This window comes from Mucilaginibacter segetis, from assembly GCF_016522075.1.
In the GTDB taxonomy this organism is placed as follows: domain Bacteria; phylum Bacteroidota; class Bacteroidia; order Sphingobacteriales; family Sphingobacteriaceae; genus Mucilaginibacter; species Mucilaginibacter segetis.
The window spans coordinates 1669541-2088205 of the sequence record NZ_JAEHFW010000001.1; the positions used below are offsets into that span (position 1 = coordinate 1669541).

At 41.8% G+C, this 418665-nt stretch carries 410 protein-coding genes, 1 tRNA gene, 1 other RNA gene and 2 riboswitches (1 of these 414 running past the window's edge); of the genes, 223 read left to right on the plus strand and 189 right to left on the minus strand.

The genetic code is table 11. From position 1 onward, the window contains the following. The 11 genes from I5M19_RS07625 to I5M19_RS07675 all read left to right on the plus strand — a co-directional run. On the plus strand, nt 1-106 hold the 3' portion of the coding sequence (locus I5M19_RS07625; RefSeq protein WP_200065606.1) for an ABC transporter ATP-binding protein. The gene continues 572 nt to the left of window position 1, outside the view; the window shows 106 of its 678 coding nt (coding positions 573-678); the start codon falls outside the window, past its left edge; its stop codon occupies nt 104-106. A 111-nt stretch (nt 107-217) separates the two neighbouring features. Then, complete coding sequence (locus I5M19_RS07630; RefSeq protein WP_200065607.1) at nt 218-2611, plus strand: ABC transporter permease; 2394 nt, start codon at nt 218-220, stop codon at nt 2609-2611. Between the two features lie 35 nt (nt 2612-2646). Further along, nucleotides 2647-5079, plus strand: coding sequence for an ABC transporter permease (locus I5M19_RS07635; RefSeq protein WP_200065608.1), 2433 nt, complete (start codon nt 2647-2649; stop codon nt 5077-5079). A 37-nt stretch (nt 5080-5116) separates the two neighbouring features. Next, complete coding sequence (locus I5M19_RS07640) at nt 5117-7474, plus strand: ABC transporter permease (protein ID WP_200065609.1); 2358 nt, start codon at nt 5117-5119, stop codon at nt 7472-7474. 51 nt (nt 7475-7525) lie between these two features. Then, complete coding sequence (locus I5M19_RS07645) at nt 7526-9877, plus strand: ABC transporter permease (RefSeq protein ID WP_200065610.1); 2352 nt, start codon at nt 7526-7528, stop codon at nt 9875-9877. A gap of 54 nt (nt 9878-9931) precedes the next feature. Further along, complete coding sequence (locus I5M19_RS07650; RefSeq protein WP_200065611.1) at nt 9932-12325, plus strand: ABC transporter permease; 2394 nt, start codon at nt 9932-9934, stop codon at nt 12323-12325. A 142-nt stretch (nt 12326-12467) separates the two neighbouring features. Beyond that, the gene (locus tag I5M19_RS07655) at nt 12468-14945 is read left to right on the plus strand and encodes an ABC transporter permease (protein WP_200065612.1); all 2478 of its coding nucleotides are present in this window, start codon (nt 12468-12470) and stop codon (nt 14943-14945) included. Between the two features lie 90 nt (nt 14946-15035). Further along, nucleotides 15036-16058, plus strand: a complete 1023-nt coding sequence (locus tag I5M19_RS07660) for a DUF4097 family beta strand repeat-containing protein (protein ID WP_200065613.1) — start codon at nt 15036-15038, stop codon at nt 16056-16058. A gap of 20 nt (nt 16059-16078) precedes the next feature. Continuing rightward, nucleotides 16079-18448: an ABC transporter permease gene (locus tag I5M19_RS07665; protein ID WP_200065614.1), complete on the plus strand. Its 2370-nt coding sequence runs from the start codon at nt 16079-16081 to the stop codon at nt 18446-18448. 156 nt (nt 18449-18604) lie between these two features. After that, entirely contained in the window at nt 18605-21214 is a 2610-nt protein-coding gene (gene mutS / locus I5M19_RS07670) for a DNA mismatch repair protein MutS (protein ID WP_214653034.1), read from the plus strand. Between the two features lie 62 nt (nt 21215-21276). Then, nucleotides 21277-21897 (plus strand): C40 family peptidase, encoded by a 621-nt coding sequence (locus I5M19_RS07675; RefSeq protein WP_200065615.1) that lies wholly within the window; start codon nt 21277-21279, stop codon nt 21895-21897. Here the strand turns inward: I5M19_RS07675 and I5M19_RS07680 are convergent. The 3 genes from I5M19_RS07680 to I5M19_RS07690 all read right to left on the minus strand — a co-directional run bounded on the left by I5M19_RS07680 (nt 21894) and on the right by I5M19_RS07690 (nt 26681). Further along, entirely contained in the window at nt 21894-22637 is a 744-nt protein-coding gene (locus I5M19_RS07680; RefSeq protein ID WP_200065616.1) for a TMEM175 family protein, read from the minus strand. The two genes, I5M19_RS07675 and I5M19_RS07680, sit on opposite strands and share 4 nt — an antisense overlap. 154 nt (nt 22638-22791) lie before the next feature. After that, complete coding sequence (locus tag I5M19_RS07685) at nt 22792-24702, minus strand: DUF3857 domain-containing protein (RefSeq protein ID WP_200065617.1); 1911 nt, start codon at nt 24700-24702, stop codon at nt 22792-22794. Next, nucleotides 24699-26681 (minus strand): DUF3857 domain-containing protein, encoded by a 1983-nt coding sequence (locus I5M19_RS07690; RefSeq protein ID WP_200065618.1) that lies wholly within the window; start codon nt 26679-26681, stop codon nt 24699-24701. Before I5M19_RS07690 ends, I5M19_RS07685 begins: the two co-directional genes overlap by 4 nt. 119 nt (nt 26682-26800) lie before the next feature. On the opposite strand from I5M19_RS07690, the gene I5M19_RS07695 reads away from it, so the two are divergent. Then, on the plus strand, nt 26801-27808 hold the full coding sequence (locus I5M19_RS07695) for a 3'-5' exonuclease (protein WP_200065619.1): 1008 nt from the start codon (nt 26801-26803) through the stop codon (nt 27806-27808). 39 nt (nt 27809-27847) lie between these two features. Here I5M19_RS07695 and queG read toward each other — a convergent pair whose 3' ends face one another. Then, nucleotides 27848-28774, minus strand: a complete 927-nt coding sequence (gene queG, locus I5M19_RS07700; RefSeq protein WP_200065620.1) for a tRNA epoxyqueuosine(34) reductase QueG — start codon at nt 28772-28774, stop codon at nt 27848-27850. 82 nt (nt 28775-28856) lie between these two features. On the opposite strand from queG, the gene I5M19_RS07705 reads away from it, so the two are divergent. Next, complete coding sequence (locus I5M19_RS07705) at nt 28857-29084, plus strand: hypothetical protein (protein ID WP_200065621.1); 228 nt, start codon at nt 28857-28859, stop codon at nt 29082-29084. A 4-nt stretch (nt 29085-29088) separates the two neighbouring features. Here the strand turns inward: I5M19_RS07705 and I5M19_RS07710 are convergent, their stop codons facing one another. The 12 genes from I5M19_RS07710 to I5M19_RS07765 all read right to left on the minus strand — a co-directional run bounded on the left by I5M19_RS07710 (nt 29089) and on the right by I5M19_RS07765 (nt 41391). Continuing rightward, complete coding sequence (locus tag I5M19_RS07710) at nt 29089-29478, minus strand: nuclear transport factor 2-like protein (protein WP_200065622.1); 390 nt, start codon at nt 29476-29478, stop codon at nt 29089-29091. A 175-nt stretch (nt 29479-29653) separates the two neighbouring features. Further along, nucleotides 29654-30523: a polysaccharide deacetylase family protein gene (locus tag I5M19_RS07715; RefSeq protein ID WP_200065623.1), complete on the minus strand. Its 870-nt coding sequence runs from the start codon at nt 30521-30523 to the stop codon at nt 29654-29656. 89 nt (nt 30524-30612) lie between these two features. Then, nucleotides 30613-31701, minus strand: coding sequence for a Gfo/Idh/MocA family protein (locus I5M19_RS07720; protein WP_200065624.1), 1089 nt, complete (start codon nt 31699-31701; stop codon nt 30613-30615). Between the two features lie 7 nt (nt 31702-31708). Beyond that, a complete protein-coding gene (locus tag I5M19_RS07725; protein WP_200065625.1) occupies nt 31709-33988 on the minus strand; it encodes a GH92 family glycosyl hydrolase in 2280 nt (759 codons plus the stop codon). A gap of 34 nt (nt 33989-34022) precedes the next feature. Then, on the minus strand, nt 34023-35045 hold the full coding sequence (gene ruvB / locus I5M19_RS07730; protein ID WP_200065626.1) for a Holliday junction branch migration DNA helicase RuvB: 1023 nt from the start codon (nt 35043-35045) through the stop codon (nt 34023-34025). A 91-nt stretch (nt 35046-35136) separates the two neighbouring features. Further along, nucleotides 35137-35868 carry a polyprenol monophosphomannose synthase gene (locus tag I5M19_RS07735; RefSeq protein WP_200065627.1) on the minus strand — a complete coding sequence of 244 codons (732 nt, stop codon included), beginning with the start codon at nt 35866-35868 and terminating at the stop codon, nt 35137-35139. A 118-nt stretch (nt 35869-35986) separates the two neighbouring features. Then, entirely contained in the window at nt 35987-37477 is a 1491-nt protein-coding gene (locus I5M19_RS07740; protein WP_200065628.1) for a POT family MFS transporter, read from the minus strand. A 115-nt stretch (nt 37478-37592) separates the two neighbouring features. Beyond that, nucleotides 37593-38513, minus strand: a complete 921-nt coding sequence (locus I5M19_RS07745) for a hypothetical protein (protein ID WP_200065629.1) — start codon at nt 38511-38513, stop codon at nt 37593-37595. 49 nt (nt 38514-38562) lie between these two features. Further along, nucleotides 38563-39741, minus strand: coding sequence for an acetyl-CoA C-acyltransferase (locus I5M19_RS07750; protein WP_200065630.1), 1179 nt, complete (start codon nt 39739-39741; stop codon nt 38563-38565). Between the two features lie 79 nt (nt 39742-39820). Then, nucleotides 39821-39988 (minus strand): Arc family DNA binding domain-containing protein, encoded by a 168-nt coding sequence (locus I5M19_RS07755; protein WP_200065631.1) that lies wholly within the window; start codon nt 39986-39988, stop codon nt 39821-39823. Nucleotides 39989-40000: 12 nt separating this feature from the next. Continuing rightward, complete coding sequence (locus I5M19_RS07760; protein WP_200065632.1) at nt 40001-40534, minus strand: hypothetical protein; 534 nt, start codon at nt 40532-40534, stop codon at nt 40001-40003. After that, nucleotides 40534-41391: an SPFH domain-containing protein gene (locus I5M19_RS07765; RefSeq protein WP_200065633.1), complete on the minus strand. Its 858-nt coding sequence runs from the start codon at nt 41389-41391 to the stop codon at nt 40534-40536. Before I5M19_RS07765 ends, I5M19_RS07760 begins: the two co-directional genes overlap by 1 nt. Nucleotides 41392-41505: 114 nt before the next feature. Between I5M19_RS07765 and I5M19_RS07770 the strand changes: the two genes are divergently transcribed. From I5M19_RS07770 to I5M19_RS07850, 17 genes are all read left to right on the plus strand, one after another. Next, nucleotides 41506-43572 (plus strand): HD family phosphohydrolase, encoded by a 2067-nt coding sequence (locus I5M19_RS07770; protein WP_200065634.1) that lies wholly within the window; start codon nt 41506-41508, stop codon nt 43570-43572. Between the two features lie 71 nt (nt 43573-43643). Further along, nucleotides 43644-43730 (plus strand) — tRNA-Ser (locus I5M19_RS07775). 251 nt (nt 43731-43981) lie between these two features. Continuing rightward, nucleotides 43982-45238 carry a site-specific integrase gene (locus I5M19_RS07780; protein WP_200065635.1) on the plus strand — a complete coding sequence of 419 codons (1257 nt, stop codon included), beginning with the start codon at nt 43982-43984 and terminating at the stop codon, nt 45236-45238. A 127-nt stretch (nt 45239-45365) separates the two neighbouring features. Then, nucleotides 45366-45629, plus strand: coding sequence for a helix-turn-helix domain-containing protein (locus tag I5M19_RS07785; protein ID WP_200065636.1), 264 nt, complete (start codon nt 45366-45368; stop codon nt 45627-45629). Beyond that, nucleotides 45626-45946, plus strand: coding sequence for a hypothetical protein (locus tag I5M19_RS07790; RefSeq protein ID WP_200065637.1), 321 nt, complete (start codon nt 45626-45628; stop codon nt 45944-45946). Before I5M19_RS07785 ends, I5M19_RS07790 begins: the two co-directional genes overlap by 4 nt. Nucleotides 45947-46114: 168 nt before the next feature. Further along, on the plus strand, nt 46115-46390 hold the full coding sequence (locus I5M19_RS07795; protein ID WP_200065638.1) for a helix-turn-helix domain-containing protein: 276 nt from the start codon (nt 46115-46117) through the stop codon (nt 46388-46390). Between the two features lie 3 nt (nt 46391-46393). Further along, complete coding sequence (locus tag I5M19_RS07800) at nt 46394-46681, plus strand: helix-turn-helix domain-containing protein (RefSeq protein ID WP_200065639.1); 288 nt, start codon at nt 46394-46396, stop codon at nt 46679-46681. Next, nucleotides 46671-46976 carry a hypothetical protein gene (locus I5M19_RS07805; protein WP_200065640.1) on the plus strand — a complete coding sequence of 102 codons (306 nt, stop codon included), beginning with the start codon at nt 46671-46673 and terminating at the stop codon, nt 46974-46976. Before I5M19_RS07800 ends, I5M19_RS07805 begins: the two co-directional genes overlap by 11 nt. A 24-nt stretch (nt 46977-47000) precedes the next feature. Next, complete coding sequence (locus tag I5M19_RS07810) at nt 47001-47603, plus strand: ParA family protein (protein WP_200065641.1); 603 nt, start codon at nt 47001-47003, stop codon at nt 47601-47603. A 22-nt stretch (nt 47604-47625) separates the two neighbouring features. Beyond that, nucleotides 47626-47883 (plus strand): hypothetical protein, encoded by a 258-nt coding sequence (locus I5M19_RS07815; RefSeq protein WP_200065642.1) that lies wholly within the window; start codon nt 47626-47628, stop codon nt 47881-47883. Nucleotides 47884-48022: 139 nt separating this feature from the next. Then, complete coding sequence (locus tag I5M19_RS07820; RefSeq protein WP_200065643.1) at nt 48023-48424, plus strand: plasmid mobilization protein; 402 nt, start codon at nt 48023-48025, stop codon at nt 48422-48424. Next, a complete protein-coding gene (locus tag I5M19_RS07825; protein ID WP_200065644.1) occupies nt 48391-49575 on the plus strand; it encodes a relaxase/mobilization nuclease domain-containing protein in 1185 nt (394 codons plus the stop codon). Before I5M19_RS07820 ends, I5M19_RS07825 begins: the two co-directional genes overlap by 34 nt. A 2-nt stretch (nt 49576-49577) precedes the next feature. Then, nucleotides 49578-51476 (plus strand): conjugal transfer protein MobC, encoded by a 1899-nt coding sequence (gene mobC, locus I5M19_RS07830; RefSeq protein WP_200065645.1) that lies wholly within the window; start codon nt 49578-49580, stop codon nt 51474-51476. 68 nt (nt 51477-51544) lie between these two features. Then, complete coding sequence (locus I5M19_RS07835) at nt 51545-51997, plus strand: MarR family winged helix-turn-helix transcriptional regulator (RefSeq protein WP_200065646.1); 453 nt, start codon at nt 51545-51547, stop codon at nt 51995-51997. Next, nucleotides 51981-53762 (plus strand): S41 family peptidase, encoded by a 1782-nt coding sequence (locus I5M19_RS07840; RefSeq protein WP_200065647.1) that lies wholly within the window; start codon nt 51981-51983, stop codon nt 53760-53762. The genes I5M19_RS07835 and I5M19_RS07840 overlap by 17 nt, the downstream gene beginning before the upstream one ends. A 10-nt stretch (nt 53763-53772) precedes the next feature. Next, nucleotides 53773-55092: a serine hydrolase domain-containing protein gene (locus I5M19_RS07845; protein ID WP_200065648.1), complete on the plus strand. Its 1320-nt coding sequence runs from the start codon at nt 53773-53775 to the stop codon at nt 55090-55092. A gap of 114 nt (nt 55093-55206) precedes the next feature. Further along, nucleotides 55207-55716, plus strand: a complete 510-nt coding sequence (locus I5M19_RS07850) for a hypothetical protein (protein WP_200065649.1) — start codon at nt 55207-55209, stop codon at nt 55714-55716. A gap of 8 nt (nt 55717-55724) precedes the next feature. Here I5M19_RS07850 and I5M19_RS07855 read toward each other — a convergent pair whose 3' ends face one another. From I5M19_RS07855 to I5M19_RS07870, 4 genes are read right to left on the minus strand one after another with little or no spacing between them, the layout of a single operon-like run. Then, complete coding sequence (locus I5M19_RS07855) at nt 55725-56426, minus strand: LytR/AlgR family response regulator transcription factor (protein WP_200065650.1); 702 nt, start codon at nt 56424-56426, stop codon at nt 55725-55727. Further along, on the minus strand, nt 56423-57532 hold the full coding sequence (locus I5M19_RS07860) for a sensor histidine kinase (protein ID WP_200065651.1): 1110 nt from the start codon (nt 57530-57532) through the stop codon (nt 56423-56425). The genes I5M19_RS07855 and I5M19_RS07860 overlap by 4 nt, the downstream gene beginning before the upstream one ends. After that, complete coding sequence (locus I5M19_RS07865) at nt 57489-58271, minus strand: CPBP family intramembrane glutamic endopeptidase (protein WP_200065652.1); 783 nt, start codon at nt 58269-58271, stop codon at nt 57489-57491. Before I5M19_RS07865 ends, I5M19_RS07860 begins: the two co-directional genes overlap by 44 nt. Next, nucleotides 58268-59053, minus strand: a complete 786-nt coding sequence (locus I5M19_RS07870; protein WP_200065653.1) for a CPBP family intramembrane glutamic endopeptidase — start codon at nt 59051-59053, stop codon at nt 58268-58270. The genes I5M19_RS07865 and I5M19_RS07870 overlap by 4 nt, the downstream gene beginning before the upstream one ends. Before the next feature lie 208 nt (nt 59054-59261). Between I5M19_RS07870 and I5M19_RS07875 the strand changes: the two genes are divergently transcribed. From I5M19_RS07875 to I5M19_RS07925, 11 genes are all read left to right on the plus strand, one after another. Continuing rightward, nucleotides 59262-59975 (plus strand): ABC transporter ATP-binding protein, encoded by a 714-nt coding sequence (locus tag I5M19_RS07875; RefSeq protein WP_200065654.1) that lies wholly within the window; start codon nt 59262-59264, stop codon nt 59973-59975. Continuing rightward, nucleotides 59972-60754, plus strand: coding sequence for a hypothetical protein (locus I5M19_RS07880; RefSeq protein WP_200065655.1), 783 nt, complete (start codon nt 59972-59974; stop codon nt 60752-60754). The genes I5M19_RS07875 and I5M19_RS07880 overlap by 4 nt, the downstream gene beginning before the upstream one ends. Then, complete coding sequence (locus tag I5M19_RS07885; RefSeq protein ID WP_200065656.1) at nt 60751-61440, plus strand: GIN domain-containing protein; 690 nt, start codon at nt 60751-60753, stop codon at nt 61438-61440. Before I5M19_RS07880 ends, I5M19_RS07885 begins: the two co-directional genes overlap by 4 nt. A gap of 124 nt (nt 61441-61564) precedes the next feature. Continuing rightward, nucleotides 61565-62098, plus strand: coding sequence for a CPBP family intramembrane glutamic endopeptidase (locus I5M19_RS07890; protein ID WP_200065657.1), 534 nt, complete (start codon nt 61565-61567; stop codon nt 62096-62098). Between the two features lie 72 nt (nt 62099-62170). Then, nucleotides 62171-62416: a hypothetical protein gene (locus I5M19_RS07895; RefSeq protein WP_200065658.1), complete on the plus strand. Its 246-nt coding sequence runs from the start codon at nt 62171-62173 to the stop codon at nt 62414-62416. Then, a complete protein-coding gene (locus I5M19_RS07900) occupies nt 62404-62991 on the plus strand; it encodes an alpha-ketoglutarate-dependent dioxygenase AlkB family protein (protein WP_200065659.1) in 588 nt (195 codons plus the stop codon). Before I5M19_RS07895 ends, I5M19_RS07900 begins: the two co-directional genes overlap by 13 nt. Before the next feature lie 17 nt (nt 62992-63008). Continuing rightward, a complete protein-coding gene (locus I5M19_RS07905; RefSeq protein ID WP_200065660.1) occupies nt 63009-63326 on the plus strand; it encodes an RNA recognition motif domain-containing protein in 318 nt (105 codons plus the stop codon). A 37-nt stretch (nt 63327-63363) separates the two neighbouring features. Further along, entirely contained in the window at nt 63364-63690 is a 327-nt protein-coding gene (locus I5M19_RS07910; protein WP_200065661.1) for a DUF6660 family protein, read from the plus strand. 63 nt (nt 63691-63753) lie between these two features. Continuing rightward, complete coding sequence (locus tag I5M19_RS07915; protein WP_200065662.1) at nt 63754-68148, plus strand: CusA/CzcA family heavy metal efflux RND transporter; 4395 nt, start codon at nt 63754-63756, stop codon at nt 68146-68148. A 5-nt stretch (nt 68149-68153) separates the two neighbouring features. Further along, nucleotides 68154-69371 carry an efflux RND transporter periplasmic adaptor subunit gene (locus tag I5M19_RS07920; protein ID WP_200065663.1) on the plus strand — a complete coding sequence of 406 codons (1218 nt, stop codon included), beginning with the start codon at nt 68154-68156 and terminating at the stop codon, nt 69369-69371. 116 nt (nt 69372-69487) lie between these two features. Beyond that, the gene (locus tag I5M19_RS07925) at nt 69488-71464 is read left to right on the plus strand and encodes a heavy metal translocating P-type ATPase (protein WP_200065664.1); all 1977 of its coding nucleotides are present in this window, start codon (nt 69488-69490) and stop codon (nt 71462-71464) included. Nucleotides 71465-71487: 23 nt separating this feature from the next. Here I5M19_RS07925 and I5M19_RS07930 read toward each other — a convergent pair whose 3' ends face one another. From I5M19_RS07930 to I5M19_RS07975, 10 genes are all read right to left on the minus strand, one after another. Next, on the minus strand, nt 71488-71949 hold the full coding sequence (locus tag I5M19_RS07930; protein ID WP_200065665.1) for a DUF305 domain-containing protein: 462 nt from the start codon (nt 71947-71949) through the stop codon (nt 71488-71490). Between the two features lie 31 nt (nt 71950-71980). After that, nucleotides 71981-74485: a heavy metal translocating P-type ATPase gene (locus I5M19_RS07935; RefSeq protein WP_317193221.1), complete on the minus strand. Its 2505-nt coding sequence runs from the start codon at nt 74483-74485 to the stop codon at nt 71981-71983. A 51-nt stretch (nt 74486-74536) separates the two neighbouring features. Beyond that, nucleotides 74537-75754 carry an efflux RND transporter periplasmic adaptor subunit gene (locus tag I5M19_RS07940; RefSeq protein ID WP_200065666.1) on the minus strand — a complete coding sequence of 406 codons (1218 nt, stop codon included), beginning with the start codon at nt 75752-75754 and terminating at the stop codon, nt 74537-74539. Beyond that, nucleotides 75747-76994: an efflux RND transporter periplasmic adaptor subunit gene (locus I5M19_RS07945; protein WP_200065667.1), complete on the minus strand. Its 1248-nt coding sequence runs from the start codon at nt 76992-76994 to the stop codon at nt 75747-75749. Before I5M19_RS07945 ends, I5M19_RS07940 begins: the two co-directional genes overlap by 8 nt. After that, nucleotides 76969-78201, minus strand: a complete 1233-nt coding sequence (locus I5M19_RS07950) for a TolC family protein (RefSeq protein ID WP_200065668.1) — start codon at nt 78199-78201, stop codon at nt 76969-76971. Before I5M19_RS07950 ends, I5M19_RS07945 begins: the two co-directional genes overlap by 26 nt. A gap of 4 nt (nt 78202-78205) precedes the next feature. After that, nucleotides 78206-81358, minus strand: coding sequence for an efflux RND transporter permease subunit (locus tag I5M19_RS07955; RefSeq protein WP_200065669.1), 3153 nt, complete (start codon nt 81356-81358; stop codon nt 78206-78208). Further along, complete coding sequence (locus tag I5M19_RS07960; protein ID WP_200065670.1) at nt 81355-81564, minus strand: heavy metal-binding domain-containing protein; 210 nt, start codon at nt 81562-81564, stop codon at nt 81355-81357. The genes I5M19_RS07955 and I5M19_RS07960 overlap by 4 nt, the downstream gene beginning before the upstream one ends. 116 nt (nt 81565-81680) lie before the next feature. Next, nucleotides 81681-82085 (minus strand): HYC_CC_PP family protein, encoded by a 405-nt coding sequence (locus I5M19_RS07965; RefSeq protein ID WP_200065671.1) that lies wholly within the window; start codon nt 82083-82085, stop codon nt 81681-81683. Nucleotides 82086-82187: 102 nt separating this feature from the next. Continuing rightward, nucleotides 82188-83381, minus strand: a complete 1194-nt coding sequence (locus I5M19_RS18800; RefSeq protein WP_200065672.1) for a GAF domain-containing sensor histidine kinase — start codon at nt 83379-83381, stop codon at nt 82188-82190. A gap of 58 nt (nt 83382-83439) precedes the next feature. Beyond that, entirely contained in the window at nt 83440-83799 is a 360-nt protein-coding gene (locus I5M19_RS07975; protein ID WP_200065673.1) for a response regulator, read from the minus strand. A 73-nt stretch (nt 83800-83872) separates the two neighbouring features. Between I5M19_RS07975 and I5M19_RS07980 the strand changes: the two genes are divergently transcribed. The 3 genes from I5M19_RS07980 to I5M19_RS07990 are packed head-to-tail and all read left to right on the plus strand — an operon-like array spanning nt 83873 to nt 85138. Then, complete coding sequence (locus tag I5M19_RS07980) at nt 83873-84046, plus strand: hypothetical protein (RefSeq protein ID WP_200065674.1); 174 nt, start codon at nt 83873-83875, stop codon at nt 84044-84046. A 7-nt stretch (nt 84047-84053) separates the two neighbouring features. After that, nucleotides 84054-84983, plus strand: coding sequence for an NADP-dependent oxidoreductase (locus I5M19_RS07985; protein ID WP_200065675.1), 930 nt, complete (start codon nt 84054-84056; stop codon nt 84981-84983). 5 nt (nt 84984-84988) lie between these two features. After that, entirely contained in the window at nt 84989-85138 is a 150-nt protein-coding gene (locus tag I5M19_RS07990; protein WP_200065676.1) for an AP2/ERF family transcription factor, read from the plus strand. A 20-nt stretch (nt 85139-85158) separates the two neighbouring features. Here the strand turns inward: I5M19_RS07990 and I5M19_RS07995 are convergent, their stop codons facing one another. Both I5M19_RS07995 and I5M19_RS08000 read right to left on the minus strand, forming a co-directional pair. Further along, the gene (locus I5M19_RS07995; protein WP_200065677.1) at nt 85159-85383 is read right to left on the minus strand and encodes a KTSC domain-containing protein; all 225 of its coding nucleotides are present in this window, start codon (nt 85381-85383) and stop codon (nt 85159-85161) included. Nucleotide 85384: 1 nt separating this feature from the next. Continuing rightward, nucleotides 85385-85579, minus strand: coding sequence for a DUF2188 domain-containing protein (locus I5M19_RS08000; protein WP_200065678.1), 195 nt, complete (start codon nt 85577-85579; stop codon nt 85385-85387). A gap of 51 nt (nt 85580-85630) precedes the next feature. Between I5M19_RS08000 and I5M19_RS08005 the strand changes: the two genes are divergently transcribed. Continuing rightward, nucleotides 85631-86017, plus strand: coding sequence for a TraR/DksA family transcriptional regulator (locus tag I5M19_RS08005; RefSeq protein ID WP_200065679.1), 387 nt, complete (start codon nt 85631-85633; stop codon nt 86015-86017). Between the two features lie 7 nt (nt 86018-86024). On the opposite strand, the gene I5M19_RS08010 is transcribed toward I5M19_RS08005, so the two are convergent. The 8 genes from I5M19_RS08010 to I5M19_RS08045 form a co-directional block, all read right to left on the minus strand. Then, nucleotides 86025-86675: a flavodoxin family protein gene (locus I5M19_RS08010; protein WP_200065680.1), complete on the minus strand. Its 651-nt coding sequence runs from the start codon at nt 86673-86675 to the stop codon at nt 86025-86027. A 45-nt stretch (nt 86676-86720) separates the two neighbouring features. Beyond that, nucleotides 86721-87170 (minus strand): ferritin-like domain-containing protein, encoded by a 450-nt coding sequence (locus I5M19_RS08015; protein WP_200065681.1) that lies wholly within the window; start codon nt 87168-87170, stop codon nt 86721-86723. Between the two features lie 24 nt (nt 87171-87194). Next, nucleotides 87195-87737 (minus strand): YciE/YciF ferroxidase family protein, encoded by a 543-nt coding sequence (locus tag I5M19_RS08020; RefSeq protein WP_200065682.1) that lies wholly within the window; start codon nt 87735-87737, stop codon nt 87195-87197. Between the two features lie 253 nt (nt 87738-87990). Further along, nucleotides 87991-88710 carry a DUF72 domain-containing protein gene (locus I5M19_RS08025; RefSeq protein WP_200065683.1) on the minus strand — a complete coding sequence of 240 codons (720 nt, stop codon included), beginning with the start codon at nt 88708-88710 and terminating at the stop codon, nt 87991-87993. Continuing rightward, a complete protein-coding gene (locus I5M19_RS08030; protein WP_200065684.1) occupies nt 88700-88975 on the minus strand; it encodes a DUF3175 domain-containing protein in 276 nt (91 codons plus the stop codon). Before I5M19_RS08030 ends, I5M19_RS08025 begins: the two co-directional genes overlap by 11 nt. Nucleotides 88976-88984: 9 nt before the next feature. After that, nucleotides 88985-89860: an SDR family oxidoreductase gene (locus tag I5M19_RS08035; RefSeq protein WP_200065685.1), complete on the minus strand. Its 876-nt coding sequence runs from the start codon at nt 89858-89860 to the stop codon at nt 88985-88987. Nucleotide 89861: 1 nt separating this feature from the next. Beyond that, a complete protein-coding gene (locus I5M19_RS08040; protein ID WP_200065686.1) occupies nt 89862-90038 on the minus strand; it encodes a DUF6496 domain-containing protein in 177 nt (58 codons plus the stop codon). A 19-nt stretch (nt 90039-90057) separates the two neighbouring features. Continuing rightward, nucleotides 90058-90912: an SDR family oxidoreductase gene (locus I5M19_RS08045; RefSeq protein ID WP_200065687.1), complete on the minus strand. Its 855-nt coding sequence runs from the start codon at nt 90910-90912 to the stop codon at nt 90058-90060. 24 nt (nt 90913-90936) lie between these two features. Between I5M19_RS08045 and I5M19_RS08050 the strand changes: the two genes are divergently transcribed. From I5M19_RS08050 to I5M19_RS08060, 3 genes are read left to right on the plus strand one after another with little or no spacing between them, the layout of a single operon-like run. Further along, complete coding sequence (locus I5M19_RS08050; RefSeq protein ID WP_317193222.1) at nt 90937-92526, plus strand: FAD-dependent oxidoreductase; 1590 nt, start codon at nt 90937-90939, stop codon at nt 92524-92526. Further along, nucleotides 92516-92959 carry a hypothetical protein gene (locus tag I5M19_RS08055; RefSeq protein WP_200065688.1) on the plus strand — a complete coding sequence of 148 codons (444 nt, stop codon included), beginning with the start codon at nt 92516-92518 and terminating at the stop codon, nt 92957-92959. Before I5M19_RS08050 ends, I5M19_RS08055 begins: the two co-directional genes overlap by 11 nt. Beyond that, entirely contained in the window at nt 92956-94002 is a 1047-nt protein-coding gene (locus I5M19_RS08060) for a glycoside hydrolase family 130 protein (protein WP_200065689.1), read from the plus strand. Before I5M19_RS08055 ends, I5M19_RS08060 begins: the two co-directional genes overlap by 4 nt. Here the strand turns inward: I5M19_RS08060 and I5M19_RS08065 are convergent. Together I5M19_RS08065 and I5M19_RS08070 are read right to left on the minus strand one after the other, a co-directional pair. Further along, nucleotides 93985-94467 (minus strand): CinA family protein, encoded by a 483-nt coding sequence (locus I5M19_RS08065; protein WP_200065690.1) that lies wholly within the window; start codon nt 94465-94467, stop codon nt 93985-93987. The genes I5M19_RS08060 and I5M19_RS08065 overlap by 18 nt on opposite strands. A gap of 57 nt (nt 94468-94524) precedes the next feature. Continuing rightward, complete coding sequence (locus tag I5M19_RS08070) at nt 94525-95457, minus strand: manganese catalase family protein (protein ID WP_200065691.1); 933 nt, start codon at nt 95455-95457, stop codon at nt 94525-94527. Between the two features lie 163 nt (nt 95458-95620). Between I5M19_RS08070 and I5M19_RS08075 the strand changes: the two genes are divergently transcribed. Together I5M19_RS08075 and I5M19_RS08080 are read left to right on the plus strand one after the other, a co-directional pair. Next, the gene (locus tag I5M19_RS08075; protein ID WP_200065692.1) at nt 95621-97822 is read left to right on the plus strand and encodes a hypothetical protein; all 2202 of its coding nucleotides are present in this window, start codon (nt 95621-95623) and stop codon (nt 97820-97822) included. Beyond that, nucleotides 97819-98283: a low affinity iron permease family protein gene (locus tag I5M19_RS08080; protein ID WP_200065693.1), complete on the plus strand. Its 465-nt coding sequence runs from the start codon at nt 97819-97821 to the stop codon at nt 98281-98283. The genes I5M19_RS08075 and I5M19_RS08080 overlap by 4 nt, the downstream gene beginning before the upstream one ends. 97 nt (nt 98284-98380) lie before the next feature. On the opposite strand, the gene I5M19_RS08085 is transcribed toward I5M19_RS08080, so the two are convergent. After that, nucleotides 98381-100291 carry a tetratricopeptide repeat-containing sensor histidine kinase gene (locus I5M19_RS08085; RefSeq protein ID WP_200065694.1) on the minus strand — a complete coding sequence of 637 codons (1911 nt, stop codon included), beginning with the start codon at nt 100289-100291 and terminating at the stop codon, nt 98381-98383. A 183-nt stretch (nt 100292-100474) separates the two neighbouring features. Here I5M19_RS08085 and I5M19_RS08090 point away from each other — a divergent pair, with 183 nt between their 5' ends. Together I5M19_RS08090 and I5M19_RS08095 are read left to right on the plus strand one after the other, a co-directional pair. After that, a complete protein-coding gene (locus tag I5M19_RS08090) occupies nt 100475-100960 on the plus strand; it encodes a DUF421 domain-containing protein (protein ID WP_200065695.1) in 486 nt (161 codons plus the stop codon). Between the two features lie 179 nt (nt 100961-101139). Beyond that, entirely contained in the window at nt 101140-101376 is a 237-nt protein-coding gene (locus I5M19_RS08095; RefSeq protein ID WP_200065696.1) for a hypothetical protein, read from the plus strand. Nucleotides 101377-101409: 33 nt separating this feature from the next. Here I5M19_RS08095 and I5M19_RS08100 read toward each other — a convergent pair whose 3' ends face one another. Continuing rightward, entirely contained in the window at nt 101410-102432 is a 1023-nt protein-coding gene (locus I5M19_RS08100; RefSeq protein WP_200065697.1) for an LLM class flavin-dependent oxidoreductase, read from the minus strand. A 206-nt stretch (nt 102433-102638) separates the two neighbouring features. Here I5M19_RS08100 and I5M19_RS08105 point away from each other — a divergent pair, with 206 nt between their 5' ends. From I5M19_RS08105 to I5M19_RS08145, 9 genes are all read left to right on the plus strand, one after another. Further along, nucleotides 102639-103076 (plus strand): Hsp20/alpha crystallin family protein, encoded by a 438-nt coding sequence (locus tag I5M19_RS08105; RefSeq protein ID WP_200065698.1) that lies wholly within the window; start codon nt 102639-102641, stop codon nt 103074-103076. A gap of 44 nt (nt 103077-103120) precedes the next feature. Then, complete coding sequence (locus tag I5M19_RS08110) at nt 103121-103411, plus strand: hypothetical protein (protein ID WP_200065699.1); 291 nt, start codon at nt 103121-103123, stop codon at nt 103409-103411. A gap of 22 nt (nt 103412-103433) precedes the next feature. Next, nucleotides 103434-104162, plus strand: a complete 729-nt coding sequence (locus I5M19_RS08115) for a YoaK family protein (RefSeq protein WP_200065700.1) — start codon at nt 103434-103436, stop codon at nt 104160-104162. A 75-nt stretch (nt 104163-104237) separates the two neighbouring features. Continuing rightward, the gene (locus tag I5M19_RS08120; protein WP_200065701.1) at nt 104238-104567 is read left to right on the plus strand and encodes a hypothetical protein; all 330 of its coding nucleotides are present in this window, start codon (nt 104238-104240) and stop codon (nt 104565-104567) included. 55 nt (nt 104568-104622) lie between these two features. Beyond that, the gene (locus tag I5M19_RS18555; protein ID WP_214653035.1) at nt 104623-104856 is read left to right on the plus strand and encodes a hypothetical protein; all 234 of its coding nucleotides are present in this window, start codon (nt 104623-104625) and stop codon (nt 104854-104856) included. A gap of 43 nt (nt 104857-104899) precedes the next feature. After that, nucleotides 104900-105301: a DUF5655 domain-containing protein gene (locus I5M19_RS08130; protein ID WP_200065703.1), complete on the plus strand. Its 402-nt coding sequence runs from the start codon at nt 104900-104902 to the stop codon at nt 105299-105301. Nucleotides 105302-105316: 15 nt separating this feature from the next. Further along, a complete protein-coding gene (locus tag I5M19_RS08135) occupies nt 105317-105535 on the plus strand; it encodes a hypothetical protein (RefSeq protein WP_200065704.1) in 219 nt (72 codons plus the stop codon). Next, complete coding sequence (locus tag I5M19_RS08140) at nt 105532-106590, plus strand: S1/P1 nuclease (protein WP_200065705.1); 1059 nt, start codon at nt 105532-105534, stop codon at nt 106588-106590. Before I5M19_RS08135 ends, I5M19_RS08140 begins: the two co-directional genes overlap by 4 nt. Continuing rightward, the gene (locus I5M19_RS08145; RefSeq protein WP_200065706.1) at nt 106590-106817 is read left to right on the plus strand and encodes a hypothetical protein; all 228 of its coding nucleotides are present in this window, start codon (nt 106590-106592) and stop codon (nt 106815-106817) included. Before I5M19_RS08140 ends, I5M19_RS08145 begins: the two co-directional genes overlap by 1 nt. On the opposite strand, the gene I5M19_RS08150 is transcribed toward I5M19_RS08145, so the two are convergent. The 12 genes from I5M19_RS08150 to I5M19_RS08205 all read right to left on the minus strand — a co-directional run bounded on the left by I5M19_RS08150 (nt 106803) and on the right by I5M19_RS08205 (nt 114268). Then, nucleotides 106803-107561, minus strand: coding sequence for a DNA/RNA non-specific endonuclease (locus tag I5M19_RS08150; protein ID WP_200065707.1), 759 nt, complete (start codon nt 107559-107561; stop codon nt 106803-106805). The genes I5M19_RS08145 and I5M19_RS08150 overlap by 15 nt on opposite strands. Before the next feature lie 29 nt (nt 107562-107590). Beyond that, on the minus strand, nt 107591-108217 hold the full coding sequence (locus I5M19_RS08155; protein ID WP_200065708.1) for a hypothetical protein: 627 nt from the start codon (nt 108215-108217) through the stop codon (nt 107591-107593). Nucleotides 108218-108219: 2 nt separating this feature from the next. Next, the gene (locus I5M19_RS08160) at nt 108220-108438 is read right to left on the minus strand and encodes a hypothetical protein (protein ID WP_200065709.1); all 219 of its coding nucleotides are present in this window, start codon (nt 108436-108438) and stop codon (nt 108220-108222) included. Between the two features lie 196 nt (nt 108439-108634). Beyond that, a complete protein-coding gene (locus tag I5M19_RS08165; protein ID WP_200065710.1) occupies nt 108635-109384 on the minus strand; it encodes a hypothetical protein in 750 nt (249 codons plus the stop codon). A 39-nt stretch (nt 109385-109423) separates the two neighbouring features. Further along, a complete protein-coding gene (gene traM / locus I5M19_RS08170) occupies nt 109424-110401 on the minus strand; it encodes a conjugative transposon protein TraM (RefSeq protein WP_200065711.1) in 978 nt (325 codons plus the stop codon). 4 nt (nt 110402-110405) lie between these two features. Continuing rightward, nucleotides 110406-110549, minus strand: a complete 144-nt coding sequence (locus tag I5M19_RS08175) for a hypothetical protein (protein WP_200065712.1) — start codon at nt 110547-110549, stop codon at nt 110406-110408. Next, on the minus strand, nt 110546-111160 hold the full coding sequence (gene traK, locus I5M19_RS08180; protein WP_200065713.1) for a conjugative transposon protein TraK: 615 nt from the start codon (nt 111158-111160) through the stop codon (nt 110546-110548). Before traK ends, I5M19_RS08175 begins: the two co-directional genes overlap by 4 nt. Before the next feature lie 4 nt (nt 111161-111164). Then, nucleotides 111165-112139 (minus strand): conjugative transposon protein TraJ, encoded by a 975-nt coding sequence (gene traJ / locus I5M19_RS08185; RefSeq protein WP_200065714.1) that lies wholly within the window; start codon nt 112137-112139, stop codon nt 111165-111167. Then, complete coding sequence (locus tag I5M19_RS08190; protein WP_200065715.1) at nt 112123-112755, minus strand: TerB family tellurite resistance protein; 633 nt, start codon at nt 112753-112755, stop codon at nt 112123-112125. Before I5M19_RS08190 ends, traJ begins: the two co-directional genes overlap by 17 nt. Next, complete coding sequence (locus I5M19_RS08195; protein ID WP_200065716.1) at nt 112742-113347, minus strand: hypothetical protein; 606 nt, start codon at nt 113345-113347, stop codon at nt 112742-112744. The genes I5M19_RS08190 and I5M19_RS08195 overlap by 14 nt, the downstream gene beginning before the upstream one ends. After that, nucleotides 113334-113984 carry a conjugal transfer protein TraI gene (locus tag I5M19_RS08200; RefSeq protein ID WP_200065717.1) on the minus strand — a complete coding sequence of 217 codons (651 nt, stop codon included), beginning with the start codon at nt 113982-113984 and terminating at the stop codon, nt 113334-113336. The genes I5M19_RS08195 and I5M19_RS08200 overlap by 14 nt, the downstream gene beginning before the upstream one ends. Further along, nucleotides 113981-114268, minus strand: coding sequence for a hypothetical protein (locus I5M19_RS08205; protein WP_200065718.1), 288 nt, complete (start codon nt 114266-114268; stop codon nt 113981-113983). The genes I5M19_RS08200 and I5M19_RS08205 overlap by 4 nt, the downstream gene beginning before the upstream one ends. Before the next feature lie 89 nt (nt 114269-114357). Here I5M19_RS08205 and I5M19_RS08210 point away from each other — a divergent pair, with 89 nt between their 5' ends. From I5M19_RS08210 to I5M19_RS08220, 3 genes are all read left to right on the plus strand, one after another. Continuing rightward, nucleotides 114358-115341: a helix-turn-helix transcriptional regulator gene (locus tag I5M19_RS08210; RefSeq protein ID WP_200065719.1), complete on the plus strand. Its 984-nt coding sequence runs from the start codon at nt 114358-114360 to the stop codon at nt 115339-115341. A gap of 78 nt (nt 115342-115419) precedes the next feature. Next, nucleotides 115420-116490, plus strand: coding sequence for an alkene reductase (locus I5M19_RS08215; protein ID WP_200065720.1), 1071 nt, complete (start codon nt 115420-115422; stop codon nt 116488-116490). Nucleotides 116491-116502: 12 nt separating this feature from the next. Further along, the gene (locus I5M19_RS08220) at nt 116503-117444 is read left to right on the plus strand and encodes an NAD(P)-dependent alcohol dehydrogenase (RefSeq protein WP_200065721.1); all 942 of its coding nucleotides are present in this window, start codon (nt 116503-116505) and stop codon (nt 117442-117444) included. Here I5M19_RS08220 and I5M19_RS08225 read toward each other — a convergent pair. From I5M19_RS08225 to I5M19_RS08240, 4 genes are read right to left on the minus strand one after another with little or no spacing between them, the layout of a single operon-like run. After that, the gene (locus I5M19_RS08225) at nt 117437-119875 is read right to left on the minus strand and encodes a TraG family conjugative transposon ATPase (protein ID WP_200065722.1); all 2439 of its coding nucleotides are present in this window, start codon (nt 119873-119875) and stop codon (nt 117437-117439) included. The genes I5M19_RS08220 and I5M19_RS08225 overlap by 8 nt on opposite strands. Then, the gene (locus I5M19_RS08230) at nt 119862-120170 is read right to left on the minus strand and encodes a DUF4133 domain-containing protein (protein WP_200065723.1); all 309 of its coding nucleotides are present in this window, start codon (nt 120168-120170) and stop codon (nt 119862-119864) included. The genes I5M19_RS08225 and I5M19_RS08230 overlap by 14 nt, the downstream gene beginning before the upstream one ends. Then, nucleotides 120167-120460 carry a DUF4134 domain-containing protein gene (locus I5M19_RS08235; RefSeq protein WP_235985780.1) on the minus strand — a complete coding sequence of 98 codons (294 nt, stop codon included), beginning with the start codon at nt 120458-120460 and terminating at the stop codon, nt 120167-120169. Before I5M19_RS08235 ends, I5M19_RS08230 begins: the two co-directional genes overlap by 4 nt. Next, the gene (locus tag I5M19_RS08240; RefSeq protein ID WP_200065725.1) at nt 120457-120900 is read right to left on the minus strand and encodes a hypothetical protein; all 444 of its coding nucleotides are present in this window, start codon (nt 120898-120900) and stop codon (nt 120457-120459) included. Before I5M19_RS08240 ends, I5M19_RS08235 begins: the two co-directional genes overlap by 4 nt. Nucleotides 120901-121044: 144 nt before the next feature. Here I5M19_RS08240 and I5M19_RS08245 point away from each other — a divergent pair, with 144 nt between their 5' ends. Genes I5M19_RS08245 through I5M19_RS08255 form a run of 3 tightly spaced genes read left to right on the plus strand, consistent with a single transcriptional unit; the run spans nt 121045 to nt 122378 of the window. Beyond that, nucleotides 121045-121404 (plus strand): hypothetical protein, encoded by a 360-nt coding sequence (locus tag I5M19_RS08245; protein WP_200065726.1) that lies wholly within the window; start codon nt 121045-121047, stop codon nt 121402-121404. A gap of 54 nt (nt 121405-121458) precedes the next feature. Beyond that, the gene (gene parS, locus I5M19_RS08250; RefSeq protein ID WP_200065727.1) at nt 121459-121929 is read left to right on the plus strand and encodes a type II RES/Xre toxin-antitoxin system antitoxin; all 471 of its coding nucleotides are present in this window, start codon (nt 121459-121461) and stop codon (nt 121927-121929) included. Next, nucleotides 121926-122378, plus strand: coding sequence for an RES family NAD+ phosphorylase (locus I5M19_RS08255; protein ID WP_200065728.1), 453 nt, complete (start codon nt 121926-121928; stop codon nt 122376-122378). The genes parS and I5M19_RS08255 overlap by 4 nt, the downstream gene beginning before the upstream one ends. Nucleotides 122379-122404: 26 nt before the next feature. Here the strand turns inward: I5M19_RS08255 and I5M19_RS08260 are convergent, their stop codons facing one another. From I5M19_RS08260 to I5M19_RS08275, 4 genes are read right to left on the minus strand one after another with little or no spacing between them, the layout of a single operon-like run. Continuing rightward, on the minus strand, nt 122405-122809 hold the full coding sequence (locus I5M19_RS08260; RefSeq protein WP_200065729.1) for a hypothetical protein: 405 nt from the start codon (nt 122807-122809) through the stop codon (nt 122405-122407). A gap of 2 nt (nt 122810-122811) precedes the next feature. After that, nucleotides 122812-123252 (minus strand): hypothetical protein, encoded by a 441-nt coding sequence (locus tag I5M19_RS08265; protein WP_200065730.1) that lies wholly within the window; start codon nt 123250-123252, stop codon nt 122812-122814. A 2-nt stretch (nt 123253-123254) separates the two neighbouring features. Further along, complete coding sequence (locus I5M19_RS08270; protein WP_200065731.1) at nt 123255-123836, minus strand: helix-turn-helix domain-containing protein; 582 nt, start codon at nt 123834-123836, stop codon at nt 123255-123257. After that, the gene (locus tag I5M19_RS08275) at nt 123829-124329 is read right to left on the minus strand and encodes a hypothetical protein (RefSeq protein ID WP_200065732.1); all 501 of its coding nucleotides are present in this window, start codon (nt 124327-124329) and stop codon (nt 123829-123831) included. The genes I5M19_RS08270 and I5M19_RS08275 overlap by 8 nt, the downstream gene beginning before the upstream one ends. 157 nt (nt 124330-124486) lie before the next feature. Here I5M19_RS08275 and I5M19_RS08280 point away from each other — a divergent pair, with 157 nt between their 5' ends. Further along, nucleotides 124487-125059 (plus strand): RNA polymerase sigma-70 factor, encoded by a 573-nt coding sequence (locus tag I5M19_RS08280; RefSeq protein WP_200065733.1) that lies wholly within the window; start codon nt 124487-124489, stop codon nt 125057-125059. Here the strand turns inward: I5M19_RS08280 and I5M19_RS08285 are convergent. From I5M19_RS08285 to I5M19_RS08325, 9 genes are all read right to left on the minus strand, one after another. Further along, nucleotides 125056-126129: an FAD-dependent monooxygenase gene (locus I5M19_RS08285; protein WP_200065734.1), complete on the minus strand. Its 1074-nt coding sequence runs from the start codon at nt 126127-126129 to the stop codon at nt 125056-125058. The genes I5M19_RS08280 and I5M19_RS08285 overlap by 4 nt on opposite strands. 59 nt (nt 126130-126188) lie before the next feature. Beyond that, nucleotides 126189-126977, minus strand: a complete 789-nt coding sequence (locus I5M19_RS08290) for an AraC family transcriptional regulator (protein ID WP_200065735.1) — start codon at nt 126975-126977, stop codon at nt 126189-126191. A 133-nt stretch (nt 126978-127110) separates the two neighbouring features. Then, a complete protein-coding gene (locus I5M19_RS08295) occupies nt 127111-127509 on the minus strand; it encodes a DUF1398 domain-containing protein (protein WP_200065736.1) in 399 nt (132 codons plus the stop codon). 46 nt (nt 127510-127555) lie between these two features. Beyond that, nucleotides 127556-128320, minus strand: coding sequence for a helix-turn-helix domain-containing protein (locus I5M19_RS08300; protein ID WP_200065737.1), 765 nt, complete (start codon nt 128318-128320; stop codon nt 127556-127558). Nucleotides 128321-128335: 15 nt separating this feature from the next. After that, nucleotides 128336-129166 carry an NAD-dependent epimerase/dehydratase family protein gene (locus tag I5M19_RS08305; protein WP_200065738.1) on the minus strand — a complete coding sequence of 277 codons (831 nt, stop codon included), beginning with the start codon at nt 129164-129166 and terminating at the stop codon, nt 128336-128338. Between the two features lie 50 nt (nt 129167-129216). Next, nucleotides 129217-130068, minus strand: a complete 852-nt coding sequence (locus I5M19_RS08310) for a helix-turn-helix domain-containing protein (protein ID WP_200065739.1) — start codon at nt 130066-130068, stop codon at nt 129217-129219. 186 nt (nt 130069-130254) lie between these two features. Beyond that, nucleotides 130255-130845 (minus strand): hypothetical protein, encoded by a 591-nt coding sequence (locus tag I5M19_RS08315; RefSeq protein ID WP_200065740.1) that lies wholly within the window; start codon nt 130843-130845, stop codon nt 130255-130257. A 10-nt stretch (nt 130846-130855) separates the two neighbouring features. After that, on the minus strand, nt 130856-132448 hold the full coding sequence (locus I5M19_RS08320; protein WP_200065741.1) for a hypothetical protein: 1593 nt from the start codon (nt 132446-132448) through the stop codon (nt 130856-130858). A gap of 1 nt (nt 132449) precedes the next feature. Beyond that, nucleotides 132450-133988, minus strand: a complete 1539-nt coding sequence (locus I5M19_RS08325; RefSeq protein ID WP_200065742.1) for a hypothetical protein — start codon at nt 133986-133988, stop codon at nt 132450-132452. A gap of 4 nt (nt 133989-133992) precedes the next feature. Here I5M19_RS08325 and I5M19_RS08330 point away from each other — a divergent pair, with 4 nt between their 5' ends. The 27 genes from I5M19_RS08330 (at nt 133993) to I5M19_RS08455 (ending at nt 166539) form a co-directional block, all read left to right on the plus strand. Next, nucleotides 133993-135228 (plus strand): FecR family protein, encoded by a 1236-nt coding sequence (locus I5M19_RS08330; protein WP_200065743.1) that lies wholly within the window; start codon nt 133993-133995, stop codon nt 135226-135228. A gap of 246 nt (nt 135229-135474) precedes the next feature. After that, a complete protein-coding gene (locus I5M19_RS08335; RefSeq protein WP_200065744.1) occupies nt 135475-138762 on the plus strand; it encodes a TonB-dependent receptor in 3288 nt (1095 codons plus the stop codon). Nucleotides 138763-138876: 114 nt separating this feature from the next. Then, a complete protein-coding gene (locus tag I5M19_RS08340) occupies nt 138877-140262 on the plus strand; it encodes a RagB/SusD family nutrient uptake outer membrane protein (protein WP_200065745.1) in 1386 nt (461 codons plus the stop codon). A 32-nt stretch (nt 140263-140294) separates the two neighbouring features. Beyond that, complete coding sequence (locus tag I5M19_RS08345; RefSeq protein WP_200065746.1) at nt 140295-142937, plus strand: glycoside hydrolase family 2 protein; 2643 nt, start codon at nt 140295-140297, stop codon at nt 142935-142937. 30 nt (nt 142938-142967) lie between these two features. Further along, the gene (locus I5M19_RS08350) at nt 142968-145706 is read left to right on the plus strand and encodes an alpha/beta hydrolase family protein (protein ID WP_200065747.1); all 2739 of its coding nucleotides are present in this window, start codon (nt 142968-142970) and stop codon (nt 145704-145706) included. Nucleotides 145707-145716: 10 nt separating this feature from the next. Then, nucleotides 145717-146025: a hypothetical protein gene (locus tag I5M19_RS08355; protein ID WP_200065748.1), complete on the plus strand. Its 309-nt coding sequence runs from the start codon at nt 145717-145719 to the stop codon at nt 146023-146025. Further along, nucleotides 146018-148180, plus strand: a complete 2163-nt coding sequence (locus I5M19_RS08360) for a family 78 glycoside hydrolase catalytic domain (RefSeq protein ID WP_200065749.1) — start codon at nt 146018-146020, stop codon at nt 148178-148180. Before I5M19_RS08355 ends, I5M19_RS08360 begins: the two co-directional genes overlap by 8 nt. Then, nucleotides 148177-148680, plus strand: coding sequence for an Lrp/AsnC family transcriptional regulator (locus tag I5M19_RS08365; RefSeq protein WP_200065750.1), 504 nt, complete (start codon nt 148177-148179; stop codon nt 148678-148680). Before I5M19_RS08360 ends, I5M19_RS08365 begins: the two co-directional genes overlap by 4 nt. A gap of 73 nt (nt 148681-148753) precedes the next feature. Beyond that, entirely contained in the window at nt 148754-149941 is a 1188-nt protein-coding gene (kbl, locus tag I5M19_RS08370; RefSeq protein WP_200065751.1) for a glycine C-acetyltransferase, read from the plus strand. After that, nucleotides 149938-150834 carry an NAD-dependent epimerase/dehydratase family protein gene (locus I5M19_RS08375; protein ID WP_200065752.1) on the plus strand — a complete coding sequence of 299 codons (897 nt, stop codon included), beginning with the start codon at nt 149938-149940 and terminating at the stop codon, nt 150832-150834. The genes kbl and I5M19_RS08375 overlap by 4 nt, the downstream gene beginning before the upstream one ends. Nucleotides 150835-151109: 275 nt before the next feature. After that, complete coding sequence (locus I5M19_RS08380; protein WP_200065753.1) at nt 151110-151946, plus strand: RteC domain-containing protein; 837 nt, start codon at nt 151110-151112, stop codon at nt 151944-151946. 17 nt (nt 151947-151963) lie between these two features. Beyond that, complete coding sequence (locus I5M19_RS08385) at nt 151964-152383, plus strand: hypothetical protein (RefSeq protein WP_200065754.1); 420 nt, start codon at nt 151964-151966, stop codon at nt 152381-152383. Nucleotides 152384-152535: 152 nt separating this feature from the next. Continuing rightward, entirely contained in the window at nt 152536-152670 is a 135-nt protein-coding gene (locus tag I5M19_RS18720; protein ID WP_262895492.1) for a hypothetical protein, read from the plus strand. A gap of 901 nt (nt 152671-153571) precedes the next feature. Next, nucleotides 153572-154213: a hypothetical protein gene (locus I5M19_RS08390; RefSeq protein WP_200065755.1), complete on the plus strand. Its 642-nt coding sequence runs from the start codon at nt 153572-153574 to the stop codon at nt 154211-154213. A 5-nt stretch (nt 154214-154218) separates the two neighbouring features. Further along, nucleotides 154219-155733, plus strand: a complete 1515-nt coding sequence (locus tag I5M19_RS08395; protein ID WP_200065756.1) for a hypothetical protein — start codon at nt 154219-154221, stop codon at nt 155731-155733. A 30-nt stretch (nt 155734-155763) separates the two neighbouring features. Continuing rightward, nucleotides 155764-156471 (plus strand): dTMP kinase, encoded by a 708-nt coding sequence (gene tmk / locus I5M19_RS08400; protein ID WP_200065757.1) that lies wholly within the window; start codon nt 155764-155766, stop codon nt 156469-156471. After that, the gene (locus tag I5M19_RS08405) at nt 156458-157216 is read left to right on the plus strand and encodes a hypothetical protein (RefSeq protein ID WP_200065758.1); all 759 of its coding nucleotides are present in this window, start codon (nt 156458-156460) and stop codon (nt 157214-157216) included. Before tmk ends, I5M19_RS08405 begins: the two co-directional genes overlap by 14 nt. Then, nucleotides 157213-157671: a hypothetical protein gene (locus tag I5M19_RS08410; RefSeq protein ID WP_200065759.1), complete on the plus strand. Its 459-nt coding sequence runs from the start codon at nt 157213-157215 to the stop codon at nt 157669-157671. The genes I5M19_RS08405 and I5M19_RS08410 overlap by 4 nt, the downstream gene beginning before the upstream one ends. A gap of 12 nt (nt 157672-157683) precedes the next feature. After that, nucleotides 157684-158277 (plus strand): hypothetical protein, encoded by a 594-nt coding sequence (locus tag I5M19_RS08415; protein WP_200065760.1) that lies wholly within the window; start codon nt 157684-157686, stop codon nt 158275-158277. A gap of 142 nt (nt 158278-158419) precedes the next feature. After that, nucleotides 158420-160168: a DUF4209 domain-containing protein gene (locus I5M19_RS08420; protein ID WP_200065761.1), complete on the plus strand. Its 1749-nt coding sequence runs from the start codon at nt 158420-158422 to the stop codon at nt 160166-160168. An 18-nt stretch (nt 160169-160186) separates the two neighbouring features. After that, nucleotides 160187-161863 carry a hypothetical protein gene (locus I5M19_RS08425; RefSeq protein WP_200065762.1) on the plus strand — a complete coding sequence of 559 codons (1677 nt, stop codon included), beginning with the start codon at nt 160187-160189 and terminating at the stop codon, nt 161861-161863. Beyond that, entirely contained in the window at nt 161864-162289 is a 426-nt protein-coding gene (locus I5M19_RS08430) for a hypothetical protein (protein WP_200065763.1), read from the plus strand. It begins immediately after the preceding gene. A 91-nt stretch (nt 162290-162380) separates the two neighbouring features. Beyond that, nucleotides 162381-163463 (plus strand): helix-turn-helix domain-containing protein, encoded by a 1083-nt coding sequence (locus I5M19_RS08435; protein WP_200065764.1) that lies wholly within the window; start codon nt 162381-162383, stop codon nt 163461-163463. A gap of 5 nt (nt 163464-163468) precedes the next feature. Then, nucleotides 163469-163915 carry a hypothetical protein gene (locus I5M19_RS08440; protein WP_200065765.1) on the plus strand — a complete coding sequence of 149 codons (447 nt, stop codon included), beginning with the start codon at nt 163469-163471 and terminating at the stop codon, nt 163913-163915. 249 nt (nt 163916-164164) lie between these two features. Further along, a complete protein-coding gene (locus tag I5M19_RS08445) occupies nt 164165-165163 on the plus strand; it encodes a CBASS cGAMP synthase (RefSeq protein ID WP_200065766.1) in 999 nt (332 codons plus the stop codon). Continuing rightward, a complete protein-coding gene (locus I5M19_RS08450) occupies nt 165153-165581 on the plus strand; it encodes a hypothetical protein (RefSeq protein ID WP_200065767.1) in 429 nt (142 codons plus the stop codon). The genes I5M19_RS08445 and I5M19_RS08450 overlap by 11 nt, the downstream gene beginning before the upstream one ends. A 4-nt stretch (nt 165582-165585) precedes the next feature. Beyond that, nucleotides 165586-166539: an STING domain-containing protein gene (locus I5M19_RS08455; protein ID WP_200065768.1), complete on the plus strand. Its 954-nt coding sequence runs from the start codon at nt 165586-165588 to the stop codon at nt 166537-166539. Nucleotides 166540-166711: 172 nt separating this feature from the next. On the opposite strand, the gene I5M19_RS08460 is transcribed toward I5M19_RS08455, so the two are convergent. Both I5M19_RS08460 and I5M19_RS08465 read right to left on the minus strand, forming a co-directional pair. Further along, entirely contained in the window at nt 166712-168460 is a 1749-nt protein-coding gene (locus I5M19_RS08460) for a UvrD-helicase domain-containing protein (RefSeq protein WP_200065769.1), read from the minus strand. Next, nucleotides 168453-170588 (minus strand): ATP-dependent nuclease, encoded by a 2136-nt coding sequence (locus I5M19_RS08465; RefSeq protein WP_200065770.1) that lies wholly within the window; start codon nt 170586-170588, stop codon nt 168453-168455. Before I5M19_RS08465 ends, I5M19_RS08460 begins: the two co-directional genes overlap by 8 nt. A 179-nt stretch (nt 170589-170767) precedes the next feature. Here I5M19_RS08465 and I5M19_RS08470 point away from each other — a divergent pair, with 179 nt between their 5' ends. Together I5M19_RS08470 and I5M19_RS08475 are read left to right on the plus strand one after the other, a co-directional pair. Beyond that, on the plus strand, nt 170768-171304 hold the full coding sequence (locus I5M19_RS08470; protein WP_200065771.1) for a hypothetical protein: 537 nt from the start codon (nt 170768-170770) through the stop codon (nt 171302-171304). 23 nt (nt 171305-171327) lie between these two features. Next, a complete protein-coding gene (locus I5M19_RS08475) occupies nt 171328-172875 on the plus strand; it encodes an IS630 family transposase (protein ID WP_200065772.1) in 1548 nt (515 codons plus the stop codon). 15 nt (nt 172876-172890) lie between these two features. Here the strand turns inward: I5M19_RS08475 and I5M19_RS08480 are convergent, their stop codons facing one another. The 3 genes from I5M19_RS08480 to I5M19_RS08490 form a co-directional block, all read right to left on the minus strand. Beyond that, nucleotides 172891-176481, minus strand: coding sequence for a P-loop NTPase fold protein (locus tag I5M19_RS08480; protein ID WP_200065773.1), 3591 nt, complete (start codon nt 176479-176481; stop codon nt 172891-172893). Between the two features lie 136 nt (nt 176482-176617). Next, nucleotides 176618-177568 carry an HNH endonuclease gene (locus I5M19_RS08485; protein WP_200065774.1) on the minus strand — a complete coding sequence of 317 codons (951 nt, stop codon included), beginning with the start codon at nt 177566-177568 and terminating at the stop codon, nt 176618-176620. After that, entirely contained in the window at nt 177565-178608 is a 1044-nt protein-coding gene (locus tag I5M19_RS08490; protein ID WP_200065775.1) for an HNH endonuclease domain-containing protein, read from the minus strand. Before I5M19_RS08490 ends, I5M19_RS08485 begins: the two co-directional genes overlap by 4 nt. A gap of 91 nt (nt 178609-178699) precedes the next feature. Between I5M19_RS08490 and I5M19_RS08495 the strand changes: the two genes are divergently transcribed. Both I5M19_RS08495 and I5M19_RS08500 read left to right on the plus strand, forming a co-directional pair. Continuing rightward, the gene (locus I5M19_RS08495) at nt 178700-180175 is read left to right on the plus strand and encodes a hypothetical protein (protein WP_200065776.1); all 1476 of its coding nucleotides are present in this window, start codon (nt 178700-178702) and stop codon (nt 180173-180175) included. 74 nt (nt 180176-180249) lie between these two features. Next, entirely contained in the window at nt 180250-180927 is a 678-nt protein-coding gene (locus I5M19_RS08500; protein ID WP_200065777.1) for a hypothetical protein, read from the plus strand. A gap of 1 nt (nt 180928) precedes the next feature. Here the strand turns inward: I5M19_RS08500 and I5M19_RS08505 are convergent, their stop codons facing one another. From I5M19_RS08505 to I5M19_RS08525, 5 genes are all read right to left on the minus strand, one after another. Then, the gene (locus tag I5M19_RS08505) at nt 180929-182137 is read right to left on the minus strand and encodes a site-specific integrase (protein WP_200065778.1); all 1209 of its coding nucleotides are present in this window, start codon (nt 182135-182137) and stop codon (nt 180929-180931) included. A 35-nt stretch (nt 182138-182172) separates the two neighbouring features. Next, nucleotides 182173-182448 carry a helix-turn-helix domain-containing protein gene (locus I5M19_RS08510; protein ID WP_200065779.1) on the minus strand — a complete coding sequence of 92 codons (276 nt, stop codon included), beginning with the start codon at nt 182446-182448 and terminating at the stop codon, nt 182173-182175. A 62-nt stretch (nt 182449-182510) separates the two neighbouring features. Further along, nucleotides 182511-183242 carry an SDR family oxidoreductase gene (locus I5M19_RS08515; protein WP_200065780.1) on the minus strand — a complete coding sequence of 244 codons (732 nt, stop codon included), beginning with the start codon at nt 183240-183242 and terminating at the stop codon, nt 182511-182513. Further along, nucleotides 183239-184318, minus strand: coding sequence for a branched-chain amino acid aminotransferase (locus tag I5M19_RS08520; RefSeq protein WP_200065781.1), 1080 nt, complete (start codon nt 184316-184318; stop codon nt 183239-183241). The genes I5M19_RS08515 and I5M19_RS08520 overlap by 4 nt, the downstream gene beginning before the upstream one ends. A 4-nt stretch (nt 184319-184322) precedes the next feature. Then, the gene (locus I5M19_RS08525; protein ID WP_200065782.1) at nt 184323-185297 is read right to left on the minus strand and encodes a GNAT family N-acetyltransferase; all 975 of its coding nucleotides are present in this window, start codon (nt 185295-185297) and stop codon (nt 184323-184325) included. A 66-nt stretch (nt 185298-185363) separates the two neighbouring features. Here I5M19_RS08525 and I5M19_RS08530 point away from each other — a divergent pair, with 66 nt between their 5' ends. The 4 genes from I5M19_RS08530 to I5M19_RS08545 are packed head-to-tail and all read left to right on the plus strand — an operon-like array spanning nt 185364 to nt 188973. Further along, nucleotides 185364-186746: an aminotransferase-like domain-containing protein gene (locus I5M19_RS08530; RefSeq protein WP_200065783.1), complete on the plus strand. Its 1383-nt coding sequence runs from the start codon at nt 185364-185366 to the stop codon at nt 186744-186746. Between the two features lies 1 nt (nt 186747). After that, nucleotides 186748-187569, plus strand: coding sequence for an AraC family transcriptional regulator (locus I5M19_RS08535; RefSeq protein WP_200065784.1), 822 nt, complete (start codon nt 186748-186750; stop codon nt 187567-187569). Between the two features lie 47 nt (nt 187570-187616). Next, nucleotides 187617-188117, plus strand: a complete 501-nt coding sequence (locus tag I5M19_RS08540; RefSeq protein ID WP_200065785.1) for a YbhB/YbcL family Raf kinase inhibitor-like protein — start codon at nt 187617-187619, stop codon at nt 188115-188117. After that, complete coding sequence (locus I5M19_RS08545) at nt 188104-188973, plus strand: ketopantoate reductase family protein (RefSeq protein ID WP_200065786.1); 870 nt, start codon at nt 188104-188106, stop codon at nt 188971-188973. Before I5M19_RS08540 ends, I5M19_RS08545 begins: the two co-directional genes overlap by 14 nt. On the opposite strand, the gene I5M19_RS08550 is transcribed toward I5M19_RS08545, so the two are convergent. The 8 genes from I5M19_RS08550 to I5M19_RS08585 all read right to left on the minus strand — a co-directional run bounded on the left by I5M19_RS08550 (nt 188942) and on the right by I5M19_RS08585 (nt 195656). Continuing rightward, nucleotides 188942-191233 (minus strand): PAS domain S-box protein, encoded by a 2292-nt coding sequence (locus tag I5M19_RS08550; RefSeq protein ID WP_200065787.1) that lies wholly within the window; start codon nt 191231-191233, stop codon nt 188942-188944. The two genes, I5M19_RS08545 and I5M19_RS08550, sit on opposite strands and share 32 nt — an antisense overlap. 60 nt (nt 191234-191293) lie before the next feature. Then, nucleotides 191294-192184, minus strand: coding sequence for a helix-turn-helix domain-containing protein (locus tag I5M19_RS08555; RefSeq protein WP_200065788.1), 891 nt, complete (start codon nt 192182-192184; stop codon nt 191294-191296). Continuing rightward, a complete protein-coding gene (locus tag I5M19_RS08560) occupies nt 192174-193031 on the minus strand; it encodes an SDR family oxidoreductase (protein ID WP_200065789.1) in 858 nt (285 codons plus the stop codon). The genes I5M19_RS08555 and I5M19_RS08560 overlap by 11 nt, the downstream gene beginning before the upstream one ends. A 92-nt stretch (nt 193032-193123) precedes the next feature. Next, nucleotides 193124-193576: an SRPBCC family protein gene (locus I5M19_RS08565; RefSeq protein WP_200065790.1), complete on the minus strand. Its 453-nt coding sequence runs from the start codon at nt 193574-193576 to the stop codon at nt 193124-193126. Nucleotides 193577-193665: 89 nt separating this feature from the next. After that, nucleotides 193666-194196, minus strand: coding sequence for a peptide-methionine (S)-S-oxide reductase (locus I5M19_RS08570; RefSeq protein ID WP_235985781.1), 531 nt, complete (start codon nt 194194-194196; stop codon nt 193666-193668). Between the two features lie 20 nt (nt 194197-194216). Beyond that, nucleotides 194217-194789, minus strand: coding sequence for a CHC2 zinc finger domain-containing protein (locus I5M19_RS08575; protein ID WP_200065791.1), 573 nt, complete (start codon nt 194787-194789; stop codon nt 194217-194219). 1 nt (nt 194790) lies between these two features. Further along, nucleotides 194791-195408, minus strand: a complete 618-nt coding sequence (locus I5M19_RS08580; protein ID WP_200065792.1) for a UPF0758 domain-containing protein — start codon at nt 195406-195408, stop codon at nt 194791-194793. After that, nucleotides 195408-195656: a hypothetical protein gene (locus I5M19_RS08585; RefSeq protein WP_200065793.1), complete on the minus strand. Its 249-nt coding sequence runs from the start codon at nt 195654-195656 to the stop codon at nt 195408-195410. Before I5M19_RS08585 ends, I5M19_RS08580 begins: the two co-directional genes overlap by 1 nt. Nucleotides 195657-195747: 91 nt before the next feature. On the opposite strand from I5M19_RS08585, the gene I5M19_RS08590 reads away from it, so the two are divergent. Further along, on the plus strand, nt 195748-196131 hold the full coding sequence (locus I5M19_RS08590) for a DUF2116 family Zn-ribbon domain-containing protein (protein ID WP_200065794.1): 384 nt from the start codon (nt 195748-195750) through the stop codon (nt 196129-196131). Here I5M19_RS08590 and I5M19_RS08595 read toward each other — a convergent pair. From I5M19_RS08595 to I5M19_RS08605, 3 genes are all read right to left on the minus strand, one after another. Next, on the minus strand, nt 196121-197608 hold the full coding sequence (locus I5M19_RS08595) for a YifB family Mg chelatase-like AAA ATPase (protein ID WP_200065795.1): 1488 nt from the start codon (nt 197606-197608) through the stop codon (nt 196121-196123). The two genes, I5M19_RS08590 and I5M19_RS08595, sit on opposite strands and share 11 nt — an antisense overlap. After that, complete coding sequence (locus tag I5M19_RS08600; RefSeq protein WP_200065796.1) at nt 197605-197943, minus strand: single-stranded DNA-binding protein; 339 nt, start codon at nt 197941-197943, stop codon at nt 197605-197607. The genes I5M19_RS08595 and I5M19_RS08600 overlap by 4 nt, the downstream gene beginning before the upstream one ends. Nucleotides 197944-198026: 83 nt before the next feature. Further along, nucleotides 198027-198599 (minus strand): hypothetical protein, encoded by a 573-nt coding sequence (locus I5M19_RS08605; protein WP_200065797.1) that lies wholly within the window; start codon nt 198597-198599, stop codon nt 198027-198029. Between the two features lie 562 nt (nt 198600-199161). On the opposite strand from I5M19_RS08605, the gene I5M19_RS08610 reads away from it, so the two are divergent. The 11 genes from I5M19_RS08610 to I5M19_RS08660 all read left to right on the plus strand — a co-directional run bounded on the left by I5M19_RS08610 (nt 199162) and on the right by I5M19_RS08660 (nt 205035). Further along, a complete protein-coding gene (locus I5M19_RS08610; protein WP_200065798.1) occupies nt 199162-199530 on the plus strand; it encodes a single-stranded DNA-binding protein in 369 nt (122 codons plus the stop codon). Between the two features lie 87 nt (nt 199531-199617). Beyond that, nucleotides 199618-200691: a DUF932 domain-containing protein gene (locus I5M19_RS08615; RefSeq protein ID WP_200065799.1), complete on the plus strand. Its 1074-nt coding sequence runs from the start codon at nt 199618-199620 to the stop codon at nt 200689-200691. A 4-nt stretch (nt 200692-200695) separates the two neighbouring features. Continuing rightward, a complete protein-coding gene (locus tag I5M19_RS08620) occupies nt 200696-201070 on the plus strand; it encodes a hypothetical protein (RefSeq protein ID WP_200065800.1) in 375 nt (124 codons plus the stop codon). Nucleotides 201071-201072: 2 nt separating this feature from the next. Further along, nucleotides 201073-201339, plus strand: coding sequence for a hypothetical protein (locus I5M19_RS08625; RefSeq protein ID WP_200065801.1), 267 nt, complete (start codon nt 201073-201075; stop codon nt 201337-201339). Further along, a complete protein-coding gene (locus I5M19_RS08630) occupies nt 201329-201907 on the plus strand; it encodes a PRTRC system protein E (protein ID WP_200065802.1) in 579 nt (192 codons plus the stop codon). The genes I5M19_RS08625 and I5M19_RS08630 overlap by 11 nt, the downstream gene beginning before the upstream one ends. A gap of 9 nt (nt 201908-201916) precedes the next feature. After that, nucleotides 201917-202132: a PRTRC system protein C gene (locus I5M19_RS08635; RefSeq protein WP_200065803.1), complete on the plus strand. Its 216-nt coding sequence runs from the start codon at nt 201917-201919 to the stop codon at nt 202130-202132. Nucleotides 202133-202134: 2 nt separating this feature from the next. After that, nucleotides 202135-202311 carry a 3'-5' exonuclease family protein gene (locus tag I5M19_RS08640; RefSeq protein WP_200065804.1) on the plus strand — a complete coding sequence of 59 codons (177 nt, stop codon included), beginning with the start codon at nt 202135-202137 and terminating at the stop codon, nt 202309-202311. Between the two features lie 11 nt (nt 202312-202322). Continuing rightward, complete coding sequence (locus tag I5M19_RS08645; protein ID WP_200065805.1) at nt 202323-203309, plus strand: hypothetical protein; 987 nt, start codon at nt 202323-202325, stop codon at nt 203307-203309. Then, nucleotides 203284-204033 (plus strand): PRTRC system protein B, encoded by a 750-nt coding sequence (locus tag I5M19_RS08650; RefSeq protein WP_200065806.1) that lies wholly within the window; start codon nt 203284-203286, stop codon nt 204031-204033. The genes I5M19_RS08645 and I5M19_RS08650 overlap by 26 nt, the downstream gene beginning before the upstream one ends. Next, on the plus strand, nt 204030-204842 hold the full coding sequence (locus tag I5M19_RS08655) for a PRTRC system ThiF family protein (RefSeq protein ID WP_200065807.1): 813 nt from the start codon (nt 204030-204032) through the stop codon (nt 204840-204842). Before I5M19_RS08650 ends, I5M19_RS08655 begins: the two co-directional genes overlap by 4 nt. Before the next feature lie 10 nt (nt 204843-204852). Further along, the gene (locus I5M19_RS08660; RefSeq protein WP_200065808.1) at nt 204853-205035 is read left to right on the plus strand and encodes a hypothetical protein; all 183 of its coding nucleotides are present in this window, start codon (nt 204853-204855) and stop codon (nt 205033-205035) included. A gap of 381 nt (nt 205036-205416) precedes the next feature. Here I5M19_RS08660 and I5M19_RS08665 read toward each other — a convergent pair whose 3' ends face one another. Beyond that, complete coding sequence (locus I5M19_RS08665) at nt 205417-206145, minus strand: SGNH/GDSL hydrolase family protein (RefSeq protein ID WP_235985782.1); 729 nt, start codon at nt 206143-206145, stop codon at nt 205417-205419. A 162-nt stretch (nt 206146-206307) separates the two neighbouring features. Between I5M19_RS08665 and I5M19_RS08670 the strand changes: the two genes are divergently transcribed. The 4 genes from I5M19_RS08670 to I5M19_RS08685 all read left to right on the plus strand — a co-directional run bounded on the left by I5M19_RS08670 (nt 206308) and on the right by I5M19_RS08685 (nt 214378). After that, nucleotides 206308-207192: an aldo/keto reductase gene (locus tag I5M19_RS08670; protein WP_200065809.1), complete on the plus strand. Its 885-nt coding sequence runs from the start codon at nt 206308-206310 to the stop codon at nt 207190-207192. Between the two features lie 145 nt (nt 207193-207337). After that, nucleotides 207338-210061, plus strand: a complete 2724-nt coding sequence (locus tag I5M19_RS08675) for a TonB-dependent receptor (RefSeq protein WP_200065810.1) — start codon at nt 207338-207340, stop codon at nt 210059-210061. A 53-nt stretch (nt 210062-210114) separates the two neighbouring features. Beyond that, the gene (locus tag I5M19_RS08680; protein ID WP_200065811.1) at nt 210115-212829 is read left to right on the plus strand and encodes a SusC/RagA family TonB-linked outer membrane protein; all 2715 of its coding nucleotides are present in this window, start codon (nt 210115-210117) and stop codon (nt 212827-212829) included. 67 nt (nt 212830-212896) lie between these two features. Then, nucleotides 212897-214378 carry a rhomboid family intramembrane serine protease gene (locus I5M19_RS08685; RefSeq protein WP_200065812.1) on the plus strand — a complete coding sequence of 494 codons (1482 nt, stop codon included), beginning with the start codon at nt 212897-212899 and terminating at the stop codon, nt 214376-214378. Nucleotides 214379-214393: 15 nt separating this feature from the next. On the opposite strand, the gene I5M19_RS08690 is transcribed toward I5M19_RS08685, so the two are convergent. After that, a complete protein-coding gene (locus I5M19_RS08690; protein WP_200065813.1) occupies nt 214394-215869 on the minus strand; it encodes a TonB-dependent receptor in 1476 nt (491 codons plus the stop codon). A gap of 209 nt (nt 215870-216078) precedes the next feature. Between I5M19_RS08690 and mgrA the strand changes: the two genes are divergently transcribed. The 8 genes from mgrA to I5M19_RS08730 all read left to right on the plus strand — a co-directional run bounded on the left by mgrA (nt 216079) and on the right by I5M19_RS08730 (nt 226389). After that, complete coding sequence (gene mgrA, locus I5M19_RS08695) at nt 216079-217077, plus strand: L-glyceraldehyde 3-phosphate reductase (RefSeq protein WP_200065814.1); 999 nt, start codon at nt 216079-216081, stop codon at nt 217075-217077. A 4-nt stretch (nt 217078-217081) separates the two neighbouring features. Next, nucleotides 217082-217537, plus strand: a complete 456-nt coding sequence (locus I5M19_RS08700; protein ID WP_235985783.1) for a VOC family protein — start codon at nt 217082-217084, stop codon at nt 217535-217537. A gap of 3 nt (nt 217538-217540) precedes the next feature. Next, entirely contained in the window at nt 217541-218329 is a 789-nt protein-coding gene (locus tag I5M19_RS08705) for an NIPSNAP family protein (protein WP_200065815.1), read from the plus strand. A 233-nt stretch (nt 218330-218562) separates the two neighbouring features. Next, nucleotides 218563-219975 (plus strand): glycoside hydrolase family 125 protein, encoded by a 1413-nt coding sequence (locus tag I5M19_RS08710; protein WP_200065816.1) that lies wholly within the window; start codon nt 218563-218565, stop codon nt 219973-219975. 15 nt (nt 219976-219990) lie between these two features. Further along, entirely contained in the window at nt 219991-221064 is a 1074-nt protein-coding gene (locus tag I5M19_RS08715; protein WP_235985784.1) for a glycoside hydrolase family 76 protein, read from the plus strand. 11 nt (nt 221065-221075) lie between these two features. After that, the gene (locus tag I5M19_RS08720; protein ID WP_200065817.1) at nt 221076-223544 is read left to right on the plus strand and encodes a glutaminase family protein; all 2469 of its coding nucleotides are present in this window, start codon (nt 221076-221078) and stop codon (nt 223542-223544) included. Between the two features lie 29 nt (nt 223545-223573). After that, the gene (locus I5M19_RS08725) at nt 223574-224752 is read left to right on the plus strand and encodes an alginate lyase family protein (RefSeq protein ID WP_200065818.1); all 1179 of its coding nucleotides are present in this window, start codon (nt 223574-223576) and stop codon (nt 224750-224752) included. 92 nt (nt 224753-224844) lie between these two features. Then, on the plus strand, nt 224845-226389 hold the full coding sequence (locus I5M19_RS08730) for a SulP family inorganic anion transporter (RefSeq protein WP_200065819.1): 1545 nt from the start codon (nt 224845-224847) through the stop codon (nt 226387-226389). Nucleotide 226390: 1 nt separating this feature from the next. On the opposite strand, the gene I5M19_RS08735 is transcribed toward I5M19_RS08730, so the two are convergent. Further along, nucleotides 226391-227065: an NAD-dependent epimerase/dehydratase family protein gene (locus I5M19_RS08735; RefSeq protein WP_200065820.1), complete on the minus strand. Its 675-nt coding sequence runs from the start codon at nt 227063-227065 to the stop codon at nt 226391-226393. 169 nt (nt 227066-227234) lie between these two features. On the opposite strand from I5M19_RS08735, the gene I5M19_RS08740 reads away from it, so the two are divergent. Then, nucleotides 227235-229967, plus strand: coding sequence for a PAS domain S-box protein (locus tag I5M19_RS08740; RefSeq protein WP_200065821.1), 2733 nt, complete (start codon nt 227235-227237; stop codon nt 229965-229967). Nucleotides 229968-230085: 118 nt separating this feature from the next. Here I5M19_RS08740 and I5M19_RS08745 read toward each other — a convergent pair whose 3' ends face one another. After that, complete coding sequence (locus I5M19_RS08745) at nt 230086-231399, minus strand: amidohydrolase family protein (RefSeq protein ID WP_200065822.1); 1314 nt, start codon at nt 231397-231399, stop codon at nt 230086-230088. Nucleotides 231400-231416: 17 nt separating this feature from the next. Next, nucleotides 231417-234497, minus strand: coding sequence for an amidohydrolase family protein (locus tag I5M19_RS08750; RefSeq protein ID WP_200065823.1), 3081 nt, complete (start codon nt 234495-234497; stop codon nt 231417-231419). Nucleotides 234498-234671: 174 nt separating this feature from the next. Between I5M19_RS08750 and I5M19_RS08755 the strand changes: the two genes are divergently transcribed. Continuing rightward, nucleotides 234672-235190: a DinB family protein gene (locus I5M19_RS08755; RefSeq protein ID WP_200065824.1), complete on the plus strand. Its 519-nt coding sequence runs from the start codon at nt 234672-234674 to the stop codon at nt 235188-235190. Here the strand turns inward: I5M19_RS08755 and I5M19_RS08760 are convergent. Next, a complete protein-coding gene (locus I5M19_RS08760) occupies nt 235187-235810 on the minus strand; it encodes a class I SAM-dependent methyltransferase (RefSeq protein WP_200065825.1) in 624 nt (207 codons plus the stop codon). The two genes, I5M19_RS08755 and I5M19_RS08760, sit on opposite strands and share 4 nt — an antisense overlap. Nucleotides 235811-235926: 116 nt before the next feature. Here I5M19_RS08760 and I5M19_RS08765 point away from each other — a divergent pair, with 116 nt between their 5' ends. The 5 genes from I5M19_RS08765 (at nt 235927) to I5M19_RS08785 (ending at nt 239904) form a co-directional block, all read left to right on the plus strand. Continuing rightward, nucleotides 235927-236400 carry a DUF4920 domain-containing protein gene (locus I5M19_RS08765; RefSeq protein WP_200065826.1) on the plus strand — a complete coding sequence of 158 codons (474 nt, stop codon included), beginning with the start codon at nt 235927-235929 and terminating at the stop codon, nt 236398-236400. A gap of 128 nt (nt 236401-236528) precedes the next feature. Then, on the plus strand, nt 236529-237938 hold the full coding sequence (gene uxaC, locus I5M19_RS08770) for a glucuronate isomerase (protein ID WP_200065827.1): 1410 nt from the start codon (nt 236529-236531) through the stop codon (nt 237936-237938). Between the two features lie 2 nt (nt 237939-237940). Beyond that, the gene (locus I5M19_RS08775; protein ID WP_200065828.1) at nt 237941-238984 is read left to right on the plus strand and encodes a sugar kinase; all 1044 of its coding nucleotides are present in this window, start codon (nt 237941-237943) and stop codon (nt 238982-238984) included. Beyond that, nucleotides 238977-239636 (plus strand): bifunctional 4-hydroxy-2-oxoglutarate aldolase/2-dehydro-3-deoxy-phosphogluconate aldolase, encoded by a 660-nt coding sequence (locus I5M19_RS08780; RefSeq protein WP_200065829.1) that lies wholly within the window; start codon nt 238977-238979, stop codon nt 239634-239636. Before I5M19_RS08775 ends, I5M19_RS08780 begins: the two co-directional genes overlap by 8 nt. Nucleotides 239637-239667: 31 nt before the next feature. Beyond that, complete coding sequence (locus I5M19_RS08785) at nt 239668-239904, plus strand: VF530 family protein (RefSeq protein WP_200065830.1); 237 nt, start codon at nt 239668-239670, stop codon at nt 239902-239904. Here the strand turns inward: I5M19_RS08785 and I5M19_RS08790 are convergent. Next, nucleotides 239901-241259, minus strand: coding sequence for a DEAD/DEAH box helicase (locus I5M19_RS08790; protein WP_235985785.1), 1359 nt, complete (start codon nt 241257-241259; stop codon nt 239901-239903). The two genes, I5M19_RS08785 and I5M19_RS08790, sit on opposite strands and share 4 nt — an antisense overlap. A 27-nt stretch (nt 241260-241286) precedes the next feature. Between I5M19_RS08790 and I5M19_RS08795 the strand changes: the two genes are divergently transcribed. Then, nucleotides 241287-242447 (plus strand): glycoside hydrolase family 172 protein, encoded by a 1161-nt coding sequence (locus tag I5M19_RS08795; protein ID WP_200065831.1) that lies wholly within the window; start codon nt 241287-241289, stop codon nt 242445-242447. A gap of 18 nt (nt 242448-242465) precedes the next feature. On the opposite strand, the gene I5M19_RS08800 is transcribed toward I5M19_RS08795, so the two are convergent. The 3 genes from I5M19_RS08800 to I5M19_RS08810 are packed head-to-tail and all read right to left on the minus strand — an operon-like array spanning nt 242466 to nt 246400. After that, nucleotides 242466-243140, minus strand: coding sequence for an arylesterase (locus tag I5M19_RS08800; protein WP_200065832.1), 675 nt, complete (start codon nt 243138-243140; stop codon nt 242466-242468). Between the two features lie 10 nt (nt 243141-243150). Further along, nucleotides 243151-245733, minus strand: a complete 2583-nt coding sequence (locus I5M19_RS08805) for an ABC transporter permease (RefSeq protein ID WP_235985786.1) — start codon at nt 245731-245733, stop codon at nt 243151-243153. Next, on the minus strand, nt 245711-246400 hold the full coding sequence (locus I5M19_RS08810) for an ABC transporter ATP-binding protein (protein WP_200065833.1): 690 nt from the start codon (nt 246398-246400) through the stop codon (nt 245711-245713). The genes I5M19_RS08805 and I5M19_RS08810 overlap by 23 nt, the downstream gene beginning before the upstream one ends. A gap of 144 nt (nt 246401-246544) precedes the next feature. On the opposite strand from I5M19_RS08810, the gene I5M19_RS08815 reads away from it, so the two are divergent. From I5M19_RS08815 to I5M19_RS08825, 3 genes are all read left to right on the plus strand, one after another. Next, nucleotides 246545-247249: an NUDIX hydrolase gene (locus tag I5M19_RS08815; RefSeq protein ID WP_200065834.1), complete on the plus strand. Its 705-nt coding sequence runs from the start codon at nt 246545-246547 to the stop codon at nt 247247-247249. 103 nt (nt 247250-247352) lie between these two features. Beyond that, the gene (locus tag I5M19_RS08820) at nt 247353-250853 is read left to right on the plus strand and encodes a PKD domain-containing protein (protein WP_200065835.1); all 3501 of its coding nucleotides are present in this window, start codon (nt 247353-247355) and stop codon (nt 250851-250853) included. Beyond that, on the plus strand, nt 250850-251863 hold the full coding sequence (locus I5M19_RS08825) for a PorP/SprF family type IX secretion system membrane protein (RefSeq protein WP_200065836.1): 1014 nt from the start codon (nt 250850-250852) through the stop codon (nt 251861-251863). The genes I5M19_RS08820 and I5M19_RS08825 overlap by 4 nt, the downstream gene beginning before the upstream one ends. Before the next feature lie 29 nt (nt 251864-251892). Here I5M19_RS08825 and I5M19_RS08830 read toward each other — a convergent pair whose 3' ends face one another. Both I5M19_RS08830 and purB read right to left on the minus strand, forming a co-directional pair. Next, entirely contained in the window at nt 251893-252444 is a 552-nt protein-coding gene (locus I5M19_RS08830) for a NifU family protein (RefSeq protein WP_200065837.1), read from the minus strand. Nucleotides 252445-252567: 123 nt separating this feature from the next. Then, entirely contained in the window at nt 252568-253911 is a 1344-nt protein-coding gene (purB, locus tag I5M19_RS08835; protein WP_200065838.1) for an adenylosuccinate lyase, read from the minus strand. A gap of 103 nt (nt 253912-254014) precedes the next feature. Here purB and I5M19_RS08840 point away from each other — a divergent pair, with 103 nt between their 5' ends. From I5M19_RS08840 to I5M19_RS08855, 4 genes are all read left to right on the plus strand, one after another. Further along, nucleotides 254015-254632, plus strand: coding sequence for a TetR/AcrR family transcriptional regulator (locus tag I5M19_RS08840; RefSeq protein WP_200065839.1), 618 nt, complete (start codon nt 254015-254017; stop codon nt 254630-254632). A 98-nt stretch (nt 254633-254730) separates the two neighbouring features. After that, complete coding sequence (locus tag I5M19_RS08845; protein WP_200065840.1) at nt 254731-256074, plus strand: TolC family protein; 1344 nt, start codon at nt 254731-254733, stop codon at nt 256072-256074. Between the two features lie 28 nt (nt 256075-256102). Beyond that, the gene (locus I5M19_RS08850) at nt 256103-257203 is read left to right on the plus strand and encodes an efflux RND transporter periplasmic adaptor subunit (RefSeq protein ID WP_200065841.1); all 1101 of its coding nucleotides are present in this window, start codon (nt 256103-256105) and stop codon (nt 257201-257203) included. 25 nt (nt 257204-257228) lie between these two features. Continuing rightward, nucleotides 257229-260642 carry an efflux RND transporter permease subunit gene (locus I5M19_RS08855; protein WP_200065842.1) on the plus strand — a complete coding sequence of 1138 codons (3414 nt, stop codon included), beginning with the start codon at nt 257229-257231 and terminating at the stop codon, nt 260640-260642. A 52-nt stretch (nt 260643-260694) separates the two neighbouring features. Here I5M19_RS08855 and I5M19_RS08860 read toward each other — a convergent pair whose 3' ends face one another. Then, nucleotides 260695-261231, minus strand: coding sequence for a hypothetical protein (locus I5M19_RS08860; RefSeq protein WP_200065843.1), 537 nt, complete (start codon nt 261229-261231; stop codon nt 260695-260697). A 393-nt stretch (nt 261232-261624) separates the two neighbouring features. Between I5M19_RS08860 and I5M19_RS08865 the strand changes: the two genes are divergently transcribed. Beyond that, on the plus strand, nt 261625-262122 hold the full coding sequence (locus tag I5M19_RS08865) for a DUF4126 family protein (protein ID WP_200065844.1): 498 nt from the start codon (nt 261625-261627) through the stop codon (nt 262120-262122). A gap of 81 nt (nt 262123-262203) precedes the next feature. Then, nucleotides 262204-262818: a TetR/AcrR family transcriptional regulator gene (locus tag I5M19_RS08870; protein ID WP_200065845.1), complete on the plus strand. Its 615-nt coding sequence runs from the start codon at nt 262204-262206 to the stop codon at nt 262816-262818. Nucleotides 262819-262823: 5 nt separating this feature from the next. Here I5M19_RS08870 and I5M19_RS08875 read toward each other — a convergent pair whose 3' ends face one another. The 6 genes from I5M19_RS08875 to I5M19_RS08900 form a co-directional block, all read right to left on the minus strand. Continuing rightward, on the minus strand, nt 262824-263228 hold the full coding sequence (locus I5M19_RS08875; RefSeq protein WP_200065846.1) for an OsmC family protein: 405 nt from the start codon (nt 263226-263228) through the stop codon (nt 262824-262826). Nucleotides 263229-263251: 23 nt separating this feature from the next. After that, nucleotides 263252-263656, minus strand: a complete 405-nt coding sequence (locus I5M19_RS08880) for a hypothetical protein (RefSeq protein ID WP_200065847.1) — start codon at nt 263654-263656, stop codon at nt 263252-263254. 32 nt (nt 263657-263688) lie between these two features. Beyond that, a complete protein-coding gene (locus tag I5M19_RS08885) occupies nt 263689-264729 on the minus strand; it encodes a PorP/SprF family type IX secretion system membrane protein (RefSeq protein WP_262895493.1) in 1041 nt (346 codons plus the stop codon). Between the two features lie 4 nt (nt 264730-264733). After that, a complete protein-coding gene (locus I5M19_RS08890) occupies nt 264734-269908 on the minus strand; it encodes a PKD domain-containing protein (RefSeq protein WP_200065849.1) in 5175 nt (1724 codons plus the stop codon). A 170-nt stretch (nt 269909-270078) separates the two neighbouring features. Further along, entirely contained in the window at nt 270079-271317 is a 1239-nt protein-coding gene (locus tag I5M19_RS08895) for a nucleoside recognition domain-containing protein (RefSeq protein WP_200065850.1), read from the minus strand. Between the two features lie 129 nt (nt 271318-271446). After that, nucleotides 271447-271923, minus strand: a complete 477-nt coding sequence (locus I5M19_RS08900; RefSeq protein WP_200065851.1) for a CIA30 family protein — start codon at nt 271921-271923, stop codon at nt 271447-271449. 104 nt (nt 271924-272027) lie between these two features. On the opposite strand from I5M19_RS08900, the gene I5M19_RS08905 reads away from it, so the two are divergent. From I5M19_RS08905 to I5M19_RS08915, 3 genes are all read left to right on the plus strand, one after another. Next, nucleotides 272028-272456 (plus strand): OsmC family protein, encoded by a 429-nt coding sequence (locus I5M19_RS08905; protein ID WP_200065852.1) that lies wholly within the window; start codon nt 272028-272030, stop codon nt 272454-272456. A gap of 20 nt (nt 272457-272476) precedes the next feature. Continuing rightward, on the plus strand, nt 272477-273643 hold the full coding sequence (locus I5M19_RS08910; RefSeq protein WP_200065853.1) for a trans-sulfuration enzyme family protein: 1167 nt from the start codon (nt 272477-272479) through the stop codon (nt 273641-273643). A gap of 311 nt (nt 273644-273954) precedes the next feature. Beyond that, nucleotides 273955-275316 carry an OmpA family protein gene (locus I5M19_RS08915; RefSeq protein WP_200065854.1) on the plus strand — a complete coding sequence of 454 codons (1362 nt, stop codon included), beginning with the start codon at nt 273955-273957 and terminating at the stop codon, nt 275314-275316. Between the two features lie 68 nt (nt 275317-275384). Here I5M19_RS08915 and I5M19_RS08920 read toward each other — a convergent pair whose 3' ends face one another. Together I5M19_RS08920 and I5M19_RS08925 are read right to left on the minus strand one after the other, a co-directional pair. After that, on the minus strand, nt 275385-275768 hold the full coding sequence (locus I5M19_RS08920; protein ID WP_200065855.1) for an SRPBCC domain-containing protein: 384 nt from the start codon (nt 275766-275768) through the stop codon (nt 275385-275387). Between the two features lie 26 nt (nt 275769-275794). Further along, nucleotides 275795-276388, minus strand: a complete 594-nt coding sequence (locus tag I5M19_RS08925; RefSeq protein ID WP_200065856.1) for an acetate uptake transporter — start codon at nt 276386-276388, stop codon at nt 275795-275797. Nucleotides 276389-276489: 101 nt separating this feature from the next. Between I5M19_RS08925 and gpmA the strand changes: the two genes are divergently transcribed. Continuing rightward, complete coding sequence (gene gpmA, locus I5M19_RS08930) at nt 276490-277179, plus strand: 2,3-diphosphoglycerate-dependent phosphoglycerate mutase (RefSeq protein WP_200065857.1); 690 nt, start codon at nt 276490-276492, stop codon at nt 277177-277179. A gap of 4 nt (nt 277180-277183) precedes the next feature. Here gpmA and I5M19_RS08935 read toward each other — a convergent pair whose 3' ends face one another. After that, a complete protein-coding gene (locus tag I5M19_RS08935) occupies nt 277184-279991 on the minus strand; it encodes an alpha/beta hydrolase family protein (protein ID WP_200065858.1) in 2808 nt (935 codons plus the stop codon). Nucleotides 279992-280196: 205 nt separating this feature from the next. Here I5M19_RS08935 and I5M19_RS08940 point away from each other — a divergent pair, with 205 nt between their 5' ends. Together I5M19_RS08940 and I5M19_RS08945 are read left to right on the plus strand one after the other, a co-directional pair. Next, complete coding sequence (locus I5M19_RS08940) at nt 280197-281774, plus strand: PAS domain-containing sensor histidine kinase (protein WP_200065859.1); 1578 nt, start codon at nt 280197-280199, stop codon at nt 281772-281774. A gap of 62 nt (nt 281775-281836) precedes the next feature. Next, a complete protein-coding gene (locus I5M19_RS08945; RefSeq protein ID WP_200065860.1) occupies nt 281837-282754 on the plus strand; it encodes a cation diffusion facilitator family transporter in 918 nt (305 codons plus the stop codon). A 15-nt stretch (nt 282755-282769) separates the two neighbouring features. Here the strand turns inward: I5M19_RS08945 and I5M19_RS08950 are convergent, their stop codons facing one another. From I5M19_RS08950 to argB, 3 genes are all read right to left on the minus strand, one after another. Continuing rightward, nucleotides 282770-283300, minus strand: coding sequence for a 5' nucleotidase, NT5C type (locus I5M19_RS08950; protein ID WP_200065861.1), 531 nt, complete (start codon nt 283298-283300; stop codon nt 282770-282772). A gap of 99 nt (nt 283301-283399) precedes the next feature. Next, a complete protein-coding gene (gene proC / locus I5M19_RS08955; protein ID WP_200065862.1) occupies nt 283400-284215 on the minus strand; it encodes a pyrroline-5-carboxylate reductase in 816 nt (271 codons plus the stop codon). 3 nt (nt 284216-284218) lie between these two features. After that, nucleotides 284219-285010, minus strand: coding sequence for an acetylglutamate kinase (argB, locus tag I5M19_RS08960; protein WP_200065863.1), 792 nt, complete (start codon nt 285008-285010; stop codon nt 284219-284221). Nucleotides 285011-285175: 165 nt separating this feature from the next. Between argB and I5M19_RS08965 the strand changes: the two genes are divergently transcribed. Continuing rightward, complete coding sequence (locus tag I5M19_RS08965; RefSeq protein WP_200065864.1) at nt 285176-285544, plus strand: BlaI/MecI/CopY family transcriptional regulator; 369 nt, start codon at nt 285176-285178, stop codon at nt 285542-285544. Further along, complete coding sequence (locus I5M19_RS08970) at nt 285541-287730, plus strand: M56 family metallopeptidase (RefSeq protein ID WP_200065865.1); 2190 nt, start codon at nt 285541-285543, stop codon at nt 287728-287730. The genes I5M19_RS08965 and I5M19_RS08970 overlap by 4 nt, the downstream gene beginning before the upstream one ends. 47 nt (nt 287731-287777) lie before the next feature. Here I5M19_RS08970 and I5M19_RS08975 read toward each other — a convergent pair whose 3' ends face one another. Next, nucleotides 287778-288398, minus strand: a complete 621-nt coding sequence (locus I5M19_RS08975) for a 2'-5' RNA ligase family protein (protein ID WP_200065866.1) — start codon at nt 288396-288398, stop codon at nt 287778-287780. A gap of 71 nt (nt 288399-288469) precedes the next feature. Here I5M19_RS08975 and dinB point away from each other — a divergent pair, with 71 nt between their 5' ends. Next, on the plus strand, nt 288470-289654 hold the full coding sequence (gene dinB, locus I5M19_RS08980) for a DNA polymerase IV (protein ID WP_200065867.1): 1185 nt from the start codon (nt 288470-288472) through the stop codon (nt 289652-289654). A 9-nt stretch (nt 289655-289663) separates the two neighbouring features. Here the strand turns inward: dinB and I5M19_RS08985 are convergent, their stop codons facing one another. Genes I5M19_RS08985 through I5M19_RS09000 form a run of 4 tightly spaced genes read right to left on the minus strand, consistent with a single transcriptional unit; the run spans nt 289664 to nt 291851 of the window. Then, a complete protein-coding gene (locus tag I5M19_RS08985; RefSeq protein WP_200065868.1) occupies nt 289664-290191 on the minus strand; it encodes a GNAT family N-acetyltransferase in 528 nt (175 codons plus the stop codon). A gap of 13 nt (nt 290192-290204) precedes the next feature. Next, nucleotides 290205-290795: a hypothetical protein gene (locus tag I5M19_RS08990; protein WP_200065869.1), complete on the minus strand. Its 591-nt coding sequence runs from the start codon at nt 290793-290795 to the stop codon at nt 290205-290207. Continuing rightward, entirely contained in the window at nt 290782-291282 is a 501-nt protein-coding gene (locus I5M19_RS08995) for an RNA polymerase sigma factor (RefSeq protein WP_200065870.1), read from the minus strand. Before I5M19_RS08995 ends, I5M19_RS08990 begins: the two co-directional genes overlap by 14 nt. A gap of 41 nt (nt 291283-291323) precedes the next feature. Beyond that, nucleotides 291324-291851: a hypothetical protein gene (locus tag I5M19_RS09000; RefSeq protein WP_200065871.1), complete on the minus strand. Its 528-nt coding sequence runs from the start codon at nt 291849-291851 to the stop codon at nt 291324-291326. Nucleotides 291852-291912: 61 nt separating this feature from the next. Between I5M19_RS09000 and I5M19_RS09005 the strand changes: the two genes are divergently transcribed. The 4 genes from I5M19_RS09005 to rpmA all read left to right on the plus strand — a co-directional run bounded on the left by I5M19_RS09005 (nt 291913) and on the right by rpmA (nt 294735). Then, nucleotides 291913-293286 carry a dicarboxylate/amino acid:cation symporter gene (locus I5M19_RS09005; protein ID WP_200065872.1) on the plus strand — a complete coding sequence of 458 codons (1374 nt, stop codon included), beginning with the start codon at nt 291913-291915 and terminating at the stop codon, nt 293284-293286. Nucleotides 293287-293369: 83 nt separating this feature from the next. Beyond that, nucleotides 293370-293870 (plus strand): hypothetical protein, encoded by a 501-nt coding sequence (locus tag I5M19_RS09010; protein WP_200065873.1) that lies wholly within the window; start codon nt 293370-293372, stop codon nt 293868-293870. A gap of 74 nt (nt 293871-293944) precedes the next feature. Next, nucleotides 293945-294253: a 50S ribosomal protein L21 gene (rplU, locus tag I5M19_RS09015; protein ID WP_200065874.1), complete on the plus strand. Its 309-nt coding sequence runs from the start codon at nt 293945-293947 to the stop codon at nt 294251-294253. A gap of 44 nt (nt 294254-294297) precedes the next feature. After that, nucleotides 294298-294735, plus strand: coding sequence for a 50S ribosomal protein L27 (gene rpmA / locus I5M19_RS09020; protein ID WP_200065875.1), 438 nt, complete (start codon nt 294298-294300; stop codon nt 294733-294735). 84 nt (nt 294736-294819) lie between these two features. Here the strand turns inward: rpmA and I5M19_RS09025 are convergent, their stop codons facing one another. After that, complete coding sequence (locus tag I5M19_RS09025; RefSeq protein WP_200065876.1) at nt 294820-295635, minus strand: SRPBCC family protein; 816 nt, start codon at nt 295633-295635, stop codon at nt 294820-294822. A gap of 97 nt (nt 295636-295732) precedes the next feature. After that, nucleotides 295733-295935: riboswitch (cobalamin riboswitch) on the plus strand. A 142-nt stretch (nt 295936-296077) separates the two neighbouring features. Between I5M19_RS09025 and I5M19_RS09030 the strand changes: the two genes are divergently transcribed. The 5 genes from I5M19_RS09030 (at nt 296078) to I5M19_RS09050 (ending at nt 301399) form a co-directional block, all read left to right on the plus strand. Beyond that, nucleotides 296078-298021, plus strand: a complete 1944-nt coding sequence (locus tag I5M19_RS09030) for a TonB-dependent receptor plug domain-containing protein (RefSeq protein ID WP_200065877.1) — start codon at nt 296078-296080, stop codon at nt 298019-298021. A gap of 51 nt (nt 298022-298072) precedes the next feature. Then, on the plus strand, nt 298073-298645 hold the full coding sequence (locus I5M19_RS09035; RefSeq protein ID WP_200065878.1) for a DUF6580 family putative transport protein: 573 nt from the start codon (nt 298073-298075) through the stop codon (nt 298643-298645). Nucleotides 298646-298712: 67 nt separating this feature from the next. Next, nucleotides 298713-299399: an SIR2 family NAD-dependent protein deacylase gene (locus tag I5M19_RS09040; RefSeq protein ID WP_200065879.1), complete on the plus strand. Its 687-nt coding sequence runs from the start codon at nt 298713-298715 to the stop codon at nt 299397-299399. A gap of 20 nt (nt 299400-299419) precedes the next feature. After that, entirely contained in the window at nt 299420-300676 is a 1257-nt protein-coding gene (locus tag I5M19_RS09045) for a S41 family peptidase (RefSeq protein WP_200065880.1), read from the plus strand. Beyond that, the gene (locus I5M19_RS09050) at nt 300677-301399 is read left to right on the plus strand and encodes a Dph6-related ATP pyrophosphatase (protein WP_200065881.1); all 723 of its coding nucleotides are present in this window, start codon (nt 300677-300679) and stop codon (nt 301397-301399) included. A 206-nt stretch (nt 301400-301605) separates the two neighbouring features. Here I5M19_RS09050 and I5M19_RS09055 read toward each other — a convergent pair whose 3' ends face one another. Together I5M19_RS09055 and I5M19_RS09060 are read right to left on the minus strand one after the other, a co-directional pair. Beyond that, on the minus strand, nt 301606-301854 hold the full coding sequence (locus I5M19_RS09055; RefSeq protein ID WP_200065882.1) for a hypothetical protein: 249 nt from the start codon (nt 301852-301854) through the stop codon (nt 301606-301608). 7 nt (nt 301855-301861) lie between these two features. Then, a complete protein-coding gene (locus I5M19_RS09060) occupies nt 301862-302497 on the minus strand; it encodes a DUF3291 domain-containing protein (RefSeq protein WP_235985787.1) in 636 nt (211 codons plus the stop codon). Nucleotides 302498-302633: 136 nt separating this feature from the next. Here I5M19_RS09060 and I5M19_RS09065 point away from each other — a divergent pair, with 136 nt between their 5' ends. Genes I5M19_RS09065 through I5M19_RS09090 form a run of 6 tightly spaced genes read left to right on the plus strand, consistent with a single transcriptional unit; the run spans nt 302634 to nt 307146 of the window. Then, on the plus strand, nt 302634-303113 hold the full coding sequence (locus tag I5M19_RS09065; RefSeq protein WP_200065884.1) for a GAF domain-containing protein: 480 nt from the start codon (nt 302634-302636) through the stop codon (nt 303111-303113). Further along, nucleotides 303110-303772 (plus strand): alpha/beta hydrolase, encoded by a 663-nt coding sequence (locus I5M19_RS09070; RefSeq protein ID WP_200065885.1) that lies wholly within the window; start codon nt 303110-303112, stop codon nt 303770-303772. Before I5M19_RS09065 ends, I5M19_RS09070 begins: the two co-directional genes overlap by 4 nt. Next, nucleotides 303759-304361 (plus strand): DNA-3-methyladenine glycosylase, encoded by a 603-nt coding sequence (locus I5M19_RS09075; RefSeq protein ID WP_200065886.1) that lies wholly within the window; start codon nt 303759-303761, stop codon nt 304359-304361. Before I5M19_RS09070 ends, I5M19_RS09075 begins: the two co-directional genes overlap by 14 nt. A gap of 41 nt (nt 304362-304402) precedes the next feature. Beyond that, nucleotides 304403-304900, plus strand: coding sequence for a pyridoxamine 5'-phosphate oxidase family protein (locus tag I5M19_RS09080; RefSeq protein ID WP_200065887.1), 498 nt, complete (start codon nt 304403-304405; stop codon nt 304898-304900). A 43-nt stretch (nt 304901-304943) separates the two neighbouring features. Beyond that, nucleotides 304944-306233: a kynureninase gene (kynU, locus tag I5M19_RS09085; RefSeq protein WP_200065888.1), complete on the plus strand. Its 1290-nt coding sequence runs from the start codon at nt 304944-304946 to the stop codon at nt 306231-306233. A gap of 10 nt (nt 306234-306243) precedes the next feature. Continuing rightward, entirely contained in the window at nt 306244-307146 is a 903-nt protein-coding gene (locus I5M19_RS09090) for a histone deacetylase family protein (protein WP_200066131.1), read from the plus strand. Here the strand turns inward: I5M19_RS09090 and I5M19_RS09095 are convergent. The 4 genes from I5M19_RS09095 to I5M19_RS09110 are packed head-to-tail and all read right to left on the minus strand — an operon-like array spanning nt 307143 to nt 310137. Beyond that, on the minus strand, nt 307143-308510 hold the full coding sequence (locus I5M19_RS09095; RefSeq protein WP_200065889.1) for an MATE family efflux transporter: 1368 nt from the start codon (nt 308508-308510) through the stop codon (nt 307143-307145). The genes I5M19_RS09090 and I5M19_RS09095 overlap by 4 nt on opposite strands. Nucleotides 308511-308561: 51 nt before the next feature. Then, on the minus strand, nt 308562-309185 hold the full coding sequence (locus I5M19_RS09100; protein ID WP_200065890.1) for an AlbA family DNA-binding domain-containing protein: 624 nt from the start codon (nt 309183-309185) through the stop codon (nt 308562-308564). 11 nt (nt 309186-309196) lie between these two features. Beyond that, nucleotides 309197-309652, minus strand: coding sequence for a GNAT family N-acetyltransferase (locus I5M19_RS09105; protein WP_200065891.1), 456 nt, complete (start codon nt 309650-309652; stop codon nt 309197-309199). After that, nucleotides 309652-310137 carry a hotdog fold domain-containing protein gene (locus tag I5M19_RS09110; RefSeq protein WP_317193223.1) on the minus strand — a complete coding sequence of 162 codons (486 nt, stop codon included), beginning with the start codon at nt 310135-310137 and terminating at the stop codon, nt 309652-309654. The genes I5M19_RS09105 and I5M19_RS09110 overlap by 1 nt, the downstream gene beginning before the upstream one ends. 178 nt (nt 310138-310315) lie before the next feature. On the opposite strand from I5M19_RS09110, the gene I5M19_RS09115 reads away from it, so the two are divergent. Further along, the gene (locus I5M19_RS09115) at nt 310316-310525 is read left to right on the plus strand and encodes a hypothetical protein (protein ID WP_200065892.1); all 210 of its coding nucleotides are present in this window, start codon (nt 310316-310318) and stop codon (nt 310523-310525) included. Between the two features lie 50 nt (nt 310526-310575). Here I5M19_RS09115 and I5M19_RS09120 read toward each other — a convergent pair whose 3' ends face one another. The 13 genes from I5M19_RS09120 to mqnE form a co-directional block, all read right to left on the minus strand. Further along, nucleotides 310576-311370, minus strand: coding sequence for an SDR family NAD(P)-dependent oxidoreductase (locus I5M19_RS09120; protein ID WP_200065893.1), 795 nt, complete (start codon nt 311368-311370; stop codon nt 310576-310578). Between the two features lie 188 nt (nt 311371-311558). Continuing rightward, a complete protein-coding gene (locus tag I5M19_RS09125) occupies nt 311559-312812 on the minus strand; it encodes a tetratricopeptide repeat protein (RefSeq protein ID WP_200065894.1) in 1254 nt (417 codons plus the stop codon). Between the two features lie 108 nt (nt 312813-312920). Next, complete coding sequence (locus I5M19_RS09130) at nt 312921-314030, minus strand: tetratricopeptide repeat protein (protein ID WP_200065895.1); 1110 nt, start codon at nt 314028-314030, stop codon at nt 312921-312923. A 3-nt stretch (nt 314031-314033) separates the two neighbouring features. Beyond that, nucleotides 314034-316586, minus strand: coding sequence for a DNA gyrase subunit A (gyrA, locus tag I5M19_RS09135; RefSeq protein WP_200065896.1), 2553 nt, complete (start codon nt 316584-316586; stop codon nt 314034-314036). A gap of 161 nt (nt 316587-316747) precedes the next feature. Next, the gene (locus I5M19_RS09140; protein WP_200065897.1) at nt 316748-317149 is read right to left on the minus strand and encodes a hypothetical protein; all 402 of its coding nucleotides are present in this window, start codon (nt 317147-317149) and stop codon (nt 316748-316750) included. Continuing rightward, the gene (gene hemF, locus I5M19_RS09145; protein ID WP_200065898.1) at nt 317149-318063 is read right to left on the minus strand and encodes an oxygen-dependent coproporphyrinogen oxidase; all 915 of its coding nucleotides are present in this window, start codon (nt 318061-318063) and stop codon (nt 317149-317151) included. The genes I5M19_RS09140 and hemF overlap by 1 nt, the downstream gene beginning before the upstream one ends. Nucleotides 318064-318121: 58 nt before the next feature. Further along, the gene (locus I5M19_RS09150; protein WP_200065899.1) at nt 318122-319390 is read right to left on the minus strand and encodes an MFS transporter; all 1269 of its coding nucleotides are present in this window, start codon (nt 319388-319390) and stop codon (nt 318122-318124) included. A gap of 115 nt (nt 319391-319505) precedes the next feature. Continuing rightward, the gene (locus I5M19_RS09155; protein WP_200065900.1) at nt 319506-319703 is read right to left on the minus strand and encodes a cold-shock protein; all 198 of its coding nucleotides are present in this window, start codon (nt 319701-319703) and stop codon (nt 319506-319508) included. Between the two features lie 224 nt (nt 319704-319927). Continuing rightward, nucleotides 319928-320410 (minus strand): hypothetical protein, encoded by a 483-nt coding sequence (locus I5M19_RS09160; RefSeq protein WP_200065901.1) that lies wholly within the window; start codon nt 320408-320410, stop codon nt 319928-319930. A 264-nt stretch (nt 320411-320674) separates the two neighbouring features. Further along, a complete protein-coding gene (locus I5M19_RS09165) occupies nt 320675-321478 on the minus strand; it encodes an SDR family oxidoreductase (RefSeq protein WP_200065902.1) in 804 nt (267 codons plus the stop codon). A gap of 77 nt (nt 321479-321555) precedes the next feature. Beyond that, complete coding sequence (locus I5M19_RS09170; protein ID WP_200065903.1) at nt 321556-322299, minus strand: menaquinone biosynthetic enzyme MqnA/MqnD family protein; 744 nt, start codon at nt 322297-322299, stop codon at nt 321556-321558. Nucleotides 322300-322306: 7 nt separating this feature from the next. Beyond that, nucleotides 322307-322927: a histidine phosphatase family protein gene (locus I5M19_RS09175; RefSeq protein WP_200065904.1), complete on the minus strand. Its 621-nt coding sequence runs from the start codon at nt 322925-322927 to the stop codon at nt 322307-322309. Nucleotides 322928-322944: 17 nt separating this feature from the next. Beyond that, the gene (gene mqnE / locus I5M19_RS09180; RefSeq protein WP_200065905.1) at nt 322945-324138 is read right to left on the minus strand and encodes an aminofutalosine synthase MqnE; all 1194 of its coding nucleotides are present in this window, start codon (nt 324136-324138) and stop codon (nt 322945-322947) included. 185 nt (nt 324139-324323) lie between these two features. Here mqnE and I5M19_RS09185 point away from each other — a divergent pair, with 185 nt between their 5' ends. The 5 genes from I5M19_RS09185 to I5M19_RS09205 all read left to right on the plus strand — a co-directional run bounded on the left by I5M19_RS09185 (nt 324324) and on the right by I5M19_RS09205 (nt 330904). Further along, a complete protein-coding gene (locus I5M19_RS09185) occupies nt 324324-325439 on the plus strand; it encodes a trans-sulfuration enzyme family protein (RefSeq protein WP_200065906.1) in 1116 nt (371 codons plus the stop codon). 107 nt (nt 325440-325546) lie between these two features. Further along, a riboswitch (SAM riboswitch) is annotated at nt 325547-325658 on the plus strand. A 228-nt stretch (nt 325659-325886) separates the two neighbouring features. Beyond that, complete coding sequence (locus I5M19_RS09190; RefSeq protein WP_200065907.1) at nt 325887-327188, plus strand: O-acetylhomoserine aminocarboxypropyltransferase/cysteine synthase family protein; 1302 nt, start codon at nt 325887-325889, stop codon at nt 327186-327188. A 91-nt stretch (nt 327189-327279) separates the two neighbouring features. Beyond that, nucleotides 327280-328335, plus strand: coding sequence for a homoserine O-acetyltransferase family protein (locus I5M19_RS09195; RefSeq protein WP_200065908.1), 1056 nt, complete (start codon nt 327280-327282; stop codon nt 328333-328335). Continuing rightward, nucleotides 328335-329570, plus strand: a complete 1236-nt coding sequence (locus tag I5M19_RS09200) for a homoserine dehydrogenase (RefSeq protein ID WP_200065909.1) — start codon at nt 328335-328337, stop codon at nt 329568-329570. Before I5M19_RS09195 ends, I5M19_RS09200 begins: the two co-directional genes overlap by 1 nt. A 137-nt stretch (nt 329571-329707) precedes the next feature. After that, nucleotides 329708-330904: a glycosyltransferase family 87 protein gene (locus tag I5M19_RS09205; RefSeq protein WP_200065910.1), complete on the plus strand. Its 1197-nt coding sequence runs from the start codon at nt 329708-329710 to the stop codon at nt 330902-330904. Between the two features lie 63 nt (nt 330905-330967). Here I5M19_RS09205 and I5M19_RS09210 read toward each other — a convergent pair whose 3' ends face one another. From I5M19_RS09210 to I5M19_RS09220, 3 genes are read right to left on the minus strand one after another with little or no spacing between them, the layout of a single operon-like run. Next, a complete protein-coding gene (locus I5M19_RS09210) occupies nt 330968-332401 on the minus strand; it encodes a dihydrolipoamide acetyltransferase family protein (protein ID WP_200065911.1) in 1434 nt (477 codons plus the stop codon). Between the two features lie 43 nt (nt 332402-332444). Continuing rightward, nucleotides 332445-333692 carry a competence/damage-inducible protein A gene (locus I5M19_RS09215; protein WP_200065912.1) on the minus strand — a complete coding sequence of 416 codons (1248 nt, stop codon included), beginning with the start codon at nt 333690-333692 and terminating at the stop codon, nt 332445-332447. Next, a complete protein-coding gene (locus tag I5M19_RS09220; RefSeq protein ID WP_200065913.1) occupies nt 333692-336412 on the minus strand; it encodes a putative LPS assembly protein LptD in 2721 nt (906 codons plus the stop codon). Before I5M19_RS09220 ends, I5M19_RS09215 begins: the two co-directional genes overlap by 1 nt. 52 nt (nt 336413-336464) lie before the next feature. Here I5M19_RS09220 and I5M19_RS09225 point away from each other — a divergent pair, with 52 nt between their 5' ends. Further along, the gene (locus tag I5M19_RS09225; protein WP_200065914.1) at nt 336465-337397 is read left to right on the plus strand and encodes an N-acetylmuramoyl-L-alanine amidase family protein; all 933 of its coding nucleotides are present in this window, start codon (nt 336465-336467) and stop codon (nt 337395-337397) included. Nucleotides 337398-337410: 13 nt separating this feature from the next. Then, the gene (locus I5M19_RS09230; RefSeq protein ID WP_200065915.1) at nt 337411-338355 is read left to right on the plus strand and encodes an MlaD family protein; all 945 of its coding nucleotides are present in this window, start codon (nt 337411-337413) and stop codon (nt 338353-338355) included. Between the two features lie 10 nt (nt 338356-338365). Here the strand turns inward: I5M19_RS09230 and I5M19_RS09235 are convergent, their stop codons facing one another. From I5M19_RS09235 to I5M19_RS09250, 4 genes are all read right to left on the minus strand, one after another. Continuing rightward, nucleotides 338366-339280 (minus strand): ribonuclease Z, encoded by a 915-nt coding sequence (locus I5M19_RS09235; RefSeq protein ID WP_200065916.1) that lies wholly within the window; start codon nt 339278-339280, stop codon nt 338366-338368. Nucleotides 339281-339298: 18 nt separating this feature from the next. Next, nucleotides 339299-339676, minus strand: coding sequence for an STAS domain-containing protein (locus tag I5M19_RS09240; RefSeq protein ID WP_200065917.1), 378 nt, complete (start codon nt 339674-339676; stop codon nt 339299-339301). A gap of 53 nt (nt 339677-339729) precedes the next feature. After that, nucleotides 339730-340674, minus strand: a complete 945-nt coding sequence (locus I5M19_RS09245; protein WP_200065918.1) for a phosphoribosylaminoimidazolesuccinocarboxamide synthase — start codon at nt 340672-340674, stop codon at nt 339730-339732. Nucleotides 340675-340761: 87 nt separating this feature from the next. Next, complete coding sequence (locus I5M19_RS09250) at nt 340762-341721, minus strand: PhoH family protein (protein WP_200065919.1); 960 nt, start codon at nt 341719-341721, stop codon at nt 340762-340764. Nucleotides 341722-341822: 101 nt separating this feature from the next. Here I5M19_RS09250 and I5M19_RS09255 point away from each other — a divergent pair, with 101 nt between their 5' ends. From I5M19_RS09255 to I5M19_RS09265, 3 genes are read left to right on the plus strand one after another with little or no spacing between them, the layout of a single operon-like run. After that, a complete protein-coding gene (locus I5M19_RS09255; protein WP_200065920.1) occupies nt 341823-342599 on the plus strand; it encodes an SAM hydrolase/SAM-dependent halogenase family protein in 777 nt (258 codons plus the stop codon). 6 nt (nt 342600-342605) lie between these two features. Then, a complete protein-coding gene (locus I5M19_RS09260) occupies nt 342606-343124 on the plus strand; it encodes a hypothetical protein (protein ID WP_200065921.1) in 519 nt (172 codons plus the stop codon). Nucleotides 343125-343158: 34 nt separating this feature from the next. Further along, nucleotides 343159-344991 (plus strand): ABC transporter ATP-binding protein, encoded by a 1833-nt coding sequence (locus I5M19_RS09265; RefSeq protein ID WP_200065922.1) that lies wholly within the window; start codon nt 343159-343161, stop codon nt 344989-344991. Nucleotides 344992-345058: 67 nt separating this feature from the next. On the opposite strand, the gene I5M19_RS09270 is transcribed toward I5M19_RS09265, so the two are convergent. Next, on the minus strand, nt 345059-346516 hold the full coding sequence (locus I5M19_RS09270) for an NADP-dependent isocitrate dehydrogenase (protein ID WP_200065923.1): 1458 nt from the start codon (nt 346514-346516) through the stop codon (nt 345059-345061). 238 nt (nt 346517-346754) lie between these two features. On the opposite strand from I5M19_RS09270, the gene I5M19_RS09275 reads away from it, so the two are divergent. The 12 genes from I5M19_RS09275 to I5M19_RS09330 all read left to right on the plus strand — a co-directional run bounded on the left by I5M19_RS09275 (nt 346755) and on the right by I5M19_RS09330 (nt 356709). After that, nucleotides 346755-347894, plus strand: coding sequence for a 5-(carboxyamino)imidazole ribonucleotide synthase (locus tag I5M19_RS09275; protein ID WP_200065924.1), 1140 nt, complete (start codon nt 346755-346757; stop codon nt 347892-347894). A 41-nt stretch (nt 347895-347935) separates the two neighbouring features. Further along, entirely contained in the window at nt 347936-348427 is a 492-nt protein-coding gene (gene purE, locus I5M19_RS09280; protein WP_200065925.1) for a 5-(carboxyamino)imidazole ribonucleotide mutase, read from the plus strand. Between the two features lie 117 nt (nt 348428-348544). After that, nucleotides 348545-348643: signal recognition particle sRNA small type (gene ffs / locus I5M19_RS09285), an RNA gene on the plus strand. A gap of 146 nt (nt 348644-348789) precedes the next feature. Then, nucleotides 348790-349755: a YpdA family putative bacillithiol disulfide reductase gene (locus I5M19_RS09290; RefSeq protein WP_200065926.1), complete on the plus strand. Its 966-nt coding sequence runs from the start codon at nt 348790-348792 to the stop codon at nt 349753-349755. Between the two features lie 444 nt (nt 349756-350199). Further along, nucleotides 350200-350883 (plus strand): GNAT family N-acetyltransferase, encoded by a 684-nt coding sequence (locus tag I5M19_RS09295; RefSeq protein WP_200065927.1) that lies wholly within the window; start codon nt 350200-350202, stop codon nt 350881-350883. A gap of 2 nt (nt 350884-350885) precedes the next feature. Then, nucleotides 350886-352079, plus strand: a complete 1194-nt coding sequence (gene argG / locus I5M19_RS09300; protein ID WP_200065928.1) for an argininosuccinate synthase — start codon at nt 350886-350888, stop codon at nt 352077-352079. After that, the gene (locus tag I5M19_RS09305; RefSeq protein WP_200065929.1) at nt 352072-352422 is read left to right on the plus strand and encodes a cupin domain-containing protein; all 351 of its coding nucleotides are present in this window, start codon (nt 352072-352074) and stop codon (nt 352420-352422) included. Before argG ends, I5M19_RS09305 begins: the two co-directional genes overlap by 8 nt. Next, entirely contained in the window at nt 352403-352864 is a 462-nt protein-coding gene (locus I5M19_RS09310) for a GNAT family N-acetyltransferase (protein WP_200065930.1), read from the plus strand. The genes I5M19_RS09305 and I5M19_RS09310 overlap by 20 nt, the downstream gene beginning before the upstream one ends. Nucleotides 352865-352873: 9 nt before the next feature. Next, nucleotides 352874-353857, plus strand: coding sequence for an N-acetyl-gamma-glutamyl-phosphate reductase (gene argC / locus I5M19_RS09315; RefSeq protein ID WP_200065931.1), 984 nt, complete (start codon nt 352874-352876; stop codon nt 353855-353857). Between the two features lie 62 nt (nt 353858-353919). Next, entirely contained in the window at nt 353920-355050 is a 1131-nt protein-coding gene (locus I5M19_RS09320; protein ID WP_200065932.1) for an aspartate aminotransferase family protein, read from the plus strand. A 106-nt stretch (nt 355051-355156) separates the two neighbouring features. Continuing rightward, nucleotides 355157-356104, plus strand: a complete 948-nt coding sequence (locus I5M19_RS09325; RefSeq protein ID WP_200065933.1) for a Rossmann-fold NAD(P)-binding domain-containing protein — start codon at nt 355157-355159, stop codon at nt 356102-356104. Continuing rightward, the gene (locus I5M19_RS09330) at nt 356104-356709 is read left to right on the plus strand and encodes an FMN-binding negative transcriptional regulator (protein WP_200065934.1); all 606 of its coding nucleotides are present in this window, start codon (nt 356104-356106) and stop codon (nt 356707-356709) included. The genes I5M19_RS09325 and I5M19_RS09330 overlap by 1 nt, the downstream gene beginning before the upstream one ends. A gap of 9 nt (nt 356710-356718) precedes the next feature. On the opposite strand, the gene I5M19_RS09335 is transcribed toward I5M19_RS09330, so the two are convergent. Together I5M19_RS09335 and I5M19_RS09340 are read right to left on the minus strand one after the other, a co-directional pair. After that, nucleotides 356719-357960 (minus strand): cation:proton antiporter, encoded by a 1242-nt coding sequence (locus tag I5M19_RS09335; RefSeq protein WP_200065935.1) that lies wholly within the window; start codon nt 357958-357960, stop codon nt 356719-356721. Between the two features lie 46 nt (nt 357961-358006). After that, complete coding sequence (locus I5M19_RS09340; protein ID WP_200065936.1) at nt 358007-359305, minus strand: NAD(P)/FAD-dependent oxidoreductase; 1299 nt, start codon at nt 359303-359305, stop codon at nt 358007-358009. A 144-nt stretch (nt 359306-359449) separates the two neighbouring features. Between I5M19_RS09340 and I5M19_RS09345 the strand changes: the two genes are divergently transcribed. Continuing rightward, entirely contained in the window at nt 359450-360412 is a 963-nt protein-coding gene (locus I5M19_RS09345; protein WP_200065937.1) for an alpha/beta fold hydrolase, read from the plus strand. 12 nt (nt 360413-360424) lie between these two features. Here I5M19_RS09345 and I5M19_RS09350 read toward each other — a convergent pair whose 3' ends face one another. Then, nucleotides 360425-360985 carry a YqgE/AlgH family protein gene (locus I5M19_RS09350; protein WP_200065938.1) on the minus strand — a complete coding sequence of 187 codons (561 nt, stop codon included), beginning with the start codon at nt 360983-360985 and terminating at the stop codon, nt 360425-360427. Between the two features lie 110 nt (nt 360986-361095). Between I5M19_RS09350 and pdxH the strand changes: the two genes are divergently transcribed. The 3 genes from pdxH to I5M19_RS09365 all read left to right on the plus strand — a co-directional run bounded on the left by pdxH (nt 361096) and on the right by I5M19_RS09365 (nt 363467). Next, nucleotides 361096-361743: a pyridoxamine 5'-phosphate oxidase gene (gene pdxH / locus I5M19_RS09355; protein ID WP_200065939.1), complete on the plus strand. Its 648-nt coding sequence runs from the start codon at nt 361096-361098 to the stop codon at nt 361741-361743. Continuing rightward, complete coding sequence (locus tag I5M19_RS09360) at nt 361740-362240, plus strand: NADH-quinone oxidoreductase subunit C (protein WP_200065940.1); 501 nt, start codon at nt 361740-361742, stop codon at nt 362238-362240. Before pdxH ends, I5M19_RS09360 begins: the two co-directional genes overlap by 4 nt. 102 nt (nt 362241-362342) lie before the next feature. Further along, entirely contained in the window at nt 362343-363467 is a 1125-nt protein-coding gene (locus tag I5M19_RS09365) for an NADH-quinone oxidoreductase subunit D (protein ID WP_235985815.1), read from the plus strand. A gap of 81 nt (nt 363468-363548) precedes the next feature. On the opposite strand, the gene I5M19_RS09370 is transcribed toward I5M19_RS09365, so the two are convergent. Both I5M19_RS09370 and I5M19_RS09375 read right to left on the minus strand, forming a co-directional pair. Then, nucleotides 363549-364655: a S1 family peptidase gene (locus I5M19_RS09370; protein WP_200065941.1), complete on the minus strand. Its 1107-nt coding sequence runs from the start codon at nt 364653-364655 to the stop codon at nt 363549-363551. A 15-nt stretch (nt 364656-364670) separates the two neighbouring features. Then, nucleotides 364671-365240, minus strand: a complete 570-nt coding sequence (locus tag I5M19_RS09375; RefSeq protein ID WP_200065942.1) for an RNA polymerase sigma factor — start codon at nt 365238-365240, stop codon at nt 364671-364673. 355 nt (nt 365241-365595) lie between these two features. On the opposite strand from I5M19_RS09375, the gene I5M19_RS09380 reads away from it, so the two are divergent. Continuing rightward, nucleotides 365596-365802, plus strand: coding sequence for a hypothetical protein (locus I5M19_RS09380; protein ID WP_200065943.1), 207 nt, complete (start codon nt 365596-365598; stop codon nt 365800-365802). A 115-nt stretch (nt 365803-365917) separates the two neighbouring features. Continuing rightward, nucleotides 365918-366358 carry a hypothetical protein gene (locus I5M19_RS09385; RefSeq protein WP_200065944.1) on the plus strand — a complete coding sequence of 147 codons (441 nt, stop codon included), beginning with the start codon at nt 365918-365920 and terminating at the stop codon, nt 366356-366358. A gap of 78 nt (nt 366359-366436) precedes the next feature. On the opposite strand, the gene I5M19_RS09390 is transcribed toward I5M19_RS09385, so the two are convergent. After that, nucleotides 366437-366598 (minus strand): hypothetical protein, encoded by a 162-nt coding sequence (locus tag I5M19_RS09390; protein WP_200065945.1) that lies wholly within the window; start codon nt 366596-366598, stop codon nt 366437-366439. 447 nt (nt 366599-367045) lie between these two features. Between I5M19_RS09390 and I5M19_RS09395 the strand changes: the two genes are divergently transcribed. The 5 genes from I5M19_RS09395 to I5M19_RS09415 all read left to right on the plus strand — a co-directional run bounded on the left by I5M19_RS09395 (nt 367046) and on the right by I5M19_RS09415 (nt 371922). Then, the gene (locus I5M19_RS09395) at nt 367046-368542 is read left to right on the plus strand and encodes an ATP-binding cassette domain-containing protein (protein WP_200065946.1); all 1497 of its coding nucleotides are present in this window, start codon (nt 367046-367048) and stop codon (nt 368540-368542) included. Nucleotides 368543-368603: 61 nt separating this feature from the next. Beyond that, nucleotides 368604-369728 (plus strand): cyclic dehypoxanthinyl futalosine synthase, encoded by a 1125-nt coding sequence (gene mqnC / locus I5M19_RS09400; RefSeq protein WP_200065953.1) that lies wholly within the window; start codon nt 368604-368606, stop codon nt 369726-369728. Nucleotides 369729-369822: 94 nt separating this feature from the next. Then, nucleotides 369823-370383 (plus strand): SMC-Scp complex subunit ScpB, encoded by a 561-nt coding sequence (gene scpB, locus I5M19_RS09405; protein WP_200065956.1) that lies wholly within the window; start codon nt 369823-369825, stop codon nt 370381-370383. Nucleotides 370384-370523: 140 nt separating this feature from the next. Further along, nucleotides 370524-370730, plus strand: a complete 207-nt coding sequence (locus tag I5M19_RS09410) for a hypothetical protein (RefSeq protein ID WP_200065958.1) — start codon at nt 370524-370526, stop codon at nt 370728-370730. Between the two features lie 73 nt (nt 370731-370803). Further along, nucleotides 370804-371922, plus strand: coding sequence for a GNAT family N-acetyltransferase (locus I5M19_RS09415; RefSeq protein WP_200065960.1), 1119 nt, complete (start codon nt 370804-370806; stop codon nt 371920-371922). Between the two features lie 27 nt (nt 371923-371949). Here I5M19_RS09415 and I5M19_RS09420 read toward each other — a convergent pair whose 3' ends face one another. From I5M19_RS09420 to I5M19_RS09430, 3 genes are all read right to left on the minus strand, one after another. After that, entirely contained in the window at nt 371950-372291 is a 342-nt protein-coding gene (locus I5M19_RS09420; protein WP_200065962.1) for a helix-turn-helix domain-containing protein, read from the minus strand. An 82-nt stretch (nt 372292-372373) separates the two neighbouring features. Next, nucleotides 372374-373729 carry a UDP-N-acetylmuramate--L-alanine ligase gene (locus tag I5M19_RS09425; RefSeq protein ID WP_200065964.1) on the minus strand — a complete coding sequence of 452 codons (1356 nt, stop codon included), beginning with the start codon at nt 373727-373729 and terminating at the stop codon, nt 372374-372376. A gap of 77 nt (nt 373730-373806) precedes the next feature. Next, nucleotides 373807-374661 carry a universal stress protein gene (locus tag I5M19_RS09430; protein WP_200065966.1) on the minus strand — a complete coding sequence of 285 codons (855 nt, stop codon included), beginning with the start codon at nt 374659-374661 and terminating at the stop codon, nt 373807-373809. A gap of 173 nt (nt 374662-374834) precedes the next feature. Here I5M19_RS09430 and I5M19_RS09435 point away from each other — a divergent pair, with 173 nt between their 5' ends. After that, the gene (locus I5M19_RS09435) at nt 374835-375239 is read left to right on the plus strand and encodes an Rrf2 family transcriptional regulator (protein WP_200065967.1); all 405 of its coding nucleotides are present in this window, start codon (nt 374835-374837) and stop codon (nt 375237-375239) included. A 50-nt stretch (nt 375240-375289) separates the two neighbouring features. After that, nucleotides 375290-375928 (plus strand): NAD(P)-dependent oxidoreductase, encoded by a 639-nt coding sequence (locus I5M19_RS09440; protein WP_200065968.1) that lies wholly within the window; start codon nt 375290-375292, stop codon nt 375926-375928. Between the two features lie 45 nt (nt 375929-375973). On the opposite strand, the gene prmA is transcribed toward I5M19_RS09440, so the two are convergent. The 7 genes from prmA to mce all read right to left on the minus strand — a co-directional run bounded on the left by prmA (nt 375974) and on the right by mce (nt 381837). Continuing rightward, nucleotides 375974-376810 carry a 50S ribosomal protein L11 methyltransferase gene (prmA, locus tag I5M19_RS09445; protein WP_200065969.1) on the minus strand — a complete coding sequence of 279 codons (837 nt, stop codon included), beginning with the start codon at nt 376808-376810 and terminating at the stop codon, nt 375974-375976. Then, entirely contained in the window at nt 376807-377277 is a 471-nt protein-coding gene (locus tag I5M19_RS09450; RefSeq protein ID WP_200065970.1) for a hypothetical protein, read from the minus strand. Before I5M19_RS09450 ends, prmA begins: the two co-directional genes overlap by 4 nt. A gap of 20 nt (nt 377278-377297) precedes the next feature. Next, nucleotides 377298-378062, minus strand: a complete 765-nt coding sequence (gene tpiA, locus I5M19_RS09455) for a triose-phosphate isomerase (RefSeq protein ID WP_200065971.1) — start codon at nt 378060-378062, stop codon at nt 377298-377300. Nucleotides 378063-378129: 67 nt separating this feature from the next. Next, a complete protein-coding gene (locus I5M19_RS09460) occupies nt 378130-379311 on the minus strand; it encodes a putative sugar nucleotidyl transferase (RefSeq protein WP_200065972.1) in 1182 nt (393 codons plus the stop codon). A 65-nt stretch (nt 379312-379376) separates the two neighbouring features. After that, a complete protein-coding gene (locus tag I5M19_RS09465) occupies nt 379377-379625 on the minus strand; it encodes a type B 50S ribosomal protein L31 (protein ID WP_078348440.1) in 249 nt (82 codons plus the stop codon). Between the two features lie 162 nt (nt 379626-379787). After that, entirely contained in the window at nt 379788-381152 is a 1365-nt protein-coding gene (locus I5M19_RS09470; RefSeq protein WP_200065973.1) for a right-handed parallel beta-helix repeat-containing protein, read from the minus strand. A gap of 283 nt (nt 381153-381435) precedes the next feature. After that, entirely contained in the window at nt 381436-381837 is a 402-nt protein-coding gene (gene mce, locus I5M19_RS09475; RefSeq protein ID WP_200065976.1) for a methylmalonyl-CoA epimerase, read from the minus strand. A gap of 102 nt (nt 381838-381939) precedes the next feature. Between mce and I5M19_RS09480 the strand changes: the two genes are divergently transcribed. From I5M19_RS09480 to I5M19_RS09505, 6 genes are all read left to right on the plus strand, one after another. Further along, nucleotides 381940-383151 (plus strand): IscS subfamily cysteine desulfurase, encoded by a 1212-nt coding sequence (locus I5M19_RS09480; RefSeq protein ID WP_200065978.1) that lies wholly within the window; start codon nt 381940-381942, stop codon nt 383149-383151. 109 nt (nt 383152-383260) lie between these two features. Continuing rightward, the gene (gene iscU / locus I5M19_RS09485; protein WP_200065979.1) at nt 383261-383674 is read left to right on the plus strand and encodes a Fe-S cluster assembly scaffold IscU; all 414 of its coding nucleotides are present in this window, start codon (nt 383261-383263) and stop codon (nt 383672-383674) included. Nucleotides 383675-383796: 122 nt separating this feature from the next. Beyond that, nucleotides 383797-384123 carry a HesB/IscA family protein gene (locus I5M19_RS09490; RefSeq protein WP_200065981.1) on the plus strand — a complete coding sequence of 109 codons (327 nt, stop codon included), beginning with the start codon at nt 383797-383799 and terminating at the stop codon, nt 384121-384123. Nucleotides 384124-384217: 94 nt separating this feature from the next. Then, complete coding sequence (locus I5M19_RS09495; RefSeq protein WP_214653037.1) at nt 384218-384952, plus strand: DUF2625 domain-containing protein; 735 nt, start codon at nt 384218-384220, stop codon at nt 384950-384952. A gap of 82 nt (nt 384953-385034) precedes the next feature. Then, nucleotides 385035-385487 carry a flavodoxin family protein gene (locus I5M19_RS09500; protein ID WP_200065982.1) on the plus strand — a complete coding sequence of 151 codons (453 nt, stop codon included), beginning with the start codon at nt 385035-385037 and terminating at the stop codon, nt 385485-385487. A 303-nt stretch (nt 385488-385790) separates the two neighbouring features. Next, complete coding sequence (locus I5M19_RS09505) at nt 385791-387704, plus strand: AMP-dependent synthetase/ligase (protein ID WP_200065985.1); 1914 nt, start codon at nt 385791-385793, stop codon at nt 387702-387704. On the opposite strand, the gene I5M19_RS09510 is transcribed toward I5M19_RS09505, so the two are convergent. The 3 genes from I5M19_RS09510 to I5M19_RS09520 are packed head-to-tail and all read right to left on the minus strand — an operon-like array spanning nt 387701 to nt 390074. Next, entirely contained in the window at nt 387701-388714 is a 1014-nt protein-coding gene (locus I5M19_RS09510; RefSeq protein ID WP_200065986.1) for a Kelch repeat-containing protein, read from the minus strand. The genes I5M19_RS09505 and I5M19_RS09510 overlap by 4 nt on opposite strands. Before the next feature lie 35 nt (nt 388715-388749). Then, nucleotides 388750-389388 carry a chloramphenicol acetyltransferase gene (locus I5M19_RS09515; RefSeq protein WP_200065987.1) on the minus strand — a complete coding sequence of 213 codons (639 nt, stop codon included), beginning with the start codon at nt 389386-389388 and terminating at the stop codon, nt 388750-388752. A 2-nt stretch (nt 389389-389390) separates the two neighbouring features. Beyond that, on the minus strand, nt 389391-390074 hold the full coding sequence (locus I5M19_RS09520) for an HAD family hydrolase (protein WP_200065988.1): 684 nt from the start codon (nt 390072-390074) through the stop codon (nt 389391-389393). 116 nt (nt 390075-390190) lie between these two features. Here I5M19_RS09520 and lysS point away from each other — a divergent pair, with 116 nt between their 5' ends. Continuing rightward, a complete protein-coding gene (lysS, locus tag I5M19_RS09525) occupies nt 390191-391912 on the plus strand; it encodes a lysine--tRNA ligase (RefSeq protein WP_200065989.1) in 1722 nt (573 codons plus the stop codon). A gap of 186 nt (nt 391913-392098) precedes the next feature. Beyond that, a complete protein-coding gene (locus I5M19_RS09530) occupies nt 392099-392326 on the plus strand; it encodes a hypothetical protein (protein ID WP_200065990.1) in 228 nt (75 codons plus the stop codon). Between the two features lie 14 nt (nt 392327-392340). On the opposite strand, the gene I5M19_RS09535 is transcribed toward I5M19_RS09530, so the two are convergent. Then, complete coding sequence (locus I5M19_RS09535; protein WP_200065992.1) at nt 392341-392895, minus strand: tetratricopeptide repeat protein; 555 nt, start codon at nt 392893-392895, stop codon at nt 392341-392343. 72 nt (nt 392896-392967) lie between these two features. Here I5M19_RS09535 and ung point away from each other — a divergent pair, with 72 nt between their 5' ends. After that, entirely contained in the window at nt 392968-393645 is a 678-nt protein-coding gene (ung, locus tag I5M19_RS09540; protein WP_200065993.1) for a uracil-DNA glycosylase, read from the plus strand. A 54-nt stretch (nt 393646-393699) separates the two neighbouring features. Here the strand turns inward: ung and I5M19_RS09545 are convergent, their stop codons facing one another. Further along, the gene (locus I5M19_RS09545) at nt 393700-394170 is read right to left on the minus strand and encodes an Lrp/AsnC family transcriptional regulator (RefSeq protein ID WP_200065994.1); all 471 of its coding nucleotides are present in this window, start codon (nt 394168-394170) and stop codon (nt 393700-393702) included. Nucleotides 394171-394297: 127 nt separating this feature from the next. On the opposite strand from I5M19_RS09545, the gene I5M19_RS09550 reads away from it, so the two are divergent. Genes I5M19_RS09550 through smpB form a run of 3 tightly spaced genes read left to right on the plus strand, consistent with a single transcriptional unit; the run spans nt 394298 to nt 397308 of the window. Beyond that, nucleotides 394298-394957, plus strand: a complete 660-nt coding sequence (locus tag I5M19_RS09550; protein WP_200065995.1) for a metal-dependent transcriptional regulator — start codon at nt 394298-394300, stop codon at nt 394955-394957. Next, a complete protein-coding gene (locus I5M19_RS09555; RefSeq protein ID WP_200065999.1) occupies nt 394944-396827 on the plus strand; it encodes an Nramp family divalent metal transporter in 1884 nt (627 codons plus the stop codon). The genes I5M19_RS09550 and I5M19_RS09555 overlap by 14 nt, the downstream gene beginning before the upstream one ends. Before the next feature lie 31 nt (nt 396828-396858). Continuing rightward, nucleotides 396859-397308 (plus strand): SsrA-binding protein SmpB, encoded by a 450-nt coding sequence (smpB, locus tag I5M19_RS09560; protein ID WP_200066004.1) that lies wholly within the window; start codon nt 396859-396861, stop codon nt 397306-397308. Nucleotides 397309-397313: 5 nt separating this feature from the next. Here smpB and I5M19_RS09565 read toward each other — a convergent pair whose 3' ends face one another. The 3 genes from I5M19_RS09565 to I5M19_RS09575 all read right to left on the minus strand — a co-directional run bounded on the left by I5M19_RS09565 (nt 397314) and on the right by I5M19_RS09575 (nt 400984). After that, a complete protein-coding gene (locus I5M19_RS09565; protein ID WP_200066005.1) occupies nt 397314-397970 on the minus strand; it encodes a protein-L-isoaspartate(D-aspartate) O-methyltransferase in 657 nt (218 codons plus the stop codon). Between the two features lie 134 nt (nt 397971-398104). Next, nucleotides 398105-400594: a replication restart helicase PriA gene (gene priA, locus I5M19_RS09570; RefSeq protein ID WP_200066006.1), complete on the minus strand. Its 2490-nt coding sequence runs from the start codon at nt 400592-400594 to the stop codon at nt 398105-398107. Between the two features lie 3 nt (nt 400595-400597). Then, a complete protein-coding gene (locus I5M19_RS09575) occupies nt 400598-400984 on the minus strand; it encodes a DUF423 domain-containing protein (protein WP_200066008.1) in 387 nt (128 codons plus the stop codon). Nucleotides 400985-401069: 85 nt separating this feature from the next. On the opposite strand from I5M19_RS09575, the gene I5M19_RS09580 reads away from it, so the two are divergent. After that, on the plus strand, nt 401070-402680 hold the full coding sequence (locus tag I5M19_RS09580) for a hypothetical protein (RefSeq protein WP_200066010.1): 1611 nt from the start codon (nt 401070-401072) through the stop codon (nt 402678-402680). A 125-nt stretch (nt 402681-402805) separates the two neighbouring features. Continuing rightward, complete coding sequence (locus tag I5M19_RS09585; protein ID WP_200066011.1) at nt 402806-404239, plus strand: DUF5723 family protein; 1434 nt, start codon at nt 402806-402808, stop codon at nt 404237-404239. Here I5M19_RS09585 and tsaB read toward each other — a convergent pair. The 4 genes from tsaB to rpmH form a co-directional block, all read right to left on the minus strand. Further along, nucleotides 404236-404922, minus strand: coding sequence for a tRNA (adenosine(37)-N6)-threonylcarbamoyltransferase complex dimerization subunit type 1 TsaB (gene tsaB, locus I5M19_RS09590; protein ID WP_200066013.1), 687 nt, complete (start codon nt 404920-404922; stop codon nt 404236-404238). The genes I5M19_RS09585 and tsaB overlap by 4 nt on opposite strands. Before the next feature lie 21 nt (nt 404923-404943). Further along, the gene (gene yidD, locus I5M19_RS09595) at nt 404944-405186 is read right to left on the minus strand and encodes a membrane protein insertion efficiency factor YidD (protein WP_200066019.1); all 243 of its coding nucleotides are present in this window, start codon (nt 405184-405186) and stop codon (nt 404944-404946) included. After that, complete coding sequence (rnpA, locus tag I5M19_RS09600) at nt 405183-405566, minus strand: ribonuclease P protein component (RefSeq protein WP_200066021.1); 384 nt, start codon at nt 405564-405566, stop codon at nt 405183-405185. The genes yidD and rnpA overlap by 4 nt, the downstream gene beginning before the upstream one ends. 76 nt (nt 405567-405642) lie before the next feature. After that, nucleotides 405643-405801, minus strand: a complete 159-nt coding sequence (gene rpmH, locus I5M19_RS09605) for a 50S ribosomal protein L34 (protein WP_096351641.1) — start codon at nt 405799-405801, stop codon at nt 405643-405645. Between the two features lie 125 nt (nt 405802-405926). On the opposite strand from rpmH, the gene I5M19_RS09610 reads away from it, so the two are divergent. Next, nucleotides 405927-406808 (plus strand): ChaN family lipoprotein, encoded by an 882-nt coding sequence (locus I5M19_RS09610; RefSeq protein WP_235985789.1) that lies wholly within the window; start codon nt 405927-405929, stop codon nt 406806-406808. 43 nt (nt 406809-406851) lie between these two features. On the opposite strand, the gene mscL is transcribed toward I5M19_RS09610, so the two are convergent. Beyond that, nucleotides 406852-407259, minus strand: coding sequence for a large-conductance mechanosensitive channel protein MscL (mscL, locus tag I5M19_RS09615; protein WP_200066023.1), 408 nt, complete (start codon nt 407257-407259; stop codon nt 406852-406854). 159 nt (nt 407260-407418) lie between these two features. Here mscL and rpoN point away from each other — a divergent pair, with 159 nt between their 5' ends. Then, complete coding sequence (rpoN, locus tag I5M19_RS09620; protein WP_200066029.1) at nt 407419-408894, plus strand: RNA polymerase factor sigma-54; 1476 nt, start codon at nt 407419-407421, stop codon at nt 408892-408894. 17 nt (nt 408895-408911) lie between these two features. Here rpoN and I5M19_RS09625 read toward each other — a convergent pair whose 3' ends face one another. From I5M19_RS09625 to ppk1, 8 genes are all read right to left on the minus strand, one after another. Beyond that, on the minus strand, nt 408912-409703 hold the full coding sequence (locus tag I5M19_RS09625) for an inositol monophosphatase family protein (RefSeq protein WP_200066030.1): 792 nt from the start codon (nt 409701-409703) through the stop codon (nt 408912-408914). Further along, on the minus strand, nt 409669-410163 hold the full coding sequence (locus I5M19_RS09630; RefSeq protein WP_200066031.1) for a GtrA family protein: 495 nt from the start codon (nt 410161-410163) through the stop codon (nt 409669-409671). Before I5M19_RS09630 ends, I5M19_RS09625 begins: the two co-directional genes overlap by 35 nt. Continuing rightward, nucleotides 410156-411328, minus strand: coding sequence for a prolipoprotein diacylglyceryl transferase (locus tag I5M19_RS09635; protein WP_200066032.1), 1173 nt, complete (start codon nt 411326-411328; stop codon nt 410156-410158). Before I5M19_RS09635 ends, I5M19_RS09630 begins: the two co-directional genes overlap by 8 nt. Nucleotides 411329-411360: 32 nt before the next feature. Continuing rightward, nucleotides 411361-412680 (minus strand): tRNA (N(6)-L-threonylcarbamoyladenosine(37)-C(2))-methylthiotransferase MtaB, encoded by a 1320-nt coding sequence (mtaB, locus tag I5M19_RS09640; protein WP_200066037.1) that lies wholly within the window; start codon nt 412678-412680, stop codon nt 411361-411363. Nucleotides 412681-412770: 90 nt separating this feature from the next. After that, a complete protein-coding gene (locus tag I5M19_RS09645) occupies nt 412771-413538 on the minus strand; it encodes an SGNH/GDSL hydrolase family protein (protein ID WP_200066039.1) in 768 nt (255 codons plus the stop codon). A 12-nt stretch (nt 413539-413550) separates the two neighbouring features. Beyond that, on the minus strand, nt 413551-414114 hold the full coding sequence (locus I5M19_RS09650) for a UbiX family flavin prenyltransferase (RefSeq protein WP_200066041.1): 564 nt from the start codon (nt 414112-414114) through the stop codon (nt 413551-413553). A gap of 164 nt (nt 414115-414278) precedes the next feature. Further along, a complete protein-coding gene (locus I5M19_RS09655) occupies nt 414279-415166 on the minus strand; it encodes a Ppx/GppA phosphatase family protein (RefSeq protein WP_200066044.1) in 888 nt (295 codons plus the stop codon). Further along, the gene (gene ppk1 / locus I5M19_RS09660) at nt 415163-417220 is read right to left on the minus strand and encodes a polyphosphate kinase 1 (protein ID WP_200066049.1); all 2058 of its coding nucleotides are present in this window, start codon (nt 417218-417220) and stop codon (nt 415163-415165) included. The genes I5M19_RS09655 and ppk1 overlap by 4 nt, the downstream gene beginning before the upstream one ends. Before the next feature lie 167 nt (nt 417221-417387). On the opposite strand from ppk1, the gene I5M19_RS09665 reads away from it, so the two are divergent. From I5M19_RS09665 to I5M19_RS09675, 3 genes are all read left to right on the plus strand, one after another. After that, nucleotides 417388-417879: a YajQ family cyclic di-GMP-binding protein gene (locus I5M19_RS09665; protein ID WP_200066050.1), complete on the plus strand. Its 492-nt coding sequence runs from the start codon at nt 417388-417390 to the stop codon at nt 417877-417879. Nucleotides 417880-418043: 164 nt separating this feature from the next. After that, complete coding sequence (locus I5M19_RS09670) at nt 418044-418265, plus strand: bacteriocin-like protein (protein ID WP_200066051.1); 222 nt, start codon at nt 418044-418046, stop codon at nt 418263-418265. A gap of 109 nt (nt 418266-418374) precedes the next feature. Next, nucleotides 418375-418665, plus strand: a 291-nt coding sequence (locus tag I5M19_RS09675; RefSeq protein ID WP_200066052.1) for a hypothetical protein, incomplete at its 3' end; no start/stop codon positions are given.

Genomic DNA, 418665 nt, shown 5'->3' on the forward strand with positions numbered 1-418665 from the left:
AACGACCATTATAATGGTTACTCACTCCGAGCATGATGCCCGTTACAGTCATCGTATTATCCGTTTGCTGGATGGTCAAACGGTAATGGAAAATATAATGGTATAGTACTTTAGCTTTTTAGTGAATTAATATATAGTTAAGTGTGCCTCCGGCATCGCCCCGTCGCCTTAAAAAGCGATGGGGATGCTTGAGAATGCATTATAATCTGTAGGCATCATGGTGAAAAATTATTTTAAGGTTGCCATCCGCAGTTTGATGCGCAACAAAGTTTATACTTCCATAAATATTATTGGTTTAGCAGTTGGTATTGCTACCTGCGTTTTAATAGGCCTGTTTGTTAAAAACGAAGTAAGCTTTGATGATAATGTGCTTAACAGCAAACAAATCTACAGATTAAATGAATATGTTCATTATGATGGCACCGCACCATCTCTCTCTGCAGCAGTTGGCCCCCCTATAGCCCCCTTTTTACAAGCCAGTCATAATGAAATTAGTAATTATAGCCGTGTATTTCCGGCCGTTCCGTTTATATATCCTTCAATTACTTTAGAATATAATGGAAAAAAAATAAAAACAGATCAAATAGCTTGTACAGACACCTCATTTGCCGATTTCTTTAATGTGAAATTTATAAGCGGCAATAAAGCGAACTTTATTAAAACGCAAAATAGTATAACCCTTACTAAAAGTTTAGCTCATAAATTATTTGGTAACGAATCTGCACTCAACAAAACTATAGTATTGCATAAATCGGATACATCCGCAACTTATTTTGTTGTAGGCAGTATAATAGCTGATATGCCTCAAAATTCGCATATGCAAATTGAAGGTTTATTACCCATTCCTGATGAATTCTTAAAGGGCTATTTGGGCGATAATTATGGCATTTTACTTGGCCCCACTTATGTTAAAATTGCAGATAATAAAAACATTGCCGCACTGGAACAAAAACTAACCAAATCCATTCATATCAAAAACACAGGGATAGATATCCGCTTGCAGCCTTTAAGCCAAATACATGCCCAATCTGTTGATATTAACTATGATTATTATAATTATAATAAAATTGATGGTAAATACATTAATATATTTATCATTATTGCGTTAGCTGTATTTCTTATTGGTTGTGTGAATTTTATAAACCTAACCATTGCAATAGCCGGGTATCGTGGTAAAGAAATAGCTATTAAAAAAATTATAGGTGCAAAACGCACACAAATTGTTCTGCAAGTTTTGACCGAAACGTTAGTTTCAGTTTTAATGGCGCTTTTTATAGCCGTAGGCTTAATAGCAGCCTTTTTGCCGGCTTTAAATAAACTTGTAAACCGTGAGCTTACGATGAATACACTTTATCAGCATAATAACCTTTTATTATTTGCTGCCATATTAGTGTTCACTACTTTATTAGCCGGCGCCTATCCAGCAATACTCATTTCATCGGCTAAGATCAATAAAGCGTTAAAATCAAAAGTGCTGTTTGGCAGTTCAAAAAGCTCTTTGCGTAATGTTCTGGTAACCGGACAGTTAGTTATAGCTGTAGTTTTTATGATAAGCCTTATTGTTATTACTCAGCAATTGAAATATCTGCAACAAAAAGACCTGGGTTTTGCTTACACCCAAATCATAAAAATCCCCCTGGATACTAAAGCAGCCGAAAAATTGACAGTTGTAAGATCGGATTTGGCAAAAATTAATGGAGTAGTTGATGTAACTAACGGCTATATGGAACTGGGTGGCAACGGTGGATTATATGGTATTGATTATAAGGCTCCTAACGGAGAGGCAAAGCATATATCCGTAAATATGGAAAATGCCGCACCCAATTATATCGATTTTTTTAAGATGAAATTGATTGCAGGCGAAACTTTTAATAAAAATCCATCAAATCAATACCTGATAAACGAAACCCTTGCCAAGCAAATTGGCTACGCAAATCCTGTTGGAAAACAAATTAATCTGAGTGGCGGATTTGATCCGGGTGTAATTGTTGGCGTAGTAAAGGACTTTAATTACAGTAATCTCCATTCAAAGATAGAGCCGCTAATAATAAGTTCTGTAGATATGCCCGTGTGGCAAACCCAATTATATATTAAAGTATTACCTGCTAATATTTCCGGCACGCTTAAGGTAATTGAACAGACAATGAAGCGTGTTACCGATGATGATCAGTTTAGCTATGAATTTATGGATGAACACTTTAAACAAGTGTATCAGTCAGATCAACAGGTAAGCACTATGATAGCAATAATTGGCGGCCTTGCATTGTTTATTTCCAGTTTAGGATTACTAAGCCTTGCCGCATTTGTAGCATTGAGAAGAAAAAAGGAAATAGGTGTACGTAAAGTATTAGGAGCTTCGGTAATAAATATTACAGCAACTTTATCTAAAGAGTTTGTGAATATTGTTTTAATAGCCTTTATAATTGCATCTGCTATAGGCTGGTATACAATGAATATGTGGCTGGAAAATTTTTCATACAGGATTGCTATTCAATGGTGGATGTTTGTATTTGCCGGAATACTAAGCCTGACTATTGTATTAATAACCATCAGTTTTCAAACTATCCGAGCAGCTTTAGCTAATCCGGTCAATAGTTTGAAAAATGAATAGTTAGAACCAACATAAACTAACTTTAACTAATTGCCATGTTTAAAAACTACCTGAAAACTGCATTTCGCAGTATAAGTAAAAATAAAAGTTTCACTTTAATAAATATTTTAGGCCTGGCATTAGGTTTAACAACTTGTTTATTTATCGTTTTTTATGTAGTTGATGAGTTAAGCTACGACAGGTATAATATAAATGCTAACAGAATTTTCCGTGTTAACGAAGACCTGAAATTAGGCGACAATAGTGTGCAGTATGCTGTTGCTATGCCACCTCTTGCTAAAACTTTAAAGGCTGAATATCCATATGTAGAAGATGCAGTAAGAATAAAAAATGCGGGAGCTACGCATGTAAAAAAAAATAACGTAAATATTATTGAAAACCGACTGGCATTTGCTGATGCGTCATTATTTAATGTATTTACATTACCAATGATAAGCGGCGACCCAAAAACTGCTTTAAATGAGCCCAATTCAGTAGTTGTTACTGAAAGCACAGCCAAAAAATACTTTAACACCATTAATGTTCTGGGTAAAGTTATTGTGTTTAATGATCATGAGAATTTTAAAGTAACAGGTGTGATAAAAGACATACCCAATCAGTCTCACTTTAATTTTGATTTTTTTCTATCAATGGAGTCATTTCCTGACAGCAGATCTAACGAATGGTTAAGGAGTGATTATAATACATATGTTTTATTAAGAAATAAGGCGGACAGTAAAAAACTGGAGGCGAGTTTCCCAAATTTACTTGAAAAGTTTAGTGGTGATCAAATGAAATCCGAGCTTAAAATGAGCATTAAGGAATTTGAAAAAAGCGGAAGTTATTTTCGGCTGAATCTGATGCCACTCACTGATATTCATTTAAAGTCGACCTTAACCGGAGAACTTGGTGCCAATAGTTCAGTGCAATACGTTTATATATTCTCCGCAATAGCATTATTCATATTATTGATCGCCTGCGTAAATTTCATGAATCTTTCTACCGCGCGATCATCAAACAGGGCAAGAGAAGTTGGCGTACGCAAAGTATTAGGATCACCTCGTAAATATCTTATTGCACAGTTCCTTTGTGAATCAATATTACTAACTTTTTTCGCTACGTTAATAGCACTGTTAGCAGCGATAATACTATTGCCCTTATTTAATCAGGTTTCAGGTAAAGAAATTGCTATTACAGCGCAGTCGCTTATATGGCTCACGCCGTTAGCATTAGCAATAATATTGATTATTGGTTCTTTAGCCGGTTCATATCCAGCATTCTTTTTATCAGCGTTTCAACCTATCGACGTACTTAAGGGAAAGTTAGCTACCGGCTTTAAAGGCGGTATGTTGCGTAATTTTCTGGTTGTTTTTCAATTCGCGATATCTATATTTTTAATAATAGGCACTTTGGTTATTTATAACCAATTAAATTATATCCAAACCAAAAATTTAGGGTACGATCGTAATCAGGTACTTGTTGTTAAAAATGCTTTTGAACTGAAGGATGAAGCCAGTGTATTTAAGCAGAGTCTTACCCAGTTGCCCGGAGTAGTTAATGCTACCATGACCGGATTTCTGCCTACATCCGGTTGGCGAAATACACGCATTTATTTTAAAGATGCGAATTTGAGTCAGAAGGAGTCGATGTTCCCGCAAAGCTGGGAGGTAGATGCCGATTACATCCCTACGCTTAATATGAAAATAGTTGCGGGTCGCAATTTTTCAAAAGATATCTCTTCTGATACAAGCGGAATAATATTAAACCAGGCAGCTGCTAAATTCTTTGGTTTTAAAGACCCGATCAACAAAACTATCTATCAATCCAAAGGGGGCGATAGCAAGGGTGAGCGTAATGTAAATGATTATCATATCATAGGTATAGTACAAGATTTTAATTTTAATTCTTTACACGAAAAAATCGAACCTATGGTGATGACATACGGACACAATTCAGGTGCTGTAAGTATCCGGGTTGGAACATCAAAAATTCCCGCGTTATTGGCACAAATAAAAGCGAAATGGAAGGCCGTTTCGCCAAACGTTGAAATGGATTATTCATTTATGGATCAGGACTTTGATGCATCGTATCGTTCTGAGCAAATGATAGGAACCATTTTTATCATTTTTACAGCATTGGCTATAATTATAGCTTGCTTAGGGTTATTCGGTTTAGCGGCATTTGCTGCTGAGCAGCGCACCAAAGAGATAGGCATACGGAAAATATTAGGAGCAAACATTGGTGCAATTATAGGAATGCTATCAAAAGATTTTATAAAGCTTGTACTGATAGCAATAGTGATTTCGTCACCCCTTGCCTGGTATTTAATGCATTTATGGTTACAGGATTTTGCCTACCGAATAAATATTTCATGGTGGGTGTTTGCTGTGGCTGGTTTAGCAGCTACTACGGTTGCTGTGCTAACTATTAGCTTTCAGTCGGTAAAAGCTGCATTGGCCAATCCGGTAAAAAGTTTAAGAAGCGAATGAGTCCAATGAATATCTAAGTAAATTAAATACATCGGTTATGTTTAAAAATTATTTAAAAATCACCTGGCGTAATTTATTAAAAAATAAAAGTTTTACCGCCATTAACATAGCAGGTCTCGCAGTTGGTATGGCAAGTGCAGCACTCATTTTATTTTGGGTACAAAACGAAATAAGTTACGATCAGTTTCACGAGAAAAAAGATCGTCTTTACCAAATGTATAATCAATCTGTGTTTGATGGTAAACTATGGAGTTGGGGTACAACTCCAAAACCTATGACACCTGCATTAAAACAGAATTATCCGCAAGTAGAGGAGGCCACACGAGTAAGTGGAGCAGATTTTTTGTTTACGCTGGGTGATAAGCATCTTAATTTAAGAGGTGATTTTACTGATCCCGATTTTTTAACAATGTTTAGTTTTCCGCTGGTAAAAGGTGATGCAAAAACAGCACTGAACAGCATGAAAAATATTGTTATCACTCAGAAAACTGCTAAAAAGCTTTTTGGCAATGATGAAGCGATGGGTAAGACCATTAGGATTGACAGTGTAGATTATTTTACTGTTACCGGTATAATGAAGGATCTGCCAAATAATACACAGTTTGATTTTGAATATATTATACCATGGTCGTACTGGGAAAAGTTGAACGGAGGACCAGATAACAATTGGGGTAATAATTCTGTACAAACTTATATTACATTAAAAAAGGGTGTTTCCGAAAGTAAATTTGATAAACAGGTTAAAAATATAACCCGCAGCCACTCAGATATAAAAGATATAGATGTATTTGTTCATCCGGCAACCAAATGGCGTCTTTACTCTAAATTCGAGAATGGTAAAATAGCTGGAGGAAGAATAGAAACTATCAAGCTGTTCAGTATTATAGCTGGTTTCATATTGCTGATAGCTTGTATAAATTTCATGAATTTAAGTACCGCCAGAAGTGAAAAGCGTGCGAAGGAGGTGGGCATCCGCAAGGTAGTTGGTGCGGGTAAAAGCAGTCTCATAGCTCAATTCTTAGGAGAATCTATATTGATAGCCATACTGGCTGGTATTGTTGCACTCATAATTGTACAACTATCATTACCCGGGTTTAATACGCTTACAGATAAGCATCTTTTCATGCCATTTGGTAGTTTCTCATTTTGGCTCATTGTGGTATCGTTTATTTTATTCACCGGCCTGTTATCTGGTAGTTATCCGGCACTTTATCTTTCATCATTCCTACCGGTAAAAGTGCTTAAGGGTACGTTTAAAGCTGCTCATACCTCAATTTCGCCGCGCAAGGTATTGGTGGTAACCCAGTTTACCTTCGCTATTGTGTTAATTATTTCCACCATAATCGTAAAAGAACAGTTGGATTATGCTCAACAGCGTGACATTGGTTACAAAAAAGATAATTTAGTTTACACTATGATAGTGGGTGATATTGAAAAAAACTATTCGCTTATTCGTAATGAACTTATTTCCAGTGGTGTTGCAACTGCTGTCAGTAAAACAAGCGCGCCCATTACACAAGGCTGGAGTGACTCGTGGGACTTTTCTTGGCCGGGCAAAAATCAAAATGAAAAGATAGATTTTAATGTATTTAACACAGATGGGAGTTTTACCCAAACTATGGGACTTAAAATTATTAAGGGGAGGGATTTAGATGTTAAAACATATCCCACAGATTCTCTTGCGATTTTACTTAATGAAGCCGCCGTAAAAATAATGGGCTTTAAAGATCCTGTGGGACAAATTGTAACACGTGGCGACAATAAGCTAAAAGTGGTAGGAGTTGTGAAAGATTTTATATTACAATCGCCGTACGAACCTGTAAAAGCTATGATTATACAGGGGCCAAAATCATGGTTTAACGTGGTGCATTTTAAGTTAAATAATAAAAACACAACTGCTCAGAATTTAAAACTTGCGGAAGCAGTGTTTAAAAAATACAATCCGGAATATCCTTTTGAATATCATTTTATTGATGAAGAGTATGCCCGTAAATTTCAGGATGAACAACGTACAGGTGTGCTTGCCTCGTTGTTTGCCGGCTTAACTATTTTCATATCCTGCCTCGGACTGTTTGGCCTTGCAACTTATATGGCCCAAAACCGCATAAAAGAGATAGGGGTAAGAAAAGTATTAGGGGCTTCTGTATTAAGCATTACTTCTATGCTTTCAAAAGACTTTTTAAAGCTGGTGGCTATTTCATTTATTGTAGCTACTCCAATAGCCTGGTATGGAATGCATAGCTGGCTTCAAGGCTATTCATACCGGGTAAATATTACTGTTTGGGTGTTTGCAATAGCCGCATTTTTAACCACCCTCTTATCTATTGTTACTGTTAGTTTTCAGGCAATTAAAGCCGCATTGGCAAATCCGGTTAAAAGCTTAAGAAGTGAATAAATTATTAGTATCATGTTAAAAAACTATATAAAAACCGCCTGGCGTAATATTATGCATAATAAATTTTATGCAATCATTAATATTACCGGGCTAACCCTAGGGCTTGTAATCGGTATTTTTATGCTGTTATGGGTCCAGGATGAATTTAGTTTCGATTCATTTAATAAAAACGCTGAAAAGATATATAAAGTTGATATTGTTGCAGGTACTGGTATCAGCAGGCAAATATTCAACAATATTATTGCACCTGTAGCAACATTTGCAAAAAACGAAATACCTGAAGTTAAAAATGCGGTACGTATCACGAGTATAGGCGATGCTCCATTTCAGTATAAAGATAAAGTTTTTTTTGAGTCGAACTTTGCTTTTACCGACCCATCATATTTTTCAGTATTTGATTTTAAGTTGATAAGGGGCAATCCTAAAAATCCTTTTCCGGACATTAATTCATTAGTGATAACCGAAAGCACAGCAAAAAAATACTTTGGGGACGAAAATCCGATAGGTAAAACGGTAATTATGGGGCAGAATGAACCCTGCCAGGTAAGCGGAGTAATTGCGGATTATCCTCCAAACTCCAGTTTTCAGTATCATGTTTTGTTACCAATGGCAAGGCTTAATTATCTTTCCTATATAAAAAACAGCCGCAGTTACGATGGTAAAACTATAGTACCATCAATGGATGCTGATTGGTCTAATTTTGGATTTGAAACCTTTTTGTTGTTAAAGCATGATGTAAACTTAAAGGCTTTAGAGAAAAAGCTTCAGGCAATACATGAAAGGAATAAACCCGAAGACGCACCAGTGCCTTATTTGGTGCAGCCTTTAATAAAAATGCATTTATTTAGAGCAGATGGCACCGATGGGGGATATTCTACGGTACGTACATTAACCATTGTTGCCGTAATGATTTTAATTATTGCTTGCATCAATTACGTGAATCTTTCTACAGCACGCTCCTTGCTTCGTGCAAAAGAAGTGAGCATGCGAAAGATAATAGGTGCGGGTAAAAGTCAATTATTTATACAATTTATTATAGAAACCGGAGTGCTGTTTATAGCGGCGGCGGCCTTGTCGTTAATATTAATGTTTTTATTGTTGCCGTATTTTAACAATTTTTCGGGAAAGCAGATCGCGTTCAATTTATCCGATACTGATGTATGGTTCTGCATTTTGGTTTCTTTTGTGGGTACACTTCTTGCGTCAAGTATATATCCTGCAATGCTGTTATCGTCATTTGAACCGCTTAAAGCATTAAAGGGACGTATTTCGGGCAGCATTGGCAATGTCAATTTCAGGCGTGTTCTGGTAGTTGTACAATTTGCCACATCTATAATTCTGATTATTGGAACGCTCGTGATCAGCAAGCAGTTAAGTTATATCAGAAATAAGGATCTTGGGTACGACAAAGAGCATGTTTTTGCTTTTACCCTGCGTAACGATATGCAGGAACATTACGACGCTGTAAAAAATGACCTGTTAAAATATCCGGCGATCGTGGGTATAACCCATGCAGGGCGTGATATAGTGAATAATGGCGGCGGTGCAACAGGCGATAATGATTGGGACGGTAAGCCGGCAAATTCTAATTTATGGTTTAACCTTATACCCGCAGATGAACAGTTTATTCCTTTTTTTAAAATGGATGTGATTCAAGGCAAAAATTTTACAGGTGCAGTTGCAGATTCTTCCCATTTTTTAATTAATGAAACTGCAGCAAAAGAAATGGGAATAACTGATCCGGTTGGTAAACGACTGCGCATACAAACAGTTAACGGAACCATCATAGGGGTTGTTAAAGATTTTAATTTTGCTACCGTGCATAAAAAAATAGAACCTATAGTTTTCCGCTATCAGCTCGAACATTGCTGGCGTGTATATATAAAAGCTTCAGGTAAAAATATCCAAAAAGCCATAGCTGCCGCGCAAACACAATGGAAGCTTTATAACAATGATATACCGTTTAACTATACTTTTTTGGACGATAGCTATACTAAGCTATACTCCGCTGATCAAAAACAGGGCGATCTCTTTAAGCTTTTTTCAGTTGTAGCCATCATGATCTCCTGCTTGGGGTTACTGGGTCTTACTACCTATTCCGCGCAGGTAAAAACCCGGGAGATAGGCATACGAAAAGTATTAGGCGCAAGTATCGGGCAAATTGTAAATATGCTGGCAAAAGAATTTATCTTACTTATTTTGCTTGCCATAATAATTGCTATACCCATTGCATGGTATAGCATGAATAGCTGGCTACGCGACTTTGCTTACAAGATAAATTTAACTTGGGTGTCGTTTGCATTATCCGGTTTTGGTGTCATCGTTATCGCACTCGTGACCATAAGTTTTCAATCTGTAAAAGCGGCTATGGCCAATCCGGTAAAAAGTTTACGAAGCGAATAATTAATTACTTATTTCATCATCAGCCTTAAAGTTTGGTATTTAAAATTTATTATCATGTTTAAAAATTACCTAAAGATTGCTTTACGCAACATAGCGAAGCAAAGGTTATATAGTGCAATAAATATAACAGGCTTAGCAGTGGCTATAGCGGTTTGTATGATGATAATGATGTATGTGGTACATGAGCATAGCTACGATGACTTTCATCATAACGCAAAACGTATATATAAGCTGCAAGCAAAAATAGAAATAGGTGGAAACACCATGAATATGGCATACATGAGTTATGCAACGGGGCCAATTATAAAACAAAGACAGCCGGTTGTAAAACAATATATGCGTACTTTAAGATATTTTAAGCCTTTAGTTATAAATAACCCGGAATTGCCTGACAGAAAATTTTCTGAAGATAATTTACTTTTTGTTGATCCCGGCTTTTTTGACTTTTTTTCTTTCAACCTAATTACCGGCAATAAGGCGAATGTTTTAACCAAACCGTTTACAGTTGTAATATCAAAACATATTGCGCAAAAATATTTTGGCAAACAAAACCCTGTTGGTAAACTGTTAACTATCAGAACCGATAGTTCTTATAATTATCAGATTACAGGTGTAGCAGAAAACTGCCCATCAAATTCATCTATCCAATATAACTTTATAGTTTCCGGTGCAAGTTTACTGGGCATGAAAGAAGCTGCCATGTATACCGGCAAACAAGGTGTCGGTCCGGGCTCATTTGATAATTATTTGCTATTAAGCCACGCTTCAGATACAACCGCACTAAACAGGGGGTTAAAAAGCATGGTTAAAAATGACAAATCACTTGAAGGTGAAACTTTTAACCTTTCTGCCTTAACAGATACACATCTAAAAAATAATTACGACGATTCATCTCATATCAGATATTTAAAAATATTCCCCCTGATAGCGTTACTAATATTATTATTAGCTTTAGTCAATTATATGAGCCTATCAACTGCACGTTCAACACTTCGTGCAAAAGAGGTTGGTGTGCGTAAAGTATCAGGAGCAAGTCGTAAAACGTTAGCCATTCAGTTTTATATCGAATCCACAATTGTTGCCTGTCTTGCGTTTTTAGTTGGGTTTATATTATTTTATGCTTTTAAGCCTTGGTTTACGAATGTTTTACAGCTAAAAATTGACAATGCATTTTTATTAAATCCGGTTATATTAAGCTTATTTATTGCTTTATTTATTCTGATAGTGTTGATAGCGGGCAGCTATCCATCTTTTATACTTTCTTCCTTTAAACCAGTAATTACCTTAAAAGGTAAGGGAAGTAATTCAGTAGGCGGTGTAACTGTACGTAAAGTATTTACTACTACGCAATTTGCGATATCAGTTGGACTTGTTATTTGCGGTATAGTAATAGATCGGCAACTTTATTATTTCAGACACGCAGAGACTGGCATGGATCGCGAAAATGTCATAATGATTCCTGTAAATAATAGTTTTGCTGGTAATTATCCGGCATTTAAACAAGATGTTTCTTCGTTAGCCGGAATTGAAGCTACCGCTACATCTCATTATGCTATGTTTAGAGGCTATGATATGTATTTTATAGATGGTAAAACAAAGGATGAATCAACTGCTTTGGCTGCCTTATCTGTTGATAAAAATTATATAGATCTTTTGAAACTAAAGTGGAAATACCCGCCCGCTCCCGGTGAAGATCTGGTTGGTACTGATAAGGTTATAATTAACGAAGAGGCAATTAACAAATTGCATCTTCAGCAAAATCCGGTTGGCGATTTTATTAAATCCGGAGGTCAAAAGTTGGAAATAACCGGGGTTATTAAAAACTTCAATTTCAGCACTATGGAGTCGGAAATAATTCCATTAGGATTATTTATTGCATCAGATACCACGAAATATTGGAGTAAAGTAGGCTGCAATTTATTTGCAAGGATAAAACCACACACCAATCTACCGGGTTTACTCAGCAATGTTCAAAATATTTATAAAAAATATGATAACATTACACCATTTGACTACACTTTTATGGATGATGCATTTAACCAGCAGTACAAAGCAGAAGATAGGCTTGCATCAATTTTCAGTTTATTTACCATAATAACCATAGCATTAGCCAGTATGGGCTTATTTGGTCTTGCGGCGTTTACCATTGAACAACGTACCAAAGAGGTTGGAATACGTAAAATTTTAGGAGCAAGTTTGGGAAATATTACGTCGTTATTGTCAGCCGATTTTTTAAAGTTAGTATTAATATCGATAATGATTGCTTCTCCAATTGCATGGTGGGCAATGAATAATTGGTTACAGAATTTTGCTTATCGTATAACTATTTCATGGTGGGTATTTATAGCGGCAGCTCTTATTGCTGTTATAGTTGCAATAGTAACTGTTAGTTATTATGCTTTAAAAACTGCTATTGCCAACCCGGTTAAAAGTTTAAGAAGCGAATAATTAATCGAAACTGTATCATAACCGAACGGTATTGTTGCGGTAACGAACACAAATTATATGATTTGTGATTCCAAAGATACTGTTAGTCAATTAATTATGTTTTTGGTATATGTTTGAATATATAATGTCAAAACCATGAGTTATGTTAAAAAATTATTTAAAAATAGCCTGGAGAAGCTTCACTCGTAATAAGATAAGCAGTACAATTAATATTATTGGCTTAACTATAGGCTTCACCTGCATTATACTAATTGGTATGTATGTGAAAGACGAATATGGCTATGATGATTTTTTTAAGGATGCGGACAGGGTTTATCGTGTAAACATTGATGGCAAAATGGGAAATGACGAATTTACCGTTGGACATACACCGCCGCCGGCAGGTGCCGCTCTAATAAATAACTTCCCCGAAATTGAAAGCTATACTCGTATTTATGACCCGGGTAACGAAATTATCCATTATCAACATAATGGGCAAAACCTATCATTAAATGAAGAAAACCTTTTATCGGTAGATTCTAATTTCCTTGAATTTTTCGATTATCCATTAATAGAAGGAAATGCTGGTTCATGTTTAAATGATGCCAACTCAGTTGTACTAACTCAAAAAGCTGCAAAAAAATATTTTGGAAACACATCGCCTATTGGACAAACCTTGATATTTGATGAATACTCCAAACCATTTACTGTAAAGGCAGTTTTAAAAGATCTTCCAAAACAATCCTCTTTACAGTTTGATATGCTGCAATCAAATATTGGTATGCCGCCGGTTAAGCGTTTTTCATGGAGCTGGGTTTGGTTACAGATGAGCACATATGTAAAACTCAAACCTAATATACCTGCGTCTGCAAAAGATATTAATCAATTAGAGGCTAAATTTCCAAAAATGGTGAGTGAGCAAGCAGCCAGTGCTTTTAATCGTATTGGACAGCCATTTGATGAATTTAAAAAGAAAGGTGGGAGATGGGATTTGCATTTGCAACCACTTAAACGAATTCATTTATATTCATCAAATATCCAAACAAATTTTTTTGCTCAGGGTGATATTAAAAATGTATATATTTTTTCAGCTATTGCCTTATTTATAATCATTTTAGCATGCGTTAATTTCATGAATCTGGCGACAGCTCAGTCGGCAAAACGGGCAAAAGAAGTAGGTGTACGTAAAGTATTAGGATCTGAAAGAAAAAATTTAATAGCTCAATTTATAACCGAAGCCATATTGTACAGTCTGTTTGCTATGATTTTAGCCTTATTTATAGTTGTGGCCGTTTTACCGGCATTTAATCAACTATCTGGTAAATTATTAGGAACCGAAGTATTTTATCATGTTAGTACATGGATAAGTATTATCTTATTAATAATTTTCACAGGTTTACTTGCGGGTAGTTACCCCGCTTTCTTTATTACTGCTGTAAAACCTGTTAATATATTCAGAGGTGGTAATATCTTCGGAAATAAGACTGGTACTTCTTTTACAAGGAACGCATTAGTGGTTTTTCAATTCACCATATCTACCATATTAATAATATGCACAATTGTTGTCTATAAGCAATTGATATACAGCCAGTCAAAAGATCTTGGTTTTAAAAAAGAGAATATATTGGTAATAGTTAATGCCGATAGGTTGGGTACAAGTGAAGAGAGCTTACGGCAAGAGTTGATTGCACTACCTGAAGTAAAAAATGCAACCATATCCACCAGTGTGCCTACAAGAAATCCCTTCGGTGATTTTTATACACCTATAGCTAATGGAGATAATATAAATAGCACTGATGGAAAGATTACGTTATCATCTTTTACGGTGGATGAAGATTTTGTTCCTACTTTTGATTTGAAAATATTAAACGGCAGGCAATTCTCTAAAAAATTCAATGACTCGGCGTCGGTTTTACTTAACGAAACCGCCGCGAAACAAATTGGATGGAAGGAGGTAATTGGTAAATCTATCGCTTATCCAGGCAACGGTAATCAAAAATTTAAAGTAATAGGTATCGTAAAAGATTTTAATACCGAGTCTATACACAGCAAGATCGCTCCCTTTGCTTTATTTTATAATACTTCTAAAAGTTATAATACCGGTCAGTCATATATTTCGGTTCGCATAAAACCCGGTGATTACCATACAACAATAAATCATATTGAAAGTAAATGGAAATCTTTTATGCCAGATACTCCTTTTGAATATAGTTTTATTGATTCAGAATTTGATGCGTTATATCGTACAGATAGAACATTAAGTAAGGTATTTACTGTTTTTACATTAATTTCAGTGCTTATTGCCTGCCTTGGTTTATTAGGTCTGGCTATTTACACAGCTGAGAGCCGTACTAAAGAAATAGGGATACGTAAAGTGCTTGGGGCATCTGTTCAGAATGTAGTAACCCTGCTATCAAAAGACTTTATAAAATTAGTCGGTATAGCGGTGATAATCTCTTTCCCTGTAGCTTGGTATGTCATGCATTCATGGTTACAGGATTTTGCTTATCGGACTGATGTAAGCTGGTGGATATTTGCTTTAGCTGCATTAATAACAGCTGTCATCGCATTAATAACTGTAAGTTTTCAATCTATGAAAGCTGCTTTAGCAAATCCTGTGAATAGTTTAAGAAGTGAGTGAATCAGGATACTATAAATAGTTATTAATTACTGATCCATGCAACCAATTCAATTTAATGTTAGTCTTATAATAAACTAAATTAAAATTATTATGAAAAGAATTTTCCTTTTATTACTTGTGGCGTCACAAACCGTTTTTGCTTCTGCCCAGGATAGCCGTACGCCTTATTTAACAAAAGCTTTATCATCCTCAATAAGAAATGTATTTGTAAAAACCAGCGGTGGAAGTATCAGCGTTAGTGGCGAGTCTGGACAAACGCCAAGGTTAGAAGTGTATATTGTCGGCAACAACAATCAAAATCTAAGCAAAGAGGAGATCAGTAAACGTTTGAATGAAGATTATACTTTAGATATTGACGTACACGACAACGAACTGCACATAACTGCTAAAAATAAACAAAACATGTTTAACTGGAGAAAATCGTTAAGCATTGGTTTTAAAATATATGTTAGCAGGCAAACAGCTAGCAATTTAAATACAAGTGGTGGTAGTATCCACATAGATAATGTTACCGGCGAACAAAACTTTAGTACCAGTGGGGGAAGCCTGCATGTAGACAATGTTACTGGTGTAATAAGAGGTTTCACCAGTGGCGGCAGTATACAGGTATCAAACGCAAAGCAGGATATTCAATTAACTACCAGTGGCGGGAGCATCAATGCCAGCAATTGTGAAGGCAATATTAAACTTTCCACCTCGGGAGGATCACTAAATCTTAACAATTTAAGCGGCACTATTCGTGCCTCCACAAGCGGCGGAAGTGTACATGGTAATCGTATAACCGGCGAATTAATTACAGGTACCTCGGGGGGAAGTGTGAACCTTTCAGCCATATCTGGCAGCGTGGATGCATCAACAAGTGCTGGCAGTATGCATGTGCAAATGCTTAGTGTAAGCAAATACGTAAAAATTGATGCCAGTTCAGGTCATGTGGATCTTCAATTGCCATCTAACAAAGGGTTAGATCTTGATTTGCGGGGAAATCGCGTCAGCTTTAATTCGACGGCTTTTACCGGTAGAAAAGAAAAAGATCGGGTTGATGGGAAAGTAAACGGTGGGGGTACCCCAGTTGAAGTAGCCGGTAACGGAAGTGTAAACGTAACATTTAATTAATTTTTTAATAACTGCCCGGAATGTTTAAAAACAACTTAAAAATTGCCTGGAGAAGCATTATAAAACATAAAGGCTTTTCTCTTTTAAATGCAGGCGGCTTAGCCCTTGGCATAGCCAGTTGTCTGATGTTATTACTCTATGTTTTTTATCATATCAATTATGACAAGCAGTTTAAAAATTTAGAGAATATTTATCTTGTAGAAAACAACCAGCCAGGAGATGGAAAAATATATACTTTTGCTGCTACTCCGCGTTTACTGGCACCTACCATTAAGGAAGAAGTACCTGGCGTTGTCCGTTCAGTAAGGGTAATAGACTATACAGCAGAGGGTTTGCTTACCTATAAAGATAACAGCTTCAAAAAGAAGGGCTTATTCGCTGATAATGGTTTTTTTGATATTTTTTCTTATCACTTTATAGAGGGTAATCCATCAACCGCGTTAAAGCTGCCCAATTCCATTGTTATCACTAAAAAACTAGCAAAAACCTTATTCGGGAATGAAGATCCAATAAATAAGATTATAAAACGTAACAATGAACTGCCTTTAACAGTTACCGGCGTTATTGAAGATGTGCCGGTTAATGCAACCTTTCAATTTGAATTTGTTTTACCCTGGGTAATGTTTGAAGATTCAAACCCATGGGCCAAAGATTCTGGGTGGGGAAGTAATTTTGCACGTACCGTTGTTCAACTTAAAAGTTCGGCATCATTAAGTAGCGCTAATTCTATCATGAAAGGTATGATAGGACGGCATAACGAAGGTAATGAAAATCAGGTTTTCTTATATCCGTTCTCTAAATTGCATCTTTACTCCAATTTTGAAAATGGTAAAGCAGTGGGAGGAATGATAGATCAAATACAGCTATTCATTACTTTAGCTATTTGTATTTTATTGATAGCTTGTGTAAACTTTATGAACCTTTCAACTGCGCGTTCGGAAGAAAGGGCAAAAGAGGTAGGAATTCGTAAGGCGATAGGCTCTAATAGAAAGTCACTTATATGGCAATTTATCACTGAATCGGTAATTCTCTCCTTTTTATCAACTCTTGCGGCATTATTGATTATTGTACTTACGCTACCGTATTTCAATGATCTGTTAAATATAAAGCTAACTCTTCCGTATAACCAATGGTATACCTGGCTATTAATTATAGGCACAGGTCTTATGAGCGGTATTTTTGCGGGAAGCTATCCCGCATTTTACCTCTCATCATTTGAGCCAATAAAGGTGTTAAAAGGCATTTTTAAGGGCGGAAGGTCTGCTTTACCTTTGCGCAAAGTATTGGTTGTTGTACAATTTGCTTTTGCGGTATTCTTAATCACTGCTACTATATGTATTTACAGGCAAATACGATTTGTGCAAAGCAAGTCAATTGGATTTGATAAAAACAATTTGGTTGAGGTACCAATTGAAGGCGATTTAAAGGATAAAACGCAAGTTTTTATCAATGAACTTAAAAGTAAAGGAGTGGTAACCAATGCTACTACGTTTTCGCAAAGTATTACCCAATCGGGCAGCAATACCTGGGGCGTAAGCTGGCCCGGCAAGGCCGACGATGAGCAAATTCTGTTCGACGTATTTTTGGCGGGGAACGATTTTACCAAATCCGCGGGAATTAAATTATTGGAAGGGCGGGAGTTCTCTGTAGAATATCCCGGCGATACTGCACACAAAACAATAATGATAAATGAAACTGCCGCTAAAATAATGAAACTAAAACATCCAATTGGAACACTTATACATTATGGCGATCAACCTATGACGGTAATTGGCGTTTATAAGGATTTTGTTTGGGGATCCCCTTATGAAAAAACACGTCCGATGATAACACAGTACTCCGGTGACAACGGAGTTGTAATTGATCTGCGCTTAAACCCGGCCAAAACTATATCTGCCAATGTAGCTGTTATTAATAAAACATTAAAAAGTGTTAATCCATCTTTTCCGCCAACAGTAAAGTTTGTAGACAGTGATTTTGAAAAGAAATTCCAAAACGAACAATTACTGGCTACATTGGCCAATCTGTTTGGCGGTTTGGCTATCATTATATCGTGCCTCGGCTTATTTGGTTTGGCCGCATACGCTGCAGAACAGCGCGTTAAAGAAATAGGTGTGCGTAAAGTTTTGGGGGCAACTGTTTTTAATTTAACTGCGTTACTCTCCAGGGATTTTTTGAAATTGGTTGCCATTGCAATCGTAATAGCTGTTCCCGTATCTGTATGGGCATTAAATAATTGGCTTCAAAAATTCGAGTACCGTATAACCCTAAACTGGTGGATGGTGCTGCTCTCTGGTTTAATAACCATAATAATAGCGCTTGCCACGGTAAGTTATCAAGCTGTAAGAGCCGCGTTAGCAAATCCTGTAAAGAGCTTAAGAAGCGAGTAAACAATTAAAAATATTTAAAAGGCTTGAGATTGAAAGATTGTATTCGTCTCAGGCTTTTTTTATATTATTTAACAATCCACAACTATCAACTTTTCCACAATTACTTATATCCAAATGCAATAAATTAAATTAGCAGATTATTAAATCAGCAAAACATTGGCTAAATCCGCTAAGAAAGAAACACCCTTAATGCAGCAATATAATACCATTAAGGCAAAGTACCCCGGTGCTTTGTTGCTGTTTCGTGTAGGAGATTTTTATGAAACCTTTGGTGAAGATGCTGTTAAAGCTGCCGGTATATTAGGGATAGTGCTAACACGGCGGGCCAATGGTTCCGCCTCTCATATTGAGCTGGCAGGCTTTCCTCACCATTCATTAGATACTTATTTACCCAAGTTAGTAAGGGCTGGTCAGCGTGTAGCTATATGCGATCAGTTGGAGGATCCTAAAACCACTAAAACCATTGTTAAACGTGGAGTTACTGAATTGGTTACTCCTGGGGTTGCAACTAACGATAATATACTGCAACAAAAAAGCAACAACTACCTGGCATCGCTTTATTTCGAGAAAAACAGTTTAGGTATCGCGCTTATTGATATATCAACCGGGGAATTTATAACCGCACAAGGCAACAGTGGATATATTGATAAACTATTGCAAAGTTACGGCCCAAGTGAGGTAATATTTCCTAAAAGCCGTCAACATGACTTTAAGGAAGCCTATGGTGATCGTTTTTATACCTACACTTTAGATGAATGGCCTTATACCGGAGACTATGCGCACGAAACTTTATTAAAGCATTTTGGTGTAAAATCTTTAAAAGGGTTCGGTATAGATAAACTAAACCTTGGTATTATTGCCGCCGGCGTTGCTTTGCACTACCTAAACGAAACCGAACACCGCAATCTTCAACATATATCTGCCATAAGCCGTATCGAGGAAGACAGATATCTTTGGTTGGATAGATTTAGTATACGCAACCTGGAACTGGTAAGTTCGACTAATGAGAACGCGTTAACATTAGTTGATGTTTTAGATAACACCTGCTCGCCTATGGGCGCGCGTATGCTGCGCAGGTGGATCGTAATGCCACTTAAAGAGATAAAGCCAATAAACGACAGATTAGGCGTAGTTGAATATTTTATAGAACAGCAGGAACTGCGCGAAACATTGCAGTATCAAATACAACAGATAGGCGACCTTGAACGATTAATATCAAAAATAGGATTACAGAGAGCCAACCCCCGTGAAGTTTGCCAGTTAAAGAAGGCACTTTTAGCTATTGAACAAATTAAGAAATTAACTGAAAGCACCAACAATTTGCCATTAAAAGCAATAGGTGAACAATTAAATCCGTGTGCACTTATTTGTGAAAAAATAGCAAAAGAACTGCATTCTGAACCACCGGTAATGATTGTAAAGGGCTCCGTGATGAACGATGGTATAAATGACGAATTGGATAGACTGCGAAAGATCGCTTTTGGTGGTAAGGGTTATTTACTGGAAATACAGAAGCGGGAAGCTGAAATCACTGGCATACCATCCCTTAAGGTATCATTTAATAATGTATTTGGCTATTATCTGGAAGTAACTCATTCCCACAGAGACAAAGTACCTGCAGACTGGATACGTAAACAAACACTCGTAAATGCAGAACGTTACATCACTCCGGAACTAAAGGAGTACGAAGAGCAAATATTAGGTGCAGAGGAAAAAATATTAGTATTGGAGACAAGACTTTATAACGAGTTGCTTTATGCCCTTGCCGAATACATTAAACCTATTCAATTAAACGCGCAACTAATTGCCCGGTTAGATGTGTTGCTGAATTTCGCGGATATTTCTATAAAGAATTATTATAGCAAACCACAAGTAAATGATAGCCGTGTGCTGGATATTAAAGGTGGTCGTCATCCGGTTATCGAGAAAAATTTACCTATAGGCGAGGAGTACATTACAAATGATGTATATCTCGACTCCGAAATGCAACAAGTTATTATTATAACCGGGCCGAATATGGCAGGTAAATCTGCATTGTTAAGGCAAACGGGTTTAATTGTATTAATGGCGCAAATGGGTTGCTTTGTGCCTGCTAAATCAGCCGCTATTGGTTTGGTAGATAAAATATTTACAAGAGTTGGCGCATCGGATAACTTATCGTCCGGAGAATCCACTTTTATGGTGGAAATGAATGAGACGGCCAGTATTCTCAACAACCTAAGCGACAGAAGTCTGATTTTGTTGGATGAGATAGGCCGGGGCACATCAACATATGATGGTATTTCTATTGCCTGGGCTATTGCTGAATATCTTCATAACAACGGATCTGTACGCCCAAAAACGCTGTTTGCCACCCATTATCATGAATTAAATGAACTAAGCAACAGCTTTAATCGTATAAAAAATTATAATGTATCGGTAAAAGAAGTAGGACAGCAAATCATATTCCTGCGTAAACTTGTACCTGGCGGCAGCGAACATAGCTTTGGTATTCATGTAGCCAAACTTGCCGGTATGCCTCAAAAAGTATTGGGCCGCGCTAATGAGATACTTAAAAAGCTCGAAAATGAACGAACAGGTGGGGAGCATATTAAAGAAAGTATCCGGAAAGTTCAAAAGCAAGCAGTGCAAATGCAAATGTTCTCCATTGATGATCCTGTGTTAGTTAAAATACGCGACACGCTCAATAACCTGGATGTAAACACGCTCACGCCCGTAGAAGCGCTGATGAAACTGGATGAGATACAAAGGGTAATAAAAGGCTAAAAATGTGGAAATGTTTATAATATCAGGTCAGATTTTAAAGTGTTTCAAAATATCTTTAAGCCATGCATTTTTCACGCCATTTTAAGATCATAATAATTGCAATAACTTCTGCCATTTTATTTTCGTCCTGTCATTCCAAAAAGCTAATCGTAAAGAATAATGCTGATAAAAAAGATGTAGGAAGCGAACTACCTGACTTAATCAACCGGGGGCCTTATATTATGGTTAAGCCTGGTAAACATATAGCCGAGAAATATGCGGATATAATGGGGGTTAAGCGCAGTGATATTGAAAACGGACGCCTGTATGATTTTATTGACCAATGGATGGGGGTACCGTACCGTTTTGGCGGCATGGATAAAGATGGGATAGATTGCTCGGGGCTGGTTTTTTTATTGCAATTACAGGTATATGATCAACCTGTACCGCGTACATGTGCCACACAAGTTGAAGTGATTAAGCGCAAATACGAGGACGAGCTTAAAGAAGGTGATTTGGTGTTTTTTGATTATGATGGAAAGCAATTCAGCCATGTTGGGGTTTACCTTCAAAACGGGTATATATTACATGCAAGTACCCGCAAGGGGGTAACCATCGTAAGATTACACGATAGGGGTATATATGAATATTTTTCCCGTTGCGGGTCGGTAATTAATTCTACGGCATCCGCACAAAGCAATTAATTTTCAGAATTTTGCTTAGCCTTTAAACTCCTGTTCCTAAGTGATTTAAATAATCTTGCTAAAATCGGTCCGTCATAGTGCGGTTTTGGATATAATCTTTTTCGAATAATTGCTATAGATAATGCCCATATTATAAAACCATATGAAAACAACTGTGGCGGAAAGTTATAAATGTAACCGCCTAAAAAAATATAGGTAAATAATAATGGAATACTTACAAAATGTATTCTTTGTAATTTCCATTCCAGATTTCTCTCCAATTCCTGTGGTTTAATACAAAGCTTTTGAGCATTTTTCACTAAATAACCGGTGATTAATGTTTGGCTTAAAAAAGCCAATAATATCACTGTAAAATAAACAAACAGCGCATCATAATTTTGGGGACTGATTGTTTCTGATAAGAGCGAGATGGAAAAAGGGAAAAGAGATATAAAAAATAAAAAAAGAAGATTTAACGTGATAAGTTGTGTAGTATAATCTTTTAAATAACTAAACATTTTAAGATGTTTTACCCAAAATATTCCCACTATAAAAAAAGAAATTATGTAGCCACCAACTTTAGGAATTAATCCAATAAAGGCCTTTCTAATTTCGTCGTGCTCTGCATGACGCAAATCTTCCGGGAGTTTAATTTCCAGCACCATTATGGTAATGATGATAGCAAAAACAGCATCGGTAAATAAAATTACCCGCTCCAGTTGAAACTCTTTTTTTATTTCTTCTTCTTCCTTAATATCCATACCTAAATATAATTCTTAATTTTGTAGTATGTCAAATCAAAAGCAGGATTATTCTTTTTGGACTAAGTATAAACGCTATGCTGGAAATGAGATATTATTATACTTAATCATGATTATTGGTATCATTTTAGGCATTATTATTTTTAGTTGATAATTATTTTTTAACTAATGCCACATTGTAATTATCTGCGTCAAAAACTGTTTGATAAAAATTCACCAGTTCGGAGTAATCATTTTTATCATAAGTACCACTAATTAGCTGCAACCTGCGCTTAAAAACCAACTTATTCCCTTCCATTACCATAACGGCTGTGAATTTACCAAATGGCTTATCGATAGAAATATTTAGCGGCGCACTATCTATTCGGTAACCTTCAGGTAAATTATAATTTATTTCATCTACATCTGTGTAGCCATTATTTATGTAAACAGGGTTGTATCGATTTCTTATATCTCGTGGCGGACGGCCCGAATGGTTTAGCGGATTTAATGAAAAATAAAATTTACCGTTATCAATTGCAGCATATTCACGGGCATCAATTTCCAGCTTTTCTGTAGTTACCGGTAAAATGTTTTTATCCTGTTCAATATCGAGTTTTTTAATATTTAAATTGTTTATAGAGGAGTAGATTTCTTTGAGCAATGTTATCTTCTCTGACAAAGGCTCATCTATAATTTCCTCTCTGTTATCATATTGTGTGCCTTTGAAAGTAGTACTTATTTTACCTGCAAGTGCACCTTTATCATCGATGGTGAAATTTGCCCGGCGTTCTTGTAAATTTATTGCTGCTGCGTATTTTGGTGTATGTATCAATTTGCCACCAGTTGGTGTACATGCAAGTACTGTACGGTCGTCAGTGAAATTGCTTAGAAAACCAAACGGTATTTTTTGGCTGGTGCATTCTAAAAAAGTAGTGTCATTTTTAAATGGCAGGCACAAAATAACGTGGTTTCCCTGATTCATGCTAGCAAAATTGTCCAGTAAACTTACCTTACGACTACCAGCCTCAACCACACAATACCAGGAATCGATATCCACAGCTTTTAAAAGCGCTTGAGTATAATTAACCAGGCCTTTACAATCACCATAATTTAATTTATCTACATCAGCGGCCAGCATCGGCTGATAACCGCCAATACCGACCTGCACACTTATATACCGAGTTTTAGACTGCATAAATTCATATATTTTTTTCGCCTTGAGTTTTGGATCTGATATCCCTGCTGTCAGTTCTTTAACATGTTGTATAGTTTCTGTACTGAGTTGCTTACGATCAGCTAATAATTTATCATACGTCCACTGTCCTAATTCCCTCCAATTGGTAAATGAACCTTTTATGCCCTCATATTCAAAATTTTCAGGGGCTATTTTTACCATACTTAAATATTGCTCCGGATTAGGACTGTAAGGCTCATCGCGAATTGCTTTAACATTCTCCACATGCCATGTATAATTATTTTGCCCGTTATTAGTTGTGGAGATGTTTACTGAAGAAGGCATATTAATTTCTTTATACCTTATTTTAAATTCCGGTTTACAAATAAAACTAAATGTGCTTTTCTCAACTGCTAAGCCATCAAAAGAGTTGGGTTCCCAATCGTCAAAATTTAATGATTGTTTTGAACGTTGCTCATATTCATATTCAATAGTGTATGGATAGGATCCTATAGACGGTATATAGTGTTTAACACGCGAATCTTCAAATAAAGAAAAATCGTTTGAAGCATTAACGTCAGAAAAATCTTTCTCCGAAAATTTACCCATTGGCTTTCCAAATTCATTATATGTGGTGCCCTTAATGTATTTTATAGAGTTGGCCTTATTATACCATATTACAATACGGGCAATGTCATCACCATTTTTATTCAGAACTGTTATGGCAGTTTTTATATGATATATAGTATTGTCAACATCTTTTACTTCAATAGTAACATCTTTATTTCTGATAACAGCACTTGCGTAAGGTAGAAGATCTTTCGGGATGAGGCTGACATCATAATTTTGCTGTGCTTGTGTACCTACAGAAAGCATCAGCATGAGAAATGCCAAATAAATTAATTTCATGATTTTTTCTTGAACACTATCTCGGCCCGTTCAGTTGATATTATTTTGTTATACAACTCCTTTAGATAGGGATATTCTTCTGGCGCATAAACCGATTTATTAAATTGAAGTACGTTTGAGAATGTAAAGGAATTGCTATTCCCCGTAAAGTTAGTAATAAATTTGCCCCCCTGGTTTGGCAAAGCAAGTGCTATACCGTCCGGAGAACTTTCAATAGCATATTCAGCAGGCAAATGCATAGTTAAAATAAACCGGTCATCTGAGGGCATTCCCCAGTCCACCGGATAGTTTCGTTCATTTAATTTAAACGGATTAACGGTTATTCTGTCAAAAATAAATGGATTAAAAGATAGTCGATTATGGTCTAAATTATCAAACGCGTCAATTTCAACTTCATACTTCTCTTCTAAAGGCGAATCCAAGCTATCCACATTTATTACATCTGCTTTAAGTATTTTTGTTTTGGTAAGTTTTTCATCTATGTTTTCAATATATTCATCGAGCGTATTAAATTTTTTAATAGCACTACGCTTTTCGTATCCCTGATATCCGGATGAATAAATGGTAATAGTACCTTTTAATTTACCGTCGCTTTGCAGCGTCAGATCTAATGAACTTGTACTTGATTTTCTTTGCTCTTTACCTAAATCTATCCAGTAGGATGGCTTGTCCAAACTCATTACCCGACCCTGGTCATTAAAACATTTTAAAGGCAACATCCCAAACCCAAGTAAAGGATCGGTTGCGTCGAGCATATAGGTTTTGCCACCAATGTCTACTTTGGCTATAACGTAATCAAATTCATTCTCAACCGGATAAATCCTATTGATCAGGCCATTATCACGAGTGGACAGTAACACTGCATCGGCATCCAAATCAACGGAATTTAACGCTGAAACTAATGCTAAATTAATGTCACCCACATTACCTGTATGATTTTCCAAAGCCTTTCGTATACCATCATCACTTCCACGTGAGCGTATACCATTCCACTTTATGTTTTTTTGAATGTAAGCATATATAGCTTTCGCCTTGGTTAAGTCATCAGTTTTACCTTCAACTACCGGCACTGTATATTTTTTAAGCTGGTCTTTATGCTTTATCTGGTTTCCAAAATAATCGGCATGTTTTAAGTTATAATCAATATCCTTCCACTCCTTAGTAACTCTTACCTTATTACCACGGTATGGATTTATATATTCAGAAAGGTTAAAATATATAGCAGACTTAAAGTTTTTTGGCGCTGTCATATAATTTTCCACTTCAAATGCAGGCACGTTGGCCATACCATATACCAAATGTGAACAATCGCAGCTTGAACCGTGTGTAGAAAAACAACCCTTTTCTACTTCTGAAGTGTTTTTTGTTAAAGCAAGACCACCACGCAGTAAGGCGTTATATGTCCAGAATGCAGGTATATGCACCTCGTACTCTGAATATACCTTTGGTATATCATCCTGGAAGTGCCATGCAGGAAATTTATCCCAAAAAGGCGTAATAACCTTATATTCATATTCAATTATACAGCCGTTACGTATATTTGGTAAAGCAAACTTGCTATTGCTCCAGTAATCATTTTCTTTTACTTCAACAATCTTAGATGGATCCAGTTCTGACCGTTGTACCGTCCCGTTATCAGTTAAATAAGTTGTGATACCTTTAATATCATCAACTTTTTCTCTCATATCATCCTTTTCAGTATAAAAGGGAACTTCAACTATACCTTTATCAAATGCCTTACTGTCAAATATCTTTATCTTTACGTGATAGGTATATATTATTTTAATATCATCATCACTCACTACATCTATACGGGTATTGCCATATTCATTTAATACCACAGCATGTGCAGTGGTATCTTTAGCATATCTTTTTAAGTTAATTTCTTCTTGACTGTAGTTGCCATAAGGAAAGTTTTGTGCAGATACACAGATAGATAAAAGACAAAAAGCAAATAAGGCTGGTAAAAATTTATTCATATAATTTATATATTAATCAGGCCAATGAAAATAGCTATTTTTCTTTTAATGAAACTATAAAAAATAAACTATAGATAATTTTAAGAGTTTTGCCACCTTTGCAACACTGAATTATAAACATGAAATTAATTTTAAAACGTCCCCTTGCCTTTTTTGATCTGGAAACGACTGGTACTAATATCGGCGCTGATCGTATTGTTGAAATATCCGTTATAAAGCTTTATCCGGATGGAAGTGAGGAAGTTAAAACATGGCGAGTTAATCCGGGAATTCCCATTCCATTAGAGTCGTCAATGGTGCACGGAATATTCGACGAACATATAATTGATGAAAAACGTTTTCATGAGTTGGGAGAGGAGATAGCCAAATTTATTGATAATAGTGATCTGGCGGGCTATAATTCAAATAAATTTGATATCCCAATGCTTATGGAGGAATTTATAAGGGCTGGTGTACCATTTGAGCTAGATAACCGCCATTTTGTGGATGTACAAAATATTTTTCACCAGATGGAGCAGCGCACTTTAAAAGCGGCCTATCAGTTTTATTGCGATAAACAGATACTCAATGCACATTCAGCTGAAGCCGATACCCGCGCTACCATGGAGGTGTTGTTAGCACAAATTGAACGATATGAGAACGCCGAATGGGAAGATAAAAAAGGCAACCGAAGCAAACCCGTAGTAGGAGACGTGGAAGCCTTGCATAAATTTACAAATTTGACCAGACCTGTTGATTTCGCAGGTAGAATGATCTATAATGAACAAGGTGAAGAACTTATAAATTTTGGCAAACATAAAGGCAAACGTGTTGAGGATGTTTTTACTGTTGAGCCTAGTTACTACTCATGGATGATGCAGGGTGATTTCCCGTTATACACCAAACGTAAGCTGGAAGAGATATATAAGCGATGGAATGCTAAAAAAATGGCTGAAAGACAGTCCAAAACTTCACACGCTACAGAAAACAAAACTAAATCTGATTCCAATCAAATTTTTCAAAAGAAAACTGTAATAAGTAATAATTCAAACTCTCTAAATAGGACTTATCAAAAAAAGCAAGAACCTGCTAAACCAGTAAATGAGGATATGCTACAGCAGTTAGCAATGAAGTTTAAGAAAGGATAATTCGGATAAGTTATATAAAAACGTGTATTGTCTTAGGTGCTAAGAAAGAAATTTAATATTTCTTTTTAGACCTTCAAACCTGGTGCGTTTAACTGCCGAATTTTTAAATACTTTTTTAAATGTTTCAGAAGTTATCTCGTCCCAATCCGATTTATTAAATTGTGATAGTTCCGGTGGTGGGATAAAAGCGGGTTCAGAATTTAAAACAGAAAAACGATTCCACGGACAAACGTCCTGACATATATCGCAACCAAACATCCAGTTATCCATTTTGCCTTTAAACTCGTTGGGTATTTCGTTTTTTAGTTCAATAGTCAGATATGATATACACCTACTTCCATCTACTACATAAGGCCCGACAATAGCATCGGTAGGGCATGCATCAATACACCTTGTACAACTACCACAATGGTCAGCGGTAGGTTTTATATCATATTCTAATTCGAGATCTATAATCAGTTCAGCTAAAAAAAAGAATGAACCAGTTTTTTTGCTTATTAAATTGGCGTTTTTCCCTATCCAGCCTAAACCGGCTTTTTTTGCCCAGGCTTTATCCAGAACGGGAGCCGAATCCACAAAAGCGCGGCCATTGACTTCCCCAATCTCAGTATTGATAGTATTGAGTAATTGCTTTAACTTGTCTTTAATAACACTATGATAATCAACACCATAAGCATATTTGGATATTTTGGGTGATGTTATATCTATCTGAATATTATTATTGTAATAATTTAAACCCAATGATATTACTGATTTAGCTCCATCAACTAACAGCCGTGGATCCAAACGCTTATCAAAGTGGTTTTCCATATAATGCATTTCACCATGCATTCCCTTACTTAACCAGCTTTCTAATTTAGGCGCTTCATCTTCAAGAAACTCCGCCTTGGCTATTCCGCAAAACATAAAACCAAGTTTTTCTGCCTCGGCTTTAATTAGTTTAGAATATGCTGAGATATTTTGCACTTTACAAAGATAAATATAAACCACCTTTATGCAATTAACACATTATTGGTATGATTATAGTTGTAATAGAGAAAACATAATTATGGAAACTAAACAAGAGGGATTTGACCGGGCTAATGCTCAAGGGAAAAATCATGATACCGAGGGAAATATTGCAAACGTTGGTAATGATCAGCTTAAACAAAACGTATCAGACAATGATTTGGCTAAAAAAGTGCCAACGGTTACACCATATGATAATGATGAAGTCTCCGAAGCCGGACAAAATTCATCTAACAAAGGGCAGGGGCCGTCGGGAGAAAACCTTTAGTAAATTAATTACCGTTATGATAAAATAACGGATTAGCATAAGTTGCTTCATTTACGATAAGGTTGCTATCAATTTTAAAAACACTGCATTTTCGAAGATCATATCGTGTGTTGCCATTATTAATATCACGCAGGCCCACAACATCATATTGTACAACTAATGTTGAATCATTATTTATGATATTATCGACCAAGTATTTGGCATCCGGCGATTTATAAAATTCGAGATGAAAAATTTGATCAGCTCCGGCAGGACCAATTGCAATACCATTCCATTCACTTGACGAAATTGATGCAGTTGTGGCATATTGTTGTGTTAATGCTTTTAAATTATGATCATTCAATAATTTAAAGTGTTCTGCTATTAACACTTCTGACTGTTCTTTCTTTGACACTCGGGTATCAACGGGTTTAGAATTACCACAGCTTTCCAAAAGCAGTAAAGCAAAAAAACAATATATCGCGATTCGTGAGATATTAAACATGGCTAAATATACCTAAGATAATGAAAAAATAAACCCTCTTCTGTTTTACAAAAGAGGGTTTATAATTAAATAGCATAAAGGTTGGTTAAAAACTATTCCGTATGCTATTACTAAAAGTTTTTGTACTCCAATAGCCGCTATCCAATATTCTACGAATAGTAAATAACGGATTTTTAGGATCTCGTTTTTCTGCAAGCTGGAATGCAGCAATAAAACCACGCTTTTTTAGTTCCGGTATACCTTGTTCATTCCATAAGCCAAAAGGATAAGCAAAATACTTCATCTTTTTGCCTGTAATTTCCTCCAGCTTTTTTGTTGGTTTATCTATTTGTATTTCCCAATCTTTTCCTGAATACTTTTTAAAGTTATGGTGATCCCACGTGTGTGATGCTATCACATTCCCCTCGTCAGATAATTGTTTAATTTGTTCTTTACTCATATAATGTGGCCTGCCAATTGAAACCGTCATAATAAAAAACACGCCTTTAAAGCCATATTTTTTCATTTCCGGGCCAGCAACAGTAAACTGATCGAGGTCGGTATCGTCAAAGGTAAGCATAATGGGCTTTTTGGGAAGCGGCGCGCCAGTTGTTAAATAATTATATAGTTGGTCGGGTAAAATGGTGTGATATCCACTATCAGCAAGCATTTTCATATGCTCTTTAAAAGCAGCAATTTGAACAATGTAATCTTTAGCGGTTTTTGAATCGGTGGGTTTCCAGTCACGTATTTGGTGATAACAAACCACAGGTACTTGTTTACGCGACATAATTGCAGCTTTATCAATAGGGCCGGTGGCAAGCTTTACCGATGGTTCGGAAGAGGTGGCGGCTGTCGTCTTTCCGGAATCCACAGATAAACTATCTGTTTTAGATTGATCTGAAGATGTTTCGGACTGGCAAGCTGTAATACCTAAAATAGCAATCGAAATAACGGCTATAAATTTTTTTAACATAAGTTTGAGATAAATGTATTATATAGTAGGCCGCTAAAATAATATATTTAACAGTATATATTATTAACTGTTAATAAAAGAATTATTGTTTACAATACTATTCGCTTTCCTTCGGCTACTGATCTTTTGGCGGCATCTAATATCTGCATCACAATCATATTATATTTTAAAGACGATCTGTCGTTAATACCCATAAGTCTATTATTAAGCACCATATGCAGATAAGACACCGGATTATCCATTGGGGCTGCTAATGTATCCGCTACCATTGATAAGCTTCTATTATCCCGAATTTTGGTGATAAAATTATTTTTATCTAACGCGTGAATATATCCCATGTCTCCAAACACTTCTAAATCTTTTATAGAAAAGGGCCAGTTCCAGGATGCTTCAATTATGCCGGTAGCCGTAGGATATTCCACAATTACATTTACATCGTCTTCTACTTTAGGGTAAGTTTGCGGTTTTAGATGACGTGCTACTGCTGTAACGGCAACTGGCTTTTGCCCGTCCATTAACCAGGTCATCAAATCAGCGCCATAACAGCCAAAATCAAACAAAGCTCCGCCGCCATTCTGTTCAGGATCCGTTAACCAGCTTAAAAACTCTTTACTGCAACCAATTTCCTTTGGCCCCTGGTGCCCGTCATGTACAACAATTTTACGTATATGGCCAATGCTGTCGTTGCTGGTCATGTTATATAAATTCTGAAATGAAGGATACCAGGTAGTTTCGTAATTAGTTAATAGTTTTATATAATATTTTAATGATAAAAACTCCATTCGTTTGGCCTGCGCCAAAGTAGCTGCCAGTGGTTTCTCCACCATTACGGATATTCCAAGCGGCGCACATATCTCCACAATATCAATATGTTTGGCTACTGCATTATATCCCAAAACTGCATCGGGCTTTTTTGAAATAACCATTTTTTTAAGGTCATCAAAAAGAATTGAATCCGGTAAACTATACCTCTTTTGGTATTTTAATCTTAACTGTTTATCAGATTCTGCTATGCCAACAATATTTACTTCTCCTCGGCAATATTGATCTAATATGCCATTTACGTGATCATGAGTTAAGCCTGCAATTCCTACTTTAAGTGTGCTCTGGGCATATGCGATTTTGCCGCATATGCATGAAATAAGTAACATGAACAATAAAATCCTTGCAAACCTCATGGCTATATTATTTTTCGGTAGATAGAGAATAAGGTACATCAACAGCTTTAGTACCCCTTGTTTTATTTGGTTGTGCCGACATGGTGTAATTTAAGGTGGCTCCTTGTATTAAAGAATGATGACTTAACCAGTTAAAATCATAAGGTTTTCCATTAACTGTTAATTTGCTTACGTATTTATTTTTTGTATTGTTAGCTGGCGCATTAATAACTATTTTCTTTCCATTCTCAAGATTTACAGTAAGCTTTTTAAATAATGGAGCACCCAATACATATTGATCTGTGGCAGGACAAACCGGATAAAAACCCATAGCAGAAAACACATACCATGCCGAGGTTTGGCCATTATCTTCATCGCCACAGTAACCATCCGGGGTAGCTTTGTATAGTTTGTTCATTACATCGCGTACATGGTATTGAGCTTTCCACGGTTCGCCAGCATAATCATACAAATATATCATGTGTTGTATAGGTTGGTTACCATGGGCATATTGGCCCATATCCGCTATTTGCATTTCTCTTATTTCGTGTATTACTTCTCCGTAGTAACTATCATCAAATATCGGCGGTAAAGTAAATACAGAATCAAGCTTAGCTGCAAATTGCTTTTTGCCACCCATCAAATCAATCAAACCTTGTATATCATGAAAAACACTCCAGGTGTAATGCCAGCTATTTCCTTCGGTAAAAGCATCACCCCACTTAAATGGATTAAAAGGGCTTTGAAAACTACCATCCTTATTTTTACCACGCATTAAATTGGTTGACGGATCGAAGAGCTTCTTATAATTCATGCTACGGGCCTTATATAAATCGATTTCGGACTTTGGACGGTGTAAAGCCTGAGCCAATTTATAAATAGTAAAATCATCATAAGCATATTCAAGGGTACGCGCCGCGCTCTCATTGATCTTCACATCATAGGGTACATAGCCCAGACTTTTATAATAATCAATACCATCGCGCCCTGTACCCGCCGGTCCGTCATTATTAGCACCATGTATTAATGCTTCATATAAAGTATTAATATCATATCCTCTGCCACCTTTTATATAGGCATCTGCAACAACTGAAGCAGAATTATTACCTACCATTACATTTGAATAACCCGGACTACTCCATTCAGGCAGCCAGCCTCCTTCTTTATAATCATTAATAAGGCCTTCCTGCATTTCCTTATTAATAGATGGATAAACTAAATTAAGAAAGGGATATAAAGCTCTGAATGTATCCCAAAAGCCAGTCCCGGCAAACATATAACCCGGTAGTGTTTCACCTGTATAAGGGCTATAGTGAATAATTTGCCCCTTAGCATCAACTTCATAAAGCTTGTTCGGAAAAAATAACATCCGGTATAAGCACGAATAAAATGTACGTACCTGGTCAACTGATCCACCTTCAACTGTAAGACGACTCAAGGTCTTATTCCATACGGTTTTAGCCTTTTGCTCAGTTGCATCAAAACTATCAGTTCCAATTTCTCTTTTAAGTGTAACATCGGCTTGTTCAATACTAATAAATGATGAAGCAACCCTCAAGTGAACTTGTTCACCCTTATTGGTTTTAAAACCAATAACTGCAGTAACATGCTTAGCATTCAGTTCATTACCTGCAGCTAGCGTGCTATCACTATACAACTTTGTTAGTTCTATAGGTTTATCCACATAGATAACAAAGTAGTTTTTAAAATTCTTTAACGGACCACGAGCATATTTAGTAGAATATCCTACAATCTTCTTTTCGCCGGGTATTACCTTAATATATGAGCCTCTGTCAAAGGCATCTATAACAATAAATGAGCTATCTGTTTTAGGATAAGTGAATCTAAACTGAGCACTGCGTTCAGTAGGTGTTATCTCGGTAGTAACATCATGATCAGCCAGGTAAACACTATAATAGTAGGGTTTAGCAATTTCGGCTTTATGTGAAAACCAACTCGCCCGGGCATTTTGAGTCACTTTTAAACTATCAGTTACAGGCATAATTGCAAATTGTCCGTAATCGTTCATCCAGGGAGATGGCTGGTGTGTTTGCTTGAAGCCGTTAATTTTGTGTGCATCATAAGTATACTGCCAGCCATCACCCATTCGGCCGGTTTCCGGTGTCCAAAAATTCATTCCCCAAGGCAAAGCTATTGCAGGGTAGGTGTTCCCATTTGATAGATCGTACTTTGATTGCGTACCCATTAATGGGTTTATCCACTCCACCGGATCTGTTACCTTATTAACTTGTTGCGCAAATAAATTCAGGGAAAATAAGCATGTAATGAGCAGTAATAGTTTTTTCATCAATAAAAGTAATTTGTATAATGGAATTTTTGTTTTAAAAAAGTGACGGATTATTTCCGGTCTTTATTTTACCTAAGTGTTTATAAGCACTTTCAGTGGCCTCGCGACCACGGGCTGTACGCATTAAAAAGCCTTCCTGAATTAAAAACGGTTCGTACACTTCCTCAATGGTGCCTTCTTCTTCTCCAACCGCTGTTGCAATAGTTTTTAAACCTACCGGACCACCTTTAAATTTATCTATAATTGTTAGAAGTATTTTGTTATCCATTTCATCTAATCCATGCTCATCAACATTCAGAGCATTTAAGGCATATTTAGCTATAGCAGTATCAATGCTTCCATTGCCTTTTATTTGTGCGAAATCCCGTGTTCTGCGAAGCAGGGCATTTGCAATACGTGGCGTACCACGACTACGGCGCGCTATCTCATAGGCTCCTTCATCATTTATCGGGGTTCTCAGTATTGATGCAGAACGCAGCACAATTGTAGTGAGTAACTTTGCGTCATAATATTCGAGTCTGGCGTTTATGCCAAAACGCGCACGTAATGGTGCGGTTAATAATCCTGATCGGGTTGTGGCTCCTACAAGAGTAAAAGGATTAAGAGATATCTGTACGGACCTCGCATTGGGGCCGCTTTCCAGCATAATATCAATTTTAAAATCCTCCATTGCCGAATATAAATATTCTTCGACCAACGGGCTTAAACGGTGTATTTCATCAATAAACAAAATATCTCCTGTCTCTAAATTGGTTAATAAACCTGCCAGATCGCCTGGTTTATCTAAAACAGGGCCCGAAGTGATTTTGATACCTACTCCCATTTCGTTTGCTACAATATGAGATAAGGTTGTTTTTCCGAGTCCCGGGGGACCATGCAGTAACACATGATCTAATGATTCACCGCGTTGGCGGGCAGCCTGTACAAATATTTTTAAATTGTCTAATATTTTTTGTTGACCGGTAAAATCTTCAAAAGCCTGTGGGCGTAATACTTTTTCTATATCACGTTCGGCAGGAGAAAGGCTTTCACGTTCCGGATCAAGATTTTCATTCATATTGCCAACGAAATTAGTAATTTATTTTTTGTGAGAAAGAATATCAGACACAGTACAGCAAAGATAGACCCATTAAGCTTAGTTGATTAAGTCATCCTTCCGGATATTTTCTGAATATGCTGTTGATCTTCATTTGAATCACACCAAAAACTGCTTCCTTAAAAATCCCGGTAGACATTTTAGAGGTACCGGCTGTGCGATCGGTAAAAATAATAGGGATTTCTTTAACTTTAAAACCATGCTTAATGGTGGTGTATTTCATTTCGATTTGAAAAGCATAACCAACAAACTTAACTTTATCCAATTGAATGGTTTCCAATACTTTTCGCCTATAACACATAAAACCAGCGGTTGAGTCCTGAATAGTTATTCCGGTAATGAACCTAACATATACCGACGCAAAATAACTCATTAATACCCGGCTCATTGGCCAGTTAACAACATTTACGCCTTTAATATAACGCGACCCTATAACAGCATCTGCCCCTTCAATGCAAGCCTGTCGTAATCTGAGCAGGTCATCCGGATTATGAGAAAAATCAGCATCCATTTCAAAAATGTAATCATAATTCTTTTCTATAGACCACTTAAAGCCGTGAATGTAGGCTGTACCTAAACCCTGTTTTCCCTCTCTTTCTATTAAGAAAAGCTTTTCAGCATAATCCCTCTGAAGTAATTTAACAATAGCGGCAGTTCCATCCGGGGAGCCGTCATCAATAATAAGCAAGTGAAAATCATGAAGCAGGGAGAATACTTTATGAACCATTCGTTCGATATTCTCTTTTTCATTATAAGTAGGTATGATGACTATGCTATCGGGCACGTAAAAGCGATATTATTTATAGGTAAAGTAAACCGCTAAAATAATCGATTTTAGTCCCGCTCTAAAATAATATTACAGGAAAGTTATCACTCGCCTGTAATATTAAGGTAATATTTAATTAGAGATTGAAATTCTCGGCTACTACTTCATTTTCTGTAACCTCTGGTTCATCAATATAATTGCGCTCTTTTAAACGTGGAGCAACAAACATATACACCAAAAGAAAAGCACCACAAATACCAGTAAAGAGCCAATAATAATCAGCACCGGTAAATTTCGAAAAAAATCCGCCTTCGGCTATGCTCCCATTTACAAAAACATCGAAGTAGTTACCGGCCGCTACAGTTAACAACCATATTGCAGACATTGTACTTTTCATAGATTTTGGGGCTTGGGTATAAGCATACTCCAAACCAGTTATAGATACCAAAACCTCGCCGGCAGATAAAATAACATAAGCAAATATTTGCCACCAGATAGATGGATGCAAGCCGGCATCAACTTTAGCCTGCAAAAAGGCAATAATAACGAACGATAGACAAGTTAAGGCTAAACCTGCACCTATTCGTCTTAACGGAGTAGGATTTATACCCATTTTACTGAATAACGGGTATACGCCATAATTAAATACCGGTATAAACAATAACAAAAACACAGGATTTACCGTTTGTACCTGCCCCGCCAAAACGGTGAAATCTAAAAAGCCTAAATCAATATGTCTGTTCAGTTTTTCGGCTTGCAAAACCCATTCCGAAAGATTTTGATCCCACATTGCCCAAAATATAGGTACAAACGCAAATACTGCCATAACTCTATATACAGCTTTAGTCCCTTCAACTTTTTCGTTATTGAATTTTTCTTTAGCCACATCTAACAACGCCTGACCCTTTTTCTTTTTGCCGATATTGAATAAGGCATACAGCGAAATAAATACAAAATTATTTTTATTAATACCGGAAGGGGGAACACGGACATACATTTTACGGCCAGAGAAAAATATAATAGTGGCTAATGCCATTAATATGCCTGGGATACCGAAAGCCCATTTTGCACCATAATTTGCATAAACCCATGGTATCAAAATTGTTGATATCATGGAACCGGCATTTATGCTAAAGTAAAACCAACCATAAACTTTTGAAATAAGTGATTGATTAGTTTGGTCGAACTGATCACCAACGTTAGCTGATACACATGATTTAATACCACCGGCGCCTATAGCCACTAACACCAGACCAAATATAAAGCCATCTAAATTACTGTCAAATATCGCCAGGAATAAATGGCCGAAACAGTATACTATTGATATCCATAAAATTATTTTGTATTTACCTGTAAACCAATCAGCCACAATCGCTCCCAAAAAGGGTAGAGTATAAGCAAGAGTTACAAAAAAGTGAGTGCTTTCATTTGATTTTGCTTCAGCCACTGCTTGCAAAGCAGGGTTGTTTGTCGGATTAAAGAATTGTGCAACCAGAAATGTGGCCAATATGGAACGCATTCCATAAAAACTAAATCTTTCCGCTGCTTCATTACCTATAATAAAAGGTATACTCCGCGGATATTTTGGTTTAGTGGTTTCTGAATCTAATTGTACATCTTGCGCCATATAGTCTTTGTTTAAATTTTGCCTAAAATACTATTATTCTATTAAATCGAAATTTTATACCGAAATTATTACAACTGTTACTTTAATATTTGGAGTGAAACTAAACTGTAACAGTTTAATTTTTTTGCTTTAATGGAACTGAGTTCTTATCCTTTATCGCCTGTATCTTAGGGTCAACATACTGCTCATCGCTTTCATTCGGCACATTGCGCATATCTAGGTCGTCAACTAATATCCATTTACCATTTTTTAATTGGTAGCCATCATAACTAAGATCTGGCCCATAAGTATCTTGTTTATCTTTTAATTTCTTATCAGGAGGGGCGAGATGATCAAAAACGATCAGCTGCTGTTCCGGTACATACCTTAGTAGCATTGAAGCCTGCCTTGTGTATTCAAAAACGATGCGATTGTGAGTTTGATTTTTATCATTGAAAACAGGCATTCCAAAAATTGGTTTATCGTCACGCCCAAAAGATAATGTTTCAATAACGCGTTTTGTTGATTTAATATTATTGCCTTTCCAACCTAATAGAACATAATAGGGTCTTGACGCATTAATACGCGCTATCTTGTAATACTGGGCCCCGTACCATTTATGATTGTCGGTAATAGTATCAGCCGGTTGTTTTATAAAAGGACTATAATCTTCCAAGGGGTACATTAATAAGCGATCACCTGTATTCATTTGAATAGTACCGTAAAACCTATAACTGCCGTCACGATTCATTATATGCCATGAAAATATACGGAAACGATTATCCGGTGAGTTAAGTACACTTATGCTTTTTACAGAGTCAAATGAATAATTAAAACTATGCGGAATTTTTAGTGCACTTACTAATGTACGTATAAATGTATAATTAGCATTTTTGCGTTCAAGCTCATCCGGGTTATTGATAAATCTTTTACCTAATGTGATAAGGCTATCTTTATAAGAATTTAACTGTCTTAAATTTGCACCCTCATCTGAATGTTGCGCAAATAAATACCCGCTAATAAATAAAAATGTTATAGCAATAAAAATTCGTTTCATTAACAATTATGAGATGATAAAATAATCAGGAAAGCTGATCACGAATTTTTTAACGTAAATTTTGAATAATCATTGCACCTGCACCACCGCCGCCGTTACAAATACCAGCTGCGCCTAATTTGGCGTTATTTTGCTGTAATACATAAAGTAATGTCACAATTATGCGAGCACCCGATGCGCCAAGCGGATGCCCCAATGCTACAGCACCTCCATTTACATTTACTTTTGATGCATCCAATTCCAATAACCTATTATTGGCTAAAGCTACAACTGAAAACGCTTCATTTATTTCAAAAAAATCTATTTGTTCTGCCGATAAACCAGCCTTATACAGAGCAAGCGGGATAGCTTTAGACGGTGCAGTGGTGAAGTATTCAGGTGCCTGTTGTGCATCTGCATAAGCCACAATTTTGGCTAAGGGTTTTATTCCTATGGCCTCCGCTTTTTCTTTACTCATTAACACCAATGCTGCAGCGCCATCATTTAATGTTGAAGCATTTGCGGCAGTAACCGTTCCGTCCTTTTTAAATACAGGTTTTAATGAGGGTATCTTATCAAACTTAACAGCCTTAGGTTCCTCATCATCGCTAAATATGGTTACTTCTCCTTTGCGGTCTTTTAATTCAACTGGTGTTATCTCTTCCTTAAATTTGCCATCAGTTTGCGCTTTTTGAGCTCTATTATAGGATTCTACGGCAAAAGCGTCCTGGTCTTCACGCGTAACATTACAATCAACGGCGCAAAGTTCCGCTGCCGAACCCATGTGATAGTCATTATATACATCCCAAAGCCCATCTTTGATCAGACCATCAGTTAATTGGCCGTTACCCAACCTATAGCCATTACGTGCTTTATCAAGGTAATAAGGCACATTACTCATGCTTTCCATACCACCGGCTATAGCTATATCGCTATCACCACATGCAATACTTTGTGCAGCTAACATTATCGCTTTCATACCCGAAGCACAAACTTTATTAATAGTTGTAGCAGGTAAATAAGGCAATCCAGCAAATATTGCTGCCTGTGTAGCCGGAGCTTGTCCTAAGTTGGCCGAAAGCACATTACCCATATAAACTTCCTGGATGTCGGCAGGTTGTAAACCCGCTTTTTGAACGGCAGACTTTATTACAATGCCTCCCAATTCAGTTGCGGAGAGCCTCGCCAAACTGCCGCCAAAACTACCTATAGGTGTACGTGTGGCCGATACAATATATACTTCTTTCATAAGATATGATTTCTTTTATAAATGGTAGAGGACAAATTTAGTTATTAGTATGGGTATATAAAATTAATATGCATGCATATTAATTCACTTTCTTCCGCTTCGTAGCTTTTTTGCGGTTATTTAACGCTTCCTGTAGTAAATACTCTATCTGTCCGTTAGTACTGCGGAATTCCTGGATTCCCCATGTTTCAATTTCCTTTAACACATCCGGGTTTATTCTTAATACAAATGCTTTTTTTTCTGCCATATGCAAATAAAACTATGCTGCTGCCGCGTGTCTTTGACGTGTTATCAATAAGCTTACACCTAATAACGTTAACATTGGTATATTGACAGCGGTATTTTTTGGTAAGGATTGGTCAAATGTTATTATGTATGGCTGTTTTATGCTGAATACCTTCTGTTTTATAAATATCATATCGCCATATAATTGATTTGCCCATATACAGGCTTTTGAAAATAATTTTTTATAATAAAAATCCGCGGCAAAGCCATCATTCATTTCCAGTGTAATTCTCCGGCTCCATAACTCCGGTATAACAGTGCCCACGGTTTGTTCTTCACCCACCTTCAAGTCCATATTCCGACTAAACCATCCTGATTGTTTAAGCGTCCAAATCCCAGCAGCAGTTTCAATTACAGCATATCTTTTAAAATTGCCCTTATAACTTAACTTTCCATAAAGAAATTGTCCATCAATAAGCTCATACGCACTTCTAAACCAACCTTTCCTTATGATATAGAGCTCATTTGTTCGAACCTCGTCAAAATCCCTGAAAATATTCATCTCCATTAATGATATAATGTTCCTGTATTTACAACCGGAGATACGCTTCGGTCGCCGCATAATACAACCAGCAGATTGCTTACCATGGCTGCTTTGCGTTCCTCATCCAAATCAATCAAATTTTTCTCTGTCATACGGTTCAATGCCATTTCTACCATTCCTACAGCACCCTCCACAATCAATCTGCGGGCAGATATGATAGCCGATGCCTGCTGACGTTGTAACATAGCGTGTGCAATTTCAGGGGCATACGCCAGATGAGAAATACGTGCTTCCAAAATCTCAATACCTGCACGTTCTAATCGTTCATTAAGTTCCTTTTCTAATAAAAAACTCACCTGATCGGCGCCTCCACGTAACGTAATATCGGCACTTTCATCTTCTATGTTATCATATGGGAATGAATTGGCCAAATGCCTTACTGCGGCTTCGCTTTGAATATTTACATATTGGAGATAATTTTCTACTGAAAATACAGCTTTAGCAGTATCCTTTATTTGCCATACTATAACAGCTGCTATCTCAATAGGATTACCGACACTATCATTAACCTTAAGCTGCTGTCCGTTCAGGTTAAATGCCCTTAACGATATCTTCTTTTTTACTGTAAAAGGATTTACCCAAAAAAAACCATCCGCTTTTATAGTTCCCACATATTTACCAAACAGGGTGAGTACTTTAGATTCGTTAGGATTTACAATCACAAGTCCCGGAAAAACAAATACAAAATCAACAATAACAATAATAACTCCGGCAATAATGATTTCCGCAACAAAACAAAATACTGCGGCGATTAATAGTGCTACTGCTAAAAAAAGCGCTAGAAAACCTGATGGTGCTGTGATAATTTTTTCTTTGTTCATGGTTTAAATGATTTAAAATGATATCATAAAGATATCAACTTTTATTCGTTAAAAGCAAGAAAAAATGTATATAACGGAAAGTTATATTATTTTTGAAAGGATAATTAATTATACATGGCACAACTATCAACATCAAGGCAAAAAGCGCTACTACGTAAATACGCGCTTAATGTGAAATTTTTTATGATGCTGGCCAGTGTTGTGTTAATAGTTTACGCTTTACCCAAGCAGGCAAAGTTTGGTTACGAGTATGAAAAGGGCAGGGTATGGAACCGAAAAGATCTGATATCACCCTACAGTTTTGCTATTTTAAAAACTAATGCAGAGATTGAGGCCGATAAAAAAGCCGCATTAGCAGCTGTAACTCCAATTTATCAGCGGGATGCTGAAATGGGGGACCATCAGATAGACGGGTTTAAAAATGATCTGGAAATAAAGTGGCACAACGCTAATATAAATGACAGATTAAAAAATAAATACCTGCAAACGGGCGCACATTTGTTAAAAGAAGTTTACGATAGGGGTATTTTAACCCTTAACCCGAAATATCAGCAAAGCAGTACTAACTATCCTGTTACCATTCTCACTAATAATGTTTCAAGCGAAAAAAACACGTCGGATTTATTTACACGTGAAAAAGCAATTGCTTTTTGCGATGAAGCCATTGGTAAAATAAGCGGCATAGACAAGGCTTTTTTATTGAATCTTATACAAGACAGGCTGCAAACCAATCTGAATTTTGATGCACGTCTAACGTCCCGCCTCGAAAAAGAGACTACCGAGAACCTATCCATAACCAGGGGTATGGTGCAAAAGGGCGATGTAATCGTTAGCAAGGGTGCGGTAATAAACGATGAGATATTTCAAAGACTGGCTTCCTACAAAAAGGCATTTGAAGATAACGCGCGAATAAATGGCAATCATACATTAGTTTTATTAGGTCAGTTTTTGTTAGCCGGACTCATTATTACCTTGTTAATGGTGTTTCTATACCTTTTCAGACGTGATATTTTTAATGATAACCGCCTTGTTAGTTTAATATTACTGGTAGTAACTGCAATGCTGGCAACCCTCTCGCTAGCCATTAAACTGGAATTGCCTAATTTTTACTACATACCTTATTGTATAGTACCAATAATCATTCGTATTTTATTTGATACGCGACTTGCACTCAATATTCATTTATTAGTAGTGCTTATTGCCGGATTTTTTGTTCCCAATAGTTTTGAGTTTGTATTTTATGAGGTTACGGCGGGTATGGTATCTATTTACAGTATTAAAAACCTTATACGTCGGGAGCAGTTTTTGATATCGGCTCTCATTATCACTTTTACATATTTTGTTGCATTTGTGGGTGTCTCGCTCATAAGAGAGGGCACATTCTCTACAATTGACTGGGTGGATTTCGTTCCCTTTGCGGTTAGCGTACTACTCACTCTTTTAGCATATCCGCTTATATACCTTTTTGAGAAAATATTTGCCATCACTTCAGATATTACACTTATTGAGCTTACCAATACCAATACGGCGCTATTGCGCGAAATGGCATTCAGTGCGCCCGGTACTTTTCAGCATTCATTGCAGGTTGCAAACCTGGCCGAGAATGCAATTTATGCTATAGGGGGAAATGCGTTGTTAGTACGGGCGGGGGCTCTTTATCACGATATCGGCAAGATGGAAAATCCACTGTTTTTTATTGAAAATCAAAGTTCAGGATTTAATCCACATGATAAATTGCCGTACGAAGAAAGCGCACAAATTATAATTGGACACGTGAGTAAGGGTATTGAAATGGCCCGTAAATCAAATCTTCCGGAAATCTTAATAGATTTTATACGTACTCACCATGGTAATACCAGGGTTGATTATTTTTACCAGTCTTTTTTAAAGAATTTTCCAGAAAAATTCATTAATGAGAATATTTTTAGATATCCCGGGCCTATTCCTTTTACTAAAGAGACAGGTGTATTAATGTTAGCCGACTCAGTTGAAGCCGCTTCGCGCTCATTAAAAGAACCGGATCAGGAATCGATAAGCATACTGGTTGACAGGATTGTTAAATACAAATTAGATCAGGATCAGCTGAAAGACAGCAATATAACCCTCAAAGATATTGAGACCATTAAGGTTATTTTTAAGCGAATGTTAATGAGTATTTACCACGTGAGAATTGATTATTAGAAATCTGATTTATTTTTTTGACAGCTTAACCTAATTACTATATTTGCAATCCCGAAAACGGGATATAAATTGGTGAGGTGCCTGAGAGGCCGAAAGGATCAGTTTGCTAAACTGACGTACGGGAAACTGTACCGAGGGTTCGAATCCCTCCCTCACCGCAAAATTCGAACTCAAAAGAACGCAAAAGCCTGTAAATCGTTGATTTTCAGGCTTTTTTGTTTTAATGCAAAACCAAAAAAAACACCAAAACGCATAACTTTAGTGAGTAATTCAGTGAGTAAAATCACTTCGCAAAAATTTACTCACTGGAAACGCCATAACTCACTGTATAACAAGAAGTTCAATAAATGAACATCTTGATTTTCAGGCCACTCATTTCGACATTTATTCATTTAAATCGTGAGTGATTATGTTGGAAAAAAGTTTAGGTTTACTGTTTTACCTTAAAAAACCGAAAGATTACACCGAAGGACCTGTACAAATCTACCTGCGCATCACCGTTGACGGCGTGCAGAAAGAGATGTCCACCAAACGTTTTTGTAACCCCGAAAAGTGGAACACGAAAGCCAATCGCGTTATCGGCAACAAAGAAGACACCAAAGCATTAAACGCCTACCTGGACATCCTGCAAAACAAGGCTTACGAAGCACGGACACATCTCATCGACCGGGGAAAGATCGTAACCGCGCTGGCCATTAAAAATATTGTGTCCGGTGAAGATCAGCGTCAGTGGATGCTGCTCAGCCTTTTCAAAGCGCACAATGAGGGACTAAAAGAACTGATCGGAAAAAGTGTCGCCAAGGGAACCCATACGAATTTTGACACCTCCTATAAACACATCGTCAATTTCCTTCGCAAAGAATATAAAATGGACGACATCAACATCCTTTCGCTCGATTTAATGTTCATCAAAAAACTGTATCACTGGTTTCGCACAGTCAAAAACCTGAACCATAACTCCACGCTGAAGAATATCGCCAACATGAAAAAGATCGTACTGGATTGCGTTGATAACGGCTGGCTGATCGCCGACCCTTTCGCCAAATTTGAAATGACCCGGAATGAGGTCAGCACCGTTTACTTAGTCAAAGAACAAGTACAAGCGATCGCCAATAAGCAAATTACTAATGAGCGTTTAAGCCGGGTGCGGGACTTATTCATTTTCTCCTGTTTTACCGGGCTGTCTTTCATCGACATGAAACAGTTAAAGCGCTCGGAAGTATTTACCACCAACGGCGAATTGCGGATTTTCAAAAACCGTCAGAAAACAGGAACGGCGGCTGTAATTCCCTTATTGCCGATTGCCGCCGGCATACTTAAAAAGTATGAGAACGATGAATATTGCATGATCAAAGATATGCTGCTGCCCGTGTTAAGTAATCAGAAATACAATAGCTACCTCAAAGAACTGGCCGACCGTTGTGAAGTGGACATTGAACTAAGCTCCAAGATCGCCCGTAATACCTTCGCGACCACCATTACTTTGGCCAACAACGTACCCATGGAGACCATCAGCAAAATGATGGGGCACAAAAGCCTGCGGCAAACCCAGCACTATGCCAAAGTACTGGCGGTTAAGGTCACCGAGGACATGGCCGAACTTAACCGGAAACTGACCGAAACCCAGTTTATCGCGGATTCGCCGATCTTAGTCCAGGATACTTAAAGACCCGGAAATGCGCAAAAACACCCACTTTGCGCTTAAGGGTTGAATTTAATAACGCCGGCTTGATCAAATTTGAACCCCGCTTACCTTTTAGGCGGGGTATTTTTTTATCCATAACACCATACCCATGGCAGTAGAAATGATCACCAAAGAAGACCTGCTTGAATTTGAAAACAGGCTATTGGAAACGCTCAAAAAAATGATGGGCCAACATACGGATCCGCAAAAGAAATGGCTGCGCAGTGCCCAGGTACGCAAAATGCTCAATATATCCCCTAATACCTTAACGAGCATGCGTGTCAACGGCATCATAAAATATACCCGCCTGGGCGGCATCATGTACTATAACCATGATGACATCAACAAAATGTTAGCCGGCAATCCCGTATGAAACAATTCAATGCCTTAGCCCGCTTTATGCTGCAAGCGGCTAAAAATACCGAAGTATTGCCCACGCATATCAGCCTTTACCTGGCGCTGTTCTGGCGCTGGAAACAAAATGATTTTTGTGAACCCTTCGCCGTTTACCGGAAAGACCTGATGGCGCTCGCGCATATCCATTCCATTGCGACCTATCATAAATGCATCAAAGACTTGAGCACGATGGGGGTCATCGGCTATGTTCCTTCCTATAACTACTACCGGGGCAGCCTGATCTATTTGGCTAATACGCAACATGGAAATCAGGCCGCGGCAGATGGCCGATAAAATTTACCTTATCCATGTTTCAGTTGAGCGGGGAAGAAGGCGGCGGTAGGATAACGACATCCGGACCGCTTAGAAAGCTATAAAAATAGAAAGGTAGTTTTCTAAAAAATCACCACACTGCGGTGTGCGGGTGTAAATCCGCCCCGCCAAGCTGCCGAATTTTGGGTCATGGACAGAAACACGCTGGCGACCCAGGAAGACATCGCCCAACTCAAAGCCGATCTGCTTAAAGATTTTCGCGCGCTTATCGAAGAGACTTTTGCACACGCACCGAATAAGCGTTGGCTCAAATCCGCGGATGTCAAAAAGATATTGGGCATCTCCCATGGCTTCTTACAAATGCTGCGGGATGAGAAAATCCTGCCTTATACGAGGATCGGCGGCGCGGTCTATTATGATTACCAGGACCTGATCCAAATGATGGCCACCAACAAAAATCAATAAATCATGAACGATAAAACGACGCGCGATCAACTGCTGACGATCCAGGACCTGATGAATTTTAGTGAGGAATTGTTAAACGACATCCGGCAATTCGTTAGCGATCACGGCAAGCCTACGAAACAATGGATCAAATCGGCAGCGGTGAAAAACTTATTGCGCGTGTCCGACGGCAAATTACAATACCTGCGTGATAAGGGTGTGATCCCCTTTACCAAACTCGGCGGCGTGACCTATTATAACCTGCGCGAAATTGAAGAACTGATGAACTCAGACCAAATCCATGCTCGCTAAACGAAAAGCCAAACGGTTCAAGCCGCGCCAACAGCCTGAAATCAAAAAACCGGTTTCCAAACAAAAGGGCTTCGGTACGGAAATGCCGCCCGACTATGCATTGGTCGTGATCTATTTCGACCAGAAAGAGGCGGCTAACCAAGCGGCATCTTTTTACAATTGGTACGAAAGCATCAACTGGACCGGCCCGCGCGGCGCGCCTTACCGCAACTGGAAAATCCTGGCCTCCGACTGGATCTTTAATTATCACCAGGAACTAAAGCTTCAAAAAAGGCTAAAATCTAATCATCTATAAATCTATACATCAAATTTTCTAATCATGGCAAAGATCATCACCATCGCCCACCAAAAAGGCGGCGTCGGCAAAAGCACGCTGGCCCTTAACCTGGCCTTATGTTTTCAAGGCGAACTCCGCGTGGCTATCGTCGACACCGACCTGCAAGGCAGCCTTTTTCATATCCGCGACGACTTCCCGGGTTTGCCCGTCCTCATGCCCAATAAGGTCGAATACTTACAAGAACTGGAAGAAGACCTGGTCATCGTCGACACGCCGCCGTACCTGTCCGATCAGTTACCCGAGCTCTTCTTTCATTCGGACTTTATTTTAATTCCGACCAAAGCCGGCTTTTTCGATGTGATGGCCATCCGTTCCACGCTGGCGATGGTCAGGCAGGTACAGCAGCGTACCTTTAACATTCGCTGCGGTGTCGTGCTGAATATGATCAAACCACGCTCCGGCATGACCAAAGAAACATTGGCCCTGCTGGAAGTGATGGAAGCGCCGGTGCTGCAAACCCGCATTCATGACCGGGTGAGCATCGCCCGGTCGTCAGTGACCGGAAGTATCCTCAACAGCGGCGACCCCAAAGCCATCGCCGAGATCACCGCGCTTGCTGAAGAAATTGTAAATCTAATTATCTAGCATTCTAGAAATCTATATCTCTATGACCAACTATAAAGACAAACTCGGCGGCCTGGCCGACAAGCTCAAGACTACGTCCCTGCAGGCCCCGATACAAAAAGTACAGCCCGTTAAAGCGCCTGCACCCGACCGGGCGACCGAAGTACAGTTCAACAACTGGATACCCAAAACGCTGCTCAAACGGCTCAAAACCTTTTGCATCGAACACGAGCAATCCCTGAAAGCCTGCAACATTGAAGCCCTGGAACTACTGCTCGCCACCAAAACCAAAAACACCTGACAGCAGGAGCAAACCGCCCGCTTCGCAGCAGTCAGCAAGATGTACGTTTGTCATACAAACGCATCTTGCCCCGGCTCCCGGGGATGACCGCTGCCAGGCAAAAAAAAGCTCCGAAGTCGCATTTTTCAAAAACACCGGTATGGAAGAAAACCGCAGCCACAGACTCATTGTCCGTTTCAAACCCACCGAGTTCGAACAGATCGAGAAACGGTTTAAAAAAACGCTGTTCCGCAAGCTGAGCGAGTACACCCGCCACGTGCTGTTGGAGAAAACGATCACGGTCACTTACCGCGACAAGGCCATGGATGATATCCTGGAAGAGCTGATTTTATTACGGCGCGAACTCAATGCCATCGGCAACAACCTCAACCAATCGGTGCGCAACATCAACGCGGCCCATGGCAACGCAGACGCCAAACTATGGACGAACTTGCTCACAATGATCAGCAATAGGGTAGAGCCAGCCATCAACCAGATCAAAGAACAGATGAACCAATACGCCGATCTATGGTCGCAAAAATCAAAAGCGGGAAAAGCCTGAAAGGTGCGCTGAACTATAACGAGCACAAAGTGAAACAGGGTAGGGCCGAGCTGATCGAAGCCGCAGGCTATCTTAAAGACTCTAGAAATCTATCTTTCTATGAAAAGCTGCTGCGGTTAACTGACCTGGCCGCCAGGAACGAACGGACCAAAACCAATACCGTGCACATCTCGCTGAATTTTCCTAATGGTGAAAACCTGCCCGTCGAAACGCTGAAGTCCATCACGCAGGATTATATGCAAGGCATCGGTTTTGGGAACCAGCCCTATTTGGTTTACCGTCACCAGGATGCCGGGCATCCGCATATTCATATCGTAACGACCAATATCAAAAAGAACGGCGAACGCATCAGCCTGCATTACCTGGGCCAGAACCAATCCGAAAAAGCACGTAAAGCCATAGAAATCAAATATAAACTCGTCAAGGCCGAAGAACAGCAAAAGCAAAAACCAGCGTTAAAAGCCGAGCCCGCAGATTATGGCAAGCAAGAAACCAAACGGGCCATTACCAATGTGGTGAACCAGGTCATCCGCACTTACAAATTCACCAGTATCCCGGAATTAAATGCCGTCCTGCGGCCATATCATATTGAAGCGGACCCGGGTTCCAGAGATTCACGTATTTACGCAAAAGGCGGCTTGGTTTATTGGGTCACCGACAAGCAAGGCAACAAGGCCGGGGTGCCGGTCAAAGCCAGTAGTATCTATGGCAAACCAACACTCAAAACGCTGGAGGAAAAGTTCCGGCTCAATGAAACGCTGCGCAAACCACTCAAAGACAAACTCAAAATCACCCTCGTAAAGGCATTACAAAATGCCACTGACCGTGCTTCGTTTGAAAAAGCGCTCGAAGCCGATAACATCGAAGTGCTTTTTCGAAGAAGTGAAGACGGCCGGATTTACGGCGCAACGTTTATTGACCATTACAACAAAGCCGTCTTTAAGGGCAGCGATCTCGGCAAGGAATTTAGTGCCAACCCGCTGAATGAACGCTTTAACAAAGCCGAACCGACCTACTTCCAGACCAATCAGGACAACAGCACCAGCGTTGATCTGCTCGACATTTTACTGGCGCCTGACCAAGAAGATATAGGCGCGCTCAACAAGATCAAGCGCGAAAGCCGCAAAAAACGTAAAGGATTAAATTTATAATTATGCAAACCGGAGAAAACGAACAAGCCCTCAGAAAGATCATCGACTTTACCCGCTTCCTCAGCATCGCCATACTGCTCATCCATTTTTACCTGAGCTGCTACAACACTTTTCAGCAAATGCACCTGACGCACCCGATCATTGACCATATCCTATGGCCCTTATCCAAAATGCCGGTTTTCAAAACAGCGCTGATGGCCAAACTCAATGCCTTGGGGCTTTTGATCGTTTCGCTGATCGGTTCCAAAGGCAAGCGCGATGAAAATATCAGGGCTAAAACCATCGTGACTTATTGCCTGAGCGGACTGCTCATTTATTTCTTCAGCAGCTACCTGTCCGGCTGGTTATATATCTGGGCGACCGCTATCGGCTATTTATTATTTATGACGGGCGGCGGTTTACTGTTCCGTATGCTGAAACTGAAATTGGGCGGGGATATTTTTAATAAAGAGAACGAAACCTTCCCGCAGGAAGAACGGCTGCTGGAAAATGAATACTCCGTTAATCTGCCGGCGAAATACCAGCTGAAAGGGAAGGAGCGGAACAGCTGGGTCAATATCATTAACCCGTTCAGGGGTACGCTGGTCGGCGGCAGTCCGGGGGCCGGTAAGTCCTATTTCGTGATCCGGCATATCATCACCCAGCATATCGCCAAAGGATTCGCCATGCTCCTGTATGATTTCAAATATGATGACTTGTCCAGGATCGCTTACAATGCGCTCCGGCAACACGGCGGCCGCTCATTTTATGTGATCAATTTTGAAAACATCATGCACCGCAGCAACCCGCTGGAACCGGAAACCATGCTGGATATCACCGACGCGATTGAATCGGCGCGGACCATCATGCTGGGCCTGAACCGGGAATGGATCAAAAAGCAGGGCGACTTCTTTGTCGAGTCGCCGATCAACTTTGTCACGGCGCTGATCTGGTTCCTGAAAAAATATGAGGGTGGCAAGTATTGTACCCTGCCGCATGTGATCGAACTGTCGCTGGTGGATTATCAGGACCTGTTCGCTGTGCTGACCAGCGAGCCCGAAATCGAGGTGCTCATTAATCCTTTTATTTCGGCCTGGAAGAATGAGGCTTATGAACAGTTAGAGGGACAGATTGCCAGCGCTAAAATATCTTTGGCCCGCCTAAGTTCACCGCAATTATATTATGTATTGAGCGGGAATGATTTTTCGCTCGACATCAATAACCCCGACGATCCCAAAGTCGTGTGCCTGGCGAATAACCCGCAGAAGTCACAGGTCTACGGCGCCGTACTATCCCTTTATGTGAACCGGATCAACAAACTGGTCAACCGGAAAAACCAGCAGAAATGCAGCTTAATTTTTGACGAGTTCCCGACCATTTATTTCAATGGCATCGATAACCTGATCGCTACCGCGCGCTCCAATAAAGTGGCCGTCACCCTGGCCGTACAAGATTATAGTCAGTTAAAGAAAGATTACGGCCGGGAGCAGGCGGAGGTCATCATGAACATCGTCGGCAACGTGATCTGCGGGCAGGTAACCGGCGATACGGCCAAACAACTCTCCGAACGATTCGGCAAAATCAACCAGCTCAAGGAAAGCGTATCCATTAACGCGATGGACACTTCCGTCAGCAAATCCACCCAACTGGATTACGCCATACCTGCCTCCAGGATCGCCACCCTGTCCTCCGGCGAATTTGTCGGCCTGGTCGCTGATGACCCCACAAATAAAATCGACCTGAAAATATTCCATAACGAAATACAGAATGACCACACCGCCATTGCCCGCGAAGAAGCCCGCTACCAGGAAATTCCGGCCGTGCGTAAAATCAGTACCGCAGCGATCAACGGCAATTACCAACGGCTCAAAGCCGACATCAGTCAACTGGTCGAAACATTCACCAAAACTACCACGCCGTGAACGTTCATATTTAGAATTAAATTGTATTTATTGATACATCAATTATATTTGTATCAATAAATAACACTATGGAGAAGCTGGATAATGTAATTTTCTATAATTTAGAGAAGGCCGTCAAATCGTACCGGCAGTTCGCCCAGGCGAATTGCCTGAAGGCTGGTGTGGAGATCACTATTGACCAGTGGCTGGTGCTGAAGACGATCGGGGAATATCCCGACATCACCCAGCATCAACTGGCCGGACGGATCTTTAAGGATGTGGCGTCGGTGACGCGGATGATCGAACTGCTGGTGACGAAAGATCTATTGTTCCGAAAAAGCCACGCGGAAGACCGCCGGCGTTTTACGCTGACGCTGTCGGACAAAGGCCGGAAAGTGCTGGAGTTGATGCGGCCAATTTCTCTGAGCAATCGTCGTCAGGCCCTCGAGGGGGTGACCGAAACAGAACTGCAGACCGTACAACAGGTCCTGCAAAAAATCCTCCATAATGTCAGTAAAGAAGTAGATGAAAAAACTGTTTAAGATAATCTTATGCCTGCTGTTGTCCGGCTGGTTGGGTGGCCATACTGCCTTCTCACAAGCTGTAGAACAAGAAGACGCCTGCCTGCTGTATTTTAAGGCCTGGAACTTTTTGAAGTATACCCATCCGTTGATGACAACGGGTAGTGTTAATGCCGATTCGCTGTTTTTGTCCGCATTGCCGAAAGTAATAGCAGTCACAGACCGGCAAGGACTGAATGCGGAATTGACGCAATTGCTCGAGCACTTTCCTATTCCGGCTGGTCGGGCGGCTGACACTACGGAGAATGGGCAGCTTTTAACCAGGAATCTTGATCTCAGCTGGTTTCGCAAGAGCCGGCTGGTCAGCCCGGTGAACCGGTCAACGCTGGAAGCGCACTGGCAGCGTCGCTATACCGGAAAATCGAGCTATTACCTGCCCGGCTTAAGTTATGAGGCCGAAATCCCGCATGAGCCAGCCTATTCTTTCCCCAAAAACGAAAATGTACCCCTGGCTTACCGCCTGCTGGCATTGGCCAAACTACAGGGCGTTGTGGATTACGTCTATCCCCACAAATACCTGATGGCCGCCAATTTTGACCAGGCGTTAAAAAAGGCGGTTCCCCGGATGCTGTCGGCGGACGGCCGCTGGCAATACGAAGAAATTTTGCTGAAACTCACCGCCCTGTTACAGGATACCCATAGCTTCGGCCTTTACAAACAGTTGCAGTTCAGGAAGGCGATTTTTAAGAATGGGTATTATCCGCCCTTTACCTATCATGTTTTTGAGGATAATATCCTGGTGACGGGGGAGATCATCCCGGAGCGCTGCACCGCTGCAGGTATCCGGAAGGGTGATGAGATTACGGCCATCAACGGCGAACCGGTGAAGCGGGTGATTAACCGTTTGGCCGGACTGCTTTCGGCGTCCAACCGTCCGGCGCTGGTGCACCGCCTGTCTGATTATGCGCAGAATTTAGTATGGGGTGCCGATTCGGGCAGCTTTCAATTGCAGGTACGGCGCGGCAGGCAAATCCTGCTTTGTCCTGCTACTTTTTCGGGGTTGGGGCAGCCGGAAGATCTCGCGCGCATCAGCCGGTACCTTTCAACCGCAGCGCCGAAGAAGTCGGACAGCGACGGGTTGATCCTTTTAAGCGACAGTATCGCTTACTTTAAAATCAGCGATACCTATCGTCTGATCGCCAAAACACCGGACGAAGCCATTGACCACCATATGGATTCCCTGCTGACCACAGCCGGGAAAATGCCAGGCATCATCTTTGATATGCGCGGTTATCCCGACTGGGGCGGCTTTGTGTATACGTATATTTTTAAGCATTTTGGCGCCGTACCCCATTTTTATGCCCGCTATTTCGAGCTGAATAAACAGCAGGTAGGTACGTATCGCTTAAAAAGAGATACCGCCACCTACTATCCGCCGGGCCTGCCGGTAGATCAGGCGCCCTACCCGGGAAAGGTGGTGATTATTGTGAACAGTGAAACCCTCAGCCAGAGCGAATGGAACACGATGAACCTGCAGGCGATCTTCCCGCAGGCCATTACCATCGGTGAACAAAGCGCAGGAGCTGACGGTGACATCAAACAGTTGCACCTGCCGGGTGGCTACACTTTCGATTTTACCGGTAATGCCATCATTTACAACAATGGGCGGGAAGCGCAGCAAAATGGTGTACGGATCGAGCAGCGGGTGCCCCAAACGCGGCAAAGCCTGTTGTCCGGAAGCGATATCCAGCTGGACACGGCGATTAAACTGATCCGGCAACCTTAACCCCAATAAGATGAAAAAGATACTTTCAATTACCATCATCATAATTGGTGTCGTTTGGAAAATCGGCTATGCACAGGATGATCTGCCGCAAAGACTTGCCCGGTATATGCAGGCACAAGCGGACACCAACGGATTCAGCGGCACGGTCCTGGTCAGCCGGTATGATACCGTGCTGTTACAGCAGGCCTATGGCCTGGCCAACCGGGAATGGCATATGCCCTGTACAATTGACACCCGTTACAGTTTAGCCTCCGTCAGCAAGCAGTTCACCGCTGCTGCTATCCTGATCCTGGCACAGCAGCGCCGCCTTTCCACGGAAGACCGGCTCAGTAAGTTCTTTCCCGGGTTTCCGTCCGGTGATCAGATCACGGTGCAGCACTTACTTACCCATATGTCCGGCCTGCCCATGGACTTTGATACGCTCTACCTGAACCGAGCTGACCTGACACCAAAGATGGTGATGGATTACCTGGCCCGGCCAAAGCTGCTGTTCGCTCCGGGTACCGGCACGGCCTACAGCAATACGGGCTATTACCTGCTGGCACGGATCATCGAAAAGGTATCCGGTCAGTCCTATGGCGCTTTCCTGAAGGCTGCGATCTTTGATAAACTAAAAATGACCCATTCCGGGGTCATCAGTAATGACAGCATCATCCCCAAACTCGCCGACCGCTATGTGCGCACGGATAAGGGCTTTGCCCGCAACCCCTACATCAACTGGGCTTTTAATATCGGCCATGACGGGATTTATTCCACGGTGGGCGACCTGGCGAAGTGGGACCGTGCGCTGTACGATACCGTCCTGCTCAGTCAGGAAATTAAACAAAAAATGTTTACGTCCTACAACGACGAACATTTTGGTTACGGTTTTGTCATCGATCCTTTTTACAACCAGAGCCACCAGCTGATCGCCCATGACGGCGGTTTCTTCGGGGCAATGACCTCCGTCAACCGTTTTACGAAAGACCGGCTCTTTATCACGGTCTTGTCCAATAACCAATCCTCTTCCTACCTGATCGCTTATGCGCTGGCAGCAATCTGTTTCGGTAAATCCGTTGATCTGCCGTACCATCATCATGCCGTGACCGGGAATTCGGCCCTGTATCCAAAGTTTGCCGGAAAATATGGCAATATCGAAATCATCATCAGCCAAGGCAAGTTGTATTACAACAGCACAGACCTGCCTTTGGTGCCCGAATCGGACAGGAAGTTTTACCGCTCGGATGATCCGGAAAGAACCGTTGAATTTATCAAAGACGGTGCAGGTCATTACCGCAGCCTTTGGTTATCGAAAGCCGGCGTGAAAGAACTAATTCAAAGAGTACCCTAAGAATCGGTTAAGGATAAGTTAATTCATTATTAAATAATCTGCCAGGCGCCGTTTACTGTAGCGTTCTCCATGCCCGCTGCGTTTAGGACTATATAAACACAAACTTAACCGACCATGAAAAAACTCCTTTTCCTGATGATCCCGGTGCTGCTGATGGGCTGCACCAAGAAAAACGAACCCGCGCAAACCTTAGACGACAGCAACCTGACCGAATGCCCTTCAGGCAACTGTAACTTCCTGTTCACTGAGCAGGCCGACCTGCAGGAAAACAAGACCTTCATGACCGGCGCCTACCGGCTGTTTTGGGCCAGCCAGCAACAAGACGGCGTCACCACAACCGTCTATGTCAAAGCGCCCATGGGCGGTGATACTTTTTCGCTGGACAAAGCTGCGATCCTTTCCGGCAAAGTGGTCTTCGAGCGTAATTGCCCCGCTTGCTTTTCGATCCCCTTCCAGCTAGTAGACGGTTATGTGAAAGGCAGGAACGCCAGCCCGGAAAAGCCGGCAGATCAAACCCGCTGGCTCGTAGAAACCAAACTCTATTTGCAGGCGGTAAATAATGCGCAACTAAAAGATACGATTTACCTTAAGCAATATTTTCGTCCAAACTTTGCGGCCAACTAACGTAGGATCTACCGTTGTAATCTCAGCCGTTCAAAAAGACTGTCCCGATAATTGCTGCCGATGGGTATTTCCGTTTCGCTGATCTCGATCATATTGCCTTTGATGGCTTTGATCTTATTAATGTTGATCATAAAAGAACGGTGCACCCGCATAAACTGATCCGACGGCAGCAGGTCCTCCAGCAATTTCAGGTGCATGCCCACAAGCAAACGCAGACCGCCGCTGAGGTATAGGGAACAAAAATCACGTTCGGCCTGAATATAGACCAGTTCGTCGAAATCGACTTTGACCAGGCGGGTGTCCTGCCGGACGAAAATAGCCGTCGGCCTTTCCTGAGGCAACGCCGGCCCGCTTGGTTTTTGCTGAAGTTTCTGGATAGCCTGGCAGAACCGGTCAAACGTGATGGGTTTTAACAGGTAATCCACCGCATTCAGCTCAAAGCCTTCCACGGCATGTTCCGCATAAGCAGTGGTGAATACCACCAGCGGCGGTTTTTGCAGGGAGCGTAAGAAGGTAGTACCGGTGATGACCGGCATCTGGATGTCCAGAAAGACCACATCAACCGGGTACCTGTGCAAAGCCTCATAGGCTTCGGTGGCGTTTTTGCATTCACCCACCAGGACAAGTTCCGGCATTCGCCCGATATAAGTCCTTAAAATATCGCGGGCAATTGGTTCATCATCTATGATCAGACAATTGATATTTTTCATAACAGGTCGATGCTTAAATGTACGCTGTATACGCTGTCCTGCAAACTGATTTCGTAACTATGGCGGCCGGGATAATACATTTCCAGCCGTTTCCGGAAGTTGGCCAGCCCGATACCGCGGCCGGATTCAGCTGTCCTGCCGGGTTCAACCGTATTGTCCAGTGTAAAACGCAGCCGTCCCTGCAATACGTCCAGAAAAAGGTCAATGTAAGCGCCCGGGCCATCCGAACAAAACTTAAAGGCGTTTTCCAGCAACGGAACCAATAATAAAGGCGGCATGGTATAGTCTCCGGCATCGGTACTAATGGCCGTTTTTACCACCGTGTCGTTCAGTCGCACTTTTTCCAGTGCCGTATAGTCCTGCAACAACTTGATCTCTCTGTCCAACGGCAGGTAACTTTCATTCGTTTCGTAGAGCATATAACGCAATAGCCCCGACAAACGTGCGACCATCGCAGCGGAGCGAATAGTATCTTCCTGTATGATCAGACCGTAAATATTGTTCATGGTATTGAACAGGAAATGCGGGTTAACCTGGGACTTTAAAAAATTAAATTCCAGTTCGATATTTTGCTTGGCCAACTGCAAAGCATTAACCTGGCTGCGCCAGCTGTTAAGTGCCAGCTTGATACATAAAGGAATGCTGAGGGTAAGTAACAGCATAAAGGGCGTGCCCAGGCTGAGCAGGCGCTTTAACACGATGTTGATCATCCCTGATTGTAGTAAGCCATAATAATCCACCTGATGCGCTTTAAGTATGACCAGGCAATTGGCGCAAGTCGAGAGGATCATTTGTTCAAAGCCGGCATCCAGTACCGTATAAACTATTATGGCCAGTATTATACCGGGTATGGCGATTCCCCATCGTCCCTTCCCGGCCCAATGCCACAGCGGGCCGGTCAGTAGGTAGTAAACCGCGGCGACCAGTGCTGTGCTGCACAGGTTAAGCAACATTACCTCGGTAACGGCAAAACCGGAATAGACATTAAAGGTAATGGCCGTTAAATACAGGCGCAGCGCAAATAGTACCAGCCAAAATAACAGATGGTATCCAATCCGTTCTTTAGGCCTGGGATTCAGCAGGTGTATGCGCTCGGTGATTTTCATGACGATAATAAAAGTAAATAATTATAGCGGCGATGCCAACAGCGACCCCATAAGCTGCATACCCCAAAAACTCCGCCTGTTCGGCATATCCTGGTTCCACTACGGCACGCCATAGTCCCGGCGTTCCTTTAAAACCGAACAACCATTGCCCGGCATTCCAGGCAAGGTGCAGCCCGAGCGGCAGCGCCAGGCCCCGGCTTTTTAAACTGGCCAAACCGAAAAGCAGCGCGCCGCTTCCGGCACCTACAAACGCGGTCAGCCAGCTCATGCCGGTTATTTTATGCTCCAGGGCAAACAGCACGAAGAGTACAGCCTGCGCAATCCATAGCCCGTATTGCTGGTCTAAGCGGCGAAGTGAATAACCGCGGAAAACCAGTTCTTCCCGGCAGGCGGCGGCCAGGTAAACCGAGAGTTGCAAGATGACCGGTCCCGCTGAGGGATGTACCCTTTCCAGGTGAAACTGACCGCTTGCCAGCAGAAAAACAGGTTGCAGACCGGCCATAAGCAGTCCGCCTGTAAGGCCGCAACAAAACCGGACTACACTATGCTGTCCGAATGCTAAACCAACAGACGCAGGCGACAATCCCTCCCGGCGCAGGAAAAATAAGGACAATACATACGTACCCAACGCTGCCAGTGTCATACTCAGTAACAGCGGTTTCAGCACATTGGCTAAGGCAAAGATGACCAGCGTGAGCAGGTAAAACAGTCCTATGCGGAGCACCAAATTTTTTTTCATATCCTTACCCGTTTAGGATACCGCCAGATCAGGGACATCAGTAACAAGGTAACACCCAGGTAAGGCCATAACACATTCAGTGGCTGGTAATGTCCGCCCGGTTGTATGAGCTGGAATAACATAGTCTTATTTTCTTCCGGTGACCGTGGCACCAGTGCTTGCGCCAGGTTCCAGCCCATATGTAATCCGATGGGCAGGATGAGCTTACCTGTTTTCAGGTAACACAAGCCATAAAGAATGGAACCTAAGCCGGTAGTGAGCCAGGTCATCAGGAACTGTTCTATCGTGATTGTTGTATTAAGTTTGAGATGCATAACGGCAAAGGGCAGCGTGATTACCAGTTGCGCCACCCAGGGCCCGTAGGCGCGCAACAGCCGCTGAAATGGATAACCCCTATAGGTAAACTCCTGCGCAAAAGAGGACCACAGGTGGATAAGGATCAATATCAGCAGGAAGACCGGATCAATACGCCCGGTAAATTCCAACCGGCTCCCGTTCAGCCAGATCGTCACACCGGCACTGATCAATAAGGCCATGATGCCGATAACGATTCCCCAGAAAAAGTCCTGCCAGTCCCGGCGTCCTTCCGGTTTGATACCCAGGCTCAATAAAGTCCGGCCTTCCGAACGCAGCAGCAGGTAGCTGAGCAGCAACGCAATGCCGAAATAAAAAAAGATGCTGTCCAGTACTAATATGCGGCTGGCCAGCCAGGCAGCGCCGATGATGACGAGGAAATAGCCGGTAACTTTTTGCCAGGCTGAAAATTTTAAGGGATGGGCCATAACAGGTTTTTTATACAAATAGACCGATCTTCGAGCGCGCTCCGAAATCTATTCGACAAAGCCTGTTAAATAAACAACGGAGCACGCATTTACGCCAACGAACAATAGAAACAGATGCTGGTTGTCTTCAGGTGTCCCTCTGTTGGAAATATCCGGCCCTTCGTCGAATGGATTTGTTCCTAACTGTCGATCGCTGTCTATTTGCATCATGATCGTTATCAAATATTTAAGTTATGGTTACCGCAAAGGCCAGCAATTATTTGAGGGTTTAAACCTGACCTTACATCCGGGTAAGGTGTATGGCCTGCTGGGCAGGAACGGTGCCGGAAAGTCGAGCCTGATTAAACAAATGGCCGGTTTGCTGTTCCCAGTGCATGGTTCCTGTACCCTTAATGGGCGGGAAGCAAGGCACCGTGATCCGGATATGCTCGAACAGTTGTTCTTCATTCCGGAGGAATGCCAATTGCCGCCGGTCACCATTCCCGTTTTTCTCCGGATATACCAGGGATTTTACCCCAACTTCAATCTCCATCAGTTTGAGGAATATCTCCGGATATTCCGTGTCCCGCCGGACAGCCATTTACGCAGACTGTCCTTTGGCCAAAAGAAGAAAGTCTATATCGCCTTTGCCCTGGCGGCAAATACCGCGGTGCTGATTATGGATGAGCCGACAAATGGGCTGGATATTCCCTCCAAGCTCCAGTTCCGGGACATTGTTCGCAGTGCCGGTTGCTGCGACAGGCTGACCATCATGTCAACCCACCAGGTCAAAGACCTGGATAACCTCATCGATAATGTGATCATGATCGACCAGGGGCAGATCTTGCTACAGGCGGATAAGGCAGCCCTCACGGAATATTTCAGCCCCGAACCGCTTGATCTAGAAATATTGTTTAACCGGGTGATCGATCAGCGCTCATGAAACAGTCAATGGCTTTATCTTTCAAAAAAATAGCCGCGCTGAACCGTCGGCAGTGGCTGGAAAACCGGCAGGCCTATGGCTTAACGGGCCTTGCTTTAACAGTAGTGCTATTGCTGTTTTTCTTTATTGGCTGGCACTGGCGCGAAAGCTTTCCGGGTGCGCAGGGCAATGGTATCTTCCTGATCGGCCTGTTCGGCGGCGGAATCGCTTTTTCCGGATGGTTATATAAGGAACTAAGCCGCCCCGCAGATAGCATCTGGCTGCTGGGCCTGCCTGCTTCTGCCGGTCAGAAAATACTGATCTTTTTGTTGCATAGTATTATTTTCTACGGAGTAGGGTTTACCTTGCTTTTTCAAATTGTCGAAACATTATTTTACGGCGTGGTTGCAGGTTCATCCGCTGGTGTTTTACACTCGGCTATTTTCGAAAACGGTTTTTACACCTGCTACCTTACCTTCATCAATATCCAGTTGTGGCTGCTGATCGGCAGCCTGAGCTTTAAAAAGGCGGCCATCATAAAAACCGTGCTCTTGCTCTTGTTGTATTTTATCCTGGCCGCGAGTGGCAATGTCGTGTTGATGAAAATGCTTACCGGTGAAGCCAGGATTACCAGCAGCTTACCGTATGGCTATTTTCAATTTGTACATGAAAACGAGAATATCTATGTGTACCTGCCAGCGTTGGCGCAACACTTGGTTGACCTGCTTGGCTGGTTACTGCCCTGCTTTCTGATCTATATCGCTTACCTCAAATTAATGGAAAAGGAGATCACCGCATGAAAAAGAGCAACCGTTTGTTATTGTTATTCGGGTTATTATTTACCGCCGGTATAGGTTTCACTGATGAAATGCTCGCCGTCCAGTACCGGCATATAGACCTGAATGATCCCTATAAGAACTTTAGTGCCGTAACGATCCACCCTTTTCGGGTACTGGCTATCCGGGGTGGCAATGGGTATATCGTCCGGGTGATGCAAGGTGATTCCTTCAGGGTAATGCTAATGAATTCCCGGAAGCCGTTTTTCCGGCTGGAACAGCGTGCCGATACCGCGTTCATCCGTTTCTCGGTAGCCAACCAACAGTACCAGTCCCCTGAGGAATGTACCACCGGACTGATTATTACCGTACCTCACCTGGCTGCGCTCCGGCTTTCCGGCATCAACGGTGATCTAACCGGTTTAAGCCAAGACAGCCTGCTGCTCAGTCAGCAAAACAGGTCCTTACTGCGTGTTAAAAGGCTCAATGTAGAACGATTATCCTTGCGGGCCACGGGTTCATCAGCAACTTTTTTCCAAGACGACAATCAAACCGAAACTTTGTGGCTCGACCTTGCGGGAGGAAGTTCCGCCGATTTGGGATCCTTACACAGCACATCCATTTTTCCGCACTTACAGGATGATTCACGGTTGAGTGTTACCACCAGTTCTTTAACCCAACTTAAATCCGATGAAGCCCTTAAGCCTTAGATCCCTTCAGCGCAAGTTGCCGTTGATCGGCGGTATCCTATTTATTGTCCTGTTCCCACACTGGGCGCCATTGCCTTTTTATAGTTATGCCCTCGTTTGCTTCTTATTCATCTGGCTTTATTTATTGCGTCAAGGACTAAGCCTGAAAGCTATGGGTTTAGGCCTAAATGGCCTATCCGTTAAAAAGCTATTCATCGGCGTGTTATCCGGCCTGGTCTGGCTGGGTTTCATGCTAGGTGTTTATATTCCGCTGGCCCGTTATATTGCAGCCGGACACGCAAATGGCTATACAGAATATAATTTTTTGATTGGCAACCTGCAGGTCTACCTGATGACCGTACTGGCCGCATGGCTAGTGGGTGGCGTTTATGAGGAGCTGGCTTTCCGGGGTTTTATCCGCTGGGGCGTTACCCGGTTAGCGGGTAAGGTTCCAGGGGCCCGGTATTACAGCGCAGGAATCGCCTCGTTACTCTTCGGCCTTTACCATATCCAGCAAGGCTGGTTAGGCGTAATCCCCGCTACGCTCGGTGGATTATACTGGACCTGGATTACGGTAAAACATAAAGGTGATCTCTGGCCCGCCATTGCCTCGCATATTGTGTATGATACCGCTGTACTCACCCTGATCTATCTCGACCGGTCCCCGGGGCAGCATTAACGAATAATAATTCCGGATGTAAAAATTGCTAATATTTTTAGTATATATATAAGAAAATCCGATATTTGTTTTATGAATGCCTGGATCAAACGGAAACATGGGCCTGATGAAGTGGTCAGTATTATTCCTGATATGAAATGTTCCGATGCGGCGCTGGTTTATCATTTGTATACGGCATTTGAAGCCGGTTATTTGGGCCGGATTTTATTTGACGACCAGGGCTATTGGATTTACGACGGGGAGGAATTGACCGTGGCAGAGCAGGAGCAACTGGGTAAGTTTATTCAGTATCATATGGAAGGATTATGGAGCAGTTGAGTTTTTTTGCGGAGGCAGGGCAGAGTAGGGGCTTGCCAACGGAATTACTGAAATACCTGCCCGGTTTTATTGATGCACAAACCAGTGATGCGTTGTTGAAAAAGCTTATTTCGGATACGCCGTGGAAACAAAGCACGCAGAAACTGTGGGATAAGATGTACCTGACGCCAAGGTTGACCTGTTGGTATGGAGAGACGGAGCGGACAGCAGGGACTTTGCCCTGGACGCCGGAACTGCTGTATATTAAATCACTGGTCGAACCATTGGCAGCAATTAAATTTAACAGCGTCCTGTTGAACTATTATCGTGACGGTAATGATTCGGTGGCCTGGCATAGCGATAAGGAAAGTATCATGGGCAGTCAGCCGGTGATTGCCTCGGTGAGTTTCGGGCAGGTGCGAAATTTTGATATTCGTAATAAGGCCAATCATAAAGAACATTATTCCATCAAACTGGAGCATGGCTCTTTTCTGCTCATGAAAGCAGGTTTGCAGGAAAATTGGGAACACCGCATTGCCAAGTCGGTCAAACCCATGAAGCCCCGCGTCAACCTGACTTTCCGGTTGATCATTTAATATTACCTTTGTCCGATATGATCAAACTCTTTATCGGCGGTTTTCCATTGGACATGACAGAAATGGAACTGGTGCAGATCATTGCGCCCTATGCCGATGTGCTGACCATCAAACTTGTGCGCGACCGCGCCACCAAAAAATGCAAAGGCTATGGCTTTATAGAAGTGGCCGATGAAACCCATGCCTATCAGGCCATCGGGCAATTAAACGGGATGCTGGTCGGTGATCGCGAATTAAGTTTAAATATCGTACCGGAAGCAACGCCCGTTCACCGTAAAGCAGCGCCTTTGGACGCAACTGCCAGGCCAAAGCGGCCACGGCGGCCCAGGCTTTGATGATAGTTACTCATAAAATATTAATATCTTTGGAAAAATGAAGTTGCTGAATATCATTTTATGCCTGTATATGACATTGCTGGGCATCCTGCCTTGCCAGGATAAGGATGATGCAGGCTTCACGATCAACACCACAAGCATTCAGCAAGCACATCACCACGAGGAAAGCGCGGGCAAAGAGACCTGCACCCCTTTGTGTACCTGTACCTGCTGTTCCACTGTCCGTACGCTTACCCCGCAGCTCACTTTGGCCTCCGCTGTTGAAGTGCCGGTTAAGCAGGATTATGCACAACCATCAGTTCCTGCGTTAGCGGATCAGGTCCTTTCTATCTGGCAGCCGCCTCAATCGGTTAATACGCTTTAGTTATTGCACTGGGTTTGACCCGTCAAATTCAGACTATTATTTACGTATTAATCCAACACATTCATGTTTGATAAGATTATCGCGTTCTCGATCAGGAACAAGCTGATCGTGGGCGTATTCATTTTTATACTGGTGGTGGCCGGCATCTATTCGCTGAACCGCTTACCTATTGACGCGCAGCCTGATATTACCAATAACCAGGTGCAAATCATCACCCAGGCCCCGACCTTAGGCGCACAGGAGGTCGAGCAATATATTACCGCGCCGATCGAGCTGGCCATTGCTAACGTACCCAAAGTAATCGAAAAACGGTCGATCTCCCGTTCAGGCTTATCCGTGATCACGGTTGTTTTTGAAGACAACGCGGATATTTACTGGGCGCGCCAGCAAATCAGTGAAGGCCTGAAAGCAGCAGAGGGGCAGATCCCTAAAGATACAGGTGAGCCCGCGCTGGCCCCCATCACCACCGGCCTGGGGGAAATTTATCAGTATGTTCTCCATACCAGGCCGGGGTATGAACACAAATTCAGCGCGACCGACCTGCGCACCATACAGGACTGGATCGTACGCCGCCAGTTGGCCGGCACGCCCGGCATTGCCGAGATCAGCGGCTGGGGCGGTTACGTGAAACAGTATGAGATCGCTATTGACAACGAAAGACTCAACAGCCTGGACATTACGATCAGCGATATTTATAATGCCCTGGAAAAAAACAACCAGAACACCGGCGGTTCCTACATCGAGCAGCGCAGCAACGTCTACTTTATCCGCGGACTGGGTCAGGTAACATCCATTGACGACCTCGAACATATCGTGGTCAAGAACCGCGGCAACGCGCCCGTGGTCATCGGGGATATAGCTAAAGTACAAATTGGCAGCGCTACACGCTACGGGGCAGTAACCCGGAATGGCGAAGGGGAGGTGGTCGCGGGCGTTGCCCTTATGCTTAAGGGGGAAAACTTCAGCGAGGTGGTCAAACGGGTCAAGGAAAAAGTAAAACAGGTCCAAAAGTCGCTGCCGGAAGGCGTGGTCATGGAGCCTTTTATTGACCGGACGGAACTGGTGAACCGGGCGATGGGTACGGTAGAGCGCAACCTGGTCGAAGGTGGTTTGATCGTGGTACTCGTACTGGTGCTGTTGCTGGGTAACTGGCGCGCCGGGCTGATCGTCGCCTCGGTGATCCCACTGGCCATGCTGTTTGCCTTTACGCTCATGAACCTCTTCGGTGTATCAGGCAACCTGATGAGCCTGGGCGCCATAGATTTCGGCCTGATCGTGGATGGCGCGGTCATTATTGTGGAAGCCATCGTTCACCGGATCACCGACAGCAAACGTTTTACCAACAAACCGCTGCTAAAGCAGCAGGAAATGGATGGAGAAGTGTATGAGGCAGCATCCAGAATACGCGACAGCGCGGCCTTCGGGGAAATCATCATCCTGATCGTTTACCTGCCGCTCTTTGCCCTGGCCGGCATTGAAGGTAAAATGTTCCGTCCGATGGCCGAAACGGTCGCCTTTGCCATTCTGGGCGCTTTCATTTTGTCGTTAACGTATGTGCCCATGGCCAGCGCGCTGTTCCTGAGCAAGAAAACGCAGCACAAACGCACCATCGCCGACTGCATCATGGATGCCCTGCAGCGTATTTACCGGCCCGTGCTGCATGCCGTACTGCGGGCTAAAAGGCTGACGGTGGCCTTAGCGGCGGCTTTGCTGGCGCTGGCCGTGTGGGGCTTTAGCCATATGGGTGGCGAGTTTATCCCGACCTTGGAAGAAGGCGACCTTACCGTAGAGATCGCGATGATGCAGGGCACTTCGCTGAGCCAGGTGGTCGAAACTTTCGGTATGGCTGAAAAACTGCTGAAACAAAAGTTTCCCGAGATCAAACAGGTGGTTACGCGTATCGGCAGCTCCGAAGTGCCGACCGACCCTATGCCGATCGAACGGGCGGACATGATGTTGTCCATGAAGCCAAAAGAGGAGTGGACCTCTGCCGGAACCCGGGAAGAAATGATGGAAAGGATTGAAGAAACGCTGGCCACCATACCTGGAATTAACGTGGAAGTTACCCAGCCGATGCAAATGCGCTTTAACGAACTGATGACCGGCATCCGGCAGGACGTAGCCATTAAAATCTTTGGTGATGATATGGATGTGCTGGATGCCCAGGCTGACCGGGTAGCGGCATTGATCCGGCCGGTTAAAGGAGTAAGCGAGCCTATGGTGGAACGGGTAAGCGGCTTGCCGGAAATCAACGTGGCGTACGACCGTCATAAGATCGCCCAGTACGGGCTGAACATTGAGGACGTCAATACCGTGCTCAGCACGGCTTTTGCCGGAAAGGCGGCCGGTGTCCTGTTCGAGGGTGAAAAGCGTTTTGAGATCGTATTGCGCCTGGATCGTAAGGAGCGTTCGGATATCACCCATGTCGAAAACCTGTTTATCCCCCTGCCGGATGGGAACAAGGTGCCGTTAAGCCAGGTCGCCACCGTTAAATTCGAAGATGCACCGGCACAGATCACCCGGGAGGATGGCAAGCGCCGTATCTATGTAGGCTTTAATGTGCGTGACCGGGATGTTGAAAGCACGGTCAAAGAAATACAGAAACTCTTAAGCGAAAAGCTGAAATTACCGGCAGGCTATTATACAACCTATGGCGGCCAGTTCCGGAACCTGGAGGAAGCCAAGGGACGACTGGCCATTGCCGTACCGGTTGCTTTATTGCTTATATTGGTACTGCTTTTCTTTACCTTCCGCTCCCTGCGCGAAACCCTGCTGATCTTTTCGGCGGTGCCGCTGGCGGCGGTGGGCGGCGTGGCAGCCTTATACCTTCGCGGTATGCCCTTCAGTATCAGCGCCGGTGTCGGCTTTATTGCCTTATTTGGGGTGGCGGTGCTGAACGGCATTGTACTGATCGGTTACTTCAACCAGTTGCAGGCAGAAGGTATTACTGATATTGTAGCGCGGGTGAAAAAAGGCACCGAGGTCAGGCTTCGCCCGGTGATCATGACCGCAGCGGTAGCATCGCTGGGTTTTTTGCCCATGGCGCTTTCCTCCACCGCCGGGGCTGAAGTACAAAGGCCGCTGGCTACTGTTGTCATCGGCGGGCTGGTATCGGCGACGCTGCTCACTTTGCTGGTGCTTCCCGTATTATACATCTTGTTCACCAAAAATCATCCACCTAAAGCACGACAGTCTATGGCCTTAAGTCATAAGCCCTTAACGATCCTGTTGATCATAACAGGCGGCCTGCTGTGCGGCACGACTGCACGGGCGCAACAAAACCCGCCGCTGACCTTGCGTGAAAGCATCCAACTGGCGGTCCGTAACAATCCGCAGCTGCGGCAGTCGGCACTGGAGGTCAGCCAGAACAGCGCCTTGCAGGGAACAGCTTTTGATCCGGGTAAAACCGGGCTTACCGTTACCCAGGACCCGACCTCCGGTGGTAATAACGGGAACAGCCTGGGCATAACCCAAAGCTTTGCCTTTCCGACCGTCTATTCGGCCCAGGCTAAAGTATTGAAGGCACAAACGACGCTCAGCGATAAGGCTCGCCTGTTGAGCGAAAAAGAACTGGTAAAGCAGGTAAGCTTGGCCTATTACCAGTTGATCTATGAACAGAATAAATGGCAACAGCTGAAAAGTCAGGACAGCCTGTATCAGCAATTTGCACAACGGGCAGCGCTTCGTTACAAAACCGGCGAAACGAATTACCTGGAACAGCTATCCGCCACAAACGCCTATAAAGAGACCGGCGTAACACTAAAAAAAGCAGCCGCCGATGTATTGATCGCCCGGCAGGAATTACAGCAATTGCTGAATGTGGACTACCTGCCATCAATAGCACCGACCTCCCTCAAAAAACTGGCTGCTCCTGCAAAGGTAGATAGTACCGCCATGGCTAAGCATCCCCAGCTGGCTTATTATGAGCAGCGCAGCGTAGTGGCCGGTGCGCAGGTAAAAGCGGAGCAAAGCGGTTATTTACCGGATATTACGCTGGGTTACCAGCAACAATTGCTCATCGGCGCGTTCAATCCTGCAAATATCGACCGTAACTACTTCCCCGGTACCCGCATCGCGGGCTTTCAGCTAAGCGTTGCCGTGCCGCTGTTCTTCGGAGCGCAAAAAAGCAAGATCAAAGCGGCCCGTGTCGGGCAACAGATCGCGCAGGCGGAGCAGCAATATGCTTATACCTTATTGAACAAAGCCTATCAGCAGCAATTACAGGAAATGGCCAAATATGAAGAGGCGCTGAACTTCTACAGCGATGCCGGCCTCAAGCAAGCCGCAGAGCAGGTGCGCATTGCCCGTTTTGCTTATGAGAAAGGCGAGATCGGTTACGTGGAATTTGTACAGAATATTACACAGGCCATGAACCTGCGTCTCAACTACCTCGCCGCTATTCACGACTATAACCGTGCGGTTATTGAATTACAATACTTGACCAACAATCTGCAATGATAATCATGAAATTAAAATATTTAGGCAAAAAGCCGCTGCTAAGCTTAGTACTGATCAGCTTGCTGATCTTATCCGCCTGTTCTGACCCATCAGACAAGAGCAGCAATGAAAAGGACGCCACCGAAGAAAAAGGCAAAACAGAAGAAGATCCGGAAGGTATCCGTTTAACTCAAGGCCAGCTGGATGCCGTGGGCATCAAACTCGGCACGCTGGAAGAAAAGAATCTGAAAGCAGTGGTCAAGGCCAGCGGACAACTGGAAGTGCCACCCCAGAACCGCGCTGAGGTTACCTTACTGTTAGGCGGTATCGTGAAACAAGTTTTTGTACTTGAAGGGCAACATGTGAACAAAGGGCAAAAACTGGCGTCGATCGGGAATACGCAGGTGATCCAGTTACAACAGGATTACACCAGCGCTTTGTCAAGCCTGGCTTACGCGACAAAGGAATATGAGCGCCAGCGCGAATTAAATGAAGCCAATGCCGGTACCGGTAAGGTTTACCAGCAAGCTGAAAGTACGCTGCGGAGTGAACAGGCCAAAGTGGCCTCGTTACGCGGCCAGCTCAGGCAACTGGGCATCGATCCTGCCGCTGCTTCGCGTGGCAGTGTGACCAGCAGCATACCGGTATTTGCACCCATCTCCGGCACAGTAGGTAAGATCGGGATCGAGACCGGTTCTTACGTGGAACCCGCCAGGCCGCTGATGAATATCGTAGACAACTCGAAAGTGCATTGCGATCTGATCGTGTATGAAAAAGATCTCTTTAAGGTTAAAGCGGGCCAGCAGGTCAGTTTTGTGCTGACGAACCAGGATAACCGGGAGATCACGGGTAAGATCTATGGCATCAACCAGTCCTTTGAAAATGAAAGCAAAGCTATTATTGCCCATGCGGTCATTGAACAGGCGGCTAAAAACAACCTCATCCAGGGTATGTATGTCTCCGCACTGATCGATGTCGGCCAGCAGCAGGTTACTGCGGTACCTTCCGGTGCTATCGTGAAATCAGGCGGTAAAGCATACATTTACCATTTGAAGCAAATGACGGACGATAAGGAAGGCGGCAAACAATATGTCTTCGGGCAGGCGGAAGTGGTATCAGGGGTAAATGACCTGGGTTATACCGAAATTAAACTCATTACCCCGCTGCCGAAAGGGGCGAAGATTGTGACTAGCGGCGCATTTTACATCCTGTCCGCTCAAAAAGCAGTTGGAGATGATGATTAGATCTATCTTAAACCAGGATGGCAAGGAAGAAAAGAATCCCGGCTCGGGTCAGAATAAGGCGGATCATCGATTACGTAGTCTCGGCATGAAACTTAAGACAAATTCAGACAATTATTATGCGTAAAGAATGTTGTGGAAATGAACAGCAGCCCGGCAAAGCGCCTGCTGAAAAAAATAAAAGATTGAATACCGAAGAAGTCCTGGATATGCAGGGCGGCGACAATCATCAGGAAGAAGGCTGGCGGGGTCACTGGCCCTTACTGACTGCCTTACTGATATTGGCCGTAATGCTGACGCTGGAATACGGTTTCAAATATCAGCCACCGTTTCCCGTTAACCTCATTATCTTTTTGATCGCTTTCGGCTTATCCGGGTACACCGTGTTGGGCATGGCCTGGCGCAAGGCCAGGCACTATGATTTTTTTAACGAGTTCTTCCTGATGAGCGTGGCGACCATCGGCGCGTTCAGTATCGGTTCGTATAGTGAAGGCGTGGCCGTAATGGTTTTTTATTCCATCGGCGAATGGTTCCAGGACGCAGCGGTAGACCGTGCTAAAAGAAGCATCAAGGCGCTGCTGGATATCCGGCCCGATCAAGTGACGGTGATCCGCAACGGCCAAAGCCGTGAAGTAGACCCCAAGACGGTCAGGGTGGATGAGATCATCCAGGTAAAGGCCGGTGAGAAAGTAGCGCTGGACGGCGAGCTTTTTTCGGATGCCGCCAGCTTTAATACGGCAGCGCTGACCGGCGAAAGTAAGCCGGATACCAAACGAAAAGGGGAAAAGGTGCTGGCCGGGATGATCAACCTGGACAAAGTAAGCGAAGTGCAGGTTAAATCGCTGTTTAAGGACAGCAAGTTGAGCCAGATACTCGAAATGGTACAGGACGCCACTGCCCGTAAATCACAGACGCAACTGTTTATCAGCCGCTTTGCCAAGATCTATACACCGATTGTCTTTGCTTTGGCTTTAGGGGTTTGCCTGGTACCCTACTTTTTTGTGGACAGTTATAGCTTTCACCAGTGGTTTTACCGGGCTTTGGTATTCCTGGTGATCAGTTGTCCCTGCGCCCTGGTGGTCTCTATCCCGCTGGGTTATTTTGGTGGCATTGGGCTGGCCTCGCGTAACGGTATCTTATTTAAAGGCTCCAATTTTCTGGACGTGATGACCAAGATCGATATCGTGATCATGGACAAGACCGGTACACTGACCAAAGGCGTGTTTAAAGTGCAGGAAGTCAAAGCGTCCAGCTTAGGCAAAGACGAACTGGTACGCCTGGCAGCCGCTATCGAAGCCAACTCTACGCATCCCATCGCTAAAGCGGTGGTAGAATATGCTGGCGATAAGGCTAAAGCAACCAAAGCAGAAAATGTCGAAGAAATCGCCGGACATGGTTTAAAGGGTACGGTTAACGGCAAGACGATACTGGCGGGGAATGCGAAGCTTTTAAAGAAATTCAATATTACCTATCCCGCTGAGGTAGATGGCTTGGTAGATACCGTTGTGGTACTTGCGGTTGATAATCAATATGCCGGTTACATCACTATTGCAGATGAGATCAAGGAAGATGCGAAGGAAGCTATTGAGCAGATGCATAGTTTGAAGCTGCAAACGGTCATGCTATCCGGTGACAAGCAGGCGGTCGTAGAACAGGTCGCAAAAACCTTAGGCATTGACCAAGCCTTCGGTGACCTGTTGCCGGATGGCAAGGTGGAAAAGGTGCAGGGTTTTAAGGATGCAGGAAAACGGATCGCTTTCGTTGGGGACGGCGTTAACGACGCGCCGGTGGTGGCGCTGGCTGATGCCGGAATTGCCATGGGCGGCCTGGGTAGCGATGCGACCATCGAAACGGCAGATGTGGTGATCCAGAATGACCAGCCGTCTAAGATTACTACCGCTATCCGTGCCGGTAAGATCACGAGCCGGGTGGTCTGGCAGAACATCACCCTGGCCTTGACGGTTAAAGTGATCGTACTGGTTCTGGGTGCCGGTGGTGTCGCCAATCTTTGGGAAGCGGTCATTGCGGATGTGGGTGTAGCCTTGCTGGCGATCCTGAACGCTGTCCGTATACAAAAGATGTCGTTAAGCGAATAGATTATATCGTTGATACGGGGCCTCTATTCCCCCGCCTTTTGCAGACTATCGATCAGGGCCTTCATTTCTTTGATCTCCCTGACCTGGGTTTTGATGATGCCGTCGGCCAGTTTACGCACCCGGCCGTCTTTGATATGGGCGTTCTCGCTGGTCATGATCGCGATAGAATGATGCGGGATCATCCCTTTCATGTACTGGATGTCACCGATACCCGCCTGCTTATGCACGCCAAAAAAGGCCAACATAAAGACAAGCACCCCGGAAAGGATCAGCCAGGTATTTTTCCGTTTATCCGGGTACATCACCGGCATCATGGCCAGCATGAGCACGGCCATCGCCGAGATCATCATCAGGGTCATATAGAACCGGGTCATATTCAGATAAATATGGTCCGGCTCATTCACATTCAGGAACATGATCCCGTACATCAGGACGAAAGAAACGGCCAGCATGGCCGCAAACTTTCCGTAATGGGCGTTTTTCATCTCTAAAAAACAGCGTGACCCGGCTTTTGTTTTACAGCTTGGTCCGCCTCAGCCTCAAAGCATTCCCAATGACGGATACCGAACTGAAGCTCATGGCCAGCGCAGCGATCATTGGCGATAGCAGCAGCCCAAACGCAGGGTAGAGTACACCGGCTGCCAGCGGAATGCCGAGCACATTATAGCCCAGTGCAAAAAACAGGTTCTGCCGGATATTGCCCATCACCTTTTCACTCAGGCGCCTTGCTTTAGCAATACCGCGGATGTCTCCTTCTACCAGGGTAATGTCTGCGCTTTCAATGGCGACATCGGTACCGGTACCCATGGCGATCCCGATATCTGCCTGCGAAAGCGCCGGCGCGTCGTTGATACCGTCGCCGGCCATGGCTACTTGCTTACCCGCTGCCTGCAGTTTCCTGACCTCGTTCAGTTTATCCTGCGGCAGTAACTGGGCCTTAAAGCCATCCAGATTAATTGCTATACTCACAGCACTGGCCGTATCCGCATTGTCACCGGTGAACATCAGCACCTGCATTCCTTCCTCATGCAGTTGCTGTATGGCTTGTCTGGCGTCCGGTTTTATTTTGTCTGAAATCACCACAAAGCCAAGCGCCAGCTGGCCCGCCGACAAATAAGAAACCGTTTTTCCCGCCCGCTGTGCTTCGGAAGCCTGCTTTTGCATATCCGGTGGAATGTTCACCTCAAGTTCGTCCATCAGCTTTTGATTGCCTAGGCCAAGTTTTGCCTGGTTGAACAACCCGGTTACGCCTTTGCCGGTAACGGCCTCGAAATTAGAGACCGGCTGTACGGAGATATTTTTTTCTTTTCCATATTTCAGGATGGCCTGCGCCAGCGGGTGCTCACTGTTGGCATTCAGGGCGACGAGTCTTTCCAGCAATTCGTTTTCGGAAAGGCCATTCTCCCGGCCGGCAACCTGTTCCACCGACGGCTTGCCCTCGGTAACGGTGCCGGTCTTATCGATCACTACCACTCGAATGGCGTTCATCGCTTCCAGGGCTCCGGCGTTCTTGATCAGTATGCCTGATTGCGCGCCTTTGCCCACACCGACCATGATGGACATCGGTGTGGCCAGTCCCAGGGCGCAGGGGCAGGCAATGATCAGCACCGCTACCGCATTCACAAAACCATAGACCAGCGAGGGCTCCGGCCCCCAAATCGCCCATATGACAAAGGTAATGACCGCGATCAGCACCACTGCCGGTACAAAATAACCGGAGATCCGGTCGGCCGTTTGCTGGATAGGCGCTTTCGAGCGGCTGGCGGTGTTTACCATGTCGATGATCTGGGCAAGCAGTGTATCGGACCCGACTTTTTCCGCAATCATGATAAAGGTTTTGTTGCCATTGATGGTACCTGCTTTAACCGCATCGCCCTGTTGTTTTTCTACGGGTACCGGCTCCCCGGTGATCATAGATTCGTCTATTACCGCCTGGCCTTCCTGTATGCTCCCGTCTACCGGAATTTTTTCGCCCGGCTTTACCCGCAGCAGGTCGCCGGCACGGATGCTATCAATGGAAACAACCTCTTCTTTACCATCTTTGATCAGCGTCGCCTGGTTTGGGGCCAGCTTGAGTAGTTCCCGTATAGCGCTGTTGGTTTTACCATGCGCGCGGGCTTCGAGCAATTGTCCTAACAATACCAGTGTAAGGATAACAGCAGCAGCTTCGAAATAGAGATACACCGTTCCGTGATGCGTCTTAAATTCATCCGGAAAGCTATCCGGCATAAGCAGTGCAACCACGCTGAACAGCCAGGACACGCCGGCACCGATGCCGATCAGCGTGAACATGTTCAGGTTCCAGGTAATGACCGAGCGCCAGGCCCGCTCAAAGAACATCCAGGTGGCATAAAACACCACCGGGAGCGAGAGCGCGAACTGCACCCAGTTCCAGTAGGTTACCGGCATTAACCTGAACAAAGGATTATTGGTCAGCATTTCGCTCATGGAAATGATAAAGATGGGCAGGGTAAATCCGGCTGCGATCTTTAATTTCCTGAGAAGTTGCTGATAGGTCCGGTCTTCGTCCTCGCTGTTGTTCATAGCCACCAGCTCCATTCCGCAGATCGGGCAGGCCCCCGGCTGATCCCGTATAATTTCGGGATGCATAGGGCAGGTATATTTCGTTTGACTTACCCTGGCAGGCTGCTGCACCAGGTCCATCCCACATACCGGGCAATTGCCGGGTTTGTCGTAAGTCTTTTCACCCTCGCAATGCATGGGACAATAATAGGTACCTGACCCAGTTCCCATAGGCGATGGCCGGCTATGCGCCTGGGAATGTTTGTGTGGCACGGGCTTGCCGGTGCCGTGATCTGCTGCCAGGGTGTAATCTCCAGCCTGCGCCACAGCATGCTGTAATTGTTCCAGGGGAATATGTGTTTCCATGTCGATAACCGCCTGCGGCGGTTCCAGGGTTACTTTTGCGGAAACGCCTTGTAGCTGATTCAATGCTTTTTCTACTTTATCCCGGCAGCCATTGCAGTGCATGCCATTAATCCTGTAACGATGTTGCATCATGATCTTTGCTTTAATAAATGAATAATAAAAACCTGTCCCTTTCTGTTTGACCTACATTTTCATACCGGTCATATTGTGCTGGGTGCCATGCCGGAAAAGCATTTCGCTGTTAAGCAGGTAGGCGCCCGAGGTAACCACTACAGTGCCTGCCTGCAGGCCTGAGCGCACCTGTATCATTCCGTTTCCCGCCTCGCCTGTTTCAATTCTTTTTGCCGAAAAGCTGCCATCGGCATTTTTCACCCATACTGCACTGCCCTGACCGTCGCGTAACACAGCTGGCACCGGTACCGCCTGCACCTGTGCGCTTTTACCCGTGTATACCTTGGCCTGCATACCCGGTCGGATGAGACCGTCCGGATTAGGTATGCCTACCCGAATCAGGGTGAGCGCAGCATCGTCCGACAGTTCAGGGTTAATGAAACTGATTGTTCCGCTGAGGCCCTGCTGGGGCAGCTCCTGAATATCCACTTTTACCTTGTCGCCTTCGCGGTATTGGGCGATTTCGCCCGTGTAGACCTGTGCCTCCACCCAAAGCCGGTTGAGCTGGTAAACCCGCAAAACGGGGAAACCCTCGGTTACATAATCACCCTCATGTACGCCGATCTCGGTTACCGTGCCGCCGACCGTGCTTAAAATACCGGTCGTAGCGGAAGCCTGCCCGGTGCGGGCAAGTGCATCAATCTGTTTAGTGGTCAATCCCCATAGCTTAAGTTTCTGGCGGGCGGCAGCCACAAGGGCCTGGTAGTCCATATCAGGGTTGTGTAGCTGTTGCTGCTGTGCCTTTGCCAGAAGAAATGAGCGTTCGGCTTCCAGCAGTTCCTCGCTATAAATCCGGTAAACGGGCTCACCAATCCGCACTTGTTCACCTACCGAACGTACAAACAGTTGTTCAATACGTCCCGGAAGTCGTGCGCTCAGCTGATCGGCTGTGTTTTCATCAGTGGTAACGGTGCCGGTGAGCACTTTCTCTGTACTAATGCCCGTCTCCCGCACAGTGTCTGTATGTATATTGGCCAGCTTCAATTGTAAATCAGTAAGCCGGATGCTGTTCATGCCCGGCTCGTGCACCTGATCAACTTTGATAAGCTTCATTCCGCAAACGGGACAATTGCCCGGATGCGTTTCATGTACCTGTGGGTGCATGGAGCAGGTATAATAAAAGCTTTGCTGTTGTTTGGCTTCTATTTGAGTCTTCTTTTTGTCTGAATGACATGCTGTCATCAGCAATACAAAAGCCAACGCTGAAAGTAGAATTGTTGTCTTAGTCATTTCCGTTTCGGGTTTTAATAAAACTGTCGCTGCCTACCAGGTACTGCGCATCGGCGGCAACACTGTCTGTAGTGGAAAGTCCGGTGGTAATCTGTACTTCGTTGTTGCGGCTCAAGCCGGTGCTAACCGCCTGCGCTTCGTAAACACCGGCGTTTTTCAACCAGACCATGCTTTGTTGACCGAGGCTGAGCACGGCGGCGCGGGGTAGCCATAAGCCTTTTTTTGAACCGGCTGCAATGTCACCCCGGAGCACACTGCCCACGTGCATGTGGTGGTCATGATTTTCCAGGTAAACACGAACGGTGGTCGTCTTGTCGGCAGTCTGTATTGGCGCTATGAAATTAACTTCTCCCGTCATCGTCATGCTCGCATCTGGGATGGTAAGGGTAACCGGCTGCCCAACCCGTATGCCGGAAACATCGGCCGGTTTTATTTTGAGCAGGGCCCATACCTGGTGCTCATCCAGCACCTGGAACAGCGTTTGTCCCTTTTGCACATACATGCCCTCGCGCAGGTTTAAAGGCGTCGTCTGGTTGTAGTTGTTATTGCCTGCGCCTGCATTCATCATTTGGCTGTGGGTTGCATCATGAACATGGCCGCTATAATTACTATAAACGGGCAAGCTATAGAAAGGGCGACCAGTACGGATAAGCGTACTGATCTGCGCTTCAGTCATGCCCAGTAGTAGCAAACGATCGCGTGCTGCTTTTATAAGCCCGGGCTCGTTCGATGAGGTTTGTTGCAGATAAAGCAGGTCCTGCTGTGCGGTGACCATTTCAGGGCTATATATGTCCATAATCCGCTGCCCTTTGCGTATCTGCTGAAAAGAATATTTTATATATAGCTTTTCAATCCGGCCCGAAAATCGGGCTGCAATATTATTAAAGCGGCGGGTGTCAAACGCCAGATAACCTGCCGCATGCACCGTATCAGCCATGGTTTTTTCTGTGGGATGTACTGTTTTTATATGAGCAATAACAGAAGCGTTTACCGGGCGCATTACCGTTTGCAAATCTATCAGCGTTTGTTCTACCGGTTCCTCGCTTTTCTTTACCAGCGTCATACCACAAATAGGGCAATTGCCTGGTTTATCTTCATGTACCTGCGGGTGCATAGAACAGGTATAATAAAATGATGCCTGGGTTTGTGTTACTTCGGGTTGTTGTTTTGTGCTGCCCGAGCAGGCTGCCAATAACAACAAAGCACATAGCATACTAATATTTCTCCAGTTCTTTTTCATAAGCTATCTGTAAGGTAAATAGCGCCTGCATGTCATCTAAGGCGGCCATGCGGGCCTGTTGTAAATCATCTATGGCATCCAGTACGGCTGGCAGGTCGCCCGTATTTTGCTCGTACGTCAGCAACGCCGTTTTATAAGCATGCTGAAATGCGGGTATAATCCTTGTGCTGTCGTTATCCAATTGTTTTTGCTGGCTTTGAATGGACGCTTCCAGAGCAGCCAGCTGCCCCCTGGCCCGGTTAAGCACATCAAGCCGCTGCTGCTGCAAGGCAGCTACCTCATAACCAAGACCTTTTAAGTCGGCTTTATATCGTTTAGACGACCATGGTGAAATTGGGATAGTAACCGATGCCATCAACGTATACTGATCGGGGTTAGCTCCGTAAGTAAACATGTGACCTGCCTGGATGCCAAAATCAGGCTTACGTTCGCTATAAGCCATTTTGGCCTGCAATTGGTGCAGATCAATATTTCGGTCTATACTTTTGATATCGCTTCGTGCAGAGGCGAGTGAGGCGGTATCAGAGGATAGTAAAGGGAATGCCTGTGCAACAATATTGGTATCCACTGCAAACACAGCCGAAGGATCACGGTTCATCAAGGTATTGAGCATTATATTTTGCTGGTTAACCTCATTCTGTAGCTGTGCACGGGTATTATCCAATTGATAAAGCCGCGCCTTTACCTTGTAAATATTGCTCAGTTTTTCTTTGTTATAGGTAAGCCTGATATTGGCATCCTTTAGCATATAATCAAACAACGCTTGTATGTTTTGTAACAAGTTTAGCTTTTTCTCCAACACCACACGGACAGCATAAGCTTCCCGGGCCTGTGCAAATAATTGGTTTTGCAAAGCTGACTTATCAGCAAGGGTTACAGAAGCCTTTGCTTGTTCAAATTGCTTTTTTGCCTTTAGTTTGGCCGGATTAGTAAACATTTGCTCTCCGGTTACCATAAAAGCACCCATATTGGGGTTCGTTTTATAAGGCGTCATAAACTGCCCGGCGCTAAGCTTGGGCGCATCCAGGTTTTTTGCACCCTCGGCATAGGCATTTTCTGCATTTGCCTGCGCATCAAAAGCACTCAAAGCCGGGTTTTTAGCTACAAGAGACAGCACACTGTCTAAGGTTAACACCTGCTGTGCCTTTGTGTGGAGTGAAATGAGGATAAGCGGCAACGCGCAACAGATCATTAATTTTGTTCTCATTGTCTTATTCTTTTACTTCCAGTACATCCAGTTTACCGTGCTTTTTAAGCTCATACTCTTTTACCATCAAAAAAATGAGTGGCGTAACCAACAAAATATGTGTAGAAGAGGTAAGCACACCACCGATCATGGGTAACACGATAGGGCGCATTACATCACTACCGGTACCTGTTGCCCACAATATGGGAACGAGACCAAAAAGAGCCACGCAAACGGTCATGAGCTTGGGCCGCAAGCGTTTTACTGCACCATTCATTACATAAGTGCGCAGATCGGCCCGGGTAATGGTTTCTGCGGAGTTGCCTTTAAGAGCCACCAGTTGCTGCATGGCATCGTTAAGATAAATCACCATCACGATACCCGTTTCTACTGCGATGCCAAACAAAGCGATAAAACCCACTGCCACAGCTACGGATAAATGCACGCCGAAGAAGTAGACCATATATGCGCCGCCAATGAGGGCGAAGGGGATGCTGATGAGACTGAAAAAAGCTTCGCGTACCGAATGGAAGGCCAGGTAAAGGCACCCAAAAATGATAAGCAACACAATGGGTAAGATAAACCTGAGTGTACCTTCCGCGCGAATCATGTTTTCATACTGCCCGCTCCATTCAAAATAATAGCCCTGTGGCAAATCTTTAATCAAGCTGTTCAGCTTTTCCTGTGCGTCTTTCACCGTACTGCCCAGATCGCGCCCGCGTACATTGAACAGCACGGTGCCGCGCAACTGCGCATTTTCTGATTGTATCATGGCCGGCCCGTCGCTGATGTTTATATCGGCCACTGATGACAGCGGCACCGGCCCAAAACCGGGCGTTTGCACCAGCGTACGTTTGATGGCCGCCAGGTTATCACGGTAATCCTGCGCAAAACGGGCGTTCACGCTAAAGCGCTGCCGCCCCTCTACCGTAGTGGTCAGGTTAACGCCTCCTAATGCACTTTCCACCACCTCGTTCACATCATCAATACTCAGGCCGTACCGGCTGATGGCTTCTTTGTTTACTACAATATCCAGGTACCTGCCGCCGTTAATCGGTTCGGCATACAGGTCTTTCACACCATCAATACCCTGCAAGGCATCTTTCACTTTTTCGCAAAGTGCGTTGATGCTGTCCAGGTTCTGCCCGTAAACCTTCAAACCCACATCGGTACGGATGCCGGTAGACAGCATATTGATGCGATTGATGATGGGCTGGGTCCAGCCATTTACTACGCCTGGTATCTGTAGTTTGGCATTCAGTTCATTCACAATATCTTCTTTAGTGATGCCTTTACGCCATTGATCGCGTGGTTTAAGTAAGATGATGCTTTCCGTCATACTCAGCGGCGCATTGTCCGTTGCGGTATTGGCTCTCCCTGCTTTGCCCAGCACATCAGCTACTTCGGGCTGGCTTTTTATGATTTTATCCTGCACCTGCAATAGTTGCTTCGCCTGGGTGTTAGAAATATCCGGCTGCGTAACCGGCATAAACAGGATGGAGCCTTCATCAAGCGGCGGCATAAACTCGCTGCCAAGGCTTAACAATAGGGGTATACTCACCAGCAATGCAATCAGGTTAATAGCAAGAGTGGTTTTGCGCCAGCGCAGGCACCAGTTGAGTAAGGGATGATATATTTTTTCAAGGGCACGATTGAGCGGGTTTTCTGTTTCACTGCGCAGCTTCCCTTTCAGAAAGAACGAAATGAGCACCGGTGCCAGCGTAACAGCCAGCACCGCATCAACACCCAGGATAAAGGTTTTGGTCCAGGCTAAGGGACCAAATAGCTTACCCTCCTGACCGCTCAGCATAAATACCGGCAAGAACGAAGTGACGATGATAAGCGTTGAGAAAAACACACCGCGACCCACCTGCTTGCAGGAACGTTCAATAATAGCCAGACGATCATTTTTCCCGACAGGCCCTGCCAGCGCAAGGCTGCGGTGCGCATTTTCGGCCATTACAATGCCGTTATCCACAATAACACCTATGGCCAGCGCAATACCTGTTAATGACATGATGTTGGAGCTGATGCCAAAGGCATTTAGCAGGATAAAACTCGTGGCTACAGTAATAGGTATCTGGATGATAATGCTGAGCGCGCTGCGCCAACTGAACAGAAACAAAAGCACAATGAGCGATACGGTAATCATTTCTTCGATCAGCGTGTGCTTTACTGATGCTACCGCATGCCCCACCAGTTCGCTCCGGTCATAATCGATATGAAATTTTACGCCGGAGGGCAGTCCTTTCTGGATATCAGCCATTTTTGCTTTTACCCCGGCAATTACTTTTTCGGCATTTTCGCCATAGCGCATCACCACAATACCGCCTACCGCTTCGCCGTTGCCATTACGGTCAAAAATACCCAGGCGCTGGTCGCCGCCCATCTGTACGGTGGCGATATCTTTGATCAGTACAGGAATAGTGTTAACTACGCCAACGCTGATGTTTTCTACGTCGCTCAGGTTTTTAATGTAACCCAACCCGCGTACAATATAGCCGGTTCCATTCATCTCAAATTTTCGGCCGCCAACATCATTATTGTTACTTTTGATGGCGCGCAACACCCGCGATAACGGGATTTTATAATAGTCGAGTTTATGCGGATCAATATTTACCTGATACTGCTTCTCGAAGCCGCCAAATGAAGCCACTTCGCTTACGCCCGGTACGGTTTGCAGGCCAAGTTTAATATACCAGTCCTGTAAGGCGCGTTGTTCGCCCAGATTCATACCTTTTACATCCAGCGTGTACCATAACACATGCCCCACACCGGTACCATCAGGCCCCAAAGTGGGGGTAACGCCCTGCGGCAACAGGCGCTGGGCATAGTTCAGGCGCTCTAAAACGCGGGTTCGTGCCCAGTACACATCGGCTTTATCTTTAAAAACCACATAAACAAAGCTCATCCCGAACATGGAGGTACCCCTAATGGTTTTTACATCAGGAATACCCTGCAGATTACTCACCAACGGATAAGTCACCTGGTCTTCCATCAGTTGGGGGCTCCGCCCCGGCCACTCGGTAAACACGATCACTTGGTTCTCTGAAAGATCCGGTATGGCATCCACCGGGTTTTGCTGTACGGCAAACACGCCCCAGCCAAACAGGCCGATAGCAAGCAGCAAGACCAGGTACCTGTTTTTTAAAGACAGGCTGATGAGCTGACTGATCATTTGTTATCCGTTTTTTCAACCAGCGTCATGCCGCATTTTGGGCACTTGCCAGGCTTATTGCTCAACACTTCCGGGTGCATGGTGCACGTGTACTGCATGGTGGCCGTCTTTTTGGCGGTTGTATCGGTATTGGTTTTATTAGCGGTATTACTGCCACAGGCAGAAAACAAGATGGCAGCAGTAGCCATCAGCATAATCTTTTTCATGTTTTAATAAAAAATAAGCGTAAATGGATGGTATAAGGCAATCAGCCGAATACGGTTATCTTGAATGTGTAAATTGATACGCATTCAATTGCCCGGGAAGGCAGCAAGAAAAGAAATCAGATACGGTAATTGCAGTTGAGCAGGTAGACAGGGGGGCAAGATAGCTGCGGTGGCGCATGGGCGTATAGGGTCGGCGCTGCCGCCATCGCCGCAGCGATATTCAGGAACTCAAATTTCTGCGCAGGTACCGCCACCGCCAGGCCAATGACCTTAAAGGCCGTTTCAGTTGCACCAAAATGACGGTCTTTTAATTTGAATACCTGGTGGGTGGTCTGGCAACAGTCTTTGCCTTTAAGTTGTTGCCCGTTTAAAGGAAGGGAAGCATGAGCCCGGCTATCACCCTCTCCCAGTGTAAACGTGGTCGAGGCCAGTCTACCGCAGCAGTAAAACTGCGCTGCAGACACCCCCGTGGCCGAAAGTACGTAAATAAGGGTAAACAAAAGGGCGAACACTCGCTTCATCCGACAAAAGTAATAGTTTTTGAAATAAATAATATGACTGTGGTCATTTTAGCAGCTGACCAGCAAAATAAAGTGAAAAAAGATGCAGAATTATCGCCTGCCTTAATTCAGCGGCAAAGTGAACCAGAAGCTGCTGCCCCTACCGATTTCGCTTTCTACGCCCAGCTCTCCGCCATGCTGACGAATGATCTCGGAAATAATGTACAGCCCCAGACCAAGTCCGGACGTACGCTGATTTTCTGAACGGTAATAGCGCTCGAAGATATGCGGCAGCTTATTGGCAGGGATACCGGGCCCCTCGTCCCGAACGCTGACGCGTGCCCTATGATCCTGACAGCTCAAACTGATATAAATATGGTAGGATGTCGGCGCATATTTGATCGCGTTATTAACGAGGTTTACGATGACCTGCTCAATCTTTTGTTCATCGGCGAATACCTCCAGCTCTTTCTTACCCTCCAGTTGGATTTGGTAACGGCCTTCCAGATGAATATGGGCGCAGCAATCTTCGATAAGCTGGCCGATGCGGAAACGGCTACGGTTCAGCGGCAGGTTACCGGTAGCAATCCGGCGGACGTTCAGCAGATCGGTAACGAGACGGTTGAGCTTCTGCAAGCTGCGGCTGGCCTGTGCCAGCATTTTTCCAAAAGGCGTGGTCTTATCGGGCTGCAGCCGGTCCAATAATTGCAGGGACGCGGTGAGACTGGTTAACGGCGTTTTCAGTTCATGGCTGGCGACGCTCAGGAAAGCATCTTTTTCCTCGGCCAATTGCTTTTGCGCTTCCACTTCATTCATCGCAGCCAGGCGCAGTTCCATCTGCTCCATCACCACGCGCGATAGCGTTTCCAATACCTTGCGGTCGTTCGTGCTGAACGTTCGTGGCCTGAAGTCAGCGATACAGATCGTACCGATCAAATAGCCGTCCGGCGATTCCAGCGGGGCGCCGGCATAAAAGCGCACACCTTGCTTCACCGGTACGCTGTCCGCTACCTGCGGTGCCTTCAATGCATCTTCAAAAACCATGACGCCCGGGCTCATGATGGCCAGGGCGCAAAGGCTTTCACCACGTTCGGCGCAGCGCACTTTACCGACACCTACGGTAGATTTGAAAAAGACAGTATCCGAACCTACCAGTGAGATCAGGGCGACGGACGTCTGAAAGGTGGCCGCCGCCAGCAATGTCATGTTATCAAATACCGTTTCCGCCGGCGTATCAAATAGGCGGTAACGTGCCATAGCGGCCACACGCTCGGGGTCATTACCGGGTACGATATCAATAGCGAAACTGTTTTTCACAACTGCGTTTTAAAATTAAGATAAGATATAACACCCGGGCGCACGAATTGTTCAGGAGCTAAGATTCCGGGATAAATCCGCGCAGAATTCGGAAAAGGTCGTCCAGGTTGAAAGGTTTAGCTATATAGCCATCAAACCCGACTGTGCGGTAAACCTCGCTGATATCGCTGTTACAGCTTAAGGCCAACACCGGCAGCGCCGGATAACGCTGTTTAATCTCGCTACACAGGCAGGCGCTGTCCTTGTCGCTCAGTACGTAATCAAGCATAATGGCGTGGGGCTGCGCTTGCCCGATCAGTTCCAGGACATCGGGCCCGCTTTCGCTTAACGCATAGACCCGAAAGCCTTCCTGTTTTAGCACGGCATATAAAACATCTGATATTTCGGGATCGGTTTCCTGTATGATAACGGTTTCCATGGTCAACATGTAAATAAACAAAACCCAATATCGTAAATATTGTTAACTAATAAGTAAACTAATTTATTGTTTTATGAGCACAAGAGGAAGCAAGGTGGAACGTCGTTCTGTATCAGATCAACCCCACGAACTCAATTATGAAGCGCGCAAGGATGGTGTTAATAAAGACGTCATATCAACCGCCAAAAAGTCGGCGGGTTCCAATCAGCGCCAGGAGGTAGAAAAGCAACTTACTAAAGAAAAGTAGAAACACGATGAAAGCAGCAAGGATACATGAATTCGGAAACACAGACGTGCTGGAATTGGAAGAAACGGAAAAACCGCAGCCCCAAGACCACGAGGTACGGATTAAAGTGCATGCCAGCTCCGTGAATCCGGTCGATCAGAAAATTATGGCTGGTGCGGCACAGCAAAGGTTTCCCACCCAATTTCCGTTAACCATCGGCTGGGACGTGTCTGGTGTGGTGGAGGCGGCCGGTAGTAAGGTCCGCAGATTTAGTATAGGCGACGAAGTGTACGGAAGGCCTTTTCCAACAAGGAACGGCGCTTTTGCCGAATACCTTGTTATGGAAGCCGACCAGCTGGCGCTCAAGCCGAAAAGCATTGACCATATTCATGCCGCAGCAGCTCCGCTCGCAGGACTCACCGCCTGGCAGGGCCTGTTTAAATTCGGCAAACTGGAAAAAGGCCAGCGGGTACTGATTCATGCAGCCTCTGGCGGTGTCGGCAGCTTTGCCGTACAGTTTGCCAAATGGAAAGGCGCCTATGTGATCGGCACGGGTTCGGCAGATAACCTGGCTTTCATTAAACAGATAGGAGCTGACGAAGCTATAGATTACCAGAACGAGCGTTTTGAGGAAAAGACCGGCGACATCGACCTGGTCTTCGACCTGATCGGTAAGGAGACCCAGCAGCGTTCCCTGCAGGTGATCAAGCCTGGCGGGCGCCTGGTGACCACGGTCATGCCCGAGTATAAAGAGGAGGCCAAAGCAAAGCATATCCAGTTGGAGGGCTTCACCGCCCAGTCTTACCCGGAAGACCTGGAACAGATCGCGGGTTTGATCGACGAGGGCCTCATACAGCCCGTTATATCGGCAGTTTTTAATTTGGATGAAGCGAAGAAGGCCGAGGAAATGAACGCGCAGCATCATACCCGCGGCAAAATTGTGATCAAAGTAATTTAATATTTATGATCAGGAAATTAAAATCTGGCAAATACCGGATCTACTCCAAAAAGGTAGACCCGGATACTCATAAACGCAAAAATCTGGGTACGTTCGATTCGAAGGAAGCGGCCCGGAAGCATGAAAAGGAAATTCAATATTTCAAACACCATTAAACATAGGCGACAGTATTCATTCAAAATAAGCTCGACTGGTTCATACCCGGCGTAACATCCTTAAACGGGTATTTGCCCTTGATGTGCTTATTGAACCAGATACCTTTGACCATCGTGGCTTTGAACTGCCGGTACTCATTTTCCGGAACCCCCAGGTAATGGTACACCTTTCCCGAGTGATAGATGACTTCGAATATCTGCGTTCCGGCGTCGTAATGGTAAGATTTGATGACGGCAGAAGGCATGTCATTTTTCGTTTTTGGGAATTTCTTCCGGGTGATGTTCAAAATGCTTGCGCGCCTGTTTCAGGCCGGTGGCGATGGCTTCACCTTCGTTACCGGTAGTTTTTAAGACTTCATTAGCGATCTCGGTCGCTTTATCCCGAAGATATTTCGGTTGGTTCTTGTAAGATGGCGGGTAATCGCCGTTATACCAGGGCATGATTCCTCCTTTTTTTATAAAACCAGGACAGCGCTTTTCTGTTTAGCTTGCATGGAAAATATAACGACACCGGGGCCGACCCGCTATTCAGATATAGAATTAGAAGAATTCAGGCAACTGATCCAAAACAAGCTGGATATTGCCCGTGACGAATTCGCCGAGCTGAGTGCCGTACTCAATGGCAGCAACAGCAACGATGACAACAGCGGCGCTTATGCCACGATGGAAGATGGCGCGGCGACCCTGGAAAAAGAAACCGTTTACCAGATGGCGGCCCGGCAAAAGAAGTTTATGGAACAGTTGGAAGCCGCTTTGGTAAGGATCGGCAATAAAACTTATGGCATTTGCCGCGCTACGGGGAAACTGATCCAAAAAGAGCGGCTGATGGCCGTACCACATACTACGTTGAGCATGGAAGCAAAATTGCGGCAGAATTGACACCCGGCTAGCTTTCTTGTTTGGCTTTTTCTTCGGCCGCCAGCAGGTTGGTGCCGATGGGATTATCCCTTAACAATTGCGCAAACCAGGCCAGGTTCTCGGTCATATAACGCAAGCTCTTATTGGTGTACAGATAGCGTTCACCACCGGCTTCCACATAATCCTGCTCGCCGCCGGCCATGCCGACCCAGTAAGCATTTACATTTGGCGGGATGGTAAAGCCCACTTCCTGCAAGGACCAAAGTGCCTGTGCGGCGCAGCTGTGCGCGCCATCCTCGTTACCGGTCACCAGACAGCCCGCCACTTTATTGTAGGGCATAAATTGCCCCGTTTTTTCATCAATCAAGTTTTCGTCCCGAAAAATGGCGTCCAGACGTTCGATCACCTTTTGGGCGGTGGAGGCCAGGTGTCCCATCCAGATGGGTGTGGCCATGACGAAGATATTACAGGCCCTGATCTTTTCGAGGATCAGCGGCCATTCATCGCCTTCGCCTTCATCAGATGTATTGCCAGTCAGTACATGATAATCATTGAGCCGGATAATCTCGGTTTCGATGCCTTTCGCTTCCAGTTGCTGTGCCGCTTTTTTGGCCAGCGCTTCTGTATTGGAAAACCTCGGCGCACGCTTCAGTGTACAGTTGATCAATAATGCTTTCATAGTTAAACGGTAAAGCCGCCCGGAGGCGGCTTAAAAAAAATAGACTTACTTAGCGGCGTCGCGTAGAGCTTTAACTTCGTCATGCGCAGCATCGATACCGCTTTGCTGGCGACTTATTACTGCCCGTGCGTTTCCGCTCAGTTCGATATCTTCCAGGGCATCGCGGTAAGCCTTTTTAATGGCGTCCTCGCCGCGTTCCGCTTCTGATAAAATACTCTCGCGGCTGCTGCCCCCGAACAAAGCCTTTACATCGATCCAGGCGCGGTGCAGGCTGCCGGACACGCTGGTGCCGGTCTCCACGTCGCCGCCCTCACTGCCTACCAAAGCAGCCAGTTCCTGGCTATTTTCCCGGCTTTGCGCGGCATAACGCTGAAATAACTCTTTCAGGTCAATATTCTCGTCGTTAATATCCGCGATGGCTTTTTCAAATCCGGCTACGCGATCATTGTTGATTTCGATCAGTTCATTCAGAACCGAAGTTGTTTTGGTTTCCATAAGATAAATTTTTAAGGTTTTTAATTACTCCGTTTCTGCCGCGGCAGCCTCGTTCACATAGTTCTCAGCTACTTCAGTTAACAGGGAATCTGCTGTTTTTTCTTCTTTCAGCGTTTCTTCCAGCAGGCGGGCCGCTTCATTATAGCCTAAGGTTGTAGCCAAGGTGCGTAAGGTACCATAGGAAGCGATCTCGTAATGCTCGACTTTCTGCGCCGCAGAGATGATCGCTACATCACGCACTTCGGTACCTTTTTCGGTTTCCTTCAGGAGTTCGTCCGCTTCTTTCAGCAGGCCGTCCATCGCTTCACATTTCACCGCTTTGGCTTTTTCACCAATGCTTTCAAATACTTTTTCCAGGCGGCTTACCTGGCCTTCGGTCTGGCTCAGGTGTTTCTCGATGGTCTTTTTCAGTTCTTCTGATGTTGCGCCTTTCATCATTTTAGGCAGCGCTTTTACCAGGTGCTGTTCGGCCCAGTAGATGTCTTTTAGTTCGTCTACGAATAATTCTTTCAGGGCGCTTTCCACCTCGGGAGTGCGCTCCACTTTCGTTTGCTTTTTAGTTGCCATAGGTATGCTTTTTTCTTTAAAAACATGCAGCAAAAGTACTTTGTTTTCAAAAAAATTAATTAGAACGATAATTGTGTTTGATGTAATAATTGCGGAAAAAGCTTAGTGAAGCCGCAGTGGTTTATTTTTATGCAGGAATGCAGGCAGTTTAAAAACACACCACTCCAGTTCCCGAAAAACGATCCGAATCTATTTAACCCGCCATCCGGTTTGATCATTTGAACAATAACGCGACAGCGGAGCTACCGATTGGTTAAATCAGGTTAGTCAGCGTTTGCAGGTTTTGAACGGCAGCGCCCAGCGTGTTATTGAAATAAGCATATGCCTGCTTGCCTTCTGCCAGCTGTTCCCGGATAAGGTCCGCATATTCCTGTAAGTGTTCCTGGGTATAGCTCCCGCGATAGCCCTTTTCAGGGCCGTGAAAACGGATAAAGACGTGTTCCGCGGTGCTTTGCAGCGGTGATGCCGATCCTGGCATGTCGTGCCACACCAGCGCAACATCAAAATTCTGTAACAGCGAATAAACTTCCTGCCGGTACCAGATAGGGTTACGGAATTCGATCGCGATGCGCCAGCCGTAGGGCTGCAAAACCCGAAACAAGGTGCTTAGCTGAGCTAAATTCCACATAAATTTGGGCGGCAGTTGTACCAGCAGGCAGCCGCGTTTGCTGGTCGCGCTGACCGCCTCCATAAAACCGGGGATTGGCCCAAGGTCAAATTGACCGGGCAAAGCATGGGTCACCGACTGGTGCAGTTTGAAACTGAACCGGAATTCATCCGGCACCTCGCCGGTCCATTTCTGTACGGTCTTTACCGAGGGCATCCGGTAAAAACTGGCATTGACCTCGATAGAATTGAATAACGACGCGTAATAAGTCAGGCGTGTGCCTTGTTGGAACACCTCCGGAAAAAACGATTTGTTTTTGACCGGCAGCACCAGGTTGCTGGTGCCCGCATAAAAGTTATTTTCCAAATAGTTCCCTCAGTTTATCTTTTGCCTTTTCCAATACTTGTTTTTCATCCGCACTGAGGTTTTTACCTGCCCGGTTCTCATAAAAGGTCAGCATGGACATGGCGCTGCGGAAGGGCGACGATTTGCGCCGGTTACTGCTTTCCGCCGAATGTTTCAGTGAAACGGCGATCTTATCAGGATCGCCCGATCTGAAAATATCCTTTTCCAGGTCGAGGGCATCACTGTGTTCGGTCACCTCGCCCGACCATTTTTTATTGGTTGTCATATGTTGTAATTAAGGTTGCCCCGTGCCGCCTGCCGCGCCATAAACTTGACCTGTTGCATAACTTGCGTCAGCGGCGGCCAATTGTACATAAATAGAAGCCAGTTCAGCCGGCTGTCCTGGCCGGCCCAAAGATGTTTGTTCGCCAAATTGTTTCAATTTTTCCATGCTGGCGCCGCCGCTGACCTGCAGGGGCGTCCATATGGGCCCGGGTGCTACACCGTTTACCCGGATGCCTTTTGGCCCCAACTGCTTGGCCAGCGATTTGACATAATTCGTGGTCGCCGCCTTTGTTTGCGCATAGTCGTACAAATCGGGTGTCGGGTCATAGGCCTGTTCGGAAGTGGTGCCGATAATCACCGAGCCGGCTTTCAAGTGGGGCAGGGCCGCTTTGATGGTCCAGAAGGGCGCGTAAATATTTGTCTTCATGGTCGCGTCGAAATCTGCGCTGCTGATATCAAGAATCGAATCATGCGCCTGTTGGCGGCCCGCATTGTTGACCAGGATATCGAGGCCGCCCAGCTTTTCTACTGCCTCGGCAACCATTGCTTGACAGAACCTCTCGTCGCGCAGATCGCCCGGAATGGCAATGGCTTTAGCTCCTTCTTTTTCCATCAAGGAAATCACCTCCTGTGCATCTGATTCTTCCGTCGGATAGTAATTAATGGCCACGTCAGCGCCTTCCCGGGCGTAGGCGATGGCCGCCGCCCGGCCCATGCCGGAGTCGCCACCAGTGATCAGGGCCTTGCGGCCTTTCAACCTTCCGGACCCCTGATAGCTGGTCTCACCATGATCTGGTTTGGGGTTCATTTTGCCCGCCAGGCCGGGCCATTCCTGGAATTGTTCCTCAAATGGCGGTTTCGGGTATTTATCTAAAGGATTCTCCATTTTAACTTTTCTTTTTGGGTACCTTGGCGCCTTCCTTTCGTGCTTCTGACAAGCCGATGGCGATAGCTTGCTTTTTACTGGTTACTTTCTTCCCGCTGCCGCTTTTAAGCGTGCCTTCTTTTTCTTCGTGTAAAGCCTTATGGACCTTGTCCTGTGCTTTTTCTGAATATTTAGCCATGATATGATGTTTTTGATGTTTAACCATTAACGACTTCGCCGCCATTGACGTGGATGACTTGCCCGGTGATGAAGGAGGCGTCATCCGAGGCAAGGAACACATAGGCAGGGCCCAGTTCTGAAGGTTGCCCGGCGCGTTTCATCGCCGTCTCATTGCCAAAACTTTTGATCTTCTCTTCGTCAAAGCTGGATACGATCAATGGCGTCCAGACCGGACCGGGCGCTACCCCGTTGACACGAATACCTTTTTCGCTCAGATTGGTGGCCAGCGAACGCGTGAACGTTGTGATCGCGCCTTTGGTCGACGAATAGTCGATCAGCGAGGGTGAAGAACGATAAGCCGTGACGGAAGTGGTGTTGATGATACAGTCGCCCTCCTTTAAGTGTTGAAGCGCCGCTTCGGCGAAATAGAAATAAGCAAAGATATTGGTGCGGAAGGTGATGTCGAGTTGTTGTTCGTCAATAGCTTTGACATCTTTCTGCGGGAACTGCATCCCGGCATTATTGACCAGAATATTCAGCTGGCCGAAGGCCTTAACTGTTTGTGAAACGGCCGTTTTGCAGAATGCCGCGTTTTTTACGTCGCCTTTGATCAGCAGGCATTTTTTACCCGTAGCTTCGACCAGGTCGCGCGTGGTTTCGGCATCTACGTCTTCGTCTAAATAAACGATGGCTACATCAGCACCTTCCTCGGCAAAATGCACCGCCACGGCACGGCCGATGCCACTATCTCCACCCGTAATTAAAGCCACCTTGCCCAGCAACTTTTCGGCGGGCTTATAACTATCCTTAATATATTGCGGCGCTGGGTCCATTTTAGCTTCGATACCCGGTTGCCGGTGCTGTTTTTTCGGTGCTTTTTCTTTTGTTTCCATGTTTCGACGATATGCTATATTAACTTGAACGAAAAATATTTGTTTAATAATTTTTTAAAAAGCAAACACTATCTGCCCGGTTTTTGTAATAGGAATATGACATCAAAATCAACAACAATGGGCACCAGAGACGGGGCTTTAGAAAGCCCCTGGCAAAATACCTTGGAAGTTAGTATCTCCAACCGGCAGAATGCCGGCGTTTACGATTGTCTGGTGGTCGGTGGCGGTATCACCGGGCTGACGGCGGCGCTCTTGCTGCAACAGGCCGGGAAGCAGGTATTCCTTGTTGAAGCGCATCGCATCGGCTTTGGTACCACCGGCGGCACGAGCGCCCATATCAATACCTTCGCGGATACGACTTACGCCGAGGCGGAAAGCGCCTTTGGCTTGGAGGGCGCACAGCTTTTCGCCGACGCCATCCGGGAAGGCTACGACCTGATTGCGGGCTGGCAACAGGATTGTGATTTTGAAGTGAAGCCCGGCTATTTGTATGCGGAAACCGAAAAAGAAGTAAAACAATTAGACAAAATTTATGAAGCTGCGGTAAAGGTTGGCGTAAATGTAGCTTATACTGACCAGGTACCTACGCCGGTTCCGTTCAAAAAAGCCCTGGTTTGGCCGGACCAGGCGCAGTTCCACCCGCTAAAATATTTGAGTGTCCTGCAAAAGGCTTTCCTGGCAGCTGGCGGCAGCATCAGGGAAAACACGCTGATCACCGGCATTGAAAGCAAAGGCGGCCTTCATACCGCCGGTGATATCAAAGCCAGGGCGGTGATCTATGCCACGCATACCCCGCCGAATATCAATCTGTTCAATTTCGAATGCGCCCCGTACCGCAGCTATGTGATCGCTGTAAAATTAAAGGGCGGAAAATACCCGGATGCGCTGATCTACGATTCGCAGGAACCCTACCATTATGTGCGGACCCACGTTATTGAAGGGGAGCAACTGCTGCTGGTGGGCGGGCTGGACCATAAAACGGGCCATGACGACCCGGAAAAAGCTTTTAAAGCGCTCGAAAAATATGTGCGGGAATATTATAGTGTATCCTCGGTCAAATATAAATGGTCGTCGCAATATTATGTGCCGGTAGACGGCCTGCCTTATATCGGGCAAATGCCCATGTCAGCAGAAGGTATTTACTGCGCCACAGGTTATAACGGTAACGGTATGATGCTGGGCAGCGTGGCCGGGAAAATCCTGAGTGATCTTGTACTGGGTAAAGCAAATAAATATGAAAAGCTGTTCAGCCCGGCCCGCGTCAAACCATTGGACAGCTTTAGCGAATTCGTCAAAGAAAACGCAGATGTCGCTTATCATTTTGTAGCGGATCGCTTCGGCATTTATGAAACCGATTCGCTGAAACGCTTATCACCCGGCACGGGCAAGCTGGTAGAAGTGGACGGAAAAAAAATAGCAGCGTACCGCGATGAGTCCGGCGAAATTTATGCCCTGAGCCCGGTCTGTACGCATGCGGGTTGTATCGTCAACTGGAACAGTGAAGAGCGAAGCTGGGACTGCCCCTGCCACGGCGCGCGCTACGACGTAGCTGGCAAAGTATTAACCGGCCCTGCCACAAAGGACTTAACCGCTATCAGCACTCATGAAAGCTAAGGAGATATTATTGACGGGCGTGTCCGGCACCACGTTTATGACGCTGTTCAGTTACCTGGTGTCGCTGGCAGCTGAGGAAAACTTCAGCGAACCGGAACGATTGGGCCAGCTGGCGAACAGGCTGATCCCTAAGCTGGACGAAGAACAAAGCCAGGCCTTAGGCTGGCTGGGGCATTATGCGGTAGGCTTGCTTTTTGCGATGGTCTATGTCGAACTTTGGCGAAGCGGGAAACTCCGGCCCGACTGGAAGACCGGTCTTTGGCTGGGCGGTCTTAGTGGTCTATTGGCAGTGGCTGTTTGGAAAGCTACTTTTAAGGCCCATCCGCTGCCGCCGTCCTTGCGGTTCAATACATATTACCTGCAACTGGTACCGGCGCATATCGTCTTCGCTTTATTTGCAGGGCTGGGTTATCAACTCCTGAAAAAAATATGACCGACATCGCCCGCCGCTTTCCCGAAAACCCGCTGTTGCTGCCTAAGGACCTGGCTCCAAGCCGCGAGGGGCTGCAAATTATAAGCTTGCTTAATCCGGGTGTTTTTCGTTTTGAAGAAAAAATATGGATGATTGTGCGTGTTGCAGAAGGTGTAGAACAAAAGGAAGGCGTATTGTTTTTTCCGGCACTTAATGTCGCAGGCGATACAGAAATTATTGAAGTGCCTTTAAATGACCCCGACCTGATCGCCTCAGACGCGCGGGTAATTAGCTATAAGGGCCTGGATTATCTGACCACGGTGTCGCATTTACGCCTGTTGTCCAGTACCGATGGTATCCACTTTCAGGAAGACCCCGCTTACCCGCCTTTGTTTGGCAAAGGTGAACTGGAACGTTTTGGGATTGAAGATTGCCGGGTGACGCTAATGGAAGATATGTATTACCTCACCTATACCGCCGTATCCGACAGCGGCGTGGGCGTTGGCTTACGGTCTACTACTGATTGGCGGCATTTTGAAAACGGCGGGATGATCTTGCCGCCGCATAACAAAGATTGCGCAATCTTTGAAGAAAAGATAAACGGCAAGTATTATTGCCTGCACCGGCCCAGCAGCAAGGAGATCGGTGGTAACTATATCTGGTTGGCCGAATCTTCTGATGCCCGGCGATGGGGTAATCACCGCTGCCTGATCAAGACCCGTCCGGGTATGTGGGACAGTGCCCGTGTGGGTGCCGGCGCGGCACCCATCCGCACCAAACACGGCTGGTTGGAGATCTATCACGGTGCCGATGCCGAACACCGGTATTGTTTGGGGGCTTTCCTGATGGACCTGGATGATCCGGGCAAAGTGATCGCCAGGACAAAAGAGCCCATCATGATACCCACGGAATCCTATGAGCTCAGTGGCTTTTTTGGTTATGTGGTGTTTACCAATGGCCATGTCGTCGATGGTGATCAATTGACCATTTATTATGGCGCGGCGGATGAGTTTGTCTGCGGCGCACATTTCTCGATCGCTGAAATTTTAAACCTGCTGCGCTAAAGATTCCAGCAGCAATTCGGCGGTTGCGCCGATGGTCTGCTTGATGATGGCTTCGCGGTTCCCGCTAAAAGTAAAGCGCCGCGAGATAAGGTTTCGCCGGATCAAGGCAGAAACAAACATTGTACCAACCGGTTTTTCCGCGGTTTCACTACCGCCAGGCGCGGTTAGGCCGGTAACGGCAACCGCGATATCCGCCGGGATCAGGTGCTTCAGGCCTCTGGCCAGTTCGTCCGTGACTTCCTGCGATTCCGGCGTAAAAATTTCGATCAGCGGGTGCGGTACACCCAGCAAACTTTCTTTCAGGGATGCATCGTAGCAGGTGATGCCACCCTGCAATACTTCACCGGCTTGTTCGGTCAGCGCGAATTCCGAACACAGCCAGCCTGCTGTCGCACTCTCTACGAAGGCGACCGTCAGCTGCTTTTCTGCCAGCGCGCGTGCACAAGCTGCGATCTTTTGTTCCATAACTATGCAAAAAGCTGCCCTTTTACAGGCAGCTTCACTAAATCATTAAAATTAAACTTATTGATAGGTGCTCCATTGCGCAACGCCTTCGGGTTCGGCATTCTTCACTTCGGCACTTTTCTCTTTGCTGAGCTGTTTATTCTGTTTTTCGGCAGCCTTCAGCTCTTTATCCTTATCATCTTCCAGTGCGGTCATGCCCTGGGTTTCCCGTACATGGGCAACCGGGTCGGCAATATATTCGAAGTCCTTGCCCATGCCCGGCATCTCTCCCTGGTTCCAGGGGCCGCGTACTTCCGGTCCATTGGACAAATTGAAATATTGCTGGGTATAGCGAGGATCGGCGGCCAATACAGCCGGCGGGAAGTTGGGCTGAATATCATTCAGAGCCGCCTCGAACATTTTAAAGTGCGCAACCTCTCGTGTCATCAGGAACGATAGGGTTTCGTGAATGTAAGGATCGTCAGTGAATTTCATCAGGTGCTCATACACCAGTTTGGCGCGCGATTCGGAAGCCAGGTTGCTGCGTAGATCCACAGTCAGGTCGCCGTTAGAGGCGATATACGAAGCACACCACGGGATACCCTGGCTATTTCTTGGTGTTACCCCGCCGCCGGTGATGATCCCAAATTGCGGATTAGCGAAAACGGCCTGGTGGATAATATCTTCTTTAGCGGCCTTGCCATTCAGCACCTGCATAATCTCCGAACTATCCGCGGCGTTCTTTAACTCGCCGTTAACGCCTTTAAGCAACATCTGGATAGTGGCGCCGACAATCTCCAGGTGACTGAACTCTTCGGTCGCGATATCCATCAGCATGTCGTATTTGTCAGGATGTGGCACTTTGGCGCCAAAAGCCTGTGTGAAGTACTGCATAGCCGCAGCCAGTTCGCCGTTTTCGCCGCCGAATTGTTCTAACAATAAGTTAGCAAAATACGGGTCAGGGCGCGAAACCCTGGCGTTGAATTGTAAGTCTTTGACGTGGTGAAACATAGGTAAATTGATTTAAATGTTGAACAATGAACAAACAGAAACTTATTTGTTATACAACTAACGGGAGTTAAATGTGTTTTTAAATTAATTAAATTAATTTCTAATAAAATTGAAACAATAAATTCAATCATGAGTTACTTTTGACGACCAAAGACTTTTTACGATGAGCGCTTTATCACCCTGGGGTGCAGCTGTCCGGGAGCTTTTTCACGGGCAGGATCTGCCGAGCCGTTTTAGCCGGGAAATTGCGGGTTATACTTTCAGATTGCATCACTTGAATAACGCAATCTGGATCGCCGTCACTTGCCCTTTGGGAACGCAGGTTATCCTGCGGCCGGCCTATGTTCCAAACGGGTATTTGGAAATACATCGTGTGCTGAAAGATGAGACAGGCCTAACCCTAACCTTGAGATGCCACCTGGGCAAGTATCAGGTTAAAATCGATTTCCCTGACCCTCAAAAGCCATTGATCCGCTATACTACTACCCTCAGACCTTCTGCGCCATTGCTGCTGCCTTTCTGGCCGCGGGACATGGTTATCACCGGGCCGGATGACAGTGACCGGCAGGCGAAAGGCCGGGTACTGGTCAGCCAGGTGGGTACGCGCTCCGGCTTGCAATATATCACACTGGACGAACCGGCCTCAGGCGCCTTGCTATATTTCCAGAACCTGACGGCGCTCAACGATTATGCCGGGGAAACCGAAACTTCGCTGGGTAATACGGTGGGCGGCAGCTGGCCTGAACTGGGATTTGCCTTACCGCCTACGCTGAAAGGTAAACCCATACCTGCGCATCAGGAAATCGTGCTGTCAGATGCCTATATCGCTTTCAGCCCGAATTTGCCTGAAGATGAACCGGAGCAGGCAAAGCAATTTTTGACTTTACTGGCAGACGTTTATCTGCATTTACCCAGACCGGAAACCCAATATTACGCCTGGCCGGATATGGTAGACAAGGGTTTGCATGACCTGGAGTTCAGCCATGGCTGCTGGTCACATGGCGCCGGACAGGATTACCTGAATGCCTATGTTGCGGATTACGAAACCCCACCGGAACTGATGGTACAAATGGCGGTATTAATGCCCCTGGTAGACTATTATGACTGGAACCAGGCCGATTTGCCTGCTATCCGGAAAATACAAAATGGACTTGACGCATTTTATAATAAGAAACTTAAAACGGTTGTGCGCTTTCTTCCCGAACTGGCAAACGAGCTAAGCGGCGAGGAAGAACAGCTGAAACCCGGTGTAATGGATGCCTGGTACCTGCACCATCCGCTGCTTAACCTGGGGCGCATGGCACTTCGCGGCGATAGGCAATGTAAAAAGTTGTTTTTGGACTCACTGGATTTTACCATAAAAGTGGCGCGGCATTTTAATTATGAGTGGCCGGTTTTCTACCATATGGAAACGCTGGAAGTGGTCAAGGCCGAAACAAAACCCGGTAAAGGTGGCGAGAAAGATGTAGCCGGGCTTTATGCGCTGGTCATGCTGCATGCCTGGCAGCTTACCAAACAAAATAAATATTTACTGGAGGCCAAACGCGCCGCGAAAAGCCTCCGTGACAAAGGCTTTGACCTGTTTTACCAGGCCAACAACACGGCTTTCGGCGCCAATGCCATGCTGTGGCTGTACAAGGAAACCAAAGACCGACAATACCTGGACCTGGCCTATGTTTGTCTGGCGGGTATCTTTAAAAACATGCAGCTTTGGGAATGTAAATACGGGTATGCCAAACATTACCCTACCTTTTTTGCAATGTTTCCGCTGAATGATGCACCCTATACGGCTGCTTATGAGGAACAGGAAGTGTTTGCGGCTTTTCACAACTTGCTGCTGTATGCGGATGGCGAGGACATTCTGCCGGCGGTGAATATACTGGTCCCCGAGTTCCTGAAGTATGTGGTGAACCGGGCACCCTTTTACTACCCACCCAACCTGCCGAGGGAAATGCTGTCCGATAAGGTAAAGACCGGACAGGTGGACCCTAAGCTTTGGATCGCCATCGAAGATATCCACGACGGCTGGGAACAATCAGGAACGGTAGGACAGGAGGTTTATGGGGCGGGCGTGGCCTTCGGGATCATCCCCCGGCATTATTACCGGGTGCCCGGTGAGGACTTTATGGTCTATGTGGAATATCCCACCTCGGGGCACCAGCATCGGAAGGGGCAACTGGGCTTTAATGTTAAAGGTGATGAGCGGTTCAGCTGCCGGATGCGCATCTTAAAAACATCAAAAAAGGCATTGCCGAAATTGACCGTAAAAAGCAAAGCCGGTAAAATCAGCGGCAAGAAAATAAAGGACGGTCACCTGGAATACATTATCACGGGCAATAGTTTCCTTCAAATCAACTGGTCATGAAAAATAAAACTTATTTTTTTGAGCGCTTCGCCAATTGGGCCACGGCGGCTACCGGCAGCTCGGCTGCGTTTCTTACCGCGGCGGCCGTGGTAGTTGCCTGGGCGGTCACCGGCCCCATATTTAACTATTCTGAAACCTGGCAGTTGGTGATCAATACCGGCACCACGATTGTGACCTTCCTGATGGTTTTCCTGATCCAGAAGTCGCAAAATAAAGATTCAAAAGCCCTGCATTTGAAATTGAACGAATTGCTGGCTTCCCACGAGGGCACGAGCAACCGCATGGTGAATATTGAAGACCTGACCGAGGAGGACTTGGATCAACTGCATAAGTTCTACCTCCGGCTGTCTCAGCTGGCACAAGAGGAAGGTAACCTCACTACGACCCACTCTATCGATGCGGCGAACCAAAATCATCTACGTAAATCCCAACGCTTTGCCCAAAAAAAGGAAAAGTCCTGAATGCTCATAGAGATGACAGCTTTGTGATATACAGACTCGGTAAGCTGAAACAATGCCAGCGCTGTTGCCGACCTTTTCAACATAATTGAACAGAGAACTATCTTAAAGCGCAGGGCATGGCAACGAAAAAGGTACTGCCCCTGCCTTCTTCACTCTCCAGCCAGATCCGGCCCCCATTGGCCTTCACAAAATCCTTGGTCAGCAGCAGGCCGAGTCCGCTGCCTTTTTCCTTTTGTGTGCCGAAGCTGACTTTCAGGTTACCGGACAGAAAGATGGCCTGCTGGTCGTCGCTTATCCCTACGCCCTGATCGCTCACGGCGAACACTACTTCAGGTGCCTGTTTTTCAGCCTTGGCACCCACAGCGACCACCCCGCCCTCGTAACTGAACTTGATCGCGTTGGACAGCAGGTTGCGGATAATAAATTCGAAGTGATTGGCGTCAGCATGCAGCAGCAGGTTTTCCGGCAAATTGTTTTCGATCCGGATCCCTTTGAGCGCGGCCTGCTGGCCAAGCAGGTGCACACAGCGCTCTACCACCGGTTGCGGGTCGAAATCCACCGGCTGCACCGTTACGCCACGGAGCTGGGCCTTACCCCATTCAAACAAGGCCTGGAGGAGTTCCAGCGAAGCGGCCGTCTGTTTGCGCAATTCCCGCACCATCACCTTTAGTTCGTCGGGCGGCAATTCTTCCGTTTCCATCAGTTCAAACAACTGGGCCGCACTTGCCGCCGGGCCTTTCAGGTCATGCCCGATCACAGAAAACAGCGTATCTTTTACCCGGTTGGAAGCGCGCAGTTCGGCGTTGAGGCGACGGCTCTTACGAAGATAACGCCAGAGCAGCACAAGGAACACGGCGATCACCAGGACCACCAGTGCGCCGCAGCCCAGCAGCCACCTTTCCAGCCGGTTGATATGCTGCAGGTTGCTGACTTTTTCTTCGGAACTTTCCAGCGCATAACTGTTTTCCAGTGCGTTAATCTCCTTAACCGTGTCCGTGCGCAGCAGGCTGTCCACCAGCCGGTGCTGTTCTTCCAGCGCGTTCATGGCCTCACCGTAATTTTTTTCCTGCCGGTAGACCGCCGCCAGCGCGGCATAGATACGGGCTTCCAATTGGGGTTGCCGCAGTTTTTCCGCCAGCACTAAAGCCTGTTTCAGGTCAGTAATGCTGCTTTTCGCATCGGTCTGCTTCAGGATGCCGGCAATATGGAGCAGCGCTTCCGCCTGCTCGTCCGCTTGATGCTGCCGGCGCGCCTCTGCCAGCGCCTGTTTATAAACGGCCAGCGCCCTTTTCTCCTCGTGTTGCTGCTCCAGGATTTCGCCTTCTGCATTCATCAGGTGCACGGCCGTTTCCGGCAGACCCTCCTGCAGGCTGTCGCGGATGCCGCTGCGAAAATAATGCATGGCGGTAGCGGTGTCCCCTTTGGCCTCGTAAAGCCGGCCGACGGTTTCGAGCAAACTGTAATACGCTTCCGGACGGTGTTCACGGTGCTCATATTGCGCCAGCGCCCGCAGGTAATGACTGATAGCTTGTTCCTGCCTGCCTTTTTGCTGGGCGGCTTTGCCCATCGCGATATAGGTCGTGATGATCCCGCTGCTGTCACGGCTGTCGCGGTAATACTGCATGGCGCGGCCGAAATCAGCGGTGTCGGCGTCCAACAGGCCAAGGGCATCATAGGTGCGGGCTACGCCACCTGCATCATGCTGCCTGCGGAAAAGTCCCAATGCCTTATTGTAAAATTGCCGGGCCAGATCGGTGTGGTGATGCCGCATGTTCACTTCACCCAGTTGCAGCAACAGGTCGGCCAGGAGCGTTTCTTTTTTCGTCTTTTCGGCCAATGTTACCCCCAGCCCGGCGTAATAGACCGCTGAATCCGGCTGTTCTTTTTCAAACTGGCGGCTGAGGGCCAGGTAACGCCTGATCTGCCCGGTGGCATCGCCGGACTGGGCGAACGCACAGGGCATCCAGTACAAACAAAGCGCGGAAAGAAGTAAGTGGAGGCTTCTCATTCGGAACAATTTACACAACTTTTACGAATCCGGCGGATATTTGTTCAAGCAGGCGCTGCCATCTTCGTATTAATATGGTGCAGCACACCATTTCCGACATGGCCTCCAACTGATTTGTTTATGATGTCCAAACAACGCTTGGTTGTAAAATGTTTAACACTAAGAAATTATTAAAAATTATAAATGGATACACTTCACGCCATCTTCGGTCAGGGGAAGGACCTCGGTATCCTCCAAATGTGTGATCGAGGTATCGCAGTTTTTATCCTTTCGCTGGTACTGATCCGGATTTCCGGGCGGCGCAGTTTCGCTCTTCGAACACCGCTGGACAATATCATCGTCATCCTGCTTGGCGCGGTATTGAGCCGGGCCGTAGTGGGTGCATCTCCGTTCGTGCCCGTTGTGGTAACCTGCCTGTCGATCGTCCTGTTGCACCGGGCTTTCGGCTGGCTGATCGCGCGGGGTTACCGCTTAACCCGGTGGATGGAAGGCGAAAAGATACTGCTGTATGCGGAGGGGCAATTTCTGGATGACCACCTGCGCAGGGCGCTGGTCAGCCGGGAGGACGTCATGCAGGGAATCCGGAAGACGGCCCTGACCGAAGACCTGAAGCAAATCGAGCGGGTGTATATGGAACAAAACGGGGGAATCACCGTGGTACGGAAGTGAGCCGACCTGCTTGAACTTAAAAAACATACGGCATTCTGTCGGGTTATTTCTTTACAACCAAAAAGAATGTTATGGGTAAGCAACATGAAACTATACCGGATCAACAGCCGGAAGAATTGCCCCGGCAACCGGAACCGGAACCTAAAAAACCGGAGTTAAGCATTTAATTATTAAGAACCATGAATGAAGTTAATCAACCGTTTGAGCTGCAAATAACCGACCCTAATGGGACGGAGGTATCACTTCAGGTATCTCATGAGTCGGAGACCTTTGATATGGATTACCGGGGGAAGCCGTTGTCGCTGCTCAATAACGGCGACAACACCTGGAGCTCACTTAAAGGAGCGCTGGACCAGGAAACCGTCAACCTGATCGGCGCCGCTATTGAGCAGTATTACCGGCACCTGAAACCCTGAGTTTGCTTCCGGTGATTCCGTACTAAAATCCAGCTATCGCCAGCCCAGGCCGGGAGCGACATGCTCCAGGATCGCCGACAAGACATGAACATTATAGTTGACCCCCAGGGTATTGGGAATTGTTAATAAGAGGGTATCCGCTTCCTGTATCGCTTCGTCCTGCGCCAGCTCCTTGATGAGCTGATCGGGTTCGGCGGCATAACTCCGGCCGAAGACCGCGCGTTGCGTAGGTTCGATATAACCGAAGCTGTCGGCTGATTTGCCTTGCTGGCCAAAATAATACCGGTCCTGATCGCTGACCAGGGCAAAAATGGAACGGCTGACCGAAACCCGGGCTTCACGGGTGTGGCCGGCCTTTTTCCAGGCTGCCTTGTAAGCCCTGATTTGTCTGGCCTGCTGGATATGAAAGGGCTCGCCGCTTTCGTCGAACTTCAGCGTGGAACTTTGTAAATTCATGCCTTGCGCTGCCGCCCAGGCCGCAGTGGCGTCAGAAGCGGCGCCCCACCAGACGCGTTCCCGCAGTCCTTCCGAATAAGGCTCCAGGCGCAGCAGGCCCGGCGGATTAGGGAACATGGGCTGCGGGTTGGGCCGGGCAAAGCCAGACCCGTCCAGTCGTTCCAAAAATTCCAGGGCTTTTCTTCGCCCCATATCCGCATCCGTTTCGCCCGCGTCGGGCGCATAACCGAAATAACGCCAGCCTTCGATCACCTGTTCCGGCGAACCCCGGCTGATGCCCAGTTGCAAACGCCCGCCCGCGATCAGATCCGCTGCACCGGCGTCCTCTACCATATACAGCGGATTTTCATAGCGCATATCGATCACGCCGGTCCCGATCTCTATCTGATGGGTTTTAGCACCGATGGCCGAAAGCAGGGGAAAGGGTGAAGCCAGTTGGCGCGCAAAGTGATGCACCCGGAAATAGGCGCCGTCCAGGCCGATTTCCTCGGCGGCCACCGCCAGGTCGATCGATTGCAATAAGGTGTCGCCTGCTGTACGGGTCGCATAGGAGGGGTGATCAGACCAATGACCAAAAGATAAAAAGCCGATTTTCTTCATGGTTTTCCAGTGACGCCCAAAGATAGGCATTGGATGCACATTCGGGAAAAATTGACATTCACCGGTGAAATTTTTTCATAAAGCCTGCAATTTTTTCAGTGTAAAGACGGCCAGCCTGCGGCTGGCACGGTGCTTGAATAAGCAGTTTTAGTTTAATTAATCAATAAGTTTCATTCATTAATTTATTTATTAAGGAGGACAGACCTATGACATTGGTTAAATTTAATCCCGAAAAACGAAACAATGCCCTGATGCCTTTTGGCGATGTTTTCGAATCCATTTTCAACGACACCTTTTTCAACGATCGGGTGATGACCCGCGTCCCTGCCGCCAACATCAGCGAAAGTGAAGATCACTTCCATGTAGAAATGGCGGCCCCCGGTTTAAAAAAGGAAGATTTTAAACTGAATCTGGAACGCAACGTGCTCCAGGTTTCGGTAGAACAAGCCGCAGAACAAAACGATGCGCAAAGGAATTACAGCAAGCGCGAGTATAGCTATACTTCCTGGGTGCGCTCCTTTACCCTGCCGGAGAGTGCCGATGCCGAGCAAATCGAGGCCACTTATGCCGATGGGATACTGAAGATTGATATTGCAAAACGGGAAGAGGCCAAAGCGGTACGCAGGCAAATTGAGATCAAGTAAATTTATGAAAGGCCCGAATCCGGGCCTTTCGCTATTATTATATCATGAAAAGTGCGTTTGATTTATGGATCAGCTTTCGCACGCCGGAGGGTTTCCGGGCCTGCGGACGCTATTTTTTAGGCAACGACCGCGCTTTCGCCGAAACGGTATTTGCCGGCTTGATAGGGCGTGACGATGCCGATGACCAGGCGGTACTGCACCTTGACCTCATGGAGACCAGCGGCGATCTGCCTGTAAGGGTCAAAACGATCAGTTGTAAACTGAGCGAACTCTGTGCGAACTGCCAGCACATTACCAGGGAACTGTTCCGCGTGTATGCGATTACTTCCGGATGAGGTATTTTTCCGATATTAGCGTATGCTGCGACATACCGGGAAAAAAAGAAGTTTTGCACACAACCTGCGCCTGGCGATATTACTTTGTCTGAACGCGGGATTTATCAATGCCGCGGGGTTCATCGCTTTTGCGGTGCTGACGACGAATGTCACCGGACATGCGGCACTGCTGGCCGTCAACCTGACGTCCCAGGGGTTCCGCGCGGCGCGGATGGTCGCGCTCTGGCTGCTATTGTTCCTCGCCGGTGCTTTCTGCTCCAGCCTGTATATCGGCAAAGTAGGCCGGGAAAAATCTTTCGCCTACACGGTACCCATTGTGGTCATTATCCTGCTGGTATTGGTTGTCGCCATTTTCGGGCATACTTACCGTCACCGGCTACCGGAAACGGAATACTTTGCGGGTAGCTTACTGTTCGCCATGGGTATGCAGAATGCACTGGTCTCCATGGTTTCCGGTTCGGTGGTACGTACGACCCATCTTACGGGCATGTTCACCGACCTGGGCATCGACCTGTCCGGGGCATTGTTGGCCGGTAAGCCGTCGAATCCTGCAGCCCGGCGCCGCATCCTGCTGCGATTGACCATCATTATTTTCTTTTTACTGGGTGGTCTGGCGGGCGGTTTTGCTTTCCGGGCCTGGCGTTTTGCCGCTTTTTATGTGCCCTGCGGCCTGCTGCTGGTGGTGCTGTTTTATGATTACTTTCGGGTACGGGTCAAACGGGTGATCCGGGGCTCCTTGTGGCAGACCTAAAAAAATATTGTTAACTAAACTTTGAAATGCAAAGTACTTTTTATTAATTTTGTCTCATTAATCAAATTAATGACGATGAGTACACTTAGATTAAATTCGATCAGGCTGGGGGACTATTTAAAGCCTGCCCTGATCGGCGGCAGTATTGGTCTTGCTGTTATCGTGTGGTTTCTTTCCCAGACCCATGGCGGTAAACCGGAATTCGGGCCATACTGGATGTTGCGGCCTTTAATTATTGTTCCGGTTGCCACGGCGATGGGCGGCGCAGCTTTCCAGTTCATCCGCAACCTGGTACAAAAGCCGGTAGGGGCAAAGGTCATGCTGACCATTTTCGGGCTGCTGGTTTTTGTGGTTTCCTTATGGCTCGGTTCCGTTTTGGGGCTGGCAGGCACTTACTGGCACTGAAGTGTTAGGAAATGCTCCGCGCTGTGGCCGGTATTTCAGGTCTAAAAAAAGCGCTTTGATCTTATTAGCGGTTACCGCCCTGATCTGTTCCCGATTACTCTTTGTTTTCTTTCATGATCCCGAAGGCCCTAATCTTTTGATCGTTGCGGTCATGGCGCTGGCGATCTATTTACCAACGGCCGCGGCCTACCTGTTCGGCCCAAACCGGATAAAGGGCTGGGGAAGAATTGGTGCGGTGATTGGGGGCCAGCTTCTCCTGGTCACGGTACTTTATTTTTTCATGAAATGATTGTATCGGCCAGTCCGGCATCATTTTAGCAATATCTTGCCCTATGAGCTGGACCTGCCCGAACTGCGACCGTGAACTGCCTTGGAAAGATTACCGGCATTATTGCGCGCGGGTCAGCTTGGACAGTCTGTTTGAAGGCCGCTCGCCGGAACTGGTCCTGGCCTTTGATAAGCTCCTGGCCGAGGTTGCCGACTGGCCGAAGGTACTGGTGGGCGTGACGCCCAATTGTATCGTCTTTACCCGCCGGGTCGGTTTCCTGATCATCCGGCCGATGAAAAAATGGCTGGATATCAAGTTCTATTCCAAGGTGGCGCATAAAGAAAAACCGGTGATCAAGAGCGTGGCAGCCGGCAAAAAGTTTGAGAACCATATCCGCGTCTCGTCGGTTGACGATATCCGTCCCGGTTTATTTATTTACATCCGGGAATCTTATGAACTGCTTTAGCGTATCTTTGGCCCCATGTTCACGCTGTATGATTTTAATGCGCTAAGCGAGCAGGAAAAGGCTGAAGCGGTCTGGCGGGGTAGCTTTCTGGCGGACCGGGAGGCGGCCGGGCTGAAGGTACAGTTATACCGCCTGGACAGCTTTTATGTAGAGGTCTTTTATGACCCGGCTGCGAATACGATTTTACGCTTCCGGGCGTTTACCTCCAATAATTTATTAGTCCCTTATTTATGAAAAAATATAGTTGGCATATGCTGGCCTTGGGCGGCGTTCTGGTATTGGCCTCCTGGGGTTTTAAAGGGCACCGAGCGGTGGCTACTATCGCCGAAAAACATTTGACGCCGCACACGGCGGAAGCCGCGAGGGCTTATTTGGACGGTCAAAGCCTGGCGGAGGTCAGTACCTGGGCCGATGAGCACCGCAGCAGCGAAACCGCTCCCTGGCATTTCCTGAACTTGCCGCTGGGTCTGGACCATGCGCAGTTCGTGGCATTCGTTAAAGCAAGTGATGCCAATGTGTACACGGCCATTTTAAAAGCTGAAGCGCAATTAAAAGATCCCGCGCTCAGCGCGGACCAGAAAAAACTGGCGCTGACCTACCTGATCCACCTGGTGGGCGATGCGCACCAGCCGATGCATATCAGCCGCAAGGAAGATAAGGGCGGCAATACCATCCAGTTGCGCTTTGAGGATAAAGGTACCAACCTGCATAGTCTGTGGGACAGCAAACTCATCGATCATGAAGGCCTGAGCGAGACGGATATCGTTAAAAATTATGATACCGCTACCCCGGCCGAAGTCAAGCAATGGCAAAGCGACGACCCCATGGAATGGATCTGGGAAAGTTACCAGCTCAGCAGCGGGTTATATGCGGAAGTAAAGCCTGGCCAGACCGTCGACGAGGATTATTATCAAAAATATATTCCCGTGGTCCGCAAACGCATCGACCAGGCCGGTATCCGGCTGGCCGGCGAACTGAACAGGCTGCTGGGGAACGCGAGCCTGCCGGAGGTGGCCGCCGCCGCCCCGGTTGATTTGAAAGACATCTCCAACTACGTAGGGAAAAAGGTGACGGTCACCGGCAAGATCTATAGCCTGAAGGATATCGGCAGCATGGTGCTGGCCAATATGGGGGCGGCTTATCCCCACCAGCTCCTGACCCTGGCGCTAAAAGGAGAGGCCAAACCGCTCGCCCTGGAGGATAAAACGGTGACGGTGACCGGGCAAGTGATCGATTATAAAGGCAAACCGGAGATCATCGTCACCGATCCGGCACAAATCAAATTCTGATGAACGAACCGTTTATACTGGAACTTGCTTATCAAAACCGGCACTATGAATTCCCGGCCGCCTTTCAGCGTTATGGCTATACCTACCGTATCGTCGTGACCATGGAAGAAGTGAACTATATTTTCGAACCCGACGAAGAAGGTTTGTACCGGGTGATCGGTACGCCCACCGCATCGGTTGACCTGGGATTACTCCGCGCAGTGGCGGAAAAACTACGGCGCCTTTAAGACCAGCATCGGGTCAAAGCCGAGCTTGGCGACCAGCTGTTCGTGGCAGATCAGGCGTTGGGGGAGCAGGGCCCTTTTTTCCGTGGGCAGATTGGGCATCCAGTAGCATAACAATTCCTGGTTATACTGGATGATCTTGTAATAATGGCTGGGCAGGGTAACGGTAAGGCCATTTTTGGTAAAAGTGCGCTGACTTCCGTAGGTGCCGCACCAGATGCGCACGCTGTCGGTTTGTTCCGTCAGCTTACGGCATAATTCTTCGGTGGCGATCTCGGTACCGATGTTCTGCCCCTGGTATTCCATGCCCGCATTAAACGTATAGGTGTCCGACAGGATAGCGGCATCGGCGCACCAGGCCAGTAAGATCCAGGCCTGGCAATGGCCCTTGGCGATCATATCGGGTGACTCCACGTTGGCCGCCTTATACACTTTCGTTTCATCCGGCTGTCCGTAAGCGGGATGCCAGGCGGCGTAAGCACCGGTTCGCGGCAGGCCGGCGGCTTCCTGTTGCAGGCGATGGGCCTTGGTGTAAATATAAAAGGTGACCAGCGGCCGGTGCTCGGCGGTATCAGCGATGGATTTATAATACGGATTGACCCAGAGCTTACACGAAGGGCAGAAGTCGGTGGCTTGGGTGGGATAGCGCTGGTAAAGCGCTTTAACATAAGCGGCATTGATGGTTTGGGCTGCGGCAGTTAAACAAAAGTTAACGGCAAGCAACAGCAGGCTGAGCAAACTTTTCATGACAACGAATAAGGCGCTTAAAATAACAATTATAATCGCGGTCCGCGCGGCTTCCGCTTGATTTGTTGTTTCGAAACGGCTTTCAGGTCTTCATTAAGCTGTGAGGCCCAACGGGGCGCATCTTCTTTTAATTGGAGACTGGTCGACGGCCAGCTCCACCCACCGCATATATAGGGTGTACCGGTGGTCATTACATCAACGAGTGTCAACCGGTCAACAAGTTTAAGATGAGCACGTAATAGGGTAAAGGTAGCGGCATACATTTCGTGGATGGTTTCCGGTTGAACTAAATGAAGCCCGGCGGTGTGACGGCGGCGGGCGCGTTCCAGACAAAGCGCAATTTGTTCCGTATAGAACAAAACAATATGTATGCTATTGTCGGCATTAAACGATTTAACTTTCCGGAGATAATCGTAATGGCTTTGGAAGCCCAGGTTTAACTCGATGGCAAAATCTTCGCCGGAGATCAGCGACCGTTGCACAGATTGCTGAAAACGCATATTGCCGATATCTTTATAATCGGTGTAGCCCATATGGCGATAGCGCTGTGCAATCATATCGGCATCCCAAATATCGATGTTTTCCGGAATAAACTCGTGGCCGGAAGTGCTTTTACCAATCCCGGGCGGCCCGGCAATGATATAAATGCAGGCCATAACTATTCGCCTTCGATGTGGCCATCGGGGTATTCGGCGACGAACTTGCCATCCTTTTCATAAACCAAAGGCTGGCCGATGGCGAACAGGCGTTCTTTCAGGGTAACCTCCGCCTGTGCTTTCCAGGCAGCAAATTCCGCCCTGTCCATATGGAAGGGGTTCCTTGTCATGGTTCCCTTTTTGACAAAAAGTTCATCGGTTTCTAACTGCGCGTGTCCCATAAATCAAATTTACATAAATCTTTTTTAAATAAAGATGCCAAAAATGTCAGCAGCCGAATGTACCGGAACAGCTGACGTTGAGCTTATGCGGTCATTTTAAGTCGCCGGGACGCCTTGTAGTCTTCCACCATTTCCTTTAGTCCATCAGGCAGATCAGGTGTAAAAAGGCCTCCCCGGTGACAGGGAGGCGCGGGATTCAGACATGCTGTTTAACTTGCCGCGTGCGCTTTTTTTTTGTGCCGTCGTCACTTTGCTTTTGGCTCTGCGCTTGTTTCTTATCTTGCCTGGCTTCCGGCTTTTTATAGTCTTCCAGCCGCTGGGGTTCGCCTTTGTAATTGGTCAGGTTGACGCGGTGTTCGGCAGGGTTGGCCTCCACGAAGAGTTTGACCGGTTTGCCGTTCTTGAGGGCTTCCAGCTGGTGGCGGTTGCCCTTCTCTAGGGATTTTAGCAGTTTGTCGCGGGCGCCGGGTTCGTCGATGCCGATGATGTCCATTTTATCGATGGCGCGTTCCGGTTTGTAATTCCAGCCGTCGCTGTAGGTTTGCAGTTTGGCGTTGCCGTTCTCGGTCCGGTCGCTTTTGTCCAGCACGACCCAGGCGTTGTACTTTTCACCGGCTTTATTTTCCATTTCTTTGTGTACCGCCCGGCCTTCCAACAGGTTGAACGCTTCTTTGGCCGTTATGCCCTGGCCCTTATTGATATAAAAGGTCTGTTGTTCGTCTTTAAGTTTGGCGTCGTATTTATTGAAAAAGTACATATCGTCTTTCTCGCCGGCTTTGTAATGGAGCGTATAATCCATATTGGCCTTGTTGTACGCCTGGCTGGTGGTCAGCGTAAATTCTTTTTCTTTCGCACTGATCTTTTGCTCCAGTTCGCCGTTGACCTTATCGCCGAAGCCCAGGTTCAATAATTGTTTTTGCAGGTAAGCTAAATTCTGTGTGTTCATCGTCTGATTGTTTATGGATGTAAAAAAAAAAATTATTAGTTAGTGGTTGATCTTTAACAGCACCGGGTACCGGTCTTTGAGTTTGACTTTGATCTTTTTGACTTTTTTGCTGAACAGGCCCTTGGCCGCGTTGATGCCGCTCGCAGCGGCCTGGGTGCCGAGGGACTGGTCCATGCTGAGGAATTGCAGGTTCTGGATGGCGTCACCGGCACCATTGGCCGCGGCGCCGCCGAGTTCGGCTTCCGGTGCAGGGATGCCGGGCATCCCGTCCAGGCTGAAGACCGTCAGGCTGACCGGGATGATTTGTTTACCCAATCGTATATGCTGAATGGTCAGGAGCAGCCGTTGGTTGGTCACCGAACAGACCCCGAAAAGGGTCTGGCCTTTGGGCAGCAATTGGTCTTTGAGCGTGACGCTGTCGGTCAGCCGGAGTTTGACAGCGGCGCCGTCCATGACCTTCTGTTTGCCGGCAATGACAGCGGGTATCGCCTGGAAGGGGCTGGCGTCAGCGGCTTGGGTATCGGTCTTGGCCGGGACGGGGTGCTGCATCGCCTGGAGTTGGCTGAGCATATGGCTGAGCTGCGCGATTTGCGGATCCTCTTCGCGGTTGGCCTGGATGGATTGCGCCATGTCGTGCAGCTTTCTCACCCGCGCTTCGTCTTCAGGCGGCAAAGAGCGGCTGGGCGCAGGCTGGGCGAGCTGCTGGTTCAACTGGGCCAGTTTGGCCTGGATGCGGTCGGCGCTTTGGTCGGCCGCCGGTTTGTCAGCGACGCTGCTGAGGAAGCCGGAACTCACCCCGTTTTGGGCGGAGTCGCGGCGTGCGGCCTGGTAGACCGCCATTTTGGTAGCGTCGGGTTCTTTTTTGAATTGGGCCTGGGGCAGGCTCACATCCATGCCGGCAGTAGCCGCTTCGTTAAGGGAGGGGGACTGGCCGCCACCGAGGGCCCAGAAGGCCATGGTCAGGAAAGGTATGACCAGCAGGGGCAATACCAGCAGGAATTTGCGTTGTTTGTTCATGGTGTTATTTTTTAGTTAAAGAATGCCGGCCGATGTACCTGGGTGCATCCGTCGGGTTGAGCTGAATATCGTTATGGCCTAATGACCAGGCCAGCAGCAAGGCATAGATTGCGGCGAGGACCAGGAAGATGACTTGTCGCTTTTTCATGGGCTGATGGTGGTGTCACGGTTGGCCAGGGTTGCCCATTTTTCAATGAGGAAGCCATGCGGATTGTTGTCCGAGCGGCTGACATTCCGGAGGTAACCCTGGGTGATCAGGACTTTGTGGATGGTCGAGGTCGCGCGTACCAATGTCTGCACGGCAAAGCATTTGAACGCATAGGGGTACTGGTCCATGTCGAGCCAGATGCTGTCGATGCGGAGCCGCTGGCTGATATTGCCGGAGATCAGGTTATTGTAATAGCCTTTTTCCTTCAGGCCGTTGTACTCGTTGCGCGCGCTTTCGTCCGCGAGGTAGAGCGCTTTGCCGATATTGGTTTCGATCACTTTTTCGTCCGGGTCGAGCGTGAAGAAATCATGGTGGAACGTGCGGATATGGTCGCGGGCCTCCACCGGGATATTGTCTTTGCGGTCAGCGGCCAGCGCTTCCAATACTTTGCCGTTGGCCAGGAGATAAATATGCTGCTTGGCTTGCGTGCTGAACTGATAGCTTTTATAGACCGCGAAGCCGCAGATGAGTGTACAGGCCGCGATCAGCAGATAGCTGAAGCGCTTGATGTGCTGGAAGGCCGTTTCGATGTTTTTGAGGTGACTGAACATAGGGTTATTTTTTAAAGAGTTGGGAACTTAGCGCGGTCACTTTGTTCAATAAACCATTGCCGCTGCCGGGATGGATGATATAGCCGGCTACCGCAGGGACGGTAAAGTAGCCGACAATGCCGATCAGTAAAAAGATTAAGTAAGCGGTATCAGTAGAACTAAAGAAAGTATCGCCAGCAGTTTGCACTTGCTGGATATCCAGTTTGAGCATATTCTCCTGCACTTTTCCGATGATCGCGCCGAAGATATTGGCGACGGGCAGCCAGAGGAATACATTGACATACTTGGCCAGCCAGGTATTGAGCGTGAACTGAAAGCCGTCGAATACCGATAAACCCAGGACGAGCGGGCCCAGGATAGCGAGTACAATCAGATAGAAGGTGCGGATGGTATTGATACAAAGCGCCGCGGCCTCAAAAACGACCTGGAGTATTTCGCTCATCCATTGCTTGACGGTATTCCGGAAATTATAACTGGCTTTGGCCATGGCGAACTTCATATCGTTGCCGATCCCTGCAAATACGCCTTCCTTGCTGCCATTGGGGTCATCGGGATGGGTATATTGGTACCATTTGTCCCGGTCGCCGTCCCCGTCGGCGCCGACATACATCTGCCAGGCATCTGTCTTTTCAATGGCCGCCTGTTTGGCCGCCAGTAGTTTTTGGATCGCCGCGTCCGAGTTTTTGACCATGCCCCCGGTGGCGGTGACCATCGGGCTGAGCACGCCGTTCATGACGGCGATGAGGCTGGGGAACAGAAGAATGGCCAGGCCGATCCCGAAAGGGCGCAACAGCGGGTAAAAGTCAATGGGTTCGGCGGCGGCGATCTTTTGCCAGACGCGGGTGCTGATGAAGAGCAGTGCGCCAAAGCCGGCGATGCCGCGGCCTACACCGATGAGCTGGCTGCATAAGGGGAGCATGTCGTTATAAACCTGGTTCAGTGTGCCTTGCAGGCCGCCGATATCATTTGCTAAATTCATAAGTGTACAATTTTTTGAGGGTTTGGGTATCGTTGCTGTCTTTGGCGCGCTGTAAACTGAGCAGGATGCTTTGCCGGTTAAAGGCGCGCAGGCAGTTGAGCAGGTCGGTATTGGACTGGTAAATGCGGTCAATGCCCTTGATGCGGTCGGCATCGGACATCCGCAGTTGGTTGGCCGTAACCAGGCTGCTTAATTCATCGAGGTTCTCCAGGCTTTGGTTGATGAGCTGCGCATAGACCTGGCTGATATAACGGAGTTCGTCCGCGCTGAAGCTGCCGCTTTGACGGAAGTTATGATTCGCGCGTTTATATTCGCTGACCAAACTGGCCTGCTGGCTGATGATCTCGGCCACGCGGCCGTAATTGCGGACCGCGGGGCTGACGGCCATCAGGCCGGTTAAATAGCTATTATGCAGGTCGAAATTGCCTTTGGACAGGTTCGATACGGCACCGTAGCCCTGCTCATAGATCTGGTAACCGGCTTTCATATCCGCCAGGATGCTTTTGAACTGGGTCAACTTTTCAATGTCGAGCATGAGCTGCTCGATCTCCTGCGCCTGGGCATGAACCTTCAGGCTAAAGCATAAGCACAGCACTATTATTTTAATGGTTCGCATATAATCCTTTTAAAGTGTTGGTAGAATTAAGGTCTTGTTGTTTTTGGATGTTAAACCGTTTAAGCTGATCGCTGAAATTGGTGGCGAAATGCAAATTGGATAACATCGCTGCATGCAGGATCTCTATTTGTTGCAGGCGTTCCGCATCACTCATTTCCGTACCGCCCGAAATGACATTGGTCAGTTCAGTTAGCTGGGCTTCGCAATCTTGGAGCAATGCAGTTTTAACTTTAGTTACGTACGCCATATCATCTGCTAACCAGCTATTTGTCTGTTTAATAATATCCTGTTGCCAACCAATGATTTGCTTAACTTGACTATTTTTCTTTAGGCTTGGATCAGCATTTTTCAATCGGTCATAGTAAGCCGTATGTAATTGGAACTCATCACCGATGTAATTGGTAATGGAACCTAAACCACCTTTGGCGATGGTATAGCCTTTTTTCAGAAAGCCGCCATAAACCTGCAAGGCTTCGATTTGCGCCAATAGGTATTTCTTTTGCGTTTTGCGCTGCGAGAACCACTCGGCGAAAGTTTGTGCCTTTGCGCATGTGCTGAGCAGCACCAATGCTATTATTCTAATGGAGGCCATAATATTTTTTTAAGGTTTGTAATTCATTTAGATCGGTAGCGCGCCGCAAGCTCAATAGTTGATTTTGCGCATTGAACTGTTTCAAGTCATTGTAATTCTCATCCAGATGGTCACCCGCTTGATTAATGAGTTCCAGCCGTTCCGCATCGCTCATCTGGCTGCGCCCGGCGCTGGCCAGGGCCATGATCTCCTCGAGGTTCTTCAGGCTGGTCTCCAGGATGCCGCTATAGACCGCCTGCATATGGTTGAGCTCATCGGCCGAAAAGTGTTTATCGCCCCGGAACAGCGCCCAGGCCTGCTGGTACCGGCTGACCAGCGCCGCTTGTTTGCGGGCTAGATTTTTGATGCGCTGATAACCGCTGATATAGGATTTGATTTGCCAGAGCTCGTGGTAATAGCCGCTGTACAGCGTTTCCTGGTCCTGGCTCCAGCCCGCAATCTGGCCCAGCCGGATCCTGGATAGTTCGTTCTCGATCTGTTTCTGCGCGTTTTGCAGCCAGATCGTCTCGTTCTGCAGGCGCTGAATTTTCAGGTCAATGGCTTTGATGACCTTTTTGACCACCGTGCCCACGATAAATTGGGCCTTGGCCGTGCTAACCGCGCCACTGAGTAACAGGATAATGAGCAACTTTTTCATGGCAACTGGGTGTAAATGGTATTATTCCAAAAGGCACGCTTACCGTCAAAGCGGATGACGGGCGCATCGGGACTGTGCAGGCCCCATTGCCTGACTTTAAATTCTTTGGGCTGCAGGACACCGTTACGGATCTTTTGATACCCCGTGCGGTTAACGAGGATCGTGTCCTGGATGACGAGGGTGTCATCCGCTATGGCGTATTGCCCTTCGGTATGATTGACATAGGTGCGGCTGCCGGTGGTGCAGCCTGCAAAACCCAAAAGGACGAGCATTGCTTTTTTCATAAAGCAAAATTGGACTGCCGGCCCCGCAATAGCTCCACTCCAGCCCGTCAGGAGGTGGTTTTATTTCTAATTAATCCATACTTTTAAGCATGAATTTCGAATTTACCGTGCAGGCAGGGTTTAATTTTGTTAAAAGCTTTGGCGACTATTTTAACATTCCGGTTTTCAAGAACGAACTGAAAATTCCGCCGCATATGGGCGAAGGCCACATTAAGACTGTTGATGTGGCACCCGGCTTTAAATTCGTCCTGCATCATTACACCCTGAAAGAGGAATTTCATTTAAAGCGTAAAGCTCCCGCTGAAGGCAGTGAGCTGGTCTCCATTGTATTCAATAGTAATGAGCTACCGGCAGGATCCGCTGCCGACCGGGAAACGGCCGTTGAATTTTTAAAAAAGAATGGGTCGTCCATCCAGGTCGCATCGACCGCTATAGCCACCGAAACCATTTTTCCCGCTCATGTTGAGGTCTATTTCGCTGTCATCGGCATCAGGAGGCAACTGCTGGCCGATATCCTTCGGGTAGATCCGGCAAATGGCCCTTTGAACACCATTTTGCATGGCGATAGCTTGTTCTTTTATCACGAAAAAATGCACCCGGAAGTGGCCAGGGTGTTGAAGCTCATTTCTGAGATCAGCGAGCAAAATAAATTGAGTGATTTGTTTTATAGTATCAAGGCGCATGAGCTGATCTACCTGTTATTTGATCAGCTGCTGCAAAGGGACAGCGACAAACAAAGCCCGGTTAACAAAGCCGATATTGATAAATTATACCTGATCCGAACGGCGGTACTGGCCGATCTGGGTCAGCCGCCTCATTTAAGCGAGCTTGCAGCATACGCCGGCCTCAGTGAAACAAAAATGAAGCACTTATTTAAGCAGACCTTTGGCGATACCATTTACAACTTTTACCAGAATGAAAGGATGCAGGAGGCCGGCTTTTTATTAAAACATGCAGGCTACTCCGTTTCCGAGGCAGGTTACCGGCTGGGTTTTTCCAACCTCAGCCATTTCTCCAGACTTTTCGAAAAGCATTTCGGAACCACTCCAAAAAAGTATACGCTTGCCGGATAGGACTATTTTTCGGGCCTGAGGCGCTATTTTAACGATCATATCCTGCGGACATTTGACCTATCAAATAAAACAAACGATATGAAAAAGTTACTGATGCCCTATACCAGCCAAGCGCTGAATTTAAAGAATCATTTAGTGATGGCCCCCATGACACGCAGCCGTGCTATTGACAACTTACCCAACGCGCTTATGGCCGAATATTACAGCCAGCGCCGCGGAGCAGGATTGATCATTACCGAAGGAACCGCACCGGCACCTGAAGGGCTTGGTTATGCCCGTATCCCCGGTATATTTTCTAAAGAACAGACAGAAGGCTGGAAATTAACGACCGAAGCCGTACACCAAAATAACAGCAAAATATTTGTGCAGCTCATGCATACCGGGCGTATCGGTCACCAGGCTAACCTGCCCGAAGGTGTGCAGGTTGTTGGCGTGTCCGCTATTCCGGCAGCGGGGCAAATGCACACCGATACCGCAGGTATGCAGGATTACCCCGTACCTGTAGCGCTATCCACACAGGGCGTAAAAGAGGTGATTGGCCAGTATGTAGCGGCCGCTAAAAATGCGATAGCTGCAGGTTTTGACGGCGTAGAACTGCATGGTGCCAATGGTTACCTGATCGAGCAATTTCTTAATCCAAACGTTAATGATCGTACAGACAACTATGGCGGGAGTGTTGAAAACCGGTCCAGATTTGCTATTGAAGTTGCACAGCAAGTAGCTGATGCTATAGGTAAAGATAAGGTCGGTATAAGAATTTCTCCTAATTCTACTCTTGGCGACCTGCAGGCTTATGACGCAGACACCACCGAGGAAACCTACATTCATTTAAGCCGGGAGTTTAACCGCATTGGCCTTGCCTATATCCATATCAGTCTAAGCCCGCAGATACCGGCGCAAACCTTAAACGCTATCCGTACAGAATTTGAGGGTACATTAATCTACTGTAATACTTTTAACGCCGAAAAAGCCGAAGCAGAACTGAATAAAGGCGATGCCGACCTGATCGCGTTCGGACGTGGATTTCTGGCCAATCCTGATCTGGATCAGCGTATCATCAATGGCTCAGCGCTGAACGCACCTGACTTTACCACCCTTTATACACCAGGCGCTAAAGGCTATACCGATTATCCGGCGTTATTTAACTAAACACAGCTCAACATGAAAAAGATAATTTATCATAGGTTCGGCGACGCCGAGGTATTGGAAATGGCGGATGTAGCCATGCCTGCAGTCAGCGAAACAACAGTCCTGATCAAAGTTAAAGCGGTATCAATCAATCCCCTGGACTGGAAGATCAGGAACGGGGAAATGAAGTTAATGTCAGGAAGCAAATTCCCAAGAGGGATCGGCATCGATTTTTCGGGGATCGTTGAAGCTGTAGGCAGTACCATTAAGGCGTATAAAAAAGGCGATGAAGTATTTGGCCTGCTGGACGTTTTTAAAGGGGCTGCTTTGGCTGACTATATCTTAGCCGACGAGCAAGATATTGCAGCTAAACCAAAGGGGGCTTCTTTTGAGCAAGCTGCTGCTGCACCGGTGGTCGGTTCTGCGGCCATCCAGTTGTTCGACACCTTGGTGAATATTCAAGCCGGTACGGAAGTGCTGATCAATGGCGCTTCCGGTGGGATCGGCATGTTCGCCATACAAATCGCCAAAAAGAAAGGCGCCGCTGTTACCGCCGTGGTAAGTGATAACGGCTTAGAGGCCGCAGAGGATTGGGGCAGTGATGTTGTCATCAATTACCGGAATGAAGATGTGCTGCAAGCCGGCAAGCTTTACGATGCGGTGATCGATCTGTCCAATCAATTGCCTTATAGCGCGGCGAAAAAGATCATGAAGGCTTCTTCGGTCTATGTGCATACTGCTCCGGGACCCAAAGAGATCATCAGTTCGTTTTTTATCAGTCTTTTTTCAGCAAAAAAGTACAAGGTGCTGATGCTCAAACCTTCACCGGTTTATCTGAAAGCGTTGAAAAGCTACATGGAAGCGGGACTTTCTGTCGTCGTCAGCAGGGTCTATTCCTTTGATGCGTTTAAAACCGCCTACACTGAGGCGCCTAGAGCGCATATCGTCGGCAAATCGGTGATCAGGGTTAATTGAAAGAACTGTCCATTTCCTCTTGTACGATAGCGGCAATGGCCTTGCGGATATCGCCGTATTTTTGGCGGTAGTGCTGGACTTTGGCTTTTTCACTGGATTCTGTCGTATAGGTCCAGTACTCTTCCCGGCTGACCTCGGTACGGTAAACGCGGGATAGCTGGCCGTTTAAGGAAATAAACACTTCTTTGTAGCGATAGCGTTCGTCATTGGCCCGGTTCATCGACATGATCAGGGCCGTTTCTTTATCGGTAATGCCGAGTAGTTGCTGGATTTTAGGGAAGTCGTTTTGGTATTTGCGCTGATCCAGTAAGATTTTGCAATCGCTGTTGTTGATAATGGCTTGTTTGACCACCGGCGAGCTGATAATGTCTTCGATGTCTTGTGTTACTACTAATGCTTCGCCAAAGTATTTGCGGACGGTTTTAAATAAATACTTGATGTATTCGGCCATGCCTTCGCGGGCGATGGCTTTCCAGGCCTCCTCAATTAAGATCATCTTTCGGACGTCTTTGGGTAATTTCCTCATTTTGCTCACGAAGGTTTCCATGATGATGAGGGTTACTACCGGGAATAGGATAGGGTGATCTTTGATATTGTCCAATTCAAAGACGATAAAGCGTCGGTGCAGCAGGTCCAGGTTGGTGGTGGCATTTAATAGATAGTCGTATTCGCCGCCTTTATAATAGGGGCGCAGTACAAATAATAAATTGTCGATATCGAAGTACCGGTCTTTGACGCGGCTGCTTTTCATGGTTTCATAGAACGGCCCTTGCAAAAACTCATAAAACGTATTGAAGGAGGGTTCGGGATCGCTTTGATAGTAATGGTACAGCGCATCAGAAATGGCGATGTACTCACTGCGCTGTACGCCCTCGTCTTCTTTTTTCCAGAGCGCCAGGATCATGGCTTTGATGCTTTCGCGTTTTTCGGTATCGAGCGTATCACCGGGAGCGACGTAAAAGGGATTGAAACTGATCGGCTGCTTTTCGCTATAGGTAAAATAATAGCCGTCCACAAAATCACAGAGCCCCCGGTAGGAGTGGCCGACATCGACCAGGACGATGTGAGCGCCTTGTTCAAAATAGGAGCGCAGCAGGTGGTTCGTGAAAAAGCTTTTGCCGGAACCGGATGGCCCCAGGATGAATTTATTGCGGTTGGTGGTGATGCCAGCCTTCATGGGCTCATCAGACAAGTCGACGTGGAGGGGTTTGCCGGACAAGCGGTCACCGAGGCGGATGCCGCAAGGGGAGAGGCTGCTGCGGTAATTGGTTTCCAGGTTTAAAAAGCAGCAGGCTTGTTCGGCAAAGGTGTCAAACGTATCGTTCATCGGGAAGTTCCCTTCATTGCCGGGCAGGCCGGCCCACCAGAGTTGCGGCGCGCCATCCGTTTCCTGTTTGGGGCTGGCATCGAGTTGGGCGAGGGCCGAACTCACCTTGTTGCGGATAGCTTTGGGTTCGCCCCAGGCCAGAATATTGAAATGCGCTTTAACCGGAAGCCGCTGCTGGCTGATCGCTTCGTTTAAAAACTCCTGGGTGGCATCACGGCCGATCGCGTTTTCGCGGGAATAGGCCGACAGCGATTGCAGCCGCAGTTTTTTGGCTTCGAGTTTTTTCAGCGTTTTGGCGCTGTCTTCCACAAATAAATATTGATTGTAGATATGGTTGCAGTCGAGTAAGGCCCCAATAGGACTGGCGAAGCCGGTACTGAACTTGGTTTTGTCGGTGCTGTAGGGATCATAGGTGATGCGCGGGCTGCACTGTGCGGGCAGGTCTTCTGCATCTGCCAAAGCATATAATTGACAGCGGTGATCACCAATACGCAACTCCTCTTTGAAATGAACGTCTTTGAGTACAGGGGCGTCGTCCGGGCCGATCAAAAAGCAATATTGTTCCAATAAGCCGGGACGGACCAGCGTTCCGGCTAAATCGTCATCAGACAGGCGGCGCAGTTTGAGTAGTCCGCTGTCTTCCAGCACGCGCTGGAACTGCCCGGCGCTATCCATAAAATCACGGAATCGGTCGGGTGAAGTGGCTTCAACAGGGGTGATGCGTTTGCGCAGCAAACTGCTGGCGGCGCTGTTGATGATGTTGAAATTTGCCGGACGGCGGGTTAGATAAAGCTGGCAGCGATGCGCCAGGTAAGGGCGCTCGTTAAAGAAGTGTTCGCTGGCATGGCCTAAAAAGGTCTGGTCACCAAACTGCGCTTTATACTGGTCTTCCACGAACCAGTCCTGTTTATGAAAGATGCTGTTCCTCGGCAATAGCTTGATCGCTTTGACCCAGCATTGGTGGAGCGCCTGGTATTCGTCGTTGGACAGCGTGAACAGTTCGGGCAGGGTGACCTCAAAACCAATGGTCAGGTCACCCTGTGCCGATAACAGGGTGTCGTGTTCGACTTTATAGACCGGAAAGAGGTGCTCAGCGTTTTTCATAAAATAGCCTCCTGGAGCTGAATTTTAAATAATCCGGTAAATACCGTCTGGCATTTCGCTTCATCAGGCCATGCTGTCCGTATTGATGGCTCAGGCCGAAGACTTTATAAAAGAGGAATGAACCTAAACCGGCGATGATCAGGATGCAGAGATATACTGCCAGGCCGATCAAATACAGGATGGCGAACAGTAACAGCAGGCCAACCAGGCCGGCGCCTAAATAGCCGATGTACTGCGCCTTCAGCCCTTTAAATTCGATGGGGCGGTTAATGCCCTTGTTGATCTGGTAACTCATACGCCAAAAAATGATTTAAGGACAGTGGCTACGACCACTAAGAAGATGCAGCTGCCAAACCAGGAAGAGGCCACTTTGCCCGTATCGTGTTCACCGTCATTCCATTTTTTGTAGACCTTGATCGCGCCGACCAGGCCGACGACAGCACCGATGGCGTACATCAAATTCGTACCGGTGGAGAAATAGCTTTTTACTTGCGTGGTGGCTTCGTTGATGCCGGCGTTGCCGTCCTGGGCCATACCGGCGGCTGCACAAAGCAGCAGCGTCAGGGAAATGAGGATCTTTTTCATGGGGTTGGATGTTGGGGCCATTCACCGGCCGTTACGTCAAATACTAATCTTAATTGGGGGTAGAGGGCCTGGAAGTTCAGCTCGTCGTGTTCGTATTTACACACGAGCAATTCCAGCAGGGCCAGGAAGTCGGTTTTGTTCGCCGTCGCATCCGCGAGCGTTTGGGCTTCCGTCAGGAAGTTGTCTGCCGGTCCGGTCTGGTCGCTGATATTATCCGGGGCGCTGCTGCCAAAGACGAGTTCTTCGGCCGGTAACGCTTGCATGCCGGGCTCTTCCCGGACGCTGCCGATCACCGGCGCGGTGGCTACGGCAGGAAGGCTGTCCGGCGTGGCCGTTTTCAATTTGAACAAGTTGAACCGCAGGGCGACATAAGCGTACCAGGCGGCGGTGAGGACGAGGATGGCCGTACTGTATTGCGGCCAGGAAATGTGGTTTAACATAAGCTTTCGTTTTTGTTGAAAGCAAAGGTCAACAGCCCCTAATTACTTCTTTCCAACGTCCCAGGTCAGGTGGGCGAATTTTTGTGGTCATTTAAAGCGCATTGATGAGCAATTCTAGTTATCTTGCTGCTTAAATCGTTGAAAATGCCATTAGATGCTAAAGACCTGAGAATAGGTAACTTCATTCAAACGCCCGACGGCCTGGCTCGGGTCCAAACCATCGCAAATATGAAAATTGGCGGTGTTCGCCTGGAAAACGGAGAGACTAAAGTCATGGAATATAATGATTGCGAACCGGTCGGCCTCACTGAGGATTGGTTAGGACGGTTCGGATTTATACAGGAAAATGAAGCTTGGTGGAACAATTTTGTAGGAATTCGCCAGGTGGAGGACGGTTTTTATTTCAGCGAATTGCGTGATGGTATTGTGGATTTATCGCATGTTCACCAATTGCAAAATTTGGCTTATGTCATTAATCAAGCCGATTTGACTTTGGAATATTAAACTATTTGGATTTTAGGACGTTTGTCTTTATATTTGAGGACAAGTGTCTTAGTTATGAAAACGCTGCACATAAATGATTTAGATATTGGGCAGGATGAAAGCTGCCGCGCTTACAGTTATTTTTTAACAGGTCAAGCCCTAAAGCAATCTTGTGAAAGTCGCCTGGATGTAATTGAATGTTTACGCGTTGGCTATCCTTATTATGTGATCGTGTTCATTTTGGAAAGCACAACCATTTCACGAAAAGACCTGTCCAATATCCTGCATATCAGTACTCGCCAGTTAAGTCGTTACGATAAAGATGATTTGCTACCCGCCGAATTATCCGGACCGATCTATGAATTCAGCCGGATCTATGCGCGGGGCGTGGATATCCTGGGCGATCGGGCAACCTTTGAGGGTTGGCTGAACCGGCCGCAACTGGCATTAGGCGGACAGGTACCCTTACATCTACTGGATACGACGGAAGGTATCCGCCTGGTGAACGACCTCCTTTCCCAGATCGAATTTGGTTTTTATTCATGAAGCTTTACCGGATCGCGCGTGAAAAATACTGCCGTGATCTCAGCGGTTATGGCGGGCAGTTAAGCGCAGCGCGCTGGCATGACCATTTGCCGGTCATTTATACCTCGCTGCAGTCCTCGACCTGTATTTTGGAAAAGCTGGTGCATTTGCGACCGGAAGAGATTCATCATGATTTGATAATCACCGTATTGGACGCCCCCGACGACCTGGATATGGCTCAACTGGTGTTACGGGACCTTCCGCTAAATTGGCGCAGTTATCCGGCACCACCCGTATTACAGCGGATTGGTAACGCCTGGCTGCGGGGTAAAAGTTCGGCGTTGTTATTTGTGCCAAGCGTGATCGACCCCCTGGCGCAAAATGTACTCATCAATCCGTTGCATCCCGATTCGGCCCGTATTACTATCGCTGACGTGCAGCCCTTTCGTTACGATGAGCGGCTGCGGTAATACTTTAGCATGACGTAATTTTCCGATTAAAACTCATCTGCGGTGGAGCGGACTTCGTATTCGGGAATGTGTAACAACAGTTTGCAGGTCTCGGGGACTATTTCGAAGTTCCAATTTTCATAATCATCTTCCTCGGTATTCAGGTCGGAGCAGCCGTAGTAAAAATAAATCCAGTATTGAATCTCGACCTTGCCTTTTAAGGAATTCGGGTCATAGAAAGCATCAACAATCTCAAAATCATCGATCTCCGGTGCGCCTCCGTTATCGTCGTGATAATCAAACAAAATGCTTAAGATACGTTCCTTATTACCAGATTCAAACTCTTCGAAACCCTGGTGTTTTAAAATATCCTCAAGAAAGGCTATTAGCGTAATTTCTTCTTGAATGAACTGCTCGTAGACATCCGCTTCATAATCAAATTCCAAAATCATCACTAATCTTCTGCTTCATTAACTGAAAAATTGGCGGGATCAATCACTGGCAAAACAGCACCTTGCAGAATGGTTCCTTTGAATTGCGCGAACATGAGACCCCGGGTCGTCGAAAGCGCGATCGTGTTCACGGAAAGTTGCAATTCATCTGGAATTAAGTGTTTTCCTTTTTTGTTTTGTTTAATGTGTTCGATACCGATTAAATCGAAATGGTATTTTGCAATTAAATGGCCTAAAATGGGCGTATCGCTGCCATCGCGCACGTCTATGCGGTTGGTCACGACCAGCCTTTTCTTTTCTGCATTAATGAAGCTTTCTAGGGATACACGAAATTGAAAGCCTTGTACTGTTTTAAAACCTTCCGGGATATTCAGACTAAATCCAGTTTGTTCGATTTGTACTAACTGGAAATCTATTTCAGAATTTTTTTTTGTTTTGCTCATAATTAAGCTTTTAGTGCATAATGCCTATCCTCATCACTGTCCTTTTTGTTTTTGGTTTGAAATTCATTGATATTACCAACCCAATAAGATGTACCCAATGTATGCCATTCCTGGCTACCATGGTGCGGAACGTTCAATGTTCCTATATTCGGATCAATCTTTCCGATATATTCTGACCAGTCTTCCGAATTCGCATCAGGCGCAATCAATGGTTTTAGATAGGGATTACCGCCATAATACATACGTGGATAAAGCGTTTCAGCCAGTCCGAGAACGGCAAAATTCGATCTGAAAACCAGTTCCTGCGGTTTTTCGCGAAAGAGCTCCGCCAATGACACATCCAGTACATGGCATATCTCGGTTAAGGTGTCCTGCGTGAAATTATGCGTTCCGCTCAACCACTTACTAATGACCGACGGTTGTTGACGCATACGTTCCGCGAAACCGGACTTATTCCAGCCATGCGCTTTTACCAGTTCGTCGATCCGTGCTGCCAGCAGCATTCGGTTTTCCGTTTTTTTTGCGTCAAGCGGATCGATTTCATCCAGTAAGTCATCTAATACGCTTTTATGTTCTTTACTCATCGTCTTCCTCCAAAAAGGTCAGGTTACCTATCATATCTTTAAATCCTGCGTCCCATTTCAAATCACCCTCTTTAAAACGGGCATGAATTTTCTTGGCTACTGTTATCATCCTTTCGGCTTGTTCACGTAGGTTGTCATCCTCCTGCCAGGCTCTGATTGATTTCGATTTAGGGCCGCCGCCGCCAAGGATCACGCAATCACCGCCAAAACGAACGCAATACAAGCGCAATTTCTTATCCGGGTCATCATACAAGGCGCATACCAAGTCCCCATATTTACCTTCATAAGGTTTAAAATACTGTTCACGGGCACCTGTCTTATGACCAATAACACGCAAGCGGGTCACAATATCTTTAACTTCATCATGATAATCTTCCTGATATTCAGCTAAAAAATCGTCAAAGACCGACGTCGGCTGACCCTCCAGTGTCACCGCGTACACAGAGGCTTCATTACCGCTCAATCTTACAACCTTATTTAAGCTGAAATTCATTTAAAAATACAATAATTCCATTAATATATACAAATATAACTAAAATTTCACTTATAAATGAAATTTATGCTTGTGACTGCTACGCTTTTCAGTTCTCCATTTTTTTCTTTAACATTGTTTTTATTTAAGTAACTTTATTCGAGCATTATAGCTATTGATGAATACGTATGAGGGATATAGTGACCAGGAATTACTGGACCTGTTAAGGTTGGGTGACCGGTCTGCGTATACGGCGATTTATCATCGTTATAAGTTCATTTTACATCATCACGCCTTTAATAAGCTGCGGAATAGGGAAGAGGCGCAGGATGTGCTGCAGGAGGTGTTTACCAACCTGTGGCTGAAGCGGGAGGCCTTGCAGATCAGGACGAATCTTTCGGGGTATTTGTACAGCGCGGTCAGGAACCGGGTGCTGGATATTTTTGCGCACCGGGAGGTGAAACTGAAGTATGTTAGCCGGGTGAAGCCGGAGCTGAGCAGCGTGCCGACGGATCATTTGGTGCGGGAGAACCAGTTGCGGGCGATCATTGAAAAAGAGATCGCGAACCTGCCGCCGCGGATGCGGGAGGTGTTTGAGCTGAGCCGGAAGCAGCATTTGACGCATAAGGAGATCGCCGAACTGATGGGTACCTCGGAAGAAACGGTGAAGAAGCAGGTTTCCGGCGCGCTGAAGCAGTTGCGGGTAAAGCTGGGTGTCCTGGCCTACCTGCTGTTGTTATTCCATTATTAAAATCCAAATCCTTCCTGGTTTCTTTGGCGGATCGCTTCTTCGGTGCGCAGGATGAAGTTTTCCTGGATGTTGCGCCGTGCGGTGGCCTGCACCTGTTCTACAAAGGACCGCAAGTTGGCGTTATAGGTTTCAAAAGCCTTTTCATGGTCGTAGCCATGGGCGAGCAGGGCATCCGCCAGGGCTTCGGCACCGGCGATGGACAGCGAAGCGCCCATGCCCGCGGCGGGGGAGGCACAGTAGCCGGCATCGCCGATAAGGGCAACACGGCCCTGGGTCCAGCAGGGCATATGGATCTGGCAGAATTTATCGAAATAGAAGTTATCGGAAGCCTGGATTTCCTGGAGAAGTTCGGCGCTGCGCCAGCCCACGGTTTGGAACTGTTCGATGATCCGGTGTCGCTGGTCTTTCCGGTAATTGTAATCGAGCTCCTGTTCGGCATAATAGCAAAAGATGATGTCGGTTTTGCCGTTATAGGCATTGAGCATAACCGCCTTGTCGGGTTCGTTATAGGCTTGCATGGTCTTTTCCGGTACCAATAGTTTAGGGACGATACTGATGGAAAAATAGGCGTTCAGAAATTGGCTGTATTCAGCCTCGGGACCGAAAATCAGGGTACGGACGGTGGAATGGATGCCGTCGCAGCCCAGAATAAGGTCGAAAGAACCCTGTTGGCCGTCCTTGAACGTCACCAGGCTGTCCTGGATGGCCGTGATGCTGTTGTTGAACAGGAACGTGACCTGCTGCAGGCGGGAAAGCATAATATCAACGAATTGATCGCGCTCGATCTCGATGCCGTCCGTTTCTTCGGGCATAACCATTGACCAGGCGGTGGTGTCATCCGGATACTTGAATTCCATACGTTCCACATGCAGGCTGGCGGCTTTTAATGCATCGTAGATGCCCATACGTTTAACGGTCTCCACGACCTGGTCGCGGATATCGACCGCGCCACCGGCGGTGCGAGGTGCGGCGGCCAGTTCGACCACGGTGACCTGGTAACCGAGATGGCTCATCCACCAGGCGGTTGACAGGCCCGCGATACTGGCGCCGGAGATCAATACATTTTTCATAACGCAAAAGAAGCGGCAAATCCGGCAGAGGACAAGGCTGTTTCGCAGCGAGTATTGGATTAATCGCGGTTTCGGAAGGCGAGGGCGCTTTGACCGGTCATCTTGGTGAAGAGCCGGGAAAAGTAAGGGTAATCGTCGTAACCTAACAGGGCGGATATTTCCTTGACCGATAAGGGGGTGTGGTAAAGCAGGCGTTTGGCTTCCAGGATGACCCGTTGCCGGATATGGTGGGAAACCGGGTACCCGGTCACGTTTTTGACGCATTCGTTCAGATAGGGGACGGACAAATGGAGCTTTTCGGCATAGGCCGCCGGGCGTTTATCGGTCCGGTAGTGCTGTTCCAGCAGTTTTCGGAAGGAGCGGTTGATTACTTCGAAACGGGAATGCGGCTCCGTGGTGCCCGCATACTGGTCCATGACCCAGGCGGCGATGGCATTGCAGCTATCGATGAAGGCCCGGCCGGTAGTCTGTAATTTGATCGTGAGCGCGAACATTTCCAGTATAAGCAACAGTTGTCCGGGGCGCAGGGCAATGGGCGGTGCGGGCACTAGTTCCCCGAGACTATTCAGGTATTCGGGCCGTACAAACTCGTCCGTCATGACCAGGCTGTTGACGATCAGTGCTTCGGAGTTCAGCGTAAAATGCACCTGGTCGGGATGAATATAGATCACTGCCGGTGCGGTCAGCGTGCAGGACTGAAAATCGATCTCTAACTGCACGGTGCCTTGTTCCAGCAAAAAGAAGGAGTGGCCGTCATGCCGGTGCGCATCCTGGCTGCCCTGGAAATCTTTCAGGTCGTCGATCACCATTCGCTCGATGGCGATACCCCGGCCAAATTCGGTCGCCATCGGGTTAACGGGTATAGGGCTTCGTTTTTTACGCATACTGCTTACTTATACTTGGCTTCATTTTTTATAATTAGGATGATATATGACCCCTACAAGTTACAAATATTATCATGATCGCCGTCATCGGACATGGTCAATACGCCTGTTCGGGTATGGGTTCGGCGAGAATCCTGTTTCCTGCCCGATCATAATAGGTACACACCATTGCCTGCGTGTCGACCGTCCATTTGGCCACACCGGCTTCGGCGACCTGCTGGCAAACGGTGAGGAAATCAGTTTTGCCCTGCTGGTGCTCCGTGATGATCTGCTGAAGTGTCTGGGCCGATGGGTTGGTTGAAATCGTCTTTTCGGGGTAGATGGGATCACTGTTGATCTGAAAACCGCCGGCGCCGTGGTATTCGGTTTGTCCGTCCCGGACCTGGAAATCGTAATGGACTAAACCCAGTTGTTTGATGGCTTGTACGTAAGCGGGAAAATCCGCGCCGCTTTTGACTTTGGCGTGTGCCGCCTTCATTTGTTGTAATGTGAACATGTTCAAAGGTAGCCGGCCGGTAGGGGCGGCCATTGTAAAAATCCGTTTATTTCAAACTTTTCAGATACTGTTCGGGCGTGACGGCGGCGAACTTTTTGAAGTCTTTGATAAAGTGGGCCTGGTCATAATAGGAAGCTAAATAGTCGGCATAGCCTTGCTGGCCGTTTTGCATGGCGTTCAGGACATGGCGGGCACGGACGATCGTGGCGAATTTTTTTGGCGAGGCACCGACCTCCGCGCGGAAACGTTTTTCCAGCGGGCTGGCACTGGTATTTAACTGTTTAGCCAAGTCGCTGATGCGGATGCTGCCCTGGGACTGATGAATGGCGTGCAGGGCGGAACGGACCAACAGGTCCGTCGGCTGGTCCCGCATAGCGCGGATCAAAAACTGTTCGACCAGGGCAATACGGGCCGGGTCGCTTTGTGCGCCTGCCAGCTGCTCTTGTAATTGCGCCAGGGAAGGACGATCGAAGAAATGGTCTAAGGACAAGCTCTCCCCAAAGAGTTCATGCAGGGGTGTTTTCAGGAAGCGCGCGGCGCCATGTTCGCGGAAAACGACCAGTACCGAACCGGTGCCGGTCGTATTTTGGAAGGTGCGGTACCTGTCGGTCAGGCCGGTGATCCCTGCCGGCGCTAAATGATGCTGCTGGCCGGTTCCCCAATAGGATAAGTTGCCCCGGTACTGGAAACCCATCACAAGCGCGGTATCCGGCAGCACGTTATAGGCATGCTCCTGTTCATTTTCCGAAATGACCAGGTGCTTGACACAGGGCAGCAATGGGTCGCAGGGTAAATGCACATCGAACTTCATACCCAAAGATAGCGATTATAAGCTATCCAGGTCGTGCGCCACATAATAACTGGATACCAGCGGCCGGTAACCGATCTTCCGGATTTTAGCGAGGTCCATGATGCCTTCGAAGGGATCAGCCAGGGGGCCTTGCTGGGTACCGAAAATGTCGTTCGCCTGGCCGAAGGCCTCCGCCAGTTCGTAGAGGCTGATGGGGGCGTCATCGGCGATGTTGTAGATCTGGCCGTTCAGCCCGTCGGTCTGTAATAATAACTGGATGCCCTGCATTACATCCAGGTGATGCACCATTTGCATGCGCCAGCCGGGGTGGCGGTTCCATTTTTTTAACAGGGGCAGGATCTCTTCGATGTGCGGGTCTTCGTCGCCGTACACGAAAGCCAGGCGTAATATGCGGACATCCAGGTCTTTCTTCAGCAGCTCTTGTTCCGCAGCAATCTTACTGGATGAATAAGCCCGCGGATCATTGGGATTGACGACATCGCCTTCTTTGGCCGGGTGTCCGCAACCCGGGCTGTACACATTGCTGGTGCTGGTAAAGACGAAGCGCTTGACGCCCGCTGCTACTGCGGCGTCAGCAAGCGCCATCGTGCCGTCATGGTTGGTTTTGACAATGCTGTCGTTATCCATCGTGCGAAAGAGGGCCGCTAAGTGCACTACGGCGTCTACGCCGGCGACCGCGGCGGGCAGGGTAGTGGGATCAAACAGATCGCCAACATAGACTTCTGCATTGGCCGGGGCTTTGGCGGCATCGCGTACCAACACACGAACGTCGTAGCCTTTGGCAATTAAACGGGGGACTAAGCGGCTGCCGACCTTGCCGGTAGCGCCGGTAACTAATATTTTCATGACCCAAAGGTCCGGCAAAAAAGACAAGCGGAGGAACGATAATCAAACCATTACTTATGATTTTCAAACCTGACCGACTTGGGCGCCACGCCCGCTATGCGTTTGAAATAGTTGTTAAAATAGCTGGGATAGTCAAAGCCGAGCGCGTAGGCGATCTCGGCGATACTCCAGTCCGTATGCTGCAACAGGGCTTTGGCCTCGGCCACGATGCGTTCCGCGATATGCACCGACGTGGGTCTGCCGGTCGTTTCCTTGACGGCGCGGTTCAAGTAATTGATATGCACTGCGAGACCTGCCGCAAAGTCCTGTGCCGTTCTTAATTTCAGCGGTGCTGCAGTATGTTCGATCGGGAATTGGCGCTCCAGCAGGTCCATAAACAAATGGGTGAGCCTGGCGGCACCTGTCTGCGGGCTGCGGCCCGGCGGCTGTATCGACAAAGCCTCGTGAATGACGAGTTCGATACAGTTTTTGATCACATCGGCCTTATTGCTGTAATCGCTATGATGGACAGCCATCATCTTCTGAAACATGCCCCGGATAAAAGCGGCCTGCTCCTTGTTGAGGGGGATCATCGGGTTCTCCGCGGCATTCCAGAGCGGGGATTTTTTGACAATCGGCGGCATAAAGGCTTCGGTAAAGATACAGGCATAGCCGGTGGTATTCACCGAGCGCCGGACCACGGAGCGCGATACCCTGGGGTTGACGAAGAACAGCACCGTACCGTTCAGTTCCAGGATTTCCCCGCCATAACCAATGGTCATTTCCCCGGTCACCAAACCCATTTTATAGAAATCACGGCGGCCGTGGACGGCCGGTACTTCGACATACGCAGGCAGTTCATGCACCTTAAAGCCCCTTAGGCGGAGCTCCGCCATATTGACGCCCGGAATTTCATTGACCATGCGGCAAAGTTAATGAAATCAAACCTGGCAGGCAACAGGCCTTCGTCGCCAACCGTCAGTTTTAGATATTTAGACGGAGAATTCAATCTTAGCAATTCTTGCGTTCGATCTAAGTCTGTATAATTAAGAAGGCAGTTTTAGTAAATACAATATATATTTAGATATATTATTATTAATTCTTTGTCATTAATAGTTCAACGGCTTCTCAAACAAAGGTACGCCATACACGCCCGGAGCGATGGTTGCAGTAGCAACATCATAAAACAGGATTTTTCGAAATGTTAAGCCTTTGGCGTCGATTTCCCGGTGGTAAGCAGTGGCAGTAGCATGTAGAGTTTCGGGTTGCGGGTTAATTAGCAGAATGACCAAGTTGCGGTCAGGTGTGATGAGCGCATCCTGTATAAGGAAATCACGTTCTTTTAGGCTAGCTAAAAAATCCTGTTCAGCTGTAGCCTGTTGTGGGTTGAGCGTAACGTTGTATAACTTTTCTTCCTTAATAGTTCCCTTGGATAGAGCCATAAGTTGTTGACGCTGTTTGGCCGCGAAATCAGGAATATGCGCCAGTATTTGGTAGTTGAGAGCGTATATCTCATAGCCCAAGAGCATGAAATGCTGTAATTCGGCTTTGTCAGATGTTAATAGCATCAAATCGTGGAGACGATGGATGGCCAACTGTGTTGTAACGAAATGCTCGTTCAGATTTTTGGTGTAAGCCAAATCGGCACTGATATTAGCCGACTTGCTTTCCCAATCTTGTTCAAATTCTTCTAAAGTCATAGAAATGGTATTAAAGGCGTTCATAAGGCCATTCTGCTGTCTTTATTGAAGACAGGCGATCTACAAAAGTTTGATAATACGGTAACATGGAGCTCGTTAGTATTTTTTTTAAATAAGCATTGATTTGCTGCCTGCCCATATTGCTCAGCGAAATGCCAAACTCATAGTCAGGGTTCCAAATATCTTCCTCTCTTTCAGTGAGGTGTATATACGGAATTAAGATAGTATCGCTGATTATTTGCAGTAATTCGTTTAATTTAAGAAATCGATCATTAGAAATATTAGTCAGGTTCGGGCCAGATAAGGCAATCAATAACTGTATTTCGGCAAAGCGGGTAGCCAGATATTTTGAGCGGTAACCTCCATAAAACAGCGGCTTGAATGTAAAATAGGTTTTTTTTAGCAGCTTTAGCTGCGCTTCGTTGGTATCCAATAACAAGATTAAAGCGTAAGCAATAGCAGTGAGATACTGATTCTCTCCGACATAAGAGGTCAGGAAAGGATCGCTGCTGTTTTTTTCGGCTATAAGTTCGGGAATCTGTCGGCCGATTCTGTTAAGCTCCGACAGGAATTGGTCTAATAATTGCATACCGCAATGATCAGGTAATTTGCCAAAATTCGCAGGTTTCTCGATCAACCAAGAACATACCGCTATAAAATGTTTGGGAAATTCCAGTCGGCTGATCCAAACCGCCGCCGTCTCTTTTTGACTCAATTTGGCTCGCAGAAATTTGCCGGTTAGTTTTTTCATAGCCTGGTGGACTTTATTCTGTTGCCGCTTACGGAAGTTTAGTCCGTAAATCTGGGGAAACAGGTACTGACCAACTGTTTCCCAGTCAGTATCCAGCGTTTTTTCTATTAAAGGATATTTTAACCAAGATGGTGGTGTGTCAGTGTGGTTACCAGACTCCAGTAAGATCGCGGTCAGGAACATACGCTCATTTGGATTTCCATAGATGGCTGCCCGTTCATTAACACTGATGCGAATCTCATAACCATACCAACCTATTAAGGTTGACCGCAACATGGGCGCCATATCTTCTATAAGTGAATAAGATAAATGGCGTCCTGGAATCTTGACAAGGTGGAGTACTGCCAGTAAAGGATCAGCGATATGATGGCGATATTGCGCGGACCGTATCAAAGTCAACCAATCTTCTACATTGGTAATCTCCTTAAGCGAGTAATGAAGATGCTTAAAGTAATCGCCATTTAAGGTGGCGATCATGTATCCGTAGAGTTCAGTTTTCCATTTTTTAGGCAATGCGGATTTGAATAATTCTTGTAGGGATAGTTGCTCCTGGGGATGGTTGATGCGGGAAACTAGTGCATAGAGTTGGGCCAGCACAGGAATTTGTTTCCTGTAGGTTTTTAGCCACCGAATCAACCGACTACTAAATATTTGGTAGGCTTCTGCCGTATTTAAGGTGACGTAGCCGGGGCTGACCTTAAACGGCTCATACAGATCTTCTTTACCATCGACAAAAGAAAACTTTATATCATTTACCGCTACTGGGATATTTACCAATTCGTGAACGATCAGCCAATTTACCCCTTGGGCAGATTGCAGCTTTTCTTCTATTTTTAGCAATAATTCTTCCATTTTAAACATTCAGTTTGAGTTCCGCTTTACTAAAAATTTCGCTGTATTTCCCGGCAATCTGCCGGCGCTGTGTTTCATTGATGATGGGCATGATATCGAGCTCATTAATATTACCCAGACTATTCGTCATGATCACTACTTTTTCTAATAATATTTCCTCATCGGTTTTTTTTAGACCAAACCAGTAGCGGTTGTGAAATTCCTCCCGGGCATTGTAAAAAAATAGGCAGCCGATCGGCAGGTACTTTTCTACATCATCGATCCGCCGAAAAGACTGAAAGTAGTGATCGTATTTCTCAAAATACTGTTCGATTTTCGACTGGCTGGTTTCGTCGTCGTTATCCGCTTGGTTGCTGGCGCGGCCCCAGTAACCCATGACCCGGAATGATTCGGTACCGGTTTCGATTGCAGTATGCAAAATCGCGTTGACCATCGCAGCCTGGCAATGCTGCAATTGCATGCCTGACCCGTTTTCATCCAGCTTGATATTGCCAATAAAATAAGGATCTGCGATCAGAATATCCGGCCCTAAGTAATTGAATACATTACGAAACAGATCCGAGAGCTTTTGGTCAGCTTCTTTGTGGTCGGCGTACGCGTGTCTTTGCCAGGTGAAACTATCTATTTCAGTTGGTCGGGCTTTGGCCGAATCGCCGAGCATGAAATTTCTGCCATAATGGTCCTTAAAATTCCCGCTCGAAATATTTGTATTGATCTGGATATCCTGGAGCAGGACAAATTCATTCTCCTGCTCGAGTACCTTGCCTGAGTAAACTTGAACGGCTCCTTTCATGACCGGTTCAGTCAAATCGATCTTGAAAACCGGAGTGCCGCAAGGAAAAATGCTTTGGCCGATCATTTCCTGACGTTCATTGACTACTGAAACGGTCAAAGGCTGATGCGGACTGTAATTATGTTGATAAAAGCCTACGAGTTGTTTGCTGCCTATACCTTTGATCGATGTCTTAGTCACTCCCCTGTAGGTAAGATAGGGCCGGCGAAAAGTCTTTACACCCCAGATGTTGGCTTTTAATTTTCGGTAGATAAAGTCCTGTTCAAAAAAGCCAAAGGGAAACAAGGGCTTGATCAGGTGGGAGCCTGTTTTGTATCCTGAAAGATATTGGAGATTCTCCTGTTGCATAAAGCCATGTGGCATACCACTTAATGAGTTACTTTTCAATTGATCGCTCACGGTTTCGTATCTGCTTTTGAACGGTCGGTTTTCAAACCGAATCAACTCATGCGGAAAAATCTCTAAAGTGATTTGATGGGTTCCAATTATAAGAAGCTTTTGCGTGATAATTTCATCAAACAATTGCTGCATCATGTAGTCTGTCCCGCACGCGCACCATTGCTTAATGTTAAGCGCTTCCCAAATCCACTGCGCTTTACCACCAACTCCTTTTCCCGGATACCAAAAGATTTCTGCTTCATGAAAGACATCTGCTACAGGCTTAACACTTATAAATAACACCTTTTCGGAGCTACTGGTTGTCTTGGTGAAAAAGGTAAGGATACTGAGGTTAGGTGCGACAGGCATAGACATGGTGTTTAGGAAAACCAATGCAATCTATCAAATAACAAATAATAAAAACAATAATTTTTTCATCACCAATACCCCCCTGCCCATAGGTTGGCCGTCTTACGGTTATATGCAAGACGAAGCGATCAAAGGATTACTGGAAAAATATAAGCTGGGCACGATTACGGATGCGGAAAAGGCGGTGCTGGATGAATGGTACCTGCACGTGGCGGCGGACAGTTCGGAAGCGCTGTCGGAGCTGGAGCGGCTGAAGACCTTTGACGCGGTGCTGGAACACCTGGAGGACGTGAGTCGGCCGGCGAGGGTGAAGCGCTTGTTGCCGCGCGTGGCGGCGGCAGCTTCGATTATCCTGGCCCTGGGGACCGGCGGCTATTTCCTGCTGCACCGGCCGGCACCGCCGGTGGCGGTGGTGAAAACGGAACAGGATATTTTGCCGGGGGGCAATAAGGCTTACCTGGTCTTGTCCAGCGGGCAGCGGATCTCGCTGACGGATGCGAAGAACGGGACGGTCGCGGAGCAGGCGGGCCGGGCGGTGAAAAAGACGGCGGATGGCCTGCTGGTTTATGACGATGCGCATAGCGGTCATAATCCGGCGGAACTGGTATATAATACCGTAGGAACGCCGCGGGGCGGGCAGTACCAGGTGGTGCTGCCGGATGGTACGAAGGTATGGCTGAACGCGGCTTCGCGTTTGCGGTACCCGGCGGCCTTTACCGGGAACAGCCGGGAGGTGGAGCTGGAGGGGGAGGCGTATTTCCAGGTGGCGCACAACGCGCGGCAGCCGTTCAGGGTGCGGGCAGGGGACCAGCTGATCGAAGATATCGGGACGGCGTTCAATATCAATGCGTACAAGGATGAGGCGGGGGTCAGGACGACGCTGACGGAGGGTGCGGCGCGGGTGCAGCTGTCCGGCCGGGACGGTGGCGTGACCTTAAGGCCGGGCCAGCAGGCGGGCAGCGTAGGGGATCAGTTAGTGGTGAAGGCGGCCGATACGGAGGTGATCACGGCCTGGAAGAATGGTTTGTTCATGTTCCAGGCGGCGGATATCCGCGAGGTGATGCGTATGGTTTCGCGCTGGTATAATGTGGAGATTAATTATAAGGGGCCGGCGCCGGCGGCCAATTTCAGCGGGGGCGTGTCGCGTTTTGACAAGGTTTCCGAGGTGTTGCGTACGCTGGAGGCCACAGGTAAAGTACATTTTAAGATTCAGAATAGAACGATTACCGTAATTAATTAGAAAACTATGCAGAGACGTTTACAAACCTAGCCCTTAGGGCAGCCGGGGGCAAAAAAAAACGTGAAGGTGTACCACCACCTCCACGTCAATCAGTTTGAGCTACCCGTTTGACCGCCAGGCGGTCAATGAAAAAATATTGGCTAATAGAATTTCAAGATTAACTCAAACCCATACAAAAGTATGAATTTAAATGCTTTTATGCCGGGGAGGCTGTGTTTTAAACTGCCCCGGAAAATGTTCATGGTTATGAAAATAACTACGCTATTGCTGATCGTGACCTTGTTACAGGTGAGCGCCGCTTCCCGGGCGCAGAAGATCAGTTTGTCCGAGTCGCGGGCGCCGCTTACGAAAGTTTTAAAAGAGATCAGGAGCCAGAGCGGCTTTAATTTGGTGTATACGGAGGAGATGCTGAAGGATGCGAAGGCGGTGAGTATCCGGGTGAAGGATGCGGAGATGAGGGAGGTGCTGGATGAGGTGTTCCGGGAGCAGCCGCTGAGCTATACGATTGTGAATAATGCGATTGTGCTGAAGGAGAAGGAAATGAGTTTGCTGGACAGGATCCGGGCGGCCTGGGTGGCTGTGGATGTGAATGGCCGGGTGGTGGATGAGCAGGGGCAGCCGTTGCCGGGGGCGACGGTGAAGGTGAAGGATGGGAGCCAGGCGACGACGACGGATGCGCGGGGGGAATTTACGTTGCGGCAGGTGCAGCCGGATGCGACGCTGGTGGTTTCTTTTATTGGTTTTCAGCAGTTGGAGGTGAAGGCTGCGGCGAATATGGGGAATATGGTGATGAAGGTGGCGGAGTCGCAGTTGGATCAGGTGCAGGTGATTGCTTATGGGAAAACGAGTCAGCGGTTGAGTGTAGGGAATGTTTCTTCGGTATCTGCGAAAGACATTGAACGACAACCTGTAAATAATCCTTTACTGGCGCTGGAAGGAAATGTTCCTGGATTGTTTATTCAACAGGCTACGGGTCTTCCGGGTACAGCAGTAAGTGTGAAGATCCAGGGACAGAATAGCCTGGGTAACGGAAATGATCCACTGTATGTGATTGACGGGGTGCCCTACAGTTCACAGTCATTGCCAAATTTGGGGAGTATTCTAGCTTCACCGAATGGGCAGGTTGCAATGGTCGGGAATAGTCCTTTAGGTTTTATTAATCCGCAGGATATTGAAAGTATTTCCGTGTTGAAAGATGCCGACGCTACTTCCATTTATGGTTCCAGAGCAGCCAATGGTGCCATCTTGATTACGACCAAGAAAGGTAAAGCAGGTGATACCAGGGTGAACTTTAATCTCCAGCAAGGTGTGGGAAAAGTGACCCGCACCATGGATCTTCTAAATGCTCAGCAATACCTGCAGATGCGCCACGAGGCACTAAAAAATGATGGTATTTCAATAGCAGATTATGATTATGATTTAAATGGCGCCTGGGATACTACACGCACAACCGACTGGCAAAAAGAATTGATAGGAAATAGTGCGCACTACACAGATATGCAGGTCAGTCTTTCAGGTGGAAATGAAAACACGCAATACCTGATAGGGTCTGCTTATCATCGCGAAACAACGGTTTTCCCGGGTGAGTTTTCTGATCAAAAAGCTTCTTTGCATTTTAATATTAACAATACTTCCGCCAACAAAAAATTCAAGGTACAATTATCCGGCAGCTATTTATTTGATAATAATCAATTACCCAGCCAGGACCTTACTTATTATGCCCTTCAATTGCCGCCCGTGGCACCCGCACTTTATAATCCGGATGGCAGTCTGAACTGGCAAGTCAACTCCTCAGGCAGCTCAACGTGGATTAATCCTCTGCAATATACGATGGCACATTACAACAACAAGACGAATAACCTGGTATCTAACGGTTTATTGAGCTATAATATCATTAACGGCTTGACGGCTTCGGTTAGTATGGGTTATACGAATATGCAAAGCAAGGACAACCAGTTAACGTCGATTAATTATTACCCACCACAAGATCGTCAATATAATACACCTTTCGGTGTCTACGGTGATTACAATATCAATAGCTGGATAATAGAACCGCAGCTTAACTATTCCAGACTTTTAGGCGGTGGTAAGTTGGATTTCCTATTGGGAAGCACATTTCAGAAATCCCATAGTCACGGAGAGCAATTTGTTGCAGGGGGATTTCTAAATGATATTTTCCTGGAAAATATAAGTGCTGCTGCCCAAGTAACGTCCACTTCAGTTCTTGATAAAGATTATGCGTATAATGCCCTTTTTGGTCGCTTAAACTATAATTTCCAGGATAAATATTTGATCAATTTATCCGCCCGTCGCGACGGAAGCTCAAGATTTGGCCCGGAAAACCGCTTCCATAATTTTGCTTCAATAGGTGCAGCTTGGATTTTTTCGGAAGAAACGCTAATTAAAGAAAGCTTAACTTTTTTAAGTCTAGGTAAGCTTCGTGGCAGTTTTGGAACGACTGGGAATGACCAGATACCGGATTATTCCTATCTTAGTTTGTATCGGGTCATTAAGTCTGATTTACCATATCTGGGATCTAAGGGTGTAGAACCGACCAATCTTTCCAATCCCTATTTACAATGGGAAGAAACCAGGAAATTACAGTTTGGGCTTGATTTGGGCTTTTTTAAGGATCGCGTGCTGTTGAACGCAACCTATTATAGGAACCGTTCATCTAACCAGCTACTAGGCAATTCCCTTTCCTTATCAACAGGCTTTGGAAATATTTCAGCCAATTTGCCAGCGACCGTCCAAAATAGCGGATGGGAATTAGTTTTAAATACAGCGAATATTAAAAGTGCTGCTTTTAAATGGTCATCTTCTATAAACCTTACGCTTCCAAAAAACAAACTTTTAAAATTTGATAATATAGCACAAACTGTTTACAAGTCGAACTGGATTGTTGGTGAGCCAATTACGATAATTAGAAAGTATCAATTTGAGGGTGTTGATCCAGCAACAGGCTTATATGCCTTTAAAGATCACAATGGCAACATTACAACTTCAGTTAGTAGCAATAATGATAGGATAGCAATTGTTAACACTGCACCGAAGTTTTACGGTGGTTTCCAGAACAGTTTTCAATTCAAAGGCTTTGACTTAAGCTTTCTGCTACAGTTTGTTAAACAAAAAGGGCCAACAGGCGATTATTTTGGGCTAGGTTTACCCGGTACCTCATTCGGCCTAGGAAATCAACCTACTTCGGTGCTAAACAGATGGCAAAAGCCTGGTGACCAAACTGAAATTCAGCGTTACAATTCAGATTATGGTCAATTTTCACCATATGCCAATGCCCAAAATAGTGATAGCGGGTACGGAGATGCTTCGTATATCAGGTTAAAAAATTTATCGCTTTCTTATCAACTGCCTCAGCCGATAGCCAGCAAAATTCACATGCAGAACATCAGGGTATATACACTTGGCCAGAATCTCCTGACATTTACAAATTACCCAGGCTTGGACCCTGAAACGAAAACCTCTTCAGTATTACCGCCACTAAAGGTTTGGACTTTCGGTGTTCAGTTAACATTGTAATTAATCTGAAATGAAGCTGAGAATTAAAGAAATTAAAAGATGAAAAATATCCTAAAATATAAAATAGCTGATTACCGCTTCTTGATAATAGTGCTGGTTTCAGCAACGACCCTTATGCTCGGGTCAGGGTGCAAAAAGTTTATTGAATTAGATGCGCCTAAAACTTCGATAACAAAGGCTAATGTGTATTCAAATAACGAAATAGCCACATCTGTCTTAACAGGGGTCTATATAAAGATGAGTTCCGCGGGTATAACTTCTCTTACTTCTGTTAAGACCTTACCTTTTCTAACGGGCTTATCGGGTGATGAGTTAAGTCTTTTTGGTACAAATAGTACCTATGTGGCATACTACTCTAATTCGCTAGCTGCTAACAATATAGGGGCTAAAACTTATTGGAGCGAGATTTATAATACTATCTATACTTGTAACGAGGCTGTAGAAGGCATAGAGGCTTCCGCCACTTTGAGTCCCGCAGTTAAACAGCAACTTTTGGGTGAAGCGAAATTTATGCGGGCCTTTAATTATTTCTATTTGGTTAACTTGTACGGAGATGTGCCTTTGGTACTTTCTACAGACTATACAGTAAATACGCTTAAACCACGAAGCCCTAAATCCGAAGTATATCAACAAATCATCAAAGATTTACAAGAAGCGGAGCTGGCACTTAGTTCGGGTTTTGTAGACAATACATTGGTTAACTCAACGAATGAGAGGGTAAGGCCAAATAAGTGGGCAGCCAAAGCATTACTGGCCAGGGTGCTGTTATATAACCAGAAATATGCGGAAGCAGAGGCTAAAGCCACAGAGGTGATCAATAACAGTTCACTATTTTCAATTTTGCCCTTAAATGATATATTCTTAAAAAACAGCAAGGAAGCCATTTGGCAATTGCAACCCGTAAACACCGGTTGGAATACGGAGGAGGCGCGTACGTTTGTAATTCCTTCTACTGGGCTTAGTGATATTATTCCTGTATATCTTTCCAATCAATTGCTAAGTAGTTTTGAAACCGGTGACCAAAGAAGAGCTTCATGGGTGAATAGCTTTACCAATACAACGGTCACTCCGAATGTAACTTATTACTATCCCTATAAATATAAGGTTTCGGCAAGAAATGCACCGGTTACGGAATATTCAACCGTCCTTAGGCTCGCCGAACAATATTTAATTCGGGCGGAAGCGAGGGCCATGCAGAATAACCTTTCAGGGTCAGCGGATGACCTTTTTGTCATTCGTCAGCGAGCTGGCTTAGCTAAAATCAATTTTGCATCACAGCAGGAAGCCGTAGATGCGATACTGCATGAGCGCCAGGTGGAGCTCTTTACGGAATGGGGACATCGCTGGCTGGATCTAAAAAGGTTAAACAAGGTAGATGCGATCATGTCTGTGGTTACGCCTTTAAAAGGTGGAATCTGGAATTCTACAGACCAGTTATATCCGATCCAATTCTATGAACTAAATGCAAATCCAAATCTAACGCAAAATCCGGGGTATTAAAAGTTAGCATTTATAAAATAAAAATTTAACTGATGAGATTCACAAAAGGAATACTATTTGCCACTGCTTTGACTTTATTTTTCTTTCAGGCATTTAGTCAAAATTGGAAAGTAAAGCAAATTCTCCTGCAAAGCAGGTGGGCAAAGGATGTTGATCCAAATCATACCCTGGAAGCTTATCCAAGGCCACAAATGAAACGAAAGGCCTGGACAAACTTAAATGGCTTGTGGGATTACGCAATAACTGTTCAAACCAGTATTTTACCGTCAAATTTTGACGGTAAAATACTGGTTCCTTATCCTTTGGAATCAGCGCTTTCAGGTGTTCAGAAAGGCCTGAAGCCAGAGCAAAACCTATGGTATCGCAGGATCATCAACAGGCCCAAACTGAAAACTGGTGAAAAGGTGTTATTGCATTTTGGGGCTGTGGATTGGCAAGCGACTGTTTTTGTCAACGGAAAAGAAGCGGGCAACCATACCGGTGGATACACCGCATTTTCCTTTGACATCACGCCCTTTTTGAATAGGGAAAACAACGAAATTGTTGTAAAAGTTTACGACCCTACGGATAAAGGAATTGGTCCGCATGGGAAACAAGTGCTAAATCCCGCTAATATTTACTACACGCCGAGTAGCGGCATCTGGCAGACCGTATGGTTGGAAACTGTTCCGGCTGTTCATATCAGTGGGTTAACATCGACTCCGGACGTTGACCAGGGCGTATTGAAGGTTGTTACAAATATGGCAGGTACTGATGAAAACTATTCCGTTCGTATTACTGCATTTTCTGAAGGAAAGAAAATTTCATCTGTTAATGGAAAAGCAGGTGCGCAAGTATCATTGGAAATTCCTCATGCGCATTTATGGTTCCCTGATGATCCTTTCTTATATGACCTGTCAGTGGAATTGCTTAAAGGCAATAAGGTCGTAGATAAAGTACAAAGCTACTTTGGAATGCGAAAGGTTGCTATTCAGAAAGATGAAAAGGGTTTTAATCGCATTTTCTTAAACAACAAATATGTTTATAATCTGGGGGTTCTGGATCAGGGTTTCTGGCCGGATGGTTTGTATTCGGCACCCACAGATGAAGCCATGGAGTTTGACATCAAAGCGATCAAAGAAATGGGCTTCAATACAATCAGGAAACATATTAAGATTGAGCCAGTTCGCTGGTATTATTATGCCGATAAATTAGGGATGATGGTATGGCAGGATATGGTCAATCCCAATCAGTCTTTACCTGCCGGTGCCAAAGACGAGTTTGAGAAAGAAGCCAAAGAAGCTTTGGATCAACTGCACAATTATCCATCGATTACGACCTGGGTGCTGTTTAATGAACGCTGGGGAGCTTATGATCAGGAAAGGCTCACCAAATGGATGAAGGATTATGATCCATCCAGGATTGTAAATGGTCATTCAGGAGAGTTGCTATATGTCAACGATAAGCTAAGATCGCCATCGAAACAACCTTATATCAATAGCGACCTGACTGACGTACATTCTTATCCTGATCCAAGAAACCCTTTACAACTTCCAAGCAAGTCAATGGTTTTAGGCGAATTTGGCGGTGTGGGTGTTCCCGTTCCAGGACATCAATGGGATGATTTGCAAGGATGGGGCTATGTACAAGTAACTCCGGATCAGTTGGAAAGGCGGTATCGCGAAATGACCAATCAGTTGAAGACGTTAGAGGTCCAAGGTTTGAGCGGCTCCATATACACGCAGCCTTTTGATGTGGAAGGGGAAGAAAATGGCTTGATGACCTATGATCGGGAGATCATTAAGATACCGATGGCCAGATTACGGGAAATAAACGGAACGATAATTAAAAGCAATGATGCTGTTGCTAAAAGCGTAGCGGTTAAAGACATCGATCTTCATGATACAGACGAGCGTTATGCTGAATTTCTAAAAGATTTTGACAATGGTAAGCGAGATTCGGTTTTTTTAAGACGATTGATATTGATTTCCTTAAGGCAAAAAGATACGGTTCGGACTAAGGAATTGAGTAGTGCTTATATCAACAGCCGGAATAGCCTTTATACACTCGAAAACCTTCGCTTTATCAGTGTAATCACCCAAAAATCTACTGATCCTGGATTGGTGCTATTTAAGAATAACGCAGAAAAAGTTAATGCTATATTTGGCCCCAACGCTGCTGCTCGAAAGATAAAAGACATTATTCAGCGAGAGGAAATTGATCCTTTTTTAAAGAACAATATGATTCCGCATTGGGATGAAATTCAGAATAAAGTAAAGTCAAAATATGGGGATTTTGGAGAGGCATATATTATCGGAAGGCGCCTATTTTACTACTGGACCGTGAGCAAAGAATGGGACAAATTCGGAGAATATTATGTTCTTTATTATAAGAGTCAGTTGAAAAATAATGAGTTTCATATCAATAATATTTCCTGGGATGTATTTGAACATGTTAGTGACAAAGATGTTTTGGCATTTGCCGCAGAGGTCATGAAGTATGACATCGAGCAATTTGATAGTACTGATCCCTATGCTTTTGACACCTATGCCAACATTTTATACAAATTAGGTAGAAAAGAAGAAGCGCTAAAATTGGAACGCTCAGCGCTTGAACTGGCCGACGATAAAAAAGTATACTTAGAAGCGATATCAAAGATGGAAAAAGGTATTCCAACCTGGAAGACAGACAATTAATCTCTTGAAACACCTAATATGAATAGAATTATGAAATATATAGTTGGAATTTGGCTGCTGCTTTCAGTACATATTGCTTTTGGCCAAAAGTCAGCAATTGACAGTAATACCTATAAAACCTGGCAGAGTTTGGATTGGGGGGCAAAGATCAGTAATGATGGTAATTACGTTTTGTATGGTATCAAAAACAAACCTGTTGGTTTTTCTACGTTGATTATAAGGAATGTGCAAAATGGGAAGCAATGGGAGTTTCCAAAAAGTTCCGCAGATAATGCAAAATTTACTGAAGATGCCAAATTTGCTGTTTTCCGCGATTCAAGTAATAAAGTTGAAATCTTAGATTTAAAAGGAGGTACCAGTCAGTTTATTGATAGCGTTGAGAATTATAGCATATCGAGTCATTGGATTGCTTTTGCTATGCGAAATAGCAAAAAGCTTATCTTAAGGAATCTCAGTACGACAAAGCAATTGCTATTTGCTAATGCCCAAAAATGGCAGTTCTCGGATAATGGCAAATATTTGGCACTGGTAGTTAAACACCAGTCAAATAGTGCAGAGTTGACCTTGGTCGAATTGGAATCCGGTCATCAACTTACTATAGCTACAAGTACTTCATTTAATAATCTGTTTTTCAATAAGGCGGGTTCGAAATTGATATATCTTGTTAATGAGAGGAATTCGGACTTAAAAACTATTAGTCAATTTGACATCGTTAAGCACGAAGCGCAAATTATATATGCGGAGAGCGCCCAAGATTCATTATCCGTATTGAGTATCAAGTCTTTTTCAGACGATGAAAAAGGTTTGATACTTAATTTAAAACCTCGTATTAAGCAGGCTTTCGCATTAAAAGTTAAAGTTCCTTTAACAGTTTGGAACTATCAGGATGCCAAATTACCCTCTCAAATGATTAAAGAAGGAAGTCATACACCCAGCTATTTAGGATATGTGCTAATTGGAGAGTCTAAAATAGTACCGCTTATTTATCAAAATGCTTCTATTGAGTTTAGAAGTAACACAACATTAGGTGAGGTGGCACTAGTATCAACAGCTTTGTCTAATGCCAGAGGCGAGGAAAATTGGAACAAACTAACGGTGAACCGTTGGTTTATAAATGCACTAAACACTAATAAAACCACAGAACTAAAAAGACTGGAAGGATTTGTTGGTGGAAGCGTGAAACTGTCACCCGATGGGCAATTTGTTTTATTCTATGATCCCGATAGCCAAAACTTTGTTTCATACGAAGTTTCAACAAACCAATACCGAAATATTACTAATGGGATTAGTACATCATGGCTAAACAGGAATGCTTCTGATTTACCTAATTCATTTCTAGATGTCCGGGGTATAGCGGCATGGATTCCCGAAGAAAACAGCGTTTTATTATATGATGACTATGACATTTGGAAGCTTAGTCTTAAAGCTACGAGTAAGCCTATAAATTTGACTAATAGTTCGGGTAAAAAAAGAGGAATTGCCTTTTCAATTGAAGATGTCGGTAAAGAGAATAATATTTACAAAGAAAGTGACCAACTTATATTAAACGCCTTTAATGTTGAGACTAAGGAAAATGGCTTCTATACCTCGTCTATTAACAATTTTGCCGACCCAAAGAAATTAAGCATGGGGCCATATGTTTATTCGCTTCCCGGTAACCCCTACGTTGATAATCTTGCACATACGACAATTAAATGGTCTAACAGTGGAATCTATTTATTACAAAGAATGAGTGAGAGGGAAAGCCCCAATCTTTTTGTGACATCTGATTTTGAACGCTTTCAACCGATAAGTGAAATTCATCCTGAAAGAAATGTCAACTGGTTAACTACCGAACTCCATGAATGGAAAAGTTTAGATGGAAGAATATTAAAAGGTATTCTTTATAAACCTGAAAACTTTGATCCGAATTTAAAATACCCTGTTATCTTCCAATATTATGAACGAAAGTCAGACGGACTCCACAATTTTAATGAACCTGAAGAATTGACGTCTGGCTGTGTCATAAATATTCCATCATACGTAAGTAATGGCTATTTAATCTTTTCGCCTGATATATATTATTCATTGGGCGATCCGATGCAAGGTACATATGATGCTGTAGTATCAGCGGCTTCGTATGTTTCAAAGTTAGCCTTTGTCGATTCTACTAAGATAGGAATCCAAGGTTGCAGTTTTGGCGGGGTTGAAACCGATTATTTAGTAACTAATACCAACAAGTTTTCTGCGGCTTGTAGCGCATCTGGCATTTCAAATTTTACATCGACTGCCGGTCACATCAATGATGACGGATCAGCTCAATATGGCTTTTTTGAAATTGGCCAAGCTCGCATGGTTTATTCTCTGTGGGACCGACCAGATTTATATATTAAAAATTCATCCATCTTCAATGCCGATAAGGTAACAACTCCCGTTTTACTGATGCATACAACCAAAGACGGACTCTGTCCGATAGAGGATGCAATTGCATTTTTCACTGGTCTGCGTCGTAATAATAAAAAAGCCTGGCTGTTGCAATATGACGATGGTGATCATGGAGTATGGGGTGCCTCTGGTGAAGATTTTAGCATACGAATGCAGCAATTCTTTGATCATTATTTGAAAGATAAACCCGCTCCTCGATGGATGTTGTATGGGGTAGATCCGAATGATCCGGGCGTGAACAGTGGCTTGGACCTAGTCAGGGAGAAAGATAAGAACGGGCGTTATTTAACGCCGGGGCCGGGACTGTTGGATACGACATTAAGCAAACCACCGCAAACTAACTAAAATTTAAGGCATGAAAAGAGAAATTTTGGGGTTACCCGGGCTATGCCTTTGCCTTTTTTGTGGGTTAATAACTGGTTGCAGCGCATTAAAGGATCTTATTGATAAAAGCTCCGAATACCGAACGTATCGTGCGGAGGCGAATGTGCAGGAAGATGTTTTACCAGTTTTATCGGAGATAAGAGTATTCAAAGCAGCCGATCCTTTCGGACCGGTGGTTCTGATGCTGCGTGCTAAAAATGAAGTCGATCTGAGTGAGATCAGGAATGAACTTGCTTTGCAGGGAGTTTATATAAAGGAAATCAGACCGGAGCATGAATAAGCTGGTGGTTTGCATAGGAATGATTTTATTTGGGCTGTCCGCATTTGGACAGCCCATTTCTCTGCGTAAAGCCTATTGGATCAATGCTGAAGCAAGTGTACCCAACCAGGTCATTATATTTCAAAAAGTGGTTTCGGCAGTAAAGCCGGTTCGGTCAGGAACCCTATTAGTTACTGTCCAAGGCCTGTACGAAGCAAGCCTAAACGGCAAAAAGATCGGGGATACCTATTTACGCCCGGGTTTCACATCTTATGGGAGGCGACTTCAATATGATTCGCTGGATGTGACTTCGATGCTGACTAAAGAGAACCGATTGGAGGTGCTGATCGGTCGCGGCTGGTACAGCGGGATGTTTGGGAGGCAGGTAGATAATTTCGGAAGCGACATCAGTTTGTTATGCGCCTTGGTGATCACCTACCGGGATGGCAGCAGGGATACGATTGCCAGTGATTGGAGTTGGAAGTATGCTGTTTCGCCTTTGCAAAGCAGCATGTATGATGGCGAGTTTTTAGATACCCGTTCGGTTTCGACTGATTTTAAACCGGTTGTGGTGGCGGCTCTTAATAAGGGAAATTTGGTACCTGCGGGAATACCGCCGGTTCGTGCGCATGAACAGTTTAAGGGTAAATTCCTGGGAGAAAGATTGTTTGATTTTCATCAGAACCTGGCCGGTTTCGTGAGATTGCGGATCAAGGGACAGCCTGGGGATACGCTGCGGATCCGGCATGGGGAAGTGTTGGATCGTTCAGGGCAATTATATATGGGTAACCTGCGGGAGGCGAAAGCAACGGATACGTATATTTTAAATGGCCAGGCACAGGTGCTGGCGCCACATTTTACGTATCATGGGTTTCGCTATGCCCAGGTAGAATGGAAACGGGGCAATAAGATGCTGGATGTTTCGGGGTTGGGTTTGATGGCGGTAGCACTGTATAGTGATCTGCCGGTTACGGGTAGTTTTTCCTGTTCGAATGCGAAGCTTAACCAGTTGCAGCACAATATTGAGTGGAGTATGAAAAGCAATATCCTCGATATTCCCACGGATTGCCCGCAACGGAGTGAGCGTTTGGGCTGGACACAGGATGCGGATGCGTTTTGTGCGACGGCGAGCTATTTGATGGATGTGAAAGATTTTTATCGCAAGTGGCTCCGCGATCTGGCAACTGATCAAAATAGTGATGGGAGTGTTCCGGTCACGATCCCTTATGTGAATTACATGAAAAGGGACTTTGTGGCGGCTGGCTGGAGCGATGCCGCGGTCTGGACACCCTGGACGCTCTATGAACGGTATGGCGATACAGGTATCTTAAAAGAGCAGTATAAAAGCATGAAAGCCTGGGTGGATTATGTCACCCGGCATGATGGTCATATAGGCGGTTTTGGGGATTGGTATGCGGCAGGTCCGGAAACGGATATCAACTATATCGACCTGTGCTGCTGGTACCGGAGTGCCGTTATTTTGCAAAAAACAGCAAGGTTATTGGGTTATCCATCAAACGATGAATTAAGTGCCAAAATAAAGGCCGTTTTTGAAAAGACTTTTGGTGATCATATGCCGCAAACCCAGACGGCTTATGTGCTGGGTATCTATACCGGCCTTTTGCCGGGTTCTGATGCGGGTAAACTCGCCGAACTGGTCAAGGCCAATCACAATCATTTAGCGACCGGCTTTCTGGGCACACCGCATTTGCTGGAGGTTTTATCCGCGAATGGCTATACGGACCTGGCCTATCAAGTCTTGCTACAGGAAGATGTGCCTTCCTGGCTGTATATGGTAGATCGGGGAGCGACAACGCTTTGGGAGAAATGGGACGCGATCCGTCCGGACGGTTCCATCCAGCCTGCGTCGCTGAACCATTACAGCTTCGGCTCGGTGGGGCAATGGCTCTATGAAAATATTGCCGGCATCCGGCCACTATCACCGGGTTATCAAAAGATCCTGATCGCCCCTAAACCCGGTGGCGGGCTCACCTGGGCCAAAGGCAGTTTGAAAACGGCTTATGGGACGATTGTATCGAACTGGAAAATCCGTGGCGGAAAATATCATTTCGATATCCAAATACCGGATAGCTGTACGGCAACGATCCGGCTGCCTCATCAACCCGATAGGGAGGTAAGGGGTGGTCATTATCAATTTACAAGTAACCAACTATGATAAACGGCAAACCCGATGAGATTGATTTAAAGTTGCTGGGTATCCTGCAGGAGGATGCTTCCATGGATTTAGCCAGGCTGGCGAAACTGGTCAACCGTTCGCCAAGCCCGGTCCATGAGCGGTTAAAACGGCTGCGCCAGGAGGGTTATGTGAAAGCACAGGTCGCGCTGCTTGACCGGGCACTGGTCGGGCAGCCGGTGCTGGTGATCGTCCATGTCAAATTAAAACGGCAGACCCAGGCGCTCCTGCGGGACTTCGAGCAGATCGCCGTCGATATGGCGGAAGTGCAGTTTTGTCTGCATGTGTCCGGCGGCTGGGATTTTATCCTCCATGTGACGGCAGCGACACCACAGGATTATTACGTGTTCCTGATGGAACGCATTTGCGCCCAGGCCAATGTGGAGCATGTGGAAAGCAGTTTTGTGATGAAGGAATGCAAGAGCTATGGCCCGCTGATCTTGCCGAAAGCGGTTTTTACAGAAAAAAATGCTGCGGGGTAATCGCTGCACAGCAGCATTTACCGAAACAAAAATAAGCTGATGAAATACCTGCAAAAGCACCCATTTTTAGTCCATGTACGAAACATTACAACCGGTATTGGAACGGGAACTGGCCGGAATAGAAAAGGACGGGCTCTATAAACGGGAACGGATCATTACCTCGCCGCAGGGTGCGGAGATCACGGTGAACGGGAAAACCGTGCTGAACTTTTGCGCCAATAATTACCTGGGGTTATCTAATCATTCAGACATTGTCATCGCTGCCCAGGCGGCTATGGCAACACACGGCTATGGCCTGTCGTCGGTACGTTTTATCTGCGGTACGCAGGATATCCATAAACAACTGGAACAAAAGCTCAGCGAATTTTTAGGTACCGAGGATACCATTTTGTATGCCGCGGCCTTTGATGCGAATGGGGGCGTATTTGAACCTTTGTTTAACGAGCAGGATGCGATCATTTCCGACGAGTTGAACCATGCTTCGATTATTGATGGGGTGCGCCTGTGTAAAGCCCAGCGGCAGCGTTATCAGCATGATGATATGGCCGATCTTGAGGAAAAATTGAAAGCTGCCCAGGGCTGCCGTCACCGCATCATTGTGACAGACGGCGCTTTTAGCATGGATGGTACGATCGCCCAACTGGATAAAATTTGTGATTTGGCTGATCAGTATAAGGCTTTAGTGATGATTGATGAAAGCCATTGCTCGGGCTTTATGGGCAAGACCGGACGTGGTACGCATGAATACCATAACGTGATGGGCCGTGTAGATATCATTACCGGCACTTTAGGCAAAGCCTTAGGTGGTGCCTCAGGTGGTTTTACTTCGGGTAAAAAAGAAATCATCGAGCTGCTCCGCCAGCGCTCCAGGCCGTACCTGTTCAGCAATAGCTTAGCGCCAGCTATTGTAGGCGGCTCGATCGCGGTACTGGACCTGTTACAAAGCAGTAGTCAGTTAAGGGATCAGCTGGAATGGAATACCCGCTATTTCAGGGAGCAGATGACTGCCGCGGGTTTTGCTATCAAGCCCGGTGTGCACCCCATCGTACCCGTGATGTTGTATGATGCCCAGCTGGCGCAAGAATTTGCCGCCAAAATGCTTGACGAGGATATTTATGTCATCGGCTTTTACTACCCGGTCGTGCCGCAAGGCAAGGCCCGCATCCGGGTGCAGTTATCGGCTGCGCATGAACAGCAGCATTTAGATAGGGCTATTGCCGCCTTTACGAAAGTTGGTCAACTACTGGAGGTCATTCCATGAAGAAAATCCTGATCACCGGCGCAAAGGGCCAGATCGGCACGGAACTGACCGTTGCCTTGCAGGAGCGCTATGGAGCAGACCAGGTCATTGCCACGGACATTCGTGAACTGGACGTGCTGGATAAGACCGCGCTCATGGCACTGGTGCAAAAGGAAAAAATTACCGAGATCTACCACCTGGCGGCGGCCCTGTCGGCCGTCGCCGAAAAACAGCCGCTACGGGCCTGGGAATTGAATATGCAGGGTTTGCTGAACGTATTGGATGCCGCCAAGATTGATAACCTGAAAGTGTTCTGGCCGAGCAGTATCGCCGTATTCGGCGATCATGTCGGTAAGGCGGTTTGTTCACAGCATAGCGTGACGCAGCCGAAAACGGTTTATGGCATCAGCAAGGCGGCAGGGGAGAACTGGTGCAAATACTATTTTGAACAATATGGGGTGGATGTGCGTAGCGTGCGTTATCCGGGCCTGATCAGCTATACGGCTAAAGCCGGTGGCGGCACCACGGATTATGCCGTCGAAGTTTTCCCGGCAGCCATCGAAAAACGGGCGTATACCTGTTACCTCAAACCGCATACCCCACTGCCCATGATGTATATGGCGGACGCTGTTCAGGCAGCGATCAGTTTGATGGAGGCGCCCGCGGATCCGTTAACGATCCGGACCTCCTATAATATCGCGGCCATGAGCTTTAATCCCTCGCAACTGGAAAAAGCGATACAGGCGCATTTACCGGCCTTTAAGATGGCTTACCGCCCGGATTTCCGGCAAGTGATCGCCGAAAGCTGGCCCTTCGGGCTGGACGACCGCCATGCCCGGCATGAATGGGGCTGGCAGCCGGGTTATGATTTGGAAAAAACAGTTGAGGAAATAATCCATCAGTTATCGAGATAAAACATTACCTACCTCCTCGTTCTTTACGATCCGCTTCGGTAGAAGTAGGATCAGTTAATAGTTTTTAGTGAGCGCAGCGGCTGACGGAGCAGCCGCCCGCTTTTTTTATCACCACACCTCCCAAACAGGAAAAATCTGGTAAATTTTACAGGCTGGGAGCACATCCGTCCGCTGATACGCGCGGGCTTGTTTGTGCTATGCCTGGCCCGCCAGAGCCGATCCTGTATAGTACGGCAGGTCCCGCGTATGAGTGCTAACAATTTTATACTCATACCATGAAAAACATTACCGAACGCTTTTTACAAGCTTTAGAAAACCAGTTGGCTGAAATTTCCGGGAACGGCGAAACCCTTACCGGGCAATACAAAGCCTCCATCCTTATTTGCAAAAAAGCCATGAGCAAACTCAAAAACTACATGGCCAGCTATGCTTTTGAAAGCACCGAAGAAGAGATCCATTTCTTCAAGACCGTCAAGCCGCAGTTTTACAGCAAATACATCTATTACATCAACATCTACAACTACCACATGCAAAAACCTGCCGGCAACGAGCGCATCCAGACCGACTATATCCACATGCACCAGCACGAGATCAAGACCTTTTTCGACCATAACCGGGCCTTTTATGCCTATTACCGTTCCGGCATGACCCAACTGGACCAGGCCTATTACACCCGTGGCGGCTTCGACGTGCACCTCGAGCTCGAAGACTTCGAGGAAGATGAGCAATACTCCACCAGCCACGACTACAAACTCTCCAAGATCATCGCCAACGAACGCTTCCAGGATTACCTTAACCTTGAAATGGCCAAACTGCACACCGGCATCACCGACTGGAAAATCTTCCTGCCCTTCAAATTACCCAACTGGACCGCCGCCAAAGTCGACGCCGTCGAACTCATCTACGCCCTCAAAGCCTCAGGCGCCATCAACAACGGCAACATCGACATCGCCGAACTCATCACCCTCTGGGAAACCATCTTCCAGGTCGACCTCAAAGAATCCTACCACAAATTCACCGACATCACCAACCGCAAAAAAGAAATCCCCGTCTTCCTCAACAAACTTACCAACGCTCTATTAAGATGGATAACGGATAAAATGGGTTTATAAATTCTGTATCTTTAGGCATGGACTTGGATGCAAAGTTAGACGAGATTATTGCGCGCCTCGCACGTATTGAAGCGCATCTGGGCATTGCTACTACCGTTGTGGAAACCGAGCTGGTCACCATACCAACTAAACCCACCAAAGCAATGCTCCATTTCAAGCATATGATGGAATTCGCCAGCGATATGGACCGGAAATTCTTCTTTTCGGCCATACGCAAACGAGCGCCCGAAATGCTGGAGCTGAGGAAAAAAGATCCGCGCTTCCGGCTCAGTTTTCGCCCGCAAATGCTCCCCAAAATCGATGAAAAGATCCAAAAAACCGGCGCCCAATTCTATAAAGATCTCAAAGTCCAAATCCTCGCTCACGCCAAGGCCGTTGAAGAAGAAGGCGAAAAGGTGCTTGACCGTGCCATCGACCGACTAACAGCACGTATGTAATTCTTGCTTTAAACTCCTTAATTCTATCGATAAACCGTATGACGACTAAGGAATTAGAATAATTTATAGAAAGCCAGGCCGAAACACAGAATTTGGATTTTTAAGCTGATATGGTTTGGGATGTCAAAATGTTCGCGAAAGATATACTAGCGATGTCAAATATCCAGGATAGCGGATTTATTATTATAGGTGTTATAGAGGAAGAAAATCGTTTTGTTGGGACTGGTTGTTTAGGAGCTACGCTTAAAAGTTATAAAGCCGATGAAATTAAAGATCAGCTATTGTAGTAAGCTGATCCAGCTGTTGATATTCTTGTTAATTTTCCTAAGGATAGCACGGGCCACGATTATGTGGCCAGCAGAAGGGGCATCATCAAGGATTAAAAGTCGTGAGTACTGGGAAATACGCGTTATACCAAACGTTCCGCGAAAAATAGCCACTACCAATGAATGCATCGTTCTAATTGAGCGTTCGAAAGTTAGCCTCAACTGGACCTTTCCATAGATACCCAAAAATAGAACAGAAGATGATCGAATCTTTCCTGCAAATGGGTTTATTCAGTTAGAATCTGAAATTGCCTCACGAAAGTAGCTTTGGCGGTTTTATCAAAAAGAACAATTTATTGATTTTAAAGCTTTACCTGAAGACTGGTATGACATCAATAGCAGATTTAGTATCGTAGCACAGCAGTCTCCAGTGGTACTATCCTCGCTTTTTATACCTCTCCCGTTTACCTGGTGACGGATGCGTATACATTTCTGGAGCGCCTCATGGAAAATCATTTGTACAAGGAAGGCGTCGAGGTTGAATTAATCTTAAATCAGGCCGCTAACCGTACGCTAAGAGTAGATAACCAAGAACGTCGGCACGATTTACAACGATAGTACTGACTGTGCATCTAGGTGTAAATTATACAATGGAAGAAATATTGGAAAGTAGCACAACCATTGTTGCCGAAATGATCATCTAGCTTTTCGACGGTTTTGGATTCACTGCTCCGCAAGACTCAATACTCATCGGACAAAGAAGATATTTGAATGGGCATTAGCAATTTCGAGTTTCCTCAAAAAACGCACCTGCATTTCCTTGATGAAACCGATCAAATTGGCCTATCAAAAGTTGTAATATATTTCATGGGCGTTATAAATTGTCACAGCAAGTGCAGATATTTGGAAAAACACAATTTCATTGGAGACACAGGGGAAAATTATTGTTGCATTCGGGATACCGGGAAGCGGTAAATCGAGCGTTACTGAGGCATTAGGCCAGTTATCAGGTAAGAAGGTATTCCATGAACCGGAAGAGCCTGATTGGGGTGACGCAGTTCGACAAAGAGATTTGTCGGGTAATTTTACTGCGATCATGTGGTTTCGTGCACAACGAGTGCCTCAACTATACCAGGCGGACTGTTTACGGGGAAATAGGGAAGTTGTTTTCGCCGATTCTTATTACGATAAATTATTTTATCTCTACATGCATGAAGAAAGCTTAAGATGGTTGTTTGATGAAACTATAGATCCTTATGCCGCAGAGATGATCGCTATTGCAAAAAAAGATTATGAAACATTACCGGACGCAAATGCTATTATATTTTTTCACATTGACCGTAAAACCTGGGAGCGGTTTTTAAGTGTTCGTAATCGTAACCTTGATCAGGATGTTGAATTTCTTAACCAATGCTTTGACAGTCAGGCTCCTTTTTTACTTGCAGCCCAACGTTATTGTAGAGAAGCCAATGTTGAATTGGTGGTTTTCGATCAAGTATTTGATTCACCCGAGAGTTCCGCTGAACGTTTACACCGATTATTGATAGAACGAAATTTACTTTAATTCTGATGACAGAACTTTTCGAAGTCTTCCGTGCGATAGATCAAGGCAAAACAATTTCGGAGCCCGCGCTTAATAAGCTATTTGCCATACCTAATATAAAAGATTTTCAATTAACAGCCGTGGCCGCTCAACTTTACTTAAGAGGAGAGCTGTCAACAACTGAAGAAGCTTTTACATCGAAAATATTAACTGACAAGGAGCTATTCAATGAGGGGTTGACCAAAAAGATTTTTCTTGGAGAATTCATTAGCGAAAAGGATTGGCAGCCACTAATAAAAGAGATTTGCGCGGATACAGTTGATCGTGAAAAACTTGCAGTTTTACTCAGCGTCATTAAATACAAAGGATTGACTGAAGGTTCTATTTCGACCATGACTTTGGCAATGTGGCACTCTGGCAATACATATGATTACCGTGGCATGAACCGGCTCGGATACAAAAAAGTAATTCGACGCTATCCAACCGGCGCACTTTCTGAAAAAATTGCTTTGATCATGCCGAGTCTGTTAATGGCTTTCGCCCGTCAAATTCCAATTATCTCACCTTTTACAATTGGCCGTTCCTTAGCTTTCACGGGTGGCACTTGGGATAAGCTAAGCGCTATAAAGGGTTTTAAATTTCCCGAACAGGGGGAAGAGACAGTAAAAATGCTTGTCAAGTGCGGGATTTCAATGACCGTAACAGGCGCTAACTACAATCCTGCTGATGATTTTTTATATCCTTTTCGAAGCCTTACTCATACCGTCAATTCTTTTCCCTTAATAGTAAGCAGTATTGCAAGTAAACAATTAGCCGTTCCTGCGGATGCATTATTGTTAGATGTCCGATACGGTGAAGGTGCATTTTTGGTTGATAGGGAAGAAGCATCGGCCTTAGCTTCATCAATTGCCGCGATTCTGAAAGATCAAAATATATGTTGTCAATCTTGTTTTACGATTAGCAATCAACCAACCGGTGCGGCGATAGGTAACTATTGGGAGATCTTAGAAGCCGTGAACCTAATGGGGGGACGCAATTATTTGACAGGGAGATTGAATCTTGCAGGATTAGCAGAACAAAAAGCGCTCGTTATCCAGATGACCGCACAACTGATCAAGATAACTTTTCCGGAACTCGATGAAAATGATCTTTATAAAATGGCAGACGAGTTCTTTGAAACGGGTGAAGTATTAAAAAATTTCCGTTTTTTACTAGCGTGTCACGGAGTTAAACAAATAGAGAGCGACCGCTTATTTGCGGATGCGCAACCATCTTCCTATATGGAAACATCAATTTATGCTGAGCATAGCGGAGTTCTGAACCAAATCCATCAGCAAAAGCTCGGTAGTTTTGTAAATTTCGAGCTTGGTGGGGGACAAAATCAGTTTTTTGGAATCGACCAGGAGAGACAGTCAGGCCTGATCCTGACCAAGAGGCTGAATGATCCTGTGAGAGAAGGCGAAGTGCTGGCAATTATTTTTCATCATCAGCCAATTGACCAACGACTACTAGAATCATCCTTGTATTTTAATATCAATTAATATGTTATTTTTGCTATTTAAAGAAAGAGCATGAGTATGTTTATAGCTATAGAGGGATTGGATGGGTCGGGTAAATCGACGCAAATCAATTTACTGATAAAAAAATTCGAAGCTGAAGGTAAAGCTACCAGGTTCGTGCATTTTCCCCGTTTAAACCAAGGTATTTTCGGTGAATTAATCGCTAGCTTCTTGCGAGGAGAATACGGCGCAGTAAATGCGGTGCATCCCCAATTGGTCGCCTTGCTTTTTGCTGAGGATCGCAAACAGTTTGCTGAAACAATTCAAGGCTGGCTTGCTGAAGGTTGTTACGTATTGGTAGATCGCTACGTGTTATCTAATATCGCATTTCAATGTGCTAAAACAAAAGATGAGCATGAAAAAGAAAAGCTGCGCCAATGGATTAATATGTTTGAATACGAATTCCAAGCTATTCCCAAACCTGACCTTTCATTTTACTTAGAGGTTCCATTTGAATTTACGCAACGTGCCCTTAATGCGGCCAGGGAAGGTGAGCAGCGAAATTATTTAAAGGGCAAAGAGGATATTCACGAAAAAGACTTGGAATTACAATATGCCGTGCGCAAGGAATACGAGCAGATACTCGAAATGGATGAATCAATCGTAAAAGTCACTTGCTGTGACGAGCACCAACAAATCAAAAGCATTAAAGAGATTCATGAGCTGATCTTGGATATTCTAGAAACCAAACTCACAATTAAGGCGAATGGCGTTTTTTAGATTTTTGTGGAAGAATAGCATTTATCTGCTGGTCAATATTATTATCTTATTGCTTGGAGCTTATCTTATCAAATCTGGCACTTGTTTGGATGTCAATTCATCCGATCAATCCAATTCAACTATATCGATATCAATAGGCACATCTTTGATTGCGGCGTCGATCGTGATGTTTTTAGATTTGTTTCGTCAACTTTCCATTAGCAGAATTTTTGCCCAATTACAAAATATCGTTTATGATGCTGGCTTACAACATATTTATAAAAAAAGAGATATTGATAAATATGACGACCTGGTCAGTGAAATGAGTTCCAGTTTAGATATTGTAGGCTATTCCCTGGGTGCATTTTTTGAGAGTTATTCTGATATCCTTCAAGTGAAGACAAATAAAAACCCGGTAAACCTTCGTATAATGCTGGTCGATCCAGACAGCCTTTTTTCTAAGAACCGGGCACAAAATGAGCTAAAAAGTGAGGGTGCTTTCAGGGAAAAAATAACTACCATGCTTCGTTTTTTCAAAGGCAACAGTAAAGTGGAAATTAGGTTTTTTCATTCACCTATTTCGTCGATGATTTTTCGTATCGATAAAGTTATGTTTGTTGGCCCGCACTTTTATAAAAAACAGAGCAAGGCAACCACGACAATGGAAATCAAACAGGGGCATTGGTTGTTTGAAGAATATCAGCAGGAATTTGAACGCATGTGGGCTGATGCATCACCTGTTGATGATACAAAAATGGGTTTATGAATGTTGATATCATCCGTTTACAAATTGAAGGCCAACTTGATCAGGAAGATGATTTATGGCGTATTGGCAGAAAAAGCACTTGGGCTGATTTAATTATAATAGCGTTTTATGATTATCAGCGTACGAGTGACAACATCTATCTTTTGCGGATTATTTGTAATTGTATTCGCATAAAATTGCTGGAAAATATAGGTGCAAAAAATATTACTTCCGACTTAACTGAGTACGAAAAGACTGCTAGTGATAATGAGACACGTTCCATGCTAATCCATAATTATTTTAAAAATTTGGTAGCACTATCTGTTTCATCCGATATAGACTATGCTTATGAATTGAATCAAAAAATACAATACTTAAAAGTTCTCAACCGGCAATTAGAATTAGATGAATATCCAATCGCGCTATACGACGAGTTAGCCATTACTACGATTAAATTTTTAGCAGAACGGTCCTGAATATTAGCAATCATGGAAATCCGTACTACAAAAGCGGCTCAACTTACTTATGGGTTATTTTACCCGGCTTTTTTTGGTAACATGATCTATGATATTGTTCAAGCCTTGATTGACCCGACGGCTCGCGTCTCGGGTACCCATCCAGGTTTTTTGCAGGGAGTCGAGTTGTGGATCGGTTTGTTATTGATCATTTACTTTGCAATTGATTATATCCATTTGTATGTAGATATGAAAGCTGCAGACATGACCGAGTCTAAAACACCGCTTTATATTATTTGTGACATATTGAGTTCACTATTGTTTTTTTTGGCTTTTGTCGCTCTTAAATATCATCATGCGAACGTATCTGCAGTCTTGGTTGGTCTTGTGCCGCTTGTAATTACGTTTTATAAATGGGAGTTACTCAAAAATGGGTCAGAATTAATAGTCATTGTTATATTCGGGGTGATATCTACATTTTCAACAATTCCCTATTTCATCCAATCGGAAAAAGATTATTCTTATTATTATTTCTGCAACTTGCTTTCCTGTGTTCTGTTTTATACCATTTATGTGTTTTTTCTTAGGGCATTTTTAAACAAAAAAGCTAATTCTGTTACCAGTTAAGTTTAGTAACAAGACTTACTTTAGATTTCAATAAAGTCTTGTGCTATTAGCCGGTTGCCACGTTAATCCTATATTGCTATTGAGATATTGATCGTGAGGGCGCGAAAAAAATCTAACTAGTTACATTATATTGCATATTATTATGAATATAGATGAGCTTTTCCTCTTGATTGACGATCCGCAACAAGATTACGACCGCTTCGAAGTGATGCAGTCTTTTGTAGCGTTGGCAAAACTTGAAGACGGAAATGAGTCCTCATATTGGTTGGAAGTGGTAGCTTTTAAACTCTATCTTAATGGTGAAGCCGAGTTGGTTACTGATTTTGAAGGGGAATTGGCTTCGGCTAAGCAACTAGGTGCTAAAACTTATTACCAGCAAAGGCTGACTATCACGCAAAATCTGCAGACCAAAGCACTCTATGGGCATTTGCTTTGGCAATTACATCGGGGTTATTCGGGATGTGCGACTGCAATTAGTGTTTATTTGCAGCAGGCTGAAGATGTTATAGACCGGTTGAGCGGTGAAGACAAAGTGTTTTCAATTTGGAATGATGCAATACGACCAGCTTTAAAACTAAGCGCTGCTATCAACAATGAAACTGCGTTTACAAAAGGCATCAACTTGGTCAATCGGCTGTTGAATTCTGCTGCTCCGATATGGATGAAATGTAGTATTCTTAATTTCTTGCTGGCGAACCTGAAGAATAAAATCAAGTCGTTCGATCTTGACAACTACGTGCAGGAGGTTTTACAACTTCCATCGGCGCTAAAAGGTTCCAGGCATGAAGAAATTGTCGAAACGGCTATAAAAATAGATCGGGTATTAACGGGTCAGCGGCAAGCTTTGTTATGGGAGCAGTTAGGAGACGCCTTTCAGGCATCGGCTTTACAACGTGAAGATGATGCCATGGGTATTGTAACGATGCCTTGGATGGCTAAAGCAATGGACTGTTTTCGCAAAGCAAGAGCCGATGCTAAATACCAGGCAGCGGCAACGGATTATGAAACGCTGAAGAAAAACCGAAGAACGAATAGTGTTAGAATTCCTTTACTTAATGAAACGCAAGGTAAATTGCTATACAGACAAATTGAACACGTCAAGAAAAGCTTTTTGACCATGCCGATCGAAGATTTATTGGTTAACCTGGCGGTAGATTTGGATTTATTGTTTTGGCAGGGCGCTGACGATGGTTTACGTGTTTATGACGACCTGTCCCGCGCTGTTACTTTTGTCAATTTCGATATCAATCAAAATCCAAAAGTTTTATCCGAAGCCGGAAGCCAACGCTTTAGTGATGCGAATACTTATCATTTGAAGTTTAAAATTTATACCCAAACCTGTGTTAATGCAATCATGCAAGAATTGATCAAAAACGGACAGTTGAATATGCCCTCCCTCGATGTATTTTTTAAAAAATCCTGGATCGGCCAAACCATTATTCAGGCAGAACAAGATCCTGAAAAGAACTATGATTTGTACGCGATGGTTAGACCTGCCCTGGTCTATTACGTTGAACAGGCTACGCGCCGTCTGCAAGGCCAGGAAGCCGATTTTATACTTTGCATTGATACGTTAGTCACCAAATATGAGATGCTCGCTCGAATGCTGTTAAAATCTTTCGGTATTCCTACCACTACCATTGATAGTCAAAGCAGTGAACCGCGTGAAAGTTATCTCCCGGAGTTGCTGGACAAATTGCCAACAGATAAACTAGACCAGAAAGATATGGAACTGATCAGGCATATTTATGCAAAGGGGGGAATGGATTTGCGTAATAAAGTCGCGCACAGTTTCCTTATACCGGAACAATACACATTGGAACTGGCCGACGTTGTCGTGTGGTCTATCATTCGGATCGGGCAATTCACTACTGAAGAAAAATTGCCGTAAATAACACTATTTTTAAACATGCTTAAAAAAAAACGACATGTTATCCATAAAGCTGAAGATCTGCTGGTCTTACTGCGGCAACAACGCAATGTGCATGTCCTTTCACAGTGTGAGATCAAATTAAACATCAATTTATATGAGATCATAGCGGAAAATCCGATAGAGGGTATTGAACTTATTGAAGGGCTTGATCAGAGCACAAACACTGACCTAATAAGTGCCAAGATAACCCCTGGCTTGTATTTAACTAACCTTAGATTTAAAAAAACGTTTGGTATAGTTGACTGTTTAATAAAAGGCCCTGTTATCTTTAATAACGTAATATTTGAGGAGGGGCTTCAGTTTCATTATAATGAACTTATCGGTTACTTAAATTTCAATCAAGTAGTTGTAAACGGGGAAGCCTCTTTTAGTTCTACCCGGGCGCATGACAAATTTTCTATCTTAAAGTCGGTGTTGCCTTTAGGAAAACCGGGATTCAAATATTCCGTTTTTGAAAAGGAAGTTTTTCTATTTGATACCCATTTTCCGAACGGCCTGGACCTTAGTTCTTCGCATTTTAAAGATAAATTGGAGATTAGTCATGGTCACATAAGAGGGCTTTTAAATATTTCTGACGCTCGAGTGGGCCGGTTTGTGCTTGCCGGTGCTTTTAGAGGCGATGAGCGCATTTTGCTGAATGATGTAAATTTGAGTGATACCGCTTTCGAACAACAAGTACAGTTGCATAACATAACCTTGACTGGAACGCTTCGTGCAACGCGAGCCTTATTCGAAAAAGAATTATATATTGATTACAGTGTGTTTAACGGACATGTACGCTTCCCAGCAGTGACAGCCAATGGGATTGTGATGATCGAACATTGTAAATTTGAACAGGACCTGAGTTTTTCTCATGGTTTATTAGAAAAATCGGTGTCATTTACTAATACTGTCTACAACGGAAGTTTATGGTTTACCGGCGCGAAAGTCAACGACAATATGTGGATAGGAGCGGGCCTGCAGGCCGAAGAAGCTGTTTCGTTTCCGGGTACGCTTGGTTTTGAAGCGAGTATTATTTCCGCTAATTCTATTGTACGCATCTTCCGCATTAACACCCAGGAGACTATTAAGGGAAAACTCCATATGCAAAGTGCACTAGTTAAGGGTCTGGTAGATATAAGAAAGGTCTATATAAAAGAGATTTGTTTAGATGGAGCGGTTGTAACCGGTAACCTGCAAGTCAGCGGCACATTAGCACCTTATGTAACAGACTGGCACGGAGCGCGGCTGCTAAAAAATGAAGCAAAAAAAATCAATAATAATATTTCTGCCTTAGCCTATTATCGCCGTGAAATGGAATTGCACGCTAAGGGTTTACATTTCAGACAAACCGGAGATTGGCTCTTATTAAAACTTAACGCATGGTCTAACCGATACGGCACCAGTTGGCTAACAGGAGCAGGATTTACAATTGTTACCGGATTTGTTTTCTTTTACATGTTTGCACTCAGTGCTCACAATTTCCACTTTGTTCAACCCGATTGGCCGGGTTTTCTACAATACTTTTGGTTACCCAACGGTCTTAACGGACTGGTCAACATAAACAATACAGTTAACGGTGGTTTTGTCGGCGGATTTTTCTTTCTGCTTGGGAAAATATTGATCGCCTATGTCATCTATCAAACCATAGCTGCATTTAGAAAATTTCTGTAAATGGTCGACCTGTTAAATTTTGTTGAAAATGTAAAGAACGCTTTAGAAGATGATGAAGTAAAAAAATCTTATGTCGGTTTTTATGATTTTCCCCGCGGAGCTTGCATGGATGCTTCTATACTGCTAGGCATTTTACTTGGTAGACAAGGATTTGGCGACTTCGATCTCGTTTCGGCTTCATATGATAGAGAGCGATTTTTTACCCATGCCTGGCTGGAAAACCAGAACTATTTAATTGATATTACAGTCGAACAATTTAGTGATTGGCCCAAGCAATCACATATTATCAATTTAACCAGTGCGTCAGAACGTTATAATTATTTTGAAATCATATTCAGGGAGCCTTTAATACACCATAATAATGTCCCTGATTTGGGGTTTTATGCTGCCTTATCTTTAGTTGAGGAAAAGATTCGTACTGCCTGAACAGGACTGTTAACACGTTGTGGAAAAAATAGTTATCCACAATCGTATAGTGTAAACTTATTTTTTTATATTTGACTATACGATTTGTAAAATGAGCATTGGCAATAATATAAAGAAATTCAGGCTATCAAAAGCGTTATCGCTGCAGCAATTAGCTGATCTTGTTAGTTTGTCAAAAGCGAGCATTCAGCAATATGAGGATGGTACTACGCAACCGAGTAACAAAGCGTTACTATCTATTGCGCAAGCCTTGAAGGTCAACTTGTGGAGTTTTTTTGAAACGGTTGAAGTAACATTGGAGTTGGCCGAGTTCCGCCATGGCGAGAAGCTGACCGACTCAGAGAGTGAGAAAAAACGTATTCACGACGAAGTGATTAGCCGCTCGCAGGGATTTATGGAATTGGAGAACCTCTTGAATGCGGGAATTAATTTTGATAATCCGTTAGCGGATTTGCTGGTAAGATCAGTAGAAGATGGCGAATCGGCAGCAAAACAGCTGCGGAAAAAATGGAAGTTGCAAAATTTACCAATTGATAGTATTTGCGGTTTGCTGGAAGACCAAGGTTTTAAAATTCTTACGGTCGAACGTCAGACAGATTCACCAGGTATTTGCGGCTTTATCCGTGAACATGAGCAGATGATACCTTTTATTATATTAAATATATTGCATGAACACGTGCGGGAGACGACACGTAAACGTTTTACAATAGCCCACGAGTGTGCACACCTCTTGTTAAGGATGGACGATAGTGTCACTAAAGACTTGGCAGAAAAAATTTGTAATCGCTTCGCCTCAGCATTTTTATTGCCAGCAACAGCCTTAATAGATTTTTTAGGTAGTCAGCGGATCAGTATTTCTTTAGCTGAACTTCGGGAACTGAAGGAGGTTTATGGCTTGTCTATTATGAGTATTATTTACCGGGCGTCAGAAATAGGGTTGATTAATTACGACACCTGCCGGGAATGGATAGAGCATTATAACGGTTGGAGAATTGCCCAGGAAGATTTTGGAATTTTTACTAAATCAAAAGAAGAGCCTACGCGGCTAAACCGTTTGGTCAACCGTGCACTATCTGAACAACGTATTTCAAGGGAAATGGTGGCGCAATTGATGCATGTCCCATTGGACCAGATTAATGACAAATTTGGAAACCAAAAATTAAATTTAATCTAAGCGCCATGTTTGTCTTTTATCACCTCGACGACCTTATTTTGCTGCACCGGTTGCAAGTTCTAAGCCGGATAGCTGCTACTGGCGTAAATGTACTGATACCCGCACTGAAAGAAGCTGATTACTCGCCGGTTTATTGGCAGCAGCTAAGAGAAATAGCAGCGCGGGGCATCATCACGATAAAAGAGCAGGAAATACCGATGGATTTTATACTGGAGCACCAGGTTGTTCATCGCCGTGCAGGGCGTTCATTATTAATGCTCTTGCATTTTTGCCTGTCGGAGCATGCGATCTTGGTAGCTAATGAAGATGATGTTTTTGTGCGTGCGCTGTGTACAGCTTTAAAAGTTCCGGTGTATTCACTGGAGGATTTCAATATTGCGACCATTAACAACAAAATGTATTTTGAGTTTATGGCAGAATTAAAAAAAGAACAAGCCGCAAGGCTTAATTAATAAAAAAACCTGCGGGGTTTGCGGCCTGCAGGTCAATGTGTCTCAAGTAATCAGGAACCGGTCTTCAACCCCGGTAGATACTATGTGACGCTGGGACGTTAATTGCGTTAACGTTGTAAAGATATCAAAAGTCAGACTTTTATCAAGTAAATCTTTACAACCATCCCTGCTGCACAATTATAGCCTGATGCCATGTTTGTCCCGGACATGCTCCAACCCGGTAATTAGTAATCTCCATTAATTCACAACATGGCGAATTGTAACAAATTGTTCGGCGACTTTACAAAAACGGTCACACCGAACGCAGATGAAATGCAACGAATGAAAAACTCCAGACAAGCTCTGGAGAAAAAGATCACTGCGAAACTCCAGGAAAAACTGGGCATGACACCGACCTATTACACACAAGGTTCGGGTGCGCATAAAATGCGCACGATTATTATTAAAGAAAACGGTACTTACGACGCTGACCGAGGTGTTTATTTACCGGAAAAACCAGCTGTAAGCGCGGAAACGGTGCAGAGGTACGTTTATGAGGCTGTGTGCGAGCATACGGCCGATGGTGCCGAACATCGCAAAAAATGTATACGTGTGTTTTACCGGGGCGCGTATAATATTGACTTTCCGGTTTATTATTCGGTTAAAGGCGAAGACTATGCCTACATGGCTGTAAAAGGCAATGGCTGGATTAAAGATGACCCCTGGCATATGATTACTTGGTTTGAAGGGTACAAGGATGAGGACGGGCAGCTTATCCGTATGGTGAAAGATCTAAAAGCCTGGGCTTCTAAATGCAGCTGCAAAATGCCGAGCGGCATTGCGCTCGCTGTGTGGGCTGCCAAGAATTTTTCGGCAGTAAAAGACAGGGATGATGAATGTTTATATAATTTATTGAAAGCAATTCAATCAGCTGTGTTTTTTAGCGTTACCTGCTATGCGCCTGTTGAACCTTACGACGACTTGACGGCAAAGATGAGTGCCGATCAGAAAACGCGTTTTAAAACGGAATTGGACAAATTTGTCGCCGATGCCAAAAAGGCACTGGATGAGCCTAACCAGTTAAAATCATCCCGTATTTGGCAGAAATACTTGGGTGATCGTTTTCCAGACGGAGCTGACGAAGATACCGATCAAAAAGCCAGGGCTTTATATGCGGCGGCCGGTTCCACCAGTTTATTGGGTTATACAGGGCAGTTTAATCATTCTTCAGGCGTTACACCTCAGTATAACCGGAATTATGGCGGTTAAAAATCTCATACCAGAGCGCCGCCTTAACCCGGCGCACTTGCTGCGTCTGGAAATGGCTTTGCTGCGAAAACATTATGGGTTTTTGTCAGCAAAGCTGGTAGGCGGCGTTCTGTATGTTTATGGTTATTGCCAGCCGACGGAATATTCGATAACCTATCATTACAAGGTTGTTTACGATCCGAAAAGCGTGCCTAAGGTTTATGTTACAGAACCTGAGATCGCTTATAAAGATGATATTCACATGTACTCGGATGATCACAGGCTTTGCTTGTATTACCCACCAGATCACAGTTGGACAGAGCACTCACGGCTTTTCGATACCATCATACCTTGGACCCATAAATGGTTTTTGTACTACGAAATTTATTTAATCAGCGGCAAATGGGAACACCCATTCGTCGAACATCGCAAACTTTAAACTTATGGAATTTAAACCCAATATATTTATAGGGTCATCAAAGGAAGGTCTATCCGTAGCCCAATTGGTGGAAGCTGAGTTAACAGATATGGCTGAGATTACCCTATGGACGGTAGCTTTTGAAAATGGCAAAAGTAACTTTGATAATCTCATCAGCCAGATCGCGTTTTACGATTATGCTATCATGATAGCCACTGGTGACGACGTTATCACATCCCGTAAAAAGCGAAGTAAAGGCGCACGAGATAATGTGTTGTTTGAGTTTGGCTTATTCGCTGGCGGCCTCGGCCGCTCCCGCGTGTTTTATATGATAGAGGCAAACACCAAACTCCCGAGCGATCTTTTAGGCCTTACCCTGCCTTTTATTGAGCCGAAAAATGAAGCGTCTGTTAAAGCGGTAGTTGCAGATATCCGGAAACAAATTACCGGTAAAGAGAAAACCTTTGACCTGGGATTTCTCCCTTCAACGGCGCTCGCATACGGTTACTTTGTAAATTTTATTGAACGCACGGTCGAACGCTTATTAGAGGATAAGAAGGAGGAAAAGGTATTTCATCTAAAAAGCGGTGATAGTTTCAGTATTACGGAGCTGAAAATAACCATCTTGTTACCTAATGACCTGGATGACGATATGTTTAAAAAAGTTAAGGCCCAGCGTCTGAAGAAGGGCTGGCAACATATGAAAGTCGATCCCAAAGACGTACGTGATTATGATTTCTCTATTGATGTTTCCAAGGTGGCTGCTGGTTTGCTACATCTGGTGGACATACCTTTGACTTTAAATGCGCTAAATAAATCCATTCGGATGTATGCCAACCGTCAACATATTGGCAAGGATGTTAAAGAAGGGTTATTAGAATACCGGGAGATCCGAAATTTCCAGCGTACGCTAGAATTTCTTATTAAACAAAGCTCCCTGGCGAGAGGAATTGTTAATGTAGAAATTGTAGATATCTAATATAACTAAACTTTTATCTCAATTTGGATTTGCGCTGTAATTGTAATTGTGATTTTCCTACTCCCTTAGGACATGATCTCTCAAAGTTCGGACTTCCGGAGTTCCACTTTGAAATTCAAGCCCGTTTCTATACGCAAGGAATCTTTATTTTATAACATTAGCAAATTGCAATTTAATTATCGTAATCAAACCGTACACTTGCCAGTTGTAAAGTCGCAAACATCGGATTTCTGCTTCTCATCCGACCACTTTCTGCAATGAGGTGCAGCTCTTTTTTCGCTCGTGAACAAATCACATAAAGCAACTTTTTCGCAGCGCTAACTTGATCAGCTTCATTCCGGTTAGGAATATAGCCTTGTAGTAACCCAAAAGCGATGACTGTATGGAATTCTTCTCCTTTTATGCCATGGCACGTATTGACCACTACACCCTGATTGTGGCGGAATAGTCGGCGAAAGCTTTGGATATCGGTCGCATAGTTATATTGTGGGTCGTCCAGCCTGCGTTGGGTGCCCACAAAAAAATAGGTCCAGTGCTGCTTTAAATTTGCATTAGATTCTATATCGATTTCAAGTATGGCCAGCAATTGTATAAAGCAATCTTCTAAATACTTTAAGCCTACGGTATGATCGCTTTTAATTAAATTGAATACGCGCAAAAGTTTCTTTGCCTTACGTTGTTCGCTATCAAAAATGTCAATGCCCATGGTTTGGAGGCTATCCACCAGTTCATTAGCCCAACGGGTACGCACAAAATACATGTTAGGTGCCGGATCAACTAGAAATAGCCGCGCTACCTTGAACCATATATTTTCCTTGCTTTTGATAAGTGGAGATAGGCCGATTGCATCAAAATTGACGTCCGGTAATAGCTGTTTAAGTTTGCGGCCCATAGGAATAACCAGCCACCATTGCGGCGCGAGTACGCATATTTCCTTTTCTGCGATACCGGCCGTTATCCTTTCACTGATAATCTCTGCTATATGCTCAGCCAAGCTGTCTTTATCTACTGTTTCGTTAAAGGTGATCTGGCCTTGTTGACCAGCGTAAGCACACATGGAACGAATGTCAATAGCTGCGGTTTGATAATGCCGATAATAATCAATCACCCTTTGAGTGCTCCGGTAGTTTCCCGACAATTTCATTTCATTAATATCGATATTTCCGAAACTGGCTTTGATGTCAGATAGAGAGCGGGCTACGCCGCCTAGAGAGCCATAAATAGCCTGGTCTTGATCGCCGACCATAAAAAGTGTGGTGTTATCTAGTTTAGCGGTAATGATTTTGGCTAAAATTTCATATTGCAGTTCCTGCGTATCCTGATACTCGTCAACACAGATAACCTGAAAGAAATTATTCAACGTTCTTGCTATTTTAGGATAACTGGCTATGAGCTTATAAGCATAATATAAGAGTTGATCAAAATCGATCAGCCCCTGTTCTTTCAGCGTGGCATGGTACTCCCGTAAAAAGTGATGATACTTAGATACCTGTTCCGCAAATGACCCGTCAGGTTTTAAACGTGTCGTGATATTGTCCCAGGTAAAATCATAGGCCGCCCTCAGTGTGGATAATAATTCCTCCGTTTTGTACTCGTCGGCAATCACGAATCCATTTTTGAGCTCAGGCAAATAGCCCAAATAGGGCGTAAGTATCCATTCTAAACAAAAAGCGTGTATCGTACCGGTCCATAATTTGGTCGCGTCAATATCCATTCTGTCCAGCCGTCTTTTGATCTCGTCGGATGCCCGGTTGGTAAACGTAAGCGCCACCACCATTTTTTTGCCCGTGAGGCGTTGGAGTTCGTAAGCGACTTTGTGTGTTAGCACTCGCGTTTTCCCACTTCCCGGACAAGCTGTGAGCAACACATGATGGTCAGCTACCACCGCTGCTCTTTGTTGATCGGTCAGGCCTTCAAGCATGGGTCATATATTTGATCAACAGACTTATGGGGTCTTTTGGCAATTGACCCACAAAATAGCTCAATGCTTTATCCTGTTCTTTGATGGCTGAAAATTCCTCCAAGATTTTTTTATAATCGGTTTTATCCCCGTCAAAAGTCGATTTTGCCAATGCTTTTAGCCGATAACTAACCATTGGGATCAACGCTTGCCAACTTGTATCTTTAAATGCAAAGGCAATTGCCTTGATGATATAATCGGGTAATACTGTTAAATGATTTATATTTTCAGAAATCATGATCGCAAACCAGCCTTTGCCAAATTTCTGTGCTAATCTCAAAACTTCCTTTCCGGCTACAGCAACATTCGCATCATCCAATTTGGAGCCGATGTCATCCAATGTTTTTTTTGTCTTGTATTCGTCGGCTATCGCTAACTTAATCTCGTAACTGTTGTTGGCCTGCAAAAAATCCACCTCAAAAGTGTACTTCGCGTAAAATACTTCTATCCAAGTGTTTCCATCAATGAAGGCATCCAGTTTGTCTTTCCGGGTTAATCCTGAAATCTGCGAATTGCGGCACCCTTTAATTTCTGCACTCTCATCGTCTTTTTGTGGAGGTAAGGGAAGGATGGAAGTGTCGAGATCTGTTAAGATGGCGCACTTCTTTTTTACGCGATCATCGTGAAATAATATCGCAATATTTTCGAACCCGGTGCTGCCGATATTTACCAGCGTGAGCCCTATTTCATCGAGTGTGACGCCAAAAACCGCTTTTATTAGCGCTGGTATTAATATTTGTTCTGCATCACCTTCAACCAATAACACGCCTTTTGCAAAGAGTAAGTTAGTTCTTACAGCATCCAAGTAACGTTCAATACCGGTAATTTGAGAGGGCGTTAATCCATTTGAAGGATTGAACACGACCGCTTGTTGTTTGCTGCGACTCAGTACGTTCAGTGTACTAATCCGACTTACTGACGATATTTGTGTCGAATGTGTAGTGATTAATATTTGTGTATTATGGCTATGCAGCTTTTGAAATAACGTTTTCTGTATATGCGTATGAATATGAGCCTCAGGTTCTTCGATGAGTAAAAAATTGGCAATTTTGTTGTCTGATTTAACTTTTTCGTATTCTAATAATTTTAAAGACAAATAAATCAAGTTGGCACCGCCAAGGCTGAGTTCCCATATTTTGCCTTGATAACCGTCTTCGTCAGGATCGCCGACCCATAGTTTGAGCGACTGCAACAATTTTTCCATATCTGCTGGCAATTCTGATTTGATATCTATGGTCGGTGCATAGGTCTCGCCAACCGCTTGCCTGATACTATCTGAGATGCCTTGGGACACGCTCTTTACCTCATCAAGTTCAGTGATCTCGGCGTTCAACTCGTCAACCTTTTTAATGATATCATCTTTTTTAGCGACATCGATCGTTTTTTCCTTACCTCTTAACAAGTTCAATAAAGGATTATCTTTATAAGACCGGAGATCGGCCTCAACATCTCTCAGCGCCTTAATAAAAGTGCAAGACAACTCGTTGGGTAACGAAACTCCATAAAGCCGGATCCCATAAACATCGTTTTCTTGTTCATCAGGATTTGGAAAGACGATGTTCTCGAAATCACCCACATAATCTCTATAAATGTCATCATCCGAAAAATCACCGTTTCCTCTGCCCCGAAAAGTTAATTCATAATCATTGATCGTCAGGTAATCTAAAATATCTTTTAATCCGGCTTGGGTTTTATAGGTGTCTTGACTGTAATCATATAATTCTCTTCGTTTCGCATCCTTTGGTCGTAATATAAGCGAATAACTACCTTTAGAACTATCCAATTCATCCATTGTACCGGCCTTATGCATTGCTAAGACCTGAGCCTCCTCGCTGACATCGAGATCGCCAAATTCAAGTTGAATTATGATCCAATGGCCACGCCAATCACCAATCGACCGGTTAAAATCGGATTCATAAAAACGGATGTGCCGGGGCATGGTTTCATCGATCAGGTAACGTAACGCTTGTAAAATGTTCGTCTTTCCAGAGCCGTTTTCACCAATTATCGTATTTACTCCTTTTGAAAAGCTAAGGCAAATATTTTTGAAGTTCCGAAAGTTCCGGATAGATAGTTTTGAAATGTACATGTGAAACCGATAAAGTAGGTGTTTTAATTTAAAAGTATTTAGTGTAAAAATACCAGTTTTTATTTTGATAAAACTTAGTTTAGGCCATGGGTATACTTGAAACGATTGATACTGAGCAGCGGGCCAGTTTAACAACCACCATAAAAAAACTTACCGAACGCTGCCGGACAGAAATTCCTATGATACGGAAATCCGCAAAAAGGGCAATGGCAACCTATCCGGAAAATAGTGAGGGTTATCATTTCGGAACCGTCCCGCTACGTATGCGCTTAGCGGTTGTAGACATGAATGTATTGTTTGAGAAATTGCTCAATGAAACAGACCCGGACGCACAGAACTTGTTAGCCAGGACATTGAGTACGCATTTCTACGAATTTTTTGAAGATGTGCCGGCCATGCTCGGTAAAAAATTTCGGACAGTTATTCAGCGTTTTCCGCCTTGGGAAAAAGTGGAGGCGGACTTGAATATCCTGGTCAGCAGTTTTAACGATACCAAACGTGCCTGTATCGAACGGCATAAGTTGGTGCGGCATAATGTGGGTGCTCATCGCGATGAAGATGGTATGTTACAAGCGAAGATCATCGATAATATCAGTATGGAGTGGACTGTATCTGATTATTTCCGGCTAGCCGAATGGATTGTTAACTATTTAGATTTTGAGTTCCGGATAGCAGTATTGGCAGAACGCATAATGGACGGAACTTATAAACAATAAAAGACAAGAAGTGTTCCTAAAATATGCTTCGTCATCAAATTCCTCAGGTCACCATGAACCGATTGCGGTTGGAGTTCATTCGGGGGAATTACTGCGCGCATCGCTTGGCTAAGGAACTTAAGCTTTCAACGATTACCACCTGGCGTTATGGAAAAGAGTTTGAACGGATTCAAGCGGAGTATCCTGAGAAGTTAAAGGATCTTAGCTTTTATATACCTGAGCCGCCAAAACCACATCGGGAAACGCCGTTATATGTACAGCTGATGCAGGTGCTGCCCGATCTGATCCGTGCGGAACGGCCCGGTACGAAAGCCAAGCCGGTTTGGGAGAAATATCATGTTTTATATCCTGATGGTTACAGCTACTTTCCCTTTAAGGACTTTTACTATAAATGGCTGGCTGAAAACCCGGGCTGGGAACCGCCGAAATTGATAGAACATATTCCAGATGCTGATTTAAAGATATTGGCTAAGTGGCGGCATGGCAATGATCACCGCCGCTGGCAGATCGCCACAACGTTACGCGCGGCTTTATCTGGTGCGAATGTGGCGCAGATTATGGAGAAGGCAGATTGCGAACGTAAGTCAGTTAATGATTGGTTAAATACTTACCGCACCAAGGGATTAAAAGGATTTGACTTAGTACCACGTAAGACCAATGAGGGGGTGGTCAAACGCATCGCCGAACGAAAGGACAATCTGGTTAAACTGCTGCATGAGACACCGAAGCTGTACGGTATCAACCGCACCAGCTGGACGATATTGGCATTAACCGGGGTTTATAACCGTATTTACCCGGTCAAGGTCAGTTATATGCAATTATCGCATTCGTTGAAAGCATTGGGCTATAGCTATAAAAAATCCCGTGACATGCTGACCAGCCAGGACCCTAAGTTCCGTGAGAAGATCAATCACATTCAGCATATGCTGCAAAACCTGAAACCCAATGAAAAATTCTTTTCCATAGATGAATATGGCCCGGTAGGTATCCGTATCAAAGGCGGCCGCACCATCAAACACACCACGGCCTCACCCGACATCGTACCGGAAAAACAAAAATGCAAAGGTTTTATCATTTGCACCGCTGCGCTGGAACTCTCGACCAACCAGGTAACGCATTTTTATTCCCAGAAGAAAAATACCTTTGAAATGATCAAATTATTAGACGTTTTGATCGAGCAGTATGCGGATCAGGAGCGCTTATATTTATGCTGGGATGCCGTGAGCTGGCATAATTCCAACATACTCAAAACCTATATCGAAGATCATAACCAAACAAGAACACCCGAAATCAAAATCGCCCCCTTGCCATCCTGCACCCAGTTCCTCAATGTCATCGAATCCGTGTTCTGCGGCCTCGCCAAAGCGGTCATCCACAACAGCGATTACGCCAGCACTGATGCCTGCAAAGCCGCCATCGACCTGCACTTCACCGCCCGTAACCAACACTTCCTGGCCAACCCCAAACGAGCCGGGCGCAAAATCTGGGGCAAAGAACTCGTCAAAGCCCACTTCAGCGAAACCCATCATACCCGAAATCGCAACGGTATGCGCGGTGCCCGGCCAGAGTGAGTAAAATAGTTGGGCCTATAGCAAGCTAGAGAATGAAAAACGGCATACCAGATCAATGTTGGCTTTGAAAACCGACATAGTCAATGGTATGATTTTTTCACTGAGATTATAGATAGTTTCGACCTGGGCAGGAATAGTGAGTAAGTCGCTAAGCGAAAGGGTAGATTCGCCTTCGATAAGTTTGCTTTCCTTTAAAGTCGCCAAGAATGAAACGTTATCATCAGCCGATTTGACCATGTGGAATAAGCCTTCTACGAGTTGTGGTCGCCCTGTGATTACCCCTAGTATAATTATGGCCGCATAATAATAGTCTAACTCGTTGTACAAAGTCACCTGAAAACCCTCATGCGTCCGTAGAATACGGAATATATTGATGAATCGTTTGATAGTACGTGGCGAATCACCGATCAGAAAGGCCAGCCCTTGCATAAAGTTTTCTTCTTCGACACTAATTAACAGTTTGGCAGTATCAACGGGTTTTGAGGGTTGGGCAATCGAATTTTCTTTGGTTATTTCTTTTCGGAAGTCGGTGCTTTCTTTTGACTGTATATTTTCGGGCTTAATGTCGCGAAGTCCTGTATCCGCTAGACTGTTCGTCGCCAGTGTAGACGGCGCTAGTTGTTCCATCGCCGAATTATCTTCCTCCACCTTCAGTTGCGCGGCTATGAGGGAGGCTTTGCTTTTTTGGTTCATTGGTTTGAGTGCGAACGGAATTTGGAATATTTTCTCAAGATAATCAGAACTAGTGGCGATGACTTCCTCATTGTCATTTTTATCCTTTTCGACTTTGCGGCGGAAACCATTTTTAAGATGCGGATAATGTAGATGCAATGCATTATGCATCCATCGGGGATCGACACCAACAACAACTACAAAAAGCGGAAATGCCAGAAGCAGGTTCATCGCCTCCAGCACTTTAACAACGGTGTCTTCTGAACATCGATCCAAGTCATCGATGTATAAAATAATCCGTTCTAATTCAAATTGAAGTTTTGTAGTCGGCTGTCCGTCGTTCATGGTTCGGGCCTTTCTCTGTTGACCAAGTAGGTGATCGAGTTGTTCGAAGTCGCGCCGCACCCAGGAAATGATGCCGAGACTGTTGGCATAACGTTCATCGGCTACCCGGCTTTCAATGAAGTGAATAACTTTGCGGCCCGATTTGATATCGTCAATGTCCTCTTTTAACTTCTGCTGACGGAGTTCTAATTGTTCTATCTTGGTAGTTAACTTTGCAGATTCCGCTTTAGCGCCGGAGATTTGATTGTTAAGCTGCTGCCTTTGTTCCAAAAACTCGTCCTCCGCTCGCTTTCTTAATCGGCCCAGTGTATCTTTTAAAGGCAAGAGTTTTTCATAAACCAGCTTTAACTGCTTCATGGCCGGGTGGATAATATTCAAGCCCGTTGCCAGTAAACCGCTAAGCGCGTAGATCAGGTATTTATACCGATCAAATAAAACACTGACGGCGACGGATACAGTTTTGAAATAATAGCTGATCCCGATCAATACCGCAAACGTTATGAATAGAAATATCGTCCGCTTACTGGCGAAGAACGGACCTGATATTTTTACCGATTTGATGAACCGGTCCCAATAGCTATCAACCTCGCCTAATTGTTTACTGATGTCATCTACCGCGTCAATTTTGAGGAATTTGTATTCATTCTTTAAATCCGTTATTTGCTTTTGCACGGCCGCATCGCCCATAAGTTCCTGTAGAATAACCGATATGGATAAATTACTAAGCTTGGCAGATTGTGTGGAAACTTTGGTATCGAAGACTGCTTTTTCGTCAGTGAGCAAAGTAATGCGGCGATCCACTTCCGTTTTTTCGCTTTTGGTTTCCGCGATCAATTCTTTAGTAGAGCTGAGGTTTTGAAAGAGGTCCTTAAGTTCATCCGGGCGGTCTTTTCCGTATTGCTCCAGATCTTCAAAGATTTTCGTGATTAGGCTTGCCCAAAGGTTGGCATCGGAATAATGCCAGGAATTAAAATTGATTTGAAGGACCTTTTTGCAAAACGTAGTTTGAGGGCCAGCGCTCAATTCATCGATTTTTGACTGTAGCTTATTCATAAAAAAGCTCTTGCCGCTACCCCAATTACCGAAAAGTCCGATAGCTAACGGGGGAGTTACTTCTTTGTAGACCATTACTGCCGCGAGTGCATCTACATCCTTTTGAAACCCTAAGCTATCTTCAATATCCTTAGCCGCACTGTCGGAAAAAACACGCACCAAACTGGCCTTATTACCTATCAATTCCCCGGGCTCATTAATAGCCCGCTGCATATCTTCGTAGACAGGGGAAAATTCGGATTCGCTGATTTCGAATAATCGTTCATCACCGGACTCGAATCGGTCGTTAAGGGTACGGATAAGCGAAAATTGTTCGGCGGTAAAATTATAACGGTAACGTATTAAGCTGATTCTAAATAAAAAGCGCTCTCTGGCATCATTTTCTCGTTCCAGTGCCCGTGTCACCTGAAAGATAAAAACGATATTCTCATCTTTTGAATTATCAATGGCAATACCCAACTCACCGACCCTTATTGCTCTAAATCTCTCATATTCCGGGCGCGGCATCCTGGACTGGTAATCTGCATGAAAAAAAACAACCGTATCTTCGCTTAGATCATCTGTCGCCCAATTCGGCCCGTTAATTTTTAACAACCAAAATTTAGCATGAGGAACAATTACGGTGTCTTTAAGTAATATCTCCTTAGCCAACTCGCGGTATTCCGCCCACTTCAGAATGTCAGACAATATCTTATCCCAGCTGAATTCGGCCTGATAAAAGGTTGTTACAATCTGATCAGGCATTCCTGCTTCATCAAACGCTTTCCTGACGTCATTTCTCGCGCGTTTACCATAGCCAACGGTCATGTCATAGGTTTCCAGGATGGTAACCTGTCCATTTTCGTTTTTAAACTTATCCTTATTGTTCAGTGCTAGATTACCCAACTGGCTGCCTAGGTTAACCGACTCTACGACCAAATAGCTATTGTCCGGACGGGCCACGCTGCGCAGCACAAATTTGTACTCATCATTGGAAAAAAGAAAGCCATCCGTATCCCAGGAACCGCTGGGCGTGCCGTAAGCAATATCTGTGTGACCCTCACACCGCCAGCCTGAAGGTAGAATTTGCGGTTGCAACCGATCCAGATAATTATAAAATTCCTGCGCAAAAATAAATGGCGACATATCAATCTTTTTTGGAGCGCTTATTGATTTTTCGTAACGAGCTAAATGACGCTCTAAACTTGTCAAAATATGCAATCGGCCATTCTCTGTTAGCGGATATTCAAAATATTCGACTTGATAATTGGCTAATTCTTTAGGTATTTCGATGCCACGTTCAACGAAAGGTAGAACAGGTATACCAGCTTGCATAGCCATGCCCAATTCCATAAGTAAACTAGACGAAAAAGATCCCTGCGCCGTTAAAAACAAAATAAAAATATCAATACCATTCAGGCTAGTCTCCAACACTAAGTTATGTGGCTCAGTGTCTTGAATGATTTTGACTTGATGGTTTAATTGATTAAGCTTAGTGATGATAGGTGCGATAAGATCTCGGTCTTTAGCACTATAGGAAATAAATATATTAGGCATTATAATCGTGTTCGTGAAAAGGTGTCTAAATATAGGAAATATAGCATTTAATCAAGCAAAAAATGAGAGTAATCCACCATGATCTTTCGGGCTTTACGCAGATCTCTAAAAAAGGCTATGTGCTTTATCGATGTCTCTAGTATGATGTCGTTTGTATCCGACTGGGACGAAAAATAAATTCCCGGTGATAGTCGAGGTAATGTCTTTGTGCGGTGTTGAAGCTGCCGACGTTTTGGGGTGTTAACTTCCAGATGGCGACAGTGGGGTCGGTGATGGGCGGGACGGCCCAGAGGACGTCGCCGTTGTTTTTGAAGGATAGCCAGCCTTTGTCGAATAGGCAGTCGACGTGGGGGCTGAGGAGTAAGCCGTTGTTGCCGTCCAGTTTTTCTTCGTTGTCGGACAGGCGCCAGGGTTTGATGTGGCTGGCGATGAGGAATTTGACGTCGCTGGCGCCGGTTAGCCGGCAGTGTTTTTCGATTTTTAGCAGGCGTTGGCGGTAAATACCCTGGCCGACACGGGCTTTGATCAATTGAGTTTTTTCGGTTTCCCGGATCGGTGAGGCAGCGATTTGCTGTTCAGCGGCATTGTTAATTAAACGGCTTTGAACGTCATCCAGACTGTCGATCGTTACGGCGTTCGATCTGGAGATCAAGCCTAAAAGTAGTTCCCCTAAGTTAGCGGAGATCTCTGCTAAGTAAATGCTTTGGTTACCGTTGCCGTTTTGTTGTAAAGGCGAGTACTTTTCAGGCAACAGGCGTTGAAAGAGTTCGATGTCCCTTTTGGGGGCGAATGGCTGTTCCAGTTCCAGCCAGAAGACCTTCACCAGGTAACCGTCGGGATTCCACTGATCGCCGGTGCGGCCGAATTCATCGGGGATATTGGAGGCGATACAGCCCGATTCAATGATGCCGACGGCTTTAACCCGGCCATGTGCATAAGAAAAGATGACATCACCCGGTGAAGTGAGGGTCATGTTGAAATAGCCCTGGTTGAAATGGCCCAGCTTGTTCGCTTTCGGTGACCAGATATAGCCGCCGCCCAGCTCTTTCCGTACGGTTTGCTTATGATTGACCCACCAGAATTTCATACCCGAATATAAGGCAATAAAGTCTCAAATCCATTATTCCGGGCTATCGTTGCCAACGGTTGTAATTGTTCCCATACCCGGTCGCGTTCAAATAAGTGGAGGTCCGGAACAATCGTCAAATAATCCTCCAGGAATTTATGCTGGGGCGCCACTTGTTGTATGACTTCTAAAGCAGATCGTTGTAAATTGAAATACGGTTCGAAATAAGTGTCGAGCGGGGGTAGTTTGTCGCTTTTGCTGCTGTTGAAGGCCCGGTCGGCGGGGATGAGGTTCCACATCAGGTCATGGGAGACGAAGGCGTAGGGGAGGAAGTGCTCGACGGCATAGTCGCCAACAGTGAGTCGCTTATGGGTATAGATACAATCCACACTGCCCAGTTCAGCCAAAACGAGGTCCCAGAATTTGCGTTGTTCGGTCAGGGCTTTGCGTACCGGCAGTTTGATCAGTTTGTTCGGGATATCGGGTACGTTCGGGTTCTTGGCCTGCAGATAAACCGCCAGGTTCCAGTAACAAAAGTTTTTCAGGATACGGGCATGGCGCTGCAAATAAGTTACCCAGGCCGGATTCAACTCGATATGATCGGCGTAGAGCGCATACAAACAGTTATTTTCAAAACGCTGGGAAGCCCGGTAAGCCGCCTGGCTATCCGCTGCCCGGAACCAGGGACTCAGAAAACGGTGCGGTACCTCGCCGTTAAAATAACGCAATGCACGTAAAGTAGCTTTGTTGCTGGTATGGGCTAACTGGTTGAAAATAAATATCCTATCCGCATCGATCGTCAGGCTTTCCAAACCCCTGATCGCCTGAATTGCCTCCTGCAACTTATCCTGCTTGCCAAACGAAACCTTGAAATAATTCACCGTATACCAGGCATGCGCCACCATCTCCGCGAACAAATCCCGCTTAGCGATCGTCCTTTCACCCAGCTCCACCCGCCCCAGCAAAGCCAGAAACCAGTAAAACTTATACGTCGCCGAAGTATTTTTAAAACACCCCGCCAGCAAATGCACCGGTAAACCCTCGTGATCAGGCAAGTCCATGCTCAAATATAGCAATTAAGCCTTCCGCTAACGGTGACAAATATTTTAAAAATGTTATTGTGTATATTGCATCTACCTTCAAACAATTATCATGATTTACTTTTCAAATTATTTTCGTGTTCAGGAAGATATTATTGACCGATATGGGGCATTTAATATTTCATTAATCAACGATTTACCACTGTTTATTGACCCTTTCTTATTATTTGGAAGCCAAAAGAAAGAGTATCAGCAGCTCCATAAGGAGATTGTAGACTATTTGATTTTTTTGCGGGAAAAGGCGGCTTTAGGAAATATCAGTGACGGTGAAAAAAAAGCTTGGTTTATGTTTCCGGAAGTTGAGCAAACATGGCTTGGTTTCAGCGTAATTGGCAATAGTGGTCGTGGTTTAGGACCTAAGTTTGCAAATTCTTTATCTATCAATATGCCCGTTGTGTTTGCTGATTTAGGTGAAGAAAAAATTTCTCAGACTTCTCACCTCGAAAAAGCTGCCTTATTTCAAATTGGTATTGGAAAGGATAATATCAGTGATTTTACCACTAACCTGATTAAGAGGTATTTATTGGAGTATACAGAAAAATTTACGCTTAGTCACATAGCTGCAGCAGACCGAGCGAAATTTAAGGTGGATAAGGTGTATTTCGATTATGATTTGAAACGTTGGATGCCCAAAGAATTTACACTGCCGCTTTTTCAAGATGACTATGTTTTGCTAACGCCTGTCGAAATACTTACAAAAGATGAAAATTGGATTAACGGGGGCGACCTGCATAGCCAATTCCATAAGGTTTGTAACTCAATAGCGAATAGCCAATTGAGAAGTGAAGTAAACAACTATTTCAGTAACAAACTACCGCGGATAACCAAATCTCATCCGAAGATCACGCAGAAAGAAAAAAGCGCCGCTATAATAGAAACACTGAATAAATTTCCGAAGATCATCGATTATTATATTAAACTCAAAGAGGGTAATAAAGACGGTGCAAAACGGATGTCTAAGCAAAAAGTGGAAGAGGTTAAATCACTTTTCGTAAATAGCGTGACGCGTTTACTTGACAAACTAAAAGAAAATACGGAGTTTTTCGTTCCGACTACGGAAGATTCTTTTACGGCCAGTTTAAAGCGTGTCAATTTCATGAAACATGTTATTGAAAAGAATGATGGTTATCGAATTTTCTACGTCAAAGGCCAGCCAATTAAGCGTGAACAGGACGTCCAAATTATTTTTAGATTAACATGGCATGCAAGCACCTTTGATGTTAATCGAGAAGTCAACAATGGAAGGGGGCCGGTTGACTATGCGGTTTCTAAAGGAGCCGCAGATAAGACGCTCGTCGAATTTAAACTTGCTTCTAATAGTCAGTTAAAAAAAAACTTGCAAAATCAAGTGTCAATTTATGAGGAAGCTAACAACACCACGAAGAGCATCACGGTCATCGTTTATTTTACTTTATATGAGTTACAAAGCCTTAAGTTATTATTGAAGGAGCTAAAACTGACTGAAAATAAAAGTATCATACTCATTGATGCACGGAGTGATAACAAAACCTCAGCTTCAAAAGCTTAGTTTAATTAGCAGATAATCATTTAGTTGTTTCTGATTGTAATCATTGTTATATTCGGATTACTAAACCGAATAGCATGATTGTTACCAATATCACCATTAAACAACTGGTCGAATTTAGAAGATTATCTGACCGCAGCCGCAAGACTTTCGCGAACCGGATTCAAGTGCCGCAAACTGCTGCATCCGGCGATGGCGGCGGAGATTACTGGATTTCTTGCCTGAGTGCAATTGGAAATACCTTCCGCGTGTTAAATAATCAATTGATTACCGATAAGATAGGCGAATTAGACCGGAAGTATCAAACGGCCAAGCATACCAACACAAAAACCATGTATAAAAGGAATCTGGAGATTTTGCAGATCTACCAGAATTTTAACTTGGCACAATGGCGCCCATCAGTTCCGTTGAAATTTTTGACACGTCCCAAGATTACTTTAATGCTAAAGAACGTTCCGTTGCAGATTTTGCCGCAGCATGTCTTTGGTTTTGACATTAACGGAAACCAAATGGTAGGCGGGATTTGGTTTGTTCATTGGTTAGATGGTTTTAGTGTTGGTGATTTAGGTATGTACACGGAAGCGATGTATAAATACTTGAATTTGGTTTATGGATCAACCCATCAAGTGGATCCGGATTTTTGTCTTACGGTTGATGTCGTTGATCAGAACGCGGTGAGTTACACGCAATTGCTTAATGGAAGTGTAACGTCGCTGCTGGATAATACGCTGGACGAACTCAACAAATTGATTTAATTTACTCTGCTTCAGTCACCAGGGTTAAGGCTTGCCCGGTATAGATTTTTTTGACCGGTTGCATGTCGGTGCGGACTTTGGTGTCGGTGACGCGTGCATAGTGCTGCGTGGATTTGATGCTGCGGTGGCCGAGCATCTGGCCCACGGTTTCGAGGGGGACGCCATTGGTCAGGGTTACCGTCGTGGCAAAAGTATGGCGCGCGCAGTGATAGGTCAGGCGTTTGTTCAGGCCAAGTTCCCGGGTGATGTCTTTGAGGTAGGCATTGGCTTTCTGGTTGCTGATGTTGGGCAGGAGTTTCCCTTCGGGCCGGCGGGGATGGTGTGCATAATGCTGGAGGAGCAGTTTGGCCGGGGGCAGGAGGGGCACGCGTACCCGGTTATTGTTCTTGATGCGGTGGGTTTGGATCCAGGTTTCGCCGTTTTCCGTGACCAGGTCCGTAGCTGCCAGTTTTACGGTGTCCGCATAGGATAGGCCGGTATAGCAGCTGAACAAGAACAGGTCGCGTACCACGCTCAGCTTTTTGGAAAAGCGTTTGGTCGCCAGCCGGGCGAGTTCCTCGCCGGTCAGGTAATCGCGGTGCACTTCCGTCGCCCGCATGCGGTGGGCGATGAAAGGGTCGCGCTGCAGCCAGCCAAAATCCATCGCGATCCGCACGATCGTGCGCAGCTTTTTAATAATTTGTATCGCCGTATTATTTTGGACATGATGACCGGTCTTTAAATAATACTCATAGTCTTTCACGAACTGATGATCTAATTGATCTAAACGCAAGTCGTCGGTTTGATACTTTAGTTGCAGAAACTTCTTCAACGCCTTATAACCGGCTTGATATTTCTCCAGCGTGGCTTTCGAATAGTCCTTCCCGATCAGCCCGATAATATAGTTCAACTGGTAATTCCAGACCTCCGACAACATTTTCGAGGGCTCCAGTTCTTCCCCCTGCATCAATTTCCGGACCTGCCGCGCCGTAAAAGGCTTCCCCGCCGCGTACAATTCCTGCCGGCACTGGTGTGCCCGCGCATACAACAAATCCAGCCAGGCATTGATACTCCGGGCCTCCTCCTTATTCCCCTTCACCCGGCCGGCCTGCTTATCCCAATCCGCCGGCCTGCACTTCCGCTGCGTCGACAGGTCTTCCGTATGCCCGTTCACCGACAGCCGCCCATAAATCATGCTAAGTTCCGCCTGCTTATTCTTCGGTGGTTTCAAATAAAACCGAAACCCGAAGGTCAGCCGCTCAACGCTCAGCTTTTGCTCCGCTTCGGGCTTTTTTTTTCACCCCTTTCCAGCATCTTGTCCACCTCCTCCGCCTTATAAAAATACGTCCCGCCCACCTTGCTATACGGCAAATCCCCGTTCACCCGGAAATTCTGCAAGGTCCCGTGCGAGATCCCCAGCAGCTTGCGTACCTCCGCCGCCTTCAGCCACTTCGGCCGCTCCGGCCTGTTCGCCAGCAAGGCTAACAATTCCTGCTTAAAAAGCTCCAGGTCTTTCTTGGTAATCAATTCATCGGCTGTCATGGCCGCAACCTATACAACTTTTCAGCATAAAAGACCACCCTTAGAAAAATAAATATTGAAGTCTACTTGCCCCCGGTAAGGTCGATAAACGTGCCCGTCGTGTACGAAGCTTTGTCAGACAGCAGCCAAAGGATGGCTTCGGCGACCTCTTCGGGCCGGCCGCCGCGTTGCAGGGGGATACTGCTTTGCAGGCGGTCGACGCGGCCGGCTTCGCCGCCATCGGCATGGATATCGGTATAGATGAAGGCGGGGCGGACGCCGTTGACCCGGATACCCTGCGCGGCGACTTCCCTGGACAGCCCGACCGTCAGGGCTTCGAGCGCCGCTTTACTGGCGGCATAATCCACATATTCGTGGGGTGCACCTGTTTTAGCAGCCAGCGAGGAAACGTTAACGATAGCGCCGCCCTGGGGCATTCTTTTCACGGCTTCACGGCAGCACAGGAAGGGGGCGACCGTATTGGCCTGCAACAGGCGTTGCAGTCGCTCACCCGTTAGGTTCGCGACGGTGGTTTGTGTTTCCAGTATGCCGGCATTATTGACCAGGCCGTATAAGGGCGGCATCAAGCGGTCCACTTCAGCGAAGAGGTGCAGGATACCGGCTTCGGAACGGATATCCGCTTGTATCGCTTCGGCCCTGCCCCCCTTATGGCGGATCTGCGCAACGACCGCCGCTGCGGCTTGCAGGTTGCGGTGATAATTGACCGCGACGGCGTAACCCTGCTGCGCGGCAAGTCTGGCGGTAGCGGCGCCAATACCTCGACTGGCGCCGGTGATGATCAGCGTTTGGTTCATTCCGTAATTTCTGCTTTTTCCGCCATAACGACAACATGGTTCCAGCCATGACGGTCGGGCTGCCGCCCGGTCCGGATGGCGTTCAGTTCGTCCCGCAGGGTGGCGGCGATGCCTGCTGGCGGTGTGGCCGGGAAATAGCGCTGGCCCAAGATATCGATCTCCCGGATCTGGGTGAGTACCGCTGCAGTGCCGACGCCGAAGGCTTCAATGGTATCGCCGTTTTTAAAAGCAGTTTCTAATTCCTGGTAACTGATCGGACGTTCCTCGGTGGTCATGCCGCGGTCTCGGGCCAGTGTCAGCATACTATCCCGGTTAACCCCATCCAGGATGGTGCCGTTGAGCGGCGGGGTGATCAGGGTGCCGTTGATGGCGAACATGACGTTCATGGTACCGGATTCTTCGATGTAGCGGTGCGATTCCCCGTCGGTCCAGAGCACCTGGTCAAATCCGGCGGCACGGGCCAGCCGGGTGGGCAGGAAAGCCCCGCCATAATTGCCGCCGCATTTGGCGAAGCCGGCGCCGCCTTTGGCCGCGCGGGTGTATTCGGTCTCGACCTTGACGTTGACGGTGCCTTCGTAATAATTGGCCATCGGCAGGGCCACGATCAGGAATTTATATTGCCGGGCTTCCATAACGCCCAGACGGGCTTCAATGGCGATGACCATCGGGCGCAAATAAAGGGCGTTGCCGGGCAGGCCGGACACCCAGTCGGCATCGGTTCCCACCAGGGCGTCCAGGGCGGCATAAAACAGTTCTTCGGGCAGGGCCGGCATACACATCCTTTCCAAGGAACGATTGATACGGATGAGATGCTTGTCTCTACGGAAAATGCTGACCCGGCCGTCGGCCAGGCGAAAGGCCTTCATGCCTTCAAAGACCGTTTGGCCGTAATGCAGGCACAGGGCCAGGGGGCTGATCAGGAACGCACCGAAGGGCTTCACTTCGGCCTGCTGCCATTCGCCGTCCTGATAGTCGGCCGTAAACAAATGATCCGTCGGGTTAGGCCCGAATTGGATGTTGCTGAAATCATAAGCCGCCAGGCGGCTGTTATGCGTTCGTGTTACTGGTATGTTCATAAGTTTAAATGTTAATCTCCATTTTAAGGTTCGCGCGTTCATAAGGCACCTTGCCCAGGGGGACCTCGGTAAAGCCGAGTTTGCGGTACAGGCTGACCGCTTGAGCATTAGAGATGCTGTTGGAGTGTAAAATAAGCCGCTCAATGCCCATACTTTGGGCCTGCGCGATAGCGGATCGGATCAGGAACTGGCCGATACCGCGCCTGCGCCGGTTTTCTGCTACCGCCATTTTGATCATTTCCCAGTCCTCACCCTGCGGTTGTAAAGCGACCGTGCCGACCACTTCATCTTGTTCGACCGCATAGAGAATGACACCGCCCCGGTCGACGATGGCCTCCTGCGGGTTCTCCAGTACGTAAATATCTTCAGGCTCCAGCACAAAGTCTTTGACGATCCATTGTTTATTGAGCGCCTCAAAATACCGGAGATAAGCCGGTGCATTCACGACCAGGGCAACCGGTTGCCGTAAAGGCAAGTAACGCTCCCGGACAAGCGCCAGGTGATGCAGCGGGTGGCCCGCCAGGATATAGGCAATGGCCAGTACCGAAACGCGCTTTTCCGCAGCGGTGCCCACCTGTTTAAGCATCGCTTCATCAAAACTTTGAAACAAGAGCAGGTTGCTTTGACGAACCAGGTCGAACTCGGCCAGCAATGCAGTGATGGGGCGGTTAGCAACGCCGATAGATTGACCATAAGCCGCTTCATCATAATCCGGCAGGGGCACCTGCTCACCGCGGGCGATACACAAGGCCCGGTAACCCAGGATCCGCTCGGTGTCAACCAGGTGCTGCAGTATTTCCCTGATGGTCCATTTACCCGGTGCATAGGTCAGCGCACCCAATGCCTCGAGTTCTTTGGCGTCAAACGGGTGCCGGTGTTCCTGGAGCACTTCCAGCGGCGACAGGTCCGCCGTCAGGCTGATATAGCGCTCATGCCAGGGATGTATCGCGTGCAGGTTAGAAATATCTTTTTTTGTCATCACACAAAATTGTCGTAAAATTGCGGACCTGTACAGATGCAGAATTTGATTTTTAGACCATAGCAGATGGCATATTTATACGACCGTATCGCCTCGGATATCGAGCAGCAGATCGCCCAAAGCGTGTTGCGCGTGGGGGATAAGCTGCCCTCTTTGCGCCTGATCTGTGAGCGTTATGGCGTCAGCCAGAGCACCGCCTTGCAAGCTTATTATCAACTGGAGGCCAGGTCCCTGATCGAATCGCGGCCGCGCTCGGGCTATTTTGTGCACCGCTCGCCCAAAAGACAGTTACCCTTGCCCGAGATAAGCGCGCCGGGGCAGGCCGCGTCGGGCGAACTTCACGGGATCATCAGCCGGGTCTACCGGGACATGGGCCGTGACGGGGCGGTGCCCTTGTCTTTGGGGGCGCCGGCACTGGCATTACTGCCGGTGGCGAAACTGAACAAAGGGCTGGTCAAAGCGACACGGAGCTTAGCCGGCAGCGGGCTGGCATATGAACAGGTACAGGGTAACGCCAACCTGCGGCGGCAGGTGGCCCGTTTCTATGGCGGAAATGCCGAAGACCTGGTCGTCACGGCCGGCTGTATGGAGGCGCTCTCGCTCTCGTTAATGGCGGTGACGCAGCGTGGCGACACGATCGCGGTCGAAAGCCCGGTCTATTTCGGCATTTTGCAGCTGGCGCAAAGTTTGGGATTGGCGGTCATGGAGCTGCCCACGCATCCGCAAACGGGTGTGGAAATCGATGCCTTGAAGAAAGCGTTAAACAAGGTCAACGCCGTTTTATTGGTCAGCAATTTCAATAATCCCCTGGGCAGCCTGATGCCCGATGCACACAAGAAAGAGGTCGTGCGCCTCATCCAGCACTATGGCGTCCCGCTGATTGAAGATGACCTCTACGGGGAAGTTTATTTCGGCGCCGAACGCCCGCGTTCCTGCCGTTCCTTTGACGACAGCGGCCTCGTTTTATGGTGCAGTTCCGTTTCGAAAACACTGGCACCGGGTTACCGGGTGGGCTGGGTTGCGCCGGGCAAATTCAGGGACGAAGTGCTGCGCCTGAAATTATACCACAGCATCGCGGGCACCACCATCACGCAGGAAGTCATCGCGGGCTTTTTGGAGACCGGGCGTTACGCGCACCATCTGCGAAGCCTGCGCCATACCTTACAGGCCAATGCCCTGCGTTATACCCGCGCCATCGCCGACTATTTTCCCGAAGGCACCAAGATCAGCCGGCCCCAGGGCGGTTTTATGCTCTGGGTCGAACTGGCCGCAAAAACTGATTCCGTTGCCTTATATGAACGCGCCATGCGACAGGGCATCAGCATCGCGCCGGGCAATATGTTCTCCCTGCAGGACCAGTACCGCAATTGCATGCGCCTGAGCTATGGAATGCCCTGGAACTCGACCATCGAAGACGCGCTTAAGCGTCTCGGAAAATTAATGATCTGACATGGAGATCGTACGCGTACCCTTAGCCACCAGCGCCCAGCCGCAGATAGCGGCCGGCGATATTGCTTTTGTCAACTACAGTGACCAGGGCGGCCCGTTCCGTCACCGTGTACTTTTTGAGCGTTACGCCATCAGTCTGGTGCAGCAGGGCCAGAAACAGATCTACCGCGCCGGCGGTGACACCCTACTAAGGCCGGGGCAGGGGATGCTCATTCCCGAAGGCAATGCCATCATCGCCGAACACAGCCACACCACGGAGCTATACCGCAGCTTTATTGTATTCTTTCCGAAATCCTTAGGCAAAGACTTTATGCAGCCTTCCAGCAAGATGGAGGCCCCTTATCTGCATTTTCAAACCAATGCCTATATCCGGGCGTATGTCAGCCATATGTGTTCGCTCATCCAAAAACAGCAAGTGTTATCTGCCGAGATGGCCAAACTCAAAGTCCGGGAACTCCTGACCGCACTTAATGAATTATCGCCCGGCCTGTTAAGTTCCGTATTCAATAAAAGCCAATCATCTCTAAAAGTATTGGTTGAACAACATTTACTTCATCCACTGACACTGGATGAATTGGCTTTCCTGGCTAACCGCAGTCTATCTTCTTTTAAACGCGACTTTGAAAAAGAATACGCAGTCTCCCCCCAACGCTATATCCGCGAACGCCGCCTAGAAATGGCGGCGAGCGAACTGGCTAAGGGAAAATCGGCGACCGACCTTTATTTGAACTATGGCTATGGCCACCTGTCCAATTTCAACACCGCCTTTAAACGCCAGTTCGGTGCTACCCCCGCAGATTGGGCTTTCCGCAATACAAAATGAACGTTTCGCAATAACACCACAGGCAGCTCATGCGCCAATTTTGAAGCATGAAAAAATTACTGTTCCTCCTTGTTTTCTTTTGCCACCAGGCATCCGCCCAAACCTTCACCCTGAAAAGTGACGACCTGGGCGGCCAGTTCACCAAAACATATATCTGCAGCGGCGACAACCAGTCCCCCGAACTCCACTGGACGGATGCGCCTGCCGCCACTAAAAGTTTCGCGATCACGATGTATGACCCGGACGCCCCGACCGGCAGCGGCTTCTGGCACTGGGTCGTGGTCGATATACCAGGCACGGTGACACAGGTCAAACGCGGCGCCATTCCCGCCGGCAGCTTTTCAAGCATCAATGATACCGGCGCACCCGGTTACCAGGGCCCATGTCCGCCTGAAGGCGATGCCCCGCACAGTTACATCATCACGGTATACGCCCTGAACACCCCCAAACTCGGCACAACGGCTGCCTCCACCGCGGCACTGACCGGCTTTATCCTGAACAAAGCCGCCATCGCCAAAGCATCCCTGATCGTCTATGCCAAGCATTAACAAGATCTATATCGTCGGTGCGGGCGCTATCGGCCAGGCACTGGCCGTCTGCTTACAACATGCCGGCAGAGCCGTTACGTTAGTTCGCCGGGCGGGCACTGGCCCCATGCGCATCAAAGTGCAGGCCCATCAGTTGCTCGAAGCCACTGTCCCGGTCATCCGCATAGAGGAAATAGGCGAGGGGCTCGTACTGGTGACCGCCAAATCCTTTGCCAATCCCGGCATTGCCGCAAAACTTGCCGGGCAAACCGTGGTATTGCTTCAAAATGGTTTGAACATCGAAAAAGATTTCGATAACCGCGAATTATACCGGTGCGTACTGATGGTCACCAGCCAGTTCGATACCAACGGCGTGGTTCAATTTAAACCCGTCAGCCCCTGTCCCACAGGAGCGGTAAGGGGCGGGCAATTACCACAAGTAGTCGCAGCACTCGACAATCCCTGGTTCAGGTTCATAGCAGCAGAAAATATCCAGGAACTGGTCTGGAGAAAGGTCATCGTCAATTGCGTCTTCAACGCCATCTGCCCCTTACTCGAAACCGACAACGGCATCTTCCACCGGGATGAATCCGCACGAGCAATTGCCCGCCGGGTCATCACCGAATGTATGGCGGTAGCACAGCAGTTTGTTACACTGGAACTTGAAACAGTGATGGATAGCTTATTGAACATCAGTAGATTATCTGACGGTCAATACATCTCTACCTTACAGGATATCCGCCAGGGTCGACCGACCGAACTCGACACCCTAAACGCAGAGATCGTCCGCCTGGCCGGCGACCTGCCGGTAACCGAAACCCGCCTGCTTGGGGAATTAGCGATGCTTAAATCACTACAGGGCGCAGGGGCAGGGTGAACCAGAAACTGCTGCCTTTCCCCAGCTCGCTCTCCGCGCCGACCTGCCCGCCGTGCCGCTCAATGATCTCTTTGCAGATATACAGCCCCAGGCCCAGCCCCGATATGGTTTTCGTATGCTCCTGCACACGGTAATAACGCTCGAAAAGACGGGCCAGCTGATCGGCGGGAATGCCGGGACCATAATCGGTGACGGACACCCTGGCGTACTGCTCGTCATGCGTGACCGTCACATCAATGCGATCGGCATTGGGCGCGTATTTCGCCGCGTTGGTTAAAAAATTGGTGATCACCTGGTCGATCCGCTGTTCATCCGCCCGGATCTCCAGGTCAAGCGCCCCCTGGACCCGGATGTGCTTGCCGGTGGACAAACCAATGGGCTGCGCCGCATTGCTGAGCAGTTGCGACAGCACAAAGCCCGAAAGGTTCAACGCCATCTGCTTCTGCTGCAGCCGCCCGACATGCAGCAGGTCATCGATCAGCGAACTTACACGCTCCGCGCTCTTACGGGACTGTATGATCAGCTTGGACAGCATGGCCGGGTCCGGCTTGTCTTTCAGGCGGTCGATCAGCTGCAGCGCCGCTTTCAGCGAAGTCACCGGCGTTTTAAGCTCATGGCTCGCGATACTGATAAAATCATCCTTGTGCTGCTGCAGGTTCTTCTGCGCCGTTATATCGATACAGGCACCGACATAGCCGGTAAAATGCCCCTCGCTGTCCAACTGCGGCTGCCCGCTGTTCAGGTACCAGCGAATCTCCCCGGAAACAGGCGGCATCCGGAACTCCACTTCGAAAGCGCTGCGCGCCGGAAGCGCCGAAAAAAAGGCGTCCTCCACCTGCTGCCGGTCCTCCGGGTGAACCGCCTGAAGCCAGCCGCGGCCCAGGTGAGCCTCCAGCGGGCGGCCTGTCCAGCTGAGCCAGGTCTCATTGACATAGGTCAGCTTTCCTTCCGCGTCCGTACGCCACAAGGCCGTGGGCGCGGCCGAAGTCACGCTGCGCAGCAATTGCTCACTGTCCGCCAGCGCTTTTTTTGCCGCCAGTTCGGGACGCAGGTCCCGCATGATCGCGCCCACCGCCAGCGGTTGCCCGCTCACCGGGTCATCGATCCGGATCGTATAATTGAGCACCGGGAAAACCTCGCCCGTGTTCAAATGCCGCACGTTCATGATTCCCACCCATTTACCCGTCGTCATCACACCCGGCAGTACCTCCCGCCTGACCTGTTCAAAATCCTCCGGCGTATGCAGGTCCGCGATCGGGGTCGTCCGCACCGCTTCATCACTTTCAAAACCGAGCAATTGCTTGCCCGCCTCATTAATATAGCTGTTCACCCCGTTCAGGTCCAGGATCGACATCAGGTCCGCGCTGTTATCCGCCAGGGTCTTCAGTTTGCGCTCGGTCTCCTTCGCGCTGACCTGTTCCGTGATATCCATCAGCGTGCCCAGCAGGCGCAAAGGCCGGCCCGCCGCGTCATAGCGCACTTTGCCGCTCGCCCTGATCCACCTCAAGGCGCCATCGGTCCGGAAAATCCGGGCTTCGTAAAAAAGACGGCCCGTCACCAGCGCCTGCTGGTGGGCGAGCTGTCTTTTTTCCAGGTCATCGGGATGAAAAGCCTTTACATACATTTCGCTGGGCACCAACCCGCTCAGCCCGAAAATATTCGCCAGTTGCTCGGAAGTCACCACCGCTTGCGTCTGCAGGTTGATATCATAGGTACCCACGTCCGCAGCCTCGGTGGCCAGCCGGAACCTTTCCTCCGCCTCCGCGGTTTCCGCCAGCGCCCGCTCCAGGTGTTCCTGGGTTTCCAGCAGTTCCTCATTGGTCGCGCGCACCTCCTCACTGCTCGCCTCCATTTCCTCGTTCAGCGCCGACAGTTCCTGTAGCGCCAGCACACGGTCCGTGGTTTCCACAGCCGTATGGACAATGCCGTAAATATGCCCGTCCTTATCCCGCAAAGGCTTAAAAGAAAAATCAAAATAAATGCGCCGCCGCTCGCCCCCAATGACCACCTTCACCTCACTATCCGGCTCCCGGCAGGTTTCCCCGCGCTCGTAGACCCCCTGCAAGAGTTCCAGGAAATTCCCGCGGAGTATTTCGGGCACCGCTTCCCGCAGCGCCTTGCCGATGATCACCTCGGTCTTATGCCACAGGGACAACATTTGCCCATTGGCCGCACTGACCACGTGATCCGGCCCCATAAACACACATGCCCCGATCGGCAGCGTATCCACCATGGTCTGTTGTGCATAAACTGAAAGCATGTGCGCGTAAAATTAAACCGTAAAGATAGCAGGATCGGCAAAATAACCCGCAGGCCATTTTTAATTAAACGATTGCCGGAATTCGAGCGGGGAGAGGCTCGTCTTGGTCTTGAACAGCTTGCTGAAGGACTGCAAATGCTCAAAACCCAGTTCATAGGCGATCTCGCTGACCGTAAGCTGGGTCGTGGAGAGTTTCTCCTTGGCCAGTTCGATCAGTTTCTGGTGGACATGCTGCTGCGTATTCAGGCCGGTCAACGACTTTAACAGGCTGCTTAAATAGCCCGGCGAAACATGCAACTGTCCGGCGATCAGGTTCACACTCGGCAGGCCTTTTTTGGCGGCGAAATGGTCGTCCAGCAACGCTTCTAATTGACCGAGTATTTCATGGTTATTCTGCTTGCGGGTAATAAACTGGCGCTGGTAGAACCGTTCGGCATAAGTGAGGAGCAGTTCCAGTTGCGCGATGATCACCCCCTGGCTGAAACGGTCAATCGTCTGGTATTCCTGCTCAATATTACCGGCGATCGTCGTCAATTGCACTTTTTCCTTATCCGACAAATGCAGCGCCTCATGCACCGCATAACTAAAAAAATCGTAGTGTTTAATCGTCTTGGCTAAATTGGTATGCCATAAAAAATCAGGATGAATTAAGATCATCCAGCCCTCCGGCCGGTGGCCCGCCTGCACCGCATCGATCGTAAACCGCTGCCCGGGCGACATAAAAAACAACACGCCCTCATCAAAATCACTATCCTGCTGCCCGTACTTAAACTTCACCAGGTCCATCTTCTTCTGCGCGATAGAATAAAAATCAAAAATGATGCTGTACGGCGCCTCGGCCATCGGCCTCGTCATATCCTCCATATGCACCACACTGATCAGCGGGTGCGCAGGCTTCGGCAAACCCGCCGCCCGGTGATATTCCGTTATACTGTTAAATCTATAGATCATAAATTCCTGCTGCTATATCAGCGATCAGCGTTTGCTGAACCGGTTGCCAGCCCAAACATGCTTGCGTTAGCGCACTCGACGCCGGGCAATCCAGCCCCGCCATATGCGCGAACCAGCCAAAATGTGCGCCAGCCTCGTCTACGCTAACCGATTTTACCGGCAAACCCAATCGTTTACCAATCGCCTCCGCAATATCCCTCATCGCAATTCCTTCCTCCGCCGCGGCGTGAAAACGCTCCCCCGGTTTCCCCTTTTCCAAAGCCAGACGGTACAACACCGCCGCATCCAGCCGGTGCCCCGCGTTCCAACGGTTCTGCCCCTCACCAATATACGCTGAAAAACCCTGCTCTTTAGCCAGGTTCACCAACATCGGCACAAACCCATGCCGGTCTCCCTCGCCATGCACCGAAGGCGGCAAACGCAGCACCATCGCCTCGCTATCCGCCCGCTCCGAAGCCCGCGGCCAACCCGGATTAAACGGCGACGCCATCTCTTCCGTCGCCAAACTCCCCGGGCTCACCAAAGCCGTCCCCGACGTCACCACCATCGGCTTACCCACCTCTGCCATCGCCTTAATCGCCGCCTCATCAATGGCGCAAACCTCCGCAAACCGCGTAAAATCATGAATAAACCCGCAATGAATAATCTTATCGCATACCGCAGCACCGCGCCTTAAACTCTCCAGATCCTCCAAATCACCCCCGTGCACCTCCGCACCCAATTTATTCAGTTTAGCCGCCGATTCCGCCGACCGCGCCAAACCCAGCACCTCATAACCATTATTCAGCAGTTCCTGCACTACCGCAGTCCCCACAAAGCCCGAAGCTCCCGTAACAAATACTTTCATCCCCCAAAGAACGGTCAAGACATGCAAAAAGATTTAACCAAAACCACCTTTCATTTAGCCAAAAACCAGCTCAGGAAATAACAGGTAACAAATCACCCCGCATCGGGTATGTTAGGCTCCACCAGCTTGATCAGTTTATCCAGCGATTCCTGCCAGCCCAGGTAGCACATCTCGGCCGGTATCGCCGCCGGTATATTTTCCTGTAAGACTTTAAGTTCGGTGCCGACCGAGGTTTTTTCCAGCCAAATGGTCGTGGGCATTTCACCCGGCAAATGAGGATCATCGAACCGGTCGGTGTATTTCAGGAACTGATTAGGTTCTACCGCCACATACTCGCCGCCAAAGGAATGACTATGACCGGTCGTGAAATTCTGGAACGACATGCGGAAGGTGCCGCCGACTTTCACGTCCATCTCATGCACCGTACACAAAAAACCATAAGGCGGCAGCCAGGCCGCGATCGCCAGGCTGTCCGTGAACGCCCGGTACACTTTCTCAGGCGATGCCTTGATCACCCGGTGTAAAGAAACTTGGTTATCTTTCATGATAGCTTTTTTTAACAAAGATGCAGCCAAAACCCAAAACCGAAAAGGGCTTATCGCGACCAAATAGGGGTGCGATCGGGTCAATCTCTCTATTTTTGTACGCCCATCCGGGTGTATTTCCCAAACCGCTCCAATAGGAAGTTCAGTTTGGGCTTCACAATGTTCTCGCAAAATGGCTTCTGCGGATCACGATAATAATAATTCAAATACTGCGGATTATTCAACCTAAACTCACCCAATGGCAATACCTGGGTGATGATCGGTTGTTTGTAATCCCTTTGCAGCCCATTTATGATGCGTTGCGCAGTATCACCTAACTCATTCGTATAAACCGCCGACCGATACTTCCCTCTCAACGAATGCTCCGAAGTACAACTATGCGTCGCCAAATGAATCTCGATCAAAGTGGCTAATGAGATCACGTTTTCATCAAAAATAACAATCACCGCCTCCGATCCATCGATCCAGCCCTGCAATACCTCCGTCACACCTACCAGCGACTGAAAGATCGCCTCCGTACACCAATGACAGCTCCCGCCAAAACCAACATTTATCATTCCGTAAATATACTTCGTTTGGTATATATTGCCGGGATATATACTGTTTAGTATATATTTCAAAAAAGGTGAAATCAGCTGGCTTATTTCATTTTTAATGATACAAGATTAGCGCCACCTTTATGAAAAAGCCTTTTAGGATAGCGCTGGTATATGCCTGGTCGATCACGGGCGTCAACGTAATTACCGCCCCGTACTTTCTCAGCGCCATAGCGTTCGAGGTAACGCTTCGTCACCCGGTGTTCCACAAATTCAGGCACATCATAGTAAACGTCCACTAACTTTATCGGCGGGTGTTTTCGTGTCCATAGCGCACCTTTATGCGCAAAATGCTGGCTGAGCCGCTGCGGTAAGTTTTGAGTGAAACCGATATAATAACAATTGTCTTCCAATTGCAGGATATAAACAATTCCTGTGGTGTGTTTGACAATTCGTTTGGCGCTGCGGCGGAAATCCCACTTAATAATGTTCTCGATATGTTTCACAAAATGAACTGGGCCACCGGTTTGTCTGCAATGCAGACACTCATAAATCTGTAAGCTGGTGATCACTACCATATTTTGTTGGGGGTGCAGACAAAACGGGCAGCGCCCCACAAAATCTTCCCCTAAAGGTTTCAGATATATGTATTCACCAATGATTTCCCCAATATTCATCTCAGATCATTTTAACATGTTCCGATCCGACCGACATCATTCCATCACAGATGATTTGAAGCGCCGAGCAGGCGTTTTTTAAGTCAGTTAAACAGCGCGCTTCCATATTGCTGAATGCCGGCCAGCCATTGCGCCCGAGCACAATCCGCCTGGCACCGGACTCCAAGGCAAGTTCGGTGACCCTGCTGATAGTCGGTAGCATACATCCCATTTCAGCAAAGGCCAGTAATTGTTTGTCGGCGGTCATTAATAACAATACATACTGTAGCTGTGTAGCAGGAGCGAGGAGGGGTTGTAAATAATTATAGCAGGCTGTCTCGTCTTTCAAATAAACACCCGGTTGTAATCGTTTGCAATATTCGGCTGCGGCCAATAGCACAGTGGCTTTGGCAGGGCCAATACCCTTGATCCCACAAAGTTGAGCCAGATTCATTGCCGCCAGGTCCTTTAATTGATATTGTTCCAATAGTTTCGTGCATAATTGGCCCAACGGCACCTGTGGGGTACCAGAACCCAGTAAAATGGCTAGGATTTCCTCATCGGTCAATTGGGCCGCTCCATATTGAGTGAGTTTTTCACGTGGCCGCTCCATCGGCGGCAGGTGTTTAATATTCTCCATCAGGCGGGCCTCCCTTCACCATGCGTATAACGCGTCAGCACCATCGACAACGCCTCAATTAAAAACTCGAAATCGCGTTCAAAGAAAATGACCGTCGAACGCTCATATTTCTCCTTCGCCTTATAATCCGACCGGGTGATCTGTAAATAAGGTTTTTTATTTCTGCCCTGCATCAGGTCGATGTAATAAAGCCGGCCCTCTTCGCCAAACATCTCCCAGTCCAGCCTTCTTTTCTGAATCATTTCCATATCGTGTTGATTAGCAATGCAAACTTCTGCCAACCAAATCATTAAAATGTTGTTTTATCCGTGTATAGCCGTTTCTAAACGTTTAATTGCCATGGAAGAAAAACTTTGCCTGGATTGCGGAACGCCGATCAAAGTCGGCCGGAAAGACAAAAAGTTTTGCGATGACACCTGCCGCACCAACTACAATAACAACAAAGACAAAACCGAACTCAGCGTCGGGGATTACATCAAAAAGATCCAGAATATCCTGGAAAAGAACCGCCAGATACTCGACGAAGTCTTAGGCCCGGACCGTGATAAAAGAAGTATAGACAAAAGAGATTTGTTAGGCCGCGGCTTCAACGTTAAATACTTCACCAGCCGGGCACCCACCCGTCAGGGCGACATCTACTGTTTTTGCTTTGAGCTCGGCTTCCGCGAATTTGAAGATGAAACCATCATGGTCGTCCGCCGGGAACGCGAAGTTATATGCTAAAGCAACGATAGCCAATAGCCTCGGCCAAATGGGATAGTTTAATAGTTTTGGATTGATCCAGGTCAGCGATTGTTCTCGCCACTTTTAAAATCCGCTCATATGAACGTGCCGATAATTTGTGCTGCACCATGGCCTGCTGCAATACGGTCTCTTCAGTTTTACCCAAAGCACAAAACCGCTTAACCATCGCAGCGCTCAACAGTGCATTAGGGCAGCCGGCCCTTTCTAATTGTATCACTCTGGCAGCTGTCACCCGTGACCGCACATCCGCACTATTTTCAGCAGATTTAGCCGACATATCCGCCGGCCTCACACCTACGTGCAGATCGATCCGGTCCAACAACGGCCCCGAAATCTTTGATAAATAATTCCTTACCGCCATCGGTGTACACGTACACCGCCGCGTCGGATGCTTATAAAAACCGCAGGGACACGGATTCATCGCTGCCAGCAAAACAAAGTTCGCCGGAAACACCACTGAATAGCTTGCCCGCGAAACCACCACCTGTCGTTCTTCCAAAGGCTGCCTTAAAACCTCCAGGGTCTTCCGTTTAAACTCTGTCAATTCATCCAAAAACAGCACCCCATGATGCGCCAGCGAAATCTCTCCGGGCAAGGCCACCGGACCGCCACCCACCAGCGCAATATCACTCGCCGTATGATGCACCGCGCGAAATGGCCGCTGCGTCATCAAACCTGCGCTATCCAATTGACCCGCTGCCGAATAGATCCTGGTAGTCTCCAGTGCCTCGGTCAAACTTAATGGCGGCAATATCCCCGGCAACCGGGCCGCCAGCATCGTTTTACCCGTTCCCGGCGGCCCCACCAGCAAACCATTATGCCCGCCCGCCGCCATGATCTCTAAAGCCCTTTTCACTTCGGCCTGCCCGCGCACGTCAGCAAAATCAGCCGAATACCAAACACCCTCATCTTTTTTAAACGCTGGCACACGTTCGCGTGCTACGGTATTTGGCGCAGTCAAAAACTCGACCACCTCATCCAAGGTCTCAAAACCAAAAACCGCCAGGTCACTGACCATGGCGGCTTCCGCGGCATTCTCTTTTGGTAAGACTAACCGCTTATAACCCCGTTTATGCGCCTCAATCGCGACTGATAAAGCGCCCTTGATTGGCCGCAGTTTTCCCGCCAAAGACAGCTCACCCGTAAATACATAATCCCTTAAAGTTTCCTCCGACAATTGATCCGAAGCCGCCAAAATACTCAGCGCAATCGGCAGATCAAATGCCGCCCCTTCTTTCCGTATGCCGGCGGGAGCGAGGCATACCAATATTTTCTGTCTGGGCATCACCAAACCAACCGAACTCAACGCACTCTCCACCCTAAACAAGCTCTCCTTCACTGCATCGCCCGGCAAACCCACGATCAAATAGCCCAGTCCGGCGCAAACCCGCGTCTCCACCGTGATCAGCGCGGCATCGATCCCTGCCAACACCGCGCTCGCCACACTAACCGTCATTGCGCTTTACCCAACAACATCAGCTCACTGACAATAATCTCGGTCACATAACGCTTGACGCCATCCTGATCGGTATAAAACCGGTTCGCCAATCGTCCTTCCACGGCAATCTGGCTGCCTTTATCCAAATATCTCTCCGCTACGTCCGCCTGTTTATTCCACAAAACCAAATGGTGCCAGTGCGTTTCCTGCACCGTTTCACCCTGGCCATTTTTCCGGTAATAATTCGTAGCCAGACTGATTTTTGCTACTTTCTTTTCCTCATCGATCTGCCTCATTTCCGGTGCCGCGCCCAACCTCCCGGTTAGCCGCACGCTGTTGCTTAAATTATTCATGATTCAAAAATTTGTTGGGTCAAATCTCCGGATCATATGTTCCGATAAACGAAGAATAGTCGTTTATAAACGGTTTTATCCGTTTAATGGAGTTCCTTCAATCTGGTCTCTAAAACACTCGGCTGCCGGCCGAATATCCTGCTCAGTTCCTGTATACCCAAACCCATTTGTTCAGCTTGCAACAGCAACGCTTCCTCGGTTTTTGACCAATACTCATAAGCCCGGTGATACAATTTTCTTTTTGCTAATTCCAGATAAGTTAAACGACTGACGTCACGTTTGGGCAGTTTTTCAACCGCTAAACAAATACCATGTAGTTTCTCAGCCTCGACGGTCGGAGCAGGCGCTCCACCTACCGGACGCAATTTTTCTGAACGCAATGCTTGCTTTCCTGCGGATCGAAAGTGCCATTCCCCAGCCACCAACCGGCACTGTGGAATAAAACCCAACGCACCTGCCCGGTTGAGTTTCTTCAAAAACTCCCGAAAGAAAAATCCCCTGAACCGATCCCGTTCCACCAGATTCTTCGTCACCAACACCTCATAAGCATCGGTTGAACGCAATTCAAGCGTACCCCTGTTTTCTTCAAAAAAATGCTCCAGCGCCTGCGAAATCTTGATCGCCCGCGATTTTTCCTCCAGACTGATATCTTTCATAGTGCTATAATAACGCTGATTATCAAAAAGTTGTTGTGTATAGCTGCCCCGCAACGATCAAAATTTTCACTCGCCACCGCCTCCGGCATTTTCGCTCCGCTGCAAAAGCCCCGGCGTAAATCATAGCGTCGTAGCGCTATAATTCATACTCAATGAATTCGCGCCACTCCGCACTGAATGACAGAAGACCCGGCGTAAACGCTAACCAGGCCCGCCACATGGCGGGTGCTGCGCGCAGCCTTCAGTGCCTTCAAAGGCTGCGATAGCAGTTACCATTTCCGTCTGTGTAAGTAGTTGCCCGAAACTTGAAAAAACGGGTTTCCCCCTTTCATTTGGCTTTCTGATGCCACAAAAGCTTCGCTGTCGAAATTGCAGCGCATACGTCGGCCCAAGTGAATGCGCTCATAAAATCTCCACCCCAAAGGGTAGTATTTTCCGTTCGCAGCCCGCCTTAATGCCCGACAATTCCGGTAGAGGGGTTTATCGAAAGCCAAATGAAAGGGGGAAGCCCGGACGGCGGACTGGAGAGCAAATTCATTAAATAATTAAAAACTTAAAAGTCATGGAATTGACCGGAAGATTAGTAGCAGATGCTACAGTGACAAATGTCGCAGAGGACAAAAAAGTAACCAATTTCAGAGTTGCGATCAATCGCAGGTACAAATCACGGGGTGAGCAAAAGGAAGAGACCACCTATGTGGATTGCTCTTATTGGCGAAGTGACAAATTAGCGCCCTACCTAACCAAAGGCTTAGTCGTTCAACTGTATGGCACCATAAGCGCGCGGCCGTGGGTGAGCCGTGATGGCGAGCCAATGGCAAGTCTGAATTTTCGTACCAGTGAAATTACGCTCTTAGGAGCGTCTGGCAGGGCTGATGAAGGAGAGCCTTATCATGATGGAGCGACAAGCACCTTGCGGAGACAGCGATAAGCTAAACGGGTATAGCCGTTTTTACACGGCTATACCTCATTATCCACGAATTATAGTAATCAATTTTGAACACAAAAATTTAAAGTCATGGCACACCATCTTAATTATAACGACCAAAAACAACAACACGCATTTTTCAGTGTAAAGGAAAAAGCGTGGCACGGGTTGGGGCAAATCGTCGAAGATTATCCGACCAGTGCAGAAGCCATCCGCTATGCGGGGTTAGATTATACAGTAGAGAAGCGTCCGTTATTCAGCAATTCCTTAGCGAATGATTTATCGGATTTGGATAACGGTATCGTATTTCCAAAGATAGACGTACCCAATTTCTTTGCCACTGTCCGCAATGACAATAATGCCGTTTTAGGCGTAGTAGGTAAAGATTACGAAGTGATACAGAATGCCGATGCATTCCAATTCTTTGATGCTATTGTCGGTGGTAGTAGCGGTATTAAATACGAAACCGCAGGCGCTTTAGGTAAAGGCGAACGTATTTTTATTACCGCCAAACTGCCCGATTATATCAAAGTCGGCAAACAGGACTTAATCGAGCAATATCTATTCCTGACCACTTCGCACGATGGTTTTGGCAGTATTACAGCAGCTTTTACGCCAACCCGTATCGTTTGTAATAATACTTTGAACGCTGCGATGCGCAACCACTCCAATGGCATCAAGATACGGCATACCGCTTCGGCTAATGACCGATTGAAACAGGCGCATACGCTCATGGGCATTTCCAATATCATGGCGCAGGAATTAGCCGAACTCTTTAATCACTGGACAAAAGTGCGTATCACCGATAAACAAGTGAAAAAGCTGATACAGGTGGCTATGGCACCGAACAAGGAAGTTATCAGCAATCTTGAACTGGGTTTGGTAGACAAATTATCGACTACTTATACCAATATCGTGGATAACGCTTATGCCTATGCGATGGGTAACCCCACCCAACAAATGGAAACTACCGCAGGTACTTTGTTTGGCGCATACAATGCCATTACGGGCTATTACCAAAATGTCCGCAATTTCAAAGACAGCGACGCCAAATTCAAATCCATCATAGACGGCACCGCCAAACAACGGGCGCAGATAGCCTTTGACCTTTGCGGAAACTTTGCCCATCGGGGCGCGGACGCCTTAAACTTCATTAAAAATTAAAGTTATGCAACCTTTGAAATTACTGACCAATGTGCAGAAAGCAAGGCTTTTGCACAGCTTGTTAAGCAATGAGATACCCGAATTTTTAGGGTATCTCAACGAACTGACTGAAACGGTTTTGAACGATAGGGAGCGCATTACCGCCGAGTGGAAAGACCAGTTATTTGGCGTTGATTTTTGGTTCGAATTGGCGGAAAATGTACAGCGGGTAATGGCAAAATATGCCAAAGAACTGTATAAAAGCCCCAACGTTTTTGCTGACCAGCTATTCGACGGTTATACGGCCATCTTTACGGCACATGCTTTAGTGCAGTATATCGCACTTGGCAAATACGCCGACCCCAAGTTTAAACCCGCCGTTGAACTATTATTTACCTGACCATGCGAATCCACCACCATATTACAATTCCCTGCGGTTTTCTTCTGTTAGTTGCCTGCTTTTTTATCCGCTATCAAATCGGTCGGCGCAGATTTAATCGAAGGGGAGTAGGTGGATTGCAGCAGTTCAGTAGCTACCGCAAGGCGGTAGTGACTACATTTTTGGAAACGCTGATATTATTTATCGGCAACCTGTGTGGTTTTGCGGGTTTATATCTGCTTGCTTTGCAGGAATTAATCACATTAACTTTTAATCATTATGAAAACTAACTTTTTTCAACAGATAGCAGGCTTGGGCTTTAATGGCAATTTCCTGCTTAATATTCACCATGACGAAACTGGGGTACAAACGGTTTCGGTGGCACTCAAAAAGGATAAAGCTATTAATGGCTTGCCGCCCATGCTTTTTAAAGCAACTGCCGAAGAACTCGACGAGGGTTTTTTTGAACAACTGGTACGACCTGCACAACAGACCGTCGGCCTGATAAGCAATATCGAAAGTTACCAAAAGGAACTCGACAAGGCCAAAAAGAACGCCAAGCCCGAAAAAAGCAAAAGTAATAACGCCGTCGCATCAAAAGAGGACGAGGACGATAATGATTTGTTTACCCCACCCGAGGATGATAAGCAGGCAAAAGCAGAAAAGAAACGGCTTTATGATGAGGCAATGGAGCGGGTTAAGGAACTGGCGCAAAATACCAAATATACCGAAGCCTTAGCCCAACTGCCTGACGTGGCCGACTACCCCGATAAAGCCGAAGCGATTGAAACCAAGCGCAAAACCTTACAAACAGGCAAGGAAGCCTATGATAAATTAACCGCAAGTTTTAACGATTAACTATATGCCATGAAAACGATGATATTACCAAGGATATTCCTGCATAAGGAAAACGGACAGGATATCCGGTTGACCGACCCGAACGAGCAATTTTCGATTGCCGATGTACAGCAATTTTATGCAGGCACTTACCCCGTATTGACCAATGCGAAAATTACCGGCCCCGAAATCAAGGACGATGAAGCGCAGTACCGTTTTGTAAGCACTTTTGGAGATAAAGGATAACAATGAAAAAGAAATCAAAAAACAGGATTGTTAAAATCAATGTGAAAGGCGACCAATGGAAAATACAGCAGTTATTCGGCGAACTGGCGGTCAGGTTAGACCGCCTGCCCGATGCAGACGAGGTAAAGCGCAACCCCTTACGCAGCGCACCTGCAGGACTAACGGAAATGATTTTTTAAATCACAGTTTCTTGCCTTTTTGGGCGTTTAGCGGGAATGAGGAAAGGGCAACAAGGGAGTATTTTGGCTCCCTCGCCAATCTCTGTCATTACTATCAGTTGGCGATACCCGAAACAGATTTGCCATTCCCGAGAAACATTTACCATACGTGGGAGAAGATTGAAAAGCAGGTTAGGAATTTGGATGTCAATAACCATTGTATGATTATGCAGGATAGCGGGAAAAAGGCTGTTATCGCTGTGGTCAAGACATTCGATTTGAGCCAATGCCTGTTTTATATTCCTGTCAGGTCGTATTGGTTATGGTCGCAATGTGCTGAACAGCAACGCATCACCGAACTACTAACGGTCATTTTTGCTTACCTCCATCAGGTCGTTGATATACCGTTTTACGCCGAGAACGGCACTTTTATGGATTACCAGTATGATACCTTAGAACAATGGGTCGGTGATATTGAGAACAAGGGCAATACCGATGAAGAAGAAAAAGAATGGCGGGAGGAACAGGAAAACACCTTGTATGAATTAAGGCGGGCAGGAGGGCATATCATGCCCGTTATCAAAAACCCCTATTGGCTCCGACAGATGGAAACCGTAATCACCAATTATCGCCATCGGGATAATTGGGAGCTGGAATGGGAGTTATTGGCTATTGAGTTCTTGCAGCTTTACCGTCAATATCCCAAACGCTCCCTTCCTGATTGTATTCATCAGAACTTAATTTATCCTGATGAAGATGAACGTATTACACCCTATCAATACACCAGTTTTTATTGGAGTGGTAAGGATTGTTTCGTGGATGAACTGAATGAAATGATTAATTGTTCTTTACAGGAAATAGCCGTGATGGATGAACCAACCGCCGTTTATCTTTTTGACAAATTGCCCAACCCCGACCAAAAAGAATTTGATTTTGAAACCCGCTTATTTGATTTGATGGAAAGACTAAGGAATTTACTTAACGATTACGACCATGAAGAACATCACCCAACACTTTAACAGTGGATTTGAGCCATTTAAAGCCCTCTTGATTTACAGGAACGACAAGCAGGAACAAATGAACCAGTTTCAGCATACGGAAAGGGAAACACAAATCTACGTGGAGAGTTACGACATTGGCAAAAATGGACGCCCGATTAATGCGCATCCTTTATCTGTCAAGGAAATGGCTGCCTTACACGAATTGTTAAAGACTTCGCAGGAATTAAAAGACAGCTATCTTAAAAGCAGGGGCTTATTACCACAAAACGTTTTATATGTCAATCAGCAGTCAGGTGGTTATGCCATTTGGTATACGCCACCACAGGAAGTGAATTTGTTTTTTACCGAGGGTTTGAAAATCCCGTCAGGTAAATTTCATATCCCTGCGATGCTGTGGAAAGCCAACGCCGAGCAGTTAGCCGTTTACGCCGTAAAGGGAAAAACCAAACCGACCATAACGACCAAACTCTGCCATGCACCTTATCTGAATGTGTATGGTAACGGTCAGGTTTGTATGGGGACAGTACAAATCAATATTGGCAAGACCATTTGTTTGGAGGATTTTATCAGCACTTGGGAGCAATATTTCTTCAACAGCAATTTCACCCATTCCATTAACGGCAATAACAGCACCAATACCAATACCACCGCATTGTGGCGTTCGCTTGCGGGAACTGAAAAGATTTTCCCGCAGGATGAGTTGATTGCAGCAAATATCACCCTTAAAAACATCATTGAATGAAAAAGCAGAAAAAATATAAGCCTGCTGTGCACATCATACAAAAGGAGTTATTACAGCCCTATAACCCCGTTACGGTGAATTTAATAGGAGCGGGGGGGACAGGCGGTCAGGTATTGACGGCTTTGGCAAGAATGAACTATGCCTTAACCACTTTAGGCCATGCCGGGTTATTTGTCAGGGTATTTGACGACGATAAGGTGGACATCGCCAACCTCGGCAGGCAACTATTTACAACCGCAGAATTGGGGCAATACAAGTCGGTCGCCCTGATTAACCGGATTAACCGTTTTTTTGGTACGAACTGGAAAGGTGAAACCATCCGTTACGACAAACCATCTTTAAAAAATGCCGATTTGGCGAGTGCTACAATAACCATTTCCTGCGTGGATACAGTACGGGCTCGATATGAAATAGCTGAAATATTAAAATACCTCGCTAAACAATATGGTGGTCGCAACCATGTCAAATACTGGCTTGACTTTGGGAACAACCGTTCAAGCGGACAGGTGATACTATCAACATTAGAAAAAATTACACAGCCAGCCTCAGAACTTTACAGGCCAGTTGAAAGCCTGCCTTTATTGACGGATGAATTTAAAGACCTGCTAAGCGCAACTGAACAAGCCGATGACGTACCGAGTTGTTCACTGGCCGAAGCCTTATCTAAACAGGATTTATTTATCAATTCAGCCCTTGCCAATTGTGGAGCATCCTTGTTATGGCAGTTATTCCGGGAGGGCATTTTATTTAACCGTGGGTTTTTCTTAAACCTGAACGATTTCAGGACACAGCCATTGAAAGTGGCTTAAATAATTGATTATGAAAATTACGGATTTAAACGGCTTCGATCTTGAAATAGACAATCTCCAATTAGCCATCATGCAGGCCGATGATTATCGCCACTACCATCACCTCAATCCTGAATATCATAGAATAGACGAGCAACTGCAAAAATATTGGGAAGATGTCTATCAGAAATTATTGGCGCTTGTCCCAACGTAAGCCAATAACTCACCAGCGGGCGGGCATACGCCCGCCCCATTTTGCGTCCCGCGCTTGCCTGAAAATCGATTTGAAAAGGGTGCAAGCACGGGACGTTTTCGTTCAAACAACAAAAAGTGTGTTAAGAAAATTGCAATTAAAATGGCGTTTTATTGCCATAAATTTGTACCTTTAGCCTAACGATTTGAGCAACTGAAAATGGAAAAGTGAGTGATTCGGTGAGTTCAATTGGTTAATGCTACTTTAACGAGTTAAAATACAAAGAAATATGGTGATAGGTTCGAATCCCTCCCTCACCGCAAACGTTATTATTAACGCGCAAACAAAAAGCCTGCAATATAAATCATTGCAGGCTTTTTGTTCTTTCAGAATTATTTGTTATTACGGAAAAGCAAGGAAAGATGCCTGTAATTCCCCTAATTTTTTATAGCCTGATACATTCATATGTATAGGATCGCGATAGTATAATTTTTGATTATATATATTATATCCACCTATAAAGAACTGATCAAGAATTGGTATCCCGTGAAGTTCACATACTTCTTTCTGCATTTTCACATATTCATTCATGCCATTAGCTATAAAAGGATCGTACCCGCCTCTATCATTGAAAGCCTTACTTGAAGTAAAAAAGTAAATTGTAGCATTTGGATTTAATTCATAAATCTTTTTTATACAATAATTAATTCCTCCTGCCTGAGTAGTTAACTTTGATTTATCGTAACCATCAAATTCTGTATAATCGGTATAAGATCCAATAGCTCTGTGACCTGTATAGTCATTAGTTGAAGCCCAAAGAATATATATGTCAAATACACCAGCTTCATCTACCTGTTGCTGAAGAGATTTTCCTTGTAATGAAGAGAAACCCGCACCGGGAACTCCATAATTTGTAATATTCATGCCGAGGCGCCTCTTCCATATAATTTTCGCGCTATCACTTTCAGGTATTACAGAAACGGATCCCCCAAATACCGCTACAGACTTTCCGTAGTTGAAGGAGCTTTTAAAAGCTGAATCCTTGATTTCATTTTGTGAAAAAACTCTACCGGACAATACAAGAAAAAACACAACTAAATAATTCACTCTTACCTTCATTATAAATTTCATAGTTATAAGTATGCCCAAATTTAGTAATAATGTTTAAAGTAGCGTAACTGAGGGGAAACGCATTATTTTGCCGTTATGTCATTCCCCGGTATTTTAAACTATATTATACGAACAATTTGGCAGAGTATTCGTTTTTTTAGCTTTAATTCAATTAATATCGTTATGTCCAAAACAATAAATTCAACTGTAATCATAGGAAAATCCTCAAATAAACCTTTAACAGCACGTCGTCCTGGATATGGAACTATGCGATTAACCGGTGAAGGATTTTTTGGGGAGCCTGCCAATCGCCCGGCAGCATTAAAAATACTAAAAAGAGCAGTTGAACTTGGTGTAAATTACATAGATACTGCAGACTTTTACGGGCCGGGAGTTACCAACCGTTTAATTGCAGAAGCCCTCTATCCATATCCGGTCGATTTAATAATCGGAACAAAGGTAGGCGCCAAACGTGGGGATGATAAAAGCTGGAACCCATTTACTAAACCGGAGCAATTGAGGGAAAGTATCGAAAATAACTTAAAGGAATTGAAACAAGAGCAGCTTTCGCTGGTGCATTTCCGTTTTATGAATGGTGGCGAAGAAACATTTGAGGAATCTTTAGCAGCTATGTTTGATATGCAAAAAGAAGGTAAAATATTACATGTCGGACTAAGCAACGTGTCTAAGGATTTATTACAAAATGGGTTAAAAATGGGTAAAATTGCCAGTGTACAAAATCTTTATGGTTACACTCAGCGCACCACCCTAAGCGGCCATTTAGGGGGCGCAGGAGGTGAAGAGATAATGGATTTGCTTGAAGAAAATCAAATACCTCTTATACCTTATTTCTCTTTACAAACCTCAATAGGAAAAGACCAAACTAAGATAGAGCAGGTAGCAGAAAAATATGGACTAACTACTGCGCAAATGAATATTACCTGGTTACTTAACCGTTCGCCATTAATGTTGCCCATACCCGGAACGACATCAATTGAGCACCTCGAGGAAAATTTAAAAGCGGCACATATCATTCTTACAAACGAGGACATTGAGTTTTTGGCTTAAATAAACCTCTGTTATCAACATATAAATAGAGAGTTGTAGAAATCATTTAATGGTAGATTGAAACCTGCGGTTAAACCGCAGGTTTTTTTTATACTTATTTAATAGATTTGGCTAAATGGTTATATTAACAAAAAATATTTGTAGTATGAAAAAAGTCTTCTTAACTAATGTTGCATTAGCTTTTATTATTTTATCAGCTTTTATAAACAATGGAGACTGGCTTGCTGATATTTTATCACGTTTAGATAACCTGCGACAACAATATCCACAGGAAAAGATCCATCTGCATTTCGATAAACCATATTATAGTATCGGAGATGATATTTGGTTTAAGGCATATGTAGTCAACGCGGAAAATAATGAACTTTCTGAATTAAGTAAGATATTATACGTTGATCTGGTTGATGATCAGGATTCAATCAGAAAAACACTTGTTTTGCCGATAGTGAATGGTTTAACGAATGGCGATATTAAACTTACAGATTCACTCGTTGATGCAGGTAGTTATCATATTAAGGCCTATACCCGATGGATGCAAAACTTTAACAGTGATTTTATTTTCAATAAAGATATAACCATTGGCGACGCTCGAACGCCCACAAGTATTATCGGAAGCGCGAAATTTACACTTAAAAATAACCTTAATAAAAAATTAGACCTTGAGGCTTTGGTTGGTTATCAAAATCTCATTGATAAAATGCCATTAATAAAAGCTCCTGTAGCATATTCACTTAAACAAAAAAACAAGGTAATTTATTCAGGCAAAGCGGAGACGGATGATAAAGGAATGATAAAGATCAATATTCCTTTAAAAGAAGACTACAAACCTGATGATTTGTATTTACAAACTTTTTTAGTAACAAAATCCGGAGTTGAGATAAACCGGAATTTTAACATATATGATGCCGGTAAGATTTATGTGCAATTTTTTCCTGAAGGGGGAGTGCTGGTTACTGGTTTAAAATCATTAATCGGGTTCAAAGCAATGAAATCTGATGGCAGAGGTATTAATATTTCTGGTTATATAATTGACAAAGACAATAAAAAAGTTGCAGATTTTAAATCTTTGCATGCAGGCATGGGAAGTTTTAGTTTAAAACCGGAAACAGACAACTCTTATACAGCAATAGTAAAAGATGAATTAGGAGAATTAACAAGGTATAATTTACCAATTGCGGAAACAAGTGGCTATGTTATGAGTATTGACGGCAAAACGCTGGATGATAGCATAGCGGTCAATGTTAAACTAAGTAAGGACATTCAGAAAGGACAGGAAATAGCACTTATTGCATTACAGAATGGTATAAGCAGATACGCCAAAAAATTCAATTTGGATATGGGATCGATCAATATTCGGATACCTAAAATAAAATTTTCAACAGGTATAGTGCAATTTACATTAGTATCATCAGATGCTACACCATATGCCGAAAGATTAATATTCATAGATCATCATGATCAGTTAAGACTTAATTTAACTACAGATAAAAAAGTATACGGGCGTCATAATAAAGTTAATATTGAATTGATGGTAAAGGGTGCTGATAATATCCCAACAGGGGGAAGTTTTTCAGTTGCTGTGATAGATGCGCATAAAGTACACACCGATGAAAATACTGCAACAAGCATCTATTCTAATTTATTGCTTACATCAGATTTAAAGGGCTACATAGAAGACCCTAATTATTACTTTGACAATAAGAGTCACGAAAAATCTGTTGAATTGGATAACTTGCTTTTAACCCAAGGTTGGCGACGATTTACATGGACATCTATAAAAAACAAATCGCTTCCCGAAATTAAATATCAGCAGGATAACAATTTCAATATAAGTGGCGAAATAACTACCTTAAATGGCACACCCGTACCTTACGGTAAAGTATCATTATATGCAGCCACATTGCAAGGCCCCATAGTAATAGATACTATTACCGACAAAAACGGGTATTTCAAAGTGGACAATTTTGATCTTAATGGCAATCTTAAATTTATTGTTAAAGCAACTGATAATAAAGGTGAAAAAAATATAAGGATAACCTTAAATAAGCCGGTGGCACCAGTGTATAATGCTTACCATATAAAGCAAAGCGAATTATCAACTAATAGTGTGCTCAATTATCTCAAAGCTACACAGAAAGATCTTGATGATCATCATATAGTGCTACCCGGCAAAACAAGAATGCTTAAACAGGTTGATATAAAGGGCAAGCTTTTTCCTGATAAAAACACCATACGTAATTCCAGCAAATTAGGCAGTGCCACTCCTGATATTGTAATAAAGAAAGAAAAAATTGAACAATCCCCTAACTTGTTATTTGTGTTCAATGGGCTGCCAAATATTGAAGTAAATCCAAATAACAGAATGGTTTACATGGTGGGGAGAATTGTATCCTTGACCCGCCCTCAACGGGTACCTATGTTAGTATTATTAGACGGCATAGCCATAGAACCCGGAATGTTGAAAGACATTCCACCCGAATCAGTGGAAGGGATTGAAATATTTAAATCGGGGGCTAATACTGCAATATATGGCAATGAAGGTTATTGGGGAGTGATACAAATAACTACAAAGGTTGGCGAATCAGTCAACTATCAATCGCAAATAACCAATATGGCTTATATAACTGTTAATGGTTTTTCGGTTCAACGTGAATTTTATTCTCCTGTATTTAAAACACCAGAAGATGATAAACAGTTAGATATCCGGTCAACAATTTACTGGAATCCAAATGTAACTACAGGAGATGATGGCCAAGCAACTTTCAGTTTTTATACGGCTAACGAGCCCTCCGATTACAAAGTAATTGTAGAAGGATTAGATTTCGATGGTCGTTTAGGAAGGCAAACCTACACTTTTGAAGTTAAATAGCTTTATTTTAAAGTTGGCGTTTTTAATATTATTAACGACATATATATTCTTATATGAAAAAAGCATACTTAAGTGGCATTTTTTTAACTTTAATTGCATTATCGTCTTTTATCACCGATGGTGATTGGCTGACCGGCATCTTATCCCGTTTAAATAGTCGCAGGGAACAGTATCCGCAGGAAAAGGTATACATGCATTTTGATAAGCCTTACTACATTATTGGCGAAGATATTTGGTTTAAGGCATACATAGTAAATGCGGAAAGAAATGAGCTTTCAGCATTAAGTAAGATTTTGTACGTTGATTTGATTGACGATCAGGATTCAATCAAAAAAACAGTTGTTTTGCCAATAGTAAACGGCTTAACCAACGGTGACATTAAACTTACAGATTCATTAGTACATCCGGGCAATTATCACATTAAAGCCTATACCCGTTGGATGCAAAACTTTAGCAGTGATTTTATTTTTGACAAAAAAATATTTATAGGTGATGCCCGTACTGAAACAAGCGTACTTGCTGATGCTAAATTCACCTTCGATGATAAGCACCATTTGCAAGCCGTAGTAGCTTATAAAAAACTGGAAGATAAAACTCCGGTAACTAATAAACAAGTCACTTATACTTTGAATTATAAGGGGCAGCCTATAGCAAACGGAAAAACAGTTACAAATAATAGAGGATTGATAGATATAAGCATTCGATTGAGACAGGATTACCGTGTGGAAGATCTTTATTTAAAAACTGCTATTCCGTCAAATACAGGTATTGAGATTGATCGTGATTTTGCAGTTTATGACCTGGACAAAGCCGTCGATGTACAGTTTTTTCCCGAAGGGGGAGACTTGGTTGCAGGCTTAAGGTCAAAGGTTGGTTTTAAGGCTACCATTCCCGGTGGCAGGAGTGCAAACATTACAGGATATATAGTTGATCAGAATATTAATAAAAAAGTTGCTGTATTTACAACGGTACATGCAGGTATGGGAGTTTTTGCATTGCAGCCCCTTGCGGGCCATACCTATGTAGCCGTTGTGGAAAATAAATCAGGAAAAAGCACTAATTATCAATTACCTGCTGTTAAAAACTCCGGATATGTATTCAGTGTAAATCATACGTCGGACGATAGCGTTACTGTTAGGGTGGAAACTACTGAAGACTTCATCACCGGACAGAAAATTGCACTCATCGTACAACAAAACGATGTAGTAAAATATGCTGCAAAAATAAAAATCGATCAGCCTTCCGTTGGTTCCCGCTTAGCTAACATTAATTTTTCTACAGGTATAACGCAGTTTACTTTATTATCTCCGGATGGTTCCCCAATTGCCGAACGTCTCATATTTATTGATCGTCATGATCAATTAAATCTTAAAATAACATCTGATAAAAAAGTTTATAACAAACACGAAAAGGTAGATATAAGCTTGTCAGTAAAAAATAACAACATGGCCGCCGCTGGAAATTTTTCGGTTGCTGTAGTTGATGCAGGAAAAATTGATATGGATGAAGATAAAGTGACCTCTATATATTCCGATCTTTTACTGACTTCAGATCTGAGAGGATATATTGAAGATCCTAATTATTATTTTACAAATATAACCCAAGATAAAGCCAGTCAGTTGGACAATTTGCTATTAACACAAGGTTGGCGTCGTTTTAAATGGACTGATATTAATAATGCAACTGTACCCGCAATAATAAAGTATCAGCCAAGCAAAAGCTTTCAAGTCAGCGGCAAAATTACCTCACTTAATGATAAACCCATTCCATATGGTAAAATAACTTTATTTGCCAATACAGTGGCCGGACCAATAACTCTGGACACGATTGCAAATGAAGATGGGAAATTTTTGATAGACGGACTGGAATTTATGGGCATCATTAAATTTGTTGTAAAGGCAACTAATGCAAAAGACAGAAAAAACGTAAAGATATTGTTAAACAACAGACCCTTACCTGCCTATCTTCCGGAAATATTTAAATCTGATGAAGTATTTACCATCAGCGCAATCAACTATTTAAGGAGCACTCAAAAAGATCTTGACGAAAATAATATTGTTTTGCCTGCAAAAACAAGAATGCTTAAAGAAGTTAAAATAAAGGGAAAGCTTTTTCCTGACCCAGACGCGATTGCAAATTCAAGTAAATTAGGAAGTGGCACAGCTGACATCGTAATAAAAAAAGAGAAAATTGCACAGTATCCAAGTCTTATTTATTCATTTTACGGGTTAGCTGGATTAGAAGTAGACCCAAAAACTCAAACGGTTTATAGAATAGGCAGAGTAGTGTCCTTAACCAAACCCGGAGGAGAACCTATGGCGATATTCTTGGATGGCGTTAAGATAGGGTCAGATATGTTAAAAGAAATCCAACCTGAATCGGTTGAAGGAATTGAAATATTCAAATCCCTTGCCTCGACGGCAATATATGGAAGTGATGGGTATTGGGGTGTTATACAAATAACCACAAAGGTTGGCAATTCCGCAAGTTATTTTCCACCAATAACTAATGTCAGCCATATAAAAGTCCAGGGGTATTCTATTCAACGTGAATTCTATTCTCCTGTATTTAAAACTCAGGAGGATAATAAACGGGATGATGTCCGCTCTACTATTTATTGGAATCCTAATATTAATACCGACAAAGATGGAAAAGCAGACTTTAGTTTCTACACTGCAAATGCACCCGCAACTTATAAAGTTATAATTGAAGGATTAGATTATGAGGGCCATTTAGCACATCAAACTTATTCATTTGAGGTTAAATAGCACTTAATTATAATATTATTAATAGTTTTATACCTGTTAATCCTGAACATTATCATACAAAATATTTATGGCGATAGGTTTTACACCAAAATATATTGAGACCCAATATTTAGACGATATTAGTCGTGAACAATATTTAGTTATCGCCATAGAAACAGTTAAAGTTTTGGGCTGGACAGTAAAAAAAACGAGTCTTTCCGGTTTAATAGCAAATACGAGTAAAGGTATCTTCAGCAAAAACAGCGAAATTCGAATTCAAACAGAAGGAGATGAGGTAACTTTAAAAAGCACTTCCACTGGAAATGAATTGGCGGACTGGGGAAGAAACAAAAAGAATCTGGCTTATTTTAATAAGCGGTTTTATGAAGTGCGATCAACCTATTCATTAAAACAACTTGATGAGAAATATAACGAGCTGAAAGAAAGTATACCGCCAGGTGATGATGATCTTTTACAACAGCCTGAATTAACATCCGGTGAAAAAGCAAAGAGATTTTTTTCATTATTCGTCCCTTCTGAGGGTTATATAGTTACTCCAATTTTGATGGATGTTAACATATTGGTATTCCTGTTAATGATTATTAGTGGAGTGGGCTTTTTTCTGCCCGATACGCAAAGCATGGTCAATTGGGGAGCTAATTTTCGTCCACTAACGCTGAGTGGGGAATGGTGGAGGTTAATAACTAATTGTTTTTTACATATAGGTTTTATACACCTCATATTTAATATGTATGCCCTGGTATACATAGGGTTACTTTTAGAAAAGCATTTAGGAACCTCCAGGTATATTGCTGCTTATTTACTTACAGGTGTTGCAGCTAGTGTCAATAGCATTTGGTGGCACGATCTCACAGTTAGTGCCGGCGCATCCGGTGCAATATTTGGATTGTATGGTGTTTTTCTGGCATTGCTAACTACCAGTTTTATAGAGAAAACCACACGTAAACCTCTGCTTATCAGTATAGGTGTATTTGTTGCTTATAACTTGATATATGGTTTAAAAGCCGGGATTGACAATGCTGCGCACTTTGGAGGCTTAATTAGCGGAATAATTATTGGTTATGCTTTTATCCCAAGTTTAAAACGGCCGGAAAACAAAGATTTTAAAGTGATCACCATCTCTTTACTTTCTATTTTGATCGTATGCTCGTCAATAGTGGTGGCAAAAAACATCCCCAATGATCTTGGAATTTACGAAGCTAAGATGAACCAGTTTGTAGTAACTGAAAAGAAGGCGCTGGGAGTAATTAACAATATATATGACAAGTCAAAATATCGTTTGCTTTATGAGCTAAAATATCAGGGGATTAATTATTGGCAGGATAACCTGAAATTACTTGACGAAGCTGATGAGCTAAAACTAAACGATAAGCTATACCTCCGCAATCAAAAGTTAAGGCATTATTGCGAACTAAGAATTAAGTGTTACAATTTAATGTATAAATCTATTGATGAACGTACGCATGATTATGACACACAGATACAAGATTATAACAAGCAGATACAGGATATTATTAGTGAATTCGCTGCAGACCAGTCCTCACAATAACTAAAAAACTACATTTTAAAATATTTCCCCGTTCCCTGTGGTTGTTTTCTCCTTAATAATTTCGTTACCACAGGCATAACCGAAAAGGCAACGTTCTTTTATTATTTTAACCACTTCTTGTGGTACATATTTTTCCCATCCATTTGCTCCTTGTTTTATAAGTTGCAATACATTATCGGTTTCTACATGCAGATTATTTTCATTAAAATGCCGGATATCTTCAATTTTATTATTAGCTATCAGATAACGGTAAAGATCTATCAGGTGTGCAGGAGGGTTAAACCTTAAACAATTCCATATTAAACCATTACGTAATGTTGGATAAATAAATAGTTTAACCTTTCTGCTGAAAAGGGTGGCAAATGATTCTAAAATACCACCGGGTAAATCAGTATAATGTTCTTCAGAAAAGATATACTCCAAATTCGGATAGCCTAAAACCATTCCCAACTTTAGGTAAGTAATTTTTGATAAGTAAGCTACCAGTTTGTAGTATTCATGGAAATTAGAGATCAAAACTGTCTGTCCTAAAGAACAAAGAATATCAACCCGGTCAAGAAAGTCCTTTTCATCAATTTCAGCAGTTTCATCTGCATCCCTCTCTTTTAACGATTGCAAAGTTAATTCGGTAATTACAACAACTCTTTTGGTATCAACATCTGGTTCCTGTAAAAATTGTTTTACACCTGTGTTAAGCATATCCATATGTACATTAATAACCGGTCGAAAACGACCACGTATTACCACAATATGCTTTTTGTATAACGCTTCAGATGGTTGCATATTTTTACCATCAGGGCCAAATAATGCCGCATCCGAAAATCCATATTTTACCAGATGTAAACTCATCAGCCGGTTGTCTACTTTTGTAAAATCCGGTCCTTCAAAACGGATCATATCAATCTGAATACGGTCTCTTGACAAGTTATCCATTAACGACAGCAGGAAAACCGGGGGTATTTCATGATAATAAAAGCATGCGTATAAAAGGTTTACACCCAATATTCCAACTGCCTGCTGCTGCAGGTTATTATCATTATCTAATAGTTTAACGTGGAGCACCACATCATTATACAAGCCGTTTGGCTTTAACTGAAAGCGCACCCCCATCCAGCCGTGGCCGTCATTAGTTTTGTTATAATTAAGTGCGGAAACTGTATCAGAAAAAGCAAAGAAAGTGGTAGATGCACCACGTTGTTCGGCCAATCGCTCAATAAGTAATCCATACTCGTGTTCCAGCATAGATATAAGTCTGTTCTCACTAACGTACCGTCGCACTTGCTGTACACCATATATGGCATCTGAAAACGTCATATCATAAGCCGACATAGTTTTCGCAATGGTTCCAGATGAGGCACCTGCCTTAAAAAAGTTAGCCGCTACGTCCTGACCGGCCCCAATTTCTGCAAAAGAACCATAAACAGAAGGGTTGAGATTTATAGCAAGCGCTTTTTGTTTAGTGGCAATATCTTTATTATGGATAACAGTCATATTAGTAAGTCAAACTCTGTTTATGATCGGATAATACGCTTAAAAATACGATTTTTTAACTGAAGAGCTGTACTTTTAAACTTTATAAGAATGTCATTTTTATTGTTCGGATTATAAAAATTGTAGATAATCTTAATAAAAAGCTGGCTTTATATATTAAACATGCTAAGTTTATATTTTTATTTACCTACTCATAAATTAAATTTAATATGAATTATCTGGCGAGCCCAAAACGCTATCAAAACATGGAATATCGTCGTTGTGGTAACAGCGGTTTAAAATTACCTGCCGTATCGTTAGGACTGTGGCATAATTTCGGAAATATCGATATACTGGAAAATTCACGCAATATATTAAGGCTCGCTTTCGATAGCGGAATCACCCACTTCGATCTGGCAAATAATTACGGCCCGCCTCCAGGCTCTGCGGAAGAAAACTTCGGACGCATTTTTAAAGAAGACTTCAAATGTTATCGTGATGAATTAGTAATCTCTTCAAAAGCAGGATGGGGAATGTGGGATGGCCCATATGGAGATTGGGGCTCAAAAAAATACTTGGTAGCAAGTTTAGATCAAAGTTTAAAACGCATGGGACTTGACTATGTGGACATATTTTACCACCATCGTCCCGATCCGGAAACTCCGTTAGAAGAAACAATGGGTGCGCTTGATCTGATAGTAAGGCAGGGGAAGGCTTTATATATAGGTATATCCAGCTACAGCGCAGAGGAAACAACTAAAGCCCTTAAAATTCTGAACGATTTAGGCACACCATGTTTGATACATCAACCCCGGTATTCTATGTTCGACCGTTGGGTAGAAGATGGTCTATTGGATGTTTTAGGAGGTAATGGAGTGGGTTGTATTCCATTTTCACCTCTTGCACAAGGATTACTAACTAATAAATATCTGAAAGGTATACCCGAAGGCTCCAGAGCAGCAGCACACCGGGGTAATGGAGCCATAGAAGAAGATCAAATAACTGATGCCAAAATTGAGAAGGTGAAAAAGTTAAATGAGATCGCTAAAAAACGCGGGCAAAATCTGGCGCAAATGGCACTTTCCTGGATATTGAAGGATAAACGTATAACTTCTGTATTAATTGGTGTGAGTAAGCCTGAGCAGGTTACCGATTCATTGAAATGTATTGATAACACCACATTCAGTGATGAAGAAATTAATAAGATAAATTCAATATTAAATAATTAATGAAATGAGAAAGAACTTAATTTTTTGTTCGCTATTAATTTTAGCTATCAGCTTTAAAACTGTTAATGTAAAAGCTCAGGCTACTATGGTAAACCATGTTGCACTATATGTAAAGGATTTACATAAAAGCGCTGATTTTTACAAAAACGTAATGCAGTTAAAGGAGATACCGGAGCCTTTCCATGATGGCAAACATGTGTGGTTCCGGACGGGTCCGCATAGTCAGTTGCACATCATACAAGGAGCAACTGAAGTAGTTCCGCATGATATAAATACCCATGTGGCATATTCCGTAAAAGATATAGCAGTTTTTACCAAGCATCTGGATGCTATGAATATTAAATATGGCAATTGGAAAAGCATAGATAAAGCTATTGAATTAAGGCCCGATGGAGTAAAGCAAGTTTACCTGCAAGATCCTGACAACTTTTGGATAGAAGTTAACGATGATAAATTTTAATACATGAAAAGACGGTCATTTGTAAAGGGCTCATTATTGACGGGAGCTGCAGGAATCACATTTCCTGGCGTCACAAAATCATTAGAAAACGAAAAGGACGTCGATTATTATGAATTACGACTCTATACTTTAAAAAATGAACAACAACAAGCAATTATTGAAGAATACTTTAAAGACGCAGCTATACCCGCTTTAAACAGAATGGGTTGCAAAAGCGTAGGCGTATTTACTGAGCTGAAGCCAAAAGAACAAACAAGAATATATGTACTTATCCCTTATAAATCGCTTCGGGATTTTGATACAATACAAAACAAACTAATTACTGATAGAACCTATCAACAAAAAGGCTCTGCTTATTTAAATGCTCCTGCATCCCAACCTGCATATGAACGTATAGAAAGCTGGCTTTTAAAGGCATTTGCTCACATGCCCAAAATCCAGATACCTGAGAAAAAAGAACGAATATTTGAATTGCGCAGATATGAACATGCGAGCGAAAACGCGGGTAAAAAGAAACTGGAAATGTTTAACGATGCCGGTGAAATAGACATTTTTAAACGTCTTGGCTTTAACCCGGTGTTTTTTGGAGAAACAATAATAGGGGAGTACCGGCCTAATCTTACCTATATGATTACTTTTGATGATATGACATCTCATGACAGTCACTGGAAAGCTTTTGGGAGTGATCCGCAATGGAAAAAAATAAGCTCTATTCCTGAATATGCTGATGCAAAACTGGTATCAAAGATTACTTCTGTATTTTTAAAACCAGCAGATTGCTCTCAAATTTAAATTGAAATAATCACAACTAATTGAATTAGTTGGGCATGGTATAGGATACTAATACCTATAACTACCCGTATAATGTGTATAATTATAATCTACGAAATCAAATCATGCTAACTTATAGCACGATATAAGTACTAATCTACAGCTAATTCGAGTTTTAACTTATAAATAATTTAAGGATATTTTTAATGTATTCGTAAAGTTTTTTAACTTGTTTGTTTTACATAATTCAAAAAATGAAAAGAAGAGAATTTTTAGGTACAACAGGTGTAATAGGTGCTACCTTATTAACGAATAAAATATCGTTTGCTTCATCTATTTATCCGGTAGTGCGCACGCCTGCGTCAAAAAGAAATTTTACCAGTACATCTGTTGAATCAGCAATTAAAGAATTTCAATCAAAAGTAAAGAATACTGAACTTGGGTGGTTATTTAACAATTGTTTTCCTAATACACTGGATACAACGGTTACTTATAAACTTATAAATAATAAGCCGGATACCTATGTAATTACCGGCGACATTGATGCTATGTGGCTGCGTGACAGCAGTGCCCAGGTTTGGCCATATATGGCTTTTATTAACAAAGATAAAGATATAAAGCAATTAATTGCCGGTGTGATAAACAGGCAGGTAACCTGTATACTACGCGATCCTTATGCGAATGCATTTTACGATGACCCGAATAAAGTAGGAGAATGGAAGAATGATATTACGGATATGAAACCCGGTTTACACGAGCGTAAATGGGAGATAGATTCTTTATGTTATCCTATTCGACTTGCTCACAAATATTGGAAAACCACGGGTGATATTTCCCCGTTTGATAGCAAATGGAAAGAAGCTGTAATAAGTATTTTAAAAACATTCAAAGAACAGCAACGCAAACACAGCGATGGCCCTTACTCTTTCCAACGTAAAACTGCATGGGCTACCGATGGTGTACCTATGAACGGATATGGTTATCCTGTAAAACCTGTTGGTTTAATTTGTTCAGCTTTCAGACCAAGTGATGATGCCACTATATTTTCTTTTTTGATACCCTCAAACTTTTTTGCTGTTGTAAGTTTAAAACAAGCTGCAGAAATGGCTAAAGAAATTTTAAAAGATGATGCTTTATCTGCAGAAATGCTTGCATTGGCAAGTGAAGTAGATGGTGCTTTAAAAAAATACGCGGTTATTGATCATCCGGAATATGGTAAAATATATGCCTATGAAATAAATGGTTTTGGCAGCTATAATTTAATGGACGATGCAAATGTGCCAAGTTTGCTGTCCTTGCCTTATCTGGATGCCGTTAAAAATACCGATCCTATTTATATTAATACCCGCAAAATGCTGCTTTCGCTAAATAACCCGTTCTTTTTTAAAGGCACAGCAGCCGAAGGTATTGGCGGCCCGCACATTGGAAAAGATATGATATGGCCATTAGGCATAATAATGCGTGGCTTAACCAGCAATAATGACGACGAAATAAGGTATTGTATTGATACCTTGAGAAAAACACATGGTGGCACTGGCTTTATGCACGAATCTTTTCATAAGGATGATCCGAAGAATTTTACCCGTAAATGGTTTGCCTGGGCTAATACGCTTTTTGGTGAATTGCTTTGGGAAACTTATACACGCAAACCACAATTATTAGCCTAACACATTTATTACCTAATGAAAAATATAATATTAACCGTATTAATGTGCTTTGTCGTGGTTATTTCAGTCACCGCACAAACGGCAGACTATGAAAAGCGTATACAAATAATCAACAAAAATATTTCTCAGCGTTTTTATGACAAAAACGAAAGTCTGTATTTTGAAACAACTGATTCGGTGACTAATAAAGGTAATCATTCCTTTCTGTGGCCGCTTTGCGCACTTATCCAAGCAGCTAATGAGATGGAAGTATTACAACCTACTAAATCATATATGGCTGTTGTAATGAAGGCTATAGACCAATATTATTCCGAAAGAGCACCTGCACCTGCATACCAGGCTATGGTGGTAAAGGAGAAAGTCGATTCACGGTTTTACGACGATAATGAATGGGTAGCCATCGCGTTGATGGATGCTTACAGTCGTACACATAATAAACAATACCTGGAAAAATCTCAAATGATATACCGCTTTCTGCTTACAGGGCATGATAAAGTAGCAGGTGGCGGATTTTATTGGGAAGAGGGCAATTTTAAAAGCAAAAATACCTGTTCTAACGGACCGGGGGTGTTGGTGGCGTTAAGGCTTTATCAGGCGACCAAACAAAAAGCCTATTTAGATACCGCTGTAGCAGTCTATAATTGGACAAAGCAGCATCTTCTATCGCCCGAAGGTATATATTATGATGCTGTTAAATTACCTTCACTAAAAATAGACTCGGCTTTTTATACTTATAATGCCGGTACAATGCTGCAATCGGGTGTCATACTGTATAACATCACTGGTGACAAAAAATACCTTACCGATGCAAAGAATGTGGCAACAGCAGCTGAAAAACATTTTTATAAAAACGGACGATTACCCGGAGGTTATTGGTTTAATGCGGTACTAATGCGTGGTTATATTGAATTGTATAAAGTTGAGAAGGATAAAAACCGACTTCAATTTATTATTAATGATGCTGACAATATATGGAACAATGAGAGAGATGGCAATAATCTGTTAGGGAAACGTAAGATTAAATCACTCATAGATCAGGCAGCAATGCTGGAAATATACGCCCGATTAAAAAAGTTTAAAAACACATAATATCAACCTTTATGAAAATTTCTGTACGGTACTTATTAACCTTTATACTTGTTTTATTTATACGTTTTACTTACGGGCAGGCTACAAAAGCTCCTGCTTACCCTTTGATAACACACAATCCTTATTTTAGTGTTTGGTCATTTACAGATGAACTTAATGCGTCTTCAACTCATCACTGGACGGGTAAAGATCAGTCGTTGTTGGGATTGATAAAGGTAGACGGTGAAGTTTATAGGTTTTTGGGCAAACAACCTGTTACTTACAAAACTATTTTGCCCGCTGCGGATGAGCAAGCATATATAGCAAAATATACCGAAACAGCACCCGCGAATGGATGGCAAAATGAAGGGTTTGATGATACTCAGTGGAAAAATGGTACTGCTCCATTTAGTGATGATCGTACAATGGCTAAAACATTGTGGACAACACATGATATTTGGCTGCGGCGTACTTTTACATATCATAAAACAGCCATAAATAAATTATATCTGAAACTTCATCATGATGATGAGGCAGAGGTTTATCTAAATGGCGAAAAAATAAATGTAAGTACAGGAGCAAACGGCGATCTGCAACCTGTATTATTAAATAATGAAATTGCCACCAAGTTAAAGGAAGGTGAAAATATTCTGGCTATGCATTGCATAAATACGGGTGGTGCTGCATGGATTGATGCGGGATTCGCTGACGAGATAAAACCGACTGAATACCCGCAATTAAAAATTGCAAAACAAACGGGGGTAATAATAAAGGCAACACAAACAGTGTATACCTTTAAATGTGGGAAAGCAGACCTTGAGGTAACTTTTACTTCCCCATTATTAATGAATAACCTCGACCTGTTATCAAGGCCGATATCTTACATAACTTATAAAGTAAGGTCAAATGATGGAGCCGACCATCAGATCCAGGTCTATTTAAGCGCCTCTGCAGATTTGGCACGAAATCAGCCAACACAAATAGTATCCGCTAAAAAAATGATCAATAACTCTGTTTCTTATTTAAAAGTGGGGACAGTTGAGCAACCTGTTCTTAAAAAGAAAGGAGATGATTTACGTTTAGATTGGGGCTACCTGTATATTGCTGCACCCACATCATCAAACACAATACAATATGTTACTAATACTAATGAAGCTATAAATTTTTTATTGGAAAATAAAACTTCGTCAACAGTTATGCAGGGTAAACAAATGGTTTTAAATACTTTATTACCTTTTGGCAAAGTGGGTAAAAATTGGGTTTCTAAATTCATGGAGATCGGGTATGACGATATTTATGCTGTACAATTTTTTGGTAAAAATTTAAGGCCCTGGTGGAACCGCAATGGTAAACTGACCATGGAAACCGAATTAGAGACTGCCGCAACAAATTATAGTAGTACTATGGCCAAATGCGCTGCATTCGATAAAAAAATGTACGACGATGCGGTAAACGCGGGAGGTGAAAAATATGCTGACCTATGCGCTATTGCTTATAGGCAAAGTATTGCCGCTCATGAACTGGTGCAAAGTCCTCAGGGCGATATTCTGTTTTTATCAAAAGAAAATTTCAGCAACGGGTCTATCAATACGGTAGATGTTACCTATCCTTCGGCGCCTTTGTTCTTATTATACAACCCTGATCTGCTTAAAGGAATGCTTAACGGTATATTCTATTACAGCGAAAGTGGTAAGTTCAATAAAGATTTTGCAGCGCATGATCTGGGAACTTATCCTATAGCTAACGGACAAACTTATGGTGAAGACATGCCGGTGGAAGAATCAGGTAACATGATCATACTAACAGCAGCTATTGCCAAAGCTGAGGGTAATGGCCAATACGCTAAAAAGCATTGGGCAATTTTAACTAAATGGGCTAATTATCTGGCGCAAGAGGGTTTCGACCCGGCCAATCAATTATGTACTGATGATTTTGCCGGTCATCTGGCACATAATGCTAATTTGTCTATAAAAGCTATAAACGGCATTGCTGCTTACGCCATGCTGGCAAATAAGCTTGGCTATAATGATATAGCAGCGAAAAATGAGAAGCTGGCAAAAAGTATGGTTCCTAAATGGATGGAGATGGCTGATGCCGGAGATCATTATTTGTTAGCGTTTCAAAATAAAAATTCCTGGAGCCAAAAATATAATTTGATTTGGGATAAACTGATAGGGTTTAACTTATTTCCAAAAAAGGTATATGATACGGAAGTTAGTTTTTATTTAACTAAACAAAATGAATACGGTTTACCACTCGACAGCCGCAAAACATATACTAAATCTGATTGGATATTATGGACGGCAACTTTGACCGACAATAGGGAAGACTTTAAAAAATTAATTTCCCCTGTATATAAATACGCAGTAGAAACTCCAAGTCGAGTACCTTTAAGTGACTGGCATGAAACTACTACAGGGAAACAGGTGGGATTTCAGGCAAGGAGTGTTGTAGGTGGATATTTTATTAAAATGCTGGCAGATAAGTGGTCTGCTCAATAAGCCTTAATTTTTGATTAAGATTAAACGGGATGAACTTAAAGATCATTTTGTATAGCTTTTTAGTTGTATCGCTGTTTTATCCTGTAAAGCTTACAAATCACAGTGGCAAGTTTGATAAAATTATTGCTGCAACACTGCGTGAAGATGTAATGAAGGAAGCCAAATGGGCAATGAATCAACAGCCTGTAACTGTTACTGGCAGCTATTGCAAACGTAGCACTGGCAGCATTCATGATTTTTACTCTGAAGGAGATTATTGGTGGCCAAATCCTGTTAGTGCCGATAGCGCGTATATTCAACGTGACGGACTAACAAATCCCGATAATTTTGTTGCTCACCGATTAGCTATGATAAGATTTAGCAAAATTATAGGCGCTCTGGCATCGGCGTATAAACTCACCCACGACGACAAGTACGTTATAAAAGCATTAATACATATTAAAGCATGGTTTGTAAATGAGGCAACATTAATGAATCCTAATTTGCAATATGCACAGGCAATAAAAGGTCGGGTTACAGGAAGAGGTATAGGTATAATAGATACTATTCAACTAATAGAAGTGGCGCAGGGAATAATAGTGATGCAAAACTCACCCGTATTTGATGCAAATGTATTGGCTGACACTAAAAGTTGGTTTCAAAGATATTTAACCTGGCTTACTACCAGCAAGTTTGGGCATGATGAAATGAATGCGAAAAACAATCATGGCACGTGTTGGGTAATGCAGGTTGCCGCATTTGCTAAATTAACAGGGAATGAGAAAATTCTTTCATTTTGTACTGATAGGTTTAAAAATGTGCTTTTACCTGATCAGATGGCTGAAAATGGAAGTTTTCCATTGGAACTTTCACGTACAAAGCCATATGGCTATTCATTGTTCAACCTGGATGCTATGATAACAGTATGCCAGATTTTATCAGATAACAAACAATATCTGTTTACCTACACGACAGCTGACGGGCGCTCAATAAAAAGGGCTATAGAATGGATGTATCCTTATATATCTGATAAATCAACATGGCCGTTGCATCCGGATGTGATGTATTGGCAGTTTTGGCCGGTAGCTCAGCCTTCATTAGTATTTGCAGCCTGTGCTTACAATAATAAAGAATGGCTTAATACATGGAAGAAACTTGACCATCATCCTGTTGAGACCGAGGTAATCAGGAATTTACCGGTACGTCATCCGTTAATATGGCTTAATTGATTTAAAACAATACATAAAAGAATTAGATTGTTAGTTTTGCAGAAATTTTAACACCGCAGTCCTGTAATACGGGCTACTCCAATCTGCAATTAATGAAAAGCTATTTAAATCTATTTAATTTTTCACAAAAAGTAAATTACAAAACTGAGATATTATCCGGATTAACAGTAGCACTTGCATTAATTCCCGAAGCAGTAGCTTTTGCATTTATAGCCGGACTTTCGCCCCTAACAGGTTTATACGCCGCTTTTAGCATGGGATTTGTCACTTCTATTTTTGGCGGCCGGCCGGGCATGATATCAGGAGCCACAGGTGCGGTAGCAGTAGTTATTGTTGCATTGGCAAAATCACATGGTATCGAGTATATTTTCGCCACAGTAGTATTAGCTGGTTTAATTCAATTTATTGCTGGCCTGTTACGTTTAGGGAAGTTTATCCGGTTGGTGCCGCATCCTGTAATGTTTGGCTTTGTAAACGGTTTAGCTGTGATTATTTTCATGTCACAGCTTGTTCAGTTTAAAACAACAGATGCTGCTGGGGAATTACACTGGATGACAGGCACACCACTATATTTAATGATTGCCTTGGTATTACTTACTATGTTTGTAATTTGGGGGTTGCCAAAACTTACAAAGGCTTTCCCATCATCATTAGCAGCGATTCTTGTAATATCCGCAGTTGTAATTGGCTTTAATATCGATACAAAAACAGTAGGTGATATGGCCTCTATAAAAGGTGGGTTTCCGCCTTTTCATATTCCGGCACTGCCTTTTAATTTTGATACATTAAAAATTATAGCGCCATACGCTTTAATTATGGCCGGAGTAGGATTGATTGAAAGTTTACTAACCCTTAACTTGATTGATGAAATTACTGAAACCCGCGGAAGTGGTAACCGAGAGGCCATGGCGCAGGGCGCAGCTAACATGCTTACCGGTTTATTTTCAGGCATGGGCGGATGCGCTATGATAGGGCAGAGTCTTATAAATATTTCATCAGGAGCCAGAGCCCGGTTATCGGGGATAATTGCTTCTGTTATGTTATTGGTGTTTATCATGTTTGGCTCGTCACTTATAGAAAAAGTACCCATGGCTGCGCTTACAGGTGTAATGGTAATGGTAGCTATAGGTACATTTGAATGGGTAAGTATCCGCATGATAGGTAAAATGCCCAAACATGATATTTTTGTAGGTATACTGGTAGCGGTAGTGACCATCCTGTTGCATAATCTGGCTTTAGCCGTTTTAATAGGAGTAATTATTTCCGCATTAGTTTTTGCCTGGGAGAGCGCCAAACGAATTAGAGCAAGAAAATATACAGATGGCAGTGGTGTAAAGCATTACGAAATATATGGGCCATTATTTTTTGGTTCAGTTTCTGCATTTAATGAAAAATTCGATGTACTAAACGATCCGGATGAAGTGATTATTGATTTTAAAGATAGCCGTGTAGCGGATATGTCGGGTATAGAAGCACTCAATAAGCTAACGGAGCGGTACCAAAACGTCAACAAAAAACTTCACCTAAAGCATTTAAGTGAAGACTGCCGCGTATTGCTAAAAAACGCCGAGGAGCTGATAGATATAAATATTTTAGAAGATCCTACTTATCATATAGCGATCGATAAAATTAATTAACTTATACTTGTCTCGCTGCTATGGAAATAATATCCTTACCATCTATTACTTTCTTTCCATATGAGTGATTAGCTACATACATCATAGCGGCCCCCAATTCTGTCATTCTGCAAAATCCGGCAGGGTAGATGGCTCTTCCAAAAGGAAATATCCAATTTATATATTTATAAAAATTATGAACTTTAGTTAAACCTTTAATTGGTTTGATAAAGCCCGGCCTAAAAGCATAAACATCACTAAAAGGCAACATCATCAGATCATTTTCAGTTTTACCTTTTACACGAGCCCACATGCTCCGGCCTTTTTCGGTACTATTTGTACCCGCCCCGGATATGTAACAGAACTTCATCTCTTGATTAAGCCTGCTGAGCGTTTGGGCAACATGCATTGTTAATGTATATGTTACCTTAGTGTATTCCTTTTCACTCATCCCTATTGAAGATACTCCCAAGCAAAAAAAACAGGTATTATATCCTTTTAATGAATTTTCAATATTTGACATATCATAAAAATTCGAGTGGATTATCTCGGTGACTTTAGAGTGAGTTACTCCTGATTTTTTACGATTAATAATAAGAATAGCTTCTACATCAGAATTATTAATACTTTCATGAAGTACTCCTTCTCCTACCATTCCGGTTGTGCCGGTTATTATTAGTCTAATCTTTGTATTCATACAAACTACTGTATACTTTGAAGACGATCGATCGTTTTATATATTTTAATTATATAAAATTATTTAACAACATTTTTAAATAAACTATCTCAACATTATTCTTAATAATAGAAACCTGCAATTCAAATTTTCGTATATAAAAAATAATTGATGATTAATTTAACTGTCTGTGAATAACTTACCAATTCCCGAAAATGAAAAAGAACGCCTTAAAGCACTTCATGGCTATGAGGTTCTGGATTCTATAAATGAAGCTGAATTTGACAGGATTACGGAGATAGCTTCTATTATATGCGATGTTCCTATTTCTTTAATCTCATTAATAGACAAAGACAGACAATGGTTTAAATCAAAGATAGGGCTGGATGTAAATGAAACACCTCGAGAATTAGCTTTTTGTCGTTATGCTATTATGGACCCGCACATCCTGGAAATACAGGATGCCATAACTGATGAACGTTTTAAAAACAATTTATTAGTTACAGGAGAACCTGGTATCCGGTTTTACGCAGGAACACCATTAGTTGATCCCGAAGGTTATGCGTTAGGTACATTATGCGTGATTGACCGCAAGCCCAAAAAACTTTCTGCCAAACAACTACGCGCACTTAAATTATTGGGAGAAGAAGTTATATCAAAAATTGTAGAGCGCAGACAAAAGGAAGAGCTTAAGAATTTTGAGAATATATTCCGCAGATCAAATGATCTTATTTTTATTGGTGGAGGCGATGGATTTTTTAAAAAAGTTAATCCGGCCTTTACTAAAGTATTAGGCTGGAGTAAAGAGCAACTATTAAATACTTCTACATTTGAATTTATCCATCCTGATGATATTGCCAGTACAGAAATAGAACTAAAAAAATTAGCGCATGGCCATAGTACCGTAAACTTCATACAGCGCTTTAAAACAATCTCTGGATCTTATAAAACTTTACAGTGGACCTCCTCACCTGAAGCCTCTACAGGTTACATCTTTGGTATCGGCCGTGATATATCAAAAGAAAAGGAGAAAGAAGAACAATTAGCAGAAAGTGAAGAGAAATTGAGAGTATTTTTTGAAAACTCTCAGGGCTTAATGTGTACACATGATCTTGAGGGGAAATTTTTATCGGTCAATACATCCGGCGCTTCAACATTAGGTTATACACCTCAAGAGATCACACAAATGAGTTTATTTGATATTATTCCACAAGAACGTCATCCATATTTAAATGCGTATTTAGATGAAATAAAAAAAAGCGGAAGTGTAAAAGGGCAAATGCTCACCCGGCATAAAAATGGATCGTTACATGTTTGGTTATTCAATAATTTCTTACAAAAAGGAGCAACCGGCGAAGAATATGTTATAGGCAACGCTTATGATATAACAGAAAGAGAACGCTTGCAAAATGACCTGATAAGAACAAAAGAAATGCTTGAGCAAACTAATAAGGTAGCAAGGGTTGGCGGTTGGGACTTTAATTTAGAAAAGCAGGAGATATATTGGACTTCTGTAACTAAGGAAATACACGGTGTACCTCAAGACTATGAACCCGACTTAAAATCAGGGATAAACTTTTACAAAGAGGGTGATAGCCGGGATAGGATAACCCAAGCCATTAATTTAGGTATTGCTGAAGGAAAATCATGGAACGAAGAACTTCAAATTATTGATGTTAGTGGTAAAGAAGTTTGGGTTAGAGCATTGGGTAACACGGAATTTGAAAACGGAGTTTGTAAAAGATTATTCGGCACTTTTCAGGATATTGACGCTTATAAAGAGGCTGAACTTGCTTTAAAAAGATCCGTAGCTGCCCAGGAGCGATTAAATGAAGCGTTACTTGAACAGATCGAACTGGTAAAAGAGCAAGATAAAACCATAGAAAAGATACAGGAGTTTAAATTTTTAGCTGATTCTATTCCTCAAATGATCTGGACATCACAAGCTGATGGTTATACAGATTATTATAATAGATATTGGTTCGATTATACCGGTATGACTTTAGAACAAACGCAGACAGAAGGATGGGAGCCGGTATTGCATCCCGATGACCTGGAAAATGACACAAATCTCTGGAACGAATCACTTGCGACAGGTAAACCATACGATACCGAAGTCAGGTTTAAACGAGCTTCAGACGGTGCTTACAGATGGCATATATCCAGAGCTGTACCCATGAAAAACAACAAAGGTGAAATAGTAAAATGGTTTGGTTCATGCACGGATATTGACGAATACAAAAAAGCGCTTGATCTGGAAAATAAGATAAGTCAGTACGAAGATTTTAACCGCATAGTTGCACATAACTTACGCGGCCCAGCAGGCAGTATCGGGATGATACTGACCATGCTTGATGAAACTACCGATGAGAATGAAAAAGCCGATCTTTTGAAGATGCTAAGTCAGTCGAGCGAAACCCTTAACGAAACCCTTAATGAGTTGATGAAAGTACTTGAAGTTAGGAACAATCATGATTTAACTTATGATGATTGCGATCTTCAAGAAATAGTTAACGGCATAGAAAAGATGCTGAAAGGTCAAATGGTTGCAAAGAAAGCTCGTATTATAACTGATTTTAACAAAAATCACATCTTATTCCCAAAAATATATTTGGAAAGTATATTTTATAATTTGATTAGCAATGCCTTAAAATACAGTAAAGATGAAATACCTCCAGAAATAATAATATCATCAACAACTAAAGCAGATAAAACCCTGCTCACCTTTAAGGATAACGGGCTGGGTATTGATTTAAAGCAACACGGTAATAATATGTTTAAGCTAAATAAGGTTTTCCACCGTGGCTACGATAGCAAAGGAGTTGGCTTATTCATGACCAAAACCCAAATAGAAACATTTGGAGGTAAAATAAGTGTGCAAAGTGACCCCGGTGTTGGATCAGAATTTTTTATAGAATTATAATTGCTGGTATGGCAGGTCCTTTCCATACTAACGGTAAAGCTGCAAAAATTGAGCTAAATTGATGTAAAATCCCGGAGTTTCAAACATCCGGGATTTTTTAATTTAAATCTCTTTATCATTAATCAGCTTTAAAGCCATATTTATCGCTGAATTTTTTATAAAGTTGCTTATGCAGATTATCCAGATTAATATTGCGTCCCTGAATAAATGCGGTTTCTACATCCAATGTTATCATATCTAATGCATCGCCTGTGGAAATGAAAAGATTAGCATCCTTACCCTTTTCCAGAGTTCCGGTGGTTTTATCAATACCTAATATCTTAGCGTTATTAATTGTAATCATCGACAGGGCCTGTTCTTTAGTTAAGCCAAATCCTACTGCCTGGCCGGCTTCAAAAGGTAAGTTGCGTTGTCGCCAAAACCCTGTGCCGGTTAAGCCATATAATACTCCGGCATCCTGTAGTATTTTTGGTAATTTATAAGGAAGATAAACGTCATCTTCGTCTTTATCAGGAAGAGTTTGTGTTTCACGAATAATAACAGGGACATTATTGTCCTTTAACACATCGGTGACAAGGTAAGCTTCTGTTCCACCTACAATAACTGCTTGTATTCCAAACCTTTTAGCAAAGTTAACAGCCTGCGTAATTGGTTTAGCACCATCGGCAATGATGAATAACTTCTTTGAACCATCAAACAGACCGCGCATAGCCTCAAACCTAATATTTTTGATTTCGGGTTTATCAATTTCAGCGTACGCTTTAGCTTGCATGAAAAACTCTGTTATATAGTCAATCGCTTTTTGATTACGTTCCGCAGGTGATTCCTGATTACCGCCACCTCCGGATGGTGCAAAACGTCTCCCGCCTGTACGCACATAAGGCCAGTTTAAATGGATGGCAATATCGGTCTTGTAAGCAGCGTCCTCCCAATTCCATGCATCCAGCTGAACTACGGATGACTCTCCTGAAATTACTCCGCCGTTAGGTGTTGGCTGTGCCAGCAAAATCCCATTTGAGCGTACCGTAGGGATTACTTTAGAATCAGTATTATAGGCAACAATAGAGCGTACATTAGGATTAAGTTCACCCGTTTCACTATCATCAACAGTTCCACGTGCGCCTTCTTCAATCTCGATTAAACCAAGAGTGGTCATGGGAGCAATAAAGCCCGGATATATTTGTTTGCCTGTAGCATTAACAACGTCATAACCGGTAACTGCAGGTCCTGCTCCTTCGCCTACACCTGTTATCTTCCCTTTATCAAATGTAATGTATCCGTTGTTTATAACCTGTCCGTTGCCTACATGTATGGTAGCGCCGGTTATCAATACGGGTTTAACTTGTGGTTTAGCGGGCGATATATTTGCTTGCCCGTAGCTGAGGCTTATGCAAAGCAATAATCCTCCTAAACTTAATATTATTTTTTTCATGATCGTGTTAAATAGGATTATTGATTTTTAGCAGATGCATGTATAGCTGCACGTACTTTTTCCATCTCGGTATATTCATCAGCAACAACAAAGTTTTCTTCTTCCAATGTTTCACATTGATATAAGCGCCTGCGATTCATACCCGGGCGTTGTGTTGCAGCACCACCATTTTTGGCTTCTAACATTTTTTGAATGATTCGTGCCTCATCGGTTTTCATGGTTTTTTGATTAGCAGCGTCCTTGTCATAATCCCAGTAAAGTATACCATCTACAAAAGTTTTCTCTGCAACAGCGTAAACCGACAAAGGGTTAGCAGTCCATACTACAATATCTGCATCTTTACCAACCTTAATACTGCCAACGCGATTATCAATATGTAACATTTTTGCAGGATTCAAGGTAACTAACTTCAATGCTTCTTCCTGGCTCATACTTCCGTAGGTAACTGCTTTCCCTGCTTCCTGATTCAACCTGCGAGCCATTTCAGCATCATCAGAATTAAAGCCGGTAACCAATCCCATTTCATGCATTAATTTACCATTGTAAGGTATAGCTTCGGCTACCTCGCTCTTATATGCCCACCAATCGGAGAAGGTAGAGCCAGCAATATGATGTGCCTTCATTTTATCTGCCACTTTATAACCTTCCAATATGTGTGTAAATGTATTAATATGGAAACCCAAAGAATCAGCGACATGTATCAACATGTTAATTTCTGACTGAACATAGGAGTGACAAGTAATAAAACGTTTATTATCCAATATTTCAACTAACGCATCCAGTTCAAGATCACGCCTTACATTATTACCTTTTATTGCTCGCGCTGCTTTATATTCCTTTGCACGGGTAAAAGCATCTATATAAACCTGTTCAACGCCCATTCGTGTTTGAGGGAAACGCAGTTCGGAGCCAAATGAAAAATTATTGTTACTGCCTTTTACATTTTCGCCCAGGGCAAATTTGATGAACGGATCCGCACCTTCAAACTTAAGTTGCTCCGGTAAAAGGCCCCAGCGATGTTTGATCAACTGGTTTTGCCCGCCGATAGCATTAGCTGAACCATGAAGAATATGTGAAGTAGTTACCCCCCCAGCTAACTGGCGATAAAGATTTATATCTTCTGCGTCAATTACGTCAGCTATTCTTACCTCTGAAGTTACTGATTGAGTTCCTTCATTTACGCCGCCGGAAATAGCAATATGCGAATGCTCATCAACTATACCCGGTGTTATATTTTTTCCTGTTGCATCTATTACTTTAGCATTACCTGCCGCAAGGTTTTTGCCTATTGCCTTTATTTTGCCATTCTCAATTAATACATCTGTATTTTGCAGAATTCCATCTTTCTCATTTGTCCAAACCGTTCCGTTTTTTAATAGTACTGTTTCCGGTTTAGGCAAAACAGCGTTACCATACGCTACAAAAGGATAAATTACAGGGCCAACCTGTAGGTCAGGTTTGTCTGTACCACCGCGGCGGCCAGCCGGAGATGTAGGAGCGGGGCCGGAATAAGCAGCCGTCCATTTACTATGTGCACCATCCGGGAGAATTGCATCCCCCTTAATAGTAACAGGCGAATTATCAGCTATATATCCCGCTAAACGAATTACTCCGGACGGTTTATTGCGAAAATTGAAATAAATGCTCAGGTCATCACCTGTGCGAGTTATAGTACCACGTACACGGGTACTATCCGGACCTTTGCGTTCAATATTAACATCATAGGTACCAGGTGAACCACCTATGGTTAAAACCGTATTACCAAATGAATCACCTGTAAGGTTGTATACACCACGCAGGTCAGCAACATCTGATTTACTGACGATATACTGACGCCCTTCTACCCAATTCTCATAAATTATATTATCAGCCTTAAATAGGCTATCGGAAGTGATAATAAAGCTGGCCATTTTACCCTTTGTTAGGGTACCTACTTTATCAGCAATTCCAAGCATTTCAGCAGGTATGGTAGTTAACGAATTTAAAGCCTGTTTCTCTGTTAACCCGTAATCAATAGCTTTTCTAAGATTGGTCCAAAAATCACGACTATTAGATATTCCATAAGAAGTAATGGCAAATTTAACTCCCGCTTTTTCTAATACACCTGGATTGGTAGGAGCAAGCTCCCAGTTTTTTAACTGCTCATAACTAATATTACGCGCATCAACAGGATCTTCCACATCGTAAGGTGCAGGAAAAGTTAAGGGAATTATTAACGGACTTGCTAATGCCTTTACCGCATCAATCCTTTGATATTCCAAACCATCCGTTTTATAAATATATTGTTTGCCGAACTCTTTAGCTATTTTAGCAGCACGTAGAATATTTTGCGGATCGGATACTTCAAATATCTGCGGGATATTTTGCATACGGTTAAACTCAGCTAAGGATATATTGTACTCTTCGTTCTGATTTTTATACCATTGCGCATCATAATAAGTTTGACGTAGCAATGCAATACTCCCCATTAATGATGAAGGATAATTTGTGGCAGCAGTACCTTTACTAAACGAATAGTTAGCTGCAGCTTCATCATTTAGTATAACCAGGTTGTCGCTTTCATCGGCTAAGCTAACAGCTACTGATGTACCTCGGGCAATTCCATCATGTATTAAAGATTGAACCGTGCCGAATCCATTTTTTTTTAAGACCTCAGCCTGTGATGAATTAACATGAAATATGGTTTTGGCTGTCATTTCGGGCTTGATAGCTTCATTCCAGCCATAAGCGCCGGGTTTTGTTGAAACCGGTACGGAAACACGACCAAAACCTCTTGTAAAAGATTGACGTGGGGCTTCCGGCATACCATAAGTGGTGTAAGCATCTACAAGGCCGGGATAAATAAATTTTCCTTTAAGGTCAATAATGACATAACCTTTTGGGATTGCTGCGTCTTTACCGACAGCCTCAATAACACGGTCTTTAATGAGCAATGTACCATTTGTAATGGTTTGGTCGGCGCTAACAACGATATTAGCGTGGGTGAAAGCGTATTTTCCCGGACGTATATCCCAGGCGCCATTTACCGGAAACGTTTCCTGGGCACGGCACAGTTGAAATACCATCAGAAAAAAACAAAAAAGTAAAGGTTTCTTCATGTGATAATAGTTTTTTACTAAACTAAAACTATTTTTAAAATGATGTTTAAGAGTATTGCAATATCATATAATTGTTACACCGCTGCATGGCGTATTTTACCCCCTATATTGCCGTATTTGCACCCTCTAAAATAATATCTGCAGTTTTATATTTATTATTTAAAATAAATGAACATGTTAATAGAAGCTATTGAAGAGTATATAGAGGTTACAGATACATTTATCAACACCTTATCAAAATTTACTGAGGATAATTTTAATAAACAAGCATTAAACTCTAGTTGGACGGCAGCGCAGGTTGCACAGCATATATTAAAATCACAGATAGGTATCCCAGCATGTTTAATAGGAAACACAATACCGGCAAAAAGACAGGCTGACGAAAAAAAGGATATGCTTGCAGGTATATTTTTAGATTTTAACGCAAAATATAAATCACCTTCCTATATCTTGCCTGATGATGCACCGCACGAAAAGACAATTATGCTGGCCGGATTAAAAGAAATATTCGATAAAATTAAATTAACAGCAGAAACTCTTAATGACGATTTTGTATGCCTTGATTTTGATACCAATGCTTTTGGACCTCTTACCAGACTTGAAATATTATATTTATCGATATATCATATTATAAGACATGAAAGACAAGCCGATGTAATATATCAATCCCTGACACATCAGGGACCGGTTTAATTTAACTTGGCTTTAATAATCATAGATTTCCATAAATAAGGAAATCTTCCACACCCTTTAAAATCCACAATGGTAAAACCAGCATCGGTTAATAGCTTACTTAATGTATTTTTTGACCAAAACTTTATATGCCCGCCAACCGCTACCGGGTTGGTATGTTTATCCCACTTGTTAAATACACTTAATATTAAATTTTTAAAATAACCGTGATAAGGAGTAGATATGATCAGTTCTCCGTTTGTTTCGTCCAAAATACTTTTACAAAAATCAATGAAAGCAAACGGGTTGTATAAATGCTCAATAACCTCGGTTGAAATGATAGTATCAAACTTAAGATCTCGTATTTCCACCGGCAATTTGCTATCGTCCAGGTCTTGGATAAAAAAACGATCCGGATTTTTTTGTTTTGCAATAGCTATACCTGTTTGCGAAGCATCAATGCCATAAGCATTATAACCATATGCTATTAAATTATTAACCAAGTATCCATTTCCACATCCCAGGTCTAATATACACCGGTTATCTTCTTTATTAATAAGCGAGAGCAACGACTCCTGAATATAATGCCACAGATGGCTCGGATTTTCGCTATGAAAATTATGCTCTTGATATTCTGCCATAAAACAATTTAAATTATATGTCCAAGATAATAATTAAGTAATAAGAGGACTATTTAAAAAAGAAAAACAGAAAGAAATGTATTATTTTTGTTTGATAATATCCCTAAAATATCATTATGAAAAAATTAATCCTGTTTTTATTATGTATTTGTTTCAGCATTTTTGCTTGGGCACAAAATAGCATTAAACCCGCTGCTCCCGGTGTTACTTATGGTAAAATTGTTACCGGCGATAACGCGCTTACTACCGAGCAGCTTAATACAACATTGGCTACTGATTCCGTTTATAAAGGAAAAATTACCGGTACTGTTGTTGAGGTTTGTAAAAAGAAAGGTTGTTTTATGAAAATTGCTCAACCTGATGGTTCACCCATAATGGTGCAGTTTACTGATTACGCTTACTTTATGCCGCAAAATATTGTTGGAAAAACTGTAGTAGTAGAAGGTGCAGCTAAAGTTAAGGAGACACCTGTTGAACGATTGAAGCATTATGCAGCGGATTCCGGAAAAAGCGAAGAAGAAATAGCTGCTATAACTGTACCCAAAAGAGACATCGCCATTATGGCTGATGGTGTACTTATTGTTAAATAGTAATTTATAATATTTTCTATATAAAGCCTGTAAAAGAAATTTTACGGGCTTTTATATTATATAAATCCACAATAAATTGTGCGTTAATCTTATTTATCCTAATATTACAATTGAACATTAAACTTCTTATGAATACTTTTCTTAATGATGATTTTTTACTGCACACCCCCACAGCTAAACGTTTATATCACGACTATGCGGCTAAAATGCCTATAATAGATTACCATTGCCATTTGCCTCCAAATGAGATCGCAGACGATATTAATTTCGAAAATCTTACGGCTGTCTGGTTAAATGGTGATCATTATAAATGGCGGGCAATGCGGGCTAACGGCGTAAATGAAAGTTATATAACCGGAGGAAAATCTGACAAAGAAAAATTTGATCAATGGGCTGCCACAGTTCCTTATACCTTGCGCAACCCTTTATATCACTGGACTCATCTGGAACTGCAAAGATATTTTAACATACATGATCGTCTGTCTGCAGCAACAGCATCAGATATTTATGCGCATTGCAATACCATGCTTCAACAAAAGCAAAACAGTGTGCGTGGCCTTATAACTGCCCGTAATGTAGAAACTATTTGCACAACTGATGATCCGCTTGATAACCTGGAGCATCATCAAAAGATAAAAAAAGATGGTTTTGGCACTAAAGTGCTTCCCGCTTTCAGACCCGATAAAGCCATGCAAGCTGATGATGTTATTGCGCTTAATACTTACATACAGCGGCTGGAAGAAATTTCCGATAGTACAATAAGCAGATTTGAAGAATATCTTAGTGCTTTAAAAAAACGCCACAACTATTTTGCTGCTAACGGGTGTTGTGTGTCTGACCACGGATTAGAGCATATGTACGCAGAAGATTATACTGATATTGAGATAAATGCTATTTTTTCAAAAATACGCTCAGAGCAGATGTTATCATCCATGGAAATCGCTAAATTCAAATCTGCAATGTTATATACTTTCGCGGTTTGGGATCATGAAAAAGGCTGGGTACAACAATACCATATAGGTGCTTTGCGTAATAACAGCTCACGTGGATTAAGGCAGGCAGGACCTGATACCGGCAGAGATTCTATAGGGGATTTTTTACAAGGCATCAGTCTATCACGCTTTTTGGACAAATTGGATAAAGAAGACAGGTTGACTAAAACAATTATTTATAATTTAAACCCATCTGATAACGAGCTGATAGCAACCATGGCTGGTAATTTTAACGATGGCTCAATAGCGGGCAAAATACAGTTTGGTTCCGCATGGTGGTTTCTTGACCAAAAAGACGGCATGACCAAACAATTGAACACTTTATCAAACATGGGGCTGCTTAGTCGTTTGGTGGGCATGCTGACAGACTCACGTAGTTTTTTGTCCTTTCCGCGTCATGAATATTTCAGACGAATACTGTGCAATCTTTTTGGCGATGATATAGAAAACGGTGAACTACCTAATGACCTGGAATGGACAGGAAAAATAATTCAGGATATCTGTTACTATAATGCTAAAAGTTATTTTGATTTTGATAAAAAATAGAGATGAGTTCCGTACTATCAAAAAATCATAAGCAGGGCGAGGTTTTATGTTTTGGTGAACTACTTCTAAGACTTAGCCCCGATGAGGAAGGTCGGTGGTTAAATAACAACTCATTGCCGTTTTTTATTGGAGGTGCCGAACTTAATGTAGCAACGGCTTTATCATTATGGGATATACCTTGCAAATATTTTACAGCACTTCCTCAAAATAATCTATCGGCAGAGATTGTCCGTCATTTGAATAAAAAAAACATTGATATTTCAAGTATTCTTTACCAAGGTAACCGAATAGGAATATATTTTTTGACTAAGGGTAAGGATCTTAAAAATGATGCTTTAATATATGACAGGGCAAATTCTGCATTTGCGGACCTAAAGCCGGGTATGATAAACTGGGATGAAATTTTTGAGGGAATCACCTGGTTTCATTTCAGCGCTATATGCCCTGCCATAAGTCAACAGGCGGCTGATGTTTGTTTAGAAGTATTAAAAGCGGCTTCGGCTAAAAATATTACAATATCAGTCGACTTGAATTATCGCTCAAAGCTGTGGCAGTACGGCAAAAAGCCGAGTAGCATTATGCCTCAATTGGTACAATATTGTGATGTTGTTATGGGAAATATATGGGCAGCAGAATTTATGTTGGACATTCCTGTTTTAGGAGATATACATGAAACAGGTCAAAAAAGCACTTATTTAAAAGAGGCCTTATCAACCTCGAAACAAATTACAAGGTTGTATACCAAATGTAAGGCAGTTGCCAATACTTTCCGATTTGATACAGATAACCTAATCAGCTATTATACATCTTTGTATACTGAAGGCGATTTTTACAACTCTTATGAATATAAAACTAATAAAATAGTATGTAAGGTGGGTTCCGGAGATTGTTTTATGGCTGGTTTAATTTATGGTTTATATCATAATCATCAGCCGCAAGAGTTATTAGATTTTGCCACAGCCGCGGCTTTTCAAAAACTGTTTATAAACAGCGATGCAACCACCCAAACTGTCGAAGATATTAATAAAGCCATAAAATATGAATAAAAAAGAAGCTGTTTTAGATGGCATTTTATTACAAGGAATGCTGCCGCTGTTTTTTTATGAAGACGCGCAAGTGAGTGTACAAGTAATTAAAACGCTTTACAATGCCGGGGTAAAGGTACTGGAATACACCAACCGTGGAAAAGAAGCGTTGGATAATTTCAAAATAATTAAAAAAGAAGTGCTGAACAGCATGCCCGAATTACATTTGGGTATAGGCACTATAAAAACCGCAGATGAAGCTCAACAATTTGTAGATGCCGGCGCTGATTTTATAGTTTCACCAATAATAGATGCCCAAGTAGCGAAAATAGCGGCGGAACATACATTGTTATGGATACCGGGCTGCATGACGCCAACAGAAATACACCAGGCACAACTAAATAATGCCCGGTTAATAAAAATATTCCCGGCTAATATATTGGGACCGGCTTTTGTATCATCTGTCCGCGATCTTTTTCAGGGGCAGCTTTTTATACCAACGGGTGGGGTAGAGATAGAAGCAGATAATATAGCAGGATGGTTCCGTTCCGGTGTTTGTGCTGTAGGTGTAGGTAGTAAATTAATCAGTAAAAATATATTAGATAAGCAATTATACGACCAGCTATATAATGACACATGCAAAGCGCTTGAGCTGGTGCAATTAAGCAAGTAGATTACTATAAAACAGATGTAAATGTGATTTTATGGAGCAAATTCAAAAAGACCCATTACATGGTAAAACACTGGAGGTTATTTTAAAAGCATTAGTAATACACTTTGGTTGGCCCGAATTGGGATATCGCATACGTATCAACTGTTTTTTGGATAACCCAAGCATCAACTCGAGCCTTAAATTTTTACGAAAGACTCCCTGGGCACGTAAAAAAATAGAGGATCTTTATATTAAATACCATAAACAGATGGATAATAACAAAACTTAATGTTTCTTTTTATTATTCATTTTTGCCTTAGTACCTGAGCTGTAATTATACGTTTTGGCATTACTTGGTTTCTTTTCGTGAAAAGCCTCGCCCGGCACATGAGTGTTTGGATTTGGCTTGCCTGGCTGTTTTTGTTTTGCCTCAGTTTTGTCCTTTTTATCCTTTTCAATTATTAATTCATCAGGTAATTCTGCATTAAGCATTTTTTGTCCGGTTGCCTGTTCAATTTTTCGTACCTGATCTAACTCTATATCAGTAGTAAAAATTATAGCCAATGTCTCTTCCTGCGTATCTGGTGTTCCATTAACTACATGGTCAATATATATATGCTTTTCCAGCGGTAAATCAAAATGAATAATAAAGGGAATATTTTTCAGATCTACCTTTAATTTCAATTCATTTGCAATTATCAATGCACGGCATGCCTCAGTTTCTTTAAATTCTTCAATTGTATCTAAACTATTTTGCTCAAAGTTCAAGGGGTTTAGAATAGCCACAGCATTATGCATACGATTCGCTAAACTTTTATAAATTTTGTCGGCCGTTATCCGGGTATTCACAAACACTACCGCTTTAGTAAATAGCTCATCATCATACATAAATAAATTAAGCAAGTTTAGTTTGGTGCCAAAATTAGGCACATGATAAAGTACCTGTGAGTGTGTTTGTATTTCTGTATCAGGCACTTCATCAACTTCAATAGTCGCAGGTAATTGCATAAATGGGGCTATCATTTTATTCAAACGCTCATGCAATACCTCACTAAAAACCAGGTGCTGGCACTTTATGATACTGTTTGCCAGTTCTGTTACAGGCAATTGCATACCTTGTTTTACAATTAGCTGTGCGTCATCCACTATAAAAAGATCTATCTTATTTAAGTTAAGTCCTAACTTCAGGTAAATTGCACGTGCTCTGTCAGGCATAGCTACTATAATGTCTGCGCCTTCGGCCAAATCATCCATTTGCTGCTCTATGCTGCCACCGGTATGTAAACCAACTATTTGTATGGCCGTATTTCTATTCAATAATTCAAATTGTGCTATTATAGCAAATACACTTTCCTGGCTGGGCGTCAATATTAAAACCCTTGGTACGCCATCAGGCTTATAATTAAATAAATTCAACGCTCCCAAAACATAAGTTGTTGTTTTCCCACAGCCTTCGGGTCCAATGCTAACAACGTCCTGTCCGCCAATTATCCTGGATAATGATTTTAATTGGATCTCTTTCGGAGAATTGAAACCGACCTCGTTTAATGTTTTTATTAGCTGCTTTTTTAGCTTAAATTTTTCTGCCCACACCATAGTAAAATATAAAGAATGCAAAAATACATCTAATAATTCAGCATACATTATTACTTTTATTTAATAACCTGAATTATGAGAAAGTTTATCATCTTAACAGCACTGCTTTACCTTGCTGTAATTACAAATGCACAGGAAAAATTTAACGGTTTAAATACCAATATGGGTAATATATACCGTTTATCTGATGCAGTTAGCCGATCAATTAGTCCGGAAAATTTTAATGGCGAAAAGGGGAAAGGAGGGATGGCGACAACAGGAACCGGCGCCTCTGCTGCACGTGAGTTAGGGCAAACCTGGAAGGTTAGTCCGAGTGTTATCATAAAAAAACACACCACTTATACTATAGCTGAAATTGACGGGCCGGGAGCCGTTCAGCACATCTGGATGACACCTACCGGCAACTGGCGTTTTTCTATTATTCGCTTTTACTGGGATGATGAAACTACACCGTCTGTAGAAGTTCCTGTTGGTGACTTCTTTTGTATGGGATGGGGTAAGTATGCGCCAATACAATCATTAGCTGTAGCTGTAAACCCCGGTAGCGCATTCAACTGCTACTGGCCAATGCCTTTTCATAAAAAATGCCGTATAACAATGGAAAATATTGATGATCAGGACATGGTTTTATACTATCAGGTTGATTATACGCTGACAAAAGTACCTGACGATGCTGCTTATTTTCATGCGCAGTTCAGGAGGGTAAATCCGCTGCCATATAAAAAAGATTATGTTTTAGTAGATAGTATTCAAGGTAAAGGGCAATATGTGGGTACTTATCTGGCCTATGGCTCAAATAAAAATGGATGGTGGGGTGAAGGGGAAATAAAATTTTTTATGGATGGAGATACTAAATTCCCCACGATAATAGGTACCGGTACTGAAGATTACTTTTGCGGGTCATATAATTTTGAAACCAAAAAGAAAAACGCAGCAGGTGTAGAAACTGCAGAATATACAGAGTTTACAGGTCCCTATACCGGTTTGGCACAGGTGATACGCGGCGACGGGAATTATAATATTGCTCAACGTTTTGGTTTATACCGATGGCATATCGCCGATCCTATCCGTTTTGAAAGAGGCTTGAAAGTAACCCTACAGGATCTGGGGTGGCGCAGCGGAGGGCGTTATATGCCTTTACAGGATGATATCGCCTCCGTAGTGTTTTGGTATCAAACAGGTTCTCACACACCTTTCCCAAAATTACCTTCAAAGGATGAACTGGAAATAAACTAAAACATGGTAGAAGACAAGTTATAAAATGCCTTTAATGATGTCCCAAACATTTGCTGCAAGTATTTTGGCACCTTCAGCAGTAGGGTGTATTCCGTCCGCCTGATTTAATGAACGTATACCACCTACACCTTGCAATAAAAAAGGAACAAGTGTCATGTCGTTTTTCTTAGCAAGATAGGGGAAAATATTTTTGAAATCTTTAGCATAATTCGCTCCCATATTTGGAGGCACTTGCATGCCCAGCATTACCAGTTTAGCCTGCGGATATTTAGCCTTTACTTTATCAATAATAGCCTGAAGATTTTCTTTTGTTTCCTTTACCGGTATTCCACGTAAACCATCGTTTGCACCTAACTCTAATACAAAAACATCAAGGGGTTGCTTTAACAGCCAGTCAATACGTCCCAAACCGCCTGCAGACGTTTCTCCGCTTAGTCCTGCATTCACAATTGTATATGGTAGTTTAGCCGAATCTATTTTTGCCTGAACTACATTTGGGTAAGCATCTGCTGGATCATCTAAACCGTAACCGGCTGTTAAACTATCTCCGAAAAAAAGAATGGTTTTTTTCTGCTTGTTTGTTGCAGCCGTATTAGTAACGGTATCGGTTGATTCCGGTTTATTTTTACCACTGCAACCTGCAAACGCTATTATAGTAACTATTAAAACGGCTATTTTTATCCGATGTTTCATTTTTATTTCCTTAAGCATTTGACCGCAAAACCTCTAACGGTGGTTTATTTAAAATACCCCTGCTGTTTAATAATCCTATAATTATAGTTAATGATGTTATTATTAAAAATAACACAGCAACTGGCATAAAGTTGATGGAATAAGGCATATTAAAACGATATTTTGCCAAAAACCAGCTTGAGGCTATAGCAATAACAATACCCGTTAGTGCTGATAGAGCACCCAAGAATAAATATTCCAGTGAGGTTATAGCAAATATCTGTTTACGACTGGCACCTAAAGTGCGCAACAGTACGCTTTCCTGTATGCGCTGGTATTTGCTTATTCTTACCGATGATATCAGTACGATAATTCCGGTGATGATACTAAAACCACTCATAAATTTAATAACATAACCTATTTTATCCAATAAATCATCTAGTACACTCAGTACCAGGCCCAAGTCTATTATAGACACATTAGGGAACTGTTTTACAACAGCCCTCTGGTATTGTGCTGAAACTTCATTAGACGGAACATGCGTTAATAATATATGAAACTGTGGTGCATCTTCTAAAACCCCGGTTGGAAACACAATTTGAAAATTTGTGGATATTTTATTCCAGTTCACTTTACGTATACTACTTACTATGGCGGGCATCATTACTCCCTGTACGTTAAATAGCAGATGGTCACCTACTTTTACTTTTACACGTTCTGCAAAGCGCTCCTCTATAGAGACTGGTATATCTTTGCCAGTGGTAGCCACGCCTTCAAATTTTCCAGCTGTTATTTGTTCTGATGCGGTTAATGTATCGCGGTAAGTTACCCGGTATTCGTAAGAAAAAGCACGTTGCGAAATATGTGATGTACTATCTTTCTTAGCATCAGCCGCAGTCTTACCATTTACTTTTTCTAGCCGCATAGTAATAATTGGCACTTGTGATAATATAGGCAGTCCTTGTTTACGTGTAAGATCTGCAAGTGCTTTTTCCTGCTTGGTTTGTATATCAAACAAAATCATGTTTGACTGATTGCCGCTTGCAGATAACGTTACCTGACCTATAAGCAATTGTTGTATAAGAAACAGCGTGCAAATAAAGGCAGTACTTAAACCGATAGATACAGTTAAAATAATGGTTTGATTATTGGGCCGGTATAAATTAGCAAAGCCCTGTCGCCAAATATAGCTCCATGAACTCATAATCAGCAATCGTGTAAATCTGATCAGCAAATAGGCTATGGCGGTTAATACTAGAAAAGCGATCATTATACCGATAGTGAATACTGTAGCAGCCGTCCAGTCGCCTAATTGCATATACGAGAACGAAAGTATAAACACCAGCACTAAAAAATAAACAAACCATCTTAACGGATCGCGCGATATAGAAGATTCCTCAAAAGACAGCCTTAGCGTATTTAATGGTGATATATTTCGTATAGATATCAGCGGAAGCAGGCCAAATAGCACGGATATGATTACGCCTAAAATAACTCCTTGTATTACGGCTATCCAGGATATATTAACAGATATGGTAATAGGTAAAAAGTCTTTAAGTACTAAGGGCAACAGATGTTGTACGGCAGTACCCAATAAGGCTCCTGCAATTGACCCTATTAAACCTATGCCAATTATTTGTATCAGGTAAATCAGGAAGGCTTCAGACGCTTTTACACCTATGCAACGCAAAATAGCAATGGAAGCTACCTTTTCGCGAATGTAAATATTAATAGCACTGGCAACGCCTACGCATCCTAATAATAAAGCTACAAAACCAACTAAAGACAGAAACCTGGACAGATCAGCAAATGAGCGGCCTGTATTTTCCTTACGTGTTTCAATAGTTTCATAATTAAAGTCAGCGCTGTCAAGGTGAGGATTGATTTTCTTTACTATTTTGTCAATATCTGTCTGTTTATTATACTTAAAAAAGTAGCTGTAATTAACGCGACTACCTACTTTAACTAAACCCGTTTCGTGCAGATATCTTAAGGGGATATAAACAATGGGTGCAATGCCAGCAGATAAGCCCGTTTGTCCCGGGGCATTATTTAGTACACCTTTTATTAAAAATGTGGTATTGCCAATTTTTATGGAGTCGTTAACTTTGGCATTATATTGCAGCATTAGTGTTTTATCAACTAACGCGTATTTACCCATTTTAAAAGTATTGCCTGCTTGTGAAGGGTTAGTTTCCAATTGACCATAGTAAGGAAATTTCCCTTCTAGTGCCCTCACCTGTACAAGCCTTGTACCCTGGCTCTTCGGGAAATAGATCATAGAGGCGAAACTTCGCTGTTCCGATCTGTCATCGCCAAGTGAGTCCAATAAGGCTTTAAACTGAACGTCGGGATCCTTATTCCCGGTAATAGCAAGATCGGCGCCTATTAAAGTAGCTGCCTGGCTATTAATATCATTTTGAATATTATACCTGAACGAATAAATAGCAACAAGAGCGGCGATACCAAATATTATAGAAGAAATGAATAACAACAGCCTGCTTCTGTTACGGCGACTATCGCGCACGGCCATTTTAAAAAGCCAGGGGATATTTATTTTTCTTTTGAAATCTACGTCGTCCATAAGCAGCTTATTCATTACCGGTTTTTTCATCTGAGATCAATTTCCCTCCTTTGATCTTCAAAATCCTATTGGTTTTTGCGGCCAAGTCAAGATCATGAGTTACTAAAACCAAAGTAGTTCCGGCTTCCTTATTAAGGTCGAATATCAATTTAATTACTTTTTCACTTGTTTCGGCATCCAAGTTTCCGGTAGGTTCATCTGCAAACAATATGCTAGGTGAGTTAGAGAAAGCCCTCGCTAGTGATACCCTTTGTTGTTCTCCGCCTGATAGTTGAGCAGGGTAGTGATGACTACGGTCAGCCAGGCCAACTTTATCTAACAGATCAATGGCTCTGGCATTTATGTTTTTTTCTCCTCGTAGTTCAAGCGGTACCATTACATTTTCTAATGCGGTTAAAGTAGGTAACAACTGAAAATTTTGAAATATAAAACCAACATGTTTGTTACGCATCTGCGCTCTTTTGTCTTCTGTAAGGCTGCCAAGATTAATATCTTTTAATTCCACGATACCATCGGTGGCACTATCAAGCCCCGCACATAACCCCAACAACGTAGTTTTCCCGCTGCCAGACGGGCCAACAATAGCATTGGTTGAGCCTGCTGTAACAGTAAAACTTATGTCGTCTAATACAGTAAGTATATGCCCCGCACTTTTATAGGTTTTATTTAAATTTGAAATTTTTAATATATTTTCCAATCTGTATTTATATTTTGCTTAATAATTACCGATAAATTTAAAACTTTAACAACAACGGCAGGCTTATTAAATAATTCATTGCAAATACATTACATATACCTTCTAGCAAAGCTGAATTGTTATTATTCCACCTAAACTATAACCATGCAAGAGTATCCCGGACAAAAACGAATTTTAGTAGCTGTTGATTGTATAATATTTGGATTTGATGGTGTAAACGTAAAATTGTTACTTGTAAAACGCAGTTTAGTACCTGAACGCGGCAATTGGAGTTTAATGGGCGGTTTTATTAACCCATCCGAAAGTCCGGAAGATGCTGCTAATCGTGTTTTGGAAGAACGTACAGGACTTAAAAATGTTTATATGGAGCAATTTCAGGTATTTGGCAATCCTGAGCGTGATCCGGTTGAGCGTACATTATCCATTGCTTATTTTGCATTAATTGACATACATCAGTATGAAAAACAATTAAGCGCTGAAAATAACCCAGAGTGGTTTTTATTAGATGACATGCCTGAAATGGTTTTTGATCACGCTGAAATGGTAAACTTGGCAAAAAGAGAACTAAGATACAAAGCCGCGTTACATCCTATATTATTTCAGTTACTTCCTGAAAAATTTACCATACCGCAATTACAAGCTTTATATGAAGGAGTTTATCAAACGGAATTTGATGACCGTAACTTTAGCAGAAAATTGCTCTCAACCGGTTTATTAGTTAAATTGGCTGAAAAAGACAAGCAATCATCAAAAAAGGGAGCATTTTATTATCGGTTAGATCAAACTAATTATAAAGATAACATCAATTCTTTTCTAAACCTTGTTCCTAACCCCGATAAGTTTTTATAATCATCCTGAATAACTCTTTTTTACATCAAGCCACTTGATTGCGAACTGTTTTGTATTTTTATAATTCCAATAAACTGTTTTAGATTAATTAAAGGATCCTATTTTGAATAAAAACAAGGCGGCGATAAGTGCAACTGTAATATTCCTTTTTATTTTTAGCAGTTATTATTCTTTTGCACAGAACACATCCAACCAAGGCAAAGAGTTTTGGACGGGCTATATGTCACATATTGAAAGTACAGGCCAAAGTCAAATGAATTTGTACATAACAGGTGATGTAAATACTTCAGGTACTGTAGAAATAGCTGATGGAAGTTTTGACCCAATTCCGTTTACAGTAACTGCTAAACAGGTAACCAAAATAGCCATCCCACGAATAGCTTTCGTGAAGAGTTCCGGACAGTTTTTAAAAGGTTTACATATTACCGCGCAAAAAAAAGTAGCAGTGTATGCACATATTTATGCCTCGAGTGTGTCTGGCGCTACGCTGTTGTTACCCGTGAATGTTTTGGGCAAAAGTTATTATTCGCTGAATTATACTCAAAAAGCAAACGAGTCGCCAACCTATTCTACATTTATGGTTATTGCAACTGAAGATAATACAGTTGTAGAAATAGTTCCATCCGCTCCACTTATAGGTAAAACAGGTAAATTTACAGTTACACTCAAAAAAGGAGAATTGTATCAAGGACTTTCATCAGGCGATTTAACGGGAACCAAAATACGCAGTATAAGTACATCAGACGGCCAATGCAAAAAAATTGCTGTTTTCTCAGGAAGTACAAAAATAGGTATTGGCTGTGATGAAGGTTCTTTTACTTCAGATAATCTTATTCAACAAGCTTATCCTACATCTTCATGGGGTAAAAATTTCATTACGGTGCCGCTTAAAAATAGGAATTACGATGTTTTCAGAATTTTCTTTAGCGAACCTGATACTAAACTAACCATAAATGGCGCACTTCAAACGCAGGAAGAAGGCCCTCCTTATATAGAGTTTAATTCACAAATACCGAATATAATTTCTGCGGATAAACCTATTCAGATAATTCAGTATGCAGTTTCGCAGGAAAAAAGTCTGGGAGATAACTGTAATGGCAATCCAAATGATGTCGGAGACCCGGAAATGATTTACTTAAATCCAATCGAACAAACCTTGGATCACGTAACTCTATATTCGGCAAGTGAATCTGCAATAAGTCAAAGTTATATAAATGTCGTAACTAAATCGAGCAACGTTAAAACATTTAAATTGGATGGAAAATCATATGATAAGTTCACACCGTTACAAGGAGATACGTCTTATTCGTATGCTCAGATAAACGTTCAAAATGGCACTCATAATATAAATGCAAGTGATGGATTTAACGCCATTGCTTACGGATTTGGCTACGCGGAGTCATATGGATATTCTGCAGGTACGAATGTTAAAAATCTGAATGAATCTATTGTATTTGAAAATCAGCAAACAAATAAAATTCAGGAAAACGGTTGCGTAGGAGTATCTTATAAATTAAAATTAACATTGCCGTATCAAACAGGAAGAATTACATGGAAAAATATTGATGGTGATAACACATCTTATATTGATAATAATCCCACAGTTAAATCTACAACACAAAAAGATAATAAAACGCTTTACACATACGAGTATTATAAACCGGTAACTTTTCTCGCGGGAGATTATTCTATTACAGCTACTGTGCTTAATCCTGTTGCGGATGAATGCGGATCTGATGAGGACATAGATTTCGATTTTAATATTGCTGATTATCCTGCACCTGTTATTTCCGTAAGTGATAATTGTAACGGCGATACCACTTATTTTGCTGATAGTACAAGCAATGAAAGCAGCATAATAAAAACATGGCTTTGGGATTTTGGTGACGGGCAAACCTCCACATTACAAAACCCCAGACACTATTATACAAATCCGGGTATTTACAATGTAATTTTAACTGTGGGTAATGAAAATGAGTGTTATTCAACATCGGCGCCTGTAGCTGTTCATATAATCAAAAAACCGGCTGCTGCTTTTAATTTATCCATTCCGGCTTGTGTAAATAAAGACGTAATTATTTCCGATAAATCTACATCCGAAGAAAGTAATATAATAAAATGGGTGTGGGATTATGGAGACGGTACGGAGATAGAAACACGCACCAGCAGTACACCTTTCACTCATGTTTTTACCACTACCGGAATAGACACGGTTACCTTAACTATATTTACCGATAAGGGCTGTGTAGATAGCAGTAAACGGGTTATAAATATCAATCCACAACCCGTAATTGATTTTACGGTGCCGGATATTTGCCTTACTGATGCGGTTGCTCAGTTTACTGATAAAAGTACAATTGAGGATGGCAGCAACAATTCTTTTACTTATCAATGGGATTTCGGTGATAATAATGCTACGCCTCAAAATTCCAATACTTCCACAAGCAAAAACCCTAAACATATCTATACCCGTGCCGACAACTACACCGTTACTTTAACATTAATTACATCAAGCGGTTGTAGCTATTCAAAGTCGCAAATTTTCACAGTTAATGGAGACACTCCTGCTGCTAAATTTACGATAGAAGATAAAGATAATTTATGCAGTGGTAATCCTGTAATCATCGATGATCAGTCAACCGTAAATTTTGGAAATATAACAAAGATAATTTGGTATTATGACTATTCAGATAATCCGCAGAACTTTGAAACTTTTAATAGAGCAGATATGCCTGCTAATCGAAAATATACACACGATTATGGTGTATTTAATTCACCTCAGACAAAAACTTACACCATAAGAATGGAAGCTTACTCGGGCGAAAGTTGCGTAAATATTACTCAACAGGACATTGTAGTTAAAGCTAATCCGCTTGTTTTTATTACGCAATTAGGATTTATTTGCCAGAGTGCTTCACCTGTACAGATACAAGTCGATAAAAACGGATTTATTGGCAACGGTATTTTCAGTGGTAAGGGCGTAAGTGCTGACGGATTATTTGACCCGTATATTGCAGGTCCGGGAGTATTCACTATTAATTATGATTTTACAGCTCAAAATGGCTGCAGTTACACCACTTCAGAAGAAATTACCGTAAACCCTGATCCGGTTATTGATGCTGGAGAAGATTTAACAATTTTAGAAGGAAATAGCGTAATTTTAAAAGCAAGTGCAAGCGGCAACGGCGTAAGTTATAAATGGACACCGTCAACAGGATTAAATCGAGATGATATATTGCAGCCAACTGCCTCTCCGATATTTGATACCAATTATACGTTAACAGTAACTACAGCCAATAGTTGTACAAAAACGGATAATATATTTGTTAAAGTATTGAAAGATTTAACGGTTATAAATACATTTACACCTAATGGCGATGGTATTAACGATAAATGGAATATTCCTTATCTTGATAATTATCCAGGAAGTACAGTAAAGATATACAATAGATACGGAGAAACGGTATATTCGTCTATTGGTTATTCTGATCCTTGGGACGGAACATTCAATGGACGTATTTTGCCCGCAGGCACATATTATTATATTATAGACCCTAAAAATGGACGCAAAGTTATTTCAGGGAATGTTACCATCATCAGATGAAAAAAAAATTACTCCTTACAATTCTGTTAATAACATCGCACTTACTGTATGCGCAGCAAAAGCCTCAATACACCCAATATGTGTTTAATAACTATTTATTAAACCCTGCTGTAACGGGTATTGAAAATTATACTGATGTTAAGTTGGGTTATCGCAGTCAATGGACTGGACTGGAAGGGGCTCCTGTTACAAGTTATTTCAGCATAAACGCGCCACTAGGTAAAGACTTTTTACAGGGAGATGCTACCGCCTTTCCGGCATCTGGAGGGGTTAATCCGTCCAGCAGATTATATACGCAGTACTATCGCGCTGCAGAACCTCATCACGGCATCGGATTTACTATAGTATCAGATAAGGCCGGCCCGATCACCCAAACTAATATAGATGCCACTTATGCCTACCATTTGGGTATAACTGATAGGCTTAATCTGGCAGTAGGAGTATCGGCAGGTGTAAGTCATATCAATTTAAATACATCCATGATAACACTTGAGGACCCTAACGACCCAACGATTAATAACTTAAATACCAGCCAATGGAAACCAGATTTGGGGGTAGGAGTGTGGGCTTACTCTTCAAATTATTATTTAGGGGCATCAGTCCAACAAGTTTTACCGCAAACACTATATTTAACTACCGGCAACACAGCAAATCAAAGTAAAACAGTCCCGCATTTTTTTGTAACCGGCGGTTATAAGATATATCTGTCAGACGATGTAACACTACTACCTTCCGGGTTATTAAAATTCATACAACCTACACCGGTAACCTTTGATATTAACATGAAGCTCTCCTTCCGTGATAGATTTTGGTTTGGGGGGTCGTACCGTAAAGATGATTCTTACGCGGTATTAGCCGGATTTAATTTAAGTTCATTCATTAACGTCGGATATTCCTACGATATTACAACCTCTGCTCTTCGCACGGTAAGTAATGGTACACATGAAATAGTTTTAGGAATACTTTTAAACAACCGATATAAGGTTACCAGTCCGCAACACGGTTTCTAAGAAGTACTGTACTTGAGGCATTAGACCTTTTATAAAGCTTCAGAAACAACTTCTGTCACTTCGGGCACCATTCGTTTTAACAGATTTTCTATTCCAGCTTTCAATGTAACAGTTGAAGACGGACACCCACTGCATGATCCTCTTAGTTCAACAGTGACCACGCCCGCGTCAAATGAACGGTAACTTATTGCTCCGCCGTCTTGTTCAACAGCCGGTCGTACGTAATCATTTAGTATCTGTTGTATTTTTATTTCCGTTTCGGTTCCTTCAAAGTCAACATCAACGGTTTGTTCAACCTCTTGTACTTTTAACTCTGATTCAACAGCGCCCTTAACAAATTCCTTTAATATCGGTTCTATATCATTCCAATCACTACCTTCGGTTTTAGTAACTGTAACAAAATTGCTGGCAAAAAAAACACCGTTAACAAAAGAAAACTTATACAATTCTTTTGCGAATGGAGATTTTTCAGCACTTTCTTTAGTCGCATAATCCACACTTCCGTTAACCAGTAATTTATTTACTATAAATTTCATGGTTGCCGGGTTAGGAGTTGATTCGGTATATACGTTGATATTCATGATCTGCTATTTTATTGTATTATCTACAAAGTTAAACAGGATTTTGGTTTAATGGTAAACCTTAAATTGTTATGACCCGTTAATGATAATCCATTTCGACTATCAATTCAGGATATAAATTCTTTAAATCCCTGTATAATTTTGAGGTGTAATATTTTTTATCTCATTCTTAACCATATCACTCACATTTAAAGTGTCCACAAAATCGGCTATCGTTATTGAATTGACATGAGTGTTTGTACGCGTTAACTCCTTTAATGCTTCATATGGATTAGGATATCCTTCCCGACGTAAAATAGTTTGAATAGCTTCAGCTACAACGGCCCAATTCGCATCCAGATCCTTGTTTATTGCAGACTCATTTAATAACAACTTATTTAACCCTTTAATAGTTGATTTAAAAGCTATTAACGTATGTGCCATAGGTACACCAATGTTGCGTAGCACTGTAGAGTCAGTAAGATCACGTTGCAGGCGTGATATTGGTAACTTGGCAGCCAAATGCTCAAACAATGCATTTGCTATTCCCAAATTTCCTTCGCTGTTCTCAAAATCTATCGGATTAACCTTGTGCGGCATCGCAGATGAACCTACTTCCCCGGCCTTAATTTTCTGTTTAAAATAATTCATGGAAATATAGGTCCACATATCCCTATCTAAATCCATTACAATGTTATTTATACGCTTTAAGGCGTCACACTGGGCCGCAAAATTATCATAATGCTCTATTTGGGTGGTAAACTGCGACCGATGCACCCCCAGTATATCATTAACGAAATGATTGCCGAATACTCTCCAGTCGGTTTCCGGATAGGCTATATGGTGCGCGTTAAAATTTCCGGTGGCACCGCCAAATTTAGCGGAGTAAGGAATAGCAGTAAATAATTCCAACTGTTTTTCTAAGCGCTCTACATATACCATTATTTCTTTCCCTAAACGGGTAGGACTGGCTGGCTGGCCATGCGTATGTGCTAACATGGCAATGTTTGTCCATTCTACAGCATATTTTTTAAGCAGATCGAGCAAGTCGTTAAAAACAGGCAGATAAACTTCGTTAATAGCTAGTTTAAAGCTATAAGGTATTGCCGTATTATTAATATCCTGCGAAGTTAAACCGAAGTGTATAAATTCCTTATAATCAGTAATACTCAGTTTATCAAATTGTTGTTTTATAAAGTACTCAACCGCCTTAACATCATGATTAGTTGTTCTTTCTATCTCTTTTATTGAGGTGGCATCTTTTTCAGTAAAATTCTTATATATATCACGTAACTTTTCAATATTATTTTTATCAAAAGTCTGAAGTTGGGCTAAAGGATGTTCACACAGGGATATAAAGTATTCTATCTCAATAAAAACCCTGTATTTGATCAGTGCATATTCCGAAAAATAGTCTGCTAGGGCTGATGTAGTGTTACGGTAACGGCCGTCGATAGGGGATATAGCGGTAAGGGAATTTAATTCCATTGAAAAGTTTTTTTGCAAAGATAATAAAATGTGATTGTCAGGCTAAGGTAATTTGATTTGGAAACTTTGAAATCCAAAAATGTTTCCATAGTTTTGACCCAAAATGTCAATTAGTCAAACACAGCGGATAATACAAGGTGGTGAGGACTTGTTTTTACAAGCCGGCATCAAAAGCGTTACCATGGATGATATAGCTAAACATTTAGGTATGTCAAAAAAAACCATATATCATTTTTTCAATGATAAAAACGACCTGGTAATTGCCTTGGTAAAGAAAAAATTACAGGATGATGAGAATCAGATAAATGATATTATTGAACGGTCACCGAATGTAATTGAAGAGATGATCAACATGATGAAATGCTCTGAAGAAATTTTTTCGAGGATAAACCCGATAGTGATACACGATATGCAAAAATATCATCCGGAAGCTTGGGCAGAGTTTCAGAAATTCAAGGCAGAGGTATTAATTAATAAACTTGAGCAGTTATTGGCAAAAGGAATTGATCAAGGATTTATCAGACCCGATATTGACGTTAAGATATTAGCAAAAATGCGTGTAAATCAAGTGGAAATGGGATTTAATACCAATATATTTCCAACATCGCAGTTCAGTGCATGGAAAGTTCAGTACCAATTACTGGAGCATTTTAACTATGGAATTTGTACTCTTAAGGGACATAAATTATTGGATCAACATAAAAATATATATCACGATTAAATTAAAGAATATAAATATTCTACTGACATAAGGTTGTCAATAATCAGCTTTTTTTTGCAGCAGAAATAAATAAAAACTAAACCCCACCATCATATCAAATGAAACGAATACTAATAATGATGATTTGCTTAGCCGGAAGCCTCAAAGGTTTTTCACAGGCCCAGCCAGATCAAACCTATAGCTTCAGCATTAATGAGGCTATAAATTACGCTTATGAACACAAGGATTCCGTTGTTAATGCAGGGCTTGATGTAAAAAGTGCCGATTTTAAAGTTAAGGAAACCGTTGGACAGGGTCTTCCTCAAATTAACGGTACAGCATCTTTTCAGGATTATCTTAAAATTCCTACAACGTTGTTGCCTGGTGAATTTTTTGGACAACCTGCAGGTACATTTATACCGGTAAAATTTGGTGTAAAGTATCAATCTAATTTAAGCTTAAGCGCTACCCAACTACTCTTTGATCCAAGTTATATTGTGGGCTTACAAGGTCGTGCCACTTATAAAGAGTTGTATAATCGCGCTTACACACGTTCAAAAATTGAAGTCGCGGTAAATGTTACTAAGGCGTACTATCAGGTTTTAGTTAGTAATGAACAGATAAAGTTATTGGATGCAAATATTAAACAGCTTAAGCAACAGATGGATCAAACGGCAGCACAAAACAAACAGGGTTTTGTTGAAAAAATAGATGTTGACCGTATTACTGTGCAATATAATAACCTGATAACAACCCGGGAAAACACCGTAAGGCTACTTGCACTAAATTATCAGTTGCTAAAATTTCAGATGGGAATGCCAATAGAGTATAATTTAACTTTAAAGGATGGACTATCAGATGTAGATTTAAACGAAGACGTTGCAGCAACGGTAGCTGACACATCTTTTTACCGCAATAGAATAGAATATGGGTTAACGGAAACTAATCTTAAATTAAGTGAGTTTGACCTGAAACGTCAGAAAGCACAATTCCTGCCCAAATTATCAGCTAATGCATCTTTATCTGAATCTTATCAGGATAATAGTTTCAGTAATTTGTATAGCAATAGCTTTCCATCAAGTTATATTGGTTTAACATTAAACATACCCATATTTAATGGTTTCCAGCGTGCCAATCAGGTAAAGCAATCACAGATAACCGTTCAAAAAAATCAGAATAATTTAAATAGTCTTAAAAATTCATTAACCCTACAGGCAAACAGGGCCAAAATCACTTATATAAATGGTTTGCAAAGTCTTAATAACCAAAAACGAAATCAAGAACTTGCGAGAGAGGTATTGCGTATTTCAAAAATAAAATACGAACAAGGAGTAGGTTCAAGCATTGAAGTTACACAAGCACAAACTGCTTTGGAAGATGCCGATAATAAATATATACAGGGTTTATATGATGCCCTGGTCAGCAAAGTAGACCTTGATAAAGCATACGGAAGAATTCAATAAAACAAACTAAACCACACATTATAAAAAAATGAAAAAACTAATATACATTCCGGCCATACTGCTATTAGCAGCTTGTTCAAAACCAAAGGATAAGAAAGCCGAACTGGCAGACTTACAAAAACAACAGGCAGAATTAAATTCCAGGATCTCGAAATTACAAAGTGAGGTAGGCACTACTGATTCTGCAAAAGTTACAGATGTTAGCGCGGTTACTATAACTTCGCAGCCATTCAGCAATTATGTAGAAATTCAGGGTAAAGTTGATGCACAGGATAACGTCACTGCTTATCCGCAAGCAGCAGGTACAATTACCGCTATTTATGTACGACCTGGTCAGCATGTAAGTCGTGGGCAAACATTGGTACAGTTAGATAACAGTGTATTAAAACAACAAATTGCCCAGTCAGAAGCACAGGTTAGTCTGAATAAAACACTTTATCAGCGTCAAAAAAACCTGTGGGATCAAAAAATTGGTACGGAAGTACAATTTTTACAGGCCAAGACCACTTTGGAGGCCAGTCAAAAGGCTTTAGACGCTTTACGTGAACAGTCAAGCATGTACCGTATTACGTCTCCCATAAATGGCAGTATTGATCAAATGGATCTGAAACTCGGACAGGTTGCACAGCCCGGACAAACTGGTATACGCATAGTTAATGCCGATAACCTGAAGGTAAAGGCCGATGTGCCGGAGTCTTATGCTGGCAGTGTAAATACAGGCAATAAGGTTAAAATAGTAGTACCCGACGCGAATGACTCGTTAGTTACTAACATAACATTCGCTGCAAAGGCTATTGATCCCACTTCACGTAGTTTTAATGTTGAAATAAAGCTACCTCAACGCAGCACACTTAGGCCAAACATGACCGCAATATTAAAAATAGCAGACTATTCAAAACAGAATGCTATTGTAGTGCCTGTAAAATCAATTCAAAGGTCAGAAAATGGCGACTTTGTTTTTGTAAATGAAAATGGAACAGCCAAACGCAAAAACGTTAAGGTTGGTGCTACGTATGAAGGACAATCAGAAATATTATCAGGCTTAAAAGCGGGTGAACAATTAATTACTGAAGGTTCAAGTGATATTGAAGATGGCGACAAGGTGCGTATACTACAATCCTCAAACTAATTATTTAAACATTTGATCTGTTACCATGAAAGATGTTAAAAAAGAGTTTGCCCCCTCAAGTTGGGCTATCGATAATAAGACCGCCATATACGTACTTATATTTTTAATTACGGTATTGGGCATTATCAGTTATATTAATTTACCTAAGGAAAACTTTCCGGATATAGCGCAATCAAAAGTATTTATTACCACACCTTACGCTGGCCAGTCACCTCAAAACATAGAGAATCTGGTTACTAAACAAATAGAAAAGCAGTTAAAATCCTTAAAAGGATTAAAAAAGGTTACATCAAATTCTGTACAAAATTCATCCAGGATAGTGGCTGAATTTCAGGCAAATGTTGACATAAAAGATGCAAAAATAGATGTAAAAGATGCCGTAGATAAAGCTAAACAGGATTTGCCTCAGAATGATAAAAACTTGAAGGAATCTATCATTTCGGATATTAACGTTGCCGACTTACCTATCTTATATATTAATATATCAGGTGATTATGACCTTAAAAAGCTAAAGGAATACGCTGATATACTGAAAGACGAAATTGAAAGTTACAAAGAAATATCGAAAGTAGACGAAGTTGGTGCCTTAACGCCAGAAATTCAGGTAAATGTTGATCTGAATAAAATGGCTGCAGCCCAAATCGGATTTAATGATATAATACAGGCCATCGGTAATGAGAACATCCTTACAACCGCCGGAAGTATCAAAACAGATGGTGTTCGCCGCAGCGTGGATATTAAAGAAGATTTTAAAAGTGCCGATGAAGTTGCCGCCATGGTGATAAGAAATCCGAAGGGGCAGGCAGTTTACTTACGCGATATAGCAGATATAAAAGATTCATTTTTAGAGCAGGAAAGTTACGCCCGTTTAAAAACAAATGACAATCCGAACTTTAAAAATGTTATTACCCTAAACGTAAGTAAAAGGGCAGGGGAGAATCTGATCGAAGCGTCAGATAAAATAAATGCCCTGATAAAAGAAAAGCAAAAAAACGTTTTCCCGAAAGGACTTGATATCACCGTAACCGGAGATCAGTCAGACAAGACACGGACAACACTTAATGACCTCATCAATACCATTGTAATTGGGTTTATATTGGTTACAGTTATTCTTATGTTTTTCATGGGTACTACTAACGCCATATTTGTGGCTTTATCAGTTCCGCTTTCGTGTTTCATTGCGTTCTTAGTGATGCCAGCTATTGGCTTCACACTTAACATGATCGTATTATTCTCCTTCCTGCTGGCCTTAGGTATTGTAGTGGATGACGCCATTGTGGTGATAGAGAATACGCACCGTATTTTTGCAAACGGAAAAGTGCCGATTAAAGAAGCTGCGAAGATGGCAGCGGGTGAGGTTTTCCTGCCTGTATTTTCGGGTACCATGACCACCCTTGCACCATTCGTTCCATTAGCGTTCTGGAATAGTTTAATTGGTCACTTCATGTTCTTCCTGCCAATAACATTAATAATTACCTTATTGGCATCTTTGGTAGTGGCTTATATCATGAACCCCGTTTTTGCGGTTGATTTTATGAAGCCACACGTAGAAGGTGAACATGATAACCCTAAGTTTGATAAAAAAACAAAACGTTCTTTAATTTATTTGGGAATAGCAACTATAGTAGCTTACTTTATTAATGTGGGTGTCGGAAACTTTATGGTGCTCGTTATTATTTTGTATTTATTAAATCACTTCTTTTTGTTAAGAGTTATTGATAGATTCCAGAAAAATGTTTGGCCCCGTTTTCAGGCCTGGTACGCTAAATGGTTAGAAAGAGCGGTTAAAAGACCACTAACTGTATTAGGAGGTACATTTGTATTATTTGTTTTAGCGTTGATCATCAACCATTTTTTAGGCAAAACACCTGAGTTCTTCCCATCCGGAGATCCTAACTTTGCCTACGTATACATTACTATGCCCATAGGTACCGATCAGGCGGCTACCAATGAAGTAACCAAAAAACTGGAAAAACAGGTAGCTAAAGTGGTTGAACCTGATACAGATATCGTATCATCTATCATATCAAATGTAACTAAAGGTGTTACAGATCCCACTGATGAAGATCAGGGGGATTATGAAAATAAAGGTAAAATTACTGTTGCCTTTGTTGAATATGGGGAACGGCATGGTAAGGATACTAAAGAAATATTGAAAAAAATACGGGCAGCCGTGCAAGGTGTACCGGGAGCAAAAATATCTGTACAACAGGAAAATAGTGGCCCGCCTGTACAAAAGGACATTAGTATTGAGATCATCGGTGACAATCTGGATACATTGGTTAAAACCGGGGAACGTCTTAAAAACTATCTGGGTAAACAAAATATAGCCGGTATTGAAAATTTAGTAGCGGATGTGCAAAATGATAAACCGGAGATCGTTTTTGATATCAATCGTGAGCGGGCCAATCGTGAAGGTGTAAATACAAGTCAGATAAGCCAGGCATTACAAACGGCGATATTTGGCGCACCCGTAAGTGATTTCAGAAATACTAAGGAAGACGATTATAAAATACAGGTGAGGGCTAAAGAGGAACAACGCAGTAGTTTAGATCAGTTGAAAAACATGAAAATCACCTACCGCGATCTTGCTACAGGAGGAGCCATAAGACAAGTCCCTATATCTGCCTTTACAGATGTGCGTTATACTGATACATATAGTAATATTAAGCATAAACAGCAAAGGCGTGTTTTAACACTGGGTTCTAATGTAATTAAACCTTATAATCCAAACGATGTTAACGCGGATATATTTAGAGCAATAAGTAACTTTAAAAAGCCGGATAATATTATTATCCGTCAGGGTGGGGGCCAGGAAGACCAGATGGAAGCAGTAAAGTTTTTAGGCGGAGCAATGGCTACATCCTTTGGTTTAATATTGATCATATTGATGATACAATTTAATTCCATAGGTAAAACCTTCATCATTATCAGCGAGATATTCTTTAGTATTATTGGTGTATTGTTAGGGGTAAGTTTATTTGGAATGACGATGGCCATAGTAATGACCGGGGTAGGTATTATAGCACTCGCAGGTGTAGTAGTTCGTAATGGTATATTACTTGTTGAGTTTACCGATATGCTGATAGAACAGGGGACCAGTTTGCATGATGCAGTTGTGGAGGCCGGCCATACCCGTATGACACCAGTATTGTTAACGGCTACTGCTGCAATTTTAGGATTAATACCCTTGGCTGTAGGTTTTAATATAGACTTTGTAGGACTGTTCACTCATTTTGAACCACATATACATTTTGGGGGCGATAACGTTGCATTTTGGGGGCCTTTAGCCTGGACAATGATATTTGGCCTTGGCTTCGCAACTATCATAACGCTGATATTAGTTCCATGTATGTATATTATACGAATAAACCTGAAAAATAAGTTATTCGGTAAAAAGGAAAAAGATCAATCCAAATTAGAAATAAGCAAAGCGTAACCTATCTATTGTTATAAACGAAAAATCCCGGGCATTTTCCCGGGATTTTTCGCTATTTATATTTTTTAATTAACGTTTTTAGCTGTCGCGCTATTTTTGTTAGCTTTTTTTCATTTTTACTTCCCGCATCAACCGCGTCATAAACTAATCCGGCAGTAATTGCGTAAACCGCATGGTGTAAACCGTCAATTGCTATTGCCTGAGGTTTTTGCTTGGTTACAGGTTCAGAAGCATTATAAGCCGGCAGTAATATCATTGATGTTCCCCATATAGCTCCAAAATGAACTAATGTAGCAGGAAGACCTTTTAACCCGGTTAAACCTATCAATTCTCGGGCTATGCCCCATGTAGTGCCGTATGCCCAATGTAACTCCTGGGCAAGTTTATCTTCATCATACTCACTCGCTGGCTTTGCACCAGTAGTTTCTTCAGCAACTTTCAACGGGGCATCACTCGCTTCGCGTTTTGTAATTTTCATTTCTATCATCTGCGACAAGGTGATAGCAGCAGTTGCCGCCAAACCAGCTAAAATACCTTTGCCTATAGCTCCTCCAAGTTCACCTAGCGCATTGTTTTGATGTATTTTCATAATTATCTAGTTAGTTTATAATTCTTTTTAACAAAAAAAATCAGCTATTGATTTATAAATTTGGTCTAAACTAAATCTGCTATTTTATTGATGATTGTATTATCCGTCAGATATCTACTTAAGAAAATATGAATATTTTACTACTCAATCCCCAAATAGTTGTATATACACTAATTGGAGCTTTGCTTATTTGTATTATAGATGACAGTTAGAGTATAACTTGTGTTGGGTAGTGCGGCTTGCCCAAAGCCAAATCAAACATTTCAATTCCAATGATGTTTCTTTAAAATAAACCCGGATTATGGCTTTCCTTTTAAGCCTGTATTACCTGTTTCGTAGGTAACTTTAGCAAAAGAAAAGTACTAATGATAACTGATTTTAACCACATATATAATGGAATTTAAGATTACGGATGCCACAATTCAAACTATTTTATTAGGATCAATGGCCGGTATGCGTACAATGTATGCTCCTGCGGTTATCAGTCATATATTAAGCAGGCATCCTGATAAGAATATACAAGACTCTGACCTGAGTTTTTTACAATCCATTACCACTTCAAAAATTTTAAAAGTATTAGCCTTAGGAGAATTGATAGGAGACAAGTTACCTCAAACACCTGCCCGCATAAAACCGATATCTGTTACGGCCCGCCTTTTATCCGGCTTGCTTGTAGGCTCAAGCATATATAAAAGCAAAGGTAAAAATAAATTAGGTGGAGCGTCAATAGCTGCTGTTGCGGCTTTAGTCTCTACATTTAGTATATATTTTTTACGGAAAGCAATAGGTAAAAATACACGCATACCCGATCCGTTCATTGGAGCCATCGAAGATGCGTTAGTAATTTACCTTGGAATTGAACTGACCAGGGTTTATAATTCAACATTGTAATATCATCTTTACTTCTATACTTACCATTTTACTGTTTTTTTGATAAGTTTGTTAAAAAAGTCAGGATTTTATAAATTAGGAATGAGTTCAGGTAGTGATCAGCAAGATGTAAAGCGTGAAAAAATTTTAGAAGCTTCTTACCAGCGTTTTTTACATTACGGATATTCTAAAACAACCATGAACGAGATAGCGGGTGATTTGTCTATGTCGAAAGCGTTGCTTTATTATTATTTTCCGGATAAAAGTGAATTATACCTGGCAGTAATGCGTAAACTGGCTGGTGATTATCTCGGTATGTTAGAAGCAAAATTTGATCATTTTACTGATTTAAAGGAAGCGTTTTTATTTCAGGTAAACACCCATCATAAATTTATTGTAAATAATTATAATTTTTTTGATGCGTTAAGGCTTAATGAACAGAATCTTCCGGATAATATATGGAGTATAGTAAATCAGATTCGTGAAGCCGAAACCAAACTACTCGCAAACACAATAAAAGCAGAAATAGAAAAAGGACACATAAAACATGTTGCCAATCCCGAAGGAATAGTAGATGTATTTTTAGATGCTTTACACGGAATTAAGGTGGGTAATATGTCTCAAAAAAAAATGGGTTTTCCGCAACGCGAGCATCTGGAGCTTATACATGATAAGCGATTGTTATTAATTGATATTTTTGTTAAAGGTTTAAGGTAATTATTTTAAAGTGAGGTATTTATAAGTATTTCACCTGTAAGTATTTTATGAATCGGGCATCCGTTTGCAATAACCACTAAGCGCTTTTTTTGTTCCTGTGTTATATCTCCTTTAAATTCAAGTTTGTTTTCGATTATAACACCGTGATCATTTCTGACCAGTTCAAGATCTATTTTTATTTCATCAACTACCCACATTTTCCTGTCAATGTACATCCTTAGTGTAATTACCGTGCAACTGGCCAGGCTTGCAAGCAATAAATTATAAGGAGACATCCCTGTATCGTCTCCACCATCTGCTAATGGCTCGTCAGCTATTATACTATGTTTACCTGCTGTAATAATAGTTTGGTATTTGACACGACTTATTTTAGCGGATAACTCACCTACAACTCTTCTCTCTATACCCATAATTTAAATTGATCCACTTCAAGTTAGTCCTGATCCAAATTAAGCATCGTCCAGTTGTTTTGGTTAGATGCCGCCCCGCCATTATATTTAAGGGTTATACGGAACTTCACATCACTGTTTTCGCCATTATCATCTTTTGATGTATAAGACGACCGGATAACGTATACGGAGTCTGACTTTTTTGCAAATTGATATTCACTGTCATGAAAACTGATACTACCGGAACGCACAGTAGGCGTAATAAATTCTTTTGCAACGCCATAAGCTGCGTCACTGTCAGGTAAACCACTAAATGAGCTAAGTGATCCTGTAAATGCAAACTTTATTAGTACAACAGCAAATATTATTACAAATACGACTACAACCCACCCCATTTTTTTGGCAGATTTTTTCTTAGCTGTTTTGTCAATTAAAATATCCTTTTCCATGGTTTATAACTATGGCGAAAGATATTATAAAATTAGTAAAAATCATAGCATCTTGTTGAACCATAAAATTTAGGTGAGGAATTTGTTCTGGATGGGAGCGTAGTTTGATAGCCAATACTCCCCTCTGTTGTACCGCTGGTATTACTGTAATTTAAACCATGCCCGGCAGGTACATCATGACTTATACCTAAGCGTACTTTTTCTCCACCGTCACGATTAATTATCAGATCAAAAATAAATGAAACCACCACCGCACTTGGGCCGCCTACACCTCCGCCACGATACCACAAGCCGGCATTTACGTTATTATGTTTGTATTGCATGCCGATATTTAAGGATTCAGCAGTAGACTGTTTATAATAAACTATCGAGGGTATAACATAGGTACGTTCGTAATCATATACGTTATCATCACGAGTGAGGTTTATACGATAACTCGCATGCCCTGTGCCACGGATTGGTAATTTTGCCGGCACTCCGGAAAAAGATTCATTCGGGCGGTTAATATGCTGTGCGGCAAAACCTATATTTAAATTCCCTGATGACAGGTTTATTCCGGCACCGGAGTCGAAATAAAATTTATTATTAAATAATGGTTGATCGGCAATTGATGTAGACCCTGGAATGTACCCCAGTCGTGGATCAATCTGATCACTAAAAACGAGCTTGCTCCAATCTACTGATCGGTTAGTAACTCCGGCCTGCAGGCCAAATGATAGCACGAATGCATCAGATCCAACGCTATAGGAATAGATTCCCGAAATATTATTTTTATTCAAATATGCAGAACCTTCACTACTCCGGGTGAATAAAATGCCCACACCTCCGGCAAACTGAGGCACATTCAGGTCTACTGAAGCCGATATATACGATAAATTACCTGTGACTGAACTGTATTGATTGCGATAAATTAAATTCATCCTCAGATCCGCCGGGAACTGCCCGTTTAACGCGGGGTTAAGATAAAGCGGGGAATTAAAAAATTGCGAATACATATGATCCTGTGCCACAACCCCAGTACTGGTAAACAAGCTCATGATAAATAAAAAACAAAATCCTTTTATACCATTCATCCCCTTACCTTATTAAGTGTATAAACCCCGTTCTTTTTGGCAACGAATTATTGTAGGACATACCCTTCCATTCTGTGCCGTTAATAAATTTAGCAGTTGCCTGCCATATATAAACACCCTGTGGCGCAGGCGAACCTTTAAAGGTGCCATCCCAACCTTCTACTGGTTCACCTTTTTCACTTAGTTCAGATGTTTGCCATATTAGTTGTCCCCATTTGTTGTATACCTGTAAGTTCCAGCTTTCAATACCTGAACCTTTGGCTCTAAAGGTTTTTAATTCTTCGGCATTGCCGTCAGGCATAAAGGCATTCGGTAAATAAAGCTGACCTGGTACGCCGGTTATTTGTACGGTATGTGTTATACTGCTGTCGCATCCTTCGGCATCGGCAACTAATAAAGTAACTTTATACGAGCCGGTATCGGCATAAGTATGTCCGGGATTTCGGGTAGTAGATGTCTGGCCGTCGCCAAAACTCCATTGCCAGCTAACCGGACTACCTGTAGTTTGATCAACAAAAGAGAAATGATAATTAGGTATAGCAGTCACACTATCCGGCTCAATAGAAAAATTTGTGCCTGGAGGGGCTTTTACATTTATTAAATCAGTTTTAGTGATTATATTACTGCAGCCTGTAGCCAAATTAATAACTGTTAACTTTACACTATAAGGTGAGTTTTTAAACGTGTAGGTATGAGTTGGTGGCGTAAATATAAAGGAATGAGGACTGCCATCCCCAAAGTCCCATTCATAACTTAACGAAGAAGCCGGAGTATCGCCATCATCAGCTGTCAAGTTTGAAAAGTTTACATTAATAGTTTTACACCCCGATTTTACATCTGCATCAAAATCAGGAACAGGTATAGGTGCAACATCAATACGAATTTTAGGATCAGATTCTATTGATGCACATTCATTTGATGCTGTTATGGTTACATAATATGTACCCGTATTAGTAAAGGTGTAAGGCTGTTCATCAAAACCTCCCTGTATCTGATCTACTAAATCATTATTATCATTATATATTTTATACGCAAAGTTTATACCTCCGGATGAGTTATTTACAAAAATAACATTGAACGGAGCACAACCCTTTCTTATATTATCTTTTACAAACATCTGCGGCACAAATGTGGCGGGCGAAATAGTAATAGGTATATGATTACTTTCCGCAGTATTACCACAAAAATCTGTAGCCGCCATATAGAGCGTAAATGTATGTGCCCTATTGGTGGTTATCGGATCAAATGTTACCGGAGATTTATCCGTTTTTGTAATTTTTTGTATCAAATTGTCCCCGTCATATACATAAAAATCATATTGCTTGTTATTCCCTGGTGATACGTTTTGCACACTTATAGCGAAATCTCCGCAACCCTGTAATTGATCAGGTAAAATATTTGCTATTGGCACCGCAGGCCTTACGGTAATATCAATTGTTACAGCAGATCGGCTAACACAATTCTGAGGTAAAGTGAGTGATACTGTATAAACTGTGTCCTTACCATCAGTACGTGGTTCAAAGGTATGTTGTGGGTTTAACTCATCCGATAGGGGGCTACCATCTCCAAAGTCCCAGTTAAATATAGTTCCTGAAATTACAGAGGATGTATTAGTGAATTGAACAGTAAATTGGCCGCAATCGTCACTTTTATCAGAAGTAAAGCCAGCTATTACATCAGGGGCATCAGTTACCACTATTTCATCGCTGCTATCACCACATGGCGCTGTTCCTTTTATTGTCCAGGTGAATTTGTAAGTATCACCTCCGGCTAAACCTGTAACCTGTGTTTGTGGATTTGCAGGATCAACTATGTTGACGGTTGGCCCAGCAGTTTGTGACCATATCCCAGGATCGGGAGAGGGGTCATTCCCATTAAGTGTAATTGTTGTCGCATTACAAATAGTAGTATCGCTACCTGCATTAGCGGGTGTAACAGGCTGATTTACAATCACACTTGCTAATGATGATGTCTGTATACTGCAAACTCCGTTTTGGACTATCGCCCGGTAATTAGTAGTTTGAGTTATATTAAAATAATTTAGCGTTGTTGTATTGTTAGCAATAGGCGTCCAATTAACGCCATCGGTTGTCGATTCCCATCTTACTATATTCCCTACTTGACCAGATAAAGTAAGCTGCCCTGCGTTAGAACCTGAGCAAACAAAAACACTACCCGTTACCGCACCCGGCACCGTTTCAGCGTCAACCGTTATTGTTACAATATTAGTGGTAGGGGGGCAGGTTGGTGCGGCAGTAATTGCCCATTGAAACTGATAAACATTGTTGGGCAAAAGACCATTTACCACAGCATGAGGGTCAGTATCATCAGAAAAGGTTACACCACTCTGTCCCGAAACCACCGTCCATTTCCCTGAACCCGGTGAAGGGTCGTTTCCATTTAATGTATAGGTTGTGGTATTACAAATTTCATCGTCCGGTCCGGGATTTGATGGCAATGGAAGAGGTTGAACGGTAACTGTGGCCGTAACCGGGCTTCCCGTACAGATTTCATTATATGGGGTTATAGTATATGTCACGGTTCCTGGTACGGTGCTATTATTAACCAAAACATCCTGTATACTTCCATCTGTAATTGGAGTAGTCTGATTAGTATTACCACTTATACCTGTAGATGCAGTACTTGTCCAAATATATTTTGTGCCAGACACATTGGATGAAAAAATAATATTTGCAGGTTGATTGCTGCATATTTGCGGGCTTGACGGCACTGCAGTTATCGCAGGAATAAACTTAACCGTTACTTTCAGATCAAAAGGATTTCCCGGGCAACCATTGGTTGTTGGGGTGATGGTATAGGTAATAACAGCATCTGTAGTTCCGGTATTATTTATTATATCATTAATAGTATTTCCGCTACCTGTGGCATTAAAACCTGAAGCGTTTCCAGACGTAAGACTGGTTACCCAATGAAAATTTGTGGCCGTATTGTCGGCAGTTATCACATAGTGAAAATTCTGACCATCACAAGCAAATTCCGCAGCGGAACTGGTAACATTTGCCTTTTTTATTATGGTGATGATTACATTACTGGTGATCACATTACAGGGAGGCGCTAATGAAGTATTAACCTGTAAAGAAAGTGTAACTGTACCCGCACTTATCTCAGCAGATGAAGGTATGTATCCACTGTTCAGATCATTCCTACCCGTAGTAAAAGTACCTGTACCACCAATCCATTGAAAACTATTGTACGCTCCATTAATTGAGCCCGCTAATGTAGCCTGATCGCTTTCGCAAATCTGTTGAGCTGGCCCGGCCGAGACATCAGGAGCTTGCTGAAACGCTATTTGCTGAGAATCAGAAGCAGTACCACATCCGTTTTGATGGATAACTGAAACAGTGTAAACTGCATAATCGTTAAATAATATTTGCGGGTATTTGCTATTGGCATTGGTACCGCCTGCAAAACTATACTGACCCCCGGTAACCGTCCATGTATACGTAGTGGGTTGTGTTTGCTGTGTTCCGGTCAATTGGGTTTTAGTAACATTAGCATTCGAATCAAAAGTAAGTGTTTGATTATTACCACAGACCAAACCATCAGGAGATAATATTGCGGTAGGTGGTGAATTTACATATACTGTCTTTTTTGAAGAAAGCACAGTTCCGCAACTGGCTGTACTAATACTTAATTGAATGTCATAAGTTCCGCTTGCACTAAAAATGAAATTTGGGTTCGCGCTATTTACAGTAGTACCACCACCGTAACTAACAGGAGCCGGACCGGTAATTATCCATTTATATACATTACTTGCATTGCAATTAGCATCAATAACCGATGTATTTACGGGCGTAATGCTATTTGTTCTGCATATTGTAGTTGCTGGTAAATTAAATGAAGGTTTCGGTGGATTCTGTATACAAATATTTTTTGTAGCATCCTCCGCATCGCATAAACCATTATTATTTTGTAAATGCAAGGTTACAGTATGTATACCAGGTATTGTAAAAGTATATTTAAATTCTGCTGTTACAGGTTGATTAACCGCAATAGTTTGTCCGTCAACCATCCATGTATAACGCGCATCCACGTTTGCGCAATCATCAGCTGTACTATTCGGATCCTGACCAGGTACTGAGCTGTTGCCAAAAACTACTTCCGTATTTATACATGCGGCATCAGGTGCAACAAATTTATTTTGTGGTGGTGCAATAACTTTTGCATAACTGGTTACAGGAGTACCTAAAGTGCCACAATATGGACTAACCGGTTGCAGGTTTACCTGAAAAACATTCTTTTGTCCATTCGCCGTATTACCGCAAGATGATTTTATGTAAGCATGATCTATTTTACCCCCGGAATTAACGATATCACAAATGGTTAAAGTGCTTATAGTACCATCTCCCCAGGAGATAGAGTAAGTTAAACCCGGGAAATTATACTGAATGCCATTTGGCGAACTCACGTCAACATTATAGGAGAGGCTATTTTGTCCGTTTAAACAAACCGAGTTACTGCCAGTTACACCAAAATTATTGTTTACAACATTATTGATTAGCATATAACCTTTGGTACCCACAATTCCACCTTTTACTGCTTTAACAGTTACTGTATAATTAGCGGCGTTTGCAACAAAATTGCCGTTTAATGGAATGGTACCTTCACTTATTTGTGAAAATTCATTATAAAAATTAGCGGTTGCTGTGGCACCTGCAGTTGATTCATTAACAAAAGGGTAGGAAGTTCCATCCGCACCAATACATGAGCCGAACACTTCGGGGTATGCAGGATCTATTGCCTGTGAACTTGCCCCCGCTACAACACCGGTAGTATTATTTATAGTAAAAGCCGCTGAAGCAGAACTTATTACAGAAGGATTTGTAGACAAAATCCTTACCTTATAACCACTGCCCGCCGGCGTTCCCGAAGGGATTACCCCATTTACTACTGAAGCATAAAAACCTGTGAACGAGCCAATTTTAGTTTGTGAGGCAAAGCTACCGTTGGCATCAGATAAATAAAGATTAAATATGTTATTGGTATTTATGCAACCGGATGCAGTACTAATTTGAAAAGGGACTGCAATTGTAGATCCTTGGCCGTAAGGTCCGGGGTCAATATTAGTAATGGTTACTGTTTGAGCAAATGTATCAGCTAAAAAAATGAAACAGAAAAGCGATAACAATGCTAATATTTTTGTAATCTTTCTATCCATCAAACTCCTTTTTTGCATGGGCAACACCACTGCTAAAATAACATAATTGTTACACATCAAGTGAGTGAAGCTATTACTCAACCAATGGTTGAATAATAGCTTTTACGGAAAATTTATATCGCGTGTTGCAAATTTAAGGACGTTGAAAGACTTTTTTTATTGGCCTATAGTTAACCAAAAAACAGGTAAGAAATTAATATTGCGGCAATAACACCCGCCAAATCGGCAATCAAACCGGCAGGTATAGCATATCTTGATTTTTTAATACCAACCGAGCCAAAATATAAAGCGACAATATAAAAGGTAGTATCTGCCGAGCCGTTAAAAACCGATGCTAAGTGCCCCGCAAAACTATCAGGTCCATAAGTTTGCATTGTACTTATCATCATTGCTTTTGACCCCGAACCACTTAAAGGTTTCATGTAAGCCACAGGCATAGCATCTACAAAACGGGTATCCAGATTAAACTGATTGCAGGTCCATTTTAAACCTTCGTTTAAATAGTCAAGCGCACCACAGTTTCTGAATACACTTATAGCTACCAACATAGCCACCAAATAAGGAATTATTTTTACTGAAGTTTCAAATCCTGCTTTTGCACCATCTATAAAACTTTCAAATACGTTTACCTTTTTACGTATGGCTCCTAAAATGAAAATGACAGGTATGGTAAACAATAATAAATTACTGGATACCTTTGACACTGTAGTAATTTGCTCTTTATCTAACTGGGTTGTAAAAAACCACACCAAAGCTGTAACAAATAATGTTAACCCGCCTAACCAGCTTATAATAACTCTGTCTAACAGATTGATTTTTTGTTTAATGGCCACAGCTAACATTCCAACTACCGTGGCAACATAGGTGGCTATGATACAGGGAATCAATACATCAGCCGGGTCTTTTGCATGTAATATAAAGCGTTGGGCAATAATGGTTACGGGTAATAGTTGCAGTCCTGAGGTATGTAATACCAAAAACATGATCTGTGCATTTGATGCAGTTTCTTTATCCGGGTTCAATTCCTGTAAGCTATCCATAGCTTTAAGACCAAGGGGAGTAGCCGCGTTATCAAGTCCTAATAAATTAGCAGAAAAATTCATCATCATTTGCCCAGTAGCCGGATGATTTTTGGGTACTTCCGGAAAAAGACGATTTAAAAAGGGGCCTACAATACGCGACAAAAAATTTATTGCACCAGCCCTTTCACCAATATTTAATATACCCAGCCAAAGCGCCATATTCCCGATAAGGGGGAGGGCAATATCCATAACAGACGATTTGGATGAATCGAACATGCCATCAACCAATAACTTAAAGGCATCGGTATCCCCTAAAAAAACAAGTTTAGCAAGCGCAATTACAAAAGCGATCACAAAAAAAGCTATCCAGATATAGTTAAGGGCCATAAAAGTGTTAAAGGCCTCAAGATAATTTTTTTTGAATAATTTATAACGAATTAAAAATGTTTTAATTCAAATTATGCAGTTGCTATCTAAATAAAATAACAATTAACTTATATTCAATTAAATGTGATATTAATTATATGCGGTAATTCCTTTATCAGATATAATATGAATATCATATAACCTTTTCAGCGGATCGTAAGGCATGGTGTCATTAATAGTAATGTAGATATTTCCCAGATCTTTTACAGTAAATGATTGCACGTCTGCAATATTCCCCTCCTTATTTATATATTGCGATATAGAATTATATATTAAATTATATTGCTGTGGCTCATTGGTTTCCATATCAATAAAAAGACGTTTACCATCTGTACGCAGATCTATATTTATATAAGTGTGCCCCGGTAAACTTAAGCCATATTTTCTGGTTTTTTTCTTGACATCCTTTTTTACCATTGTAAAGCCCTTACTCATAAAAAAAGTATCTGCTTTATTTATATTGTTATGAAGCAAATATGTTATATCATCATAAGAAATAAGACTGCTTTGACCAAAGCACAAATTAACTGAGCAAAAAACCACCAGGCTTAAAAATATTTTTTTCATTATAATTTCATATTAATAAATACACCTTTAAAAGTACATGTTTTTAGAAGTGAATTTTATCATAATACGTCAAAAAACATAACTTAGCAAAATTATTACAGAACATGCAATCAATAAAATTATCGCGGGTTAGCGGCGACTATGGTTTTGAAGCCACAGACGAAGCCGGACATATAGTTAGAATGGACAGTAGTCCGGAAAGCGGGGGACAGGATTTCGGCGTTCGTCCAATGCAAATGTTACTGATGGGTTTGGGTGGCTGTTCAGCAATCGATGTTATCGCCATATTAAAAAAGCAGCGCCAAAATGTTATTGATTATAAAATGGTAATTAACGGTGAACGCGAAGCCGGAAAAGAACCCTCGTTGTGGAAAAATATAGATATAGAATTTCACATCTACGGCGATGTAGATGAGGATAAGGCCAAAAAAGCGGTCGAATTATCCCTTAATAAATACTGTTCAGTAGCAGCCACTTTATATAAAGGCGAAACTGAAATTAAATGGCAGGTTATACTACATCCTGCGCAATAAACACCATATATTTATTTGTAATGTCAAAAGAATTAGACGCCATAACAAAGGCCATAAGGATACAAACTACTAAAACAGGACAGAACGAGCATTCTACCCCTTTATACCTTACCAGCTCCTTTACATTTAATGAAGCCGAGGCTATGCGTGCTGCATTTGCTGATGAAAGCGATGATAACATTTACAGTCGGTTCAGCAATCCGAATGTTGATGAATTTGTGGCTAAAATGTGCGCTTTGGAAGGAGCGGAAGATGGATTTGCTACTTCAACCGGCATGAGTGCTATTTTTTCATCATTTATGGCATTGATGAAGAGCGGGGATCATTTGTTGTGTTGCAGTTCGGTTTTTGGAAGCACTTTCAGCATAGTAAATAAGTATTTACCACGTTATGGTATCACTTGCACTTTAGTTCCGGCAGGGGATAAAGAAGCCTGGGAGGCAGCAATACAACCTAACACAAAAATGCTTTACCTTGAAACGCCCACCAACCCCCAATTAGAAGTAATTGATTTAGAATGGGCAGGGCAATTTGCTAAAAAACACAACTTAATATTTAACGTAGATAATTGCTTTGCCACGCCACTATTACAAAAACCAATTGAATATGGTGCCGATATTGTAGTACACTCCGCTACTAAATGGATTGACGGACAAGGTAGGGTGCTTGGTGGGGTAATTGTTGGTCGTGCCGACCTCATCAAGGATATTTACCTTTTTTGCAGAAACACAGGCCCGGCAATGTCGCCATTTAATGCATGGGTGTTAAGTAAAAGTTTAGAGACACTTGATGTCAGGTTACAGCGCCATTGCGAAAATGCTTTAACAATTGCTAAAACCCTTAAAAACAATCCGAATGTTTCATGGGTAAAATATCCCTTTTTAGAAGGTCATCCACAATATGATATTGCTAAAAAACAAATGAAAGCAGGGGGAGGAGTACTTTGTTTTGAAATAAAAGGCGGCCTCCCCGCAGGCAGACGATTTTTGGATGCTCTGGAACTATTATCAGTAACGGCCAATTTAGGTGATACGCGTAGTATTGCTTCACACCCAGCAAGTACTACTCATTCTAAACTAACAGATGACGAAAGAGCTTCTGTGGGTATTACCCCGGGCTTAATTCGTATTTCTGCCGGCTTAGAAAATGTTGACGACATAATCAACGATATAACTCAAGCGCTATAAAATATATGAATTAGAAATTGCTGAATTATATGAATTTTTAATCCGGCCGGGGAATGTTTTAAAATACTAAAGTGTATAGTATTAAAGCCACATATTACTTACTTCATACTAACTAATTAGCATTGTACAAATGTTTAAACATATAATTAATTATTAGTAAGATGCTGATTACCTACACATAGAGGAATATTTGTGTACGTTAATTACAATTAGCTATTAATTTAACAAACTATAATATTTAGTGGCACTAATGTTGTTTAATGGGAGTGAACCTGTATATAAATATTACAGGACAATTTAAACTCAACAACATGAAATCAAATTTAAAGAAAGCTACACTACTGCTAACCGGATTAATGGTTGGCGGTAAATTATTTGCCCAATCGCCAGATACGTTGGATACAAAAGATTATGTACAACCTTTTTCAGGAAGTGATTCATATCGTACCTGGTCAATAGGAGTTAATGGTGGTTTACTAACTCCCTTCACCATTTTTGGATCAAACCGTAATCAAGACTTTATTCACCCCACCGCACAATTGGGTTATGGCGGTTATATAAAGAAACAAATCATCCCATCATTTGGCATTCAATTGGATTACCTGGGTGGTAAAGTAAGTGGCGACGGTGGTCAAAATGGCACTTATTCTGATTTTGAAACAAAATTGAATTATGCAGCGAGTATTAGTGGTAACTTAACACTTGCTAACATCAACTGGATGCATAAAAAAGGTGTTATTCAACCTTACTTAACCTTTGGTTGGGGTTTAATGGGTTATAAACCTGTTTTAAATGCTAACGGCGCTACTCCAGTTAACTTTAAGGCTAATAATGAAAGTGTTAAAGAATATTTTATCCCGGTTGGAACAGGAGTAAAGATCAACTTAGGATCTGGTGTTAACCTTGATATGGGTTACCAGGTAAATTTTGTTGGATCGGATAATTTCGATGGTTATAAAACCGGCGGTATGAATGACAGGTTCTCTTATGCACATATCGGTTTAGAATTTGCTTTAGGCAAGACGTCAAAACCACAATTGGCTACTCATAACCCGGTATCATCAATGCGTACTGAGTACTTATGGGAAAACATGAAGACAAAGCAAGCTTTACAGGCACAAATTGATGCCGAAAAAGCTGCAAATGCAAAACTTAGAAGTGATTTGGACGAAACCAACGCTAATCTGGCTAAGTTAACAGCTGATAGCGATGGTGATGGTGTACCGGATGCTAATGACAAATGCCCCAATACACCGGCTAATACTAAAGTTGACGGATCAGGTTGTCCTTTAGTTAAACAGGAAGTTAAGGTTTACGTGACCGAGGAAGATAAAAAAGTAGTAAAAGATGCTATCACTAACCTGGAATTTGATTTCGGTAAATCAACTATCCGTCAAACTTCATATCCGAGTTTAGATAAAGTAGCTGAACTGTTAGTAAACAAAAACTTCAGTTTAAAACTTGCCGGACATACAGATAATGTAGGTTCTGACGCGGCGAACTTAAAATTATCAAAAGATCGCGCAGAATCTGTTAAATCTTATTTGGTTAGTAAAGGTGTAAACGCATCAAGAATTGAGGCAGTAGGTTACGGTGAAACACAACCAATAGCAAGTAATAAAACAGCTGCTGGTCGTCAGGATAACCGTCGTGTTGAATTTACTTTATACTAAGCGTAAATAATTTTATAAAAAAAGCCGTCATTTTAAATAATTGCGGCTTTTTTTTATAAATCAATAACCTATACTTCAGCAAAAAAATCAGCCAGGTTTCCAAAATAGTTATTATCCCAACCTTCTATTATATCATCAAAATCCTCATCAGGAATATTTGTATGTTTCAGTTCAACAGAGGTACCATGCTTATCAGGATGGAGTTTTATGGTAACAACAGACTCCTCAGGCTGGCCGTCAAAATACCATTGCTGTACTATTTTTTTATTTTCTTCAAATTCGATATTCTTACCTACAATGCTCTCTTCCCACATAGAAAATTCAGAGCCTGGTTCGGTTGACATTTCGGCAACTTCACCAGTCCAAAGTTGAATGGTTATTGGATTGGTAAGTGCCATGTAAAGTTCAGCTGGTGTGGCCGGTAACAGGTAATATTTTTTAAAATCTTTCACGGTGCAAATAACGGTTTTTTTCGTTATTATTTACTTGTTACTGTACCAATAGGTAAAACAACCCTACCATAAACTTCATTTAAAACATTAGCAATACCTGTATATATAGCTGACAATCCGCATATTATGCCTTCATATCCTGCCAAATGTTTAATAGATGTGTTTCCGGTGGCATCGCCCGCTACCAAAAGAAAGAACAAGATAGTTAATGATGCGAATACAAATTGAAGCGCCCTGTTAAGTTTAAGGGTGCCGAAAAATAAGCAAAATGTAAATACACCCCATACGCTTAAATAGGCGCACATGGCGCCTTCACTTGCCGCTGCTCCCCAGCCCAACTTGGGCATAACAATTAACCCAACCAATGAAAGCCAGAAGAAACCATACGACGTAAAAGCCGTTAAACCGAATGTGTTATTCTTTTTAGCTTCTATCACTCCGGCTATTACTTGTGCAAGTCCTCCGTAAAAAACCCCCATTCCTAATATCATGGTGTTCATTTCAAAAAAGCCTGCATTATGAATGTTTAATAATACGGTGGTCATGCCGAAAGCGCATAAGCCAAGTGGTGCAGGATTAGCAATGCCATCCTTTACGATAACGGGAGTGGTAGGAATCATAATAAAAAGGTTTTAAATTGGTTTATAATGCAATCTAATTATTTACAATTAATTAGCAATAATTTCTAAACTGTATTGGACGCGCAATGTTAAATTAGCATATGCAAAAATTAGTATTGATACGACACGGTGAAAGTTTATGGAATAAAGAGAACCGTTTTACAGGGTGGGAGGATGTTGACTTATCGGAAGAAGGTCTGCAACAAGCAAAAAATGCAGGTCAGTTACTTAAAAAACATGGTTACACTTTTGATATGGGGTTCACCTCGGTTTTAAAGCGGTCAATAAAAACCATGCATTTTGTTTTGGAGGAGTTAGATCATTTATGGATACCTGTTCGTAAATCCTGGCGCTTAAATGAGCGTTTTTACGGCGCATTACAGGGATTAAATAAAGATGAGACTGTGGCTAAATACGGAGAGGAACAGGTACATAAATGGCGCCGCGATCCGCATGAGCACCCACCTGCCATTACAGAACAGGATGACCGCTTCCCTGGTCATTACTTAAGATATAATGATCTTACTTATCGGGAACTTCCGTTAACTGAGAATTTGAGCGAAACTATGGACAGGGCATTACCATTTTGGCACGAACATATCGTTCCGGCAATACGTCAGGATCAGAAAGTAATAATATGTGCGCATGGTAATAGCTTACGTGCACTTATTCAATATATCGAGAACCTTAGCGATGAGCAAGTAACTAAGCTGGATATACCCACAGCAACACCCTGGGTTTACGAACTTGACGACAGACTAAATCAAATAGGACATTATTATCTTGAATAATTGATCATTGTTCTAATTCCAGTCCCCAATCTTTACCTTTATTTACAGCTGGCACGCCTTTGTCCAGCCATACAGGCATAGGGGCACCCTTTAAGAAATGATCAAAAAATTGTTGTTCACGTATGGAGATATCTTTCCGGTTTTGACGTTTTACCAAATTATGTGCTTCGTTATTATATTGAAGCAGCCAAACAGGCTTACCCAATCTGCGTAGGCCTGTAAACATTTCAATACCCTGATACCATGGGACAGCTCCATCTGCATCGTTTGCCATAATAACTACAGGTGTATTAACCTTAGGTAACTGAAATAATGGAGAGTTTTCAATATAAAGATCAGGCCGCTCCCATAATGTAGCACCAATACGGCTTTGTGTACGCTCATATTGGAACTGTCTGTTCATCCCGCTTTCCCAACGTATGCCACCATAGGCTGATGTCATGTTAGCTACCGGTGCACCTGCCCATGCAGCAGCATACATATTAGTTTGTGTTATTAAATAAGCAACCTGGTAACCACCCCAGCTTTGGCCTTGTATACCCATATGGTTGCCATCCACCCAGGCATTCTTTTTTAAGGCCTCCATGCCCGAGTTTACGTACTCCACGGCAGATGCGCCAGGGTGGCCATTTTCATAGCTAATGTCCGGGGCAAAAACGATGTAACCATTGCTCACGAAAAAAGAGATCGGCAAACGAGACGGTGTAGGAGCCGGGGCAATATAATTATATAGGCCATCCGATAGTTTCTCATAAAAATATGCGATGACCGGATACTTTTTATGTGGATCAAAATCTTCGGGTTTATATAAAATCCCGGTTGACTCATGTCCTTTCGGGGTTGTCCAATGCATTAGTTCGGCAGTACCCCAGTTATATTCATTTTGCTGAGGATTTATAGCGGTTAATTTTATTTCCTTTTTTAGGTCTGAAGATAAATAAAGGTCGGGGGATTGCTGATAATTGTATTTAGTGTAAATAAATTTATTACTACTTTTTGCCTTTTGTAATGAACTATATCCATTAGGAGCCATAACTACTTTTTCAGGCAGCCTGTTTGTACCCAATGTTTTTTTATAATATCCCCATTGTTTATTCTCCTCATTTTGGGCAATAAGCCAAATTGTTTTTTTGGAGGCAATGGTACGCTCATCCGAATTGTCCCTGCGGTAACGAAAAACTATTTTATCTTTTCGTCCCGCTCCATTGGTGAAATTAACAGCCTTTCCCGTAGCAGGATCAATACTCCATATATCATACCGGTCGTATAATAATACATGTTTATCATTGTGTTCCCAGCCTGCCATACCATAAGAGGACGGGTAGTCGGGTTCGTCATTTTCTTCATCACCCATTTTAACACCGGTAGAGGCTGTCAGATTTATCTTTTTTCGGGTATCTATAGCATAACTATACCAATTCTGATCTTTCGAATCAAACCACAAAACATATTTCCCTTCCGGCGAAATACTGAACCGCGCCCTTAAACGATTACTTATAAGAGAGCGCTCGCCGGTGTTAGAGTTTATTAAAAATGCCTGCTGCTGACCTCCGCCTTCCCATTGAGTTTGTACACGTGCGCCTGTGTCGGTTAAACCTAATACAAATGTTGCATTGCTGTTATCGGGTACTAGTATATCTCTTATAGCTTCGTTACCTAACTGCACTAAAGTTTTATTTGCGTCGGCAAGGTTTATAACAGCTAAATAACTACGCTTCAAATCGCGTTGCAAATTACTTAATTGCTGTGGTTGCAAATAGTCATCTTTATAATTCCATATATCCAACTTGGTAACTTCAAAATCAACTATAGTAGTATCAGCAGGTTTAGGAATTGGTGCCGTTCCAAAAAACAACCTGTTAGCATTTCTGCTAAAATTAACACGACCATTCCCACTTACTGCCCAATTAGCAGGCATTCCGGATGAACCTTTTTCTGCAATTACTACAGCACTGTCCATTGAGGCCTTGTAGTAATAAAGTTTAAATGGCTTAACAAGTGCTTTTTCAGGGTTTTTCTCTGCAGTAAATGCGAGTTGGTTACCCGTGCTATCAAATGTTATATTGTTATAACTTCCTCTACCTGTGCTTATGGTTTTAAGGGTATTATTATCTATATTATATAAATACATTCCAGATTTTACATCGGTTGATTTGCTGGGTGCAATTACCGAAAATACAAGCAGTTTCCCGTTTTTATTTAATTGATACTCAGTAACAAAATTAAATGATCTTGATTTGCCATTTAATAATTGCCTTACAGTAAGTGTAGCGCCTTTTTTTAAAGGCGGGGCAATAGTATTAGCCACTGCTTTCTTTGAAGTATCATTAGCCGCAGGTTTTTTAATAGTATCTGCCGGAGAAAGATAAGCCATAACAGAAGCTTTTGCAGATATTTTAAAAGAACCTACAGCCGGTATTTTTTCGACAATGTTTTTACCTAATATTAATATGCCTAATGTATCTTTAGGGAAATCGATAGGTTTTTTCTTTTTTATTTTAGCCTGACGTATATCCCTATAAAAAGGCCTAATCTTAAATGCTACAAATTTAGAATCGGAAGTGAACACCGCCGAATCTGCACGGGCAACATGTACTTGATATTTACCTGCATCCGTAACTATAAGTTCGGCATCACCCTGTTGTGGCTTTATTGTATATAGTATCCATTTACCATCGTTACTTATCAGTTCGTTATCTATACTTTGCCAACCATCATACACAGAGTGATCCAATGGTTTTTTAGATATTTTTTGAGCGTAAACATTATGGTAAACAGCCAAAATAACAGATACAAGTAAAATTTTCTTCATAATATCAAATTCATCAGCGATTAAATATGCTAAATTTTTTACCCTTACCTAAAATGAGATTAAAAAGTTACACAAAAACAAACTCTTGCTTTTATTGTTAAAAAGCATTATTCGTAATTTTTTTATCCTGTATATTCATTTCATAAAAGAATAATTTATTTTAAATATTCTTAATTTTAAGCCCTTTATACGTTCACTTTATTATATGACAGTTAATTCTAAAGTTCATGAGCCTCATCTAAAATATTTAGAAGGAGGAGGCGAGATGGGCCAATTAACCCGTTCATTTGACTGGTCATCAACAGTGTTAGGTGATCCCAGCAATTGGTCTCAAAGTTTATTGACAACGGTAAATATCATTCTTAATTCAAGGTTCCCAATGTTTTTATGGTGGGGACCACATCTCATCCAGTTTTACAATGATGCTTACAGACCGAGCTTAGGCAGAGATGGGAAACACCCCATTGCATTGGGTCAGCAAGGCGCTGAATGTTGGGGGGAGATATGGCCAGTTATAAAGCCATTGATCGATGAGGTAATGGCGGGTGGACAATCAACTTGGAGCGAAGATCAATTAATACCTATTTACAGAAATAATAAACTTGAAGACGTATACTGGACTTTTAGTTATAGTGCTGTAACTGATGAAAGCGGCATGCCCGGAGGTGTGTTAGTGATATGTAACGAAACTACTGAAAAAATAAAAGCAATAAATGTAATAAAAGATTCAAAAAAAGACCTGGAATTTGCAATTGAGGCTGCTGAGCTTGGAACCTGGGATCTAAACCCTTTCACTAATAAATTTATTGGTAATGACAGATTAAAATCGTGGTTTGGTATAACTGGTGATCATGAGATAGAACTTGAAAAAGCTATAAATGTAATAGCATATGAAGATAGAGTAAAAGTTACGACTGCTATACAGAACGCATTAAAAAGAGAATCTGAAGGTATATTTAACATTGTCTATACCATAATTAATCCCAATGATAACATTAAAAGGGTAGTGGAAGCAAGCGGGAAAGCGCTCTTTAATGATGAAGGAACTCCATATCGTTTTAGTGGCATTTTACAGGATGTAACGGAGGAGTTTAAAGTACAGGTAAGAAAGGATGAATTTATAAGTGTTGCCAGTCATGAATTAAAAACACCAATCACTTCACTAAATGCATCAATGCAAATACTTCAAAAATTGATCAAATCAGAGCTGGTTTCAGATAAGATACGTTTGTTTGTAGGAAAAGCAAGCAATAATCTGAACAAACTGGTGCATTTGTTAGATGATCTTTTAAACGTTACTAAAATTCAGCAGGGGCAGTTAGCTCTCAATAAAACAAGGTTTAATTTGGCGGAACTGGTAAGGGATAGCTGCGAACATATTATACAGGATAATGACCACGATATTGATGTTTCAGGCGTTAAGGAGTTGATGATTTACGCCGATTACAGGCGTATTGACCAGGTATTAGTCAATTTTATAAATAATGCCATAAAATACTCACCACAATCAAAAAAGATAGATATATCAATTGAAGTTGAACATGATAACGCTATTGTAGCCGTTCGTGATTATGGAATTGGTATCAACCCCGAAAAACTTCCGCATCTATTTGACCGTTATTACAGAGTGGACGATCTGGGGCATCAATTTTCTGGTTTAGGTTTAGGACTTTACATCAGCGCCGACATTATTAACAGGCATAATGGCAAAATAGGAGTTGACAGTGATTGGGGGCATGGTAGCAAATTTTGGTTTATGCTTCCAATTGATAATGAAGATTAGTTTTCGCCAACTTAATTTTATTAAATACAAACAAATGCCTTACTGATTTATTAGATTACCGTATGGCCACATCTAAAAAATCAATTTATAGCGCGCTGCTAGCCAATTTACTAATAGCAATCACAAAATTTATTGCAGGCGGAATAAGCAATAGCGCTGCAATGGTTTCCGAAGGTGTTCACTCATTGGTGGATACTGTTAACGAATTACTTTTATTGCTTGGCCTACATAAAAGTAAAAAACAGCCGGATCCGCAACATCCCTTTGGTTATGGTAAGGAGCTTTATTTCTGGTCATTCATTGTATCCATATTAATATTCGGTTTAGGTGGTGGTATTTCTATATACCAGGGAGTTACCCATATACTACATCCGGAAGAATTAGGAGATCCAACTATTAATTATATTGTTTTAGGGCTTTCTATAATATTTGAAGGCACATCGCTGATCATTGCTTTTAAGCATTTTAATAAGGAGCGCGGCGATACCGCGTTATGGGATGCTGTAATAAAAAGCAAAGATCCATCAAGCTTTTTAGTGCTATTTGAAGATGCCGCCGCTGTAATCGGGCTGATTATTGTAATGATATGTATTTATTTGGGGCAAAAATTTAAATTACCATATCTGGATGGAGTTGCCTCGTTGCTGGTTGGCTTACTGCTGGTTTTTGTTTCAGCCATCTTAGCGCGCGAAAGTCGTAGTTTGTTAATGGGCGAGGGGATTTCTTCAGAAACAAAAAAAACCATTACCGCACTTATTGAAAAAGATAGCGATGTTGTAAAGGTAATGCACATCTTGTCCACCTATCAATCACCCAATGAAGTTGTTTTAATGCTTATTATAGCTTTTGAGCAGGATAGAGATACTGAGAATATAAATATAGCTATCGATCGGATAAGGGCACTTGTACGCAAAGAGTTTAAATTGGTAAGATTTGTATTGGTTCAGCCGGAGAATTTAGACCATGATACTTACTTATAGTTTGTAATAAAATCTTTATAAATCCGCTTCTAATAAAGCAATTACCTCATTCCAGTTATTGGCACGAACATGATGATCATAGCTTACATTGTGGAAAGCATGAAACATAATTGGTTTACCTTTAAAACTGTCCAGATTTCGGATGTGATCGTCAACCATATAGTCTGTGTTTATAATGCTCTTATCGCCGCAAAATATAATGTTTTTCCAACCAATAAACGGGAAGTTCACTTTCAGCCATTCGAGTTTCTCACCTAAGCTTAAAGGAAATTCCATTGCAGCCGAAACAATGTAAATTTCAAAATTATCCATCAACCTTTTCACGGCATCAACAGCACCGGGCATAACTGGCAGCGTTTGAAAAAAGCCCGCTGTATGTGCGAATTTCCGTATAACTCCCCGTTCTGGGAAGGCATTATCCTCATTCAACCCTATTAGATATTCACGTGTATACCGGACGCCGTAATCCCGGTGATACCAGCTTAAAAACTGCTCTTCAACATCAGCAATTACGCCATCCATATCAATGGCAATCGTTTTTTTCATGATCTAAAACAGTTATAATATCTAATTAATTATTACACTGTTTCGCATGTTCCATCTATATAAGCGGAACAGCGGAACAAATTTATTTTTTTGGATTAGTCATTCGCTTTTGTAAAGTTCTCCGGCTTTTTGAGCGGAGGTTTTAATCCCCTTTATCATTGCCGAACTAAAACCGTTATGTTCCATTTCGTTTAGCCCTGCAATAGTACAGCCCTTTGGTGAAGTTACTTTATCAATTTCCTGTTCAGGATGAGAGGCCAGTTGCAACAGCAGATCTGCCGCTCCCTTAGCTGTTTGAGCGGCCATTTTTAAAGCGTCATGTGCATGAAACCCTATTTCGGTACCCCCCTGTGATGCCGCCCTTATTGATCGTAAAAAGAAAGCGATTCCACAAGCGCAAAGAGCTGTAGCGGATGTCATTAATTCTTCATTAATCCGAATGCTAACTCCAACTGTATCAAACAAAGACATTACCAAGCTTAAGTTAGCATCGGATGCGTTGTCTGTAGCTATACAGGTCATGGACTGACCAATGGCAATGGCTGTGTTAGGCATAGCCCGTATAACCTGTATATCAAGATTTAACTGCTCTCGTATATCATTACAACTTACACCCGATACTATTGATATTAATAAATGCTTACTTTGGTTGACCGCGGGCCGTATTTCTTCAATCAGTTTATTTAACTGTTGAGGTAAAATAGCCAACACCACAATATCTGCTATTTTTACCGCCCCGGCATTATCAGTAGTTACATTATAACCATCAGTTTCTAATACAGCTAATGCCGCGGTATTACGACGGGTAAGTGTAATTTGCTGTGGTTTAAATATTTCTGCTTTTACTAAACCCTTAGCTAAAGCCAATCCAATATTCCCACTGCCTAATATGGCAATGCGTTGTTTTGTTTCCATGTCTTATTTGCTTAAACGCGTCCCAAATGACGAATCGCTTTTTAATTTGCCTAAATCAGCTGAATGGCCAATTATTACAGCCTTTACTCCGCATGCTATAGCTGTAAAAGCATTGTCCATTTTAGGTAACATTCCACTATGTATGATCTGTTCTTTTTTAAATTCTTCGTAACGTACCGGGTCAATATCCCTTATCAATGAATCATCATCATTAATATCCATCAAAACACCCTTCTTTTCGAAACAGTATACCAAAGTGGTTTCATAAAATTCACATAACGCAACAGCCAATGCCGATGCTATAGTATCAGCATTAGTATTTAATAATTGGCCCTCACCGTTATGGGTTAATGCACAAAATACAGGAATAAACCCCGCATCTAATAGTTTAGCGATATTACTTGATCGTACTGAATCCTCAAAAATATCTCCGGCAAAACCATAATCAATAGTTTTAACCGGGCGTTTTTTTGCGCGGATAAGATCGCCGTCAGCACCGGTAACACCTAATGCGTTAGTACCATAACGCTGTAATTGCGCTACTATATTTTTATTTATTAGTCCGCCATACACCATTGTAACAATCCGCAAAGTATCTATATCCGTGATCCGCCGGCCATCAATCATATGTGCCTCAACACCCATAGATTCCGATACCTGAGTAGCCACCTTACCGCCGCCATGCACTAATATCTTTAAACCTTCAAGCGCAGTAAAATCCTGCAAAAACCTGTGTAGATTCTCTGAGTTATCAATAACATTTCCGCCTATTTTAATAATATGTAACGTTTTCATTCCTTAATACTAATGTATTATTATGCCTTGTAGCAAGTATAACTATTTTTTAGCAAAAAGGGCGTACCGTGGGGTTAAAGCAAGTATCTATATTTAAAACTGAAAAATAAATTATATAACTTAAAAAATAGTTGTAAAACTGGAATTTAAGTTATAGATTTGGATATGGAAGAATTAACAAGGACCGAAGAACGCGTTATGCAAATTATCTGGAAGCTTAAAAAGGCTTTTGTTAAAGATATTATTGATGCCTTACCGGATGATCCTAAACCACCTTATAATACCATATCATCTGTGGTACGTTTGCTGGAGAAGAAAGGATATGTAGATTACAAGGCATATGGTAAAACTTATGAATATTTCCCGGCTATAAGTAAGGGGGAGTATCGTAAAACTTTTTTCAAGAAGATGGTTACCGGATACTTTGACAATTCAGTAGAGAGTTTATTATCTTTTATGCTAAAAGAAGAAAAACTAAGTGTAGAGGAGATAAAGAAATTAAAGGAAATGATAGAAAAAAACTCCGAAAAATGAAAACAGTGATCTATCTGCTACAGGTATCAGCGTGTACTGGTATCTTTTATGGCTTTTACTTTCTGCTTTTACGCAGACTAACCTTTTTCACAGTAAACAGATGGTATTTGCTGGCAACCCTTTTTTTGAGTTTTGCTATACCGGCCTTAACGCTCAACCTGAGCAAGGTAGAAGGATCATCGATAATGCGGCCTGTAGTGTACATTCACGAAATGCAAACGGTTAACGAACCAATAATTGCAAGTGAAACTGCGGCAAGTGTTAAGCAAAGCAATTTTAACTGGATATTAACGCTCCAAATGGTTTACCTGTTGATAGCTTTCGCCTCTATAATCCATTTATTATTCACGCTTGTCGTATTCTTTCTTAAACTAAATAATAAAACACTGGTGCGAATTGGTAAGGTAAGAGTTTTGAAAGGAAGTAAAAGATTAGGAAACAGTTCTTTTCTGAATGTGATCTTTATAAACGATGATGAACTGGAACCTGAAGAGGTACAGCAAATTATAGCGCATGAAATGCTCCATATAAAACTAATGCACTCTGCCGATCGCCTTATAGCACGGGTGATACAAATTTTATTATGGTTTAACCCATTTGCCTATTTCTATATAAGGTCTATTGAAGAAAATCACGAGTTTGAAGTTGACCGCATAGCAGCAGGTAATGATAATAAAGGATTATACGCATCCCTGCTTTTTAAACTGGCCGTATCAGGAAAAAGTTATCTCTTCCATGGCTTTAGTAAAGTACCGTTAAAAAAGCGAATCAGTATGTTATTTAACAAACCCACTTCTAATATGAAAAAGATAATTTACCTGCTTACACTGCCTGTAGTAGTATTAAGCTGCCTGGCTTTTGCAAAACTGGAACAACACAAAAAACTAAGTGTACTTGGCGATCTAAGCAATTTAGGACCCCACCCATTAGTACTTATCAATGATAAAGTATATGACGATGAGATATTATACAAGATCAGCGGATCATGTATATCATCAACCGGAATTTATCCGGGGGGAGGTAAACTCAAAAAATTTAAGAAATACGGCGATAAGGCGAAAGACGGTGTTGTGAAGATAAGCACAAATAACAATCCCATTACTTATTTAACCGCAATTGGGCATGAAAATTTGGAGAAGGAGGCTGCAGTGCCTAATAGCCAATTTTTTGCACATTTAACTCTTAAAAATGAGGATGGAACTATCTATGAGAAAGGCATAATACACAACCCTGTTGGCGGTGGCATGAGTAATGAATTTAAACCTGGGGAAAAACTGGCATTTGTTGTAAACGGAAAGGTATTTACTGAGCGGGAGGTTAATAAGGTTGAACAACTGATTAAAGATACGAAACCCGCAGTACATGGTACCGGCCCAGCCCAGGATTATAAAGGTAAAACTGATAAAAGTCTGGATGACTATAATATCGTGTTCTATTTTGATACTGATACCACCCGTTACATGCAAAAATTAAAGCAAACAAATGATCAAAAGGTTGCCGAAGAAAAATCTAAAAGAGAATTTGAGGCCTTCAAAAAAACCGATGAGTACAAACAAAAAATGGCTTCTATGATGAGGGTTAGTAATAAAACGCTTCCTTTTAAAATTATTGCTTTTGTAAATAACCAACCCGGAATTCAGAAGAAGGGGTTTAAAATAGTAAATGACAATGAGGAATTCTTATTGGGAACTGGATATGGGCAAGAGAAAGAACTGAAGCAATTACTTAAGGTAGGTGATGTTGTTGATATTAAAATATTTGGGGGAGCATTTGGAAAGGGACAGCTTATAACAGTTTCTCCCGCAATTGTCAGTAAAAATGGGGAGAAAATATTTCAGTTAGCCGAGGCGGATAAGATACCTGATTATGCATTTTTGTATGAAGCTAATAAAGTAAGATTTACAGACGGACAGGTAACTTCCATTGAGAAGTATCCAAACGGCAAATGGAAAAGTGCGGTTGTTGAGGTAGTTAATGGCTATAAGATCAGGTTTAATATTAAACCATCAGCACCCGAGTTTAAAAATATTGAGTGGGGAGATCATGTTCGTTTTCGCTTTGTACATGAGGTTAAAACAGGAGCAAAGGAATATACAGTTAACGATTGGGTATCTATAAGTAATGATATTAGAAGTTATGGCATCAAAAATCCTGATTACTTCTTTAAATTTTACGAGGCTGTATAGTTATAATTAATTCTAAAATCGCCGACTGTTATTTGTCGGCGATTTTTTTATAACAAATTCATCTGTTTACAACCCGGATTTAACCGGTCGGTATTTTGGGGAGCGTTTGCTATCTGCGAATCAATTATTCTTTTAAAAGGAAAGATTTTAAAATTCTCCCATTTTGGAGTATTGCTAAAAGTTTCACGTTTGAGTACGTGTAACTCCTTTATCCAAAATGGCTCTACCCATTTTTTATGGCGGAAATGTAGCCATAGTTTATTAAAATCAGCCTCAGGAACATCTCTTACTACCGTAATATGCGACACTAATGTTTTCTTAATTTTTAATATCTTTTTTAATGAAGTTAACCATTCATCTACATCAGGGCTAATTCGGATATGGGCATAAATAGTAAAACGGCCATGTAAATGAGTGAAGTATTTAAATCCATCAATATGCATTAAAATTGGCGGTAAAGTTTTTAAAGCTGCCTCCATGCGTTCTACAGTTCCATCAGCGAAAAATGGTTTTTGCCGCTCTACATGCCATATAGAAATATGCGCCGGTGAATCCATACTCTTAAAATTGCCTATATGTTTTGCGGAAGCCTTTTTATAACGACTTATTTCGTATCGGATATTTTGCGGTGGTGAAAGCAGAAAAAGATAATCTGTATAGCTGGTCATATGCATAATAATAATAGATACAAATTTTGCTAATTATTTTAGCATTATAAAATAATTATTCATATTTGTATATGCATCTTCAACGGCATATTGTACATATTGATCTGGATTCTTTCTTTGTTTCTGTGGAAAGGAAATTTGATTCATCGTTAATCGGCAAGCCAATTATTATCGGAGGTTCGGCAGATAGGGGGGTGGTAGCATCATGTAGCTATGAAGCGCGAAAATTTGGTGTTCATTCTGCAATGCCTACACGTCAGGCCATCAAGCTTTGCCCTCATGCCATACTTATTCGCGGTACACATGGCCGCTATTCCGAGGCCTCACGCGAGGTTACAGAAATCATCCACAACACGGTTCCACTTTACCAAAAATCATCAATCGATGAATTTTATATTGACCTGACAGGGATGGACCGTTTTTATAATTGCTACCAGTTTGCCAGTGAACTACGGCAAAAAGTAATAAAACAAACCGGCCTACCCATATCTTTTGGAATGGCATCAGGTAAAACAGTGGCTAAAATGGCTACTAATCAGGCAAAGCCAAACGGGCAGTTATTAATTGAGCATGGTTGTGAAAAAGAATTTCTGGCGCCGCTATCCATTAGTAAAATACCTGGTTTGGGCGAAAGTACCGCTAAAAAACTTTACATGTATGGTATTGAAAAGATAGGCGATCTGCAAAAAGTTAATATAAAATTCCTTGAAAGTGTTTTTGGAAAGGCCGGAACTTTCATATACAACAGAGCCCACGGTATAGATGAAGCAGAAATAATCCCCCATAGTGACAGAAAATCTATTTCTACTGAGCATACTTTTCACACTAATATTAGCGATAAACATACATTAGAAACTATCCTGGTATCCATGACAGAAGAATTAGCGAGTAAATTGAGGCGAGAAAATAAAGTATCATCGTGTATGGCGATAAAAATACGATACGCCAATTTTGACACCCATACTCAACAGCAAAAAATACCTCTCACTGCAGCTGAGCATATTTTAATACCGGGAATTAAAAATTTACTGGGCAAAGCCTGGAATCAGCACCGCCCCATACGTTTAATAGGCGTAAGATTAAGCGACCTGTGTACAGGGAGTTATCAGATCAATCTGTTTGAGGATAATGAAGAGCGGATCCGGCTTTATCAGGCAATGGACAACATTAATTTCAGGTTCGGGGATAAAACAGTTTGCCGCGCGGCGGGTATGGAAATAGGCACCAGAAATTTTAATCCCTTTTTGAAAGGGTAATAACTTATTTTAAGCCTCTAATTGTTTCCTCATCAGCAAATCCGTCTGTTCATCGTTACCCAAAATAAATTGATGACTGCTAAATATGGTAAAACCATTTTTCTGATAAAAGCGGATGGCGTTAGTATTGTGTTCCCACACACCTAACCAAATATACTTCATAGATTTAAGCTTAGCTGTTTGCGATGCAAAATCCAGTAATTCCCCTCCAATGCGCTTACCCTGGTAATTTTGTAAAATATAAATTCGTTCTATTTCCATCGCTTCCGAATCCTGAAATTCAGTTTGGGAATTGTTGAAATTGAGTTTAATATATCCGGCTATCTCATTTTCAACCAAGGCAAAGTAAAATTCTGAATCTGCGTTAGAAAGTTCCTGCTTTATTTGAGGCAAAGTGAACGCTTTTCGCGCATAAACCTGCATATCATCCGGGCGATTTAAATGAGCAAAGGCGTCGAAAAAAGTCTTACGGCTTAAGGCAAGTAATTCTTCAGCCTCAATAATACTTAACTTTTTTAAACGGATAAGTGAGGGCACAATCTATTAAATTTTAATTAAACTGACTTTGGAGACGTTCCAATCTTTCAATTATCAGGTTTAATTTTTCCTGTTCGCTGGCGAATATGCGGTTTTTAAGATAAAAAGTGCAGAATAAAAGCCAGGCGGCTGTTAACCCATAAGCGGCAAATTTAAAAGGAATTGAAGCTGTTTGTAATACTTCAAAAAAGTAAAGCGTAAGACCTATGCTTAATAATAAAACGTATAAGTAATACATCCAGCCGTATATAGTTGCACGACTACGCTGATATTCTTTAAGCTCTTGTAAATATTGGGTAGGATTTGTAGTTATATCATGATTATTAATAAGCCGATAATCTCTTATCATCATTATTACATAAACAATCATGGTAATTAATATTACTGCTATACCAATATAAGTAATAAGCGACTGAAAAACAAGGAAAAGCATAACTCCAAATATACCGAACATGGCCAGAAACATACCCGTTATACTCCAAAACAAATTACTCGCAAGGCCTTTTACGCCTTTTTTAACTTGTTTAAGTACATTCTCTACCGCTACCGGTTCCTGCTTTGGCTGATCCTGCCAAACCATCATTAAATGATCAAAGTCTTTCATACTGGTTATATAACTCTGTCAATTTTTGTTTAATGCGATATATCTTCACTCTCAAATTCCCTTCTGATATACCCGAAACTTCTGCAATTTCAGGATATGGCACTTCGTCAAGTACCAGCGTAATAATAATTCTTTCTGATTCTTCCAGTTTTGAAATACACTTATATAATAAGGCTACCTGTTCGTTTTTTTCTGAAAACTCTTCTCTCTTGCTTTCAGCTATCTGGGGGGTCAATTCGTCTTTCGCCTGGCGTTTTTCCGACCGCAGATAAGTTAAACAGGTATTAACTGCGATACGGTATATCCAGGTTGATATTAATGCCTGGTTACGAAACTTATGAAGATTTTGCCATACTTTTAAAAATGTCTCCTGTAAAAGATCATTAGCGGCATCATCGTCACCTGTGTAACCATAGCACAAATGATAGATCTTTTTGGAATTGGCTTCATACACCTGCCTGAAAGCTTCTTCTTTATTATCTGCCACTTGTTAATAGTTTTTGGTTTGACAAAATAACACACTAAATGTTACAACAAATAACTTTTTTTATTTAACCACGGATATTTTCTGTCTGCTTCATCTAATAAGAGATTGTAATTCTGCCCATAATCAAACTGAAGATCTTCGTGTAACTTTTCTATAGATACCCTTATTTTGTCAAGCTGCCGGGTAAATATTAACCTGATAGGTTTATGACCGGTTTGTTTTATTACATATTGCATATAGTTTTGGCAAAAGTTCAAAAGCAGTTCTATCTCCGCGGGCTTATTTGCCATAAATTTTATATACTTATTTAGCATCTTCAGAATTTTGCGTAGGGCTTTTGCCGTATAGTAATTTTGTGACGGTAACTGACTGAACATGAATCCGGCTTCGGACTTTATATTCTCTATAAAATCATCCTGATGGTGCGCTTCAAACAACAAATATGCAAGCAACTCCTTATTTTCCTTTTTGTGCCTCACCAGTCGCAGGCATAAATCTGCAAGTTGCTCTTGCGGTAAATGCTGCAGTTCTTTTTTTATTTGTTGTAAGCCGTAAGTGTTTATACTCATGTAATATTAATATTTCCGCAACATAGTAAATTTTGTAGTTTAGCGGCATCAATTAGCGCAAATGCAAAAAAGCAAACTAACCCTTTACATTTTTTTAGCACTTATTTTAGGCGTAATAGCCGGATATATATATAATGCTACGGTTATTAAACAGTATAATACAAAAATTGATACAGCCGACGCAACCATCAAAAATATAGACAACCAATTGGTGTCTGCAACCGATACTACTGCGCTAAATTATAAATCGCTTGTAACAGAACGTATAAAACAGGTAAAAGTTCGTACTGAAAATAGCTCTATTCGTGAGGATAAACTGGTTGGCTTTACCATATTGAGCGATATTTTCCTCCGGCTAATAAAAATGATAGTGGCTCCGCTGGTTTTTACCACCCTTGTGGTAGGTGTGGCCAAAGTAGGCGATATCAAATCAGTGGGACGAATAGGAGGAAAAACCTTGCTTTGGTTTTTAAGTGCAACCCTAATATCGTTATTACTGGGAATGGCGCTGGTAAACTTTTTTGAACCCGGTAAGGCTATGCATTTGCCACTGCCTGACAGTCACTTAGGAACCGACATCCAAAAAACAGCCTTATCATTACGCGATTTTATAGGCCATGTGGTGCCTAAAAGTTTTATCGAGGCAATGGCCTCTAACGAAATATTACAAATAGTAGTCTTCTCGCTATTTTTTGGTGTAGCTACAGCGGCTATTGGTGAAAAAGGTGAGATCATTATTAAAATGCTCGACTCTGCCGCTCACGTTATTTTAAAGATAACTGGTTACGTTATGCAATTGGCTCCTTTAGCAGTGTTTGGTGCTATAACCGCTGTAATTGCCAAACAGGGCTTAGGTATATTATCTACCTACGCTATTTTCATAGGTGAATTTTATCTTTCACTTATAATACTTTGGCTCATTATTGTTTTCGCAGGGTTTGTAGTGCTCAAAAAGAGAGCACTTACTTTAGTTGGCCGTATAAAAGATGCTATGCTTATTGCCTTCAGTACATCAACCAGTGAGGCGGCATACCCAAAGGTATTACTGGAACTTGAGCGTTTTGGCTGTAATAACAAAATAGTGAGTTTTGTATTACCGCTTGGTTATTCATTTAATCTGGATGGTTCTATGATGTACATGACATTTGCTTCGCTGTTTTTAGCGCAATCTTATAACATACATCTTTCCTTTGAGCATCAGTTATCCATGTTGCTTATTTTGATGCTGACCAGTAAGGGTATAGCGGGTGTGCCACGTGCGTCACTGGTTGTAATAGCAGGTACAATTTCCTTATTCAATATACCGGAAGCAGGATTGGCTTTGCTTATCGGTATCGATCCACTATTAGATATGGGACGATCTGCCACCAACGTTTTGGGTAATGCTATGGCAACGGCGGTGGTAAGTAAATGGGAGGGAGAGCTGGAAGATTAATTTTGAAATCCGGTTTTAAAATTGCCAACTTTGCAGGCCTCATCACATTATAGTAAATATTAAATTAATTCTTTTATCTGAAGATGAACGATCGTCAAAAAAAAATATTCTTAGCCATTTGTATAACTGTGCCATTCCTTTTGTATTCAGTTTATTATTATGGCATGATCATAAAAAATGCGCCATACCGTTTCGCGGAATTTGACTCAATGGTTTTTAAGTATGGTTATAATGATAGTTTAGTAAATCAATATGACTCTAAAACAGGAGACTATCAGTATGTGAATAGTAAAGACTCTTTAGTAAAAATGCATTTAAAACTTACTAAGGATGATCTTTTATACCTGCACCGCAAGGCTGCCGATTTAGGTTTCTGGGACTTTCCGGTAGATGAGACAAAAGATGACACTGCTAAGATTAGATCTCCGAGATATTATATTGAATTCAATTATAAGCGTAAAAGCAAAAAAGTAACATTTGATGAAGCCTATAATGGAGACCCCAAATTAATTGACGCTAATGAGCAATTAATAAAGGAGATAAAATCGAAGTTATCTGACGCAGAGGGCAGGCAAAAGCAATAGTAAAATATGCATTTGATATTAAATTATTAATATCTATATTTGCACCTCAAAATTTAAACAATAATTAATCAACAATGTACGCAATAGTAAGTATAGCCGGACAGCAATTTAAAGTTGCAAAAGACCAGCAGATCTTTGTACACCGTTTACAGGGAGATGAAGGCGCTAGTATTGAATTTGACAATGTGTTGTTAGCAGAAAACGAAGGTAAATTTAAATTAGGTTCTGATTTAAAAAGCGCTAAGGTATCAGCTAAGATCGTGTCTCATTTAAAAGGTGATAAAGTGATCGTTTTCAAAAAGAAAAGAAGAAAAGGTTACAAAAAGAAGAATGGTCACCGCCAGCAATTTACCAAGATAGAGATCACCGGTATCACATTATAATTAAATTTTAAACGGGATACCATCCCACCTAAAGAAATTAAGAAATGGCACATAAAAAAGGGGCCGGTAGTTCAAGAAACGGCCGCGAATCACATAGCAAACGCTTAGGTATCAAAATTTTCGGCGGTCAGCCTGCAATTGCCGGTAACATCATCGTTCGTCAGCGCGGTACTAAACACAACCCGGGTTTAAACGTGGGCATTGGTAAAGATCACACTTTATTTGCCTTAATTGAGGGCGAAGTTGTATTTAAAAAGAAAGCAGATAACCGTTCATATGTTTCAGTTATTCCTTTTGAAACTGCACCTGTTGCCGAAGATGCAGCTCCTGAAGCTAAAGTGAAAAAAGAAACTAAAGCTAAGGAAGTTGAAGCTCCTAAGGAAGAGGCAACTGAAGAAGTTGAAGCTGCACCTAAAGCTAAAAAAGCACCTAAAGCTAAAAAAGAAGAAGCTGCAGACACTGAAGAAGTTGCTGCTGAATAATTAGTATAAACATCATATTAAAAGCGACTATACAATATGTATAGTCGCTTTTCTTTTAATACAAGTTTTAATAAAAAAAATTTGCTAGAATTGTGAGGTCTGATCTGCAATAAAGCCTTCACCGGAGTTAGTTTGCTGGTGTTGCTCTATAATAGTCTCTTCTATAGTTATCGAAACAGGTTCTTCTAAAGAATTACTGCCCGCATCTATATCCATATATTGTTTAAAATTGCGGATATCATTATCCACCATATTTTTAAATACCGGATTTAAAACATGTGCTATGCCTCCGCCAATTCCACCCGCAGGCGGGCGGTAGGAGATAACCACATCCATTAATGTGCCTTCTCCGTCCGGACTATCCTGAAAACGCACTTTTCCGGCATTATCTATCAATGAATCAGGTAACGAACTCCATCCTATCATATATCCGGGTTCATCATGTACAATTTCTGCTTCCCAACTTACTCCGGGAACTCCTAACGGAAGTTTTAAAGTCCAGTGAGAGCGTGTCTCATCAATAATCTCAACGCTTTCAAGGTGTTTCATAAACAAAGGGAGGTTATCCAGCTTACGCCAAAACTCGTAAACCTGTTGCCTAGGCTTATTTATAAGAAACGATGAACGAATATTTACATTTACCGGCTCGGTTGAATTACGGCCCATTTGTGAATACAATTCACAATGTCCGGTAATACCTCTGTTTAATAAATAGCCACCTGCACCCAGTTTTATAATGCTGGTAAATGGGTTCTTAAAAATTCCTTTAAAACCGGAAAGGGCTAATTTTACGCCGCCCGCAATCGACAGGGTTCTCTCTGCCTGAGATAGGTTTACCCCCACTTCTTGTTCAGGAACGGGACCTCTCCATCTATTCTGTAATGTTTTTGTAGTTGTCATGGTAGTGTTTATATGGTAAATAAACATCTTAGCATACACGGAGTTTTGATTTATTAAAATTATTGTTTACGGCTCATTGTGTTTATCAATACAAATAGTACATTTGCTCCGCTTTAGGTTTCTACCGCGGATTATCGCGGCAGAATTAAAAGGGAATACGGTGTGAATCCGTAACTGTCCCGCAGCTGTAAGCTCTAAAAACTGTTATCCATTCTAAAAGTCACTGTTTGTCAAACGCAAACGGGAAGGCCGGAATAACAGGGAGCAAGTCAGAATACCTGCCAGAGCATATTATATTATTCATAGCTTTCGGGGATTGAAGCTAGGATGTGAATGCTCTTCTATAAGGCGGTGTGTTTTCATTTTTGTATTTCCCGGTGTTATGGTAAAATAATGTTTAAGCATTTTATTATTTATACTATATCGAACACAGACCACAACGATGAAAAAAAACTACTTTAAATTTTTAGCCACGAGTGTAGCAGGTTGCTTAATACATTTTACAATACAAGCTCAGGATACTGTAAAAACACTTAACGATGTTGTGGTAACAGCATCACGATCGCCCAAAAAATTAAGTGATATTGGCAGGGTAGTAACTGTAATATCACAAGAACAGATTAGTCGTTCGCAAGGCAAATCATTACCTCAATTATTAAATACTATCCCCGGTATTACTTTTTCGGGTGCACAAAATGCTCCGGGCATAGCTACCTCATTATATTTAAGAGGAGCATCTACAGGTAATACACTAATATTAATTGATGGTTTCCCGGCTAACAATGCGGGTTCTATTGATGGAAGTTATGACCTGAATGCTTTCCCGCTTGATCAGATAGAAAGAATTGAGATATTAAAAGGAAGTGGCTCCACTCTTTATGGTTCGGATGCAGTTGCAGGGGTGATAAACATTATTACTAAGCATTCGAAAGGAAATCTAATAGGAAATGTGCAGGCAACTGGAGGCAGTTATGCTACCTTCGGTGAATCAGCCGGTCTAAACGGCAAAGTCAAAAATACGGGTATAGCTATTAATTTATCTAATACGGATTCAAGAGGGTTTGCAGCTGCAACTGATACTACAGGTAACGGAAGTTTTAATAAGGATGGCTTCCATCAGCAATCCGCAAGCGTAAATATTGATCAATATTTATCTTCAAAGGTATCCTTGAACGGAAATTTTCAAATAAGCCATAATACCGGTGATTTGCCATTCGACGCATTTACTGACGACATAAATTACAATTACAATAACACTTTTTTATTTGGAGGGATTGGTGCTAAGATTCACTTACCTAAAGGTTTGTTAAACTTTAAGGTAACTCAAAATACCGTTCATTATAATTTCAAAAACCTGCCACCTGATAATGATGAAACCCATCAGGTAACGAAAAATATTGGTCGTATAACAAATGCTGAATTGGTTTTAAACCAGGGTTTAGGTAAATATTTTGATATTACCAGTGGTGCCGGTTATAAATACAGTAACACCAGTCAATACAGTTTATATGAGCAAACGGGTTACAACCCCGGCCCAAGTATTATAGATAAAGATACGGCCAATAATAACATAGCCAGCGTTTATACATCACTTTTCTTTAAATCTGAAATATTTCACATGGAGTTAGGCGGCAGATATAATCACCATAGTCAATTTGGCGATAAGTTTACCTATACCATAAATCCTTCTATTTTACTTGCGGATCAGTTTAAAATATTCGGAACTATCGCGTCTGCGTTCAAGGCACCATCAATATACCAACTATCCTCACAATATGGTAACAGTAAACTCAAACCTGAATACACACACTCTTACGAAGCAGGATTTGATTGGGAGATAGTTAAAAATACGTTTACATTCAATACTGTATTTTATAAACGTAACACGCAGGATGTTATCTATTTTTATTCGCAATCAGTATCTCCATATGCGTCGTTTTACAAAAACGGCAACTCACAAAAAGACAAAGGTTTGGAGGCAGAACTAAAATACAATGCCGAAAAATTATCAGCATCTGCCTGGTATGCTTATGTAACAGGTCAGCAAACAGATGAAAAAAGTGTAAAAACCAATAATCTCTATCGCAGACCTAAGACTACATTCGGCGCTAACGTAAATTACCAGCTAACTGCCGATTTATTGGCGGGGATAAATTATAAGTATACCGGTAACAGAGCAGAACAAAACTTCGCTACCTATCCGGCATCAATTGTAACCTTAAAACATTACCATTTAGTAGACCTGCACGTTCAGTTAAAAGCGACAGCAAACCTAAACTTTTTTGGAGATCTGAATAATGTGCTTGATCAGAAATATACCGACTGGTTAGGATATAACACCAGGGGAATTAATTTTATGTTGGGTGCAAATTATCAGTTCAAATAGCATTTTATATTATAGCATAATATCAATAAATTTGTAACTTATACTACTTCTATGTCATTACAGAAATCAAACATCCGCAACATAGTTCTTATATTAATGATAATATCCGCAGCTGCTATGCGGTTAGTAAGTTACAAATATCCTTTGTTAAGCAACTTTACACCTGTAGGCGCTATTGCTCTTTTTGGTGGTGCATATTTTACCGATAAATGGAAAGCATATCTGGTGCCTCTACTGGCCTTATTTGTTAGCGATATATTTATAAATTATCTTTATACCTCTAAATGGGTTATTTATTATAGCGGTTCGGTATGGGTGTATGCATGTTTTGCTTTAATGGTGCTTATTGGCACTTTCATTAAAAAGGTAAATGTTACCAATCTGGCAGTAGCTTCATTAGCGTCAGTAGCGGTGCACTGGCTGGTTATGGACCTACCATGGTTATACGGCACATTATATCCGCACACATTAGCTGGTTATGGACAATCGTTATTTAATGCTATACCGTTTGAAAGCAACATGGTATTAGGCGATCTTTTATTCGGCACTTTATTATTTGGTGGTTTTGAATTTGCAAAAAATAAATACACTATACTTAAAGACAAAAAGCAACTGGCTTTATAAAGTTGATTTAAATCATATAAAAAGCGATTTTGCTGCGGCATAATCGCTTTTTTTGTAAATACAGATCATGAAAAAAGTAATTGTGTTAACCGGTGCGGGTATTAGTGCCGAGAGTGGGCTGAAAACTTTCCGGGACAGTGACGGCCTGTGGGAAGGGTATGATATCGAGGAGGTAGCCACCCCACAAGCTTGGGAACGCAATCCTGCGTTGGTGCAGGAGTTTTATAATATGCGCCGTAAGTCAGTATTGGAGGCAAAGCCCAATGCCGCGCATTTGGCACTTGCACAATTAGAAAACAAATACGATGTAACCATCATCACCCAAAACATCGATGACCTGCATGAAAGAGCGGGTTCAACTAACGTAGTACACTTGCACGGCATTATCACACGATCACAGTCGAGCATTAACCCTGATCTTACTTATCCTGTGAATGGTTGGGAATTAAAAATGGGAGAATTATGTGAGTTAGGTTCACAATTACGGGCTCATGTGGTTTGGTTTGGTGAGGCTGTTCCCATGATTGAAAATGCCGCGCAATTGTGTACCGAAGCCGAAATATTTATATTAGTGGGAACATCATTAGCAGTTTATCCGGCCGCGGGACTTGTTAACTATGTACCGCAATACGTTACCCGTTATATCATTGATCCTAATATACCGGTTTCCGCAGGTAGTGGTATAGTAGAAATGCCTTATAAAGCGAGTATAGGTGTGCCAATGTTAATTGATGAATTAATGGGTATAGACTAGATTTCTAAAAACTTAAAACCATGAAAAACCTAAGTATAACCATCCTTTTATGTTTTACCGCATTAGGTTTAAGCGCCCAACCCAACAAAAGTTATACTTCTACCATTGATACGCTTTTTGCTATTATAAAAAAGCTGCCGTCATATAAAGCACAGATAAAAGGTGAGGAGATACAGCGTTATCAGGATCTTGTAAACCAACTGAAGCAGGAACGTCCCTTAAACCATTGGGATGAATTTTTTACATTATCAAAATTGTTTATTCCACTAAAAGATAATCATTTGTTCTTTTCGGAAATGCCACGTATAACCAACCTCGAAAAATTTAGTGATCCGGCTTTCGTAAAGCAGTATAAAGCCTCTGAAGCTTTTAAAAATTTACCGAAGGCAGATACCAACCTGGCATTATTAGAGAATACCCTTGCCCGTAAAAACATGGATAGCGTAGAGGGTATTTACTATTTCCATAACGATAAAATAAAAATGGGGCTGTTTCGCACAGCAAAGCGGGATAGTCTAGTAGGAGTAGTGCTCGAGAGTAAATTACCTTATTGGGAACCCGGTCATATAGTGCTTGTTCTGAAGGAATTTAAATTAAACCATTTCAGGGCGTATTTTGGGAGCCAGGAATACCAATACTTTGGCTTATTGAGAAACGACAAATTTATGCATGGCTCCTTGACTGAAACGCATTGGAAGAAAAGAACAGGGAAACCCGATTACGTAAATATCGCATCTGATGTGCCACGTTATCAATTCAAGACGTTGTCTGATAAAATACAGTATTTGAGGCTTGGTAGCTTTTCGTCTGATGAAGACGACCTTGAAGTAACTGCAGCCTTTTTTGATCGTGTCAAAGATTCCATAACATCTAAAATGTTGATAGTGGATTTACGCAACAACGGCGGGGGTGGTTACAAAGCAGCAGCTCAATTCATGAAATTATTACAGGATTATGCACAATCCGGAAACAAAATCTATGTGCTTATCAATAACCGCACATTCAGTTACGCCGAGCAGTTTAGCATAAGACTCAGAAAATCGGATAATGTAATTATGCTAGGGGAAACCACTAATGGCACATTAGCATATGGTAATAATGATGGGACACGCGAATTTATCCCCGGTAGTGAATATATGGTGTATATAACCAATATGTACGATTATGGAAACTATGTAAAGTACGAAGATTCCGGCTTTCCAACGGATGTAAATCTTGATCCTGCTTCCAATTGGATAGCGCAAACCATGAATTACATTAAAGCAAATAATAAATAAATGAGCAGTAAAAAATGTATATTTAATTGGAGCGGAGGTAAAGACAGCGCGCTGGCATTATACCATTGTTTGAAGGATCCGGATATTGATATACAATACCTGGTTACTACAGTTAACGATGCGGCGGACAGAATATCCATGCACGGGGTGCGCACGGAATTATTGATACAACAAGCTGCAGGTATCGGTATCCCTCTCTACCAAATAAGGCTACCGGAAATGCCTGGCATGAAGGAGTACGATGAAACAATGCATAAGCACTTGTCGCATTTCAAATCTGAAGGAATAACGCATTCCATTTTCGGCGATATTTTTTTGGAAGATCTGAAAAATTACCGCGATACCCGTTTGGCAGAAGTTGGGCTTACCGGTATTTACCCACTTTGGAAACGCAATTCCCACGAACTGATCCATGAATTTTTGTCTTTGGGATTTGGTACTGTAATAGCCTGTACACAGGAGCGGCTTAAAGGAATTGTAGGAATGGAGATGGACGAGGAACTAATTGGTAATTTGCCTAACGATGTGGATGTGTGTGGTGAGAATGGGGAGTTTCACACCTTCACTTTTAAAGGGCCGATCTTTAAAAAGCCTATACCTTATAAAACAGGAGAGAAGGTATTTAAAGAATATAAAACACCCGAAAATACAAATGGTCCCTGCGTAAACGATGCCACTAAAAAAACATCCGGATTTTGGTATTGTGACCTTTTACCGGCCTAAATCGGATAATTTTTTACACCAAATAAAATTTTGAAGAGATATTCAAATAATTATTTAACAATAACTTATACTTTTTATATCAATTAAAACTACACCAAATAAGTTATTTTATTAAAATATATTCTATTTATGCCAAATATAATTCTGTGGAAACTACTTTATATGATAATAAACTAATTTTCAAATAGTTGAAATAAGTTATTTGATTAATAATTGTATCTATAATAAGCGTCTTTGAAATCCTTCATCATTTCTGTAAATCTGAGAGATACTGTCTTTAAAAAAATTTCATCAAGCAATTCAAAAACGCTGTTAACTCCATCTGTCAAGTCCATCTCCGGTATTTTATAACTTTGCTCTAAGGCTCCCTTCTCTATTTTTATAATAAACTTTTGGTTCATATTTAAAATAGAGATTTTAAAATCCGGGTGAGGTAGCTCTGCAATAATTCTCATTTTTATATTATTTTATCAACCCGATTAAAGGGTCTTTTCCATTTATCGTTCCGTTACTTTCAATTATCATAAATCGTGCGAAGAGTTCTTCGCTATACCAGTTTTCACTGTGTGTTTTTTTTATCACTTCCGCGTGTTGTTTGCTGCCATAAGCAAAAGCCTTCATATATTCCATACTCTCCCATACAGAAAATGTAGCTTGGCGATATATTGGAGCTTCACCAACACCAAAAGAGGTTACATAACCAGGTGAGGTAGACATCAAACCCGCAACATCGTCAACATGCGACCAAAAGTTCTTCAATTTGTTTATCCGGATAGTAGCACGGGTGAGTACTGCCACGGGGCCACTAACATAGTGCTTATTCGGTGTCCCAAAAGGTTGCTTTCCGTCCCAATAGCCGTGGCTTTGCATTGGCACACAAAGCATAGTAAATTCCTCAGAGCATAATATAGACCACCATTTTTTTATAAATGACCTTTCTCTAAACCTGTCGTAATCCTCACGCCTATCCCATACGGCTAATAAACCCCATTGTTGCCAGTCGGGCTGCAGATCAAATGTTCCGTTACGCCCACTGCCCAGCAGCTTCCAAAAAGAACATCCATGTTGTAACCACATTGGCAGCCAATGGACTGCCATGGCTAATAAAGCTAAAGGAATAAACGCCCTCCGATAACGCACTACAGTAAAGCTAACTATCATTTACTGCTAAATAAATTATTAAATATGATATTCGTCTTATTTAGTTTTAATTATGCGTTATTACATTTGTTATATGGCAGAAGATTTACAAATAATAACCTCAGCAAGTAAGCTGGAGCAATATGAATCAATTATACCACAAATAGCTGCTCTGATTGATGGGGAAGATGATCTGATCGCTAATCTGGCTAATATAAGCGCAGCTTTAAAAGAGCAGTTCAATTGGTTTTGGGTGGGCTTTTATATGGTTAAAAATGACCAGTTAATTTTAGGTCCGTTCCAGGGACCGGTTGCCTGCACCCGTATTGGAAAGGGAAAAGGAGTTTGTGGTATCGCCTGGGAGCAGGGTGAAACTTTAATAGTGCCTGATGTAGATCAATTTCCTGGCCATATCGCTTGCAGCTCCCTCTCTAAATCAGAAATAGTTGTGCCTTTAATCATAAATGATAATATAATTGGAGTTTTGGACGTAGATAGTGCATATATTAACCAATTCGACGAAACTGATGCCAAATATCTTGCAGACATCATAAATTTGATCAGTTTAGCATGAGTAAGATATTTTTGATATCTGGACTGGGTGCCGACAGGCGTCTTTTTAAAAATATTGAACTGCCGGATCATGAAATTTTTTTTATTGATTGGATTGTACCTGATGAAACTGATACTTTAACTAGTTATTCTCAAAAAGTTATCAATCAGTTTAATATAACAGAAAACTCAATAGTGATAGGCGTTTCATTAGGAGGTATGATAGCTGTAGAAATAGCTAAGAAGATACACTTAAAAAAGGTAATTCTTATCTCCAGTATTAAATCAACAGATGAAGCTCCGGCCTATTTTACCTTCTTCCGCAAGCTCCCGGTTTATAAAACCATTCCGGGCAGGCTATTTAATTACCTCGGTTTTATGGTAAAACCGCTTTTTGGAGACATGAAAACAGAAGACGCAGACCTGTTCAAGGATATGCTCAAAAATTCTTCTCCGGTATTTTTAAAATGGGCCATGCGTGCCGCACTTTATCGGCAAAACGACAAAACTATCTCCAATTTGTACCATATTGCAGGGGACTGTGATCGTGTATTCCCCATTCAGCATATTAAAAACCCAACCGCTACAATAAAAGGGGGAACCCATATTATGGTATTTGACCGCGCAAATGAAATAAACAATATTCTTAATAGTATACTATCGGAACATGAAACTGCCTGACAAATATTATCATAGTTCCGATGTAGTAGCTTTGAGTCGCGATCTTATTGGCAAGTATCTTTTTACCTCAATAAATAATGAAGTTACTGGTGGTTATATAGTTGAAACAGAAGCCTATAATGGAATTATTGACAGAGCATCTCACTCGTTCGGAAACCGATTAACATCACGTACACGTACTATGTTTGAACAGGGCGGAATAGCTTATGTTTATCTTTGTTATGGTATTCATGAGATGTTCAATATTGTAACTTCAGTTGCAGGGCAGCCTCATGCCATACTTATTCGCGCCATTGAACCGACAGACGGGATAGAAACTATCCTGACAAGACGCAACATGGAAACTATTAAGCCCAATATCACCCGAGGCCCCGGTTCAGTGGCTAAAGCTCTAGGGATATCACGTAATATCAATGGCATTAGCCTGCAAAGCGATACTGTTTGGGTAGAAGACAGAGGGCTTACTTTTACAAATAAAGAAGTTATAGCTGCTCCGAGAATCGGCGTAGCCTATGCAGGCGAAGATGCTCTTTTGCCATATCGCTTTTATGTAAAAGGAAATATTTACGTAAGTAAGCCCAACAAATAAGGATCAATACGGTTATTTATTCAACAACAAATAGAATAAAAATGAATAACTGGTCAAAAACAGAAAGCCTTAAATATTTAAAGGACGAAATAAACGAAGTAAAAACTGCGATGTTAACCACCTACAGTTCAGAAAAGGGGTTTAACAGCAGACCTATGGGAACCGCCGATGTTGACGATGCTGGTAATATTTGGTTCTTTACTAATGAATATTCCCCTAAGGTAAGTGAGATATCTGTTGAGAATACAGTCTCTTTAACGTATTCAGATATCAGTAACAATTCCTATTTAAGTATTGTAGCTGAGGCAGAAATAGTAGATGATAAAGAAAAGATGAAGCAACTATGGAACCCTTTTGTAAAAGCATTTTTCCCTAAAGGACTGGATGATCCAAAGCTTACTTTACTAAAAGTTACGCCTACGGATGCTGAATATTGGGATAGTAATTCCAGTAGCATGGTGGTACTTTTTAATTTACTAAAGGCGGCGGTAACAGGCCGGGAATATGATGAAGGTAAACATGGAAAAATAGATTTATAATTAACGGCGGACATTTGATCCGCCTTTTTTGTAATATTGGCTGATGGATTATCAAAATACACAAGAATTCGCCTTAGCGCTTGATGAACAGGATACATTAAATAAATTCAGTGAAGAGTTCTTAACACCACAACATAATGGTAAGGATATTATCTATTTATGTGGTAACTCATTAGGACTACAACCTAAAGTTGCGAAGCAATATTTGCAGGATCAATTGAATGCTTGGGAAGATAATGCTGTAGAGAGTTGGTTTGTTGGTAAAACTTCATGGCTAAACTATCATGAACAGTTGACCGGACCGCTTGCCGCTATTGTAGGAGCTAAAAACACCGAAGTAAGTGTAATGAATTCACTTACAGTAAATCTTCATTTATTGATGGTAAGTTTTTATAAACCAAACAATAATAGATTTAAAATTATTATGGAAGCCGGTGCTTTTCCCTCTGACCAGTATGCAGTTGAAAGCCAGGTTAAATTTCATGGGTTAGACCCGGCGGACGCGGTTATTGAAGTAGCACCACGCCCGGGAGAAGCAACATTAAGAACTGAAGATATAATTCAGGCCATAGCTAAAAATGGCGATGAACTGGCCTTGGTGCTATTTAGCGGAATAAATTATTATACGGGTCAGTTTTTCGACATTGCTGCTATAACCAGAGCCGCCCATGAAGCAGGGGCTTACGCAGGATTTGATCTGGCACATGCTGCCGGAAACGTACCTATGCAACTGCATACTTGGGGTGTTGACTTTGCCTGCTGGTGCTCTTACAAGTATATGAATTCAGGGCCGGGAGGTATCAGCGGAATATTTGTTCACGAAAAGCATTTTAACGATGATAAACTCGACCGCTTTGCGGGATGGTGGGGTTATAGACACGATAAGCGCTTTCTTATGGCTCCGGGCTTTGAGCCTGAAGCAGGTGCACAGGGCTGGAATGTGAGCACCAGTCCCATATTGCTGATGGCCTTACACAAGGCAGCACTTGATTTATTTGAAAAAGCCGGCGGCCTTCCTGTTATGCGAGCAAAAAGCGAACAACTTACCGGATATCTTGAATTTCTTATCGAGAAAATAAACGCACAAAAAGGCTCAGAGTTATTTAAAATAATAACACCAAAAGATTATGCCGCGCGCGGATGCCAATTATCCGTGATATGTAAAACTAATGCAAAAGCAATATTTAACTTTTTAGCAGAAAATGGCGTGATTGGCGATTGGAGGGAACCTGACGTGATCCGAATGAGCCCTGTACCGCTTTACAATTCATTTAAACAGGTTTTTGACGCAGCAACAGCACTGAGTATTGCAGCCGGTAAATTTTGCTTCTGAGGACTTTAAAATGCTTAAAATTGCTTTCGATGATATTTATGTACACTCCTTACCAGCAGGACACCGTTTTCCGATGGTTAAATATGAATTAATATCCGCCCAATTATTACATGAAGGCATAATAGGAAACGACAGTATTTATTCTCCCGGTCTTTTAGATGAAGACATTATCTTACTCACACATCAAAAAAGCTATTGGGAACAATTGCGTAACCTTACACTTTCTCCAAAAGACCAACGCAGAACAGGCTTTCCTTTATCATCTCGCTTGGTAGAACGCGAGATACGTATTGCTCGAGGCACAATTGACGGTTGCCATTACGCTTTTGAATATGGCATAGCTTTTAATGTTGCCGGAGGAACTCACCACGCAGGGAGTAACTGGGGTGAGGGGTTTTGTTTACTGAACGATCAGGCAATAGCTGCTAATTATTTATTAACTAATGAATTATCTACATCTATTTTAATAATTGATTTAGATGTACATCAGGGTAATGGCACCGCGGAAATATTTAGTAATGAATCCAGGGTATTCACTTTTTCCATGCATGGCGATAAGAATTTCCCATTTCATAAAGAAAAATCAGACAAGGATATTCCTTTAGATAATGGAGTTGGAGACGAGGAATACCTTTTACTCTTAAGAGATAATTTACCGGAAATAATAGACCAACATCAGCCGGATTTTATATTCTATCTTGCCGGGGTAGATGTTTTGGCTACAGATAAATTAGGAAAACTTGCCTTAACAAAAAGTGGATGCGAAGCCAGAGACAGGTTTGTATTTGAGCAATGTAAATCAAGAAACATACCTGTTCAAGTAAGTATGGGTGGTGGATATAGCCCCAATATTAAAGACATTGTTGACGCACACTGTAATACATATCGAACAGCGAATGACATTTTCTTTTAATCGGCAATAATCTGAAGATGGTTTCTTTTGCTGATCAACTGAAACCGAATAAACAATAAAACTGACGCGGACATTAACCCGCAAACTAATCCGTACCATACACCAGCAACACCCAGCCCTGTGTGTATACCCAATATATAACCAATGGGTAACCCAATTACCCAATAAGAGATAAAGGTGATAAGCGTGGGAATATTTACATCGCCCATGCCACGTAACACACCAAGTCCTACAACCTGTGTTCCATCAAATAATTGAAATAGTGCAGCTACTATAAGTAACTGTTTTGCAATGCTTATAACATTTTTATCTGAAGTATAAATATATGGCAACCAATGATTAAACAGCGTGAAAATAATAGCCGTAAAACACATAAAAACAATAACAATATGATAATTGGAGATAGCGGATAATCGTAACTTTTTATGATCACTGTTACCGAAATAGTTACCTGAACGTATTGCAGCAGCGGTAGATATACCGCTTGCCATCATGTAAGTAATAGCGGCCAAACTAATTGCTACCTGGTGGGCGGCTTGTTCAACCATGCCAATGGTACCTATCAAAATAGCGGCACCACCAAAGGCGCTCACCTCAAAGGTGTATTGCATTGCCACCGGCGCACCAATCTTTAAAAGTTGTAGCCCACGTAAACGGTCTATATTTTTTACCGAAAAATCTTTCAAATACGTTTTAAATATGGGTGAACGGAAAACATAAACAGCCATTACAATTGCCATTACGCACCGGTCTATTAAGGTGCTATAGCCAACTCCGCGTATACCCATTGGTGTAACTCCAAACAGGCCCTTTACAAATATTATCCCCAGGCAAATATTAAGCACATTTCCCCATATGGAGATCTGCATTGCTTGTTTAGTAAATCCTAAACCCTCAGCAAATTGCTTAAATGTGTTAAATACCAGCAGAGGTATAAGAGAAAGGCTCAGCAAAAACATATAAGGCTTCGCTTGTTGGACCACCAATGGCGACTGATGCAAACTGTCTATAAAAAATAGCACCCCGAAATATAATGCCGCAAACAGCACTACACCGCAAACAAGATTAATAAACAAACTATTGGAAAGTAATCGTCCGCATTCTGAAAAGTTATTACGCCCGTTATTCTGTGCTATTAAAGGTGTGATGCCATAACTTACCCCCAAGCCAATTACCAGCGGAATTAAAAATATGCTGTTAACTAACGATACGGCTGCAAGGTCTGTTGTTCCGGCAAAATGACCAATGATAACAGAATCTGAAGTTTGCACAAGGGTATGACCCAATTGTGAAATAACCACAGGTATGGCCAGCTTTAAACTATCCTTATAGTAAAAATGATATTTATTATAAACGGCTTTCATAATTTTGCGGGGAGGCAAAAGTAATGATTATAGCCTATATTGGCGGTGAAATTAAGAAGCTGTGTAAAACTCTTCCTTTTCAGTTGTATGTACTCTTATTACTCCAGTTAATACCAGATTAACTAATATGCGCTGTGCACGACGGCGACCAATATTCAGCAAATCGCAAAACTGCTTAACGGTAATACGTTCACTTTTATCCAGATGCTCCAAAAGGGCTTTTTCTTTGGAAGAATATTCTATCAAAACGCCATCCTTACTATTCGATTGCTTTAAAACTTCTACTACAATTTTACTGGCTAATACACTCTTGTCTTTAATACGGATATATACCCACCATTTACCATCTTCGGCAAGTGCATAATGTGGCTTATCTTCACTTTCAGGTATATCTACCACCAACACCAGTTTATCATCATAATAAATCTCTTCAAATTTTGGCTCAAGGGCTGGCCTTGTAAAAAAATGAGCCGCTTTAGTTATCATAAACCTTTCTTCATCTTCAGATTTCACCCCCTTTATACTTCCATCATCAGCTACACCAATTAATAATCTGCCCCCAACGTTATTGGCAAACGAAACCATGGTTTTGGCAATCTTTTCGCAACTGGTAATCGTTTTTTTAAAATCGAGTGATACGCCCTCGCCTTCGAAAATCTGTCTCTTTAAATTCATTATACTGTCCTTTATTTCGAAATATAGGGTGTAAATATCTGCATCCACCTGTCAGGATTATTGATCTGCGTAAACCCAAACTGTGCATATAAATTATGTGCATCAGCAGTTGCTAACGACCACCTCCGAAGCCCCTGTAAGTGTGGATGTGCTAAAATAGTTTGCATTAACCATTTTGACAAGCCAATTCCACGATAAGGGGGTAAAATAAAAACATCGCACAAATAACCGAACGTTGCCTGGTCGCTCACAACTCTTGCAAAGCCCACCTGTTCAGTATTTTTATAAACACCAAAACACATAGAATTTAAAATCGCAGTTCTCAATTTTTCTTCGGGGATGCCTTTAGCCCAGTATGATTGATTATCCAAATAATTATATATAGCATTAAAATCAAGCAGGCTTTTATCCGTTGATATGATAAAGCCCTTTTTCAAGAAAGCATCGTCATTTATAAAAATAGTCATCAATTAATTGATTTTTCTGTAAAATCCATATCGCGTAAATAAACCTCGTTTAATAAAGAGGCACAAATATCTCCCTGATCATTATATACCTCAATTTGAAATGTGTTTTCATACTTACCCATTGTTTTTAACGCTTTATCAGCATATGCAATGTCCATCTCAGTGATAATTATGTCAAAAAAAAGATCAGATAATGCCGGTTTTAAAAAATTTATCCGAGCAGATTTTGACCATATTTTTAATTTCCTCTTTTTACCTGCGTTAAATATCTGGTGAAATAATACCGGATAAAAGGGATCTACCGCGGCAAAAATAGTTCCGCCAAAAATTGATCCGTTATAATTTTTATTTAATATACTTTTTTTGATCTTCACTGTTGTACCAGTAAAATCTTTTTTAAAACGGATAACCCAGATCCGCTGAAACAAAAGGGGAGGGTAGAGGCGCATAGCCCACTTTAACATGTTTGCTGATACAACCATCATCGTTAAATATCCGAAAAAAACTCTTAATAAAACCGTTTATAAAACGTATTGAAATAATTTTATTTAACCAAGAATGAATAAAATATCATTTATAGAAATTTCATAAAACATCTTATAAAATAAATAGTTAGTTTATAGTTAGTTAATCATAAAAAATCACTTTAAAAATCACACACCTATGAAAAAGCACATTTTAAGTTTTGCATTGGCTACGGCAATTATTGGTACAATATTTACGGGTTGCAGCTCTGAAAAAAGTACAGGTAGTTCAGATACCACCATGACTGATTCTACGGCGACCATGTCAACAACTGATAGCTCGGCAATGATGACCGATACTATGACTAATGATACCGTTAAAAGTGACACAACTCAACGAGTACCTTAAGTAATAACTAAATTGATAACACCCCGGCATTTATAGCCGGGGTGTTTATTTTAAAAAGCAGTTTTAATTACACCGCCATCAACTCTTAAGGTGGCGCCGTTAGTTGCAGAAGATAACGGACTGCATAAATAAGTTACCATATTTGCTATCTCCGCAGGATCTATAAATCTTTTAATTATAGATGTACCTCTCATATCATTAAAAAAGTCCGTTTCCATCTCATCTATTGTTTTATTATTATCCGCCGCAAGTGATTTAATAAAATCACCCACGCCTTCGGAAAATGTAGGACCTGGTAAAACAGTGTTTACAGTAACTTCACTGCCAACTGTCAGTTCTGCAAGTCCACGGGCGACAGCTATCTGCGCGGTTTTGGTCATCCCGTAATGGATCATTTCAGCGGGTATCTGGTAAGCCGACTCGCTGGAAATAAAAATTATACGTCCCCAATTTTTCGCTCTCATTCTATCAAAATAAGCTCTTGATAACCGGACACCGCTCAATACATTTACCTCAAAAAACCTGAGCCAATCATCATCGGTGATGTTGGCAAATTCCTTTGGTTCAAAAATCCCAACATTATTAACCAATATATCTATTTCCGGTAGTTGATCTATTAAATGGTTAATGTCATCAACTTTGCTAAAGTCAGCAGATAATCCATATATATTTTGATTTCCAGTTTCTGCTTTTAGATTCCCAACAGCTTCATTTACACGGGCATCTGTTCGGCCATTTATATAAACATTTGTATTTTCAATTGCCAATGCGCGTGCTATGGCATATCCAATTCCTGCAGTTGATCCTGTGACCAATGCTGTTTTATTTTTCAATTGTAATTCCATCGTATTATATGATTTGTTAATATGATAAACAAGTATAAGTATCTATAAGCCTTGAAAATATTATTTGTACAATTATGGTATAAACTTGACAACTTATATCTATTTATAAATTCTCATAATTAACATTATGTTAAGTTATAATACATAATAAAACCCACATTGTTGTGGGTTTTATTACTCTATAGCTCCTATTTTTGGTTAAGTTCGTCTATTTGCTTTTTAATTTTAGCAACATTTGCAGAATCTTGTTTACCACTGTAATAGGTCATTAAATTAGTTAAAGCATCAATTGATTTTGGATTTAATTCAACAGCTTTTAATAAATATGGCTTTGCCAAATCAAACTGTACATTAGCTTTTGCAATTGCAGCTTCGTACTCCTTTTGTTTATTAGCTGGTAATTTTACCGCTGCGTTATAAATCTCGATAGCGGGTGCAATTACCACATAACCCATATTTAAATTAGCCTCAAAATAGTCCGGATCTATTGCTAGTGCTTTTTTGTACATTTCAGCTGCTTTTGCAAAATTCTCCGTCTTTATTTGGTCTAATTTTGTTTTGTCAGCAGGAGTCTTTGCATCCTTTAATTGTTTCACTGCATCATCTGCTGTTTGTGAATACACTAAACCAGCATAATAATAAAGAGACTTGTTTTGCGGATCATTATTTATAGCACTTAAAATTTTATTAAGCACCTCTTTTTGTTTACCACTTTGTAAACTAATTTCAATTTCTTTTTTTCTTAATTTGCTGCTTGAAGGAAATTTAGTCAAACCTTGAGTTATCGCATTTAACGCTCCGGTAGTATCTTTGTTAAATAAATATGCTGATGACATTTCATCATAAATAGTTTCACGGTCAGAATAATCAGTATTCACCAAGTTTTTATAATTATCTATTGCGGCGGCATAGTTGCCAGCATTATACGCTGATAACCCGGTGTATAGTAAAGCCGTGGTATCATTAGGTGCAACTGAACGGTAAAAATCAAATGCTTTATAAGCACCATCATAATTTCCTGCTTTATATTGTGCTACACCTTCTTTGATCTTATTATTTGCAAGTGCACGGTAAGCATTATCTACAACACCCTTGTATTCCCCCTTTTCATCTAATTCTTTAGCTTTTTTAAGAGCCTCCTGTGCTGTATTAAAGTATTGTGCCGATGTATTTGCAATAGTATCATTTTCGGCATAAGCTGAATAAACAGCACCTTTTAAGGCATATGTTTGTGCTAATTGAGCAGTTTTATCATTTGCTGCTGCTTTATCAATAGCCTCTTTAGCTTTTTCAAGGCTTGGTACTGCTAAAGCTTTTTGAGCATCCTTAAATGCCAGATATTTATCATATTCTGCTTGCGCGGTGCTCAACTCCTTTTTTTGTGCAAAAGTAGTTGCCGTTATAAGGCCTAAAAGACCAACCATCAAAATTTTGATTTTCATTTGAATAATTATTTGTTTATAGTTTGATTATAGTGTGTAATATTATGGTAACGTAATATGTAATATAAAAGTAAATTATTAATAATAAATAAAATAAAACCCTATTGATTAGTGAGTTAAATTATCAATTTTATCATTTATTCGTTCCAATTGGTTGGTATTGCCGCTCTTGGCATACGCTAATTGCAATAACTCTAAGCAGTTTTTTTCATTTGGTGTCATTTCACTTGCTTTTTCAAGCCACAAAATTGCGCTTGTTAAATATTTATCAGCATCCTTCTTTTTAATTGTACTTAATTTAAAATATAATAAACCTAAATTAAATACAGGCTCATAAGCTGACCCATCTAACTCTATAGCTCTTAAATATAATGATTCCGCCTTATCATACTGTCCCAAATGGTCATAACAGTTAGCAGCTACAAAAGAAACTCCGGCATTATTAGGATTATTATCCAATAATGGTACAATCAGTTTTTCTAACGATTTATAATCTCTTTTGTTGTTGTAAATATTAGCTTCGTCCTGTAGTAACTGTTTATTACCTGGAACAATACTTCTGCCCTTTTTTATTATTTGAAGTGCTTTTGCTGTATCACCTAATGATTTATAAATATTTGAAGCTGTTTCAAAGTACTCTGTTTTTGTACTGTCGGTATTTATCAGGTTTGAATAATATTTCGCTGCATCCTCAAGGTTACCCAGTTTATTATTGGCGTAAGCAATATAAACATTAACTGGTTTAAAGGAGGGTGAATATTTTTTTGCACTTTGAAATGCTTCCACTGCTTTTTTAAATTCGCCGCTGTTAGTATACTTAAAGCCTTGGCGTATGTAAACGTTTGTTAAACTACGGCGAGAATAATCCAATTCAGGCTGATAATTGAACGCTTTTTTCCTTTCAGATAATTCATCAAGTAACTTTGCTGTTTTATCCAGAAAATCATCAGGCTGTTTAAGCTGATTTAAGGAATCGGTGTATAGTATGCTTGAATTAACAATTAAGCGATAGATATTTTTCTCCATATCAGTAGAGTCTGAATGGGTAACTATTAAACTATCGGCTGATTTTTTGGCTTTGCTTAGATATTTCAGGTCATTGTTTTTTTTATAAAAAGCAAGGTTGTTTACTACACTCTTTAAAGCTTCTGATTGCCCAAAAGCGATGGATGTAGTAAACAACGCTAAAATCAATAACCCGATCTTACGGTTTTGCATCAATTATTCTGTTTTATCGTCGGCTTCAGGCTGTTCTCCCGTTTCGCCGGTTTCACCATCAATAATTATTTCGTCTGTTTCTTCCTCTTCGTCATGCTCAATTTTAGCAACAGATGCAATCTCATCATTGTTTTTCAGTGTGATCAATTTAACACCCTGAGTTGCCCGACCCATAACACGTAATTCACTTATGGCAATACGAATAATGATACCTGATTTATTTATTATCATCAGGTCTTCCCTATCAGTAACACCTTTAATGGCAACTAGTTTTCCGGTTTTTTCAGTTATGTTGAGTGTTTTTACACCTTTACCGCCACGGTTAGTTACTCGGTAGTCATCAATATCTGTACGTTTACCATAACCTTTTTCTGATACAACAAGTACTGTTGTTTCCTGATCATCAATACTGATCATTCCTACAACCTCATCGTTTTCATTATCTAATGTTATACCTCTTACCCCTGTCGCGGTACGACCCATTGGCCTAACAGTTGATTCATTAAAGCGAATAGCTCTCCCTGATTGCAGCGCCATAACAATTTCGCTGCTTCCGCTGGTTAAATTAGCTGCAAGTAAAGAATCACCCTCATTTATATTAATAGCGTTTATACCATTCGCTCGCGGACGAGAATATGCTTCAAGAGAAGTTTTCTTTATGGTTCCTTTTTTGGTACACATAATAATAAAGTTATTCTCCAGGTATTCCTTATCCTTAAGGTTTATCAGTTTAATATAAGCCTTGATATTTTCTTCTTTCGGTATATTAATGATGTTTTGTATAGCGCGACCTTTTGAAGTACGTGTACCTTCAGGTATCTCAAATACTCTCAGCCAGAAACATTGTCCCGATTCTGTAAAGAACAACATGTAATTATGATTCGAGGCAATAACTAAATGTTCAATAAAATCAGCATCACGGCTGTTACTACCTATTGAACCTTTACCACCCCTACTCTGTCTGCGATATTCGGTAAGCGGAGTACGTTTAATATATCCTTCGCGTGATATGGTAATCACAACATCCTCATCTTCTATAAAGTCTTCGGTTTGCATTTCTGCTGATGAATGCACCATTTCGGTTTTACGCTCATCACCATATTTTTCTTTTATCTCTAACAGTTCATCTTTGATGATCTGCATACGTAACCCTTCGTCAGCCAAAATAGATCTTAAATACTCTATCTGTTGCATTAAGGCTGCATATTCATCTTTAATTTTGTCACGCTCCAGGCCTGTTAAGCGTCTTAGCGTCATATCCAGAATAGCTCGGGCCTGTATATCGCTCAAACCAAACTGCCCTATCAAACCTTCTCGTGCTTCATCCGGTGTTGAAGATGCCCGTATCAATTTGATCACCTCATCAAGGTGGTCTAAAGCAATAAGTAAACCTTCCAGGATATGTGCACGTTTTTCGGCTTCTGCTAATTCATATTTTGTACGTCGTATAACTACTTCGTGCCTGTGCTCAACAAAATGATGTATCAAATCTTTTAAGTTAAGCAACATTGGCCGGCCATGAACAAGCGCAATATTATTTACACTAAAAGAAGTTTGCAGCGCAGTGTATTTATATAAGTTATTTAAAACGATGGCTGCGTTGGCATCACGTTTTATTTCATATACCACACGAATACCCTGACGGTTAGACTCATCACGGATGGCGGTGATACCTTCAATTTTCTTTTCATTAACCAATTCAGCTGTGCGCTCAATCATTAATGCCTTATTTACCTGGTAAGGAACCTCAGTTACTATAATGCGCTCGCGATCGTTATTATATGTTTCAATTTCGGCACGGGCACGTATAACTATACGTCCTCTACCTGTTTCAAGCGCCTCACGCGGGCCTTCAAAGCCATAAATTATACCGCCTGTTGGAAAATCCGGACCTTTTACGTGGGTCATCAACTCCCCTACCTCTATTTGTCGGTTGTCAATTAATGCAACTGTTGCATTAATTATCTCCGTAAGATTATGAGGTGCCATATTAGTGGCCATACCTACAGCTATACCTGATGCTCCATTAACTAACAGGTTAGGGAATTTCGCGGGTAATACAGTTGGTTCTTCTATCGAATCATCAAAATTTAACTGATAATCAATAGTGTCCTTATTGATATCTGCCAGCATCTCTTCAGCAATTTTTTGAAGTCTTGCTTCGGTGTAACGCATTGCTGCAGGTTCGTCACCATCAATTGAACCGTAATTACCCTGACCTTCAACAAATGGATACCGCAGGCTCCAGTCCTGCGCCATACGTACCATGGCATCATATACTGACTTATCGCCATGCGGATGGTATTTACCTAAAACCTCACCCACAATACGGGCCGATTTTTTATAGGGCTTGTTATTGCTCAGTCCAAGATCAAGCATGCCAAATAGTACACGCCGGTGTACCGGTTTTAAACCATCACGTACATCAGGCAATGCTCTGGAAACAATTACCGACATTGAATAATCAATGTAAGCGGCTCTCATTTCCTCATCAATATTTATAGAAATTATTCTGTCTTCGTTGTGCGGATTATCGTTCTCTGTTTCTTCAGCCATTATTTTTCTTTGTGGAAAATCTTCTCTGTTTATTTGTGTGTAAATATCAAAAAGTGACTTTTACACGACCTGCGAAGTTAAGAAATTATATGATTTTTTGAGTATGTATTTGCTAACATTTACACATATTGTGAACTATTATATGCGCAGGCAGAGCACAATTATTTTATTTTTTTCCAATACTCTTTAACGGTTGTACCGTTAGGCAATGTTCCCGACAATGTTAGGGTGTCATTACGGATAGAATATTGATAGTGCATAACTATCCCTGTAAGTTGAGTTGGTTGTCTGCTATAGGTTTGAGATTCAAAACAGGAATCTTTTTTAAGTTGATAATCTCCTTCTTCGTAAGTTACCGGCTGTTCATCATCTTCCATAAAAACCGCCCTGTAATGCCGGTCATCATAAATACGTTCCAATTTATATTGTTCGGGCTGCTTTTTTATTTTACCATTATATATACCACCGGCATACTCCCATACACCGGTAAGCGTTTTTTTAAATGTAAAAGAGCATAAAAGTATTATGCAAAATAGAACAAAAGGAATGCTTTTAATTTTCATTAGGCCCAGTTAATACCTTTTTTCAATAATGAAAGTGTTTTCTCTTCTTCGCTGCCGGTCTCTGGCTCAAAATTATATAACCATTTGGCAGTTGGCGGTAAGCTCATTAATATTGATTCAATGCGACCGTTTGTTTCTAGCCCGAAGCGGGTGCCCGCATCATATACTAAATTAAACTCTGCATAGCGACTACGACGCTGATATTGCCAAAGCTGTTGTTCATTGCTGAAGGCTTTGTGGCGATTACGCTCCACCAGTTCGGCATAGATGGGAATAAATGCACGACCTAAGGTTTTTGAGAATTCAAAAATATCATCAAAACTCATTTCTTCATTTGCTACCAGCCGATCGTAAAATATTCCGCCAACACCCCTTGTTTCCTCACGGTGTTTTATGAAGAAATAATCATCTGCCCAAGTTTTAAAGCGATGGTAAAAATCAGCGTTAAATTTATCGCACACCGAACGTAAATACTGATGGAAAAAACGTGCATCTTCGTCGATAATGTAATGTGGAGTCAGATCGATACCGCCACCGAACCAGCGAACAGGAGTTTTACCGCTTTCCATAGAAGATGGCATCTCAAAATACCGTATATTCATATGAATAATAGGTACAAACGGATGATTAGGATGTATTACAATAGATACTCCGGTTGCAAAAAAATCTTCCTCTTCTACATTTAAAGCTTTCTTTAAGGTATGAGGTAACGTACCGTGCACAGCCGAAAAGTTAACTCCGCCTTTTTCAAATATATTTCCGTTTTGAATTACCCGTGTGCGGCCACCACCCCCTCCTTCGCGCTCCCATAATTCTTCTTGAAACATTCCTTTCCCGTCGCACTTTTCAAGCGCTGTACATATATCATCCTGTATTTCTCGATAATCTGCTGCGATTTGTTCCTTGTTTATCATCGTCACAAAGGTAAGAATTGAAGGGTAATTTGATACAGCGGTATTTTTTTGGTGAAATTTAACTTATTCCTGCCTCGCCTTCAATGTAATCCAAATCTTTTCCAAAACTTTCTTTTAGCCTGCTAAGCGAAAAAAGAGCAATGGCTGTTACTATAAACATCATTACATAACCACTTTTTATAATGCTTGAATCTTTGCCTCCGTGAGCTGTAAAATATTTTACAAATAGTTCAAAAACATAGGTAATTGGAATAAGTGCCCCCCTAACAAAATTGGGAACAGTTGTAGTTACCGTTGATCTTATGTTAGTGCCAAATTGCTCGGAAGCAATTGTTACGAATGTTGCCCAATAACCTACCGAAAAGCCCATGAATAGACATAGCCAGATGAATTGCTGAGCGGTTATGCCATATGCATTCAAATAAAGCAGAACACTTATAAGTGATAAGATTTGAAAAATCAGCATAGTTAACCGACGGGATTTAGTTATCTGTGCAAACAGGCCCGCAAAAAGGTCACCAATAGATATACCGATATAGGAATACATAATACCATTGCCCGCACTTAGAGGCTCTGGGGCTCGCAATTCTCTTCCAAATTCCGGAGACTGGGTAATAAGTATACCCACTACAAACCATAGTGGCATACCTGTTAAAATACAATTGAGATACTTAAAAAAACGCTCTTTGTTAGTGAATAGCATCAGTATATTACCTTTAGATACCTTGGCTTTCGAGACACTTTTATACATACCGGATTCAAATGTGCCAATACGTAACAATAGCAGAAAAACACCAAGTGCGCCGCCAATAAAATACGCATTTTGCCAACCAAATTTAGCAGCCATGTTTGCGGCCACAGCACCAAACAGCCCAACAACAGCTACAATCATGGTGCCGTAGCCTCTACTTTCTTTACTAAGCGTTTCGCTAACTAAGGTTATACCTGCCCCAAGCTCTCCTGCCAAACCAATGCCGGCAACAAATCTTATTGCGGCGTAACTATTAATATCATGTACCAGCCCATTAGCAAAATTTGCAATTGAATAGAGTACTATTGAGCCAAACAACACCTTTAAACGACCGAATTTATCACCAATAATTCCCCATAAAATTCCCCCGAGTAACAAGCCGAACATTTGCATGTTCAATACATATTCCCCGCTTGTACGCATATCCGCAGGTGCTATTCCAATATCCTGAAAACTTTTTATACGAACAATGGAAAATATGACCAGATCATATATATCAACAAAATAACCAAGTGAGGCTACTAAAACTATGAAAATGGCATTTTTTGAGATTTTGGCCGAAGCGGTATCAGTCATGTTGGTTAAGTAATTGGCAACCCTAAAGTAAATAAAGCACCTAATTAAGCCTAATTTTTTTGACATAAAAAAACCCCTGATAAAACAGAGGCTTCTATGTCATTAAATAGGCTAGTTAAATCTTTTTCACATTTACAGCCTGTAATCCTTTTCTGCCTTCTTCCACATCATATTCAACTTCATCGTTATCTTTAATGGCGTTTACTCCACCCTGTACATCTTTAAAGTGCACAAACAGATCTTTACCATCATCTGTAACAATAAATCCATAACCCTTTTGTGTGTTGAACCATTTTACTTTTCCGGTTTTCATAATATTAAAATAACGTATTAAAAATTTTGTTAACGATCAGTAAGTAATTCAACTGAGTAAAAAGTGCTTAATAATCAATATGGAATATACAACTATCTTTTCAAATATATAAATTATTAATAATCAAATAAAATAATTTACACAGCTTAAATTAAAGTAAAATTTACAGTAAAAAAAAAGCTGCCCGTTAAGGCAGCTTTATATAGTTAATAGCAGTGTATAAATTATTTCACTTGTTTAAAGAAGTAAACACCTGATGCTGGAGTAACTCTTAATAATACTTCTTCTGTGTCATTTTTAAGATCAACAAAATAAACTGTTGGGTCTATAGTGTTATCCGTAACGTTGCTTTCCAGTTTTATTACTTCACCAATAGTGTAATCTTTATAATCTTTCATGATCTCTTTGGTTGCTTTGAAAGGCAAATCTTTAAAATCGATATACTGAGTTACTCCCAGATATTCACCACGCAGGTTATAAAACGCAGTTTTTTTAACACCATCAATAGTAAAAGTAGCTTTTTGAGTGTTTGAGGTTACTGTCCAGGTAACATCAGTGGCATTACTAAAGTCAATTTTAAATTTGTTTACTACGGCGTATGATACATTGTCTGAACCATCACCATTTGTTTTTTTAGCGCCATCAATAGCAAAAACGTTTGCAGTAAATAAGGCGGCAATTGCAGTTGTTAATAATATCCTTTTCATAGTTTCTTTTAATTTTAAATCCATAACAAAAGTATGCTATAGATATCAAAATCACTAATTAAGGATAATTTTTATAATTATTTAATAAAAATACCCATATAAAAATAAAAATCTAAAAAAACAGATGAATACTTAGTGTATTTTTTACAATATGTTAATAAAAATAAGGTATACTTAGTGTAAAAAGTACAATAAGTAAAGAAGTGAGAAACTTGGTATTTTGAAATGACATTTTAATGACAATACATATAAATAGGGTTATATTTAACCATTATCAGCAAAACCGGGATATAATGTCATCCCGCCATCCATAAAAATAGTGGTACCGGTGATATAATCCGCATCATCCGAAGCCAGCCACACTGCCAATTTACCAATATCTTCAGGCTGACCAATGCGACCGTAAGGGATTAGCGTAAGTAATTTATCCAGGGCTTCGGGCGTATCCCAGGCTTCTTTATTTATTGGAGTTTGTATTGCTCCGGGGCCAATGCCCACAACACGTATTTTTTTAGGCGCCAGCTCCTGCGCTATGCTTTTCATAAACATACTGATGCCACCTTTGCTGGCTGCATAGTTAACGTGACCTGCCCATGGTATAACCTCGTGTACACTGCTCATACACAATATTACTCCTGCCGCATTTCTCCCGTCTGTTACTCCCTGCTTAATAAATTGTTTAGCTGCCTCTCGCGAGCAAAGAAACTGCCCGGTTAAATTAACATTGATCACTTTATTCCATTGATCAAGCGTCATATCTACAAATGTAGCATCCTGCTGCAGACCGGCATTGTTCATCAATATATCAATGCCGCCATAAGTTTCAACTAATTTCGCAAACATGCCCTGCACATCCTGTTCATGACTTACATCGGCCTGGTAGGCAAACGCCTCACCACCTGCCGAGGTTATCTCGTTTACCACTTCGGTAGCAGCCTCATGATTATGCGCGTAATTAACCAAAACCTTGGCACCTGCTTTTGCCATAGCTAAAGCAATGCCTTTACCAATACCGCTGTCTCCACCGGTTACTAATGCAACACGGCCATTAAGTTGTTGTGAATCCATTGTCGAGTTTTATTATATAGGCAATGCCAAATAAATCGATATGGTTTTAAATAAAATAAAATTTATCAGGAGGAGTATTATAACGCTCTTATATAATCCAAAAACAGGTGAAATGCTTTCTTTTTATCTTCGGTAAGGTTAAAATCAAGCCTATGCATCAGGTAGTCTTCATAGTCGAAGTCTTTACGTTTTGGCAATTCCCTTAATACCGCATCGCGGTGGTTTAAACCAAATGCTAAAGCTTTATCTAATTCTGTAATAAAATCAGCAGGGATAAGTTTGTTTGCAATCCACGCAGCAAAAACGAAAGGTAAACCCGTAAATTTTTTCCACTCTTCCGCAAGGTCATATACAAATTCATATTTATCGGTTTTGCCAAATGTACGGTCACCTATCTGTACAAACGCCGTATGCATATCATCCGAGGCGGCATAGTCGTCAGCATCTGTTATCAGTTCGGGCTGTACTTTCCAAAAGTTTTTCAGCAATACTTTAGCAAGATTATTAGAGCTGCGCGACTGCGGATCGAGCTGGACCTTTTTCACCTCTTTAATATCACAGTTACTAAAAATAAAAACAGAGTTTACAGCCCCTTCGGCACCTATACAATAGGCTGATATAATTTCCCAATATGGCAGATCCAAAGTGGCTGCAACAGGTATTAATCCAATATCTACTACATTGTCTATTAATTTTTGGGCGCAATCGGATGGCATATCCAGACTAAGATCTATTTTATCTACTATTGCTGCGTGTTGTAATCCGTATAAAAAGGGTTTGGTGTTAGTATAACTAACGGCGGATATTTTTATCTTTTTCACTAATCGTTCAGGAATGTTTTAGATGATCGGCATTGTTGAAATCAACAATTTCAAATTTATTGCCGTCATAAGTTACTTTGTATAATACCAAATTCTGGTGCGGAAAGTTATCCATTTCGGTAAGGGGTTTACCTGTTAATACACATAAAAACAAACGCATAGCGCGCCCATGCATACATATTAACACATTTTTTTCCTCGGGATGACTCATAATGGTATTGAGAGCTACCAACTGCCGTTCTTTTACTTCATTCGGGCTTTCCCCATTTTCAAATTTCTCATCAAGCCTTCCCTCTACCCAATGCCGCATAATGTGTAAAAAAGCAGCTTTTGTATCGGGTGTAGAAGGCTCTCCCTCATGTATTCCCCATGCAAGTTCATCTAAACCCGAAAGTTTCTCGTACGGTAAACCCCAGTCAATAAAAGATTGAATACTTTGTTGGGTGCGTTTAAGCTCGGATATATATATCTTATCAAAAGGTACGTTTTTATAGGCATCAAAAAATTGACGAGCCTGTTTACGCCCCTCATCGTTTAAATCGGTATCACGGCCGCGGCCTTGTACGATACCCAGCTTATTCAGATCTGTTTGGCCGTGCCTTACTATGTATAGAGTTTTCTCGATCATTGTAATAACTAACCGCCTTAATTAATAACCGGCAATTTATAATATTTAGGTTTTTCTTCTTCCTCAAACTGATATTCATTATAATCTGTAACTATATTATACAATGTATCACGTTCGATGGGATGCCTGCCCGCATTCTTTATTAGTTCAACCAATTGCTTAGTGCTCATACCGGGATGTTGTTCTTCTGCGCCGGCCATCGAATATATTTTGGTAGTATCATCTAAAGTACCGTCAATATCATCTACCCCAAAATTAAGGGACAGTTGCGCTGTTGTACGGCTTATCATTGCCCAATAAGCTTTAACGTGATCAAAATTATCCAGATAGATACGTGCAATGGCGAAATTACGCAGGTCTTCCACTACAGTTGACTCCGGAACCTCCGACATTTGATTATCCTTATTGCGAAATTTCAAAGGGATAAATGTTTGGAAACCGCCGGTTTTATCTTGTAACTGACGCAGGCGCTCCATATGGTCAACCCGGTGCCAGAATTTTTCGATATGGCCATAAAGCATAGTTGCGTTTGAGCGCATGCCCAGTTTGTGCCATTCCTCATGTATGGCCAGCCATTGCTCCGCATTACACTTGTCCTTAGCTATCAGATCTCTCACTTCAGGGTGGAAAATTTCAGCACCGCCACCAGGCATTGATTCCAATCCGGCATCTTTCATCAACTTCATACCGGTAGCATAGTCAATTTTTGCCTTTTTGAATATGTAGTGATATTCTACCGGGGTTAATGCCTTTACGTGTAAATTTGGTCGGTGAGCTTTTATGCTCCTAAAAAGTTCAGTATAAAAATGCACATCGTATTGCGGCAAAACACCACCTACTATATGTACCTCGGTAACTGCCTGATCGTCATATCTTTTTACAATATCCAGCATTTCCTGCATAGTGTATTCCCATCCTTCTGATCGCTGCCTGATCAGTCTGGAATAAGAACAAAATTTACAATCGTAAACACACAGATTAGTTGGTTCGATATGAAAATTGCGATTAAAGTACGTTTTGTCTCCGTGTTTTTGTTCGCGAATATAGTTTGCCAGTACTCCCAGATAGCCTAATTCAGCTTTCTCAAAAAGCAAAACGCCTTCGTCAAAAGTGATGCGTTGGTTATGGAGTACCTTTTCAGCAATATCTTTAAGTTCAGGTGAAAGTTGAGGGTTGCTTAACAATACCTGGAAATTTTCTGATACTTCCATTTAGAAAATAATTTGAGCAAATGTAGCAAAATGCCTCGGTTTCGTCTCATTTGTATAGAAATAAGCATGTTTAAACATATACTATGACGATAAGCTTACAGAATAATTGTGTTACGCATTTTATAGCCCCCAGGTATAATTATAAAATAATTCTTAGTTAATTTGAAGACTTACACATTTTGAAAATGAAAATAGAGACCATCGCTATACATGCCGGCAATCATACTGATTCTTCAACAAAAGCTGTAATACAGCCTATTGTAATGTCCACCACGTTTGAGCGTGACATAGATGGTGGCTATGCTTCAGGATATTCGTATAGCCGTGCCAATAACCCAAACAGATCAGCTTTGGAAAATGTATTGGCAAAATTGGAAAATGGTGTGGACGCGGTAGCATTTTCCTCAGGTAATGCAGCGGGTATGGCTGTTTTTCAGTCTTTATCACCGGGTACGCATATAATTGCACCTGATGATATGTATCATGGTTTACGTAATCAGTTAAAAAACCTTTTTAAAGGAATATTGGAGTTTGACTTTATTGACATAAATAATACCGGGGTATTAAAAGCACATATCAAATCTAACACGGGTTTAATTTGGATAGAGACCCCATCAAATCCTTTACTGAAGATCACCGAAATAAGAAAGATAACAACTATTGCAGCTCAAAAAAACATAAAGGTTGTTTGTGATAACACATTCGCAAGCCCTATATGCCAGCAGCCATTAGCTTTAGGAGCGGATATAGTAATGCACTCCTCTACCAAGTATTTTGGAGGGCACAGCGATCTAACCGGCGGCGTGTTGGTGACAGGAAACGATAATGACTGGTGGCAAAAAATACGACAGGTACAAAGCATGGGTGGCGCCATCCCCTCACCTACTGATTGCTATTATTTGACCCGCAGTATTAAAACGCTACCCTATCGTATGCGCGGACACATGCACAACGCACAATTATTGGCAGAATATCTGGAAAAGCACCCGACAGTAGAAAAAGTATTGTATCCCGGGTTGCCTTCACATCCTCAACATCAGGCTGCATCCGAGCAAATGACGGGTTTTGGCGCAATGATTTCTTTCTGTGTAAAAGGCGGCGCCGAAAAAGCAAGGGACGTGACTAATAAGGTAAAGGTATTTACCAGGGCCACCAGTTTGGGTGGAGTGGAAAGTTTAATTGAACACCGGGCATCGGTTGAAGGGCCTGATACTACTACCCCACAAAACCTTATCAGGGTATCTGTAGGATTGGAACATATTGATGACCTTATAGCGGATATTCAGGCTGCCTTAGCTTAAATTACAATAAAATTAGAATTTAATTTGGATTATAAAACTGCTTTGCTCTATATTTGACCCAATATTTGGTAGCAATACCTTAATCAATTCCCTTCAAAAAGGATTTTGGTTTATAAAGAAGCGGCGAGAGATCAGGCTCGACAACCCGCTGGCAACCCTCCCCATTGGGAGAAGGTGCCAATTCCTGTCCCGGAAAAAGAATACCGGGGAATATAAATTTTTAATCATGAAAAGTCTGATTTACATTTCGTCCAACACGCAACAAGTCCAAACGGCTCAATTTTTCACACGCAATCATTTTAATGGCTGTATGTGTTGCTGCTGTTGATCACAGTTACACGTTTCCCTTTTTAGTTTTCCCGAAAAGCACGTGATAACCCTCTGAGGATAGTTTTATCCTGTCACAATTAATCGTATAAAAATAATAATCTATTAAAACCCTGTAATATGTCTGCTTTAAAATTTGAAACACTGCAACTACATGCCGGCCAGGAGGTTGACCCAACTACCGGATCACGCGCTGTGCCTTTATACCAAACATCATCCTATGTTTTTAATAATGCCGAACATGGCGCAAACCTGTTTGCCTTAAAAGAATTCGGCAATATATACACTCGTTTAATGAACCCTACCACCGATGTTTTTGAGAAACGTATAGCCGCCCTTGAAGGAGGTGTAGCAGCGTTGGCAACATCATCAGGGCAGGCAGCTCAGTTTATCGCATTAAATAATATTTTACAAGCAGGTGATAACTTTGTTACCTCTCCTTTTTTATATGGCGGTACTTACAACCAATTTAAAGTAGCTTTTAAACGCCTCGGTATTGATGTACGTTTTGCAAAAGATGATACAGCCGAAAATATTGAGACGTTAATTGATGATAAAACTAAAGCCATCTATGTAGAAACCATAGGTAACCCCGGTTTCAATATCCCTGATTTTGAAAAGATAAGTGCACTTGCCAATAAATATGATCTGCCGCTTATTGTTGATAACACCTTTGCTGCAGGTGGTTATTTATTCCGCCCTTTACAACACGGGGCGCATATAGTGGTAGAATCAACTACTAAATGGATAAACGGACACGGTACCAGTATAGGCGGTGCCATTGTTGACGGCGGTACCTATAACTGGGGCAACGGTAAGTATCCGCAGTTTACCGAACCATCCGAAGGATATCACGGTTTAGTATTTGCTGATGTATTTGGCATTGGCGGACCATTTGGTAATATTCAGTTTATTATTCGTGCGCGGGTAGAGGGTTTACGCGATTTTGGCCCTGCACAATCACCATTTAATGCCTGGTTGAATATCCAGGGACTTGAAACACTATCTTTACGTGTGCAACGCCATGTGGACAATGCACTTGAACTTGCCAAATGGCTGGAGAAACAACCTCAGGTTGCAAAGGTAAATTATCCCGGCCTGGAATCTTCCCCACAGCATACGCTTGCAAAAAAATATCTTAAAAATGGTTTTGGAGCAGTATTGTCTTTTGAGGTTAAAGGCAATAAGGAAAATACAGGGAAAGTAATTGATAACCTTAATCTCGTTAGTCATTTAGCTAACGTTGGTGATGCCAAAACCCTCATTATACAACCATCAGCTACCACCCATCAACAGCTTTCGGATGCCGAACAAATTGCTGCGGGTGTTACACCGGCGCAACTTCGCGTATCGGTAGGTATTGAACACATTGATGACATTAAAGCTGATTTTGCACAGGCATTTGCTGTATTTAACAGCTAATAATTATATTTTTTATTGATTTTTTAGTTTTCAACAAATCGTTATCGGGGGAGCTGCATTATATAGCAGCTCCTCAAATAACAGTAAACACATGAATTTACAAACCTTTACCTATAACGGAATATTTGAGCTGGAATCAGGTAACAAGCTACCCGGTCTGCAAATTGGTTATACCACTTATGGCACTTTAAATAAGGATAAGGATAACGTAGTATGGGTATGTCATGCTCTCACCGCTAATTCCGACGTGTTTGAGTGGTGGAAAGGCCTCTTCGGCCCCGAAGATCACTTCAACCCCGACGAATACTTTATTATTTGCGCCAATGTTTTAGGCTCCCCTTACGGCACCAGCAACCCCTTGAGTGTAAACCCGACAACCGGACAACCTTACTACTTGTCATTTCCGGAGGTTACTATTCGTGATATTGTTAAAGCCCATAAATTACTTGCCGATCATCTGCAGATAGATGATATTGAAATATTATTGGGAGGATCTTTAGGAGGGCAACAGGCGCTTGAATGGAGCATTACAGAACCTGACAGAATAAAAAACCTCATTTTAATAGCTACCAATGCTAAACATTCTCCATGGGGCATCGCTTTTAATGAGTCACAACGTTTGGCTATAGGTGCAGACCGTACTTTTTATGCCAATTTTCCGGATGGTGGCGCTAAAGGACTTAAAGCCGCACGAAGTATAGCACTCCTTTCTTACAGGGGTTATAAAACTTACGCCATAACACAACAAGAGGAAAGCGACGAGGTGGCAAAGGGTTTCAGGGCGGCATCCTATCAAAATTATCAGGGGCAAAAACTGGTAAACAGGTTTAATGCTTATAGTTACTGGTATTTGTCAAAGGCGATGGACTCTCACAATGTTGGCAGAGGCAGGCATGGTGTAGATAAAGCACTAAGTTTAATTAAAGCACGCACGCTGGTAATAGGCATTAAGTCTGATGTATTATTCCCTGTTGAAGAGCAACAGTATTTATTCAGACATATACCAAAATCTGCCTTTGCTGAATTGGATTCTTTTTACGGACACGACGGATTTTTAATTGAGACAGAAGCGCTAACAAAAGTAATTACATCGTTTTTTAAGACCGATGTTAAAGGAAAAATTATAGAACTGCAAAAAATTGCATAATGAGTAAAAAATTAAATATAGGCCTTTTTGGATTCGGAGTGGTTGGCCAGGGATTATACGACATTATAAAAACAAAGAACCTGAACTTAGAAATAGTTAAAATAGCTATTAAAAATGAGGATAAGGAACGTACCCTTCCCCTGGAATTATTTACTACCGACAGGAATGAGTTATTGAATAATCCTGAGATTAACACCATTGTTGAATTAATAAATGATACTGAGGCTGCTTTCGAGATCGTATCCAGAGCATTGAGTTCAGGAAAAAATGTAGTATCTGCCAGCAAAAAAATGATAGCTACTTATTTAGATGAGTTAATTGATCTGCAAAACGAACATGGCACTTCATTGCTTTACGAGGGTGCTGTATGTGGCAGTATACCTATTATCCGTAATTTGGAAGAGTATTATGATAATGAGTTGCTTCACTCTATAAGCGGAATTTTTAATGGCTCATCAAATTATATTTTGTCCAAAGGCTTTTTAGAGAATATGGATTATGATACTGCACTTAAACAGGCACAGGATCTGGGATTTGCTGAAACTGATCCGACCATGGATGTTGGCGGTTTTGATGCTAAATATAAATTGGTAATTGCTGCCGCGCATGCTTACGGAGTTATAGTTAATCCTAATGAAATATTGAATATTGGCATCCAAAATCTATCTGCAAATGATCTGCAGTATGCACGTGAAAAAAATCTGAAAATAAAATTGGTACCCGTTGCCAAGGAACTTGACGACAAGCACGTAGCTATGTTTGTACTCCCTAAGTTTGTAACCGAATCTGAATTCTTATACAATGTAGAATATGAATATAATGGCGTGACGGTACAGGCTGCCTTTGCAGATCAGCAATTCTTTTTCGGAAAAGGTGCTGGTGGTCACCCTACCGGTTCAGCAGTATTATCGGATATTGCCGCGCTCCGCTATGATTACCAATATGAATACAAAAAAGCAAAAGCCGTAAAAGAACTTGAATTTACCAATAACATCGAAATAAATATTTATTTACGATACGACGACGAAGCATTAGTGGAGGATTTAGGTTTTGAATTTATAAAAGAGCGCTTTTATTCAGGTAGTTATAAATTTATTATTGGAAAAATCAATTTACAAAAACTGATCGACAATCAACATCGTATATCTGAGAGTAAGGCTTTCGTAGCCTTCGCCGATCAGCTAACAGGGGTCAGTTTAGCCTCGGAAACAAAACAAACAGCCGAAGTTTTTTAGTAGATTCTTCCGGCTGTTTTTTTTCATAAAGGGTCTTCTATTGCGAAGGCCCTTTTTTTTGTATGCTTCGTACCATAAAATATTCCTTAATTATATCTGCTATGCAATGGGTTTTGTATGTTAGCGCAAAAAAACTGATGCACAAAATAAAAGCCCTTGTTTATAATAAGCCTCTCATCCTTATTCTATGGTTTGGCTTAAGCTTATTCGCGGTTATAAAAGGAGTACTTGTATTTTCCGGGCCGGTAAATCAGAACTATAATAATTACATAATTTATAAACACAATTTTTTAAATGTAATTAATCAGCATAGTCTTTTTGGCCCCGAACCCCTGTTTTACTTTGACCTAAACCATTACGGGCCTGTTTTTGCACTTATAATAGCACCTTTCACCTTTTTACCCGACGGAATTGGCGCAATATTGTGGGTGCTGTTTTTAACATGGATATTATACCTCGCCATCAGGAAAATGCCGCTGAACCATAATCAGCAGATGGTGATACTGTTGTTAAACGCAAATAGCATGATGGGGTCATCGGGCAATGTACAAGTAAACCCGCTTATCATAGCACTGGTGATTTTCAGTTTTATATTCATCAGAAACAAGCAAGACTTTTGGGCTGCGCTAATGATAGTGATAGGAACAGCAATAAAACTTTATGGTGTTGTGGGTCTGGCTTTCTTTTTCTTCTCGGACAATAAAATAAAACTGATCCTTGGCTTATTATTTTGGTCGGTAGTGTTGTTTTTATTGCCGATGGCTATATCTTCGCCTCATTATATAATTCAAACCTATCACGATTGGTATCCCGATCTGCTTGCAAAAAACGCAGCTAATGTCAACTCTCACCGGGCATACGTGTGTGTAATGGGGGTTATAAGTTCTGTATTTGGGATAGTTCGTTTATCTAATCTGACCGTTCTTCTTCCGGCTATGGCGATATTTGGTTTTTCGCTTATAAGGATAAAATATTGGGGCAATGTCAAGTATCAGCTTTTAACATTAGCTTCAGTGCTGATTTTTACTACTATTTATAGTTCCGGCTCAGAGCCCCCTACTTATATTATTGCTTTTATCGGCGTAGGTATATGGTTTGTAAACCTGGAACGACCTATAACTTTATTCGAGCGCTTTCTTATCATATTTGCCTTACTATTAACAAGTTTTGGCGCCTCCGATCTTTTTCCGCGATATGTACGGGTAAACTATATTTTACGCTATAATCTAATTGCAGTACCTTGTTTTATAATCTGGATCAAAATTATATATGAAATGTTGACACGTAAATTTGATAACGAAACGAATAAAATAGGACCTCAACCTGTAAACTAATTCAGCCATAAAGTAAAAGGCCCTGAAAAGGGCCCTTACTTTGATAGAATCACATTTAATTAACTATATATTTCTGCTTATATCCCATTTTTCAAGATAATCCGCTACCTTTTTTATAAAGGTACCGCCTAATGCACCATCTACTACTCTATGATCATATGATAATGAAAGGAACATCATATGCCTTACTCCGATAGTATCGCCCTGTGGTGTTTCGATCACAGCAGGTTTCTTTTTGATAGCGCCCACAGCTAAAATAGCTACCTGCGGCTGATTGATGATCGGGGTGCCCATCACATTTCCGAAAGTTCCCACGTTCGTGATAGTGAACGTTCCATCCTTAACATCATCAGGTTGTAACTTATTATTACGTGCACGATTAGCCAGATCGTTAACGGCCTTTGTTAAACCTAATAAACTTAACTCATCTGCCTTTTTAATTACCGGCACAATAAGGTTACCGCTTGGCAAAGCAGTAGCCATACTAATATTTATATCTTTCTTTTTAATGATCTGGGTACCATTTACTGAAACGTTGATCATAGGCAATTCTTTAATAGCATTTACTACCGCTTCAATAAATATGGGAGTAAATGTTATCTTCTCGCCTTCGCGCTTTTGAAAAGAATTCTTTATACCTTCCCTCCATTGTACCAGTTCAGTAACGTCCACCTCAATAAACGAGGTTACATGAGGGGATGTATGCTTACTATAAACCATATGATCAGCTATTAATCTGCGCATACGATCCATTTCTATTATTTCATCCGCCCCTCCTACTGAAGCTGAAGGCTTAGTTGCTTCTGATGTTGGCTTTGGTGTATAATGCTGTTGTACCTTAGGCTCTGTTACCTGAGGCTTTTCACTTTCTTTTGGTGATGGTTCAGTAAAATTTTGCTGAGGTGCTTCTGTATTTTCTGTTCTGTTTGATGTAACGGGCTCGGCTTTTTTATGTGGCTTGTTTTGAATATAATCCAGCAGATCATCTTTAGTTAAACGTCCCTCAGCACCTGTCCCGGGAATAGTATCCAGTTCATCATTCCCTATATCTTCCTGCGATGCAATACTTTTAACTAAAGGTGAATAAAACCTGTTTTCAAATTTAATGCTCTTATCTGTAGGCTGGTCAAGTTGATCAATCCCCGGGATATCTTCAACGTCTTTTTCTTCAACTGGTTGTATTTCCTGGGGTTGTTGTACCGACGTACTTGCAGCCTCTGTGTCTGTAGTAACAGGAGAAGTTTCCTGTTCAGGTTCATCAGTTTCAATAATAGCGATAACTGCTCCAACCTGAACAACTTCATCCTCTTTGCAAAGCTGTTCAATTAATTTACCGGATACCGGCGATGGTACTTCAGAATCAACCTTATCGGTTGCTATTTCCATTACTGCTTCATCTGCCTCTACATAATCACCCGGACTCTTCGTCCATTTAATTATTGTTGCCTCTGCAACACTTTCCCCCATTTTCGGCAATAACAATTGGTATTTGGCCATAGACAAAATATACTTGGTAGGCCAAAATTAAAAAAAATACCGCTTAGTTTATGCTTTCGTTAAGTAAAGTATTCAACATAAAAAATGCCGCCACGGCCGTTCTTTCAATGTTTTGTAATCTTTTACTACCGAATGTGAATTTCTTTATCAGAGTTTTATTGGCATTTGCTGCTGCCACCCAAACGGTGCCCACAGGCTTATCGGGTGTGCCACCACCCGGTCCGGCAATTCCTGTAACTGCAATAGCGTAATCCGATTTAAAATTAAGCAAAGCCCCTTCAACCATCTCTTTTACAGTTTCATAACTTACTGCACCATATTGCCAAAGTGTCTCGTTTTTTACCCCAAGCATGCTTTCCTTTAGTTCATACGAATAGGAAACAGCGCCGCCCAAAAACACTTCTGACGAACCCGCATGCTGTGTTAACAGATGTGAAATATATCCACCTGTACAACTTTCAGCAGTAGATAAGGTGAGGTTTTTTTCAGCCATAAAATTTAATATCGCTTTCTCAATCGGGATATCGTCTTCTGCAATAACAGCATGCTTTACCCGCTCAATTATCTTTTGGGCGTATTCTTCAGTTTTAACTTTTAGTGAAATTTCATCATTCCCATATGCACTAAGCCTGAGTCGCACCTGTCCCAATTTTGGCAAATAGGCCAATTTAATATCATCCGGAAGGGAATCTTCTATATCAGCAATTTTCTCCGCCAGGAAAGATTCTCCCTCGCCGGCAGTAAGTATAGTTTTATGGTAAATAACAGGCAGATTAAATATCCCCTTCAATTTGGGAATCACCCTTTCCTCCATCATATATTTCATTTCAAAGGGCACACCAGGCATTGATATATATACCTTACCTGCATGATTAAACCACATGCCCGGCGCTGTACCATTCTCATTTAATATAACCTCACAGTTTGTAGGGACTTCCGCTTGTTTACGGTTTGTTTCGAGCAAGGGCCTGTTATATTTTTTAAATATCCTTTCCACATTTTCCAATGCCTCATCATTTAACACCAAATCAACACCAAAATATTCAGCAAGCGTTTTTTTTGTAATATCATCCTTTGTGGGGCCAAGTCCGCCTGTAATTAATATAATATCTGTCCGGCCGGCCGCCTCGGCAAGCGCTTTTAGAATATGCTCCCGGTTATCAGATACGGAAGATATTTGTTTTATTTTTATCCCTTCGTGGTTTAATTTTTCAGCCATCCACGCAGAGTTGGTATCAACGATCTGCCCTATAAGTATTTCGTCGCCAATGGTTATAATTTCAGCAAGCATTAGTTAAAAGATTGGTTATTGGTGTAATCACTTCTTTTGCTCAATTTAAGATCCTGTAAAATAGAGGCTTTTACTTTAAGTGTAACATTATATGATTTATAATAGCCAAAAGGCAGCCATTGTATAGATAGGTCCCAGCAATGCAGATCACGATATATGGCAAATGAGGTGGCGCTGCTTAGTTCACGAGCTTTTAAATCATAGGTTGTGTTAAATTGAACTTTCCATTTTTTGGTAAGACTTACATCTCCGCTTATCATCATCGTATTTGTTGATGAACTGTTGACAATATTATTGTTATAACTAAAACTATAATTTAATGCTAAATTCCAGGGGATATTAAAATCAATATATTGGTTAGGATCACCATTAATTAATGCCAATTTCTGTGATTGTTCAGGTGTCATAGTCTGTAAAGTTGACCCAACCGGCACCTGCCTAGTGTTTCTATTAAATGTAGAGGAATTTAAGCTGCCGCTCATTGAAAGGCTAAATGAATTTAATAACGGGAAACGGCCATCCTGCCAGCTGTATCTATTTATACGGCGAGTATATCTTAAAATCTGTCCATTTGAAATAGAATCTCGAACCTGAGTAATATATGGATCTAAAATACCGCTAAAGTTTACATTGATCTTTTGATTAAACAGTGCGGTATGACCTGAAAACGATATGGGCGATAGTTTTAGCGAATCGGCAGCGAAATTGTAAAAAGTAGAGAATGTTAAACCCTGCAATATGGGTATTTTTTTTTCCACGCCCGATGTATCAGTACTTTTAGCTTTTACTTTGGCCTCTATGGTATTATCTAAAGTAAAGCCAATACCTGCTTGCTTCCCTGTAGAAGGTCCTCCATAAACTGATTGCTCAAAAATAGAGTATCGCTGATAACTAAAAGGATAAGGAACGGATGCTGAACTTACAGCGGTTCTGTAATATCCGTAACTCGGATCCCCATAGTCCGGACGGTAGCTGAAACTAATAGACGGTGTGGTAACGTGCCGTATTGCTTTTAAACGGCCTTTAGTAAATGGGATAATGCCATACAACTTTGTGGAAAATCCGGCGTTCAAATTATACTCACCTGAGCGTACGAAGCCCCCTACGGTGTCTGTAATTGGTGTAAGCTGACCGTTTATGCTCCCTCGTTCAAAACTTTTACGTATACTTTGGAAATACCAGCGTTCGGTATAATTAACCCCGGTATTAAACTGAAAATATTTCAAGATATTTAAACTTAAATTAACCGGTATTTGATGCTGAAAGCCATTTTGCAAACGTTTAGTTAGCGTGTTTTTTTTGAACAGTTCCGACTCTGGAACATTGTTCACCTTATTTGTACCTACCAGGCTATAACCAACAGTAATTTTTTGATACCATTTTTGTTCGCCAATCTGGTTTTTTGAGGCGAACGGACTTATAGTAGCCATATTAAAGCTAAAGGTGGGCAACTCAAGTGTAACAGTTTGTTTCGTCAGATCCTGACTATGCGACAAACTCACGTTAAGATTAAATGGTGTACCGGCCCAGGTTTTACCATAAGCTATGCTCGACCGTAAGTTATTTTGCGTAAGCGATTCCAGGTTGTAATTGTTTATTCCGCGTGTGTTTTGATAGTAACTGTGTGTACCGGCATTTACAGAGGCACTAAAGGATGTGCCGGGATGTGCGTTCGGGTCCTGCGAATGAGCCCAGGTAATATTAAAATCCTTTTGCGCAGGGTCGCCCTGTAAACCATAATTATGTGATCCGTAACTTAACGTTAAGCTACCACCGTATTTATATCTTTTTAAATATCTGCTGGTGGCACTTAGCTCATAAGATCCTTTAGAAAATAAAGTACCCATAGCGGTTACATCAATATTGTCATTAATACCTACATAATAACCAAAATTACGCAGGTAAAAGCCCAGCTTCTGATCTTCCCCAAAGGTTGGTAATATTACCCCCGATGTTCGCGTATTTGGTTTCGGGAAAAATCCGAATGGTATAGCAAGAGGCAAAGGCACCCCTTCTATTTCCAAATAGGCCGGTCCCGAAATTATTCTTTTTTTTTGCCCTATTCCTTTGGTTATTACTATACCAAAGTGTGTATCAGGATAAGGCAGGTCGCAGGTACTGAATATCACATTACGATATGCAACTTCATCTTCGCTTATTCGTTTGGCCTGTCCGCCTGATATATAGTTGCCCTCCTGCTCAGTTGCCGGATTCCATAATTTACCCTTCTTACTATCGTAGTTAAATAATAAAGAATCCGAAGCCACCGGTTTTTCGTCTTTTGATTTCGAAATCGGCCTGCCTACATATCGTTTAGTAAGTGGATCAATACTCCCCCTCGCAAATATTAAATGATTCTTTTCATCTACACGTATATAATCAGCATCCAGCTCAAAATCCTCGTAGGTAACGTGCGCCCTACCATACAGGTAATTTATTTTATTCTCCCTGTCAAAGTGCGAGGAATCCTCTGCCGTAGCTTTTACAATAGATTGTAAGCCTCCCGTACTTTTGGGTGTGGTATCTTTTTTAGTGGTTAAAGAAACTGCATTGGATGATGCAGATTGATTTTTAATTTTCAACAACCTGGCGTCCCTTGTGGAGTCAAGCTGAATAATAGTATCTTTAACAGAAATTTCATAGTGACCGCTTTTAGCAGCCGCACTAAAATTCACTATTAATATAATCGCAAACAGAAAAAAAACGGTAACTAATTTCAAAATAGATTATGAATAGTATTTTTGCAGATACAGTTAACAGCGTTCAAACATAATGAAAAATAAAATATCGAACAGTTTGAAAAATTTGATTTTGAATATCGCGGCATTAATTCTTTGCTTCTCCTTATTTTCGTTTACAACAAAAACTACTGTAAAAAAAGACACTATCCAAAATAGCTTTAAATTAAAAACAGTTATAATTGATCCCGGCCACGGTGTTAAGCCTGACAATGCCCCTCCCGGGCATTACTCAACCGGCGCCAGCGGAACTTTTTCCGTTGAAAGAAATGTAACGCTGGCTATCGCATTAAAATTGCAGAAAGCAATTGAAAAAGATATTGACGGTGTAAAAGCCGTTTTAACCCGCAAAACCGAAGAAGATGTTTCATTGGAAAAACGCGCTGAAATTGCTAATGATAACAAAGGCAATCTGTTTATCTCCATACATTGCAACTCACTTGCCGATAAGGTAGTACGTAAACGCGTTGGCACCAGGCATGGTAAAGCTATTTACCGCACCACGCGCGTGCCCGATCGTTCCGGAAAAGGGACACTGATGCTTGTTTATGGTCTGCACCGTACCAACGAAGAAAAAAATGCCATTAAAAACAATCAAATTGAAGATGACTCAAGTTTGAATGGTGATGGTTTAGACCCAAATGACCCCGTGGTTATCATATTAACAAACGCTTATATCCGTAAGTTCCGCAAACAAAGTATAAATATTGCAAACTTAATCACCAATGAATTTGTTCAGACTGACGGAAGGATAAGTGAGGGAATGAGAGAACAGGGGGTTTATGTGCTTTGTCATAGCGCAATGCCGTCAGTATTGGTTGAAACAGGCTATATTAATAACCCCGATGATGAGGAATATCTCAATTCAGAAAAAGGACAAAACGAAATTGTGAATTCTATAGTCCGCGCTATAACGCAGTACAAAGCACAGGTAGAATACACCACAACGGCAAATAAAATTAACTAAACAAATAAAAATTTTGAAAATATCTAACGAAACCAAGATCGGAGCACTTACAGCCATTTCAATAACCATATTGATACTGGTTTATAGTTTTTTACGCGGAAATGATGTGTTTTCCGGCTCTAATAAATTTTATGCGGTTTATCGCAGCGTAGAGGGCTTAACGGTATCTAAACCGGTTTTAGTAAACGGTTTCCAGATAGGGAGAGTTTCAAAAATGGAACTGCATGAGAACGGACGTACTACAGTAGAATTTAAAATTGATCCACAATACAAAATCCCCTCCAATACACTTGCTAAGTTGCAAAGCACCGACCTTTTAGGTAGTAAGGCTATTGTATTTGAATTAGGCAATAGCCCAGTACTGGCCGAAGATAAAGACACCCTGCGTGCCGACATTCAGGGTAGTTTGGCTGAGAGCTTGCAACCTATACAAAAAAAAGCTGAGGTGTTGATAACCAAAGTAGACTCCGCGTTGGCTTCGATCAATAAGATAATGAACCCAACTTTTCAAAAAAATATCGACAGAAGTTTTACAAGTATTGCTAATTCTCTGCAAACGTTAGAAGGTACCACCAAAAAGATAGATGCTCTTGTGGCGTCTCAATCAGGTCATATTAACGGTATCCTGGAAAATGCCGAAGTAGTATCTGCTAATTTAAAAACCAGTACTGCACGGTTTGATAACATTTCTGGTAACTTACAAAAATTCAGTACCGATCTTTCCAGCTCAAACATTAAACAAACTTTAGAAAATGCCAACAAAGCGGTGGCCGATCTGCAGGCTACAGTTAATAAGATAAATAGTGGAACCGGCTCATTAGGATTGTTATTGAATGACGACAAAATGTATAACAATCTTAACGCTGCATCAAACAACCTGAATAATCTGTTTATAGATATTAAAGCTCACCCTAAACGCTATGTTAGCTTCTCTATTTTTGGAGGAGGTAAAGACTAAAGCTTACTTATCAGGATATAATAAACGTTTTCCCCTCTATGGCAAGTTCTGTTGCGGGGAAAACGCTTTGTGCTTCGGAAAGCAGATCAACCAGGGTCTTATATCTGGCCGAAAAATGTCCGATAATTAATTTCCCTGCGTTTACGCTTAAAGCTACCTGTGCAGCCTGTAAAGCGGTTGTATGATGGGTTTGTATCGCTCTTTCCAGCATATCGTTCAAAAAAGTGGCTTCATGATAGAGCAGCGTAACATCTTTTATCTGTTCAAAATATTGTTCACCAAATAAGGTATCTGAACAGTAGGCATATGATTTTGGCTCTTCAGAGTCAAGTGTTAAACTCTCATTTTTATAGATAGTTCCGTCAGGGGCCTCGTAATCACGACCTTTCTTTAAAGCTGTAAAGTAAGCAACAGGAATGTTAAATTCTTCTACCTTTTCACGTATGATCTTTCTTAACCTCTTTTTTTGTTTGATGAAAAAACCGGTACAAGGTATACGGTGATTAAGCGGGATCGTTTCTATAATAACATCCTGATTATCTAAAATTATCGCTCTTCTGTCAGCGGTTGTTGCTATAAATTCTAAGGGATATTGTAATGTCGTCTCCGAGTATTTTAATTGGAGATCCAATATTTCTTTCAACGGAGCAGGGCCATATAATTTTAGAGCCTTTTTCCGGCCATTAAGATGCAGGGATGAAAGCAAACCTACCAACCCTAAATAATGATCACCATGCAGATGGCTTATAAAAATATAATCAATACGACTGGCCTTAACGTCAAAACGCAGCATTTGCTGCTGCGTTCCTTCTGCACAATCAATTAAATATAATTTCTCGTTAATATTAAGTATCTGGGCGGTAGGGTTTCTGTTAAAAATAGGAGTTGCAGAACTGCTGCCCAGTATTGTAACTTCAAATCTCATACCGGGTGAACAACTGTTTTATTTTACTTCTCTTTTTAATTCTTTTTCTATCTCTTCCATAAAAATAAGATCGATAGCTTCTTCGCAGGTTGGTACCACCGTAAGCACGTTGTCTAATTGCGATATGGTTACCAAACGTGATACAGCTTCATTTAACCCTGCCATAATGAACGAGCCTTCAGCATTTTTGCACAACCGATGTCCAACCAGCAAACTGCTTAAACCGGATGAATCGGCAAACTTCACCTGAGAAAGGTCAAGTATAATATTCCTTTGCCCTTCGGTATTTATCAATATCAACTCCGACTTTAGTTGCGGGGTGACCAGTGAATTCAATTTAGATTCGTTCAGTTTTATTAAAATATATTTTTCGTGTTTGTCAACAGTAAACTTCATTATTATAAAAATTAAAGAGCTAAGATATAACTATTTTACGTTTAAATAAAAAATTACAACTCAGTAAGTGCATTATTGATATTCCTTTCAACCCGTTGCAAAACATCTTCTTCCCCGGGTTTTATAAATACCTCACCGGTAATTTGCTGATAAAGTTCAATATATCTTTCAGATATTGAATTAATGATTTCAGGTGTCATATCAGGTATTACTTGTCCATCTTTACCCTGGAACCCATTTTCAATCAGCCATTTACGAACAAACTCTTTGGATAGCTGTTTCTGAGGTTCATTATTCATCTGACGTTGTTCATAACCATCGCTATAAAAATAGCGTGATGAGTCAGGTGTGTGAATCTCATCTATAAGATAAATAGTACCATCAGCTTTGCCAAACTCATATTTAGTATCTACTAAAATAAGCCCCTCCTCAGCGGCTATTTCGGTGCCTCTTTTAAAAAGCTCGCGCGTATAATTTTCGAGTTGTAAATAATCATCTTCCGCAATTATTCCACGCGCAAGTATATCTTCCCGTGATATATCCTCATCATGTCCTATTGATGCCTTGGTAGTAGGCGTAATTATAGGCTCAGGTAACCTGTCGTTCTCTTTAAGGCCATCCGGTAAATCTACTCCGCAAACTTGTCGTTTGCCTGAACTGTATTCGCGCCAGGCATGCCCGGCCAGATAGCCGCGGATAACCATTTCTACTTTAAACGGCTCGCATATACGGCCAATTGTTACACTCGGATCCGGCACACTGATTACCCAGTTAGGCACAATATCAGCAGTTATATTTAAAAATTTGGCAGCAATTTGGTTAAGTACCTGCCCTTTAAAGGGTATAGGTTCGGGCAATACTACGTCAAACGCAGATATACGATCGGTCACAACCATGGCAAGGTATTTATCTGCTATGGTATAAACATCGCGCACTTTGCCTTTATAATAGGAGGTTTGTCCCTTAAAATTAAAATGAGTTTCTTTTATAGCGTGCATTTGTTTTTTGAAGTAAAGAATAAAGAGTTAAAAACAAGTATGGTTAGTTTACCTGATCTTGTATCTCCAGTTCCAAATGTTCTGTATCTATTGAATATCTCCGTAAGCTTCTAAAATTCTTTTCACCAACTTATGCCTCACAACATCTTCACCGCTCAGGTAAACTATATCAATACCCTTAATATCAGTAAGTATACGCAAAGCAGTATATAAGCCCGATTGCTGTTTTTTGGGCAGGTCAATCTGTGTCACGTCGCCGGTAACAATAAACTTGGCTGTAGGCCCCATACGGGTTAGAAACATTTTAAGCTGCATATCGGTGGCATTTTGCGCTTCATCCAATATCACGAAACAACCGTCGAGGGTTCGGCCACGCATAAATGCCAGCGGTGCAATTTCAATAGTGCGGTTCTCTAAATAAAGTTTAAGTTTTTCCGCAGGGATCATATCATCAAGCGCGTCATACAAAGGACGCAGATACGGATCTATTTTTTCTTTAAGATCACCCGGTAAAAAGCCCAGGTTCTCCCCTGCTTCAACGGCGGGTCTGGTTAAAATTATGCGTTTTATTTCCTTGTTCTTTAATGCCCTTACAGCCAATGCAACAGCAGTGTAAGTTTTACCCGTACCAGCCGGCCCTATAGCAAACAGAATGTCATTTTTATTAAGGCTATCCACCATCCTACGCTGGTTAGGTGTACGCGCCTTTACCATAATACCGTTTGGCCCAAAAACCAACACCTCGCCACTTACAAATTTATCGGGCACCGCATCAGCACTTTTGGAGTTTTCAGCTTTTGTCCCTAAAAGTCTTTCAACCTCATTAACATTAAGCGTCTGAAATTTTTCCACATGCTGTACAAGTTCATCAAACTTCTCCTTAAAAACGGTGAGTTCATGTTCGTCACCCAAAGCCTTAACCTCACTGCCACGGGCAACTATTTTAAGCTTAGGGAATTGCTTTTTTATGATCTCGAAATGATCATTGTTCGGCCCCCACAAAATGGCGGGGTTTATTTCTTCAATTGATAACTTAAGCTCGTTCAATACTAATTGATTTTTTCAGTTGCTGACTTTTATGAATTTAAAATTGAATATTTGCACCTTAAATACTTGTACAAGATTAGCAATAAATATTTATAAAATTAATGGCAATTATAACATTAACTACTGACCTGGGCGATAAAGATATTTATCAGGCTGCCCTTAAAGGTAGTATTTTAAAATTGCTGCCGACAGTAAATATTGTTGATATTACTAACAATGTTGCTGCCTTTAATGTTCAGCAAGCCGCGTTTATTTTAAAAAATAGTTTTCATTACTTTCCTGACCATACGGTTCATTTAATTGGCATAGATACCGTTTATAACACTTATACACGTTATTTAGCAGTTAAATATAATAATCATTATTTCGTAGGGGCCGATAACGGGATATTTTCATTAATGTTTAATAATGAGCCTGAGGAAATTGTAGAGATCAATATTATGCAGGACCTCAAGTTTCTTCATTTTCCTCTGGCCGACATTTTTGTGAAAGCAGCCTGCCACCTTGCCAGCGGCGGCTCCCTGGAGGATATAGGATTGCCTGTAAGCAACATTGAAAACAAAATGAATCTGCAACCTGTTATCGAAAAAAATATTATCAAAGGTGTGGTGATTTATATTGATTCTTTCCAGAATGTGATCACAAATATTACGAAAGAATTTTTTAACAGCGTGCAACAAGGGCGGCGGTTTGTGTTATACTTTAAACGTAATGAAACTATTAACCATTTAAGCTGGCATTATAACGAGGTACCCGAAGGCGAAAAGCTTTGTCTTTTTGGGATTAGCGACCACCTGGAAATAGCCATAAATAAAGGAAATGCCAGTGGTTTGCTTGGCTTAAACCTCGGCGACAGCGTCATCATTGACTTTGAATAAAAAAGCATGAAAAAGATCTATTTGTTAAGTTTGCTGACATTTTTTGTAGTCGCTGCTTTTGCACAGGAAAAATCAGATTCACTCGCCTACCAACTTCAGCGTAAGAAAATAAACCAGATGCTGGCGATACGTAAACAAAAGTTCGGAAAATACGATCAAAGCCTGAGCAAGCATACCGGAATATTTGGTTTACAAACCAAAAAAGACATTCGCCGCTCCAATGATATTTTAATGGATATTGTACAAACCGATAATAATATCTACAAAGAACTTAAAATATTGCTCGATTATCGCGCATTTCAGCAAACCCAAGTTCAAACCCAATCACAGGAAGTTCAAAAAAGCAATCTTGCTTTTATGAATACGATCAATCGTTTCCGAAAGCAAAATGAAGGGTTAAAAGCTCAATTAGACCAGCAAACAGCCAGGTACGATACTGCTAAACGTTGGTATATTATTATCATTCTGCTCATGCTTACGTCAATTTTAATATTGATTTTCAGAAAACGCAGACCAAAGGCTTAACTTAGCCACCAAGTTAATAACAGCTCAAATATAAATGGCAAGAGGACGACTGAACAGTGGCAGTAAGGCAGAAGCAGAATTACCTAAAGCAAAGATAAATAAACAAAGCCTGCGCAAAATAGGCAGATTACTAAGTTATATTAGACCATATAAGGCCAAATTTATTGGCGGTTTATTTTTCCTTATACTTTCCAGCTTAGTTGGTCTGGCATTTCCCGGTTTTTTTGGCGCGCTTATAGATGCCTCACAAGGCATACAACGGTATAAATTTATGCCTGCCGATTTAAGCTCCATTGGAAAAATAGCGATAGTGGTATTGTTTTTACAGGGATTTGTGTCTTTTTTCAGGATCACCTGGTTTGTACAGGTAGCTGAAAATGCACTTGCTGCTTTAAGGCGTGATACTTACTTCAGGCTGATAACTTTACCCATGAACTTTTTTGCCAACCGCCGTGTTGGTGAACTAAACAGCCGTATCTCAGCAGATCTTTCGCAAATACAGGATACACTTACCACCACTTTTGCAGAAATTATAAGGCAGGTGATAATAATGGTAGGTGGCATCATTCTGTTGGCCATAGTTTCTATTAAATTAACTGCTGCATTACTCATCATACTGCCGTTTTTAATAGGCATAGCTATATTTTTCGGAAAGTTTATACGTACCCTATCACGCCAGGCACAGGATCAATTAGCGGAATCCAATACAATTGTGGAAGAAACTTTACAGGGCATAGCTAATGTAAAAGCTTTTGTTAATGAGGCATTTGAAGCAGGCAGGTATCAAAAAAACCTGCAACAAGTAGTTAATATTGCCGTTAAAGGGGCTAAGTATCGAGGCTTGTTCGGCGCATTTATAGTTTTCTGTTTATTCGGTACCATATTTTGTGAGATATGGTACGGCTCCTATCTGGTTTCTATCCACGACAACGGAATGACCTTTGGTAAACTAACCACCTTTATTATTTATGCGGCTTTCATTAGTGCGGCAATGGGTAGCCTGCCTGATCTTTATGCTAACATGCAAAAAGCTGTTGGTGCCAGTGAGCGCGTGTTGGAAATATTAGATGAAACAGGCGAAGACATTTCCATTAATTCCACTGAAAACCTGATAAAACAACAATTATACGGAAAGATCTCATTCAATAATGTGGTTTTTGCTTATCCTTCCAGACCGGAGATAACGGTTTTAAATGATATTTCATTTGATGCGGCTGCAGGACAGCGTATAGCTATTGTAGGACCAAGTGGCTCGGGTAAGTCAACTATGGCGGCATTAGTGTTGCAATTTTACCATCCGCAAAGCGGAACCATATTATTTGATGGTAAACCCGCATCTGATTATGCGCTAACTGATATTCGTAACCAGGTTGCTATAGTACCACAGGATGTATTACTATTTGGCGGAACTATATTAGAGAATATCGCCTATGGTAAATTAGACGCAACTAAAGAGGAAATTATTAAAGCCGCCAAGCGTGCAAATGCTGACATGTTCATCAGTTCCTTCCCTGAAGGATATGACACTGTAGTTGGTGAACGTGGTGTTAAACTGTCCGGCGGGCAAAGGCAACGCATAGCCATAGCACGGGCATTACTAAAAAATCCGGCTATATTAATTTTAGATGAGGCCACATCATCGCTTGACTCCGAATCGGAAAGATTGGTACAGGAGGCATTGGAAGAATTGATGAAGGGACGAACATCCATTATCATTGCTCATCGTCTTTCTACCATACGCGAGGCCGATAAGATCATTGTTTTAGAGAAAGGTAATATTATTGAATCGGGCAGCCACGCAGAACTAATTAGTAACGAGCAGGGTTTATACCGTTACCTTAGTCAGTTACAATACGACGTACAGTAATCCCCAAATAAAAATGCCGGATAATTTCAAATTATCCGGCATGATCATAAATATTTAGTGCTTATTGTTACTGTCCTTGTGCCAGGGTATAACCTATTTTGCCGTTAAATTTCATCAGGAATTCAACTGAGCAAACTTTAAACTCTTCAGAAAGGTCAGCAGCAATATGTAATATTTCTTTTTGGGTGATTTCGCGCCCTTCTTTTTTCTCAAATCGTACGCGATACTCATTAACCAGTTCTGTAAATATGGAGCCTGTAGGCCATACTTGTGTACCTCTATTAGATATCATCACTAACTGAAAATTATCGGTAAGTTTCCTTTGAGCCAGCTCAGCTAATTCAGCTGGCTGTAGATCAGATCGTACAAACACATCCACACCAATCATTTCTTCCACAACACCTGTGTTGGTAACAGTTAGCTTATTTTTTACAGGATGGTCATGATTAGCCTTATATTCTAAATCCGGAGTTACTATTATGGCACCCTCAGCAGGCTGTTTGCTTATATTAGCTATAATAGCGTCCGCAAATGTATCCGTATTGGCAGCCGCTGTTGAACGGTCACCAAAATCACCGGTATGCACGCCCTGCTCAAGTGTATAAAGCAAAGCATTTTCAATAGTGGCAGCCGCTGTTGTAGCACCCAAATAGCGCAGCATTAATATCCCCGACAGCAATAATGCCGTAGGATTAGCAATACCTTTACCTGCAATATCAGGCGCGGTACCATGTACAGCCTCAAATATGGATATGTTATCACCAATGTTAGCTGATGGTGCAAAACCTAAACCGCCAACCAACCCGGCGCAAAGGTCGGATACGATATCGCCCTGCAGGTTGGTTAACACAATGGCCTGAAACATCTGTGGACGCGACACCAGTTTCATACACAGGTCGTCCACAATAATGTCAGATGATTCAATATCCGGATATTCTTTAGCTATCTCATAAAATGTTTCCAGAAACATTCCATCAGTGAGCTTCATAATATTTGCTTTGTGTCCGCAAGCCAACTTGGTATAGCCTTTACGGCGTGCCATTTCAAATGCATAACGTATAACCTGCGCTGATCCAGGGCGAGTTATAATGCGACGCCCAACGGCAACATCATTAGTTAAAAGATGTTCAATACCTCCGTATGTATCTTCAATATTTTCGCGTACTATGGTTAAGTTAATTGGAATACCTGCCTTAGAAAAAACAGTTTCAACACCATTCAGTGTACGGAAATCACGCTGATTAGCATAAGTATTCCATACTTTACGGGCGGTAACATTTATACTTTTTACACCTTTCCCCTTAGGGGTTTCCATTGGGCCTTTAAATAATATACCCAGGCGTTCTATAGTTTCTTTTGCAGCCGCGGTCATCCCGGTGGAATGTCCGGCGTCAAAATAAGATTTACCCATTTCTACATACTCATAGTCGAGTTGTACGTTTGCGGCTTCGAATATACGGAGTACGGCGGCCATGATTTCCGGCCCGATACCATCACCCTTTGCTACTGCTATTTTAGTTCTCATGAAAATGATCGTTATTGTAAAAACAGCGCAAAGGTACGCTTTTTAAAGGTGTTTTCACAGTCAACACTATCTATAAGCCTCAGTTTATTATATTTAAAACCAGGCTAATAATTATATTTTACAGCTGATAACACGCATAATTTGAAACTTGTTTCCGCTTTTTTTCATTTTTAATTAATAGTATTTAAGTGCATAAACAGGTTTTTGAAAGATTTAGGTTAAATTTGTGGCATATACCATGAAATCATTTTACGGAGATCTTAAATTAGGAATTTTAGGCGGAGGTCAGTTAGGCCGGATGCTTATACAGCAGGCTATAAACTATAACGTTACTGTTAAAGTACTCGACCCCGATCGTGAGGCACCCTGCCGCAGGTTATGCAATGAGTTTATTGTTGGCCACCTTAACGATTATGACACAGTTTATAATTTCGGAAAAAAGGTGGATATGCTCACCATTGAAATTGAAAAAGTAAATGTTGACGCCCTGGAACAGCTTGAGAAGGAAGGGGTGTTAGTGTATCCGCAATCACGTATCATCCGGCTTATTCAGGATAAAGGGTTACAAAAGCAATTTTTTAAAGAGAACGACATCCCTACAGCAGAATTTCAGATCATATCCTCACCGGAGGATCTGCAGCAAAGTCATATTCCGTTCCCATATATTCAAAAATTACGTCGTGATGGTTACGACGGCAAGGGGGTGTATAAAATTGCTGATGAATCATACCTGGAAGGTGCATTTACTGAACCCAGCCTTATTGAACGTTGGGTAGATTTTGAAAAAGAGATAGCTGTAATAGTTGCCCGTAATGACGAAGGGGAAATAAAAGCCTTCCCTATGGTAGAAATGGAATTTAATCCCGAAGCGAATTTAGTAGAGTTTCTGATATCTCCATCTACCCTTCCGTTTGAGGTACAACAGGAAGCAGAACAGATAGCGATAAGAATTGCCGACACCATAAAAATTGTCGGTTTGTTGGCTGTAGAAATGTTTTTAGATAAAAGCGGGCGCATATTAGTTAATGAATTAGCACCACGACCGCATAATAGCGGACATCAAAGTATTGAGGGGAATGTGGTGTCGCAGTTTGAACAACACTTACGCGCTATTTTTAATCAACCCCTGGGCGATACCACATGTTTAAGTAATGCGGTTATGGTAAATGTTTTAGGAGAAACCGGATATCAGGGGCCGGCAATTTACCAGGGTATCGAAAAAATATTAAAGTGTGAAGGTGTATATATTCACTTATATGGAAAAATTTTAACTAAACCCTTCCGCAAGATGGGCCATGTAACCGTGGTTGATGATGACAGGGAAAAAGCTATAGAAAAAGCCAGATACGTACAGGAAACACTTAAAGTTATTGCTTAATTTTAAAAGATATATTGCTAATACTGATTAATTGACATTATATGAACCAGCCTAAAGTAGGTATAATAATGGGCAGTAAGTCTGATCTGCCGGTAATGCAGGAAGCCGCTGATATTTTAAAACAACTAAATGTTGACTATGAAATAACAGTGGTATCAGCACACCGTACGCCCGACAGGATGTTTAGCTATGCGCGTGCCGCTGCTGACAGGGGAATAAAAGTCATTATTGCGGGTGCGGGTGGCGCAGCTCATTTACCGGGAATGGTAGCATCTTTAACTCACTTGCCGGTGATTGGAGTTCCCGTTAAATCAAGCAACTCTATTGATGGCTGGGACTCTATTCTTTCCATTTTGCAAATGCCTAATGGCATTCCGGTAGCCACCGTAGCACTTAACGCGGCTAAAAATGCGGGGATACTGGCCGCCCAAATAATATCCACCGCCGACGAATACCTTACCAAAAATCTTATCGCTTATAAAGAGGAGTTAAAGAAAAAAGTGGAAGATTCCGCTAAAGAGATGGAAGCCTGATCTCTCCGGTAATGATAATTTCAACATATGAATAAAAAACAACCCTCATATTCAACCGCTTATCCTTTTTTAACAATTTCTTAACTGTAAACGCTTCATTTTTCTATCTTTGCGCCGGGGTAAGTCTTTTACGGCCAGCTCCTCTTGAACTCCCCCAGGGTGGGAACGCAGCAAGGGTAGAGAGTTGAGCGGCGCGATAAAAGTAGCTTACCCTTTTTTGTGCCCAATTTTTTCAATTGCTGCTACTCGCATTTAATATCGAACAACAAAAACCAATTATATATTTTGATTTACTTCGATATTTGACATTCAATATTCATTATTCGATATTACATATCTCCAAACTGCCTATCTTCGCAAATATGCTTGATATACTTATTATTGGCGGCGGTCCTATTGGTTTGGCCTGCGGACTGGCAGCACAAAAAGCCGGACTCAGCTTCGTTATAGTTGAAAAAGGATGTCTGGTAAATTCTTTATATAATTACCCGTCAACCATGACCTTTTTTTCCACTTCCGAGAAGTTAGAAATAGGCGGTATTCCTTTTGTTACCATCCATAACAAACCCAATCGCGCCGAAGCACTGGAGTATTATCGCCGGGTAGCGGTGTCTAATAATTTACCTATTAATCTTTTCGAAGAGGTTACCCAGATAAAGCCGTCGGCAGGCGGATACACAATCACATCCTCCAGGCAAACCTATCATGCAAAAAAAGTAATACTTTCTACCGGCTTTTATGATATATCGGTAAATCTGGATATACCCGGCGAAGATCTGCCAAAAGTTAAGCACTATTATAAAGACCCGCATTATTATGCTATGCAAAATGTAGTAGTAGTAGGCAGTAGTAACTCCGCCATAGATGTAGCTTTAGAAACCTATCGTAAGGGCGCCAACGTAACTTTAGTGGTACGCGGAAGCGAGATAAGTAACCGGGTAAAATACTGGGTTAGGCCGGATATTATTAACCGTATAAAAGAAGGCAGCGTAAAAGCTTATTTTAACTCTAATTTAGCTGCCATACGGGAACATGAGGTAGATATAGATACACCCGACGGAAAGGTTATCATCCCTAACGATTTTGTAATGGCCATGACTGGCTATAAGCCAAATTTTGATTTTTTGGCGAAACTTGGAATTAACCTCACAAAAGATAAATTTATTCCCGAGTATAATCAGCATACAATGGAAACCAATATGCCCGGTATGTATCTTGCAGGCGTGGTTTGTGGTGGCCTCGACACGCATTTATGGTTTATTGAAAACTCCCGCATACATGCAGATATGATCATAAACGATATCGTTGCTAAAGATCAAAAAAAATAGTCTTGATTTATACTGCCGACTGTTTTTGAAATTGGTATAAAATTAATGTTTAAATCATTTAAACTTATAAATTACATCCCTTACAAGCATTTTTAAGCTTCATAAGTAACTTATTTATCATAATTCAATTTTTTACTTGCATAAGTAAAATTTAATGTAATAATTTGCACAAAATTTACAAGTAACAAGTATTACTAAATAATGAAACAATACAACCTTATAAATATAGTTAACAGAGTGAAATTTGCTCCGGTTGTTGCTGTATTGGGTTTATTTGTATCTCCGTTTCTTCCAAACCGACGACGGGTGTTTATCCCACGGGTTTAATTGGATTTTCGTTCCCCACCCAAACAAAGAAGCTTTTTTTACCTTCTTTAAACAATGTCCTTCTAATTATTAAAGGTTTTAAAACACCGAAAAGCAAACGGTAATTTTTCTATTATAATGACCATACAAGATTTTGATATAAAGGTAGCAACTGCAGAGCATGCAGATTTTGCGCCTGTTATATGCGATGAAATGGCAGAATCTGCAAAAGCGCGGGGCACCGGCATTGCACAGCGTTCTCCGGAGTATGTCGCCAATAAAATGCTGGAGGGCAAAGCAGTAATTGCCCTGCATAAAGATGGCACCTGGGCTGGTTTCTGTTATATTGAGACATGGAGCCACGGCGATTTTGTTGCCAACTCCGGGCTTATTGTAAATCCCATATATCGTAAGGCAGGTTTGGCTAAAGCCATTAAGGAAAAGATATTCGAATTATCCCGCAAAAAATATCCTAATGCAAAAATATTCGGACTTACTACCGGCCTGGCTGTAATGAAGATTAATTCTGAAATAGGTTACGAGCCCGTTACCTATTCTGAACTTACACAGGATGAAGATTTTTGGAAAGGCTGCAGAAGTTGCGTTAATTACGATATATTAATGAGCAAAGACCGTAAGAACTGCATGTGTACCGCCATGTTATTTGATCCGGCAGAGAAGCAAAAAGAATACGAAGACAAAATGAAACGGATTACGCATAAGGCAACCCTGCTGGAGCGTATAGAAAATGCCATAAAGAAAAGATCCGGAAAATTAACCACTATATTAGGAATCAGCTTTTTAATAAAGCTTATTAATTAGATATGAAGAAAAAAGTAGTACTTGCATACAGCGGCGGATTAGACACCTCTTTTTGCTGCATTTATTTAACGCGCGATCTGGGTTACGAGGTGCACTCTGTAATTGTAAATACAGGTGGCTTTAGCGACCAGGAATTAAAAAGCGTTGAAGAACGTGCCTATCAAATGGGAGTTACATCGCACCATGTAGTTGATGAGACCACAAATTTTTATAATACCTGTGTGCGTTATCTTGTTTATGGCAATGTATTAAAAAACAATACGTACCCCTTATCAGTAAGCGCCGAGAGGGTAAGTCAGGCAACTGCTATAGCCAATTACGCTAAAGAGATCGGAGCCGAATTTGTTGCACATGGCAGCACAGGCGCAGGTAACGATCAGGTTAGGTTTGATATGATATTTAACATCCTGATACCCGATGTACAGATCATCACCCCTATTCGTGATATGAAACTTAGCCGCGAAGAGGAGATTGCTTACCTTAAAAAACATGGGGTAGAGATGAACTTTGAAAAAGCAAAATATTCTATTAATAAAGGAATATGGGGCACATCAGTAGGTGGTAAAGAAACCCTTACATCAAACTTAGGTTTACCCGAAGAGGCCTGGCCTACCCAGGTTACCGAAATTGAACCAAGAACATTAGAACTCACTTTCGAAAAAGGAGAGCTTACAAATATCGATCAGGAAAGATATGACCATCCAACCAAAGCTATTCAGGCATTGCAGGCAATAGCACAGCCTTATGGCATTGGCAGGGATATTCATGTTGGTGATACCATTATAGGTATAAAGGGAAGAGTTGGTTTCGAGGCTGCCGCTCCTATGGTAATCATAAAAGCACATCATACACTTGAAAAACACGTTTTAACCAAGTGGCAGTTATCCTGGAAAGATCAACTATCGGCCTTTTATGGCAACTGGCTGCACGAAGGCCAGTTCCATGACCCTATAATGCGCAATATAGAAGCCTTTTTAACCGATACTCAAAAGAATGTTAGCGGTAAAGTATTTGTTCAATTATATCCTTATCGTTTCCAGGTTGTTGGTATTGAATCTGATCACGATCTGATGTCAAACAAATTCGGCAGCTATGGCGAAATGAATAATGCCTGGAGCGGCGAGGATGTAAAAGGTTTCTCTAAAATATTTGGTAACCAGGTTATGATCTATCATAAAGTAAATCCTAATGATTAATCAGGTTTTTTCAAGAAGTGAATGCCTCAGCCATTATAAATGGGGCGATGACTGCCACGGCTGGAATTTTGTTGATACAGATGCCCTTTCGGTTAAGCAGGAATTAATGCCGCCTGATACAGCCGAGGCGCTTCACTATCACGAAAAAGCCACCCAATTGTTTTTTGTATTGAAAGGCAGGGCAATTATTACTGTTGACGGAAAAGAACATACACTTAAACCAGAACAGGGCATACAGATAGATCCGGGACAAAAACATTTTATCAGCAACAAAGATCAGGCGGATCTGGAATTTATTTTGTACAGTTACCCTTCAACAAAAAATGACAGGATTAATTGTTAAGCACATAACTTTAGCTGAAGCACAATTAGTAACCGGATTGTTTAATAAATACCGCGTTTTTTATAAACAGCCATCGGATTTACAACTGGCAGAAAGTTTTATAAATGAGCGATTAAGCAATAACGAGTCAGTAATATTTGTTGCTCTCAATATTAATGATCCTGTAGGATTTGTACAGTTATATCCTAAATATTCGTCTATGCGGGTAACAAAAAACTGGATATTGAACGATTTATATGTGGATGAGCCTTACAGAAAAAAGGGGATAGCGACCTATTTGATACATACTGCAATGGAATACGCAAAAGATCATTCCGCGCATTTTGTACAATTAGAAACACAAAATAATAATTATAACGCCCAACGATTATATCAATCGCTTGGATTTATAAAACAACAACCGGATAACGAATTTATAATGTATAGGAAAAATGTTGAGTGAACTATGGAAATGAAAAAAATAAAGGTTGGCATTATTGGGGGCGCGGGTTACACCGGTGGCGAAATGCTGCGGATATTGATCAATCATCCAAACGTTGAAATCACCTTTGTACATAGCAATAGCAATGCTGGCAACTTTGTTTATGAAGTTCATAAGGACCTGTTTGGAGATACTGATCTAAAGTTTGCATCTGAATTATCCCAGCATATAGATGTATTGTTTTTATGCGTTGGCCACGGTGATGCACGTAAATTTTTAGAAACTAATGATATTCCTGATACCATCAGGATCATTGATCTGAGTCAGGACTTCAGATTGAACCAAAATTCAAAAATAAAAGCCAAAAACTTTGTATATGGGTTGCCCGAGTTAAATAAAGATGCTATCGCAACCGCACAAAACATCGCTAATCCCGGTTGTTTTGCCACTTGCTTACAATTAGGCTTATTGCCATTGGCCTCTGCTGGTTTGCTGAAGAACGAAGTTCATATAACAGCCACCACGGGTTCTACCGGAGCCGGACAAAGTTTATCGCCCACCTCACATTTTACGTGGAGAAATGACAACCTTTCTGTTTACAAAGTATTTAACCATCAGCATTTAAACGAGATCGGCCAGTCATTAAAACAGTTGCAACCTGATTTTGCTAACAGTATCAGTTTTGTGCCTTATCGTGGTGACTTCACAAGAGGCATAATTGCATCTATGTATACCCAAACGGATATGAGCGAAGCAGAAGCTTTAAAACTTTATAAAGAATACTATACAGATCATCCGTTTACGCACGTAACCAGTCGTGACATCGACCTGAAACAAATAGTAAACACCAATAAATGTTTTATACAGGTAAAAAAGATTGATGATAAAATATTCATTGTGAGCATTATGGATAATTTACTTAAAGGCGCATCCGGCCAGGCAGTGCAAAACATGAATTTAATGTTTGGATTGGACGAACGCGCAGGGCTACGACTTAAGGCGATCGGTTTTTAAGCCCATCGCCGTATCAGCACTTGTTTTTAATTTAAGTTTTTTACCCTGTTATTTTTATAAAAATGAATTTATTCGACGTCTACCCTATTAACCCCATAAATATTGTCAAAGGCATGGGTAGCCTTGTTTATGACGACAAAGGCACGGAGTATCTTGATCTTTACGGCGGTCATGCGGTAATTTCTATTGGTCACACCAATCCGCATTATGTAAAACGCCTGGAGGATCAATTGCATAAAATTGGTTTTTATTCCAACTCCATCGAAATTCCCCTGCAAAAGCAACTGGCCGAAAAACTGGGTAAAATATCCGGCAAAGAGGATTATCAGCTGTTTTTGTGTAATTCCGGAGCCGAAGCAAACGAGAATGCTTTAAAACTGGCATCTTTTTACAACGGTAAAAAAAAGGTAATCGCTTTCCGTAAATCATTTCACGGACGTACATCTCTGGCAGTTGCCGTTACTGATAATCCCAAAATTGTTGCCCCTGTCAATGAAACACACAATGTAATATTTTTACCCTGGGCGGATGAAACTGCTTTAGAAAAAACTTTTGCTGAGCATGAAATTTCCTCAGTAATAATTGAGGGTATACAAGGCGTGGGCGGCATACAGGTGGCTCCGGTATCATTTCTGCAAAAAATAAGATCACTTTGTGATGGACACAATGCTGTTTATATAGCCGATTCTGTACAGTGTGGCTACGGGCGTACGGGTAAATTCTTCTCACATGATTTTGCCGAGATAAATGCCGACATCTATTCAATGGCAAAGGGAATGGGCAACGGTTTTCCAATTGGCGGCATTATTATCTCTCCAAAAATACAAGCCACTTATGGCATGCTGGGAACTACGTTTGGTGGTAATCACTTAGCTTGTGCTGCAGGTTTAGCCGTATTGGAGGTAATGGAACAGGATAACCTGATCCAGAACGCCGCGGATTTAGGCAGCTACCTGATAGAGGAGCTTAAAAAGTTTAATAAAATAACCGAAGTGCGTGGCCGTGGTTTAATGATAGGTATTGAATTACCTGCCGAACTATCGAATGTTAAAAAGGACTTGTTATTTAAACATCAGATATTTACAGGAGAAGCTAAACCAAACGTAGTTAGGCTTTTACCTGCTTTAAATTTAACAAAAACTTACGCCGACAGATTTTTAGAGGCATTAGATAAAACGTTGGCTTCTTCTTAAAGACATTTTGTAGGCACTGTATAGAATAAACATTTTTAATTAAGCCTTACTTACAAATCACCTTATTGAAAGGTGATTTTGAGTGAGGCTACTATAAACGAGGCTCATGAAATTATTTTCTTCTGTAAATGATGTTAAAGATGTAACGGCATTAGTTGCCGAAGCATTACACCTGAAACAAGATCCTTATGCTTACCAGCATTTGGGTAAAAATAAAACGTTATGCCTCGTTTTTTTAAATCCAAGTTTGCGTACACGTATTAGTACCCAAAAAGCAGGAATTAATTTGGGCATGAATGTTATCGTGCTAAACATAGATAAGGAAGGCTGGGCACTGGAATTGCAGGATAATGTGATCATGAACGGCACTACTGTAGAACATATCAAAGAAGCAGCAGCTGTTATGGGTGAGTATGCTGATATTATTGGTGTGCGTTCTTTCCCCGGGTTAAAAGACCGTGAAGAGGATTACAGCGAGAACATATTTAACAAATTTGTGGAATATTGTGGTGTGCCTGTTGTAAGTTTAGAATCTGCTACACGCCATCCGCTGCAAAGCCTTGCCGATCTGGTAACTATACAAGAACTAAAAACCATTAGCAGGCCTAAAGTTGTATTAACCTGGGCACCGCATATAAAAGCCTTGCCACAGGCTGTACCCAACTCGTTTGCTGAATGGATGTGTAAGGCCGATGTTGACTTTACTATTGCCCACCCGGCAGGTTATGAACTTGCTACGGAATTTACTCAGGGTGCAAACATTACGCACAACCAGAACGAAGCCTTAAAAGAAGCTGATTTTATCTACGTAAAAAACTGGTCGGCTTATGAACCTTATGGTCAGGTACTGCCTGGTAATGAGGATTGGATGCTTAATAATAAAAAGCTGGAAGTTGCACCTGACGCAAAGGTTATGCATTGCCTGCCGGTGCGTCGTAATCTGGAACTCGCCGATGAAATATTAGATAGCGCCAGATCAGTTGTTATCCATGAAGCGGGAAATCGTGTTTGGGCGGCACAGGCCGTATTAAAACAGATGTTGGAAGCATTATAATGTATACCGCCGCATTCAATAAATTTGTTAACGATGAAGAAGTTATAAACTTTATTCGTAAGTATAGCTTTGGTACAATTGTCACCACTGTAAACGGCTTGCCTGAGGCTACTCACTTACCGTTTTTGATAGAGCTGAGAGATAATAAGGTAGTATTGATCTCCCACTTTGCTAAAGCAAATACACAGGCCGCTGCCATTGTAAACGAAACTTCGTTGGTTATTTTTACAGAGCCCCATGCATATATTTCTACATCCAATTACGAAAAAGAAACGAATGTACCTACCTGGAATTATATAGCAGTACATGCTTATGGCAAAGCTGTGTTAATAACAGATAATATCAAAGTTGATAACTTGCTGCGTAAAACAATAAGCTATTACGAATTGGATTACCTGAAACAATGGGACAGTTTGTCCGAAGCTTTTAAATTAAAAATGATGAATGGCATTGTGGCTTTTGAAATTGTAGTGGATAATTTGCAGGCAAAAAAGAAACTTAGCCAAAACCGCACAGAGGTTGAGCGGGCTAAAATAATAGACAACTTAGGTAAGTCTGCCGATAAAAATGAACAGGAAATAGCCCGGTATATGAAAAGAACTTGATTTAAAGCATTAAGTACTTTTAAATGAAGCGTTGATCACCCTGTTCAATGTCAGCCCCTGTACTATGATAGAAAAAATCACTATAAAGTAAGTCCCGGATAGCATCAGATGTCGGTAGGGCGAGTCGGGTAACACCAGCGCAAGAGCTATGGAAATCCCACCCCTTACCCCTGCCCAGGTAAGTATATTTATACTGCCGTAATTCAATTTTAACGACCTGCGCAAAAAAGTTAGCGGCAGTAAAATACTCAGCCATCGCGCAGCCAATATAATAATAATGCCTATCCCTCCTATTATCCAGTAATTACGGATAAAAGGCAAATTAACCATTTGTAAGCCAATCATTACAAAAAGCACGGTATTCAGCATTTCATCTATTAAAACCCAGAATTTCTCCAGCGCCTGATGCGAATGATCTTTATTATCGGCATTTATAGAGCGATTCCCTGCAAATAAACCTGCCGTAACAACCGATAACGGTATGGAAAAGTGCAGATAAGCCGCAGAAACTGATATAAACATAACAAGGCTTAGAGACACCAGTACAATAGTTTGAAAATCACTGATTGATCGCATTAAACGGAATGCGATATATCCGGTTAGCGCACCTAAAAAAATACCGCCGAATACCTCCTTTATAAATAAAAAAATGGTTTTCCCGAAATCCACATTGTCTTTTCCTGATTGGGTGATCTCTAACAAAGTAACAAATAACACCAGTCCAATACCATCGTTAAACAATGACTCGCCCGAAATTATAGTTTCAAGATTGGTAGGCAGCCGCGAGCCCTTAATGATAGCTCCTACAGCTACGGGGTCTGTAGGCGAAACCATAGCGCCAAATAACAGGCAATACCTGAATGGGATTTGTATATTTATAAATCCGGCTACGTAATAAAAAAGGGCACCAAAAATGGCTGTTGATAAAATTACCCCCAGCGTACTTAAAATAATTACTGGCCGCATCTCTCTCTTCAGTCGGCGGGTGTTGAGATTAAAAGCACTGGCGAACAATAAAAAACCCAACATTATATTGAGCACCGTTTTGGAGAAGTTGATATTAGTAGCTAATATGGTAAGATACTTTGCTATACCGGGATTTAGGTTATCAACTATAATAGTAGCTACAGAACCTATTATTGCCAAACTTACAATACCAATAGTTCCCGGTAACTTAATAAAGCGGGCATTAATGTAGGAATAAATAGCACTTACAATAATGAGCAGTGCAATTATGGCGAATAAATCCATTAAGTATGTGGCGTATGATTATTTATATAATGTGTCCCTGCAAAATCTATTCCGCAACAGCATCTTCCATCATCGTTTTAGTATCAAAGTGATGAATAACAAGCCTGTTGTCGCTGTTACGGGTGATGTATCCGGTTGCCCAGTTTAAAAACACGATAGCCTTGTTGCTAAATCCGGCTAATGATAATAAGTGTACAAACATCCACAGCAACCATGCAAAAAACCCTTGAAAATGAAGTTTATGTATGTCCGCTACCGCCTTATTCCGTCCTATAGTGGCCATGGTACCCAAGTCGTTATATTTAAATGGTATAGTTGGTTGATTTTCTATAATATTCATCAGGTTTTTTGCCAAATGCTTTCCTTGTTGTAAAGCTACCTGAGCCACTCCGGGGTAACCTTGCGGATTATTACTATCGACTACAGCTGACACATCACCAATAGCAAAAATGTTGTTGTAGCCTTTTACACGGTTTATTTCATCAGTTTGTATTCGGCCGCCGCGTGCTATAACCTCCTTAGGCATTCCATCGGGCACTTCAGCCTTCACCCCGGCTGCCCAAAACACGTTCCGCGTTTTGATAATGGTGCCATCGTCAATTTTCAATTCATCACCATCATAACTTTGTACATGCACACCATTATAAATGGTAATTCCCATTTCAGTCAGGAATTTTTTAGCTTTTGATGACGCCTGCGTCGACATTGCTGCCAACAGCTCCGGTTTTCCTTCTACTAAAAAAACATTCATATCCGCATCACACAAACCAGGATAATCTTTACAAAGAACATATTTCCTAAGTTCTGCAATAGCACCCGATAGCTCCACCCCGGTTGGCCCCCCGCCTACAACCACAAATGTGAGCAGGGCATTTCGCTCCGCTTTATCAGTAGTTACCAGCGCTTTTTCGAGGTTTTGCAATAATAAACTTCTGATATTTAACGCCTCGGCTATATTTTTCATTGGCATGGTATAGTGTTCCAGTTGTTTATTGCCAAAATAATTGGTGTTAGCACCCGTAGCTATAACCAGGTAATCGTAATAAATATCGCCGATGTCGGCCTTTACTAAGTTATGGTTCGTATCAATCTCGTTAACCTCTGCAAGATGGAAGGTAAAGTTCTTTTGTCTGCCAAATATCCGCCTGATGGGGAAACCAATAGAATCACTTTCAATAGCCCCGGTAGCTACCTGATAAAGTAATGGCTGAAAGGTATGATAATTATGCTTATCCAATAACAATATTTCTACGGGGGCGTTTTTTAATTTTTTTGCCAGTTGTATGCCGGCGAAGCCGCCGCCAATGATAAGTACACGTGGCTTTGAGTTAGTTTTTTTATCCATATTTTACGTAACTGACTGCAAATTAATTATTAATTCGAACGGTTAGTCTTAGTTTTAACAGGATAAAGTAAGTATCTGTTTTAAACTGCGCTATTTTTTGGTACATATTACAGGTATTGTTAGTTTTAACCCACAAAAAGCAACATGAAACAATTATTTATACTCTTAATAGGCACGTTTATACTAAGTAGTTCGGCACTATCTCAAGTAAAACAGGTTGATAGCTGGACAGATGGAAAGTACGTTAATGTTAATGGTGCCAAATTATGGGTTGTAACTGTTGGGGAGGGCGACCCCATTATATTTATAGCCGGCGGCCCCGGTGGTGCGCATGTTGGGTTGCGCAGTTTTGACCCGCTGGCGCAAAACCATCACCAGCTTATTTATTTTGACGCTTTTGGACGCGGCAAATCAGACACAGCAAAAAATGTTGCAGAATATACACTTGCGCGCGATATTGATGATATCGAAGCTCTTCGTATTGCTTTAAAGCTCGACAAAATAACCGTACTCGGTCACTCTTACGGCGGTGTGGTGGCTCAGGGTTATGCTATTAAATACCCGGCTCACTTAAGTCATTTAATTTTAGCTGATACTTTTCACAGTTACTTAATGTGGCAGGCAAATGATGATAACTCCAACCATGAAATAAAAACTAACTATCCTGAAGTTTGGGACGAACTGATGAAAATTCGGGAAAGGGGCGCCGTATCAAGCGATCAGCAGCATCAGGATATATATAGCCGTGTACCTTATGGTTTTTTATATGCCTATAACCCTGATAAATTCCTGGGCAGAGGACGTAAACCTTACCCTAACCCCAATAACACTAAATTATATTACCAAATGGTCGGAAAGGATGGTGACTTTATAGTAGGCAGCGATATAGGTTCATTTGATTACCGTAAAGATTTGAAAAATTTAAAAATGCCTGTATTGATACTGGCCGGGCGTTTTGATAGGGTTGCAGTTCCAACAATGATGGTTAAGTATAAAGAATATTGTCCGCAGGCAGAATTTGTAATGTTCGAGAAGTCGGGACACAACCCTCAGGTTGAGGAACCTGAAAAGGAATTTGCAGTAATAAATGATTTTTTAACCAAATAATATAGGCTAAAGTTAATTTAATGTGGGATTTTCCGGAAAATTGGCTATGTGCGCATAACGCTGACCGAGGCTGATCACAGTTTCTTTCCATAAATTATCGCCATTACCAAAAATTGTATCGGTAGTATATTTATCTGTTACTATCCAGGCATCTTCCCGTAGTTCATTATCTAATTGTGCGGGCGTCCAGCCTGAGTATCCTGTAAAAAATCTGATCTCATTTTCGTTCAGTTGATAGTTCGTGATCAGCTTTTTGATCAATTCAAAATCTCCGCCCCAAAAAACACCGGTGCTTATCTCAATTCCATCCGGTATTTTATCAGGACAACAATGTATATAATGCAGGGTGTTTTCAGATACAGGTCCACCCAGGTACACCGGGATCTCCGAATAAGATACATCAGGTAATATATCGCCTAATAAATAATCGCTTTGATGATTAAGCACAAAGCCCATGGCGCCGGCTTCTGAATATTCCGTTAAAAGTATAACCGCCCTTTTAAAATGAGGGTCGGGCATAAATGGTTCTGAGATAAGCAACCTGCCGGCCGCCGCGGAAATTGGACTAAGCATAGGTTTATTTTTAATCAAGATAACAGTATTTTAAAAAATATGTTCATTGTCATTTAAAAATGAACGTTATTTCAATATTTACGGTATAATTAATTTGTAAGTTTGCGATAATGAACCAGCAAGACATAGAAAATTTAAGACAAGATTACAGTTCTGCCTCACTTTCGGAGACGGACGTAAACCCAGACCCGATAAAACAATTTGATAAATGGTTTAACGAAGCCATTAACGCAAAGATATATGAACCTAACGCCATGACGCTGGCTACAGCCACAACTGATGGTCGCCCATCGGCACGTATTGTTTTACTTAAAGGGTTCAGCAACGATGGCTTTAAATTTTATACAAACTATTTAAGCCGTAAGGGTAAAGAGTTAGGCAAAAATCCATTGGCTGCATTAGTTTTTCTTTGGGGCGATATGGAGCGCCAAATAAGAATTGAGGGCACCATCGAGAAACTTGATCGTGATTATTCGGAAAAATATTTCCACTCGCGTCCTAAGGCCAGTCAAATCGGTGCATTGGCATCTCCGCAAAGCCAGGAGATTGCCGGCCGTGAAATACTGGAAAGCAAAATGGCACAATTGGAAGCCGAATATACAGATAAAGAAGTGCCTAAGCCATCGTACTGGGGCGGTTATATTTTAAAACCAAGGATGATTGAATTTTGGCAGGGTCGTCGCAGCCGCCTGCATGATAGGATCGTTTATAAAAAAACCGATAATAAAAGCTGGAAAATAGTACGGTTAGCGCCATGAGTTTTGAGGATATCAAATTATTGCTGGTAGAAAAGTTCGGTCAGGACGTAATTGACGGGGAAGAAACAACAGGAATACAGCCTGCATTGTTAATTAAGCCCGACAAGATAGCTGACGTGTGCCTGGAGTTACGCGATAATCCAAAAACTCATTTTGATTTCCTATCGTGCCTTAGCGGTGTGGACCATGGCGTTGCCGACGGTCGCTTTGGTGTTGTTTATAATTTATCATCTATCCCCTACCACCTACAGCTCACTTTAAAGGTGAGTAAGCCCAATAACCGGGATGAGAATGAATTACCTTCTTTCCCGAGTGTTACGTCGGTTTACCGTACTGCCGACTGGCATGAACGGGAAGCATATGATATGGTGGGAATATTTTTTGAAGGACACCCGGATCTGCGGCGCATTTTATTACCTGACGACTGGGATGGCTTTCCGTTACGGAAAGATTATACCACAGCAGAAAAATATTATAAAGGCATTCAAATAGATTAAATAACCGGAAGCACATAGGGAAGATTGGAACTTATCAATTCAAAATACAACGAAGCATTAGAGCGTTATCAAAAAAAGATAGCTGACGCAAGCGTGGAAGACATGGTACTTAATATGGGGCCGCAACACCCGTCTACACATGGTGTATTGCGCCTGGAGTTGATCACCGATGGTGAAATAGTAAAAGATGTTATTCCGCATATCGGGTATCTGCATCGTTGCTTTGAAAAACATGCCGAAAGTTTAACTTACCAGCAAACTATTCCCTTTACCGACCGGATGGATTATCTGGCATCAATGAATAACAGCCATGCCTGGGTTATGGGTGTAGAGCGGATGTTAGGTATTGATAAAGATATACCCAAACGTATTGAATATATTCGGGTGCTGGTATGCGAATTGAACCGGATAGCATCACACCTCATAGCCATCGGTACCTACGGCATTGACATAGGAGCCTTTACCCCTTTTTTATGGTGCTTTAGCGACAGGGAGCATATTATGGGTATGCTGGAATGGGCTTCGGGCTCACGTATGTTGTATAATTACATCTGGGTTGGAGGGCTATTTTATGACCTGCCTGTAGGATTTGAAAAACGTTGCCGCGAATTTGTAGATTATTTTAAACCCAAGATGGTAGAATTGAACCGCCTGCTTACCGATAATCAGATATTTATAAATCGTACAGCCAATGTTGGTGTGCTGCCATTAGATGTAGCCATAAATTACGGTTGTTCAGGGCCGGTTTTACGCGGCTCCGGATTAAAATACGATCTGCGCCGGATAGACAATTATTCAGTTTACCCTGAATTAGAATTTGACATACCCTGCGGCAAAGGCGAAATGGGCACTGTTGGCGATTGCTGGGACAGATATAAAGTTAGGGTAGATGAAATAGATCAGTCGTTAAAAATGATAGAACAAAGCCTTGACCGCTTGGAAAACGAATTGAAACGAACCCCTGATTTTGATCCCCGAGCTAAATTACCCCGCAAAATTACGCCTAAACCTCAGGATTATTATGCACGTGCCGAAGGGGCAAAAGGTGAATTAGGTTTTTATTTTATAGCCGATGGCAGAACCGAAGTACCTTTCAGAGTAAAATCACGCGGGCCAAGTTTCAATAACTTATCGGTATTACCCGAACTTGCCAAAGGTGTAATGATAGCGGATCTTGTAGCTATAATAGGTTCTATTGATATTGTATTAGGCGAAGTGGATAGATAGCAACTAACCCTTTACCTCTCAAAAAAAAAGACAGAACCTTTTTGGTCCTGTCCTTATAAACATAATATCTTCCAAAGATATTTACTGGTTATACACCTTAACCATAAACATATAGTTGCGTAATTTTTTTATTTGCTGCGGCCTGCTTAATCCGGCAAGTGAGTTTTTCGTATTCAAATTAAGCGACTTGCTTAGTGAATCCGCGGGTATATTTTGTATAGCTTTTAACAGATAATTTGATTTGACGGCAAAAGCCGCAGCGGAGGTTTGTGTTTGTTTTCCGTTTATAACTCCTACAATGTTTCCTTTACCATCAATTAAGGGTCCACCGCTATTTCCCGGGTTAACCGGTATAGAAACCTGGTATTCAGTGGTATCACCTCTGAAACCTGATGCAGAAGTTAATGCACCCGTTCCGCAGAATATATCATCGCCAGGGTAACCCAAGGTATACAGATCCTCACCCAGATCGCTCTTACTCTTTTTAAAGGTGTATGGTATAGCGTCTAAGTGTTTAAAAGATGGGTCGTTTATCTGCAATATGGCCACATCATATTGTGGTTCCGTATAAATAACCTTAGCGTGGAAAGATTCCCCGTTATCATTTTGAACATAAACAGAGTCGGCACCATTAACAACATGAAAATTGGTAACTATATAACCATTTGCCGAAAGCGCGAAACCACTTCCCCGATAATTGCCGGGATTGGTTAGCTTTTTATCTTTTTTAATATCTTGTATAATCGTACTGGTCGCGTGATTCAAATTCTCGGTGGAACGTTTTAAATTACCTACCTCACGTTTCAACTCCACAAACCGCGGATCTTCGTTACTCAGATCTCCGGTAAAATACATGGTAGTAAGTATCGCAAATATGGCAATGGAAGCCGCTACTGATATTTTGGAGTGATGATTACGCCATAAACGCACAACCCATGACGGATGTACCATCAAATCTTCCTTAAGGGTGTGCACATCAATTTCCTGATGTATGGCGTTTAACCTGTTTTCCAGTTCTAAACGTTCGTTATACTGTTTTAACAAACCCGTAAAATGCCTGTGCTCTTTTAATTTATGATTAACTGAAGCATCAGACTTACAAAGTTGCTCAAACTGGTCACGTTCTTGCTGGCTCATATCACCATCAAGATATCGTTCAATCAATTCTGTCAATTGGTCATCTTTCATTACTTACCCCTCCAACTATTTTTGCTGAAAAAACAATTTTTTCAGCCTTTGCAGACATTTATACTTTTGCGTTTTTGCATTATCCGCGTTTGTATATCCAAAACGTTCACAAATCTCCTGCATTGATCTGTTATGCATATAAAAATCTTCCATAATGGTTTTACAGGGCTCACCTAACAATTTAAGTGCGTCTTCCATTTTATTAAGCTGCATATCTCTTTCCTCGTGGTTTTCCACATCATCCTCTACCGGCAAAAACTCTTCAAAATCCTTAATGTCGCCGCCAAACCGGTTTACCTGCGCAAGCCTTTTTAACCATAAACGGCGGCAAACAGAATAGATAAAAGTTTTAAGCTTACTGCTTAATTCAAAATCGCCCCGTTTTACCTTATTATAAAGAACTATAATGGCTTCCTGATAAATATCCTTAGCATCTTCCTCGTCGCCATTATTATTAATAATCAGTTGCAGGATCATCGGAAAATATGCCAGGTATAACTTTTTTAAAATGCTCTCTGAGTTATTAAGTATACCCAATATCACTTCGCTATCTGCCGGAATTTCTGTATTCAACTGTTTATTCACTACTTAATACTTATTTTATCAAATTGTAACCCAATGCAATAAACTATTTTTTCAATTTTTATAAATAGTTGTAAACCCACTTTTATAACCTGCAATATTTATTTACAACATTGCCAATATCGCATTATTATTTGAGAGGTCTTCAAACACAAAAAGTCAAATTAAATTTAATTATGGGTTACCTTAATCAAATTTCGGTATTAATCATTAACGTATAAATATTATACAATTGATTTTCAATTTTTTAACAAAAACAGTAAATAAAATAACTTTTTTTAAAAATAAGTGGGTTACCTTTTATTGTTTTATGTATTAAGGGTTGAAAACTATTAAATCACTTAAAAAAAACACAAAAATGAAAAATTCATTCAAAATTGGCTTTTTAGCTTTAGCTATCGCTGTTTCAGCTGCTGCTTGTAAAGGTTCTGGTTCTTCTTCATCTGCTGATTCAGCTGCTACTGCTGATTCATCTAAAATGATGATGGATTCATCAAGCACTATGACTCCTGATACTACTATGGCTCCTGATTCAGTTGCTAAAGACACTACTGCAAAAATGTAATATACTTTTTTGTTTAGAAAAAGCGCTCTTAGTTCTGCTAAGGGCGTTTTTTTTTACTGTATTTATATTAAAAAACTTTATCGTCCTTTTTTGTTTATTCTAAAACCACCACTATATGCGATACTCAGAATGGCGTAATTTAACTCCTGAAGAAAAAAAGAACACAAGCTGGAAAAAACATCCTCACATACGCACAGCTACCATATTTTCTATATTATTCGCCATAGTGTTTGCAGTATTTTTATTGCGTGTTTTTCAAAATAGAAGGATACATGTTAATCGTAAACCTAATGACAAGGAAGCATTTGCTATTGCTAAAGAATTCGTAAAACAAAAATTGAAGCAACCTTCAACATCTGTTTTTCCTAAGAATGATTTCACATCAACTATAGATACCGCAACTAATTCATACCAGGTAAGATCAACATTAAAAACCTTAAATGATGATGGCAAAATGGTAAGATCTGAATGGAAGGTAAATTTAATTTATACAGGCGGCGACTGGGCGGATAAAAAAAGCTGGCAATTAAAGGATGTAACAATTGCGCATAATTAGTTAAGGAGCATCATTGATACTCCTCAACTTAATTGCATAAATGATATTGCTGCCTTTATATATAGTTATAAAGCAAGGTTATTTCCGGAATGCAGAAATAGCCCATATAACTAATAATATTACTACTATAACGGCAATTATTCCAACTGCCGCACCGGCCTTAAATATACCACCAATTACAGAACAACTGCTCATGGCGATTATTGCCATTGCGAATAATAGATAAGTAAGTTTTTTCATTTTTTGATTATTGTAAGATTTTCGTTAACAAATTGAATACAATAATCAGACCTGTTTTACAAAACGGCTTCTTGTATTAAAATTCGTCGGTATTTTGTTGTTCCACGGGTAAAAACCGTACTGCAATTAATACAATAAAGAAACTAACCAATGTAAAAAGCACTACAGCATCAGCAATAAGCAGTAAATTCATAAAAGCATTAATTAAATTTAAATCAACTAAGGTTTATTAGTAAATACGTTGATTTTCACAGATAGGTTCAACTAAAATAAAAATATATTTTTTAAATACATATTTAAAATACACTTTTTCAAAATTTAATAATTGTAAGAAATAAAAAATCCTGTTAATTAATTTCAATTATTTTACAATAACCCCGAATTAAAAAAACTTTTTTAAGGCATCGTTTATAAATGTCCTGTTTAAATCTGTTATTTTAGGCACCTATGTCTACTAACTTGTTTTCAGCTAAGGATATTATTGTTAAGTTTCAGCATCATAAGGTATTTGATAAACTCAATTTTAATATAAACCGTGGCGAACATTGGTTGATTACAGGAAAAAGCGGATCAGGAAAAAGTGTATTGCTGCAAACAATAGCCGGCAATTTAACCATATCGGGTGGTGGTATCACCCGCAATTTAACTGATGCCACTTCTTCGGGCATACAGCAAGATTTCCATAACTACCTTGCATTTATCGGCTCGCGTCATCACTTTAAAAACCTTTCAAACACGTCCGATTTTTATTATCAGCAACGGTATAACTCCGCAGGTTCCGAAGACTCCCCCTCTGTTGCCGTTTATCTTAAAGGAATTAAGACCACCAACAACAACACCGGTTACTGGCAATTCGAAAACACTACAGTCGCTCTAAATTTAACCTCATTATTGGATAAGCAGCTGATCAAATTATCCAACGGGGAAACTAAACGCCTGATGATAGCAGCCGCCCTTTTGAAAAATCCGGTAATGTTGTTACTTGATAACCCGTTATCCGGATTAGATATTGTTACACGAAAAAATTTCAATCAGTTACTTACTCAAATAGCGGCATCGGGAATAACAGTGGTAATGGCATCGTCCGTTCACGAAATTCCTGATATTATTACGGATATCGCCATGCTGGATGAAGGGAAAATAGTTCAAACATTACAAAAAAAAGAATTTGATGTAATAACTATCAGTCCTAATGATCACTCTGTGCTTGATGCTGATGTCTTAAAAGATCTGTTCAAAATAAATTCATTTGAGCCTGACAGAAAATACATTGCTAAACTTACTGATGTAGTTATCAAATACGGAAATAATACTATACTTAATAAAGTAAATTGGACAATATTACCTGCCGAAAGATGGGCATTACTCGGCCCGAATGGTGCAGGCAAAACCACTTTATTAAGTCTAATAAACGGTGATAATCCGCAAGCCTACGCCAACAACATTGTTTTGTTCGACCGAAAACGCGGCACCGGCGAAAGTATATGGGATATAAAAAGTAAAATAGGCTTTGTATCTCCGGAGCTTTATCAATATTTCCCGGCAGATAACTCATGCCTGCAGGTTATAGAGTCGGGGTTTTACGATACCCTCGGGCTATTCCGGCAAAGCAGTAAAACCAAGGCCGATCTTGCGCTTAACTGGATGAAAGCACTGGAAATTGATCAGTACGCTCGCCAACTGCTAAAAAATATTCCCGCAAGTGCGCAAAGGCTTTGTTTACTGGCCAGGGCGCTCGTTAAAAATCCTGAATTATTGATATTGGACGAACCCTGCCAGGGTTTGGATGAGCATCAGCAACAGCATTTTAAAAATGTGATAGACGCAATATGCAGTATAAGTAAGGTAACGCTAATTTATATTACGCATTACCAGCAGGAGATACCGGATAGCGTGAATAAAGTTTTAAGACTGGATAAAGGCGAAGTGGTGGGCAACATGTAATCCAAAAATCAAATAACACTTTCATTTTTCACCTTTCACGTCCATCCTTGTATATTTGTACATGAATACAGCCGATCTGTTAAAACGTGCTTTAGCTTTTGATTTTTTAAACATCGAAGAGGGTGTGTACCTGTACAACAATGCCTCCACAGCCGATCTGATGTACGTAGCTAATGAACTGCGAAAGATACAGGTTCCGCACGGTAAGGTTACCTGGCAGATAGACCGGAACGTAAACACAACCAACGTTTGTATAGCCAACTGTAAATTCTGTAATTTTTTCCGTCGCCCCGGCCACGAGGATAGCTACATTACTGATATTGAAACCTACAAAAAAAAGATAGAAGAAACCTTCCGTTATGGTGGCGATCAACTCTTGCTACAAGGCGGGCATCACCCCGATCTTGGGTTGCAATTTTATACCGATCTTTTCCGTAAGCTTAAACAGCTTTATCCAAAATTAAAACTGCATTCCTTAGGTCCGCCGGAGATAGCACACGTTGCTAAGCTGGAGAGCATGAGCCATATAGACGTACTGCGTGCCATGCAGGAAGCCGGGCTTGATTCATTGCCGGGTGCAGGTGCCGAAATTCTTAATGATCGTGTTAGGCGGTTAATATCAAAAGGCAAGTGCGGCGGTAAAGAGTGGCTCGATGTAATGCGGGCGGCTCATCAGTTAAATCTGCCAACTTCAGCTACCATGATGTTCGGCCATATAGAAACTATAGAGGAACGTTTTGAACACCTAGTGTGGATACGCGATGTACAGCAGGAAAAGCCAGCAGGGAATTATGGCTTTGTGGCATTTATCCCATGGCCTTTTCAGGACGACGGCACACTTTTACGCAAAGTGCGTGGCATTACTAATAATGTAACGGGTGATGAGTATATCCGTATGATAGCATTGAGCCGTATAATGCTGCCCAATATTAAAAATATACAGGCATCGTGGTTAACGGTGGGCAAACAAGTTGCACAGCTTTGTTTACATGCTGGTGCAAACGATTTTGGCTCCATCATGATAGAAGAAAATGTAGTTTCAGCAGCAGGTGCACCACACCGTTTTACTGCAAAAGGCATACAGGATTCTATCAAGGAGGCTGGTTTTGAACCTCAGTTACGTACCCAAAAATACGATTGGCGCGATATTCCTGTAGAAATTGAAGAACAGGTAATTAATTACTAAGAACTTTTAAACAGCGATTTAAGGTACAGGCAATCCACTTACTTTACGTATGCAAAGCCCCATAATTCGTACTTTCTGATATATTTGCAACGGAATGGAAAATATTGAGCAATATATCGAAGCACTTATTTTTGCATCTGAGCAAGGCATCCGTTCAGAGGAAATTCTTTATTGTTTGCAGGCTGCTTTTGAGCAGGATTTTTCAGTGGACGATATAAACATACATATTGGAAATATCACAAAAAAATACCTGCAAGATGCGATGGCCATTGAATTGGTTAAAATAAACAATGGTTACCAATTCCTTACAAAAAAGGCCTATCATCCGGTAATAAGTCTGCTACAGTTGCAGCGATCGAAAAAAAAATTGAGCCAGGCCGCCTTAGAAACCTTAGCTATAATAGCTTATAAGCAGCCGGTAACTAAAACAGACGTAGAACAGATACGCGGCGTAAATTGCGATTACTCCATACAAAAATTACTGGAAAAGGAGTTAATTACGATAACAGGCAAGTCTGAAAGTGTGGGGAAACCAATTCTTTACGGCACAAGTAACCTTTTTATGGATTACTTCGGCATAAATAACATCACAGAACTACCACAGCTTAAGGAAATTACAGATAACAGCAGTAGTATTGGCGAGCAAACAGAATAAATTAAAAAGATATTTTTATTAAAAATGATTTTAATTATTTTTACTGTATCTAATCCGCTAAGGAATTAATAATAAATTAAAAAATAATAAAACAAAAAGGTTAATTGATATAAGTTTTACGACTAAAAAATATATTGACGATGGGAACTCCAAAAAAACCTGCAACAAAAAAAATTTCATCAAAAAAAGCACGTCCGGATGACGATGATGATGACATGGACGATCCAAAGCCGAAAAAACGGATAATGGATGACGACGATGATGATTTTGATGACGATATGGCATTAGACGATGATTTAGGAAGATATGATTCGTTTGATCCTTATGATGACGACGATGACGATTAATTATCAATAATATAAACCATAACTCAAAGCATTCAGTACACCGCTGGATGCTTTTTTTATAATAAAGCGATTAATGAAGATAACTGAAGTAAAAAGCAGTAGCAACAAACAAGCTTTTTTAGATACCACACGTGTTATTTATAAGAATGACAATACCTGGGTATGTCCGTTGGATAATGAGATCGAAGCCGTATTTGATCCGGCAAAAAACAACTTCCATCAACACGGTAAGGCGAAACGCTGGATATTAAGAGACGAAAACGGGCAACTTATTGGCCGTATAGCTGCATTCATAAATGATAAAAAGGCATACAGCTATGAGCAACCCACAGGCGGAATTGGTTTTTTTGAATGTATAAATAATCAGGATGCTGCTTTCCTGTTATTTGATACCGCTAAAGAATGGCTTATACAAAACGGCATGGCGGCAATGGACGGGCCTATTAATTTTGGCGAGAACGATAGCTTTTGGGGTTTGCTGGTGGAAGGATTTACTCATCCCTCCTACGGCATGAATTATAATCCCGCCTATTATAAACAATTTTTCGAAAATTACGGCTTCGAAACGCTATATGAACAGATAACCAACCATTTAGATGTGCACAAACCGTTTTCGGAACGGTTCACAAAAATAGCTAACTGGGTAATTAAAAAGCCGGGTTACGAGTTCAAACATTTTAAAGCTTCGGAGATAGATAAATTCGCTGATGATTTTATTGAAATATATAATGATGGCTGGCAGGACTTTGAAAATTTTGTGCCTATTAAACGGGCAACCATAATAGAAACTTTTAAAAAGATGAAAGCAATTATGGACGAGAAATTAATTTGGTTTGCCTACATTAATAATGAGCCCGCATCTTTTATTGTAATATTACCTGATGCTAATCAAATGATAAAACCGCTCAAGGGCAAACTTAACCTGATGGGTAAATTGATATTTTTATACAGGAAATGGAAAGGAGTATCGCGTATGCGGGCGGTAGTGATGGGAACTAAACAAAAATACCAAAAACACGGGTTGGAGTCGGCTATATTTATAAAATTAAAGGAATATGTTCTGCCTTTAAATCAGTATGATGAGTTGGAGCTGTCGTGGGTGGGTGATTTTAACGACAAAATGCTTGCCCTGCATGACGCCGTTGGAGCAACATTTGGCAAAAAACATTTAACAATGAGGTATAAATTTTAAGCCCGCAAATTATAACGGGCTTAAAATTTAAGCAGTTACCTTCTTGTGTCTTAACTCTTCAAAAAGCTCTATTACTTTTTTCTGCAGATCAATAACTTCAGTTTCCCGATCCATCAGTTTACGGTTAACACTTTCTAATTCACTGGCGATCTTTTGATCTTCTTCTACTTCGTTATAGGTAAGCAACTGCACTACCGACATTTCAAATAAAGCCGAGATCTGTTCAAGGCGGGAAAGATTGATATCTGTTATTCCGGTTTCAATTTTAGAAAAAGCAGGTATCGAAATATCTAATCTTTTAGCAACTTCTTCCTGACTCCACCCCTTTTGGTGACGTAATAATCGGATCTTTTTTCCAAGTGTTTTCATATTTATGTTAATTAGGATAGGTTTTCTCAATAGTTAATAAAGTTACAACATTTTTGAATAACAAACTAATATTCAGTAAACTTTACAGTAATTTTTTCTTTATAACTGACAGATCAATACCACCGAAATTGCCGGAACTCATTAATAATAAATTGGCATTAGTAAGCTGAAGTTCTTGCAGATAATTAAACAACGCTGCAGGATCAGTAAATAACAATAAATTATTATTTGCAAACGCCTGTTTCACAACGGCGCTATCATAAGGTTTTATTTTTTTTTGCTCAAAGGTTTTATTGTCAATAAACACTATAGCCTTATCTGCATTATCCATGGTACCCGAGTATTCGCTTAAAAACTTCTCATTCAAACTGCTGAAAGTATGTAATTCAATACAAGCAATAAGTTCCCTGTCCGGAAATTGAGTTTTAACAGCATTAATAGTGGCGGTTAATTTTGATGGCGAATGCGCAAAATCTTTAAAAATACTCGCCGTATCATTTTTTCCTATTAATTCAAGCCTGCGCGCGGCACCTTTAAAACTGGCTATATATTTATAAAAATTTGCATCACTAATACCAAGGCTCAGACAAACCAAACGGGCAGCTTCCATATTCAGCAAATTATGTTGCCCGAAAACCTGTAGCGTATATTTTTTTTCACCTGCTATAACGCTGGTTACACCGTTATCAATTACATATTCCGGCAGTGTATAACCCTTTCGATCGATACCTGCATCCAGGTCGCCCGCCATTGCTTCTAACACTTCATCTGTTTGATTGTAAATTAGCTTACCGCCGGGTTGTATGGTTTCTGCAAATATTTTAAACTGATCAATATAGTTTTCAAACGTCGGGAAAACGTTGATATGATCCCAGGCTATACCGCTAATTACACCAATATCTGCTTTATAGATATGGAATTTAGGCCTGCGATCAATAGGCGAAGCCAGGTACTCATCCCCTTCAATTATAATTACGGGGGCGTCATTGGTTAATTTAACCATGGTTTCAAAACCATCTAACTGTGCCCCTACCAGGTAATCAAAGTTTTTACCACCGGCCTGCAACACATGCAGGATCATAGAAGTAATGGTTGTTTTACCATGACTGCCTCCTATAACTACGCGTCGCTTATTTTTAGATTGTTCGTAAATATAATCGGGATAGGAATATATTTTAATCCCCAATTGTTGCGCTTTCAGCAATTCGGTGTTATCGGTGCGTGCGTGCATGCCCAAAATAACCGCATCAAGATCGGCAGTTATTTTTTCGGGATACCATCCAGTGGATGCAGGCAATATACCGTATTTGTCAAGTCGTGATGCTGACGGCTCAAAAAGCACATCGTCTGATCCGGTTACTTCGAAGCCTTTTTTATGAAGGGCAATGGCAAGATTGTGCATGGCGCTGCCGCCAATTGCGATGAAATGTACTTTCATTGGTTTTATAAACTTCGCAAATAAACATAAAAAGGCATTTACCAACAATTAAAATGCTAAGTATAACATTTCGCTGATTATTTAAGCAATAAAACAGGTACCTGGGAATTTGCAGCCAGTTGCTGTGAAATGCTATTGTGCAAAATAGATTGCAAAAAACTATATCTGTGAGGCAGAGCAATAACTATTTGTGCGTTCTTTTCTGCAGCAAAATCAAGTACGCCGCTTATTACATTAGATTCGTTTATATAAAAATACTCCGGTTCGTACTGCTGTAACATATTATGTAAAACAGCTTCTTCGGCTAACAGTTCTTCATCAGCCGCGCCATATTTATTTTCAGGGTCGATATTTACTATCAAAAGCCGCATTTTCTTATCGCCCAAAAGCTTTTTCAGGCAATCAACCGGCACATTATCTTTTACCTTTTTAAAATCAAAAGCAATTACCGCCTTTTTTATTGGCTTATAACTATAAACAGGTGGCACTACAATTACCGGCACCGGGCTGGCTTTTGATATTTTTATTACATGGCTACCCAAACCGGTATTATTTTCGCGTACCGTGCTGTTACCTATGCTTCCTAATATCACTAAATCAACATGCTCATTTTCAGTTATATCAACTACAGCTCGCAATAGGTGGCTACGGTTAACCTTTATATGAATTTTCACACCCTCGCGTACCTGTTTACTTAATTTATGCTTAAGATTCTGTAGCTGTTTAAACCGGGTGGCAACATTCTCCTCAATCTCCTGCTCTCTTATCATCATCATATCCGGGTTAGGCAGCATCTGTTCATATGGCGATATATAATACGCATTTACCAGTATTATATTTATTACATCACTTTGATTGCTTAAATGCGCCGCGAAATCGGCCGCGTTAAGTGCAGCTTCTGAAAAATCAATAGGTACAAGATAAGTTTTCATGTCCGGAGCAATTATAATTACATAAATAGGTTTAATATGAAGGATGAAATTAAATATACCAATAAATTAATTTATCAGATTAGTTTCACAATTGGTAATAATTAAAAACAACTCCTATTATAACGAAATAAAACATACATTTGTACTGTAATAAATTTTATTACATATAAAAAATGAACGGACGATTTCCAATAACGCTTCATATTATGACACTGCTATGCAAGGCTGATGGTTTGCTATCATCAGAATATCTTGCGGGTAGTATAAATGTAAATGCGGTATTAGTAAGAAAAGAGTTAAGCAATTTAATTAAGCACCATTTAGTTGCCAGTCAGGAGGGTAAAAATGGTGGATATATGCTTGCAAAATCTGCAAATCAAATATCGCTTGGTGCCATTTATGAAACCGTTAAGCCCGATGCTATTTTAGGCCAGGCAAAAAATCAGCCTAATCCTGTATGCCCTGTTGGAAAACAGATAAATAAACATTTAAAGAATTTATATGCCGATGTAAATAAAGTATTGATGGAACGTTTAGGCGATACTAATCTGGCTGAGTTCTGTAACAAATTCGAATAAAAAATTTAATATAAACTGTAACAATTTTAATTACATTAATTAATAAACAAATGAAAGTAGCATTAATAGGCGCAACAGGCTTTGTAGGCAGTGCGGTTTTAAAAGAAGGTTTACTACGTGGATATGAAATAACCGCTATAGCACGTGATATATCAAAAATAGCTGTAGAAGATGGTGTACTGCCCAAAGCGGCTGATGTAAATAACGTAGATGAATTGAGTGGCATAATAGCCCAACATGATGCCGTTATTAATACGTTTAACGCAGGCTGGGCCAATCCTAACCTTTACACCGATTTTATTAAAGGATCGGAAAACATACAGGAAGCGACCAAACTATCCGGTGTTAAACGCTTATTGGTTGTAGGCGGCGCGGGTAGTTTATTTATTGATGGCAAGCAACTGGTTGATTCTCCTGAATTCCCAAAAGAATATTATGCAGGTGCAACAGCAGCTCGCGACTATCTTAATAATTTGCGTAAAGAGACTGAGCTCGACTGGACATTTTTAAGTCCGGCTATCAACCTTCACCCGGGTGAGCGTACGGGTGTATTCCGCTTAGGTACCGAAAGCCCGGTTTTTGATGAAGCCGGTAAATGCGATATATCCGTGGAAGATATGGCAGTAGCAATTTTTAACGAACTGGAAAACAATCAGTTTATAAGATCAAGGTTTACCCTGGGCTACTAAATAAAGTGAAAATGGGAAGCAATTTAAATTGCTTCCCATAATAAATCAGCTTAAAAATTTTGCCGCCACCCAGTTATTATTTTGTTTATGGGTAATGTATTTAAGCCCGTATTTTGCGGCTTCATCGGTTATAATGTCCAGGTCAGGAGACTCATAAAAACCGCTGAAGTATATTTCTCCACCTGGTTTTAACACTTGGCTGTACCGTTCCATCTGGTCTAACAATATATTACGATTAATATTAGCCAATACCACATCATACTGCTCATCAGGAATTGCTTCTTTTGATCCGCACAAGGCTTTAATATTTTCTATTTTATTTAAAGCAGCATTTTCTAAGGTACTTTCATAACATACCGGATCATAATCAATCGCAGTAATAGTTAAAGCCCCGCGTTTGGCGGATAAAATGGCCAAAATGCCTGTACCGCAACCCATATCCAGCACGTCCTTTCCCTCAAAGTTATTCTCTAATATCAGTTCCATCATCATGGCCGTAGTTTGATGATGACCGGTACCAAAAGCCATTTTAGGATCTATTACTATTTCATACGGGAATTCAGGTTTAGCTTCATGAAAGGTTGCCCGTACAAAAACCTGATCACCAATTTGTATCGGCGTAAAATTGCTCTCCCATATCTCATTCCAGTTTTTCTGCGGAATCAGGGTAACCTCGTAGCTGAAATTGAACATCTGGTGATACGGTATCAGATGTGCCTCCAGTTTTTCCAGGTCAAGTTCCGTTGCCGGTATGTAGGCTTTAAAACCCAGGTCAACTTCTTCAAAAGTATCAAAACCGATCTCTCCCAAAGCACCGATCAGCAGATCCTGCTGATAATCTTCGGTAGTAAGCGTTGTAAATAAAAGTTCGTAATAATTCATATAGAATGTTCAGTAATAGGCACTGAAACTGCTTTTCCAAATACCTTCCAATCTAAAAGGTACAATACTAAAAAGTTAATCGTCCAGTAAAACACCTGTACCCCGGCCATAAAAAGGCCAATGCTTGCAAAATGAAAATATCCGGTAACAGGGTCCCATATAATATATGCTAATCCAAAAGCAAGTAGCAGACTGATAAAAAACATCGATATGAAAATACCTGCGGTTGATTTTGGCTTGCGGCGTATTATATTCCATAAAGGCATTACCATTAAATACTGAGTAATAACAGCAATTAACATTAACAGCGGAGCAAATACTTTATAATAAGCGATTAACCCGTAAACCGAATCTTCGCCAATGGTATCACCCGCGTTTACGTAATGAAAAAAAGGCGTAAATTTTATCAACACTGCAAATACCCAAAAAGGAACCAAAGGGATAATTACCTTAAGCAAATACTTCATTATAATTCCCTTGGATGTTATTAATTAAAAGTTTTAACAATATCTGTAAAATCACGCGATTTTAGCGACGCACCACCAATTAAACCGCCGTCAATATCCGGCTGGGCAAATAGCTCTGCAGCATTTTTAGGATTACAGCTACCGCCATACAATATGGTTATATCATCGGCTACCTGCTGGCTGTATTTGGCCGCAATCTCTTTACGGATAAAAGCATGTATTTCCTGCGCCTGTTCTGCTGATGCGGTTACGCCTGTACCAATTGCCCAAACAGGTTCGTAGGCGATCACTAATTTGCTAAATTGTTCAGCATCCAAATGAAATACACCCTCTGCTAACTGCGACTTAATCACATCGAAATGTTCGTTAGCTTCACGTTGTTGTAACGTTTCGCCTATGCAGAAAATTGGTTTCAGATCGTATTTTAAAACAGTATCGGTTTTCTTTGCCAACAACTCATTATCCTCGCCAAAGTATTGACGGCGCTCCGAGTGACCCAGAATAACATACTCGGCACCAACTGAATGTATCATTTTTGCTGATATTTCACCCGTATAAGCTCCAGACTCCGCGTGGTGTGCGTTTTGTGCGCCAACAGATACTTTATTGTAGCCTTTTGCCAGTTGAGAAAGGCTATGCAGGTGAATGAACGGACTGCACACCACAACTTCCTGTGTGCCTGTTGCCTCATCCTTTACCATGTTAATTACTTCGGAAAACAGGCCCAAACCTTCGTTATAATCCAAATTCATTTTCCAGTTTCCGGCTACAATTTTTTTTCTCATGTTAGTATTTATTATATATGTATGGTGATAAAAGCTACTTCTTAAAAGTAGGCTTGGTTTTAATTTTTTATTTTCTGTACGCAGCAGTCAGTTCAAAAACGGTTTCCAAAATACGCTTCTCTACCTCATCAAATTTCCGGTGATCACGACGTGATATCACTCTTTCAGTGGTCTCCAAGAACTTATTGAATTTATGCTCCTGCATGCTCTGTGCCCCCCCCCATGAAAAGTCAGGAAAAAAATTCGGCGGAAAACCCGCTCCGAATACATTTGCACCTACACCAACTACGGTTCCTGTGTTAAACATGGTGTTTATACCACACTTGGCATGGTCTGCCATTATTAAACCACAAAATTGCAAGCCGGTTTCCCGATAATTCCGCGATGGGTAATCCCACAAGCGCACATCGGCATAGTTATTTTTAAGGTTAGAGTTATTACTGTCGGCACCTATATTGCACCACTCACCCATTACCGAATTTCCTAAATATCCCTCATGGCCTTTAGAGGAATACCCCCAAATAACAGCGTTATTAATTTCGCCTCCGACTCTGCAGTATGGGCCAATGGTAGTAGCACTATATATTTTGGCGCCCATTTTAACCTGCGAATGCTCACCCAGTGCAAAACTGCCGCGTATGTTTGAGCCCTCCCAAACACTGCTGTTTTTTCCCAGATAAACCGGCCCCATCATTGTATTAAATGTAGCGCATTCGGCCTCGGCTCCATCTTCCGCGAAGAAATTATCGCCTATAATTACGTTGGTGTTACTGATACTTACACTTGTACGGCCTTTAGTAAGTAACGCAAAATCCTTACACAGTTCAGCATCATTATTTTTAAAGATATCTTCAGGAAATTGAATACTGATAAAATCAGACTGGTAACCAATAGCGCTTTTTAATAATGCATCTATATCAAAACTTTTGGCGTTTGCAGAGTTTAGCTTTACTGCAATTAATTTTTTATCCCTCTTTAAAGCCTCGCCCTCCTGCAATTTATTAATGGCTTCCAGCAAGCCATCATCCGGACATACAGCGCCATTAATAAACAAATTATCATCATTAATATGTAAGGCGAACTTTTGTTGCAAATGCGCTGTGGTGAAATATGAAAAACCCAAACCCAAATGCTTACCCCATTTTTCGGCAATAGTTAAAATACCGATACGCATATCGGCAACAGGACGGGTAAAAGTTAACGGAAGAAGAGTATTGCGGGCGTTATCGTCAAAAAGAATAATTGCCATAGACCAAAAATAAAAAAAGTCCCCCGGTATGCGGGGAACTCATCAATATTTTATTGAAAAAACACTTATTTTTTGTTGTAACGGCTGCGGAACTTATCAATACGTCCGGCTGTATCAACTAACTTCATTTTACCGGTATAAAACGGATGCGAAGTGTGTGAAATCTCTAATTTTACCAATGGATATTCGTTGCCATCTTCCCATTTTACGGTTTCACGGCTATCTATGCATGATTTAGTGATGAAAGAATAGTCGTTAGACATATCTTTAAATACTACTAATCTATAGTTTGATGGATGCAGGTCTTTTTTCATTATCGTATACTTCTTGTAAAAGAGGTGCAAATATAGTGATTTGTATTTAAAACCAAAAGCCAAAATTAAAAAGTTTTAAACACTATTATACACCGCTTTTTCCCTTTATTGCACTACGGTTGAATGCATAATATTTCTATTTATTGTCTAAAGTATAATCAGTTAATATTCAGCAGCGCCAATATCAAAAGAATTACCGGATGGCCGCGCATTACCAAAATAATCAAAACTTATGCCGTATGCTGAAACATCAGCACCTGCATCAATCAGGGGCGATGAAGCCTTCAGATGAAAATCCCCGCCGTTATAATTGGTTAACATAAGGGTATTAACATCGGTATTTATATAGTTATTTAAGGCTGTAAGCTTTACGTCGTTGCTTATTTTATGAATAGCCAAACCTGACCCTGGTTTAATAATAACATTATTGATCACCGTGTTCATGGGAATAGTTTCAGAGTTCAATTTTATCCCATCTGCCGCGGGTTCAATTATAGTATTATTAATAAACCGGAAACCCGAACCCGGTGTATATCTCGAATCAGCAAAAATGCCATTCGCACCCGCATTGATGATATAATTGTTAAACACCAGGTTGTCGCCAAAGCCAAGAACAATGATACCGTTACCCGGCGCGTTTTCAACAAGATTGTTATAGCATTTACCGCCTGTACCCTCGCCTATTTGTATGCCGTTATCCTGGGCGCTTGCAAAAGGTTTCAGTCCCGGAGATCTGACGGTATTATTATACACCTCGCACCCGGAAATGGCGCCGCCAACCTGTATGCCCTCGCAACCTGTAGAATCGGTAAGGTTTTGATAAATCTTCAAATTCAATACATCATGCGGTAAAGCAATACCGCATTCAAGTGAAACCCCTTCGGCATAAAAAGAATTCCCTACATAAAACCCTTCTCCGCCCGTTTGGTGAACATAGTTATCATGCAGGGTAATGTTTTGCATGGTAAAATGACCTCGCTGTGTAGCAATATCACAGGATGGATCTGTTTTAGCCATTATGCCCGCAAAGCCACTGTTACGTACCTCAACATTTGCTATCTCAAAATCTGAACTAAGATCGTCTATCGTCATCCCGATATTACCCCCGTTTACATCAAACCCGTATTTAATACCCGCAGTACCATTGCCCAGTACTTTAAAAAAACGGCAGTTTTGAGTCTTAAAAGCATAAGACGCGGTTACGGCAGTAGAAAAGGTAACCTTACCACCCTTATTCCTAATTATAATTGGCTTACCGGCCGTACCTTTAAAATTCTTTAACAGTAACGATCCCCTGGTACCTGCCGGAATACATATAACAGAACCCGGTGGTATATCAGTCCCGTCAACAAACCATTCCGAAGGTTGAACGGTATAGGTACACTTTACAACATCAACGCTGTTTGAGTTAGTATTGGTAGTGTCCGAATTTGAACTTTGTGGTTGTTCAATTATATTTTTAGTACACATCACAAAGGACGATGCTATCCATATAACTGCTATCCCGCACAGTAGATATCTTTTCATTCTTCTCATTTAACCCGATTGAAAGCCATCGGGATTATACGTTGTTTTTTATATTTTGTTACTTCGTAAACCCATCGCTGCCGTTAATTTTTGCTGCTCCAAACCCGCGGTAATTGTCTGAACCCGAATTTATAGAATTTAAGAATTAACAGAATAACACAATATATCCTCCAACACAATAGCCATAACTTTTTGTCTTATCTCTTGATTCCTATCTCTTGATTCATGCCTATTCCCGTTCCTTGATTCCTGTCTCTTAATTCCCGTCTCTTGATTCTTGTCTTTATTTCATCTCCTGGCACAACTCCACCAATACACCGTTACAACTTTTAGGATGAATAAAACACACCATCTTATTATCCGCTCCGGGCTTCGGTTTATCGTTAAGCAAAATAAACCCGGCAGCTTTTAACCTATCCATCTCTGCCTCAATATCATCTACCGCAAAAGCTATGTGATGGACACCCTCCCCCTTTTTAGCGATGAATTTGGCAATAGGGCTATCAGGTGAGGTAGCTTCAAGCAGTTCAATTTTATTGGGACCGCTTTGTAAAAATGCGGTTTTAACACCTTCTGTAAGTACATCCTCTATCTTATACACTGTTGTATCTAATAGTTTTTCATATATATTTCGGGCGCTTTGCAGGTTGCTTACCGCTATACCGATATGCTCTATCTTATCCATGTCCAAATATTGTAAATAAATGGCATCTAAATGCAATTTATAGCTGTACGAAGCTATAAAAGTAAAACTTTACGTATATTTGTATTGTTAATTTTTTAATACATGAACATTCCAATTTACTTAGATAATAATGCTACAACACCTATGGATCCACGGGTGCTGGAAGCTATGCTGCCTTATTTTAACGAAAAGTTTGGTAATGCGGCAAGCCGTAACCATCCGTTCGGCTGGGTAGCAGAAGAAGGTGTTGATTACGCCCGCGAACAAGTGGCTAAACTGATAGGTGCAAGCGAGAAAGAGATCATCTTTACTTCGGGTGCTACTGAGTCTGATAACCTGGCCATCAAAGGTGTATTTGAAATGTATAAAGAGAAAGGCAATCATATCATTACTACTGTTACCGAACATAAGGCAGTATTGGATGCCTGCAAACATGTGGAAAAGCTTGGCGGTAAGGTAACCTACCTGCCCGTTAAAGTGGACGGCATTGTTGACCTTGATGTATTAGAGGCAGCCATGACGCCTGAAACCATTTTGGTTTCCATTATGTATGGCAATAACGAGATTGGCGTAATACAGCCAATAAAAGAGATTGCTGCCATTGCACATAAACATGGCGCTTTATTTATGACAGATGCTACACAGGCTGTTGGTAAGATACCCGTTGATGTAAATACTGACGGAATTGATCTTTTAGCTTTATCGGCACATAAAATATACGGCCCTAAAGGCGTTGGTGCTTTATACGTAAGGCGTAAAGGCCCGAGGGTGAAAGTTACCGCACAAATGGATGGCGGAGGTCACGAACGCGGCATGCGCTCAGGTACTTTGAATGTACCGGGTATTGTAGGCTTAGGAAAAGCCTGCGAAATAGCCGGACAAGAAATGGAAAGCGAAGCAAAACGCCTTTCAACTTTGCGCGATAAACTGGAAGCTTCACTTACCCAACTGGACGAGAGCTATGTTAACGGTAACGTTGAACATCGCTTACCGCATGTGGCCAATATTTCTTTTAAATATGTGGAAGGCGAAGGTTTAATGATGGCCATGAAAGATCTGGCAGTATCATCAGGTTCTGCCTGTACTTCAGCTTCTTTAGAGCCATCTTATGTTTTAAAAAGCCTTGGTTTGTCAGATGATCTGGCGCATTCGTCTATTCGCTTTGGCTTAGGCAGATTCACTACCGAAGAAGAAGTTGATTACGCCATTGAGGTAACCAAAAAAGCGGTTACTCACCTTCGCGAACTTTCACCGCTATGGGAAATGTTTAAAGAAGGGATTGACCTTGACTCGATTGAGTGGGCAGAACACTAATTAAATATGCAGATGTGCGTATGTGCAGATGCTGAATTATAAAAACAAATAATTACAAGTAAGGGGTTTTCACTTTTTACTTTCAACTTTTGACTTAATACTTAAAGATATGGCTTATTCAGATAAAGTAATTGATCATTACACTAACCCCCGCAATGTGGGCACGTTAGATAAAAGCAGCCACAAAGTAGGCACAGGCCTTGTAGGTGCTCCTGAGTGCGGCGACGTTATGCGCCTGCAGATACAGGTTGATGAGAACAACATCATTACCGATGCTAAATTCAAAACATTTGGTTGCGGTTCAGCTATCGCTTCATCATCATTAGCTACCGAGTGGCTTAAAGGCAAAACTGTAGATGATGCTATGAAGATTGACAATATGGATATTGTTGAAGAACTGGCTTTACCTCCGGTAAAAATACACTGCTCAGTTTTGGCAGAAGATGCTATAAAGGCAGCTATCAACGATTTCCGTGTAAAAAACGGCATGGAGCCCATAGCTCTTGAAAAAACACATCACTAATTAGTACCAAGTACATAGTATCAGGTATCATGATACTGTGTATAAGGATGTTAAATTTGAGATAGTAGTTTGTATTAATATTTATGTTGATACTTGCTACTTGATACTAACTACTATATAACATGGTAACTGTAACTGATAAAGCAAAATCTAAAATTGAACACCTGATGCAAGACAGCGGGCTGGATGCCTCCTATTTTTTGCGTGTGTCTGTTCAAGGTGGTGGTTGCTCCGGTTTATCTTACAATCTTGATTTTGATAACGAAGAAAAAAAGGGCGACCAATTTTTCGAGGATAAAGGCGTGCGCTTTGCGCTTGATATGAAATCCTTCCTTTACCTGGCCGGCACTGAACTTGATTTTAGCGACGGATTAAACGGCAAGGGATTTAACTTCCACAACCCTAATGCTACCCGTACATGCGGTTGCGGCGAAAGTTTTTCTGTATAGTAATATTTCATATATAAATATTAAAGGGCTCCGTTAAACGGGGCCTTTTTAGTTTAGATAAAAACGGCTATATTTATTTATAGCTTAAATAAACTTGAAAAAACAATTACTCTTTTTATTTATAATTATCAGCATATGCAAGAATTCGTCAGCCCAAAATCAACTTAGGTCTATCGAAGAATTAACCAAGGACACTTCTGGATGGGGAATACTTAAAAGTGAGGTTAATGCAGCAAATAATAAATGCGAAATATTGCCGGCAAAAGTTGAGCAGGCAAAGCAAGCATTACAACAAACTCAGGTAACCACTCATTCTATAATGGGAGCACTTATTTACTTTACCGGAGGAATATTAATTGATAATGGATGGATCCGTTTACTAGGCTCGGGAAGTGATAAACTGAGCAGAAGTTTACCGGGATGGAATAAGGGCAAAACATTTAAGGAATACGGAGAAAGCCCCGGATACTTATTCATAGGAGACGACGCCATTGGAGGTTTTTTTGCAATTAATGGGGGTACTTTGGGAACAGATTTAGGTAATATTTATTATTTGGCTCCGGAAACACTAAAGTGGCAAAGCTTAAATATGGGTTATTATGATTTTTTTCAATTTTGCCTCAATGGAGATTTGAACACTTTCTATAAAAAATACAGATGGAAAAATTGGGAAAAAGATATAAGCAAGTTAAATGGTGATAAGGTGTATAACTTCTATCCTTATTTATGGTCTGCCGAGGGACAGGACATGAAAAAGATATTCCGAAATATTGTATCTATAGAGGAACAATATAATTTTAATATAGAAGCGATGAAAAAGATAAAATAAATTTTCGGTATAGTAATAATACATTAATACAGATATTAAAAAGGTTGATTATATTTATATGGTCAACCTTTTTTGTTTTACTATGGAAAACAGACCGCTTGTTATATTAGGCAGCAATCGTAAAAATAGTCTTACAGAGGCCATCACCCGCAAAGCGCTCAAGCAAAAAGAATTTGATCTCATCGATCTGCTCGATTATGAAATAGCCCATTATAATTACGATGCCCACTACCCCGTCGGCGATCAGTTCGACGAAGTGATTTCACAGGTACTTTTGTATGATAATCTGATTTTCGCAACGCCTGTGTACTGGTACAGTATGAGTGGCGTAATGAAGGTTTTTTTTGATCGTCTTACGGATCTTATCACGATACAAAAAGATACTGGCCGACAGCTTCATGGTAAAAATGCCATCATTATAGCGGTAGGTGCCGATCCGGAAATACCCGAAGGTTTCGAGATCCCCTTTAAACACACGGCTGCCTATTTAGGCATCAATTATCAGGGATGTACCTATTATCCAACTAAAAGCTAAAAACGCTTAGTAATCCGCCGCCTTAATGCAGCAACTAATTTCATGTTCCGTTACGGAAAAAGCGGAACACTTTCATGTAAAATATAAAGCATTATTAATTAGACTATTACCTGACTTTATGTAAAGTACAGCTAAAATAAAAGCACCAAAATAAAAATGTTAACTAACTAAACGTCAGAGTGTTCCGCTTGTTCCGTTTTATATATACGCACACGCGGAACACCCAAACAACACACCTTATAAAGTTATTTTTAATTGCATGTAAAATAATTAGCTTTGTTTAACAAACCTGATATAAACTTAATGAATAGCATAGCTGAGCAATCAACTATACCGGGGCTCATCCGTAATATTGTTGCTAACATCCATCCAGATACCCACACCTTTATGAAACATAAAGTAAAGGACACATGGGTTGATATATCTTATAAAGAAGCTATTGAGAAAATAGATGCCATATCGGCCTGGTTCCTGGATATAGGTATAAAAAAAGGTGACCGGCTGGCATTGATCATTGAAAATGGGCCGGATTATGTGTATTACGACCAGGCCCTGCAGCAGATAGGTGCTGTAAACACCTCTATATATCCTACCCTTTCCGAAACCGAAATAGAATATATTTTAAATGATTCGGAAGCACGAACTATTATCACGGGCAATCCGTTTTTATGTCGTAAAGTATTAAAAATTGCCAATAACTGCCCTTCGCTTATCCGGGTAATACCCGCCTTTGAAGACTTTGAAAAATACACCGAAAAGCTGAACCTGAATGCAGGTGTAATCAGCTTTAAAAAAGTGATTGAAGAGGGTTTGGAATGTGTGGAGAAATACCGTACTGCCATTAACGCGGCACGTGAAGCCATTTTACCGTCGGATCTTTCTTGTCTTATTTATACTTCAGGTACAACAGGCACACCTAAAGGCGTAATGCTAACACATTATAACCTTACCGAAAACTGTAAGGTAAGTTTAGTGCAGATACCAATCATTGAAAAAACGGATATGTTTTTGTCGTTTTTGCCTTTATCGCACGTATTTGAGCGTACAGCCACCTATTATATCTGCATGAATAAAGGTTGTACCATTGCCTTTGCCCAAAGCCTTGAATTGCTTGCCCGTAATATGGCCGAAGTTAAACCCACCGTAATGTGCTGTGTACCTCGTTTGCTGGAGCGCATACACGATAAGGCTATAAAAAACGGCATGGACGCTGGTGGCATAAAAACCAAGATATTTACCTGGGCACTCAAGATTGGTCGCGAGGTTCGCTTATTGAACGAAGCAGGTAAAAGCCCCGGCATAATTTTAGCCACCCAGCTAAAACTGGCGGATAAATTGGTTTTCAGTAAAATAAAAGAAAAAACCGGCGGCAGGTTAAAAGTTTTATTATCTGGCGGTGGTGCCTTACCCAAAAATATTGGTGAGTTTTTTGGTGATATCGGTATTAAACTGCTGGAAGGATTCGGGTTAACAGAAACTTCGCCGGTAATGTCCGTTACCGAAAACGACCGTATTATTTATGGTACCGTGGGCCGAATTATCCCGGGGATTGAGGTAGCTATTCAAAATGTAGATACCCATAAAATATACACTATACAAACGCACGATAATTTTAAACCTGAATTTGAATCGGAAGAAGGAGAAATTATAGTACGCGGGCATTGCGTAATGAAGGGTTACTGGCGCAAACCCGAAGAAACGTCCGCGGTTATAGATCAGGAAGGATGGTTCCACACAGGCGATATAGGTCGCTTTTATCGGGGCAACCTCCAGATTACCGACAGGTTGAAAAACATGATCGTTAATGCTTATGGCAAAAACGTGTATCCTACACCGGTGGAGAATACGTACTTAAAAAGTCCGAAAATTGAACAGGTATTTTTAGTAGGCGACAAACGCGATTATATAACGGCCCTGCTTGTGCCCGGAAGAGAGCTTTTGCAGGAGACCTTTAAACTGGGTGATGATTTCTTTGAAAAACCTGACCAGTTTATAGAGGATGAGGAAATTATAAATTGGATAGCACAGGACGTCAGGAAATACGCCGTAGAACTTGCTAAATTTGAACGTATAAAATCCTTTAAATTAAAACGTAAACCGTTTAGCATGGAGGAAGGTGAAATAACCCCCACCCTTAAGGCAAAGCGTAAGGTGATCGAAAAAAATTATGCCCAGGCTATTGATGAAATGTATATGCAGGAAACCGAAGCGGATTAATCATCCAGTAATTTATTAGGTGTAAATTTCCAGAAATCGGCATAACCGCCGCGGTTACCTGTGCCTATGTAGCCAATACCGTCAATAGCAAAGCTTACCAGGTCGGATCGTGGAGAGCCCTCAAAATTGGTATTTTTTGTCCAGGTATCGGTTAAACTGTTATATTTATAAGAGTCGCCCAATGGTGAAGTGGCACTTTCACCAAAGCAAACAAAAGCTTTATTACCTATCACAAACTGTCCGCTAAAAACACGGGGAGTACCGATAAAGTTGGCTTTTTGCACCCATTTATCTGTACCAGGATCGTACTGCCAAAAATCACTGTTCAGCTTATTTATATTTGAACCACCCAGGCCTACGTAGCCCTTACCATTACAGGCAAAACCAACATTACCAAAACTCCCCCCACCCGGATAATCTGCTACTCGTGTCCATCTGTCGGCAGACACATCATATTTCCAAAGATCCTTATAATCAGCTTCGTAGTTATAATCGGTACCTAAACCCATATAGCCAAAACCATTTATCTCAAAGGCAACGGTATTTTCCCGTTCAACACCACCAAAGTCCGCTTTTCGCGTCCATTTGTCTGTAGCGGGATCGTACTCGTAAAATTCAACGGTCTGCGGCGAGTTACCATTGGTTAGCCCTTTAATACCATAACCTGTACCGACATAGCCCTTATTATTTATACTAAACCCTTTAATATATTCGGATGCCTGACCGGGATAATCAGCCTTTCTTGTCCATTTATCTGTTGCAGGGTCATATTCCCAAAAGTCGCTCAAATAGGCAAAACCTGCATCCTGCGTTGCATGGCCGCCTAATATATATCCCTTGCTGCCAATAGTAAAGCCAAAAGCACGGGCACGGCCGCCTCCTGTAAAATCTCCCAGTTGTTTCCACAAACCCGGAATGCCGTTTTTGGTAGGCGGATTAAAGGGTTGCTTTTTGCAAGAGAGTAATACTACAGCCAAAAACATGAAATAAATAATGTGATATGGCTTCATCTTTTAAATATCATGATTTTAGCATTATATTTTTATTAAAACTGCTGATCGCTGTTATTTAGTAATTCTTGGAAAAGATCTACATAATTCGCAACATGTAAACCATCCATAAGGCCGTGATGTACGGTTATTGATACCGGCATCAGTTTACGCGAATTATTCTCCGTTATCTTACCGAAGGATATTTTTGGTACGCTATCTTTAAAGGAAAAACTGCGGGCATGGGTAAGACTAGTGAAATCTATCCAGGGTATTGCGGAATAGTGGATAACATTTTCTCCGGATGAAGAAGGTATCAAACCTGTCGTATTTTGAATACGCTCGATTTCTGCCTTTGCACCCGCTGCAAATTCGTCAAAAGTGGGTTTAAAATCTATATAGGAAAATCCAAACGTGCCATCCGGTCGGTTAACAGTAGATGAAGCATGTACTACATCAAACAGATAAACTTCGTCATCAATAATCCGGTATCTAAAAGCTTCTGTATTATTTACAGCTGTAAGCGATGCATATAAATAATAAAGAAAAAAAGATGCGCCCTTCCTTTTTGCCCTTTCATAGGCATCTGTACAATCTACATTCACGGTTACGCCAAAAAATGGTTCCTCAAACTTATTGAAAAAATTAAAATGATCTTTCCTTGGCCAATCAGCCATATCAATTTTCGCCTTCATGCCTATAAAAACGCTAAAATTTCCTTAATGTCCAACACACTCCTAAATCTCTCATTGTCAATACTGTGTTCTATCTGCTCGTGCGCCCAGGTAATATGGTAAGGTACATGTATGCCAAAAGCCCCGATGTTTAACACAGGTAAAATATCACTTTTTAAAGAATTTCCTATCATCAGCAGTTCAGACGGATGTATATCCAAATGTTTGATGAGCTTTAAATAGTTGGCATCATCCTTTTCGCTCATGATCTCAATATGGTGAAAATAACTGCTCAAACCCGATTTTTTTAGCTTACGCTCCTGATCAAGCAGATCGCCTTTGGTGGCTACCACCAGTCGGTAATTATCCTTAAGCTCCTCCAGTACCTCTACAACACCGTCGAGCAATTCAATGGGCTCATCCAGCATTTGCTTACCTAAGGCAATTATTTGCTCAATAATTTCGACCTGTACAGCATTGTCGGTGATCTTTAAAGCGGTTTCTATCATTGATAGCACAAACCCCTTTATACCATAACCATAATAAGTCAGGTTATCAATTTCGGTTTTAAGCAATTCCCGCTCAATGGTATGTCTCGACAGGTATTCTCCCATCAAACTGCAAAATCGTTCTTCTGCCGCCCTAAAATAAGGCTCATTCACCCAAAGGGTATCATCAGCATCAAAAGCGATAACTTTAATATTCATACCCCAAAGTTATTAAACTGTTCAAATAATATACTACTATCAATTCCTTAAGGCTGATTTATTAAGTGTCACTTAAAAAAGCTATTTTTGCCCCCTCAAAATACACCGTTTTTAATATGAGTATTGCGTTATCCGAACAGGAAATATTACGTCGCGAATCGTTAAAGCAATTACGTGCTTTAGGTATAAACCCTTACCCTGCTGAAGCTTTTGAAGTTAACGCCTGGGCACAGGACATTACAGATAACTTTGAAAAACAACCGGATGCTTATAAACAGGTAGTAATTGCGGGGCGTATCATGAGCCGCCGTATTATGGGCAGCGCTTCGTTCGCCGAATTGCAGGATTCTACCGGGCGCGTACAAATTTATTTAAAGCGTGATGATATTTGTCCCGACGAAGATAAAACGCTTTATAATACAGTATTTAAAAAATTGCTGGATATAGGCGACTATATCGGCATTAAAGGCTTTGTATTTACTACGCAAACCGGCGAAATATCTGTACACGTACAGGAATTAATTGTACTGTCAAAATCGTTAAAGCCCCTGCCCGTAGTTAAACGGGATGAGGATGGCAAAATACACGATGGTTTTACCGACCCGGAGATGCGCTATCGCCAACGTTATGTGGACTTGACCGTTAACCCGGAATACAAAAATATATTCATTAACCGATCAAAGGTAATAAGCGCCATGCGTGGTTATTTTAATAGCCAGGGATGGATGGAGGTAGAAACCCCTATACTACAGCCGGTACATGGCGGTGCGGCGGCAAGGCCCTTTGCTACGCATCATAACACGCTGGATATGCCGTTGTTTTTACGCATAGCAAATGAATTATATCTGAAAAGATTGATAGTAGCCGGTTTTGACGGGGTGTATGAATTCGGTAAGATGTTCCGTAACGAGGGAATGGATCGTACACACAACCCGGAGTTTAGTGCTATGGAAATATATGTAGCCTATAAAGATTATATATGGATGATGCGAATGGTGGAAGAGTGCCTGGAAACGGTCGCTAAAGCTGTACATGGTATTCCGGTTGTTCAGGTAGGTAAAAATGAAATTAACTTTGCAGGGCCCTACGAAAAGCTATCCATGTATGATTCTATTTTGAAATACACCGGAATAGATGTATCTGAAATGGACGAGGCCGGTTTATTGAAAGTATGCCGGGATCTTGCCATTGAAACCGACCCATCCATGGGTAAAGGTAAACTGATAGATGAAATATTCAGCGCTAAGGTAGAGGCCAACCTTATACAGCCTACCTATATTACCGATTACCCTATTGAGATGACACCGCTTGCTAAAAAGCACCGTACTAAAGATGGCCTGGTAGAGCGTTTTGAACTTTTTGTAAACGGTAAAGAAATTGCCAATGCATATTCGGAGTTGAATGACCCTATAGATCAGCGCGAACGTTTAGAGGAACAACTATTACTTGCCGGACGAGGTGATGAGGAAGCTATGGCCATGGACGAAGACTTTTTACGCGCACTGGAATACGGAATGCCGCCTACCTCAGGCTTAGGTATTGGTATAGATAGACTGGTAATGTTAATGACCAATCAAAGCACTATACAAGAAGTGCTATTCTTCCCGCAAATGCGCCCCGAGAAAAAGGTAAAGGTTGCCACCACTGATGATTTTGTGAACATAGGTGTATCAGCTGAATGGGTACCGGTATTAAACAAAATGGGGTTTAACACAATTGAAGAATTAAAAGCAGCCAATCCCAACAAGGTATTTAACGACTTGGGTGGTATGCGTAAAAAAATGAAGCTGGATATTACAATGCCGTCAAAAGATGAGGTGATGGCTTGGTTTGAATAAAAGGGAACCATCATTTACTACAAAAAAGACGCCTCAATAGGGCGTCTTTTTTTATGAACCGTAGTATAAATTGACTTTAGATATATATATCTGATTTGCAAATCCTTAACAAAAACATAAAATAGATGCAACTTTTGTTTAACAAGTGTTAATTAATTTTATAATGGACACTCAAATACAAAAGTGATGACAAATTCAATATTAGAGATAACCGAAAACGAATACCTGATAAAACTTAACAGGAGTAATTTCAACCTGTCTTTCATCAGAAGCCTGCTTAAAATAGTGGAAGTTTCAAACCCTGTTAACGATCATGACAATGACGGGCATAACCTATTAGCTTTCGGGAATGGATCAGCCGCTCAAACACATTCGTCTGAGCCTGACTACTATACGTCGCTTGACGAGAAATAAAAAGGATAATACTTTTAAAACTTTTGACGATATCCGCCGCGCACAACCTGCTGCTTATCCATCTGTGCCATCTGGCCTTTCATCATTTTTATCTGGTCGGCAAGTAGTTTATTTTTATCATCCTTAGCGGCTTCCTGTAAATACATTTGGGCTTCGCGTTTATTGCGCTTGGCCATTGAAATACCAGCCAGGCTTAGTTTAGCCAACGCCGTATTGTGGGACATACGCATACCCATGGTCAGCGCCTTTTTAAAATACTTTTCGGATTTCATTGGTGCTTTGCGCGATTCAATTAACCCTATCAACAGGTTATAATATCCATATTGGCCTTTATGCAATTGTTTTTCGTAATCGTTTATTTTTAATAACCATTCCTCTGCTTTTTCAGATTTCTCTTTACGCAGGTAATACTGTGCTATAAGCATATTTTCGTTGAAGAAAAAAGTAAGCAGCACTAAACCACCAATCAAAAAAACCAATATACCCCAACCCCAGAAACCGAAACCACATAGTGTAACTCCGGCACCCATTATTACACAAGCTATTATTAACCTTATTATATTTGACATAATTTATATTAGTATAAACAGTGTGCAAATATCGTTATTTGTAAGCTAAATAAACAGGGGTATTTAATATTTATGGCAGGAGAATTAGAACCATCGTGGTTAAAAGTATTGGGAGAGGAATTTAACAAGCCTTACATGATAGCGCTAAAAGATTTCTTAAAACAGGAGAAACAAGCAGGGTACATTATTTATCCTAAAAGTTCGGAGATATTCAACGCATTTAACAAAACCCCGTTTGATAAAGTTAAAGTGGTGATCATAGGCCAGGATCCGTACCCCGGCGAGCATCAGGCTCATGGTCTGTCTTTTTCGGTACAAAAAGGCATTGCTATTCCACGCTCTTTAAGTAATATATACAAAGAGCTGAGTACCGACATTACCGGTTTTAAGATACCAGTGCATGGCAATTTGGAAAAATGGGCAGAGCAAGGTGTGCTTTTATTAAACGCTACGCTAACGCTACGGGCCGGTCAATCCGCCTCTCATCAAAAAAAGGGTTGGGAAAGGTTTACCGACGAGGCTATTAAAAAGCTTTCGGAAGAAAAAACGGGGATCGTATTTATTTTATGGGGAAGTTATGCGCAATCAAAAATAGCTCTTATAGATACCTCAAAGCATCATATCCTCAGATCGGTTCACCCCTCGCCGCTTTCTGTACAACGAGGTTTCTGGGGATCAAAACCTTTCTCAAAAACAAATGAGCTTTTAATTAAAGAAGGTAAAACACCAATAGACTGGCAAATAGATTAGGCAAAAGAGTCAAGAGTTAAGATCCAAAAATCAGATTTTTGGCCTTGATCAACCTCAATATTCTATCGGTACTATAGGTTCTTTCTTACTGGTGGACATGATCATCATGGTATGGAAAGTCTTAACCACTGTTATGCGGCTTATTTTCTCCATAATCAGTTGTTCGTACGATTTAATGTCGCGTACGTAAACCTTTAGCAAAAAGTCGCATTGCCCGGTAACATGATGGCATTCGGTTATCTCCTTAATAGTTTGTATCTCATCTAAAAAGGTTTGTATAGTATTCTTCTGATGAAAGTCTAAAGATATCTGGATAAAAGTTTTTATACCAAGGCCCAGTTTCTCTTCGTCTACCAAAGCGTGGTAACTTTTGATATACTTGGAGTTCTCCAGCTTACGCACTCGTTCCAAAGTTGGAGCCGGCGAAAGCCCAATTTCATTTGACAATTGCAGGTTGGTTATTCTGCCGTTCTCCTGTAAAATTTTGAGTATTTGGAAGTCTATTTTATCTAATTCAAAAGCCATGGTAAATGCAAATATAAAGTATTCTGTATTGCACCAAATAAAATTTTCATTTATTAAACAACTACCGAACAAATATTTTGAAATAATATTTTTAGACTTGTCTAAAAATATTATTAGATTTGTGTAAATGCATACTTTAGCCGAAGAGAATTATTTAAAAGCTATTTACAAACTGTCGTTACAGGGCAATAGTGTAAGCACCAACCAAATAGCTACTGCTTTAGCCACAAAAGCATCGTCTGTTACGGATATGATGCGTAAACTGGCGGAGAAAATGCTGATCAACTACACGCGTTATCAGGGCGTTAGTTTAACGGAAACAGGACAAAAGGTTGCTATAAATATCATCCGCAAGCACAGACTCTGGGAATACTTTTTAGTGGAAAAATTGAATTTTAAATGGGACGAGGTGCACGAAATGGCTGAAGAGATGGAGCATATTTCCTCAAACGAGTTAATAGACCGGCTTGACGAATTCATGGGACACCCTGCCCGCGATCCACATGGCGACCCGATACCTGATAGTAACGGCAACTTTAAAAAAATTGATCTTAAACCAATAGCAACAATAGCTGTTAATGAAGGCGGCGTAATTTCAGGAGTACGCGATCACTCTGCCGTTTTTTTGCAATACCTTGAAAAACAGCAATTAACTATAGGAAAACATATAACTGTAAAAGATATAATAGCGTACGATAACACAGTAGTACTGCAAATGGATAACAATACTTTACAAATAAGCCGCGAAGTGGCTAACAACTTGCTGATAACTTATGACAAAATATAACGAATCCTTAGGCGATGTACACAGTTCCGTAAATACCGAAAACAAAACGGGTTGGCGTAAACTACTATCGTTTTTGGGGCCGGCTTATCTGGTTAGTGTTGGTTATATGGATCCGGGTAACTGGGCAACTGATCTGGCTGCGGGCAGCCAGTTCGGGTACAGGCTAATATGGGTATTACTTCTTTCCAACATTATAGCACTTATACTGCAAAACTTAAGTGTGAGGCTGGGCATAGTGCGCGGGCTGGACCTCGCGCAGGCATCTAAACACACCTATCCACGTTTTATTAACTTTTGTTTATTCGTATTAGCACAAATAGCCATCATTGCCTGTGATCTGGCCGAAATTATAGGGATGGCGATTGGCTTACAACTGCTATTTCATCTACCACTTTTATGGGGCGTTTCCATCACGTTGTTAGATACTTTACTGCTTTTATTTCTGCTTAATAAAGGCATGCGTAAGCTGGAGGGTTTTATTATCTCCCTGATATTTGTGGTGGGTATGGCCTTTTTGGCACAAATGTTTATTGTAAAGCCCGATGTAATTGATATTGCAAAAGGTTTTATCCCTACAAACCTCAGTAATGAATCTTTATATATAGCCATTGGTATCATAGGTGCAACGGTAATGCCTCACAACTTATACCTTCACTCTTCACTGGTACAAACAAGAAAAATAGACCGGTCGGAAACAGGGATAAAAAGCGCCATACGATTTAATTTTTGGGATACTACCATCGCTTTAAACCTTGCCTTTTTTGTAAACGCAGCTATACTAATATTAGCGGCAAGCGCATTTTATGTAAGGGGGTACCACAATATTGCCGAAATACAGGACGCCCACAAGCTGCTTACTAATATATTCGGCAGCATGGCTCCGGCATTATTTGCCATCGCTCTGATAGCAGCGGGCCAAAGCTCAACCGTAACCGGCACACTTGCCGGACAAATTATTATGGAGGGCCATCTTAATTTACGTATAGCCCCGTGGCTCAGACGCTTATTAACGCGCGCATTAGCAATTGTTCCCGCTTACTTCGCACTTATTTACTCCGGCGATCAAGGATTAAGTAAATTGCTTATTTTAAGCCAGGTAGTTTTAAGTTTACAGTTAGGATTTGCTGTAATCCCGCTCATACATTTTACATCGGATAAAAAACGAATGGGCAAATTTGCAAACAGCATCTGGATAAAAATTACCGCATGGTTTTTCGCCTTATTAATTGTAGGCCTTAATGTGCAATTAGTTGTAGAGGAAATTAGTAAATGGGCGGCTGCAAATTCAACGTCGGCAACAATAGTTCATTTTTTAATATCGCCTATAGCAGTAGGTATAGGTATCCTGTTACTATATGTCTTTCTTCGTCCGTTACTATTTAAGCATGCCGATAAACCGGCGTATATACCGCATGGGATAGCTGCTTCATTGGATGACCTGGAAGCCGTACATTATCACCATATCGGTATTACCATTGATTTTTCAAAAAATGATCAGGATTGTATAAGACATGCGCTGATGCAGGGTGGTAAAAAGGCAAAATATACACTTATACATGTAGTTGAAACGGCAGGTGCTACTTATTATGGCGGGCAGGTAATGGATAATGAAACACAAAGCGATGCAAATAATTTGAATAAATATGTAGAAGCCCTGCATAAACTACATTACCAAGCCGAAGCCAGAATAGGTTATGGCGGTCCTGCTGCGTCTATTGCAGATATTGTAAACAAGTCGGGCATTGATTTTGTGGTAATGGGATCACATGGCCATAAAGTGCTTAAGGACCTTATCTTCGGCACAACGGTAAACTCCGTCAGGCATAAAGTTAATGTGCCGGTACTGGTAGTAAAACCGCAAAAAAAATAATTGCATATTTGCAGCAAAGAGAGTAAGTGAAATGGATCAGAACATCTATATAAAAAATAAAAAAGCGTATTTTGAATATCACATATTGGACAAGTATGTGGCGGGAATAAAACTGTTGGGTACTGAAATAAAATCTATCCGAAGCGGCAAAGCAAATGTCAATGATGCATTCTGTACTTTTATTGACAATCAGCTATATGTACGTAACCTGCATATTTCAGAATACTCTTACGGATCGTTCTATAACCATGAAGCCAAGCGCGATCGTGTATTACTGCTTAATAAAAAGGAACTTAAAAAATTACAAACACGCGGTGAAGAAAAGGGCCTAACCATTGTACCGCTTGCCTTATTTATAAGCGAGCGTGGCTTTGCTAAATTGGAAATAGGACTTGCCCAGGGTAAAAAGACATTCGATAAACGCGAAACCCTTAAAGAGCGCGACACCAAAATAGAAATAGACAGGGCGATGAAAAGATAATTTTATTACCACGCCCTGTCGCCAACCAGCGGCACAAACCTAAAGGTATCCAATACGTGCCTCTCATAATCATTTTCGGCAGTTTTTAACACGGTAACCATTTTTTGGGATTGCTCGTCGCCGACAGGTATTACCAATATCCCGCCAATATTAAGCTGTTTTAACAAAGTTTCAGGTACGGTTGGCGCTCCGGCAGTTACAATTATTTTATCATAGGGGGCATGTTTTGCTATACCTACTGAACCATCACCTAAAAAAAACTCCGGTTTATAGCCCATATAAGGTAGTACCTGTATTGTACGTTCATAAAGCTTTTCCTGCCGTTCAATAGTGTACACCTTTGCGCCGAGTTCAAGTAAAATACAACATTGATAACCGCACCCTGTACCAATTTCCAACACTTTATCGCCTTTTTGAATATGCAAAAGTTGTGTTTGATAGGCAACCGTATAGGGTTGGGAAATGGTTTGCCCCTCGCCTATTGGAAACGCAATATCTTTATAAGCCTGGTTCCAGAAAGTTTCATCAAAGAAATAATGACGCTGCACTTTACCTATAGCCTTTAAAACCTTTTCATCTTCAATCCCCTTTTTTTCCAGGATCTCTACCAGCCTTTTTCGCGCTCCGCGTTCGCGGTAATTATCAATAAACTTGTACGCCATTGTGCTCCAAAGTTAGCAGGATTTCGTCATCATTTATGTATTTAAAGGCACCATTAAACCGTTTTACAGGCCATTAATCCTAAACTAAAAGATAATGAGTTAAATAAATTTCAATACTAATGCTGCAACAATATTTAATATGGATCAACATTTGGCTGAATAATGCAGCCTTTACTCAGTTTAGTGGTTTGGAACTGCGTGATAATATCCCTTATAATTACTTTGGCTTTTACTATAGATATGGCATCGCGCTCGAACTTCAGCATAATAGATTTAATATAATAGTTGCGTATGCGGTTAATAAGCGGGAATTCAGGCCCTATCACACGGTCGCCAAAATGTTGCCGTAACTCCCTGGCCAGATATTCTGCCTGATTATTCAACACATCAGGATCTTTATGTTTTACATCCAGATTTATAATGCGGTAATACGGTGGATATTTAAAGCTTTTCCGCTCCTCCATCTCGGTAAAATACAAGTCGCTGTAATCATTAGCTATTACCTGTTTTATAACCCGATGCAAGGGATCATATGTTTGGATAATCACCTTACCCTGTTTACCCCTCCTGCCTGCCCTGCCGCTTACCTGTGCAAGCATTTGGTAACTTCTCTCGTTGGCTCTATAGTCGGGATATTTTAACAGGCTGTCAGCATTAATAATTCCTATAACAGTTACATCAGCAAAATCAAGCCCTTTGGCCACCATTTGCGTTCCTACCAAAACATCTATCTTCTTTTCTTCTAGGTCGTTTAAGATATTCTGCAGCGAATTACGCGAGCGTGTGGTATCCAGATCCATCCTTGCCAAACGTACATCAGGCATCAACACCGACAGTTCATCCTCTACTTTCTCTGTACCAAATCCTTTATATTCCAGATGTGTTGAGCCACAGGCCGGGCATACAGATGGCGAATCCTCTTTATACCCGCAATAGTGGCAGTGTAACTTACCACTACTTTTATGATAGGTAAGGCTAACATCGCAATTAATACATTTAGGTGTATAAGCGCAAACCTTGCAAATTAAAACCGGGGCATACCCTCTTCTGTTCTGGAAAAGTATCACCTGCTCCTTATTATCCAGTGCTTTCTGCATATCAGCCATCAGCACACCGGTAAAGTGCGATTGCATGGTTTTACGTTTAGTTTCTTCCACAATACTTACCACCTCAATTTGTGGCAGGTGTACGCCGCCGTAACGTTCGGTTAATTCCACCAAACCATATTTTTGGGCATGTGCGTTATGATAAGTTTCAAATGATGGTGTTGCCGACCCTAACAACACCTTTGCCTTATGCATATTAGCCAGATAAATGGCGGCATCACGCGCGCTATATCGGGGTGCAGGATCGAATTGCTTGTACGATGTTTCGTGCTCCTCGTCAACAATAATTAAACCGAGGTCGCTAAAGGGCAGAAAAACAGCAGAGCGGGCACCCAAAACTACTTTGTACTCATTCCTAAGTACTTTTTGCCATACTTCTACCCTTTCATTATCATTAAAACGGGAATGATAAACACCAATATCGCCACCAAAATAAATACGCAGGCGTTCTATAATATGCGTGGTCAGGGCTATTTCGGGCAGCAGATAAAGTACTTGTTTCCCGGTACTTATCATCTCTTCCATCAGCCTGATATAGATCTGCGTTTTGCCGGATGATGTTACCCCGTGCAAAAGCACCACTTCTTTCTTTGTGAATTGCTCCTTTATATTATTAAGCGCCGACTGCTGCGCTTCGCTTAATACAAAATTACTGATAGCTTCCTCGTCCTCATCATAGGTAAGCCGGCTGATGTTTTTATGCTCTGCTATAAATATTTCCTTTTCAATGAGCGATTTAATACTGGCATCTGCCGCGCCGCTTTCCTCTATCAGTTCATTCTTTGTTATATTTTTTTGATGCCTTGATAATTTGATAAAAGCCAATACAGCATCCGCTTGTTTAGGAGCGCGTTTTTCTAAAATGGAAAATAGCTCTTTTAAATTTTCCTGATCCCTGTATAAGGGATGCAGTGTTATAAATGTACGTCGGCGGGGTTTGTAACGTTGGCTCACCTCTTCGGATATGTTGATCACGTTCTTCTCGAACAACGTTTTCAAAATAGGCATCACCGTTTTTTGACCCAACAGTTTTGCAATATCACTTACGGTAAGTTCCGGTTGTATATCCAGCGCCTCGGTTATCAAAAACTCCTTATCATTTAACAGGGCGCGGTCATATTCATGATCCTTATTTAAAGTGATTTTGGTTTCGCTGGCCAGTTTAAGGGCTGATGGCAGCGCGGCATTCATCACCTCGCCTGTATTACACATATAATATTCAGCTATCCATTGCCAAAAAGCCAACTGCTTTAATGTTACCGCAGGCTGCTCGTCCATCACCTCCAAAATGTATTTAGCTTCGTATTTAGCAGGAGCCTGTTCAGATATAGCTGCAACTATGGCCGTATACAGTTTACTTTTCCCAAATTGCACTACTACCCTTTTACCAATTGCAATCACATCGTTCATCTCAAGGGGTACGCGGTAAGTGTAATTGCGACTGATGGCCAATGGCAATATTACTTCAACAAAAAGCGTTGTACGATGAGTATGCGAACCTTCGGTAAATTCTAACATTTGTTATTTATTTCGGAATGCAGCCAATGCAAGTGTAAACCACCCGGCTATAAAAAGCAGACCGCCTATTGGGGTAACTGGCCCTAAATACACTAAACCGGGCATACCTAAAGCCTCACGGCAGGATAACAGATAAAGTGAACCGGAAAAGAAAACGATACCAAACGAAAACAAATAATAACTGGCATCTATAAGCCGGTTTTTAAAACGGGTAAAGGTGGATAAAAAAAGTAAGGCGAATACATGGTAGAACTGATACTGAACCGCTGTATGCCAAACTTCCAGTTGCGATGTTGTTAACACAGCCTTTAAAGCGTGGGCGCCAAAAGCGCCGCATATAACCGCCAAAGCACCAAATAGCGAGGCTGTAATTATAATTTTTTTGTTCATGCAGATGTAAAACGCTAAGTTAACCAATTGAAAGTATTACTTTATTGTGGTACAGTAAAATTCTAACTTGCACCTTTAAATATTAATGAAAAGAATAATAATTTTTTCCTTGTTATTAGTTGCAGCCACTGCATTTATAACGGTTAAATATTTCAGAAGCCTGAATAATTCCGGAGAACATTCGGCAAATATCCTGCGCAATATACCTGATAATGCCGCAGCAGTTTTTGAATTCTCTAACGATAAAGGTTTCTATGATATTTTTACCGATAACACGCTGGTAGGCAATTTAATTGGTGAAGAAAAAATTGGGGAATTAGATACGGTAAGAAAGGTGTTTTTTGGTGATGCCACATTACAGGGATTTTTTAACAACAGCAATGTTTTTGTGTCCTTACATCCCGACACCTCACAAAGCAGCGGCACAGAGTTATTGATAACCGCAGCTGCAGCAAAAAATTTCGATATCGAAATTTTTAATAGTTTACTTAAGAAGAAAAAAAGCGGTTATGTAATTACCCCGTTAAATATTAATGGTAAAAAGGGTTACACTGTTTATTTTACCTCGTTGAAAAAAAGATTTTACATTATTAATAAAAGCGGCAATATATTTTCGGCGAGTTTTTCAAAGAATTTAATAACACGGAGCGCTGCTTATAAAACCGATAACGACAATCATGCTTTCTTGCTTTTGCCCGATAAACAAAATGCCAACTCATTAGCTAATCTTTACGTTAATTATACGCAGTTATCTCCTGTATTTGAACAGCTTTTAAAAAATCGCTATAGTGATATTTTTAAAAGTTTCAGGTTATTACCAGCACTTGGTGCACTTAATTTAAATTACAAAACTGACGCTCTGATGTTTAACGGTTATACCAATATCATCAATAATAAGCCTGCCAGTTATCTTAACTTATTCCGGGATCAGCAGCCGGTTGTAAATAAATTAAAGGAAGTTTTTCCGTCAACTACTGCGTATGCCATGAGCATGGGTGTATCTGACCCGGAAAAATTCATGCATGACCTTTCGCGTTTTTATGATAAAGCGGGACTAAAAGGTGAAGAAGACACCTTATTTAACAAAGTGAAAAATGAAACTGGTATTAACCTTCATACTGAGTTTGGTAAATTATTGGGTAACGAATTTGCCCTCGTAACTACCCGTTATCATGAAAAACTGGGTATTGTTGCGACAACTAATGGTTTAAAATTACGTCCGTTTATGACCAATATAAGCACAATGGTTGATGATAATACCGGAAGATTTAAATATGATAAATTACCCTACTTTTTATTGGGTGATGCCTTTAGCATACTTAAAAGACCTTACTTCAGGATAATTGACAACTATTTGATATTAGCTAACAGTATACATGAGCTGGATAGTTATAACGATATTTATTTTAACCGCAAGTTTTTAAATAAGGCCGAAAATTACATTGATTTTGATAACCTTACAGCCGAACGGAGTAATGTAAGTTTCATCATGTATTTTAAAAACGCCCAACCCATTTTAAAAGGCGATTTAAAAGACAACATCTACAGCAACTATAAAAACAGCTCATTATCACTAAAAAACTTCTATGCTGCCTCTTATCAATTAAGTGCTGCCGATAGAAATTTTTACACCAATTTTTGCATGTTAAAAAACGTGCAAGACTCTACAAGTGTCAAAAACACAAAAAATCAATAAAAACACAACTCTCCTTCACCAATTCCGTTAAAGGAATTATTATTAGCATCAAGTTAATTTAATTTCGAACTAATATTAAAATTATATATTAGTGCGTGCTAATAAAGCGCAACGCGACAGGTGTTATGAAGAAAATATATTTGGCTTTCTACTTTATTATATTTACAACTAAAATTTTCGGCCAACAATTTTCTCAATACAATACCGGTACTTTATATGATTCATTTGAAAACCCGGCGCAGGGAACCTTTATACCCGATTCGAGCCGAAAAGTTGCCTTTAACTTCTTTATTCCAAACTTTAACTCGGATTTTTATTTGACAGGCAATGCACAGGTGCCTTTAAAAACCCGTGCATTTAAGGGTTATTACGACCCTTCATATCTGCGTGTTGGCCAAAATAACATAAACAGAGGGTTTGGGAGTGCAAATGTATATTCTATAATGTATAAAGCCTTTACCAGCCTTAATGGTAAATCAGAAATAGGGATATCCTTACAAAGTAAATTGGAGGGACGAGGTGATTTTACCGATGAATCGGTGGCATTATTTGACGGGCCGAATGCTTTTGAAAGAGACCACTATGACAGCGTATTTAACGACAAGGGTTATTTTCAGGCTTACCATCAGCTGAGTTTTACCTATCGTGAAAGCGTAACCAAAAGATTGGCACTCGGTATAAAGCTTAGTGCTTTAATGGGTATACAATACCAAAAAATGGAAATAACGCAGTCGCAGATAGACTTTGACCGCGTAAATGACAAAGCAACCCTGAATTTGACAGGCACCTACCGTAAAAATTATATACCCGGAGATTTTACTACGCGTGATCTTTTACCAACTTTCCGAAATCCCGGAGCCTCAGTTAGTATAGGATCAATATTCCGAACACGTGATAATTTTTTAATACAGGGTAATATTAAAGACCTGGGGTTTATTCATTGGAGCGGCCGCTCAAAGAGTTATCAGTTTAGTTCAGGCGGCGTTATCAACGATATATCAGGCATTCACAGGGAAGATAGTATTTACAATACTGTTACACAGATCACTAAAGGTGGCTTATCCACAGGATCATTCATCACTCCTACCAATGGGAAATTTGAGTTGAGCGCCAACAGATCGTTTTTATTCGGGTATGATGGAAATATTAAATATTCGCCTACACTTGTTCTGTCAAAAGAAATATTTTACGACGGGTTTACTGCTGCTCTGGTAAATCCGGTTTCTATTAATAACTACACCGTAAGCTTAACAGCCGATTATAATAATTACAATTTATTTAGTATGGGTGCGCAGTTTATGATAAAATCTCCTAATGCTGAATTTTATATTGGCAGCGACAGGCTTTTTCCGTCCGGAAGATTACTTTTAGCAAGTCAGGACAATCAGTCACAAATTAGCCGCAGCCCTGCGTACACCGGTGCTAATATATTTTTAGGAGCTTCATTTAAAATAGGATCAGTTATTGAGCATCCTATGAATGCCAGCCACATCCCGCTTGAAGAAAGTAAAACCTTTTTTCAGAGATTACACGACAGAATATTTGGTGCAGGTAATTAATTATCTGTCTTTTTTTTGCCTGCAATAAAGTCCTTTAAATAATATGGCTCAAAGTAAGCCACGTCCTCAAAATCTTTTGTTTCAAACTTATATAAAGCGCGCTTAGCAAGGTGTGCGGCAGAGTTTTCAAAATCTGTTTTAAATAACGCATTAGGGTTATTGTCTAAAACGTCCATACATTTTTCTGCTCCGTCTCCAAAAAATAATATTTTATTGGTGTTTAGTAAATCGCTGAAACTATTCCCGTCTATTATCTCCGCAGCTGTATCTTTTACAATCTCTCCGTTATTTTTAAATACGGCAGTGTATACCTCCATGCGGCGGGCATCTATCATAGGACACAACAGCACATCAGTTCCTACATCATTCAATGCTATTATGCCGTCAGCCATAGCGGCTAATGTTTCAACAGCTATTAACGGTTTATTTAAAGCAAAACATAATCCCTTAGCCGTTGATACTCCTATACGTAACCCTGTATATGACCCGGGTCCGCAACTTACTGCTATGGCGTCAAGGTGTTCATATATAATACTCGCTTCGGTCATTATTTCGCCAATAAACACAGTAATTACTTCTGCATGTATGTTACGGGCATTTACCTCTCTAAAGGCTAAAATATTGCCATTTTGAGCCAATGCTACGGAGCACGTAGTTGTTGCGGTTTCTATTTGTAGTATCATTAATTAAATCAAAATTAAAAATCAAGGTACCGGATCATGCCCGTGCCCACCCCATGGATTGCAACTGGCTATACGCTTTATAGTTAGCCAGCCTCCTTTAAATGCACCGTGCTTTTTTATTGCTTCCGCCCCGTATTGTGAACACGTTGGTGTATACCTGCATGATGCACCCGTTAGCGGAGAAATAAAGTATTGGTATATTTTTATAATAAGGATAAAAATATATCCTGTTATACCTTTAAATATATCCCATAAAAAGTTCATTTTAAAACTTGTCCTCCAAGTTGCTCCAGCAGTCTGAGCATTTTTTTCTCCATAAAATCAAATGAAGCGATCTCTTTACCAATATAACCGATGGATAATATGATGTTGATATCAGCACTATTTAGGGCTTGATATAATTGCGTGTGCTTATGAAGGCGATAGGCTTCGCGTATGCGCCGCTTTATTATATTGCGGTCAACAGCACGCTTGTAACGTCTTTTTGAAACGGAGAATACTATTTGTACAGGAAATTCCTGTGGGCCTTCGGCAGGCAACCAGGAGACACGGAAGGGATAACATAAAAAAGAAGAACCCTTATGAAAAAGACTCTCAATAAGCCTTTTGTTACATAAACGTTCTTCTTTTTTAAAAGTATACATAGTTGTTAATACTGAACCGAAAATAAGCGATTTACCCGGTTCGGTCCCCTTAAATTAAAGGAGAAAACAACCGGAATTATGCTTTGTGGCTACGCTCGTCAGATACTGACAATCTTTTTCTGCCTTTGGCTCTTCTTGCCGCAAGTATTCTTCTGCCGTTAGCAGTTGACATACGCTCACGGAAACCGTGTTTATTTCTTCTTTTCCTTTGTGAGGGCTGAAACGTTCTTTTCATAACTATATTTTATTCTATTCGTCGTTCTAAAAATAAGAGTGCAAATGTAGCGTATTTTTTAGTTTTTTCAAATAGTATTGTTGTTATTTGAGTAAATTTATCAACATTAATAAAGCTATCCACACATGAAGTTGTCTGTATTATCATTTCTCTTAATTTTTCCGTTAGTTGGTTTTTGTCAGGATTCACTAAGCACACATTATAAAATATATAATACCAGTACAAAAACTACAGCTACTTTAGAAAATGTAATAAATGATATGGCTAATGCAGATGTGTTATTTTTCGGCGAAGAACATAACGATTCAACCGGGCACCAGTTAGAATACCTGCTGTTTAAAAAACTTGCCGAAAAGTATCCGGGTAAAACTGCATTGTCTATGGAAATGTTCCAAACGGATTGCCAGCTTGTTTTAGATGAATACCTGAACGGGCTTATCCGCGAAAAGAACTTAATTAGCGATGCCCGTACATGGCCTAACTATAAAGACTATCGCCCATTGGTAGAGTACGCTAAAACGCAGCATATACCCGTAATTGCAGCCAATGCCCCATCGCGTTATACTAATATGGTAACACGTAATAGCTTAAGCAGCCTGCAGAACCTAAGCAAGAAGGCGAAATCCTATCTTCCTCCATTGCCAATTGATACGGCAGTTGGCCCATACTATCAAAAATTTGAGACCATAATGGGCGGACATGGTGCTATGGGTGGCATGCAGATCTATCAATCGCAAAATTTATGGGATGCTACCATGGGGTGGTCCATAGCCCGGTTCTATAAAGCACATAAAGATTTCAAAATTTTACAGTTAAACGGCGGATTTCACAGCGAAGAAAAACTGGGTACTGTAGTACAGCTTAAAAAATATGCGCCAAAGGTAAGGGTGATAAACATTGCCTCATATGCCGACGAAAGTTTTGATGATCCGGATTGGGAAAAGTTCGCGAAAATGGGCAATTATATCATTTTAACTGATCCTAAACTTCCGCGTAGCTACCAATAGATAACGGCAGGTAATTTGTGCAGCTAATTTAACAGGAGCTACATCAGGCCTTTTTATCCGCTAAAATATCCCTTATATCTGTAAGTAATAGTTCTTCCTTGGATGGTGCCGGCGGAACAGAAGGAGCAACTTCTTCTTTTCTTTTTAGTGAATTTATTGCCTTCACCACAAAAAATATACAGATAGCGATAATAAGAAACTGAATAACCGAATTAATGAACAATCCGTAATTTATTGATGTTTCGGGAGTATCTCCTATTGCAGGCTTAAGCACATATTTTGCATCTTTAAAATCGATACCACCTGTAATATAACCAATAGGCGGCATTATAATATCGTTCACTAACGAAGTGACTATTTTACCGAAAGCAGCGCCAATAATTACACCAACTGCCAGATCAATAACGTTTCCCTTTACTGCAAATGTCTTAAACTCTTTTACGAAACCCATAGTTGTTATTTTATGTTCTGAATAACTCAATATTATGAATAATTCACATTTTACGCAAACAAATTATATAAAACAGCCTTTTAACACCATCAGCCATCTTGTATAACTTATTTTAAAGTTAACAGTAATTGGTGTATTTTTGGCAACGTCTATTTTATTATGCTTAAACAAAATCTTCAGCAAAAACTCTTACAAAAACTCTCGCCGCAGCAAATACAATTTATAAAATTGTTGCAGGTGCCTACTGTATCGCTTGATACCCGCATCAAAGAGGAGCTTGAAGAAAATCCGGCACTTGAAGATATTTCACTTGCTAATATAAACGAGCCTGAAGAGCAATATCCTGACCGTGACCCGGATGAAGATATTTATAACAAGGATGATGAAAAAGGTGAAGCAGATGAATTTAATATTGACGACTATCTGCAGGACGACAATCTGAATGAATACGGTTCGCGCTATGATCAAAATGGCGACGATGACGAAGAAAAAAAAGAAATTCCGATTGCCGTACAAAGCTCTTTTTTTGAGAATCTGCAAACACAACTTGACTTGTTGCCTCTTTCAGACAAGGACTTCAGTATAGGAAAGCAAATTATTGGCAGTTTAGATGATGATGGTTATCTGCGTCGTCCGATTATGTCGCTCACGGATGATCTTGCCTTTTCGCAAAACGTAATAGCCGAAGATGAAGAAGTTGAGGACATGCTGAAGGTGATACAGGGGTTTGACCCACCCGGCGTTGGTGCACGCAGCTTACAGGAGTGTTTGCTTATACAGTTACGTAAAAAAGACGCCAGCGACCCCATTATTGGTAAGGCAATATTAGTGGTGGAAGATTACTTAGACGAATTTACGCGTAAACATTACGATAAACTGGAACGCTCATTAAACATGACTTCAGAAGAGTTAAAAGAAGTTATTAATGAAATACTAAAGCTTAACCCTAAGCCCGGCGACTCCAACGAGGTGAATAACAAGCAGATGCAGGTTATACCTGATTTCCATATCAAAAATAATGACGGTGTACTTATACTTACCTTAAATTCTAAAAACGCGCCTGAACTAAAGGTAAGTCGCTCGTATCAGGAAATGTTTCAGCATTATGATAAGGCCGCCCAAAAAGATAAAAAGATGAAGGAAGCTGTGCAGTTTGTTAAGCAGAAACTGGATTCGGCAAAGTGGTTCATTGATGCCATTAAGCAGCGGCAACAAACCTTGTTAAAAACCATGAACTCTATTATGCAGTATCAGTATGATTTCTTTTTAACAGGGGATGATAAAAACCTTAAACCAATGATACTGAAAGATATAGCCGATCGTATAGGAATGGATATATCAACAGTTTCGCGTGTGGCGAATTCTAAGTATGTACAAACAGAGCATGGCACCTACCTGTTAAAATCTTTTTTTAGCGAAGCGATACAAACTGAAAGTGGCGAAGAGGTTTCCAATAAAGAGGTAAAGAAAATACTGGAAGAGCATATTGGTAAAGAGGATAAACGCCACCCGCTTGCTGATGAAAAACTTACTGACATTTTAAAAGAAGCCGGTTATAATATAGCCCGCAGAACCGTTGCTAAATACCGCGAACAAATGAACATCCCGGTGGCCCGGTTAAGGAAAGAATTGTAAGTTTTTTTGTTTACAGCTTATTGGAAATATTTATTAATATAATCCAGCATTTCTGCTGTTATTTTACTATTGGTTGCCAGTAATTCACGGGTATTAAGCACTTCATCTCCGCCTTTAAAATTCACCACATTACCGCCTGCCTGTTTCAATATCACTATGCCTCCGGCTACGTCCCAGGGGTTGAGGTTATATTCAAAATAGCCTTCAAAACGGCCACATGCCGTATAAGCGAGATCAACAGCGGCAGATCCCATGCGGCGTAAACCATGGCACTGATGCATCAACTCCTCAAATAAATTTAAATAAGCCGGTTGCTTCTTGAAATCATAATAAGGGAACCCGGTAGCCAGAAGGCTTTGAGCAAGGGTTGGTTTATTGCTTACCTTTATTTCTTTACCGTTCAGATATGCAGGCGATTCGTTGCAGGCATAAAAGCACTCATCCTGATTTACTTCATACACTACCCCCAAAACCAGGTCATTATTTTTTTGCAGTCCGATGCTTACCGAAAATACAGGCAAACCATGTATAAAATTTGTTGTACCATCTAAAGGATCAATTATCCAGTTGTAAGTATCGCCAATTTTTGTGGTTGTTTTCTCTTCGGTAATAAAGCCCGCTTCAGGTAATATATTTTCCAGCCCGCTAACTATTTTTTTCTCTGCAGTTTTGTCAACGTAAGATACCAGATCATTCAGCCCCTTATATTCTATTCTGTCCGGATCGAAGGTTTTTCTTTCCTGCCGGATAAAAGCCCCGGCTTCTTTTGCTACTTCAGTTACCTGATTGATGATCTGGCTTAATTTCATGTTGGCGATGTTGTCTTAATGATAAGCTGAATGAAAAAAACTTATGTATAAAAAAGCTTGCCGCAAACAAGCTTAATGCTGCACATATCCGTGCCAATGGAGGATAAAAGCCCCATGATTGTATCATTATTTTCAGTACACCCAAATTGGCAAAGTAACCCACAAATGCTACGGCCGCAAACCTTATGAATTGCTTTGCTGGTGACGATTTAGACTCATTAAACACCATGTATTTAGTGATTAAAAAGTTAACAAGTACCCCCAGGCAATAAGATACACAAAGCGATAAGGTTGAGTTGCGGACGGATAATGATAGTACCTGATATCTATTTTGAGTAAATAAATTATGATAAAACACATAAAACACTGATATATCCACCAGAAAACCGGCACCTGCGGATAGCAAAAATCGTAAAGCCTGGCTCTTTGTTATTTTATACCAAAGGGATCTTTTAGCCATGCTTCAACGACGAATTTTTGTAACGCTTCTCCCCTACATAAATAAGTATACCGCCGCCTAAAACCATAAATAATGAGATCATCTCCGCCTGTGTAAAAGATATGCCCGCTAAATGGTAACGAGTGTTTACCCTTATCAGTTCAATAAAAAAGCGTTCTACCCCGTTTAAAATCATGTAAACGCCAAACAATACACCCGGCGCTTTAATTTTATTACGCATTTGCCATAAAACTATAAACAACAATATACAAGCAATTGATTCATAGAACGATGTGGGGTATACAGGTAATTTTAGTTCATTACAAAATTTACCTACGCAATCAGGGATACGGTTTCCCTCATCAGCCATATTAACGTTGTGCGGGAATTTGAACGACCACATCCAGTCGGGCGCCCAGCTTAACCAACTTGGTTTGGGTGAAAGGTTAGGTATACCCCAATCGCCGTCTCCCGCCATTTGGCAGCCAATTCTGCCAATGGCGTAAGATAGCATCATGCCGGGTGCACCAATATCAAGCATGGTTAAAGGTTTTACGCCGTGTTTGTTGGCTATATATAGTACCGCTGCTCCTCCGCATATCAGGCCACCGTAAAAAGTTAACCCGCTAAAGCCAAAAAGCATTTCAATGGGTTTATCCATAAACTGATCCCAATTTTCCAGCGCGTTAAATATTTTTGCACCTGCAAAACCAAAAATAGCAGCCCATAATAAAATACTGCCCATTAATTCATGCGGGGGAACGGTTACGCGCTTTGTTTCGGGTTTGGGCAGTAATTGTTTTTTATTTTCATAATAGGCCCAGTAAGCAAATGCAACCGCAAAAACTATCCCTCCTAACCAGTTGCCCTTAAGTGATAATAAAAAATCCTGCGGATTATCTATCAGGGCTTTATAATTTAAGGTTGCGTACAGTATTTTGTATCCTAAAACAAACCCGAATATGCCGTTACCTATTAACTCTACAGCAGAAACAGGTGCGCCGATGGTTATTGTTTTTTCAAAGGAATGGATATATCCTAACTTTTCCTTTCGCTTAAACTCTTCTGTAAAAGCCCAATAAGCCGCCATAAAAGCTATAGCTACAAAAAAACCAAACGTTTGTATAGGTAACGGAATGTTTAAGCCGGTCAGATATTCGATCAGCGAGGAAAGAGTTGGGAACATAGCTGCTATTTATTAAGAGGCGAATATAATAGTTAATGAACTAATATTTCGTCGCTTTCTGTTATTTCAACATCACCATCAGGTGAAATTGCGGTTAAACAAACTGTTTTGATTTCATTAACCAGCACAGGATCATACTTGGTTCTTACTTTAACATAATTGTGTGTAAAGCCATGCATATAGCCATCTTTAACATCTCCTTCAAACAGCACATGGCCGGTTTTATTTAGTTGAGATTCGTAAAAGGCTCTCCGTTTTTTGTCTGATAAAATATGAAGCATTTTACTGCGGTCGGCACGTGTAGAGCCGGGCACCGTGCCACCCATCTCTGCTGCTGGTGTATTCTCTCGTTCGCTGTAAGTAAATACATGCAAATAAGAAACATTCAGTTCATTCAAAAAATTATAAGTATCTAAAAAGTCTTCGCGTGTTTCACCGGGGAAACCTACAATTACATCTACACCTATGCAGCAATCGGGCATAAGTTGCTTTATCTTATTTACCCTTTCGGCATAAAGTTCACGCCTGTAGCGGCGCCTCATAAGTCCTAATATTTTATTTGAGCCTGATTGCAGCGGAATATGGAAATGCGGCACAAAACGTTTAGAATGCGATACAAATTCAATAATATCATCGCTCAGCAAATTAGGTTCTATTGATGATATACGAATACGTTCAATACCCTCTACCTCATCTAAAGCCTGTACCAGATCAAAAAAACGATCTTCGCGTTTACCGTTCCTTATACCAAAATCGCCAAGGTTAACTCCTGTTAAAACGATCTCTTTAACCCCGGATTCGGCTATCTCTTTTGCCTGCTCCACTGCATGTTCAATCGTATTGCTGCGGCTGGCGCCCCGCGCAAGCGGAATGGTACAAAATGTGCAGGAATAATCGCAACCATCCTGAACTTTTAAGAAAGTACGGGTGCGGTCGCCAAATGAATAAGAAGGCACAAATTCATTAGCTTCTGAAACAGGTTGGTTATAAACAACAGCTTTAGGATTTTTAGTAAGATCGGTGATATAATCAACTATCTGAAATTTTTCGGCCGCACCTAATACCATATCTACTCCGGGAATTTCGGCTATCTCTTTTGGTTTTAATTGCGCATAACAACCAACAATGGTTATATAAGCCTGCGGAGAAATCTTTAGCGCTTCTTTAACTATCTTCTTACACTTTTTATCAGCATTTTCTGTAACTGAACACGTGTTTATTACATACACATCGGGTGTATTGGTAAACTCCACCGTATCAAAGCCTGCCTGATTGAACAGGCGACCGATAGACGAAGTTTCCGAATAATTCAGTTTACAGCCAAGGGTATAAAATGCGACCTTTTTATTCATTTTTCGGCTGCAAAGATAAGAAATATTGATTTAATGAACAGTGATTGTAAAGATGAGCAGTAATTATGATACAGGAATTAATTTCAGATACTATTTATAGCTTCTTAAAGCTTCAATAACGCCTCTTGCTATAACTGCGTACCCGTTCTTATTCGGGTGTATCCCGTCATATGAAATTAAATAGTCTGCACCGTTATCTTTCATAAAAGAATAAATATCAATAAAGTGCACTTCATTTTTAAGAGCTATATTTTTTATAGCCTGGTTAAAAGTAATTTGCCTGAAATGTGTAGCCGGAGGCTCCACATTATATAGTGTAAAACCCTGATCTTTACAATAGTAAATATTTAATAGAATAATATCAGAAGGATTCCAATTTTTTGCCAGTGCGTTATTTATAACATACTGATAATCCTGAATAAATTGAGCTGTGGTAACATCGAAAACATTTTTACCTACATCATTCATCCCATAAGCAAAAAACAGGTATTTATCACCGGTGGTTTTTTCCGGGATCTCTGCTATCGCTCTGTTATACATGCTTAGCGGATCATCTGCACCATTAACATTTTTTACCATTGTAGTACCGCTAATCCCCAGATTTTCAAAGTCCCACCCCACAAATTTCGAAACATTATTTACCCAATTGTCGGCAATAACTGCATTTCCGCTATACCCTTCAGTAATGCTGTCTCCGAAAAAATAAGCCTTTCCGGGTACGGTTAAAGGTTTCTGTTCTGCAGAAAGTAAATTATCAGCGTTTAGTTTATCCGTATCTAATTTCACCTCGCTTTCCACAATACCCTTTTTACACCCCAGTAATATAGCAAATAAAAAAAGTGGCAATATCCGCTTCATAATCAGCTAATATTATATTCCCTCCCATCTGTAGCTTTCGTTATCCAACCCTATCAGGTCAATAATGCGGTTAACAACCGTCATAGCTAACTCCTCAATAGTTTTTGGTTTACTATAGTATGATGGAATTGCCGGGCAAATGATCCCCCCCGCCTCTGTAACCTTTTTCATGTTGCGGATATGGATCAGGTTAAGTGGGGTATCGCGGGCTACCAAAACCAACCTTCTTCGTTCTTTTAATATCACATCAGCAGCCCGACTTATCAGATCATCAGAAACACCCGATGCAATTCTTCCTAAAGTACCCATAGAGCAAGGCACAATAATCATAGTATCAAATTTTGCAGAGCCTGATGCAAAAGGCGCCATAAAATCATTTTTGGCGTACTGCTTGTAAGGATAGTTGGCATGGCCCGCATTATCCAGTTCGAATTCCCAAACCTGTTTGGCATTATCCGACATTACTACCGCAACTTCAGCAATTTGCTCATGTAATTGCTGCAGTTTATCTAACAAGAGTTTGGCATATATTGCACCGCTTGCACCGGTAATAGCTACTACTATCTTTTTTTTCATTGTCGGGATTTGAAGCAAATTAACGCAAGAAAAGTTAAAGGCACAAAAAAGGGTCGAATAACTCGTACTCGACCCTACATCTACCTATGAAAAACATGCCCCTTGAGGGGCAACACAAATATAACAACTGTTTGTAAATTTTTAAACAATTTGTTAAAATTATTTTAACCCGCTGTAGTAAAGTTTTTTTCAATAAGCGTTTGTATGATGCCATCAACCATACCAACGGTAGGCACATAAATGCTTTTGATGTTAGCGCATTTTAAAACAGTGAGGTATATTTCACAAGCCGGGATAATAACATCTGCCCTATCCTGGTTAAGCCCTAAAACATTAATACGCTCCTTTAAGGAGAAGGAATCCAGGTAGTTATACAAAGCCTTTAGCTTGATATACGACAGCGGGGAACCATCTTTTTCGTCAGATAATTTATACAATTTATTGATGTTGCCACCAGTACCTATCCCGAATATATTTTTATGCGATTTGGTATGCAACCTGATAAAATCTTTCATCTCCGTCCAGGTTTCTTCTTTATCCTGGTTATCCAGTATACGTATAGTTCCGAGATTAAATGATTCTGATGCCAGTAATTCACCATGCGAAAATAAAGACAATTCGGTGCTACCACCGCCAACATCTATATACAAGTAGTTTTTGTCCTTATCTATATTCACTTCGGCATGGCTCGCGTATATGATCTTGGCCTCGTTTTCACCATGAACAATTTCCAGATCAATCCCCGCTTCTTCTTTTATGCGAGCTACAACTTCCTGGCCGTTTTCCGCCTCACGCATGGCCGAGGTTGCACACGCCATATATTCTGTAACACGGTATACATCCATCAGGTTGCGAAATGCCTGCATGGATTTCACCAGATCGTTAGCCTTTTTTTCAGAAATATATTTATTTAAAAAAGCATCATCCCCAAGCCTTACCGGTGCCCGGATAAGTGTGTTCTTTTTAAATGAAACAGAAGTATCGTTCTCGATAATGTTGGCTATAAGTAATCTTACAGCGTTTGAACCTACATCAATGGCGGCGTATCTCAATTTGTTGCGGTTTTAAAAGTTTTAAGGTAATTGTATATATCTATTTGCGACCGTGTTAATACTTCGGCCTTTGTTTTATGGTATCTGTTAAGACTGTTGCCAGTTATTTCCCTTGCTTTGGTATTATCTTTTAATTGTATGTTGATTATATTTCTTATTTCAGCTTTCAATTCGTTGTCATATACCGGGAAGCCAACCTCTATACGGTTATCAATATTACGGGTCATCAGGTCGGCTGATGTCAGATACATCTTCTCATCGCCCCCGTTGCCATAAATATGTACCCTGGCATGTTCTAAATATTTATCTACGATACTTATTACCTCAATATTTTCACTGAATCCCTTAACTCCCGGTATGAGGCAGCACATTCCTCTAACAATCAAATTTATCTTCACCCCTGCATTACTTGCCTGATACAGTTTGGCTATTACCTGCTCATCAGCCAGGCTATTCATTTTTAGTATCATATAAGCAGGCAGCCCTGCTTTGGCATTTTTAATTTCGGTATCAATTAATTTGTATATAGCCGGGCGGGAATCAACAGGAGATACAATAAGGTTTTTTAATCCCTTAGGGAGCGAATTTTTGTTTAACGCCTTGAATATGTTTACCAGATCTGCAGTTATTTTTTTATTAACCGTAAGCAAAGTGTGATCAGCATAAATGGCAGCGGTTTTTTCATTATAGTTACCTGTAGATAAACACGCGTAATATTTATTTTTGCCACGTTCTGTGCGTGTAACCATGCATATTTTAGAATGCACTTTATAACCATCTACTCCGTACAGAACATTTACTCCTTCTTCCTCTAACCTGTTACTCCAGTATATATTATTCTGTTCATCAAAACGAGCCCTTAACTCCACCAAACAATTTACTTTTTTTCCATTTTTAGCCGCGTTAATAAGCGCGTGTATGATCTTTGAATTCTCCGCAAGCCGGTAAACAGTAATATTTATTTCCCTTACCTTTGGGTCTATCGCCGCCTCACGTAAAAAATGAATGATATAATCAAACGACTGATAGGGTGTGCTGATCAGAAAGTCCTTTTTAGCGATAAGGCTCATCAGGCTTTTACCAAAAGATAATCCGCTAACAGGAAGGGGTATATTTTTATTATATTCCAATTCCGGCCTGCCTACATTCGGGAATTTTATAAAATCCTTAAAACTATGATATCGGTTTCCGGGTATTAAACTTTCCCCGCTTACCTTCATTTTTTTTACCAGGTAGGTGAGCATATCCAAAGGCATCTCACTATCGTACAATAAACGCATGGGTTTACCCTTACGCCTTTTTTGAAGACTCTTGGCTAATGAATCAATAAATTTCTCACTTACTTCCTTATCCAGATCAAGTTCCGCGTCGCGTGTTAATTGCAAGGAGAAAGCTTCGATGCTATCATGCTCAAAAATGAAAAAGATATCCTCGAGGTTATACCTGATGATATCATCCAACAGAATAATAAATTTAAGATTATTCGTATCCGGAAGAACAAGGAAACGGGAAAGGTTATCCGGAAACTCTATCAATGCAAAACGGGATTTTTTATTTTTGGTAAGTTTTACAAAAAAATAAATTGCCCTGTCGCGCAGTTCAGGCAGGGGCAGGTTATCATCAAGCATAATGGGCACCAGGGTGGAGAGTAGCCGCTCCCTGAAAAAGCTTTTTACAAAAGCACCCCTTGTAACGTTCAGCTGTTTATCATCAAGCAGGAATATCTTTTCTTCGGCAAGTTGCTTTACTATAATATTCTCATACAGATTATTAAACTTACGTTCCTGCTTTACAACAATATTTTTGATCTGATTGAGCAGTTTCTTAGGATTGTAACCTAATATCTCCTTTGCCTTTTCATTCAGATTTGACAAACGGCTTAAGGTAGCGACCCTTACCCGGTAAAACTCATCAAGATTAGAAGAAAAAATTGCTAAGAACCTGATGCGCTCTATCAAGGGTACAGATGAGTCTGCAGCTTCCTGCAAAACCCTGTCATTAAAATACAGCCAGCTTATTTCCCTGTTTATTAACGGAATGTTCTTAGTATCCATAGAAGTGCTTTTTACAGCGGTAGCCACAAATCTGCCTATTTAAATGTTAATTTAATATTAATTAATGAGCGGTATGGTTATTTAACTTAATATCCGAACCGAGAGCTGCACAATTTCAGTTATAACAAATGTTACCTTAGCTTTGTAATATAATAAAACTAATTTTTATGCCATCATTTGATATAGTAAGCAAGATAGACGGACAAACACTGGATAACGCTATCAACAATGCAAAAAAGGAAATTTTGAACCGTTACGATTTTAACGATTCAAAAAGTACAGTAGAGTTGGATAAGAAAACCAATGAGATACACATACTTACCGAAAATGACATGCGCGTTAAAGCCATACAGGATGCCATCATCAGCCGTATGGTTAAACAAGGCATAGATCCAAAAGCGCTTGATTTTGGTAAGGAGGAATATGCATCAGGCAATATGGTACGCAAGGAAATTAAAATAAAAGAAGGAATAGATAAGGAGGTGGCTAAGAAGATCGTTAAAAAAATTAAAGACAGTGGCCTAAAGGTACAAGCATCTATTATGGACGACCAGGTACGTGTACAGGCCAAAAAGATAGATGACCTGCAAGCGGTGATCAGTCTTTGCCGGGCTGATGATTTTGGGCAGCCTCTGCAGTATATTAATATGCGGAATTGATATTAACCAGTGTCAGTTTGTTCAGTTTGTTCATTTTCTTCAAGAATTGTAATAGCTATTTCTATAACCACTACATTTAGGAATATATAGTTAAACATATATATGTCGCCAAGTTGCCGGGGCGTGGTTGTGGCAAATTTGTAACCTAAAGAAATAATTTATTTATGAAAAATTTAAAACAACTGAGCAGGTCTGAAATGAAAAAAATTAATGGTGGTTTACCACCTGTTTGCAATCCGGATAACTCATGCACTGTAGAATATTTAGGTGCTTTATTATTTGCCAATTGTAGTACTACAATTAACGGTGGTTGTATATGCTCTCGTGATTTTAATGGTACTATTATTTATGGTGATACTACTTATTGTAGTAGTCCTGTTTCTTAACATAAGGAACAACAACATTTTTTTAATATAATGTTTTTTTATTATAAAATATTTATCAACGATATTCATTGAATATTACTTTTTAATTATTCTATTTCAAAATATTGGGATGTCTATAAAAAAAAAGTTTTTATTATTCGCAAGCTTTTTATTCATCCTTTTTTCGTGGAATGGCTATGGCCAGGTTCCCGACACCGTCCGGGAGAAAGTTCATCTTCATTTAGACAAACCTTTTTATGCGGCGGGTGATACCCTCTGGTTCAAAGCCTATGTGGTAATTGCCGGAAGCAACCGCCTTTCGGCACTCAGCAAGGTTTTGCATATAGAGTTCATTAACCGGCAGGATTCCGTGATCCGCTCATTGCTGCTCCCGCTGACCGAGGGACTGGCCCGAGGAGAT

What these genes read in the sequence shown, in the direction of transcription:
- I5M19_RS09195 (WP_200065908.1), top strand. Translation starts at nt 327,280, where the DNA reads ATGAATTTACAAACCTTTACCTATAACGGAATATTTGAGCTGGAATCA.
- I5M19_RS08860 (WP_200065843.1), bottom strand. Translation starts at nt 261,231, where the DNA reads ATGAAAATACATCAAAACAATGCGCTAGGTGAACTTGGAGGAGCTATA.
- I5M19_RS08365 (WP_200065750.1), top strand. Translation starts at nt 148,177, where the DNA reads ATGATAAACGGCAAACCCGATGAGATTGATTTAAAGTTGCTGGGTATC.
- I5M19_RS08745 (WP_200065822.1), bottom strand. Translation starts at nt 231,399, where the DNA reads ATGAAAAAAATAATATTAAGTTTAGGAGGATTATTGCTTTGCATAAGC.
- I5M19_RS09580 (WP_200066010.1), top strand. Translation starts at nt 401,070, where the DNA reads ATGAAAAGAATAATAATTTTTTCCTTGTTATTAGTTGCAGCCACTGCA.
- I5M19_RS09190 (WP_200065907.1), top strand. Translation starts at nt 325,887, where the DNA reads ATGTCTGCTTTAAAATTTGAAACACTGCAACTACATGCCGGCCAGGAG.
- I5M19_RS18720 (WP_262895492.1), top strand. Translation starts at nt 152,536, where the DNA reads ATGTCAAATATCCAGGATAGCGGATTTATTATTATAGGTGTTATAGAG.
- I5M19_RS09630 (WP_200066031.1), bottom strand. Translation starts at nt 410,163, where the DNA reads ATGGCTAAAAGATCCCTTTGGTATAAAATAACAAAGAGCCAGGCTTTA.
- I5M19_RS07640 (WP_200065609.1), top strand. Translation starts at nt 5,117, where the DNA reads ATGTTTAAAAATTATTTAAAAATCACCTGGCGTAATTTATTAAAAAAT.
- kbl (WP_200065751.1), top strand. Translation starts at nt 148,754, where the DNA reads ATGTACGAAACATTACAACCGGTATTGGAACGGGAACTGGCCGGAATA.
- I5M19_RS08105 (WP_200065698.1), top strand. Translation starts at nt 102,639, where the DNA reads ATGACATTGGTTAAATTTAATCCCGAAAAACGAAACAATGCCCTGATG.
- I5M19_RS09160 (WP_200065901.1), bottom strand. Translation starts at nt 320,410, where the DNA reads ATGAAAAGGATATTATTAACAACTGCAATTGCCGCCTTATTTACTGCA.
- I5M19_RS07780 (WP_200065635.1), top strand. Translation starts at nt 43,982, where the DNA reads ATGTTGGAAAAAAGTTTAGGTTTACTGTTTTACCTTAAAAAACCGAAA.
- I5M19_RS09240 (WP_200065917.1), bottom strand. Translation starts at nt 339,676, where the DNA reads ATGAAGTTTACTGTTGACAAACACGAAAAATATATTTTAATAAAACTG.
- tsaB (WP_200066013.1), bottom strand. Translation starts at nt 404,922, where the DNA reads ATGATACTACAAATAGAAACCGCAACAACTACGTGCTCCGTAGCATTG.
- I5M19_RS08685 (WP_200065812.1), top strand. Translation starts at nt 212,897, where the DNA reads ATGGCGATAGGTTTTACACCAAAATATATTGAGACCCAATATTTAGAC.
- traK (WP_200065713.1), bottom strand. Translation starts at nt 111,160, where the DNA reads ATGTTCAGTCACCTCAAAAACATCGAAACGGCCTTCCAGCACATCAAG.
- I5M19_RS08705 (WP_200065815.1), top strand. Translation starts at nt 217,541, where the DNA reads ATGAAAAGACGGTCATTTGTAAAGGGCTCATTATTGACGGGAGCTGCA.
- I5M19_RS08540 (WP_200065785.1), top strand. Translation starts at nt 187,617, where the DNA reads ATGAAAAAATTACTGTTCCTCCTTGTTTTCTTTTGCCACCAGGCATCC.
- argB (WP_200065863.1), bottom strand. Translation starts at nt 285,010, where the DNA reads ATGAAAACGTTACATATTATTAAAATAGGCGGAAATGTTATTGATAAC.
- I5M19_RS08520 (WP_200065781.1), bottom strand. Translation starts at nt 184,318, where the DNA reads ATGAACATACCAGTAACACGAACGCATAACAGCCGCCTGGCGGCTTAT.
- prmA (WP_200065969.1), bottom strand. Translation starts at nt 376,810, where the DNA reads ATGAATTATTACGAACTTTTATTTACAACGCTTACTACCGAAGATTAT.
- I5M19_RS08775 (WP_200065828.1), top strand. Translation starts at nt 237,941, where the DNA reads ATGAGTTCCGTACTATCAAAAAATCATAAGCAGGGCGAGGTTTTATGT.
- dinB (WP_200065867.1), top strand. Translation starts at nt 288,470, where the DNA reads ATGCATCTTCAACGGCATATTGTACATATTGATCTGGATTCTTTCTTT.
- I5M19_RS09450 (WP_200065970.1), bottom strand. Translation starts at nt 377,277, where the DNA reads ATGAAGTATTTGCTTAAGGTAATTATCCCTTTGGTTCCTTTTTGGGTA.
- I5M19_RS08115 (WP_200065700.1), top strand. Translation starts at nt 103,434, where the DNA reads ATGCTGCGACATACCGGGAAAAAAAGAAGTTTTGCACACAACCTGCGC.
- I5M19_RS08265 (WP_200065730.1), bottom strand. Translation starts at nt 123,252, where the DNA reads ATGAGCAAAACAAAAAAAAATTCTGAAATAGATTTCCAGTTAGTACAA.
- I5M19_RS08950 (WP_200065861.1), bottom strand. Translation starts at nt 283,300, where the DNA reads ATGAAAAAAACGATTGCCATTGATATGGATGGCGTAATTGCTGATGTT.
- I5M19_RS09075 (WP_200065886.1), top strand. Translation starts at nt 303,759, where the DNA reads ATGAAACTGCCTGACAAATATTATCATAGTTCCGATGTAGTAGCTTTG.
- I5M19_RS08455 (WP_200065768.1), top strand. Translation starts at nt 165,586, where the DNA reads ATGGAATTTAAACCCAATATATTTATAGGGTCATCAAAGGAAGGTCTA.
- I5M19_RS09045 (WP_200065880.1), top strand. Translation starts at nt 299,420, where the DNA reads ATGAAAAACCTAAGTATAACCATCCTTTTATGTTTTACCGCATTAGGT.
- I5M19_RS09035 (WP_200065878.1), top strand. Translation starts at nt 298,073, where the DNA reads ATGTCATTACAGAAATCAAACATCCGCAACATAGTTCTTATATTAATG.
- I5M19_RS08260 (WP_200065729.1), bottom strand. Translation starts at nt 122,809, where the DNA reads ATGATTTTGGAATTTGATTATGAAGCGGATGTCTACGAGCAGTTCATT.
- I5M19_RS08310 (WP_200065739.1), bottom strand. Translation starts at nt 130,068, where the DNA reads ATGGTCAATGAAATTCCGGGCGTCAATATGGCGGAGCTCCGCCTAAGG.
- I5M19_RS08850 (WP_200065841.1), top strand. Translation starts at nt 256,103, where the DNA reads ATGAAAAAACTAATATACATTCCGGCCATACTGCTATTAGCAGCTTGT.
- I5M19_RS08990 (WP_200065869.1), bottom strand. Translation starts at nt 290,795, where the DNA reads ATGAAAGACTTTGATCATTTAATGATGGTTTGGCAGGATCAGCCAAAG.
- tpiA (WP_200065971.1), bottom strand. Translation starts at nt 378,062, where the DNA reads ATGAGAAAAAAAATTGTAGCCGGAAACTGGAAAATGAATTTGGATTAT.
- I5M19_RS08655 (WP_200065807.1), top strand. Translation starts at nt 204,030, where the DNA reads ATGAAAAAGCAGAAAAAATATAAGCCTGCTGTGCACATCATACAAAAG.
- I5M19_RS08435 (WP_200065764.1), top strand. Translation starts at nt 162,381, where the DNA reads ATGAGCATTGGCAATAATATAAAGAAATTCAGGCTATCAAAAGCGTTA.
- I5M19_RS08735 (WP_200065820.1), bottom strand. Translation starts at nt 227,065, where the DNA reads ATGAATACAAAGATTAGACTAATAATAACCGGCACAACCGGAATGGTA.
- I5M19_RS08905 (WP_200065852.1), top strand. Translation starts at nt 272,028, where the DNA reads ATGCAATCAATAAAATTATCGCGGGTTAGCGGCGACTATGGTTTTGAA.
- I5M19_RS08910 (WP_200065853.1), top strand. Translation starts at nt 272,477, where the DNA reads ATGTCAAAAGAATTAGACGCCATAACAAAGGCCATAAGGATACAAACT.
- I5M19_RS09025 (WP_200065876.1), bottom strand. Translation starts at nt 295,635, where the DNA reads ATGACAACTACAAAAACATTACAGAATAGATGGAGAGGTCCCGTTCCT.
- I5M19_RS08040 (WP_200065686.1), bottom strand. Translation starts at nt 90,038, where the DNA reads ATGGCTAAATATTCAGAAAAAGCACAGGACAAGGTCCATAAGGCTTTA.
- I5M19_RS08970 (WP_200065865.1), top strand. Translation starts at nt 285,541, where the DNA reads ATGAAAACAGTGATCTATCTGCTACAGGTATCAGCGTGTACTGGTATC.
- I5M19_RS08010 (WP_200065680.1), bottom strand. Translation starts at nt 86,675, where the DNA reads ATGAAAGCATTATTGATCAACTGTACACTGAAGCGTGCGCCGAGGTTT.
- rpoN (WP_200066029.1), top strand. Translation starts at nt 407,419, where the DNA reads ATGCTTAAACAAAATCTTCAGCAAAAACTCTTACAAAAACTCTCGCCG.
- I5M19_RS08005 (WP_200065679.1), top strand. Translation starts at nt 85,631, where the DNA reads ATGGAAAATATAACGACACCGGGGCCGACCCGCTATTCAGATATAGAA.
- I5M19_RS07820 (WP_200065643.1), top strand. Translation starts at nt 48,023, where the DNA reads ATGGAAGAAAACCGCAGCCACAGACTCATTGTCCGTTTCAAACCCACC.
- I5M19_RS08355 (WP_200065748.1), top strand. Translation starts at nt 145,717, where the DNA reads ATGAAAAGAGAAATTTTGGGGTTACCCGGGCTATGCCTTTGCCTTTTT.
- I5M19_RS08065 (WP_200065690.1), bottom strand. Translation starts at nt 94,467, where the DNA reads ATGGAACAAAAGATCGCAGCTTGTGCACGCGCGCTGGCAGAAAAGCAG.
- I5M19_RS09435 (WP_200065967.1), top strand. Translation starts at nt 374,835, where the DNA reads ATGAACGGACGATTTCCAATAACGCTTCATATTATGACACTGCTATGC.
- I5M19_RS08200 (WP_200065717.1), bottom strand. Translation starts at nt 113,984, where the DNA reads ATGAAAAAGTTGCTCATTATCCTGTTACTCAGTGGCGCGGTTAGCACG.
- I5M19_RS07650 (WP_200065611.1), top strand. Translation starts at nt 9,932, where the DNA reads ATGTTTAAAAATTACCTAAAGATTGCTTTACGCAACATAGCGAAGCAA.
- I5M19_RS08270 (WP_200065731.1), bottom strand. Translation starts at nt 123,836, where the DNA reads ATGAGTAAAGAACATAAAAGCGTATTAGATGACTTACTGGATGAAATC.
- I5M19_RS07795 (WP_200065638.1), top strand. Translation starts at nt 46,115, where the DNA reads ATGGACAGAAACACGCTGGCGACCCAGGAAGACATCGCCCAACTCAAA.
- I5M19_RS09550 (WP_200065995.1), top strand. Translation starts at nt 394,298, where the DNA reads ATGCATACTTTAGCCGAAGAGAATTATTTAAAAGCTATTTACAAACTG.
- I5M19_RS08550 (WP_200065787.1), bottom strand. Translation starts at nt 191,233, where the DNA reads ATGCTTTCAGTTTATGCACAACAGACCATGGTGGATACGCTGCCGATC.
- lysS (WP_200065989.1), top strand. Translation starts at nt 390,191, where the DNA reads ATGAGTATTGCGTTATCCGAACAGGAAATATTACGTCGCGAATCGTTA.
- I5M19_RS09055 (WP_200065882.1), bottom strand. Translation starts at nt 301,854, where the DNA reads ATGAGAATTATTGCAGAGCTACCTCACCCGGATTTTAAAATCTCTATT.
- I5M19_RS09515 (WP_200065987.1), bottom strand. Translation starts at nt 389,388, where the DNA reads ATGAAGGCGAAAATTGATATGGCTGATTGGCCAAGGAAAGATCATTTT.
- I5M19_RS08940 (WP_200065859.1), top strand. Translation starts at nt 280,197, where the DNA reads ATGACAGTTAATTCTAAAGTTCATGAGCCTCATCTAAAATATTTAGAA.
- I5M19_RS08465 (WP_200065770.1), bottom strand. Translation starts at nt 170,588, where the DNA reads ATGTACATTTCAAAACTATCTATCCGGAACTTTCGGAACTTCAAAAAT.
- I5M19_RS07925 (WP_200065664.1), top strand. Translation starts at nt 69,488, where the DNA reads ATGCGTAAAGAATGTTGTGGAAATGAACAGCAGCCCGGCAAAGCGCCT.
- I5M19_RS09635 (WP_200066032.1), bottom strand. Translation starts at nt 411,328, where the DNA reads ATGTTCCCAACTCTTTCCTCGCTGATCGAATATCTGACCGGCTTAAAC.
- I5M19_RS08275 (WP_200065732.1), bottom strand. Translation starts at nt 124,329, where the DNA reads ATGAATTTCAGCTTAAATAAGGTTGTAAGATTGAGCGGTAATGAAGCC.
- uxaC (WP_200065827.1), top strand. Translation starts at nt 236,529, where the DNA reads ATGAATACTTTTCTTAATGATGATTTTTTACTGCACACCCCCACAGCT.
- I5M19_RS08575 (WP_200065791.1), bottom strand. Translation starts at nt 194,789, where the DNA reads ATGAATATTGGGGAAATCATTGGTGAATACATATATCTGAAACCTTTA.
- I5M19_RS08690 (WP_200065813.1), bottom strand. Translation starts at nt 215,869, where the DNA reads ATGACTGTTATCCATAATAAAGATATTGCCACTAAACAAAAAGCGCTT.
- I5M19_RS07745 (WP_200065629.1), bottom strand. Translation starts at nt 38,513, where the DNA reads ATGAAACGAATTTTTATTGCTATAACATTTTTATTTATTAGCGGGTAT.
- I5M19_RS07885 (WP_200065656.1), top strand. Translation starts at nt 60,751, where the DNA reads ATGAAAAAGAGCAACCGTTTGTTATTGTTATTCGGGTTATTATTTACC.
- I5M19_RS09270 (WP_200065923.1), bottom strand. Translation starts at nt 346,516, where the DNA reads ATGAGAACTAAAATAGCAGTAGCAAAGGGTGATGGTATCGGGCCGGAA.
- I5M19_RS08320 (WP_200065741.1), bottom strand. Translation starts at nt 132,448, where the DNA reads ATGGAAGAATTATTGCTAAAAATAGAAGAAAAGCTGCAATCTGCCCAA.
- I5M19_RS08380 (WP_200065753.1), top strand. Translation starts at nt 151,110, where the DNA reads ATGAAAAACATTACCGAACGCTTTTTACAAGCTTTAGAAAACCAGTTG.
- I5M19_RS08085 (WP_200065694.1), bottom strand. Translation starts at nt 100,291, where the DNA reads ATGAGAAGCCTCCACTTACTTCTTTCCGCGCTTTGTTTGTACTGGATG.
- I5M19_RS09295 (WP_200065927.1), top strand. Translation starts at nt 350,200, where the DNA reads ATGACCATACAAGATTTTGATATAAAGGTAGCAACTGCAGAGCATGCA.
- I5M19_RS08915 (WP_200065854.1), top strand. Translation starts at nt 273,955, where the DNA reads ATGAAATCAAATTTAAAGAAAGCTACACTACTGCTAACCGGATTAATG.
- I5M19_RS08245 (WP_200065726.1), top strand. Translation starts at nt 121,045, where the DNA reads ATGCCATTAGATGCTAAAGACCTGAGAATAGGTAACTTCATTCAAACG.
- I5M19_RS09670 (WP_200066051.1), top strand. Translation starts at nt 418,044, where the DNA reads ATGAAAAATTTAAAACAACTGAGCAGGTCTGAAATGAAAAAAATTAAT.
- I5M19_RS08845 (WP_200065840.1), top strand. Translation starts at nt 254,731, where the DNA reads ATGAAACGAATACTAATAATGATGATTTGCTTAGCCGGAAGCCTCAAA.
- I5M19_RS08395 (WP_200065756.1), top strand. Translation starts at nt 154,219, where the DNA reads ATGACAGAACTTTTCGAAGTCTTCCGTGCGATAGATCAAGGCAAAACA.
- I5M19_RS08000 (WP_200065678.1), bottom strand. Translation starts at nt 85,579, where the DNA reads ATGCCCTGGTATAACGGCGATTACCCGCCATCTTACAAGAACCAACCG.
- I5M19_RS08410 (WP_200065759.1), top strand. Translation starts at nt 157,213, where the DNA reads ATGAATGTTGATATCATCCGTTTACAAATTGAAGGCCAACTTGATCAG.
- I5M19_RS08175 (WP_200065712.1), bottom strand. Translation starts at nt 110,549, where the DNA reads ATGAAAAAGCGACAAGTCATCTTCCTGGTCCTCGCCGCAATCTATGCC.
- I5M19_RS07660 (WP_200065613.1), top strand. Translation starts at nt 15,036, where the DNA reads ATGAAAAGAATTTTCCTTTTATTACTTGTGGCGTCACAAACCGTTTTT.
- I5M19_RS08255 (WP_200065728.1), top strand. Translation starts at nt 121,926, where the DNA reads ATGAAGCTTTACCGGATCGCGCGTGAAAAATACTGCCGTGATCTCAGC.
- I5M19_RS08890 (WP_200065849.1), bottom strand. Translation starts at nt 269,908, where the DNA reads ATGGATAGAAAGATTACAAAAATATTAGCATTGTTATCGCTTTTCTGT.
- I5M19_RS09105 (WP_200065891.1), bottom strand. Translation starts at nt 309,652, where the DNA reads ATGACTATTTTTATAAATGACGATGCTTTCTTGAAAAAGGGCTTTATC.
- I5M19_RS09140 (WP_200065897.1), bottom strand. Translation starts at nt 317,149, where the DNA reads ATGAAAATTAAAAGCATTCCTTTTGTTCTATTTTGCATAATACTTTTA.
- mce (WP_200065976.1), bottom strand. Translation starts at nt 381,837, where the DNA reads ATGGATAAGATAGAGCATATCGGTATAGCGGTAAGCAACCTGCAAAGC.
- I5M19_RS09095 (WP_200065889.1), bottom strand. Translation starts at nt 308,510, where the DNA reads ATGAAAGCCGTTTATAATAAATATCATTTTTACTATAAGGATAGTTTA.
- I5M19_RS08865 (WP_200065844.1), top strand. Translation starts at nt 261,625, where the DNA reads ATGGAATTTAAGATTACGGATGCCACAATTCAAACTATTTTATTAGGA.
- I5M19_RS08610 (WP_200065798.1), top strand. Translation starts at nt 199,162, where the DNA reads ATGGAATTGACCGGAAGATTAGTAGCAGATGCTACAGTGACAAATGTC.
- I5M19_RS08715 (WP_235985784.1), top strand. Translation starts at nt 219,991, where the DNA reads ATGAAAAATATAATATTAACCGTATTAATGTGCTTTGTCGTGGTTATT.
- I5M19_RS08870 (WP_200065845.1), top strand. Translation starts at nt 262,204, where the DNA reads ATGAGTTCAGGTAGTGATCAGCAAGATGTAAAGCGTGAAAAAATTTTA.
- I5M19_RS08535 (WP_200065784.1), top strand. Translation starts at nt 186,748, where the DNA reads ATGGAGATCGTACGCGTACCCTTAGCCACCAGCGCCCAGCCGCAGATA.
- I5M19_RS08450 (WP_200065767.1), top strand. Translation starts at nt 165,153, where the DNA reads ATGGCGGTTAAAAATCTCATACCAGAGCGCCGCCTTAACCCGGCGCAC.
- mqnC (WP_200065953.1), top strand. Translation starts at nt 368,604, where the DNA reads ATGAATACAGCCGATCTGTTAAAACGTGCTTTAGCTTTTGATTTTTTA.
- I5M19_RS08925 (WP_200065856.1), bottom strand. Translation starts at nt 276,388, where the DNA reads ATGATTCCTACCACTCCCGTTATCGTAAAGGATGGCATTGCTAATCCT.
- I5M19_RS07835 (WP_200065646.1), top strand. Translation starts at nt 51,545, where the DNA reads ATGGAGAAGCTGGATAATGTAATTTTCTATAATTTAGAGAAGGCCGTC.
- I5M19_RS07950 (WP_200065668.1), bottom strand. Translation starts at nt 78,201, where the DNA reads ATGAGAACAAAATTAATGATCTGTTGCGCGTTGCCGCTTATCCTCATT.
- I5M19_RS09330 (WP_200065934.1), top strand. Translation starts at nt 356,104, where the DNA reads ATGTATACCGCCGCATTCAATAAATTTGTTAACGATGAAGAAGTTATA.
- I5M19_RS08600 (WP_200065796.1), bottom strand. Translation starts at nt 197,943, where the DNA reads ATGAATAATTTAAGCAACAGCGTGCGGCTAACCGGGAGGTTGGGCGCG.
- yidD (WP_200066019.1), bottom strand. Translation starts at nt 405,186, where the DNA reads ATGAACTTTTTATGGGATATATTTAAAGGTATAACAGGATATATTTTT.
- I5M19_RS07655 (WP_200065612.1), top strand. Translation starts at nt 12,468, where the DNA reads ATGTTAAAAAATTATTTAAAAATAGCCTGGAGAAGCTTCACTCGTAAT.
- I5M19_RS07975 (WP_200065673.1), bottom strand. Translation starts at nt 83,799, where the DNA reads ATGGAAACCGTTATCATACAGGAAACCGATCCCGAAATATCAGATGTT.
- I5M19_RS09150 (WP_200065899.1), bottom strand. Translation starts at nt 319,390, where the DNA reads ATGACTGATACCGCTTCGGCCAAAATCTCAAAAAATGCCATTTTCATA.
- I5M19_RS09505 (WP_200065985.1), top strand. Translation starts at nt 385,791, where the DNA reads ATGAATAGCATAGCTGAGCAATCAACTATACCGGGGCTCATCCGTAAT.
- I5M19_RS08480 (WP_200065773.1), bottom strand. Translation starts at nt 176,481, where the DNA reads ATGCCTAATATATTTATTTCCTATAGTGCTAAAGACCGAGATCTTATC.
- I5M19_RS08580 (WP_200065792.1), bottom strand. Translation starts at nt 195,408, where the DNA reads ATGGAGAATATTAAACACCTGCCGCCGATGGAGCGGCCACGTGAAAAA.
- I5M19_RS08280 (WP_200065733.1), top strand. Translation starts at nt 124,487, where the DNA reads ATGAATACGTATGAGGGATATAGTGACCAGGAATTACTGGACCTGTTA.
- argG (WP_200065928.1), top strand. Translation starts at nt 350,886, where the DNA reads ATGAAGAAAAAAGTAGTACTTGCATACAGCGGCGGATTAGACACCTCT.
- I5M19_RS07905 (WP_200065660.1), top strand. Translation starts at nt 63,009, where the DNA reads ATGATCAAACTCTTTATCGGCGGTTTTCCATTGGACATGACAGAAATG.
- I5M19_RS08650 (WP_200065806.1), top strand. Translation starts at nt 203,284, where the DNA reads ATGAAGAACATCACCCAACACTTTAACAGTGGATTTGAGCCATTTAAA.
- I5M19_RS09625 (WP_200066030.1), bottom strand. Translation starts at nt 409,703, where the DNA reads ATGAAATTAAGCCAGATCATCAATCAGGTAACTGAAGTAGCAAAAGAA.
- I5M19_RS09565 (WP_200066005.1), bottom strand. Translation starts at nt 397,970, where the DNA reads ATGGCGTACAAGTTTATTGATAATTACCGCGAACGCGGAGCGCGAAAA.
- I5M19_RS07785 (WP_200065636.1), top strand. Translation starts at nt 45,366, where the DNA reads ATGGCAGTAGAAATGATCACCAAAGAAGACCTGCTTGAATTTGAAAAC.
- I5M19_RS08805 (WP_235985786.1), bottom strand. Translation starts at nt 245,733, where the DNA reads ATGAAAAAACCGGTAATGAATAAGCTGCTTATGGACGACGTAGATTTC.
- I5M19_RS07940 (WP_200065666.1), bottom strand. Translation starts at nt 75,754, where the DNA reads ATGACTAAGACAACAATTCTACTTTCAGCGTTGGCTTTTGTATTGCTG.
- I5M19_RS08060 (WP_200065689.1), top strand. Translation starts at nt 92,956, where the DNA reads ATGACCGACATCGCCCGCCGCTTTCCCGAAAACCCGCTGTTGCTGCCT.
- I5M19_RS08630 (WP_200065802.1), top strand. Translation starts at nt 201,329, where the DNA reads ATGAAAACTAACTTTTTTCAACAGATAGCAGGCTTGGGCTTTAATGGC.
- traM (WP_200065711.1), bottom strand. Translation starts at nt 110,401, where the DNA reads ATGAACAAACAACGCAAATTCCTGCTGGTATTGCCCCTGCTGGTCATA.
- I5M19_RS09305 (WP_200065929.1), top strand. Translation starts at nt 352,072, where the DNA reads ATGATTAATCAGGTTTTTTCAAGAAGTGAATGCCTCAGCCATTATAAA.
- I5M19_RS08420 (WP_200065761.1), top strand. Translation starts at nt 158,420, where the DNA reads ATGAATATAGATGAGCTTTTCCTCTTGATTGACGATCCGCAACAAGAT.
- I5M19_RS09205 (WP_200065910.1), top strand. Translation starts at nt 329,708, where the DNA reads ATGCACAAAATAAAAGCCCTTGTTTATAATAAGCCTCTCATCCTTATT.
- I5M19_RS09065 (WP_200065884.1), top strand. Translation starts at nt 302,634, where the DNA reads ATGGCAGAAGATTTACAAATAATAACCTCAGCAAGTAAGCTGGAGCAA.
- I5M19_RS08015 (WP_200065681.1), bottom strand. Translation starts at nt 87,170, where the DNA reads ATGGAAACCAAAACAACTTCGGTTCTGAATGAACTGATCGAAATCAAC.
- rpmH (WP_096351641.1), bottom strand. Translation starts at nt 405,801, where the DNA reads ATGAAAAGAACGTTTCAGCCCTCACAAAGGAAAAGAAGAAATAAACAC.
- I5M19_RS08590 (WP_200065794.1), top strand. Translation starts at nt 195,748, where the DNA reads ATGGAAGAAAAACTTTGCCTGGATTGCGGAACGCCGATCAAAGTCGGC.
- gyrA (WP_200065896.1), bottom strand. Translation starts at nt 316,586, where the DNA reads ATGGCTGAAGAAACAGAGAACGATAATCCGCACAACGAAGACAGAATA.
- I5M19_RS07845 (WP_200065648.1), top strand. Translation starts at nt 53,773, where the DNA reads ATGAAAAAGATACTTTCAATTACCATCATCATAATTGGTGTCGTTTGG.
- rpmA (WP_200065875.1), top strand. Translation starts at nt 294,298, where the DNA reads ATGGCACATAAAAAAGGGGCCGGTAGTTCAAGAAACGGCCGCGAATCA.
- I5M19_RS08190 (WP_200065715.1), bottom strand. Translation starts at nt 112,755, where the DNA reads ATGCGAACCATTAAAATAATAGTGCTGTGCTTATGCTTTAGCCTGAAG.
- I5M19_RS08140 (WP_200065705.1), top strand. Translation starts at nt 105,532, where the DNA reads ATGAAAAAATATAGTTGGCATATGCTGGCCTTGGGCGGCGTTCTGGTA.
- I5M19_RS09345 (WP_200065937.1), top strand. Translation starts at nt 359,450, where the DNA reads ATGAAACAATTATTTATACTCTTAATAGGCACGTTTATACTAAGTAGT.
- I5M19_RS08755 (WP_200065824.1), top strand. Translation starts at nt 234,672, where the DNA reads ATGTTAATAGAAGCTATTGAAGAGTATATAGAGGTTACAGATACATTT.
- I5M19_RS09130 (WP_200065895.1), bottom strand. Translation starts at nt 314,030, where the DNA reads ATGCAAAACCGTAAGATCGGGTTATTGATTTTAGCGTTGTTTACTACA.
- I5M19_RS07910 (WP_200065661.1), top strand. Translation starts at nt 63,364, where the DNA reads ATGAAGTTGCTGAATATCATTTTATGCCTGTATATGACATTGCTGGGC.
- I5M19_RS09365 (WP_235985815.1), top strand. Translation starts at nt 362,343, where the DNA reads ATGGTACTTAATATGGGGCCGCAACACCCGTCTACACATGGTGTATTG.
- I5M19_RS07840 (WP_200065647.1), top strand. Translation starts at nt 51,981, where the DNA reads ATGAAAAAACTGTTTAAGATAATCTTATGCCTGCTGTTGTCCGGCTGG.
- I5M19_RS08405 (WP_200065758.1), top strand. Translation starts at nt 156,458, where the DNA reads ATGGCGTTTTTTAGATTTTTGTGGAAGAATAGCATTTATCTGCTGGTC.
- I5M19_RS07985 (WP_200065675.1), top strand. Translation starts at nt 84,054, where the DNA reads ATGAAAGCAGCAAGGATACATGAATTCGGAAACACAGACGTGCTGGAA.
- I5M19_RS08205 (WP_200065718.1), bottom strand. Translation starts at nt 114,268, where the DNA reads ATGAAAAAAGCAATGCTCGTCCTTTTGGGTTTTGCAGGCTGCACCACC.
- I5M19_RS08330 (WP_200065743.1), top strand. Translation starts at nt 133,993, where the DNA reads ATGGTGTTTAGGAAAACCAATGCAATCTATCAAATAACAAATAATAAA.
- ruvB (WP_200065626.1), bottom strand. Translation starts at nt 35,045, where the DNA reads ATGAATGAAAATCTTGATCCGGAACGTGAAAGCCTTTCTCCTGCCGAA.
- I5M19_RS08895 (WP_200065850.1), bottom strand. Translation starts at nt 271,317, where the DNA reads ATGGCCCTTAACTATATCTGGATAGCTTTTTTTGTGATCGCTTTTGTA.
- I5M19_RS08425 (WP_200065762.1), top strand. Translation starts at nt 160,187, where the DNA reads ATGCTTAAAAAAAAACGACATGTTATCCATAAAGCTGAAGATCTGCTG.
- hemF (WP_200065898.1), bottom strand. Translation starts at nt 318,063, where the DNA reads ATGATAAACAAGGAACAAATCGCAGCAGATTATCGAGAAATACAGGAT.
- I5M19_RS07870 (WP_200065653.1), bottom strand. Translation starts at nt 59,053, where the DNA reads ATGGCCCATCCCTTAAAATTTTCAGCCTGGCAAAAAGTTACCGGCTAT.
- I5M19_RS09080 (WP_200065887.1), top strand. Translation starts at nt 304,403, where the DNA reads ATGAATAACTGGTCAAAAACAGAAAGCCTTAAATATTTAAAGGACGAA.
- I5M19_RS09120 (WP_200065893.1), bottom strand. Translation starts at nt 311,370, where the DNA reads ATGGAATTACAATTGAAAAATAAAACAGCATTGGTCACAGGATCAACT.
- kynU (WP_200065888.1), top strand. Translation starts at nt 304,944, where the DNA reads ATGGATTATCAAAATACACAAGAATTCGCCTTAGCGCTTGATGAACAG.
- I5M19_RS08385 (WP_200065754.1), top strand. Translation starts at nt 151,964, where the DNA reads ATGGACTTGGATGCAAAGTTAGACGAGATTATTGCGCGCCTCGCACGT.
- I5M19_RS08800 (WP_200065832.1), bottom strand. Translation starts at nt 243,140, where the DNA reads ATGAAACATCGGATAAAAATAGCCGTTTTAATAGTTACTATAATAGCG.
- I5M19_RS07880 (WP_200065655.1), top strand. Translation starts at nt 59,972, where the DNA reads ATGAAACAGTCAATGGCTTTATCTTTCAAAAAAATAGCCGCGCTGAAC.
- I5M19_RS09395 (WP_200065946.1), top strand. Translation starts at nt 367,046, where the DNA reads ATGTCTACTAACTTGTTTTCAGCTAAGGATATTATTGTTAAGTTTCAG.
- I5M19_RS08335 (WP_200065744.1), top strand. Translation starts at nt 135,475, where the DNA reads ATGAAAATAACTACGCTATTGCTGATCGTGACCTTGTTACAGGTGAGC.
- I5M19_RS08975 (WP_200065866.1), bottom strand. Translation starts at nt 288,398, where the DNA reads ATGACCAGCTATACAGATTATCTTTTTCTGCTTTCACCACCGCAAAAT.
- I5M19_RS09030 (WP_200065877.1), top strand. Translation starts at nt 296,078, where the DNA reads ATGAAAAAAAACTACTTTAAATTTTTAGCCACGAGTGTAGCAGGTTGC.
- I5M19_RS08730 (WP_200065819.1), top strand. Translation starts at nt 224,845, where the DNA reads ATGAAAAGCTATTTAAATCTATTTAATTTTTCACAAAAAGTAAATTAC.
- I5M19_RS08430 (WP_200065763.1), top strand. Translation starts at nt 161,864, where the DNA reads ATGGTCGACCTGTTAAATTTTGTTGAAAATGTAAAGAACGCTTTAGAA.
- I5M19_RS08510 (WP_200065779.1), bottom strand. Translation starts at nt 182,448, where the DNA reads ATGACAGCCGATGAATTGATTACCAAGAAAGACCTGGAGCTTTTTAAG.
- I5M19_RS08095 (WP_200065696.1), top strand. Translation starts at nt 101,140, where the DNA reads ATGAATGAAGTTAATCAACCGTTTGAGCTGCAAATAACCGACCCTAAT.
- I5M19_RS09010 (WP_200065873.1), top strand. Translation starts at nt 293,370, where the DNA reads ATGAACGATCGTCAAAAAAAAATATTCTTAGCCATTTGTATAACTGTG.
- I5M19_RS09115 (WP_200065892.1), top strand. Translation starts at nt 310,316, where the DNA reads ATGAAAAAGCACATTTTAAGTTTTGCATTGGCTACGGCAATTATTGGT.
- I5M19_RS09390 (WP_200065945.1), bottom strand. Translation starts at nt 366,598, where the DNA reads ATGAAAAAACTTACTTATCTATTATTCGCAATGGCAATAATCGCCATG.
- I5M19_RS07720 (WP_200065624.1), bottom strand. Translation starts at nt 31,701, where the DNA reads ATGAGGTTTGCAAGGATTTTATTGTTCATGTTACTTATTTCATGCATA.
- I5M19_RS07935 (WP_317193221.1), bottom strand. Translation starts at nt 74,485, where the DNA reads ATGATGCAACATCGTTACAGGATTAATGGCATGCACTGCAATGGCTGC.
- I5M19_RS08900 (WP_200065851.1), bottom strand. Translation starts at nt 271,923, where the DNA reads ATGAAAAAAATATTTTTAAGCCTGGTGGTTTTTTGCTCAGTTAATTTG.
- mscL (WP_200066023.1), bottom strand. Translation starts at nt 407,259, where the DNA reads ATGGGTTTCGTAAAAGAGTTTAAGACATTTGCAGTAAAGGGAAACGTT.
- tmk (WP_200065757.1), top strand. Translation starts at nt 155,764, where the DNA reads ATGAGTATGTTTATAGCTATAGAGGGATTGGATGGGTCGGGTAAATCG.
- I5M19_RS08145 (WP_200065706.1), top strand. Translation starts at nt 106,590, where the DNA reads ATGAACGAACCGTTTATACTGGAACTTGCTTATCAAAACCGGCACTAT.
- I5M19_RS09440 (WP_200065968.1), top strand. Translation starts at nt 375,290, where the DNA reads ATGAAAGTAGCATTAATAGGCGCAACAGGCTTTGTAGGCAGTGCGGTT.
- I5M19_RS08490 (WP_200065775.1), bottom strand. Translation starts at nt 178,608, where the DNA reads ATGGACTTGCCTGATCACGAGGGTTTACCGGTGCATTTGCTGGCGGGG.
- I5M19_RS09265 (WP_200065922.1), top strand. Translation starts at nt 343,159, where the DNA reads ATGGCAAGAGGACGACTGAACAGTGGCAGTAAGGCAGAAGCAGAATTA.
- I5M19_RS09410 (WP_200065958.1), top strand. Translation starts at nt 370,524, where the DNA reads ATGGGAACTCCAAAAAAACCTGCAACAAAAAAAATTTCATCAAAAAAA.
- I5M19_RS08150 (WP_200065707.1), bottom strand. Translation starts at nt 107,561, where the DNA reads ATGAAAAGTTTGCTCAGCCTGCTGTTGCTTGCCGTTAACTTTTGTTTA.
- I5M19_RS08560 (WP_200065789.1), bottom strand. Translation starts at nt 193,031, where the DNA reads ATGAAAGTATTTGTTACGGGAGCTTCGGGCTTTGTGGGGACTGCGGTA.
- traJ (WP_200065714.1), bottom strand. Translation starts at nt 112,139, where the DNA reads ATGAATTTAGCAAATGATATCGGCGGCCTGCAAGGCACACTGAACCAG.
- I5M19_RS07980 (WP_200065674.1), top strand. Translation starts at nt 83,873, where the DNA reads ATGAGCACAAGAGGAAGCAAGGTGGAACGTCGTTCTGTATCAGATCAA.
- I5M19_RS08195 (WP_200065716.1), bottom strand. Translation starts at nt 113,347, where the DNA reads ATGGCCTCCATTAGAATAATAGCATTGGTGCTGCTCAGCACATGCGCA.
- I5M19_RS09225 (WP_200065914.1), top strand. Translation starts at nt 336,465, where the DNA reads ATGAAAAATAAAATATCGAACAGTTTGAAAAATTTGATTTTGAATATC.
- I5M19_RS08080 (WP_200065693.1), top strand. Translation starts at nt 97,819, where the DNA reads ATGAAAAATAAAACTTATTTTTTTGAGCGCTTCGCCAATTGGGCCACG.
- I5M19_RS09510 (WP_200065986.1), bottom strand. Translation starts at nt 388,714, where the DNA reads ATGAAGCCATATCACATTATTTATTTCATGTTTTTGGCTGTAGTATTA.
- I5M19_RS08585 (WP_200065793.1), bottom strand. Translation starts at nt 195,656, where the DNA reads ATGGAAATGATTCAGAAAAGAAGGCTGGACTGGGAGATGTTTGGCGAA.
- I5M19_RS08020 (WP_200065682.1), bottom strand. Translation starts at nt 87,737, where the DNA reads ATGGCAACTAAAAAGCAAACGAAAGTGGAGCGCACTCCCGAGGTGGAA.
- I5M19_RS08710 (WP_200065816.1), top strand. Translation starts at nt 218,563, where the DNA reads ATGAAAAGAAGAGAATTTTTAGGTACAACAGGTGTAATAGGTGCTACC.
- I5M19_RS08350 (WP_200065747.1), top strand. Translation starts at nt 142,968, where the DNA reads ATGAAATATATAGTTGGAATTTGGCTGCTGCTTTCAGTACATATTGCT.
- I5M19_RS08440 (WP_200065765.1), top strand. Translation starts at nt 163,469, where the DNA reads ATGTTTGTCTTTTATCACCTCGACGACCTTATTTTGCTGCACCGGTTG.
- I5M19_RS07800 (WP_200065639.1), top strand. Translation starts at nt 46,394, where the DNA reads ATGAACGATAAAACGACGCGCGATCAACTGCTGACGATCCAGGACCTG.
- I5M19_RS07915 (WP_200065662.1), top strand. Translation starts at nt 63,754, where the DNA reads ATGTTTGATAAGATTATCGCGTTCTCGATCAGGAACAAGCTGATCGTG.
- I5M19_RS09310 (WP_200065930.1), top strand. Translation starts at nt 352,403, where the DNA reads ATGACAGGATTAATTGTTAAGCACATAACTTTAGCTGAAGCACAATTA.
- I5M19_RS08475 (WP_200065772.1), top strand. Translation starts at nt 171,328, where the DNA reads ATGCTTCGTCATCAAATTCCTCAGGTCACCATGAACCGATTGCGGTTG.
- I5M19_RS08235 (WP_235985780.1), bottom strand. Translation starts at nt 120,460, where the DNA reads ATGAAAAAGATCCTCATTTCCCTGACGCTGCTGCTTTGTGCAGCCGCC.
- ung (WP_200065993.1), top strand. Translation starts at nt 392,968, where the DNA reads ATGGCAGGAGAATTAGAACCATCGTGGTTAAAAGTATTGGGAGAGGAA.
- I5M19_RS09335 (WP_200065935.1), bottom strand. Translation starts at nt 357,960, where the DNA reads ATGGATTTATTCGCCATAATTGCACTGCTCATTATTGTAAGTGCTATT.
- I5M19_RS08875 (WP_200065846.1), bottom strand. Translation starts at nt 263,228, where the DNA reads ATGGGTATAGAGAGAAGAGTTGTAGGTGAGTTATCCGCTAAAATAAGT.
- parS (WP_200065727.1), top strand. Translation starts at nt 121,459, where the DNA reads ATGAAAACGCTGCACATAAATGATTTAGATATTGGGCAGGATGAAAGC.
- priA (WP_200066006.1), bottom strand. Translation starts at nt 400,594, where the DNA reads ATGTTAGAATTTACCGAAGGTTCGCATACTCATCGTACAACGCTTTTT.
- smpB (WP_200066004.1), top strand. Translation starts at nt 396,859, where the DNA reads ATGGATCAGAACATCTATATAAAAAATAAAAAAGCGTATTTTGAATAT.
- I5M19_RS08415 (WP_200065760.1), top strand. Translation starts at nt 157,684, where the DNA reads ATGGAAATCCGTACTACAAAAGCGGCTCAACTTACTTATGGGTTATTT.
- I5M19_RS08305 (WP_200065738.1), bottom strand. Translation starts at nt 129,166, where the DNA reads ATGAAAATATTAGTTACCGGCGCTACCGGCAAGGTCGGCAGCCGCTTA.
- I5M19_RS08360 (WP_200065749.1), top strand. Translation starts at nt 146,018, where the DNA reads ATGAATAAGCTGGTGGTTTGCATAGGAATGATTTTATTTGGGCTGTCC.
- I5M19_RS08215 (WP_200065720.1), top strand. Translation starts at nt 115,420, where the DNA reads ATGAAAAAGTTACTGATGCCCTATACCAGCCAAGCGCTGAATTTAAAG.
- I5M19_RS07725 (WP_200065625.1), bottom strand. Translation starts at nt 33,988, where the DNA reads ATGAAAAAACTATTACTGCTCATTACATGCTTATTTTCCCTGAATTTA.
- I5M19_RS09060 (WP_235985787.1), bottom strand. Translation starts at nt 302,497, where the DNA reads ATGGCAGTCCATTGGCTGCCAATGTGGTTACAACATGGATGTTCTTTT.
- purE (WP_200065925.1), top strand. Translation starts at nt 347,936, where the DNA reads ATGAACCAGCCTAAAGTAGGTATAATAATGGGCAGTAAGTCTGATCTG.
- I5M19_RS09460 (WP_200065972.1), bottom strand. Translation starts at nt 379,311, where the DNA reads ATGGCAATTATTCTTTTTGACGATAACGCCCGCAATACTCTTCTTCCG.
- I5M19_RS07850 (WP_200065649.1), top strand. Translation starts at nt 55,207, where the DNA reads ATGAAAAAACTCCTTTTCCTGATGATCCCGGTGCTGCTGATGGGCTGC.
- I5M19_RS07690 (WP_200065618.1), bottom strand. Translation starts at nt 26,681, where the DNA reads ATGAATAAATTTTTACCAGCCTTATTTGCTTTTTGTCTTTTATCTATC.
- I5M19_RS08495 (WP_200065776.1), top strand. Translation starts at nt 178,700, where the DNA reads ATGATTTACTTTTCAAATTATTTTCGTGTTCAGGAAGATATTATTGAC.
- I5M19_RS09200 (WP_200065909.1), top strand. Translation starts at nt 328,335, where the DNA reads ATGAGTAAAAAATTAAATATAGGCCTTTTTGGATTCGGAGTGGTTGGC.
- I5M19_RS08500 (WP_200065777.1), top strand. Translation starts at nt 180,250, where the DNA reads ATGATTGTTACCAATATCACCATTAAACAACTGGTCGAATTTAGAAGA.
- I5M19_RS09005 (WP_200065872.1), top strand. Translation starts at nt 291,913, where the DNA reads ATGCAAAAAAGCAAACTAACCCTTTACATTTTTTTAGCACTTATTTTA.
- I5M19_RS08230 (WP_200065723.1), bottom strand. Translation starts at nt 120,170, where the DNA reads ATGAGTTACCAGATCAACAAGGGCATTAACCGCCCCATCGAATTTAAA.
- gpmA (WP_200065857.1), top strand. Translation starts at nt 276,490, where the DNA reads ATGCAAAAATTAGTATTGATACGACACGGTGAAAGTTTATGGAATAAA.
- I5M19_RS08290 (WP_200065735.1), bottom strand. Translation starts at nt 126,977, where the DNA reads ATGGCGACCGAATTTGGCCGGGGTATCGCCATCGAGCGAATGGTGATC.
- I5M19_RS09610 (WP_235985789.1), top strand. Translation starts at nt 405,927, where the DNA reads ATGAAGTTGTCTGTATTATCATTTCTCTTAATTTTTCCGTTAGTTGGT.
- I5M19_RS09465 (WP_078348440.1), bottom strand. Translation starts at nt 379,625, where the DNA reads ATGAAAAAAGACCTGCATCCATCAAACTATAGATTAGTAGTATTTAAA.
- I5M19_RS08295 (WP_200065736.1), bottom strand. Translation starts at nt 127,509, where the DNA reads ATGTTCACATTACAACAAATGAAGGCGGCACACGCCAAAGTCAAAAGC.
- I5M19_RS08965 (WP_200065864.1), top strand. Translation starts at nt 285,176, where the DNA reads ATGGAAGAATTAACAAGGACCGAAGAACGCGTTATGCAAATTATCTGG.
- I5M19_RS09245 (WP_200065918.1), bottom strand. Translation starts at nt 340,674, where the DNA reads ATGCACGCTATAAAAGAAACTCATTTTAATTTTAAGGGACAAACCTCC.
- I5M19_RS07900 (WP_200065659.1), top strand. Translation starts at nt 62,404, where the DNA reads ATGGAGCAGTTGAGTTTTTTTGCGGAGGCAGGGCAGAGTAGGGGCTTG.
- I5M19_RS09545 (WP_200065994.1), bottom strand. Translation starts at nt 394,170, where the DNA reads ATGGCTTTTGAATTAGATAAAATAGACTTCCAAATACTCAAAATTTTA.
- I5M19_RS09425 (WP_200065964.1), bottom strand. Translation starts at nt 373,729, where the DNA reads ATGAAAGTACATTTCATCGCAATTGGCGGCAGCGCCATGCACAATCTT.
- I5M19_RS07995 (WP_200065677.1), bottom strand. Translation starts at nt 85,383, where the DNA reads ATGCCTTCTGCCGTCATCAAATCTTACCATTACGACGCCGGAACGCAG.
- I5M19_RS07750 (WP_200065630.1), bottom strand. Translation starts at nt 39,741, where the DNA reads ATGAAAGAAGTATATATTGTATCGGCCACACGTACACCTATAGGTAGT.
- I5M19_RS08785 (WP_200065830.1), top strand. Translation starts at nt 239,668, where the DNA reads ATGGAGCAAATTCAAAAAGACCCATTACATGGTAAAACACTGGAGGTT.
- I5M19_RS08555 (WP_200065788.1), bottom strand. Translation starts at nt 192,184, where the DNA reads ATGATCTATAGATTTAACAGTATAACGGAATATCACCGGGCGGCGGGT.
- I5M19_RS08635 (WP_200065803.1), top strand. Translation starts at nt 201,917, where the DNA reads ATGAAAACGATGATATTACCAAGGATATTCCTGCATAAGGAAAACGGA.
- I5M19_RS07855 (WP_200065650.1), bottom strand. Translation starts at nt 56,426, where the DNA reads ATGAAAAATATCAATTGTCTGATCATAGATGATGAACCAATTGCCCGC.
- I5M19_RS09050 (WP_200065881.1), top strand. Translation starts at nt 300,677, where the DNA reads ATGAGCAGTAAAAAATGTATATTTAATTGGAGCGGAGGTAAAGACAGC.
- I5M19_RS09175 (WP_200065904.1), bottom strand. Translation starts at nt 322,927, where the DNA reads ATGATCGAGAAAACTCTATACATAGTAAGGCACGGCCAAACAGATCTG.
- I5M19_RS09110 (WP_317193223.1), bottom strand. Translation starts at nt 310,137, where the DNA reads ATGATGGTTGTATCAGCAAACATGTTAAAGTGGGCTATGCGCCTCTAC.
- I5M19_RS08045 (WP_200065687.1), bottom strand. Translation starts at nt 90,912, where the DNA reads ATGGAAACAAAAGAAAAAGCACCGAAAAAACAGCACCGGCAACCGGGT.
- I5M19_RS08530 (WP_200065783.1), top strand. Translation starts at nt 185,364, where the DNA reads ATGGCATATTTATACGACCGTATCGCCTCGGATATCGAGCAGCAGATC.
- I5M19_RS07875 (WP_200065654.1), top strand. Translation starts at nt 59,262, where the DNA reads ATGATCGTTATCAAATATTTAAGTTATGGTTACCGCAAAGGCCAGCAA.
- I5M19_RS09040 (WP_200065879.1), top strand. Translation starts at nt 298,713, where the DNA reads ATGAAAAAAGTAATTGTGTTAACCGGTGCGGGTATTAGTGCCGAGAGT.
- I5M19_RS08725 (WP_200065818.1), top strand. Translation starts at nt 223,574, where the DNA reads ATGAACTTAAAGATCATTTTGTATAGCTTTTTAGTTGTATCGCTGTTT.
- I5M19_RS08700 (WP_235985783.1), top strand. Translation starts at nt 217,082, where the DNA reads ATGAGAAAGAACTTAATTTTTTGTTCGCTATTAATTTTAGCTATCAGC.
- scpB (WP_200065956.1), top strand. Translation starts at nt 369,823, where the DNA reads ATGGAAAATATTGAGCAATATATCGAAGCACTTATTTTTGCATCTGAG.
- I5M19_RS09420 (WP_200065962.1), bottom strand. Translation starts at nt 372,291, where the DNA reads ATGAAAACACTTGGAAAAAAGATCCGATTATTACGTCACCAAAAGGGG.
- I5M19_RS07865 (WP_200065652.1), bottom strand. Translation starts at nt 58,271, where the DNA reads ATGAAAAAAAATTTGGTGCTCCGCATAGGACTGTTTTACCTGCTCACG.
- rnpA (WP_200066021.1), bottom strand. Translation starts at nt 405,566, where the DNA reads ATGTATACTTTTAAAAAAGAAGAACGTTTATGTAACAAAAGGCTTATT.
- I5M19_RS07805 (WP_200065640.1), top strand. Translation starts at nt 46,671, where the DNA reads ATGCTCGCTAAACGAAAAGCCAAACGGTTCAAGCCGCGCCAACAGCCT.
- I5M19_RS09535 (WP_200065992.1), bottom strand. Translation starts at nt 392,895, where the DNA reads ATGTCAAATATAATAAGGTTAATAATAGCTTGTGTAATAATGGGTGCC.
- I5M19_RS07790 (WP_200065637.1), top strand. Translation starts at nt 45,626, where the DNA reads ATGAAACAATTCAATGCCTTAGCCCGCTTTATGCTGCAAGCGGCTAAA.
- I5M19_RS08035 (WP_200065685.1), bottom strand. Translation starts at nt 89,860, where the DNA reads ATGGAGAATCCTTTAGATAAATACCCGAAACCGCCATTTGAGGAACAA.
- I5M19_RS08225 (WP_200065722.1), bottom strand. Translation starts at nt 119,875, where the DNA reads ATGAAAAACGCTGAGCACCTCTTTCCGGTCTATAAAGTCGAACACGAC.
- I5M19_RS07960 (WP_200065670.1), bottom strand. Translation starts at nt 81,564, where the DNA reads ATGAAAAAGATTATGCTGATGGCTACTGCTGCCATCTTGTTTTCTGCC.
- I5M19_RS08720 (WP_200065817.1), top strand. Translation starts at nt 221,076, where the DNA reads ATGAAAATTTCTGTACGGTACTTATTAACCTTTATACTTGTTTTATTT.
- I5M19_RS09100 (WP_200065890.1), bottom strand. Translation starts at nt 309,185, where the DNA reads ATGAATTTAAAGAGACAGATTTTCGAAGGCGAGGGCGTATCACTCGAT.
- I5M19_RS09500 (WP_200065982.1), top strand. Translation starts at nt 385,035, where the DNA reads ATGGAAAACAGACCGCTTGTTATATTAGGCAGCAATCGTAAAAATAGT.
- I5M19_RS08620 (WP_200065800.1), top strand. Translation starts at nt 200,696, where the DNA reads ATGCAACCTTTGAAATTACTGACCAATGTGCAGAAAGCAAGGCTTTTG.
- I5M19_RS08780 (WP_200065829.1), top strand. Translation starts at nt 238,977, where the DNA reads ATGAATAAAAAAGAAGCTGTTTTAGATGGCATTTTATTACAAGGAATG.
- I5M19_RS09235 (WP_200065916.1), bottom strand. Translation starts at nt 339,280, where the DNA reads ATGAGATTTGAAGTTACAATACTGGGCAGCAGTTCTGCAACTCCTATT.
- I5M19_RS09360 (WP_200065940.1), top strand. Translation starts at nt 361,740, where the DNA reads ATGAGTTTTGAGGATATCAAATTATTGCTGGTAGAAAAGTTCGGTCAG.
- I5M19_RS07680 (WP_200065616.1), bottom strand. Translation starts at nt 22,637, where the DNA reads ATGGATATTAAGGAAGAAGAAGAAATAAAAAAAGAGTTTCAACTGGAG.
- mtaB (WP_200066037.1), bottom strand. Translation starts at nt 412,680, where the DNA reads ATGAATAAAAAGGTCGCATTTTATACCCTTGGCTGTAAACTGAATTAT.
- I5M19_RS08165 (WP_200065710.1), bottom strand. Translation starts at nt 109,384, where the DNA reads ATGAACACACAGAATTTAGCTTACCTGCAAAAACAATTATTGAACCTG.
- I5M19_RS07860 (WP_200065651.1), bottom strand. Translation starts at nt 57,532, where the DNA reads ATGAAAATCACCGAGCGCATACACCTGCTGAATCCCAGGCCTAAAGAA.
- I5M19_RS09070 (WP_200065885.1), top strand. Translation starts at nt 303,110, where the DNA reads ATGAGTAAGATATTTTTGATATCTGGACTGGGTGCCGACAGGCGTCTT.
- I5M19_RS09155 (WP_200065900.1), bottom strand. Translation starts at nt 319,703, where the DNA reads ATGAAAACCGGAAAAGTAAAATGGTTCAACACACAAAAGGGTTATGGA.
- I5M19_RS08880 (WP_200065847.1), bottom strand. Translation starts at nt 263,656, where the DNA reads ATGGAAAAGGATATTTTAATTGACAAAACAGCTAAGAAAAAATCTGCC.
- I5M19_RS09125 (WP_200065894.1), bottom strand. Translation starts at nt 312,812, where the DNA reads ATGAAAATCAAAATTTTGATGGTTGGTCTTTTAGGCCTTATAACGGCA.
- I5M19_RS07895 (WP_200065658.1), top strand. Translation starts at nt 62,171, where the DNA reads ATGAATGCCTGGATCAAACGGAAACATGGGCCTGATGAAGTGGTCAGT.
- I5M19_RS08945 (WP_200065860.1), top strand. Translation starts at nt 281,837, where the DNA reads ATGGCCACATCTAAAAAATCAATTTATAGCGCGCTGCTAGCCAATTTA.
- rplU (WP_200065874.1), top strand. Translation starts at nt 293,945, where the DNA reads ATGTACGCAATAGTAAGTATAGCCGGACAGCAATTTAAAGTTGCAAAA.
- I5M19_RS08460 (WP_200065769.1), bottom strand. Translation starts at nt 168,460, where the DNA reads ATGCTTGAAGGCCTGACCGATCAACAAAGAGCAGCGGTGGTAGCTGAC.
- I5M19_RS07715 (WP_200065623.1), bottom strand. Translation starts at nt 30,523, where the DNA reads ATGTTAAAAAAATTTATAGCCGTTATTTCGATTGCTATTTTAGGTATT.
- mqnE (WP_200065905.1), bottom strand. Translation starts at nt 324,138, where the DNA reads ATGGAAGTATCAGAAAATTTCCAGGTATTGTTAAGCAACCCTCAACTT.
- I5M19_RS09385 (WP_200065944.1), top strand. Translation starts at nt 365,918, where the DNA reads ATGCGATACTCAGAATGGCGTAATTTAACTCCTGAAGAAAAAAAGAAC.
- I5M19_RS08795 (WP_200065831.1), top strand. Translation starts at nt 241,287, where the DNA reads ATGAGAAAGTTTATCATCTTAACAGCACTGCTTTACCTTGCTGTAATT.
- I5M19_RS07965 (WP_200065671.1), bottom strand. Translation starts at nt 82,085, where the DNA reads ATGAAGCGAGTGTTCGCCCTTTTGTTTACCCTTATTTACGTACTTTCG.
- I5M19_RS07645 (WP_200065610.1), top strand. Translation starts at nt 7,526, where the DNA reads ATGCATAATAAATTTTATGCAATCATTAATATTACCGGGCTAACCCTA.
- I5M19_RS07815 (WP_200065642.1), top strand. Translation starts at nt 47,626, where the DNA reads ATGACCAACTATAAAGACAAACTCGGCGGCCTGGCCGACAAGCTCAAG.
- I5M19_RS07695 (WP_200065619.1), top strand. Translation starts at nt 26,801, where the DNA reads ATGAAATTAATTTTAAAACGTCCCCTTGCCTTTTTTGATCTGGAAACG.
- I5M19_RS09530 (WP_200065990.1), top strand. Translation starts at nt 392,099, where the DNA reads ATGACAAATTCAATATTAGAGATAACCGAAAACGAATACCTGATAAAA.
- I5M19_RS09520 (WP_200065988.1), bottom strand. Translation starts at nt 390,074, where the DNA reads ATGAATATTAAAGTTATCGCTTTTGATGCTGATGATACCCTTTGGGTG.
- I5M19_RS09255 (WP_200065920.1), top strand. Translation starts at nt 341,823, where the DNA reads ATGGCAATTATAACATTAACTACTGACCTGGGCGATAAAGATATTTAT.
- I5M19_RS08055 (WP_200065688.1), top strand. Translation starts at nt 92,516, where the DNA reads ATGAAAGCTAAGGAGATATTATTGACGGGCGTGTCCGGCACCACGTTT.
- I5M19_RS09555 (WP_200065999.1), top strand. Translation starts at nt 394,944, where the DNA reads ATGACAAAATATAACGAATCCTTAGGCGATGTACACAGTTCCGTAAAT.
- I5M19_RS08110 (WP_200065699.1), top strand. Translation starts at nt 103,121, where the DNA reads ATGAAAAGTGCGTTTGATTTATGGATCAGCTTTCGCACGCCGGAGGGT.
- I5M19_RS07920 (WP_200065663.1), top strand. Translation starts at nt 68,154, where the DNA reads ATGAAATTAAAATATTTAGGCAAAAAGCCGCTGCTAAGCTTAGTACTG.
- I5M19_RS08640 (WP_200065804.1), top strand. Translation starts at nt 202,135, where the DNA reads ATGAAAAAGAAATCAAAAAACAGGATTGTTAAAATCAATGTGAAAGGC.
- I5M19_RS09585 (WP_200066011.1), top strand. Translation starts at nt 402,806, where the DNA reads ATGAAGAAAATATATTTGGCTTTCTACTTTATTATATTTACAACTAAA.
- I5M19_RS09650 (WP_200066041.1), bottom strand. Translation starts at nt 414,114, where the DNA reads ATGAAAAAAAAGATAGTAGTAGCTATTACCGGTGCAAGCGGTGCAATA.
- I5M19_RS08100 (WP_200065697.1), bottom strand. Translation starts at nt 102,432, where the DNA reads ATGAAGAAAATCGGCTTTTTATCTTTTGGTCATTGGTCTGATCACCCC.
- I5M19_RS08325 (WP_200065742.1), bottom strand. Translation starts at nt 133,988, where the DNA reads ATGCCTGTCGCACCTAACCTCAGTATCCTTACCTTTTTCACCAAGACA.
- I5M19_RS08670 (WP_200065809.1), top strand. Translation starts at nt 206,308, where the DNA reads ATGTCCAAAACAATAAATTCAACTGTAATCATAGGAAAATCCTCAAAT.
- argC (WP_200065931.1), top strand. Translation starts at nt 352,874, where the DNA reads ATGAAAAAAATAAAGGTTGGCATTATTGGGGGCGCGGGTTACACCGGT.
- purB (WP_200065838.1), bottom strand. Translation starts at nt 253,911, where the DNA reads ATGGAATTAAATTCCCTTACCGCTATATCCCCTATCGACGGCCGTTAC.
- I5M19_RS08675 (WP_200065810.1), top strand. Translation starts at nt 207,338, where the DNA reads ATGAAAAAAGTCTTCTTAACTAATGTTGCATTAGCTTTTATTATTTTA.
- I5M19_RS09340 (WP_200065936.1), bottom strand. Translation starts at nt 359,305, where the DNA reads ATGGATAAAAAAACTAACTCAAAGCCACGTGTACTTATCATTGGCGGC.
- I5M19_RS07770 (WP_200065634.1), top strand. Translation starts at nt 41,506, where the DNA reads ATGGCACAACTATCAACATCAAGGCAAAAAGCGCTACTACGTAAATAC.
- I5M19_RS09275 (WP_200065924.1), top strand. Translation starts at nt 346,755, where the DNA reads ATGAAATCATTTTACGGAGATCTTAAATTAGGAATTTTAGGCGGAGGT.
- I5M19_RS08120 (WP_200065701.1), top strand. Translation starts at nt 104,238, where the DNA reads ATGAGTACACTTAGATTAAATTCGATCAGGCTGGGGGACTATTTAAAG.
- I5M19_RS08300 (WP_200065737.1), bottom strand. Translation starts at nt 128,320, where the DNA reads ATGAAGTTCGATGTGCATTTACCCTGCGACCCATTGCTGCCCTGTGTC.
- I5M19_RS08315 (WP_200065740.1), bottom strand. Translation starts at nt 130,845, where the DNA reads ATGACTTTAGAAGAATTTGAACAAGATTGGGAAAGCAAGTCGGCTAAT.
- I5M19_RS08485 (WP_200065774.1), bottom strand. Translation starts at nt 177,568, where the DNA reads ATGAAATTCTGGTGGGTCAATCATAAGCAAACCGTACGGAAAGAGCTG.
- I5M19_RS07685 (WP_200065617.1), bottom strand. Translation starts at nt 24,702, where the DNA reads ATGAAATTAATTTATTTGGCATTTCTCATGCTGATGCTTTCTGTAGGT.
- I5M19_RS08160 (WP_200065709.1), bottom strand. Translation starts at nt 108,438, where the DNA reads ATGGGACACGCGCAGTTAGAAACCGATGAACTTTTTGTCAAAAAGGGA.
- I5M19_RS07930 (WP_200065665.1), bottom strand. Translation starts at nt 71,949, where the DNA reads ATGAAAAACGCCCATTACGGAAAGTTTGCGGCCATGCTGGCCGTTTCT.
- I5M19_RS07705 (WP_200065621.1), top strand. Translation starts at nt 28,857, where the DNA reads ATGGAAACTAAACAAGAGGGATTTGACCGGGCTAATGCTCAAGGGAAA.
- I5M19_RS08790 (WP_235985785.1), bottom strand. Translation starts at nt 241,259, where the DNA reads ATGTATGCTGAATTATTAGATGTATTTTTGCATTCTTTATATTTTACT.
- I5M19_RS08220 (WP_200065721.1), top strand. Translation starts at nt 116,503, where the DNA reads ATGAAAAAGATAATTTATCATAGGTTCGGCGACGCCGAGGTATTGGAA.
- I5M19_RS08825 (WP_200065836.1), top strand. Translation starts at nt 250,850, where the DNA reads ATGAAAAAAAAATTACTCCTTACAATTCTGTTAATAACATCGCACTTA.
- I5M19_RS09575 (WP_200066008.1), bottom strand. Translation starts at nt 400,984, where the DNA reads ATGAACAAAAAAATTATAATTACAGCCTCGCTATTTGGTGCTTTGGCG.
- I5M19_RS09415 (WP_200065960.1), top strand. Translation starts at nt 370,804, where the DNA reads ATGAAGATAACTGAAGTAAAAAGCAGTAGCAACAAACAAGCTTTTTTA.
- I5M19_RS08470 (WP_200065771.1), top strand. Translation starts at nt 170,768, where the DNA reads ATGATACGGAAATCCGCAAAAAGGGCAATGGCAACCTATCCGGAAAAT.
- I5M19_RS09325 (WP_200065933.1), top strand. Translation starts at nt 355,157, where the DNA reads ATGAAATTATTTTCTTCTGTAAATGATGTTAAAGATGTAACGGCATTA.
- I5M19_RS08240 (WP_200065725.1), bottom strand. Translation starts at nt 120,900, where the DNA reads ATGTTAAACCACATTTCCTGGCCGCAATACAGTACGGCCATCCTCGTC.
- I5M19_RS08210 (WP_200065719.1), top strand. Translation starts at nt 114,358, where the DNA reads ATGAATTTCGAATTTACCGTGCAGGCAGGGTTTAATTTTGTTAAAAGC.
- I5M19_RS08760 (WP_200065825.1), bottom strand. Translation starts at nt 235,810, where the DNA reads ATGGCAGAATATCAAGAGCATAATTTTCATAGCGAAAATCCGAGCCAT.
- I5M19_RS08595 (WP_200065795.1), bottom strand. Translation starts at nt 197,608, where the DNA reads ATGACGGTTAGTGTGGCGAGCGCGGTGTTGGCAGGGATCGATGCCGCG.
- I5M19_RS09470 (WP_200065973.1), bottom strand. Translation starts at nt 381,152, where the DNA reads ATGAAAAGATATCTACTGTGCGGGATAGCAGTTATATGGATAGCATCG.
- I5M19_RS09090 (WP_200066131.1), top strand. Translation starts at nt 306,244, where the DNA reads ATGCTTAAAATTGCTTTCGATGATATTTATGTACACTCCTTACCAGCA.
- I5M19_RS09665 (WP_200066050.1), top strand. Translation starts at nt 417,388, where the DNA reads ATGCCATCATTTGATATAGTAAGCAAGATAGACGGACAAACACTGGAT.
- I5M19_RS07945 (WP_200065667.1), bottom strand. Translation starts at nt 76,994, where the DNA reads ATGAAAAAGAACTGGAGAAATATTAGTATGCTATGTGCTTTGTTGTTA.
- I5M19_RS09165 (WP_200065902.1), bottom strand. Translation starts at nt 321,478, where the DNA reads ATGGATTCACAACAACTTAATGGCCGTGTTGCATTAGTAACCGGTGGA.
- I5M19_RS09380 (WP_200065943.1), top strand. Translation starts at nt 365,596, where the DNA reads ATGAAAAATTCATTCAAAATTGGCTTTTTAGCTTTAGCTATCGCTGTT.
- I5M19_RS08765 (WP_200065826.1), top strand. Translation starts at nt 235,927, where the DNA reads ATGAAAAAATTAATCCTGTTTTTATTATGTATTTGTTTCAGCATTTTT.
- I5M19_RS09645 (WP_200066039.1), bottom strand. Translation starts at nt 413,538, where the DNA reads ATGAAGCGGATATTGCCACTTTTTTTATTTGCTATATTACTGGGGTGT.
- I5M19_RS07635 (WP_200065608.1), top strand. Translation starts at nt 2,647, where the DNA reads ATGTTTAAAAACTACCTGAAAACTGCATTTCGCAGTATAAGTAAAAAT.
- I5M19_RS09370 (WP_200065941.1), bottom strand. Translation starts at nt 364,655, where the DNA reads ATGAAAGATGACCAATTGACAGAATTGATTGAACGATATCTTGATGGT.
- I5M19_RS08090 (WP_200065695.1), top strand. Translation starts at nt 100,475, where the DNA reads ATGGATACACTTCACGCCATCTTCGGTCAGGGGAAGGACCTCGGTATC.
- iscU (WP_200065979.1), top strand. Translation starts at nt 383,261, where the DNA reads ATGGCTTATTCAGATAAAGTAATTGATCATTACACTAACCCCCGCAAT.
- I5M19_RS08750 (WP_200065823.1), bottom strand. Translation starts at nt 234,497, where the DNA reads ATGAAGAAACCTTTACTTTTTTGTTTTTTTCTGATGGTATTTCAACTG.
- I5M19_RS08665 (WP_235985782.1), bottom strand. Translation starts at nt 206,145, where the DNA reads ATGAAATTTATAATGAAGGTAAGAGTGAATTATTTAGTTGTGTTTTTT.
- I5M19_RS08155 (WP_200065708.1), bottom strand. Translation starts at nt 108,217, where the DNA reads ATGGCCTGCATTTATATCATTGCCGGGCCGCCCGGGATTGGTAAAAGC.
- I5M19_RS08885 (WP_262895493.1), bottom strand. Translation starts at nt 264,729, where the DNA reads ATGAATGGTATAAAAGGATTTTGTTTTTTATTTATCATGAGCTTGTTT.
- I5M19_RS08680 (WP_200065811.1), top strand. Translation starts at nt 210,115, where the DNA reads ATGAAAAAAGCATACTTAAGTGGCATTTTTTTAACTTTAATTGCATTA.
- I5M19_RS07990 (WP_200065676.1), top strand. Translation starts at nt 84,989, where the DNA reads ATGATCAGGAAATTAAAATCTGGCAAATACCGGATCTACTCCAAAAAG.
- I5M19_RS08935 (WP_200065858.1), bottom strand. Translation starts at nt 279,991, where the DNA reads ATGAAGAAAATTTTACTTGTATCTGTTATTTTGGCTGTTTACCATAAT.
- I5M19_RS09260 (WP_200065921.1), top strand. Translation starts at nt 342,606, where the DNA reads ATGAAAAAGATCTATTTGTTAAGTTTGCTGACATTTTTTGTAGTCGCT.
- I5M19_RS08840 (WP_200065839.1), top strand. Translation starts at nt 254,015, where the DNA reads ATGTCAATTAGTCAAACACAGCGGATAATACAAGGTGGTGAGGACTTG.
- I5M19_RS08130 (WP_200065703.1), top strand. Translation starts at nt 104,900, where the DNA reads ATGAGCTGGACCTGCCCGAACTGCGACCGTGAACTGCCTTGGAAAGAT.
- I5M19_RS08605 (WP_200065797.1), bottom strand. Translation starts at nt 198,599, where the DNA reads ATGAAAGATATCAGTCTGGAGGAAAAATCGCGGGCGATCAAGATTTCG.
- I5M19_RS07740 (WP_200065628.1), bottom strand. Translation starts at nt 37,477, where the DNA reads ATGGCGCAAGATGTACAATTAGATTCAGAAACCACTAAACCAAAATAT.
- I5M19_RS08340 (WP_200065745.1), top strand. Translation starts at nt 138,877, where the DNA reads ATGCTCGGGTCAGGGTGCAAAAAGTTTATTGAATTAGATGCGCCTAAA.
- I5M19_RS08565 (WP_200065790.1), bottom strand. Translation starts at nt 193,576, where the DNA reads ATGAAAGATAACCAAGTTTCTTTACACCGGGTGATCAAGGCATCGCCT.
- I5M19_RS07630 (WP_200065607.1), top strand. Translation starts at nt 218, where the DNA reads ATGGTGAAAAATTATTTTAAGGTTGCCATCCGCAGTTTGATGCGCAAC.
- proC (WP_200065862.1), bottom strand. Translation starts at nt 284,215, where the DNA reads ATGGAAACAAAACAACGCATTGCCATATTAGGCAGTGGGAATATTGGA.
- I5M19_RS09350 (WP_200065938.1), bottom strand. Translation starts at nt 360,985, where the DNA reads ATGCTTAGTCCAATTTCCGCGGCGGCCGGCAGGTTGCTTATCTCAGAA.
- I5M19_RS09185 (WP_200065906.1), top strand. Translation starts at nt 324,324, where the DNA reads ATGAAAATAGAGACCATCGCTATACATGCCGGCAATCATACTGATTCT.
- ppk1 (WP_200066049.1), bottom strand. Translation starts at nt 417,220, where the DNA reads ATGGATACTAAGAACATTCCGTTAATAAACAGGGAAATAAGCTGGCTG.
- I5M19_RS08375 (WP_200065752.1), top strand. Translation starts at nt 149,938, where the DNA reads ATGAAGAAAATCCTGATCACCGGCGCAAAGGGCCAGATCGGCACGGAA.
- I5M19_RS07665 (WP_200065614.1), top strand. Translation starts at nt 16,079, where the DNA reads ATGTTTAAAAACAACTTAAAAATTGCCTGGAGAAGCATTATAAAACAT.
- I5M19_RS08030 (WP_200065684.1), bottom strand. Translation starts at nt 88,975, where the DNA reads ATGACAACCAATAAAAAATGGTCGGGCGAGGTGACCGAACACAGTGAT.
- I5M19_RS07755 (WP_200065631.1), bottom strand. Translation starts at nt 39,988, where the DNA reads ATGGCAGAAAAAAAAGCATTTGTATTAAGAATAAACCCGGATGTGTTA.
- I5M19_RS09480 (WP_200065978.1), top strand. Translation starts at nt 381,940, where the DNA reads ATGAACATTCCAATTTACTTAGATAATAATGCTACAACACCTATGGAT.
- I5M19_RS08285 (WP_200065734.1), bottom strand. Translation starts at nt 126,129, where the DNA reads ATGAAAAATGTATTGATCTCCGGCGCCAGTATCGCGGGCCTGTCAACC.
- pdxH (WP_200065939.1), top strand. Translation starts at nt 361,096, where the DNA reads ATGAACCAGCAAGACATAGAAAATTTAAGACAAGATTACAGTTCTGCC.
- I5M19_RS09320 (WP_200065932.1), top strand. Translation starts at nt 353,920, where the DNA reads ATGAATTTATTCGACGTCTACCCTATTAACCCCATAAATATTGTCAAA.
- I5M19_RS07760 (WP_200065632.1), bottom strand. Translation starts at nt 40,534, where the DNA reads ATGGAGATGAATATTTTCAGGGATTTTGACGAGGTTCGAACAAATGAG.
- I5M19_RS09000 (WP_200065871.1), bottom strand. Translation starts at nt 291,851, where the DNA reads ATGAGTATAAACACTTACGGCTTACAACAAATAAAAAAAGAACTGCAG.
- I5M19_RS07825 (WP_200065644.1), top strand. Translation starts at nt 48,391, where the DNA reads ATGGTCGCAAAAATCAAAAGCGGGAAAAGCCTGAAAGGTGCGCTGAAC.
- mobC (WP_200065645.1), top strand. Translation starts at nt 49,578, where the DNA reads ATGCAAACCGGAGAAAACGAACAAGCCCTCAGAAAGATCATCGACTTT.
- I5M19_RS08615 (WP_200065799.1), top strand. Translation starts at nt 199,618, where the DNA reads ATGGCACACCATCTTAATTATAACGACCAAAAACAACAACACGCATTT.
- I5M19_RS08525 (WP_200065782.1), bottom strand. Translation starts at nt 185,297, where the DNA reads ATGACAAAAAAAGATATTTCTAACCTGCACGCGATACATCCCTGGCAT.
- I5M19_RS09430 (WP_200065966.1), bottom strand. Translation starts at nt 374,661, where the DNA reads ATGAAAACTTATCTTGTACCTATTGATTTTTCAGAAGCTGCACTTAAC.
- I5M19_RS08815 (WP_200065834.1), top strand. Translation starts at nt 246,545, where the DNA reads ATGCAAGAGTATCCCGGACAAAAACGAATTTTAGTAGCTGTTGATTGT.
- I5M19_RS08445 (WP_200065766.1), top strand. Translation starts at nt 164,165, where the DNA reads ATGGCGAATTGTAACAAATTGTTCGGCGACTTTACAAAAACGGTCACA.
- I5M19_RS08515 (WP_200065780.1), bottom strand. Translation starts at nt 183,242, where the DNA reads ATGAACCAAACGCTGATCATCACCGGCGCCAGTCGAGGTATTGGCGCC.
- I5M19_RS07675 (WP_200065615.1), top strand. Translation starts at nt 21,277, where the DNA reads ATGCATTTTTCACGCCATTTTAAGATCATAATAATTGCAATAACTTCT.
- I5M19_RS09215 (WP_200065912.1), bottom strand. Translation starts at nt 333,692, where the DNA reads ATGCTTGCTGAAATTATAACCATTGGCGACGAAATACTTATAGGGCAG.
- I5M19_RS08545 (WP_200065786.1), top strand. Translation starts at nt 188,104, where the DNA reads ATGCCAAGCATTAACAAGATCTATATCGTCGGTGCGGGCGCTATCGGC.
- I5M19_RS08855 (WP_200065842.1), top strand. Translation starts at nt 257,229, where the DNA reads ATGAAAGATGTTAAAAAAGAGTTTGCCCCCTCAAGTTGGGCTATCGAT.
- mgrA (WP_200065814.1), top strand. Translation starts at nt 216,079, where the DNA reads ATGAATTATCTGGCGAGCCCAAAACGCTATCAAAACATGGAATATCGT.
- I5M19_RS08135 (WP_200065704.1), top strand. Translation starts at nt 105,317, where the DNA reads ATGTTCACGCTGTATGATTTTAATGCGCTAAGCGAGCAGGAAAAGGCT.
- I5M19_RS07810 (WP_200065641.1), top strand. Translation starts at nt 47,001, where the DNA reads ATGGCAAAGATCATCACCATCGCCCACCAAAAAGGCGGCGTCGGCAAA.
- I5M19_RS08830 (WP_200065837.1), bottom strand. Translation starts at nt 252,444, where the DNA reads ATGAATATCAACGTATATACCGAATCAACTCCTAACCCGGCAACCATG.
- I5M19_RS08660 (WP_200065808.1), top strand. Translation starts at nt 204,853, where the DNA reads ATGAAAATTACGGATTTAAACGGCTTCGATCTTGAAATAGACAATCTC.
- I5M19_RS09290 (WP_200065926.1), top strand. Translation starts at nt 348,790, where the DNA reads ATGCTTGATATACTTATTATTGGCGGCGGTCCTATTGGTTTGGCCTGC.
- I5M19_RS07765 (WP_200065633.1), bottom strand. Translation starts at nt 41,391, where the DNA reads ATGAACAAAGAAAAAATTATCACAGCACCATCAGGTTTTCTAGCGCTT.
- I5M19_RS09490 (WP_200065981.1), top strand. Translation starts at nt 383,797, where the DNA reads ATGGTAACTGTAACTGATAAAGCAAAATCTAAAATTGAACACCTGATG.
- I5M19_RS09210 (WP_200065911.1), bottom strand. Translation starts at nt 332,401, where the DNA reads ATGGCCAAATACCAATTGTTATTGCCGAAAATGGGGGAAAGTGTTGCA.
- I5M19_RS08075 (WP_200065692.1), top strand. Translation starts at nt 95,621, where the DNA reads ATGAGCGCTTTATCACCCTGGGGTGCAGCTGTCCGGGAGCTTTTTCAC.
- I5M19_RS07955 (WP_200065669.1), bottom strand. Translation starts at nt 81,358, where the DNA reads ATGATCAGTCAGCTCATCAGCCTGTCTTTAAAAAACAGGTACCTGGTC.
- I5M19_RS08625 (WP_200065801.1), top strand. Translation starts at nt 201,073, where the DNA reads ATGCGAATCCACCACCATATTACAATTCCCTGCGGTTTTCTTCTGTTA.
- I5M19_RS08070 (WP_200065691.1), bottom strand. Translation starts at nt 95,457, where the DNA reads ATGTTTCACCACGTCAAAGACTTACAATTCAACGCCAGGGTTTCGCGC.
- I5M19_RS08345 (WP_200065746.1), top strand. Translation starts at nt 140,295, where the DNA reads ATGAGATTCACAAAAGGAATACTATTTGCCACTGCTTTGACTTTATTT.